General features: G+C 69.5%; 415 protein-coding genes, 4 tRNA genes, 3 pseudogenes and 1 riboswitch (2 of these 423 cut by a window edge). Of the genes and pseudogenes, 169 read left to right on the top strand and 253 right to left on the bottom strand.

What is annotated here, in order from left to right; genetic code table 11:
• From repSA to OG219_RS32720, 11 genes are all read right to left on the bottom strand, one after another.
• Positions 1–981: the 5' portion of a replication initiator protein RepSA gene (gene repSA, locus OG219_RS32770; protein ID WP_266832625.1), read on the bottom strand. 411 nt of this gene lie to the left of the window's left edge; only the first 981 of its 1392 coding nucleotides appear in the window; the start codon lies at positions 979–981; its stop codon lies off the left edge, out of view.
• Positions 978–1226, bottom strand: coding sequence for a hypothetical protein (locus OG219_RS32765; protein ID WP_266832623.1), 249 nt, complete (start codon positions 1224–1226; stop codon positions 978–980). Before OG219_RS32765 ends, repSA begins: the two co-directional genes overlap by 4 nt.
• On the bottom strand, positions 1223–1420 hold the full coding sequence (locus OG219_RS32760) for a hypothetical protein (RefSeq protein WP_266832621.1): 198 nt from the start codon (positions 1418–1420) through the stop codon (positions 1223–1225). The genes OG219_RS32765 and OG219_RS32760 overlap by 4 nt, the downstream gene beginning before the upstream one ends.
• Positions 1421–1511: 91 nt before the next feature.
• Entirely contained in the window at positions 1512–1817 is a 306-nt protein-coding gene (locus OG219_RS32755; RefSeq protein WP_266832619.1) for a hypothetical protein, read from the bottom strand.
• Positions 1818–1841: 24 nt separating this feature from the next.
• Complete coding sequence (locus tag OG219_RS32750) at positions 1842–1997, bottom strand: hypothetical protein (RefSeq protein ID WP_266832617.1); 156 nt, start codon at positions 1995–1997, stop codon at positions 1842–1844.
• Positions 1998–2014: 17 nt separating this feature from the next.
• Positions 2015–2206 (bottom strand): mobile element transfer protein, encoded by a 192-nt coding sequence (locus OG219_RS32745; RefSeq protein ID WP_266832615.1) that lies wholly within the window; start codon positions 2204–2206, stop codon positions 2015–2017.
• A gap of 19 nt (positions 2207–2225) precedes the next feature.
• Positions 2226–2900, bottom strand: coding sequence for a DUF2637 domain-containing protein (locus OG219_RS32740; RefSeq protein ID WP_266832613.1), 675 nt, complete (start codon positions 2898–2900; stop codon positions 2226–2228).
• Between the two features lie 75 nt (positions 2901–2975).
• Positions 2976–3158, bottom strand: coding sequence for a hypothetical protein (locus OG219_RS32735; protein WP_266836311.1), 183 nt, complete (start codon positions 3156–3158; stop codon positions 2976–2978).
• Between the two features lie 5 nt (positions 3159–3163).
• Entirely contained in the window at positions 3164–3382 is a 219-nt protein-coding gene (locus OG219_RS32730; protein WP_266832611.1) for a hypothetical protein, read from the bottom strand.
• 81 nt (positions 3383–3463) lie between these two features.
• A complete protein-coding gene (locus OG219_RS32725; RefSeq protein ID WP_266836310.1) occupies positions 3464–4810 on the bottom strand; it encodes an FtsK/SpoIIIE domain-containing protein in 1347 nt (448 codons plus the stop codon).
• Between the two features lie 2 nt (positions 4811–4812).
• Positions 4813–5169, bottom strand: a complete 357-nt coding sequence (locus OG219_RS32720; protein ID WP_266832609.1) for a hypothetical protein — start codon at positions 5167–5169, stop codon at positions 4813–4815.
• Positions 5170–5330: 161 nt separating this feature from the next.
• On the opposite strand from OG219_RS32720, the gene OG219_RS32715 reads away from it, so the two are divergent.
• Together OG219_RS32715 and OG219_RS32710 are read left to right on the top strand one after the other, a co-directional pair.
• Positions 5331–6062: an XRE family transcriptional regulator gene (locus tag OG219_RS32715; protein WP_266832607.1), complete on the top strand. Its 732-nt coding sequence runs from the start codon at positions 5331–5333 to the stop codon at positions 6060–6062.
• A 41-nt stretch (positions 6063–6103) separates the two neighbouring features.
• Positions 6104–6574, top strand: coding sequence for an NUDIX hydrolase (locus OG219_RS32710; protein WP_266832606.1), 471 nt, complete (start codon positions 6104–6106; stop codon positions 6572–6574).
• Here the strand turns inward: OG219_RS32710 and OG219_RS32705 are convergent.
• From OG219_RS32705 to OG219_RS48185, 5 genes are all read right to left on the bottom strand, one after another.
• Positions 6562–7122: an HD domain-containing protein gene (locus OG219_RS32705; protein ID WP_266832604.1), complete on the bottom strand. Its 561-nt coding sequence runs from the start codon at positions 7120–7122 to the stop codon at positions 6562–6564. The genes OG219_RS32710 and OG219_RS32705 overlap by 13 nt on opposite strands.
• A gap of 1976 nt (positions 7123–9098) precedes the next feature.
• Entirely contained in the window at positions 9099–9308 is a 210-nt protein-coding gene (locus tag OG219_RS32700) for a hypothetical protein (RefSeq protein ID WP_266832602.1), read from the bottom strand.
• Positions 9309–9958: 650 nt separating this feature from the next.
• Positions 9959–10405, bottom strand: a complete 447-nt coding sequence (locus tag OG219_RS32695) for a hypothetical protein (RefSeq protein ID WP_266832600.1) — start codon at positions 10403–10405, stop codon at positions 9959–9961.
• Entirely contained in the window at positions 10406–11209 is an 804-nt protein-coding gene (locus OG219_RS32690) for a TIGR04255 family protein (RefSeq protein WP_266832598.1), read from the bottom strand.
• A gap of 201 nt (positions 11210–11410) precedes the next feature.
• Complete coding sequence (locus tag OG219_RS48185; protein WP_323183314.1) at positions 11411–11797, bottom strand: hypothetical protein; 387 nt, start codon at positions 11795–11797, stop codon at positions 11411–11413.
• A gap of 900 nt (positions 11798–12697) precedes the next feature.
• Between OG219_RS48185 and OG219_RS32680 the strand changes: the two genes are divergently transcribed.
• A complete protein-coding gene (locus tag OG219_RS32680; RefSeq protein WP_266832594.1) occupies positions 12698–13369 on the top strand; it encodes a DUF6313 family protein in 672 nt (223 codons plus the stop codon).
• 550 nt (positions 13370–13919) lie between these two features.
• Here the strand turns inward: OG219_RS32680 and OG219_RS32675 are convergent.
• The 6 genes from OG219_RS32675 to OG219_RS32650 all read right to left on the bottom strand — a co-directional run bounded on the left by OG219_RS32675 (position 13920) and on the right by OG219_RS32650 (position 19118).
• Complete coding sequence (locus OG219_RS32675) at positions 13920–15308, bottom strand: tyrosine-type recombinase/integrase (protein ID WP_266832592.1); 1389 nt, start codon at positions 15306–15308, stop codon at positions 13920–13922.
• Positions 15305–15508 (bottom strand): AlpA family transcriptional regulator, encoded by a 204-nt coding sequence (locus tag OG219_RS32670; protein WP_266832590.1) that lies wholly within the window; start codon positions 15506–15508, stop codon positions 15305–15307. Before OG219_RS32670 ends, OG219_RS32675 begins: the two co-directional genes overlap by 4 nt.
• The gene (locus tag OG219_RS32665) at positions 15498–16868 is read right to left on the bottom strand and encodes a replication initiator (RefSeq protein WP_266832588.1); all 1371 of its coding nucleotides are present in this window, start codon (positions 16866–16868) and stop codon (positions 15498–15500) included. Before OG219_RS32665 ends, OG219_RS32670 begins: the two co-directional genes overlap by 11 nt.
• Positions 16869–17247: 379 nt before the next feature.
• Positions 17248–17442, bottom strand: coding sequence for a hypothetical protein (locus OG219_RS32660; protein ID WP_266832586.1), 195 nt, complete (start codon positions 17440–17442; stop codon positions 17248–17250).
• A 12-nt stretch (positions 17443–17454) separates the two neighbouring features.
• Positions 17455–18774, bottom strand: a complete 1320-nt coding sequence (locus tag OG219_RS32655; protein WP_266832584.1) for an FtsK/SpoIIIE domain-containing protein — start codon at positions 18772–18774, stop codon at positions 17455–17457.
• Positions 18771–19118, bottom strand: coding sequence for a hypothetical protein (locus tag OG219_RS32650; protein WP_266832582.1), 348 nt, complete (start codon positions 19116–19118; stop codon positions 18771–18773). Before OG219_RS32650 ends, OG219_RS32655 begins: the two co-directional genes overlap by 4 nt.
• A 181-nt stretch (positions 19119–19299) precedes the next feature.
• On the opposite strand from OG219_RS32650, the gene OG219_RS32645 reads away from it, so the two are divergent.
• Entirely contained in the window at positions 19300–20040 is a 741-nt protein-coding gene (locus OG219_RS32645) for a GntR family transcriptional regulator (RefSeq protein ID WP_266832580.1), read from the top strand.
• A gap of 371 nt (positions 20041–20411) precedes the next feature.
• Here the strand turns inward: OG219_RS32645 and OG219_RS32640 are convergent, their stop codons facing one another.
• Positions 20412–23261, bottom strand: coding sequence for an NACHT domain-containing NTPase (locus OG219_RS32640; protein ID WP_266832578.1), 2850 nt, complete (start codon positions 23259–23261; stop codon positions 20412–20414).
• Positions 23262–24933: 1672 nt separating this feature from the next.
• On the opposite strand from OG219_RS32640, the gene OG219_RS32635 reads away from it, so the two are divergent.
• Together OG219_RS32635 and OG219_RS32630 are read left to right on the top strand one after the other, a co-directional pair.
• The gene (locus OG219_RS32635; protein ID WP_266832576.1) at positions 24934–25854 is read left to right on the top strand and encodes a hypothetical protein; all 921 of its coding nucleotides are present in this window, start codon (positions 24934–24936) and stop codon (positions 25852–25854) included.
• Between the two features lie 415 nt (positions 25855–26269).
• A tRNA-Phe gene (locus tag OG219_RS32630) sits at positions 26270–26334 on the top strand.
• Positions 26335–27109: 775 nt separating this feature from the next.
• Here the strand turns inward: OG219_RS32630 and OG219_RS32625 are convergent.
• From OG219_RS32625 to OG219_RS32615, 3 genes are read right to left on the bottom strand one after another with little or no spacing between them, the layout of a single operon-like run.
• The gene (locus OG219_RS32625; RefSeq protein ID WP_266832574.1) at positions 27110–27445 is read right to left on the bottom strand and encodes a hypothetical protein; all 336 of its coding nucleotides are present in this window, start codon (positions 27443–27445) and stop codon (positions 27110–27112) included.
• Between the two features lie 4 nt (positions 27446–27449).
• Entirely contained in the window at positions 27450–27758 is a 309-nt protein-coding gene (locus OG219_RS32620) for a hypothetical protein (protein WP_266832572.1), read from the bottom strand.
• On the bottom strand, positions 27751–28308 hold the full coding sequence (locus tag OG219_RS32615; RefSeq protein ID WP_266832570.1) for a bifunctional DNA primase/polymerase: 558 nt from the start codon (positions 28306–28308) through the stop codon (positions 27751–27753). Before OG219_RS32615 ends, OG219_RS32620 begins: the two co-directional genes overlap by 8 nt.
• 259 nt (positions 28309–28567) lie before the next feature.
• Here OG219_RS32615 and OG219_RS32610 point away from each other — a divergent pair, with 259 nt between their 5' ends.
• On the top strand, positions 28568–29941 hold the full coding sequence (locus OG219_RS32610; RefSeq protein WP_266832568.1) for a helix-turn-helix transcriptional regulator: 1374 nt from the start codon (positions 28568–28570) through the stop codon (positions 29939–29941).
• A 7-nt stretch (positions 29942–29948) separates the two neighbouring features.
• On the opposite strand, the gene OG219_RS32605 is transcribed toward OG219_RS32610, so the two are convergent.
• Positions 29949–30875 carry a phosphotransferase family protein gene (locus OG219_RS32605; RefSeq protein WP_266832566.1) on the bottom strand — a complete coding sequence of 309 codons (927 nt, stop codon included), beginning with the start codon at positions 30873–30875 and terminating at the stop codon, positions 29949–29951.
• A gap of 94 nt (positions 30876–30969) precedes the next feature.
• Between OG219_RS32605 and OG219_RS32600 the strand changes: the two genes are divergently transcribed.
• Positions 30970–31054: transfer RNA gene (locus OG219_RS32600), tRNA-OTHER, on the top strand.
• 135 nt (positions 31055–31189) lie between these two features.
• Here the strand turns inward: OG219_RS32600 and OG219_RS32595 are convergent.
• From OG219_RS32595 to OG219_RS32580, 4 genes are all read right to left on the bottom strand, one after another.
• Positions 31190–31639, bottom strand: coding sequence for a hypothetical protein (locus OG219_RS32595; RefSeq protein ID WP_266832564.1), 450 nt, complete (start codon positions 31637–31639; stop codon positions 31190–31192).
• 273 nt (positions 31640–31912) lie between these two features.
• Entirely contained in the window at positions 31913–33280 is a 1368-nt protein-coding gene (locus OG219_RS32590; RefSeq protein ID WP_266832562.1) for a tyrosine-type recombinase/integrase, read from the bottom strand.
• 70 nt (positions 33281–33350) lie between these two features.
• Positions 33351–33740, bottom strand: coding sequence for a hypothetical protein (locus tag OG219_RS32585; protein WP_266832560.1), 390 nt, complete (start codon positions 33738–33740; stop codon positions 33351–33353).
• A 554-nt stretch (positions 33741–34294) separates the two neighbouring features.
• Positions 34295–35011 carry an NPP1 family protein gene (locus OG219_RS32580; RefSeq protein ID WP_266836309.1) on the bottom strand — a complete coding sequence of 239 codons (717 nt, stop codon included), beginning with the start codon at positions 35009–35011 and terminating at the stop codon, positions 34295–34297.
• 773 nt (positions 35012–35784) lie between these two features.
• Between OG219_RS32580 and OG219_RS32575 the strand changes: the two genes are divergently transcribed.
• Positions 35785–37548 (top strand): beta-ketoacyl synthase, encoded by a 1764-nt coding sequence (locus tag OG219_RS32575; RefSeq protein WP_266832558.1) that lies wholly within the window; start codon positions 35785–35787, stop codon positions 37546–37548.
• Positions 37549–37582: 34 nt separating this feature from the next.
• Here OG219_RS32575 and OG219_RS32570 read toward each other — a convergent pair whose 3' ends face one another.
• Positions 37583–38683: a Ku protein gene (locus OG219_RS32570; RefSeq protein WP_266832556.1), complete on the bottom strand. Its 1101-nt coding sequence runs from the start codon at positions 38681–38683 to the stop codon at positions 37583–37585.
• Between the two features lie 61 nt (positions 38684–38744).
• Between OG219_RS32570 and ligD the strand changes: the two genes are divergently transcribed.
• Both ligD and OG219_RS32560 read left to right on the top strand, forming a co-directional pair.
• On the top strand, positions 38745–39632 hold the full coding sequence (ligD, locus tag OG219_RS32565) for a non-homologous end-joining DNA ligase (RefSeq protein ID WP_266832554.1): 888 nt from the start codon (positions 38745–38747) through the stop codon (positions 39630–39632).
• Between the two features lie 129 nt (positions 39633–39761).
• Positions 39762–41063, top strand: coding sequence for a vanadium-dependent haloperoxidase (locus tag OG219_RS32560; protein WP_266832552.1), 1302 nt, complete (start codon positions 39762–39764; stop codon positions 41061–41063).
• Between the two features lie 7 nt (positions 41064–41070).
• On the opposite strand, the gene OG219_RS32555 is transcribed toward OG219_RS32560, so the two are convergent.
• The gene (locus OG219_RS32555) at positions 41071–41874 is read right to left on the bottom strand and encodes a nuclease-related domain-containing protein (RefSeq protein ID WP_266832550.1); all 804 of its coding nucleotides are present in this window, start codon (positions 41872–41874) and stop codon (positions 41071–41073) included.
• A gap of 98 nt (positions 41875–41972) precedes the next feature.
• On the opposite strand from OG219_RS32555, the gene OG219_RS32550 reads away from it, so the two are divergent.
• The 7 genes from OG219_RS32550 to OG219_RS32520 all read left to right on the top strand — a co-directional run bounded on the left by OG219_RS32550 (position 41973) and on the right by OG219_RS32520 (position 48832).
• Positions 41973–42482 carry a dual specificity protein phosphatase family protein gene (locus tag OG219_RS32550; RefSeq protein ID WP_266454285.1) on the top strand — a complete coding sequence of 170 codons (510 nt, stop codon included), beginning with the start codon at positions 41973–41975 and terminating at the stop codon, positions 42480–42482.
• A 136-nt stretch (positions 42483–42618) separates the two neighbouring features.
• The gene (locus OG219_RS32545; protein WP_266832548.1) at positions 42619–43344 is read left to right on the top strand and encodes a hypothetical protein; all 726 of its coding nucleotides are present in this window, start codon (positions 42619–42621) and stop codon (positions 43342–43344) included.
• On the top strand, positions 43341–44702 hold the full coding sequence (locus OG219_RS32540) for an ATP-binding protein (protein ID WP_266832546.1): 1362 nt from the start codon (positions 43341–43343) through the stop codon (positions 44700–44702). The genes OG219_RS32545 and OG219_RS32540 overlap by 4 nt, the downstream gene beginning before the upstream one ends.
• Before the next feature lie 112 nt (positions 44703–44814).
• Positions 44815–45342 (top strand): SH3 domain-containing protein, encoded by a 528-nt coding sequence (locus OG219_RS32535; protein WP_266832544.1) that lies wholly within the window; start codon positions 44815–44817, stop codon positions 45340–45342.
• An 89-nt stretch (positions 45343–45431) separates the two neighbouring features.
• Complete coding sequence (locus OG219_RS32530; RefSeq protein WP_266832542.1) at positions 45432–46808, top strand: FtsW/RodA/SpoVE family cell cycle protein; 1377 nt, start codon at positions 45432–45434, stop codon at positions 46806–46808.
• A 34-nt stretch (positions 46809–46842) separates the two neighbouring features.
• A complete protein-coding gene (locus tag OG219_RS32525) occupies positions 46843–48300 on the top strand; it encodes a penicillin-binding transpeptidase domain-containing protein (RefSeq protein WP_266832540.1) in 1458 nt (485 codons plus the stop codon).
• Between the two features lie 73 nt (positions 48301–48373).
• The gene (locus tag OG219_RS32520) at positions 48374–48832 is read left to right on the top strand and encodes a DUF3291 domain-containing protein (protein ID WP_266832538.1); all 459 of its coding nucleotides are present in this window, start codon (positions 48374–48376) and stop codon (positions 48830–48832) included.
• Here the strand turns inward: OG219_RS32520 and OG219_RS32515 are convergent.
• Positions 48829–49752, bottom strand: coding sequence for an ADP-ribosylglycohydrolase family protein (locus OG219_RS32515; protein ID WP_266832536.1), 924 nt, complete (start codon positions 49750–49752; stop codon positions 48829–48831). The genes OG219_RS32520 and OG219_RS32515 overlap by 4 nt on opposite strands.
• A 163-nt stretch (positions 49753–49915) precedes the next feature.
• Between OG219_RS32515 and OG219_RS32510 the strand changes: the two genes are divergently transcribed.
• The 4 genes from OG219_RS32510 to OG219_RS32495 all read left to right on the top strand — a co-directional run bounded on the left by OG219_RS32510 (position 49916) and on the right by OG219_RS32495 (position 53411).
• Positions 49916–50836 carry a diiron oxygenase gene (locus tag OG219_RS32510; RefSeq protein ID WP_266832534.1) on the top strand — a complete coding sequence of 307 codons (921 nt, stop codon included), beginning with the start codon at positions 49916–49918 and terminating at the stop codon, positions 50834–50836.
• Between the two features lie 230 nt (positions 50837–51066).
• Positions 51067–51792 (top strand): TetR/AcrR family transcriptional regulator, encoded by a 726-nt coding sequence (locus OG219_RS32505; RefSeq protein ID WP_266832532.1) that lies wholly within the window; start codon positions 51067–51069, stop codon positions 51790–51792.
• 65 nt (positions 51793–51857) lie between these two features.
• Positions 51858–52163, top strand: a complete 306-nt coding sequence (locus OG219_RS32500; RefSeq protein WP_266832530.1) for a hypothetical protein — start codon at positions 51858–51860, stop codon at positions 52161–52163.
• Positions 52164–52265: 102 nt separating this feature from the next.
• Positions 52266–53411, top strand: coding sequence for an NlpC/P60 family protein (locus tag OG219_RS32495; RefSeq protein WP_266832528.1), 1146 nt, complete (start codon positions 52266–52268; stop codon positions 53409–53411).
• Positions 53412–53493: 82 nt separating this feature from the next.
• Here the strand turns inward: OG219_RS32495 and OG219_RS32490 are convergent, their stop codons facing one another.
• Genes OG219_RS32490 through OG219_RS32470 form a run of 5 tightly spaced genes read right to left on the bottom strand, consistent with a single transcriptional unit; the run spans position 53494 to position 59425 of the window.
• Positions 53494–54747 carry a styrene monooxygenase/indole monooxygenase family protein gene (locus OG219_RS32490; RefSeq protein WP_266832526.1) on the bottom strand — a complete coding sequence of 418 codons (1254 nt, stop codon included), beginning with the start codon at positions 54745–54747 and terminating at the stop codon, positions 53494–53496.
• Between the two features lie 14 nt (positions 54748–54761).
• Positions 54762–55454 carry an ATP/GTP-binding protein gene (locus tag OG219_RS32485; protein ID WP_266832524.1) on the bottom strand — a complete coding sequence of 231 codons (693 nt, stop codon included), beginning with the start codon at positions 55452–55454 and terminating at the stop codon, positions 54762–54764.
• The gene (locus OG219_RS32480) at positions 55435–55836 is read right to left on the bottom strand and encodes a DUF742 domain-containing protein (RefSeq protein ID WP_266832522.1); all 402 of its coding nucleotides are present in this window, start codon (positions 55834–55836) and stop codon (positions 55435–55437) included. The genes OG219_RS32485 and OG219_RS32480 overlap by 20 nt, the downstream gene beginning before the upstream one ends.
• Complete coding sequence (locus tag OG219_RS32475; protein ID WP_266832520.1) at positions 55833–56348, bottom strand: roadblock/LC7 domain-containing protein; 516 nt, start codon at positions 56346–56348, stop codon at positions 55833–55835. Before OG219_RS32475 ends, OG219_RS32480 begins: the two co-directional genes overlap by 4 nt.
• Positions 56345–59425, bottom strand: a complete 3081-nt coding sequence (locus OG219_RS32470) for a nitrate- and nitrite sensing domain-containing protein (protein WP_266832518.1) — start codon at positions 59423–59425, stop codon at positions 56345–56347. The genes OG219_RS32475 and OG219_RS32470 overlap by 4 nt, the downstream gene beginning before the upstream one ends.
• 368 nt (positions 59426–59793) lie before the next feature.
• On the opposite strand from OG219_RS32470, the gene OG219_RS32465 reads away from it, so the two are divergent.
• Positions 59794–60582, top strand: coding sequence for a protein phosphatase 2C domain-containing protein (locus tag OG219_RS32465; RefSeq protein ID WP_266832516.1), 789 nt, complete (start codon positions 59794–59796; stop codon positions 60580–60582).
• 419 nt (positions 60583–61001) lie between these two features.
• Here the strand turns inward: OG219_RS32465 and OG219_RS32460 are convergent, their stop codons facing one another.
• The gene (locus tag OG219_RS32460; protein WP_266832514.1) at positions 61002–61493 is read right to left on the bottom strand and encodes a MarR family winged helix-turn-helix transcriptional regulator; all 492 of its coding nucleotides are present in this window, start codon (positions 61491–61493) and stop codon (positions 61002–61004) included.
• A gap of 330 nt (positions 61494–61823) precedes the next feature.
• Between OG219_RS32460 and OG219_RS32455 the strand changes: the two genes are divergently transcribed.
• A complete protein-coding gene (locus OG219_RS32455) occupies positions 61824–62666 on the top strand; it encodes a lysozyme (protein WP_266832512.1) in 843 nt (280 codons plus the stop codon).
• A gap of 104 nt (positions 62667–62770) precedes the next feature.
• Here OG219_RS32455 and lon read toward each other — a convergent pair whose 3' ends face one another.
• Complete coding sequence (lon, locus tag OG219_RS32450; RefSeq protein WP_266832510.1) at positions 62771–65191, bottom strand: endopeptidase La; 2421 nt, start codon at positions 65189–65191, stop codon at positions 62771–62773.
• Between the two features lie 241 nt (positions 65192–65432).
• Here lon and OG219_RS32445 point away from each other — a divergent pair, with 241 nt between their 5' ends.
• From OG219_RS32445 to OG219_RS32420, 6 genes are all read left to right on the top strand, one after another.
• Positions 65433–66206 (top strand): GNAT family N-acetyltransferase, encoded by a 774-nt coding sequence (locus OG219_RS32445; RefSeq protein WP_266836308.1) that lies wholly within the window; start codon positions 65433–65435, stop codon positions 66204–66206.
• 38 nt (positions 66207–66244) lie between these two features.
• Complete coding sequence (locus OG219_RS32440) at positions 66245–66952, top strand: GNAT family N-acetyltransferase (RefSeq protein WP_266832508.1); 708 nt, start codon at positions 66245–66247, stop codon at positions 66950–66952.
• A gap of 579 nt (positions 66953–67531) precedes the next feature.
• Positions 67532–68242, top strand: coding sequence for an RNA polymerase sigma factor (locus OG219_RS32435; protein ID WP_266832506.1), 711 nt, complete (start codon positions 67532–67534; stop codon positions 68240–68242).
• Positions 68214–69650 (top strand): hypothetical protein, encoded by a 1437-nt coding sequence (locus OG219_RS32430; RefSeq protein WP_266832504.1) that lies wholly within the window; start codon positions 68214–68216, stop codon positions 69648–69650. The genes OG219_RS32435 and OG219_RS32430 overlap by 29 nt, the downstream gene beginning before the upstream one ends.
• Positions 69650–70615 (top strand): zf-HC2 domain-containing protein, encoded by a 966-nt coding sequence (locus OG219_RS32425; protein WP_266832502.1) that lies wholly within the window; start codon positions 69650–69652, stop codon positions 70613–70615. The genes OG219_RS32430 and OG219_RS32425 overlap by 1 nt, the downstream gene beginning before the upstream one ends.
• Complete coding sequence (locus OG219_RS32420) at positions 70612–71385, top strand: ATP-binding cassette domain-containing protein (RefSeq protein ID WP_266832500.1); 774 nt, start codon at positions 70612–70614, stop codon at positions 71383–71385. The genes OG219_RS32425 and OG219_RS32420 overlap by 4 nt, the downstream gene beginning before the upstream one ends.
• Before the next feature lie 24 nt (positions 71386–71409).
• Here the strand turns inward: OG219_RS32420 and OG219_RS32415 are convergent.
• Positions 71410–71691 (bottom strand): annotated as a pseudogene (locus tag OG219_RS32415) (rhomboid-like protein); the annotation flags it as partial.
• A gap of 215 nt (positions 71692–71906) precedes the next feature.
• The gene (locus OG219_RS32410; protein WP_266832498.1) at positions 71907–72557 is read right to left on the bottom strand and encodes a TetR/AcrR family transcriptional regulator; all 651 of its coding nucleotides are present in this window, start codon (positions 72555–72557) and stop codon (positions 71907–71909) included.
• Between the two features lie 385 nt (positions 72558–72942).
• Between OG219_RS32410 and OG219_RS32405 the strand changes: the two genes are divergently transcribed.
• The 6 genes from OG219_RS32405 to OG219_RS32380 all read left to right on the top strand — a co-directional run bounded on the left by OG219_RS32405 (position 72943) and on the right by OG219_RS32380 (position 83033).
• Entirely contained in the window at positions 72943–74247 is a 1305-nt protein-coding gene (locus tag OG219_RS32405; protein ID WP_266832496.1) for an MFS transporter, read from the top strand.
• Positions 74248–74290: 43 nt separating this feature from the next.
• Entirely contained in the window at positions 74291–76045 is a 1755-nt protein-coding gene (locus OG219_RS32400; protein WP_266832494.1) for a glycoside hydrolase family 3 protein, read from the top strand.
• 126 nt (positions 76046–76171) lie between these two features.
• Complete coding sequence (locus OG219_RS32395; protein WP_266832492.1) at positions 76172–76849, top strand: spermidine synthase; 678 nt, start codon at positions 76172–76174, stop codon at positions 76847–76849.
• A gap of 113 nt (positions 76850–76962) precedes the next feature.
• A complete protein-coding gene (locus OG219_RS32390) occupies positions 76963–77700 on the top strand; it encodes a response regulator transcription factor (RefSeq protein WP_266832490.1) in 738 nt (245 codons plus the stop codon).
• Positions 77701–77741: 41 nt separating this feature from the next.
• Positions 77742–78926 (top strand): HAMP domain-containing sensor histidine kinase, encoded by a 1185-nt coding sequence (locus OG219_RS32385; protein WP_266832488.1) that lies wholly within the window; start codon positions 77742–77744, stop codon positions 78924–78926.
• 294 nt (positions 78927–79220) lie between these two features.
• On the top strand, positions 79221–83033 hold the full coding sequence (locus OG219_RS32380; protein ID WP_266832486.1) for a multifunctional oxoglutarate decarboxylase/oxoglutarate dehydrogenase thiamine pyrophosphate-binding subunit/dihydrolipoyllysine-residue succinyltransferase subunit: 3813 nt from the start codon (positions 79221–79223) through the stop codon (positions 83031–83033).
• 74 nt (positions 83034–83107) lie between these two features.
• Here OG219_RS32380 and fxsT (OG219_RS32375) read toward each other — a convergent pair whose 3' ends face one another.
• The 13 genes from fxsT (OG219_RS32375) to OG219_RS32315 all read right to left on the bottom strand — a co-directional run bounded on the left by fxsT (OG219_RS32375) (position 83108) and on the right by OG219_RS32315 (position 105487).
• Positions 83108–86038: an FxSxx-COOH system tetratricopeptide repeat protein gene (gene fxsT / locus OG219_RS32375; protein WP_266836307.1), complete on the bottom strand. Its 2931-nt coding sequence runs from the start codon at positions 86036–86038 to the stop codon at positions 83108–83110.
• 584 nt (positions 86039–86622) lie between these two features.
• The gene (locus OG219_RS32370) at positions 86623–87942 is read right to left on the bottom strand and encodes a CHAT domain-containing protein (RefSeq protein WP_266832484.1); all 1320 of its coding nucleotides are present in this window, start codon (positions 87940–87942) and stop codon (positions 86623–86625) included.
• Positions 87932–89854, bottom strand: a complete 1923-nt coding sequence (locus OG219_RS32365) for a magnesium chelatase (protein ID WP_266832482.1) — start codon at positions 89852–89854, stop codon at positions 87932–87934. Before OG219_RS32365 ends, OG219_RS32370 begins: the two co-directional genes overlap by 11 nt.
• A gap of 5 nt (positions 89855–89859) precedes the next feature.
• On the bottom strand, positions 89860–90804 hold the full coding sequence (locus OG219_RS32360; protein ID WP_266832480.1) for an AAA family ATPase: 945 nt from the start codon (positions 90802–90804) through the stop codon (positions 89860–89862).
• Positions 90801–91220: a CU044_2847 family protein gene (locus OG219_RS32355; protein ID WP_266832478.1), complete on the bottom strand. Its 420-nt coding sequence runs from the start codon at positions 91218–91220 to the stop codon at positions 90801–90803. Before OG219_RS32355 ends, OG219_RS32360 begins: the two co-directional genes overlap by 4 nt.
• A gap of 104 nt (positions 91221–91324) precedes the next feature.
• Positions 91325–94333, bottom strand: coding sequence for an FxSxx-COOH system tetratricopeptide repeat protein (gene fxsT, locus OG219_RS32350; RefSeq protein WP_266832476.1), 3009 nt, complete (start codon positions 94331–94333; stop codon positions 91325–91327).
• A 141-nt stretch (positions 94334–94474) separates the two neighbouring features.
• Positions 94475–96193, bottom strand: coding sequence for an HEXXH motif-containing putative peptide modification protein (locus tag OG219_RS32345; protein ID WP_266832474.1), 1719 nt, complete (start codon positions 96191–96193; stop codon positions 94475–94477).
• On the bottom strand, positions 96190–97344 hold the full coding sequence (locus tag OG219_RS32340) for an FxsB family cyclophane-forming radical SAM/SPASM peptide maturase (protein ID WP_266836306.1): 1155 nt from the start codon (positions 97342–97344) through the stop codon (positions 96190–96192). Before OG219_RS32340 ends, OG219_RS32345 begins: the two co-directional genes overlap by 4 nt.
• A 456-nt stretch (positions 97345–97800) precedes the next feature.
• Positions 97801–97983 (bottom strand): FxSxx-COOH cyclophane-containing RiPP peptide, encoded by a 183-nt coding sequence (gene fxsA, locus OG219_RS32335; protein WP_266832472.1) that lies wholly within the window; start codon positions 97981–97983, stop codon positions 97801–97803.
• Between the two features lie 26 nt (positions 97984–98009).
• The gene (locus OG219_RS32330) at positions 98010–101450 is read right to left on the bottom strand and encodes an SAV_2336 N-terminal domain-related protein (protein ID WP_266832470.1); all 3441 of its coding nucleotides are present in this window, start codon (positions 101448–101450) and stop codon (positions 98010–98012) included.
• Between the two features lie 7 nt (positions 101451–101457).
• Positions 101458–102492, bottom strand: coding sequence for a MoxR family ATPase (locus OG219_RS32325; protein WP_266832468.1), 1035 nt, complete (start codon positions 102490–102492; stop codon positions 101458–101460).
• Positions 102493–102719: 227 nt separating this feature from the next.
• Positions 102720–104810, bottom strand: a complete 2091-nt coding sequence (locus OG219_RS32320) for a trypsin-like peptidase domain-containing protein (RefSeq protein ID WP_266832466.1) — start codon at positions 104808–104810, stop codon at positions 102720–102722.
• 68 nt (positions 104811–104878) lie between these two features.
• Entirely contained in the window at positions 104879–105487 is a 609-nt protein-coding gene (locus OG219_RS32315) for a CU044_2847 family protein (protein WP_266832464.1), read from the bottom strand.
• Positions 105488–105670: 183 nt separating this feature from the next.
• Between OG219_RS32315 and OG219_RS32310 the strand changes: the two genes are divergently transcribed.
• Positions 105671–105856: a DUF6104 family protein gene (locus OG219_RS32310; RefSeq protein ID WP_266832462.1), complete on the top strand. Its 186-nt coding sequence runs from the start codon at positions 105671–105673 to the stop codon at positions 105854–105856.
• A gap of 49 nt (positions 105857–105905) precedes the next feature.
• On the opposite strand, the gene OG219_RS32305 is transcribed toward OG219_RS32310, so the two are convergent.
• Positions 105906–106733 (bottom strand): hypothetical protein, encoded by an 828-nt coding sequence (locus tag OG219_RS32305; protein WP_266832460.1) that lies wholly within the window; start codon positions 106731–106733, stop codon positions 105906–105908.
• Between the two features lie 193 nt (positions 106734–106926).
• Between OG219_RS32305 and OG219_RS32300 the strand changes: the two genes are divergently transcribed.
• Both OG219_RS32300 and OG219_RS32295 read left to right on the top strand, forming a co-directional pair.
• On the top strand, positions 106927–107838 hold the full coding sequence (locus OG219_RS32300) for a DUF4097 family beta strand repeat-containing protein (protein WP_266832458.1): 912 nt from the start codon (positions 106927–106929) through the stop codon (positions 107836–107838).
• A gap of 1 nt (position 107839) precedes the next feature.
• Positions 107840–108961 (top strand): PadR family transcriptional regulator, encoded by a 1122-nt coding sequence (locus OG219_RS32295; protein ID WP_266832456.1) that lies wholly within the window; start codon positions 107840–107842, stop codon positions 108959–108961.
• A gap of 118 nt (positions 108962–109079) precedes the next feature.
• Here OG219_RS32295 and OG219_RS32290 read toward each other — a convergent pair whose 3' ends face one another.
• The 4 genes from OG219_RS32290 to OG219_RS32275 form a co-directional block, all read right to left on the bottom strand.
• On the bottom strand, positions 109080–109649 hold the full coding sequence (locus OG219_RS32290) for a Clp protease N-terminal domain-containing protein (RefSeq protein ID WP_266832454.1): 570 nt from the start codon (positions 109647–109649) through the stop codon (positions 109080–109082).
• Positions 109649–109858 (bottom strand): HTH domain-containing protein, encoded by a 210-nt coding sequence (locus tag OG219_RS32285; protein WP_266832452.1) that lies wholly within the window; start codon positions 109856–109858, stop codon positions 109649–109651. Before OG219_RS32285 ends, OG219_RS32290 begins: the two co-directional genes overlap by 1 nt.
• A 139-nt stretch (positions 109859–109997) precedes the next feature.
• Positions 109998–110963, bottom strand: coding sequence for a zinc-binding dehydrogenase (locus OG219_RS32280; protein ID WP_266832450.1), 966 nt, complete (start codon positions 110961–110963; stop codon positions 109998–110000).
• A 354-nt stretch (positions 110964–111317) separates the two neighbouring features.
• The gene (locus OG219_RS32275; protein ID WP_266832448.1) at positions 111318–112562 is read right to left on the bottom strand and encodes an NADP-dependent malic enzyme; all 1245 of its coding nucleotides are present in this window, start codon (positions 112560–112562) and stop codon (positions 111318–111320) included.
• 540 nt (positions 112563–113102) lie between these two features.
• On the opposite strand from OG219_RS32275, the gene OG219_RS32270 reads away from it, so the two are divergent.
• Genes OG219_RS32270 through OG219_RS32260 form a run of 3 tightly spaced genes read left to right on the top strand, consistent with a single transcriptional unit; the run spans position 113103 to position 115828 of the window.
• Positions 113103–114065, top strand: a complete 963-nt coding sequence (locus OG219_RS32270; protein WP_266832446.1) for an ABC transporter substrate-binding protein — start codon at positions 113103–113105, stop codon at positions 114063–114065.
• A 33-nt stretch (positions 114066–114098) separates the two neighbouring features.
• On the top strand, positions 114099–115028 hold the full coding sequence (locus OG219_RS32265; RefSeq protein ID WP_266832444.1) for an amino acid ABC transporter permease: 930 nt from the start codon (positions 114099–114101) through the stop codon (positions 115026–115028).
• Positions 115025–115828 (top strand): amino acid ABC transporter ATP-binding protein, encoded by an 804-nt coding sequence (locus tag OG219_RS32260; protein WP_323183313.1) that lies wholly within the window; start codon positions 115025–115027, stop codon positions 115826–115828. Before OG219_RS32265 ends, OG219_RS32260 begins: the two co-directional genes overlap by 4 nt.
• A 73-nt stretch (positions 115829–115901) precedes the next feature.
• On the opposite strand, the gene OG219_RS32255 is transcribed toward OG219_RS32260, so the two are convergent.
• Entirely contained in the window at positions 115902–116660 is a 759-nt protein-coding gene (locus OG219_RS32255) for a trans-aconitate 2-methyltransferase (RefSeq protein ID WP_266832442.1), read from the bottom strand.
• Positions 116661–116778: 118 nt separating this feature from the next.
• Here OG219_RS32255 and OG219_RS32250 point away from each other — a divergent pair, with 118 nt between their 5' ends.
• A complete protein-coding gene (locus OG219_RS32250; protein ID WP_266832440.1) occupies positions 116779–117408 on the top strand; it encodes a CGNR zinc finger domain-containing protein in 630 nt (209 codons plus the stop codon).
• Here OG219_RS32250 and sodX read toward each other — a convergent pair.
• The gene (sodX, locus tag OG219_RS32245) at positions 117312–117746 is read right to left on the bottom strand and encodes a nickel-type superoxide dismutase maturation protease (RefSeq protein ID WP_266836304.1); all 435 of its coding nucleotides are present in this window, start codon (positions 117744–117746) and stop codon (positions 117312–117314) included. The genes OG219_RS32250 and sodX overlap by 97 nt on opposite strands.
• A 145-nt stretch (positions 117747–117891) precedes the next feature.
• Between sodX and sodN the strand changes: the two genes are divergently transcribed.
• From sodN to OG219_RS32210, 7 genes are all read left to right on the top strand, one after another.
• Positions 117892–118287, top strand: a complete 396-nt coding sequence (gene sodN, locus OG219_RS32240; RefSeq protein ID WP_266832438.1) for a superoxide dismutase, Ni — start codon at positions 117892–117894, stop codon at positions 118285–118287.
• Positions 118288–118537: 250 nt separating this feature from the next.
• Complete coding sequence (locus tag OG219_RS32235; RefSeq protein WP_266832436.1) at positions 118538–120805, top strand: N-acetylmuramoyl-L-alanine amidase; 2268 nt, start codon at positions 118538–118540, stop codon at positions 120803–120805.
• 13 nt (positions 120806–120818) lie between these two features.
• Positions 120819–121247, top strand: a complete 429-nt coding sequence (locus OG219_RS32230; protein WP_266832434.1) for a hypothetical protein — start codon at positions 120819–120821, stop codon at positions 121245–121247.
• A 285-nt stretch (positions 121248–121532) separates the two neighbouring features.
• Positions 121533–121958 carry a helix-turn-helix transcriptional regulator gene (locus tag OG219_RS32225; RefSeq protein WP_266832432.1) on the top strand — a complete coding sequence of 142 codons (426 nt, stop codon included), beginning with the start codon at positions 121533–121535 and terminating at the stop codon, positions 121956–121958.
• Positions 121959–122014: 56 nt separating this feature from the next.
• Positions 122015–122437, top strand: coding sequence for a VOC family protein (locus tag OG219_RS32220; RefSeq protein ID WP_266454434.1), 423 nt, complete (start codon positions 122015–122017; stop codon positions 122435–122437).
• Positions 122438–122516: 79 nt separating this feature from the next.
• Complete coding sequence (locus OG219_RS32215; RefSeq protein WP_266832430.1) at positions 122517–123356, top strand: hypothetical protein; 840 nt, start codon at positions 122517–122519, stop codon at positions 123354–123356.
• Entirely contained in the window at positions 123353–124135 is a 783-nt protein-coding gene (locus OG219_RS32210) for a VOC family protein (protein WP_266832428.1), read from the top strand. Before OG219_RS32215 ends, OG219_RS32210 begins: the two co-directional genes overlap by 4 nt.
• Here the strand turns inward: OG219_RS32210 and OG219_RS32205 are convergent.
• The 5 genes from OG219_RS32205 to OG219_RS32185 form a co-directional block, all read right to left on the bottom strand.
• A complete protein-coding gene (locus OG219_RS32205; RefSeq protein ID WP_266832426.1) occupies positions 124132–124470 on the bottom strand; it encodes a DUF952 domain-containing protein in 339 nt (112 codons plus the stop codon). The genes OG219_RS32210 and OG219_RS32205 overlap by 4 nt on opposite strands.
• A gap of 9 nt (positions 124471–124479) precedes the next feature.
• Positions 124480–125721: an RNA polymerase sigma factor gene (locus OG219_RS32200; protein ID WP_266832424.1), complete on the bottom strand. Its 1242-nt coding sequence runs from the start codon at positions 125719–125721 to the stop codon at positions 124480–124482.
• Between the two features lie 5 nt (positions 125722–125726).
• Complete coding sequence (locus OG219_RS32195) at positions 125727–126140, bottom strand: YciI family protein (protein ID WP_266832422.1); 414 nt, start codon at positions 126138–126140, stop codon at positions 125727–125729.
• Positions 126141–126246: 106 nt separating this feature from the next.
• Positions 126247–126450 carry a hypothetical protein gene (locus tag OG219_RS32190; RefSeq protein ID WP_266832420.1) on the bottom strand — a complete coding sequence of 68 codons (204 nt, stop codon included), beginning with the start codon at positions 126448–126450 and terminating at the stop codon, positions 126247–126249.
• A 26-nt stretch (positions 126451–126476) separates the two neighbouring features.
• Positions 126477–127064 (bottom strand): dihydrofolate reductase family protein, encoded by a 588-nt coding sequence (locus OG219_RS32185; protein ID WP_266832418.1) that lies wholly within the window; start codon positions 127062–127064, stop codon positions 126477–126479.
• Positions 127065–127196: 132 nt separating this feature from the next.
• On the opposite strand from OG219_RS32185, the gene OG219_RS32180 reads away from it, so the two are divergent.
• Entirely contained in the window at positions 127197–127802 is a 606-nt protein-coding gene (locus OG219_RS32180) for a TetR/AcrR family transcriptional regulator (protein ID WP_266832416.1), read from the top strand.
• Here OG219_RS32180 and OG219_RS32175 read toward each other — a convergent pair.
• The 3 genes from OG219_RS32175 to OG219_RS32165 all read right to left on the bottom strand — a co-directional run bounded on the left by OG219_RS32175 (position 127799) and on the right by OG219_RS32165 (position 131298).
• Positions 127799–128389: an N-acetyltransferase gene (locus OG219_RS32175; RefSeq protein WP_266832414.1), complete on the bottom strand. Its 591-nt coding sequence runs from the start codon at positions 128387–128389 to the stop codon at positions 127799–127801. The genes OG219_RS32180 and OG219_RS32175 overlap by 4 nt on opposite strands.
• 303 nt (positions 128390–128692) lie before the next feature.
• Positions 128693–129775: a family 2 encapsulin nanocompartment cargo protein polyprenyl transferase gene (locus OG219_RS32170; RefSeq protein ID WP_266832412.1), complete on the bottom strand. Its 1083-nt coding sequence runs from the start codon at positions 129773–129775 to the stop codon at positions 128693–128695.
• Positions 129776–129891: 116 nt separating this feature from the next.
• On the bottom strand, positions 129892–131298 hold the full coding sequence (locus tag OG219_RS32165; protein WP_266832411.1) for a family 2B encapsulin nanocompartment shell protein: 1407 nt from the start codon (positions 131296–131298) through the stop codon (positions 129892–129894).
• Between the two features lie 255 nt (positions 131299–131553).
• Between OG219_RS32165 and OG219_RS32160 the strand changes: the two genes are divergently transcribed.
• From OG219_RS32160 to OG219_RS32150, 3 genes are all read left to right on the top strand, one after another.
• Entirely contained in the window at positions 131554–131787 is a 234-nt protein-coding gene (locus tag OG219_RS32160) for a hypothetical protein (protein WP_266454455.1), read from the top strand.
• 161 nt (positions 131788–131948) lie between these two features.
• Positions 131949–132539, top strand: coding sequence for an N-acetylmuramoyl-L-alanine amidase (locus OG219_RS32155; RefSeq protein ID WP_266832408.1), 591 nt, complete (start codon positions 131949–131951; stop codon positions 132537–132539).
• A gap of 502 nt (positions 132540–133041) precedes the next feature.
• The gene (locus OG219_RS32150) at positions 133042–133947 is read left to right on the top strand and encodes a 1-aminocyclopropane-1-carboxylate deaminase/D-cysteine desulfhydrase (protein ID WP_266836303.1); all 906 of its coding nucleotides are present in this window, start codon (positions 133042–133044) and stop codon (positions 133945–133947) included.
• Positions 133948–133974: 27 nt separating this feature from the next.
• Here the strand turns inward: OG219_RS32150 and OG219_RS32145 are convergent, their stop codons facing one another.
• Entirely contained in the window at positions 133975–134757 is a 783-nt protein-coding gene (locus OG219_RS32145; RefSeq protein WP_266832406.1) for a L,D-transpeptidase family protein, read from the bottom strand.
• 309 nt (positions 134758–135066) lie between these two features.
• On the opposite strand from OG219_RS32145, the gene OG219_RS32140 reads away from it, so the two are divergent.
• Positions 135067–135756: a response regulator transcription factor gene (locus tag OG219_RS32140; protein ID WP_266832404.1), complete on the top strand. Its 690-nt coding sequence runs from the start codon at positions 135067–135069 to the stop codon at positions 135754–135756.
• Complete coding sequence (locus OG219_RS32135) at positions 135753–137546, top strand: cell wall metabolism sensor histidine kinase WalK (RefSeq protein WP_266832402.1); 1794 nt, start codon at positions 135753–135755, stop codon at positions 137544–137546. Before OG219_RS32140 ends, OG219_RS32135 begins: the two co-directional genes overlap by 4 nt.
• Before the next feature lie 33 nt (positions 137547–137579).
• Here OG219_RS32135 and OG219_RS32130 read toward each other — a convergent pair whose 3' ends face one another.
• On the bottom strand, positions 137580–139175 hold the full coding sequence (locus tag OG219_RS32130) for a Na+/H+ antiporter (RefSeq protein ID WP_266832400.1): 1596 nt from the start codon (positions 139173–139175) through the stop codon (positions 137580–137582).
• 62 nt (positions 139176–139237) lie between these two features.
• On the opposite strand from OG219_RS32130, the gene OG219_RS32125 reads away from it, so the two are divergent.
• From OG219_RS32125 to OG219_RS32115, 3 genes are all read left to right on the top strand, one after another.
• Positions 139238–139498 (top strand): UBP-type zinc finger domain-containing protein, encoded by a 261-nt coding sequence (locus tag OG219_RS32125; protein ID WP_266832398.1) that lies wholly within the window; start codon positions 139238–139240, stop codon positions 139496–139498.
• A 311-nt stretch (positions 139499–139809) separates the two neighbouring features.
• Positions 139810–140223, top strand: coding sequence for an anti-sigma regulatory factor (locus OG219_RS32120; RefSeq protein WP_266454474.1), 414 nt, complete (start codon positions 139810–139812; stop codon positions 140221–140223).
• Positions 140220–141380, top strand: a complete 1161-nt coding sequence (locus OG219_RS32115; RefSeq protein WP_266832396.1) for an RNA polymerase sigma factor SigF — start codon at positions 140220–140222, stop codon at positions 141378–141380. The genes OG219_RS32120 and OG219_RS32115 overlap by 4 nt, the downstream gene beginning before the upstream one ends.
• 2 nt (positions 141381–141382) lie before the next feature.
• Here OG219_RS32115 and OG219_RS32110 read toward each other — a convergent pair whose 3' ends face one another.
• The gene (locus OG219_RS32110; protein WP_266832394.1) at positions 141383–141832 is read right to left on the bottom strand and encodes a hypothetical protein; all 450 of its coding nucleotides are present in this window, start codon (positions 141830–141832) and stop codon (positions 141383–141385) included.
• Positions 141833–141980: 148 nt separating this feature from the next.
• On the opposite strand from OG219_RS32110, the gene OG219_RS32105 reads away from it, so the two are divergent.
• Positions 141981–142949, top strand: a complete 969-nt coding sequence (locus OG219_RS32105; RefSeq protein ID WP_266832392.1) for a diacylglycerol kinase family protein — start codon at positions 141981–141983, stop codon at positions 142947–142949.
• A 318-nt stretch (positions 142950–143267) separates the two neighbouring features.
• Positions 143268–143525 (top strand): WhiB family transcriptional regulator, encoded by a 258-nt coding sequence (locus OG219_RS32100; RefSeq protein ID WP_006380970.1) that lies wholly within the window; start codon positions 143268–143270, stop codon positions 143523–143525.
• A gap of 228 nt (positions 143526–143753) precedes the next feature.
• On the opposite strand, the gene OG219_RS32095 is transcribed toward OG219_RS32100, so the two are convergent.
• The gene (locus OG219_RS32095) at positions 143754–145220 is read right to left on the bottom strand and encodes a sensor histidine kinase (RefSeq protein WP_266836302.1); all 1467 of its coding nucleotides are present in this window, start codon (positions 145218–145220) and stop codon (positions 143754–143756) included.
• Between the two features lie 493 nt (positions 145221–145713).
• Positions 145714–146412, bottom strand: coding sequence for a TetR/AcrR family transcriptional regulator (locus tag OG219_RS32090; protein ID WP_266832390.1), 699 nt, complete (start codon positions 146410–146412; stop codon positions 145714–145716).
• Between the two features lie 97 nt (positions 146413–146509).
• On the opposite strand from OG219_RS32090, the gene OG219_RS32085 reads away from it, so the two are divergent.
• Positions 146510–147262 carry an SDR family oxidoreductase gene (locus OG219_RS32085; RefSeq protein WP_266832388.1) on the top strand — a complete coding sequence of 251 codons (753 nt, stop codon included), beginning with the start codon at positions 146510–146512 and terminating at the stop codon, positions 147260–147262.
• A gap of 130 nt (positions 147263–147392) precedes the next feature.
• Positions 147393–148178, top strand: a complete 786-nt coding sequence (gene nagB / locus OG219_RS32080; protein WP_266832386.1) for a glucosamine-6-phosphate deaminase — start codon at positions 147393–147395, stop codon at positions 148176–148178.
• 163 nt (positions 148179–148341) lie between these two features.
• On the opposite strand, the gene OG219_RS32075 is transcribed toward nagB, so the two are convergent.
• From OG219_RS32075 to OG219_RS32060, 4 genes are all read right to left on the bottom strand, one after another.
• A complete protein-coding gene (locus OG219_RS32075) occupies positions 148342–149886 on the bottom strand; it encodes a glycoside hydrolase family 3 protein (protein ID WP_266832384.1) in 1545 nt (514 codons plus the stop codon).
• A gap of 9 nt (positions 149887–149895) precedes the next feature.
• Positions 149896–150726, bottom strand: coding sequence for a carbohydrate ABC transporter permease (locus OG219_RS32070; protein WP_266832382.1), 831 nt, complete (start codon positions 150724–150726; stop codon positions 149896–149898).
• The gene (locus OG219_RS32065) at positions 150723–151712 is read right to left on the bottom strand and encodes a carbohydrate ABC transporter permease (protein ID WP_266832380.1); all 990 of its coding nucleotides are present in this window, start codon (positions 151710–151712) and stop codon (positions 150723–150725) included. The genes OG219_RS32070 and OG219_RS32065 overlap by 4 nt, the downstream gene beginning before the upstream one ends.
• An 84-nt stretch (positions 151713–151796) precedes the next feature.
• Complete coding sequence (locus OG219_RS32060; RefSeq protein WP_266832378.1) at positions 151797–153074, bottom strand: extracellular solute-binding protein; 1278 nt, start codon at positions 153072–153074, stop codon at positions 151797–151799.
• Between the two features lie 405 nt (positions 153075–153479).
• Here OG219_RS32060 and OG219_RS32055 point away from each other — a divergent pair, with 405 nt between their 5' ends.
• The 8 genes from OG219_RS32055 to OG219_RS32020 all read left to right on the top strand — a co-directional run bounded on the left by OG219_RS32055 (position 153480) and on the right by OG219_RS32020 (position 163345).
• Positions 153480–154244, top strand: coding sequence for a GntR family transcriptional regulator (locus tag OG219_RS32055; RefSeq protein ID WP_266832376.1), 765 nt, complete (start codon positions 153480–153482; stop codon positions 154242–154244).
• A gap of 114 nt (positions 154245–154358) precedes the next feature.
• Entirely contained in the window at positions 154359–156497 is a 2139-nt protein-coding gene (locus OG219_RS32050; protein ID WP_266832374.1) for a carbon starvation CstA family protein, read from the top strand.
• Positions 156469–156669 (top strand): YbdD/YjiX family protein, encoded by a 201-nt coding sequence (locus OG219_RS32045; protein WP_266832372.1) that lies wholly within the window; start codon positions 156469–156471, stop codon positions 156667–156669. The genes OG219_RS32050 and OG219_RS32045 overlap by 29 nt, the downstream gene beginning before the upstream one ends.
• 138 nt (positions 156670–156807) lie before the next feature.
• Positions 156808–157062 carry a DUF3311 domain-containing protein gene (locus OG219_RS32040; RefSeq protein WP_266454503.1) on the top strand — a complete coding sequence of 85 codons (255 nt, stop codon included), beginning with the start codon at positions 156808–156810 and terminating at the stop codon, positions 157060–157062.
• Complete coding sequence (gene mctP, locus OG219_RS32035; protein ID WP_266832370.1) at positions 157059–158669, top strand: monocarboxylate uptake permease MctP; 1611 nt, start codon at positions 157059–157061, stop codon at positions 158667–158669. The genes OG219_RS32040 and mctP overlap by 4 nt, the downstream gene beginning before the upstream one ends.
• Before the next feature lie 432 nt (positions 158670–159101).
• On the top strand, positions 159102–159605 hold the full coding sequence (locus OG219_RS32030) for a GNAT family N-acetyltransferase (protein WP_266832368.1): 504 nt from the start codon (positions 159102–159104) through the stop codon (positions 159603–159605).
• An 87-nt stretch (positions 159606–159692) separates the two neighbouring features.
• A riboswitch (cobalamin riboswitch) is annotated at positions 159693–159785 on the top strand.
• Positions 159786–159935: 150 nt separating this feature from the next.
• A complete protein-coding gene (locus OG219_RS32025) occupies positions 159936–162335 on the top strand; it encodes a ribonucleoside-diphosphate reductase subunit alpha (RefSeq protein ID WP_266832366.1) in 2400 nt (799 codons plus the stop codon).
• Positions 162332–163345 carry a ribonucleotide-diphosphate reductase subunit beta gene (locus OG219_RS32020; RefSeq protein WP_266832364.1) on the top strand — a complete coding sequence of 338 codons (1014 nt, stop codon included), beginning with the start codon at positions 162332–162334 and terminating at the stop codon, positions 163343–163345. Before OG219_RS32025 ends, OG219_RS32020 begins: the two co-directional genes overlap by 4 nt.
• Before the next feature lie 52 nt (positions 163346–163397).
• On the opposite strand, the gene OG219_RS32015 is transcribed toward OG219_RS32020, so the two are convergent.
• A complete protein-coding gene (locus OG219_RS32015) occupies positions 163398–163589 on the bottom strand; it encodes a hypothetical protein (RefSeq protein WP_266832362.1) in 192 nt (63 codons plus the stop codon).
• 94 nt (positions 163590–163683) lie between these two features.
• Here OG219_RS32015 and OG219_RS32010 point away from each other — a divergent pair, with 94 nt between their 5' ends.
• The gene (locus tag OG219_RS32010; RefSeq protein ID WP_266832360.1) at positions 163684–164649 is read left to right on the top strand and encodes a GlxA family transcriptional regulator; all 966 of its coding nucleotides are present in this window, start codon (positions 163684–163686) and stop codon (positions 164647–164649) included.
• A 239-nt stretch (positions 164650–164888) separates the two neighbouring features.
• Here OG219_RS32010 and OG219_RS32005 read toward each other — a convergent pair whose 3' ends face one another.
• The 10 genes from OG219_RS32005 to OG219_RS31960 all read right to left on the bottom strand — a co-directional run bounded on the left by OG219_RS32005 (position 164889) and on the right by OG219_RS31960 (position 175302).
• Positions 164889–166259 (bottom strand): cytochrome P450, encoded by a 1371-nt coding sequence (locus tag OG219_RS32005; protein WP_266832358.1) that lies wholly within the window; start codon positions 166257–166259, stop codon positions 164889–164891.
• Positions 166256–167341: an epi-isozizaene synthase gene (cyc1, locus tag OG219_RS32000; RefSeq protein WP_266832356.1), complete on the bottom strand. Its 1086-nt coding sequence runs from the start codon at positions 167339–167341 to the stop codon at positions 166256–166258. Before cyc1 ends, OG219_RS32005 begins: the two co-directional genes overlap by 4 nt.
• A 364-nt stretch (positions 167342–167705) precedes the next feature.
• Complete coding sequence (gene def, locus OG219_RS31995; protein ID WP_266454522.1) at positions 167706–168356, bottom strand: peptide deformylase; 651 nt, start codon at positions 168354–168356, stop codon at positions 167706–167708.
• Positions 168357–168506: 150 nt separating this feature from the next.
• On the bottom strand, positions 168507–169487 hold the full coding sequence (locus OG219_RS31990; RefSeq protein ID WP_266454525.1) for a hypothetical protein: 981 nt from the start codon (positions 169485–169487) through the stop codon (positions 168507–168509).
• A 165-nt stretch (positions 169488–169652) separates the two neighbouring features.
• A complete protein-coding gene (locus tag OG219_RS31985) occupies positions 169653–170900 on the bottom strand; it encodes an HD-GYP domain-containing protein (RefSeq protein WP_266832353.1) in 1248 nt (415 codons plus the stop codon).
• Positions 170897–172285: an HD-GYP domain-containing protein gene (locus OG219_RS31980; RefSeq protein ID WP_266832351.1), complete on the bottom strand. Its 1389-nt coding sequence runs from the start codon at positions 172283–172285 to the stop codon at positions 170897–170899. The genes OG219_RS31985 and OG219_RS31980 overlap by 4 nt, the downstream gene beginning before the upstream one ends.
• A 163-nt stretch (positions 172286–172448) precedes the next feature.
• On the bottom strand, positions 172449–172751 hold the full coding sequence (rsrA, locus tag OG219_RS31975) for a mycothiol system anti-sigma-R factor (protein WP_266454534.1): 303 nt from the start codon (positions 172749–172751) through the stop codon (positions 172449–172451).
• Positions 172748–173431, bottom strand: a complete 684-nt coding sequence (gene sigR, locus OG219_RS31970; protein ID WP_266454537.1) for an RNA polymerase sigma factor SigR — start codon at positions 173429–173431, stop codon at positions 172748–172750. Before sigR ends, rsrA begins: the two co-directional genes overlap by 4 nt.
• 258 nt (positions 173432–173689) lie before the next feature.
• Positions 173690–174316 (bottom strand): alpha/beta family hydrolase, encoded by a 627-nt coding sequence (locus tag OG219_RS31965; protein WP_266832348.1) that lies wholly within the window; start codon positions 174314–174316, stop codon positions 173690–173692.
• Positions 174317–174486: 170 nt separating this feature from the next.
• The gene (locus OG219_RS31960) at positions 174487–175302 is read right to left on the bottom strand and encodes an SOS response-associated peptidase (protein WP_266836301.1); all 816 of its coding nucleotides are present in this window, start codon (positions 175300–175302) and stop codon (positions 174487–174489) included.
• 50 nt (positions 175303–175352) lie between these two features.
• Between OG219_RS31960 and OG219_RS31955 the strand changes: the two genes are divergently transcribed.
• The 4 genes from OG219_RS31955 (at position 175353) to OG219_RS31940 (ending at position 179004) form a co-directional block, all read left to right on the top strand.
• The gene (locus OG219_RS31955) at positions 175353–176075 is read left to right on the top strand and encodes a M50 family metallopeptidase (RefSeq protein WP_266832346.1); all 723 of its coding nucleotides are present in this window, start codon (positions 175353–175355) and stop codon (positions 176073–176075) included.
• An 89-nt stretch (positions 176076–176164) separates the two neighbouring features.
• Complete coding sequence (gene aroA, locus OG219_RS31950; RefSeq protein WP_266832344.1) at positions 176165–177505, top strand: 3-phosphoshikimate 1-carboxyvinyltransferase; 1341 nt, start codon at positions 176165–176167, stop codon at positions 177503–177505.
• A 16-nt stretch (positions 177506–177521) separates the two neighbouring features.
• Positions 177522–178532, top strand: a complete 1011-nt coding sequence (rsgA, locus tag OG219_RS31945; RefSeq protein WP_266832342.1) for a ribosome small subunit-dependent GTPase A — start codon at positions 177522–177524, stop codon at positions 178530–178532.
• Between the two features lie 148 nt (positions 178533–178680).
• Complete coding sequence (locus tag OG219_RS31940; RefSeq protein ID WP_266454551.1) at positions 178681–179004, top strand: multidrug efflux SMR transporter; 324 nt, start codon at positions 178681–178683, stop codon at positions 179002–179004.
• Between the two features lie 18 nt (positions 179005–179022).
• Here OG219_RS31940 and OG219_RS31935 read toward each other — a convergent pair whose 3' ends face one another.
• On the bottom strand, positions 179023–179649 hold the full coding sequence (locus OG219_RS31935) for a TetR/AcrR family transcriptional regulator (protein WP_266832340.1): 627 nt from the start codon (positions 179647–179649) through the stop codon (positions 179023–179025).
• A 613-nt stretch (positions 179650–180262) separates the two neighbouring features.
• On the opposite strand from OG219_RS31935, the gene hisN reads away from it, so the two are divergent.
• Positions 180263–181063 (top strand): histidinol-phosphatase, encoded by an 801-nt coding sequence (gene hisN, locus OG219_RS31930; RefSeq protein WP_266832338.1) that lies wholly within the window; start codon positions 180263–180265, stop codon positions 181061–181063.
• 205 nt (positions 181064–181268) lie between these two features.
• Entirely contained in the window at positions 181269–181667 is a 399-nt protein-coding gene (locus OG219_RS31925) for a cyclic nucleotide-binding/CBS domain-containing protein (RefSeq protein ID WP_266832336.1), read from the top strand.
• Between the two features lie 90 nt (positions 181668–181757).
• Here OG219_RS31925 and OG219_RS31920 read toward each other — a convergent pair whose 3' ends face one another.
• The gene (locus OG219_RS31920) at positions 181758–183227 is read right to left on the bottom strand and encodes a catalase (RefSeq protein ID WP_323183312.1); all 1470 of its coding nucleotides are present in this window, start codon (positions 183225–183227) and stop codon (positions 181758–181760) included.
• 125 nt (positions 183228–183352) lie between these two features.
• Here OG219_RS31920 and OG219_RS31915 point away from each other — a divergent pair, with 125 nt between their 5' ends.
• Entirely contained in the window at positions 183353–183769 is a 417-nt protein-coding gene (locus tag OG219_RS31915) for a Fur family transcriptional regulator (protein WP_266832332.1), read from the top strand.
• Between the two features lie 75 nt (positions 183770–183844).
• On the opposite strand, the gene OG219_RS31910 is transcribed toward OG219_RS31915, so the two are convergent.
• The 4 genes from OG219_RS31910 to OG219_RS31895 all read right to left on the bottom strand — a co-directional run bounded on the left by OG219_RS31910 (position 183845) and on the right by OG219_RS31895 (position 189215).
• Positions 183845–183918 (bottom strand) — tRNA-Met (locus OG219_RS31910).
• 214 nt (positions 183919–184132) lie between these two features.
• The gene (locus tag OG219_RS31905; protein ID WP_266832330.1) at positions 184133–185947 is read right to left on the bottom strand and encodes a sel1 repeat family protein; all 1815 of its coding nucleotides are present in this window, start codon (positions 185945–185947) and stop codon (positions 184133–184135) included.
• Positions 185948–186176: 229 nt separating this feature from the next.
• Positions 186177–186250: transfer RNA gene (locus OG219_RS31900), tRNA-Met, on the bottom strand.
• Between the two features lie 43 nt (positions 186251–186293).
• A complete protein-coding gene (locus tag OG219_RS31895) occupies positions 186294–189215 on the bottom strand; it encodes a UPF0182 family protein (protein WP_266836300.1) in 2922 nt (973 codons plus the stop codon).
• 164 nt (positions 189216–189379) lie between these two features.
• Between OG219_RS31895 and OG219_RS31890 the strand changes: the two genes are divergently transcribed.
• Complete coding sequence (locus OG219_RS31890; protein WP_266832328.1) at positions 189380–189922, top strand: PPA1309 family protein; 543 nt, start codon at positions 189380–189382, stop codon at positions 189920–189922.
• Positions 189923–189942: 20 nt separating this feature from the next.
• Here OG219_RS31890 and OG219_RS31885 read toward each other — a convergent pair whose 3' ends face one another.
• The 4 genes from OG219_RS31885 to OG219_RS31870 all read right to left on the bottom strand — a co-directional run bounded on the left by OG219_RS31885 (position 189943) and on the right by OG219_RS31870 (position 193452).
• On the bottom strand, positions 189943–191037 hold the full coding sequence (locus OG219_RS31885; RefSeq protein ID WP_266832326.1) for a PDZ domain-containing protein: 1095 nt from the start codon (positions 191035–191037) through the stop codon (positions 189943–189945).
• A gap of 86 nt (positions 191038–191123) precedes the next feature.
• Positions 191124–191363 carry a hypothetical protein gene (locus OG219_RS31880; protein ID WP_266836436.1) on the bottom strand — a complete coding sequence of 80 codons (240 nt, stop codon included), beginning with the start codon at positions 191361–191363 and terminating at the stop codon, positions 191124–191126.
• 137 nt (positions 191364–191500) lie between these two features.
• Positions 191501–191962, bottom strand: a complete 462-nt coding sequence (locus tag OG219_RS31875) for a molybdenum cofactor biosynthesis protein MoaE (protein WP_266836299.1) — start codon at positions 191960–191962, stop codon at positions 191501–191503.
• A gap of 377 nt (positions 191963–192339) precedes the next feature.
• Positions 192340–193452: an SDR family oxidoreductase gene (locus tag OG219_RS31870; RefSeq protein WP_266832324.1), complete on the bottom strand. Its 1113-nt coding sequence runs from the start codon at positions 193450–193452 to the stop codon at positions 192340–192342.
• Between the two features lie 194 nt (positions 193453–193646).
• Between OG219_RS31870 and OG219_RS31865 the strand changes: the two genes are divergently transcribed.
• Both OG219_RS31865 and OG219_RS31860 read left to right on the top strand, forming a co-directional pair.
• Positions 193647–195092 (top strand): zinc-dependent metalloprotease, encoded by a 1446-nt coding sequence (locus OG219_RS31865; RefSeq protein ID WP_266832322.1) that lies wholly within the window; start codon positions 193647–193649, stop codon positions 195090–195092.
• Complete coding sequence (locus OG219_RS31860) at positions 195089–195610, top strand: NUDIX hydrolase (RefSeq protein ID WP_266832320.1); 522 nt, start codon at positions 195089–195091, stop codon at positions 195608–195610. The genes OG219_RS31865 and OG219_RS31860 overlap by 4 nt, the downstream gene beginning before the upstream one ends.
• A 58-nt stretch (positions 195611–195668) precedes the next feature.
• Here the strand turns inward: OG219_RS31860 and OG219_RS31855 are convergent, their stop codons facing one another.
• From OG219_RS31855 to OG219_RS31840, 4 genes are all read right to left on the bottom strand, one after another.
• Entirely contained in the window at positions 195669–196424 is a 756-nt protein-coding gene (locus OG219_RS31855; protein WP_266832318.1) for an AIM24 family protein, read from the bottom strand.
• A 16-nt stretch (positions 196425–196440) separates the two neighbouring features.
• Positions 196441–197121: an AIM24 family protein gene (locus OG219_RS31850; RefSeq protein WP_266832316.1), complete on the bottom strand. Its 681-nt coding sequence runs from the start codon at positions 197119–197121 to the stop codon at positions 196441–196443.
• An 11-nt stretch (positions 197122–197132) separates the two neighbouring features.
• Positions 197133–198845 carry a TerD family protein gene (locus OG219_RS31845; RefSeq protein WP_266832314.1) on the bottom strand — a complete coding sequence of 571 codons (1713 nt, stop codon included), beginning with the start codon at positions 198843–198845 and terminating at the stop codon, positions 197133–197135.
• 146 nt (positions 198846–198991) lie between these two features.
• Complete coding sequence (locus tag OG219_RS31840; protein ID WP_266832312.1) at positions 198992–199588, bottom strand: M48 family metallopeptidase; 597 nt, start codon at positions 199586–199588, stop codon at positions 198992–198994.
• Between the two features lie 218 nt (positions 199589–199806).
• Here OG219_RS31840 and OG219_RS31835 point away from each other — a divergent pair, with 218 nt between their 5' ends.
• Positions 199807–200988 carry a TOMM precursor leader peptide-binding protein gene (locus OG219_RS31835; protein ID WP_266832310.1) on the top strand — a complete coding sequence of 394 codons (1182 nt, stop codon included), beginning with the start codon at positions 199807–199809 and terminating at the stop codon, positions 200986–200988.
• Positions 200981–202345 carry an AarF/ABC1/UbiB kinase family protein gene (locus OG219_RS31830; RefSeq protein ID WP_266832308.1) on the top strand — a complete coding sequence of 455 codons (1365 nt, stop codon included), beginning with the start codon at positions 200981–200983 and terminating at the stop codon, positions 202343–202345. Before OG219_RS31835 ends, OG219_RS31830 begins: the two co-directional genes overlap by 8 nt.
• A gap of 34 nt (positions 202346–202379) precedes the next feature.
• On the opposite strand, the gene OG219_RS31825 is transcribed toward OG219_RS31830, so the two are convergent.
• The 5 genes from OG219_RS31825 to OG219_RS31805 form a co-directional block, all read right to left on the bottom strand.
• Complete coding sequence (locus tag OG219_RS31825) at positions 202380–202604, bottom strand: hypothetical protein (protein WP_266832306.1); 225 nt, start codon at positions 202602–202604, stop codon at positions 202380–202382.
• A gap of 121 nt (positions 202605–202725) precedes the next feature.
• Positions 202726–203049: a hypothetical protein gene (locus tag OG219_RS31820; RefSeq protein ID WP_266832304.1), complete on the bottom strand. Its 324-nt coding sequence runs from the start codon at positions 203047–203049 to the stop codon at positions 202726–202728.
• A complete protein-coding gene (locus OG219_RS31815; protein ID WP_266832302.1) occupies positions 203046–203414 on the bottom strand; it encodes a WhiB family transcriptional regulator in 369 nt (122 codons plus the stop codon). Before OG219_RS31815 ends, OG219_RS31820 begins: the two co-directional genes overlap by 4 nt.
• Positions 203415–203586: 172 nt before the next feature.
• The gene (locus OG219_RS31810) at positions 203587–203910 is read right to left on the bottom strand and encodes a hypothetical protein (RefSeq protein ID WP_266832300.1); all 324 of its coding nucleotides are present in this window, start codon (positions 203908–203910) and stop codon (positions 203587–203589) included.
• Between the two features lie 163 nt (positions 203911–204073).
• Positions 204074–206269, bottom strand: a complete 2196-nt coding sequence (locus tag OG219_RS31805; RefSeq protein WP_266832298.1) for an ATP-dependent DNA helicase UvrD2 — start codon at positions 206267–206269, stop codon at positions 204074–204076.
• Between the two features lie 184 nt (positions 206270–206453).
• Between OG219_RS31805 and OG219_RS31800 the strand changes: the two genes are divergently transcribed.
• Positions 206454–206696 carry a mycoredoxin gene (locus tag OG219_RS31800; protein WP_266454614.1) on the top strand — a complete coding sequence of 81 codons (243 nt, stop codon included), beginning with the start codon at positions 206454–206456 and terminating at the stop codon, positions 206694–206696.
• A gap of 43 nt (positions 206697–206739) precedes the next feature.
• On the opposite strand, the gene nudC is transcribed toward OG219_RS31800, so the two are convergent.
• From nudC to OG219_RS31775, 5 genes are all read right to left on the bottom strand, one after another.
• Positions 206740–207687, bottom strand: coding sequence for an NAD(+) diphosphatase (nudC, locus tag OG219_RS31795; RefSeq protein WP_266832295.1), 948 nt, complete (start codon positions 207685–207687; stop codon positions 206740–206742).
• 121 nt (positions 207688–207808) lie between these two features.
• Positions 207809–209221 (bottom strand): dipeptidase, encoded by a 1413-nt coding sequence (locus tag OG219_RS31790; protein ID WP_266832293.1) that lies wholly within the window; start codon positions 209219–209221, stop codon positions 207809–207811.
• Between the two features lie 10 nt (positions 209222–209231).
• Complete coding sequence (locus tag OG219_RS31785) at positions 209232–212705, bottom strand: ATP-dependent DNA helicase (RefSeq protein ID WP_266832291.1); 3474 nt, start codon at positions 212703–212705, stop codon at positions 209232–209234.
• Between the two features lie 197 nt (positions 212706–212902).
• Positions 212903–216460, bottom strand: a complete 3558-nt coding sequence (locus OG219_RS31780) for an ATP-dependent DNA helicase (protein ID WP_266832289.1) — start codon at positions 216458–216460, stop codon at positions 212903–212905.
• Positions 216461–216708: 248 nt separating this feature from the next.
• Entirely contained in the window at positions 216709–217074 is a 366-nt protein-coding gene (locus OG219_RS31775; RefSeq protein WP_323183311.1) for an MGMT family protein, read from the bottom strand.
• A 186-nt stretch (positions 217075–217260) separates the two neighbouring features.
• Between OG219_RS31775 and OG219_RS31770 the strand changes: the two genes are divergently transcribed.
• From OG219_RS31770 to OG219_RS31760, 3 genes are all read left to right on the top strand, one after another.
• Positions 217261–220086, top strand: coding sequence for a lysylphosphatidylglycerol synthase domain-containing protein (locus OG219_RS31770; protein WP_266832285.1), 2826 nt, complete (start codon positions 217261–217263; stop codon positions 220084–220086).
• Positions 220087–220219: 133 nt separating this feature from the next.
• Entirely contained in the window at positions 220220–221764 is a 1545-nt protein-coding gene (locus OG219_RS31765) for an alpha/beta hydrolase (protein ID WP_266832283.1), read from the top strand.
• A gap of 115 nt (positions 221765–221879) precedes the next feature.
• The gene (locus tag OG219_RS31760) at positions 221880–223433 is read left to right on the top strand and encodes an alpha/beta hydrolase (RefSeq protein ID WP_266832281.1); all 1554 of its coding nucleotides are present in this window, start codon (positions 221880–221882) and stop codon (positions 223431–223433) included.
• A 134-nt stretch (positions 223434–223567) separates the two neighbouring features.
• Here the strand turns inward: OG219_RS31760 and moeZ are convergent, their stop codons facing one another.
• The 7 genes from moeZ to OG219_RS31725 all read right to left on the bottom strand — a co-directional run bounded on the left by moeZ (position 223568) and on the right by OG219_RS31725 (position 232834).
• Complete coding sequence (gene moeZ / locus OG219_RS31755) at positions 223568–224746, bottom strand: adenylyltransferase/sulfurtransferase MoeZ (RefSeq protein ID WP_266832279.1); 1179 nt, start codon at positions 224744–224746, stop codon at positions 223568–223570.
• Between the two features lie 63 nt (positions 224747–224809).
• Positions 224810–225559, bottom strand: coding sequence for a spherulation-specific family 4 protein (locus OG219_RS31750; protein WP_266832277.1), 750 nt, complete (start codon positions 225557–225559; stop codon positions 224810–224812).
• Positions 225547–226506, bottom strand: coding sequence for an NAD(P)-dependent oxidoreductase (locus OG219_RS31745; RefSeq protein WP_266832275.1), 960 nt, complete (start codon positions 226504–226506; stop codon positions 225547–225549). Before OG219_RS31745 ends, OG219_RS31750 begins: the two co-directional genes overlap by 13 nt.
• 261 nt (positions 226507–226767) lie before the next feature.
• The gene (locus tag OG219_RS31740; protein WP_266832273.1) at positions 226768–228210 is read right to left on the bottom strand and encodes a hypothetical protein; all 1443 of its coding nucleotides are present in this window, start codon (positions 228208–228210) and stop codon (positions 226768–226770) included.
• Positions 228210–230003, bottom strand: coding sequence for a DUF3492 domain-containing protein (locus OG219_RS31735; protein ID WP_266832271.1), 1794 nt, complete (start codon positions 230001–230003; stop codon positions 228210–228212). Before OG219_RS31735 ends, OG219_RS31740 begins: the two co-directional genes overlap by 1 nt.
• Before the next feature lie 219 nt (positions 230004–230222).
• The gene (locus OG219_RS31730; RefSeq protein ID WP_266832269.1) at positions 230223–231830 is read right to left on the bottom strand and encodes a DUF3152 domain-containing protein; all 1608 of its coding nucleotides are present in this window, start codon (positions 231828–231830) and stop codon (positions 230223–230225) included.
• 8 nt (positions 231831–231838) lie between these two features.
• On the bottom strand, positions 231839–232834 hold the full coding sequence (locus tag OG219_RS31725; RefSeq protein WP_266832267.1) for an alpha/beta fold hydrolase: 996 nt from the start codon (positions 232832–232834) through the stop codon (positions 231839–231841).
• 252 nt (positions 232835–233086) lie between these two features.
• Between OG219_RS31725 and OG219_RS31720 the strand changes: the two genes are divergently transcribed.
• The 4 genes from OG219_RS31720 to OG219_RS31705 all read left to right on the top strand — a co-directional run bounded on the left by OG219_RS31720 (position 233087) and on the right by OG219_RS31705 (position 235023).
• Complete coding sequence (locus OG219_RS31720; protein WP_266832265.1) at positions 233087–233308, top strand: hypothetical protein; 222 nt, start codon at positions 233087–233089, stop codon at positions 233306–233308.
• A 183-nt stretch (positions 233309–233491) separates the two neighbouring features.
• Complete coding sequence (locus tag OG219_RS31715; protein WP_266832263.1) at positions 233492–234133, top strand: TetR/AcrR family transcriptional regulator; 642 nt, start codon at positions 233492–233494, stop codon at positions 234131–234133.
• A 158-nt stretch (positions 234134–234291) separates the two neighbouring features.
• Entirely contained in the window at positions 234292–234519 is a 228-nt protein-coding gene (locus tag OG219_RS31710) for a DUF3107 domain-containing protein (RefSeq protein WP_028801993.1), read from the top strand.
• A 234-nt stretch (positions 234520–234753) separates the two neighbouring features.
• Complete coding sequence (locus OG219_RS31705; protein ID WP_266832261.1) at positions 234754–235023, top strand: hypothetical protein; 270 nt, start codon at positions 234754–234756, stop codon at positions 235021–235023.
• Positions 235024–235079: 56 nt separating this feature from the next.
• Here OG219_RS31705 and OG219_RS31700 read toward each other — a convergent pair whose 3' ends face one another.
• The gene (locus OG219_RS31700; RefSeq protein WP_266832259.1) at positions 235080–235841 is read right to left on the bottom strand and encodes a ferritin-like fold-containing protein; all 762 of its coding nucleotides are present in this window, start codon (positions 235839–235841) and stop codon (positions 235080–235082) included.
• Positions 235842–236117: 276 nt separating this feature from the next.
• On the opposite strand from OG219_RS31700, the gene OG219_RS31695 reads away from it, so the two are divergent.
• A complete protein-coding gene (locus tag OG219_RS31695; protein WP_266832257.1) occupies positions 236118–238544 on the top strand; it encodes a DEAD/DEAH box helicase in 2427 nt (808 codons plus the stop codon).
• Between the two features lie 476 nt (positions 238545–239020).
• Positions 239021–239893 (top strand): alpha/beta fold hydrolase, encoded by an 873-nt coding sequence (locus tag OG219_RS31690; protein ID WP_266832255.1) that lies wholly within the window; start codon positions 239021–239023, stop codon positions 239891–239893.
• A gap of 8 nt (positions 239894–239901) precedes the next feature.
• Here the strand turns inward: OG219_RS31690 and OG219_RS31685 are convergent, their stop codons facing one another.
• Positions 239902–240798, bottom strand: coding sequence for an NYN domain-containing protein (locus OG219_RS31685; RefSeq protein WP_266832253.1), 897 nt, complete (start codon positions 240796–240798; stop codon positions 239902–239904).
• Between the two features lie 261 nt (positions 240799–241059).
• Between OG219_RS31685 and OG219_RS31680 the strand changes: the two genes are divergently transcribed.
• Positions 241060–241212 (top strand): hypothetical protein, encoded by a 153-nt coding sequence (locus OG219_RS31680; protein WP_105968294.1) that lies wholly within the window; start codon positions 241060–241062, stop codon positions 241210–241212.
• A 105-nt stretch (positions 241213–241317) separates the two neighbouring features.
• On the opposite strand, the gene OG219_RS31675 is transcribed toward OG219_RS31680, so the two are convergent.
• From OG219_RS31675 to OG219_RS31665, 3 genes are all read right to left on the bottom strand, one after another.
• Positions 241318–241923 (bottom strand): MarC family protein, encoded by a 606-nt coding sequence (locus tag OG219_RS31675; RefSeq protein WP_266832251.1) that lies wholly within the window; start codon positions 241921–241923, stop codon positions 241318–241320.
• A 56-nt stretch (positions 241924–241979) separates the two neighbouring features.
• Entirely contained in the window at positions 241980–242846 is an 867-nt protein-coding gene (locus OG219_RS31670) for a PHP domain-containing protein (RefSeq protein WP_266832249.1), read from the bottom strand.
• A gap of 366 nt (positions 242847–243212) precedes the next feature.
• On the bottom strand, positions 243213–243854 hold the full coding sequence (locus OG219_RS31665; protein ID WP_266832247.1) for a DUF6758 family protein: 642 nt from the start codon (positions 243852–243854) through the stop codon (positions 243213–243215).
• Between the two features lie 183 nt (positions 243855–244037).
• Here OG219_RS31665 and OG219_RS31660 point away from each other — a divergent pair, with 183 nt between their 5' ends.
• On the top strand, positions 244038–245291 hold the full coding sequence (locus OG219_RS31660) for an MFS transporter (protein ID WP_266832245.1): 1254 nt from the start codon (positions 244038–244040) through the stop codon (positions 245289–245291).
• Between the two features lie 49 nt (positions 245292–245340).
• Here the strand turns inward: OG219_RS31660 and OG219_RS31655 are convergent, their stop codons facing one another.
• Positions 245341–245925, bottom strand: coding sequence for a suppressor of fused domain protein (locus OG219_RS31655; RefSeq protein WP_266832243.1), 585 nt, complete (start codon positions 245923–245925; stop codon positions 245341–245343).
• Between the two features lie 582 nt (positions 245926–246507).
• Between OG219_RS31655 and OG219_RS31650 the strand changes: the two genes are divergently transcribed.
• Positions 246508–247620 (top strand): magnesium and cobalt transport protein CorA, encoded by a 1113-nt coding sequence (locus OG219_RS31650; protein WP_266832241.1) that lies wholly within the window; start codon positions 246508–246510, stop codon positions 247618–247620.
• 24 nt (positions 247621–247644) lie between these two features.
• Positions 247645–248196: a hypothetical protein gene (locus OG219_RS31645; RefSeq protein ID WP_266832239.1), complete on the top strand. Its 552-nt coding sequence runs from the start codon at positions 247645–247647 to the stop codon at positions 248194–248196.
• 2 nt (positions 248197–248198) lie between these two features.
• Here the strand turns inward: OG219_RS31645 and OG219_RS31640 are convergent, their stop codons facing one another.
• Positions 248199–248957 carry a hypothetical protein gene (locus OG219_RS31640; RefSeq protein ID WP_266832237.1) on the bottom strand — a complete coding sequence of 253 codons (759 nt, stop codon included), beginning with the start codon at positions 248955–248957 and terminating at the stop codon, positions 248199–248201.
• Positions 248958–249132: 175 nt separating this feature from the next.
• Between OG219_RS31640 and OG219_RS31635 the strand changes: the two genes are divergently transcribed.
• The 3 genes from OG219_RS31635 to OG219_RS31625 are packed head-to-tail and all read left to right on the top strand — an operon-like array spanning position 249133 to position 252165.
• Positions 249133–250410, top strand: a complete 1278-nt coding sequence (locus OG219_RS31635; RefSeq protein WP_266832235.1) for a CBS domain-containing protein — start codon at positions 249133–249135, stop codon at positions 250408–250410.
• Positions 250400–250984: a DUF1003 domain-containing protein gene (locus OG219_RS31630; RefSeq protein WP_266832233.1), complete on the top strand. Its 585-nt coding sequence runs from the start codon at positions 250400–250402 to the stop codon at positions 250982–250984. Before OG219_RS31635 ends, OG219_RS31630 begins: the two co-directional genes overlap by 11 nt.
• Positions 250985–251028: 44 nt before the next feature.
• Positions 251029–252165, top strand: a complete 1137-nt coding sequence (locus OG219_RS31625; protein WP_266832231.1) for an Mrp/NBP35 family ATP-binding protein — start codon at positions 251029–251031, stop codon at positions 252163–252165.
• Between the two features lie 175 nt (positions 252166–252340).
• On the opposite strand, the gene OG219_RS31620 is transcribed toward OG219_RS31625, so the two are convergent.
• The 5 genes from OG219_RS31620 to sigE all read right to left on the bottom strand — a co-directional run bounded on the left by OG219_RS31620 (position 252341) and on the right by sigE (position 257536).
• Complete coding sequence (locus OG219_RS31620) at positions 252341–252997, bottom strand: hypothetical protein (RefSeq protein WP_266832229.1); 657 nt, start codon at positions 252995–252997, stop codon at positions 252341–252343.
• Between the two features lie 218 nt (positions 252998–253215).
• Positions 253216–253650 (bottom strand): sec-independent translocase, encoded by a 435-nt coding sequence (locus tag OG219_RS31615; RefSeq protein WP_266832227.1) that lies wholly within the window; start codon positions 253648–253650, stop codon positions 253216–253218.
• Between the two features lie 191 nt (positions 253651–253841).
• Positions 253842–255722 (bottom strand): trypsin-like peptidase domain-containing protein, encoded by a 1881-nt coding sequence (locus OG219_RS31610; protein WP_266832225.1) that lies wholly within the window; start codon positions 255720–255722, stop codon positions 253842–253844.
• 138 nt (positions 255723–255860) lie between these two features.
• Positions 255861–256838: a zf-HC2 domain-containing protein gene (locus tag OG219_RS31605; RefSeq protein ID WP_266832223.1), complete on the bottom strand. Its 978-nt coding sequence runs from the start codon at positions 256836–256838 to the stop codon at positions 255861–255863.
• The gene (gene sigE / locus OG219_RS31600) at positions 256835–257536 is read right to left on the bottom strand and encodes an RNA polymerase sigma factor SigE (protein ID WP_266832221.1); all 702 of its coding nucleotides are present in this window, start codon (positions 257534–257536) and stop codon (positions 256835–256837) included. The genes OG219_RS31605 and sigE overlap by 4 nt, the downstream gene beginning before the upstream one ends.
• A gap of 215 nt (positions 257537–257751) precedes the next feature.
• Here sigE and OG219_RS31595 point away from each other — a divergent pair, with 215 nt between their 5' ends.
• Entirely contained in the window at positions 257752–258453 is a 702-nt protein-coding gene (locus OG219_RS31595; RefSeq protein ID WP_323183362.1) for an O-methyltransferase, read from the top strand.
• Positions 258454–258574: 121 nt separating this feature from the next.
• Here the strand turns inward: OG219_RS31595 and OG219_RS31590 are convergent, their stop codons facing one another.
• On the bottom strand, positions 258575–258742 hold the full coding sequence (locus OG219_RS31590) for a DUF3117 domain-containing protein (RefSeq protein WP_003966491.1): 168 nt from the start codon (positions 258740–258742) through the stop codon (positions 258575–258577).
• 372 nt (positions 258743–259114) lie between these two features.
• Here OG219_RS31590 and OG219_RS31585 point away from each other — a divergent pair, with 372 nt between their 5' ends.
• A complete protein-coding gene (locus tag OG219_RS31585) occupies positions 259115–259921 on the top strand; it encodes an enoyl-CoA hydratase/isomerase family protein (RefSeq protein ID WP_266832217.1) in 807 nt (268 codons plus the stop codon).
• 72 nt (positions 259922–259993) lie between these two features.
• Here the strand turns inward: OG219_RS31585 and OG219_RS31580 are convergent, their stop codons facing one another.
• Both OG219_RS31580 and OG219_RS31575 read right to left on the bottom strand, forming a co-directional pair.
• Positions 259994–260569, bottom strand: coding sequence for a DNA-3-methyladenine glycosylase I (locus OG219_RS31580; protein ID WP_323183310.1), 576 nt, complete (start codon positions 260567–260569; stop codon positions 259994–259996).
• The gene (locus OG219_RS31575) at positions 260566–260922 is read right to left on the bottom strand and encodes a DivIVA domain-containing protein (protein WP_266832215.1); all 357 of its coding nucleotides are present in this window, start codon (positions 260920–260922) and stop codon (positions 260566–260568) included. The genes OG219_RS31580 and OG219_RS31575 overlap by 4 nt, the downstream gene beginning before the upstream one ends.
• A 182-nt stretch (positions 260923–261104) precedes the next feature.
• Between OG219_RS31575 and folP the strand changes: the two genes are divergently transcribed.
• Positions 261105–261965, top strand: a complete 861-nt coding sequence (folP, locus tag OG219_RS31570; protein ID WP_266832213.1) for a dihydropteroate synthase — start codon at positions 261105–261107, stop codon at positions 261963–261965.
• Between the two features lie 112 nt (positions 261966–262077).
• On the opposite strand, the gene OG219_RS31565 is transcribed toward folP, so the two are convergent.
• Both OG219_RS31565 and dapE read right to left on the bottom strand, forming a co-directional pair.
• Complete coding sequence (locus tag OG219_RS31565) at positions 262078–262836, bottom strand: TIGR00730 family Rossman fold protein (RefSeq protein ID WP_266454751.1); 759 nt, start codon at positions 262834–262836, stop codon at positions 262078–262080.
• 118 nt (positions 262837–262954) lie between these two features.
• Complete coding sequence (gene dapE, locus OG219_RS31560; protein ID WP_266832211.1) at positions 262955–264034, bottom strand: succinyl-diaminopimelate desuccinylase; 1080 nt, start codon at positions 264032–264034, stop codon at positions 262955–262957.
• An 85-nt stretch (positions 264035–264119) separates the two neighbouring features.
• Between dapE and OG219_RS31555 the strand changes: the two genes are divergently transcribed.
• Together OG219_RS31555 and OG219_RS31550 are read left to right on the top strand one after the other, a co-directional pair.
• On the top strand, positions 264120–265106 hold the full coding sequence (locus tag OG219_RS31555) for a heavy metal transporter (protein ID WP_266832209.1): 987 nt from the start codon (positions 264120–264122) through the stop codon (positions 265104–265106).
• 352 nt (positions 265107–265458) lie between these two features.
• Positions 265459–265932, top strand: a complete 474-nt coding sequence (locus OG219_RS31550) for an ATP-binding protein (protein ID WP_266832207.1) — start codon at positions 265459–265461, stop codon at positions 265930–265932.
• A gap of 245 nt (positions 265933–266177) precedes the next feature.
• Here the strand turns inward: OG219_RS31550 and OG219_RS31545 are convergent, their stop codons facing one another.
• Together OG219_RS31545 and fdxA are read right to left on the bottom strand one after the other, a co-directional pair.
• A complete protein-coding gene (locus OG219_RS31545) occupies positions 266178–267275 on the bottom strand; it encodes a bifunctional succinyldiaminopimelate transaminase/glutamate-prephenate aminotransferase (RefSeq protein WP_266832205.1) in 1098 nt (365 codons plus the stop codon).
• Positions 267276–267440: 165 nt separating this feature from the next.
• A complete protein-coding gene (gene fdxA / locus OG219_RS31540) occupies positions 267441–267761 on the bottom strand; it encodes a ferredoxin (RefSeq protein ID WP_019058397.1) in 321 nt (106 codons plus the stop codon).
• A 140-nt stretch (positions 267762–267901) separates the two neighbouring features.
• On the opposite strand from fdxA, the pseudogene OG219_RS31535 reads away from it, so the two are divergent.
• Together OG219_RS31535 and OG219_RS31530 are read left to right on the top strand one after the other, a co-directional pair.
• Positions 267902–268882, top strand: a pseudogene (locus OG219_RS31535) (GNAT family N-acetyltransferase); the annotation flags it as partial.
• A gap of 269 nt (positions 268883–269151) precedes the next feature.
• Positions 269152–270003 carry a transglutaminase-like domain-containing protein gene (locus tag OG219_RS31530; protein ID WP_266832203.1) on the top strand — a complete coding sequence of 284 codons (852 nt, stop codon included), beginning with the start codon at positions 269152–269154 and terminating at the stop codon, positions 270001–270003.
• A gap of 107 nt (positions 270004–270110) precedes the next feature.
• On the opposite strand, the gene OG219_RS31525 is transcribed toward OG219_RS31530, so the two are convergent.
• The 9 genes from OG219_RS31525 to OG219_RS31485 form a co-directional block, all read right to left on the bottom strand.
• Positions 270111–270725, bottom strand: a complete 615-nt coding sequence (locus OG219_RS31525) for a response regulator transcription factor (protein WP_266832201.1) — start codon at positions 270723–270725, stop codon at positions 270111–270113.
• The gene (locus OG219_RS31520) at positions 270722–271906 is read right to left on the bottom strand and encodes a sensor histidine kinase (protein WP_266832199.1); all 1185 of its coding nucleotides are present in this window, start codon (positions 271904–271906) and stop codon (positions 270722–270724) included. The genes OG219_RS31525 and OG219_RS31520 overlap by 4 nt, the downstream gene beginning before the upstream one ends.
• Positions 271903–272643, bottom strand: coding sequence for an ABC transporter permease (locus OG219_RS31515; protein ID WP_266832197.1), 741 nt, complete (start codon positions 272641–272643; stop codon positions 271903–271905). Before OG219_RS31515 ends, OG219_RS31520 begins: the two co-directional genes overlap by 4 nt.
• Positions 272640–273575 (bottom strand): ABC transporter ATP-binding protein, encoded by a 936-nt coding sequence (locus OG219_RS31510; RefSeq protein ID WP_266832195.1) that lies wholly within the window; start codon positions 273573–273575, stop codon positions 272640–272642. Before OG219_RS31510 ends, OG219_RS31515 begins: the two co-directional genes overlap by 4 nt.
• Before the next feature lie 110 nt (positions 273576–273685).
• Positions 273686–274096 carry a hypothetical protein gene (locus OG219_RS31505; RefSeq protein ID WP_266832193.1) on the bottom strand — a complete coding sequence of 137 codons (411 nt, stop codon included), beginning with the start codon at positions 274094–274096 and terminating at the stop codon, positions 273686–273688.
• 214 nt (positions 274097–274310) lie between these two features.
• Entirely contained in the window at positions 274311–276803 is a 2493-nt protein-coding gene (locus OG219_RS31500) for a hypothetical protein (RefSeq protein WP_266832191.1), read from the bottom strand.
• Between the two features lie 160 nt (positions 276804–276963).
• The gene (locus tag OG219_RS31495) at positions 276964–277383 is read right to left on the bottom strand and encodes a DUF6113 family protein (RefSeq protein WP_266832189.1); all 420 of its coding nucleotides are present in this window, start codon (positions 277381–277383) and stop codon (positions 276964–276966) included.
• A complete protein-coding gene (gene mshB / locus OG219_RS31490; protein ID WP_266832186.1) occupies positions 277383–278309 on the bottom strand; it encodes an N-acetyl-1-D-myo-inositol-2-amino-2-deoxy-alpha-D-glucopyranoside deacetylase in 927 nt (308 codons plus the stop codon). The genes OG219_RS31495 and mshB overlap by 1 nt, the downstream gene beginning before the upstream one ends.
• Before the next feature lie 28 nt (positions 278310–278337).
• Positions 278338–278532, bottom strand: a complete 195-nt coding sequence (locus tag OG219_RS31485) for a hypothetical protein (RefSeq protein ID WP_266832184.1) — start codon at positions 278530–278532, stop codon at positions 278338–278340.
• Positions 278533–278720: 188 nt separating this feature from the next.
• On the opposite strand from OG219_RS31485, the gene OG219_RS31480 reads away from it, so the two are divergent.
• Positions 278721–280841, top strand: coding sequence for a S9 family peptidase (locus OG219_RS31480; protein WP_266832182.1), 2121 nt, complete (start codon positions 278721–278723; stop codon positions 280839–280841).
• 148 nt (positions 280842–280989) lie between these two features.
• On the opposite strand, the gene OG219_RS31475 is transcribed toward OG219_RS31480, so the two are convergent.
• Genes OG219_RS31475 through OG219_RS31455 form a run of 5 tightly spaced genes read right to left on the bottom strand, consistent with a single transcriptional unit; the run spans position 280990 to position 286682 of the window.
• Positions 280990–282084, bottom strand: coding sequence for an ABC transporter ATP-binding protein (locus tag OG219_RS31475; protein ID WP_266832180.1), 1095 nt, complete (start codon positions 282082–282084; stop codon positions 280990–280992).
• Positions 282065–283051, bottom strand: a complete 987-nt coding sequence (locus tag OG219_RS31470) for an ABC transporter ATP-binding protein (RefSeq protein WP_266832178.1) — start codon at positions 283049–283051, stop codon at positions 282065–282067. Before OG219_RS31470 ends, OG219_RS31475 begins: the two co-directional genes overlap by 20 nt.
• Before the next feature lie 5 nt (positions 283052–283056).
• Positions 283057–284040: an ABC transporter permease gene (locus tag OG219_RS31465; RefSeq protein ID WP_266836297.1), complete on the bottom strand. Its 984-nt coding sequence runs from the start codon at positions 284038–284040 to the stop codon at positions 283057–283059.
• A 31-nt stretch (positions 284041–284071) separates the two neighbouring features.
• A complete protein-coding gene (locus OG219_RS31460; RefSeq protein ID WP_266832176.1) occupies positions 284072–284995 on the bottom strand; it encodes an ABC transporter permease in 924 nt (307 codons plus the stop codon).
• A gap of 55 nt (positions 284996–285050) precedes the next feature.
• Positions 285051–286682, bottom strand: a complete 1632-nt coding sequence (locus OG219_RS31455) for an ABC transporter substrate-binding protein (RefSeq protein ID WP_266832174.1) — start codon at positions 286680–286682, stop codon at positions 285051–285053.
• A gap of 524 nt (positions 286683–287206) precedes the next feature.
• On the opposite strand from OG219_RS31455, the gene OG219_RS31450 reads away from it, so the two are divergent.
• The 6 genes from OG219_RS31450 (at position 287207) to OG219_RS31425 (ending at position 294103) form a co-directional block, all read left to right on the top strand.
• Positions 287207–288235 carry an ABC transporter permease gene (locus OG219_RS31450; protein ID WP_266832172.1) on the top strand — a complete coding sequence of 343 codons (1029 nt, stop codon included), beginning with the start codon at positions 287207–287209 and terminating at the stop codon, positions 288233–288235.
• A 79-nt stretch (positions 288236–288314) separates the two neighbouring features.
• Positions 288315–290075 (top strand): ABC transporter substrate-binding protein, encoded by a 1761-nt coding sequence (locus OG219_RS31445; RefSeq protein ID WP_266832170.1) that lies wholly within the window; start codon positions 288315–288317, stop codon positions 290073–290075.
• Positions 290076–290204: 129 nt separating this feature from the next.
• Positions 290205–291185: an ABC transporter permease gene (locus OG219_RS31440; RefSeq protein ID WP_266832168.1), complete on the top strand. Its 981-nt coding sequence runs from the start codon at positions 290205–290207 to the stop codon at positions 291183–291185.
• Positions 291186–291234: 49 nt separating this feature from the next.
• A complete protein-coding gene (locus OG219_RS31435) occupies positions 291235–292272 on the top strand; it encodes an ABC transporter ATP-binding protein (protein WP_266832166.1) in 1038 nt (345 codons plus the stop codon).
• Between the two features lie 26 nt (positions 292273–292298).
• Positions 292299–293345: an ABC transporter ATP-binding protein gene (locus OG219_RS31430; RefSeq protein ID WP_266832164.1), complete on the top strand. Its 1047-nt coding sequence runs from the start codon at positions 292299–292301 to the stop codon at positions 293343–293345.
• Positions 293346–293512: 167 nt separating this feature from the next.
• Complete coding sequence (locus OG219_RS31425) at positions 293513–294103, top strand: Uma2 family endonuclease (RefSeq protein ID WP_266832162.1); 591 nt, start codon at positions 293513–293515, stop codon at positions 294101–294103.
• A 12-nt stretch (positions 294104–294115) separates the two neighbouring features.
• Here the strand turns inward: OG219_RS31425 and OG219_RS31420 are convergent, their stop codons facing one another.
• The 3 genes from OG219_RS31420 to OG219_RS31410 form a co-directional block, all read right to left on the bottom strand.
• Positions 294116–294508 (bottom strand): VOC family protein, encoded by a 393-nt coding sequence (locus tag OG219_RS31420; RefSeq protein WP_266832160.1) that lies wholly within the window; start codon positions 294506–294508, stop codon positions 294116–294118.
• 11 nt (positions 294509–294519) lie between these two features.
• On the bottom strand, positions 294520–295026 hold the full coding sequence (locus OG219_RS31415; RefSeq protein WP_266832158.1) for a DinB family protein: 507 nt from the start codon (positions 295024–295026) through the stop codon (positions 294520–294522).
• A 127-nt stretch (positions 295027–295153) separates the two neighbouring features.
• Positions 295154–295786 (bottom strand): HAD family phosphatase, encoded by a 633-nt coding sequence (locus OG219_RS31410; RefSeq protein WP_266832156.1) that lies wholly within the window; start codon positions 295784–295786, stop codon positions 295154–295156.
• Positions 295787–295885: 99 nt separating this feature from the next.
• On the opposite strand from OG219_RS31410, the gene OG219_RS31405 reads away from it, so the two are divergent.
• Positions 295886–296713 carry a class I SAM-dependent methyltransferase gene (locus tag OG219_RS31405; RefSeq protein ID WP_266832154.1) on the top strand — a complete coding sequence of 276 codons (828 nt, stop codon included), beginning with the start codon at positions 295886–295888 and terminating at the stop codon, positions 296711–296713.
• On the opposite strand, the gene OG219_RS31400 is transcribed toward OG219_RS31405, so the two are convergent.
• The 8 genes from OG219_RS31400 to OG219_RS31365 all read right to left on the bottom strand — a co-directional run bounded on the left by OG219_RS31400 (position 296661) and on the right by OG219_RS31365 (position 308590).
• Positions 296661–297758 (bottom strand): ABC transporter ATP-binding protein, encoded by a 1098-nt coding sequence (locus tag OG219_RS31400; RefSeq protein WP_266836296.1) that lies wholly within the window; start codon positions 297756–297758, stop codon positions 296661–296663. The two genes, OG219_RS31405 and OG219_RS31400, sit on opposite strands and share 53 nt — an antisense overlap.
• A 35-nt stretch (positions 297759–297793) precedes the next feature.
• Entirely contained in the window at positions 297794–298858 is a 1065-nt protein-coding gene (locus tag OG219_RS31395; protein WP_266832152.1) for an ABC transporter ATP-binding protein, read from the bottom strand.
• A 79-nt stretch (positions 298859–298937) separates the two neighbouring features.
• Complete coding sequence (locus OG219_RS31390) at positions 298938–299915, bottom strand: ABC transporter permease (protein WP_266832150.1); 978 nt, start codon at positions 299913–299915, stop codon at positions 298938–298940.
• A gap of 86 nt (positions 299916–300001) precedes the next feature.
• Positions 300002–301798, bottom strand: coding sequence for an ABC transporter substrate-binding protein (locus OG219_RS31385; RefSeq protein WP_266832148.1), 1797 nt, complete (start codon positions 301796–301798; stop codon positions 300002–300004).
• A 102-nt stretch (positions 301799–301900) separates the two neighbouring features.
• A complete protein-coding gene (locus OG219_RS31380; protein WP_266832146.1) occupies positions 301901–302929 on the bottom strand; it encodes an ABC transporter permease in 1029 nt (342 codons plus the stop codon).
• A gap of 626 nt (positions 302930–303555) precedes the next feature.
• Complete coding sequence (gene typA / locus OG219_RS31375; RefSeq protein WP_266832144.1) at positions 303556–305463, bottom strand: translational GTPase TypA; 1908 nt, start codon at positions 305461–305463, stop codon at positions 303556–303558.
• A 158-nt stretch (positions 305464–305621) separates the two neighbouring features.
• Positions 305622–306281 (bottom strand): hypothetical protein, encoded by a 660-nt coding sequence (locus OG219_RS31370; protein ID WP_266832142.1) that lies wholly within the window; start codon positions 306279–306281, stop codon positions 305622–305624.
• A 53-nt stretch (positions 306282–306334) separates the two neighbouring features.
• On the bottom strand, positions 306335–308590 hold the full coding sequence (locus OG219_RS31365; RefSeq protein WP_266832140.1) for an ABC transporter family substrate-binding protein: 2256 nt from the start codon (positions 308588–308590) through the stop codon (positions 306335–306337).
• Positions 308591–309133: 543 nt separating this feature from the next.
• Between OG219_RS31365 and OG219_RS31360 the strand changes: the two genes are divergently transcribed.
• From OG219_RS31360 to OG219_RS31345, 4 genes are read left to right on the top strand one after another with little or no spacing between them, the layout of a single operon-like run.
• Positions 309134–309421, top strand: a complete 288-nt coding sequence (locus OG219_RS31360; RefSeq protein ID WP_266832138.1) for a hypothetical protein — start codon at positions 309134–309136, stop codon at positions 309419–309421.
• 51 nt (positions 309422–309472) lie between these two features.
• Positions 309473–310294, top strand: coding sequence for a hypothetical protein (locus tag OG219_RS31355; RefSeq protein WP_266832136.1), 822 nt, complete (start codon positions 309473–309475; stop codon positions 310292–310294).
• Entirely contained in the window at positions 310294–312234 is a 1941-nt protein-coding gene (locus tag OG219_RS31350) for a fumarate reductase/succinate dehydrogenase flavoprotein subunit (RefSeq protein ID WP_266832134.1), read from the top strand. The genes OG219_RS31355 and OG219_RS31350 overlap by 1 nt, the downstream gene beginning before the upstream one ends.
• Complete coding sequence (locus OG219_RS31345) at positions 312231–313007, top strand: succinate dehydrogenase/fumarate reductase iron-sulfur subunit (RefSeq protein ID WP_266832132.1); 777 nt, start codon at positions 312231–312233, stop codon at positions 313005–313007. The genes OG219_RS31350 and OG219_RS31345 overlap by 4 nt, the downstream gene beginning before the upstream one ends.
• Positions 313008–313052: 45 nt before the next feature.
• On the opposite strand, the gene OG219_RS31340 is transcribed toward OG219_RS31345, so the two are convergent.
• The 4 genes from OG219_RS31340 to OG219_RS31325 form a co-directional block, all read right to left on the bottom strand.
• The gene (locus tag OG219_RS31340) at positions 313053–313991 is read right to left on the bottom strand and encodes a class I SAM-dependent methyltransferase (protein ID WP_266832130.1); all 939 of its coding nucleotides are present in this window, start codon (positions 313989–313991) and stop codon (positions 313053–313055) included.
• A 270-nt stretch (positions 313992–314261) separates the two neighbouring features.
• Positions 314262–314585 (bottom strand): hypothetical protein, encoded by a 324-nt coding sequence (locus OG219_RS31335; RefSeq protein ID WP_266832128.1) that lies wholly within the window; start codon positions 314583–314585, stop codon positions 314262–314264.
• Between the two features lie 93 nt (positions 314586–314678).
• Entirely contained in the window at positions 314679–314990 is a 312-nt protein-coding gene (locus OG219_RS31330) for a hypothetical protein (RefSeq protein ID WP_266832126.1), read from the bottom strand.
• Positions 314991–315031: 41 nt separating this feature from the next.
• The gene (locus tag OG219_RS31325; RefSeq protein WP_266832124.1) at positions 315032–316321 is read right to left on the bottom strand and encodes a hypothetical protein; all 1290 of its coding nucleotides are present in this window, start codon (positions 316319–316321) and stop codon (positions 315032–315034) included.
• A gap of 996 nt (positions 316322–317317) precedes the next feature.
• On the opposite strand from OG219_RS31325, the gene OG219_RS31320 reads away from it, so the two are divergent.
• The gene (locus OG219_RS31320) at positions 317318–318781 is read left to right on the top strand and encodes a hypothetical protein (protein ID WP_266832122.1); all 1464 of its coding nucleotides are present in this window, start codon (positions 317318–317320) and stop codon (positions 318779–318781) included.
• 157 nt (positions 318782–318938) lie between these two features.
• Here OG219_RS31320 and OG219_RS31315 read toward each other — a convergent pair whose 3' ends face one another.
• From OG219_RS31315 to OG219_RS31290, 6 genes are all read right to left on the bottom strand, one after another.
• Positions 318939–321590: a SpoIIE family protein phosphatase gene (locus OG219_RS31315; protein ID WP_266832120.1), complete on the bottom strand. Its 2652-nt coding sequence runs from the start codon at positions 321588–321590 to the stop codon at positions 318939–318941.
• Positions 321591–321855: 265 nt separating this feature from the next.
• On the bottom strand, positions 321856–322287 hold the full coding sequence (locus tag OG219_RS31310) for an ATP-binding protein (RefSeq protein WP_266832118.1): 432 nt from the start codon (positions 322285–322287) through the stop codon (positions 321856–321858).
• 157 nt (positions 322288–322444) lie between these two features.
• Entirely contained in the window at positions 322445–322852 is a 408-nt protein-coding gene (locus OG219_RS31305; protein WP_266832116.1) for a (deoxy)nucleoside triphosphate pyrophosphohydrolase, read from the bottom strand.
• Between the two features lie 54 nt (positions 322853–322906).
• On the bottom strand, positions 322907–323098 hold the full coding sequence (locus OG219_RS31300) for an SPOR domain-containing protein (RefSeq protein ID WP_266832114.1): 192 nt from the start codon (positions 323096–323098) through the stop codon (positions 322907–322909).
• A gap of 322 nt (positions 323099–323420) precedes the next feature.
• Entirely contained in the window at positions 323421–324173 is a 753-nt protein-coding gene (locus OG219_RS31295) for a GntR family transcriptional regulator (protein ID WP_266832112.1), read from the bottom strand.
• A 147-nt stretch (positions 324174–324320) separates the two neighbouring features.
• A complete protein-coding gene (locus OG219_RS31290) occupies positions 324321–325580 on the bottom strand; it encodes a DUF4190 domain-containing protein (protein ID WP_266832110.1) in 1260 nt (419 codons plus the stop codon).
• 105 nt (positions 325581–325685) lie between these two features.
• Here OG219_RS31290 and OG219_RS31285 point away from each other — a divergent pair, with 105 nt between their 5' ends.
• A complete protein-coding gene (locus OG219_RS31285) occupies positions 325686–326891 on the top strand; it encodes a serpin family protein (RefSeq protein WP_266832108.1) in 1206 nt (401 codons plus the stop codon).
• Positions 326892–326927: 36 nt separating this feature from the next.
• Here OG219_RS31285 and OG219_RS31280 read toward each other — a convergent pair whose 3' ends face one another.
• A complete protein-coding gene (locus OG219_RS31280; protein ID WP_266832106.1) occupies positions 326928–328490 on the bottom strand; it encodes a S8 family peptidase in 1563 nt (520 codons plus the stop codon).
• Between the two features lie 245 nt (positions 328491–328735).
• Between OG219_RS31280 and OG219_RS31275 the strand changes: the two genes are divergently transcribed.
• Positions 328736–329839, top strand: coding sequence for a pyridoxal-phosphate dependent enzyme (locus tag OG219_RS31275; protein ID WP_266832104.1), 1104 nt, complete (start codon positions 328736–328738; stop codon positions 329837–329839).
• Here the strand turns inward: OG219_RS31275 and OG219_RS31270 are convergent.
• A complete protein-coding gene (locus OG219_RS31270) occupies positions 329836–332082 on the bottom strand; it encodes a DEAD/DEAH box helicase (protein WP_266832102.1) in 2247 nt (748 codons plus the stop codon). The genes OG219_RS31275 and OG219_RS31270 overlap by 4 nt on opposite strands.
• A gap of 242 nt (positions 332083–332324) precedes the next feature.
• Between OG219_RS31270 and OG219_RS31265 the strand changes: the two genes are divergently transcribed.
• Positions 332325–333524, top strand: a complete 1200-nt coding sequence (locus OG219_RS31265; protein ID WP_266832100.1) for a serine hydrolase — start codon at positions 332325–332327, stop codon at positions 333522–333524.
• A 14-nt stretch (positions 333525–333538) separates the two neighbouring features.
• Here the strand turns inward: OG219_RS31265 and OG219_RS31260 are convergent, their stop codons facing one another.
• The 6 genes from OG219_RS31260 to OG219_RS31235 form a co-directional block, all read right to left on the bottom strand.
• Positions 333539–334207, bottom strand: coding sequence for a response regulator transcription factor (locus OG219_RS31260; RefSeq protein ID WP_266832098.1), 669 nt, complete (start codon positions 334205–334207; stop codon positions 333539–333541).
• Positions 334204–335559 (bottom strand): sensor histidine kinase, encoded by a 1356-nt coding sequence (locus OG219_RS31255; RefSeq protein ID WP_266832096.1) that lies wholly within the window; start codon positions 335557–335559, stop codon positions 334204–334206. Before OG219_RS31255 ends, OG219_RS31260 begins: the two co-directional genes overlap by 4 nt.
• 23 nt (positions 335560–335582) lie before the next feature.
• Complete coding sequence (locus tag OG219_RS31250) at positions 335583–336419, bottom strand: ABC transporter permease (RefSeq protein WP_266836295.1); 837 nt, start codon at positions 336417–336419, stop codon at positions 335583–335585.
• Positions 336419–337348, bottom strand: a complete 930-nt coding sequence (locus OG219_RS31245; RefSeq protein WP_266832094.1) for an ABC transporter ATP-binding protein — start codon at positions 337346–337348, stop codon at positions 336419–336421. Before OG219_RS31245 ends, OG219_RS31250 begins: the two co-directional genes overlap by 1 nt.
• Before the next feature lie 156 nt (positions 337349–337504).
• On the bottom strand, positions 337505–338368 hold the full coding sequence (locus tag OG219_RS31240) for a DUF3592 domain-containing protein (RefSeq protein WP_266832092.1): 864 nt from the start codon (positions 338366–338368) through the stop codon (positions 337505–337507).
• Between the two features lie 48 nt (positions 338369–338416).
• The gene (locus tag OG219_RS31235) at positions 338417–339508 is read right to left on the bottom strand and encodes a hypothetical protein (RefSeq protein ID WP_266832090.1); all 1092 of its coding nucleotides are present in this window, start codon (positions 339506–339508) and stop codon (positions 338417–338419) included.
• Between the two features lie 481 nt (positions 339509–339989).
• Here OG219_RS31235 and OG219_RS31230 point away from each other — a divergent pair, with 481 nt between their 5' ends.
• Positions 339990–341207 carry a hypothetical protein gene (locus OG219_RS31230; protein ID WP_266832088.1) on the top strand — a complete coding sequence of 406 codons (1218 nt, stop codon included), beginning with the start codon at positions 339990–339992 and terminating at the stop codon, positions 341205–341207.
• Positions 341208–341252: 45 nt separating this feature from the next.
• On the opposite strand, the gene ychF is transcribed toward OG219_RS31230, so the two are convergent.
• Positions 341253–342341, bottom strand: coding sequence for a redox-regulated ATPase YchF (gene ychF, locus OG219_RS31225; RefSeq protein ID WP_266832086.1), 1089 nt, complete (start codon positions 342339–342341; stop codon positions 341253–341255).
• Between the two features lie 174 nt (positions 342342–342515).
• On the opposite strand from ychF, the gene OG219_RS31220 reads away from it, so the two are divergent.
• Positions 342516–343097, top strand: a complete 582-nt coding sequence (locus OG219_RS31220) for a DUF6542 domain-containing protein (RefSeq protein ID WP_266832084.1) — start codon at positions 342516–342518, stop codon at positions 343095–343097.
• 99 nt (positions 343098–343196) lie between these two features.
• Here the strand turns inward: OG219_RS31220 and ppgK are convergent, their stop codons facing one another.
• Positions 343197–343943: a polyphosphate--glucose phosphotransferase gene (ppgK, locus tag OG219_RS31215; RefSeq protein ID WP_266832082.1), complete on the bottom strand. Its 747-nt coding sequence runs from the start codon at positions 343941–343943 to the stop codon at positions 343197–343199.
• 96 nt (positions 343944–344039) lie between these two features.
• Positions 344040–345044, bottom strand: coding sequence for a 4-hydroxy-3-methylbut-2-enyl diphosphate reductase (locus OG219_RS31210; protein ID WP_266832080.1), 1005 nt, complete (start codon positions 345042–345044; stop codon positions 344040–344042).
• Positions 345045–345141: 97 nt separating this feature from the next.
• Here OG219_RS31210 and OG219_RS31205 point away from each other — a divergent pair, with 97 nt between their 5' ends.
• The 4 genes from OG219_RS31205 (at position 345142) to OG219_RS31190 (ending at position 349007) form a co-directional block, all read left to right on the top strand.
• A complete protein-coding gene (locus OG219_RS31205) occupies positions 345142–346542 on the top strand; it encodes an APC family permease (protein ID WP_266832078.1) in 1401 nt (466 codons plus the stop codon).
• Positions 346543–346785: 243 nt separating this feature from the next.
• Entirely contained in the window at positions 346786–347994 is a 1209-nt protein-coding gene (xseA, locus tag OG219_RS31200; protein ID WP_266832076.1) for an exodeoxyribonuclease VII large subunit, read from the top strand.
• Between the two features lie 9 nt (positions 347995–348003).
• Positions 348004–348255, top strand: a complete 252-nt coding sequence (locus tag OG219_RS31195) for an exodeoxyribonuclease VII small subunit (RefSeq protein ID WP_266832074.1) — start codon at positions 348004–348006, stop codon at positions 348253–348255.
• A 161-nt stretch (positions 348256–348416) separates the two neighbouring features.
• Positions 348417–349007: a malonic semialdehyde reductase gene (locus OG219_RS31190; RefSeq protein ID WP_266832072.1), complete on the top strand. Its 591-nt coding sequence runs from the start codon at positions 348417–348419 to the stop codon at positions 349005–349007.
• Positions 349008–349084: 77 nt separating this feature from the next.
• On the opposite strand, the gene OG219_RS31185 is transcribed toward OG219_RS31190, so the two are convergent.
• Entirely contained in the window at positions 349085–349603 is a 519-nt protein-coding gene (locus tag OG219_RS31185; RefSeq protein ID WP_266832069.1) for a DUF4245 domain-containing protein, read from the bottom strand.
• Positions 349604–349729: 126 nt separating this feature from the next.
• Between OG219_RS31185 and glpX the strand changes: the two genes are divergently transcribed.
• Positions 349730–350761 (top strand): class II fructose-bisphosphatase, encoded by a 1032-nt coding sequence (glpX, locus tag OG219_RS31180; RefSeq protein ID WP_266832067.1) that lies wholly within the window; start codon positions 349730–349732, stop codon positions 350759–350761.
• A 222-nt stretch (positions 350762–350983) separates the two neighbouring features.
• Here glpX and OG219_RS31175 read toward each other — a convergent pair whose 3' ends face one another.
• From OG219_RS31175 to OG219_RS31160, 4 genes are all read right to left on the bottom strand, one after another.
• Complete coding sequence (locus OG219_RS31175; RefSeq protein WP_266832065.1) at positions 350984–351361, bottom strand: WhiB family transcriptional regulator; 378 nt, start codon at positions 351359–351361, stop codon at positions 350984–350986.
• Positions 351362–351569: 208 nt separating this feature from the next.
• On the bottom strand, positions 351570–352286 hold the full coding sequence (locus OG219_RS31170; protein ID WP_266832063.1) for a DUF1707 domain-containing protein: 717 nt from the start codon (positions 352284–352286) through the stop codon (positions 351570–351572).
• Between the two features lie 52 nt (positions 352287–352338).
• The gene (locus tag OG219_RS31165; protein WP_266832061.1) at positions 352339–354033 is read right to left on the bottom strand and encodes a hypothetical protein; all 1695 of its coding nucleotides are present in this window, start codon (positions 354031–354033) and stop codon (positions 352339–352341) included.
• A 20-nt stretch (positions 354034–354053) separates the two neighbouring features.
• Positions 354054–355727, bottom strand: a complete 1674-nt coding sequence (locus OG219_RS31160; RefSeq protein WP_266832059.1) for a hypothetical protein — start codon at positions 355725–355727, stop codon at positions 354054–354056.
• 276 nt (positions 355728–356003) lie between these two features.
• Between OG219_RS31160 and OG219_RS31155 the strand changes: the two genes are divergently transcribed.
• The gene (locus tag OG219_RS31155) at positions 356004–357671 is read left to right on the top strand and encodes a fumarate hydratase (RefSeq protein ID WP_266832057.1); all 1668 of its coding nucleotides are present in this window, start codon (positions 356004–356006) and stop codon (positions 357669–357671) included.
• A gap of 65 nt (positions 357672–357736) precedes the next feature.
• Here OG219_RS31155 and OG219_RS31150 read toward each other — a convergent pair whose 3' ends face one another.
• Together OG219_RS31150 and OG219_RS31145 are read right to left on the bottom strand one after the other, a co-directional pair.
• A complete protein-coding gene (locus OG219_RS31150; protein WP_266832055.1) occupies positions 357737–358177 on the bottom strand; it encodes a PASTA domain-containing protein in 441 nt (146 codons plus the stop codon).
• A gap of 65 nt (positions 358178–358242) precedes the next feature.
• On the bottom strand, positions 358243–358758 hold the full coding sequence (locus OG219_RS31145; RefSeq protein WP_266832053.1) for a SigE family RNA polymerase sigma factor: 516 nt from the start codon (positions 358756–358758) through the stop codon (positions 358243–358245).
• 145 nt (positions 358759–358903) lie between these two features.
• Between OG219_RS31145 and OG219_RS31140 the strand changes: the two genes are divergently transcribed.
• The 4 genes from OG219_RS31140 to OG219_RS31125 all read left to right on the top strand — a co-directional run bounded on the left by OG219_RS31140 (position 358904) and on the right by OG219_RS31125 (position 365249).
• Complete coding sequence (locus tag OG219_RS31140) at positions 358904–360289, top strand: aspartate ammonia-lyase (protein WP_266832051.1); 1386 nt, start codon at positions 358904–358906, stop codon at positions 360287–360289.
• 115 nt (positions 360290–360404) lie between these two features.
• The gene (locus OG219_RS31135) at positions 360405–361097 is read left to right on the top strand and encodes a DUF402 domain-containing protein (protein WP_266832049.1); all 693 of its coding nucleotides are present in this window, start codon (positions 360405–360407) and stop codon (positions 361095–361097) included.
• A 370-nt stretch (positions 361098–361467) separates the two neighbouring features.
• On the top strand, positions 361468–363612 hold the full coding sequence (locus OG219_RS31130) for an ATP-binding SpoIIE family protein phosphatase (protein WP_266832047.1): 2145 nt from the start codon (positions 361468–361470) through the stop codon (positions 363610–363612).
• Positions 363613–363785: 173 nt separating this feature from the next.
• Positions 363786–365249 (top strand): catalase, encoded by a 1464-nt coding sequence (locus OG219_RS31125; RefSeq protein WP_266832045.1) that lies wholly within the window; start codon positions 363786–363788, stop codon positions 365247–365249.
• A gap of 50 nt (positions 365250–365299) precedes the next feature.
• Here the strand turns inward: OG219_RS31125 and OG219_RS31120 are convergent, their stop codons facing one another.
• On the bottom strand, positions 365300–367591 hold the full coding sequence (locus OG219_RS31120) for a transglycosylase domain-containing protein (protein ID WP_266832043.1): 2292 nt from the start codon (positions 367589–367591) through the stop codon (positions 365300–365302).
• Positions 367592–368016: 425 nt separating this feature from the next.
• Between OG219_RS31120 and OG219_RS31115 the strand changes: the two genes are divergently transcribed.
• From OG219_RS31115 to OG219_RS31105, 3 genes are read left to right on the top strand one after another with little or no spacing between them, the layout of a single operon-like run.
• Entirely contained in the window at positions 368017–368541 is a 525-nt protein-coding gene (locus tag OG219_RS31115) for a PadR family transcriptional regulator (protein WP_266832041.1), read from the top strand.
• Between the two features lie 2 nt (positions 368542–368543).
• Complete coding sequence (locus OG219_RS31110; protein ID WP_266836294.1) at positions 368544–369233, top strand: ABC transporter ATP-binding protein; 690 nt, start codon at positions 368544–368546, stop codon at positions 369231–369233.
• Positions 369230–371566: an ABC transporter permease gene (locus OG219_RS31105; protein ID WP_266832039.1), complete on the top strand. Its 2337-nt coding sequence runs from the start codon at positions 369230–369232 to the stop codon at positions 371564–371566. Before OG219_RS31110 ends, OG219_RS31105 begins: the two co-directional genes overlap by 4 nt.
• A gap of 66 nt (positions 371567–371632) precedes the next feature.
• On the opposite strand, the gene OG219_RS31100 is transcribed toward OG219_RS31105, so the two are convergent.
• From OG219_RS31100 to OG219_RS31070, 7 genes are all read right to left on the bottom strand, one after another.
• Complete coding sequence (locus tag OG219_RS31100; protein ID WP_266832037.1) at positions 371633–372061, bottom strand: hypothetical protein; 429 nt, start codon at positions 372059–372061, stop codon at positions 371633–371635.
• A gap of 4 nt (positions 372062–372065) precedes the next feature.
• Positions 372066–372518: a roadblock/LC7 domain-containing protein gene (locus OG219_RS31095; RefSeq protein WP_266832035.1), complete on the bottom strand. Its 453-nt coding sequence runs from the start codon at positions 372516–372518 to the stop codon at positions 372066–372068.
• Between the two features lie 39 nt (positions 372519–372557).
• Complete coding sequence (locus OG219_RS31090; protein ID WP_323183309.1) at positions 372558–373478, bottom strand: MarR family transcriptional regulator; 921 nt, start codon at positions 373476–373478, stop codon at positions 372558–372560.
• A gap of 284 nt (positions 373479–373762) precedes the next feature.
• Positions 373763–375232 carry an AI-2E family transporter gene (locus OG219_RS31085; RefSeq protein WP_266832031.1) on the bottom strand — a complete coding sequence of 490 codons (1470 nt, stop codon included), beginning with the start codon at positions 375230–375232 and terminating at the stop codon, positions 373763–373765.
• Positions 375233–375368: 136 nt separating this feature from the next.
• On the bottom strand, positions 375369–376085 hold the full coding sequence (locus tag OG219_RS31080) for a transglycosylase SLT domain-containing protein (RefSeq protein ID WP_266832029.1): 717 nt from the start codon (positions 376083–376085) through the stop codon (positions 375369–375371).
• A gap of 417 nt (positions 376086–376502) precedes the next feature.
• Positions 376503–377828, bottom strand: a complete 1326-nt coding sequence (locus tag OG219_RS31075) for a PhoH family protein (RefSeq protein ID WP_266454984.1) — start codon at positions 377826–377828, stop codon at positions 376503–376505.
• 310 nt (positions 377829–378138) lie between these two features.
• Positions 378139–378912, bottom strand: a complete 774-nt coding sequence (locus OG219_RS31070) for an isoprenyl transferase (RefSeq protein ID WP_266832026.1) — start codon at positions 378910–378912, stop codon at positions 378139–378141.
• Positions 378913–379065: 153 nt separating this feature from the next.
• Between OG219_RS31070 and mgrA the strand changes: the two genes are divergently transcribed.
• The 3 genes from mgrA (at position 379066) to OG219_RS31055 (ending at position 382420) form a co-directional block, all read left to right on the top strand.
• Positions 379066–380106: an L-glyceraldehyde 3-phosphate reductase gene (mgrA, locus tag OG219_RS31065; RefSeq protein ID WP_266832024.1), complete on the top strand. Its 1041-nt coding sequence runs from the start codon at positions 379066–379068 to the stop codon at positions 380104–380106.
• Between the two features lie 434 nt (positions 380107–380540).
• Positions 380541–380876: a DUF192 domain-containing protein gene (locus OG219_RS31060; protein WP_266832022.1), complete on the top strand. Its 336-nt coding sequence runs from the start codon at positions 380541–380543 to the stop codon at positions 380874–380876.
• A 392-nt stretch (positions 380877–381268) separates the two neighbouring features.
• Positions 381269–382420 carry a winged helix DNA-binding domain-containing protein gene (locus OG219_RS31055; RefSeq protein WP_266832020.1) on the top strand — a complete coding sequence of 384 codons (1152 nt, stop codon included), beginning with the start codon at positions 381269–381271 and terminating at the stop codon, positions 382418–382420.
• A gap of 100 nt (positions 382421–382520) precedes the next feature.
• On the opposite strand, the gene OG219_RS31050 is transcribed toward OG219_RS31055, so the two are convergent.
• Positions 382521–383288 carry a class I SAM-dependent methyltransferase gene (locus OG219_RS31050; protein WP_266832018.1) on the bottom strand — a complete coding sequence of 256 codons (768 nt, stop codon included), beginning with the start codon at positions 383286–383288 and terminating at the stop codon, positions 382521–382523.
• A gap of 98 nt (positions 383289–383386) precedes the next feature.
• On the opposite strand from OG219_RS31050, the gene OG219_RS31045 reads away from it, so the two are divergent.
• Entirely contained in the window at positions 383387–383899 is a 513-nt protein-coding gene (locus tag OG219_RS31045) for a DinB family protein (RefSeq protein WP_266832016.1), read from the top strand.
• Here the strand turns inward: OG219_RS31045 and OG219_RS31040 are convergent.
• Genes OG219_RS31040 through OG219_RS31030 form a run of 3 tightly spaced genes read right to left on the bottom strand, consistent with a single transcriptional unit; the run spans position 383884 to position 385956 of the window.
• The gene (locus tag OG219_RS31040; protein WP_266832014.1) at positions 383884–384405 is read right to left on the bottom strand and encodes a GNAT family N-acetyltransferase; all 522 of its coding nucleotides are present in this window, start codon (positions 384403–384405) and stop codon (positions 383884–383886) included. The two genes, OG219_RS31045 and OG219_RS31040, sit on opposite strands and share 16 nt — an antisense overlap.
• Before the next feature lie 44 nt (positions 384406–384449).
• Positions 384450–385322: an LLM class flavin-dependent oxidoreductase gene (locus tag OG219_RS31035; protein WP_266832012.1), complete on the bottom strand. Its 873-nt coding sequence runs from the start codon at positions 385320–385322 to the stop codon at positions 384450–384452.
• A 40-nt stretch (positions 385323–385362) separates the two neighbouring features.
• Entirely contained in the window at positions 385363–385956 is a 594-nt protein-coding gene (locus OG219_RS31030; protein ID WP_266832010.1) for a dihydrofolate reductase family protein, read from the bottom strand.
• Between the two features lie 195 nt (positions 385957–386151).
• Between OG219_RS31030 and OG219_RS31025 the strand changes: the two genes are divergently transcribed.
• The 3 genes from OG219_RS31025 to OG219_RS31015 are packed head-to-tail and all read left to right on the top strand — an operon-like array spanning position 386152 to position 387467.
• A complete protein-coding gene (locus OG219_RS31025; RefSeq protein ID WP_266832008.1) occupies positions 386152–386430 on the top strand; it encodes a hypothetical protein in 279 nt (92 codons plus the stop codon).
• A 46-nt stretch (positions 386431–386476) separates the two neighbouring features.
• Positions 386477–387058 carry a DUF6879 family protein gene (locus OG219_RS31020; RefSeq protein ID WP_266832006.1) on the top strand — a complete coding sequence of 194 codons (582 nt, stop codon included), beginning with the start codon at positions 386477–386479 and terminating at the stop codon, positions 387056–387058.
• A complete protein-coding gene (locus tag OG219_RS31015) occupies positions 387048–387467 on the top strand; it encodes a DUF6082 family protein (protein WP_266832004.1) in 420 nt (139 codons plus the stop codon). The genes OG219_RS31020 and OG219_RS31015 overlap by 11 nt, the downstream gene beginning before the upstream one ends.
• Positions 387468–387566: 99 nt before the next feature.
• Here the strand turns inward: OG219_RS31015 and OG219_RS31010 are convergent, their stop codons facing one another.
• Positions 387567–387905 (bottom strand): helix-turn-helix domain-containing protein, encoded by a 339-nt coding sequence (locus OG219_RS31010; RefSeq protein ID WP_266832002.1) that lies wholly within the window; start codon positions 387903–387905, stop codon positions 387567–387569.
• The gene (locus OG219_RS31005) at positions 387902–388276 is read right to left on the bottom strand and encodes a type II toxin-antitoxin system RelE/ParE family toxin (RefSeq protein WP_266836293.1); all 375 of its coding nucleotides are present in this window, start codon (positions 388274–388276) and stop codon (positions 387902–387904) included. The genes OG219_RS31010 and OG219_RS31005 overlap by 4 nt, the downstream gene beginning before the upstream one ends.
• A 446-nt stretch (positions 388277–388722) precedes the next feature.
• Here OG219_RS31005 and OG219_RS31000 point away from each other — a divergent pair, with 446 nt between their 5' ends.
• A complete protein-coding gene (locus OG219_RS31000; RefSeq protein WP_266832000.1) occupies positions 388723–389013 on the top strand; it encodes a hypothetical protein in 291 nt (96 codons plus the stop codon).
• Positions 389014–389131: 118 nt separating this feature from the next.
• A complete protein-coding gene (locus tag OG219_RS30995) occupies positions 389132–389533 on the top strand; it encodes a hypothetical protein (protein ID WP_266831998.1) in 402 nt (133 codons plus the stop codon).
• Between the two features lie 7 nt (positions 389534–389540).
• Here the strand turns inward: OG219_RS30995 and OG219_RS30990 are convergent, their stop codons facing one another.
• The 20 genes and pseudogenes from OG219_RS30990 to OG219_RS30895 form a co-directional block, all read right to left on the bottom strand.
• Positions 389541–390026 carry a hypothetical protein gene (locus OG219_RS30990; RefSeq protein WP_266831996.1) on the bottom strand — a complete coding sequence of 162 codons (486 nt, stop codon included), beginning with the start codon at positions 390024–390026 and terminating at the stop codon, positions 389541–389543.
• Between the two features lie 65 nt (positions 390027–390091).
• The gene (locus OG219_RS30985) at positions 390092–390751 is read right to left on the bottom strand and encodes a hypothetical protein (RefSeq protein WP_266831994.1); all 660 of its coding nucleotides are present in this window, start codon (positions 390749–390751) and stop codon (positions 390092–390094) included.
• On the bottom strand, positions 390748–391425 hold the full coding sequence (locus OG219_RS30980) for a hypothetical protein (RefSeq protein ID WP_266831992.1): 678 nt from the start codon (positions 391423–391425) through the stop codon (positions 390748–390750). The genes OG219_RS30985 and OG219_RS30980 overlap by 4 nt, the downstream gene beginning before the upstream one ends.
• On the bottom strand, positions 391418–391765 hold the full coding sequence (locus OG219_RS30975; protein WP_266831990.1) for a hypothetical protein: 348 nt from the start codon (positions 391763–391765) through the stop codon (positions 391418–391420). The genes OG219_RS30980 and OG219_RS30975 overlap by 8 nt, the downstream gene beginning before the upstream one ends.
• Positions 391766–391986: 221 nt before the next feature.
• On the bottom strand, positions 391987–393270 hold the full coding sequence (locus OG219_RS30970; RefSeq protein ID WP_266831988.1) for a hypothetical protein: 1284 nt from the start codon (positions 393268–393270) through the stop codon (positions 391987–391989).
• 47 nt (positions 393271–393317) lie between these two features.
• Entirely contained in the window at positions 393318–393614 is a 297-nt protein-coding gene (locus OG219_RS30965; RefSeq protein WP_266831986.1) for a hypothetical protein, read from the bottom strand.
• A gap of 30 nt (positions 393615–393644) precedes the next feature.
• Positions 393645–393902 (bottom strand): annotated as a pseudogene (locus OG219_RS30960) (hypothetical protein); the annotation flags it as partial.
• Between the two features lie 615 nt (positions 393903–394517).
• A complete protein-coding gene (locus tag OG219_RS30955; RefSeq protein ID WP_266831984.1) occupies positions 394518–395174 on the bottom strand; it encodes an OmpA family protein in 657 nt (218 codons plus the stop codon).
• Positions 395175–395176: 2 nt separating this feature from the next.
• A complete protein-coding gene (locus OG219_RS30950) occupies positions 395177–395773 on the bottom strand; it encodes a hypothetical protein (protein ID WP_266831982.1) in 597 nt (198 codons plus the stop codon).
• 15 nt (positions 395774–395788) lie between these two features.
• Positions 395789–396382 carry a pilus assembly protein TadG-related protein gene (locus OG219_RS30945; protein ID WP_266836292.1) on the bottom strand — a complete coding sequence of 198 codons (594 nt, stop codon included), beginning with the start codon at positions 396380–396382 and terminating at the stop codon, positions 395789–395791.
• A gap of 11 nt (positions 396383–396393) precedes the next feature.
• On the bottom strand, positions 396394–396597 hold the full coding sequence (locus OG219_RS30940) for a hypothetical protein (protein ID WP_266831980.1): 204 nt from the start codon (positions 396595–396597) through the stop codon (positions 396394–396396).
• A 105-nt stretch (positions 396598–396702) separates the two neighbouring features.
• The gene (locus OG219_RS30935) at positions 396703–397437 is read right to left on the bottom strand and encodes a response regulator (RefSeq protein ID WP_266831978.1); all 735 of its coding nucleotides are present in this window, start codon (positions 397435–397437) and stop codon (positions 396703–396705) included.
• On the bottom strand, positions 397430–398947 hold the full coding sequence (locus OG219_RS30930) for a sensor histidine kinase (protein ID WP_266831976.1): 1518 nt from the start codon (positions 398945–398947) through the stop codon (positions 397430–397432). The genes OG219_RS30935 and OG219_RS30930 overlap by 8 nt, the downstream gene beginning before the upstream one ends.
• Positions 398944–399834, bottom strand: a complete 891-nt coding sequence (locus tag OG219_RS30925) for a DUF5936 domain-containing protein (RefSeq protein ID WP_266831974.1) — start codon at positions 399832–399834, stop codon at positions 398944–398946. The genes OG219_RS30930 and OG219_RS30925 overlap by 4 nt, the downstream gene beginning before the upstream one ends.
• A 16-nt stretch (positions 399835–399850) precedes the next feature.
• Positions 399851–400795: a type II secretion system F family protein gene (locus tag OG219_RS30920; protein ID WP_266831972.1), complete on the bottom strand. Its 945-nt coding sequence runs from the start codon at positions 400793–400795 to the stop codon at positions 399851–399853.
• 25 nt (positions 400796–400820) lie between these two features.
• Entirely contained in the window at positions 400821–402161 is a 1341-nt protein-coding gene (locus OG219_RS30915) for a CpaF family protein (RefSeq protein WP_266831970.1), read from the bottom strand.
• Positions 402162–402188: 27 nt separating this feature from the next.
• Positions 402189–402566 carry a TadE/TadG family type IV pilus assembly protein gene (locus tag OG219_RS30910; RefSeq protein WP_266831968.1) on the bottom strand — a complete coding sequence of 126 codons (378 nt, stop codon included), beginning with the start codon at positions 402564–402566 and terminating at the stop codon, positions 402189–402191.
• Positions 402563–404182, bottom strand: a complete 1620-nt coding sequence (locus OG219_RS30905; RefSeq protein ID WP_266831966.1) for an AAA family ATPase — start codon at positions 404180–404182, stop codon at positions 402563–402565. Before OG219_RS30905 ends, OG219_RS30910 begins: the two co-directional genes overlap by 4 nt.
• A gap of 159 nt (positions 404183–404341) precedes the next feature.
• Complete coding sequence (gene cpaB, locus OG219_RS30900; RefSeq protein WP_266831964.1) at positions 404342–405055, bottom strand: Flp pilus assembly protein CpaB; 714 nt, start codon at positions 405053–405055, stop codon at positions 404342–404344.
• A gap of 72 nt (positions 405056–405127) precedes the next feature.
• Positions 405128–406084: a hypothetical protein gene (locus OG219_RS30895; RefSeq protein WP_266831962.1), complete on the bottom strand. Its 957-nt coding sequence runs from the start codon at positions 406082–406084 to the stop codon at positions 405128–405130.
• A 434-nt stretch (positions 406085–406518) separates the two neighbouring features.
• Between OG219_RS30895 and OG219_RS30890 the strand changes: the two genes are divergently transcribed.
• The 4 genes from OG219_RS30890 to OG219_RS30875 all read left to right on the top strand — a co-directional run bounded on the left by OG219_RS30890 (position 406519) and on the right by OG219_RS30875 (position 410935).
• Complete coding sequence (locus OG219_RS30890; protein WP_266831960.1) at positions 406519–408213, top strand: chitinase; 1695 nt, start codon at positions 406519–406521, stop codon at positions 408211–408213.
• Positions 408214–408362: 149 nt separating this feature from the next.
• Positions 408363–409013 carry a hypothetical protein gene (locus OG219_RS30885; protein WP_266831958.1) on the top strand — a complete coding sequence of 217 codons (651 nt, stop codon included), beginning with the start codon at positions 408363–408365 and terminating at the stop codon, positions 409011–409013.
• Positions 409014–409101: 88 nt separating this feature from the next.
• Positions 409102–409617, top strand: a complete 516-nt coding sequence (locus tag OG219_RS30880; protein ID WP_266831956.1) for a SigE family RNA polymerase sigma factor — start codon at positions 409102–409104, stop codon at positions 409615–409617.
• A gap of 64 nt (positions 409618–409681) precedes the next feature.
• A complete protein-coding gene (locus tag OG219_RS30875) occupies positions 409682–410935 on the top strand; it encodes a hypothetical protein (protein ID WP_266831954.1) in 1254 nt (417 codons plus the stop codon).
• 17 nt (positions 410936–410952) lie between these two features.
• Here the strand turns inward: OG219_RS30875 and OG219_RS30870 are convergent, their stop codons facing one another.
• Positions 410953–412272, bottom strand: a complete 1320-nt coding sequence (locus OG219_RS30870; RefSeq protein ID WP_266831952.1) for an Nramp family divalent metal transporter — start codon at positions 412270–412272, stop codon at positions 410953–410955.
• A 335-nt stretch (positions 412273–412607) separates the two neighbouring features.
• Here OG219_RS30870 and OG219_RS30865 point away from each other — a divergent pair, with 335 nt between their 5' ends.
• A complete protein-coding gene (locus OG219_RS30865) occupies positions 412608–413975 on the top strand; it encodes a M14 family metallopeptidase (protein WP_266831950.1) in 1368 nt (455 codons plus the stop codon).
• Positions 413976–414061: 86 nt separating this feature from the next.
• On the opposite strand, the gene OG219_RS30860 is transcribed toward OG219_RS30865, so the two are convergent.
• Positions 414062–414661: a hypothetical protein gene (locus tag OG219_RS30860; RefSeq protein WP_266831948.1), complete on the bottom strand. Its 600-nt coding sequence runs from the start codon at positions 414659–414661 to the stop codon at positions 414062–414064.
• Positions 414662–414913: 252 nt separating this feature from the next.
• Here OG219_RS30860 and OG219_RS30855 point away from each other — a divergent pair, with 252 nt between their 5' ends.
• On the top strand, positions 414914–415609 hold the full coding sequence (locus tag OG219_RS30855) for an alpha/beta hydrolase (protein WP_266831946.1): 696 nt from the start codon (positions 414914–414916) through the stop codon (positions 415607–415609).
• 121 nt (positions 415610–415730) lie between these two features.
• On the opposite strand, the gene OG219_RS30850 is transcribed toward OG219_RS30855, so the two are convergent.
• From OG219_RS30850 to OG219_RS30835, 4 genes are all read right to left on the bottom strand, one after another.
• Positions 415731–417215: a GntP family permease gene (locus OG219_RS30850; RefSeq protein ID WP_266831944.1), complete on the bottom strand. Its 1485-nt coding sequence runs from the start codon at positions 417213–417215 to the stop codon at positions 415731–415733.
• A gap of 123 nt (positions 417216–417338) precedes the next feature.
• Entirely contained in the window at positions 417339–417749 is a 411-nt protein-coding gene (locus OG219_RS30845) for a RidA family protein (RefSeq protein WP_266831943.1), read from the bottom strand.
• A gap of 7 nt (positions 417750–417756) precedes the next feature.
• Positions 417757–418536 (bottom strand): IclR family transcriptional regulator, encoded by a 780-nt coding sequence (locus tag OG219_RS30840; protein WP_266831942.1) that lies wholly within the window; start codon positions 418534–418536, stop codon positions 417757–417759.
• Positions 418533–419576 carry a sugar kinase gene (locus tag OG219_RS30835; protein ID WP_266831941.1) on the bottom strand — a complete coding sequence of 348 codons (1044 nt, stop codon included), beginning with the start codon at positions 419574–419576 and terminating at the stop codon, positions 418533–418535. Before OG219_RS30835 ends, OG219_RS30840 begins: the two co-directional genes overlap by 4 nt.
• A 146-nt stretch (positions 419577–419722) precedes the next feature.
• Between OG219_RS30835 and OG219_RS30830 the strand changes: the two genes are divergently transcribed.
• Positions 419723–421000 carry an amino acid deaminase gene (locus OG219_RS30830; RefSeq protein WP_266831940.1) on the top strand — a complete coding sequence of 426 codons (1278 nt, stop codon included), beginning with the start codon at positions 419723–419725 and terminating at the stop codon, positions 420998–421000.
• Between the two features lie 21 nt (positions 421001–421021).
• Entirely contained in the window at positions 421022–422644 is a 1623-nt protein-coding gene (locus OG219_RS30825) for an amidohydrolase family protein (protein ID WP_266831939.1), read from the top strand.
• A gap of 18 nt (positions 422645–422662) precedes the next feature.
• On the opposite strand, the gene OG219_RS30820 is transcribed toward OG219_RS30825, so the two are convergent.
• Positions 422663–423556 carry a serine protease gene (locus tag OG219_RS30820; RefSeq protein ID WP_266831938.1) on the bottom strand — a complete coding sequence of 298 codons (894 nt, stop codon included), beginning with the start codon at positions 423554–423556 and terminating at the stop codon, positions 422663–422665.
• Between the two features lie 180 nt (positions 423557–423736).
• Positions 423737–424474, bottom strand: a complete 738-nt coding sequence (locus tag OG219_RS30815) for a hypothetical protein (RefSeq protein WP_266831937.1) — start codon at positions 424472–424474, stop codon at positions 423737–423739.
• A 126-nt stretch (positions 424475–424600) separates the two neighbouring features.
• Between OG219_RS30815 and OG219_RS30810 the strand changes: the two genes are divergently transcribed.
• The 6 genes from OG219_RS30810 to OG219_RS30785 all read left to right on the top strand — a co-directional run bounded on the left by OG219_RS30810 (position 424601) and on the right by OG219_RS30785 (position 431215).
• A complete protein-coding gene (locus tag OG219_RS30810; protein ID WP_266831936.1) occupies positions 424601–425812 on the top strand; it encodes a pyridoxal phosphate-dependent aminotransferase in 1212 nt (403 codons plus the stop codon).
• Between the two features lie 102 nt (positions 425813–425914).
• Entirely contained in the window at positions 425915–426334 is a 420-nt protein-coding gene (locus OG219_RS30805; RefSeq protein WP_266831935.1) for a hypothetical protein, read from the top strand.
• A 449-nt stretch (positions 426335–426783) separates the two neighbouring features.
• Positions 426784–427857, top strand: coding sequence for a substrate-binding domain-containing protein (locus OG219_RS30800; protein ID WP_266831934.1), 1074 nt, complete (start codon positions 426784–426786; stop codon positions 427855–427857).
• 13 nt (positions 427858–427870) lie between these two features.
• Positions 427871–429046 (top strand): toxic anion resistance protein, encoded by a 1176-nt coding sequence (locus tag OG219_RS30795; protein ID WP_266831933.1) that lies wholly within the window; start codon positions 427871–427873, stop codon positions 429044–429046.
• Entirely contained in the window at positions 429043–430593 is a 1551-nt protein-coding gene (locus tag OG219_RS30790) for a substrate-binding and VWA domain-containing protein (RefSeq protein ID WP_266831932.1), read from the top strand. The genes OG219_RS30795 and OG219_RS30790 overlap by 4 nt, the downstream gene beginning before the upstream one ends.
• A gap of 31 nt (positions 430594–430624) precedes the next feature.
• Positions 430625–431215, top strand: a complete 591-nt coding sequence (locus tag OG219_RS30785; protein WP_266836291.1) for a hypothetical protein — start codon at positions 430625–430627, stop codon at positions 431213–431215.
• On the opposite strand, the gene OG219_RS30780 is transcribed toward OG219_RS30785, so the two are convergent.
• The 7 genes from OG219_RS30780 to OG219_RS30750 form a co-directional block, all read right to left on the bottom strand.
• The gene (locus OG219_RS30780) at positions 431216–432373 is read right to left on the bottom strand and encodes a hypothetical protein (protein ID WP_266831927.1); all 1158 of its coding nucleotides are present in this window, start codon (positions 432371–432373) and stop codon (positions 431216–431218) included.
• Positions 432370–433167: a PP2C family serine/threonine-protein phosphatase gene (locus tag OG219_RS30775; RefSeq protein ID WP_266831925.1), complete on the bottom strand. Its 798-nt coding sequence runs from the start codon at positions 433165–433167 to the stop codon at positions 432370–432372. The genes OG219_RS30780 and OG219_RS30775 overlap by 4 nt, the downstream gene beginning before the upstream one ends.
• Before the next feature lie 28 nt (positions 433168–433195).
• Positions 433196–433957: a hypothetical protein gene (locus OG219_RS30770; RefSeq protein WP_266831923.1), complete on the bottom strand. Its 762-nt coding sequence runs from the start codon at positions 433955–433957 to the stop codon at positions 433196–433198.
• Between the two features lie 72 nt (positions 433958–434029).
• Positions 434030–435001, bottom strand: a complete 972-nt coding sequence (locus tag OG219_RS30765) for a hypothetical protein (RefSeq protein WP_266831921.1) — start codon at positions 434999–435001, stop codon at positions 434030–434032.
• A gap of 93 nt (positions 435002–435094) precedes the next feature.
• Positions 435095–435574, bottom strand: coding sequence for a hypothetical protein (locus tag OG219_RS30760; RefSeq protein ID WP_266831919.1), 480 nt, complete (start codon positions 435572–435574; stop codon positions 435095–435097).
• Entirely contained in the window at positions 435558–436568 is a 1011-nt protein-coding gene (locus tag OG219_RS30755; RefSeq protein ID WP_323183308.1) for a serine/threonine-protein kinase, read from the bottom strand. Before OG219_RS30755 ends, OG219_RS30760 begins: the two co-directional genes overlap by 17 nt.
• A 309-nt stretch (positions 436569–436877) precedes the next feature.
• A complete protein-coding gene (locus OG219_RS30750) occupies positions 436878–438710 on the bottom strand; it encodes a phosphoenolpyruvate carboxykinase (GTP) (protein ID WP_266831917.1) in 1833 nt (610 codons plus the stop codon).
• Between the two features lie 383 nt (positions 438711–439093).
• Here OG219_RS30750 and OG219_RS30745 point away from each other — a divergent pair, with 383 nt between their 5' ends.
• The 4 genes from OG219_RS30745 (at position 439094) to OG219_RS30730 (ending at position 443164) form a co-directional block, all read left to right on the top strand.
• Positions 439094–439852, top strand: coding sequence for a hemolysin III family protein (locus OG219_RS30745; protein ID WP_266831915.1), 759 nt, complete (start codon positions 439094–439096; stop codon positions 439850–439852).
• 337 nt (positions 439853–440189) lie between these two features.
• Positions 440190–441767: an MFS transporter gene (locus tag OG219_RS30740; RefSeq protein WP_266831913.1), complete on the top strand. Its 1578-nt coding sequence runs from the start codon at positions 440190–440192 to the stop codon at positions 441765–441767.
• A 5-nt stretch (positions 441768–441772) separates the two neighbouring features.
• Positions 441773–442405: a TetR/AcrR family transcriptional regulator gene (locus OG219_RS30735; RefSeq protein ID WP_266831911.1), complete on the top strand. Its 633-nt coding sequence runs from the start codon at positions 441773–441775 to the stop codon at positions 442403–442405.
• Positions 442406–442438: 33 nt separating this feature from the next.
• Positions 442439–443164, top strand: a complete 726-nt coding sequence (locus OG219_RS30730) for a Mut7-C RNAse domain-containing protein (RefSeq protein ID WP_266831909.1) — start codon at positions 442439–442441, stop codon at positions 443162–443164.
• Here the strand turns inward: OG219_RS30730 and OG219_RS30725 are convergent.
• The 5 genes from OG219_RS30725 to OG219_RS30705 form a co-directional block, all read right to left on the bottom strand.
• A complete protein-coding gene (locus tag OG219_RS30725; protein ID WP_266836290.1) occupies positions 443161–445428 on the bottom strand; it encodes a galactose oxidase early set domain-containing protein in 2268 nt (755 codons plus the stop codon). The two genes, OG219_RS30730 and OG219_RS30725, sit on opposite strands and share 4 nt — an antisense overlap.
• Positions 445429–445595: 167 nt before the next feature.
• On the bottom strand, positions 445596–446813 hold the full coding sequence (locus tag OG219_RS30720) for a glycosyltransferase family 2 protein (RefSeq protein WP_266831907.1): 1218 nt from the start codon (positions 446811–446813) through the stop codon (positions 445596–445598).
• Entirely contained in the window at positions 446810–448477 is a 1668-nt protein-coding gene (locus OG219_RS30715; protein WP_266831905.1) for a glycosyltransferase family 39 protein, read from the bottom strand. The genes OG219_RS30720 and OG219_RS30715 overlap by 4 nt, the downstream gene beginning before the upstream one ends.
• A 91-nt stretch (positions 448478–448568) precedes the next feature.
• Positions 448569–449822 (bottom strand): glycosyltransferase, encoded by a 1254-nt coding sequence (locus OG219_RS30710; protein WP_266831903.1) that lies wholly within the window; start codon positions 449820–449822, stop codon positions 448569–448571.
• A gap of 199 nt (positions 449823–450021) precedes the next feature.
• Complete coding sequence (locus OG219_RS30705; RefSeq protein ID WP_266831901.1) at positions 450022–452061, bottom strand: thioredoxin domain-containing protein; 2040 nt, start codon at positions 452059–452061, stop codon at positions 450022–450024.
• A gap of 133 nt (positions 452062–452194) precedes the next feature.
• Here OG219_RS30705 and OG219_RS30700 point away from each other — a divergent pair, with 133 nt between their 5' ends.
• A complete protein-coding gene (locus OG219_RS30700; protein WP_266831899.1) occupies positions 452195–455398 on the top strand; it encodes a tetratricopeptide repeat protein in 3204 nt (1067 codons plus the stop codon).
• Between the two features lie 152 nt (positions 455399–455550).
• Here the strand turns inward: OG219_RS30700 and OG219_RS30695 are convergent, their stop codons facing one another.
• Positions 455551–455862, bottom strand: coding sequence for a hypothetical protein (locus tag OG219_RS30695; protein ID WP_266831897.1), 312 nt, complete (start codon positions 455860–455862; stop codon positions 455551–455553).
• Positions 455855–456715: a mycothiol conjugate amidase Mca gene (gene mca, locus OG219_RS30690; protein ID WP_266836289.1), complete on the bottom strand. Its 861-nt coding sequence runs from the start codon at positions 456713–456715 to the stop codon at positions 455855–455857. The genes OG219_RS30695 and mca overlap by 8 nt, the downstream gene beginning before the upstream one ends.
• Positions 456716–456898: 183 nt before the next feature.
• On the opposite strand from mca, the gene OG219_RS30685 reads away from it, so the two are divergent.
• Positions 456899–457297: a DUF4307 domain-containing protein gene (locus tag OG219_RS30685; RefSeq protein WP_266831895.1), complete on the top strand. Its 399-nt coding sequence runs from the start codon at positions 456899–456901 to the stop codon at positions 457295–457297.
• 168 nt (positions 457298–457465) lie between these two features.
• Positions 457466–457963 carry a transcription elongation factor GreA gene (gene greA, locus OG219_RS30680; protein WP_266831893.1) on the top strand — a complete coding sequence of 166 codons (498 nt, stop codon included), beginning with the start codon at positions 457466–457468 and terminating at the stop codon, positions 457961–457963.
• A gap of 114 nt (positions 457964–458077) precedes the next feature.
• Here the strand turns inward: greA and OG219_RS30675 are convergent, their stop codons facing one another.
• From OG219_RS30675 to ilvA, 3 genes are all read right to left on the bottom strand, one after another.
• Positions 458078–458935: an ABC transporter permease gene (locus tag OG219_RS30675; protein WP_266831891.1), complete on the bottom strand. Its 858-nt coding sequence runs from the start codon at positions 458933–458935 to the stop codon at positions 458078–458080.
• The gene (locus OG219_RS30670) at positions 458932–459957 is read right to left on the bottom strand and encodes an ATP-binding cassette domain-containing protein (RefSeq protein ID WP_266831889.1); all 1026 of its coding nucleotides are present in this window, start codon (positions 459955–459957) and stop codon (positions 458932–458934) included. The genes OG219_RS30675 and OG219_RS30670 overlap by 4 nt, the downstream gene beginning before the upstream one ends.
• A 228-nt stretch (positions 459958–460185) precedes the next feature.
• Positions 460186–461373 carry the 3' portion of a threonine ammonia-lyase gene (ilvA, locus tag OG219_RS30665; protein WP_266831887.1) on the bottom strand. 42 nt of this gene lie beyond the right edge of the window, so the window shows 1188 of its 1230 coding nt (coding positions 43–1230); the start codon falls outside the window, past its right edge; it ends in the stop codon at positions 460186–460188.

Raw genomic sequence — 461373 nt, 5'->3', positions numbered from 1 at the left:
GCCGATCGGCCGGTCGAGAGTGCCGGTGGTTTCAGCGGCTTTGGTGGCGTACTTGGCGACGTAGGAGGCGACCGCCTGCTCTGTGATGTCCGTACCGTCGCCGAAGGCTCTGACGGGGCGGATGTCGAGCTGGGTGCCCCACTGGAAGGTGCGCGCCGGCTCGTCGCCCGCGGCGGGTACGGAGACCGTGGCGTAGCGGTGCACCGCGGCGGCGCGGATCGCTGCGTCGAGGAGGTCGACGGTGGCCCATGACGGCGGCGGATCATCAGGGCCGTCGGGTCCGTCGAGGCGGATCACGGCGTGGAAGTGGACGGCGCCGCGCTTTTGGAATTCGGCGACCTTGCCGTACGACAGGCGACAGGTATCGGCGAGCTCGCGTTGGGTCAGGCCGGCGCGTGCGGCGATCTCGCGGCGGAGCCGCTTGACGAAGCGGTGCCACAGGTCGCCGGCGTGGTTGTTGAACAGCACCGCAGCCGCGTAGTCGTATGACGCCGGATCGAGCGCCGTACCCAGCGCCTGATCACCTTCGGTGTGCCGGGCACCGCAGCGGCAGCGACCGTGCGTGGGCCGGTTGTGGACGGCCCCGAACGAGGGGGCGGTGAAGGTGGCGAAGACGCGGGGGTGTTCGCGGACGGTGGCGGGGATGTCGTGGCGGTCATCGCCTGCCAGGCCGGCGCGGATGAGGTGGTAGGTGTCGCCGGCGTACATCCAAGCGCAGGACGGGCAGCGGGAAGCGCGCCGGTTGCCGCAGGCGATCCGCAGCCGGCCGCCCGGCTCATGCTCGGTGCTGTAGCGGTGCAGCGTCTCACCGGTCGTCTTGTCTTTGGTGAGGGTCCAGCCGGTCAGGTGGATCGGGTCGGAGCAGCCACCGGTGCGCTTGATCTGGTCTTGCCAGCGGTCGAAGCCCGGAGTCCCGACCACCCTCAGCATGTCCGTGAGGGTGGCCGGGGCGAGGCCCGCGAGGGTCGCGGCGTCGGTCATGCGGCACCCTCCGCGGTGCGCGCGGCGAGCTCGTCTAGCACGGTGGCGGCTTGCTCAGCGGCCATGGCCAGGGTGCGCAGGGCAGGGGCGGCGTTGGGGTCGGCGAGGAGAACGATGTCCACGTCGCCGTTGCCGATGCGGAGACTGATGAACGGTGCAGGGCTGTTGTGGTCGACACCATCGAAGACGCGAATCACGGTCTCGGTGTCGGGCTCAAGGTGGGCCGAGGCGGTGATGGTTTTCACGCGGCCACCCCCCAGACCGCGGCGTGCAGGCGGGTGCGCAGGGGCAGGGTGCCGGTGCCCACGCAGGTCTTGCAGTGGACCGTGATGGTGCGCAGGTGGCCGTGCCGGTCGCGTCCGCCGAGGGTGACGGCGGCGGAAGCGTGTCCGTCGCAGTCCGGGCAGATCCGGGCCGGGGCAGGGGCGCGGTCGGTCATGATGGAGGTTCCTTCCGGTTCAGTGGATCGGGCAGGAGCACGGCGCCCGGAGCGGACGAAACTTGGCGGTAGAGGCCGCTCCGGGGGCCGGTCACTTATGGGACTTGGGCACCTTCACGGCGAGGGTGACGAGTCCGCCGCCGCCGATCAGGGTGGGTATCGCGGCCTTGACCGCTACGGCCGTTGTCGCGGCGACCTCGATCAGCGAGAGCACGGCGATGGTGGTGAGGTAGACGACGCCGCACAGGCCGACCGTGGCGGCGAGGATCACGACCACCGGACCCACCCATGAGCGGGGCGTGGTGTGGACGATGACGACCGTGCGCGGGTCGCTGCCCGGGGGGAGCAGGTCGGCCGGGATGTGGCCGGCGCGGAGTTGTTGGTCGGGGCGGATCACGGTGGTTCTCCCTTCCAGGGCGAGTTACTTGGTGGCGGAGTCGATCGCGGGGGCGAGGAAGCTGTCGGCGAGGAGGTAGCCACCGATCAGCAGGACCAGGACGAGCCACATCGGCGGGCGGACGAGCTTGATACCGACCAGACCGACGCAGGCGATGAAGAACCACAGCGGCACGGACATCGAGGCTTCCTTCCTGGTCAGCGGACCGGGCAGCGGTGGCCCTGGGCGGCGAGCATGGCGGGGGTGACGTCGTCGTACTCGACCGACCAACCGCAGTCCTCAGCGGCGCAGACGGCGACGTACTTCATCTCGCCGCGGCGTCCGTTGGCGGTGCCGACGGTGACCTGTCCGACGCGGCGGAGTTCTCGGTAGATCTGGTAGAGGCTCATGGGCGGTTGTCCTTTCGGTTCAGGTGAGTTGGGCGGCGATCGCGTCCGCCATCGCGGCGGGAACGCCGAGACGGGCGCGGAGGGTGTCGGTGTCGATCCGGGATCCGGTGCGGGTCTGGTAGTCGTCGGCGACCTTGCGGGCGTGAGCAACCAGCGCGGCCGGAACCTGCGGAGCCGGCTCGGCAGCGGGCAGAGCCGGAACGTCCTCAGCAGCAGGAAGCGCGGCGGTTTCCGGCTGGGAGACGGGGACAGGGGCGACGGCGGGCGCACGCTCGACGTCGGGCATGGGCACGGTGGCTGTGGGCGCCGGCGAAGCCGATGCACCGCCCTCATCCGACTTCGAGTGGGCGAGGAGGGTGCCGCCGAGGAAGGCGAGCGCGGGCCAGCCGGCGACGCCGAACCGCAGCCAGGCCGGGGGGTGCTCGAGGTCGAGGAAGCCAGCGGTAGCGACGTTGGCGCCGAGCGAGGCGACCAGGGCGATCAGGAACCAGGACCACGCCAGCCGCGACGGCCCGTCACTGCGCAGCCGACGCCACGCGGCGACCAGGAGCAGGTCGACCGAGACAGGGTAGGCCCAGGCCTTCCAGCCGTCCTGTCCGGCCGCGGCTGCCAGGTCATGCAGGTGGGCGAAGGAAAGAGCACCAGCGATCACGGCTTGCACGAGTACGGCGTCCGGGCGGATCGAGCGCTTCATGTCTTCACCTCCTTCAGGGAGTTGGGCCGGGGCGGAGCGGGGAACGATGTCCGGCCGCCCAGCCCCGGACGGGGTTCAGTCGGTGGCTTCGCCAGTGCCGAGGCAGGCGAGGCAGATGCCGGTCTGCTGACCGACGACGCGCTGTTTGCGGCCAGCACGGACGGTGCGGGGGATCTCTCCGGTGCCCTTGCACGGCTCGCACTTCGCGGGCTCCGGCACGGCGGCCGTGCGGCGGGTGGTGGTCTTGCGCGCGGCCACGGCGGTCACGGCTCCAGCCGGGGGTAGCCGTGGCCCTGGGGCGGGTAGGTGCCCCACGCGCGGTGAATGAACTCGGCGTCCAGAGCGCTGCCCAGGACCGCGATGAAGTCGTCGATCACCGGGTGGAAGTGCAGGTGATTTTGCAGCCCCTCGAAGAGGTAACCGAGCCGGTTGGCGTCGTCTCGCTCGATGGGGTCGAACTCGGACCACTGTTCGTTGCACATCGATGTCCTCCTGGCTTCGGGCATGGGGCGGGTAGGGACAGGGCGCGAGGCGGTCACGCCGGCCGATGGAGCGGGGAGGGATCAGGCGGCTTTGGCCACCACAGCCGCGGCAGCCGCCGCGAGGGACGCGACATCGTCGACCGGCTTGAAGCGGGCCAGTTCCGGCAGATCCGGGGTCAGATGGGCATGCCGGTTGCAGGCGGACACGGCCTGCCGCATCGAGGTATGCGGAGTACGAATGCGGACCCACTCGCCGGTCGAGTAGCCGACCACAGCCATCCCGCGGCGCGTGTTGGGGATCTGGGTGGCAGCGAACACGGCGTGCGGGGAGATGTCGCCGAAGGCCATCTTGGCGGTGGCTTCGTCGTTGACGCGGTGCACGGTGCGGCCGGTCAACTGGGCGCGCAGCATGGTGATTCCGTCGCCGAGTTCGGAGCCGAAGCGCTGCCCGTAGATGTCGAGGAAGATGCCGCCGGCGCGGCCCAGTTGAGCGAGGCGAATCAGGGCGGTGATGATCCGGTCGCGGCGCGGGTCGTTCCGTTTGGTGCTCATGGCGAGTTCGGCGATCTCGTCGATCGTGACCACGATCGGCACCGGGCGCAGAGCTTCGGGCAGGTCCCAGATGTTCGCGGCGATCTCCGCATCCGGGATGGCGGCGCTGATCCGCTGCTCCCGCCGGATCACGTCGTACGTGCCTTCCATGCGGGACACGAGAGCTTCGAGGAGGTCGGCGGCGTCGGCAGGGTTGTCGGCGAGCGCGGAGAAGCGGCGCATGAACGGGCCGAGTTCGATCTTCTTGCAGTCGATGCCCACCAGGGCGACGGGTTGCGAGGCGAGTTCTTTGATCACAGTGCGCTGCAAGACGGACTTGCCGGACTGGGTGGCGCCGACCGTGACCGAGTGCGGCACCTCCCGGTAGTCCCGGTAGTGGACCGAGCCGTCCTCCACCAGCGCCACGGGGATCTTCAGGTGTCCGCGGTCGGTCCTGGCGGGCATCTGCACGTGCTTGAGGACGTCGTAGCCGGTCAGGGTGATCTCGACAACGCCCGGCTTCACCTCGCGCGAGGTGACCTGATGGACGGCAAAGGAGTGACGCAGCCGGTCGGCCGCGGCGGAGAACTCGAACGCGTCCTGACCCGGGCGCATCTTGATCCGCAGCCGGACACCGGTCCGTGTGGGCTTGAGCCACAGCAGCCGCGGGATGCGCTGCTGCGGAGTCGGCTTCTTCAACCAGCGGGCCAGCGTCAGCCGCAGGCGGGAGGCCGGCACGGTGAGGTGGCAGGCGTCCATGACCGTGGCGTAGCGCAAGCGGATCCGCAGGGCCGCGAGGGCAATGCCGAAGGTCAGCCAGTACCAGGCCGGGCGGCGCCACCGCAGCAGCAGCGCCAGCCCGACCACGACCGCAACGGCGATCGTTAACCACGTCATCATCAGGCCGCCTTGGGCTTCGAGACGCCGGCGGCGAGCGAGGTCACGGCGACCGCGCGGAAGGCGATGCCGTGCCGCTTCTGGCCGTTGAACTCGTTCTCCCACGGACGGGCGACCAGACCGGTCAGCGCGACCGGGGTACCCATGACCAGCTCACCGGAGACGTCCGCCTCGGCGACCGTGATCGTCACGACCTCGGCGTTGCCGTTCATCACGAACAGCACGTCCACCGTGACCAGCGTGTTGCCCGTGTCCAAGTCGGTGGCGATCACGCCGTTCTTCTTGTCCCGCATTTTGACCTGCGGGGGCTGGGCGACCATCAGGGTCGCGCCGTTCGTGTCGACGGGGATCTGACGCATCGTCTTGTCTCCTGATCTTGCGGGGAGTTGAGAGCCACCGTTTCGGCGGTGAGATCAGGAGACCGCGAGAGGTACTGGACGCATCACGGTCCGTATGGACGTTTGGGGACGTCTGATGTATCGTCAAAACGTCCCTGATACGTCCCAGGAGAGGGCACGTCATGGCGAACGAGCGTCTGCGCGCGGCGATTTCAGCGAAGGGCGAGACGATCCAGTCCGTTGCTCAGCACGTCGGCATCGACCCGAAGAGTGTGGAGCGCTGGATCACGACCAACCGCACTCCGCACCGGGGCCACCGCTGGAAGGCAGCAAGCTTCCTTGGCGTCGATGAGGTCTACCTCTGGCCCACCGTCGAGAAGCAGGCCGAGACGGCGAGCACATCCGAGCTGATCACGTACTACCCGCACCGGGGCGCGGTCCCGGCATCGCTGTGGTCATCGCTGATCGAGACGGCGACGGATCAGGTCGACATCCTCGTATACGCGGGTCTGTTCCTCTTCGACAGCAACCCGGATCTTCCTGACCAGTTGTCCGAGAAGGCGAAAGCCGGCGCCCAGATACGCATCCTGATCGGCGACCCGGCCTCCGAGATGGTGCGGCAGCGAGGCGATGAGGAAGGTATCGGCGACGACTTGGCCGCACGCGCCCGGATCACACGGCGCTACCTCGAACCGGCGATGAAAACACCCGGCGTTGAGATCAGGTTGCACGACACGATCTTGTACAACTCGATCTACCGGTTCGACGACGACGTTTTGGTGAACCCGCACGTACTCGGAGCGCCGGCGGGACAGAACCCGGTTCTGCACTTCCGGTATATCCCGGGCGCCCGGACTTTCCGGCACTACATGCGCAGCTTCGACTACGCGTGGGAGCGCGGACGACTCACGTAGGCAACAGGTCGAGCAGCGACCGGACATGCGACGCTTGATGCATGGCCCGCGTCGACTACTTCAATGATCCGAATGCCCCGAAGGCGAACAGCATCGTCCCCTCGGTCACCGCCGTTGCGCTGAACGAGGCCGGGGAAATCCTGTTGATCCACAAGACTGACAACAACCTGTGGGCACTACCCGGAGGCGGAGTCGACCTCGGCGAGTCGGCTCCCAGTGCCGCTGTGCGGGAGACGAAGGAAGAGACCGGGTTCGACGTCGAGGTGACGGGCTTGGTCGGCATCTACACCAACCCGGCGCACGTCTTGGCGTACGACGACGGCGAGGTACGCCAACAGTTCTCGATCTGCTTCACGGCGCGCATCGTCGGCGGCGAGCTACGGACCAGCAGCGAGAGCAAAGAAGTGGCGTTCGTCGACCCGAGCAGGTTGGACGAGCTGAACATCCATCCGTCCATGCGGATGCGGATCGATCACGGCTTGGCCAGCCGGCCGGAGCCCTACATCGGCTGATCACCGAGGCGGGCAAGCGTCCGCTCAATGGCTGTCCCAAGGTAGGGCCGCGCCTTACTGATCGCGGTGTGCACTTCGCTGCCGACCTCGTACCGGTCCAAGATCTCATCAATGCGGCGGTCGAACTCGAAGGCCTGCCCAGCGGGGCCAGTCGTCATGTCGGCATAGATCAGAGCATCCAAGACCGGGGAGTCCTCCCGCTCGTACACGGCCAACTCGGCAGTAAGCCCGCGTTGTTCGGCCTCATACACGGCCCCGGAGTGGTGAGCGACCAGCCGCACGAGACGCGACGGTGCGCCGAGCGTCTCCAGGTAGCGCGCACCGTCGAGGGGATGAAATCCGGTGTCCCGCAGCTCCGGGGCGTAGCCGATGTCATGCAGCCAGGCAGCCGCGACAAGTAGATCCCGGTCCTCTTCGGACACGGCCGCTGAAGCCTCGCGCGCATGCTCCGCCACAGCCTGAGTGTGCAGCCAGCGGTTCCCCAGCGGGGGCAACAGTGACTCGGCCAGTTCAGCCGCTCCCTGAGGCGTGTCCAATGCAGATGCCATGAACCGCACGGTAGCCGACCGAGCAGACTCGCCGACAGCCCGGGATCAGCCGCTCCGGATCATGGCGCGGTCAGAATTTCCCTACATCATCAAGGCTCGCTCCGCTCGCGGCTGACTTCCAGCCGCGAGCGCCAGCCACCTCAACCAGGGGGCAGCATCCCGCGGGCACGCGGGAGAGTCCGCACCGCACCGCCACCACGATCCGACCTCTGTAGGGGGAACACTTCAGTACCTGTTTCCTCGCATGTGCAGGCTGACCCCAGAAGCCTCACCAGCTCCCGCACTGCCTGACAGGTCAGGTCGATCATTGATCGAGGGCCGCGCACGCGCGGCGGCGCCGGTCGGCCGGCGCCCCGCTGCCTCTATGTCTGCGCCACCGGCTGCGTGTCGCCGTCCGCCCGTCGCCACCAGCAGCAGCCTAAATACAGCACTGGGATAGGTGGACCAAGGGGGATTGCCGCACAGCAGGTCACCGACGCTTTGTGTTACCGATTGAGACCGGATCGTGGTGGCGGTGCGGTGCGGACTCTCCCGCTCCCGTGGTTGTTGCCCCGTGGCTGGGTTGGTCGGCTCCGAGACTTTAAGGTCTGCCGACCTGCGGGACCCCTCCGAGAGCAAGAAAGGGGGCCGAGTGCCTGCTTCGCACGGTGAGGATCAATGACCCTCTCCATTGGATCAAGTGTAATTGCCCCCTTTCATGCTCTCGCCCCCCAGATCACCAGACCTCAAACTCTCTCCACCGACCTCGTGGGCACGACATACCGTAGACGTGTGCCTGAGGACAACGAGAAACGCATCTTCGTGGCGATCGTCTGCACGGACCGTGCTCAACACCGTCGGATCCGGCTGACGACGGCTCGGCTGCACCTAAGCGATCGAGGCATGAACTACGCGCTTGAGCACTTCGCGCCCCCTGCGGCTGATGCGGAACCACGATCATCGGTTGGACGCGAGTCGTACATGTTCATTTGCCCCAGGTGCGGACGCAATCCACAGATCAAGTCCGACAAATGGTGGCTCCTGCTAGAGGCGGTAGCGGAGGCAGGAAACGATGAATTTGACATCTCCCTGCTACCATGATCTAGCTGCGCTGTCGTCGTGGCCCCTGTGCGAGGACGGGGTTACCTTCCAGTCGACCGAAGAATGGTCGGCGTTCGCCGAAGCCCGCTCATCCGGTGGGTAGCTTTGAGCTGCCTACGGAGAGCACATGCAGGGCTTTATCTACGACCTCTCGGTCAACACTGCCGGTTCCGCTGTGACGGCCGTCGTTCTGTTCATGATCCGACGAGCGGTAATCACTTGGCGCGCGAACCGCAGCCAGCAAAGCGAAGGAGGTTCTGCGGACTCGGACTCGTGATCGACATGCTGCGGCTGACCATCGTCGATCTGTCGAGGGGCACCGCGTCCGCTGACATCAGTGGCTGACACCAACAGCGGCGAATGATCGCGGATCGAGGCGGACATAAGCGACCCGTCTCGATGCCGCGTAGCCCGGGGCTCGCAGCAGCAGCGGCCCCTCAAGATCGACCTGATAAGGATGAGGCTTGGACTCGGTCAGTGAGACTCCGCCGACCTCGTCAGAGCCGCCCAGGCCACCAATGCGCTGGGGATGCGCCTGTTGGTCACTGTGTTCAACTCGTACGTTGACCGAGTGGAATGGTTGACCTTAGCCACGACCAACGTCGTTGTAGCTGACGAATCTCCAGACTGGCAGGCCATCCATATCCCATATGACGACGCGTTCCACCGACTCCGTGTCGTCATGCGCGAATCGTTGAGCCTTGGTCTCAGGCTCTGATGCGAGACGCCCTGCACTGGCCTGTGTACAGCACAGAAGTACAGCAACCATGGTGACCGCAGATGACCATTCCGAGCCGCTATCACCCCCGTGACCAGGTCGGGAGACCTCAGCGACCTCCGTGCCCGTAGTTCGCATCGAGGTGGTCACTGCAAGTCGCTCAGCGGCCAGCGCATCCTCAGGAGTAGAAGCCGACCCAGTACTCGTCATGACTGCACACGAAGTCGTCCGGACGCTCTACCCGCAGCACCTCGTACCGGGCAGCAAATACGTCTAGGGATTCATGGAGCGAACAGCCGAGGTGCTCATGGAGCACCTTGAGGCCTCGGATGATCTGCTTGGCGAGGATCTGGTCGTCTGCAACATCGACTGCGGCACCATCGGTCATGGTCGGCAATCGAAGCCGATCAGCGCCTCGCCCACAATAGGTTTGCTGACGACCCCAACTCAGCAGGAGGCCGTGCCCGATCGAGCGGGGAACCCCGGGGTACAGCAGGTACAGACGACACGCATGCAACCGCCACTTGCCGATTTCGCCTGGTCAGGGGCCGTCTCGCGCCACGACGGTTTTCAAAGATCGCTCGGGGTCGACTCGCCCATCGAGAATCCACCGACCACGCGCTAATCATCTCCAGGTACTAGCCATTGGGCAGATTTAGCGAGGCGAGTCCTAGCTTTGGCTCCCCGGGAGCCTTTAGTATCGCGCACCAGGGAGTGCCCAGGAAAGTAGTCGACTGGATCTCGTTCGATCTCCTGACCCAGTTCACGCAATTGACCAGCCGTCCACCAACAGGGCTCGTGATCTGAAAAATGTGACACCCCTGCCAGTTCGCCCGGATCCCTTCCACTCCTTACGGCGTCACACCGAAGAAAGACAGACATCCCACTACCGTCCGAACTGTCGGACATCGCTTGCGAACCCGGACGCAGCCCCTCCCCATCGGACTTAATCATGTCAGGGCGGACCATTCGGATAACCATGCAATTGTCGCAGATTGTTTCGCCATCACAGTCGAGCGAATTGCTCATGACGGCCGCCTACATGCCGGAAATCACACGCAGAGCCTGAAGGAGCTTATCTATAGCTACATCGGGGTCGCTTTCCCATTCGTCCCCGTTGGCACCCTCAAAGTAGGCTTCAGCCTCACCTTGATTGAACAAAAGAAAAAGGGTACTTCCGTTCTTGTCCCACTCCAGCCCCAAACTTCCATCTTCTCCGACCGCAAAGAACGGCACAGGCACACCGACGGGGATTCTCCTGATCCATGCCACACATTTGCGTGCCGCGATTGGGGAAATTTTCGGGTCTCCTAGGGCCCGATCGACCACCTCTGACATCAGCGGCCTTGCCCACCCATTTTCTGCCTTCTGATGGAGAAGCGTGCTGCTGTACGAAGCGGTCCGACTGACATGCCTGGTCGCACCAGCGAGGGTTGACGGCTCGCTGATGTACTGCGCCCCCGTGAGCTCAATTGCAGTACTCATTTAGATCCCCCAGGCTTCAAGAGCGGCCGGAGTGGCCAAGTCTCTGAACTTCGCATTCGCGTGTTCATGCGCTTGATCAAGAAAGGCGAGAGCCGCCTCAATCGTAGATTCATCGAAAGTGAAGCTGCGAAGAGTGATGGCTAGGTGAATCTGAGGCTCCGCTTTGACCCAGTCATGCGCAGGCTTCAAGGAGATGTGCATCCTTCCAATCGGCCTGTCCACTCCCATAATTAGACTTGAAACCAGAACACTCATTTGCTCATACTCACCAAACTTTTCAACGTTGACGTTGAAGAGCTTGTGCACCTCAGCAAGACTAGCCCAGACCGCATTTGGAGCAATAATGTTGACGTAGGTCAACTCCGCTCGCTCTGGAAGGAGTGAACCACCAGACCGGAGAAGGCCCTGTCGTGCAGTTTCGAGAATCGCTACAAATTTTTCACGCAGCGTCTCGTAGTGCACATATTCGCGCTCCCCTTCTCCACGCCGCCAGTTAAGTGCAAGATAGTCCGGCTGAACTTGGATTACCTCTGACTGATCCCCCGAATGCAACCAATAACGAGGTTCAACGCTGGGATTAAATTGAATCTCCGCAGTAAAATTAGAAGGCGCAGCAAAATGTTCAGGCGGCTCCGGTGAAATCCTATACGGTGGCGCGACCTTAATTTCTCGGTGTTCTTCGAAAAAATCCCCCAAGATCGCCGGAATGCCCGGGCCCAGCAGGGCCGGTTGAGGCTGCATCGCCACTGACAGCACGACCTCGTTGACAGGCGGGCGCGCGCTGCTGAGGCTCTCGTCCGTCATGCCGTCTCCCTTGGTAGTCCCCAACCTGAGAGTGCCACAGTGCCGACAACCGTACGAGAGGACAGGCGGCCCTCTGTCGCGATGGACTGTGGGGTCACCACTTAGAGTGACGCGTTGACGCCCGCCAGCGTCAATGGCTGTGTACTCGGACCACACCACCAGCCAAGCGCCTGCTCCAAGCCTTGGGCACAGAGGCACGTGCTAAGCCGACCGCCGAGCGTCCGGAAGGTCCAGCGGCTCATGGTGATGCCAAAGCAGGTGGCGGTCACCGCGGCGCAACTCTGCGTCCCCCCACTCCAGGCGCATGACCCCGGTACCCATAGCGCACGCGTAGGCCAGAAGTACCAGACCGGCATCTGGGTCGAGCTGTCCCAGGTCCTTGTGGAACTCCTGCTCTTGCAGCTCCTCAAGCCCGAGATCCAACTCCCCCTGCATGGGTTCGGGGCCGTGACGCCGAATCAGATCAGCTCGGAGGCCGACTGCACGACGGAGTCGAGCCACGGTGACCGGCACGTCCCGTTTGGCGTAGCGAATCGGGTAGAGCACCTGTCCGGCGACAACCATCACCGTGCGCGCTTGCAGACGCACCGCTGTGACGCCTGGAAGATCAGCGAGCCCCGCTGCCAGCTCCTCGTACTGCGAAGCGTGAAGACCGTGTCCGTACGCTTCCAGGGTCTGCGTACCTACGCCCCGGTGGCCGTCCCGAGCCCGCTCATGGGCCCTACCGATGCACTCTGGGATCAGCTTCGACAGTGGCACAGCCAACTCGCCGAAGACGCTCTGCGACCATAAGGAGCTTGCGCTCAGGTCCCCCATCTCGTTCCCCCTCGTACTCACGGCACCGTCAGAGGCAACTGCCAATCTCTGACGGTGACGCACAGTTAGGCTCCCCACAAGGGCGCACGGCAGGCGCTCCCGGCGCGTGCCTTCGACAACGCCGAAGTTGCGCCATCAACCTCAACTGCTGAGGACGCCTGCCCACGCCGCGTCAAAGCTGGTGAGCGGCACTGTAGGGATTGCTGGCTTCTGGACTATCTGTGGACAGATCAGAGGCAACTTGACTCGATAGAGCTGCTGACCAGCACGATCCCCACTAGGCGAAGGGGCCTCCGGAGCCGTGTGCGCAGGTTCGAATCCTGCCGGGGGCACCCTGTATGAGGTGCCCAGAGACCCCGCCATCAGCGCTTTAGCTGAGGACGGGGTCTTGGCGTTTGTGCAGTCGGATGCCGCCGAAAGCAGCCGTTTGTCAGTGATCACGTAATGGTGACGTAATGATCTTGGCGAGCCTTCCGGCAGGTCAACCTACTCAAGCCAGGGCGGCACCTGCCTACAGTCTGCGAGTGCACTGCCAAGGGATGACTGAGCGAGGACACGGTTCCGTCCCAAGTTGACGACTGCGCTTGCCGACTCGCCCACAACCTACGGCAGAATCTGCACCCTAGAGAATGCGCGCCACCACGGGGTGCACGCTGGCACACAGGGGGAGCCTTGCCCGTTGGGCCCGTCCCGATCCCGGGTCACTTAAAGCTGCCATCCGCGCGCACGCCACTAGCCAGACGACTACGGCGTACTTGGCGCTCGACCAAGGCGCTGAAGGGTGTCAGCCAATGGGTCCTCGACGTCGGACTCCCTATCGGCACCCTGGTGGGGGTCCTATACGTCTTTGCCGCACGCGCTGAAAGCCCTAGCGAGGTCTACCACGCCTTCGCCCTATTGAGCCCTCCCCATCATGTCCTTCTGTGGATCGCATCGGTCATTGGCTGGCTCCTCGTCCCCGCCATCATTGGTGGCATCGCTGGCCATGTGATCGCGAAGCGAATCGATCGTTCAAAGGCAGTGGCCAGCAACGCCGCCTTTACACAACGGCGCTTGGCCCAGCGACTGTCGCCTCCAAGGCTCATCGAAGATCTCCGGCCATACTTTCATGGGACGCACGCACAACAGGGCTTCGTTGACGCCTGGGTACGCATCGCCCATCGCAACGACTGGGACCGGGCGCAAGATCACTGGGAACTTTTCGTCAAGTACGTCATGTCAACGGAGCAGTACGCCCTCCTGGACAGACACGAATGTCTGCGACAGGCCCAGAACACAGCGAAGATGGCCCTTCGGTTCGCGGCCCTGACTGGTCAGTGCCTTGTCTGCGAGAGGAGGCGCTGACATGCCTGGAGAAGACGCGCTGGAGATCGTCAGGGCTTCCCTGGCACTGGCGATGCCTACTGCAAGCACAGACGGCCTCACCCGGGCCGCGGAGGCGGTGCTCCTCTGGGGGTCGGAGAATGCTGCCGACCATCTTGACGACAGTTTGAGTCGCCGGATGCTTGTCGACCTTTTCGACGCTGCTCGAGCTGAACCCCGCGACTTTCCGGCAGCAGATCCGGAGCAGTTTGTGCGTGGGTGGGATAGCAACGTCGAATCTGTCGCTCAGTATCGGACATGGGCACACACAGACGACATGGTGGACCTCAACCGCCGGGCTCGGCCGCCCGAGCCCGGCGACCCCACGATGCCACCCACGTAGACATTGCGGCGCCGGAGCCATGCCGGGAACTGAGGCAGCATGGCGGCCTCCAGCGCTCGGGAGAACTCAGGGTTCACCGACCGTTTCTCGACGCCTTCGGCGTAGCTTTCCGACACACCTCCGACACGGCCAGAAGCCCCGGATCACTCCGGGGCTTCTCCGTGCGTGTAAGTGGCGTGTGGGCCGCATTCAGCTTTCGGGGTTGCCCTCCCCTCCTAGCCCCTTCAGGATCCGGTCGTTCATCTCCTGCTCCTGGCCATCGATGCACTTCGCGTAGATCTTCAGCAGGACATCCACCGAGTGGCCAGCGCGAGCCGCCACCTCCGGAGCGGGCACACCGGAGTTGAGCCACTGCGAGACGCCCGCATGCCGAAGGTCGTACGGCCGGAAGACCAGCACTGAGGAGACCTGTCCCGGTACGAGCGCCAACTCGCGCGTCTGCTTCCACACGCGCGAGTACGACGACGCGGCCACGACGTTGCCCCGCTCGCTCGCGAAGAGCCGGCCGTCCTTCGCCGTGCCGAACTCCTTCAGGTGCTCACGGAGCAGCAGCACCAGCGGAGGCGGAATCGGCACGATGCGTACCTCACCCGCCGCACGTTGCTTCAGGCCCCGCCGGTCGTGCGCCTCGCCCGAGTCGGTCCACGCCTTGCCCGCGGCCGGACGCGTCTCGGTCAGCTCGATACGCCCCCAGCCTTTCGCGGGAAGTGTGCAGTCCGAACGACGTAGGCCCAGCGCCTCACCGGGGCGCATGGCCGCGTAGTACAGGCATCCGAAGAACGCCCGCAGCCGCCGACCGCTCGCCCGCTCATAGCCACCGACGTACGTCACAGCCACCAGCAGCTCCCGTGCCTGCCGCGGGTTGACCACCACCCGGCGGTCAACCTCTTGGACGGGTCGCTTTCCCCGCTTGCGCCGCACCCGGCCGAGGGGATTGGAAGGAAGCGCCTCCAACTCCACAGCAAACTCAAGGGAGTTGAAGACGACAGCCCGCCGTCGCCTGTAGGTCTGCGTAGCCGCAGGCTTGCCGTCCAGCTTCCGGCCGAGCGCGTCGATCAGCTCATGAACCCGAGCGATCTCATGCAACTCGGCCACCGGCAGCGACACCTTCTCAATCCAGCGCACCGCCGAGGCGATCTCCTCGGGCCGCTCCCGCTCCCGCCGAGGCGGAGGCAGCACGTACGAACGCAGCGCCCGCCGCAGGATCTCGGGCGTGGGGCGCCCGCGTCCCGGCTTGACCAGCGCGGGCAGGACCGTCGCCAGCGAGTCGGTCACACTGTCCCGCTGCTTCGCCGACGCCTCCGCCCACCGGGCATCGATGTACTTGAGCGCCAACTCCAGGAACGACAGGGCCACTTTGCCAGCGCGCAGCGAATCCGGCAGACCCGTCACAGTGTCGAACGGCTCGCCCTTGTCCGCCGCCCGCAGCAGCTTCGCGCGGAAGCGGTCGGCCAACGCCTTCGTCTTGTGCGATTCGTGGAAGGGTTCGCCGTCCACGGACCATCGGACGAGGTACGTCGGTTTCTTCGCGGAGCGGTTGATGCTGAGCTTCCAGATGACGACCTTGTACGACTTCACGAGGCGGCCCCCTCCGCTCGCTCCGCCAACCAGTCGTTGAGCACGTCACGCCGGACCCGTAACTCACCATTCGGCAGACGGATGCAGGCCGGCGCGAGGCGCAGTTCCCGCCAGCGGTAGAAGGTGCGCCGGGAGATCCCGCCCAGCTCTTCGAGAACCTGCCGCACCGTGAGCAGTTCGGCCGCCTTCTCACGTGCCATGACGACCACCGCCCTCCCGCACGGAGGCAGCCAGGAGCGCCGCCTCCGGCGAGTAGCCGCGCCCTGCGTAGCGCCACTGGCCGACCGCGACGGTTGACCGCGCGCCGATGCCAAGAGCCGTTCGCTGCTCCTCCGCGCGGTGCTCCGTACGGGCCTGACGAAGTGCGGTCAGGGTGGTGGAGTAGCGGCGTGACTTGGTGGAGAAATGGCCGCCGTAGCCGAGCATGTGCGCCCAACGCCGCAGGCCGAGCGGTTCGAAGTCGGCCAGGCCACCCAGCCACCAGCACGTACCGATCATGCGGAGCACGTGGGCACGTACGGGCAACATGACCAGATCCCGCGCCCCGTGAATACGGCCGTCCACCGCGCCGGCGGACTCGGCTCCCTTCGTCGCGTACTTGGCGATGTAACCGGCTACGGCCGCTGAGGTCAGCCGTTCTCCCGTTCCGAAGGCGGAGATAGGACGTACGTCAACCTGCTCGCCGAACCGCAGCGCACGCGCCCCGATGACCTCCCGGCCGGGAGCGGAGAGCCGAACCCTCTCGACTGCGCCGCGTACAACATCCGAGAGCAGAGCAGTCGTCGCCCAACCTGGTGGAGTCGAGTTCGGCCCCTCCGGTCCGTCGAGGCGGATGACGGCGTGGAAGTGGACCAGTCCGCGCCGCTGGTACTCGGCGACTTTGGCGTACGACAACCGAACCGTCTCGGCGAACTCGCTTCGCGAGAGCCCGACTCTCCGGCCGATCTCGCGGCGCAGCTCCAGAGCGAAGCGGTGCCAGAGTCGGCCTGAGTGTGCTTGCCAGAGCACGGCTCCGGCGTAGTCGTAGCAGTGAGGGCAGAGCGGTTCGCCGAGCCGCGGGTCGTCGTCCGCGTGGCGTGAGTGGCACCCGGCCGGCGAGCCGTGCGGACAGGCATTCCCCGACTTTCGGGGTCGGCAGGCCCGTACGCGACCGTCGCGCTCGCGGCGGGTGTGAACTGGGCCGAAGCCGGGAGCGGTGAGGGTGGCGAACACCCGAGGGTGCTCGCCGACCTTCTCTCCCACGTTCTTGCCGCCGATGAGTCCGGCACGGATCAGTTGGTAAGTGTCCGCCTGATACACGCGGGCGCAGGTCGGGCAGACCGTTGCCCTGCGGTTGCCGCATGCGGTGAGCAGGCGACCGCCGTAGACGTCCGAGCCGTACGAAAACAGAGCCTCCCCGGTCGACGCGTCGAGGACCGTCGCGGTGCCGACGAGGTGAATCGGGTTCGTGCAGCCGCCAAGGCGGACGATCTGACGCCGCCAGGCCGCGAACTCCGGTTCTGCGGCCCGGTCGATCAGCGCGGAGACTGCCTTCGGCAAGGTGGCAGGAGGCGACGTCATGGACGACCACCGCCGCCGAACGCCTGCGACATGACCGCGGAGATTGCTTGCGGCCGAGTCTTCGCGCTGAAGCGAAGTGTCGGATCGGTGAGCCAGAGGGCGGCAGCGTGCGCCGGGCAGAGCCAGCGTTCGAAGCCGTCGAGTCCGACGAGAACAACTTGTTCCCGCCCGACGCAGGTCGGCTGTTCCCTGGTCCTCAGCTCGCATTCGGGCGGAGGGGATTTGCGCGGACGATGCGCGATGGACAAAGTGAGGGTGCTCCTTTCACTGCTCACGTGGCGGATGGAGTGGGTTCCTGACGGGGTCGGGTTTGGCGACTTCGCGCCCCGTCGGGAGCCCGTCATACGGGCCTTGTTGAACTCGGGCCGTACGTGATGGGTCAGAAGCGGAGTTGTCCGAGGAAAGTGCCCACCCCTTCGAGGACCGTCGCCACAACGGGCGCGGCAGTCGTCCGGGCGAGCAGGAAGCCGAAGGCTCCGCAGAGCAGCAGGTCGGCCAGGCGCAGGTAGCGGATGCGCAGCAAGAACCAGATCAGCAGGCCGAGCAGCAGCACCGCCGACATGGACACGATCACGGCAGTCCCCTTTCACTTCGCGTCCAGCAGTTCGGGAAGGTGCGGGGTCAGGTGCGCGAACTCGGCCGCGATGGCTTCCGCCTCCGCTTCGGTGACCAGGTGGGAGCGCGCGCGTTCCCAGCCGTCACCGGAGGCCAGGACCGCGGTACCGGCTTGTTCCGGTGTGATGGCTTGCGCTGCCTTGAGCGCGTCCGGGTTGAGGTCGCCGAGGGCCATCTCTGCTGTGCCGGGATCGGCGACGCGGTGGCAGACCCGGCCGCCGAGTTGGGCACGTAGCGCCGTGACTCCCGGCCCCAGGTCGGAGCCGACGCGTTGGCCGGCGACGACGAGGAACACACCGAGTGCTGCGCCGAGTTGGGCAAGCCGGATCAGTGCCGTACCGGCTGCCTGCGCTTCGTCCTTCTCGTTCCGACTCGCGACGAGGAACAACTCGGCGATCTCGTCGACGATGACGACTACCGGGACCGGCCGAGCCTGCTCTGGCAGGCCCCAGATGTTGCGTACGCGCGCCGCGCGGCAGACGGTCATGCGGTCGAGGGTGAGATCAACCAGCGCGGCCAGGAGTTTGACGGCCTGCTCACGGTTGGTCGCGAGCGCCGACAACCTCGGCTCGTAGAGCGACAGTTCCATGCCGCCTTTGCAGTCGACGCCGACCAGCGCGACGGGCTGCGGGGCCAGGCCCGCCACGAGCGCGTTGATCAGCGTGGACTTACCGGACCGGGTGGCGCCGACGATCAGCCAGTGCGGTATACGCCGCAGGTCGATCACCCACGCGGCCCCGGTCTCCAGCGCGCCTACAGCAACGCGCAGAAGGCGACCGGGCCCGAACTGCTTCGGTATGCGGGGGAAGGCCAGCGGGTCGGTAACCGAGGCTGTGATGCGGACGGTTCCCGGCTTTCGCGAGACGACCCGGACCGCGTGCACCTCCCAGGCTTCCGCCATGGCAGGCGCAGCCTTGACGAAGTCCTCCGGCACCTGGCCCGGAAGAAGACGCACCAGCAGCCAGAAGCCGCCAGCCGTCGGCCGTATGAACCCGAACCGAGGCACCAAAGGCTGAGGGGGTGGAGCTCCCTTGCCGACAAGCCCGGACACCACCGTCAGGGCAGGCCGACGACTCACGGCCAGGCCGCACCCGGCCATCAACGGCCGCCACGTGCGGATGACGCGGCAGCATGCGACCGGGAACCCGAGTAAGAGCCACCAGGCCACGGGGTAGCGGCGGCGCAGGGCCGGGCCTGCGAGAAGCAGGCCCGACACCAGCACTGCGGCCACCACCAGGAGCCAGCTCGGCCAGGTCGTTCCGGCCGAGGTGGTGGAGGCCAGGATCATCACTGCGCGGCCCCCTTCCCGGCCGGAGCCGGAGCGTTCAGGGGCCGAATCTCCGTCGCGCGGAAGGCGATTCCGTGCCGGCCCTCGTTCTCCCACGGGGTGGCGATCAAGTCCCGTACGGCCACCGGCATACCGAGCTGCACGCCGCTCGGCTCGCCCGGCACGTTCACGGTGACGACGTCGGCCGATGTGCCCGCCATCAGGCACAGGCCGACCTGGTACACGGTCTTGCCCGTGTCCCGGTCCACGCGGAGCTGACCGGTCTCACGGTTGGCAACCCGCGGAGCAGGGGGAACGGCACAGATGATCCCCGTGAACTTCGCGGTGTCGATCGGAAGGCTTGCCACTTGGTTGGACTCCTCATCCATTGCGCCCGAAGGTCGATCCTCCGGACTGCTTTACAACCCGTAGTACGGGTTGCGAGTCCAGAGTGAGGCCCGTACTACGGGTTGTCAACCGTCTTGCGATGGGGGACGCTGTCCAAGGAGTTGGGCAAGTTGCCCAGAATCACGGCCACGGAGGGCCTGCATGCCGCCGCAGAACACGCAGCCGAAGTATCGGCAGATCGCCGACTACCTGCGCCAAGGCATCCTGGACGGCACCTATCCGGCCGGCCAGCCACTCCCCTCTGAGGAGGCATTGGCCAAGCAGTTCGGTGTGACGCGCCCCACGGTCCGTCAGGGCCTCACGGAGCTACGGGCATCAGGTCTCGTAGAGGTCATCATGGGCCGGGGCACATTCGCCCGTTCACCCCACAGCCGCCCGAGCCTCACGCGCCCACGCGGCGTACGCCGCACTCCGGACGGAGGCTACGCCGACGCCGACGGCATCCGATGGGCCAACGCGGAACCCCCCGTAGCCACACGCACGGACGCCCCGCTCGCACTCGCCGACCTGTTGCGCATCCCGCCGGGCGAGCCGATGTTCACCTACGACGCGTTGCAGACCGCCGACAATGGCCGCCTCCGCCAACTCCACCGCACGTACGTGCCGTTCTCCGTGCTGATCGATACGAAGTACGAAGAGGAAGCGCCCCCGCCGGCCCCGGAACTCTACGCAGCACTCGCCGAACTGGGCCACGAACTCCACTTCACGGAGTACATCCGCACGCGCATGCCACTCCCGGACCAAGCCCAGGCTCTCCGGCTACCTGAAGGCGTCCCGCTGCTCCACATCATTCGCGTGACGCTAACCGCGGCAGAGAAGCCGCTCGCTCTGGAGGAGTTCCACCTTCCCGGCGACGACCTGGAACTGTCCTTCAGGCTGTAACAGACAGCCCAGTTGGCTCAGACCTTCTCCACTGTTTCAAGGCGGCTCGCTCCGCTCCCCGCGCGCGGCCCGGCCCCCGGCCAGGCCTGCGCTCCTGTCTCCGCCCCGCTCCAGCCCGGCCAGCGCCCGTGCCGCGCTCCCCAGCAATCAGCCACTTGCCGTCAAAAAGGGTTACATCGCGGCTGGGGCGGTCGGCTCCACGGCTTTAGCCACCTCCCCGGTCAGGGTCCCGCGTCGAGCAAGACCAGGGGGCCACTCGTGCCAATTGCGGTCAGGCCCAAAGCCTGCCCGAGTTGCCAACCAGCGTACGGCCCCCTGCTCATGCTCGACCCCAGACCAGGCAGGCCACCGGCCAAACCCGATCCGCCGACCTACGCGTCGCGCTGCTGCAGGAAATTGACTTCCCCTACCGCCCAACGCTCCATAGTCCGTTGCAGCCCCTGAGGAATAGGCAGAGGCGGAAGACTAAGGTCCATTTCAGGATTGTCTCGCCGCAACAGATACGGATAGAGAGCCGAGAGATAACCCAAATCCTGTGGAGCTGCGTCTCTGAAACCAACATCGCCTGACAGCTCGACTACGATCATCATCAGTACCGATGCCCCCAGGAAGGCATCGGACGACAGAGGCTGCAAAACCGGATGATCGACTCCAGGATGCACGAAACCCGCCCAGTGAGTGTTATCCCGGCGTATCCACGGCGGAGAAGGCTGTTCACAGATGTATTTACCCACCACTGCCATATCTTCGAGCGTGGCTTCAGCCACACCCTCCGGCTCTGTGACTAGTTTAATGGCATTGCTCGGCAAGTACGGCGACCAGATAGTTCCAAAGATGCCCGTGGGATGGCCTTCAGCAGTCAGCTTCTCAAATCCGTTCGGATTTGAGAGCACCTGCTCCAAGTCAACAAGTCTCCGGTCGAGAGCAAGCCGCAAAAACCCTGAGTCGGTCTCCGCTGCCGCAACAAGATCGGGCTCAAAACGCAAGCAGTTCGCTTCAGTGAAATCCCTCCAATAGTGTTTGACTTCTGGCCCAATGGCCCCAAGCGGGCCCCGGGAGTAAGTACTGTTTTGCGGGTCACACCAGATGGCGATTCTAAGGCCTGCCATCCTCTCGGCTGCGTCGCCAGACTCGATGAGCTCATCAATTTTGGCCGTTATTTCGCTCGCAACAATTTCACGATATGGACCGCTGCACCTGATAAGCACCAACAATGGGGCGTAGAATTGCTGCTCATTCATTCCGCCACGAAAAAGGTGACTAAGGCAGTTACGACAGAGCTCTCGGACTACGCCTGGCGGAGGATCGACCGACTCCAGGCATGCAGCAAGGAAAGCCAGTAGGTTGTTACGGCTGTCGACCGCCGTGTAACGTCGATCGTTTAGCAAGCTCCTATAAATCCTGGCTGCGCCCTGGTCGACTGAGCGATCTTTCATCTGCACTGCCAATTCAGCGACAACCTCCCACTCTTCTTTCGCAACGTGGGGGGCTAGTAGCTTGGCCAGCTTCTCAGGTGTGTCGCTGACCGACGAGAGGAATGCAGCCGTGAAATATTCCAGAAATGTGCGATGGGTGAAAGTGTATAGCGCTTCTCCCCGAGCCGTCGTTCCAGCGTCGCTGAAAACCCACGCTCGCCCCTTGCAGAAATCTACGAACTCTTCTGCCGCCTCTTTCGCTTCATCAATGGATTCAAAACCCCGCCCATGCAGGAAATTAGCTGTCTCCCTGATCAAGCTTCCATGAGTTACCGCCGCCTCTGTCTCTTGGCGACTGAAAAGCCAATGAGCCAAGTGGCGCAACGCAGGCTCAACATGCGGTCGAGCACGAAGCTCCGTGTGGATTCGGCGCCTCGCATCCCATTTCCTAAACAACAAGCCAGCGCATTGCTCATAAACTTCTGGCCTATTTCTAGGAATTGACCCCTCTCCGCGATAGAGGATACACATCAAGGCGAGCATAAGCGGATTCGCCCTCAGGTCCGAGACACTAGCACTTTCACCCATGAAAGCCGCAGAAAGCGCTTGGGCCTCTTGACGACTAATTCCTTCTTCCTGAGCGAACCACTTCCGGACGTACTCACCCACTCTTCCCGCGTCGAACCCTCCCACTCGGTATCGAACAAAATACTGATCATCGAGGCGCGCTTGATCGTATCCAACCAGACGTGAAGTTACGAGCACCTTCACCATCGGGTACTCCGTACAAAAGCGCTCAACGATCGTCGTTACCTCGGCCCGACGTGCAGTATCAATCAATTCATCAAGGCCGTCGAAGATTATGAGAGCCGAACCCGAAAGGAGTAGTCGAGAAATAAGACCCTTGGGTGGGGGGCATTGGTAAAAGACCTCAAGGGTATGTTCAATGTGCCCTAGGACAGACCTCTCGGGAGGGTCCTGGGAGGCGAAATCTCGGAGAGTGACCAGAAAGGGGATAGGCCTACTGTCAGAATTTGCGTGCCAGTGCATGAGGACATTCGAGGCAGTTGTCTTTCCTCCTCCAGGATCTCCGAGAAGCACTGTCCTATCGATTCTACGGCCCAGCTCCCAGACATCGATCTCGCTCGAACTGGGCGTATCAATCTCAGCGATTTCGGGGGTCACGTAGAGATCATCGATGGGGACGCGGCGACGCCGCTCGAAGTCCGGGGGCTCAATTTTCCCAAACTCCTCCAAGACATGATTTCGGTACCCTCGAAGGAATTCTCGATCCCTCTCGGGGTCTGCTGCCTCGTACGAATGCAATCTCCTCTCAAGCGCCTTCAGTGAGGAGACCATCCGTGCTGCGAAGGCATCACTTCGGAGCCTTGGAAGAAATTCCGGCGAAGCCCCTTGAATTCTTCCTACAATCGAGCAGATCTCGGTGTCGTAATAATCAAATAGGGCTTCAGCAAGGCCGGAAAGATCAACGGCAGGGTTAGCGTAGCCCAGAGTAAGCTCAAAGACCTTTTGAATATCCTGGACATCTACCTCTGGAGCATCCGTGAGTCGCGCGGCCAATAGTTCGTGAATTACGGAGTGGAATCCCGAACTCTCCAGAATTCGACAGAGTTCGCCTTCTTCGATACCTGCCGGTAGATCAGAGAATTGAGGCGTCGATTCGGCAATCCTATAGGTGTTGAACCACTTTATGACCTCCTCGTCTTCTTTGAGGGCTCGGCTTCCCAAAGACTTCAGGGTCACGCCAAGACGCATCGCCGTGGCCCCAATGACGCTGGCGATCACCCCGCCAGCAGCTTGCTGCAACATTGGATCCGAGAACATCCGCCACCCCGCCTCGTCAGAAAGTAAAGACTGTACTGACCTCCATGCGACTCTGGGGCGAGTTGGCATTATTCGCTACGCCAATGTTCACGCCGCCGTCCACTTCCAGCAGGAGACGCACAGGAGGAGCGGCCGATGACGCCCCAGCTCCCCGCGACCGGTCCTCGCACGCGAACCGGCGCGAGCAGACGGCTACCGTCTTGTAGAGACTCCCTGACTACAGGCGCTTCGGCTATGCGTTCAGGTGACAGCACCTTCCGGCCCCTGCTTTCGGTTGCACCACAAGCGCACCAGTTCGCGCGGGCGACAGCGGGCAAACACGGTGAACACAGGCGCCGCCGACGACGCCGCAGCCCGGCCGTTTGCCCATGTCAGCCCAAAAACGGCCGTTAATGATCGCAGCTTCCCAAGCAGATGTTGAAAGCCCCGATGGGCTGGCTATCTGCACGTCAATCGAGGACGCCGCGCTGGCGCCGATCGTGATGCCAGGCACACAATCGGGACCACAGGGATCGCCGCGGAGGGTCGACGTCTGGAGTCGCGTCCAACCACTCCCGAGCTGACTGCACAACGTGATCAATTACCTGAGCCAACTCGCCAGACCGCCGCAGCAGCCTCTCGTCCAACTCGTCAGCTGACGGGGCGCTCTGAAGGGCAATCCCCCACCACTCATCCAGGTACCGCACCAGGCCAGACGTCTGTTCGACGAGGCTGTCGGCGACCATACGCTCAGGCAACGACACAGACAGGCGTAGCAACGACTGCTGAACCCACAGCCGTTTCATGGCCTCGGCTACGGCCGTCCGAGCCTCGGCGGGAGTATCTCGGAATGTCTCCCTTGGGTGATGCAAGGTCACGGCCTGAACGCCACGGGCGTGAGCGACAGCCGTTCGGACCTCCTCCACAGCGCCGAAGAACGCAGCGTAGGCGTCACGGCTCACCTGCCAGCGAGCGTCAAACCGCTGTCCACGCACCTGCATCCGGACTGCTTCCAGAGCCGCCCGAGCCTGCGCCCTGGCACCGATCCACGCAATCGCGCCGCCCAGTGCAGTCGCGCCGGCGCCGATCCGAGCTGTTGATGCAACAGTGCAGCACATGCTGATCGTTATCCGGACCGTCTCATAGACTTCGTGACCACTAGTTCGAACGTGCTGCACCAGGAGGCTAGCGAGCCTCGATCTCTCTCCGTGTCAGTTTCCGTCTCATTCAGTCCCGTTCACGACCGTTCAGACGAGATCAGAAGTCGTATGCAGCCCAAGGGCGGGACGTCGATGAACTCAGGTGAACGCCCCTGCACGCTGCCCAACACCCCACCACCACAGTTGGAAAGCGTGCGCGCAGCGCTTTAGAGCGCGCCAGTGGCGCGGGGCTTGCGTTCGCTGTCAGTCCTGGGCTGTACGTCCCGCCCCATAGCTGAGAGACCGACTACGACCTGGCAGCGTGGCATAGCTGAGGAAGCCCGGGGGCTTGCCGCCGGCACCCTGCCTTCCTCGTTGTGGTCCCGCCCAGCACCTCACACCTGACGGGCTTATCCCACTCACCTTCAACGAGATCCAAATGGAGTACTAGGCTCACGAGGAACTGGCTAAGTCATCCGGGGGTGCCCATGTACTGCTTTCGTCTCCCCTTCACGATGCCGAGCCAGACGCTGCTCGGACTGACCGAAAGCCAGTTCTTGCTGTGGGGCGAAGGAGAGCGACGGGTTTGGCTGAAGCCCTTCGGGGACGCCAGCCAACGCTTGTGTGACGCCACCAACCTCGTGATCCGGGGCGAGGGATACGCCACCCAAGACGAAGCTGCCCGGGAGGGCGAACGGTGGCGGGACGTTATTAGTCGTGCCTTCGCCCGGGTCCACCTCGCCGCCGACTTTGGGGATCGACAGCCCGTCGGGGCCCTGACCAAAGCTGGTGAGGCGTGGCTCGCCGAGCGAGTGGGACACCCTGTGTTGGGACACCTGCCCGGTGTCACAGTCTTCGAAGATCAGCCGGGCCTTCGCTTCGTCGCCGCGCCGAGCATCGAGGCGTGTAAGCGTCCGTCCGAGGAGCGGAACCGCCTGGTGCTCACGCAGGCCGCGCAGCTCCATGACCCGCTGGATGGTCCTGAGCGGCTGGCCTTCGACCTGTACAGCGGTTCCTTCTTCCAACCATCGGCGGACTCAAGGCTTCTGATGCTGACTATGGCGATTGAGACCTTGCTCGACCTCCAGCCCCGCTCGGAATCCGCCAAGGCGCACGTGACCGCCATGATCGAGGCCACCGAAGCCAACGCTGACCTCACCCACTCCGAGCGAGAGTCACTACGAGGGAGTCTCAAATGGCTGCGGGATGAGTCGATCGGGCAAGCCGGGCGGCGACTGGCCCGGACCCTGGAGCCTCGCATGTACTCGGGCAAAGCCCCGGCCGCCTTCTTCACCCGCTGTTACGAGATGCGCAGCGCGCTCACGCACGGGTACGTGCCGCGCCCTAACCGTCATGAAGTTGCTGGTCTCGCCGCAAGCCTCGAGCTGTTCGTTGGCGACCTCCTGGCCGGACGCCTTCTTACCGAGGTCCCCTGACTGACACTGGGCGAGGTCGACGTCGCCCAGCCACGGGTTGCCCTGGCAGGGGACGGCGGACATCGTCGTGCGCCACGCACTGCGAGATCGTCTATGCGATCCCTATCAACCGATAGCCCTATCTAGGGTTCTCCCTATGGCCGACGATGCTCCGCCCTGTCCCGAGTGCAACCACCCCCTGAGATCGGGCCGCCTGATGCTCGCCCGGCGAGACGACGACGGCCGACGGACTGCCCGATGTTGTGGCTGTGCGCGGACCGGCACGCGTGGTGGCAGTGGGCGGACCGGCCAAACGATCCGTTGGAGGTCTGCCCCGTTCCGAAGCTATTTCGCTGACATCCAACTCTGACATCAACAAGGTCGGACGGGGGCATACAGCAGCATCATCGGGCGACCGTCGGACCAGCCGTCGGCGGCCCCAGATGCGGGTGTAGATCGAACTCCTAAAGCGGGTGTCGCAGGTTCGAATCCTGCGGGGCAACGGACGAAGGGTGGTAGGCAGACAAGGTAGCGACTTGAGCTACCCAATGAGCGCGTTAACCGCGATGCCCAAGCCAACGAGGCCAAAGACCGAGAGGCCGATGATCCACACGGGGTAAGCACGAGCACGCGCCAAACGCGGCATGGGGACACCAAGCTGAGCGCAGCGGTCATTCAGGGGCTTGTGGAGTACGTCCCAACCCTGATCTCGCTCGAACTTCTCAAGCCAAACAGCGTCTGCGATCGCGCTGAGCCGGTGTCTCATCAGCAGTTCAACAGACATGAATGCGATCACTACAGAGAGGAGTCCAGAGCTAAGGCGGGCGAGTTGGCCAGCTCCAGGACCGAGACCAATCGCCATCAAGAAGGCTTGTGCAGTGAGCGCTATACCCGGTACCTGCCAAACCATCTGATCGATGCCTAGATGCCTGGCTGCCACCACCTGATACATGACGAGACGCGCGTCTTGACTCGGTTGCCTGGCCATCTAAGCCCCCATTGATCGCTGCCAGAGCAAGCTCTACTCGTGCAACTGATACCACCAGCAGAAGGCAGTCAAGCCGAGAGCCATCTTTGACAGAATGCCTCCGTCACTGGTTTCCGCCCCGCCTCCTTCTTAAAAGTGGTGCGTTCACGCCCCCTGCTCCTAGCTCATCCATAAACTCCCGGTCGGGCTCTGCCGCCCGTCCGGGCTGCGGCGCTGGGGCGCCGGTCCCGGCCGGACGGCAGAGCCCGACCGATCACGGGAGCAAGCTAGGACCAAGAGGGCCAGGGTTCACAGGACTCGCCAAGCGGCAGAGGCGTGCCGGTGGGGATCGGCTGAGCCGGCCGGAGCCGTAGAGTCCACCGTCTCCGCAGCGAGGCCCGACGCAATCAGCTCGGCCAGGAGTAGCGCCGCCTCCGGACATATTGTGCCGAGGCGCACGAGGCCGTCACCAAAGACGTTCACATCGGCCGCGAGGCCAGGAAAGTCGGACTCCAGTCCCAGGTCTGTGAGTTGGGAGGCCAGCATGTCGGCGCTGTGCCGGGCCTGTATCCAGCCGCGGACGTAGGGAACACCAGGCATCAAGTCCTCAGCGCGCTTGGCAACAACTCCTCGCCGGTCGGTCATAGCGTCAGTCCTCTCGCGTCCGTTGTTCGGGAGTTCCGTGCCGTTCGCTGCTGTTGTCCGTCCCACATGTCAACGCGAGTCGAAGCAGTTCGGCCAGACGCTCCGCCGTTGCCGGTGACACGCGCCCGAGTTCGATCAGTCCGTGTCCGAAGGCGTTGAGGTCGGCTCGCAGGTAGGGAAAATCCTTCTCCATGCCCGCGACGGTCAGAACGTCTCGCAGGGCAGTCGTCGCGTTTCGGGCTGCGTACCAACCGTCGCTGTCCAAGGGGGACCACTGGGCGGCGTCCTGGTGATCGCGTGGTTCATCACGCATCGGCAGCCGACCTCTCAGCGGTGACCATGTCCACGGCAGACGGAGAGGGGTACTTCTCGCCGTACCGGTCGGCGCGTGCCAGCAGTTCGGATGCGGCTACGAGCATGGTTGCCAGAGCGACCGGGCGCAGCGGATTGGCCTCTGGGCGGCGTACTGGTGCGCGGAGCCACTGGTAGCGGTCGCCGGGCAGAGGCAGAGGGCCGGGAATAACGACGACGGAGCCGAGGCTCAGGTAGCGATACGAGGGCGGGCTCTGCGTCTCCCGTTCGAGGAAATGCACGAAGCTCTCTTGGCTCCGGGAGTTGAGCAGGAAGCCCACCCGTCGGGCCTTGTGATCCACCACGACCGGGCCGAACGGCAGTCCCCGGCGTACGAGTTGGTCGAAGGTCTCCAGTCCTGTGCGCTGCTCGATCGTCACCACGTCGAAGAGACGACCGGTCGGCAGCATGCACGGGGTGCGGGGGTCGTCCTCCCAGACCGCCCGGCACATCACCGGATCGTCGGCAGCGGCGGAGAGCCACTCGACACCCCTCCTGGTCATCCTCTGCACGTCATCTCACCTCAGTCGGACTGCGTTGCGGCCGCGATGCCGCCGTGCGTCCAGACTCAGGGTCGAGGCACTGGCCAGGGCAGATGACGTGAGGTGACGGGGGATGACGTGCAAAGGTCTGGCGCGTCATCCCCCGTCGCCCGCCGTCCAAGGACGTTCTCTGACTACTCCCTGCAAGAAGTAATGACCAGCGCGTACATTCAGTTGCGGGACGTTCTCGTATCGGCGCACGAGCAGGGAGTGAGCGGTCACGTCTTCGATGCAGTCGACCAGCGCCCACTTACGTGAGGCTCGCACTGGCCGGGGCTGGAGTCAGCCGAGGTTGGTACGCGAGTTACGCCAGGCGGCTGCTCGGCGCGGTCATCAACTCCCCTCAGACGCCAGCGTCAAGCGCCGCATTGCCAGTTGGGAGAACGGACACAGTTCCCCGGACGACTTCTACGGACCGCTCCTGTGCGACGCCTTCGGTATGAGCGCGGCGGAACTCGGGCTGAACCACGGCGGTGCGCACGACTCGGCCCTCTTGGACGCTGCCTATCCGGCCAGCCCCGATGCGGCGATTCAGACAGTCGGGCAGTTGTGGCGTGCCGATCTCAACGGGTATGAGCCCTTGCTCCAGACCGAGCCGTCCGAGCCGGCGTGGAGCGAAGCGTCACTGAGGTGGTTGGTCGCGCCCGAGCCGACGATTCCCCGGCCCCGTACTGACGGTGCACGCGTAGGTCTCGGCGATGTGGCAGCCGTCAAGACCACCGCGGACATGTTCGCCCATCTCGACGACCAGTTCGGCGGAGATCACGCGCGGCACGCAGTGATCCAGTATCTGAGCAACGACGTGGTTCCGATGCTGCGCGGCCGGTATACCGAGCAGGTGGGCCGGGCCCTCTTCTCCACCGTCGCTGAGGCGACTCTCCTTGCCGGTTGGATGTCGTACGACTCATGCCACCACGGTCTGGCCCAGCGGTATTTCCTCCAGGCACTCCGGTTGGCCCAGGACGCCAATGACCGCCGACTGGCTGGCAGCATCCTTTCCGCCATGAGCCACCAGGCGACGTTCCTCGGTCGATACACGCAGGCTGCCACACTCGCTCGCGCCGCTCTCATGGGCATTTCGCCCGTAGCGACGCCCACCTTGCGCGCCCAATTCCATGCCATGGAGGCCCGCGCCCTAGCACGAACCGGTGATGTCGGCGCGTGCGAAGCCGCGTTGAGCGCGGCAACAAAGGCCCTGGAGAGCCGGAACAGCGATGACGAGCCCGAGTGGATCAGCTACTTCGACGAGGCCGAGCTTGCCGCCGAAGCTGCGCACTGCTTCCGCGACGTGAACAGCGCCCGCCGGGCCGTGGCCCACGCAGAGAACGCCATGAGCGGAAGCCACGTACGAAGCGACTTCTTCGCGACCATGGTTCTCGCCGACGCCCACCTACGAGCCGGAGAAGCCGACGAGGCCTGTCGCGTCGCGCTGGATGCCCTCGATCTCGGAGAACAGCTCAAGTCCGCCCGTTGCGTGAGCTATCTCGCCGAGTTCCGGCAGAACCTTGCCGCAACGGGAGACAGTGCGATCTCCCGGGACTTCACGGAGCAGGCTCAGGAACAAAGATTGTGGGTTGCTTCGGAGGCGCAGCTCAGCCTCTGACCCCGCCTCAAAAAGGGCCCCAGGAGTCTCGCCCCTCGCCGGTTCGGAGCGACCGCACGCGCCGCGCGAACTCCGCCGCAGAACGCTCACTGGAACCGACCTGGTGGCCGAGCCAAGCAACCATCATCAGTTCGCGGAGATCCGCCAAGGTCTCATAGCCGGGCCAGTTCATCAGGTCGAAGCCGTAACGGTGGACGAACTCCCCGTACTCCGCCTTCGTGTGCCAGCCGTACCGGTCGTAGAACATCGCAGTCTGGATCAGGTCCCACTCGCGCGGGGCCAGCGCGACGCCGTCGAGGTCGATGAGCACCGCGTGACCGTCCCGGTGACGGAGCACGTTGCCTATGCTCCCGTCTCCGTGGATCATCCCGAAGGGAAGCACGAAGTCCAGCCGGTCGTAGTCCTTGTTCAGCCTTGCGGCTCGCTCCTCCAGGAACGTGCGGTCTTCCTCCGTGATGCCGGTCATCTGCCTCATGGAGCCCGACAGCTTCGCGAGCGGGTCGAAGTACGGGAGCCTCAGGGACTCGGGCTCCTCAAGCCAGTGGAGTCGGCGGAGCAGGTCGGCCAGCTCGCCCACCGTGGCGTACTCCTCGTGCTCCTGCACGCTCTCCCAGAAGGTCACAACCCTGCCGCCGACCACCAGCGGTTGTGTGACTCCGGCCGGCACCCGAGTAGCCGGAAGGTCTTCCGCCTCCAGCCAGCGGGCAACGCGTACGGCCCGCTCCATCTCCTCCAGGACATCGGGGTCACGGGCAATGCGGACGATGATCGGCGACGTAGATAGCCGGTACACAGCGTTCGAGCCGAGCCGCAGCAACTCGGCGCCGTCCGGGTCGAGTCCGGCTGTCCCACACGCCTCGCGCAGAACAGCCTCAAGGGCTTCCGCCGTGAACTCCGTGCCGCCGTCCTGGCCCCCGCCACTGCCCGAGATCATGCCTCCGACCATACGGCGCCGCCCCGCCGCTCAACAGGTCGCCCACGTAATAGGGGCGTAATGACCATGCTCAGCAGGTCCCATGGCTACCGCTCCCCTGCAGGTCAAGGACCCAAAAGGCTCACGGCCTCATCTGGGCTCCGGAGCCGTGTGCGCAGGTTCGAATCCTGCCGGGGGCACTCGCCGAGGATCAGTAGAAATGAAGCGCTGACCAGGGCGGATGCCGACGCCAAAGGGCGGGACTCAGTCTCACTGAGTCCCGCCCTTTGTCACTGCTGCGCACTGGTCGCGATAGACCTGCGATAGAGACGGCCCTACGAGAACAAACTCGTGATTGCAGCGACCAGCGCAGTGGCGGCGCCTGCTGTGGCCGTCGACGTCGCCACCCGATCCGCGAAAGCGGCCATAGGAGCCCCGCCTACGCCCGCACGCTTGAGCTGCACGTCGACGAAGTGATCGCGAACGTCGAGCGTCGGCGCGCCTTCAACGAGTGCGGTCAAGGTGATCGCTTGCCCCTTCCTAATCAGCTCGGGTCCGAACGAAATGGTTGTACCTGAAACCGCACAGGCGCTGATGACCGCCCCGTGTTGGCCAGCGTCAGCACTCAGTAGCTCCACAATTGAGACGTTCAGATCGATCTCAAGGGCTCGTTGCCGATCAAACTGCTCACTGGCGATCGCATGACGTCCCGAATTCTTCAAGCGGACTACCGCGACGTACGGGTCCGTCAGAGCTACACCGTTGCAGAGGACCTCGATCGTCATGCTCCCGGACTGAAGGCCAGACTGATCTACCAGGGGTGAGGCACTTTCAAGGTCGTACGAAAGCTGACGCTTTGGGGGGAAGAGGGCCCTTCTGGCGTAGTAGACGGAGACTGCGCCCAGAGCCAAGGCGAGGACCGCAAGCCCGATTGTGACTAGGTTGAACCCCTTGCCCTCCAACATGTCCACTGCCGCCTGCACTTCTCCCCTTCCAGTGACTCCCCTGAACGACGCAGTGCAAGGTACAGCGAGCGGCTCACGCTCCGCCATGAGGAGTCACACGAGGTCGTCTGGCCAATCGAGTTCCGCCTCGATCTTCTTGTTCATGGCCTCCTCCTGGCCGTAGATGCACCCCTCGTAGACACGGTGGATCACCTCAGGCGAGTTGCCGACCCGACGGGCAACCTCGGCCACGGGCACGCCGGCGTTCAGCCACGTCGTGATGCAGGTGTGCCGTAGGTCGTACGGCCGACCTCCGAGGATGGACGCCTGAAGGTCCGGCGAGAGCGCGTGCTCCCGAGCGTCCCGCCACACGCGCCAATAGGTGCTGCTGCCCACGAGACCGCCCCGCTCGTTCGTGAAGAGCCGCCCATCCTTGGCTGTGCCGAACTCCTTCAGGTGGGCGCGGAGCATGGCCACGAGTGGCGGGGGGATCGGAACTGGCCGGTTTTCCTTGGCCTCCCTGGACTTCAGGCCGCGCTTGTCGTGGCGCTCTCCGCTGTCTGTCCACTGCTTGCTCGACACGGGGTGCGTGTCGTGAAGCGTCAGAACAGCCCACCCCTTCTCAGGGAGGAAGCAATCAGCCTTCCTGAGCCCCACAGCCTCACTCGGGCGGAGCCCCGCGAAGTACATGACCGCAAAGAAGCCCACCAGGCGCCGACCTTTCTTGCGGTCCCATGTCCCGACGTACGAGACCGAGGCGAGGAGTTGAGCAGCCTGCGTCTTGTTCACGAGAACGCGTGGGTCCACGCGGTCGGATGAAGCACTCTTCACCCTCTTGATAGGGGTGAGCGGGTTCTCCGCCACAAGCTTGCGCCCGATGGCGTATTCAACCGCGGTGTTGAGCGCGCGCCGACGACGCCGGGAGGTCTCCCCCGCCGCGGGGGTGCCGTCCAGCTTGAAGGAAATCCGATACTGAACATCGCGAAGAATCTTCGGGTCTTCCAGCGAGGAGACGAGAAGCGATTTCTTAGAGATCCACCCGTAGGCGTCTTCAAGTTCCTCCGGCGGGTCAAGTTCGGCGTTCTTGGGAACGACCGCCCACCGGAAGGCGAGACGCAGCTCTTCCGGTGACGGTATTTTCTGTTCCTGCTCCACCAGAGCGAGCGTCACCGCGGCGAGCCCGTCGGCGATGCCCTCACGGGTCTTGGCCGCGGCAGTTGGCCAGCGCATCGCCATGCACTCGCGACAGAACGCGAACCAGGGGAGTTCCTCACGGGCTTGCTGCGCACTGGCCTCGGCACGTACCTCGGATTCAGGCAGACCATCCGTGATGTGGAATGCCTCGCCACGGCGCATTTCCTGCCACAGTTCAGATCTGCGACTCTCTGCGAGCGCGACCGTGGCGAAGGTGGCGCTAATGACCTTTCCTCTGACTTTCCAACGGAGTTGGTAGGGACGGGTCTTGCTCTGCGCCTTGGACACCTTCCACAGGCGGACATCGAAAGAAAACCCATCCGGGGCCGAGCAGTTGTTCAAGTCGCCAGGTAGGGCTTCAACTGCCTGTCACAGCAGGAACGATCACCGCTGCGACAGCCGAGAGCAGGCCGCCCACAGCCAGGACGGCATTGAACTTCTCCCTCGCCGTCGGGAAGATGGCACGCCCCACATCGCCCACCTTGCTACGCAAAACGATCATCTTGAGCTTCTGCCACCGATGCTGACGGTTCCGGCACCCCATCAGAATGCCGTAGGCGTTGTTGCGGCAGTAGGTCCGCCCGTCTCGGTTGACCGCTCCACACCAGACCGGCACTTGGAAGAACGAGTAGGCCGACACCGCAGCCGACAGAGCAACAACAATCGGTAGCGACCATTGCTGGCTCCAGGCAACGATGAGGGCTGCAACCGCTATGTATCCCCAGTACAGACGTACCGCTTTCCCCATAGCCACGCAGAGTAGCGGTATGCACACAGAGCTGGCAGGGGTAAACGAGCCACAGAACCGCGTGCCCGCGCCATGCCCGATCGTGCGGAAGGCCGAGGGATGACGGGGTTCACTCGGAACCACATGGCTGCTTCTGTATTGATGAAGGCCAAGGAACGGCGAGGGCGAAGATCAGAAGGCTGGAACCGAGTTGGGCGGTGAAGCGGCGGCGGGCCGTGGCAGAGGTTGATGCGGCGGTGGCCACGCCAACAGGGCACGAGTGAGCAGGAGTTGGAACTCGGCGGTCGGATGTCAGGTGCTTGAGCGTCGGGTTGGGGACCTCGGCGTGCCCTCGGGCACGCCCGTCCCCGCGAAGCGGGCCACAGCCACGGCCGCGAGCAGCGAGGACATCGGAGTTGGGGGAGTTGAAGGAGCAGCAACGAGCACGGCGGCCCCGCGGATCTGAAGCGTAGGGAGCTTCATGATCCACGGTCGCCGTGCTCGTGGTGTGTCAGTGCCTCGCCCTCTCGCCGGATCGGACCGGCAGGAGCCCGGAATGGTCCGGGGTGCCGGTCTCAGGCCCAGGGGTCGAAGGCGATTCCGGCGGGCAGGGTGGAGGCCAGAGCCCAGCTGAAGTTGCTGTCGTTGATCTTGATTGTGGCGTCGCCGAAGTTGGCGGTCATGAGCTTGTCGCGGTAGCCGGCCGGGTAGCCGTCCCAGCCGATGAGGCGGGGGAAGAACCAGCCGCCGGTAGCGTTCTCCGGCGGGTCGTCATTGGTGTTGGCGAAGCGGAAGTCGTGAGTCGAGACGCCGTCCTTGTGGTAGACGATCTTCGGGTGGGTCCCGTTGAAGAGGATCGAAGAGGCCGGAAGGGTCTGATAGGTGGAGTGCTGCGACACCGAGACGTACTGGACCTGGTTGTCGTAGATCCACACGATGACGTGTTCCCAGTCATGCGTGTGTCCGATGGCCGCGGGGCCGAGGGTGGCCTGGTCCTTCTCGAAGTAGCTGGCGTACATGACCGCGGACCAGCCGTTGTTGGTCTTCACGCGTGCGTACGTGTTGGCGTTGTTCAGCTGGGCCAGGTCGTGGCAATGGCCGTTCACATCGCCGCCCAGCGCCAGGCCGGGGTTGATGGTGCCGTCGGCGCCGATGGCGGCGGTGGCGTAGCAACCGTCCCCGTCGTAGTCGTAGGCGGGGGAGAACGTCTGCTCCGTGCCGCCGGCGTTCTGCGGTAACAGCGTGAGGACGTTGGCACTCGCGCTGGTCGGGAGCGCCACGACCAGCGCCATGGCGCTGACGGCACTCGCGAGCGCGGACCAGCCGAGCCTCCTGGACGGACGCTTCGGACGGGGTGTGGTTCTTTCGGGGTTCGTCGTCGACGACAGCGCGCTGCGCACACCAACTCCTCAACACTGCGGGGGGGGGAGGCAAGGGCCGGCGTCCGGCATTCCTTGCGTCGAGATCAACGCCTCTTGCTCGGCAAAGGAATTCCTGGTGAACCGGAGACTCTTTGGGGGAAATAAATCCGGTACGAGGAACCCCCTTATCCGTGTGACGCGGCATCAAAATACCTGGAGGAACCCTTAGTTGCAAGGGAAAAGACCAAGCAGGGGATTTTCCCAAAACGGCATTCGGGGTACTTTGCGAGATCTGACGGGATGGAGAAATGCGGGAAAGTCGGCATTGAGTCTGTTCCGGGCTCCGCCGATCACGCATCGGGTTTACGCACAGGCTTTGCATAGAAAACGATTTCGTCTGCGAGCGGGCGATAGCCGCGAGGCTCTCAAGGGATGCCTGCCGGCTGGTCAGTTCGCCGATGGCGGAGGCGGTATCGCGGGTGCGATTGCCAGTCCTGGCGCGGATGCGGTGCCGCACCAGGTGATCTTCGCGACCTGAGCACCGTACGGGTCGCCGACACCGAGGCCGTGACTTTCACCACGAAGCTGCGCTTTGGGTGACATTGCGCACATTAGTGGCAGGTGCGTCTGTACAAGTCGTTTTTTGTCGTTGACAGTTGGGACGGATATTCCCGTTCCAATCGGCACAGAAAGATCCCGCTCACATGCGCAATTCTGCTGACGTCCCCGTGCAGCCCCACCCCGTCACCGTCGCCGAAGTGATTCCCGGTGATCTTCTCGCTCTGTCGGAGGAGGACGTGGCGGCGGACAGGTGGTTCGTGGTGATGCACACCTTGCCCGAGAACCCGCAGACGATTCGGCTGGCGCTGCGGCCGCCTCTCGGGGGAAGCGATCACGATCGGGTATTTCAGCGGGATCACCAAGTGACGGTGGGGTGTCGGCGGATGGATGTCGCCGGAATTCCGGAGATCGGTTCCGCCGATCTTGACGTGGTGGAATTCCGGGACGGGGATCAGGTCACCTCGCTGCGCGCCGTCGACCCCCGGGCCGTCGAGGAGTCGTACAGCCGCCGGTGGGGTCAGTGGTACCGGGACCTGGAGAGTCGGGTCGAGGAGCCCGTGTCGGACTCGGGGCTGCGGGAGCGGGCCGCGCGTGAGGTCGCGGAGGGGCATGTCGTACGGCATCTCCCCCGGCCGCGTCGGGCGGCCGCCGCCGGAGCCGCACCTCGGCGGGTTGTCGTCACCGGGCTCGGGGCCGTCACGCCGCTCGGTGTGGGGGTGGACCCGCTTTGGGAGGGGCTGGTCGAAGGGCGGTGCGGGATACGGGAGTTGGAGGGCGAGGAGTTCGCCGAGCTGCCCGTGCGGATCGCCGGCAGTGTGCCTGTCGATCCCGTCGGGCTGTTGCCGCGGCCGCAGGCTCGGCGGATGAACCGGGCCGCGCAGTTCGCGGTGATCGCGGCGCGCGAGGCCTGGCAGGACGGTGGGTTCGACGTGGCCGGGACGGTCGAGAGCGGGCTCGAACCCGAGCGGGTCGGGGTCAGCGTCGGAGCCATCCTCGGTGATGCCTCCGTGCTCGTCGGCGGTGATCGGAAGCTGCGGGACAAGGGACCGCGTGCCGTGTCGCCGCTGACCACGCCGATGACCGTGCCCTCGCAGGCCGCGTCCCAGGTGTCGCTCGCGCTGCGGATCACCGGCGAGGCCCGCACCGTGACCAGCGCCTGCGCCTCCGGTACCGAGGCCATCGGGCAGGCCATCGACCGCATCCGGTACGGCCATGTCGATGTCGCCCTGGCCGGTGGCGCGGAGGCCGTGGTCACCCCGGCGATCATGGCCTCGTTCGCCGCGATGCGCGCGCTGTCCACCCACGGTCTCGGCTCCACCAGCCCCTCCCGGCCCTTCGCCAAGGACCGCGACGGCTTCGTCAACGGCGAAGGGGCCGGCTTCCTGCTGCTCGAGGCCGAGGAGCACGCGCGGGCCCGCGGGGCTCGTATCTACTGCGAGGCCGCCGGGTGGGGACTGTCCGCCGACGCCCACCACATGGCCGCGCCCGACCCGTCCGGCAACGGCGTCGCGCTCGCACTGCGGCGGGCCGTGCGGGACGCCGGTGCCCATGTCGTGGACGTCGTGCACGTCAACGCCCATGCCACCGCCACCCCCGACGGCGACCTCGCCGAGGCGGGTGCGCTGCGGGCCGTGCTCGGCGGGAGCGTCCCCGTGACCGCGCTCAAGGGTCACCTCGGTCATCTGCAGGGCGCCGCGGGCGGAGTGGAGGCCGTCGCCACCGTGCTCACGCTCCACCACGGCCTGATCCCGCCCACCATCGGCTGCGAGGAACAGGACGACGCCATCGAGCTGGACGTGGTGACCAAGAGTCCGCGGCCGCTGCCCGCCCTCGGCGATCTCGCCCTCAGCAACTCGTTCGGGTTCGGCGGGCACAACGCGGTGTTGGCCTTGCGGCGGATCGCTTGACCGAAGAACGCCCACAACACGGGTGAGGGGCGGCTCAGGCGGACGTGCGCTTCCTTGGTGACGTCTTCTTCGCCGCGGCCGTCTTCTTCGCCGCGGTCTTCTTCGTGGCGGACTGGGCCGTCGTCTTTGAGGCGGTCGTCTTGGAGGCCGGCTTCTTCGCCGTGGTCGCCGAACTCGCCGTCGTCGCCGTCGTCCCCTTCTTCGCCGTTGTCTTCTTGGCTGCCGACTTCTTCGCCGTCGACTTCTTTCCGCCGACTTCCTTGGGAGCCGTACGGGCCGACTTGCGAGCGGTCGTACGCCCCTGGAGACGGGTGACCTCCGCGGCCTCGCCGGTTTCCTCGCCCTCGCCCCGCGATTCCTTGGCCGCGCGCACGCTCTTCTCCAGGGCGGCCATCAGGTCGAGTACCTTGCCGCCGGTCTTCTCGCCAGTGGGAGCGGCGGGGGCCTCCACACCGGAGGCCTTGGCGGCGATGAGTTCTTCCAGGGCTTCGCGGTAGTCGTCGTGCAGGTCGGCGAGGTCCACCTCGCCGAGGGTGTCCATCAGGGCGTCCGCCAGGTCCAGTTCCTTGTCGCGGACGGTGACACCGGTGTCCGGGGCGACATCCTGGGGGGCGCGGATCTCGTCCGGCCAGAGCAGGCCGTGCATGGCGATGACATCGTCGACCACGCGCAGCATGCCCAGGCGTTCCCGGCCGCGCAGGGCGAACTTCGCGATGGCGACCTTCTGGCTGCGCTTCAGGGCCTCGCGCAGGAGCGTGTACGGCTTGGCGGCCGGGACGCCGTTCGCGGACAGGTAGTACGCCGTGTCCATCTGGAGCGGGTCGATCCGGTCGGCCGGTACGAAGGCCACGATCTCGATCGTCCTGGCGGTCGGGATGGGCAGCTGGGCCAGATCCTCGTCCGTGATCGGGATCAGCGTGCCGTCCGCGTCCTCGTACGCCTTGCCGATCTCCCCGGTCGTGACCTCGCGGTCCTCCGCCTCGCAGAACTTGCGGTAGCGGATGCGGCCGCCGTCGTCGAGGTGGACCTGGCGGAAGGAGATCGAGTGGCTCTCCGTGGCGTTCACGAGCTTGATCGGGATGCTGACCAGGCCGAAGGAGATGGCGCCGTTCCATATGGATCGCACGTGCAGCACCTTCCACTCGATTGCAGCTGGTTTCAGACAATTTCTTATCTTTTGGTGAGATTGTCATCGTATGACGCCGATCACAGTGGTGGAGGGGCGAAGGCTCGCGCTGAGCAATCTGGAGAAGGTCCTCTATCCGGCGACCGGCTTCACCAAGGGCGAGGTGCTGCACTACTACGCGACGGTCGCCGAGGTTCTGCTGCCTCATCTCAGGGACCGGCCGCTGTCCTTCCTGCGCTATCCGGACGGGCCCGACGGCCAGGTCTTCTTCGCCAAGAACGTGCCGCCGGGTACGCCCGAGTGGGTCACCACCGCCGAGGTGCCGCGGTCGGAGGGGCCGGCTCGGATGGTGCTGGTCCAGGACCTGGCGAGTCTGATGTGGGCGGCGAACCTCGTCACCGAGTTCCACACGCCCCAGTGGCTCATCGGGGCGCCGGGGGACGCGGACCGGCTGGTCTTCGATCTCGACCCGGGGGCGCCGGCGACCGTCGTCGAGTGCTGCGAGGTCGCGCTTTGGCTGCGGGAGCGGCTGGCGGCGGACGGGATCGAGGCGTGCGCGAAGACGTCCGGGGCGAAGGGGTTGCATCTGCTGGCGGGGCTGGAGCCGACGCCCTCCGGGCGGGTGACGGAGTACGCCAAGTCGCTGGCCGTGGAGGCGGAGAGGGTGATGCCTCGGCTGGTCGTGCACCGGATGACGCGGAGTCTGCGGGCGGGGAAGGTGTTCGTCGACTGGAGTCAGAACGCCGCGCGGAAGACCACGGCGACGCCTTACACGCTGCGGGCGCGGGCGGAGCCGACGGTGTCGGCGCCGGTTGCTTGGGGGGAGGTCTCGTCGTGTCGGGCCGCCTCCCAGCTGGTCTTTCAGGCGCCGGACGTCGCTTCGCGGTTGGCGGAGTACGGGGATCTGCTTGCGTCCTTGCTCGATCGGGGGTGTGCGCGGGGGCTGCCGCCGCCGTGAGGGGAAGGTGTTTTTTCGCCCCCTCCGCCCCTACCCGTCCCGTACCTGGGGGCTGCGCCCCCAGACCCCCCTGTCGCGCTGACGCGCTCGTCCTCAAACGCCGGACGGGCTGAAAGCCAAAGGAGCCGCATGCGAGCAACATCAACCCCCTCCCGTCTCCTCCCCCGCGCACTCGTCGTCGGGCTCACCGCTCTCGCGCTCGGTGTCTCGCCCTCGCCCTGGGTCTCCACTGCCGCCCCGGCGCCAAGGGCCGCGAGTTCCGATGTGATCCGGGACTGGAGCGAGACAGCTGTCGCCGTGGTCAGCGGGGACGCGCAGCGGCCGACGGCTGAGCCGTTCGTCTGGTACGGCTTTGTGTCGGCTGCCGTGTACAACGCGGTGGTGGGTATCGAGGGCCGGTACGCCCAGTACAAGTGGCATGAGCGCGGCCCGCGTACCGCGTCGTCCGCGGCGGCCGCCGCGGCTGCTGCCCGTCGCGTGCTCCTGACGTACTTCCCGGCGTCGCAGGCCAGGATCGACGCCGCCTACACCGCGTCGCTGGAGAAAGTTCCCGACGGGAAGCCGGAGGACGAGGGTGTCGCCTTCGGGGAGCGTGCGGCGGCGCGCCTCGTCGAGCTGCGGGAGAACGACGGGCGCGGCGCGACGGTGACGTTCGACAAGCAGCCCGCCCCCGGCGTCTGGCGGCCCACCCCGCCGAACAACACGCCCTTCGCCAACCCGTGGATGGCGAAGCTGCGGCCGATGCTCCTCGACTCGCCGGACCAGTTCGTGCCGGGACCGCCGCCCGAGCTGACCTCCAAGCGCTACGCCAGGGACCTCGCCGAGGTGAAGGCGATGGGTGCGAAGACCAGCACGGAGCGGACGGCGGAGCAGACCGAGACCGCGCTCTTCTTCACCGACCCCCTGCCACAGCAACTCCAGGCCGCCTACCGCGACCACACCGCACGGCACGGGCTGGACATCGTCGAGGCGGCCCGGCTGTTCGCCGCCGCCGGCACGGCCTCCGCCGACGCGACGATCACCACGTGGAACTCCAAGTTCACCTACGGCCTTTGGCGCCCCATCTCGGCGATCCGGCTGGCCGACACCGACGGCAACTCCGCCACCGAGGCCGACCCGTCCTGGCTGCCGCTCACCAACACACCTCCGTACCCCGAGTACATGGGCGGCCACTGCGCCAACGACGGTGCCGTCATGAGCGTCCTGGACCGTCTGACCGGCGGTGACATCGACTTGCGGGTCTCATCGGCGGTGACGGGCACCACCCGTACGTACACCGACTCGGCCGACTTCAACCGTGACGTGATCAACGCCCGGGTCTGGGAGGGCATCCACTTCCGGACCGCCGACATCGTGGGCAACCGGGTGGGCAGGCACATCGGGACCTACGCACTCGACCACTACTTCCAGCCGCTCCACCACCGGCGGTAGGGAGCGCTCACACCCGCGTCCACGTGTGCCGGTCACGCGCCATCGCGTGCAGCGCCTCCACGTCCGCCGGTTTCAGCACCCCGCCGATCCGCGCCAGGCCTGCGAGGTCCGTGTCCTTCAGGACCCGGACCCTGCGCAGCGGCGCCGTGACGTCCAGGTCGGCGGGGCCCGCCACGGCAAGGACGGGGTGCACCTCGGCCGTCAGGGCGTACGAGGCGCGGTCGGCGTCGGCTCGGACGCGGCGGAGCAGGGGGCGCGGTTCGCGGCGGCCGACGGTGACCATCGGGTCGGCCACGAGGACGCGCTGTTTACGGGCGTACAGGGCGCGTACGCAGAAGAGGCCGCCGGGGCCGATGACCAGGTGGTGGAGGCGGTCGCCGCCCGGGAGCGGGAGGGAGTGCAGGGTGTGCCAGCCCGCGCCCTCCAGGTGGTCGAGGGCGTCGCCCGCGGCCTGCTCCGCCGCGAGCGCGCGGCGGCGGGGATCGGGGCGCAGGCGGTGGGCCGGGCCCGGGTCGCGGTCGAGGTCGATCAGCAGCGCCTCGCCGGGTCGGTTCGGCGCCAGGTCGTCGTCCGGGTGCAGGGTGAGGCGGGCCAGCTCCGCCGGGGTGGGGACGGGAGGTGGTCCCACCGTCACCGGGCCGGTCAGGAACGGGCCGAGCGCGTCGAGTACGTCCTCTCTGCGCTCCTCGCTGAGCAGGTTGACCCGGGCCGACTCACGGTCGTACCAGGCGACGTTCCTCCCGTCCGTGAGGCAGACGTACAACCGCTCCTGGCCATGCCGCCAGGTCGGTATGACGCGCAGTCCGTTCATGCACCATCACCCCACGACCATGGGAACAGGCGGGGTGCTCCAGGGGCAAGAAGCCGGTTACCTTTGTGAGCAGTTGGGGGAGTTGGTGGGAGGCGCCGTTGCGGACCCGCAGAAGGCCGTCGGACGTGCCGGCTCCGGACAGCCCGTGGAGTGAGATCGTGCCCGGCCTGTGGATGGGCGGGCACGCGTTCACGGGGCGCTCCGGAGAACCGGAGTTCGCCGTCGTGCACGATGAGTTCGACCTGGTCCTGACCTTGTTGCGGCTGCCGGGGCACGGGCCGGATCCGGGCGTCGAGCACCATGTGTGGCCGGTCCCGGACGGGCCCCTCGACGGTACGCAGCTGGCGGGCGTCATCCGTCTCGCGCAGGCTGCCGACGACGCGCTGGAGGACGGGCGCCGGGTCCTGGTCCGCTGCTTTCACGGCTACAACCGCTCCGGTCTCGTGGTCGCGCACGCGCTGATGCGCGCGGGACACACCGCCGACGAGGCGATACGGCTGATACGGACCCGGCGCTCGCCGTGGGCGCTGCACAATGAACTGTTCGTGGAGTACCTGCGGGCCGGGCTCACGACGGCCAGGCTCCTTGAGGAGCTGGCGGAGCCGTGAGCCTCGCGCAGCCGTTCACCGGCCGCACCGGGGTCCGGCCGGTGAACAAAAGGGACTTCCCTACGAATATGGTGTGCGGGGCGAGCCGCTCGCCTCCCGTTTCCCTCGCTGGAGTGCAGTGACCCACAGCCGCCGTGTGCCCAGGGCTATCGCCCTGCTCGCCGCAGTCCCGCTGCTCGCGCTCGCGGGCTGCGGCGACCCTGGCGATCTGCGCGGCGCCGGCGAGACACCCACCGCCGTGGGCCCTTCACGGCTGTGGCCCACCCTGGCACCCGCCACGACGCCCGCGCTCGACTACGGCGAGGCGGACACCGAGGTCGTCAAGGGCATCGCGGTGGCGAACGACGACATCCACGAGCTGGACCCGGTCTCGGTGATCGAGGCTCAGGTCGCCGCCCACCCGGACGAGTACACCGGCCGGACGGCGATGTACCCGGAGACCGCGGAGCGGCTCGGTGACTGCGGGGGCCCGTCAGGCGCGCGGGGCAAGGACTGCCCGGTCCTCCAGGCGTACTACCGCGATCTCACCGGCGACGGCAAGGACGACCTGGTGCTCGGATTCACGGTGCCCGAGGACCAGTTGACCGTGCGGGTCTACACCTTCCGGAAGCACCGGCTGGTCCAGGTCATGAACACCACGGACGCCGTGATCGGCGTCGAGTTCGCGGGCCGCGACCTGGTCGTGCGGGCCGCGTCCACCCTGCCCGGCTACGAGTACCGCACGGTCTGGTCCTGGGACACGCACCAGCGCGCGATGCTGGCGACGCGCGACGAGATCCTGCGGGTCGGCGACGCCACCGAGGCACCCACGCCGTCCAGGTCCCCGGCCCCCACGCCGAGCGCCTCCCCGAGCGCCTCATGAGACTCCCCCTCCAGCGCCTCCCCCAGTGGACCGCCACCCTCACCTGGAAGGCCGCCGCCTTCATCACGGTGATGTGCTGCGGCCTCGCCGCTCTCCTCGGCATCCTCGTGCACGTCTCGGTGACCAACCAGACCGTCGGTGAGGCGCGCAGCCGCGCGCTCGCCCGGCTCACCGAGGTGACGACGGCGTACGAGGCGGGAGACCGGCTTCCGCCGGGGGCGGGCGTCGATCTCCCGGGGCTGCCCGAGCAGTTGCGCGAGCTGGCGGCGGACGGGCAGCGCGCAACGATGGTCGGCAACGACGAGGACCGGCACCCCACGATGTGGGCGGCCGGTCCTGCCGACGGCGGGCGCGCGCTCGCCGTCAAGTTCGACTACTCGCAGGGCGCGCACGCCATCGAGGCGCTGGACCGGGCGATCGTGTGGTCGTCGGCGCTGGCGATCGGGGCGACGCTGCTGGTGGGGGCGTTCGCGGTGACCCGGGTGACCCGGCGGCTGCACGCGACGGCACGGGTCGCGCGGCGGATCAGCGCCGGCGATCTGGACGCGCGCGTCAACGACCCGCGTACCGTCACCGTCGTCGAGCCCGACACGGGCAGCCGTACCGGCGTGGCCCCTCGTACCCGGACCCCCGCCCACCGCCAGGACGAGGTGGCCGCCGTGGCCGCCGCCCTCGACACCATGGCCTCGTCGTTGCAGGGCAAGCTGCTGAGCGAGCAGCGGTTCACCGCGGACGTGGCGCACGAGCTGCGGACCCCGCTGACCGGGTTGCACGCGGCGGCCGAGCTGCTGCCGCCGGGGCGCCCGACGGAGCTGGTGCGCGACCGGGTCGCCGCGCTCCGCACGCTCACCGAGGACCTGCTGGAGATCTCCCGCCTCGACGCCCGGAGTGAGCGGCTCGACCTGGACTCGGAGCCGCTGGTTCCGCTGGCCGAGCGGGTGGTGCGGGCGTCGGGGACCGAGACCGAGGTCCGGGTCGTACGGGACACGCGCGTGGAGACCGACCGGCGCCGGCTGGAGCGGGTGCTCGGGAATCTGGTGGCCAACGCGCACAAGCACGGGCGGGGGCCGGTGGTGCTTGCGGTCGACGGTCCGGTCGTCACCGTGCGGGACCACGGCGACGGCTACCCGGACTACCTGCTGGAGCACGGGCCGCAGCGGTTCCGCACGGAGGGCGGCTCCAAGGGGCACGGGCTCGGGCTGACGATCGCCCTCGGCCAGGCGGAGGTGCTGGGCGCGCGGCTGGCCTTCGCCAACGCTCCCGACGGCGGGGCGGTGGCGACCCTGACGCTCCCTCGGTCCGCGCAGCCTTCCGGGTCCCCCGGATCCCGTCACTCCGATGGCCCCGCAGCTCCCTGAAGGCTCCGAGTTCCCCTGGATCCCCGATGGCGCAGTGTGACCTGCGCGCGCCCCGGCCCGCTCCTAATGTGGCGATTAGTCAGGTTCGCCCCCTTTTCTGGAGGAGCCCCCCATGTCCCCCAAGCCCCTGCGGTCGACGTACACACGTCTCGCCATAACTCTCGCCGCCGGCAGCCTCATCGCACTCGCCGGCGCAACCCCCGCCCTCGCCGACGACGACTGGGACCCCGGGAGCGGCGACAGCCGCGAGTGGGACAACGGAAGGGACGACGGCGACGGCGACGGCCGTGACTGGGAAGAGGACGGACGGGACGACGGAAGGGACGACGGGAGGGAGAACGGCAGGGACGACGACGACCGCGACTGGGAGAACGGCCGGGGTGACGGTCGCGACAACAACCCCCGCCGCTACAAGGGCCGGATCAGCGCCCGCGGCGGGCTCGCCCTGCGCACCGCCCCGAACCGTGGCAGCCGGGTGCTCCGCGTCGCGAGGTACGGCGAGATCGTGCACATCTTCTGCAAGACCTCGGGTCAGTCCGTCGACGGCAACCGCCTCTGGTACCAGCTCACCGACGGCACCTGGGCCTGGGGCGCGGCACGCTACATCGACAACATCGGCCCGGCTCCCCGCTGGTGCTGAGCCCGTACCCGGTGCGCAAGGTGCACCGGAACAGCCCGTTTATCAGCACATAACGGGACATCAGGATCTCCGCTTGCTACGTTCCGGACATGATCAAGGCCGGAATGTCCGGAACGACCGTGGCAGCGGACCCGCCCACCCCCGCTGTACGCCTGCCCCGGCGCCGTGGCATCGAGTTCACCCTCATCGTCCTCGCCGTTCTGCTCTGCGTGTACGGCTACTGCGCTGTCGGTCTCGCGAAGAACGGCACCGTCCCGCCCGGCGCCGCCGGTTACGGCGCCGGGCTCGGCGTGCTCGCACTGCTTGCCCATGTCGCGGTGCGCTTGAGGGCGCCGTACGCCGACCCGCTGCTGCTGCCCATCGCCGTGCTCCTCAACGGCCTGGGCCTGGTGCTGATCTACCGGCTCGACCTGGAGACCCCGCGCGACCAGGCCGCCCCCATCCAGCTCATCTGGTCGACGCTCGGCGTCGCGCTCTTCATCGTGGTCGTGCTCTTCCTGCGCGACCACCGCGTCCTGCAGCGCTACACCTACGTCTCCGTCGTCACCGCGCTCGTCCTGCTGACGCTGCCGATCTTCTTCCCCGCCGTGAACGGCGCCCGCATCTGGATCCGGATCGCCGGATTCTCCATCCAGCCGGGCGAGTTCGCGAAGGTGCTGCTCGCGCTCTTCTTCGCCGGCTATCTGGCCGCCAACCGCAACGCCCTCGCGTACACCGGCCGCCAGATCTGGCGGTTCAAACGGCTCCAGCTCCCCACCGGCCGGGTCCTCGGCCCGATCGTCGCGATCTGGCTGCTGAGCGTGGGCGTGCTGGTACTGGAGCGGGACCTCGGGACATCGCTCCTCTTCTTCGGCCTGTTCGTGATCCTGCTGTACGTCGCCACCGGCCGCACCGGCTGGATCGCGGTGGGTCTGCTGCTCGCCTGTGTGGGCGCGGTCGCCGTCGGCTGGCTCGAACCGCACGTCCACAGCCGGGTGCAGGACTGGCTGCACCCCTTCGCCTCGATCGACGCGGGCGACGGGCCCAACCAGATCGCCCAGTCCCTCTTCGCGTTCGCCGCCGGCGGGATGCTCGGCACCGGCCTCGGGCTCGGCCACTCCATCCTCATCGGCTTCGCCGCCAAGTCGGACTTCATCCTGGCGACGGCGGGCGAGGAGCTGGGCCTGATCGGCCTGTCCGCGATCTTTCTGCTGTACGCCCTCCTCGTCGAGCGCGGCTACCGGGCGGGGCTCACCCTGCGCGACCCCTTCGGGCGGCTCCTCGCCATCGGGCTCGCGTCGATCGTGGCGCTCCAGGTCTTCGTGATCGCGGGCGGGGTGACCGGGCTGATCCCGCTCACCGGGATGGCGATGCCGTTCCTCGCACAGGGCGGGTCCTCGGTCGTCACCAACTGGATCATCGTGGCGCTGCTGATCCGGATCAGCGACTCGGCGCGGAGTCAGTACGACGGGACGGCGGCGCCTTGAATCGCCGGGTGCGTCTTGGGGAGGTCGTTGCGTTGTGACGCGCTACATCCGTCGGGCCGCAGCTCTGTGCGCGGTGCTTCTTGTCGCTCTGCTCCTGAACGCCACCCGTGTCCAGGTCTTCCAGGCCCGGTCCTACGACGAGAATCCCGCCAACCGCCGCCAGCCGATCGCCCGTTACGGCCAGCCTCGCGGCGACGTCCTCGTCGGCGGCAGGGCCGTCACCGGCTCCAAGGACAGCGGCGAGCAGCTCCGCTACGAACGGACGTACAAGAACGGGCCGTTGTACGCACCCGTCACCGGCTTCGCCTCGCAGGTGTACGGGACCGCGCTCCTGGAGAACGCCGAGGACGGCATCCTCTCCGGCAGCGACCCGATGCTCACCCCGCTCCCCCTGTGGAACGACCTCACGCGCGCCCAGAACCCCGGCGGCAAGGTCGTCACCACCCTCGACCCGGCCGCGCAGTTGGCGGCGTACGAGGGGCTCGGCTCGCGGCGGGGCGCGGTGGCCGCGATCGAGCCGTCCACCGGGAAGATCCTGGCGCTGGTCTCGACACCGTCGTACGACCCCGAGGAGCTGTCCGGGACGGGCCCGGCGGTGGAGGAGGCGTGGGCGCGGCTCAACGGGGACGAGAGCAAGCCGATGCTCAACCGGGCGATCCGGCAGACGTATCCGCCGGGGTCGACGTTCAAGGTGGTGACGGCTGCGGCGGCGCTGGACGCGGGCGTGGTGGGGGATGTCGACATGCCGACCGACTCTCCGAATCCGTACACGCTGCCCGGTACGACGACCCACCTCACGAACGAGATCGAGGGGTGCGAGAACGCTTCGCTGCGGTACGCCTTCGAGTGGTCCTGCAACACCGTCTTCGCGAAGCTGGGCGTCGATGTGGGGTTGCGTGACATGACCGGCACGGCGGCGAACTTCGGCTTCAACGACCGGAAGTTGAGGATTCCGTTCGCCGTGGCGCCCAGCAACTTCGATACGCGGCTGGACAGTGCTCAGCTGGCGCTGTCCTCCATCGGGCAGTTCGACACCCGGGCCACGCCCCTGCAGATGGCGATGATCTCGGCCGCCGTGGCGGGGGGCGGCTCCGTCAAGTCGCCTTATCTGGTGGAGAAGACGACGACCCGGAGTGGTGCCACCGTGTCCACCACCGGGCCCAGGACTCTGCATCAGGCGATGAATCCCTCCACCGCGCTGCGGCTGCGTGAGCTGATGACGGATGTGGTGACCGAGGGCACCGGCTCGAACGCCGCCATCCCCGGCGCCACCGTCGGCGGCAAGACCGGCACCGCCCAGCACGGCATCGGCAACTCCGGTACGCCGTATGCCTGGTTCATCTCCTGGGCCGAGGCCGACGACTCCGTGGAGTCCGCGGTGGCCGTCGCCGTCGTCGTCGAGGACGCGTCGGCCGAGCGGGGGGACATCAGTGGGGGTGGGGATGCGGCGCCCATCGCGAAGGCGGTGATGGAGGCGGTGCTCGGGCTGTGAGCCGAGCGCCGGGGTTCTCAGCTCGTGAGAAGGGGGGTGTGGTGGACTCACCGACCGACCTATCGTTCGGGTCATGAATGCCTTCACGTACGAACTCGCCCAGGTCAACATCGGACGGCTCAAGGCACCTTTGGATTCCCCTCAGTTGAAAGACTTCGTCGAGGCCCTCGACCCCGTGAACGCCGTCGCCGACGCTGCGGACGGGTTCGTCTGGCGGCTGCAGAGCGACTCCGGCGACGCCACGGACGTGGCCGTCTTCGACGACGAATGGCTGATCATCAACATGTCGACCTGGCGGGACGCGAACGCCCTCACCGCCTTCATGTACCAGGGGCAGCACCGTGAGCTGCTGGCCCGCCGCCGTGACTGGTTCGAGCGGCTGGAGGAGGCGATGGTGGCTCTGTGGTGGGTTCCAGCCGGCCACCGCCCCACCGTGGCTGAGGCCGAGGAACGGATCCTCCACCTGCGTGAACACGGGCCCAGCGCGTACGCGTTCACCTTGCGGAAGTCGTTCCCCGCCGGGGCCGTCTAGGAAGCTCCGGGTACCTTCTCCCGGCGTCGCAGCCACTCCTCCGGGACGCCCTCTGTTCCTGTACGCGCGGCCACTATTCCGCCCGTGATCGCGCAGGTCGTGTCTACGTCGCCGAAGCCCTCGGCCGTGCTCCAGAGGGCTGCGGTCAGGTCGGTCGGGTGGCGGGCGGCGCACCAGGTCGCGAAGGGGACGGTGTCGTCGGCTCGGATGCGCCGGCCGTTGCCGAGGATGTCGGACGCCTTCCAGGGGTCGGTGGTGAAGGGGAGGTCCGCCGCCCTGGTCAGGCCGTCGCAGACCGCGCTGTGGGGGGTCGCGGACGCGACGGCGGCCAGGTCCAGGTCGCCCCTGGCGGAGAGCGCGGCCGCCACTGCCACGGCTATCGCGCCCGCTATGCCCTCCGGGTGGGCGTGCGTCACCTCGGCGGAGAGTCTCGCCTGCTCGACCACGCGCGGCAGGCTTTCCTGGAACCACGCCCCCAGCGGGGCTGCGCGCATCGCCGCGCCGTTGCCCAGGCTGCCCTCGCCGTCGAAGAGGCCCTTCGCCAACTCCCGCCAGCGGGCTGGTTCTTGGAGGAGTCGCGGGAGCAGTTCGTGCATGCCGTAGCCGTAGCCTCGGGCCTGGTCCGCGTCGTAGCCGAGGGCGAAGGCCTGGGCCAGCTCCGTCTGGCGGATCTCGCCGTGCTCGTCCAGGACCCTGAGCACGCCGAGTGCCATCGCCGTGTCGTCGGTCCAGTGCCACTCCGGTTCCTGGGGTGTGCGCCGGGCGCGGATCTCCTCGTACGCCTGGAGGCGGTCGCGGAAGAGGGGGAACCAGCGCTCGCCGAAGGCGTCGCCGAGGGCCAGGCCCTCCAGGCTGCGGCGGGCTGCGGGGCGGTTGGCGGGCGTGGAGGGCTGCTTGGAGGGCTTGGAGGGCTTGGTCATGGGGGTGATGATGCCGGGCACGGTGGGGACGGTGTCGGTTTTATTCGGCGTCGACAAGTCGCGTGGGAGGGATTGACGGGCTTGCTGACACGCAGTCTCATAAGACGTGGCCGCCGGTAACTCGTAGGGATCCGGGACGACTTGGATTTGGATGGGGACAGCCATGATCGAAGCCGATGTGCTGCGCGACGCGCTCGGTCTGCTCAAGGACCGGGAGCAGGTGGCCTCGCGGCTGCTCGAATCCTCCGCCAAGCACTCCTTCGACCCGGACAAGGAGTTGGACTGGGACGCGCCGTTCGAGGACGGCAAGTGGTTCTGGCCGCCGGAGTTGGTGTCGCTGTACGACACCCCGCTGTGGCGGAACATGAGCGAGGAGCAGCGGATCGCTCTGTCGCGGCACGAGGCTGCGGCGCTGGCGTCGCTGGGGATCTGGTTCGAGATCATTCTGATGCAGCTTCTCGTGCGGCACATTTACGACAAGGCCGCGACCAGTGCGCATGTGCGGTACGCGCTGACCGAGATCGAGGACGAGTGCCGGCACTCGAAGATGTTCGCCCGGCTGATTGCGCGGAGCGGGACGCCGTACTACCCGGTGAGCCGGGCGCATTTGAATCTGGGGCGGCTGTTCAAGACCATTTCGACGACGCCGGGGTCCTTCACCGCGACGCTGCTCGGTGAGGAGATCCTGGACTGGATGCAGCGGCTGACGTTCCCTGACGAGCGGGTGCAGACGCTTGTCAGGGGGGTTACGCGCATCCATGTCGTGGAGGAGGCGCGGCATGTGCGGTACGCCCGGGAGGAGCTGCGGCGGCAGATGGTTACGGCGCCTCGGTGGTCCCAGGAGTTCACCCGGGTGACCTCGGGTGAGTTCGCTCGTGTTTTCTCCGTCGCGTTCGTCAATCCCTCGGTCTATACGAACGTCGGGCTCGACAAGCTTGAAGCTCTTGCCCAGGTGAAGGCCAGTGGGCATCGGCGGGATGTGATGCAGACCGGGGCGAAGCGGTTGACCGAGTTCCTTGATGACATCGGGGTGCTTCGGGGGGCTGGGCGGCGGTTGTGGAAGGCGTCGGGGCTGCTGGCCTGAGGGCTTCCACGACGGTGCGGGCCGGTGGCGCTCGCGGTGGCCGTGGGGGGGGCGGGTCCGCGCCGGTACATCCGCCCGCATCCGGACGGATCGACTGTGGGGATGGAGGGTGCCGTCTGTCTGGGATCCGTCCGGATGCGGGCATTTGATGTACCGACACGGCCCCTTGCGTTGTACGGCGGCTGCGGGGGCGTGGGGGCCGGTGTGGTGGTCCGGTTACGCTGCCGGGCATGACCTCTGCGGCTCCTACCCCCGCTTACCGTCGGCTGAGTGTTGAGGAGCGGCGCAGTCAGCTGCTCGAGGCGGCTCTGTCGCTCTTTGCTCAGCGGGCGCCCGAGGAGGTCTCGCTCGATGATGTGGCTGAGGCGGCGGGAGTCTCGCGACCGCTCGTTTACCGGTATTTTCCGGGTGGGAAGCAGCAGTTGTACGAGGCTGCTCTGAGGTCTGCTGCGGAGGAGTTGGAGCAGTGTTTCGCTGAGCCTCCGGAGGGGGCGTTGACGCAGCGGCTGGCGCGGGCTCTTGACCGGTATCTGGCGTTCGTGGATCAGCACGACGCCGGGTTCAGTGCTCTGCTGCAGGGCGGGAGTGTCGTCTCGACGTCTCGGACCACGGCCATCGTGGACGGGGTGCGGCGGGCGGCCGCCGAGCACATCCTTGATCATCTGGGCGTGCGGGAACCGGGGCTGAAGCTGCGGATGACCGTACGGATGTGGATCACCGCCGTGGAGGCGGCCTCGCTCATCTGGCTCGACGAGGGCAAGGAACCGCCGCTGGACGAGTTGCGGGACTGGCTCGTCGAGCAGTTCGTGGTGGCGGTCGTGGCCACCGCCGGGCGGGATCCGCAGACCGCCGGTGTGGTGAAGGCCGCGCTCGTGGTGGAGGTGGCGGACGGGGTCGTGGGATCGCTGGCGCGGCGGGTGCTTCCGGTGATCGGGGACGCGGCGCGGCTGCTGTGAGAGTGGCGCGCCCGTGAGAGTGGTGCACCCGCTCGTGTCGTGGTGGCGTTTGTGACACTGGGGCGGTGAAGAGCGAAGACACTCCCTTTGTCGGTGGGCCTCTGGACGGGCGGGTGCTGCCTGTGCTGCTCGGGGCCACCGGGCATCCGCCGAAGATTTACCGGGTTCCCGTTCCGGACTCGGGCGGGGGGCCGCCCACCGTGCTCGTCTACCGGCGGGTGCAGGCCGGGCAGAGCAGACGGCTCGGGCTGCATCAGGGGTGGCGGTACGAGTACGACCCCGAGGGGCCGGTGGGGCGCGGGCTCAAGTGGCCCTGGTCCAAAAGCGGTGGCAAGCCGGACGCCACGCCGGGGACCAACGCCGACGAGTGACCTTCTTCGGCCGAACCGACCACCCGGCGCGCGCCCGGGATGCGCGCGCCCGATCCTGCCGGTGAGAGGTGGACGGGCCACCCCCGTACCGGAGGTGATGACGTGTCAGGAAGGCTTCTGCGTCTGGGCTGTACGGCGGCCGTGACTGTGGTGACTGCGGGGGTGGTGTGGGGGATCTCGCCGCCCGCCGCTGCCGTTCCGGCACCCTCGGAGCCCGGCTCCCGGTCCGTCGCCGAGTTGCTGACGGACCTTCAGCGGCTTTACCGGGAGGCCGAGCAGGCCACCGAGGCGTCCAACGCGACCGAGGAGCAGCTGAAGAAGAAGCGGGCCGAGGTCGCGGTGACCGACGCTCGGCTGGCCAAGGCACGCCTCTCCCTGCACGACAGCCGCGGGGCCGCTGGGCGGCTTGCCCGGCAGCAGTACCAGGGCAGGAGTGAGATCTCCCCATACGTACGGCTGCTGCTCGCCCGCGATCCGCAGCACGCGCTCGACCAGGGGCATGTGGTCATGCAGCTGTCGCGCGAGCGGGCCAAGACCGTGGACCGGCTGGTCGGCAACGAGAAGCGGACGGACACGCTGGCACGGGACGCGCGGAAGGCCCTGGACGGTCAACTCACCCTCGCAGCACGGCAGAAGAAGGAGCGGGACGAGGTACGCGGGAGACTGAAGGAGGTCGAGGAGCTGCTTGCCTCGCTGACCGTCGATCAGCTCGCGGAGCTGGCCGAGTTCGAGAAGTCGGGGGAGGCCGAGGCCCAGAAGAAGTTCATGGCCTCGGGTGCGCTGAGCGGTGAGCGACGGCCCTCGCAGGAGGGCGAGGAGGCGCTGCGGTACGCCGTCGAGCAGGTCGGCAAGCCGTACGAGTGGGGAGCGGAGGGGCCGGCCACGTACGACTGCTCGGGCCTCACGTCACAGGCCTGGGAGCATGCCGGTCGGCCCATCCCCCGGACCAGTCAGGAGCAGTGGGCCCAGCTGCCGCGCATCCCACTGAGCGACCTGCGCCCGGGGGATCTGGTCGTCTACTTCCCCGAAGCCACCCACGTCGCCCTGTATCTGGGGGACGGGGTCGTGGTGCAGGCCCCCCGGCCCGGGACGAAGATCAAGGTCTCGCCCATTGCCGCCAATCCGGTGTTGGGGGCGGTGCGCCCGGACCCGGGTTCCCCCCTGCCCGAGGGCCACTACACCCCGCCGAAGCTTCCCGAGGGGGCAATGGAGGGTGCGGACGAGGGCTACAGCAAGAGCACGTTGTAAGTCGGCGCGGGCAGGGGCGCCCCTTTAGGGGCGCGGGGAACTGCGCGACCAGCCACAGCCCACCCGCACCCGGGGAGATCGCTCAGGCTCCGGTGACCGAGGCGAGGTACGCCCCTGTCTTCTCGGGCTCATAGAAGAAGTTCTCGAAGTCGCTGGGGTCGTCGAAGCCGTTCGCGAAGCGATCGGCGACCGGCGGCAGTTGACCCGCGGCACCGATCAGGTTCAGGACGTGCTCCGGCGGAACGCCAAGCATCGCGTTCGTCCACTTCGTGACGTGCTGGGCGGTGTCCCAGTAGCGGTCGAACGTCGCCCGCATCCAGGTCTCGTCGAACTCCTTCTCACCGTGCTCGACGATCGAGGCGAGGTATGCCGCGGCGCACTTGGAGGCGGAGTTGGAGCCCTGGCCGGTGATCGGGTCGTTCGCGACGACCACGTCGGCGACGCCCAGGACCAGGCCGCCGCCGGGGAGACGGCCGACCGGGTTGCGGACAGTGGGCGCGTAGCGCCCCGACAACGTGCCCTGGGCGTCGGTGAGTTCGACCTTGGTGGCCCGCGCGTGCTCCCACGGCGTGAACCGCTCCATGAGTTCCAGGGTCAGGGAGAGGTGTTCGGCCGGGTCCTTGACGCCCTTGAAGACGTCCAGCGGGCCGCCGGGTATGCCCTCCCAGAAGAGGATGTCGGCGCGGCCTGAGGTGGTGAGGGTCGGCATGACGAAGAGTTCGCCGACGCCGGGGACCAGGTTGCAGCGGACCGCGTCGTAGTCCGGGTGCTCCGGACGCGGGCCCAGTCCGTGGACGTAGGAGACGGCGAGCGCGCGCTGCGGCTCCGCGTACGGGGAACGGGAGGCGTCCCGGCCGAACATGGACACCAGCTCGCCCTTGCCCGCGGACACCAGGACCAGGTCGTACGTACGGGCGAAGTAGTCGAGGTCGGAGACCGCCGCGCCGTGGATGACGAGCTGGCCGCCGCGCTGCGCGAACGTCTCCATCCAGCCGGCCATCTTCACGCGCTGGTCCACCGACTGCGCGTACCCGTCGAGCTTGCCGACCCAGTCGATCGCACGCTGCGAGGGGCCCGGGTCGAAGGAGCCGGGGACGGCCACCGAGACGCCGAGTCCTTCGATCTTCGGGGCCTGGGACTCCCAGAAGTTCAGCTGGAGGTCGCGCTCGTGCTGGAGTGCCGTGTCGAACATGCACTGCGTCGACATGACACGGCCGGAGCGGATCTCGTCCGCCGTCCGGTTCGACATCAGGGTGACCTCGTACCCCTGCGACTGGAGGCCGAGGGCGAGCTGGAGTCCGGACTGGCCGGCTCCGACGACGAGTATCTTCCGCATGCGGGTGCTGTCTCCTACTCGGGGCTGACTTCGAGCGCGTGGCCGACCAGGGCGAGGAGGGTCTCGACGACCAAGATCCGCCGACGCGCGTCCATGATCATGACAGGTATGTGCGGAGGCACCGTGAGGGCCTCGCGCACGTCCTCCGGCTCGTACCGCTCGCTGCCGTCGAAGTGGTTGACCGCGACGACGTACGGCAGTCCGCAGCTCTCGAAGTAGTCGAGCGCCGGGAAGCAGTCCTTGAGGCGGCGGGTGTCGGCCAGGACCACCGCGCCGATCGCGCCGCGCACCAGGTCGTCCCACATGAACCAGAACCTCTGCTGGCCCGGGGTGCCGAAGAGGTACAGGACCAGGTCGTCGTCGAGCGTGATGCGGCCGAAGTCCATGGCCACGGTCGTGGTCAGCTTCTCCGGCGTCGCGGTCAGGTCGTCCGTCTCCGCGCTGGCCTGCGTCATCAGCGCCTCCGTCTGGAGGGGCGTAATCTCGGAGACCGCGGTGACGAGTGTGGTCTTGCCCGCTCCGAAGCCGCCCGCCACCACGATCTTCGTCGCGATCGGGGCGCGGGTGCGGTCCGTCTGCCAGGCCTGGAGGTTCTCGTCGGCCTCGGGGAGCGGTGGCGGTGACGGTTGCGGTTGCGGTTGCGGTTGTGCGGGAACTGCGTTGGGGAAGGCGGTTCTTGGTGCGCCCTCAGAGACGACGGAGTCCACTCAGCACCCTTTCCAGCAGAGCGCGGTCCGGCTGTCCCGGGCCGTGACCGGTTCCGTACACACGGATCTTTCCCTGGTCCGCCAGGTCGCTCAGGAGCACGCGGACCACGCCGAGCGGCATCCTGAGGAGGGCGGCGACCTCAGCCACCGTACGCATCCGGCGGCAGAGTTCGACGATCGCCCGCATCTCCGGCATCACCCGGGTTCCGAGCGAGCCATTGGTCAACTCCCGGCGTTCCTCCGGGGCTTCGAGCGCCGCGACGAACGTCTCCACGAGCAGCACGTGTCCGAAGCGGGTACGGCCTCCGGTGAGCGAGTAGGGGCGTACGCGCGCGGGTTTGCGGTCGCCGCCGCGGACCGGGAGCTTTGGTGCGCTGCTCATCGGGCGCTCCCCGTCGACTCGGTCGCGGTCTCGCTCTCCAGGGACTTTCGGAGTTCGATGCGGAGTTCGGGGGTCAGGGCGTGGCCTGCGCGGCCCACGAAGAGCGCCATGTGGTACGCCACCACGCTCATGTCGCAGTCCGGGGAGCCGTGCACACCGAGCAGCGAGCCGTCGCTGATCGACATGACGAAGAGGCTGCCCTCGTCCATCGCCACCATCGTCTGCTTGACGGCGCCGCCGTCCATCAGCTTGGCGGCGCCGATGGTGAGGCTCCCGATGCCGGAGACGATCGTGGCCAGGTCGGCGGCGGACCCCTTGGGGCCAGTGGGGCGTTCCCCCCTCGCCTCCCGGGCCTCCGCGTTCCTCCCGGGGTCGGAGGAGAGCAGCAGCAGACCGTCGGAGGAGACGACCGCCACCGAGAGGATGCCGGGCACCTCCTCGACGAGGTTCGTCAACAGCCAGTGCAGGTTACGGGCTTCACTGCTCAGGCCGAAGGTACTGGGCGCGGTCAACTGCTTGCCTCCTCGACTGTGCCCCCCGATGGTTCTACGTCCTGTGCGTGCGGCCCCGCGTCGTGCGCGGGTGCGTTCAGCTCCGCGGTCTGGTCGGCGATCTCCGCCTCCACCTCGCGGCGGCCCTCCTGCGCGCCCCGGTGGAACCCGCCGAGCCTGCGGCGCAGGGCCTCGGCGTCCACACCGCCCGTGCGTGGCCTCGGGGCCGGCACGGGAGTGGAGATCTTCGGCGTCCGCTTGGGCAGCCCCTTGTCGGTGACCCGCTCGGACTCGGACTCGTCCACGTCCACGTCCGGGACACGCTCGTGGGCGTCGGGGCCGATGGCGTAGGGGTCGGGGGTGGGGGTGGTTCGGGGGGCGTCCCCCGGCTCGGAGAACGGACGGGGCCCGGAGGCTTCCGGAGACTCGGGGGCCGGCTCGGCGGCCAACTCGAGTGCGGTGGGCACCAAGGGTGCGGCGGGCTCGACGAGTCCTGCGGATGCGGTGGGTACTGCAGGTGCTGCCTCGGGTGCCCCAACGGGCCCTGCCACGACGGCCGTTCCGGTTGTGGCTGTACCGCCCTCGGCAGCTGAGCCGGGATGCGTGGCCGTCTCGGCGGGTCCGGCTTCGCCCTCCGTTCCCGCCGGCCCCGCAGCGGAGGCCTGCCCGGCCCAGGGTTCTCCCCGGGTCTCGACCGGCTCGTCCACCGGGAATACCGGGAGTACCGGGGCCAGGAGCTCCATCGTCGTCTCGGGCGTCGGCTCGGGTGCGCTGGGCGCCGGGGCACCTTCGTCCGCGTCCCCGGCGGCAGCCCCCCGCACCGCCTCCTCCGCCGCCGCGATGAACGGGTCCTCGTCCCCGGCCGGGGGCTGCGCCGGGAGGGTCGAACGGCCGTACAGGACGTTGGAGTTGGCCTCGGCGTCCGCGCCGGGGAGGGTGAGGGCGGGGGCGGGGGCGGGGGTCGCCGCGGCGGCCGGGGTGGAGGAAGGTACGGCGGTGGAGGGGGCGGGGGTCAGGAGGGTTCCCGGGAGGACGGCGACGGCCGCGATGCCGCCCTGCTTCTGCTCGCGCAGCTGGACGCGTACGCCGTGCCGGTGGGCGAGCCTCGCCACCACGTACAGGCCGAGCCCGAGTCCCTCGCCGCTCTCCTGGTCGTACGGGTCCGCCGGATCGAACTCCGCGAGGCGGGAGTTGAGCTCCTTCATCCGCTCGGTGGTCATGCCGATGCCCTCGTCCTGCACGGAGAGCATCACCTCACCGTTCTCCAGGAGCCAGCCGGAGACCTCCACGGCCATGTCGGGCGGCGAGAACGACGAGGCGTTCTCCAGGAGTTCGGCCACGAGGTGCGAGATGTCGTCCGCGGCGAACCCCGCGAGATGCGCGTGCGGCGGCAGCGTGGCGATGCGGACACGCTCGTATCGCTCGATCTCGCTGACCGCGGCGCGTACGACGTCGACGAGCGGGACAGGTGCTGCGTGCTGCTGGCCGTGCTCGGCGCCCGCGAGGATGAGCAGGTTCTCGCTGTGGCGCCGCATGACGGTCGCGAAGTGGTCGAGCTTGAAGAGGGTGGCGAGGCGGTCGGGGTCCTGCTCGCGCTCCTCCAGGCCCTCGATGACGCCGAGTTGACGCTCGACGAGGCCGAGGGTGCGCAGTGCGAGGTTGACGAAGGTGCCGTGGATGCTGCCGCGCGCCTGCTCCAAGTGGGCGGCGGCCTCGGCGAGTTCGACGCGGAGCTTGTCGCGTTCGTCGGCCATCAGCTGGCGCTGGCCGATGAGGTGTTTGCGGTCGCCTTCGAGGGTGGTGAGCCGTTCGTGGAGCGATGCGGCGTGCGTGTGCAGGGCGTTCACCGAGCGGACGACCTGGGCGAACTCGTCGTTGCGGCCGGTGAACTTGACCGGCTCCTGCGCGCCGGGGTCGGCGGCGAGGCGGGCCGAGCCGAGCCGCAGCACGGCCAGCGGACGGGTGAGGCTGCGCGCCATGGCCATCGAGACACCGACCGCGACGAGCAGCAGCGTGCCGATGAGCGCGATGCGGATCTCCAGCGCGGTGACGTCGTCGTCCCGCAGCGCTTCGAGGTCCTTGATGCGGCGGCTGTTGAGGGACGCCTCTGCGCCGCGCATCAGCTCGACGCGGGCGGAGAGCGCCGCGTCCAGCTTCTTGGTGCTGGTGTCGAGTTCGGCGTCGGAGATCGTCGGCTGGTCGGTGAGGCCCGAGAGGTACTTGTCGGCGTTGGTGACGTCGGGCCCCGTGACCGTGGAGTCGTACGAGGTCTTGTCGGCCTTGGGCGCCGTCTCACGGAAGCCGGCGAGAGCAGCGTCCGAGCGGAGGCGGGCCTGCTGGGCGGCGGCGCTGAGCGCGTCGCGCTGCTTGGTGTCGGCCTCCGAGGAGACGCTGGTGGTGGTCGTCAGGCCCGTGTAGGGGTCGGTGGTGGTCTCGGTGGTGCGCGGGATGCTGAGGGCCGCGAGGAGCAGTCCGCGGGCGGCTGCGGACTGCTGGACGGCGGTGTCCAGCTCGGCGAGGGAGTGCGCGCCGGAGCCCGCGCGGGGCGGCACCTGTTCGGCCAGGTCCTCGGCGAGGGCGTGCAGTTCGGTGATGGCGCCGGAGTACGACTGGTGCGCTTCGAGAGCGGTGCTCTTGCCTGTGAGCGCTGCTCTCCGCAGCGAGGCGATCGCGTCGAGGTCCGTGAGGAGGGCCGCGGGGGCGTCCTCGTCCGCCCGCAACTCCTCGACCTGGCGGTCGACCCGGGCGCCGCGCTGTTCCGAGGGCGCCTTGGCCTTCGGCCGGCCCGCGGCGATGTACGAGGTGACCTCGTCGCGCTCGTCGGCCAGCGAGTGCGCGAGGGTCAGCGCCTGCTGGGTGCGCTGCGCGAGCGTCACCAGGTTCTGGGAGTCGTTCAGCTGACCCGAAGCGGTCAGGATCGTGGGGGCGCCCGCGCCGGCGATGGCGGCCGCGACGACCGCAACGGCGACGATCAGCCGGTTGCGTACGTGGGCGGTCCGACCCCTGCCCGCCGAGTCTGGGGCATCGCCGGCGGCGCCGCCCCCGGTCGAGCTGGAGGCCTTCTGCTTGCCTGTGCGCCTCGGCCGCGTCTTCTGCACCGGTGCTCGCATTCCTGACTCGTGTACCCATGGGCCCGGGTGACGTTCCGTCAACTGGGGCGTTCGCCCGGCACGGCTCCCGACCCTCCCAGTGCCGGTGGGCAGTGGTCCCGCATCATCCGGCCCGCCACCCGAAGGAGTGAACATCGGACCGGAGTTGACGGGCAAGTTCCTCTGGCCTGTGCGGTTCGCCTGCGCGGCGGGCCGGTTGGACGTGAGCGACGGGCTTTGGCAGTATTCGCCGCCACGCTCCACCGGAGTCGATCATTCCATGCCAAACCCGGCGCCTGAACTGCTGGTCCGCACCCATTCGGCAATCGATGCCAGCCTCTCGTGGACCTTGTGAAGGGCTCGTGCAGACTGGCCGGATGCGTACCGAACTCGTCTCGGAGCCCGGCGACCCGGCCCGCCCCAATGAGGACTTCGCATCGGTCGGGCTTCCCGCCTCAGGACAGGGGGGCGCACTGGTCGTCCTGGACGGGGTGACACCCCCCGAGGGAGGCGACGGCTGCGTGCATTCCGTCGCCTGGTTCTCCTCCCGCCTCGGCGGAGCACTGACCGAACTGTCCCTTTCCCGCCGGGATCTGACGCTGCGGGAGATCCTTTCCCACTCGATTTCGCGCACCGCCGAGGCCCACGCCGAAACCTGTGACCTTTCTCACCCGCGTACACCTCAGGCAACCGTCGTCCTCGCCCGCTGGTCAGCCGCCGAGGTCGAACATCTGGTCCTGTCGGATTCGGCACTGCTCCTCGAGTCCCCCGACGGTTCCGTCACCCCACTCCTCGACGACCGCCTCTCCCACGTCCCCCGCGCGACCCTCACCTCCGCCGCCCTCACCGACGCGAACCTCCGCAACCAGGAGGGCGGCTTCTTCACGGCCGCCGCGGATCCCTCGGTGGCGTCGCGTGCGGTGACGGGAGTGGTGCCGCGATCGTCCGTCCGGGCGCTGGCCGCCCTGACCGACGGCGCCACCCGATGGGTGGAGAAGTTCCAGGAGGGGGACTGGGCAGGCCTGTTCACCGTCGTACGGAAGGAAGGGGCTCAGGCCCTGGTGGACCGCGTACGGGCCCTGGAGGCGGCGGACGCCGAGCGGCGGGTACGTCTGGGACGGAGCAAGACGCATGACGACGCGACGGTGGTGTTCGTGGAGTGGTGAGCCGCTGCCGCCGCCGCGTCGTACGAGGGGCGCACTTCGCCGAGTGGCGCGCTACGGAGGGGGCCTCGGCGGGTGGTCGGCTGCCTCTCCGCGTGAGGGGGCGAGCCGGGCCACCTCGCCACACAGTCCTCCACCTGCCCGCGCGCGAGGCCGAAACGGGCCCCCCCGCCGGGTAGTTGGCTGCCTCTCCGCGCGAGGTGCAGAGCCGAGCCACCTCGCCGCGCAGCCCTCTACTGTCCGCGCGAGAGGCCGAGACGGACCGCCTCGCCGGGTGGTCGACTGCCTCTCCACGCGAGGGGCCGAGAGGTCCCGCCTCTCCGCGCAGCCCGCCACTCGTCCGCGCCCCGGGCCGCCTCACCGCTCGGTCGGCCACGCGTCCGCGTGACGAGCGGTGCGGGCCCGTGTCGCCGGTCCGTCCGCTACTTCTCCATCCCGCTGTTCAGCTGATGCAGCAACCGCGCCAGTTCCGCGACCTCCCGCGGGTCCCAGCCCCCCAGTTGCCGCACATAGCGCGCCCGACGTGCCTCCCGCACCGTGCTGAAACGCGTCCGGCCCTCCTCCGTGAGGTGGACGAGCCAGGCGCGGCCGTCGGCGGGGTCGGGTTCGCGGGCGACTAGGCCCAGGTCTTCCAGGGCGCGGAGTTGACGGGACATGGTGGCCTTGCCGACGCCGATGTAGGCGGCGAGTTCGGTGGCGCGCTGGCTGCCGCACTCCTCCAGGCGGAAGAGGAGGCCGTACGCGGACGACTCCAGGTCGGGATGGACCTCGCGGGCCATCTCGCCGGAGGAGGCCCGGGCGCGCCGCAGGAACACCGTCAACTCGCGTTCCAGTGCGGGGAATTCCTGGTCCACACCACTTCCGGACGCCGTGGGTTCGACACGATGTCCGTCGCCGTTTGGGTCCTCGTGCACGTCAGCACCCCTGACTCGGTTTCCGGATCCTGAAAGTTTCTGCCAAGAGGCGCTATCGCCGCAGCTCCGCCAGTATTTCGCAGGCGTAGACCAACGGCAGCGTCCGGGCCCTCTTCCCGCGTGGTCCGCCACCTGCGTAGCTTCAATGGCAGGCAGTTTCTGACATGACCACAGCAGAAGATGCCACAGCAGGAATTTCCCGGCATGGCCGGCCACGCCACCGGCAAGTCGCTGAAGACTTGCCCCCCCACACACACAGAGCGGGCGCATGCCGCAGGCGTTCCCCCACCGAGCACCACCGTGCACCACCGATCCCCTCGGAGGCACGACATGCCCGCGCACAGACGCAGACACAGATCCGGAACGACCAGCTGCTCGCACTCCCCGAAGCGCCTCTCCGCCCTCGGGATCCTGCTCGCCGCCTTCTCCCTCCTCCTCGCCCTCCCGGCCCACGCCGCCGACATCCCCGCCCGCGGCACCGCCCACCTGGGCATGGGCGTCGTCGCCCACGACGGTCAGGGCGGCACCCCGGCCACCGGTGACGCCACGCAGACGGAAGGCGTGGACGTCAGCAGCCATCAGGGCAACGTCGCCTGGGCGACCCTGTGGGGCAGCGGCGTCAAGTGGGCCTATGCCAAGGCGACGGAGGGGACGTACTACACGAACCCCTACTTCGCCCAGCAGTACAACGGCTCGTACAACGTCGGCATGATCCGCGGCGCGTACCACTTCGCGACCCCCGACACGACGACCGGCGCCACCCAGGCCAACTACTTCGTCGACCACGGCGGCGGCTGGTCCAAGGACGGCAGGACGCTGCCCGGCGTGCTCGACGTCGAGTGGAACCCGTACGGGGCCTCCTGCTACGGCAAGACGCAGAGCGCCATGGTCAGCTGGATCAGCAGCTTCCTCACCCAGTACAAGGCGCGCACCGGGCGGGACGCCGTGATCTACACGGCGACCAGCTGGTGGACGGAGTGCACCGGCAATTACGCCGGTTTCGCGAGCGCCAACCCGCTGTGGGTCGCCCGCTACGCCACCGCCGTGGGCACGCTGCCGGCGGGCTGGACCTACTACACGATGTGGCAGTACACGTCGTCGGGGCCGACGGTCGGTGACCACAACAAGTTCAACGGGGCGCTGGACCGGGTGGTGGCGCTCGCCAACGGCTGACAGCGGATAGCTGACACCGGACATGGGAAGGCCCGGGCCCCTCACAGGGCCCGGGCCTTCCTCAACCGATGGCGCCCGTCACGCCGCCACCGGAACCTCCGGGATCACGCCGCCACCGGCACCTTCGGGCTCGCACCGTTCGTCGCCGGCGCGAGCGCCAGCTCCAGCACCTGGCGGACGTCCGTCACCGCGTGGACGTCGAGCTTGTCCAGGACCTCGGCCGGGACGTCGTCCAGGTCGGGCTCGTTGCGCTTCGGGATGATCACCGTCGTGACGCCGGCCCGGTGTGCGGCGAGCAGCTTCTGCTTGACGCCGCCGATGGGCAGGACACGGCCGGTGAGGGAGACCTCGCCGGTCATGGCCACGTCGGTGCGGACCAGCCGGCCGCTGAGCAGCGAGGCGAGGGCGGTCGTCATTGTGACGCCCGCGCTCGGACCGTCCTTGGGGACGGCACCCGCCGGGAAGTGGATGTGCACGCCCCGGTCCTTCAGGTCGCCGACCGGCAGTTCCAGTTCGGCTCCGTGCGACCGCAGGAAGCTCAGCGCGATCTGCGCCGACTCCTTCATCACGTCACCCAGCTGACCGGTGAGGGTCAGACCGGCCGCGCCCGTCTCGGGGTCGGCGAGCGACGCCTCGACGAAGAGGACGTCACCGCCCGCGCCCGTGACAGCAAGCCCGGTCGCGACACCGGGCACCGCCGTGCGCCGCTCGGCCGGGTCCTGGGCGGACTCGGGCACGTGGTGCGGACGCCCGATGAGCGAGCGCAGATCGTCCTCGGTCACCGTGAACGGCAGCTTCCGCTCGCCGAGTTCGTGCTGCGCCGCCACCTTGCGGAGCAGCCGGGCGATGCCGCGCTCCAGGTTTCGTACGCCCGCTTCCCGGGTGTACTCCCCGGCGAGCCTGCGCAGCGCGCTCTCGTCGAGCGTGACCTCGTCCTTCTCCAGGCCGGCCCTCTCCAGCTGACGCGGCAGCAGGTGGTCGCGTGCGATGACGACCTTCTCGTCCTCGGTGTAGCCGTCGAGGCGGACCAGCTCCATGCGGTCGAGCAGGGCCTCCGGGATGGCTTCGAGGACGTTGGCGGTGGCCAGGAAGACGACGTCGCTGAGGTCGAGTTCGACCTCCAGGTAGTGGTCGCGGAAGGTGTGGTTCTGGGCGGGGTCGAGCACTTCGAGAAGGGCGGCCGCGGGGTCACCGCGGTAGTCGGAGCCGACCTTGTCGATCTCGTCCAGGAGCACGACCGGGTTCATCGACCCGGCCTCCTTGATGGCGCGGACGACCCGGCCGGGCAGCGCGCCGACGTACGTACGCCGGTGTCCGCGGATCTCGGCCTCGTCGCGTACGCCGCCCAGGGCGACCCGTACGAACTTGCGCCCCATGGCGTGCGCGACGGACTCGCCGAGCGAGGTCTTGCCGACGCCGGGAGGTCCGACGAGCGCGAGCACGGCACCGCCGCGGCGGCCGCCGACCACGCCGAGACCGCGCTCGGAGCGGCGCTTGCGCACGGCGAGGTACTCGGTGATGCGCTCCTTCACGTCCTCCAGACCAGCGTGCTCGGCGTCCAGGATCGCCTTGGCGCCCTGGATGTCGTACGCGTCCTCGGTCCGCTCGTTCCACGGCAGTTCGAGCACGGTGTCGAGCCAGGTCCGGATCCAGGAGCCTTCGGGCGACTGGTCGCTCGCGCGCTCCAGCTTCTCGACCTCCTTGAGGGCGGCCTCGCGGACGTTCTCGGGAAGGTCCGCGGCCTCGACGCGGGAGCGGTAGTCGTCGCTCTCGTCCTCCCCGGCCTCCCCGTTGAGGTCGCGGAGTTCCTTGCGTACGGCATCGAGCTGGCGGCGCAGCAGGAACTCGCGCTGCTGCTTGTCGACGCCTTCCTGTACGTCCTTGGCGATGGACTCGGCGACATCCTGCTCGGCGAGGTGCTCGCGGAGCTGCTCGGTGGCGAGCTTGAGGCGGGCGACCGGGTCGGCGGTCTCCAGCAGCTCCACCTTCTGTTCGGTGGAGAGGAACGGTGAGTAACCGGAGTTGTCGGCAAGGGCGGAAACGTCGTCGATGGCCGTGACGCGGTCCACGACCTGCCAGGCGCCGCGCTTGCGCAGCCAGCTGGTGGCGAGGGCCTTGTACTCCTTGACAAGTTCATTGACGTGGCCGGGCAGCGGCTCGGGCACGGTCTCGGCAACGCGTGTCCCCTCCACCCAGAGAGCGGCTCCCGGACCCGTGGTCCCGGCGCCGATCTGCACGCGCCCACGTCCGCGGATCAGCGCACCCGGGTCGCCGTCGGCAAGGCGGCCGACCTGCTCGACGGTGCCGAGCACACCCGTGCGCGCGTACGTCCCGTCGACCCGCGGCACCAGCAGCACCTGCGGCTTTCCCGGCGTGGAACGGGCGGCGGCCTGAGCAGCCTCCACCGCGGCACGTACATCGGTGTCGTTCAGATCCAGCGGAACCACCATTCCGGGCAGCACGACCTCGTCGTCGAGCGGCAGCACGGGCAGGGTGAGCGGTGTGGACGTCGTATCGGCAGCCATGATCTTCCTCTCGACAAGCAAGTTGAGCTACATGGACTCAATGCTTGTGAGCGCTCTGGTGTTCCCCGGGGATGTTCGCTGTCAGCGATCGCTGTCGTGGGGGCCGGGGACCGGGACTGAGGGAGCCCCGCGCTCCGGCTGCGCACCCCGATAATCAGTTGCCTCAACCCGCACGGTCCGTAGCGTCTTCCCGGTGACAGACACGAACACCGACACCCTTCTAGCCGCCTACGACGACCAGATGCGCGGCGCCCCTCCCACCCCTCCCACGGGAGTCACGTACGAACAGGACGGGCCACTGCTGCGGATCGTCGGGCAGTTCCGCGGGCTCGTCAGCGGGCCGCGCGACCTCGGAGTGGGCGGAGCGGAACTCGACCGTCTGATCGCACGGCAGCGGGACTACTTCGCCGGGCGCGGTGAGGCCGTGGAGTGGAAGACTCGGGGACACGATCACCCCGCCGACCTCACCGAACGACTGCGTGCCGCGGGTTTCGTGCCCGAGGAGCGGGAGACGGTGGTCGTCGGACTCGCGGAGGAGATGGCCGTACGGCAGCCGGCCGTGCCGGAGGGTGTCGTCGTGCGGCGGGTCACGGCGGACGTGGACATGTACCGGATCGCCGCGATGGAGTCGGCCGTGTGGGGGGACGACTGGAGCTGGCTCGCCGACGACCTGATCGGCCGGATCGACGCCGCTCCCGACGAGATCGCCGTCTACGTCACCGAGGCCGACGGCGAAGTGGTCTCCGCGGCCTGGCTGGTCTTCCGCGCGGGCACCGAGTTCGCGAGCCTGTGGGGCGGCTCGACGCTGCCCGAGTGGCGGGGCCGGGGCATCTACCGCGCCCTGGTCGCCACCCGCGCCGCCCTCGCCACCGCCCGCGGCGTCCGCTTCCTCCACGTGGACGCCTCCGACGACAGCGCCCCGATCCTGCGGCGCCTGGGCTTCCACGCCGTGACCACGACCACGCCGTATGTGTGGTCTCCCCCGGCGGGCTCGCCACCTGCGGCGCTAAAGTAAGGCCCCATAGTGACATAGAGCTATTACAGGGGGTCCTGGTGGACAAGATCGTACGGGCCTGGGTCGACGGCTGGGTCGTCTCGCGCGGGGCGGCTCCGCCGGTGGTCGAACCGTGGGGATACACGGTCGACGTGGGGCAGGCGGAGCACGTCTCGCGGCACGTTCTCGGGATGACGAACGAGGCGGTCGAGGAGGCGACGGTCCGGAAGATCGCCGACGGAGTGACCGGCGCCGGGGTCTGGCTCAAGGTCTTCGCCGAGCCGTCGACCGTCCGGCCCTGGCTCGGCGAGGGCTGGTGGATCGACCCCGAGCCCGGCTATCTGATGTCGGCGCGGCTCACCGGCGCCACCGAGCGGGCCACTCCGGACGGCCGCGCCTCCGACGGTCACATCCCCCACGCCTCCGTCCCCGAAGGCCACGTCCCCGACGGCTACCGCCTACGCACCTGGTCGCGCGGCGGTGTCACCCGCGTTCTGCTCGCCGCACCCGACGGCTCCTGGGCGGCGCGCGGCCAGATCGCCCCCACGGGCGCGACCGCGGTCGTCGACCAGATCGAGACGGCCCCGCGGCACCGCAGGCGGGGGCTCGGCCGCCTGGTCATGCGCACGCTGACACACGCGGCGGTCACGCAGGGCGCCGTGACCGGCGTACTGGCCGGAACGCCGGACGGGCGGGCACTGTACGAGTCCCTCGGGTGGCGCGTGGAGGCGACGCTGACCAGCGCGAAGTTCACCGGCGGCGCCTGACGCCGGACCACTACCGGCACAGCGCACCGATCCGCCGCACTTCGACGAGTGGCTGAGCCACGACCGTCCGTGGTTCACGTACGTCGCCACGCGGGCGGCGCGCAGCAAGCGAACGCCCCTGAGACGAAGTACGCCGGGACTCAGGTGCCCAAGCGAGCGGGGCGCCCGTCCGTCTACGACGCGACGCGGAACGTCGCAATAAGTCGCGCGCACCGGGGAGCAGTTCGACAACACCCGCGCACTGTTCACGTGCGACCACGGCCTGTTGCGCAAGTCGGTGCGGGATCGCCCGAGTCAGAAGGTGCCGTCCCCCTCCCGCAAGCAACATCCGGACAGGAACGCCCACTTGGCACCCGGAAACACGCACACCCGCCGCCCGCGGCCCGGCGCAGGTGCTCCGTAGGGGGCGCACACCCGCCCATGCCCCCTCCGCACTCCCTCCGCGCTCCCTTTCCCCGTACGGCAGTTGGCGCCGATGCAACCACACGCATCGCCACAGGCGATGTACTGAGCGTGATGACATTGACGGCCGCGCCCGGTGACCGAGCGGCCCGATCGACCGACGACCACCGAGGCCGCATGACCACCTTTCCCGGGTGCCGGTCTTGCACCGACCCACCGCTCAGCCCACCACTCAGCCCACCTCTCGCCCCATCGTCGCCCGAGGAGGACGACCTTCTCTGCGACAGCCACCTCGTCCATGCCATTGCCGACGGCAGCAGGGAGGCGTTCTCCGAACTGTTCTCCCGGCACTCGGGGAGCGTCTTCGCGTATCTGCTCAACCGCGGGTTCCCGGCGCAGACCGCGGAGGACGCCGTTCAGGAGGCGTTCCTCTCCGCCTGGAAGAGCGCTTCCGGGTTCCACGAGGGCAACGCCACCGGCTGGTTGATGCGAATCGCCCACCGCCGGGCCATCGATCTCGAACGCGCCCAGGGGCGACGGCTCGCCCTGGACGACCGCGTCCGGGCCCAGGTGGAGCGGACTGAACCGGTCGCACCCTCGGCGGAGGACTGTCTGCTCGCCTCCTCACCCCGGTACGCGGCCATCGCGGCCGCACTCGCCGGGCTGCCCGAAGCGCAGCGGGAGGTGATCGAGCTGCGCTACCTGCACCGGCTCACCGTCCGCGAGACCGCCGAACGGCTCGGCGTGGCAGAGGGCACGGTAAAGGCGCGGGCCTCACGAGGCTGCGCCCGGCTGCGGGAGTGGCTGCTCTCGCAGGAGGACACGGGGCCGGAGGGAGGTGCCGGGGATGGGGACGCCGATGGAAGGGTTCCTTGTCCGCGCGCGTAGGCGACGGACGGCTCACGCGGGCGGCCGCCGGGCGCGGCCACCCGGCGGTGCGGGGCATCTCCGGGTGCTGCGCACGCGGTTGAGGCGTGGGGTGGGGCCCGTCGGCGGTGCGGTGTTCACGGGTGCGCTGCTCTTTCCGGCCTTCGCCATGTCGTTCGTGCAGTCATGGCAGGGGGACTGGACCTCCACCAGCGAGCTGCTCTCGCTGAGCTTCCTCCTTGGCCTTCCGGTCACCCTGTGTACCTCCAGTTGGCAGGGCGGTACGGAGGCGCGGACGGCGACGCGGTGGACGCACACGTGTGCCGTGCGCGGACCCCTCTCGCGCACCCTGCTCTCCATGGCGCCGTCTCTGCTGTGGACGCTCGGCGGATTCGGCGTCGCGACCGCCGTCATCATGGGAGCGACCTGGCGTAGTGCGACGGGGGGAAGCCCTCCGTACTACCAAGTCGCCTACGAGGCAGCCCTGTTGGTTGCCCTGGTCTGCGTCGCGCATGTCTTGGGCGACCTGATTCCGTTGCGTGCGGCACCGCTCCTCGTCTGTGCCGGAGTCGCCGTGCTCGGGTGGACCTCGCTGAACCTGCAGGCCGAGCGAGTGGAGTCCAGCGGCGTGGCCGCGGTCTTGTCCCCCTTTTGGCTTGGGCATCCCGAACGGCGCTACGCCGGCCCCGGCGTCCCGAAGGACCCATCAGCCGACCTGGCCGATCACCCAGCCACCTGGGTGCACTGGGCGGCCGTCGCGCTTTTCCTGATCGTCGCGGTCCTGGCCATCGCCGTCCACGCCCGGCGGTGGATCGTCTCCGGTCTGATCGCCCTCGCCCTCGCGTCGAACTCCACAGCCCTGCCCGACAGCGACTTCACTCTCCCGTCAGCTCCCCCCATCGCCGTGCGCTGCTCGGCCGACGCTCCCGCCGCGTGTCTCTCCGACGACAGAAAGACCTACCGGCGTCAACTCGACAAGGTGGTACGCCACTTCGCGGGTCGTCTGGCCAGCGTCAATGGGGCACCTAAACGATTCCTGGCGACCGCGGAGACGTGGACCGGATGCACTCGCGACGACGAAGCCGGGGACTGGACCGCCGGGGTCGATCTCTCGGTGGGCGAGGGCGAGAGCTTCACGGAGCTCGCCCGACACATCGCGGACCCCGGCTGCCGCGCGGGCGGCTTCTACGACCGGGCGCGGGACACCGACCTCATCCACGCGGTCACCGACTGGCTGCTTCCGCCCAAGTACCTCAACAAGCACCACGGCTACCACCGCTACCCCGCCGCCCGCGTGGACCCGCTCGTCGACCGCCTGACCGCCCTCCCCCACCCCACCCGCGCCGCCTGGCTCACCGAATACCTCTCCGCCGTCCGAAGCGGCGGCCATATCCCCGACCTCCCGCCGACGACGAAGGCAGCAGCCTGATGACCGACCACTCACCCCCCATCCGGGACCTCCCCCGCCTCCGGCCGGCCCCCCGCACCGACGACCGCCACCTCCCCACGTCCTGGGTGGCCGACTACGCGCGCGGAGAACTCGCCGTCGATCTCCTCGCGCACGCCGAAGCCCACCTCGGCAGCTGCCGTCCCTGCGGCGAGGCCGTCAACTCCGCCGTGCGGCAGGGTCCTTACGGCGCCCGCCTGGACGCGCTGCACGGCTCGCTGCTGGACAGACTGGGCGGACCGCCGCCGGGAGACCCGCCCGCGCGATCACCTCGCGGGTGGTCCTGGCGGCCGCCGTGGCTGTCCGCGGTGCACGGGCTGCGCCTGCCCTGGCTGCTCGCGGTCGTCGCCGTGTGCGGGGCCGGGACATGGCTGGCCCACGTCGACCAGTCCCCACAAGCGCTACCTGGACTGTTGCTGCTGGCGCCGCTGCTGCCGCTGCTGTGCGTGGCGGCGAGCTACGGCGGCAGGGCCGACCCGTTCGCGGAGGTGACCCGCACGACGCCCGCCGGGGGTCTGCGGCTGCTGCTGATCAGGACCGGCCAGGTACTCCTGCTGTGCGTGCCCCTGCTCACGGTGGCCACCTTCACGCTGTCCCGGATGCAGCCGACACGCGGCACGCCGCTCGATGTGAGCGCGGCCGGGTGGCTGTTGCCCTGTCTGACACTCACGCTGACGACCCTGCTCGTCAGCTCCTACCTCGGCAGTCGGCTGGCGGCCCTGCTGACCAGCGGCGGCTGGCTGCTGGCCGCGGCCACGCTGGCCCACCTCAGCAACGAGAAACACGCGGTGGAAAATCTCGACGCCGGGGAGCTCACCGAAGCGCTGAACCATCTCCTCGGCGACTCCCGTCAGGCGATCTGGGCGGTCACGGCCACGGTGGTCGCCGAACTGCTGGTGCTGCGCCGGCACGCCTTCAGCCGCCCGGGCACCCGAGGAACCCGATGAACCCTCCGAACCCCCCGAGCCGCCCGAACCACGCGGGCCCCGCGAACGCCTCGCACCCGGCGATTCACGCCGACGGTCTCTCCGTACGGCGTCGGCGCAACCTCATCCTGGATGGCGTCGGCCTCCGCCTCGGACCCGGCGTCCACGGCCTGCTGGGCCCCAACGGGGCGGGGAAATCCACCTTGTTGCGCGTCTTCGCCACGGCGTCCACCACGACCGAGGGCACCGTGACCCTGCTGGATCGGGACCCCCGTATCCCGGCGCAGCGTCTGGAGATCCGCCGCCGACTCGGCTACCTGCCGCAGGAGTTCGGCGTGTTCCGCGGCTACACGGTCCGCGAGTTCCTCTCGTACGCCGCCTGGCTGCGCGAGATGCCGGGCCGCCGGATTCCCGCCGCCGTGGAGGAGGCCGCCGAGGCGGTCGGACTCACCGACCGCCTCGGCGCCAAGCTCCGCACCCTCTCCGGCGGAATGAAGCAACGCGTCGGCATCGCGCAGGCGATCGTCAACTCGCCGTCCCTGCTGCTGCTCGACGAGCCGACGGCCGGGCTCGACCCGCGGCAGCGCGCCGACTTCCACGACCTGGTCCGGCGGCTGGGGCGTACCGCTTGCGTCGTCGTCTCGACCCATCTCATGGAGGACGTGGAGGGTGCGTGCGACGACGTCACCGTGCTGTCGGGAGGCCGGGTCACCTTCGAGGGGTCGCTCGGCGCGCTGACCGCCGCGGGCGGCTACGGGGCCGTGGTTCCCAGGCGGGACGCCGTCCCGTGACCGCCCCCGCGCATCGGCGCCCCTCCGCCGCACCAACGGCCAAGCCGCGACCCCGATGGCCAGGGACATCACATGCCCCCAGTTCGTCATCGCGACCAGGTCGGCGACGAGCATCCCGCCCGCTATCCACACTGCGCTGGCGATGAGCACCAGCACCGGGGCCCGTACGAGGTGTGCGACGTCCGTGCTGGACGCCTGGTGCAGCGCGTGTACGAGTGAGGGGTCCGCGTACTCCGCGAGCAGCGAGGTGACGACGAGGACCGCCGCGTATCCGAAGGTGAAGGGGGTGGGGAGCAGTCGCCAGGGGTGTATCGCCCCCCGCGGGGAACCGGCGGCGGGGTGACGCGCTCGCGCTCGGCGAAGGAGCCGCGTCGCTGCCGCGACACTCCGTCCAGCAGCGGCGCATCGACGCCGTCCACGACAGCCGGCGCCTCAGTGACAGGGGCCCCGGTCGCCACGACCCCAGCCCGCTCGGCCCCTCTCCCTCTCCCTATGACCGGCGCCACGCGAACGGCGTCGCGTCAGGCCGGTTCGGCGGGCAGCCCCGCGCCGGAGGAGGTGATCGAGCGCAGCAGCCGGTCCAGATACGTCCGCAGGCGGGCGCCCATGTCGACGCCCTGGGGGTCGAGGGCCCACTGCAGCTGGATGCCGTCCATGACCGCGGCGAACTCCTGGGCCAGCGCCACCCCGTCGGTGCCGGGCTTCAGTTCGCCGGTCCCGACGGCCTGGTGGATCGCGTCCGAGGTGAGCTCGACGAGCTCGGCGTACCGCTTCACGAAGAACGCGTGGGCGGGGTGCCCCGGATCGCCCGCCTCGGCGAGCAGGACGTTGAACATCTTGGTACGGCCGGGGCGCCTGCTGTTGTACTCGGCGAGTTCCACCAGCGCCGCGAAGAACTCGGCGGCCGAGTGGGCCTCGACGGCGAAGTACTTCTCGGCGTCGTGCTCCTCGCTGCGCCGCAGTACCGAGACGAGCAGGTCCTCCTTGCTGCGGAAGTGGTGCAGCAGCCCGCCCTGGGTGATGCCGACGTCCTTCGCGATCCGGGCCAGGGAGGAGGCGTGGAAGCCCCATTGCGCGAAGTGCTCGACGGCGGCGTCGAGGATGCGCAGCCGGCGTTCGTCGCCCACTGCGTACGTGCCCCGAGCGGAGGCCGGGGCCTTGCCTTCCGACACCGCAGGTCCCTTCTCTCCCGGCACCGCAGACCCCTTCGCCTCCGGCACCGCACGCCCCTTCGACCTCTGGCTCGGGCTCGACCTCGACCCCTGACCCTGGCTGGACCCCTGGCCCGGCCTCGACCCCTGGCTCTTGCTGGCCCCCTGGCCAGACCCCTGGCTCGGCCTCTGGTTCTGCACCATGCCCGCCACCATAGCCGCCGCACAGACTGCCGCTCCGCCCGTCCCTGACCGCCGGTTACACGTGCCACCAACCTCTTAATTCAAGCCACGTGCAGCGTGATTCTGGCCACACGAGAAAAACCTACTACCCACTCGGTTTTGATGTTTCCCTATGGGCGCCGGTGCGGCAAAGAAGCCGCCCTCGTCCCCATGGAGAGCCGCCATGGCCGTCACTCCCGACGCCTCGCTCGGTGCCCGCTCGCCCGAGTTCCCCTCGCAGGACGCGCCTTCCCCCGAGGCCCCCGCGAACGCCCCCGCCAAGCTGGTCGCCGCCCTCGCCCTCGCCCAGTTCGGCGCCTACCTCGCCGTCCTCACCCCCGTGATGGTGACCCTCGCCCTGCGGGTCAGCCAGATCGTGCCGGAGGCGGACCGCGGCGCAGCCCTCAGCCAGGTGCTGTCCGTCGGCGCGCTGCTCGCGATGCTCGGCAACCCGGTCTTCGGAGCCCTCTCCGACCGCACCACCAGCCGTTTCGGCCGCCGCCGCCCCTGGCTGATCGGCGGCATGGCCGCCGGGATCGCCGGCCTCCTGGTGGTGGCGCTCGGCGGCAGCGTGCTGACGCTGATGCTCGGCTGGGCGCTCGCGCAGCTCGGCATCAACGCCGCTCTGGCCGCGCTGACCTCCTGCGTCCCGGACCTGATCCCGCCGCGCCAGCAGGCCCGGGTCTCCGCGATCTGCGGCATCACGACATCGCTGTCGATGATCGGGGGCTCGGCGCTGGCCCAGGCGTTCAGCGGCTCGATGGCCCTCGCCTTCCTGGTCCCCGGCGTCATCGGCCTCGCCGCCGTCGCCACCCTAGCCGCCGTGATGAAGGACCGCCCGGCCCGTGCCGGCGCCTTCGAGCCTTACAGCGCCAAGGAGTTCCTGCGCAGCTTCTGGGTCGACCCGCGCAGGCACCCTGACTTCGCGTGGAACTTCGCCGGCCGCTTCCTCGTCTACACCGGCGCCGCCTGCGTCACCAGCTACCAGGTGTACTTCCTGATGGACCGCCTCGGTTACGACGACGACCAGGTCACCGGCAAGGTCCTCGTCGGCACCCTCGTCATGGTCGCCGCCACCGCGGTGGGCTCGCTCCTCGGCGGCCAGCTCTCCGACAGGTCCGGCCGCCGCAAGCCGTACGTGCTCGGCGCCTCACTCGTCATGGCCGTCAGTCTGGCGATGATCGCCTCCGCCGAGTCCTTCGGGATGTACGTCGCCGCCCTGGTCGTCTTCGGTGTCGGCAACGGCCTCTATCTCTCTGTCGACATGGCGCTCGCCGCCGCGATCCTCCCGAATCCCGACGAGTCCGCCAAGGACATGGGCGTCCTCAACATCGGCAACGCCCTCCCCCAGTCCCTCGTCCCCATCGTCGCCCCGGGCCTCCTCGCGATCGGCGGCGGCAGCGGCAACTACGGCGCGCTGTTCCTGTTCGGCGCGGTCGCCGCCATGCTGGGCGCCTTCGCCGTCCAGTTCATCCGCTCGGTCAAGTAAGTCAGTCCCTCCAGAAATCCCTACGTACGCAAGGCAGATGAGGATGACGACCCCCACGTACCGCGATCCGAACCGGCCCGTCGACGAGCGCGTCGAGGACCTCCTGAACCGCATGACCCTGGAGGAGAAGGCGGGCCAGCTCTTCCACGCGATGCTGACGATGAACCCGGACGGGACCCTCGTCACCGACACGACGGCCAACCCGTTCGTCGACCACAGCACCACCGACCTGGTCGAGGGCCTGCGCCTGAGCCACTTCAACCTGCTCGGCCAGCACGGCGTGCGGGAGACGGCCGAGTGGGTCAACCGGCTCCAGGAGCTGGCCGCGAACACCCGCCTGGGTATCCCGGTCACCCTGTCCACCGACCCGCGCCACGCCTTCACCGACAACCCGGGCGCCTCCTTCAACTCCGGCGCCTTCTCGGCCTGGCCCGAGCCGCTGGGCCTGGCCGCGATCGGCGACCCGGAGCTGGTGGAGAAGTTCGGCGACACCGTACGCCGCGAGTATCTGGCGGTGGGTTTCCGGGTCGCGCTGCACCCGCAGATCGACCTGGCCACCGAGCCGCGCTGGTCCCGCCAGTCCGGCACCTTCGGCTCGTCCGCCGACACCACGAGCGAGCTCGTACGAGCGTACGTACGCGGTCTGCAGGGCCCGGTCCTCGGTCCCGAGTCCGTCGCCGCCATGGTCAAGCACTTCCCCGGCGGCGGCCCGCAGAAGGACGGCGAGGACCCGCACTTCGCGCACGGCAAGGAGCAGGTCTACCCGGGCGGGCTGCGGGACTACCACCTGGCGCCCTTCAAGGCGGCCGTCGAGGCCGGGTGCTCGCAGATGATGCCGTACTACGGCCAGCCCGTCGGCACGGACTGGGAGGAGGTCGGCTTCGGCTTCAACCGCGACGTCCTGACCGGCCTGTTGCGCGAGCGTCTCGGCTTCCAGGGCGTCATCTGCACCGACTGGGGACTGCTCAGCGACGCGTCGATCCTCGGCGAGATGTTCCCGGCCCGCGCCTGGGGCGTCGAGCACCTGACCGTCGCCGAGCGCGCGGCGAAGGCGCTGGACGCGGGCTCCGACCAGTTCGGCGGCGAGCAGTGCCCCGAGGTGATCGTGGAGCTGGTCCGCTCGGGCCGGATCACCGAGGCACGTATAGACGAGTCGGTACGTCGACTTATGCGCGAGAAGTTCGTGCTCGGCCTCTTCGAGAACCCCTACGTCGACCCCGACCGGGCCGAGGAAGTCGTCGGCGCACGTGAGTTCTCCGCGCTCGGCGAGGCCGCCCAGCGTCGCTCGCTCACCGTCCTGACCAACCGCTCCCTGCTGCCGCTGACCGGCCGCCCCGACCTGTATGTGCAGGGCGTCTCCGAGCAGGTGGCCTCCGCGTACGGCAATGTCGTCGCCGACCCCGTCGACGCGGACCTCGCGATCCTGCGCCTGCGCACCCCGCACGAGCAGCGGCCCGGCGTCTTCGAGTCCTTCTTCCACTCCGGCTCGCTCGCCTTCCCGCAGGACGAACTGAAGGACATCCTCCGACTCCTGGACACGACGCCCACGTTGGTGTGCGTCAACCTCGAACGGCCCGCCGTCCTCCCCGAGATGGCCGAGAAGGCGGCCGCATTGGTCGCCGACTTCGGCGCGAGCGACACGGCACTCCTCGACGTCGCCTTCGGACGCGCCCGTGCCGAGGGCCGGCTCCCCTTCGAACTCCCCCGCTCGATGGCGGCGGTTGAGGCGTCCCGCCCCGACGTGCCCAACGACACCGAGGACCCGGTGTTCGCGTACGGGCACGGGCTGGAGCTCTAGGGCCGCTCGCCCCCAGGACCGCGGGGCGCCTGATTCCGCCCCGCGACACCCGGGGCCCGGACCGTGGGGGGCCGGGCCCCGGGTAATTCGGCTGCCCGTCCTGGCGGAACTGCCAGGATGGGAGCCATGACTGCCTCGTACGACATCCCCGTGGTCATCGACCGTCGCGAAGGCCCGTACGGCGAGGTCGTGCTGCGGCGCCACGGTTCGCTGTTGCAGATCATCTCCAACGGGTGCTTTCTGATGGACACTTCCGACGGCCGCTCCGAGCGGCTGCTCGTCGACGCCGCGTACGGCGCGCTGGACGGGCGGGCGGAGCCGAGTGTGCTGATCGGCGGCCTCGGCGTCGGGTTCTCGCTGGCACACGCGGCCGCGGATCCGCGCTGGGGGCGCATCACCGTCGTGGAGCGCGAACCCGCGGTCATCGACTGGCACCTGGGCGGACCACTGGCCGCGCTGTCCGCCGAGGCGCTCGCCGACCCCCGTACGGAGATCGTCCAAGCTGATCTGCTCGCCTACGTCAATGAGATCTGCGACACATACGACGCGCTGTGCCTGGACATCGACAACGGGCCCGCCTGGACGGTCACTGAGGGCAACGAAAGCCTCTACTCGGAGGCCGGAATCGCAAGCTGCGCAAGGGTGTTGAGGCCCGGCGGGGTACTCGCGGTATGGTCGGCGCAACCCTCTCCGGAATTTGAAGGAACCCTCCGGAATGCCGGGTTCAAGCGGGTGCGTACCGAAGAGATCCCGGTTGCCCGGGGCGTTCCGGACGTCGTACATCTCGCTGTCGGGCCTGGATAGCCGAGGCATGGTGACTGCCCGTACTCTGCTCACCTGACGCGGATCATTCAAGCGTCAGGCGCAGTCATGGGATCACCCCACGGATTCCGGAAAGCACACCTCAGGGGCGGGCGATGGAGCAGACACACACCTCCCACAACGGCGCGGCGGCGACGCCCGGCGCTCAACGACGGGTCCTGGTCGTCGAGGACGACCCGACGATCGTCGACGCCATCGCGGCACGTCTGCGTGCCGAGGGATTCCTGGTGCAAACCGCGGGCGACGGCCCTGCCGCCGTCGACACCGCCGAGGCCTGGCAGCCCGATCTGCTGATCCTCGACATCATGCTGCCCGGCTTCGACGGGCTGGAGGTCTGCCGCCGCGTGCAGGCCCAGCGCCCGGTGCCGGTGCTGATGCTCACCGCGCGCGACGACGAGACCGACATGCTGGTCGGTCTGGGCGTCGGCGCCGACGACTACATGACGAAACCGTTCTCCATGCGCGAGCTGGCCGCCCGCGTGCATGTCCTGCTGCGCCGGGTGGAGCGTGCCGTCGTGGCCGCCTCGACGCCCCGCAGCGGGATCCTCAGGCTCGGCGAGCTGGAGATCGACCACGCGCAGCGCCGGGTTCGGGTGCGCTCGGAGGACGTGCATCTCACGCCCACCGAGTTCGACCTCCTGGTGTGCCTCGCGAACACCCCGCGGGCCGTACTCTCGCGTGAGCAGCTGCTCGCCGAGGTCTGGGACTGGGCGGACGCGTCCGGGACGCGGACCGTGGACAGCCACATCAAGGCACTGCGCCGGAAGATCGGCGCCGAGCGGATCCGTACGGTCCACGGCGTGGGCTATGCCCTGGAGACCCCGACTCCCTGAGCCGGGGCTCTGCCGGGATCTTCATTTTGGGGGCTGATGTGATGAAGGGGTTCGGGGAGCGCGACGCCGCAAGACCCGGGTTCGGGAAGCGCGAGGTCACGGGACCCGGGTTCGGGGAGCAGCGGAGCGCGAACCCGGGATTCGGCGAGCACCCGAGCCCCTGGAGTGGTCTGCGGCCCTTCTCGATCAAGACCAAACTGGGTGCGCTGGTCGTCATCTCGGTGCTGATCACCACCGGTCTGTCGATGATCGCGGTGCACACCAAGACGGAGCTCCGCTTCATCACGGTCTTCTCGATGATCGCCACACTGCTGATTACGCAGTTCGTGGCCCATTCGCTCACGGCCCCGCTCGACGAGATGAACGCCGTCGCCCGGTCCATCTCGCACGGCGACTACACGCGCCGCGTGCGCGACGACCGCCGGGACGAGCTGGGCGACCTGGCCCTGACGATCAACCTGATGGCCGACGAGCTGGAGGCCCAGGACCGCCAGCGCAAGGAACTCGTGGCGAACGTCTCCCACGAGCTCCGTACCCCCATCGCGGGGCTCCGCGCGGTCCTGGAGAACGTCGTGGACGGCGTCTCCGCCGCCGACCCCGAGACCATGCGGACGGCTCTGAAGCAGACGGAGCGTCTCGGACGGCTCGTGGAGACGCTGCTCGACCTGTCCAGGCTGGACAACGGCGTCGTACCACTGCGCCAGCGCCGCTTCGAGGTGTGGCCGTACCTGTCCGGCGTCCTGAAGGAGGCCAACATGGTCTCCTCGGCGCGCGCGGGCATCGCCTCGGGCTCCGGCAGCCACACGCGCACGGACGTCCATCTGCACCTGGACGTGTCCCCGCCCGAGCTGACCGCGCACGCGGACCCCGAGCGGATCCACCAGGTCGTCGCCAACCTCATCGACAACGCGGTCAAGCACAGCCCGCCGCACGGCCGGGTGACCGTCAAGGCCAGACGGGGCGACCACCCGGAGTCCCTCGCCCTGGAGATCCTGGACGAGGGGCCCGGCATTCCGAAGTCGGAGTGGCACCGCGTCTTCGAGCGGTTCAACCGCGGCGGGGTCCCCTCACCGCACGGTCCGGGCAGCGACGGCGGTACGGGTCTCGGCCTGGCCATCGCCCGCTGGGCCGTCGACCTGCACGGCGGCCGCATCGGTGTGGCCGAATCCCAGCGGGGCTGCCGGATCCAGGTCGTCCTTCCGGGTCTTCCATATCTGCCAAGTTGACGTAAAGTTCGAACCGGAGCCACAAGATCCACCGGCGTCCGTCACCGACGGACGCGTGTGATCAGGCAGAGGTCCGCGTGAGTCGTGCCGCGGCCTAGGATCCGCGTGTCCGGGCGTGCCCATTCCAGACCGGAACCACGCTTGTTTCCCGCCATTTCCACCCCCGAAACACACTTTCCGGTGTGACTTACACGACGATGCACCGGCCCGGCCTGAACTTCCCGGCCAGGGGGGCGTAGCCTTGATTCCCGCTGTCCATCACCTTGTGAGAAGCGGAAGAGGGCGGTTGCCGCCGTGTCGCCACAGTCCCCCAGTAACTCGAGCATCTCGACCGAAGAGCAGGCCGCCGGGAAGAACCCGGCAGCAGCGTTCGGCCCCAATGAGTGGCTCGTCGACGAGATCTATCAGCAGTACCTCCAGGACCCGAATTCGGTAGACCGAGCCTGGTGGGACTTCTTCGCCGACTACAAGCCGGGCGCCGCTGTCGCCTCGGCTCCGGCGGGTACTGCGGCCGCGGGGGCCGCAGCAACCACTGCAGCGGCTCCGGCCGCTCCCGCAGCGCCTGCGGCTCCCGCCCAGGCGGCTCCGCCGGCTCCGGCCGTTCCGGCGCCCGCTCCGGCGGCTGCTCCGGCGCCGGCGCCCGTGAAGCCCGCCGCCGCTGCTCCGGCCCCGGTGAAGGCCGCTCCGGCCGCCGCCAAGCCGGCCGCCGCGACGGCCGCGCCCGCGACCCAGGCTCCGGCCGGTCCCGAGTACGTGACGCTGCGCGGCCCCGCCGCCGCGGTCGCGAAGAACATGAACGCCTCGGTCGAGGTGCCCACGGCCACGTCCGTGCGCGCCGTCCCGGTGAAGCTGCTCTTCGACAACCGCATCGTCATCAACAACCACCTGAAGCGCGCCCGGGGCGGGAAGATCTCCTTCACCCACCTCATCGGCTACGCGATGGTGCAGGCCATCAAGGCCATGCCGTCGATGAACTACTCCTTCACGGAGAAGGACGGCAAGCCGACCCTGGTCAAGCCGGAGCACGTCAACTTCGGCCTCGCCATCGACCTGGTGAAGCCCAACGGCGACCGCCAGCTGGTCGTCGCGGGCATCAAGAAGGCCGAGACGCTGAACTTCTTCGAGTTCTGGCAGGCCTACGAGGACATCGTCCGCCGCGCCCGCGACGGCAAGCTGACGATGGACGACTTCACCGGTGTCACGGTCTCGCTGACCAACCCCGGCGGCCTCGGCACCGTCCACTCGGTCCCGCGTCTGATGCCCGGACAGTCGGTCATCATGGGCGTCGGCTCCATGGACTACCCGGCGGAGTTCCAGGGCACCTCCCAGGACACCCTGAACAAGCTCGGCATCTCGAAGGTCATGACGCTCACGTCGACCTACGACCACCGGGTCATCCAGGGCGCCGCCTCCGGCGAGTTCCTGCGGATCGTCGCCAACCTCCTCCTCGGCGAGAACGGCTTCTTCGACGAGGTCTTCGAGGCCCTGCGCATCCCCTACGAGCCGGTCCGCTGGCTCAAGGACATCGACGCCTCGCACGACGACGACGTCACGAAGGCCGCCCGCGTCTTCGAGCTGATCCACTCCTACCGGGTCCGCGGCCACGTCATGGCCGACACCGACCCGCTGGAGTACCGCCAGCGCAAGCACCCCGACCTGGACATCACCGAGCACGGGCTCACCCTCTGGGACCTGGAGCGCGAGTTCGCGGTCGGCGGCTTCGCCGGCAAGTCCCTGATGAAGCTGCGCGACATCCTCGGCGTGCTGCGCGACTCGTACTGCCGCACCACCGGCGTCGAGTTCATGCACATCCAGGACCCGAAGCAGCGCAAGTGGATCCAGGACCGCATCGAGCGCTCGCACTCCAAGCCGGAGCGTGAGGAGCAGCTGCGGATCCTGCGCCGGCTGAACGCGGCGGAGGCCTTCGAGACCTTCCTGCAGACGAAGTACGTCGGCCAGAAGCGCTTCTCCCTTGAGGGCGGCGAGTCCGTCATCCCGCTGCTCGACGCGGTCATCGACTCGGCCGCCGAGTCGCGCCTCGACGAGGTCGTCATCGGCATGGCCCACCGCGGCCGGCTGAACGTCCTGGCGAACATCGTCGGCAAGTCGTACGCGCAGATCTTCCGCGAGTTCGAGGGCAACCTCGACCCGAAGTCGATGCACGGCTCCGGCGACGTGAAGTACCACCTGGGCGCCGACGGCACCTTCACCGGTCTCGACGGCGAGCAGATCAAGGTCTCCCTTGCCGCGAACCCGTCCCACCTGGAGACGGTCGACCCGATCATCGAGGGCATCGCCCGCGCCAAGCAGGACATCATCAACAAGGGCGGCACGGACTTCACGGTCCTGCCCGTCGCCCTGCACGGTGACGCAGCCTTCGCGGGCCAGGGTGTGGTCGCCGAGACGCTCAACATGTCGCAGCTGCGCGGCTACCGCACGGGCGGCACGGTCCACATCGTCATCAACAACCAGGTCGGCTTCACCGCCGCCCCGGAGTCGTCGCGCTCCTCCATGTACGCCACGGACGTGGCCCGCATGATCGAGGCGCCGATCTTCCACGTGAACGGCGACGACCCCGAGGCCGTCGTCCGCGTCGCCCGCCTGGCCTTCGAGTTCCGCCAGGCGTTCAACAAGGACGTCGTCATCGACCTGATCTGCTACCGCCGTCGGGGCCACAACGAGTCCGACAACCCGGCGTTCACGCAGCCCCTGATGTACGACCTGATCGACAAGAAGCGCTCGGTGCGCAAGCTGTACACCGAGTCCCTCATCGGTCGCGGCGACATCACCCTGGAAGAGGCCGAGCAGGCCCTGCAGGACTTCCAGGGCCAGCTGGAGAAGGTCTTCACCGAGGTCCGCGAGGCCATCTCGCAGGCGCCCGAGGCTCATGTCCCGGAGGCTCAGCCCGAGTTCCCGGTGGCCGTGACGACCGCGATCTCCCAGGAGGTCGTGAAGCGCATCGCCGAGTCCCAGGTCAACATCCCCGACCACGTCACCGTCCACCCGCGCCTGCTCCCGCAGTTGCAGCGCCGGGCGGCGATGATCGAGGACGCCACGATCGACTGGGGCATGGGCGAGACGCTCGCCATCGGCTCGCTGCTCCTCGAAGGCACCCCTGTCCGCCTCTCCGGCCAGGACTCCCGCCGCGGCACCTTCGGCCAGCGCCACGCGGTGCTGATCGACCGGGTCACCGGCGAGGACTTCACCCCGCTCCAGTACCTCTCGGACGACCAGGCGCGCTACAACGTCTACGACTCCCTGCTCTCCGAGTACGCGGTCATGGGCTTCGAGTACGGCTACTCGCTGGCCCGTCCCGAGTCCCTGGTGATGTGGGAGGCGCAGTTCGGCGACTTCGTCAACGGCGCGCAGACGGTCGTCGACGAGTACATCTCGGCGGCGGAGCAGAAGTGGGGCCAGACGTCCGGCGTCACCCTGCTCCTCCCGCACGGCTACGAGGGCCAGGGCCCGGACCACTCCTCGGCCCGCATCGAGCGCTTCCTCCAGCTGTGCGCCCAGAACAACATGACGGTCGCCCAGCCGACGCTCCCGTCGAACTACTTCCACCTCCTGCGGTGGCAGGTGCACAACCCGCACCACAAGCCACTGGTGGTCTTCACCCCGAAGTCGATGCTGCGCCTCAAGGCCGCCGCGTCGAAGGCGGAGGAGTTCACCACGGGCGGCTTCCGCCCCGTCATCGGCGACGACACCGTCGACGCCGCGGCGGTCCGCAAGGTCGTCTTCTGCGCCGGCAAGCTCTACTACGACCTCGAGGCCGAGCGTAAGAAGCGCGGCAGCACGGACACGGCCATCATCCGCATCGAGCGCCTGTACCCCCTCCCGGGTGCCGAGCTCCAGGCGGAGATCGCCAAGTACCCGAACGCCGAGAAGTACCTGTGGGCCCAGGAAGAACCGGCGAACCAGGGCGCCTGGCCCTTCATCGCCCTCAACCTGATCGACCACCTGGACCTCGCGGTCGGCGCCGACATCCCGCACGGCGAGCGCCTGCGCCGCATCTCCCGCCCGGCCGGCTCGTCGCCCGCCGTGGGGTCGGCGAAGCGGCACCAGGCGGAGCAGGAGCAGTTGGTTCGGGAGGTGTTCGAGGCGTAGGTCTCGGGCGCGGTTCTGTACTACGGCGGAGGCCCGGTTCCCTTTCGAGGGGCCGGGCCTCCGGCGTGTGTGGATCACGTGGTCAGGGGTTCGAAGTCCCAGTGGGGGCGGTTGCGAGACCGGGCCGAGACGGTGTGGACGTGCCGGGCGCCCAGTGTGGCCGCCAGGTCGGCCAGCGCCTCCTCCTCGGTCTTCGCGGCCTGTTGACGGTCTCTCAGTGCGCGGAGGTCCGCGGCGAGGGCGACGCGGGCGGACAGCGTCAGCGGATGGGTGCGGCCCAGTGTGTCGGTGGCGCGGGCAACCGTGTCGCGGGCGAGCGCGGCGGCCGACTCGGGATCGCCGACGAGGTTGCGCAGCGCGGCGGCGTTGATGGCACAGCCCAGAGTCCAGGGGTGGTTCCCGCCCACTGCCGCGGTCATGTCGGCGAGGGCCCGGTCGGCAAGGGCGTGCGCCTGGTCCCGCTCTCCGACGTCGCGCAGGACCAGGGCGTGGTTGGCCCGGACGCCGGCCGCGTAGGGGTGCGCCTCGCCCAGCAGCCGCTCGTAGCGGGCGACGACGGACTCACCGATCTCGCGGGCCTCGTCGATGTCGCCGTGCTCGCGGGCGAAGCAGCCGTTGCCGACCGCGAACATCAGCGTGCGGGGATCGTGCTCGCCGAGCACACGTTCACCTCGTGCGAGGACCCCTGCGAACTGCGCGTGCGCCGCCTCGTATTCGCCGGCCTGGTAGCGGCACTGTGCCAGGTTGTACTCGGCGTGGAGGGTCTGCGGATGGTCACGGCCAAGGACCAGGCCGTGCAGCCGGGTGCTTGCCTTCTGAAGCGATTCGGCCTCCGCGTAGCGGCCCAGCAGGCGCAGGTCGGTCGCGAAGAAGATCTCCGAGTAGAGCGTCCAGACCTCACGGTGGCCCAGGATCCGGCGACGGTCTTCGAGCGTTCGCCGGTCGATGTCGAGGGCTTCCTCGTAGCGGCCGAGCAGCCGCAGCGAGACGGCCATGTTGTTGCAGGCCGCCAGGGTGCGGCGATCCTCCTCGCCGAGGAGTTCCGTATAGCCGGCCAAGACCTCCTGGGAGAGAGCCAGTGCCTCCTCGTGGCGGGCGAGCGCCCGCAGGTCGGCGGCGAGGCTGCCCGCGGCGCGCAGATACCCGGGATGCCCGGGGCCGTGCACGTCGCGTTGCTGCTCGAGCGCGGCCCGGCTGACGGCCTCGCTGTGCCGGTAGTCGCCGCAGGCCCGGAGCAGGTTGGCGTAGTGATGGCCGAGATCCCACACGAGTTCGTCGTGGGTACCCAGGAGTTCCTGCCAGACGGGCACTGCTCGTTCTGCGAACCGGACGCCCGCACCGTACTCGCCCGAGAGGTACATGTACCGGAGGCAGTTGAGAACCAGTGCGCGGACGGCCGGGTCGGTGCTCCGCAGCACGTCCGCGTACTTCAGGTGCGGGACGATCTCGGCGTACCGGTGCCACACCCTGGTGTCGGCGGGTGTGCCGGGGTCGGCGGCGGCCAGGGCCCGGCGGACCACGTCGATGAAGACGCGGCGGTCCTCGTCGGGCATGTCCTTGCGGACGATCTGGTGGACCATGCGGTGCAGGTAGAGGATTTCGACCGCGGCCTCCCCCTGGTGGGCCTCCGAGCGCACCACGGAGTACTGGCGCAGTAGGTGCAGCGCCCTGTTCCACTGCGCCGGATCCGTGAGCAGCCCGGCCAGACGCTCCGGCAGTCCGTCGGTCGGCGTCTCTCTGAGCAGGTGTACGGGGATGGAGCCGGGCGCGAAGAAGGTGCACAGGCGCAACAGGTCGACGGACTCCGGGACGGTGTCCTGGAGTTTGTTCAGCAGGATCGACCAGGCGGTCCGGAAGGCGATCGGGAAGTCGGCGGACACCTTGACGATTTCCTCGTCGATGCCGTCTTCGAGAAGGGTGATGTAGTCCCGCACTGACAGGTCGGAGTCGTTCAGCCACCCCGCGGTCTGATCCAACAGCAAGGGCAGGTCCTCCAGCGCTTCGGCCAGCAGGTCGGCCTCGGCCTCGGTGACGCGGGGCGCCCTGCGGCGGATGAAGGCCACCGACTCCGCTCGCTCGTAGAACGACACCTCGAGCAGCCTGCTGTTGTGCTCACTCCACTCCTGGTTGCGGGAGGTGATCAGCACGTGGCCGGGCCCGATCGGGACGAGGTCCCAGATCTGGTCCGGCTCGTCCGCGCCGTCCAGGACCAGCAGCCAACGGAAGTACGGATCACCGCGCCGCAACGAGTCCCGTACGGCACGCAGCCGCTCGCCGTACTCCACGCCCGTCGTCAGCCCCAGCTCCGAGGCCAGCTCGGCAAGTCCGCGCCGGTAGGTGACCCGCTTCTCGGCGGCCACCCACCACACCACGTCGTACTCGGAACCGAACCGGTACACGTACTCGGCCGCGAGCTGCGTCTTGCCCATACCCGACATGCCGTGCAGCGTCACCACGCCCGCGCCCGGCTCGGCGCCCTGCAGCAGGTGGTAGATGTCGTTCAGCAGCGGCTCGCGGCCCGTGAAGCGGATGTTGCGGCGCGGCACACCACCCCACACCTCCGGCTTCGCCGGTGGGAAGCGCGGACCCCGGGGAGCACCGGCAGCGGGTTCCGGCAGGTGGTCGGCGGGCAGACCCAGGCGGTCCAGGAGTCGCCGCTCCGCCTCGTCGGCGCCGATGTCGGTCAGATCGGCAGCGGCGAGGGTGGCGACAGCGGACGGAAGGGCCGACGACGTCACCACCACGGCCGCGAAACGCTCGGCGTTGGGGGGAACGACCTCGTTCAGGGCCGCGTTCCATTCGGTGTGGGTCCATCGTGCGTCGATGTACCAGTCGCTGATGACCAGCAGCACGGGTCCGGGCGCCAGGAGGAGATCGCGCAGCGATTCGGTCAGCCGGACACCGTCCGGCAGATCCCAGCGCTGGTACACGACGCGATGACCGCGCCGCTCCAGGCGGTCCCCGATCCAGGCCGCCCAGGCTCGGTTGAAGCCGGCGAAGCTGATCGTGAGGGTCTGCCTGCCCGTCCGGGCCGGGGGGCGCGCCTCGACCCGCTCCGGAGGGCTCCCGTGGTACGGCTCCTCCGGGACCGGCGCCCGCTCGGGGCGTCCCGGTGTCCGCGAAGAAGGCGTCGGTGGAATCGGCAGCCATGTCTCCGAGGAGGCCCGTTCCCGTACCACCGCCGCCAGTCTCGCCGCAGGCGCCCGCCCCGGCTCGCGCTCGCGGATCTCGGAACGCAGCTCGGCCTTGCGGACGGGCACACCCCACTCGTTGCTGACGGTCAGCCACAGCGCGGCGGTTCCCGTCTGTCTGCCGGTCGACACGCGGAAGCGGGCTGCCCCGTAGGTACCGCCGAAGCGGTGCAGAACGACGCTCGGTTCGTCGAGGGCCGTGCACACGAAGTGCGGGGCCCCGTCGAGCGCGACGGTGAAGGTGAACTCCTCGTCCGGATAGGGCCAGGCGGGCGAGGTGTCGCCTTCGGCGGGGAGCGGGCCACGCAGGTCGACGGTGACGAGATAGTCGCAGTCCGTCTCGGCCTGCCGCGGCCAGGCGACGACGGGCTCGATCAGCAGGGGTCGCTCGTCGCCGTTCACCACGCATCCCCTCCCCAGGCGCTCCACTGGTCTCCCGCCGTGAGCCGGAGCGTGGTGAGCGGATGCCCGTAGTAGTGGAACATGAAGGCGTACAGGAGCCGTAGAACCCGTTTCTGGCCGAGCAGGTCGACCTGACCGTCATCGTTGCGCGTGTTCGGGATGGCCGCCAGGGAGCCGAACTCCTCGACGGCGCGGGCCCGGAAGGAGCGCAGGGTTTCCGATACCGGGCTCTGCGGGTGGCTCGCCATCTCGCGGACCAGGCGTCGTACCAGGATGCGGGCCTCCGCGTCACCGACCTCGCCCGAGGTGACGATGCAGCCTCCGGCCCCCTTGCGCAGGAAGAGTTCGGCGAAGCCGCGCAGCGCCTGTTCACCCTGTCCGCTGTTGTCGACGAAGCGCCCGGAGTGGCATGCGTTGAGGCAGACCAGGGAACCGTCCGCGCGCAGGACGTGCATGCTCTCGGCGTTGAACTCGGCCCAGGTCCGCTCGCCGAGCGAGAGATGCGAGACGCTGTCGCCGAAGGTGCCGTGGCAGCCCATGTAGACGAGACCGGTGCGGTTGACGGGGGTGTCGAGTGCCTCCAGGAAGGGCGTCATCTCCAAGTGCAGATGGTGCGCGTAGGGCGCGAACACGCCACCGTCGTCGGCCATGTCCTTGTGGAGGTAGCCGAGGACCCGGCCCCGGCAGTCGCCTTTCTCGCGCGGCAGGTCCTGGCGGGTGTCGTGCACGGTCGTCCAGCGGGCCATGCGGATCAGAGCACCCAACAGCCCGCTCTCCAGGCCGTGTTGAGCCGCCTCGGGCACCCAGAACAGCTCCCAGGGAAGTTCGTATCCGGTTTCGTCCCACACCAGGAGGCGCAGCTCGTCACCGTGCCGGGCGCGAATCCGGTTGATCCAGTGGGCCAGTTCCTCCTGGTTGCCGGACCACAGCCGGATCCCGCGCAGGATCTCGGAGGGGTACGCGCCGCCCTTGCGCCGCGCGTTCGCGAGGCCGACGGCGGGCGCGTTGACGCGGGTGGGTCCGGCCGAGCACGTCACTGCGAGGTTGCCGCACCGGCCGACCAGCTTGTAGGCGTTCTGGACGCCGGGTTCCTCGGCACGCAGGACCTGGAGGACGGCGAATCCGTCGTCCAGGCGGTCGTAGGGCCGGGCCGTCCCCCCGCCGATACCGGAAGGCGGCTCGTGCGGGTGGCTCAGATGGAGCGCGGAGGCGCGTTCGCGGCGGGCCGCGACCTTCAGTCCGGGCAGGCCGGCACGGCGCATCATGGAGCCGGCCCCCGTCAGCCAGCGCGCCCCGCGCTGCGACTCATCGGTCACGGGTGCCGCCTCCCCCGTCGCCGTCGGTTCCCCTGCGCTCGGCGGAACGCCCTTCGATCACGGTGCCGCCGAGTGTCTCGGCCAGGGCGAAGGGCAGGTCTCCGTACGGCTGCCGGGCCGCGTCGACGACGGCGACGTGCACCCGTGTCCTGTCCATGGCGCTGACGTGCGCCGCGGCCTTGAAGGTGTCCTCGATGCCCTCGGCGCCCACCGGACCGCCGATCTGTCCGGTGTGGCTGGCTCGCAGCGGTACGTTGCCGCGGCCGTCGGTGACGACGACCATCCAGGCCTCCACCAGGCCGTTCCCGTGCTGCTGGAAGGCCTGGCGCAGTGCCAGCCCGGCCTGCTCGATGCCGTGTGCGAGCGGAGTGGCACGGCCCGGGGGCCGGTACAACGCGGCGAGGACGCGGCGATGGTTGACGCCCCGGGCGACGAAGACCTCGGCCCTCAGTTCGTCGGCCGCCTCCGCGCTGCCGACCTCGATCAGGTGGGCCGCCGCCCGTTCGGTGTACGCCCACTGCAGGAAGGGCGTGAGGGCGTCCTGCCAGTCCCAGTCGCCCCGGCAGGTGTGGTCGAGCACCAGCACGAGCAGGCGCTCCGCGGTTCCGGCACGGACGTTGCGGTGCAGGTCGTCGGAGAGGATCGTGAACCGCCCGAAGGGACGGACGCGTTGGTGTACGGCGGCCTCGCGCGCGGTGCGTACGAAGGCGAGGTCGTGCAGGTCCCTGACCCGTCGTGTCCCGACGACGACACCGCGCGTCGAGGCCGGTCCCGCCGTGCGCTGCCAGGGGCTGCGCAGCGGCGCGAAGTCGCCCGGTCCTTCCGCCTCGTCCTCGGGGTAGGGGGTGGCGAGTGCGGCGGGGCCCCCACCGGAGTCGCTGCCGATTCCCTCGGCGGGCTCGGTCTCCAGCAGCGGCCGGCCGGGCGCAGGGCGTCGCCGCTCGTCCTGGCCGGCCCGGCTCGGAGCGATAAGGCTGTCCTCCGGTCCGGGGCCGGGCCGCGGAGTGGGCTGCGGAGAGCCGGTCGGGCCGGAGCCGGGCTCGACGGGCTGCGCTGCGGCCGAGTTCTGCAGGCCCATGAGCCAGGCAGCCTCGTCGCTGTGCCGGGCCGTGGCCCTGCGCTCGCCGTGCAGCGTGGCGAGGGTGCGCGCCAGCCGCGCCAGCGCGAGCTCCCGGCGGACGCTCGTGTCCGGGCCGAGGAGTTCCCGTACGCGGACGATGGCCTCGTCGGTGACCGTGGCGGCCGGGGCACCGCGCCCCGAGGCTGCCACGGCGGCGGCGGTGAGCCAGGCGGGCGGCACCGTGTCGAGGAGCCGGTCTGCCGGTGGCAGGCGCAGGCCGGCGGCGGGCAGCCGGATGGCGAACCGGTCCAGCAGATGGGCGCTGAGCCTGCCCGCGTCGGCCGAGGGGCAGGCGGCCAGCCAGCGCGCTCGGGGCCTGTCCCGATGGCGCAGCCCGGCCTGCTCGACCACGGCGACGTCGGCGCCCAGGAGTTGGACGGCCGCGCGCATTCCGGCGACGCTCAGCCTGGTCAGGTCCGGCACCACTATCAGGGGCGGTGGCCCGGTGAGACCGTCCGCCTGGATGAGTGGTCCGAGCCGTAGCCGGAAGGAGATGCCGTCGGGTGCCTGGCTCAGCTCCGGTTGGGTCCACAGGTCTTCGTCACGGCTGGCCGCTCCCAGCACCACCGGAGCGGCGGCCTGCTTTCCGGGGCCCGTCAGGATCTGGGTGAAGACCTGTGCCACCCTGGCGATCAGTTCCGGTTCCAGGTCGAAGAGCAGCACACCGGGCAGGGCCCGGTCGACGGCGGCGCAGACGAGGGCGCGGACCAGCCGCCGCGCGAGGCCGTCCGGTTCCTCGGGCGCGGCGTTGGCGGCGCGTCGGTCGGGGCCGCTCAGCGGGTCGATGGGCATGCGGCTCAGCCGGCGTCGAAGAGATCCTTGAGCCGGGCCTGGTCGCCCTGCCCCCATTCGAAGGTCCCGCCGTGGGCCGAGTCCGGCCGGCGGTGCCGCAGTGCCAGTGGCAGCACGCGCCACAGATGACCGGGCTCCACCTGTTCCGCGCCGTCGAGTGCGGCGAGCGCGCGGGCCGCCAGGACGGCGACGATCTCGCCCCGTTGTCCGATGGCGTGCACCCGTGCGGCCGCCTCCGCGCACAGCCGGAAGACGTCGTCGGGGACCTGGGTCCGCGACACCCGGTCCCGGGCACTCTCCAGCCGGGCGCGGATCGCGGCGTTGTCCCGCTCGGCCTCGCTCAGCCAGTCGGACTCCTCCTTGCCGACCTCGTCCTCGAAATCCATCACCGTACGGATCATCCGGTGGCGGTCGCCGGTGTCCAGGTGGCCGGCGATGACCATGAGCCCGAACCGGTCGAGCAACTGTGGCCGCAGCCCTCCCTCTTCGGGGTTCATCGTGCCCACGAGGCCGAACGAGACCTGCTTTGCGTTGGCGAGGCCCTCCCGTTGCACGGACAGCATGCCCGTCGAGACGACGTCGAGAATGATGTTGACGAGGTGGTCGTCCAGGAGGTTCACCTCATCGACGTAGAGCAGGCCCTTGTGGTCCGCCTCCTCCAGAAGTCCCGGTTGCAGGCGGACCTCGCCGCGCATCAGCGCGTCGAGTTCCCAGCCGCCGAGGACCCGGTCGTCGGTCGCGTTGATGGGCAGCGTGACGGGCAGTTCGGCGTGGACCATGAGAGCGAAGGCCCGTACGAGCGTGGACTTGGCGGTGCCGCGCGCCCCCGTCATCAGCACACCGCCGATCCGGGGCGCCACATGGTTGAGCTCCAGCGCCAGCTTCAGGTCGTCCTGCGCGACGACACGGCTGTACGGAAGGATGCGCACATCCCTCGCCTCACGGCTCACGAGACGGCCCCCTCCGGGCTCCGCGCCGGGCTGTCGGGCGCACCGTCCGGCGCAGTGGAGGTCTGCCACTTGAAGGTGATCTGAAGCTGCGCCTCCGCCCCGCTCTTGACGAGCGCCGCCACCCCGGCGTCGACCTTGATGGAGAGCTGCAGCTCGATCTCGTCGGGCCTCAGATGTTCTTCGAGCTCCCCGAATCTCCGTACGGCCTGTGCGGCGCACCGGCGCGCCAGGTCCAGTCCCTCGCCGTAGACGTCCCTGGCGACCTCGACCACGCGCCGGGCGGATCCCGCCCTGGTCGCCTCGTCGCCGTAGACGAGGTCGAGATCGTCGGTGGCGGCCGGGTGGAGGTCCGTGTCGACCTCGACGGGGATGGGTCCGTCCGCTCCCGCCGGGACGGGCCCCACTAAGATCACCACGGGTCCCCCTGAATCAACTCTCCTGCTGGGTAAGGCTGTTGAGAGTATTGAGTCATTCCCCGGTGCGTTGGGGGTTATGCGCACCGGGGCCGACCACTGAGGGATCAGGTGATCTGCGGCTCGAAGTCCCAGAAGGGGCGGTTGCGGGAGCGGGCCGAGATGGTGTGGACGTGCTGCTTGCCCAGGGTCGTGTCGAGGTCCGACAGGGCCTCCTGCTCGACCTTCTCCGCCTGTCGGCGGTCCCTCAGGCCGCGGAGGTCGGCGGCGTGCGCGACACGGGCGGAGAGGGTCAGCGGATGGGTTCGGCCGAGCGCCTCGATGGCCCGGGTGATGGTGTCCCGGCTCAGCGTTGCGGCGGACTCGGTGTCTCCGACGAGGTTGCGCAGGGCCGAAGCGTTGATGGCGCACCCCAGCGCCCAGGGGTGGTTCTCCCCCACCGCCTCGGTCATGTCGGCCAGCGCCTGTTCGATCATGACGTGGGCGTGCTCCCGTTCGCCCACACTGCGCAGGATCAGGGCCTGGTTGGCACGTGCTCCGGAAACGAAGGGGTGCACGTCCAGCATCACTTCGTAGCGGGCGAGGAGGGACTCGCCGAGCTCCCGTGCCCGGTCGATGTCACCGTGCTCCCGTTCGAAGCAGCTCTGTGTGACGGCGAACCTCAGCGTGAGCGGATCCGTCTCGCCCAGGACGCGCTCGCAACGCTCCAGCACACTGGAGAGGAGCGCCCCGGCCTTCTCGCGCTCGCCACCGCGGTACTGGCACAGCGCGAGATTGTGCTCGGATTCCAGCGTCTGCGGGTTGTCGGCGCCCATCACGAACTGCTGCTCCCGCACATTCCTCGCCTGGACCGATTCGGCCTCCGCGTAGCGGCCGAGGAGGCGCAGATCGGTCGCGTAGGCGTACTCGGAGTAGAGCGTCCACGGGTGACGTGCCCGCAGCAGCAGCCGTCGCTCCTCCATCGTCCGGCGATTCCAGTCGAGGGACTCGTTGTAGCGGCCGAGCAGGCGCAGTGAGACCGCGAGGTTGTTCTGCGCGTTGAGGGTGCGGGAGTCCTGGTCTCCCAGGAGTTCGCGGTACGCCGCCAGGATCCAGCCGGACAGTTCCATGGCCTCGTCGTAGCGGGCGAGGCCGCGCAGGCTCGCGGCGAGACCACCGGCGGCTCGCAGGTGCTCCAGGTCCTGCGGTCCGCGTTCCTCTCGGAGATGCTCCGAGGCGGCCCGCATGATCTCTTCCGTGCTGCCGTAGTCGCCCACCGCGCGCAGCAGGTTGGCGTAGTGGTGGGTCAGCTCCCACACCCGGGGGTGGGTCTCGCCGAGCAGGGTGCGCCACGCATCCAAGGCGCGCTTGCCGAGCGCGATCCCCGACGCGTACTCGCCGGAGAAGTACATGTAGCGCAGGCAGTTGAAGACCAGCCGCTGGACCGCGGGGTCGGTGCTGTTGAGCGTGTCCGCGTATTCCAGATGCGGCACGATGTCCGCGTACGCCTTCCACAGTTCGGGGTCCGTGGGCCTGCGGGGATCGGCCGCCGCCAGCGCGCCCCGCACCACGTCGGTGAACTCCCGCCGGTCCTCCAGCGGCATGTCGCTGCGCACGATCTGGTGCACCATGCGGTGGAGGTACAGGGCCTCTCCGGTGGCCGCCGCGTCGTCCGAGGGCACCTCGTGGGACTCCAGGCGGACCACGGAGTACTGGCGAAGCTGGTTGATCGCCTTGTTCCACAGGAGCGGGTCGTTGAGCAGTCCGGCGACCTGTTCGGGCAGCTCGTCGTGCGGCATCTCCTTGAGGAGACGTACGGGGATGAAGCCGGGCGCGAAGAACGTGCACAGGCGCAGCAGGTCGACGGACTCCGGGACGGTCTCGCGGAGTTTGTTCAGCAGTATCGACCAGGCCGTCTGGAAGGCCAGCGGGAAGTCGCCGGAGACCTTGACCACGTCCTCGTCGATGCCTCCGTCCAGGAGGGCGATGTAGTCCTGCACCGAGAGGTCGGAGTCGTTCAGCCAGCCCGCCGTCTGGTCAAGGAGCAGGGGCAGGTCCTCCAGTGCCTCCGCCAGCTGGTCGGCCTCGGGCTCCGTCAGCCGGGGCGCGCGACGGCGGATGAACGCCACCGACTCGTACCGGTCGTACACCGGCACCTCAAGCAGTCTGCTGTTGTGCTCCCCCCACTCGGGGTTGCGTGAGGTGATCAGCACATGGCCCGGCCCGGTCGGTACCAGGTCCCAGATCTGGTTCGGGTCGTCCGCACCGTCCAGCACCAGCAGCCAGCGCGCGTAGGGATCACCGCGGCGCAGCGACTCCCGCACCGCGCGCAGCCGTTCGCCGTACTCCTGGCCCGTGGACAGGCCCAGCCTCGGGGCGAGTTCGGCGAGGTGACGCCGGTACGTGACCCGGCTCTCGGCGTTGACCCACCACACCACGTCGTACTCGGGCCCGAAGCGGTACACGTACTCCGCGGCGAGCTGGGTCTTGCCGACCCCCGACATGCCGTGCATGGTGACCACACCGGCGCCCGGGGCGGCCTCGGTCAGCAGGTGGTAGGCGTTGTTGAGCAGCGACTCACGGCCGGTGAAGCGGGTGTTGCGGCGTGGCACTCCGCCCCACACCTCGGGCATGGCCGCCGGGAAGCGCGTCCCGCGACGGGCGTCCTCCGCGGACTGCGGCAGCGGATCACCGGGCAGGTCGAGCCGCTCCAGAAGACGCCGCTCGGCCTCGTCGGCGCCCATGTTGGTCAGGTTGACGGCGGCGAGCACCGCGGTGGCCGTGGGCACCGTGGCCGTGGTGACCGAGACGGCCGCGAAACGGGAGACGTCGGGGGCCACGACCTCACGCAGGGCGGCGTTCCACTCCTCGTGGGTGCGCGGGCCCAGCCGGAAGTACCACTCGCTGACGACGACCAGAATGCGGCCCTTGGCGGTCTTGAGGTCGCGCAGCAGGTCCACGAGTGGAGTCTCGGCCGGGGAATCCCACCGCGCGTACACGACATGGTGGCCGCGGCGCTGCAGACGGTCCCCCATCCACGCCGCCCAGGGCCGGTTGAAGCCCGCGAAACTGATCGTGACGGTCTGCTGCGCGGCCCCCCTTTCGGCTGACCCGACCGGCTTTCGAGCTCCAGACATGCAGCGGCCTCCCCGCACATAATGTTAGAACCTGGGCGCGGTACCGCGATAGGCACGGACGGGCATCCGTCACAGTCGCACTCCGCGGTTCACATCTCTTCCCGCCTGCGCAACGATCTTCACCCGAATCGGCAACGGAATTCACCCAGTTGGACGAATTCGACGGCCCGCCCACAGAGCGCGCGCCGCTTCGACGTAGGCCCTCGCCCGTACGGCCTGCCCACGGGGAGGAGGATGTTCGTCCAGCCGTTCATACACGGCGACCATCTGGTCGACGAACCGCCGTCCCCGCACCGTCAGGTCACCCGATCCGACGAGCGTCGGCAGTACCGCCCCGACCTGCTCCCGGTACCGGGCGTGCAGGGTCCACGCCGACTCCCGGTGGGCCGGACGGGTGGCGGTGAGCGCGCAGCGCTGGAAGAAGTCGGCCAGCGCGAGGTGCGAGTACGCGCCCTGCAGCAGGCCGTCGTACGGGCGGGGATCCGGGCGCCAGGGGGCGAAGTACCGTTCCTGCGGCCCCGCGTGATGCAGAGTCACCATGTCGCTGAGCGCGGCCAGTTTGGTGTGCTGGAGTTCGTGCACGAGCGTCGCGGCGAAGGTCGCCGGGGTGGGCGGCGTACTACTGAGCACGGCCCCGAAGGCCTCGCGACGGGTGCCACTGCAGCTTCCGCCGGCTCGGCCGCCGGTAGCCGAGCCGGGCGGCTCGGCCAGCGGTACCAGACACCGCAGCAGGGCCACGGCCTCCCCGACCCGCTGCTCACCGCCGAGCCCCAGCGCGGCGGCGGTCCCCGACCAGGACTGCAGCCAGCGTTTGCGTCCGGCGTCGTCGAGCGTGGTCGGGCCGCTCAGCGCGTGGTGACGCGGCCCGCCGCGCGCCGTGCGGTACGGATCCAGGTCGTCCAGCGGCATCGGCCCGGCACCGGCCAACAGGCCGGGCAGCGCGTATGCGGGTGTCCAGGCGGGGGACGGGGACCAGGCGCCCACCCCGCTCTCCAGGCGTACGACGACGTCCGCGGCCCCTGTCCGACGCAGCGTCAGGCGCCCCCGCCGGTGGACGACGTCGACCGGGACGTCGCCGGGTGCGGCGGTGTGCAGCGTGCCGAGCGAGGGCAGCGTGAGCACTCCGTCCCGGGCCGACAACCGCACGGCGTACGAAATCCCGGCGCGCGCGGCGGCCACCGCGGCGAGCGCGCTGAGGTGGGCCAGGTCATGGCCCAGCTCGCGTTCCTCATCCGCAGTGCGCGGGCCGGCCTGGCCGAGTCCGTGCAGACAGCGCCTGGCCCAAGGTCCGACCAGGGGGTGGAGTAGGCGGGCGCGAGCGGGCGAGAGAGTGGCGTGCGGGAGGATGTATCCGGCTGGGGCGGAAGCCGGGTCCGCTGTCGGGCCGCCGACCGGGGCTGCCGCCGCCGGATCCGCGTACGGTCCGCCGGCCGGGCCTGCTGTCGGGCCGCCGACCGGGGCTGTCGCGGCCGTGTCTCTGGCTGAGGCGGACGGCGGGGTCGTTGCCGTGTTTCCGGCTGCGGCGGACGCCGGATCCGCTGCCAGGTGCTCAGGGTAGGCAGACCCGTGGTCGGCTGCCAGGTGCCCGGGGAAGGCAGACCCGTGGTCCGCTGCCTCGCCGCTCCCCGCAGGCGTCACCCGGTCCGCCTCGGCCAGCAGCGCCCAGTCCTCCCGTACCCGCGCCCGTGCCCCGGCGGAGCACACCCGCACGTCGGCGCCCTCCGCCGCGTCGAGCACCGCCCGCAGCAGCAGTAGCCGTCGGGTGTCCTGGTCGCGCACCAGGAGCGCGAGAGTGTCGGGGCCGCCCTCGGTGCGGCCGAGTTCGGCCAAGGCGCGATCCGGAACCGGCGAAAGCGTCACGGGGTGCCCCCTTCGCAAGAGGCGGACGGTGCCGGGGCGGTGGACACCGGGTGTGCCGGGGCGGCGCTCTGGGCCAGCCGTCCCGCCACATGGCGAATGAAGCGCTGGAGGTCCGCGCAGTAGACGGAGGGGTTGGCGAAGCCCTGTCCGGCGCGGTAGCGGTGCGCGTAGTGGCCGCCGCCGCAGACGGTGAGCAGTGGGCAGGCCCGGCAGCCCGCGGCCAGCGAGGCGGCGCCCGCCTGTCGGGCCGCCACGCCCGGGTGGCGCAGTGCCTCGTCGAAGGGGTGGCGGTAGACGTCGAGGCCGGTCCGCGCCGCGCCCTCGTACGCGGACTTCAGCGAGTCGACCTGTTCGATCGAACCGTCGGTCTCCACCACCACCGCGTCGAAGGGCGCGAGGCCCAGCGACTCGGTCGCGGCGGGCAGCCCGAGCAGCAGGGCGACACATTCCTCGAAGAGCCGCACGCGGGTCTCCCGCCGCCCGGCGTCCCACCAGCGGTCGAAGACGGCGCACAGCCAGTCCCCGTACGGGGCGCCCGAGGAATCCCAACCCGGCGGCGGTGCTGACCAGTTGCCGTGCGGCAGCAGCAGGTCGACGGCCGGTGGCCGCAGGTCGAGCAGGGACTCGTACAGCTCGACCGGGTCGGTCCCGGGGTCCGCTACCGTGAGGATTCCGGCGTACGTCCCCGGAAATCGCTCGGCGACCAGGCGCGCGCCACGTGAGGCGGCGGGCCAGGACGGGCGTCCGGCGTGGTCGGCGCGCCGCGTGTTGTGAGCGGGCAGGCCGCCGTCGAGGCTGATGCCGACGCGGATGCCGTGCCGGGCCAGGACTGTGAGCCGCTCCTCGGTGAGGAGGGTGGCGTTGGTCTGGACGGTGGCGTGGACCGTGCAGGAGGCGGGGACCTCGCCCCGGACGAGATCGGTGAAGCGGGCGAGCGTGTCCGCGCCCGCGAGCAGGGGCTCGCCGCCGTGCAGGACGAGGGAGACCGCCGTGAGCCCGTGGGCGCGCGCGTGTTCGCCGATACGGGACGCGGTGCGGGCCAGGACGGCCGGCGAGGTGGCGGCGGGGCGCGCGCGCCAGGTGTGGTCGGGGCCCTCGTAGAGGTAGCAGTAGGTGCAGGCGAGGTTGCAGCGGCCGTGCATCTTGACGATGAACTGCCGGAAGGGGAACGGGAGTTCGTGCGCCGATACGGACGCCGGTACGGATGGGGCAGAATCCGCGGATGCCACGGGCGCCACGGATGTCGCTGACGCCACCGACGCCACCGAAACCGTCGACATCACCGGCGGAGCCGTCGTCGGCATCGCGGAAACCACCGAATTGAAGGCTCCCGCCACACTCGCAGAACCCACCGAAGTCACGGAAGTAGAACCCGAAGCCCCGGAGGTCACCTCTTCAGACACTCCGGCCACCCCCATGATGTACGGCCCGTGATCCCACGGTACGGCCCGCGCCACGGCCCCCTGCCCGTACGGGGCCGCATTCCCTGGAGGGGGCGGGACGCAAACGCCGCGCCGTCGAACTTGTCCGGTTCAACCACAAGGCAGACCGGAACTACCGCCCCGCGGGCGCCATTTGGGCCCGTTTGTTCCTCGCCGAGAGACGCTTCAGAACGCGTTGTTGAACCCCCAGAGCATCTCGCTGGGTTGCCCGGCCCGCTCCGTCAGCTCGGCCAACACCTCGGCCAGTACCGGGTGTTGAACCGTCCGCAGGTCCGCCAGATCCAGCGACAGCAGATCCGGCAGCCCTTCCTCGGAACCGGAACCCGGCAGATCACTCTGTACGCCCATGCTTCCCCCTCCTTCGCCGACTCCGGTCACTCCAGCTCAGCCAGCCGCTGCGCCGTCTGCCGGGCGGTCGGTTCACCCGTGGCCACCGCGCCGTCGGGCAGCCTCGCCCACTCGGTCCGGGCGGCCCGGTACGCCTCGCGTGCGGCACGCGGGCGTGCGGCCGCCTCGTAGGACATACCCCGCCAGTGGTGCGCCTGCGCGCCCAGCTCCATGGCCTCCTGGCGCCGCCGGTCCGTCTCGGCCACCTCCTCGGCATCGCGCGCCGACTCCGCCGCGCCGCGGAAGGCGTCCACGGCCTCGTCGAGGCGCGCGGGGCGGCCCAGGCTCTGGTACGCCTCGAAATGGGCCTGCCCGAGCTCCAGCCAGCAGCGCGCGGCCATCAGCGGTTCGCCGGCTTCCTGGGCCGCGAGGCCGAGGAGGTGCTCGGCCTCGCGCAGATCGACGCGGTCGCCCCGGTCGCGGTGGCGCAGCATCAGGGCACGGCCGAGCAGCAGCAGGCGGTGTGCGAGGTGGCCGCTGCCCGCGGGGGTCTCCGTACGGCAGTCGCGCAGTACCCGGATGGCCCGGGAGAGCGACTCGCGCGCACCGGGTCCGGTGTCCAACACCGCGCGGCGCAGCAGTACTTCGCCCCATTCGGCGAGGACGTCCGCGTGTGCGGGGGCGTCCCGGGGCACGCCTCGGGCGGCCTGCTCGAAGTGTTCTGCGGCGGCCCGCAGTTCACCCGGGTCGCCCGACTCGGCGTACCGCGCCACCCTGATGCGGCCCGCGCGCACCAACAGCGAGGCGCGCAGCCCCTGTTCACGGGTCAGAGCCAGGGCCTCGTCGACGCGTGCCTGGGCGTCGTCCAGTGCGCCACCGGACTTCAGGAGTGCGTCGATGAGGTCGAGGAGGATGCGGACGCGGGCGCGGGAGGGTTCGCCCGCGAGGGGGAGCGCGTGGCCGGGGCCGGGGTCGAGGGCGTCGCGCAGGGAGTGCGCGCCCTGCTCCGCGTACAGCCGGGCCTGCTCGTCGTCGGCGGTGTCGCCCGACAGGTGCAGCAGTACGCGGCCGTGGGCCAGCGGGAGTTCGGGCGGGCGCTGGCTCCGTTCGGGCCAGGCGTCGGCGAACGCCTCCAGCATGCCGACAGCGCTCTGGAGCAGCGCGCTGTCGCGGCCGAGCCGCCACTGTGTCTCCAGCGCGCGCACCCGCTCCAGGGTGAGCCCCAGTGCTTCCTCGGTCTCCAGTTCGGTCGCCGCGCAGGCCACCGCGTACTCGCGGTCGGCGCGCTGCAGGAGGTCGAGCGCGCCGCGCTTGTCGCCGCGGCGCCTGCGGTCGATGGCGGCGGAGTGCAACACCCTTGCCAGCGCGGCCCGTTCACGCAGCGCCCGGGGGTGCGCGACGGCCCGCTCGGCCGCCGCCTCCGCCTCCCGCAGCAGTTCCGCGCCGCCCTGTACCTCCCACAGCCGCAGCAGGCTGGTGGCGTACTCGGCCCAGAGCTCGGGGTCGGCCCCGGCGGGCCGTTCGTGTTCGGTGGCGCCGCGCAGCAGCTGTACGGCGTCGATGAGGTCCTGCACCATGCCGTCGGTGTCGAACTGGCCGACCAGGGAGCGGGCCCGGATCACCGCGGTGTGGGTCGGGCGGTCGTCGACGAGGCCCGTCCGCCCCCGGCCGCCGTACAGCGCGAACTGTTCCGGCAATGGCATGAAGCGCTCCAATACCCGTGCGGCGACCTCGGCGAAGGGCTGCGGCACGAGGGTGCCGCCGCCGTTGTCCCCATTGTCCCCGTTGCCTCCGTGTCCGGTCTGGTATCCGTCGCCGGGCGCGTACGGCCGTCCGGAACCGCCCTCGCCGAGTTGCGCGAGTGCCAGGGCCGGGAAGTTCGGGCCGCCCTTGCCGAAGCGGTTCTCGATGTACTCGGAACAGTGCTTGAGGACGAGCATGGCCTCGTCCCGGCCCAGCGGCGACAGAAGCGCCTCCTGCACGCCGGGCGCGAACTCGTACCACTGGGCGCCGTCCGCCCCGTACTCCTCCTCCTTGGCCCGCGAGACCAGGCCGCTGAGCAGCACCTCGGCCAGTTCGGAGGGGCCGGAGTCGGGCAGCATGGTCCGCTGCACCAGCTGCATGACGGGCAGGCTTAGCGGCGCCGCCGCCACATAGCCGGCCAGGCGTCCGGCGGTCTGGGAGGCGTTGGAGCGGAACCGGCTGACCAGTTCGAGCGCGGAGAGTGTGCGTCCGGGGCGGGCCGCCCGGGCGGGCGCGTGGTTCGCGCGCACCCAGCCGACGGCTCCGGCGACGGGACCGGCGCCTGCGCCGGACAGCAGCCGCGCCCAGGCTCCGAGCGCGGTGGGTTCCGGAGGCAGTACGGGCACCGGGAGCGCGCCTTCGCGGGCCTCCGGCGGGGCGCCCGCCGGCAGCCGGACCTTCAGCGTGGCCGCGCCCGCGAGCGCCTCGCCGCGCGTCAACTCGCCGTACGAGACGGGGAGTCGGGTGCGGTTCCACATGCGCTGCGGCAGCGGCTGGAGTACGGCGGCGGGGCCCTGCCTGGACAGGTGGTGGAGCAGCCGGTGGGCGTGGCCGCTGTGCCACAGCGGGCCCGCGCAGTCGCTGACCAGGAGGGTGATCCGGCGGCCCGTGGGGTCGCTCAGCCGGTCGGCGGAGTGCAGCGGTGCCGCGTGGGCCTCCGGGCTGCGGCTGACGGCCGGCGCGCCGTCGGGGCCGGGGTGCAGATGGCTGACCTGGATGTCCCAGAAGGCGCCCAACTGGCTGAAGACCTGCTCCAGTTCGGCGAACATCCGGTCCCACACCCGCATCGACGAGGAGGCGTCCATCACCAGCTGGAGCGCGGCGTCGGCCCGGGTCACCCCGCGGAACACCGGCAGCACGAGACCGCCGGCCCGGGCGCTCAGCTCCGCGGTCGCCGTCTCGTCGAGGACCGTCCGCAGGGGCGGGGCGGCGGTCCGGTAGCCCTGCAACGGCCGTAAGGCGCGCTGGAGTTCGAGTGGCGCGGGGAACGCGGGCGCGGCGGGCACCCCGATCGGCAACGCCGTGGCCCGGCCGTACCCACGGGTCCGCGACCCGCCGTCCAGCGGTACGGGGTACAGCGCGACGCGGCGGTCCGCGCCCGCCTCCTGCTCCGGCTCCGGCCGGTCGCCGGGCGGGACGGGAACGGTGTCCCGGATGTCCGGCCGATCGGTGATCGGGTCGCGACCGGCGGGCAGCGCGCCGGGCGAAGGGACGGCTCCATCCTGCACGTCACCGGCGTCCGGCGGACATGTCCAGCGGGCCAGCCAGAGGGTGTCGCACAGCTGCTCGGCGTCGGGGTCGAGCCCGATCCGCCGCAGCCGGACGACGAGTTCGGCGATCGGGTCGCCGCCGGAAGGTCCGGCGGTCGCAGACGATCCGGAGGGCTGGGAAGGCCCGGAAGGTGTCGATCCGCTTCCGGTCGGTATCGGAGGGACGGGCCCGTGGCGCGCCGCTGCGTCAGGCATCAGCGGTTCACCTCGGGCGGTCGAGTCGCTGGATGAGCAGGTCGGCGAGACGGTCGCGGCTGGGCGGGGCGGCCGCGTCGGTGAGGTAGATCGCGTTCAACAGCTGGTCGGCGGCGACGAGTTCACTGCGGGAGCGTTCCAGGAAGTGGGTGATGAGGTCGTCTCCGGCCCGCGCGGCCTCGTCTCCGAGGTGGGCGCGTACGAAGGTGGCGAGACGTTTGTGATCCGGGCGGCCGAGCTCCAGGTGGATGCAGCGGCGCATGAGGGGGGCGGGGAAGTCGCGCTCGCCGTTGCTGGTGAGCACCACGAACGGGAACGCACGGCAGCGCACCCGGCCGTCCCGCACCCGCGCCTTGGTGCCGTCTGCGGTGAGCACCTCGGCCTCGCCGTCCGGCAGCCGGTCGGCGACGCGCTCCAGCTCGGGGATCGCGAACTCGCCCTCCTCCAGCACGTTGAGAAGGTCGTTGGGCAGGTCGATGTCGCTCTTGTCCAGCTCGTCGATGAGCAGCACACGCGGGGTGTCGGAGTCCAGCAGCGCGGTCCCGAGGGGGCCGAGGCGGATGTAGCTGCCGATGCCCTCGACGGAGCCGGGGGCTCCGGGAGTGGCCGGGTCGTTGCCCTGCGGCGCGGCGATCTGCACGTCCTGGAGCCGGGCGATCGCGTCGTAGTGGTACAGCCCGTCCTGGAGCGTGGACCGGCTGACGATGGGCCACCGCAGCACATTGCCCAGACCCAGTTCGTACGCCACGGAATGCGCGAGCGTGCTCTTGCCCGCGCCCGGGCTGCCGGTGACGAGGAGGGGCCGGCGCAGATAGAGCGCCGCGTTGATCATCTCGAGTTCCTCGGCGCCCGGCCGGTGCAGTTCGGCCAGGTGCCGGTGCGCGCCCAGCCTGCGGTCCTCGGAGCCGTCGCCGTTCGTCCCGGCCGTGGCCGCGGCCCGGCTCGCGAAGTCGCGCCACGGAGGCGGGTCCGGGAGGCGGTCTATGCCGTCGTGGGGTTCACCGGCGCCCCGGTAGATGAGCCACTCGCTGGATTCGGTCATTGCCCAGTCCTCGTCGTCACTCGTCCACCACGGCAGCCGTCGAACGTGCATCACGGTATCGACCCTCGGGGGGCCTCGATAGAGCCAAGTGCGAGGTCATGGAAGCCCAGTTGGGCGCCGTACGGGCGAGTTCGGCCACGTGGTCCGGGCCCTGCTCGGCCATGCCGTACGAGCACGGTGGAGCCACCCCGTACAGGTTCTGTACGGGGGATGGCCGGATCCTCCGGTCATGGCGCCTCCAACAGGTCCCCGGTCCCCGGCAGGGGCTGGCGTGGATCGTCGTAGAACAGGGCAATTCCCTTCGCCCAGAAGGTCTCCGGCTTTCCCGCACGCAGGCCCGCCCGCAACGCGTGTACGAGCTCGGGGAGCCGCTCCGCGCTGCCCGCGCCCGCGACGGTGTCACCCGCCCGCCGGTGGAACTCGCCGCAGACGGCGTCGGTCTGACCCCGCCAACGCCGCCACAGCGCCACGCCGAAACCTCCGTGCACGATCCGTACGAGCGCCACCGGATCGTCCTCGAAGCGCTGATCGCCGTAGCGGCAGAGCACCGGAACCGTTCTGTGCGACAGGTCGCGCAGTGACCCCGCGGGTGGCACGGGTACCCGCAACCCGTCCTCGCAGTCCAGGACTTCGGCCCTCGCGCCGTACGCGTGGATGAAGTGCCAGCGTGCCTCGCGGCCGTCGTGCTCGTCGTGCTCCTCCTTCACGGGGACCTGCCCCCCGCCGGGTAAAGGGCGATCGTCCCCGTCGGAGAGCTGGTCCGCGTCGGGCAACTGGTCCCGGTCGGCGCAGCGCACGACGACGGGCCGGCGGGCGCCGAGCGGTGGCTCGTCCGGCCCGAACTTCCAGGCGTCCACGTCCAGTCCGAGCAGCGGATGGGGCAGCGCGACCTGGAGGACGGCGGGCCGTCCGGGTTCGTCGCACTCGCGGAACGCCTCGGCGAGGGGCGCCGCGAGGACGCCGGGCAGGCCGGTCAGCGGGGTGCGCTCGCCGTCGCCGAAGCGCACCACCTCGCCGGTCGGACGGCTCACCGAGACCCGCCAGTCGCAGCGGTCCGGTTCCCAGCCCAGCTGCACCAGTTCGACGAGGGCGAAGGGGTGGGGCGCACCGTGGGCGGCGTGTGCCGTCGCGTGCGCCGAGTCGTGCGCCGGCTGTGCTTCCGATAGGAACGGCTCACGCTGCGGCGCCTGGAGCCGCTCGATCCGCTGCCGGCCGAGGCGGCGGCGGTACTCGGGACCCGCGCGGCCCTCCGCGGTCTGCCGCACCCACTCCCACAGCGACCGCTCCGCGCTCTGGGTGCCGGGCGTGACGAAGGGGCGCTCCGCGGACAGCACCCGCATCGCGTAGTCCAGGACGAGTTCCAGCGCGCCGTCCTGGCGAGGGCTCTCGTACAGCGCGCCCAGTCCGTCGCGCCAGCCACGCGGCGCCGGGTGCGGGATCGCGGCCCGGCCGCCGAGGAGGGATTCGAGGATGTCCAGCAGGGCGCGGGTGCTGACCGGCGGCGGCAGGTCGGCGAGGCGGCCGAGCAACTGGGTCCGCTCGTCCGGGTCGAGTGCGCGGCCCGGCCGTGCGCCCAGCTGGTTCTGGACGTCGGCCCAGGTGCTCCGGTCGTTGTCGGGGTGGCGCTGCCGGTCCCGGTGGTAGCGGTCGTGGGCGTGGAAGACGCCCTGGTAGAGGTCGTCGTGCTCGGCCCGCACCTCTTCCGCCGGCACGGCCAGCGAACGCAACTGCTCCACGCCCGTGGAGGTGCCGCCGAGCCCGCGGTCCGCCTGCGACTTCAGTACGCCGACGACCGCACCGCTCACGGGATCGACCACCGGCCCACCCGAGACGCCCGGCGGCAGCACATCGCCGCCCAGCCGTATCTGCTCGTCCGCGGACCAGCCGCCGAGGGTGCCCTGCACCGTGCAGGTGCCGTTCAGGCGGGTCAGCTCCCCGCCCACCACGGACCATCCGGAGTAGAAGACTCTCGCCTCCCCGTAGTACGCGGCCGGACGCTCGGTGACATAGGCGCAGTCGTGGTCGACGGGCTCGCGCAGCCGTACGAGCGCCAGGTCCGGGGCCGGCCAACTGCCCCGTACGGCACGCTCGACGTGCTCCGGGAGAGACGTCGCCACCTCACCGGCGACAGCGGACGTACCGCGTCCCGGCCCGGTCTCGTACACCACGGTGACCTCGCCCCCCTCCCCGCTCCGTGCCACGTGCGAACAGGTGAGAACCCAGTTGGGAGCGACGAAAAACCCACTCCCGAGGAACGTGCCGGGTTCGTCCAGGTCATACCCGGCCCCCGCCCGATGGATGCGGACCGTCGCCGCCATGACGAGATCACGCAGCGCACGGTGAGCGTTCCCGAGCCCACCCGGTGCGCCTGGGGCGTGCCCGTCCGTCATCCCCGGCCCCCAACGGCCGCGTCCCCACCGTCACCGTGCGCCGGGGCGCCGGGGGACGCGCCCCCTGGGACGGCGCGCGGCGAACCGGCGCTCCCGTCCGTCGGGGCGAGGTCCGGCCCGTCGTCGGCTCCGTCGAGCGGGTCGAGGGCTGGCCCGCTTCCGCCCCCGTCGACCGGGTCGGGGACCGGTCCGCTCCCGCCCCCGTCGACCGGTTCGAGTACCGGCCCGTTCCCATTCCCGTCGACCGGGTCGAGGTCCGGTGGCCCGCCGTTCCATGTGAGGGTCACCGTGAGGCCGGCCTTCGCCTCGCCGTCCGCGAGGAGGCCGATCACCTTGCCGGCCTTCGCCGTTAGCTCGATGCCGAACTCGACACTGACCTCGTCCGGACGGACGGCGCGCAGCGGTGCGGCCAGCGAGCGCGCGACGCTGGTGATCACCGACTGCAGGCTCTCGACCTGCGCCTCGACCCGCTCACCGAACCCCGTGTCCGTGTACGACAGCCCACCGGACGGCTCCGCCAGCTCCTCGGCCCCCGAGATCCGGGCCCACACCGGTGTCCCGTCGGGCATCTCGATCCGTGCGATCCGGGTCACTCCATCAGCCATGACATCCCCGTTCCCCCGTTCCCCCCACGCCCCCGTGGTCCCGCCTGCCGTTGCGCAGGCTAGTGGCAGGCCGACGGCCGCGCGAGAGGACCTCGGGGGCGGCACCCGCCCCCGCCTATCCTTTTCCCAGCCTTCCCTTACGGGAAGACTCCCGCCCACCACTTACCTCACGGAGCACCATCCATGTACTTCACCGACCGCGGCATCGAGGAACTGGAGAAGCGGCGCGGCGAGGAAGAAGTCACCTTCGAGTGGCTCGCCGAGCAGCTGCGTACGTTCGTCGACCTCAACCCGGACTTCGAGGTCCCGGTGGAACGGCTGGCGACGTGGCTGGCACGGCTGGACGACGAGGACGACGAGGAGGAGTAGGAGCCGGGGACGGGGCGGGGCGGGGGCCGGACGCACGCTTCTGTGGACGTCAGTCGAAGGCCCGCAGCCTGTCGTACGCGAGCCCAAGGGCACCGTGGATCACCAGCAGGGCCCCCGCCGCGATCCAGCCGCCGCTGCGTCGCCGTACGCCCCAGGCGGCGAGCGGGACACCCGCGGCCAGCTGGGCCACCGCGAGGGCGCGGGCCTTCGGGCCGCGCAGCCACGGTCCCAGGCTGCCGCCCTCCACGACGTCGAGCTCCGCACGGACCGCGGCACGCCACCCGGTCCACTCGATCTGCTCGGCACCGGGCTGGGCACGGGCCACTTCACGGAGCCGCCCGACGGATTCGCCAGGGGTGAGCCCGGCCGGAAGTACCACCCCCGCGCGCGTGAGGACGGCGAGCAGCCCGCGCATACGCGCGCGGGCGTCCGCGGCCGCGTCGGGCTTGGCCAACTGCTCCAGGGACTGCATGTCGAGCACGGGATCGAGCCCGAGGCGGGCCGCGAAGGTACGCATCGCCTCGTCCTCGCCGACCGGGGTGCCGTTCGCCAGCCACTCGTAGCCGACGGTGCGGCGGAACCCGGAAGCGAGGGTGCAGCCGCTGTGGTCGGCATCCCACCAGAGGGCGAGTACGGGCCAGGGGGCGCCGACGCCGAGGGCCGTGGCCCAGCCGGTGAGCACCCGGTCGACGGGTTCGGCACCGTGCAGCCATGGCTTGCCCTCGGGAACCAGCACACTCCACTCGTCTCCGGCCCCGGTGAGCAGCATCCGCTCACGCAGCAACTGGGCGGCGGGCCCGACGGACGAGGGTTGCGCCCGGCAGAGGAGCAGGGCGCCGGGGGCTTGGCCCGAGGGCTCGCCGGACGTCGTGGACATGGTCATACGGTAGGCCCACTTAGGAGCGACTTGCCCCTTTTATCCACCCGGAGGCCGCCGGAAGACCACTACGGGGTCGCCGGACGAGACCACCTGAAAGGGTGTCTTGACTTTCCATATCCGCGATATATCGTGTTAATTGGAAGACGCGATATGGCGCGTCACATCCCGATCCCGTCGAGGAGGTCGCACCATGTCCGAGTGGTCCGTAGCCGAGCCCAGCAAGCTCACCTTCGACGCCCCCGTGACGGCCCTGCACGTACGCGTTGTCAACGGAACTGTGAACGTCGTGGGCACCGACGAAGGTTCCGCCCGGCTCGAGGTCTCCGCACTGGAGGGCCCGCCGCTCCTGGTGACCCAGAAGGACGGCACACTCACGGTGGCGTACGAGGACCTTCCCTGGAAGGGCTTCCTCAAATGGCTCGACCGCAAGGGCTGGCGCCGCAGCGTGGTGGTCTCCCTGGCCGTCCCCGCGAGCACGCGGGTCGAGGTGGGCGTCGTCGGCGCCAACGCCGTGGTGTCCGGGACGGACGGGCGGGTGGAGGTGAAGGGCGTCACGGGCGACACGACACTGGTCCGCATCGCGGGTCCGGTACGCGTGGACACGGTCTCCGGGAACCTGGAGGCCCAGGCCGTCACCGGCGACGTCCGCTTCAACTCGGTCTCCGGCGACCTGACGGTCGTCGAAGGCTCGGGCTCCTCCGTGCGTGCCGAATCGGTGAGCGGCTCGATGATCGTGGACCTGGACACCACGGGCTCCCCGACGGACGTCCAGCTGTCGAACGTCTCCGGCGAGATCGCCATCCGGCTCCCGCACCCGGCGGACGCGGTGGTGGAGGCGAACACCGCGAGCGGCAGCGTCTCCAGCGCCTTCGAGGATCTCCGGGTCAACGGACAGTGGGGCGCCAAGAAGATCACCGGCCGGCTGGGCGCAGGAAACGGCAAGCTGAAGGCGATCACCGTCTCCGGTTCCATCGCCCTGCTGCGCAGGCCACCGACGGAGGACGAGCCGCCCGAGGACCCGCAGGACGCGGCGCCCGAGGGCACGGCAGAATCCCCTTCCGACACTCCGGCCGACGGCCCGACCGACAAGAAGGTGCTCTGAGATGGCTCCCGTATTCGCCCATGGCCGTCTCCGGCTCTACCTCCTGAAGCTGCTGGACGAGGCGCCGCGCCACGGGTACGAAGTGATCAGGCTCCTGGAGGAGCGCTTCCAAGGCCTGTACGCCCCCTCGGCGGGCACCGTCTACCCGCGGCTGGCCAAGCTGGAGGCCGAGGGACTCGTCACCCACACGACCGAGGGCGGTCGCAAGGTGTACGCGATCACGGACGCGGGCCGCGCCGAACTGGCCGACCGCAGTGGCGAGCTGGCCGACCTGGAGCTGGAGATCCGCGAGTCGGTGGCGGAGCTCGCGGCGGAGATCCGTGCCGATGTACGGGGCGCGGCAGGCGATCTGCGACGCGAGATGCGAGCGGCGGCCACGGAGGCTCGGCGGGGCGGCGCGGGCGGCGCCGGAACCAAGGAACACGACGGCGCGCAGGGCGAGTCCGGGGATTCTGGGGACTTCGGCGACAAGGAGTCGTGGCGGGCCGCGAAGGAGGAGATGCGGCGCGTCAAGCAGGAGTGGAAGGAGCAGGCCCGTCGTGCGAAGGACGAGAGCCGCCGCGCCCGCGACGAGGCACAGCGCGCCCGCCGCCAGGCCAAGGAGGCCCAGGAAAGGGTCCGCGCCCAGGCCCAGGAGGAGATGCAGCGCATGGCCAAGCATGTCCAGGACCAGGTCCAGGACCACTTCGCACGGGGCGACTGGCCTACGGGCGTCCGCGAGGGCCTGACCGAACTGGCCAAGGAGTTCGGCGATTTCGGAAAGAACTTCGGCAAGGACCTGAGCAAGGACTTCGGGAAGGACTTCGGCTTCGGTCGCCCGGAAACGGCAGCCGGACCGGCCGCCGAGACCAGGACGGCCAAGGAATCCCAGACGGCCAAGGAGCCGGAGTACACGGTCACCCCGGACGACTTCCCCGCCGGCTACGAATCCTCCTGGGCCCACGAGGACTCCACCGGCAACCCGGCCCGCGACCTGGACCGCCTCCTGGACCGCTTCCGCGACGACATCCGCGACGCGGCCCGCGACCACGGCGTGACGGAGGACCAACTCCGGGAGACCCGCCGCCACTTGTCGACGGCGGCGGCGCACATCGGAGTGGCGCTGCGCAGGCCTGCCTCTTAGCCCGTCCGGCGTTTGAGGACGAGCGCGTCAGCGCGATACGGGGTCTGGGGGCGGAGCCCCCAGAAACGGGACGGGTAGGGGCGGAGGGGGCGAAAACCCACCCCCGCCCGCCCCCACCTCACCCCGCCTTGGCCACCCCGCCCCCGTCCCCGTACAGCACCCGAACAACCCCCTCATACGTCACCCCGTGATCGGCAAGCACCTCCGCGGGAACACCGGGCCGCGCGGCGATCGCCATCAGCAGGTGCTCGTCCCCGATGTGCCGGTCCTGATGAGCGACAGCGATCCGCAGAGACTCGGTCAGCACACCCTTGGCCCCCGCAGCGAACCCCGGCCGCCGGGACCACCGACCTCCACCCCGCGGCCCGGACTCCAACGCCCCCACCCCATGCGCCTCCTCAACCCGGGAAACGATCTCGGAGAGGTCGATCCCGAGCCCGGAGAGAGCGTCCGCGTCCGCGCGGGAGAGCCCGCCACGCCGCCGCGCCTCGGCAAGCTCCCGTACGACCGAGTCACGCCGCCCCGCCAGCCCGAGCGAAGACAGAGCGAACGAGCCCCGGCTGCCTTCCCGGTCAAGGAGGGCGAGCAGCATGTGCGCCTCGTCGACCCGCCCCTCCCCCGCCCGTTCGCAGTGCCCGACCGCCCCCTCGACCACGGCCCGCGCATCCTTCGTAAACCGCTCGAACATCACTGCCTCCCGTACTTCTTGTGCACGGCCTGCCTGGTCACTCCGAGTTCCGCGGCGATCTCCTGCCACGACCAGCCCTGATTGCGCGCACTGCGCACCTGGACCGCTTCCAACTGCTCCAGCAGCCTCCGCAGCGCGGAGACCGCCCGCAGCCCGATGCGCGGATCGCGATCACCCGCGCGCTCGGCAAGATCCGTTGCTTCGGTCATACTGTCAACCTACATTGACAACCCATCACCGTCAACCACGGTTGACACGCAAACGGCGGACCCGAGGAAACTCGAGCCCGCCGCAGCATGGGGCGCAGAAAGTCAGCACGCCCCGTCAATTCATCCCGTCAGCCCATCGTCAGCCCACCGTAAGAACGATCTTCCCGAACTGATCGCCCGAGTCCAGCCTCTCGAACCCCTCGCGGGCCCGGTCGAGCGGCAGCACCTCGTCGATGACGGGCCGCACGCCGGTGGCGGCGCAGAAGGACAGCAGGTCCTCCAGTTCGTCCTTGGTGCCCATGGTCGAGCCGACGACCTTGAGCTCAAGGAAGAAGATGCGGGTCAGTTCGGCGTGCGAGGGCCGGTCGCCGCTGGTGGCGCCGGAGATGACCAGAGTGCCGCCGGGCTTCAGCGATTTGACGGAATGCGACCAGGTGGCGGCGCCCACCGTCTCGATGACGGCGTCGACCCGCTGCGGCAGCCGCGCCCCGGATTCGAGAGCCTCGACCGCCCCCAGCTCGACGGCCCTCTTCCGCTTGGCCTCGTCGCGGCTGGTGGCGAACATCCGCAGCCCCGCGGCCTTGCCGAGCACGATCGCGGCCGTTGCCACGCCGCCGCCGGCGCCCTGGACGAGGACGGAGTCGCCGGGGCGCACGCCAGCGTTGGTGAAGAGCATGCGGTACGCCGTCAGCCAGGCGGTGGGCAGGCAGGCCGCCTCGGCGAACGACAGTTCCTTGGGCTTCGGCAGTACGTTCCACGCGGGCACGGAGACCTGTTCCGCGAAGGTGCCCTGGTAGCGCTCGGTGAGGATGGAACGGGGTTCCTTGGGGCCGACTCCGTGGCCGGTCTGTCCGATGACGGAGTGCAGCACGACCTCGTTGCCGTCCTCGTCGATGCCGGCGGCGTCGCATCCGAGGATCATCGGGAGCTTGTCCTCGGCCAGGCCGACTCCGCGCAGGGACCACAGGTCGTGGTGGTTGAGGGAGGCGGCGCGGACGTTCACGGTCGTCCATCCCGGCCTCTGCTCGGGGGCCGGGCGCTCCCCCAACTCCAGGCCGTTGAGCGGCTGGTCACGGTCGATTCGGGAAGCGTAGGCAGCGAACATGACCTTGACGATAGGCTCCGCCGCCGCCCGGCGGAACCACACCCCGCTGTGACACACGTCCCGCCGCGTCCGGGGCTCACGTCACAGGGTTTTCGCCCCCTCCGCCCCTACCCGTCCCGTACCTGGAGGCTGCCGCCCCCAGACCCCCGCATCGGCCTGAACGGCCTCGTCCTCAAACGCCGGACGGGCTGGAGATAGCCCCTCCGGCGTTTGAGGAGCGGGGTCTGGGGCGGAGCCCCAGGAAGCAAGGGACGGGAAGGGGCGGAGGGGGCGAAAAACCACCCACCCGGACGCCCGCCCCCCACACAAAAAACGGCCCCGCCGGAAAATCCCGGCGGGGCCGAACACCACGCCTCAGCGCCGAGCGACACCCTCCGCCCGAGCAGCCGCAGCCACCGCGGCCGTAACCGCCGGAGCCACCCGCTCGTCGAACGGCGAGGGAATCACGTAGTCCGCGGCAAGGTCGTCCCCGACCACCGCCGCCAACGCTTCGGCCGCCGCGATCTTCATCCCCTCGGTGATCCGAGAGGCCCGCACCTGCAGCGCGCCCGCGAAGATCCCGGGGAACGCCAGCACGTTGTTGATCTGGTTCGGGAAGTCCGACCGCCCGGTCGCGACGACGGCCGCGTACTTGTGGGCGATGTCCGGGTGCACCTCGGGGTTCGGGTTGGCCATGGCGAACACGAACGCACCCTCGGCCATGGAAGCCACCGCCGGCTCCGGCACCGTACCGCCGGAAACACCGATGAAGACGTCCGCACCGGCAAGGGCGGACTCCAGCGACCCGGAGATACCCGCCTTGTTGGTGATCTCGGCCAGCTCACGCTTGACGTCCGTCAGGTCGTCCCGGTCCGTCGAGACGACACCCTTGCGGTCCGTGACGGCAACATCGCCGAGCCCGGCCTCGAGCAGGAACTTGGCGATGGCCACACCGGCCGCACCCGCACCGGAGATCACCGCCCGCAGGTCACCCAGCTCCCGCCCGGTCAGCTTCGCGGCGTTCCGCAGGGCCGCCAGCGTGACGACCGCGGTCCCGTGCTGGTCGTCGTGGAAGACCGGGATGTCCAGCCGCTCCTGGAGCTTGCGCTCGATCTCGAAGCAACGGGGCGCCGAGATGTCCTCGAGGTTCACTCCCCCGAAGGAGGGCGCAAGCCGGACCACCGTCTCGACGATCTCGTCGACGCCTGTGCAGGCGAGCGCGATCGGCACGGCGTCGACCCCGCCGAACTGCTTGAAGAGGATCGCCTTCCCCTCCATCACCGGAAGGGAGGCCTCGGGACCGATGTCCCCGAGTCCCAGCACAGCCGTACCGTCCGTCACCACTGCGACGACGGACGACTTCCACGTGTAGTCGTGGACGAGCTCCGGCTGCTCGGCGATCGCGCTGCACACCTTCGCGACACCGGGCGTGTACGCCAGGGAAAGGTCGTCCTTGTCGCGGATGGGCACGGTGGCCTGCACGGCCATCTTGCCGCCACGGTGCAGCGCGAACGCGGGATCGAAGGAATCGAGGGGCTCGCCCAGGCGATCCTGATCCGTACTGCCGACGCTGCTGTCACCACTGCTCGCGGTGCGAGGATTGACAATCTCCGCTGCCACTTTGTTTTACCCCTTAAGTCTTCATGGTTTGAGGGTGACCACTCCTGGTTGAGGGGTGGGCGGGCACCGCGTAGGCCCTGCCGCCGTGGTTGCGTACGGGCCAAACGCGACGGGCGCGCCGCACACGCGCCCTGAGCCCCGGATGAGGGGTGTAAAGAACCTTCCTACCCGACGGACCGTGCCGACGGCGAGTCCATAACGCGAAGGTCACACGCCGGTGAGATGACTCATAGCGGAATATGTGGACAAGTCCACGACTTGCCCGCATGGCGTCGCAAATGCGGAGTTGCGGCCGTTCGCACCCTGAGGTACACCGAAGATCTTCCGGCCGGAAGGATCAGTTCCCGCACAAGATCCGGCCTTGCTGTACAGGCCCACAGCGCTCCGGGGGTCACCCGTTATCCGATTTTGACATAGCTGGTCGTCTGAATGACGAGGTCCGAATGGCAAGATGCCGTAATCACACAAGGTCGCGACACCCGAAGGTGTGTGTTCTCGTCGACCCATCGGCACCTCACTTCATCCGCCGGAGGACCCAACATGACCGCAAGCTCCACCCGTCGTACGACCGTCACGCGCTCCCGGACAGCTGCGGTCGGCGCGATCGCGGTCGCGGGTGCCCTGCTGCTCGCCGGCTGCGGTGACCAGACGGACGACAGCAGCAGCAGCTCGGACACGGCGTCGGCCTCCGCGGCACCGCTCGCCGACAAGCTCCCGGCGGACATCAAGGCGGGGAGCACCCTGAAGGTCGGGTCGGACATCGCCTACCCGCCGGTCGAGTACATGGACGGCGGCAAGGCCGTCGGTATCGACCCGGACATCGCGGACGCCCTCGGCAAGCAGCTCGGCGTGAAGTTCGAGTTCCAGAACGGCAAGTTCGACCAGCTCATCGTCGGCCTGCAGTCCAAGCGGTTCAACGTGATCATGTCTGCGATGAACGACACGAAGGACCGCCAGGAAGGCATCGACTCGGACACCGGCAAGAAGGCCGGCAACGGCATCGACTTCGTCGACTACTTCACCGCCGGCACCTCGATCCTCGTCCAGAAGGACAACCCCGAGGGCATCAAGTCCCTGGACGACCTGTGCGGCAAGGTGGTGGCCCTGCAGAAGGGCACCACGTCCGAGGGCATCGCCAAGGCGCAGAGCACGAAGTGCACGGACGACGGCAAGAAGGCCATCACGCTGCAGACCTTCGACACCGACCCCGAGGCGCTGCTCCGCCTGAAGCAGGGCGCTTCCGTCGCGGACCTCAACGACTTCCCGGTCGCGGCCTACAACGCGAAGACCTCGGGTGGCGGCAACGACTTCGAGGTCGTCGGCGACCAGATCGAGGCGGGCCCGTACGGCATCGGTGTGAGCAAGGAGAACACCGAGCTGCGGGACGCCCTCCAGGCGGCGATGAGCGCGATCATCGAGAACGGTGAGTACGCGAAGATCCTGGAGAAGTGGAACGTCACGGACGGCGCGGTGACCGAGGCCAAGATCAACGGCGGCTCCTGACCCTGCCTGACGCAACGCTGAAGGGCAGTCACTGTGACTGACACTGTCGACAAGGCTCCGGTGCCGTCCGTGCCGCCGGAGCAGATCAAGGCCATCCCGGTGCGCCACTACGGCCGCTGGGTGGCCGGCGCGGCGGTCATCGCCGTTCTGGTGCTGATCGGGATCGCGTTCTCCAACGCGAACATCAACTACGACATCATCCCGGACTACCTCACGGACGGCACGATCCTGTCCGGGGTCTGGCACACGCTGTACATCTCCGTGCTCGCCATGGCGCTGGGTCTCGTCCTCGGCGTGATCCTCGCCGTGATGCGGATGTCGTCGAACCCGGTCACGAGCACCGTGGCGTGGTTCTACATCTGGTTCTTCCGCGGCACTCCGGTGCTGGTGCAGTTGCTCCTCTGGTACAACATCGCCCTCGTGTTCCCCGTCCTCAACCTGGGGTTCTACAAGGACGAGATGAACGACGTGATGACGCCGTTCCTGGCGGCTCTGCTCGGTCTCGGTCTGAACGAGGCCGCGTACATGTCCGAGATCGTCCGGGCCGGTATCCAGTCGGTCGACGAAGGACAGACGGAGGCCTCGCACGCACTGGGCATGAGCCAGGGCAAGACGCTGCGGCGCGTGGTCCTCCCGCAGGCCATGCGCGTGATCGTGCCGCCGACCGGCAACGAGTTCATCAACATGCTCAAGACCTCGTCGCTCGCCTACGCGGTCCAGTTCAACGAACTCATCAAACGGGCGCAGGACGTCTCCAGCACCTCGCTCGCGGTGGTCGAGATGTACTTCGTGGCGTCGATCTGGTACCTGATCCTGACCAGCGTCTTCAGCGTCTTCCAGTACTACCTGGAACGCCGCTACGCCCGCGGTTCGTCGCGCAGCCTGCCGCCGACGCCACTGCAGCGCCTGCGCAAGAACCTCCGTCTGTTCGGTTCGTTCCGCCGCCCGGAGGTGACCCGATGAGCGGTCTCAGCAAGGACATCGCCCCGAGCACCGGCGGCGGCCACCCCATGGTCAAGGCCGAGGGCGTGCACAAGTCCTTCGGGCTCTCGCACGTCCTCAAGGGCATCGACCTGGAGGTGAACGCCCGTGAGGTGTTCTGCCTGATCGGCCCGTCCGGCTCCGGCAAGTCGACCTTCCTGCGGTGCATCAACCACCTGGAGAAGATCAGTGCGGGCCGGCTGTCGGTCGACGGCCAGTTGGTCGGCTACCGGCAGAAGGGCGACAAGCTCTACGAGCTCAAGGAAAGGGAAGTGGCCGCGCAGCGCCGGGACATCGGCATGGTGTTCCAGCGCTTCAACCTCTTCCCGCACATGACGGCCCTCGAGAACGTGATGGAGGCGCCGGTCCAGGTCAAGGGTGAGACCAAGGCCGTCGCCCGGGAGCGCGCGCAGCGACTCCTGGACCGGGTGGGCCTCGGCGACCGCAAGGGTCACTACCCGGCCCAGCTCTCCGGCGGTCAGCAGCAGCGCGTGGCCATCGCGCGGGCGCTGGCGATGGAGCCGAAGCTGATGCTCTTCGACGAGCCGACCTCGGCCCTCGACCCCGAGTTGGTCGGCGAGGTCCTCGACGTCATGCGGGACCTCGCGGCGGACGGCATGACGATGATCGTCGTCACGCACGAGATGGGCTTCGCCAGGGAAGTCGGCGACTCGCTGGTCTTCATGGACGACGGCGTGGTGGTCGAAGCCGGCAGCCCCCGTGACGTACTGACCAATCCGCAGCACGAGCGAACGCAGTCGTTCCTGTCCAAGGTGCTCTAGCGGTACGCGTGGAAAGGGGCGGTACGGGAAATCCGTACCGCCCCTTTCCGCGTGAGCACCCGCACCGGAGTGGCTACTTGACCGCGAGCACCAGCGCGTCGGACGGCGAACGCCACACCGTCCTGGCCTCCCCGAACCCCTTCTCGCGCAGTACGCGCGCGTGCCAGTCGGCGGACGGGGTGTCACCCTCCGCGTGCTCGCCGTAGATCTCGAACCGGCGGGCGGTCGGCGCGGCGAGGACGGGGTCCTGGGCGGCCAGCTGCCACCATTCGGCCCAGTCGACGACGCCGCTCGCCTTGGCCTGATCCATGCGGGCGTGGCGTTGGGCGCGGTCCGCCGCGTTGATCCGGGGCGTCGACTCGTCGATCATGTGGTCGGCGTTCATGAAGACACCGCCGTCGCGGACGAGTTCCGCGATCGAGCCGTAGAGAGCCGCGAGGGGTTCGCTGTGCAGCCAGTGCAGGGCCGTGGCGGTCAGTACGGCGTCGTACGAGTCGTACGGCAGCAGCGAGGGCCACTGGGGGTCCTTGAGGTCGGCCGTGACGAAGGAGACCCGGTCGTCGCCCTCGAAGGTGCCCCGGGCGATGGTGAGCAGCGCGGGGTCGAGGTCGACGCCGGTGCTGGTGGCCTTCGGGAAGCGGTCGAGCAGCCGGGCCGTGATGGTGCCCGTGCCGCAGGCGAGGTCGAGGACGCGCGGCTCGGGTCCGACGAGGGCCTCGACCATGTCGAGCATCACCCGGAAGCGCTCCTCGCGGTCCGGCATGTACCACTCCTGCTGCCGGTCCCAGCTCTCCTGCCAGGCGCCCCAGTCGGTTCCGGTGGTGGTGGTCATCGAAGCCCCTTCTTCGCTCGACCGCGTCGTACCCGCAGCACGCGTAATACCCTTGAAGCGCAGTCATCCGTTACTTCTCCGCAGCCACGACGATAGAGCGCCACCGTAAGGACTACAAGTGGAACTGGCCTATTACTCGGATTACGCGGTACGCCTCGTGAACAGCGAGGAGCCACTCCGGGGCAAGGACTCGCTCACCTCGGTGGACGCCGTCCGTGACCTCTTCGGGGGCAACTCCTCGGCGGCCCGCCGGGCCACGGACGCGGACGTCACCCGCTTCCGCTCCGTACGGGCCCGCCTGCGCGCGGTCTTCGAGGCGGCCGACGGCGGCAACGAGACCCTGGCCGTGGACCTGCTGAACTCACTCCTGCTGGAGTTCCCGGTCAGCCCGCAGATCTCCGGCCACGACTACCGGGACGACAACGGGCGCCCGCTGTGGCACATGCACCTGGCGGACCACCCGTCGAACGCGACGGCGGGCTACGCGGCGATCGCCGCGATGGGCCTGGCGTTCCACCTGACGGAGTACGGCGTCGACCGCCTCGGCCAGTGCGAGGCGACCCCCTGCCGCAACGCCTTCCTGGACACCTCGACCAACCGCTCCCGGCGCTACTGCTCGGACCGCTGCGCGACCCGCGCCAACGTGGCCGCCTACCGCGCCCGCAAGCGTCTGGAGGCGGACCGGTCGGACAATACGGGCCTGGCGGCGCCCAGCACCCAGCGCACCAGCGCGAACGGCGACCGCTGACCGCTCTTCAGCGGCCGGTACCGGAACCGCACCTTCCCGAGGACGAGTTCCTCGGGCACGGTGCCGTAGTCGGTGCTGTCCCCACCGGCGTACGCGTTGTCGCCGAGCACCCACCACCCGCCCTCACGCCGCTCCGCGACCCGCTTCACGACCAGCAGGTCCTGCTGGAACGGATGACGCAGAACGACCACGTCACCGGGCCTGAACCGCGTCCCGTACTGCACGACGAGCCGGTCTCCGTGCTCGAGCGTGGGCACCATGGACGGCCCCGTCACCTCCGCCGCCCCAAACGGCAGGACGGCCCTCCCGCGCTCGGTCTCCTGCGACAGCTCCGGCATCACCGGCACCTCCCCGGTTCTATCCTCCACGAGTCCCAGTCTCACCCTGGACTTTTGTCCTAAGCCCATGGGGGCACTCGCGAAAACCCGTCTCCTACGGAGTAATGTCCCACCTGAGAAGACGATCACGAGGAAGGACAGCTCAATGCTCTCCCGCCTGTTTGCCCCCAAGGTCAAGGTCAGCGCCCACTGCGACCTGCCCTGCGGCGTGTACGACCCTGCCCAGGCCCGCATCGAGGCGGAGTCGGTGAAGGCCGTCCAGGAAAAGCTGGCCGCCAACGACGACCCGCACTTCCAGGCCCGCGGCATCGTTATCAAGGAGCAGCGCGCCGAGCTCGCCAAGCACCACGTCTCGGTGCTCTGGAGCGACTACTTCAAGCCCCCGCACTTCGAGAAGTACCCGGAGCTGCACCAGCTGGTCAACGACACCCTGAAGGCCCTCTCGGCCGCCAAGGCGTCCACCGACCCGGCGACGGGCCAGAAGGCGCTGGACTACATCGCCCAGATCGACAAGATCTTCTGGGAGACCAAGAAGGCCTGATCCAGGGCCGATTACCGGTTTTGCCAGTTCGCCTCGACCGGCGAGCGGTGCACCCTCGCAGGTCAGCGAGCTTTTACATGTGGAAGGGACTCGGCCGGAGATCCGGCCGGGTCCCTTCCGCTTTTGCCGAGCCGACGAACTGTGATCCACAGCCTCCCCACAGGGCATAGGGTCTGGCTCTTCTTCGATCTCTTCGATCTCCTCTTCGATTTTTGCCGCCCGTTCGCGGGAGAAGGATGTGCGCGTCGACATGAGACGTCGTTGGTGGGGTGCCGCCGCTGTGGTGGCCGCGACGGTTTCCGGGGCTCTGGCTGTACAGGGGCTCATAGGTGGGCCGAGTGACGACTCGGCGGACGACGGGAAGTCCCGGCCCGTCCAGAGCAGGACACGAACGGCGCCGCTGGCGGTGGCCGGCGACGGTGCGTCCGCCCAGTTGGGCAAGCGCGACACCGAACCGTTCAGCATGCTGGGGATCACCTGGACGGATCCGTCCGCGACGGTGGCGGGGGCGGTCGAGATCCGGACCCGGAGCACGGAGACCGGCGCCTGGTCGAACTGGCTGGCGCTGGACGGGAACAGCGGCCAGGGCGAGGCGGGCGCGGCGCGCGGCGGTACCGAGCCGGCTTGGGTGGGGCAGTCCGACGGGGTGGAAGTCCGGGTGGACGGCAAGGGTTCGGCGCGGCTGCCCGAGGGACTGCGGGTGGACATGGTCGACCCCGGGAACGGCACGGTTTCGGGGCTGGAACCGGCCGCGTACGTGGTGGAGGAGACCGGCACGCCCTCGCCCGCGGAGTCCACCACGGAGGAGTCCGCCACCGAGTCGGCCACCGCGACGACCTCGCCGGAAGCGACCACCTCCGAGACGGTGACGTCCGAGCCCTCCGACTCGGAGTCGGCGTCCGAGAGTTCCAGTTCCACACCGAGCGAGTCGACGACGCCCTCCGGCTCGGTCTCGCCGAGCCCCACCACGAGCGTCCCCTCGGCTCCGCCGTCCACGGCGCCCAAGCCCGCGATCACCTCGCGTGCCGGCTGGGGCGCGGACGAGTCGATCAGCCCGGAAGAGCCGGGCTATCTGCCCGGAGAGAAGATCAAGGCGGTGGTGGTCCACCACACCGCCGAGTCCAACGACTACACCTGCGAGCAGGCCCCTGCGGTCGTACGCGGCGTCTACGCCTACCACGTGAAACAGCTGAAGTGGAAAGACATCGGCTACAACTTCCTGGTCGACAAGTGCGGCACCGTCTATGAGGGCCGCAAGGGCGGCGTGGACCTGCCGGTCATGGGCGCCCACGCCTACGGCTTCAACTCCGAGACCACCGGCATCTCCGTCCTGGGCACCTACACCGACACCGCCCCGTCGACGGCCGCGATGACCTCGGTCGCCAAGATCGCCGCCTGGAAGCTCGGCCAGTACGGCGTCGATCCGACCGGCACCGCCACCCTGACCGCGGGCGCGGACGGCACCAACTACTTCCGCAAGTCCTGGGTGCAGGGCGCCCAGTTGAGCCTGCCGGTCATTCACGGGCACCGTGACGGCTACAACACCCAGTGTCCCGGGGACGCCCTCTACAACCAGCTGGCCACGATCCGCAGTTGGGCGGGCGGTCCGGTCGCCGGGCTCACGCTGAAGTCCATCGGCGGCGCCGGCCTCTCCGGTTCGACGTACTACACCAAGGCCGGCATCACGGTGAACTGGTCGGCCACGACGCCTGCCGCGCTGATCTCGGCGTACGAGGTGCTGGTGGACGGCAAGGTCGCCGCCACGACGGCCGGTACGGCGACCTCGGCGAAGGCCACCCTGGGCGCGGGTACGCACAAGGTGACCGTGCGGGCCCGCCATCAGTCCGGGCGGACGACGACCACGGCAGCGGCCACGGTCGTCGCCGAGACCACGGCGCCCACCTTCTCCACCAAGCCCGGCCTGGCCCTGCGCACCGGCACGGTGAACACCACCGCCGTCCCGCTGACGCTGACGTGGAAGGCCACGGACACGACCGCGCTGAAGGAGGTCCGGCTGACCGCCCCGGTCGCCGTCACCTACGGCCCGACCGTCACCAGTGCCGCCCACACCGCCAAGTCCGGTGCCGCCACGGCCTGGTCGCTGACCGCCTACGACCGGGCGGGCAACACCGGCACGGCCGCGGTCACCGGCACTCCGGTGATCCTCCAGGAGACGTCCGCCACCAAGTCCGGCACCTGGACGGCCAAGTCCTCCGCCAGCTACCTCGGCGGCAAGTCGTACACCAGCTCCGCCAAGAACGCCTCCCTGACCTGGACCTTCACGGGCCGCTCGGTCGCCTGGACGGTCTCGCGCGCCACCACCTCCGGCCAGGCAAACATCTACGTCGACGGCACGAAGGTCACCACCGTCGACCTGAAGTCCGCCACCACCAAGTACCGCGACGCGATCTGGACCAAGACCTGGACCTCCAGCGCGAAGCACACCGTCAAGGTCGTGGTCGTCGGCACCAGCGGCCGGCCGACGGTGACCACTGACGGCCTGGTGTACCTCAAGTAGGGCGGAGGACGCGGTGATCACATTCAGGCAAGGGCCTCTCCAGCTGGCCCTTCCTGCCTTCCTCGGCATTCTCGGGGGCACGGCGCTCGTCTACGCCGGCCTTGCGCTCACCGCCGATCCGATGCCGCTCAGCGAGGTGAAGGTGTGCGTGTCGGCGGCGGTCGTGGCCGCCGCCGGCATCGCGCTCCTGAACAGGCACCACGGCGTGAGCCTCACCGAGGAGGCTCTCGTCATGCGCGGCAACCGGCGTCGCCGGATCCCCTGGACCGACATCGTCCAGGTGGAGGTCCGGCGCACCCTGGGCGTACGTCAGGTCGTCGTGCACACCAGGGACGGCCGAGCGACGGTGCTGCGCGCCCCGATGTCCTTCGTCGACGGCCAGTTCGACCGGAAGGTGGCGGTCCTCAGGGAGTGGTGGGAAGCCAGGCACGGACTCGTCTGAAGCCCCCTCGAAGCCGCCCTGCCCGCGGGGACCGTCTTCACGCTGCTCGGGCCGACCGGCGCGGGCGCACACCAGGGCCGTGTACGCCGCGCCGCACGCAGCGCGGAGACCGGGTCGGCCGCCAGGTCGTCGGCGCCGCCGTCCCACAGCGCGAGGGCCGGGGTCCGGCGACCTCTCGGCCGCGACGGGACACCCGCGAGAGGAAGGTCGGCTCGGCCGTCGTCCGAGTAGGTCAGCGAGCTGTTCGCAGGCCTCACTGTCAGTGCCCCGTGCCATCCTGTTGGGGTGACTGTGGAGGATCTGGTCCGGCTGCGCCGGGCCCGCGACCGGATGGACCGTGAGTACGCCGAGCCGCTGGAGATGGCGGAGCTCGCGCGCACCGCGCTGATGTCACCCGGCCATTTCCAGCGGAGCTTCCGGGCCGCCTTCGGCGAGACCCCGTACACCTATCTCATGACCCGCAGGATCGAGCGCGCCAAGGCCCTTCTGCGCCGCGGCGACCTGACGGTCACGGAGGTGTGCTTCGCCGTGGGCTGCACCTCGCTCGGTTCCTTCAGCTCCCGCTTCACGGAGCTGGTCGGCGAGACCCCCAGCGCCTACCGCGCCCGTCCGCACGACCACGGCGCCCCCATCCCGTCCTGCGTGGCCCAGCGCCTCACCCGCCCGTCCCGCCACCGCAACCCGGAAGCGGAACCGGGCACACGCCTCTGACGCCCGTCAGGCGGATCCTGCCGGACAGGCCCTAGCGTGGACCCATGATTGGACCCATGGATGACGTAAAGCTGTCCCAGTGCTTCATCGCCGTCGACGACCACGACAAGGCGCTCGCCTTCTACCGTGACGTCCTGGGGCTGGAAGTCCGCAATGACGTCGGCTTCGAGGGCATGCGGTGGGTCACCGTCGGCTCGCCGCTCCAGCCGGATGTGGAGATCGTCCTGGAACCGCCGGGGGCGGACCCGAACGCGTCCCCGGCCGACCGGCAGGCCATGGCCGAACTGCTGGCCAAGGGAATGCTCCGCGGCGTGATCTTCTCGACGACGGACTGCGACGCCCTCTTCGCCCGCGTCGAGGCGGCCGGCGCCGAAGTCCTCCAGGAACCGACGGACCAGCCGTACGGCGTCCGCGACTGCGCCTTCCGCGACCCGGCGGGCAACCTCCTCCGCTTCAACGAACGGTCTCCCCGCGCCTGACCGCGCCGCGGACGGCCCTTCGGTCCACTCCGGACGAACCGGGCCTACCATCGGCTGATCACGATCACCGGGAGACCTCATGACGTCCACGCGCCGCAGCATCCTGTACGTCAGTGACCTGGCCTACCCCGCCAAGGGCCGCCGGTACTGCGACGAGGACATCTTCCTCACCTCCCGGCTGCGCGAGGAGTTCGACCTCGCCGTGTGCCACCCGCTGGACGCGGCCGCGCTGATGCACTCCTTCGACGCGGTGGTCGTACGCAACAGCGGCCCCGTCCTGAACTACCAGGCGCGGTACGACGCCTTCCGCGAGCAGGCGGCCGCGGACGGCGTACGCGTCTACAACCAGCTGTCGGGCAAGGGCGACATGGCGGGGAAGGGATACCTGCTGGAGCTCACGGCGGCGGGGTATCCGGTCATCCCCACCATCGACCGCGCGGAGGACCTCGGCAGGCTCCCCGACGTCGACACGTACGTGGTGAAACCGAAGCTGGGGGCGGACTCGATAGGCCTGGAGTTCGTGGCCCGCGAGCGGCTCCTGGACCCGGCGGCGTACGGCGACGTCCTCGTCCAGCCGCGCATCGACTTCCGCTACGAGGTGTCCTTCTACTTCGTCGACCACACCCTCCAGTACGCCCTGTACGCGCCCCGCCCCGACGAGCGGTGGGCCCTGGAACACTACGAACCGACCGAGCAGGACCGGGAGTTCGCGCAGCGCTTCGTCAACTGGAACGACATCGCGTACGGGATCCAGCGCGTCGACGCATGCCGGGCCCCCGGCGGTGAGCTCCTCCTCGTCGAGCTGGAGGATCTCAACCCGTATCTGTCCTTGGACGCCCTCTCCCCCACCGCTCGGGACGCGTTCGTCGCGCGCGTGAAAACCTCGCTGCACGGCCTGATCGGAGAAGAGACCCCATGACAGCCCCCATGAGCGACCCGACGACGGGGCCGATCCGGTGGACTTACGCCTTTGTCGACCGGCCGATGAAGAAGTTCGGGCCCGCCTGCGACTTCTGGACCGCGGTCACGCGCACCAAGCTGTCCGAACGACGCGGCTCACGGGGCGAGTTCGTGACCCTGCTGCCCGACGGGGGCGCCGACGCCTGTGTGAAGGTTCAGGGCGTCGTGGGGGCGCACTCCGGGGGCGCGCATCTCGACCTCGCCGTCGAGGACGTACGGGCTCTGGTGGAGTCGGCGCGGGGGCTGGGGGGCGAGCTCGTCGCGGGTCACGCGGGGTGGGCCGTACTGCGTTCCCCCGGCGGGCAGTTGTTCTGCGCGGTGCCCTGGCACGGGGAGTCGAAGCGGCCTCCGGTGATCAAGGGGCCGTCCGGTGTCACCAGCCGTCTCGACCAGGTGTGCGTCGACCTGGCGCCCTCCGTGTACGAGGCGGAGATCGCCTTCTGGAGCGCCCTCACCGGATGGGAGTCCCAGCCCGGCGCGCTCGAGGAGTTCCATGTGATCAAGCCGCCGGCCGCGCTTCCGATCCGCATCCTCCTGCAACGCCTCGGCACCGCCCGCCCCACCTCCGCCCACCTCGACATCGCCTGCTCCGACATCGACGCGGTCCGCATCCGCCACGAACTCCTCGGTGCCACGATCCTCGGCCGGGGCGCCCGCTGGGCAGTGATGCGGGACCCGTCGGGCGGCACGTACTGCCTGACGCCCCGCGACCCCGAGACGGGCGGCCTCCTGCGCTAGAGCCTGTCCGACTCCCACACCTCGACGTCCACGACGGCCTCCACCGGAATCGGACCGTAGACGTGCGGGAACTCCTCGCCCCCGGTCTCCATCGCCTCGTAGCGCAGTGGAACGCCCAGTCGTTCGGCGTCGATCACCAGGACCACCAGCTCGTCGGGGCCGGCGTACGAGCCGTACAAGAAGGCGGCCACCTTGGGGAGTTGGTGGCGCAGGGAGCAGTGGATGAAGCCCTCCTCCTGGAGGGTCCGGCCGCGGGTGGACATCTCGTAGGTGCCGGAGGCGCGCGCCGCGTCCCACAGGGAGCGCTCGGTGATGTGAAGAAGAGGTTCGGCCATACCCGAACGCTACGGCCTGAGGCGGGCGGCGCGCGCCTGCAGATACCGCTGCTCGGGCAGGCTGAGGGTCTTGTCGGCCGCCGACTCGTAGGCGGCACGGGCCTGCGCCGCGTCGCCGGCGCGCTCCAGCAGATGACCGCGTACCGCGTCGATCCGATGGCCGAGCGCCGACTCGCCCTCCAGCAGATCGAGTTCGGCGAGTCCGGCCCGGGGCCCGTGCACCATGGCGACCGCCACCGTGCGGTTGAGACGCTCGACGGGCCCGGGGACCCGGCGGACCAGGATGTCGTACAGGCCGAGGATCTCGCGCCAGTCCGTGGTGTCCGCCGACGGCGCCTCGTCGTGGACCGCGGCGATGGCCGCCCGCAGCTGATACGGCCCCGCGCTCCCCCGCGACACCGACAGGGCCTCCGTCACCAGTGCCACGCCCTCCTCCACCGCCGCCTTGTCCCACAGGCCGCGGTCCTGCTCGTCGAGCGGGACCAGTTCGCCGTGCGGGCCGGTGCGCGCGGGACGCCGGGCGTCGGTCAGCAGCATCAGCGCCAGCAGCCCCGCCACCTCCTGGTCCTCGGGGAGGAGTCGGCGGACCGTGCGGGTCAACCGGATGGCCTCGCCCGCGAGTTCGGACCGCTGGAGGGCCGCGCCGGAGGTCGCCGTGTACCCCTCGTTGAAGATCAGGTAGAGGGTGTGGAGGACGGCGGGCAGTCGTTCCTCCCAGTTGTCGGGACGCCCGAAGCCGGTGCCCCGCACCCGTTGCTTGGCCCGGCTGATCCGCTGCGCCATCGTCGCCTCGGACACGAGATACGCCCGGGCGATCTCCGCCGTCGTCAGACCGCCGACGGCCCGCAGGGTGAGCGCGATCTGACCGGACGAGGTCAGCTCCGGATGACAGCAGAGGAAGAGCAGGGAGAGCGTGTCGTCCTCGCTCGGCGCCCGGGCCGCGCCCGGCGGCGGGGCCACGAACGCGTCCCGGGGCGTCAGCGCCGCCGCCTTCTCCTCCCGCAGCCGCCGCGACTCCTCACTGCGCAGGGCATCGGTCAGCCGCCGCGAGGCGACCTTGATCAGCCAGCCGCGCGGATTGTCGGGCACGCCTGTACCCGGCCACTGCCCGGCAGCCGCGAGCAGCGCCTCCTGTACGGCGTCCTCGGCGGTGTCGAAGTGCCCGTACCGGCGTACGAGCGCGCCGAGGACCTGGGGCGCGTGCAGGCGCAGCAGGTCCTCGACCTCGCTCGTACGACTCGGACGGCTCATCCGCCTCAGCAGTCCCCGGCGCCGTCCGGGATCGGCCGGATGACCACCGGGTACTCGGTGGATCCCTCGGGAACGGGGCACTGGGCGACGCGCGCGGCGATCTCCGTGACCCGCTCCAGGCTCTCGCACTCCAGGATCCAGAAGCCGGCCATCTGCTCCTTGGTCTCGCCGTACGGCCCGTCGGTGATGATGGGCTTGCCGTCCTCGTCGGCCGTGACCAGCCGGGTCCGGTCGTACTCGGCCAGACCCTGCGCGTCGAGCAGTTCCCCGGACTCGGAGAGGTCGTTGTTGATCGCGCCCATGAAGGCGTACATGGCCTGGATCTCCTGCTCGCTCCAGACCGGAGACCCGGGGGAGGGGTTGCCCCGCATGCCCTCGTAGTCGGCCTGCGTTCCCTGCACCATCACCAGGTACTTCATGAGTCCGCTCCTTCGTTTTCCTCGGTTCGGACCGCCCGTGTCGGGCGGCTCTCGCAGGAGACGTCGGAGCCGGCCCGCGTTTCTCTACACGGCCGCGCGCTCTCGGTCAGGTTTTTTTCGTGACGGGCTCCTCGGGCTGAACTGCGGCCCGGGGCTCCTCCTCGGCTTCCTCGGCATACGTCTTGCACTTCGGGTTCCGGCAGGGGCCGGGTACCCACACGGGGACCCATGCGCCCAAGGTCTTGTGTCGCTTCACGACCGTGGCGACCGGCTGCCCGCAAGCGGAACAAACATACTCATCGGTGCCCATGCCTTCAGGGTATTGCGGAAGGGCGTTCAGCGCTTCCTGCTGTACGTCCTCACCAGTACGCCGTTCTTGAACACACGCAGCTGGTCGAGCGCGAACTCGGAGACGTCGAAGCCAGAGCCGAACATCGGCATACCGGAGCCGAGGACCACCGGGTACGTCTTGATGACCAGTTCGTCCACCTCGTCGATCAGCGCGCCCGCGAGCTGCGAGCCGCCGCACAGGTAGATACCGAACTCGCCGTCCTCCGCCTTGAGTTCGCGGATCTTCCCGACGACGTCGTCCGCGACGATCTCGACATGGGGGTCGGGCGACTCCTTGAGGCTCCGCGAGGCGACGTACTCACGCAGATGCGCGTACGGGCTGGTGACGCCGAGGTCCAGAGCAAGGTCGTAGCTGGCGCGGCCCTGGATGATCGTGTCGAAGTTGCGGTTCTCGAGGTCGTCGATGCCGAGCGGGCGGCGGGCGTGCGTCGGCAGGGTCTCCGGGTACTCCGCCTTCAGGAAGTCCTCGAGGAACTCCTCGTCGACGAACGGCATGAAAGCCTGCCCGTCGCCGTCCGGGGCTCCGATGAAGCCGTCGATCGAGCACGCGATGAAGTAGGTGAGCTTGCGCAAGCGGGTCTCTTTTCGTGGTCGGCGTTCGTGGCGACTCCGGTGGCCGCCCGCGAACAACGACAGTTATAGTACTTCATCTGTAGTGGTTGCAAGGCTTTTGGCGGCGCCAGGAGATTTTTGGAGGAGACCCGGATGGCAAGGAACCCGGAGCGCAGGGCGGCTCTCGTCGACGCGGCCGTCGAGGTGCTGGCACGGGAGGGCGCGCGCGGACTGACCTTCCGCGCGGTGGACGCCGGGGCCGGGGTGCCGGTGGGCACCGCGTCGAACTACTTCACCGACCGCGACGACCTGCTCGCCCAGGTCGACGCCCGCATCCACCAGCGCCTCGCACCCGACCCGTCCGCAATCGCCGAGCTACTGAAGGGCCCGAAGGACCGCTCACTGGTCCTGGAGTTCATGCGCGACGTACTGGCCCGCGCCGTCCGCGACCGCACGGGTTATCTCGCCCTCTTCGAAATGCGCCTGGAGGCCACCCGCCGCCCCGCGCTGCGTGCCTCGTACACCAAGTCGGTACGCGGCGACCTGGTGGACGGCATGGAGTTCCACCGGACCGCCGGGCTGCCCGGCGGCGACGAGACCGTGACGGTCCTCTACCTCGCCATGCTCGGCCTGCTACTGGAGCACCTGACGCTCCCCGGCGTCCTGGACGGCGTACTGCCGGAGGTCGCCGTCCCGGACGGGCTGGTGGAGCGGATCGTCGCGACGATCGTGCCGGAGCGCGCTCCTGAAGAAGACTAGGACTGCGGCTCGCGCCACATGGGCCACATCTGCGGGCCGTCGGGGAGGTCGAGAGGCCGGCCGGTGAGCTCGAACCCGAGCCGCTCGTACAGCTTGCGGCTGCGGGCGCTGCTCGCTTCGAGGTACGCGGGGGTCCCCTCGCGGTCGCAACGGTCGAGGACCGACTCGATGAGCGCGGTACCGAGACCCTCACCCTGGCGCCCCGGCGCCACGGCGATCATCCACAGGTACTCGTGCGCGCGACCCGCCGGATGGATCCCGGCGGTCAACCGCCCTATGAGCTCCACCCGTTCATTCTCCGGATCGACGGCCTCACGCAGCTGCCCGGGCCCGTCCTCGTCGCCATGCTCATCAGCAGGCACGGACAGCCACAGCGCACACGCCGCCCCGTCCTCGGCGATATCGACCCGCCCCTCGGCAAGCACGACATCAAGAAACGCACCCATCAACTTGTGGTGCGTAGCCCGCCGATGCACCTCATCCGGAAAGACCCACCCACTCACCGGATCACCCTGAAAAGCCTCATCCAACAGCCGAACAACAAACTCCCGATCACCGCCACCGGCCACCCGGATCCCCACACCCATGCCCTCAGCTCCTCAGCCTCAACCGACGGTGATCGTACGGCGGTTGAGATCTTGCCGGACGGGGGGAGATCTTTCAGCCCGTCCGGCGTTTGAGGACGAGGCCGTCCAGGCCGAAGCGGGGGTCTGGGGGCGCAGCCCCCAGGAACGGGACGGGTAGGGGCGGAGGGGGCGAAAAAACAGGCCCCGCACACCGTGGGGATGTGCGGGACCCGACCGGAGTCCAGAAGCCGTACGGAGGTCAGGTGCCGTACAGATCCGAGGACCCCGGGGCCACCGGGGGCATCAACCACCCCACCGACGGGGTCAGTTGCTGCGCCGCGTCACGAACTCCGCCAGCGCGAGAAGCCCACCCGCCGCCTCCGGATCAGGCACCGCCCGAGACAGCTCGTGCATCGCCCGTGCCATCCGGTCGGCCGCCTGGACCTGCGCCCAGTCACGACCCCCCGCCCGCTCGACGGCAAGCACCGTACGATCCAACTCCCCTTCCTCGTAAGGAACTCCGTACAGCATGGCCAACTCGGCCGCCGCAGGCGTACCGGAAGCGAGCGCGGCCACCACGGGCAGCGACTTCTTACGAGCGATGAGGTCCGCCCCGGCAGCCTTGCCGGTACGACTCGGATCCCCCCAGATCCCGATCACATCGTCGATCAGCTGAAACGCGAGCCCGGCCTCCCGACCGAACGCGTCAAGCGCCTCGACGTCCTCATCCCCCGCCCCCGCATACAACGCCCCCAGCGCACAGGCACAGCCGAGCAACGCCCCGGTCTTGGCCTCCGCCATGGCAAGGCACTCGTCGAGGGTGACCTCGTCGGGGCCGCGCTTCTCCATGTCGGTGTCCGCGTGCTGCCCCGCGCACAGCTCGACGACACAGGACGCGAGCCGCGCGGCGGCCGCCGAGGACGCCGGATGCGGATCCTCGGCGAGCAGCCGCTGAGCCAGCGCCTGCAAGGCGTCCCCGGCGAGGATCGCGTCGGCGTCGCCGAACACGGTCCACGCGGTGGGCCGGTGCCTGCGGGTGGTGTCGCGGTCCATCACGTCGTCGTGCAGCAGCGTGAAGTTGTGTATCAACTCCACGGCGGCGGCCGCCCGTACGGCGTTCGCATGCTGCCCGCCGAGCGCGCGGACCGCTGCGAGCACGAGCGCGGGCCGGATCGCCTTGCCCGAGTTGCCCGCCGCGGGCGTGCCGTCCGCGTGCTCCCAGCCGAAGTGGTAGAGCGCGATCCGGCGTATCGAGCCCGGCAGCGAATCGATGGCCCTGCGCAGCTCGGGGTCGACGGACGCCCGGGCACCCTCCAGGATCCCCGCCGCTTCCTGCCCTCCCCCGCTCTCGGTCTCGCTCGAACGGGGAGCCCCCCACCGCGGGCTGGGCGGAACCTGCTCATCCATGGCCCTCCCGACGGGGCTCCGCCTTTCGAGACTCTCGGCCGGCCTCTGCGGCGCCACCGGCCTACCGGGTCTACCCGCCCGGTCGGGCGAGGACACAACGTCCGGCGTACGGGTCGTCACCGCCAGCGGCCGATCTCGACGTTCTCCAGAATGCCGAGGGCGTCGGGCACGAGCACCGCGGCCGAGTAGTACGCCGTCACCAGGTAGGAGATGATCGCCTGTTCGTTGATGCCCATGAAGCGCACCGACAGGCTCGGCTCGATCTCGTCCGGGATGCCCGCCTGCTGAAGCCCGATGACGCCCTGTTCGGCCTCGCCGGTACGCAGGGCGATGATCGAGGTCGTGCGGGTGTCGCTGACCGGGATCTTGTTGCACGGGTAGATCGGCACCCCGCGCCAGGTCGGGATGCGGTTGCCGGCCATCTCGATGGTCTCCGGGACGAGTCCGCGCTTGTTGAGCTCGCGGCCGATCGCGGAGATCGCGCGCGGGTGGGCGAGGAGCATCTTGGTGCCGCGCCTGCGGCTGAGCAGTTCGTCGAGGTCGTCGGGTCCGGGCACGCCGTCGTGCGGCTGCAGCCGCTGCTCGTACTCGCAGTTGTTGAGCAGTCCGAACTCCCGGTTGTTGATGAGCTCGTGCTCCTGGCGCTCCTTCAACGCCTCGACGGTGAGCCGGAGTTGCTGCTCGGTCTGGTTCATGGGCTGGTTGTAGAGATCGGCCACGCGCGAGTGGAGGCGCAGCACGGTCTGGGCGATGCTCAGTTCGTACTCGCGCGGCGCGCCCTCGTAGTCCACGAAGGTGCCGGGGATGTCCGGCTCTCCGGTGTGGCCGGCCGCGAGGTCGATCTCCTTCTCGCCGTACTTGTTGGCGCGCTGCTCCGGGATCGCGCGCAGCTCCCGGAGGTGGTCGCGCAGGGACTCGGCCCGCTCCGCGACCTGTTCGAGGTCGTTGCGGGGCAGGGTGAGCACGGTGCACGCGGTGACGGCGCGGGCCGTGTACTCCCAGATGGCGTCCGGGTCGATGAGTGCCTGCTCGCCGAAGTACGCGCCGTCGGCAAGAACACCGAGGACCGCGTCGTCCCCGTAGGGACCCGTGCCGATCTTCTCCACCTTGCCGTGGGCGAGGAGGAACACCTCCTCGGACGGGTTGCCGAACGAGGCGAGCACTTCCCCGGGTGCGAACTCCCGCTGCTGGCAGCGCTGGGCGAGCTCGCCGAGCACCTCCTGATCCTCGTACGACCGCAGCACGGAGAGTTCGCCGAGCTCCGCCGGGATGACCTGGACGCGGTCACCGGTCTTCACGAATGTCACGCGGCCGTCGCCCACGGAGTAGCTGAGCCGCCGGTTCACGCGGTACGTGCCACCCTGCACATTCACCCACGGAAGCATCCGCAGCAGCCAGCGTGAGCTGATCTCCTGCATCTGGGGCGCGGACTTGGTGGTGGTGGCCAGGTTCCGCGCGGCGGATGTGCCGAGACTCTGCTGCGGCTTGCCCTGACCCGCGCGGACCTCTTCGCCTACCGACATGAAAATTGCCCTCCCATTCGTGCACTGATCTGCGGGAGCAAGCCTTCCATCACGGAGCGTGTCAGTGCTATTACACGAATGAGGGGGAATGGATCACCATGGAGTGGGCACACAGCCCGAAATCGCCGATTCGTCGAACAGCGCGCGGTTGTTGCGGTCGGGAACTCCAAGATCCGGCCAACCGTTTGACGCTCTGACCGATGCTTCGATCGACGCTTCGGCTGATGCTTCGACATACGAGGACGGGAGACGGTCATGGCAGGCTTTCTGGACCGCGCCAAAGAACAGGCGCAGCGGGGGCTCACACAGGGCAAGCAGAAGATCGACGACGTGCAGGCACAGCGCGCGGGCGGTGACCTGTTGAAGAAACTGGGCGCCGCGTACTTGGCGGAGCGGCGCGGCAGCGGCTCCCCGCAGGCGACACAACAGGCCTTGCAGGCACTGGAGAACCACATCGCGACGCATGGGGACAGCTTCCTTCACAGCTGATCCCGGGCTCCCCCTCGCGCCACGGCGCACCGCCGCAAGCCCCTGACCGAATCGGCTCGCACACCGTGCGAACGCCTGGGCCGGCCACCGGGTTCCGGGTAGTAGCGGCGGTACGAGACGGCCGCGACGGGTGGCCGGCGTGCAGCGCGAAGGAGGCGGTCATGGCCCCACCCATGTCCGCGGGCGGTTTCCTGGACCGGCTCAGGGAGGCGGGCGTCACGGTCGTCGAGGTCGGCGACTGGGAACGTCACAACCGCAACCACAAGGGCCCATGGGGTCCGGTGTACGGCGTGATGATCCATCACACGGTGACCTCGGGCAGCAAGGCCACCGTCGAGCTCTGCCGTGACGGCCATGCGGAGCTGCCCGGGCCGCTGTGCCACGGCGTCATCACCAAGGACGGCGTCGTACACCTCGTCGGCTACGGCCGCGTCAACCACGCGGGCCTGGGTGACGACGACGTACTGCGCGCCGTGATCGCGTCGAAGAGACTCCCCCCGGACAACGAGGCGAACACCGACGGCAACCGCCACTTCTACGGCTTCGAATGCGAGAACCTCGGCAACGGTTCGGACCCCTGGCCCGAAGCACAGCTGAGCACCATCGAAAAGGTCGCCGCCGCGATCTGCCGCCACCACGGCTGGACCGAGCGCTCGGTGATCGGCCACCTGGAATGGCAGCCGGGCAAGATCGACCCACGCGGCTTCACGATGGACTCCATGAGGGAGCGGGTCCGCGACCGACTGAAGTGACGGTGCCATGGCGCGGCGGGCGCGCCGGGCGCGGCAGTGCCGAGCGGGCGGCACGGGCGCGGTGCCGCCGGGCCGCGTGCGGGGCGGTCGCCGCCGAGCCGCGTGCGGGACGGTCGGAGCCGAGCCCCGCGCCGGGCGGTCGACGGGCGTGGGGCCCTGCGGGGCAGGGTGACGGGCGGGCGTGGCCCTGCGGGGCAGAGTGACGGGCGTGGCCCTGCGGGGAAGGCACATGGGTGCTCAGAGCCGAAGGCGCGGTGCCCGGTACGACTCCCGGGCCTCGGCCGCCTTCACACCACCGCACCGCCACACCACCGCACCGCCACACCACGGCACCGCCACACCACGGCACCGCCACAGCACCGCACCGCCACGCCACCGTCCGGACACCCACTCCAGACCTCCCCTCCGGAGGCCCAGTCCCGGACGTATGTCCGACAATGGCCAAGTGATCAGCCCCGCCGAACACGACGGCCCCGGCATCCCCGGCGCCCCCGAAGGACCCGTGGCACCCGAAGCGCCCGACCTCGCCGGCCTACGGCCCCGCCTGCCGTCGCCGTTGCAGGACGTCGCGGACGAGCGCTTCGGGCGTCACGGCGTCCGGCTGGTGCTCAAGCGGGACGATCTGATCCACCCCGAGCTGGTCGGCAACAAGTGGCGCAAGCTGGCCCCGAACCTGGCGGCGGCAGCGGGCCGGGCGGTGCTCACCTTCGGCGGGGCGTACTCGAACCACCTGCGGGCCACGGCCGCCGCGGGCCGTCTCCTCGGGCTGCCCACCCTCGGCGTGGTCCGCGGCCAGGAGCTGTCCGGGCGCCCCCTCAACCCCTCACTCGCCCGGTGTGCGGCGGACGGCATGCGGCTGCACTTCGTCGACAGATCGACGTACCGCCACAAGACCGAGCCGGAGACACTCGCCTCGATCCTGCGCACGCTGGACGCCGAGGACGCGTACGTCGTGCCCGAGGGCGGCAGCAACTCCCTTGCCGTACGCGGCTGCCAGGCCCTCGGCGAGGAGCTGCGCGCCCACGCCGGTGTCGTCGCCCTGGCCTGCGGCACCGGCGGCACACTCGCGGGCCTGGCCGCCGGGCTCGCTCCCGACCAGCGCGCCCTGGGCATACCCGTCCTGAAGGGCGCCTTCCTGAGCGCCGACATACAGGCCCTCCAGGTCACCGCCTTCGGCGCCCGTCAAGGCGACTGGTCCCTCGACGAACGCTTCCACTTCGGCGGTTACGCCCGCACCACCCCTGAACTCGACACATTCGCAGCGGACTTCGAGCACCGCCACGGGCTGCCCGTCGAACGTCTCTATGTCGCCAAGATGCTGTACGGACTTGTCACCCTGGCCGAGGAGGGCGCGTTCCCCCGCGGGACGACGGTGGCGGCCGTGATCACAGGAGCACCGCTCGCCTGATCGCCTGATCACCTGGGAAGCCCGCCTTCAGCGTTCGAGGGATTCGGCGTCCCCCATGACGATCACCGGGTGCTGGTCGGGGTCGAGAGTGCGCAGGAGTTCCTTCATGTGCTCCTCCTCCAGGCTCACGCAGCCGTGTGTGGGCCCGCCGTGGTCGACGTGCAGCCATATGCCGCCGCCCTTGTCCGCGCCGAGAGGGCGGGTCCAGTCGAGGGGTGAGGTGCCGGGCTCGCGGTTGTAGTTGATCGCGACGACGTAGTCGAAGGAGCCCGCGAGCGGTTCGCCCTCGAAGCCCCTGCCGCCGATGGTGAAGCCCCCCGAGTGGTTGTACGGCAGCCTGGTGCCGGGATCGGCGAGCAGTCCGCCGGCATCGGTGAGGGAGAACACGCCGATGGGCGACCGGAGATCACCGGCATGGTGGTCGTCCGTCCAGCCCCGGAGGGCGTTGTGGGCGGGCCAGGTGGCTCCCGGCTCCCAGCCCGCACCGGTACGCCGGTACAGCACCACCCGTGAGTCCGAGGAGTTCTTGCCCTGCCCGGTGACCAGCAGGACCTGTCGCGCGTTCGCGGGGATTTCCGCCCGTGTCCGCGCACCGAGGCCCGGCAGCAGCGCGGGGGCGGACGCGCCGGACGCTTCGCTGTCCGCGGAGGTCCGCCCGGGCGCGGCCTGTGCCGTGCCGGGGGCGGTGGCCGACGCACCGTGCGCTCCGACGGCCGCGGGACGGTCGGCGGCCGCCCCGCCGCCCGTCACCGTCCCCGCGCATCCGGCGACGGTGACGGTGACGGAAAGGGCCAGGACGGCGGCCGGCATCCCCAGACGGTTCAGTCCCGGGATGCTGGAGCCGGGCGCTCGGCGGTCGCCGAACGGAGCACGGAGAAGCCGCCGTCGGGGCAGGCGACGCATTGGTGAAGTCATGATCCTCAGCCTCGGCGGGACATATGAGGAACTGGTCAGCTCCGAGTCACGAGGTCGGGCTGCCACCTCGCGTGACGCCGCCGGTGCCGAACGCACCCAAGGGCATCACCCCAGCCTGACTCGCGGATATCAGGAAGTTGTCAGGGTGTGGGATAGCCCGCACAGGGGCCTGAACGCCGCTTGCCCGCGCTTAGAGTCGGCCGCGTGTGCGCACATATCCTGGTCGCGGAAGACGACGAAATGCAGGCCGAGCTCATACGGCGGCTGCTGCTTCAGGAGGGCCACACGCCCGTCGTGGTCCACGACGGGCGGGCCGCGATCGACGAGGCCACCAGTCGCAGACCCGACCTGGTCGTCCTGGACCTGATGCTGCCCAAGATCGACGGTCTCGGCGTGTGCCGGGTGCTGCGGGAGAACGGCGAGATACCCGTTCTCATGCTCACCGCCCGCTCCACCGAGGACGATGTGCTGCTGGGCCTCGGACTCGGCGCGGACGACTACATGACCAAGCCGTACAGCCCACGGGAACTGATGGCCCGCATCCGCACCGTGCTGCGCCGCACCCTCCGCCCCGCAGAGCTCTCCCCCGTGCTCCGCGCGGGCGGCATCACCGTCGATCCCGCACGCCACGAGGTGACCTGCGACGGCAGCCCCGTCCTGTGCACGCCCGGCGAATTCGCCATCATCCACGCCATGACCGCGGAACCCGACCGGGTCTTCTCACGCCGTCAACTGCTGCAGCACACCCGGGGCCACGACCGCGCGTCCACCGAACGCGCCATCGACGTACACATCATGAACCTGCGCAAGAAGATCGAGCCCGACCCCCGCACACCCGTCCGGCTGCTGACCGTCTTCGGCGTCGGCTACAAACTCACCGGGCAGCCGTCATGACGCCCGGTCCCGGCATCCCCTGGCGCAAAAGCCTGTTGGTACGGCTCCTCCTCACGTCCATGACCATCGCCGTGCTCTCCGTGGGCGCCACCGCCTGGCTGGCCGTACAGACCACCACACGGGCCATCCAGGAGGAGCGCGGCCAAGTGCTCTCCGACGACACCGACATCCTCCGCCGACTCAGCGGCTTCGCCGCGACTCACGCCGACTGGAAGGGCGTACAGAGCTCGGTGCGCACGCTCTCCCGCACCACGGGACGGCGTATCGCCCTGACGACCGAGACCGGCCGCACCATCGCCGACTCCGCCGCCCCCAAGACCGCCCTGCCCGCCCGCGCCTCGGCCACCATCGACCCGCTGACCACCGACACGTACACCGAGCCGGGGGCCCAACTCGCCGGACTCGACCCGCGGGTGGTGGGACCGTACCTACTCCCTCCGTTCGAACGGGCGAAGGTGAGAACGATCGCCGAGAAGTGCATGCAGATGTACGAGCTCGAAGGCAGCCTCCGACAGCTTCCCAGCGGCCGTACGGTGGTCGTCGCCGACGCCGGCGACGGATCCCCGACGCGGGACTGCCCCGACGAACTACTCGATACGCCCACGCCCACGGAGCAGAAGGCGCTGAGTGAACTCAACGCTCTTGCCGGGCCCTGCTTCGGCCAGGGGCGGGACGAGCCTCTCCAACCATGGATCGACTTCGTTCCCGGCTCGCCCAAGGGTGACCCGGTCCGCCGTCCCGGCGGCAAACAGCAGGCGCCGACCTGTGTCGAGAACGCCCGCCGCACACAGCTCGACCCGTACGTCGCCCCGAGGGCCAGGCTCTACCTGGGCAACCTGGGCGGGCAGCCCGCGGGCTTCGACCTCTCCCCCGCCAACAAAACCAAGATCATCGGTGTGACGGGGCTGGTCCTGGCCGTCACCGTCGCCATGACCGCCGTGGTCGCGATCCGTCTCGTCCGCCCCCTGCGAGCCCTGACGGCCGCGGCCCAGCAACCCCCGCATCAGCACACGCGCGTCGCCGTCACGACCAAGGACGAGACCGGCTATCTGGCCGCCGCCTTCAACGACCTCACCGCGCGCCGCGAACAGCTGGAAGCCGAGCGCAAGGCCATGGTCAGCGACATCGCCCACGAGTTGCGGACCCCGCTGACCAACATCCGCGGCTGGCTGGAGGTCACCCGCGACGGGCTGCTCGCCCCGGACCCTGAGATCATCGCCTCCCTGCACGACGAGGCACTGCTCCTGCAGCACATCATCGACGACCTGAGCGACCTCGCGGCAGCCGACGCCGGCACCCTGAAACTGCACCGCCGGCCCATGCCCACGGACGAACTCCTCACCCAGGCGGTGTCGGCCCACGGCACCCGCGCCGAAACCTCGGGCATCCGCCTGCGCACGCACACCGACCCCGGCCTCTGGCTGAACGCCGACCCGGTGAGGATGCGCCAGGCCCTGGGCAACCTCATCTCCAACGCGCTCCGGCACACCCCCGCGGGCGGCACCGTCACGCTCACCGCCCGGCAGCGCGACGACCTGGCCGTCCTCACCGTGGAGGACACGGGCAACGGCATCGCACCCGAGGAACTCCCCCATGTCTTCGAGCGCTTCTGGCGGGCCGAGAAGTCCCGCAGCAGACACACCGGCGGCAGCGGCCTCGGCCTGTCCATCGTCCGCCACTTCGTGGAGGCACACGGGGGAACCATCACCGCCGACAGCGAGCCGGGCAACGGTGCGGTGTTCACCATCCGGCTCCCCCTCGACCGGCCACCGGACAGCCCGACCCCATGACCTGCGCGGGACATCCGGGGGTCGTGAGACCCCTCAGGTCGTCTCCCGGTACGCCGCCGCCTCCTCCAGGTCCAGCCTTCGCAGCAGCGTCCGCAGCATCTCGTCGTCGATGTAGCGGAGGTCGCGCAGCCGTACGAAGACAGCGCGCTCGGCGTCGATCATCTCGCCGGACAGCCGGCGGTAGGTGTCGTCGGCGGTCTCGCCGGTCACCGGGTTCACCGCGCCGAGGCGTTCCCAGACGGCGTTGCGGCGGCGTTCCAGGACCGTGCGGAGGCGGTCGGCGAGTGGCGGGGGAAGGGCGTTGCGTTCGTCTTCGAGGAGCTCGTCAAGGCGTTTCTCGGCGGCCCGGGAAGCCTGCGCCTGGGCGTTGGCCTCGGCGAGCGTCTCGGTCTGCACGTCGCGCCCCGGCAGCTTCAGGAGGCGGATCAGCGGGGGCAGCGTCAGCCCCTGCACGACGAGGGTCCCGATGACCGTCGTGAAGGTCAGGAAGAGGATCAGGTTGCGATCGGGAAAGTCTTCGCCGCCGTGCACGGTCAGCGGGATCGAGAAGGCGATGGCGAGCGAGACCACGCCCCGCATCCCGGCCCAGGCGATCACGAACGGCCCCTTCCAGGTGGGGTTGTCCTCGCGCTTGCGGATGCGCGCCGAGAGGATCCGTGGCAGGAAGGTCGCGGGATACACCCACACGAACCGGGTCACGACGACGATGAGGAAGAGGGCCACCGCGTACCAGGCGGCGTCGATACCCTCGTACGCCCCAAGCCCCTTGAGGACGACGGGCAGTTGCAGGCCGATCAGCGCGAACACCGCCGACTCCAGGACGAAGGCGACCATCTTCCACACCGCCTCCTCCTGGAGCCGGGTGGCGAAATCGACCTCCCAGGCACGGTGTCCGAGGTAGAGGGCGACGACGACCACGGCGAGCACCCCGGAGGCGTGCACCTGCTCGGCGACCCCATAGGCGACGAAGGGGATCAACAAGGAGAGGGTGTTCTGGAGGAGTGCTTCCTTCAGGTGGGTGCGCAGCCAGTGGAGCGGCACCATCAGGAGCAGCCCGACGGCGACGCCGCCGACCGCCGCGAGCAGGAACTCGCCGATGCCCTCCGACCAGGTCGCGCCCTCGCCGACCGCCGCGGCGAGCGCCACCTTGAAGGCGGTGATCGCGGTCGCGTCGTTCACCAGGGACTCGCCCTGCAGGATCGTGGTGATCCGCGAGGGCAGCCCCACCCGCCGCGCCACCGCCGTCGCCGCGACCGCGTCCGGCGGCGCCACCACCGCTCCAAGGACCAGCGCCGCGGTCAGCGGCAGGCTCGGCACGATCAGGTACACGGCCCAGCCGACGGCCAGGGTCGCGAAGAGGACGTAACCGACCGACAGCAGCGCGACGGGTCGGAGTTGCGCCCGCAGATCGAGGTACGAGCTGTCGGTGGCCGCCGTATACAGCAGCGGGGGCAGCAGCAGCGGGAGCACGATGTCGGGGTCGAGTTCGTACGCGGGCACCCCGGGGACGTACGAGATCACCAGGCCCACGGTGACGAGCAGCAGCGGTGCCGGGACCGGTGTGCGGCGGGCGGCCGCGGCGCATGCGGCGCTCCCGGCGACCAGCAGAAGCAGTGGCAAAATGTGCATCGTCTTTCCGCCCGCTCTCGTTTTCGCGCGGCTTCCCGCACACCCGACGTAATCTGGCAATCATGAAACAGTGCACGCACGCCGACGCGCTGCCGGACCCCGAGCCCGAGCCCCTGAGCGAAACCTGCGTGGAGTGCCTGGCCGCCGGCACGGACCCGGTGCAGCTCCGCCTGTGTCTGGAGTGCGGGCACCTCGGCTGCTGCGACTCCTCTCCGCTGCGGCACGCGACGGAGCACCACAAGGACACCGGGCACCCGATAATGCGCACCTTCGAGCCCGGTGAGAGCTGGCGTTGGTGCTTCGTCGACCACGTACTCGTATGACCCCTCGACCGCGGCGTCGACGGCATACTGACAGGGCTCGCGGATCACGTGCGCGTGTGACCCGCGATCCGGACGGTTCGACCGTCTGACGCCTGGGTACGTCAACCCGGCGCGCGCTCTTCCTAATTGGGGCCGCAGACCCCTAGCCACTGTCCGTACTCATAGGCTTACTATGAGTGACAGCAAGGGGCGGGGTCCCCGGGACAGGAAACTTGGGAGCGCGGTAGCGTCACCGCTGAACCACATCGCGCGTTACCCCGGGGGGCGACCCTCGGCCCCCTGAAAGAGCTTGTACCACCATGGAGGTGAGGGTGTCCCAGATCGCAGGCGAGCCCGCGACCAAGGACTTCGTGGAAGTCCGGCTGCCCGCCGCGGGCGCCTACCTGTCGGTGCTGCGTACGGCCACGGCCGGACTCGCGGCCCGTTTGGACTTCACCCTCGACGAGATCGAGGACTTGCGCATCGCGGTGGACGAGGCCTGCGCGATCCTGCTGCAACAGGCCGTCCCCGGTTCGGTGCTCAGTTGTGTCTTCCGGCTCATCGACGACTCTCTGGAGGTCACGGTCTCGGCGCCGACTACGGACGGTCACGCCCCGGCGCGGGACACCTTCGCCTGGACCGTCCTCTCCGCCCTCGCGGGCAAGGTCGAATCCACGGTCGCCGAGGACAAGACCGTGACGATCAGCCTCTACAAACAGCGCGGCGCGGGACCCGGGCCGGCGTGAGGAACGGGGACGGGCCGGTGCGGGACGAAGAGCGCGGCACACGGGAGCTTCCCGCCGAGCGTGTCGGCGGGCCGCGGCGCACCGCGGACGCCGTCGACGGCATCCCCGAGCAGGCCCGGCCGCACCCGGAGGACGGCACGGCGTCCGCGGAGGCGGCGCCGGCCGACGAGGACGAACGGGAGAAGCTCTCCGGCCAGGGCGACGGGCAACGGGATCCGGAGGGTGCCGGGCCGAGTACGTCCGCGGACGTACTCGGGGCCTCCCCTGCCCGATCGGAGCCGAGAGCTCGGGGAATGGTGACGGGCGGGACTATGAGCGAGCACGAGCGGCACGACAAGCCGGAGGCGCAGAGCGTGCAGGGCGCGCAGCACGGGCCGAGCGCCCAGCAGATCCGGCACGACCCCCAGGACCGCAGCGGGGCGCGGACGATGTTCATCGAGCTGCGCAAGCTGAAGGACGGCAGCGCCGAGTACGCGGAGCTGCGCAACCAGCTGGTCCGCATGCACCTCCCGCTCGTCGAGCACCTCGCGCGCCGCTTCCGCAACCGCGGCGAGCCGCTGGACGACCTCACTCAGGTCGCCACCATCGGCCTGATCAAGTCGGTGGACCGCTTCGACCCGGAGCGCGGTGTCGAGTTCTCGACGTACGCGACGCCGACGGTGGTCGGTGAGATCAAGCGGCACTTCCGTGACAAGGGCTGGGCGGTGCGCGTCCCGCGCAGGCTCCAGGAGCTGCGGCTCGCGCTGACCACGGCGACCGCGGAGCTCTCACAGCTGCACGGCCGCTCCCCCACGGTCCACGAGCTGGCCGAGAAGCTGGGCATCTCGGAGGAGGAGGTCCTGGAGGGCCTGGAGTCGGCCAACGCCTACTCCACGCTGTCCCTGGACGTCCCCGACACCGACGACGAGTCCCCGGCGGTCGCGGACACCCTGGGCTCCGAGGACGAGGCACTGGAGGGCGTCGAGTACCGCGAGTCCCTCAAGCCCCTCCTCGAGGACCTCCCGCCCCGCGAGAAGCGAATCCTGCTGCTGCGCTTCTTCGGAAACATGACCCAGTCCCAGATCGCCCAGGAGGTCGGCATCTCCCAGATGCACGTCTCCCGGCTGCTGGCCCGGACCCTGGCCCAGCTCCGCGAGAAGCTGCTCGTCGAGGAGTAGGCCTACTTCGGTTCCTGGACGCGGCCTGGGCCCTGGATGCCCAGCGCCCGGGTCGTCGCAGGGTTCACCAGCAGCACCAGTGCCGCGATCGCGACGACCGCCAGGGCGATGCCGGCGGGGATCGCGACGCTGTCGGCCTGGAGCAGGTTGTAGGCGACGGGCAGCGCCAGGATCTGGGTGACCACCGCGGGGCCCCGGCTCCAGCTGCGGCGCAGCAGCAGTCCGCGCGCGGCCAGCAGGGGAAGCAGAGCGAGTACGAGCAGTGTCACGCCGCCGGTGACGGCCTGCTGCCGGTCGTCCGGTTCGCCGGTGAGGCCCAGTACGAGCAGATAGACACCGCCCGCGGCCAGGGCCAGCCCCTCGAGCGCGGCCAGCGCCGCCGCTGCGGTCAGCCGCCCGGGACGGGGGTCTGCGGTGGGGGCGTCGGGGGTCGGATTCTGCTCACGGCTCACCCCTGAAGAGTAGCCGTCGGCCTGCGCGCGCCCCAGCCCCCGTCCCGGACCCGCCCCCGCTCCGCGTGGCCGACCTCACGGCCTGCACTCTTACTTGATCCCTACCTCGGGCTGGGCCGAGTACCCCCCAGTAGGTACGCTGCAACTCATGCGTGCACTTCTCGTGGTCAATCCGGCAGCAACCACCACAAGCGCGCGCACGCGTGACGTCTTGATCCACGCGCTGGCCAGTGAGATGAAGCTGGAAGCGGTCACCACCGAGTACCGCGGGCATGCCAGGGACCTCGGCCGGCAGGCGGCCGACAGCGAGGACATAGACCTGGTCGTCGCCCTCGGCGGCGACGGAACGGTCAACGAGGTCGTGAACGGCCTGCTGCACAACGGCCCCGATCCGGAGAGCCTGCCCCGCCTCGCGGTGGTCCCCGGCGGGTCCACCAACGTCTTCGCCCGCGCCCTCGGCCTGCCCAACGACGCCGTGGAAGCCACCGGCGCCCTGCTGGACGCACTGCGCGAGGAGCGCGAGCGCACGATCGGCCTGGGCCTCGCCGCCGGCACCCCGGGCACCGAGGACGAGTCCGTACCGTCCCGCTGGTTCACCTTCTGCGCGGGGCTCGGGTTCGACGCGGGTGTGATCGGCAGGGTCGAGCAGCAGCGCGAGCGCGGCAAGCGCTCCACGCACGCCCTCTATTTGCGCCAAGTACTACGGCAGTTTTTGGACGATCCTCACCGCAGGCACGGCACGATCACCCTGGAGCGTCCCGGCCAGGACCCGGTCGCCGATCTGATCCTGTCCATAATCTGCAACACCTCACCGTGGACGTTTCTCGGCAATCGTCCGGTGTACGCCTCACCTAAGGCCTCGTTCGATACCGGGCTCGACGTACTCGGCCTCAGCCGCATGTCGACCGCCGCGGTTGCCCGGTATGCCACCCAGTTGCTCACTTCGTCCCCCGAGCGCGGACCCCATGGCAGGCATGCGGTGTCCCTGCACGATCTGACGGACTTCACCTTGCATTCGAAGGTGCCGCTCCCCCTCCAGATGGACGGCGACCACCTCGGACTGCGTACGAGCGTGACGTTCACAGGCGTACGCCGTGCACTGCGTGTGATTGTGTGAGCGGAAGGGCCCAAAGTCCTTTCACTCGAACGTTTAGACCAGGGTCCACCCCATGGAAGTACGGCTGTGACCTAGTCGACACCGAGGAATCAAAAAAAACTTTCCTGAAGGGGTTGTATCCGCCGCTGAGGTTTGCGAGTCTCTACGTGGCGCTCGGGACGGCCCGCAACATCGGCCCCACAGAGAGCCAGAACCCCTCCTCAAAACTCAGGACCACGTCAGGTCATCTGACAGTCGGCCCTTCACTTGTTGAGGGATTCGTGAAAGCGTTCACATTCACAAGCAACGTGCATGTAATACCAAGGAGAGGTAGCAGCCATGGACTGGCGTCACAACGCCGTTTGCCGCGAGGAAGACCCCGAGCTCTTCTTCCCCATCGGCAACACCGGTCCTGCGCTGCTGCAGATCGAGGAAGCCAAGGCCGTCTGTCGCCGCTGCCCCGTCATGGAGCAGTGCCTGCAGTGGGCGCTCGAGTCCGGCCAGGACTCCGGCGTCTGGGGTGGCCTCAGCGAGGACGAGCGTCGCGCGATGAAGCGCCGCGCCGCCCGCAACCGAGCTCGTCAGGCCACCGCCTGACGTTCCACCCCGCAACGAGCCTGAGCTTGGCGGCGCGTACAGCGAGTACGCATCTCCCGCCCCCGAGCCGCAGCGCGCAGTACCCCCAATGCGCATAGCAGCGTAAGCAGTGGCCCCGGACTTCGGTCCGGGGCCACTGTCATGTGCCCTTGCGCCGCTGAGCCGTTGCACCTGTTTGCGTGTGCGTGGATTGCGTGCAGGTGTGGGTCGGTTGTGTGTCGCTGTCGGCTACTTGTTCGCCCGTACCGGGATGTCCAGGATCACCTGCGTACCGCGTTCCGGTGCCGCGACCATGTCGAAGGTTCCGCCCAACTCGCCCTCCACCAGCGTCCGTACGATCTGCAGCCCCAGGTTTCCCGAGCGGTGCGGGTCGAAGCCCTCGGGGAGACCGACGCCGTCGTCCTGGACGGTGACCAGGAGGCGGGCGTCCTTGGTGGTGCCGCCGCGGACCGCCGAGACCTCGACCGTGCCGCGGTCGCCCTCGCGGAAGCCGTGCTCCAGGGCGTTCTGCAGGATTTCGGTGAGGACCATGGAGAGCGGCGTCGCGACCTCGGCGTCCAGAATCCCGAAGCGGCCGGTGCGCCGGCCGATCACCTTGCCGGGCGAGATCTCGGCGACCATGGCGAGCACCCGGTCGGCGATCTCGTCGAACTCCACCCGCTCGTCCAGGTTCTGGGACAGCGTCTCGTGCACGATCGCGATCGATCCGACCCGGCGTACGGCTTCCTCCAGGGCTTCCCGGCCACGGTCCGACTCGATCCGCCTGGCCTGGAGCCGCAGCAGGGCCGCCACCGTCTGGAGGTTGTTCTTCACCCGGTGATGGATCTCCCGGATGGTCGCGTCCTTGGTGATCAACTCGCGCTCGCGGCGCCGCAGTTCGGTCACGTCACGCAGAAGCACCAGGGAACCGACGCGCGTGCCCTTGGGCTTGAGCGGGATCGCCCGCAGCTGGATCACCCCGTCCGCGCTCTCGATCTCGAACTCGCGGGGCGCCCAGCCACTGGCGACCTTGGCCAGTGCCTCGTCCACCGGCCCCCTGGACGGGGCGAGTTCGGCCGTGGTCGAGCCGAGGTTGTGCCCCACCAGGTCGGAGGCCAGGCCGAGGCGGTGGTACGCCGACAGCGCGTTCGGAGACGCGTACTGGACGATCCCGTCCGCGTCGAGGCGAATCAGCCCGTCGCCGACACGGGGCGAGGCGTCCATGTCGACCTGCTGGTCGGGGAAGGGGAAGGAACCCGCCGCGATCATCTGGGCGAGATCGGAGGCGCTCTGGAGGTACGTCAGCTCCAGCCGGCTCGGGGTGCGCACGGTGAGGAGATTGGTGTTGCGCGCGATGACGCCGAGGACGCGCCCTTCCCGCCGTACGGGGATGGACTCGACCCGGACGGGAACCTCCTCGCGCCACTCCGGGTCGCCCTCGCGCACGATCCGGCCCTCGTCGAGCGCGACGTCCAGCAAGGGGCGGCGGCCACGCGGGACGAGGTGGCCGACCATGTCGTCCTGGTACGAGGTCGGGCCGGTGTTGGGGCGCATCTGGGCCACGGAGACATAGCGGGTGCCGTCGCGCGTGGGGACCCACAGGACGAGGTCGGCGAAGGAGAGGTCGGAGAGCAACTGCCACTCCGAGACCAGCAGATGCAGCCACTCGAGGTCGGAGTCACCGAGGGCGGTGTGCTGGCGTACGAGGTCGTTCATGGAGGGCACATGTGCGAGCGTACCCGGCGTATACGACAGCCCTCGAAATCAGCCACCCGCAGGGGGCGACCGGCACCTCCACCAGGCAACCACCGGGAGCCCGTACGGCGCCCGCGCGGGCCCGGAAACACCCGCGGGCCGCGGCGCCTGAGAGGGACCCTCAGCCCTCCCGGCACCGCAGCCCGGAGCAACAACGGCCACGGGGTGTGCGGTCCCGATCGGCCGAAGAGAGGAGCCGGAGCAGTCAGGGCAGAGAGCGCCGGTTCCTCGGTCCGTCTTCCTGTGCGGGGAAGACGGAGGCTTTTTCAGTTCGATGCTCTGCCCACGATACCTTTGACCGAGCACTGTGGACTAGACCATGTTCCTGCGTGCAGGTGCCGTCTGTCCATGGGTCGACGTTGTTTGTTGTGTTTCTGTCCAACATCCAACATCACCCCTCACGCAGACTAACCCGCATCGGTTCATGAACGGGCCGGATTGGCGCCATCCAGGCTCATGACCGGGGCCACACCGCCATGGCGAGTTCCGCGAGGGCTTCCAGGTCCTCCTTGGTGGCTCCGTCGCGGGCCTGCTGGGACATCCCCTGGATCATCGCGCCGGTGTGCCGGGCGAGGGCGGACGCGTCGGTGTCCGGGGGCAGCTCACCCGCCGCGATCCCTGCCCTTATCCGAGTCTCGATCGCGGCGATGTTGGCGTTGCGCCGGTCGCGCAGGGAGGCCTCGACCTCGGGCGTCGTACAGTTGGTGGCCGCGTGGACGACCAGGCAGCCGTGCGGGTGGGCCGGGTCGGTGTACTCGGCCGCGGCCTCGCGCAGCGTCCGCTCCGTCGCGGCGCGCGCCGTGGGCTCCTCGGCGAGCGCGCGCTCGCCGAACGAGCCGTACCTCTCGCCGTACACGCGGACGACCTCGTCGAAGAGCGACCGCTTGTCGCCGAACGCCGCGTACAGGCTCGGGGCTCCGATGCCCATGACGCGGGTGAGGTCGGAGACGGAGGTCGCCTCGTACCCGTGCTCCCAGAACGCGAGGATCGCCTTCTCCAGCGCGGTCTCGCGGTCGAAGGAACGGGGACGGCCGCGTTGCCTCGTCGCCACCTTGGCCGCTGCCCCTGCGTTGGCCGCTGCCCCGGCGTCCGTGCCGCCATCCGCTCCGCCGTCCGGCTCGGTCTGCTGCCTGCCCACCTGCCTGCTCACCATGGGATGGATTTTATAGCGGGTACTAGAGAAATGTCGGCGGGCTGTTGTACGGTTTTTTCTGTAGCGACCACTAGTGAAATGCGAAGGGGGCGTCGGCATGAGCGTGCTCACGGGCAGGACGGCACTCGTCACGGGCGGCAGTAGGGGCATCGGGCGGGCCATCGCCGAGCGGCTGGGCAGTGACGGCGCGCGGGTGGCCGTGCACTACGGCAGCGATGAGACGGCCGCGAAGCAGACCGTCGCCGCGATCGAGGCGGCCGGCGGATCGGCGTTCGCGATCGGGGTGGAGCTCGGGCGGCCCGGCGACGCCAAGGCCCTCTGGGAGGCCTTCGACCTGCACGCGGACGGGGTGGACATCCTGGTGAACAACGCCGGGATAGGCACGTCGAGCGCACTCGACGAGATCGGCGAGCAGGAGTACGACAGGGTCTTCGCGGTGAACGTGAAGGCACCCCATTTCATCGTCAAGCACGGCCTCGGCCGGCTGCGCGACGGCGGGCGGGTCGTCAACATCTCCTCGGGCCTCGCGCGGACCGCGGTGATGCCGGACAAGATGGCGTACGCGATGACGAAGGGCGCGCTGGACGTCTTCACCCGGGACCTGTCCAAGGTCCTCGGCCCCCGGGGCATCACGGTGAACTCGGTGGCGCCGGGCATCATCGACACCGACAGCAACGCCGGGTTCCTGCGCGCCAGTGACGAGGCATGGGCGCAGGCCGCGGCGATATCGGCACTGGGCGAGGTGGGGACACCGGAGGCGGTGGCGGACGTGGTGGCGTTCCTGGCCTCGGACGCGGGGCGGTGGATCACGGGGAGCTGGGTGGACGCGACCGGGGGTTCACTGACCTGAGGGACGCTGGAGAGAGGGCGGCCGCACGGGCTCCTCGGGGGCAACTCTGTTAGATTGGTCTAAACCATACGTGCCCCCTCCGGGTCCCAGTTGAGTCCCCTTCTCTTCTCTCCAGATCGGCAGGCCCAGCGTGGAAGTTGTCATCGTCCCGGACGCCAAGGCGGGCGGCGAGCTGATCGCCGAGGCCATGGCCGAGCTGCTCCGACGCAAGCCCGACGCCCTGCTCGGCGTGGCCACCGGCTCGACCCCGCTGCCCATCTACCAAGCGCTGGCGGCCAAGGCGGGCGCCGATGCGGTGGACGTCTCGCGGGCGCGGATCGCTCAGCTGGACGAGTACGTGGGACTGCCCGCCGAGCATCCCGAGTCCTACCGGTCGGTGCTGCGCCGGGAGGTGCTCGAACCGCTCGGGCTGGGCCTGGACGCCTTCCTGGGACCGGACGGCACCGCCAAGGACGTGCGTGCCGCGTGCGAGGCGTACGACGCGGCGCTGGCCTCGGCCGGCGGGGTCGATCTCCAGCTGCTGGGGATCGGGACCGACGGGCACATCGGGTTCAACGAGCCGTGCTCCTCGCTCGCCTCGCGGACCCGCATCAAGACGCTGACCGAGCAGACCCGGGTCGACAACGCGCGGTTCTTCGAGGGCGACATCGAGCAGGTGCCGCACCACGTCATCACGCAGGGCATCGGCACGATCCTCGAGGCGCGGCACCTGGTGCTGCTCGCGACGGGCGAGGGCAAGGCGGACGCCGTCGCGGCGACCGTGGAGGGGCCGGTCGCCGCGGTGTGCCCGGCCTCGGCGCTCCAGCTCCACCGGCACGCGACCGTTGTCGTGGACGAGGCGGCCGCGTCCAAGCTGAAGCTCGCGGACTACTTCCGGCACACGTTCGCCAACAAGCCGGACTGGCAGGGCATTTAGCACCTGTCCGGCCGCAGACGGCACGGATACAGGTCGCACAGACGCATCTGCACGGACGCAGCCGCACGAAGAATGCCGGGCCGCCCCCCTGTGGTCGGCCCGGCATTATTCGTGCATACGGGGTAGGAGGTCACTCCCCTACCCCGTACCCCCGTTGTTCCCCCTACTCCGGCTGTTCCCGCTGCTCCCGCCGCTCCCCCGCGATGACCTCGGCCGCCGCGCGGCCGCACACGTTCGCGGCGCCGTGCGTGGCGATGTGGAGGGCGCCTCGCGGCGGGGCCTGAGGCACGCCCATCTCGACCACGATCGTGTCGGGGCGGGCGGCAAGGAGAGCGTCGAGGGCCGTCGCCATCCAGGGGTGGCGGTGTTCGTCGCGGACGACGGCGACGATGCGGCGGGGGCCGGCGACGGAGAGGACCACCGTGCCGGCGTCCTCGCCCGCGAAGCTGCCGGTCTCCGTGCCGGGGAGCAGGCGGGCGAGTTCCGCCGCCACGCCCCAGGGGGTTTCGTCACCGACGGCGATGTTCGCGACGGGGGTGAGGGCGGCGACGTACGGCGCGTCGGTGATCGGGACGTACGCCTCGGCGTGCGTCACAGTCAACGCGCGTCGAGCGGCGACAAGTCCGACCTCGCGCTGTCCCTCCGGGTCACCGGCCGCCCCCGACGCGGCGGAGCCGGACGAGGCCGCGCGAGCCGCGGAGGCGGTCCATTGGGCAAGCGCCCGCACCCGTGCCGCCGCGTCCGCGAGGCGTTCCTCGGGGAGTTCGCCGGTGCGGACCGCCGAGACGAGAGCGTCGCGCAGGAGTCGTACGGTGTCGTCGTCCGCCAGGCCCCCGCCGACGCAGATCGCGTCGGCGCCGGCGGCGATGGCGAGGACGCTGCCGCGTTCGATGCCGTAGACCGCGGCGATGGCCTGCATCTCCATGCCGTCGGTGACGATGAGCCCGTCGTAGCCGAGTTCCTCGCGGAGCAGACCGGTGAGGATGCGCCGGGAGAGGGTGGCCGGGAGGTCGGGATCCAGCGCCGGGACCAGGATGTGCGCGCTCATCACCGCACGTGTGCCCGCGGCGATCGCGGCCCGGAAGGGGGCGAGTTCGCGGGCGTCGAGCACCGACAGGTCGGCGTCGATGCGCGGCAGGGCGTGGTGCGAGTCGACCGCCGTGTCGCCGTGTCCGGGGAAGTGCTTGGTGCAGGCCGCGACGCCCGCCGCCTGGAGCCCGGTGACGTAGGCGGCCGTGTGCCGGGCCACCAGGTCGGTGTCGGCGCCGAAGGAACGTACGCCGATCACCGGGTTGTCCGGGTTCGAGTTCACGTCCGCCGACGGTGCCCAGTTGAGGTTCACCCCGCACGCGGCGAGGCGGCGGCCCAGCTCGAAGGCGACGTCACGTGTCAGCACGACATCATCCACCGCCCCCAGCGCGTGATTGCCGGGGAAGGAGGAGCCGCTGCGCACCTCGAGTCGGGTGACGTCGCCGCCCTCCTCGTCGATGGCGACGAGCACGTCGTCCCGTTCGACACGCAACTGGGCGGTCAGGGCGGCGAGTTGGTCGGGTGAGGCGATGTTGCGGCCGAACAGGCCGACCGAGGCCAGGCCCTCCCCCAGGCGGCGGAGCAGCCAGTCGGGGGCCGTGGTCCCTGTGAAGCCGGGCTGGAGGACGGTCAGCGCGTCGCGCGTGAGTGTGTCCGTACCACTGGCGATTGTCGTCATCGTGCGGCGTTATCCCTTCACAGCGCCTGAGGTGAGGCCGCTGACGGCCTTGCGCTGAAGGAAGACGAAGAGGATCAGGATCGGTACGGCGAAGAGCGAGGACGCCGCCATCGTGGCCCCCCAGTCGTCCCCGAAGACCGTCCGGAAACTGGACAGCCACAGCGGGAGGGTCTGGGACTCGATGTCCTTGTTGAGAATGAGGACCAGGGGGAACTCGTTCCACGCGGTGATGAACCCGAAGAGCGAGGTGGCCATCAGGCCGGGTGCGAGCAGCGGGAAGATCACCTTGATGAAGGCCTGGGTGCGGGTGCAGCCGTCGACCATGGCCGACTCCTCGAGTTCCTTCGGCACGGCGGCGACGTACCCGCGCAGCGTCAGGATGGTGAAGGGCAGCACCATGATCATGTAGAAGAAGGTCAGCGAGACCAGGCTGTTCAGCAGGTCGGCGTCACGCACGATCATGTAGATCGCGATGACCATGACCTCCCAGGGGGCCATCTGCGCGATCATGAAGGTGAGGATGAAGCCGCGCCGCCCCTTGAACCGCATGCGTGCCAGCGCGAAGGACGCGAGCAGCGCGATGACGAGCGACATCAGCACCGAAACCACCGTGACCATCAGGGAGTTGCCGGCCAGTGTCCAGAAGTGGTCGGCGGCCATGGCGGTCTTGAAGTGGTCGAGGGTCACGTCGGTCGGGAAGAAGACCGGGGTCTCGGCGATGATGTCGCCGGTCGGCTTGAAGGCCGTGGCGAACATCCAGTAGACGGGGAACACGCAGATCGCGAAGAGGAAGATCGCCGTCGCGTTGGGCCACAGGCGGCCGATAAGGGAGCGCTTCACAGCTCGTCCTCCTCCTGCTTGATGACGGTCCGCAGGTAGTACGCGGTGAGGACCAGCAGGACCAGGATGGTGAGGAACGAGATCGCCGCGCCCATCCCGAAGTGCTGGTTGCCGACGCCCTCGATGAAGGCGTAGATCGGCAGGGTCTCGGTGAGCCGGTCCGGGCCGCCCTGGTTCATCACGAAGAGCTGGGTGAACGACTTGAAGACCCAGATGATCTCAAGGAAGGTCGTGGCCCACAGGAACGGTCGCAGGAAGGGGAAGGTCACCGAGGTGAACGACTTCCACGCGCCGGCGCCGTCCAGCGAGGCGGCCTCGTACAGCTCCTTGGGGATCGTGGTCGTCGCGGCGTAGAGGTTGATCGCCACGAACGGGATGGACATCCAGACGATCAGCAGCGTGACCACGGAGAAGGTGGAGAACTGGGTGCCGAGCCAGTTGTAGTCGGCCATGGAGTGCCAGCCGAGCTTGTCCAGCGTCCAGTTGACGACGCCGAAGCGCTGGGCGAACAGCCACTGGTAGACGGTGGTGGCCGCGACCATGGGCATCGCCCAGGCAAGGACCAGACCGAGCAGCAGCGTCAGCCTCATGCGTTTGCCGAGCCGGGCCAGGAGCAGGCCTGTGAGGGTGCCGAACACCATGATGAGGACGACGTTGGCGGCGGTGAAGACGACCGTCCGCACGACGACGTTCCAGAATTCGGAGCCGGACAGGACCTCTTGGTAGTTGTCGATCCCGTTCCACTCGGTGAGGTGGAGGATCAACTGCCGCGGGTTGAGGTTCTGGAACGACAGCATGCCGTTCTTCACCAGCGGCCAGCCGAGGAACACCGCCGTGGCCGCCAACGCGGGCAGCAGGAGCAGATAGGGGGCGGACGCGCCGCCTCGCTTACCCGTCCGGTTCCGTCCCTCTCTCGGAGGGGACGCATCGGTCTTGCTGGTCCCGGCCGCCGGGACCGCGTCCGTGCGTTCGGTCTGCACTGACATGCTCGCCATCTCTCTGTGGCCCTACTGGTCATGCACCACGGGCCGGGGCGCCCCCGCTGGGAGGGCGCCCCGGTGCGCGGGCGATCAGCTCGTCTGCGAGAGACGCTTGTTGATCTCGTCCTCGACCTGTGCGGCCGCCTCGGCGGGCGACTTACCGTTCAGCACGGCGGTCATGTAGGTCTTGATCGGGTTCGGAGCGTTCTCCACGGCGGCCCACTCGGGGATCAGCGGCGTGGTGCCGCCGAAGGCCGCGGCCGGGGCGGCGGCCACTGCGGCGGGGTTGGCCGTGAGGTTGGACTGCAGCGACTCCTTGTTCGGGATGACGCCGTTCTCCTTGGCGAGCGCGCCCTCGAACTTGTCGGACAGGGCCAGCTTCAGGAACTCCTGGGCGAGTTCCTGCTTCTTGCTGCCCGCGGCCACCGCGAAGTTGGAGCCGCCGAGGAAGACGCCCTCGGGCTTGTCGGCCGTCTCACCCGGGATGGTGAAGTAGCCGACGTCCTTCTCGATGTCCTTGTTGGCCGCGATGGCCGTGCCGGCCTCCCAGCCCATGCCGATGAAGGCACCGACGTTGCCCTTGGCGAAGACCTCGGCCTGCTGCGGGGTCGCCTCGTCCTTGTCCTTGGGGGCCTTGGAGAAGGCCTGGTACTCCTTGTAGATCTCCATGGCCGCGGTGACCTTCGGGTCCGCGAGGTTGGAGACGTACTTGTCGCCGTCCTTCTTGACCAGGTCGGCACCCTGACCGATGGTCAGGCCGTCGAAGAAGTACCAGTTCTGGCCGGGCAGGTAGATCGGCTCGGCGTCGGTCTTGCTCTCGATTGCCTCGAGGTCCTTGAAGAACTCGTCGCGGGTCTTCGGGGTGTCCGTGATGCCGGCGTCGGCCCAGACCTTCTTGTTGTAGATGACGACGCGGTTGGCGAAGTACCAAGGCGCCGCGTACTGCTTGCCGTCGAAGACGGAGGAGGCGTTGAGAGCCTCGGTCCAGTCGGTGCCGATCTCCGACTTGAGGTCACTCAGGTCGGCGAGACCGCCGGTGGCCGCGTAGGCGGGGGTCTGGGTGTTGCCGACCTCGATGACGTCCGGCGGGTTCTCCTCGGAGAGCGCCGTGGTGATCTTCTGCTGGATGCCGTTCCACTGCTGCGTCTCGAACTTCAGCGTGGCGCCGGTCTGCTTCTCGAAGGCCGCCGTCAGGTCCTTGGTCCAGCCGGGAGGCGTCGAGCCGTCCATCGCCCAGACAGTCAGGGTCTCGCCCTTGAAACCGTCGGCAGCGGCCTTGTCGCCACTGTCGCCGTCGTCTCCCCCACACGCCACGATGGAAACCATCATGCCCGCGATACCGATCGCGGCTATCAGCTTGCGCTTCACGCCATCCTCCTCAGGGATGCCACAATCCCCCCTGCCCACCGCGTGACACACGCCGAGTACTGCCCGTGGGGCTGGGACCTGGACCAATGGTGTAGACCAGTACGGGGAGCTTGGCCTAGACCTAGAGGGGTGTCAAGGGTGTGTAAGCCCGCCCAGTCGGACGTTATGGGACCGACATATGCAGAGACCTTTAAGTAGGTAAGCGGCATAACAGGCAGGCCCGTTCACGTACGCACGCGGCCGGTACCCGCGCGGTGGACTAGACCAACCAGGAACGGCGACGGTATATAGAGGGGATCACGGAGCGTGCGGGGGGACACTCGCACGGCAAGCCGTGCCACGATGTGAGCCGTGGCCGATCGGGTATATCGGTCGCTTCGGCACCCGGAGCCGGGAAGGCAGAGCATGAGCACCGACGTCAGCAGTGCGGAGAACGAGGGTGGCGCCCCCATCCGTACCGCGCGCGTGCCCAAGTACTACCGCCTGAAGAAACACCTGCTCGAAATGACGGAGACACTCCCGCCGGGCACTCCGGTGCCACCCGAGCGCACCCTGGCCGCCGAGTTCGACACCTCCCGCACGACCGTGCGCCAGGCCCTTCAGGAGCTGGTCGTCGAGGGCCGCCTCGAACGCATCCAGGGCAAGGGCACGTTCGTCGCCAAGCCGAAGGTCTCCCAGGCGCTCCAACTCACCTCGTACACCGAGGACATGCGGGCCCAGGGCCTCGAACCCACCTCGCAGCTCCTGGACATCGGCTACATCACCGCGGACGAGACGCTGGCCGGCCTGCTCGACATCACCGCCGGCGGCCGGATCCTGCGCATCGAGCGACTGCGCCTCGCGAGCGGCGAGCCGATGGCGATCGAGACGACCCACCTGTCGGCGAAGCGGTTCCCCGCCCTGCGCAGGTCACTCGTCAAGTACACCTCGCTCTACACCGCGCTCGCCGAGGTGTACGACATCCACCTCGCCGAGGCCGAGGAGACCATCGAGACCTCGCTGGCCACCCCGCGCGAGGCCGGCCTGCTCGGCACCGACGTCGGCCTGCCCATGCTGATGCTCTCCCGCCACTCGCTCGACAGGCAGGGCGAGCCGGTGGAGTGGGTGCGGTCGGTGTACCGGGGAGACCGGTACAAGTTCGTCGCGCGACTGAAGCGCCCGCAGGAGTAACCGATATCAACCACCCCCGGAAATAAACCAATTGGCGTGGTGCAAGAGGTGTAGCGCTGCTCCTCTTCCTGTTCTACGGTCCTCCCGTCATCGCATGGACGGGAGGACGACCCGGTGCGCACCGCGAACACTCGATCCATCGTCATCTGGACCCTCGTCGCGCTCGTGAGCGCAGCGGGCTGGTCCGTACTCGCGTTGTCGCGGGGCGAGGAGGTGTCGGCCGCCTGGATGGTCGCCGCCGCGCTCGGCTCGTACGCCATCGCCTATCGCTTCTACTCGAAGTTCATCGCCTACAAGGTGCTCAAGGTCGACAAGACCCGGGCGACACCGGCGGAGCGGCTGAACGACGGCATCGACTTCCATCCGACCGACCGGCGCGTACTGCTCGGCCACCACTTCGCGGCGATCGCGGGCGCGGGCCCGCTCGTCGGACCCGTACTGGCCGCGCAGATGGGCTACTTGCCCGGCACCATCTGGATCATCGTCGGCGTGATCTTCGCAGGGGCCGTCCAGGACATGGTCGTCCTGTTCTTCTCCACGCGCCGCGACGGCCGCTCGCTCGGACAGATGGCCCGCGAGGAGATCGGCCCGTTCGGCGGGGCCGCCGCGCTGGTCGCCACCTTCGCCATCATGATCATCCTGCTCGGCGTACTCGCGCTGGTCATCGTCAACGCGCTCGCGCAGTCGCCGTGGGGCACCTTCTCCATCGCGATGACCATCCCGATCGCACTGCTGATGGGCTTCTACCTGCGAGTGCTGCGCCCAGGGCGAGTCTCCGAAGTGTCGCTGATCGGCGTCGGGTTGCTGCTGCTCGCGCTGGTCGCGGGCCGCTGGGTCGCCGAATCCTCCTGGGCCGACACCTTCACCCTCGCCCCCTCCACCCTGGTCATCTGGATGGTGGCGTACGGCTTCATAGCCTCGATCCTGCCCGTGTGGATGCTCCTGGCACCCCGCGACTACCTCTCCACCTTCATGAAGATCGGCACGATCGCGCTGCTCGCGCTCGGCGTGGTCATCGCGCTGCCGACACTCAAGATGGACCCGGTCACGGACTTCGCCTCCCAGGGCAACGGCCCGGTCTTCGCGGGCTCCCTCTTCCCGTTCGTCTTCATCACCATCGCCTGCGGCGCCCTCTCCGGCTTCCACTCGCTCATCTCCAGCGGCACGACGCCGAAGATGATCCAGAAGGAAACCCAGATCCGGATGATCGGCTACGGCTCCATGCTCATGGAGTCGTCGGTCGCCGTGATGGCGATGGTCGCGGCCTGCATCATCGACCCGGGCCTGTACTTCGCGATGAACGCGCCGTCCGGGGTCATCGGCACCACAGTCGAATCCGCGTCCCAAGCAGTCGCGAACTTCGGCTACACCATCTCGCCCGCGGACCTGGCGAAGGCGGCCGAACAGGTAGAAGAAGCAACCCTCCTCTCCCGCACCGGCGGCGCACCCACCCTCGCCCTGGGAGTCTCGGAAATCTTCTCCCAGGTCACGGGCGGGAGCCTGCGCGCCTTCTGGTACCACTTCGCGATCATGTTCGAGGCGCTGTTCATCCTGACCGCCCTGGACGCCGGCACGCGCGTGGGCCGGTTCATGCTCCAGGACATGCTGGGCAACGTCTACCGACCCTTCAAGACGGTGAGTTGGAAGCCCGGACTCCTCATCACCAGCGCCATCGTGTGCGCCCTGTGGGGCTACTTCCTCTGGGTCGGCGTCCACGAACCACTCGGCGGCATCAACCAGCTGTTCCCGATCTTCGGCATCTCCAACCAGCTGCTGGCCGCGGTGGCCCTGGCCGTCTGCACGACACTCCTGGTGAAATCCGGACGCCTCAAGTGGGCCTGGGTCACCGGGATTCCACTGATCTGGGACGCGGTCGTCACCCTCACCGCGAGCTGGCAGAAGGTCTTCTCCAGCGACCCGCGCGTGGGCTTCTTCAAGCAGCGTTCGGTGTACCAGGACGGCATCGACAGGGGCGAGGTCCTGGCCCCCGCCAAGAGCATGGACGACATGCACACGGTCGTCACCAACTCCACGGTGGACGGCGTCCTCACAGCGGTGCTCGCCATCCTCGTCGTCGTAGTGATCGCGGACGCAACCCGGGTCTGCATCCGTCACATACGCCGCCCCGCGCTCTCCACCCTGACCGAGACGCCGTACGTGGAGTCGAAGATCATCGCCCCCGCCGGGCTGATCCCGACCAAGGAAGAGAAGGCGGAGGAGCTGGATGCGGTCGGCGCTGCGCAAGGCGATTGACGGAGTGCGCTGGTACGTAAGGGAGTTGACGGACGAATCAGCGTACGACCGCTATGTCGCACACATCCGCGAAGACCACCCCGCCGCATCCACCCCCACCCGGCACGAGTTCGAGCGGATGCGAACGGCCCGACAGGAGGAGGACCCCCGGCAGGGCTTCCGCTGCTGTTGAGGACGTTGAGGACGCATATACCCATATGCGGCGGCCGTTTGCAGACCGATATACGGACAGGGGTTCCGCTTGTGTGACTCCGTCGCCTAGATTGCCTGCGCGTTACACAGGTGATCAGTGAGGGGACGGAGCCGCCATATGTCAGATGTGCCTGAAGTGAAGCCACCGGTGGTCACACCGGTCCGGGCAGTGATCGCTCTCTGCCTGCTGGCGCCGTTCGTGACGATGCTGTGGGTCGGTTCGTATGCGAAGACGGACCCGACCTTCATCGGCATCCCGTTCTTCTACTGGTACCAGATGCTGTGGGTGCTCATCTCGACCGCCCTCACGATGACCGCGTACAAGCTGTGGCAGCGTGACCAGCGCGCCCGCAAGGGGGGTGCCGGAGCATGAACGACGGCGTGAACGGCGTCGCACTCGCCGTCTTCATCTTCTTCTTCCTGGCCGTCACGGTCATGGGCTTCCTGGCCGCGCGCTGGCGCAGGGCTGCGGACGAGCAGAGCCTCGACGAATGGGGCCTGGGCGGCCGTTCGTTCGGCACCTGGGTCACCTGGTTCCTGCTGGGCGGCGACCTCTACACGGCGTACACCTTCGTAGCCGTACCGGCCGCCATCTACGCGGCAGGCGCGGCCGGCTTCTTCGCCGTGCCGTACACGATCCTCGTCTACCCCCTGATCTTCACGTTCCTCCCCCGCCTCTGGTCGGTCTCGCACAAGCACGGCTACGTGACGACGTCGGACTTCGTACGAGGCCGCTTCGGCTCAAAGGGCCTCTCCCTCGCAGTAGCAGTCACCGGCATCCTCGCGACAATGCCCTACATCGCGCTCCAACTGGTGGGCATCCAGGCGGTCCTGGACGTCATGGGCGTGGGCGGCGGCGAGAACACCAACTGGTTCATCAAGGACCTCCCCCTCCTCATCGCCTTCGGCGTGCTGGCGGCGTACACCTACTCCTCGGGCCTCCGCGCCCCCGCCCTGATCGCGTTCGTGAAGGACACCCTGATCTACATCGTGATCGCGGTGGCCATCATCTACATCCCGATCAAGCTGGGCGGCTTCGACGAGATCTTCAAGGCGGCTAACGACAAGTACACGTCGGCCGGCGCAGGCGGAATCGTCCCGGCCGAAACAGGCCAATGGACGTACGCCACCCTCGCCTTGGGCTCCGCCCTGGCCCTGTTCATGTACCCGCACTCGATCACGGCGACGCTCTCCTCCCGCAGCCGAGAGGTGATCCGCCGCAACACCACGATCCTCCCCCTGTACTCACTCATGCTGGGCCTCCTGGCCCTGCTCGGTTTCATGGCGATCGCGGCCGGAGTGAAGGTGGAGAACGGCCAACTCGCCATCCCTCAGCTCTTCGAGAACATGTTCCCGGACTGGTTCGCGGGCGTGGCCTTCGCGGCGATCGGCATCGGCGCCCTGGTCCCGGCCGCCATCATGTCCATCGCGGCAGCGAACCTCTTCACCCGCAACATCTACAAGGACTTCATCAACCCGGACGCGACCCCAGCCCAGGAGACGAAAATCTCCAAACTGGTCTCCCTCCTGGTGAAGGTCGGCGCCCTCGCCTTCGTCCTCACCATGGACAAGACGGTCGCCATCAACTTCCAGCTCCTGGGCGGCATCTGGATCCTCCAGACCTTCCCGGCCCTGGTCGGCGGCCTCTTCACCCGCTGGTTCCACCGCTGGGCGCTCCTCACCGGCTGGGCGGTCGGCATGCTCTACGGCACCCTCGCCGCGTACGGCGTAGCCTCCCCCACCCAGAAGCACTTCGGCGGCAGCGCAAAGGAGATCCCCGGCATAGGTGAGATCGGCTACATCGGCCTGACAGCGTTCGTCCTGAACGTCGTCGTAACCGTGATCCTCACCTTCGCCTTCCGGGCCTTCAACGCCCCCGACGGCATCGACGAGACGTCCCCCGAGGACTACACGGCAGACGCCGGCGACAAGGGCGTACAGGTAGAACTCCCGCCGGCGACGGCGGGGGCGACTAACTAGGTACCGGTGGGGGCTGGGGGAGGCGGTTTTTTCGCCCCCTCCGCCCCTACCCGTCCCTTGCTCCTGGGGGCTCCGCCCCCAGACCCCCGATCGCCCGAAGGGCTCGTCCTCAAACGCCGGACGGGCTGAAAGATCTTCCCCGACCCGGGACTGAAGAGCGACCCGGAACTGAAGAGCACAGCCCCCACGGGTGGGTGGCGGATCGGGACGGCGCCCCGGCCTCGGCGGACGGACGGGCCGAGACCCCACAGGCGGATGCACGCACGCACCCGCAGCCGCCAGATCACCGAAGGGGACGTGCCGGAACGTCCGCCCGCAGCGGCTGGCGCGTCAACACCGCCCGCTTCCTGAACAACCGATTCCGCGCCAGACCGAGGACGGATGCTCCGGCACGGCCCCGACTCACGACGAATCCGGCGGCACACTACCCCCATGGACATCGTCATCAGACGGGCACAGCCCCACGAATACGAGACCGTCGGCGAGCTCACCGCACAGGCCTACCTCGGCGACGACCTGCTCGACTTCGGCGAGAGCGACGAATACCTCACCGAGCTGCGAGACGTCGCCAAGCGAGCCGCCGAGGCCGACGTCCTGGTCGCCGTGGAAGGCGACCGGATACTCGGCGGCGTGACCTTCGTACCGGCCGGCGGCCCCATGGCCGACATCGCCCACCCCGGCGAGGCCGAGATCCGCATGCTCGCCGTCGCCCCCGAGGCCCGCGGCCGAGGAGCCGGCGAGACACTCGTCCGCGCCTGCGTGGACCGCGCCCGCACCACCGACAACTGCGTCCGCATCGTGCTCTCCACCCAGCGAACCATGCACGCCGCCCACCGCATCTACGAACGCCTCGGCTTCACCCGCGCCCCCCACCGCGACTGGAACCCGATCCCCCACCTCGACATCATGCTGCTCACCTACGAGTTGCCCCTCTGACACCCTGAGAAGCCGACACGACACAACATGTGGGGGTGCCACCGCAACCCGGCACTAGATGTATGCTCATGCTCGCTGTCGCCGCAGGGGAATCCGGTGCGAATCCGGAACTGTCCCGCAACGGTGTACTCATGCGCACCCGTGCCCCGCACGACCGCGCACGTGGCCAGTCCGAGGACCTGCCGACAGCACGCCCCGGCCGTCCGGCCGGGTGCAGACGACGTCCGGGCCTCGCGGAATGGGCCGGTGGACGCGGCGCACCGCTGCCAAAAGCGTGCGCCCGCTCCCCCGTTCCCACAGGCCCCGTGCCGAGCGAGGGAGAGCCCCCACGTGACCATCGCGCCAGCCGATCCGGCCTCAGCCCTGACGCAGCAGGACCCGGCAGCGACGGCCGCCCCCGGTGCCGCGCTGCTGCGAACCCTGACCGACCTCACCGCCGACCTCCCCGACGCCGACCCCGGCCGGGTGGCCGCCGCCGCTCTGCGCGGAAGGTCCGCCCGCGCGGACGACACGGAGTTGCGCGAACTGGCGACCGAGGCCGCGGCGGGCCTGATCTCCGAGGACCCGGCGTACTCGAAGCTGGCCGCCCGGCTGCTGACGATCAGCATCGCGGCCGAGGCCGCGTCGCAGGGCGTGCGGTCCTTCTCCGAATCGGTCGGCGTCGGCCACCGCGAGGGCCTGATCGCGGACCGCACGGCGGAGTTCGTACGCCTGCACACGCCCCGCCTGGACGCACTGATCGCAACCTCGGCCGCCGAGGGGAACGACGACCGCTTCGGCTACTTCGGCCTGCGCACGCTGCACAGCCGCTACCTCCTCCGCCACCCGATCACCCGCAGGGTCATCGAGACGCCCCAGCACTTCATGCTCCGAGTGGCGTCCGGCCTGGCGGAGGACGACACGACGCGCGCCCTCACCGAAGTCGAGGCGCTCTACAGGCTCATGAGCCGCCTCGACTACCTCCCCTCCTCCCCCACTCTCTTCAACTCCGGTACGCGCCACCCCCAGATGTCGTCCTGCTACCTCCTCGACTCCCCGCTGGACGAGCTGGACTCCATCTACGACCGGTACCACCAGGTCGCGCGCCTCTCGAAGCACGCGGGCGGCATCGGCCTGTCGTACTCCCGTATCCGCTCCCGCGGTTCACTGATCCGCGGCACGAACGGGCACTCCAACGGCATCGTCCCGTTCCTGAAGACCCTCGACGCCTCGGTCGCCGCGGTGAACCAGGGCGGCCGGCGCAAGGGCGCGGCCGCGGTCTACCTGGAGACCTGGCACTCCGACATCGAGGAGTTCCTGGAGCTGCGCGACAACACCGGTGAGGACGCCCGCCGTACGCACAACCTGAACCTCGCGCACTGGATCCCGGACGAGTTCATGCGCCGCGTGAACGAGGACGCCCTCTGGTCCCTCTTCTCCCCCTCCGACGTCCCCGACCTGGTCGACCTGTGGGGCGACGAGTTCGACGCGGCCTACCGCAAGGCGGAAGAGGCGGGCCTCGCCAAGAAGACGATCCCCGCCCGCGACTTGTACGGCCGCATGATGCGCACCCTCGCGCAGACCGGCAACGGCTGGATGACCTTCAAGGACGCCGCCAACCGCACCGCCAACCAGACGGCGGAGCCGGGCCACACCGTCCACTCCTCCAATCTCTGCACGGAGATCCTGGAGGTCACGGACGACGGCGAGACGGCGGTCTGCAACCTGGGCTCGGTGAACCTCGGCGCGTTCGTCGACACGACGGCCGGCGACATCGACTGGGAACGCCTCGACGAGACCGTCCGCACCGCCGTCACCTTCCTGGACCGCGTGGTCGACATCAACTTCTACCCGACCGAGCAGGCGGGCCGCTCGAACGCCAAGTGGCGCCCGGTGGGCCTGGGCGCGATGGGCCTCCAGGACGTCTTCTTCAAACTGCGCGTCCCCTTCGACTCGCCCGAGGCCAAGGCGCTCTCCACCCGCATCGCCGAGCGCGTCATGCTCGCCGCGTACGAGGCCTCCGCCGACCTCGCCGAGCGCAACGGCCCGCTCCCCGCCTGGTCCCGTACAAGGACCGCCCGGGGTGTACTGCACCCGGACCACTACGACACCGAATTCACCTGGCCGGAGCGCTGGGCGGCCCTGCGGGAACGTATCGCCACGACCGGAATGCGCAACTCGCTCCTCCTCGCCATCGCGCCCACCGCCACCATCGCCTCGATCGCGGGCGTCTACGAGTGCATCGAGCCGCAGGTGTCGAACCTGTTCAAGCGCGAGACGCTCTCCGGCGAGTTCCTCCAGGTCAACTCCTACCTGGTGGCCGAGCTGAAGAAGCTCGGCGTGTGGGACGCGCAGACGAGGGAGGCGCTGCGCGAGTCCAACGGCTCGGTGCAGGGCTTCACCTGGGTCCCGCAGGATGTCCGCGACCTCTACCGCACTGCATGGGAGATCCCGCAGCGCGGCCTGATCGACATGGCCGCCGCCCGGACCCCGTTCCTGGACCAGGCCCAGTCCCTGAACCTCTTCCTGGAGACGCCGACCATCGGCAAGCTCTCCTCGATGTACTCGTACGCCTGGAAGTCGGGCCTGAAGACGACGTACTACCTGCGCTCCCGCCCGGCGACCCGCATCGCCCGCGCGGCACAGGCGCAGGCGCAGCCGGAAAAGACCATCCCCGTACAGGCGACCCCCGACGAAGACGCCGTCGCCTGCTCCCTTGAGAACCCCGAGTCCTGCGAGGCCTGCCAGTGAGTACCCCCCAGAAGAATCTTCTCGACCCGGGCTTCGAGCTGACTCTCCGCCCCATGCGCTACCCCGACTTCTACGAGCGCTACCGGGACGCCATCAAGAACACCTGGACCGTCGAGGAGGTCGACCTCCACTCGGACGTCGCCGACCTCGCGAAGCTGTCGGCGGGCGAGCAGCACATGATCGGCCGACTGGTCGCGTTCTTCGCGACGGGCGACTCGATCGTGGCGAACAACCTGGTGCTGACGCTGTACAAGCACATCAACTCCCCGGAGGCGCGGCTGTACTTGAGCCGCCAGCTCTTCGAGGAAGCGGTCCACGTCCAGTTCTACTTGACGCTGCTGGACACCTATCTCCCCGACCCGGAGGACCGTACGGCCGCCTTCGACGCCGTGGAGAACATCCCCTCCATCCGCGAGAAGGCCGAGTTCTGCTTCAAGTGGATCAACGAGGTCGAGAAGCTGGACCGCCTGGAGACCAAGGCCGACCGCCGCCGCTTCCTGCTCAACCTCATCTGCTTCGCCGCGTGCATCGAGGGGCTCTTCTTCTACGGCGCCTTCGCGTACGTCTACTGGTTCCGCAGCCGGGGTCTGCTGCACGGCCTGGCGACCGGCACCAACTGGGTGTTCCGCGACGAGACGATGCACATGTCCTTCGCGTTCGAGGTGGTCGACACCGTCCGCAAGGAGGAGCCGGAGCTCTTCGACGACCGGCTCCAGCAGGAGGTCACGGACATGCTGCGGGAGGCTGTCGAGGCGGAGCTGCAGTTCGGGCGCGATCTGTGCGGTGAGGGTCTGCCGGGCATGAACACCGAGTCGATGCGCCAGTACCTGGAGTGCGTGGCCGACCAGCGCCTCCAGCGCCTGGGCTTCGCTCCGGTGTACGGCTCGGAGAACCCGTTCTCCTTCATGGAGCTGCAGGGCGTCCAGGAGCTGACCAACTTCTTCGAGCGCCGCCCGTCCGCCTACCAGGTCGCGGTGGAGGGCACCGTCGACCTGGATGAGGACTTCTAGTCACGGTGACCGTCCCCGGCCATGAGGGCGGGGACGGTCACCTCGACGGTTCTCACGCCGCCCGGGCGACGTCGTGCGCGGTGAGGCCGCGCCGGGTCCGGCCGGCCGGGGCCTGGGCGAACCGGTCCCCGGCCGCCCGGAGCTGCCGGTCGACGCGCAGCTCGCGGGTGTGTCCGACCAGCGCGGGGAGGGCCAGGATCAGGAGAGTTCCGAGGACGACGAGTGTGTCGGTGATTGCGTTCATGTCCTCTACTGTCGCGCCGATCGTCCGCCGGGGTCAGTGGCAGGACTGCCGTAGACCCTCGAATTACTGCCACTTCTGAGGCACACTGGTAAGCATGCTGAAGAACGTGGCCGTCGCCCTGCTCGACGGCGTGCACCCTTTCGAACTCGGCGTCGTCTGCGAGGTGTTCGGCCTCGACCGGAGCGACGAGGGCCTGCCCGTGTACGACTTCGCGGTCGTCTCGGCGGAGGGCCCGACACTCACCACCCATGTCCCCGCGTTCACGGTCTCCACCCCCTACGGCCTGGACCGCCTCGAAGAGGCCGACCTGGTCGTCGTACCGGCCGGGAACGACTACATCGGGCGCAGCTACCCGCCCGAGCTGCTCGCCGCCCTGCGCCGGGCCACGGATCGCGGCGCCCGCGTGCTCAGCGTCTGCTCCGGGGTCTTCGTGCTCGGCGCGGCGGGGCTGCTGGACGGGCGCCGCTGCGCGGCGCACTGGAAGCAGGTGGACGAGCTCGCCCGGCGCCATCCGCGGGCGATCGTCGAACCCGATGTGCTGTACGTCGACGAGGACCCCGTCATCACCTCGGCCGGCACCGCCTCCGGAATCGACGCCTGCCTGCACATCGTCCGCAAGGAGCAGGGCCCCGAGGTCGCCAACGCCATCGCACGGCGCATGGTGGTGCCGCCGCACCGCGACGGCGGCCAGGCCCAGTACGTAGAGCGGCCGCTGCCGAACACACCCTGCGACACGGTCGGTGAGGTGCTCGTCTGGATGGAGCGCAACCTCGACGAGGAGGTGACCGTCGAGCAGCTAGCGGCCCGCGCCCACATGTCCCCGCGCACCTTCGCGCGCCGCTTCCAGCAGGAGACGGGCACCACCCCCTACCGCTGGATCCTGCGCCAACGGGTGCTGCTGGCGCAGGAGTTGCTGGAGGCGTCGGACGAGACGATGGACGCGATCGCGGGCCGCACCGGCTTCGGGAACGCGGCGGCGCTGCGCCACCAGTTCGTACGGAGTCTGGGCACGACCCCGCAGGCGTACCGGCGCACGTTCAGGGGCCCGCAGGCTGCCTGAACGCGCACCGGTACGGACGCGGGGTCAGGGCCTGTCCGGCGGATCATGCCGGAGACGCGGGGCGGCCGTGACATCAGCCGCTCCGCGGCGGGCGCCGATCTGCGGCGTTGTCGTCGGTTGCCGACTCCTCCACTCTCGGCTTCGCCCTCCTCCGCCTTGCAGCTCGCCGCACCAAGCCCCGCTCACCTGCGTCCATGAGGCACCGCCGATTTCCTCCGACCTGATCCGCCGGACAGGCCCTAGCGCGGAACCCCCTTCAACCGCAGCCGGTGCGGATGCAGCGTGATGCCGATGCGGGTCGCGTCATTGGATCCGGACACCTGCTCGAAGCTCCACCTGGACGCGACCGTGGCCGTGACGAGGGTCAGCTGGGCCATCGAGAAGTGGTCGCTCGGGCACTTCCGGTTACCGACGCTGAACGGGCGCATCGCGTACTTCGGCAGGTCCTTGGACCGTTCCGGTAGCCAGCGGTCGGGGTCGAAATCGAGGTGGCGCTCGTACGACCGCGGGTCGCGCTGGATCGCGTACGGGCTGTAGACGATGTCGGCTCCGGCCGGAATGCGATAGCCACCCAGCTCGGTTTCGGTCACCGCCCGCCGCGTCAATATCCATACGGCGGGGCGCAAACGCATCGCCTCGACGACGACGTTTTTCGTGTGCGACAGCTTCCGGACGTCGCCGAATGCGACGGGCCGGCCGCCCGTGACGGATTCGACCTCCTCACTGATGCGCCGCGCCTGGTCCGGATACGCGGTGAGCACTTGCAGCAACGACATGACCGTTGACGCGATGGTTTCGCTGCCGGGGGTGAGTATCGCGACGACTTGGTCGTGGATCTCCTGTTCGTCGATGGGGCCGCCGTTGTCGTCCTTCGCTTGCAGCAATGCCGTCAGCAAATCGTCCGGCTTTTGACCAGATGTGCGGCGCTCGTCGATGATCTCGTCGACGAGTGCGTGCAAATCGGCCAATGCACGATCGAATTTGCGGTAGGCCGGAAGCGGCAGCCGATAGAGCGGCCCCGCCGGAATGACCATGCGCCGGTACATGCCGCGGAAGACGGTGGCGAGCGCGTTGCTCAGCCGCTCGGCCCGCTCGTCCATGAACCGGCCGCGCAGCAGACAGCGGGCCGCGATCCGGACGGCGACGCGGAACGACTCCGACGTGCAGTCGACCGCCCCTCCGGACTCCCAGCGCGCCGCGAAGGCACGCGCCTCCTCCTCCATGATCGGCCCGTACTCGGGGATGATGTCGAGCCGGAACGCGGGCTGGATCGTCCGCCGCTGCCGCCGGTGCAGCGGCCCGTTGGCGGTCGCGACCCCCTTCTTGCCGAGGAGCCCTTCGAGGGACTCCCACAGCGGGCCGCCGATCTCGTAGTCGGGGCTCAGCGCCACAGCCCCGGTGAGCTCGGGAGTGGTGACCGCGTACACCGTCTTCGGGCCCATCTTCAGCCGGACGACGTCGCCGTGGTCGCGGAGCTGGGCGAGGAAGCCCAGCGGGTCGCGGACCAGTTTCCAGCCGTGGCCGAGGCCGGGCACACCGCCTCCCGCGAGGGGCGGGGTGGCCGGCTCCAGCGTCTGAGGAACGTCAGTTCGTACGGACTCGACGGTCATTTCTCACCTGCCGCTTCATTGTTGACGTACGGGGGTGTGGAGCGGTCGTCCCAGCTGTCGACCATGTATCGGCCGGACTCGTGGTGGAACCAGTAGACGGAACTGAACCAGTTCCGCATATTGCCCAGGCACGCCTTCAGGGCGACGCTCGATTCCTTTCCCTGTACCGTCCCGTCCGCGAGAGCGTCCGCGAGCAGAAATGCGTCCCTTTCGGCGACCGAGAATTCACTGATGCATTCCTCGACGCGCCGCCGGACTTCCGTGACGGCCTCTTCGAGAGTCAGCCCCTCATGGTGAATTAGACTGATTCCGAGATTGTGGACATCATCGCCCGCAATTTCCTTGGGGAGCGAGCACAGATCGTTGTACCAGGCGGCGAATTCCTGGCTGAGCAGAGCCGCCTTCCGATATGCGGGGTGATTCCGCACCGAGGTGGGGAGTTCGTACCCCGCACTGGGTTCCAGAAGGTCGGTCCAGATCCAGTGCGCGAACGTCAGCCGACGGAGTTCGAGATATTCCGCGACCGTCGGGACGGTGCCGGAGGTCCGATTCCGGAACTCCCGGTCGTACGCCTCGATCACCGCGTGGAAGTGGAGCGCGAACCGCTCGTTCCACTTCGTGCCGAGGAACGAGTACAACCGCACCATGCTGTCCGCGAACGCCGCGACCAGGGGATCCTCGTGGTGCAGGTGGTTCCTCGGCGAGTCGAGGGCCGCATGCAATTGGAACCTGAGCCTCCGCCAGGCACCCGGCCTGCCGTGGATGACATCGCGGTCGTGGCGGTCGTCCCAGACGAAGAACCACGCGCTGTAGTCCGCTATCGCCTGCATGACCTCGTCGGGGGCGCCAATGTAGTAGCCCGCCATGAGGTCGGTGTAGCACAGGCCGTCGGCATATTCTTCGACCTTGCCGGGCGGCATAAGCCGCTTTTCGAGGAGCCAGGCCCGGGTGTTCTCCTGGAGCCTGGGCCAATACGGGTGGAGTTGACGGGGAAACTCGGCCTCGATCACCGGAAGAGAGAGAGCCGGTGGAACCGCGACCGCGGTTGGTGTCGATGAAGTGCTCTGTGCGAAAGCATGCACGAACAAACCCCTCTCAGCCGCCTGTTGACGTCACGCCCCTCCCGATGTGCCGGGCGTGCGCCGTTGCGTATCCCCGCACTTCCCATTCAGCACCACAACTGACCGTTCTGGGAACGGATTTGCTCCACTCACTACCCCATGATGCCGAGAATCTCCCCTTGTATGACCGAATCTGGATCACTCAATGAGCACATGGGATCGAACGTGCGACGCACATACGAACGGCGCCTGGTCAGGAGGTATCCGACCAGGCGCCGTACAAGCAGCTTCGGAGAGGTGACTCACAAGAGATCGCGAGCCACACCTGTCATTTTCTGTCTCAGTCGTTCAACGTGCCCGCTCGGTCACCGGTCACGACGTGTCGTCAGTCGTTCGCCACGATCGGGTAGCGGGGCTCGTTCTCGGCCATCTGCCGCAGCGCGTCCTTGCGCTCACGCTTGGAGAGCCGGTCGATGTACAGGTAGCCGTACAGGTGATCCGTCTCGTGCTGGAGGCAGCGCGAGAAGTAGCCGGTGCCGCGCACCTTGATGGGGTTGCCCTTCTCGTCCTGCCCCGTGACCTCGGCGTAGTCGGGGCGGGCGAGCGGCGCGTACGCGGTCGGTACGGAGAGGCAGCCCTCGTTGCTGTCGTCCAGGCGGCGCTGCTCGGCGGGCAGCTCGACGAGCACGGGGTTGCAGACCACGCCGGTGTGCCGCTTGCCGTCGTCGTCGGGGCAGTCGTACACGAAGACCTTCAGGTCGACGCCGATCTGGTTGGCGGCCAGGCCCACGCCCTCGGCGGTGTGCTGGCTGGCGAACATGTCGGCGACCAGCTGCGCCAGTTCGTCGCCGAAGTCGGTGACGTCCTTGCACTCCTTGTGCAGCACCGGATTCCCGACGACGGTGATCGGCCGCGAGGTACCGCGCTCGCGATAGGCGGCCTCGCGCTCCTCGCAGTCCTCGATGTCGATGACGAAGCCCTCGTCGTCCACGGGGAGCACGCCCACGTGCTGCTGATCGGTGTCCTGCTGCGCCATGACGGACGTACGCCTTCCTAGAAAAACGGGGGGTGTGATGCGAATACAGGGTACGGGGACGCGCCCTTTAGGGGCGCGGGGCTGTGTCTAACATGCGGCTCCGCCGCGTGGGCGCGACCAGCCACGACGGCTCCGCAGCGGCCCACGCACCTAGCAAACCTCTTCGAGATCCCGCCAGTCCCTGGAGTCGGGGCTGTCCGCAACCCACCCGTCCAGCAACCCCCTCACCAGCGAAGCCGGCGCGGCAAGGCCGCATTCGCGCTCGGGCACCCACAGCTGCCCGTCGGTGCGGTGACCCAGCGGCCCCGGGTGACCCGGTTCACTGTGATCGTGGGGATCAAGATGCTCCCCGTCGCCCTCGTCCGAAGGCATCCGCGACTCGGAACACATCCGGCACAGCAGCCGTACGGACGACGACCAGTCCTCCGCGGCGAACCCGGCGTCGGCGGCGAGCTGCTCAAGCGCGTCCCGGTCGTCCTCGGTGGCCGCTTCGAGCAGGACCACCCAGGTGGGGACGGGCGACGGCGCCCACAGCTCGATCTCGTCGAACACGGGGTAGGCGTGCCCGGCGGCGGTGGTCCGCTCCCCGTGCGGCACCCCGTCGTGCAGTACGACCTCGCCCCAGCGCCGCCCCGAGGACGGCAGCGGAATGGACAGCACCTCGATGCGGGCGGGGTCGAGCCGCCGCCCCCACACGACCTCGGCCTCGCCTTCCGGAGACAGCCGTACGGCCGCACTGCCGAGGTCCATGCCCACCGGTTCCCCGGAGACGGCGGCGCCGCCGGGGACCCGCAGCCCGTACGCCTGCCAGGAACGGCGGGCCAGCGGCCAGTCCTGGAGGGCGGTGGCGGCGATCCCGACGTTCCACCAGTCAGGTGCTCCGGTCTCCCGGTCGAGGAGGGCCACGGCCCTGAGCCCGGCCGCCCGCGCCTGCTCCCAGTCGTGCCGGAACTTGTGCAGCAGCGCCAGGTTGAACCAGGACTCGGACAGCCACGGCTCCAGGTCCGCGGCGCGCGTCAGCAACGCGCCCGCGTCCTCGTACCGTCCGTCGCCGATCAGCGTGAACGCACGGTCGGTGGCCTGCCGCCATGAGGCGGAGGGCCGGTGTCGTCCCTTGCCGAAGATCCTCACGATTCCCGCCTGCCAGTTCCTTGCGATTCCCGCCTGCCGGTCCCTTGAAAAGTTCCCTGAAGAGTCCTTGGAGGACAACGCGGCCCTGGGCCTGCCCATGCCCCCGAACACCCTCTTCCTCGCATCCAACCACGTACCGTCGGACGGCCGCTCATTACCCATGGGTTACCCAGCCTGGGGCAGGCTAAGGCCGCCCCGCAACAGCACCCTGGCCAGCGACTCCACGACCTCGGGCTGATAGTCGCGGGCCGTCCCCAGGCGCAGCTTCTCCAATGCCGTCAGCGGCCCTCCCGGGCCTGCTTCCCTGGCCATCTCCTCGTACGCGTTCACGGCCCGCACAATCCGTGCGGTGACCGGCTGCTCCCGGTACGGATCCGCCTGCCGCTCCACCACCACCGCCACCTCCGCGTCGACCCCGGTCTGGCGTACGACGGCGCCCCCGAGGAGGGCTATCCGCCGCTGTTCGTCCGCCGGGAGTACGGCGGTGGCCCCGGCCGGCACCGGGTCGAGAAGGCTGAGTTGTCCGATGTCGTGCATCAGCGCCGCGTACTCCAACACGGTCAGATCGGGCTCCGAAAGGCCCAGCTCCCGACCGACGGCCTGGCTGAGCGCGGCCACGCGCCGGGCATGTCCGGCAGGCGTGTATCCCGCTATCTCGGTCGCCCGGGCCAGCGAGGCGATGGTCTGCCGATAGGTCACACGCACGGCGGCATACCGCCGGAAGGACAACTGCGTGAGCAGCAACGGCAGCGAGAACACGGGCAGCGCCCAGAGCCCGACCACCGCGACGGCCAGCGCCATCACGGCCCCCGTCGCACACACGGCCGACCCGATGCCCAGCGTGGCCCGCAGCTCGTCCCGCAGCAGCGGCCCGAACGGCCACCGCGTCCGCGAGTGCGCCATCGCCGCCGCGAGCACGGCATCGCACAGCGCGGTGAGCACCAGCAGCGCGACCAGCAACAGGGCGTACGCGGGACCGCCCCACTGCAGGAACTCCCCCTGGTTGTACAGGGGTTGGAAACACACGGCGGCGAACCCGACCGTCAGCACCCGCCGGGTGAGGTGATCGACGGTCGGCCCACGCCCCCTGGCCACATGCGGCACACACCCCAGCAGCCCGGCCGCCGCAACCACCGCGACCACCTGAAACGCCCCGTGGTGCGTCGCCTGCCCCGCGTTCTCCCCGAGCAGCGCGTACGACAGTGCCCCCGCGGCCCCGAGCGGAGCGGACTCCCGCTCCTCGGCCCCGCTCCAGCGGGTGAGCTCGCCCACCGCTATGAGGAGGCCGAAGGCGAGGGCGATACGGCGGTCTTCGAGGCCGGTCCAGAGGGTGACGGCAACGGAGACGAGGGCGAGGAGGAGTGCGAGGGCACGGACGAGGGTGAGGGCGAGTGGGGGGCGAGGGACACTCACGGGCCCCTCCTGCCGGCGTTTGTCGGGTGCCCTTCCAGCCGACTGGAAACGGGTGGCGGAGCGGGCGGGCGAACACCGCCGCGAAGCGGCGTGTTGCTGTCAGCAGTGACGGCGGGATGCCACCCGTACCGAGCCAGCGCAAGCGCCAACGCCCCCACCATCCCCGGATCGAACTGCGCCCCCGAGCACCGCTCGAGTTCCTCAAGCGCCGCCGGCACCGGCCGGGCCCGCCGATAGGACCGCGTGGACGTCATCGCGTCGAAGGCGTCCGCGACGGCCACCACCCGGGCGAACTCCGGAATCTGCGCCCCCACCAGCCCGTACGGATACCCGCTCCCGTCCAGCCGCTCATGGTGATGCAGGATCGCCGACCGGGCCTCCCCCAGAAACCCGATGCCCCGCACCATCTCGTGCCCGTACTCGGGGTGCAGTTCGATGACCCGCCGCTCCTCGGGAGTCAACGGCCCGTCCTTCCGCAACAGCCGCGTGGGAACCCCCAACTTCCCCACGTCGTGCAGGATCCCGGCGAACCGCAGCACCTCGACACGCTCGTCGTCCATGCCGAGTTCACGCGCGATCATCATCGACGCCTGCCCGACGCGCTCACTGTGCCCGCGCGTGTAGCCGTCCTTGATGTCGACGGCCTGGACGAGCGCGCGGATGGTGGCCTGGTGGGCGGCCCGCTCGCGGTGGTACTGGGCGAACACCCAGCAGGAGACGTACATCGGCAACAGCACGAGCAGCGCGGCGACCGGCCCGTACGGACTGCGCCACAGCACCGCCATCATCAGCCCGGCGAGCCCGTGCACGGCGACGGGCGCGAGCGAACGCGGAAAAAGCCCGCGCCAGGCGCCGCGCACCGGCACCCGTTCGGCCAGCGCGAGAATCCCGCCGTCGAGGACGCTCTGCACGAGGCAGAAGGTCAGTACCGCGGCCCCGGCGGGCACGAGCGCGTACGGAAAGTCGGGCGCGACCACGGCGTCCCGGCCGCCGAGCGCCCAGTGCACCCGGGAGGCCGCCCAGACCGCGAGGGCGAGCTGCGCCGCCCGCCAGATCCGCCGCAGCCACCGCGGCCGCTGCTCGACCCGGGCGAGCAGCGCCCCCGGCAGCGCGACGAGCGCGGCGGCCGGGGGCGGCAGCAGAAAAGCCCCGGCAAGGAGCACGGGGAGGAAGGTGCCCATCCCTCTGGGGGCCCCGAGGCCGGGGACACCCGCAGCCCTGGGACCACGCGGGAGGGTGATCCGCTCGCACCCGGCGTACAGCACGGCGAGCAGGGCGACGATCCACCACGGGACCCGGACGGTCGGCAGCGGGGCGAGACAGCCCAGGGCTCCGAGTACGACACAGGCCACGTAGACACGGGCCCACGCCGGCACCGACCCCATCTCCGCTTCCCCTCCCCGACTCCAGGATTCCGGAGCCTAGGACGGCGGGAACGGTACGGGGACACCAACGGCCGAATCCGTGGGCTCAGAGCCCACGGATTAGCACGTTCGGGTGATAACCGGACGATCCTGCGGGAGTACCGGACCCGGTTGAGAACCGGGTTCAGGACTCCTGCGGAGTCGCTGCCACGTCGTGCTCGGGCACGACCTGACCGGAACGGATCAGATCGATGCGCCCCATGACCTTGGCGCGCAGATCGGTCGGCACATCGTCCTGACCGCAGCACCGCTTGACCAGCTTCTTCACGGCCTGCTCGAGCCCGTACTTCTCCAGGCACGGCGAGCACTCCTCGAAGTGCACTTCGAACTTGGTGCAGTCCGCGTCCGGCATCTCGTGGTCGAGGAACTCGTAAAGATGGTCGAGTACCTCACTGCAGTCCGTCTCGTGCGGCTCTCCGCAGCTCATGAGCCCGAGCCTTTCGCTTCGTTCGACTCTCCGGCACCGGCCGGAACCAGCCCGCGGTCACGCGCGTAGTCCTCGAGCATGCCGCGCAGTTGGCGACGGCCCCGGTGCAGCCGGGACATCACCGTGCCGATGGGTGTCCCCATGATGTCCGCGATCTCCTTGTACGCAAAGCCCTCTACGTCCGCGAGATAGACGGCGATCCGGAATTCCTCGGGGATCGCCTGCAGCGCCGACTTGACGTCCGAGTCGGGCAGGTGATCAAGCGCCTGCGACTCGGCGGAGCGCAGACCGGTCGACATGTGCGACTCGGCGCGCGCCAGCTGCCAGTCCTCGATCTCCTCGGCCGCACTGCGCTGGGGCTCGCGCTGCTTCTTGCGGTACGAGTTGATGAAGGTGTTCGTGAGGATGCGGTAGAGCCATGCCTTGAGGTTGGTGCCCTCACGGAACTGGTGGAAGGACGCGTACGCCTTCGCGTACGTCTCCTGCACCAGGTCCTCGGCGTCGGCCGGATTGCGCGTCATGCGCAGCGCGGCCGAATACATCTGGTCGAGGAATTCGAGCGCGTCCCGCTCGAAGCGCAGGCTGCGCTCGGCGGACGACTCCGTGCTCGTGCCCTGGCCCTCGGGCTGCTCCGCCTGGCCGTGTTCGGTCCCTGCGTCGGTCCCAGTGACCGGACCCACCTCCTCCAGCGACGTAGCGAGACCGAGACCGGTCCCACTGGAATCGGAGGATAGACGAACATCGACACCCGCCGCCGCCCGAATAGGCGCGTTCTTACCCGCGTGCAGCACCGTCCAGTCCAGGTCAGCGCTGCTACTGCGGCTCGGGCAGATGGTCGAACCCATGCGGCGGACTTCCTCTCGTGCTAACGGTCCAGCACACGCTCCGTGCTGTCTGTACTCGCACAACAGAGGTCCGCCGCTCAACATTCCCGGGCGTTACCCGAGTGACGAGGTCCACTTCACGACACCGTCAGTGACGATCTTCAGAGCCTCGTCCTGTCCGAGCGACGCCCGTTTCGGAACGGCGAAACCATGATCGCCGTACGGCACCTCGATGATCTCGTACGACCCCTCGGGGAACTCCTCGGGCTTCCCGAACGGATCATTTCCGCCCTGTACGACGAGGGTGGGCACCCCGGACCCGAGCAACTCGTCGGCACGCGACTTCTCGGGCCGCCCCGGCGGATGCAGCGGGAAACTGAGCGCGAGCACGGCAGCGGCTCCGAGCTCCACGGCCGTACGACAGGCCACACGAGCCCCGGCACTACGCCCGCCGGCAACCACCGGAAGCCCGCCCGCGGCGACCACGGGCCACACCCCCCGCCACCCCACATCAAGCGTCTTCGGCGCGGGAGCCACCTTCTTCCCAGCCACCCGCCAAGGCTGCTCGACAAGCGCAACACTCACTCCATGCGCGGGCAACACCAGCGCCAGGGCCTGAAGATCGCGCGCCTCGATGCCCCCACCGGCCCCATGACTGAGGGCAAGAACAAGCCGCGCGCCAGAGGCGTGATACCAGGTGACACGGGCCGCACCGACATCGGTCTCAATAATCTCGATCACGCCACAAGAGTCTGCCTTCTTACTCTCCCAGCTGCGGGCATGCGTGCCGCTACAACCGCCCTCGCTGTGGGCATGCGTGCCGCTAGGGGCGGCACGGGTGGGCACAGCGGCACCCCGCAAGCGCCGGGCTGCGCACCCACCCCGACCCCAGCCCCCACCCCGGGCACCGGTCAGAACAGGGTCCCTTCCTCCGGCCCCTCCAGCTCCTTGAGCAACTCGGGCCCGTTGTTCCGCACATTGCTCACAGCAGTGGAAACGGGATACGCCCGCATCAACCCCGCCGGAGGCGGAGCAAGCAGAGACCGCAAGTCCTCAACATCGGTCCGAGCAGGATCCAGCCACGCATCCCACCGATCCGGCGTAAGCATCAAAGGCATCCGGGGATGAATGTCGGCCAAAGCATGCGGCCCATCACCGGGGGCAACCGCAAGCGGCGTGGTCTCCGCCTCCGTCGTAATGACGGAACAAGTAACCCACCAGGCCAGCGGATGCTCATCGGGAAGCGTCCGATCCCGCCAGAACTCGTACAGCCCGGCCATGGCGAAGACCGACCCGTCGGCAGGCGTCACGAAGTACGGCTGCTTACGCCCCCGCTTCTTCTTCCCCTCAACCTCAAGATCCCGCTCACCGGCCCCGGTGACCCACTCGTAGTAGCCGTCGGCGGGAATGATGCACCGCCGCGCGGCGAAGGCCCGCCGGTACGAGGGCTTCTCGTGCACGGTCTCGGCACGAGCGTTGATCATCCGAGCGCCGCCCTCGGGCGTCTTGGCCCAGGACGGAACGAGCCCCCACTTGAGCGTGCGCAGCTGGCGAACCGGCCGGGGATCGGCGGCGTCCTTAACGGGACGGTCGAGAACCGCGTAGACCTCTTTGGTCGGGGCGACGTTGAAATCGGGGGCCAGAGCCTCCTCGGGCTCCCACTTCTCGACTTCAAAGATTCCTGCGAGATCCTCGGGTCCACGACTCGCTGCATACCGTCCGCACATACGTGCCACACTGCCAGATTCCACGACACCAGAGGGAGCCACCGCCGACAATGGACAGCACCGCAGCCACCTCGCTGTCAGGTCTCTGGGACGAGGTCTTCGGAAGCCAGCCGGACCCCGACCTGTGGGTGGTGATCGCCACCCTCGTCGCGGCCCTCGCCGTGACCGTCCCGCACGGCGTCTGGCGGCTCTCCCGCAACGCCATCACCATCGCGCACGAGGGCGGCCACGGCCTGGTCGCGCTGCTCACCGGGCGCAGCCTCAGCGGCATACGACTGCACTCCGACACCAGCGGCCTCACCGTGAGCCGCGGCAAACCGACCGGCCTCGGCATGATCCTCACCGCCGCCTCGGGCTACACCGCTCCCCCGCTGCTCGGCCTCGGCGGCGCCGCTCTGCTCGCCGCGGGCCACATCACCGCGCTGCTGTGGCTGGCCACGGCCCTCCTCGTGGCGATGCTGGTGATGATCCGCAACGCGTACGGCGCGCTCACGGTGCTCCTCACCGGCGGCACCTTCGTGCTGGTGTCCTGGCTCGCCGGCCCCCAGGTCCAGGCGGCGTTCGCCTACGCGGTGGTGTGGTTCCTGCTGGTCGGCGGGGTCCGCCCGGCCTTCGAACTCCAGGCCAAGCGAAGCCGCGGCGGCGCGGGCGACTCGGACGCCGACCAGTTGTCCCGCCTGACCCACGTCCCCGCCGGACTGTGGCTGTTCCTGTTCCACGCGGTGTCCCTGTGCTCCTTGATAGGCGGGGGCCGCTGGCTCCTGGAGGTGTGACGCCCGGGAACTCGGTGGACGGCATTCAGCGGCGCGGGGCCGTTCCCCGGCCAAACCCGGCAGGGCGAACCGCCACTAAAGTGGGGCTCATGACCGTTAACCCCGCCCACACCGCCCTCTGGCCCGCCCCGCACGCAAGCGGAGCCGTCGACGCGACGGTCCACGTACCGGGGTCCAAGTCGGTCACCAACCGGGCGCTGGTCCTCGCGGCCCTCGCCTCGGAGCCGGGCTGGCTGCGCCGCCCGCTCCGCTCCCGCGACACGCTGCTGATGGCGGGCGCGCTGCGCGCGATGGGCGTGGGCATCGAGGAGACGGTGTCGTCCAGCTCCACGGTCGCCGCCGGCCCGGACGCCTCCGGCGAGGCCTGGCGCGTCATCCCCTCGGGCCTGCACGGCCCGGCCACGGTCGACGTAGGCAACGCGGGCACGGTGATGCGCTTCCTTCCCCCAGTCGCCGCACTCGCCGACGGCCCCATCCGCTTCGACGGCGACCCGCGTTCGTACGAGCGCCCGCTGAACGGTGTGATCGACGCGCTGCGCCTGCTCGGCGCCCGCATCGACGACGACGGCCGCGGCGCGCTGCCCCTCACCGTGCACGGCGGCGGCGCCCTGGACGGCGGCCCGGTGGCGATCGACGCGTCCTCGTCCTCCCAGTTCGTCTCGGCACTCCTCCTCTCCGGCCCGCGCTTCAACCAGGGGGTGGAGGTCCGCCACACCGGCTCCTCCCTCCCCTCACTCCCCCACATCCGTATGACGGTCGACATGCTGCGCGCGGTCGGCGCCCAGGTGGACACCCCGGAGTCGGGCGGCGAGCCCAACGTCTGGCGGGTCACGCCGGGCGCCCTGCTCGGCCGCGACCTGACCGTCGAGCCGGACCTGTCCAACGCTCAGCCGTTCCTGGCGGCGGCCCTGGTGACCGGCGGCAAGGTCGTCATCCCGGACTGGCCGTCCCGCACCACCCAGCCCGGTGACCAGCTGCGTGCGATCTTCACCGAAATGGGCGGTTCCTGCGAACTGACCGAGGCGGGCCTGGAGTTCACCGGCTCGGGCTCGGTCCACGGCATCGACGTGGACCTGAGCGAGGTCGGCGAGCTGACCCCCGGCATCGCGGCGATCGCGGCCCTCGCCGACTCCCCCTCCACCCTCCGCGGCGTGTCCCACCTCCGCCTGCACGAGACGGACCGGCTGGCCGCGCTCACCAAGGAGATCAACGAACTCGGCGGCGACGTCACCGAGACCGCCGACGGACTGCACATCCGCCCGCGCAGGCTGCACGGCGGCATCTTCCACACGTACGACGACCACCGCATGGCGACGGCCGGCGCGATCATCGGCCTGGCGGTGGAGGGCGTACAGATCGAGAACGTGGCGACGACGGCGAAAACCCTCCCGGACTTCCCCGATCTGTGGACCGGAATGCTCGGGAACTGACGGGCGGATCACGATCATGCGCCGTTACGGCAAGAACCCCGACGAGGACGACATCCGCACCCGCCCAAACCGCAAGGGCAACCGTCCGCGTACGAACATCCGCCCCAAGCACGAGGACGCCGCGGAGGGCATGGTCCTCACCGTCGACCGGGGAAGGCTCACCTGCCTCGTAGAGGACCGTGTCGTGATGGCCGTGAAGGCCCGCGAACTGGGCCGCAAGGCGGCGGTGGTCGGCGACCGCGTCGCCATCATCGGCGACCTGTCCGGAGCCAAGGACACCCTCGCCCGCATCGTCCGCATCGAGCCGCGCACCTCGGTCCTGCGCCGCACGGCGGACGACGACGACCCGTACGAGCGCGTGGTCGTCGCCAACGCCGACCAGCTCGCCATCGTCACGGCCCTCGCCGACCCCGAGCCACGCCCGCGCCTGATCGACCGCTGCCTGGTGGCGGCGTACGACGGCGGCCTTGAACCCCTCCTGGTCCTGACGAAGTCGGACCTCGCCCCGCCGGACAAACTCCTGGAGCTGTACGGCGACTTGGACATCCCATACGTCGTCACGACCCGCGAGGAGTTCGAGGACGGCCACGCGGTGGACCGCGTTCGCGAGCAACTCAACAACAAAATCACGGCCTTCATCGGCCACTCCGGCGTAGGCAAGACGACCCTGGTCAACGCGCTGGTCGCACGGGACAGGCGACGAACCACGGGCCATGTCAACGCCGTGACAGGCCGCGGCCGCCACACCACCACCTCGGCACGCGCGATCCCACTGCCCGAAGCCGCAGGCTGGGTCATCGACACCCCAGGCCTCCGCTCCTTCGGCCTGCACCACGTGGACCCGTCCCGCGTCATCAAGGCCTTCCCCGACCTCGAACCCGGCACCGAGGGCTGCCCACGCGCCTGCAGTCACGACGAGCCGGACTGCGCACTGGACCAGTGGGTGGCCGACGGCCACGCGGACCCCGCCCGCCTCTACTCGCTGCGCCGGCTGCTGTCGACGAGGGAGCGCCACGAGGGCGACTGACACCGGTTGTTCCCCCTACGACCTCCGCGTTGTTTGCGCCCGTACCGCGCCGGTAAATGCATAATCGCACCGAGTGACCCCGGAAAGCCTTTGACCTGAACCACACACCAGACCAAGCAGTCGACGTTCGGACGCGGGAGGACACGCCATGGCATGGCTGCTGGTCGTTGTGGCAGGACTGCTCGAAACCGGCTTCGCCGTCTGCCTGAAGCTCTCACACGGCTTCACCAGACTCTGGCCCACGGTGGCGTTCTGCATCTTCGCCCTGGGCAGCTTCGGCCTGCTGACCCTCTCCCTCAAGAAGCTCGACGTCGGCCCCGCCTACGCGGTGTGGACCGGCATCGGCGCGGCGGGCACCGCGATCTACGGCATGATCTTCCTCGGCGACCTGGTCTCAACCCTGAAGATCATCTCGATCAGCTTCGTGATCGCCGGAGTGATCGGCCTGCAACTGTCGGGCTCCAGCCACTAGCCCACAGAGCAGCCCCCTTCAGAACACTTCCCGAGGAACTCCTGAGCCGCGATACGGCGAGAACAGCGCGGCCTTCACCAAATCAGTGACCCCACCCTCCCCCGGCGGCGCGGCCACGCACGACAGTGCGAGCCGGACCACGAGTTCGCAGGTACGGGCGAGCTCGGCGGTCTCCGCCTTCGAGGTGGACATCGAGACGACGGCCCGGTCACGGACCAGCGCCACGAAGTCGGCGGGCGAGGGCAGCGGCCCATCCGCCCGCCGCTGCGCGGGCACAGCCGACGACGAGGGCACCGCCGAGAGCGTCGGCGAGGGCAGCCGCTCACTCCAGCACCCGGTGAGCATCGCCCGCACAAGTACGTTGCTCCGCGCCGCCGAAGCGGTCCACTCGGCAGTGGCGACCAACCGCTCACGAGCGTCCGCATGAGCGCCCAACGCCCGCTCGACCCCCGCGAGATAGGCATCCGCCTCCCGCCGTACGAGGGCACGCGCGAGCCCGTCCTTACTCCCGAACTCGTTGTAGAGCGTCTGCCGCGACACCCCGGCCACGGCGGCCACATCGACCATCCGCACCGCCGACCAAGCACGACGCGCGAGCGCCGTATAGGCAGCATCCAAAAGGGATTCCCGAGCTGCAGGCATCATCGCCTCCCTGAGCCGATCCGCTCCGCAGCTCAGATTTGACGCGCACAGGTTCACTGTCAAGGGTTCGCGACGGCACCAAGGGGCGCACGCCCCCACCACACACAACCCAGACGGCCACCCACCCGCACGCACAGCACGCCAAAGGCGAAGGCGAAGACGTGTGTACGCCAAAGGCGAAGACGAAGACGTGTGTACGCCAAAGGCGAAGGCGCGAGGCCACGCCGAAGGCGAAGGCATGGAAGTACCCCGAAGGCGAAGGCATGGGAGCACGCCGAAGGCGAAGGCGCGGGGACCGGCCAAAGACGAAGGCGTGGGGGCAGGCCGAAGACGAAGGCGTGGGGGCAGGCCGAAGACAAGCCCCTACGCACCCGCACCCGCGAGATCACCGAAGGGGACGTGCCGGAACGTCCGCCCGCAGCGGCTGGCGCGTCAACACCGCCCGCTTCCTGACCAACCGATTCCGCGCCAGACCGAGGACGGATGCTCCGGCACGGCCCCGACTCACCCCCGGCGGAAGGCGAACACCACAGCCCACCCCAGCCCACACGCCGACCCCCACGAAGATCTCCCGGGCCGTGTAGCCCTCCCCGGAACGGGCAGATACGGTTCGCTCATGCCCGACTATCACGATGACCTGCGTCTCGCCCACGTCCTGGCGGACGCCGCCGACGCCGCGACGATGGCCCGGTTCAAGGCACTCGACCTCAAGGTCGAGACCAAGCCGGACATGACCCCGGTGAGCGAAGCGGACAAGGCCGCCGAGGAACTCATCCGCGGCCAGCTCCAACGGGCAAGGCCGCGCGACGCGATCCTCGGCGAGGAGTACGGCATCGAGGGCACGGGCCCCCGCCGCTGGGTCATCGACCCGATCGACGGCACCAAGAACTACGTACGCGGCGTGCCCGTCTGGGCCACCCTCATCTCCCTGATGGAGGCGGCCGAGGGCGGCTACCAGCCGGTCGTCGGCGTGGTCTCCGCCCCCGCGCTGGGCCGCCGCTGGTGGGCCGCGAAGGGCCACGGCGCGTTCACGGGCCGCAGCCTCACCTCGGCGTCCCCGCTCCGGGTCTCCCAGGTCTCGCACATGTCGGACGCCTCCTTCGCGTACTCGTCCCTCACCGGCTGGGAGGACCAGGGCCGCCTGGACGGCTTCCTCGACCTCACGAAGGTCGTCTGGCGCACCCGCGGCTACGGCGACTTCTGGCCGTACATGATGGTCGCCGAGGGCTCGGTCGACATCTGCGCCGAACCCGAGCTGTCGCTCTGGGACATGGCGGCGAACGCGATCATCGTGACCGAGGCGGGCGGCGAGTTCACCGGCCTCGACGGCCGCCCCGGCCCGCACAGCGGCAACGCGGCCGCGTCGAACGGCATCCTCCACGACGAACTGCTGGGATACCTGAACCAGCGGTACTGAAGCGAGACTCCTGAGTAACCCCGAGGCGCCCCGAACTCGCCGCACGCGCCCCCTTGTTGACCCTCCTTTTACCTGCGACTCTGAGAGTCCCCCCACTTGTGAATTTGTGAATCACTTCTCTTGACGCCTCGCCGAGGCCCCGGCACCGCCCGGGACCAGGCATCGCACCAGGTCAAGCGATTCACCAAGGAGGTGGCTCCAGCCCATGCTCGTCCGCGACGCCATGAGCACGGTGGTCCTCACCATCGGCCCGGCACACACCCTCCGCCAGGCGGCCCGCCTGATGTCCGCGCGCCGCATCGGCGCGGCCGTCGTCCTCGACGAGGACGCCAGCGGACTAGGAATCCTCACTGAGCGCGACATCCTCAACTCGGTGGCCCTCGGCCAGAACCCGGACACCGAGACCGCAGGCAGCCACACCACCACCGACGTCGTCTTCGCCGCCCCCGCCTGGACCTTGGAGGAAGCCGCGACAGCCATGTCGCACGGCGGCTTCCGCCACCTGATCGTGCTCGACGGAACAGGCCCCGTAGGCATCGTCTCGGTCCGCGACATCATCCGCTGCTGGGCACCGGCCCACCGCCGCGCACCGGCGCAGGTCTGACCCCTCCCCACGCCCACACGAACGGGCCGGGCCCCTGATGACTCAGGAGACCCGGCCCGCCCTCAACGACAAGCGTTCCAGTGCTGGTTGTCAGCCGCGCAGGGCCTGGACCGCGACTGCCAGCCGCTTGCCGAAGTCACCATCCGCGTGGCGGAAGTTGTCGATCGCACGCTCGGCGATGTCGTCACGGGAGACCTTGGCGATGAAGCCCGCCAGGTTCTCGATCAGACGGACCTTCTCCTCCTCGGAGAACAGCCGGTACAGATTCCCCGCCTGCACGAAGTCGTCGTCCTCGGAGTGAACCGGCGCCCCATGGTTGCCGGTTCCACCGGAGACCGGGGTGGACACCCACAGCGGCCGGTCGGTCTGGACGGGACCACCGAACGAGTTGGGCTCATAGTTCTTCGCACCCTTGTGGCGCCCGTCGTACAGGAACCCGTCCCGCGAGTTGGTGCGCGCCTCGGTCGCATGCGGACGGTTCACCGGCAGGTGGTCGGCATTGATGCCGACGCGATAGCGGTGGGCGTCACCGTAGGCGAACAGCCGCCCCTGAAGCATCTTGTCGGGCGAGGGACCGATACCCGGCACGAAGTGAGCCGGAGAGAAGATGCTCTGCTCGACCTCGGCGAAGATGTTCTCCGGGTTGCGGTTGAGCTCGAGCTTGCCGATCTCGACCGGCGGATAGTCCTCGTGCGGCCACACCTTGGTGAGGTCGAACGGATTGAATCGGTACGTCGCTGCCTCGGCCGCCGGCATGATCTGCACCTGCACGGTCCAGGACGGGAACTCACCCCGCTCGATCGACTCACGCAGGTCGCGCTGGTGCGAGTCGGGGTCCTCACCTGCGAGCTTCGCGGCCTCTTCCGAGGTGAGGTTCTTGATGCCCTGGTCGGTCTTGAAGTGGTACTTGACCCAGAAGACCTCACCGGCCTCGTTGTTCCACTGGTACGTGTGGGAGCCGTACCCGTTCATGTGGCGCAGCGACGCCGGGATACCGCGGTCACCGAAGAGCCAGGTCACCTGGTGCGTGGACTCGGGCGAAAGCCCCCAGAAGTCCCACACGTTGTCGGCTTCCTGCGATCCGGTGTACGGGTCGCGCTTCTGCGTGTGGATGAAGTCGGGGAACTTGATGGCGTCCTTGATGAAGAACACCGGGGTGTTGTTGCCGACGAGGTCGTAGTTGCCCTCTTCGGTGTAGAACTTCAGCGCGAAGCCGCGGGGGTCACGGACCGCGTCCGCGGAACCGAGGTTGCCGGCCACGGTCGAGAACCGCAGGAAGGTCTCGGTCTGCTTGCCGACCTCGGAGAGGAACTTCGCGCGGGTCCACTGCGAGACGTCACGGGTCAGCGTGAAGGTGCCGTACGCGCCGGCGCCCCGCGCATGCACGATGCGCTCCGGGATGCGCTCACGGTTGAAGTGCGCGAGCTTCTCGAGCAGCGCCTGGTCCTGGACGAGGACGGGCCCGCCGACGCCCGCGGTCTCGCTGTTCTGATTGTCGGCCACCGGCGCACCGGCCTCCGTCGTAAGCGGTCCCTGCGTCACGTGCGCCTCCTGCGTCATTCCTGCAAGTTCTGTCCCCTGGCCAATGCCGGTCCCGATCCTACATTGGACTTAGTCCAAGTCAAGCAGCGCTCCAAAGTCACACCTGTTCGGGATCTGTTCCTCTTACTGTTAGGCTGGTTCGTATGAGCGACCTGCTGGAACGACTGCGCGGACGCGGATGGCGGATGACCGCGCAGCGGCGCGTAGTGGCCGAGGTCCTCGACGGCGACCACGTCCATCTGACGGCCGACGAGGTGCACGCACGCGCCGTCGTCAAACTCCCCGAGATCTCCCGGGCGACCGTCTACAACACCCTGGGCGAGCTGGTCTCACTCGGCGAGGTACTGGAAGTCGCAACCGACAAGCGCGCCAAGCGGTACGACCCGAACGCGCACCATCCGCACCACCACCTGGTCTGCGCCCAGTGCGGCACGATCCGCGACGTCCACCCGGGCGGCAACCCGCTCACCGACCTCCCCGACTCGGAGCGCTTCGGCTTCACGGTCTCGGACGTCGAGGTGACCTACAGGGGCGTCTGCCCGAACTGCGCGGCGGCCTGACCGCCTCTCGCGCCTCACCCGAAGGCAAACACACCGAAGGCCCGGAACTATTGGTTCCGGGCCTTCGGTCTTCAGTAGCGGGGACAGGATTTGAACCTGCGACCTCTGGGTTATGAGCCCAGCGAGCTACCGAGCTGCTCCACCCCGCGCCGTTGAACTGAACAGTACGTCACCCCTGTGGACCAGCGCAAATCCGTTTTAGCCGGTCCGGCACCATCAGCCCGTCCGGCGTTTGAGGACGAGCCCTTCGGGCGATCGGGGGCCTGGGGGCGGAGCCCCCAGAGACGGGAAGGGCAGGGGCGGAGGGGGCGAATACCCCGGCGCCCGCGCCGCCGTACGCCAACGCCTCAGCGCAGTGCAACGTCACGCCGACAGTTCCTCCCGCAACGCATCCCGCAACCGAGCCGCCCGCTCGGAAACCTCAGCGGGCCCAAGAGAGACGGCACGGTCGGCCCACCGCTGCCCCTCCGCAAGCTCCCCTCCGCGCGCATACACGAGCGCGAGCCGAAGCGCCGCCCGCCCATGCCCCGCATCAGCCGCCCGAGCCCACCACACGGCAGCCTCCGGCTCACTCCCCTCCCGGGCGAGCAGCAGCCCAAGATTGAACGCCCCGTTCCGCGACCCGGCCTCCGCCGCCTCGCGGTACCACCGAGCCGCCTCCACCACATCGCCCCGCGCGGCGGCCAGCATCCCGACCCGCACCTGCGCCCTCCGGTGCCCCTGGGACGCCGCCCGCTCGTACCACTCCTCGCACTCGCTCTTCTCCTGCGTGGGCTCCCCCAGCTCATGCGCGGGCGCCGGCGGCCGACGCGCGTCGAGCACGGCGGCAAGCCGGTACGCCGCCTCGGCGCTGCCGCCCCCCGCCGCGGACCGCAGATGCCGCTCGGCATCCCGCTCGTCCCCGTCCCGCAACCGCGCGATGGCCACCTGAAGCGCCGCCTCGGTGTGCCCGGCGGCCGCGGCACGCTCGTACCACCGCAGCGCCGCCGCGTCGTCGTCCTCGGTGGCCCGCCCGGCGTGCAGGATCCCGAGATTGAACGCGGCGTCCACGCTCCCGGCCTCCGCCGCCTTGGAGAACCACGGCTGGGCCCCGGCCGCGTCGCCGACCTGCAGCAGCAGGATGGCGAGCGCGTTCGCCGCCTCGCGATGACCGGCGTACGCGGCACGCCGGTACCACTGCTCGGCCTGCGCGGTCCGCCCCTGCTCGGCGCAGAGCAGCCCGAGGTTGTACGCCCCGTTCACATCACCGGCGTCCATCGCGGCCCGGTACCACCGCTCGGCGGTCTGCGTCTCGCCGCGCTCGGCGTGCAGCGCACCCAGGGCGTTGGCCGCGTTCCCGTCGCCGTCCTGGGCAGCCCTCAACCACCACACGGCGGCGCTGTCGGTGTCGCCGGCGTCCCGCAGCAGGAACCCGAGCGCACACGCGGCCCGAGCCTCGCCGTCCTTGGCGGACGTCAGATACCAGCGCCCCGCCTCCTTGAGCTGCCCGCGCTTCTCCAGGATCGCCCCGAGATGCAGGGCGGCACGCCGGTGCCCGCGCGCGGCGGCCTGCCGGTACCACTGCTCGGCCTCTTCGCCGCCCGCACCGATGACACCGTTGTCGGCCCTGGCCTCACCCGAGTCCACGACCTTGCGGTCGAGGGCCCGCGCCAGCCGGTACGCGGCCTCGCGGTGCCCGCGCTCGGCGGCGGCCCGCATCCACTGCTCCGCGCCGACGTCGGCGCGGTGCTCCAGCAGATCCGCGAGCGCGTACGCGCCCAGGGCGTGCCCCTGCTCGGCGGACTGACGCAGCCAGTACTCGGCGGCGGGCTCGTCGCCGCGCTCGCGGTGATGCCGGCCGAGCGCGTGCGCGGCGGCCGCGGAGCCCGCGACGGCGGCGATCCGCCACCATCCGGCGGCGTCCTCGGCGTACCCGCGCTGGTGCAGGAGGACACCCAGATTGTTGGCTGCGGCGCGATCACCGGCGGCCGTGGCAGCACGCAGCTGCGGCTCGGCTCCGTCGAGATCACCGCGGCGCAGCAGCATCGCTCCGAGGACGCTCATCGCCTCGACATCGCCGGCTTCCGCCGCGAGCCGCTGGCGCGCCTCCTCCACAGCCTCGCCGGTTTCGTCCCGGTCGGGAGGCTGCGCAAAACGCCCTGTATCCAACAGAGTTGCCTTGTCCCCCATAACGTCCATCGTCGCACCACCTGCAACCTGGGTACACCTGGTATACCGCAGCCAGTGAGGTCACTTCAGCGTTTTGTCGACATGCCCACAGAGAGACAAGTCAAACACAGATTTCCCAACTCCCCCCGTTTGGAGCAGCACTTCACAGGAGTCGCCAGGTCACCGCCGGAGCCTCGCGCGTTGTCGCACACGTCGAAGGCCCGGATCCTTGATCAGGATCCGGGCCTTCGACTTTCAGTAGCGGGGACAGGATTTGAACCTGCGACCTCTGGGTTATGAGCCCAGCGAGCTACCGAGCTGCTCCACCCCGCGCCGTTGTGTTGCAACCGTACCACGGCGCGGGGTGGGCCCTGACCTAGCCGCTGGTCGGGCTCGGACTGGTGCTCGGGCTCGCGCTGCTGCCGCTGCCACCACTGGTCTCGTCGGCCTTGGCCTGGGCGTCCTCGGCCCGCTTCAGCGCTTCCTCAAGATCCTTCTGCGCCGTGCCGTACGCCTCCCAGTCGCCCTTCTTGAGGGCTTCCTGGCCTTCGTCGAAGGCCTTCTGGGCGTCGTTGAGCGCTTCCTGGACCGTCGGATTGGTCGACGTCGGTGGTGGCTCCGTGGTGTCCGCGGGTGGTGGCTCGGTGGTCGAACCCTCCACCCCCAGAACCTTGTTGAGCGCCACGTCGAGGGTGTTCTCGAAGGCGGTCTTGCCTCCGTAGCTCACCAACACCTTGCGCAGCAGCGGGAACTTGAGTCCACCACCGCGTACGTAGACAGGCTCCACATAGAGCAGTCCTCCGTCGAGTGGCACTGTCAGCAGGTTGCCGTACTCGACTTCCGAGTCGCCGCCCTGCAGAAGTCTGATGGACTCGGCGATGGTCGGTTGGGAGTTGAACTGGCTCTGGACCTGTTTAGGCCCGTCGACCGGTTCGCTGGTTGGCAGTTTCAGAATTCTGATCTTGCCGTAGTCAGGGGTGCCCGCCTCGGCGTTGACCGACATGAAGGCGCTCAGGTTGTCCCGGCCGTTCGGCGTGAGCGTCGTCGTCAGCGAGAACGCCTGCGCCGTCTCTCCGGGCATCTCCATGCTCAGGTAGTACGGCGGGACCGCGTCGCCCGACTTGTTGGTCGGGTCGTCCGGCACCTGCCACACCTCACTGCCGCTGAGGAAGGTGTTCGCGTCCTTCACGTGGTAGCGGGTCAGCAGCTCGCGCTGGACCTTGAACAGGTCCTGCGGGTACCGGAGATGGGCCATCAGGTCGGTCGAGATGTCGGTCTTCGGCTCCACCGTGTTCGGGAACGCCTTCATCCAGGTCTTCAGGACCGGGTCCTCGGTGTCCCACTGGTAGAGCTTGACCTCTCCGGTGTACGCGTCGACGGTCGCCTTCACCGAGTTGCGGATGTAGTTGACCTGGTTCTGCTGGGCCACCACCGCGCGCTGGTTGTTGGTCGCCGTCAGCGAGTCCGCCGTCGTGTCGCCCAGGGTGGTGCGGGAGGCGTACGGATAGCCGTTGGTGGTCGTGTACGCGTCGACGATCCACTGGATCTTCCCGTCGACGACGGCCGGGTAGGCGTCACCGTCGATGGTCAGCCAGGGGGCCACCGCCTCGACACGGTCCTTGGGCGTGCGGTTGTAGAGGATCCGCGAACCCTCGCCGATCGCGCCCGAGTAGAGGATCTGCGGCTCGCTGAACGCCACCGCGTACGCGGCGCGGTTGATCGGGTTCGAGAGGTTGACCCCACTCTTGCCCGTGTAGCTGGTGGTCTTCTCGCCGTCGTCGTCCGAGTAGTCGATCTCCTTCTGGGGACCGCCGACGATCGAGTACTGCGTGGTCTTCTCGCCGTAGTAGACCCGCTGCTCGTACGTGCCGAGGTCGCCCTGGGACGGCAGGTCGGACTCGGTGAAGAGCGGCTGGCCGCCGGAGGTCGCCGTGGTGCCCTTGGCTGCGACCACGCCGTATCCGTGCGTGTAACGGAAGTGGTCGTTGATCCAGTTGTTCTTCGGAATACCGGCGAGGTTCAGCTCGCGCAGCCCGATGACCGTGTCCTGGTCCGTGCCGTCCACGGTGTACCGGTCGACGTCCAGGTTGGTCGGGAACGCGTAGTAGTTCTTCATCTGCTGCAACTGCTGGAACGCCGGCGAGACGATGTTCGGGTCCAGCAGGCGGATACTCGCCGTGGTGTCGGCGTCCTCGCGCAGCTTGGTCGTGTCCTTGGTCTCGCTCGTGCCCGCGTAGTCCGTGACCTCGGTGTCCTGGATCCCGTAGGCCTCCCGGGTCGCCTTGAGGTTCTTCGCGACGTACGGCGCTTCCTTGGCCTGCTCGTTCGGCTGGACCTGGAACTTCTGCACGATCGCCGGGTACAGGCCGCCGATGAGGATCGCGGAGAGCACCATCAGGCCGAAGCCGATGACGGGCAGCTGCCAGGTGCGCCGCCACAGGGTGGCGAAGAACAGCACCGCGCAGATGACGGCGATGCAGAACAGGATCGTCTTGGCCGGCAGATACGCGTTGGCGTCGACGTACCTGAGGCCCGTCCAGTTGTCGGTCGCCTTGAAGTCACTGGACTTCACGGCGAGTCCGTACCGGTCGAGCCAGTAGGCGACCGCCTTCAGCGCGACGAAGAGACCCAGCAGCACCGACAGGTGACCGGTGGCGGCGGCCGTGGCACGCGCCCCCGGGCTGGTGATCCGCAGCCCCCCGTACAGGTAGTGCGTGAGCGCGGCGGCGATCAGCGAGAGCACGGTGGCCGCGAAGCCGAAGCCGAGCAGGAAGCGGTACCAGGGCAGGTCGAAGGTGTAGAAGGAGATGTCGAGGCCGAACTGGGGGTCCTTCTGGTTGAAGGGAACCCCGTTCACCCACATCAGCCACGTACGCCACTGGCCCGAGGCGGACGCGCCGGCGATCAGCCCCACCAGGGAGGTGATGCCGAGCAGCAACCACCTCTTGTACGGCGCGATCCCCATCCGGTACCGGTCGAGGCTCTGCTGCTCCATCGACATGGCGCTCAGCGGCGGGCGCAGCCGGTGCGCCAGCCAGATGTTCACTCCGACCGAGGCCGCCATGAGCAGACCGAAGACGAAGAAGAGCCCGATCTTGGTCCACAGTGTGGTCGTGAACACCGACGAATAGTGAACCGATCGGTACCAGAGCCAGTCCGTCCAGAACCCCGCGAACATGACGAAGGCCATGGCCAGTGCGGCCAGCACGCCCAGTGTCATGAGCAGGGTCCGGACACGCCGGGACGGTCGGCCCACTCTGATCCGTGGCCCCGTCGGGCCTCCGCCGCGGTCCGGCATCTGGAAAGCCAAGGTGTGCACCTCGAAGTTCGCTGTTGGTCCGTCAGGTCCCCGTGATCGTGGACCATTCGTCAGGCTCCGTGATCGTGGAGCCTCATCTATGCAACTTACTCACGCTTTACTCGGTTCCCGTTTCCGGGGACTAACGAGGCAGGATTGTGACCATGTCCAACACTCCCATGGCAGCGAGCCCGCTCACCCGGGCCGTACTCGAGATCGACGAGTACACCTCCGGCCTCGGCTGGGACCAGCCCGCCCGCCTCTTCGCCCTCGTAGACACCGCACGGCTGCGGGCCGAGGAACCCGGCCTCGCGGCCCAGCTCGGCCTGCAGGACGAGCCGGAGACCACCGGTCTCACCCCCATCGAGCAGGACGAGGTCCCTGCCGACAAGCCGCTGGACGAGTTCCTCGGCACCATCGCCTGGCCGGACGCCGTGGTCGGCTGCGCGCTCACCGTGGAGCGGCTGATGCTGCCGCCGTCCGCCGAGGCCTCCGTCCCTGAGGGCCTCAGCCAGAAGAAGCTCACGAAGTGGGTCGCCGAGCACCCGGACCGTCAGGAGGTACGCATGACGGTCGGCGTGCTGCGCGACGGCACCCGCGACTCCGCGCTGCGCCTGCGCGAGAAGGACGCCCCCACGGAGGTCCTCACGGGTTCGGGTCTGGTGCCTGGACTGGCGGAGGCGCTGTCGGCGACGTTCGCGGAGTAGTACTCCGGATCAGCCGGCGGCTACTTGGTGGTGCACTTCGGCAGGTCGGAAGTCTTGCCGGAGCTGATGTCCTTGAGGGCGCTCATCGCGTCGTCCATGGTGTTGACCTTGACGAGCGTGAGCCCCTCGGGGGTGTCCTTCGCGGCGGCCGCGCAGTTGTCCGCGGGCGTCAGGAAGTACTGGGCGCCCTTCTCCCGCGCGCCGACGGTCTTCATCTCGATGCCACCGATCGGGCCGACCTTGCCGGCGTCGTCGATGGTGCCGGTGCCGGCCACGAACTTGCCGCCGGTGAGGTTGCCCGGGGTGAGCTTGTCCACGATGCCGAGGGCGAACATCAGCCCCGCGCTCGGTCCGCCGACGTCGGCGAGCTTGATGTCGACGGTGAACGGGAAGGTGTGGTCGGTCCCGGCCGAGATGCCGACGATGGCACGGTCCTCACCGTCGTCGTCGGACTTCTTGGTGGTGAGCGTGACGTCCTCGGTCTCGGTCGCCGTCTTGTTCTCCTTCTCGGCGGCGGCCTGAGCCTTCGCGGGCACGATCGTGAAGACGACCTTCTCGCCCGGCTTGTGCTTGGTGACCAGGTCCGCGACATCGCCGGGCGCCTTCACCGTCGTACCGTCGACGGCCTTGATCACGTCTCCGGCGTGCAGTGCGCCCTCGGCCGGGGAGTCCTTGAGGACGGTGGAGACGATCACCCAGGACTGCACCGGGATGTCCAGCTCCTTGAGCGCCGCGACCTTGGCGCTCTCCTGGGACTGGCTGAACTCCTCGGCGTTCTCCTGCGTCGACTGCTCCTCCGTCTTTCCGTCGGGGTAGAGCGTGTCGTGCGGGACCACCTTGTTGTCGTGCGCCAGCCAGCCGTAGACCGCTTCCACGAGGTTCATGTTGTAGTCGGCGCTGGTGACCCGGACGGTCGTCATATTGAGGTGACCGGTCGCCGGATAGGTCTTGTGCCCGGTGATCTGCAGCACCGGCTCGCCGTCGTGGTCACCCAGCGTGTTCACGGTCGGGCCCGGCGACATCTCCGAGTACGGCACTTGGATGAACACTCCCGCGCAGAGGAGCGCGATCAGGATCAGGGTGGAGGCGAGCATCGTCGCGGTGCGGCGTGGCATGCCACGACATTACGGGACGGTGCTGTCAACGCACCGTCGGGGCCGTCCGTACGTGGTCCTGTCCTCGGCCTGTGAGCCCCGGGGCGTCAGACGGCGTCGGAGGCGGACTTCTCAAGGGCCACGGATCGCTTCGCGACGCCGGGCCTCTGCACGTCCTCGTACCCGTCCACGGCCTCGGGCCTCTCCATGGCCGCGCGGAAACGCGCGTAGCCGTCGAGCTCGATGCCGTCTCCCGCGGTCTTGCGGTTCCGGCTGGCCCAACTACCCCACAGTCCGGCACCGATCGCAGCCAAAAGCGGAATCAGCAACCAGGCGAGTGCCGCCATGCCGACCTCCCAACCCCATGAGCGACCGCAACTGACTGATCAGCAGATTAACCATCAGCAGTGTCAACGCTCACGCCAGGGGGTCGGTTACGCAACCGGAGGACAAGCGGAGGGAGGGCGGACGATCGGGTCGGCCCTCAGCAGGCCCCCACCCACTCCTCCGTACCGTCCGAGAACTTCTGATGCTTCCAGATCGGCACCTCGTGCTTCAGGTCGTCGATGAGCTTGCGACACGCCTCGAACGCCTCACCCCGATGCGGGCACGACACGGCGACGACGACAGCGAGATCCCCGACACCCAGATCCCCGATCCGGTGAACGGCGGCCAGCGCACGCACCGGGTACTCGGCGACCACCTTCTCGGCGACCCGCCGCATCTCCGCCTCGGCACTGGGGTGACACGAATACCCCAGCTCATCGACGTCGGCACCCCCGTCATGATTCCGCACAGTCCCCACGAACAGCGCCGTCCCCCCAGCGGCGTCGTCCCCCACGGCCCGAAAGACCTCATCGAGAGACAACGGCTCCTCACGAACCGCAATCAGCCGAATGGGATCCTGCGCGCCCTGCTCACCGGGATGGTCAAAGGTAGGTGCCATAACCCCATCGTGCATCACCCCACTGACACCACGGAATACGGTTTTCCCCCGGCACACGCGCGTGCAGCTTTGGAGCCTCCTACAACCCCCACAACCCGGCCCAGCGGAAGATCTTTCACCCCGTCCGGCGTTCGAGGACGAGGCACTCCCGTCCCGATCCCCCACCCACCCGTGAGGGCTACGCCCTTCAGCCCGGACCAGGTATCTCCAGCCCGTCCGGCGTTTGAGGACGAGCCCTTCGGGCGATCGGGGGTCTGGGGGCGGAGCCCCCAGGTACGGGACGGGTAGGGGCGGAGGGGGCGAAACACGCCTCTACGCCAGCACGGGCGCCGGGTGCCGGGCGCGTGCGCCGGTTACGAGGGGCGGCGCGCCGCCCCTCAGATCCGCCGCCGAGCCTTCCGCGCCCGCCGCACCACCGCAGCCGCCCCCAACAACGCCACCGTCGCCCCCGCGGCCCCCGCGGCAGTCGCATCCTTGCGCCCAAGCCGCCGCCCGACCACGGTGTGCCGCCCCGCGACCTCCTCCAGCAGCTCCGCGAGAACCTCCTCGTTGGTCCACTGAGGCCGCCACCCGGCGTCATGCAGCCGACTCCCGCTCACGACCCAGGGATACATCGTGTACGCCAGATCTCCCGCAGGCGAGGGAGTGAGCCCGATCCGGTGCAGCCGAGCAGCCGCACCGAGAGCGACCGCGGACGGCAGCTCCATCCGCCGGATCCCGCTCAGCTCCTCGACCTCCTCCTGCTCCAGCCACCCGTCGCACCCGACGGCCAGCTCCCCCTCCACCTTCTCCACGACGGCGTACTCCAGAGCGCTGCACAGATCCTCGACGTGGCAGAACTGCCACGCGGGCCGCGACCCCGCCACCACAAGCAGCCGCGGCGACTCGAAGTACCTGGTCAGAGCCGTATCGGTGCCGCCGACCAGCACAGCGGGCCGTACGACGGTGACATTGAGCCCCGGATGCGCACGCGGCGCCCGTCGCGCGAGCCGCTCGATCTCCAGGAGGTCGCCGACCCCCGTGGCCTCGGCCGTCGCCCGCAATTCGGCGTCTTCGGAGAGGGGCAGTTCGTTGTCCGGCAGCGCTCCGTAGACCATCGCGGACGTGCACAGCACGACCCGGTGCACCCCGGCCGCGGCGGCAGCCGTGAGCACGGTCTGCGTCCCCCGGACGTTGTACGCCGTCCGCGCCGCCGCGTCCGACTCGAGATCGAGGTCGAGCGCGAGGTGCACGACGACGTCCGCGCCGCGCAGTTTCTCGGCGATCACCGGATCGCGAACGTCCAAAATGTGCCACTGGGCGGCGGCGCACTCGCCACGCCGCTCGTCGATGGCGATGACCTGCTTGATCTCCTCGCTGGCGGCAAGCCGCTCGGTGAGCAGTGCGCCCACGCCGGACGCGGCGCCGGTGACCGCGACGACGGGCCCGCGCGCGGCCGGGCTGGTTGAGTGGTTTCGCGCTGCGCGAACCTGCGGATCTGGGGAACTCACCGGGCGTCTCCAGCGGTTGTCTTCAGTAACGGACGCGCGTGACGCGTGCGTACCAGGTGGCATCCATCCTGCCGCAGGCGGAGAGTCGGCGAAGCACCGAGGCCCGATCGGGCTGGGGTGTCTACGCTGGGTGGTGTGTTGTCGGGCAAGCCGCCGTCGGGAAGAACCGGCGGCCTTACCAGCCGAGGAATCCCGTGAGTGACACCCCATTCGGATTCGGCCTTCCGCCGGAGGAGCCGGAGAACGGCGACGAGGGCAAGAAGAAGGACCAGGAGAGCGGCGGTGGTCAGGGACCGGCCAACCCGTTCGGTTTCGGGGGTTTCCCCGGAGCCGACGGCCCCGGCGCCGACAATCCGCTCGCAGCCATGTTCGGTTCCATGAACCCCAACGACCTGGGCGCCGCGTTCCAGCAGCTGGGCCAGATGCTCTCGTACGAGGGCGGGCCGGTGAACTGGGACATGGCCAAGCAGATCGCCCGCCAGACGGTCTCCCAGGGCACCTCTGACGGCATCAAGGACGCGAGCATCGGCCCCGCCGATCGCACCGCGGTCCAGGAGGCCGTGCGCCTGGCCGACCTGTGGCTGGACGACGCGACCTCCCTGCCGTCCGGCGCGGGCTCCGCCGTGGCCTGGAGCCGCGCGGAGTGGGTCGAGGCGACCCTGCCGGTGTGGAAGGAGCTCGTCGACCCGGTCGCCGAGCGGGTCGGCGCGGCCATGGGCGATGTCCTGCCCGAGGAGATGCAGGCCATGGCGGGCCCGCTCATCGGCATGATGCGCTCCATGGGCGGCGCCATGTTCGGCACGCAGATCGGGCAGGCCGTGGGCGTGCTCGCGGGCGAGGTCGTCGGGTCGAGTGACATCGGCCTGCCGCTCGGCCCGGCGGGCAAGGCCGCGCTGCTGCCGCTGAACATCGAGTCGTTCGGCAAGGACCTGGGTGTCCCCCAGGAGGAGGTGCGGCTCTACCTCGCCCTGCGCGAGGCCGCCCACCAGCGCCTCTTCGCGCACGTGCCGTGGCTGCGCTCGCACCTGTTCGGCGCGGTCGAGGGCTACGCGCGCGGGATCAAGGTCGACACGGCCAAGCTGGAGGACGTGGTCGGCCAGTTCGACCCGCAGAACCCGGAGGAGCTCCAGAACGCACTCCAGCAGGGCATGTTCCAGCCGGAGGACACTCCGGAGCAGAAGGCCGCGCTGGCCCGCCTGGAGACGGCTCTCGCGCTCGTCGAGGGCTGGGTGGACGCGGTCGTGCACGCGGCCGCCAAGCCGCGCCTGACGTCCGCCGACGCGCTGCGTGAGACGCTGCGCCGCCGTCGCGCCTCGGGCGGTCCCGCCGAGCAGACCTTCGCCACGCTGATCGGCCTGGAGCTGCGCCCGCGCCGGCTGCGGGACGCCTCGCGCCTGTGGGCCTCGCTCACCGACGCGCGCGGGGTCGACGGCCGTGACGGCCTGTGGGCCCACCCGGACATGCTCCCCACGGCGTCCGACCTGGACGACCCGGACGGCTTCGTGCACCGCGAGCAGCTGGACTTCTCCGAGATCGACAAGATGCTCGGCGAGGCTGCGGGCGGTTCCGGTTCCGGCGACAAGCCGAACCTGAAGAAGGACGACAGCAAGGACGACGAAAAGGGCGACGACTCCGAGTGAGCCTGTACGACGACGCGGTCCTCGTACTCAAGAGCTACGAGGACCAGGAAGAGCTGCGCCAGGCGTACCTGGACCATCTGGCCGCACATCCGGACGGCATGTGGAAGGCCTGCACGGCGGGGCACATCACGGCGAGCGCCCTCGTGATGGACCCCGAACACGGCCGCGTACTGCTGACCCTCCACAAGAAGCTGAGGATGTGGCTCCAGATGGGCGGTCACTGCGAGCCGGCGGACGCCACGCTGGAGGTCGCGGCTCTGCGTGAGGCGACGGAGGAGTCGGGCATCACCGGTCTCAATCTGCTGCCGGGCGGTCCGGTGCGCCTTGACCGGCATCCGATCCCGCCACCGTGCCACTGCCACTTCGACGTCCAGTACGCGGTCGTGGCCGCACCGGGAGCCGTGCAGGAGATCAGCGACGAGTCGCTCGACCTGCGCTGGTTCGCGTACGACGAGGTCGCGGGCGTGGCCGACGAGTCGGTCGTACGACTCCTGGAAGCAACCCGCGCACGACTGTGAACGGGTAAGGGGCGACCGCAATGGCGGCCGCCCCTTACACGCTTGACTTCCCGGAAGCTCAGCTCCAGGCGTTGCCCTGGTTCTGTGCGTGGGCGCCCTGCTGCCCCATGCCGTACTGGGCACGCACTCCCTGGCCGATCACGGCGTTCTGCGGCGGCAGCAGCTCACTCGGCTGGACGAGCGCGTAGCCCTGTCCCAGGAAGCTGAGCTCCCAGCCCTCACCCGTGTTGCCACGGCGCCGAAACACTCCGGTGGAGTGGGTCTGGGCCTGCATCTGCACACGCAGGCTCGTGGACCACGCCACGATCGCGTCGGCGTCGCAGTTGACGTACTTGTCCGGCGTGACCTGCATCAGCAGCGGCATCCCGGAGGTCATCAGCGCGACCTTGCCGCGCCCCGTGATGTTGAGCTGGTACTTGCCGGAGCCGGAGATGCCGTACTGGCTGTCCACGGCGATGACCTCGTGGTGCAGCGAGGAGTCCATCGCCAGGACGTAGCTGCTGTCGACGGTGAGGCCGTCCTGGTCCACATCGACCACGTGCACGTGCTGCGCGAGGTTCGCCAGGTAGACGGTCCCCTGCCCGTGGCAGCGCATCAGGTCGAGGCCCTCGCCGGTGTGCGCACGCGACCGCTGCTGGCCGCTGTTCTGGTACTCGGCGTCGAACTCGACGAGCCCCTGGTACGCGACCATGGTGCCCTTGCGCGCGAGGATGTCGTCGTGGCCCTCCAGGACGACGCGCAGCATCTGCGAGTTCTGCAGGCTGTAGCGCTCCTGGGTCTGCTGTTCGTTGTAGCCGAAAAGCGGGCTCTGCATGATGTCCTGCTCCCCCTCAGCCCCGGACTCGGAGACGGTCGGTGCTGTCCTCGCTGGGCTGGACGACGACGATGCCCTGCCCGGAGAACGCCATCTGGAAGGCCTCGCCGCTGCCGCGTCCGATCAGCGACTGCGCCTTGAAGCTGCGCTTGCCCTTCACCTTGAGGTTCGGGGACCAGGCGACGAGCGCGTCCGGGTCGACGTACGTCTCGTCCTCACCGCCGCCGCAGTCCACGACGATCGGCTTGCCACGGGAGGTCAGCGCGACCCAGCCCTGCCCGGAGATCTTGGTGTTCCACAGGCCCTGACCCGCGAACTTGGCGAGCCCCTTGACCCGCTCGACGCCCCACGTCAGATGGGCGTCGAAGGCGAGCAGGTTGGTCGCGTTGACGGAGATCGCGTCCCCGTTGAGGTTGATCACGACGACGTTCGCACCGTAGTCAGCGAGGTAGAGCAGTCCGTCGCCGGAGGCCTTCATCAAAGGCGCGCCCTCACCGGTGGCCCAGTCGCGGGCGATCTGGCGTACGGCGGGCGGGTTGGGCTCGTACTGGACGAACCCTTCGTAAGCGACCATCGACCCCACGCGCGCGAGGAGGTCGTTTCCGGTCTGCATGGCGACCTTCAGCATGTGGTTGCCATGGTTCTCCATGCGGGCGGTGACGGGTGCCGGGGCGAAGCCCGAGAGTGGCTGGTTCATGACGGGCTCCCTCAGACCTCGTACGGCTGGACGACGATGAAATTGCCGGGCGCGCCGCGGAACTGGAGGTTCACGCTCTCGCCGGTGTCGCCCGGGTAGGCGTTCCGGCGCATCCGCACCTGGCTGGAAACGATCACCTGGGAGGCGGCGGACCAAGCGACGACCGCGTTGCAGTCGGCGAACGTCGTGGGCGTGACGGGCAGCACGACAGGCGCGCCATGCGTCTTGACGACGATCGTGCCGGTCCCCTGGAACTGCATCGTGAAGAGTGCGCCCCCGGGGATGCCGTGCCCCTCGATCCTGCGGACCTCGTACTGCAGCGTCTCGTCGAAGGCGAGGACGCTCTCGGCAGACACACAGATCCCGTCGCCCTGGAGTTCGATGGGGTGCACATGGGCGCCGTTCTCGGCGAGGAACACCTGGCCGCGACCCGAACAGCGCATCAGCTGCATCTCCTGGCCGGTCGCGTTGCCCACGATCCGCCCGGCGAAGCCGGCGCCCTTGTAACTGAAGTCGACCTTGCCCTGGTAGAGCACCATGCTGCCCTGACGGGCCAGGACGGCCTGATCACCACCCGCGCCGAGGTCGACGCGGACCAGCTTCTTGTTCTGCTGGGTCCAGCGCTGTCCGGTGGGCGTCTCCTTGAAGGCCTGCAACGCGGCGGACACACCGGCAGCACCTTGCGACGCACCCTGGGGAACGCCGTACGGAGAGGGTGCTCCTGCCTGGCCCGGAATCTGGCCCGGGACCTGGCCGAACGGCGGCTGCTGACCGTAGCCGGGAGGTGCGGTGGGAGCCTGCTGGCCGTAGCCCGGGGGCGCGGCCGGCGCCTGCTGGCCGTAACCGGGCGGCATGGGAGCCGTCTGGCCGGGAGGCTGCTGGCCGTAGCCCGGCGGCGGACCGGGCTGCGCCGGAGGCTGGGCGTACGGTGCGGGGCCCGGGGGCGGCACACTTCCGCCCGGCGGAGTGTGCAGGGGCGCGATGATGGTCGGCGCGGCGTGCACCGAGGGCGCGGGCGCCGGTGCGGGCGGCGGTGTGGTTGCCGGTGGCGGCGCGAAGCCCTGTGCGGCGGGCTGCGGCGCGGGGGCCGGGGCGGGCGCGGACGGCGCGCCGAACGCGGGGGGCGCGGCGGCCTGGGCCGGCGGCGCGAAGGACGGCGCTGCGGCGGCCTGCGGCTGCTGCGCGGCGGGCTCCTCCTCGGCGACCTCGCCGCCGAAGTTCTTCAGCAGCGCGTCGAGCCCGCCGTCGAAGCCCTGTCCCACGGCGGCGAACCGCCAGACGTCCTTCAAGTAGAAGTCGCCCAGCATCACGGCACGCTCCGTGGAGAACTCCGCGCCGCTGAACGAGTACCGGGCCACCTCCTCGCCTCCCGCGACGATGCGGAGGTATCCGGGGGCGATCTGGGACATCTGCCCGGCGCCGTCGAGTGTCGCCGTGAACGACAGCTTCTGGATCTGCGCCGGGATCCGGTCGAGCGTGACACGGAAGGACTCCCTGTCGCCCGCCTGGGCACCGAGGAGCTGAATGGACTCCTCAGGGGACTTCGGCTGGTTGAAGAAGATGAAGTACTGGTCGTCCGAGAGCCGTTCATCGGCGTCCAGGCCGAAGCAACTGATGTCGAAGGTCAGTCCGGGGCCAGCGATCTGTACACCTACGTACAGATCGGTGCCCGCGGTGAGGTCACTGATCTTGGCCTTGTGGCCGCGTTGGAATTCCCTGGCCATGCGTAACGACCGTCCCCCATCCCGAATGCAAGTACGTCGCGTCAGGCTAACGGCAAACGCCGACAGTGGAGGAAGCCGGTACAGACCCGGTACACAACCGCACCTTCCGTACAGGCGGACCGCCTGCGGTGCGGGCGGACCCGCCCCTACTCCTCGCGCACGCCGGGCGGATGGGGCAGCCGGTCGGCGGCCACCACCCCTTCGAGGTAGCCGCGCGCACGCTCCGTACGCGGATACGCCTCCAGGAGCCGCCAGAAACGGGGCCCGTGACCGGGCACGAGCAGGTGGGCGAGCTCATGGACGAGGACGTAGTCGACGACGTACTCGGGCATGCCCTGCAGCCGATGCGACAGCCGGATACTGCCCTCGGACGGGGTGCACGAGCCCCAGCGCGTGTTCTGGTTGGTGACCCAGCGGACCGAGGTGGGCCGGGCCCGGCCGTCGAAGTACTGACCCGACAGACGCGCGGCACGCTCGGTCAGCTCGGCGTCGCCGGGCACCCGTTTCTTCTCCTGGGCGGCCAGTTTGTCGAGCATGACAACCACCCAGCGCTGTTCCTCCGCCTCGGACATCCGGGCGGGGATGAGCACGACGGTGCGATCGCCCTCGCGGTACGCGGAGACCGTTCTGCGCCGTCGCGCGCTCCTGCGGACCTCGATCGCGCTCGCCCCCGAGCCGCTCGGCGGCGGGCTCGTCGTGCTGCGCTGTGGTTTTCCGGCGCGGTGCAGTGGGTCGGCGGGCACGCCCCGACGTTACCCGCTGCACACGGGGGAAGTCCCGTCCCCGGGACGGTTCGATGCCGATCCGCACCCCGTGCGCTTGATTTATGTGACGAATACCGCCGCCTGTGGACAACTTTCGGCACCTTCGGGCCGCGACGGGCATGCTGGCATTCGGTCGGCGAAGCGGGACCCGCACCCGCCGACACACGGGGACGTTCCACGGAGTACGGGGGTAGGTCATGCATCCGATCGTGAAGCCCGCGCTGCGGCGCGGCTGGAGGGATCTCAACACCGTCCAGTTCGGAATGGCACCCGCGCACGCGATAGTCCTTGGCCCGGTGGACACGGCGACGGGCAGCTTCCTCGATCTCCTCAACGGGACACGCGGGCTGCCGCTCCTGCGCGAGGAGGGGCGCAGGATGGGGTTCCCCGACGGCCATGTCGACGGACTGCTGGAGCGGCTGGCCCGGTCCGGTCTGCTGGACGACGCGACGGGCGGCGGCCCGGCTGCGGATGCTCTGCGTAAGAAGAAGGCGGTCCTCGACCGGCTGCGCCCCGACCTCGCGTCCCTCTCCGTCGTCGCTCCGGAACCGGGCGAAGGTATGAAACGCCTGGCCGCCCGCCGCTCCCTGCGCGTACAGGTGCGAGGCGCCGGCCGGGTCGGAGTGACCCTGGCTTCGCTGCTCGCCGGGGCGGGCGTAGGTGAGGTCGATGTCCGCGACAGCGGCTGCGTCGAGCCATGGGACGTCGCGCCGGGCGGCCTGCCCGCCGAGTCCATCGGCGAGCGCCGGGAGGAAGCCGCCCGGCGCGCGGTGCGCCGAGCGGCACCGGACCGTCCGCCCCGGACACCCCAGGACGGGGAGGAACTCGGACTGTCGCTGGTCATCCTCACCCCGCGAGACGGCCTCGCCGTCCACGCACCCGACCCGGTGGCCACCGAACCGCTGATCACCTCGGGGACACCGCATCTGTACGCGGGTGTCGTGGAGGGGACGGGTGTCGTCGGCCCTCTGGTCCTGCCGGGCGACACGGGCTGCGCGGGCTGTCTGGACCAGGGGCGCGTCGACCGGGATCCGACCTGGCCACGCCTGGTCGCGCAGTGGCGCTCCGGTCAGCAACGCAAGGTACCCGCGTGCGACCTCGCGCTGGCGGCCGGCGTCGCCGGAATGGCCGCGGGTCACGCGCTGGCCTTCCTCGACGGGGAGTTGCCCTCAAGTGCCGGAGCGCGCTGGGAGGCGTCCGTGCCGGGCTTCGACTGGCACTCGAGACCGGTCTGGTCGCATCCCGAATGCCCCTGCGGAGCAGCGGAGAAAGGTAAGAAGGGGGAGCGCGCCTCGGAGGACGGGGAGTCGCACGAGACAATGGCGGGGCAACAGCCGTACGCGGCTCGGCTGTCCGGTACTTGGAGGGCGCATGTCTGATCTTCCCCGGAAGGCAGTCACCCGTACGGCCAAACTCGCCGCGCTGCCACTCGGCTTCGCCGGGCGCGCCACCTGGGGGCTCGGCAAACGGATCGGCGGGAAGTCGGCGGAGATCGTGGGCCGCGAGCTGCAGCAGCGGACGGCGGAGCAACTGTTCAAGGTGCTCGGTGAGCTCAAGGGCGGGGCGATGAAGTTCGGGCAGGCGCTGTCCGTCTTCGAGTCGGCGCTGCCCGAAGAGGTCGCGGGACCGTATCGCGCGGCGCTGACGAAGCTCCAGGAGGCGGCGCCTCCGATGCCGACACGCACCGTGCACTCCGTGCTGGAGGAACGGCTCGGCGAAGAGTGGCCCGAGCTGTTCCTCGAGTTCGAGGACAAGCCGTCCGCGGCGGCCTCGATCGGCCAGGTACACCACGCGGTGTGGCACGACGGCCGAGAGGTCGCTGTGAAGGTGCAGTACCCCGGAGCGGGCGAGGCGCTGCTCTCCGATCTGACCCAGCTCAGCCGGTTCGCCAGGCTTCTCGGCCCGCTGATCCCGGGGATGGACATCAAGCCGCTCATCGCGGAACTGCGCGACCGGGTGTCCGAGGAGCTCGACTACGGACTTGAGGCACAGGCCCAGACGGCTCATGCGGAGGAGTTCGCGGGCGACCCGGATGTCCTCGTACCGGCGGTGGTCCACCAGTGCGACCAGGTTCTGGTCACCGAATGGATCGACGGCATACCCATGTCGGAGGTGATCGCCGAAGGCACCCACGAGCAGCGGGACCGCGCCGGCCAGCTGCTGGCCCGTTTTCTTTTCTCGGGCCCGGCCCGCACCGGACTGCTGCACGCCGATCCGCACCCGGGGAACTTCCGTCTCCTGCCGGACGAGAAGAACGGCTGGCGTCTGGGCGTCCTGGACTTCGGCACGGTGGACCGCCTCCCGGGCGGCCTGCCGTCAACGATCGGCGAGTCCCTCCGCATGACCCTCGACGGCGAGGCCGAAGCGGTCTACGAACTGCTCTGCGAGGAGGGCTTCGTCAAGGAGTCCATAGAGCTCGAACCCGACGCGGTCCTGGACTACCTCCTGCCCATCATCGAACCGGCCCAGGTGGACGAGTTCACCTTCACCCGAGGCTGGATGCGCAGCCAGGCCGCTCGCGTGGGCGACCCCCGCTCCCCCGCCTACCAGTTGGGCAAGCGGCTCAACCTGCCCCCGTCGTATCTCCTGATACACCGTGTGACGCTGAGCACCATCGGTGTCCTGTGCCAACTGGGCGCGACGGTCCGCCTGCGCGACGAACTGGAGGAGTGGCTGCCCGGATTCCTACCGGAGGACGAGCTGGCGGACGGGACGGGGACGGCCGCCGAAGCCTGACGGAAGGCGGTTCACCAGCCTGCCGGGCGGAAATTCACCACCACGCGGAATCCAGCCGCCCCTCGATCGCTCTCAGATGTGTGCGAGCGCAGCTGTCACAGAAGTAGTGGCGGGTGCCGTTCTCCATGGAACAGGTCCAGGTCGGCTGGGCGCCGTCCGCCGGGGTGCCGCATCGGGCGCACTCGATGTGCTGGGCCTCTGCCGCGTCGGGCCGCTGCGCTGAGCCGGTGCTGTCACTGTCCCCGGGAAGACTCGTCACCCGGCGACGATATCGCCGTGATCGGCGGTTCGCCGGACACAACGCACCGCGGGGGCCGGTCCGGACGGACCGACCCCCGCGAGGAGTTACTGCTTGCGACTACTGCTAGCGACTGCCTCGGCTACTGCATGACCGCCATGGCCAGCGCACGCCGGGCTCGCATCGAAGCGCGCTCGGCACGACGCTGCATCCGGCGGGCGGTCGCCAGGCGCACGGCCCGGCGTTCCCGTTCGGCCTCGTGCAGTCGCTCGTGCATATGCGCACGAGCCAGGGCTTCTGGAATGAGTTGCATCTCTCGGGTCCTGTTCTGACGCGAGTCGTTCGCGTCGGTGGAGGTGAAGTCTGGGGTCGCGGAGCCTGCGGGCTCGCTGGTGGACGGCTTCATCGGGGCCTGTTTCTTGGGGTCGTTCGTCAGGGGGCGGTCGATCGTTCCTCGGATGTTCATGCCGCGACCGGGTTCTTGCGCGGGCGGCCACGCGGCCGCTTGCGGGCCACGACGACACCCTGGACGAAGAGCTCGCCACCCCAGACGCCCCAGGGCTCACGCCGCTCCTTGGCACCGGCGAGGCAGGCCTCGACCAGCGGGCAGGTACGGCAGAGGGACTTGGCGTACTCGACGTCGGCCGGCGACTCGGCGAAGAAGACCTCCGGGTCGTAGGAACGGCAGGGGACGGGTACGCCGAGGTTCTCGATGGCGTCGTCGAGCGCGGTGAGCGCAGTGAGCGGGATCAAGGTGGAGTCCTCCGTGAGGCCGGGCGGGGGGATCGTTTCGGAAGGCGGTACGGACGGGGCGTGCGCTTCGAGTTGCACGGTTGGTCTTCCTCGTCTGGTCGTGCCGGCCGGTTGGCCGGTTGGCGGCTGGTACCGGGTTCTTTTCTTGTCCCGAGGCCCCTTCGCTCTGCTGTCCCCGGTCGGGGACAAACAGAAGGGCCGCGGATCCCGGGTGGGGTTCCGCGGCCCTGAAGGCGCCGGCCTGATCGAATCAGGCTGGATCACTCCAGGGTTCAGGCCCACGGAAGGCCCACATCGTGTGGTGCTGCTTCGTCTGCTTCAGCGATCCGGCACCGGCTGCCGCAAAGGCATAGGCACGCGCCTCTGCCACTACTGCTGCTTCCAGTGCCTGGGTCGGTCGCTCATTGCGCTCACGGATGGGAAGACCCGAGAGAGACACGGAGGACGCCGGCCGGACGGCAGGATTGCCAGACAGACCGGTGCCCAGGTTCGAGACGCCGAGCAGGCACGTGGAGACGACCGAGCGATCGGTCATTTTGGCGGTGCTGATGAAGCTCGTGGTGATGCTGATCACTGGAATCGCCTCCTCTCGGCGTCTAGGGGGACCGGGGTGAACCAGTCCGACGGCTACTAAGTACAGCACGGAACCTGGGCCTCGGAGAAGGCCGCCGTTTCCGTGTTAAGAACCTATGGGGATTGCCGGGGCATGCGCAAACTATTTTTTCGACGAGTTTGAATCAGTCACCTTCCTCGTCTCCTCCAACATCTTGACCTGCGCAGATGGCCAGAACATCGGTGCCGAAGCGGTTCAGCTTGCGGACTCCGACTCCAGGGATCCTGGCCAGCTCGCCCTCGTCGTCGGGCACAGTCTCGGCGATCGCCATCAGCGTCTTGTCGGTGAAGACGCAGAACGCGGGCTGCCCACTGCGCTGCGCCTGCACCGCCCGCCACTCCCGCAACCGCTCGTAGAGGCCCTCGTCCATGTCGGAGGGACAGTCCTCGCAGCGCATCAGTTTCATCTCGCCCGCGTCGGTCAGGGTGCGACCGCAGACCCGGCAGCGGGCAGGAGTCCGGACCGACCGCCGTACGACGGTGCCACCGCTGCTTCCGATGCCGCGCTCGATGCCTCCGGGGCCACCGCTGCTGCTCCGGCCCGCGGTCATGACGGAGCCGGGGCGCAGCCCGTCCAGGAAGCGGCTGGGCCGGCGGTTGGGTCTGCCACCGGGTGAGCGGGACAGCGCCCAGGAGACACCGAGGTGCTCCCTCGCGCGGGTGACGCCGACGTAGAGGAGGCGGCGTTCCTCCTCGATCTGCTCGTCCGTCTTTGCGTAGGTGATCGGCATCATGCCCTCGGCGACGGCGACCAGGAAGACGACGTCCCACTCCAGTCCCTTGGCGGAGTGCAGGGAGGCGAGGGTGACGCCCTGGACGGTCGGCGCGTGCTGGGCGCTCGCGCGCTCGTCGAGCTCGGCCACCAGGTCGCCGAGGGTGGCGCCCTGCTTGGCCGCGGCGAAGTCGTGGGCCAGGTGGACGAGGGCGGCCAGCGATTCCCAGCGCTCTCTGACCGCGCCGGAGCCGGCGGGGGGCTGGTTGGTCCACCCTTCGCCCGACAGCACGGCGCGGACCTGTGAGGGCAGGTCGATGACGTCGTCGAGGAGGGAGTCGTTGCCTCCGAAGCGGGCCGCGGCGCGCAGTGCGGCGCCCGCCTTGCGCACTTCGGGGCGGTCGAAGAACCGCTCGGCGCCGCGCAGCTGGTAGGGCACCCCGGCGTCGGCGAGGGCCTGTTCGTACAGCTCGGACTGGGAGTTCGTACGGAAGAGGATCGCGATCTCGCCCGCGGGGACGCCGGAGGCGATGAGGTCGCGGATGCGGCGGGCGGCGCCCTCGGCCTCGGCGGGCTCGTCCGTGTACTCGGCGTAGACGGGTTCGGGGCCCGGGGACCGCTGGGAGATCAGCTCCAGGCGATGCTCGGCGGCCCGGCCGCGGGCCTGGGCGAGCAGGCCGTTGGCGAGGTGGACGACCTGGGGAGAGGAGCGGTAGTCGCGTACGAGCTTGACGACGGTGGCCCCGGGATGGCGGGTGCGGAAGTCGAGCAGGTGGTCGGGAGTTGCACCGGTGAACGAATAGATCGTCTGGCTGGCGTCGCCGACGACACAGAGGCTGTCGCGCTCGCCGAGCCACAGGTCCAGCAGACGCTGTTGCAGGGGGCTGACGTCCTGGTACTCGTCGACCACGAAGTGCTGGTACTGGGAGCGGACCTGCTCCGCGATGTCGTGGCGGTCCTGAAGGATGGCGACCGTCAGCAGCAGGACGTCCTCGAAGTCGATGACCGCGCGGTCACGCTTGAGGTCTTCGTACGCTCCGTAGAGCTGGGCGATTTCGGCTGGGTTGCGCGGGGCATCACGACCGGCCTTCGCGGCGGCGGCCGCGTAGTCGGCGGGGATGGTCTGAGTGACCTTGGACCATTCGATCTCGGCGGTTACGTCCCGCAGTTCGCCGCGGTCGAGGCGGATCCGGCAGGCGGCCGCCGCGTCGGCGACGAGCTGGATCTTGCGGTCGACGAGCCGGGGCAGGCTGCCGCCGACCGCTTTCGGCCAGAAGTACTGGAGCTGGCGCAGTGCGGCCGAGTGGAAAGTGCGGGCCTGGACACCGCCGGCGCCGAGCTGGCGGAGGCGACCGCGCATCTCGCCCGCGGCACGGTTGGTGAACGTGACGGCCAGCACGGTGGAGGGCTGCAGTATCCCGGCGCGCACGCCATAGGCGATGCGGTGGGTGATCGCCCGAGTCTTGCCCGTGCCGGCACCCGCCAGCACGCACACCGGTCCGTGCAGGGCGGTGGCGACCTCGCGCTGCTCGGGGTCGAGCCCGTCGAGCACCGCGTCGGCCGTGTCCGGAACCTGCGGGAAGAGGGTGGAGTGCGTTGCTGCTGTCACCCCGCCATGCTGCCAGGTCGCTGGGGACGGATGAGTCGGTTGTCCACAGGGAGGCACCCGCAGTCGTACTAATGCGGCAGGCGTGGCGTCCCGCCGGGGTACCCCCCGCGGGAATGGCGACCCGGTCACGTACGTTCCACTGAGGCGACCACGCACCCCGACGCCGTTAAGGAGCGCAATCGACATGCCGGGCACTGTGACGATGTACAGCACCACGTGGTGCGGCTACTGCCGGCGGCTGAAGAGCCAGATGGACCGCGAGGGCATCACGTACAACGAGATCAACATCGAGCAGGACCCGCAGTCAGCGGCCTTCGTGGAGAAGGCGAACGGCGGAAACCAGACGGTTCCCACCGTTCTCTTCCCGGACGGTTCGACGCTGACGAATCCTTCGCTGGCGCAGGTCAAGCAGAAGATCGGCGCCTAGCCGACGGATCCGGCCGACCGCAACGTCGGCCGTCCGGTCGGCGTCAGGCGGCCGACCCTCGCGTCGGCAGGGGCTTGCCGTACCAGAGCTCGATCAGTCGGGCCGCAATCGAGATCCCGTAGGGAGGCAGCACCTCCCCGGACTCGAAGGCGGCCCGCAGGTCTTCGCGGGAGAACCAGCGGGCCTCTTCGATCTCTTCACCGTCGACGTTGATCTCGGACGACTGGGCGCGGGCCATGAAGCCCAGCATCAGGCTGGAGGGGAACGGCCAGGGCTGGCTGGCGATGTACTCCACCGCTCCGACCGTGATGCCGGCCTCCTCGAAGACCTCGCGGCGCACCGACTGCTCGATGGACTCGCCGGGCTCGACGAAGCCGGCCAGTGTGGAGAAGCGGCCCTCGGGCCAGTGCACCTGGCGGCCGAGCAGGATGCGGTCCTCGTCGTCCGTGACGGCCATGATCACGGCCGGGTCGGTGCGCGGATAGTGCTCGGCGCCGCAGGCGGGGCAGCGGCGGATGTGGCCGGCCGCCGCGATGACGGTGCGTTCGCCGCAGCGCGAGCAGAAGCGGTGCAGCCGCTGCCAGTTCTCCAGGGCGACCGCGTGCACCATGAGGCCCGCGTCGCGGGGTGAGAGCAGAAGTCCCGCCTCGCGCAGGCCCGCCGGACGGGCCGACTGGTCGATGCGGCCGGGGAGCGCGTCCTTCTGGAGTGCGAAATAGCTCACACCGTCGTCGTCGGTGCCCAGGAAGTAGCGGTGTGCCTCGGTGAGCGGGGCCTCGAAGGAGGGGGTCATCACCAGTTCGGTGGTGCCGTCCGCCGTCTCGTCGATCAGGACCTGGCCGCCGGAGACCACGAAGGCGCGGGTGGTGGGGTGGCTCCATGCCGCGGCGAGCCAGGCCTCGTCGAGCCGGTGATGGGCGGCCCGGTCGATGCCGCTCGGGGCGGTGAGCGAGATGGGACGGTCGGCGGTGTGGTCGGTCCAGGTGGTCACGGGTGCTTCCAACTCCCCCGGTGTGACGGTTATTTCGGCGGGCGGTTCAGCAGGGCGGGTGTGGCGGGGGCTGTTCAGGGCGTTGATCGCCTTCTTCGTGGATGCCGTCTGGATGCCTTCTTCAGTGTGCCTCGCGCCAGTTCTCGGCCAGATCGCCCCACAGGTAGGCGGTGGTTTCGACGCCCTTCAGGAGGAGATCCAGTTCGACCTTCTCGTTGGGGGCGTGCCAGCCGTCGGACGGAACGGAGATGCCCAGGAACAGCACGGGGGCATCGAGGACTTCCTGGAGGTCGGCCGCGGGTCCCGAGCCACCCGAGCGGGTGAAGCGGATGGGCTGCTCGAAAGCGCGGCCCATGGCGCGTGCGACGGACTGCAGGGCCGGATGGTCCAGGGGCGTGAGGCACGGGCGCGTGGCCGGGGCGAACGTGATCTCGTGCTGGATCCCCGCGGGCAACTGCTCGACGACCCAGGCGCGTACGGCCTTCTCGACGTGGTCCGGGTCCTGGCCGGCGACCAGCCTGAAGGAGAGCTTCACCATGGCCGAGGTCGGGATGATCGTCTTGCTGCCGGGGCCTTGGTAGCCGCCCCCGATGCCGTTGACCTCGGCGGTCGGGCGGGCCCAGACGCGCTCCAGGGTGGTGTGTCCGGCCTCTCCGTGAGCGGCCGTCGACCTTGCCGTGCGCAGCCACTCGGCCTCGTCGAAGGGCAGCTCGGCAAAGAGTTCGCGCTCCCGTTCGGTGAGTTCGATGATGCCTTCGTAGAAGCCGGGCACGGCCACGCGCGCGTGATCGTCGTGCAGGGCCGCGACGAGCCGGGCGACCGCGGTGGCCGGATTGGGCACGGCTCCGCCGAAGGCCCCGGAGTGGATGTCCTGGTCCGGCCCGTACAGCTCGATCTCGCACTCGGCGAGGCCGCGCATTCCGGTGCACACCGTGGGGGTGTCCTCGGACCACATGCCGGTGTCGGAGACGATCACGGCGTCGGCGGCGAGCCGGTCCGCGTGCGCTTCGACGAGGTGACGGAAGTACGGGGAGCCGGATTCCTCCTCGCCCTCGATGAGGAGCTTGAGGTGTACGGCGGGAGCGGTGCGCCCGGTGGCGGCGAGGTGGGCGCGGACGCCGAGTGTGTGGAAGAACACCTGGCCCTTGTCGTCGGCCGCCCCGCGCGCGTGGAGGCGGTTTCCGCGGATCACCGGCTCGAAGGGCTCGGTGTCCCAGCCGTCCTCGCGGGCGGCGGGCTGCACGTCGTGGTGTCCGTAGACGAGGACTGTGGGGGCTTCGGGGTCCTCGGAGGGCCACTCGGCGAAGACGGCCGGTGCGCCTGCCGTGGCCCAGACCTCGGTGGTCGGGAAGCCGGTCTCCTGAAGCTTGGCGGCAAGCCAGTCGGCGCTGCGCCGTACGTCCGCCGCGTGGTCGGGCTGGGCCGACACCGAGGGGATGCGCAGCCATTCCGCGAGGTCGTCGAGGAAGGCGGCGCGGTGGTCCTGGATGTACGCGCGGACGGTGCTGACGGCGTTGTCAACGGGCTTGCTCATGCCCACGAGCCTATCCGCCCACAGAGGCGTGTTCGTCCGGCGGTTCACCAAATGCCTCTTCCTGTGGGCCCTCCATGAGCAGCCGCTCCAGTGCGGCCCGGTCCGGAAGGTCGTCGGGTCGGACGACCTCGCCGCTACGGACGTACAGGAACGCTGCCTTGACCGACTCCAGGGGCACGCCCTGCTGCTCGGCCCAGGCGAGGCGGTAGATCGCGAGCTGGAGCGGGTCCGCGGTGCGGCTGCGGCTGGTCTTCCAGTCGACGATCTCGTACGTCGTACCGTCGCCCTGCCGGTGTCCCGCGTCCTCGACGGTCTCCCTGTAGACCGCGTCGATGCGGCCGCGCACGACGCGGCCGGCGATGGCGAGCTGGAAGGGGGCCTCGACGCGGTAGGGAGTGCGGTGCGCGTACGGCGTGCGTTCGAAGGAGTCCTTGAGGGCCTCCAGGTCACGCTCGTCGGCGATCTCGGCCTCGCTGCCGGGCAGCTCCTCCGGATCGAGCATGGGCAGCCGAAGCTCTTCGAAGCGGGACTCCACCCATGCGTGGAAGCGGGTGCCGCGGCGCGCGGCGGGCTGCGGAGGGCGTGGCATGGGGCGTGCCAGCTCCTGTGCGAAGCCGTCCGGGTCGGCGGTCAGGCGCAGCACCTGCGACGCGGTGAGCGACGACGGAAGGGGTACGTCCGTGACACCGGCGCGGGCGCGCAGGAGCTCTCCGGTGAGCGCGTCCAGGTCGCGGTCCCAGGAGGCGAGCGTGCGGGATTCCTCGGGGGTGAGGCGCATCGGGTCCTCGGGGTGAGGGCGGGCCTCGGGGGCCGGTGCCTGGTGCGAGACCGTCGGGCGGTCCGCGGTCCAGGAGTCCCAGTCGGAGCCGTCGTCCGCGGGGAGGTCCGGTGGTTCTTCGTCCTCCGGCGGGGGCGGCCACTCGGGGTCCTCGTAGGAGGACGAGTCGTGGGCGGACCCTGGGTGGGCCTCCTCGTGGGACGCGACCCGCTCCAGGTGGGCGAGTACGGTCTCGGCGGCCGCGCGGCGGCGGGCGAGGGCCGCGTCGTCGAGCGGGAGCGGCCACGCGTGGTCGGCGGACGCTTCACGGAGGGCGGGGTTCTCGTCGTCCTCGGCCGGCTCGTCCGCCCATGCCTCGATCTCTCCGTGTCCGGCCGCACAGTGGTCGTGCAGGGCGTGCAGGAAGTCCGAGGGCCCGCGCGGCTTCTTCTGAGAGGGCCCCCACCAGTGGCCGGAGCCGATCAGGAGGGAGCGGGGGCGGGTGAAGGTGACGTAGCCGAGACGGAGTTCCTCGGTGTGCTGGTGGTCCTTCATGGCCTCGTGGAAGGCCTTGATGCCCCTGGTGTCCCAGGCGCCGATGTCGGGCAGTGTGTCGGCGTCCCCGCGCAGTTCGTGCGGCAGGACCTTGCCCTGGGCGGTCCATTTCTCGCGGCCCTGGGTGCTGGGGAAGGTGCCGGTGACGAGGCCGGGGACCGCGACGACGTCCCATTCCAGGCCCTTGGACTTGTGCGCGGTGAGCACCTTGACGGTGTTCTCACCGCCCGGCAGGGCGTTGTCGAGACCCTTCTCGTACTGCGCGGCGGTGCGCAGGAAGCCGAGGAAGGCCAGCAGGGTCGCCTCACCGTCGCCCGCGGCGAAGGAGGCGGCGACGTCCAGGAAGTTCGACAGCGTCTCGCGTCGGCGGGCGGCCAGCGCGTGCGGGGAGGCGGAGAGTTCGACCTCCAGGCCGGTCACGGCGAGCACCCGGTGCAGGACGTCCATCAGCGGGTCGGCGAGCGAGCGGCGCAGGTCGCGTAGTTCGGCGGCGAGCCGCGCGAAACGCACCCTGGCGTCAGGGGAGAAGGGCAGTCCGTCGTCGTCCCCCTGGGCCTCGATGGGCATCTCCAGGAACGTGTCGAGCGCGTCCGCGAGCGATATCACCTCGGCCGGGTCGACCCCCTCGACGGCCGCGGCGAGCCGACGGTCCGGGTCGTCGTCGGCGCCCACGCGCGCGTGGGTCACGAGAAAACGGGCGCGCCTCCCCAGGAGGGCCAGGTCGCGCGGGCCGATGCGCCAGCGCGGGCCGGTGAGCAGGCGGACGAGCGAGGCGTTGGCACCCGGGTCCTGGAGGACCTCGCAGACGGCGACGAGATCGGCTACCTCGGGGAGGTGCAGCAGCCCGGAGAGGCCCACCACCTCGACGGGGATGTCGCGGGCGACGAGCGCGCTCTGGATCTCGGCGAAGTCGGTCGCCGTACGGCACAGCACGGCGATCTCGCCGGGTTCCTTTCCGGTGCGTACGAGATGGGCGATGGAGTCGGCGAGCCAGTCGATCTCCTCGGCGTGGGTGCGCAGCAGCGCGCAGCGGACCAGGCCGTCGCGCTCGGCTCCGGGGGCGGGTCGGAGGGCCTCCACGCCCGCATGCATGGCGCGCAGGGGCTCCGCAAGGCCGTTGGCTAGTTCCAGGAGGCGGCCACCGCTGCGGCGGTTCTCGCTGAGGGCCTGGCGGGTCGCGGGGCGGCCGTCGGGGTGCGCGAAGTGTTCGGGGAAGTCGTCGAGGTTGGCGACGGAGGCGCCGCGCCAGCCGTAGATCGCCTGGCAGGGGTCGCCGACCGCGGTCACCGGGTGGCCCGTGCCGCCGCCGAAGAGACCGGCGAGCAGGACGCGTTGGGCGACCGATGTGTCCTGGTACTCGTCCAGCAGGACCACGCGGAACTCGTCGCGCAGGATGGTTCCGACCTCGGGGCGGGTGCGGGCCAGGGTGGCCGACAGGGCGATCTGGTCGCCGAAGTCGAGGAGGTCGCGCTCGCGTTTGGCCGCGCGGTAGCGGCCGACCAGCTCGGCGAGTTCACGCCGGGCCGCTGCCGCTTCGGGGATCTTGCGGAGGTCGGCGTTGGTGAGTTTGGCGCCTTCCAGGGACCGCAGCAGTTCGGCGTCGTACGCGCGCAGGTCCTCGGGGCGTACGAGGTGTTCGGCGAGCTCGGAGTCGAGCGTGAGGAGGTCGCCGACGAGGTCCGGGAAGGAGCGGGTGAGCGCCGGGTACAGGCCCGGTGCTTCGCGCAGGACGCGTGCGGCGAGCTGGTAGCGGGTGGCGTCGGCGAGCAGGCGGGATGTCGGTTCGAGCCCGATGCGCAGGCCGTGGTCGGTCAGCAGGCGGCCCGCGAAGGCGTGGTAGGTGGAGATGACGGGCTCGCCGGGCGGGTTGTCGGGGTCGATCACGTCCGGGTCGGTGACGCCTGCCTTGATGAGCGCCTTGCGGACGCGCTCGGCCAGTTCGCCGGCCGCCTTGTTGGTGAAGGTCAGGCCGAGAACCTGCTCGGGGGCGACCTGCCCGGTGCCGACCAGCCACACCACGCGTGCCGCCATCACCGTGGTCTTGCCGGAACCGGCTCCGGCCACGATCACCTGCGGGGCGGGCGGTGCGGTGATGCAGGCCGTCTGCTCCGGGGTGAACGGGATGCCGAGGAGCTCTTTGAGCTGCTCGGGGTCGGTGATACGGGCTGGCACGTCAGAGAGGCTAGCGGCGCGCACTGACACCAGGGGCCACATCGGCCTTGGGGCCGAAGGATGTGCTGGTCAGCACGGGTGGTGCGATGCGTCACGCACGTCGCACCACTCGCCGCGCCGACGTCACTCAGCGCGCCGACGCCACTTGACGCACCGGCGCCACTCGACCGCACGCGCGTGACTCGACCGCGCCCCCGTCACTCGACCACGTGCCGCCCCTCGGGCCGCGCGCTGCACGACGCCCGGAACGCGCAGTGCGTGCAGTGCTGCCCGGTCGTCGGCGAGAACCGCTCGTCGAGGACCTTGCCCGCGGCGGTGGCGAGCAGGTCGCCGACCCACTCGCCCTCCAGCGGCTCCTGCGCCTGCACCTTGGGGAGTGTCTCGCCGCCGTTCTTCTTGGCGGCGCCCTGGCGCAGCTGGACGAGTTCGGCGCCGCCCGGTTCGGGCCGGACACCGTCGAAGGCGTCATCGGCGGCGCCCTCGCTGATGGCGAGCTGGTAGACGGCGAGCTGTGGGTGGTGTGCCACCTCGGCGGCGGTCGGCGCCTGCTTGCCTGTCTTGAAGTCGACCACGTAGGCGCGGCCTTCGGCGTCCGCCTCGACGCGGTCCATGGAGCCGCGGATGCGTACTTCGTAGTCACCCGCTTCGAGGGTCACGTCGAAGTCGTGCTCACTGGCCACCGGCGTACGCCCGGTGCGGTCCGTCACATGCCACTTCAGGAAGCGTTCGAGCGCCACGCGCGCGTGCTCCTTCTCCTGCGCGGACTTCCAGGGCGCGTCGAAGGCGAGCGCGTTCCACACGGAGTCGAGGCGCTCCATGAGGACGGCCAGGTCCGCCGGGGTGCGTCCGGAGGCGACCTCGTCGGCGAGGACGTGCACCACGTTGCCGAAGCCCTGGGCGGCGGTCGCGGGCGCGTCGGCCTTCACCTCGCGCCCCAGGAACCACTGCAGGGCGCAGGTGTTGGCGAGCTGGTCGAGGGCGCTCCCGGAGAGCACGACGGGCTGATCGCGGTTGCGCAGCGGGATCTTGCTCTCGGTCGGCTCGTACAGGCCCCACCAGCGGTAGGGGTGCGCGGACGGCACCAGCGGGCGGCCGTCCTCGTCGCCGAGTGCGGCGAGTTTGGCCAGACGGCGGGCCGCGGCCTCCCTGAGGGTGTCCGAGACGCGCAGATCGACGGTCGTGGCGCGCAGTTCGGCGACCAGCGCGGCGACGGACAGCGGGCGACGCGGGCGGCCGGTGACGTCCTTGGGCTCGACGCCGAGTTCGGTGAGGAAACGGGAGGGCTGATCACCGTCGTCGGCGGGGGCCTTCACGGCGGTGACGACGAGGCGTTCACGCGCGCGCGTGGCGGCCACGTAGAACAAACGGCGTTCTTCGGAGAGGAGCGCTCCGGGCGTGAGGGGTTCGGCGAGGCCGTCGTGTCCGATGCGGTCGGCCTCCAGCAGGGAGCCGCGGCGGCGCAAGTCGGGCCACAGGCCCTCCTGGACGCCCGCGACGACGACGAGGCGCCACTCCAGGCCCTTGGAGCGGTGCGCGGTCATCAGACGCACGGCGTCGGGGCGTACGACCCTGCGGGTGAGCGTGTCGGCGGCGATGTCCTGGGCCTCGATCTCCTCCAGGAAGTTGAGGGCGCCGCGGCCGCCGGTGCGCTCCTCGGCGCGCGTCGCGGTCGCGAACAACGCGCACACTGCGTCGAGGTCGCGATCCGCGTTCCGCCCGGCCGCGCCGCCACGCCTGGCGGCCCGCTCCAGACGCTGCGGCCACGGTGTGCCCTCCCACAGGTCCCAGAGGGCCTCCTCGGCCGCCCCGCCACCCGCGAGGCGCTCCCGCGCCTTCCGCAGCAGCGCACCCAGGCGCTGGGCGCCTCGGGCGTACGCCGGGTCGTGCGCGACCAGCCGTTCCGGCTCGGCCAGCGCGCGGGCGAGCAGCTCGTCGGACGGCGGTGGCACGTGGTTGCCGGCGGCGCGCTCCTCCTCCCGCAGCGCGCGGCCCAGGCGCCGCAGGTCGGCGGCGTCCATGCTCGCGAGAGGCGAGGCGAGCAGAGTGAGGGCGGTCTCGGTGTCGAGCCAGGGGGTCTCCGGTTCCGGCTCAGCCGATCCTTCGAGCCCTTCCGGCCCTTCCAGCTCCTCCAGCTCCTCCAGCTCCTCCAGCTCCTCCAGCTCTTCCGGCTCTTCCGGCTCTTCCGGCTCTTCCGGCTCTTCCGGCTCTTCTGGCTCTTCTGGCTCTTCCGGCTCTTCCGGCTCCTCCGGCTCTTGGGAATCGGCGCTTTTCGCCTCTTCCGCAGGTGCGTCTTCTCGGGCGGGTACGTCCCCTGCGGCGTCCTCGGCGGATACGTCCACGCCGGAATCCGCGTCCGCACCCAGCTCCGCCCGCGCCACCGCCCGCAACGCGGTCAGCAGTGGCGCCACCGCCGGCTCGTGCCGCAGCGGCAGATCGTCGCCGTCGATGTCGAGCGGCACCCCGGCCGCGGTGAGCGCACGGCGGATCGTCGGAATCGTGCGGGAGCCGGCGCGTACCAGGACGGCCATCTCGCTCCAGGGGACGCCGTCCTCCAGGTGGGCGCGGCGCAGGATGTCGGCGATGTTGTCCAGTTCCGTGCCGGACGTCGGATACGTGTAGACCTCGGTCCGGCCCCCGTCGCGTACCGGGGACAACTCGCGGTGGGCCCGGACCTTCTCCGCCGGAAGGCGGGTCAGCGGCATGCGCTGGGTGAGCAGACGGGTGGCGGCCAGCAGGGCGGCGCCCGAGCGGCGGGACGTCCGGAGGACCTCGACCGGCGCCGGGTGGCCGCCCGCGCGCGGGAAGGCGTCGGGGAAGTCCAGGATGCCGTTCACATCGGCGCCCCGGAAGGTGTAGATCGACTGGTCGGGGTCACCGAAGGCGACGAGGGTGCGGCCACCGCCCGCGAGGGCCCTCAGCAGTCGTACCTGCGCCGGGTCGGTGTCCTGGTACTCGTCCACATAGACGGCGTCGTACTGCGCGGCCAGGCGTTCGGCGACAGTGGGGCGGCCTGCGAGCAGCACCGCGCGGTGGACCAGTTCGGCGTAGTCGAGGACTCCTTGCATGTCGAGAACGTCGAGGTACTCGGCGAGGAAGGCCGCCGCCGCGCCCCAGTCCGGGCGACCGCTGCGTGAGGCGAAGGCGTCCAGGGCCTCGGGACTCAGACCCAACTCTCGGCTGCGGGCGAGAACCGCGCGGACCTCGTCGGCGAAGCCTCGTGTGGTCAGACAGGCGCGCAGCTCGTCCGGCCAGCGCACATGCGCCAGACCGAGGCGCTCCAGGTCGGGCTGGCCCGCGAGGAGCTCGCGCACCGCCACGTCCTGTTCGGGACCCGACAGCAGCCGCAGGGGTTCCACGAACAGGTCGCTGTCCTGGTGGGCGCGGACCAGGGCGTAGCAGAAGGAGTGGAAGGTGGTCGCCTGAGGGGCGCGGGCGGCCCCTATGCGCAGCGCCATGCGGTCGCGCAGCTCGACGGCCGCCTTCCTGCTGAACGTGAGCACCAGGACGCGCTCCGGATCGCCGCCGCGTGCGATCCGGGCGGCCACGGACTCGACCAGCGTGGTGGTCTTGCCGGTGCCCGGACCTGCGAGAACGAGCAGTGGGCCGCCCTTGTGGTCAACCACCGAGCGCTGTCCTGCGTCCAGACGAGGGGGATCCACTCGGACCGGCGGGGTACGCACCAGTCGGTACGCGCCGCGGGTCCCCTGTCGCACCTGGGGGTGCGACAGGCGCCTGGTGGAGGAAGAGGAGCTCACGTGGTTCGCCGGTCCTGGTGGTCGTGCTGGTTGGAGGACTGCCGCGCGTTCAGTGCGGTGGCCGCGGGGTGAGAGGGAAGCGCGTCGTCGACGCTACGCCGGTGAGCGCGGTGGAAGGAGGGCTTCCCCTTCTTCCCGGGGGCCTCGTGCGTCCCCCGGTCCTCGAACGTACGGCATGTCACGGATGTGCCTCGCTTCCCCCGTACGGGCCACAGGTTCCCCCTCCGCCCGTCCGATACCGGAAGCTGTCAGGTGTGACTCTCCGCGCGTTCGCCGCCGTCCCATCGCGCCCGTCTCATGTCGACGCGCGGCAGATGCCCCCCGGAGGCTCTGCTCGCCTCCTTCAAGGGGGTGCCCTCGGTGCGGTAATGGGCCAGTGCCTCGAGTTCGTGGCCCGGGAGAAGCACGCCGTCCGCGCGTATGACACGCCACCACGGAACCGCTCCTCCGTAGAGGGCCATCACGCGGCCCACCTGGCGCGGCCCGCTCTCCTCCAGCCACTCCGCGACGTCCCCGTACGTCATGACGCGCCCGGGCGGGATCAGCTCGGCGACCTCAAGGACCCGCTCCGCGTACTCCGGCAGGTCGTCCGCCGGAAGGCTCTCCTCGCTCATCCGACCCATCCTGCCCCACCCCACCGACAACGTGACGGGGTGACCACCGCGGGTAGCCCTCGCACCACGGCGGCGCGTGGGGCAGACTGTGCGCCCCCGCATTTGCACCCTGATGCCCCCGTGTGTCGGTGGGGCATGCCACCATCGTGCGGGCGGTGACCGGTGATACGAGATCAAGAAGAGTCGATGAGGCAGCAGGGCGTGCACCCCGAAAACGCGGAGAGCACCTCCGCGGCCTCGTCGCGCCCGGACACCGTCGGGACCGACGAGAAGGACACCGGCGAGGAGACGGCGGAGCCCACCTCCACGGCCGGTGAAGAGCCCACGACCACGACGGACGACGAGCGCACCCCTAAGACGTACGAAAACGAGAAACTGCAGGTCGAGCGGGGAACCGACTGCCCGGACGAGGTCCACAACGACGAGGTCGAGGGCGACGAACCGCTGCTCCCCGCGCGCGTGCACCGCCCGTCCGACCTGATGCGCCTCCTGGTCGGGATCCTCGCGATCGCCGTGCTGCTCGCCATCGCCGCGTTCGCGCACGGCACCACATCGGGGCTCGAACAGGACATCAACAAGGGCACAGGCCAGGCACCCGATCTGCTGATCAAGATCGCGGGTCTGGCGTCGAGTATCGCGATCCTCCTCGTGCCGGTCGCTTTCGCGATCGAGCGGCTGATCAAACGGGACGGGCTGCGCATCGCCGACGGCGTCCTCGCCGCGGTCCTCGCACACGGAGTGACACTCGCCACCGACCTGTGGGTCGCGCAGGCCGCCCCGAACTCGATCCAGGAAGCACTCACCCAGCCATCACCGGGCGACATCCACGCGCTCACCGACCCGGTGCACGGCTATCTCGCTCCGGTCATCGCGTACATGACGGCCGTCGGCATGTCCCGCAGACCGCGCTGGCGCGCGGTGCTGTGGGTGGTGCTGCTCCTCGACGCGTTCTCGATGCTGGTCACCGGCTATACGACGCCGTTCTCGATCATCCTGACCGTGCTGATCGGCTGGACCGTCGCGTACGGGACGCTGTACGCGGTCGGCTCGCCGAACGTGCGCCCCACCGGGCGGACCCTGATGGCGGGCCTGCGGCACGTCGGCTTCCACCCGGTGACGGCGGCCCGTGAGGAGGCGCCGGAGGCCACGGAGAGCGGCGACCGGGGCAGACGCTATTTCGTCACCCTGGAGGACGGCCCACCGCTGGATGTCACGGTGGTCGACCGTGAGCAGCAGGCGCAGGGCTTCTTCTACCGCGCGTGGCGTCGCCTCACGCTGCGCGGCATCACCACACGCCGGAGCCTCCAGTCACTGCGCCAGGCCCTTGAGCAGGAAGCGCTGCTCGCGTACGCGGCCATCGCGGCCGGGGCCAACGCGCCCAAGCTGATCGCGACCTCGGAACTGGGTCCGGACGCCGTGATGCTCGTCTACGAGCACACCGGTGGCCACACCCTCGACTCGCTGCCCGACGAGCTCATCACCGACGATCTCCTGCGCGACACCTGGCATCAGGTGCAGGCCCTGCAGTCCCGGCGCATCGCGCACCGCAGGCTCGCCGGTGACGCGATTCTGGTGGATCGTTCCGGCACGGTGATCCTCACCGATCTGCGCGGCGGCGAGATCGCCGCCGGCGACCTGTTGCTGCGCATGGACATCGCCCAGCTGGTCACCACGCTGGGGCTTCGCGTGGGCGCCGAACGCGCGGTGGCCTCGGCGGTCGGGGTACTCGGCCCGGACACGGTCGCCGACTGTCTGCCGATGCTCCAGCCCATCGCGCTGACGCGCGCCACGCGCGCGACGTTGCGAAAGCTCGCCCGGGAGCGCGCACAGCGCGAGCGCGAGGCGGTCCTGGAGGCTTCCCGGCAGGACCGGCTCGCCCGCGCCGAGGAGGCCAAGGAAGACACCACTCCCGTACTGGAAAAGCCCGCCAAGAAGTCCGTACGCGCGGAGCAGCGGGCCGAGAAGCGGGCGATCGACGAGGCGCTGGACGAGGCGCGCGAGGAGGATCTGCTCACCCAGATCCGCCACCAGGTGCTGCTGATCAGGCCACAGGCACCGGTCGAACCGGTCCGCCTGGAGCGCGTCAGGCCGCGCACGCTGCTCAGTTTCATCGCCGGCGCGATCGGCGCGTACTTCCTGCTGACGCAGCTCACCCACATCGAATTCGGCACCCTCTTCGACGACGCAGAGTGGGGCTGGGTCGCCGCGGCGGTGCTGTTCTCGGCGCTGAGCTACTTCGCGGCGGCGATGAGCCTGCTCGGCTTCGTGCCCGAGCGGGTGCCGTTCCTGCGCACCGTGGCGGCGCAGGTGGCGGGCTCGTTCGTGAAGATCGTGGCACCCGCCGCGGTCGGCGGTGTGGCCCTGAACACGCGCTTCCTGCAGCGCTCCGGGGTGCGGCCGGGGCTCGCGGTGGCCAGCGTCGGCGCCTCGCAGCTGTTCGGCCTCGGCTGCCACATCCTGATGCTGCTCTCCTTCGGCTACCTGACCGGCACCGAGAAGACACCTTCCCTGTCGCCGTCCCGCACGGTCATCGCGGGTCTGCTCACCGTCGCCGTACTGGTCCTCGTGGTGACGTCGGTGCCGTTCCTGCGCAAATTCGTCTCCACGCGCGTGAGGTCGCTGTTCGCGGGCGTCGTGCCGCGCATGCTCGACGTGCTCCAGCGGCCGCAGAAGCTGATCACCGGTATCGGCGGCATGCTGCTCCTCACCGCCTGCTTCGTGATGTGCCTGGACGCGTCGATCCGTGCGTTCGGCCATGAGGAGACCCACACCCTCAGCCTCGCCAGCGTCGCCGTCGTCTTCCTCGCCGGCAACGCGCTCGGCTCGGCGGCGCCGACCCCCGGCGGCGTCGGCGCGGTCGAGGCGACCCTCACGGTCGGCCTGATCGCCGTAGGCCTCCCGAAGGAGGTCGCGGCGCCCGCCGTGCTCCTGTACCGGCTGCTGACACTGTGGATTCCGGTGCTCCCGGGGTGGCTGTTCTTCAACCATCTGACGCGCAAGGGCGCGCTCTAGCCCGGGCACGCGGGGCCCTCTCGCACAGCGGCACGGCGCACCGTAGGGGCCATCTCGTACGCGACACAGCGCGTCCTCACCCACACGGCTCGTGCCCCGAGCGTCCCGCCCCGCACGACCGCAGGATGGGGACATGCCGAACCCTCCCCTGCTGCGCGCCGCTGCCTTGACCGTCGCCGCCGTCCTGTTGTCCTCCTTGATGACGGGCTGCAGCGATGACTCCAAGGACGAGGATCTGACGGCCCAGAAGCTGAGCTGGAAGGATTGCCCGGCACCGTCCGAGTCCGAGGGCGGCGGGGATTCTCCCTCGCCTCTGCCGGGCGGTACGAAGTGGCAGTGCGCCACCTTGAAAGCCCCCCTCGACTGGGCCGATCCCAAGGGCGACACGATCGGGCTCGCGCTGATCCGGGCCACGACGAGCGGCGACCAGAGCAAGCGCATCGGCTCGCTCGTCTTCAACTTCGGGGGTCCCGGCGGCTCCGGCGTCACCACGTTGCCCGCCTTCGGCGAGGACTACGCGAAACTGCGCACCCGCTACGACCTGGTGAGCTTCGACCCGCGCGGGGTCGGCCGCAGCGCCGGCGTGGAATGCGAGAGCGACGACCAGCTCGACGAGTACTTCCAGCAGGACGCCACCCCGGACGACGGCGCCGAGCAGAAGGAACTGCTGGACAACACCAAGGCGTTCAACGCGGCCTGTGAGAAGAACTCCGGCAAGACCCTCCCGCACCTGCGGACCACCGACGCGGCCCGCGACATGGACCTGATGCGTCAGGTCCTCGGCGACGACAAGCTGCACTACTTCGGCATCTCGTACGGCACCGAACTCGGCGGCGTCTACGCACACTTGTTCCCCAAGAACGTGGGACGTGCCGTCTTCGACGCGGTCGTCGACCCGACGCAGACCTCGGAACAGGGCTCTCTCGGGCAGGCCGAGGGCTTCCAGCTCGCGCTCGACAACTTCGCCGACGACTGCACCTCGAAGACCGAGGACTGCCCCATCGGCGACACCGCGCAGGACGTCAAGGACCGCATCGCGAAGCTGCTCGCCGACCTCGACAGCAAGCCGATCCCCGGCGTCTTCCCGCGGCAGCTCACCCAGACCGCCGCGACCAACGGCATCGCGCAGGCCCTGTACTCGAAGGACTTCTGGGAGTACCTGACGGAGGGACTTGAACAGGCGTACGCAGGCGACGGCAAGGTGCTGATGCTGCTGTCGGACTCGATGAACGGGCGCAACCAGAACGGGCAGTACAGCAACATCACCGCGGCGAACATCTCCATCAACTGCGCGGACGACAAGCCGCGTTACACCTCCGACTATGTGGAATCGAAGCTTCCGGAGTTCCGGACCGCCTCGCCCTTGTTCGGCGACTATCTGGCCTGGGGCATGGTCAGCTGCACCGACTGGCCGGTGGCGGGTGCCGCCGACCACCCCGACGTGAGCGCTTCCGGCGCGGCGCCCATCCTCGTGGTCGGCAACACCGGCGACCCGGCGACGCCGTACGAGGGAGCGAAGAAGATGGTGGACGCGCTGGGCAAGGGAGTCGGTGTCGAGCTGACGTACAAGGGCCAGGGGCACGGCTCGTACGACAGCGGGAACAAGTGCGTGCAGGACGCGGTGAACGGCTATCTGCTGGAGGGGACCGTCCCACCGGCCGGAACCGTCTGCTCCTAGAAAGCCGCAGGTCAAACGGTTATCCACAGGCCGCGACGGTCGGGGCCCGTGGGCGCCTAATATTGCCTGCATGTGATCCGCGACTTCCGGCGGATCATGGCGAGGGGGGAAGCTCATGACGCGATTCGCACGGTGGACGGCCGCGACCGCCGCCGCGTTGCTGGTGGCCGGCTGCGGCGGAGGCTCGTCCGGCGACGACGAGAACGAGGGAAAGAACAGCGACAGCCCGTCGGCCGCCGCTCCTTCTTCCGCCACGCCGTCGGGGCTGCCCGCCTCACTCACCGCACAGAAGCTCGACTGGGGCCGCTGCAAGGCCACTTCGGACTCTCCCGCGCCGGACAGCGACTGGCAGTGCGCGACGCTCAAGGTGCCGCTGGACTACGCGAAACCCGACGGCGAGACGATCGGCCTCGCTCTGATCCGCTCGAAGGCGAGCGGGGACCAGAGCGACCGCATCGGCTCGCTCCTGTTCAACTTCGGTGGCCCCGGCGGGTCGGGCGTCTCCACGATGCCTTCGTACGAGAGTGTCGTCGGCCAGCTCCACGAGCGGTACGACCTGGTGAGCTGGGACCCGCGCGGGGTCGCCGCCAGTGAAGGCGTGCGGTGCCGCAGTGACAAGGAGATCCAGGCGGCCGAGTCGGTGGACGCCACACCGGACGACGCGGCTGAGGAGACGGCGTACTTCGAGGACGCCGCCGACTTCGGGAAGGGCTGCGAGAAGGCCGCGGGCAAGCTGCTGTCGCACGTCTCGACGACCGACACGGCCCGCGACATGGACCTGATGCGCCAGGTCCTCGGCGACCAGAAGATGCACTACTTCGGCATCTCGTACGGCACCGAACTCGGCGGTGTGTACGCACACCTGTTCCCGAAGAACGTGGGACGCCTGGTGCTGGACGCCGTCGTCGACCCGAGCGCCGACACGGTGGGCCACGCCAAGAACCAGACCCTGGGCTTCCAACGCGCCCTGGACAACTACCTCACGTCCACGGGCCAGGACCCCAAGCAGGGTTCCCAGAAGATCGCGGACCTGCTGGACCGGATCGACGCGAATCCGTTGCCGACCTCTTCCGGACGCGAGCTCACGCAGTCGCTGGCGCTCACCGGGATCGTCCTGCCGCTCTACAGCGAGCAGGGCTGGCCGACGTTGACCAGCGCTCTGAACGCGGCCGAGGACGGGGACGGTTCGGAGCTGCTGGCCCTCGCCGACGGCTACAACGACCGTGACTCCTCAGGGAACTACGGCACGACGACCCATTCGCAACGGGTCATATCGTGCTTGGACGACAAGCAGCGGCCGACTCCCGAGGAGACGAAGAAGCGGCTGACCGAGTTCGAGAAGATCTCGCCCGTCTTCGGCGACTTCCTGGGCTGGGACACGGCCGGCTGGTGCCACGACTGGCCGGTGGCCGGTCAGTACGACAACCCGGAGGTCAGCGCGCCAGGAGCCGACCCCGTCCTGGTCGTCGGCAACACCGGGGACCCGGCGACGCCGTACGAGGGCGCCCGCAAGATGGCCGACGAACTGGGCAAGGGCGTCGGAGTGGAGCTCACCTGGAAGGGCGAGGGCCATGGCGCGTACGGGAGTGGGAGCGACTGCGTCGACTCCACGGTGAACGGCTATCTGCTGAACGGGACGGTACCGAAGGACGGCAAGGTCTGTTCATGACGATGGCGGGGGTTCCGGGCACCCTCGGTGCCCGGAACCCCCGCCATCGGAAGAGCAACTGCTCAGTGCATCGGCCGATGCACCGGCCAGTACGTCGGCCGGTACATCGGTCAGTACACCGGCCGGTACATCGGTCAGTACACCGGCTTGTCCGGCTCGATCTGGTGGACCCAGCCGATCACGCCGCCGCCGACGTGCACCGCGTCCGCGAAGCCCGCGGACTTCAGGACCGCGAGGACTTCCGCACTGCGGACACCCGTCTTGCAGTGCAGGACGATCTTCTTGTCCTGCGGGAGGGTCTCCAGGGCGGTGCCCATGAGGAACTCGTTCTTCGGGATCAGCTTGGCACCGGGGATCGAGACGATCTCGTACTCGTTGATCTCGCGGACGTCGATGATCTCGATGTTCTCGCCGTCGTCGATCCACTCCTTGAGCTGCTTGGGAGTGATCGTCGAGCCGGCGGCCGCCTCCTGTGCCTCCTCGGACACGACGCCGCAGAAGGCCTCGTAGTCGATGAGCTCGGTGACGGTCGGGTTCTCACCGCAGACCGCGCAGTTCGGGTCCTTGCGGACCTTGACCTGGCGGTATTGCATCTCCAGGGCGTCGTAGATCATCAGGCGGCCGAGCAGCGGCTCACCGATGCCCGCGAGGAGCTTGATCGCCTCGTTGACCTGGATGGAGCCGATGGACGCGCACAGCACACCCAGGACGCCGCCCTCGGCGCAGGAGGGAACCATGCCGGGCGGCGGGGGCTCCGGGTAGAGGCAGCGGTAGCAGGGGCCATGCTCGGCCCAGAAGACAGAGGCCTGGCCGTCGAAGCGGTAGATCGAACCCCACACGTACGGCTTGTTGAGGAGCACGGCCGCGTCGTTGACCAGGTAGCGGGTCGCGAAGTTGTCCGTGCCGTCGACGATCAGGTCGTAGTCGCGGAAGATGTCCATCACGTTCTCGGCTTCGAGCCGCTCTTCGTGAAGGATCACGTTCACGTACGGGTTGATGCCGAGGACGGAGTCGCGGGCCGACTCGGCCTTGGAGCGGCCGATGTCCGCCTGGCTGTGGATGATCTGACGCTGCAGGTTCGACTCGTCGACCTCGTCGAACTCCACGATGCCGAGGGTGCCCACGCCTGCGGCGGCCAGGTACATCAGCGCCGGCGATCCGAGGCCGCCGGCGCCCACACAGAGCACCTTGGCGTTCTTCAGCCGCTTCTGCCCGTCCATGCCCACATCGGGGATGATCAGGTGGCGGGAGTACCTGCGAACCTCGTCTACGGTGAGCTCAGATGCGGGCTCGACCAGGGGTGGCAGCGACACGGGGACTCCGTTGGTCGGTCAATCACTACAGTTGTTCTCCCCGTAACACTGCCACGCCCTTCTTCATTCCGAGACACCCGTTCCGATCCGCGAGACGATCTCGTCCCAGTAGCCGGGCATGGTCTCCCAGGGGTCGGCGCGGCCGCCACGGTCCGTGCGGTCGGTGAAGTAGATCGTCGAGGCACCCTGCCAGCGGGCGATGCGCAGCGCCTCGTCGAGATGGCCGCGCGGTACGCCGTGCACGAAGTGGCAGAAGCGCTCGGTCGGATAGTCGGCGGTCCACTCGGCGACCTGCGACCATCGGTAGTCGCTCCAGGGGCCGGAGAAGGTCACCAACTGGTCGGCGTTCTCGGCATATCCGGGGTACGGGTGGCTGCCGTGGCCCAGCACGATGTGCGCGCCGTCGAGGAGCGCACGGAGTGTGGTGACCGTGCGGCGGACCTCGGGGAGCGCGGCGCGCTCGGTGGGGCAGCGGTCCAGGAGGAATCCGTCACACCGGTACCAGTCGAGATACCGCTGCGCGTCGGAGAGCAGCTCACCGAAGGTGCGTGCGCCGTACGTGACGTCCAGGTGTCCGAGGACGCGCACGCCGGAGTTGCGCAGTCGCCCGGCCGCCTCCAGGCAGTGCGGGTCGGGACGGCTGCCGGGACCGTTGTCCACGTTCAGGACGACCCAGTGCAAGGGGGTGCCGGGGCGGGTGAGTTCGCCCCACTCCACCGGAGCGACGAGGGGGTGTGCATAGCCGGGGATGCCGAAGCCGAGGCCTAAGTCCGTGCTCGCGGTGCCCGTTGCGGTGCTGGTCAGATACGGCATGCCGCCTCCATCCAGATGTCGGCGAGGGATTCCTCGAGGTTGATCCGGGGCCGCCAGCCGAGCCGGTCGCGTGCGGTGCGCACGTCGGCCTGCTGCCAGCTGCCGCAGCCGTCCGGATAGGGGTACGCGACCGGGGCCGCGTGGTCTGGTTCGGTTCGCGGGTGGCCGATGGATGGCCTGACTGGGCTGAGAGGTCCGTCGAGTTCGTGCAGCGCGCCGCCGTAGCCGGCGACGCGGGCGAGGACGGCGGCGGCGTCACGGAGCCGCACGGCTCGGCCCGAGCCGATGTTGATGACTCCCTGGGCGGCGGAGAGCGAGGCGGCATGGACGGCGCGGGCGACATCGCGTACGTCGATGAAGTCGCGTTGGACGCCGAGTCCGCCGAGCTTGAGTTCGCCGTCGCCGGACTGCATCGCGCGGCGCAGGGCCTCGGCGAGGCGGCCGAGCGGGGATCCGGCCGGGGTGCCAGGCCCCGCCGGTGAGAACACCCGGAGCACGACGGCGTCCAGGCCGGACCCGAGGACGAGTTCGGTGGCGGCGAGCTTGCTCACGCCGTAGGGGCCACCCGGGCGGGGCACCGCGTCCTCGGCCGTGGAGGAGCCGGGCTGGCTGGGGCCGTACTCGGCGCCGCAGCCGACCTGCACGAGTCGTGCCCCACAGCCGCTGCGACGGAGGGCCTCGCAGACGGTGGCGACGGCGACGGTGTTGTGCCGGGTGAGTTCGCGGGCGCCGCCCCGGGTGGCGCCGGCGCAGTTGACGACGACTCCGGGGTGCACGGCGTCCAGGAAGCGGGTGAGCGCGCCCGGGCTGCCCGACGCGAGGTCGAACCGTACGTCGGCGTCGTCGCCACGGCCGAGCGCGGTGAGCTGCACGGCCGGGTCGGCGAGCAGCCTGTCGGCGACGAAGCGGCCGAGGTATCCGTTGGCTCCGATCAGCAGGACCCTCATCGGGCGGCTCCCGGGGCGGATTCTCCGGTTCGGGAGGTGATCATCTGGCGTTCTCCTTCGAGGTGGTGCCGTGGGTCGGGGAGAGGGCCCGCGGTGTCGGCCCCGCGGGAGCGATGTGCCCGGGACGGGGGACGACCCCAGGCCGCCGGGCGCGGCTCAGGGAGGTGGCGGACACCATGAGCCAGGTTTCGGGTCGCGGCGCACGGCATCGATTGCGGTGGGCCGGGGCTCCGGCAGGACGCTCGCCGCCCTGCCGGCGGCTCATGCCGCCCCACAAGGCAGGGCATGGGCCGAGGCCCGGGTCAGCATGCGGGTGGAGTGGATCAGGAGGACGAGGGTGGCCGCGCCGCACACCAAGGCGGGGACGGCGCCCGGTCCCCAGGCGCCGACGACGGTCTCGACTGGCGCGGACAGGAACGCGCAGCCAGGGAGGCGGCCCGCGAAGACCGTGGCCAGGGAGGTCGCCTCGGCCGCCCCCGCGGTGGCGAGGACGACGGCCGGGGCGTGGTTGAAGCCGCGTGCCGCGAGCATCCGGGCGAGCAGGAGCAGCGCGCCGAGGGCACCTGCTCCGGCGTACGCGCTGGGCTCTCCGAGCACCGCCCCGCACAGCGCGAGCAGCCCGCCGAGGGCGCACAGGTAGAGCCCGAACATCCCGAGGAGCAGGGGCTGTACGGAGGCGGCGAACTCCTCAAGACCGCGGCTGGCGGTCAGCCTGCGACGGGCGCGTACGACGAAGAGGTGGGCGCACCAGGCCGCCGGGGCGCAGGCCAGGGCGAGGGCGAGGACCGGTGCGGTGGCCAGGGGCCAGGGGCCGTCCGGGCCGCCATCGACACCGGCGCTCAGCAGTCCGTCGCCGAGGAGGGCGTACGCGATCAGCCAGCACGTCCACGCGCGCGTGGCGCCCGTCGTGTAGTGAGTGACGCTCAGGGGGCCGCGGCGGAGGGCGACGCGCAGGCCGAGCGCCACGGCGAGGGCGCCGACCGTGGCGACGGCCAGGCGCGGCTGCCCTTCGGTGAGCCGCAGCCCGATCACGGTCGCCGCGCACAGGGCGCCCGGCAGCAGGGCGAGCGCCGCCCAATCGGGGCGCACGCCTGGGCGTCCAGGGGGCGCGGGACGCGGCGCGGGCTCCCCGTCACGGGACACGCGCGCGTACATCTCCTCGGCGAGCGCGAACACGTCCCGATGCCGGAACCGCGCGGCGGTCCGGTCGGTCACCCCGTGCGCCTCAAGGCCCGCCGCGATCTCCAGCGGGTCCACGGCCCTCTCACAAAGGTCACGGTGTCGGTGCATCAGGGCTTTCACCGGGTCCGCGGCGCCGCGTCGGCTGCTGGATCTGCGCGGGGCGCCACCCAGACCATCGCGCGCCCCGCCAGGCGCCTCAGGGGCCCCCTCAACAGGCTCACTCGCCGCACCAGTACCCTCGCGCACTCCCCCTACACCCGCGCGTGCGCCGTCCGCACCCTCGCGCAATGCCTCACCGGAACCGAACCCGAACCCGAATCCGGACCCAGTCCCAGACTCGAACCCGTCGGTCGCCTCCGCCTCCGCCGCCGACTCCCCCTCGTCCCCGTCGACCCGTTCATCCCCGTCAACCCGTACGTCCATTTCGCCAACCCCCGTCACAAGCCACTCCTCCGACCGCGCGTCCCAGGCACCGGGGCTGCTCGGGCGCCCCGGCCGGTCCAGTTCTCCGAGTTCGTTCATCACGCGCCCTCCCCGGCGGGGACGGGAACCGTCGCGCGCACCGGTGAGCCCGCCGCCCAGTGCGGGCGGCCCGTGGGCATCAGGCGGGCCTCGGTCCAGCGGCCGGGCACGTGCGCCTCCGCGGGGACGCCGAAGGGGAGCGGCTCACCCGCCTCGTCGACGAGCACGCGTCGTTCCGGGGAGTGCGAGACGATCTCCAGGTAAATGCCGTGAAATGCTGCGATGTTCTGTTCGACGGTGAAGAGTTCGAGGGCGCGTGCGCGGGCGGCCGCTCCGAGGCGCTCACGGCGCTCGGGGGCGCGCAGCAGCGCCACGCACGCCTCGGCGAGAGCCCGCGGATTGCGCGGCGGCACCACGAGCCCCGTACCGCCGATGACCTCGACGACCGCGCCCACGTCCGTGGACACCGTGGCGCGACCGCAGAACATGGCCTCAACGAGGCTGATCGGAAAGCCTTCCACCACACTGGACAGGACGATCACGGCCCCGGAGGCGTAGGCCTCCGGGAGGCCCGGGACCTCCGGGCCGCCGATCTCCTCGAAGGACACCGGGTTGTCGCCGACCGCGTGCACGCCCTCCGCCTCGTCGGGGAAGAGCTGCGCGGCCAGGGCCTTGCAGTGGGCCAGGTAGGTCGCACCGGCCGGTCCGTCGGCGGGTGCTCCGACGATCCGCAGCCGAGTCTTCGGCTCCTCCTTGCGGATCTCCGCGAAGGAGTGCAGCAGGGAGATCAGGTCCTTGGCGGGTTCGATGCGGCCGACCCACACCAGGGTGTCCGGGTCCGCGCACCCCGAGGCCTCCGCGCCCTCCCCCACCTCCGCGAAGCGGGAGGCCTCCATGCCGGGGTAGACGGTGCGCAGTTTGGCGCGGTCGGCGCCGCACCGCTCCTGCCAGCGGCGGGCGTGCGTGTTGCCGGGCGTGATGAGAGCGGCCGCGCGGTACACCTCGCTGGTGAGCCTGCCGTGGAACGCGGCGAGCAGCGCCCGTGCCGCGGGGGCGTCCCCGACGGAGGCGGACGCGAGGTAGTGCGCCCGTAGCGGCACGCCGTACTCGGTGACGAGCAGGGGCACTCCGGAGAAGTGCCGTGCGAGGAGGCCGGGAAGGGCCGCCGTACCGCCGGCCGTCGCGTGGCACAGGTCGACCGAGTCGAGCCCGTCGCCCTCGTACCAGTCGAGGGACAGGGGGCGCAGCGCCCGCTCGAAGTGGGCGGCGACCGCCAGCAGATCGGGCACACGAGCGGCGCGCGCCGTACGGAGTGCGCCGGGCGCACGACACGCACGCTCCAGCGCGCGCACGGCGCCCTCGGAGCGAAGCGCCCCGATCAGTCCACCCTCGTCGCGAGCGAGTTCCGCGAGCTCGTAGAGGGCGCTGCCGAAACGGTCCGCCTCGACTCCGCCGGAAACGCCCACAGCACCAACGCCCGCGCCGCCGGAAGACGCCGAGCCGCGAACAGCCCCCGCGTCACCGGACGACCCCGCGTCGACGGCCGCCGCTCCCGAGCCCGGCCCCTCACACACCGCCGCGGCCAACTCCCCGTACGCCTCCGCGAACCGCCGCCGCGCCCGCCGCCCGTACACCACGCCGTCGTCCTCAGCCATCCAGAGCGGCGCCGTCCGCACCCGGCTGACCTGCGGCGGCAGCTGGATCCAGCCCTCGTCCTCCTGGCGCTCGCTGCGGCTGAGCGCGTAGATGTCGAACTCGTGCTGCCCGAGCCCGCGTACGAGCCGGTCGCACCAGAGCCTGGCGTCACCGCTCACATACGGATAGCCACCCTCCGTAAGCAGTCCGATGCGCACGAGTGCACCCCCGATCTCCCTTGTGGGGAGCCGCCGTTGACCCGGCGGCTCGCAGCGGGACGAACGTATGCGGACATGGCGGTGGTGCGACGGACGGTTGTCCATCGCACCACCAAAAGGGGTGAACGGTCGTAACTTTCCCGCGCAGACCGCGTTCGATCGCGCTACGGGATCAAGCAGTTACGTTTCGTTGCCTCGCGGGCCTCGCCGGAACCTCGGTCAACTCCCGGGATACGGCCAGGGGTTGGCCTTGCAGTGGATCCCGTCGTGGTCGAGGAATTTGGTCTGCTGCTGCATGACGGGGGCGAGTTCGCCGTCCTTGTCGCAGGTGACGTGGCTGTAGCCGAGCCGGTGACCGACCTCGTGATTGATCAGCATCTGCCGGTACGCCTGCATTTTGTCGCCGTAGGTCTCGGAGCCCTGCGCCCAGCGATACGCGTTGATCATGACGCGCTCGGTCGACGCCGAGTCGCAGGACACATTGTCCTCGGTCGTGTCGAGGCCGGACTTGGCGCACCATTCGGCGGTGGTGCCCGGGCTCGCCAGAGTGATCACGAAGTCGGGCTTCCCGGAGGAGATCCGCTCGAAGGTACGCCCGCCGTTGTGGGCCCAACTCCGGTCGTCGTTCAGGGTTTTCTGCACGGCCTGCGCGAAAAGCGCGGCGTCGAGACCGAGCCCCTGTTCCACGTCGACGCGATAGGTGAACTTCTGCCCCTTGCCGGGCGCCTTGTCGAGCCCGAGGACCGCGTCGAACTCCCCCGATCCCTCGAGCGTCGCGCCGAGCGCGTACTTCTTGCCCATCTTCTCGTCGTACGTCAGCGTCTTCGCGCTCGGTGTCACCGACGGGGACGCCGCCCCCGAGGCACCGAGGGCGCCACGGTCGCCGCCGGCGGTGGACTGCGCGCGTACGCCGGTGTCCTGGCCCGCGTTGTCCTCCCGCCCGGTGGCCACCTGCCCGGCCACGACGACGGCGAGCACGGTGGTGACGGCGGCCGCGGCGATCCCGGTGAACGCCCGTCCCTTGCCGCCCTTGCCCTTTTCCGGCTCCTCGATGTCCGGCAGTGGCTTCTCGTCGGCGTCCGTGTCCCAGTCGGTGACGGAGGCATAGGGGTCGCTGCCGTGCGGGGTGGTGGTGCGGGGCGCGAAGACGTCATCCTCCTCATCAAGGCCGCCACCGAAAGCGTCGACGTAGGTCTGCCGGGGCCCCGGCACGGACGTCTGGCGCTGCGCCGGTATCCGAGGCCCGGGATGCCCGGCCGGAGCGCCTGCCAACGCACCTTGGGGACCGCCCTGGGGACCACCTTGCGGAGCACCACCCCTCGACTGCCCCCAGGCACCACCGGATTCACGCTGCTCGGGATGACCACCACGCACCTGAGGTACGCCGTGCGCGGGCGTCCCGTCGGGAAAACGGGGGACACCGTGTGCCGGAGTCCCGTCCGGGTACCGCGGCACCCCGTGCGCAGGAGTCCCGTCCGGAAAGCGCGGCACCCCATGCGCGGGCGTCCCGTCCGCGAATCGAGGCACACCGTGTGCCGGAGTCCCGTCCGCGAACCGCGGCACCCCATGCGCCGGAGTCCCATCCGCGAAACGCGGACCCCCGCGCCCCGGCATCCCACCCCTCGGAGGCATCGGCCTCAGCGCGCCCGGCACGGCAGCCGGACCGGACCCCCGGCCCACGCCCTGCGGCGAACCCGCTCCCGCCCCGGGTACCGGCACCGCAGCCAGCTCGGACGGATCCCTCTTGTCGACATTCGTGTCGACCTTGGCGGCTTTCTCGACCTTCTCGACCTTGTCGGCCCGCCCCCGACGGCTATGACGTCCCACGCCCCGCCTCAGCTCCCCGCACCGGCGGAAGCAGCGGACGGTGGCGTCAACTCGCCCGAGTCCGCGAGGAGTTCGCGGAAGGCAGTGGCCACAGTGTCCGGGTATTCCATCATCGCGACATGCCCCGCGTCCGGCAGCGTCAGCAGCCGGGAGTCACGGAAGGTGCGGGCCGCACGCTGGGCCATGCGGTAGGCGACGAGCTGGTCGCGGCCGCCGTAGACGAGGAGCGTCGGCGCGAGCACCCGCTCGGCCTGGCGCCACAGCCCGTGCTGGCCGCCCAGCGTGTACGCGTTCACGACGCCGCGCGCCGACCGCGCCATGGCGTCCCAGAAGTACGGGAGGGCGAGCCGCCGCTCCATCTCCTCGACCGCCTCGTGGAACCCCTCGGGAGTCACCATGCCGGGATCCCCGTAACAGAGCGCCAGAACCCCGCGTACACGCTGCTCGGCACTCCAGTCCTTGGTGAGTTTGGTGAACAGCCCCGCCACCCCGGGCAGCGCGATCATCACGGTCGGCCACGCGGTGCGCTGCGCCCGGAGTTCGGGCAGCGCGGGCGAGACCAGCGTGAGCGTACGGACGAGATCGGGCCGTACGGCCGCGACACGCGTGGTGACGGCTCCGCCGAGCGAGTTCCCGAAGAGGTGCACGGGCCCGCGCCCGGACGCGTCGAGATAACGGATGACAGCGCGCGCGTGCCCGGTGACCGAGTAGTCCCCGTCGTCCGGTGGCGGCGAGTCCCCGAAGCCCGGCAGATCGAGGGCCTCGCTGTCCACGAGCCCGTCGAGCAGCGGCATCAGCGCCGACCAGTTCTGCGAGGAACCGCCCAGGCCATGGACGTACAACGCGGGCGGCAGCCCCGCACGCACAGGCGGCCGCGACCGCACCGTCAGCGTGATCCCGGGCAGCCCCACCGACCGCAGCCGCTCCCCCGCAGCGACCCTGACGGCGCCCACCTTCGGTGTGACGGTGGTGGCCAGCACGGACGGCAGCTCGGTCGAAGACATGCGGCAATGTTACGAGACGATCACGCAATGGTTCGTGTGTTCGCCGTCACAGATCTCTTGGGCGTCACAAATGGGCGTCTCAGATCCGTTCGCCGTCATGGATCGCGAGCGAATGGCGAACAGATCGCATAGCGCCCGGATCGGGTGTCTCCTAGGCTCGGACGAGGGCACTCGTATCTCGTAGAGGAGCGAATCTCACCAGGAGCGCACCTCGTACAAGGGGCGCACGCGCACCACTCGGGAAGAGGAACCATGACAGTCGACCCGGCAGACCCCGAGACCTTCGCGAACGACGACGAACCCGGGGAGTTCAACCCCGAGGCCCCCGAGGCCGACGCGGCCGAACAGCGCAAGGGCCTGGAACCGCAGGAGGAGGACGACCCGTCGGCGGTCGGCGACCCGGCCAACGCGGACGAAGGGGACCTGGCCGAGCAGGCCAGAGTCGTAGAACTCGACGAGGACGACTACCGGTGACGGCCCACCGGTGACGCGGCCGCCACCGAAGCGACCACTTCACCCACGTTCGGCACGATCTGTTCCGTTTTCGCCCGGCGTCCGGTACGTGAAATTGTGCGTTCGCACCGCGCACACCACGGTTACCGAAAAGTACGATGGCGGCGCGGCGCTCACCGCATGTGGACAATTTTGGGAGGCGGCGTGACAGCCATCGAGCAGACAGAGGCGGCACGCCCGCGGGGCACTCGCCTGCCGCGCCGTGCCCGACGCAACCAGCTCCTCGGCGCCGCCCAGGAAGTATTCGTTGCGCAGGGATACCACTCGGCCGCCATGGACGACATCGCCGAGCGCGCGGGCGTCAGCAAGCCGGTCCTCTACCAGCACTTCCCGGGCAAGCTCGACCTGTACCTCGCCCTGCTGGACCAGCACTGCGAGTCCCTGCTCCAGTCCGTACGGACGGCACTCGCGTCCACCACGGACAACAAGCTGCGCGTACGGGCGACGATGGACGCCTACTTCGCGTACGTCGAGGACGACGGCGGCGCCTTCCGGCTGGTCTTCGAGTCCGACCTGACGAACGAGCCCGCGGTCCGCGAGCGGGTGGACAAGGTCACGCACCAGTGCGCGGAAGCGATCTGCGAGGTCATCGCGGAGGACACCGGCCTTTCGCGTGACGAGTCGATGCTCCTCGCCTCGGGCCTGGGCGGCCTGGCCCAGGTGGTGGCCCGGTCCTGGCTGCACAGCGACCGCAGCGTCCCGCGCGAACACGCGGTCCAGCTGCTGGCCTCGCTGGCCTGGCGGGGCATCGCGGGCTTCCCGCTGCACGGCACGGATCACCACTGAGGGTTCGCGCCGGTCACCACCGGCCGTTCATTTGTTCCCGCCCACTGTTCGCTCCTGGCGTTCTTGGGCGGAGCGTGCACGTCCCCTCACCGGGCTAATGTGTGCTGCGTACGGCGCGGACACACGCGCACATCACTGACCGTCGGAGGGACAAAGTCGTGGAGGTCAAGATCGGCGTGCAGCACGCGCCCCGCGAGATCGTTCTGGAGAGCGGTCAGACCCCGGAAGAGGTCGAGCGCGCGGTGTCCGAAGCGCTGGCCGGCAAGTCGCAGCTGCTGAGCCTCGTGGACGACCACGGCCGCAAGGTCCTGGTTCCGGCCGACCGCCTCGCGTACGTGGAGCTCGGCGAGCCCACCCAGCGCAAGGTGGGATTCAGCGCGCTGTAGTTCGGGCGAGCAGACGAGAAGGGGGCCCGGTGGCACTGCCACCGGGCCCCCTTTCGTACGTGATCGCCGCGCGGTCTCGCGCGCACTCCCGTACGTGGCCGGATAACGCGCTCAACTCAGATCTTCACCACAGATGGAGCACAGATCCACCACAGAGGAGGGTTGTATTCCGCACGTCAGGGGTAGGACCGGCTACGACCGAATTGCACCGGCCGTGCGGGAGGGACCCCCACCATGCTCTTGGAAACGCTCGGCTCCGCGATGCTCGGTCTGGCACTGGCATGGGCGGCCGCATACCGCCTGCCGCACCGCCTCCCGAGCCGCACGCTGGTCCTGCCGACCGGCGTCGCCGGAGCCCTGTTCGGCGCCTTCCTGACGCACACCGCGCTGGGCGCCGGCCACCTGCTGGTGATCCTCCTGGGCGCGGTGGCCGTCTCCACGGCGTCGCTGTCCCTGCTGCTGCGCCCGGCGGAAGGATTTCGCCGCCGCTCGGCGACGGCGTAACCCGCTGCGCAGAGGGCGCCTGAGGCGGCGTTAGGCAGCCGGCTCCAGCCGTCAGGTCAGGCAGCGAGCCCGAGCGCCGCCATCCGCTTCGTGTGCGCCTCGGTGATCCGCGAGAACATCCGGCCGACCTCCGCGAGGTCGAACCCGTCCGCGACGCCGCCCACGAGCATGGTCGACAGGGCGTCGCGATCGGCGACCACCCGCTGCGACTGTGACAGCGCCTCGCCCATCAGCCGTCGCGCCCACAGCGCGAGCCGGCCGCCCACCCGCGGGTCCGCGTCGATCGCGGCGCGCACCTTCTCGATGGCGAAGCTCGCGTGCCCGGTGTCGTCGAGGACGCCGAGCACGAGGCTCCGGGTGTCCGAGTCGAGACGCGCGGCGACCTCGCGGTAGAAGTCACTGGCGATCGAGTCGCCGACGTACGCCTTGACGAGCCCCTCCAGCCAGTCCGAGGGCGCGGTCTGCCGGTGGAAGCCGTCGAGCGCGGCGACGAAGGGCTCCATCGCCTGCGTCGGCTCCGCGCCGACCGCCGAGAGCCGGTCCCGCAGCTGCTCGAAGTGGTGGAACTCGGCCGACGCCATCTTCGCCAGCTCGGCCTTGTCACTCAGGGTGGGCGCCAGCTTGGCGTCCTCGGCGAGCCGCTCGAACGCCGCCAGCTCGCCGTACGCGAGCGCTCCGAGCAGGTCCACGACCGCGGCGCGGTACTGGGGGTCGGCGGAGGCCGTGTCCCAGGCCTGCGCGGCGACTCCGGTGGCCGCGGGAGCGGTGTCGTCCGTGGCCTCGGCGGATGTGTCAGCGGCGTTGTCGGGCGTCGTCATGAAGCGCACAATAGCCCGCTGACAGCGGCACGGAAGTCCCTGGTCAATCAGTGTGACGACCACTACGTGACCAAATCGGCCATCGCATATGCGCGATTCCGGGGTATGGTGGTAATGCGCCCGGCGACTATTCGACGGGCCGCATGAATGAGGATGCCCGGTCGGTGGCCCGATCGGCTCCGACCTGACAGCCCTCCACGTCTGTACGGCACATTGCGTACGACACCCGGAGGGAACCCTCAGTGGTACGAGAGCTCGAGCGTCGGCAGTGGTCCCATGCCACTCGGCCCGCCCGTCAAGAGCGGCCGACGTCCCCGGCACGGTCCCGTCACGACCCCCGCGCTCGCCTCGCACCGCGTACACAGAAGAGGCAGCACCCTGACTACGACTTTTCGCGATCTCGGGATCCTTTCCGAGACGGCCGAGGCCCTTGAGTCCGTCGGCATCATCAATCCCTTCCCCATCCAGGAGATGACGCTCCCCGTTGCCCTCTCCGGCAGCGACGTCATCGGCCAGGCCAAGACCGGCACCGGCAAGACGCTGGGCTTCGGTCTCCCGCTCCTCGAGCGCGTCACCGTCCCCGCGGACGTCGAGGCGGGCCGGGCGCAGCCCGAGCAGCTCACCGACGCCCCGCAGGCGCTCGTCGTCGTCCCGACGCGCGAGCTGTGCCAGCAGGTCACGAACGACCTGCTGACCGCGGGCAAGGTCCGTAACGTACGCGTTCTCGCCATCTACGGCGGCCGGGCGTACGAGCCGCAGGTCGAGGCCCTCAAGAAGGGCGTCGACGTCATCGTCGGCACCCCGGGCCGTCTGCTGGACCTCGCGGGCCAGAAGAAGCTCAACCTCAAGCACATCCGGGCGCTCGTCCTCGACGAGGCCGACGAGATGCTCGACCTGGGCTTCCTGCCCGACGTCGAGAAGATCATGAACATGCTGCCGGCCCGCCGTCAGACGATGCTGTTCTCGGCGACCATGCCGGGCGCGGTCATCGGCCTCGCGCGTCGCTACATGTCGCAGCCCACGCACATCCGCGCCACCTCGCCCGACGGCGAGGGCGCGACGGTCGCGAACACCGCGCAGTTCATCTACCGCGCGCACAACATGGACAAGCCCGAGCTCGTCGCTCGCATACTGCAGGCCGACGGCCGCGGGCTCGCGATGGTCTTCTGCCGCACCAAGCGGACGGCGGCGGACCTCGCCGACCAGCTCCAGCAGCGCGGCTTCGCCTCCGGCGCGGTCCACGGCGACCTCGGCCAGGGCGCCCGCGAGCAGGCGCTGCGCGCCTTCCGCAACGGCAAGGTCGACGTCCTCGTCTGCACCGACGTCGCCGCCCGCGGCATCGACGTCGAGGGTGTCACCCACGTCATCAACTACCAGTCCCCCGAGGACGAGAAGACGTACCTGCACCGCATCGGCCGTACGGGCCGCGCGGGCGCCAAGGGCATCGCGATCACCCTCGTCGACTGGGACGACATCCCGCGCTGGCAGCTCATCAACAAGGCGCTGGACCTCGGCTTCCCGGACCCGCCGGAGACGTACTCCACGTCCCCGCACCTCTACGAGGAGCTGAACATCCCGGCCGGCACCAAGGGTGTCCTGCCGCGCTCCGAGCGCACCCGCGCCGGCCTCGCGGCCGAGCAGGTCGAGGACCTCGGCGAGACCGGCGGACGTGGCGGCCCGCGTGGCCGCGGTGGCCGTTCCGCCGCCCCGGCCGCCGCTGCACCTGCCGTCGAGCGTGAGCGCCCGGCGCGCGCACCGCGCCGCCGCCGTCGTACGCGCAACGGCGCACCGATGGACGAGGCCTCCACGTCCCCCGAGGTGACGACCGAGGCCGTCGCCGAAGCGACCGTGACCGAGCCCCGCACTCCGCGCCGCCGTCGCCGTACGCGCAATGGCGCGTCGGACCCGGTCGCCGTGACCGAGGCCGTGACAGAGCCGTCGACCGCGGCGGCGGAGACCGCCGTTGCGACGGCCGAGGGCCTCACGGACGAGCCGGCCAAGCCGCGCCGTCGCCGCACCCGCAAGGCCGCGGAGCCGGTGGAGACCACGACCGAGACCGTCGTGGCCGAGGCTGTCGCCGTCACCCAGGAAGCCTCCGAAGTCCCCGAGGCCCCGGCCGCGCCGCGCCGCCGCACCCGCAAGGCGGCAGAGACCGCGGTCGACACCGCGGAAGGCGTCACGGAGACCCCGGCGACGAAGCCGCGCCGCACCCGCAAGGCCGCAGCCGCCGCGGTCGAGACCACCCCCCAGCCGGAGGCGGAGCCCAAGCCGCGCCGCACCCGCGCCAAGGCCACGACCGAGGCGGCTGCCGAGGCCGCTGTGGACACCGCCGAAGCCGCCGAGGCCAAGCCGCGCCGTCGCACCCGCAAGGCCACCACCGCGACCGTCGATGCCGAGATTCCGGCCCAGACGGCCGAGGAGCCCGAGGCCGCGCCGCGCCGCCGCACCCGCAAGGTTGCGGAGACCGCGGTCGACACGGCGGAGGCCGTCACGGAGGCCCCGGCGACCAAGCCGCGCCGCACCCGCAAGGCCGCAGCCCCCGTGGTCGAGACCACCACCGAGGCGGAGGCAGAGCCCAAGCCGCGCCGCACCCGCGCCAAGGCCACCGCCACGGCCGACGCCGAGATTCCGGCCCAGACGGCCGAGTCGAAGCCTCGCCGGCGCACCCGCAAGGCCGCCGCCGCGGAGCCCTCGGAGGGCTGATCTCCTGCCCTTGCCCGATGGCCCGGTCCCACCTCGCGTGGGGCCGGGCCATCGGCGTTCCCGGGGGCCGGCCCCCGGTTGGCGTACGGGAGGGTTTTTCGCCCCCTCCGCCCCTACCCAACCCGTACCTGGGGGCTCCGCCCCCAGACCCCCGCTCGCCCGAAGGGCTCGTCCTCAAACGCCGGACAGGCTGATGGTGCCTACCCGGACTGAAGAGCGGAGCCCCCACGGGCGGGTGGGGGATCGGGACGGCATCGCCTCGCCCTCGGACGGCGGACGGCGGACGGGCTGAATGATGACCACCGGCGGAAGGGGGCGTGCCGGTACGTCCAAAGCCCGTCGCGTACGCCCGCGTCACCGGACGCTCCCGTACTCGCCCAACGTCTGATCCGGCGGCGACGGGCGGACGTACCGGCACGCCCCCGACCCACCCACCCACCGGACACCAGACGCCCCCCGCCGGATAGCCTCAGCCCATGAGCAGGCCCATCACCTTCACCCCTCCCGCCGGCACCCACGCCCACCGGCTCCAGACCGCGCGCGGCGAATTCGCCGTGATCGAAGCGGCAGCGCAGGGGCACCAGCGAGGGACCGTGCTCTTGCTTCCGGGGTTCACCGGAAGCAAGGAGGACTTCATCTCGCTGCACGAACCACTCGCCGCGGACGGCTACCGCACAGTGGCCGTGGACGGCCGCGGCCAGTACGAGTCCCCCGGCCCACAGGACGACGAAACGGCGTACGCGCAGGGCGAGTTGGCAAGGGACGTCCTCGCGCAGGCGGACGCCGTAGGCACCCCCGTACACCTCGTCGGCCACTCCCTCGGCGGCCAGATCGCCCGCGCAGCCGTACTCCTGAACCCGGCCCCCTTCGTCTCCCTCACCCTCATCGCCTCGGGCCCCGCCCAGATCTCCGCCTCCCAGCAGCAACGCGTCAAGCTGCTCCGGGACGCGCTCACAGTGATGGACATGGCCCAGGTGTGGGAGGCGATCCAGGCGATGGAACCGCCCGAGGACACCGACACCGGCGACCTCGACACGGGCCTCGACGACCGTGCCGACCTACAGCGCCGCTGGCTCGGCAACAGCCCAGCCCAGCTCATCGCGACCGGCCGCCAACTCTGCACCGAGCCGGACCGTGTCGCCGAACTGGCAGCCGTCCCCCTGCCGAAGCACGTCCTGTCAGGCGACGAGGACAACACCTGGCCGCTACCGCTCCTCGACGAGATGGCCGTACACCTCGACGCCCGCCGCACGGTCATCCACGGCTCGGAGCACTCCCCGAACACGGACCGGCCAGAGCAGACGGCCCGCGCCCTCGCGGACTTCTGGAACGACATCCAGGGGGCCTGACGCCTGCCCTAGTACTGCGCCCGCAGGTGCTCCCAGAACCCGTCCCGCAACGCCCGCCGCAGATCCGCCTGCCCCCGCAGGGAGTACTGCAACAACCCCTCCGCCTCGACCAGCAGATCCTGGTCGACCGAGCCGGGCAGATACGGATGACCGGGCAGCAGGTCGACCAGCGCCTCCCGCCCCCGCGCGGCCAGCCACTTCGCGGCGACCTGCGCGCCCACGAACCGTACGTCCTCGCGCGTGGGCCGGGCCGCCGCCGTCGCGTCGTACGTGGCGCCGGTCCGCCGTGCCACGTACGGCTTGAAGAAGTCGAGGTCGAAGGTCCGCTGGCTGTCGACCTCCCAGAGCAGCGGCTCGGCCTGGTTGCGGCCCTCCGGCGCCTCGATGCCCCAGAGGTGGACCCGCGCCCCGTACCCCTGCGCCGCCTCGACCGCGGACACCAGGTCCTCGTCACCGCCGAGCAGCGCGGCGTCGCTGATGGCGCGGTGCCGGGCGAGGGACTCCAGGTCGGACCTGATGAGTGAATCGACGCCCTTCTGCTGGTTGTTGGCGTTCAGGTTGCCCAACCGCACCTTGACGTCCGGCAGTTCGGCGATCGACTGCTGTTCCGCCGTGTGGATACGGCGCCGCGCGCCGTCGTACCAGTAGACCCGGAGCAGCCTGCTGTCCGCGAAAATCGTGCGGGCCCGGTCGATGAGCGCCTCGATGAGACCTTCGGTGTCCAGGTCGAAGGAGCGACGGTCCTCGGTCCCGGCGACGAGCCGACCGGCGGCCGCGTACAGATATCCGGCGTCGACGAAGATCGCATGCGTGGAAGGCGTCTTCGCCACCTCGGCGAGCATGCGCTGGAGCAGCTCGTTGGTGCGGTCGATGCGGGCGCCGAGCGCCACGAGGTCGTCGTTCATCGCCTCCATTGTCCCGGCGGTCACGCTTCGAACACAACCGGTCCCGGTCAGTCCGCCAAACGCCCCGCCGGCCACCCTCCAGTCACGCCGCCAATCCACCCCGCTACCCACAGGTAATTAGCTTCTCGAAAAATTTCCTTAGCGTAGGGAATGTTTGTAACACGCATCCCGTTGAATCCGTATGGAGCGAGGGGCACCGATGCCTCACGCACCACACAAGTAGTTCTCCTCAGGAGGATGACCAGACGAAGGGAGAAGCCCATGCGCTTCGAAATCATGCGACTTGACGATGTCGACGGAACCCCCGTGGACAGCACCGTCGTAGACGCCGCCTCCGTCAACCGGATCGTTCAGCAGGCCGCCGCCATAGGACAGCGCCTCTGGATCCGCCCGGCCGACTCATCCGCTTCATAACACGCGGACAGACTTCAGAGCCCCGTACGGCACCCATGCCGTACGGGGCTCTGCGCGTTCCCCAAACCGATCCCGAAGCCGATCCCCAAGACGGCCCCATGCCCCTCAGCTCCCCTGAACCACCATCGTGACCCCGTTGATGATCTGCTGAACCGCGATCGCCGACAGCATCATGCCCGCGAGCCGCGTCACCAGCACCACACCACCGTCCTTGATGACGCGGATGATCACCAGCGAGTACCGCATCACGATCCACAGCACGACATGGATGGCGAGGATCGCGACCCACACGGACACCTGCGTGGCGACGCTGTCGGCCTTCTGCACCGCAAGGATCACCGACACGATCGCGCCGGGACCCGCGAGCAGCGGCATGCCCAGCGGTACGAGGGCGACGTTGACGTCCTTGGTCTGCTTCGGCTCGTCGGTCTTGCCGGTCAGCAGGTCGAGGGCGATCAGCAGGAGCAGCAGGCCGCCCGCGATCATCAGCGCGGGCACGGACACATGCAGGTAGTTCAGAATCTGGTGCCCGAGCAGCCCGAACACGGCGATCACTCCGCCGGCCACGCAGACGGCCTGGAAGGCCATCCGCTTCTGCACCTTGGCGGGCCGGCCCGCGGTGAGCGCGAGGAAGATCGGGGTGATCCCGGGGGGATCCATGATCACGAAGAGGGTGAGAAAGAGGGAGCCGAAGACGGCGACGTCGAACATGGGTGAGGCCTTGCAGGTATAGGAGAGACCGGAGAAGAGGGAAGGGGAGGGCGGAACTACAGGCCGTGGTCCCCACCCGCTCCGGGCACCGGAAACGCCCCGGTGGCCCGCCGAGTGATCTCTCCGTACACCTCGGGATCGGTGGTGAACTCCCCGAGCACGCACGTCTTGCGGCTGCCGTGGTAATCGCTGGACCCCGTAGCCAGAAGCCCCAGTTCGGCCGCGAGCCCCCGCAACCGCGCCCGAGTATCCGGCTCGTGGTCCATGTGGTCCACCTCGATGCCGTCGAGTCCCGCGGCCGCGAGTTCCGCGATCGCGGACTCCGGCACGGTCCGGCCCCGCTTGGCGGCGGCCGGATGCGCGAAGACGGCGACGCCGCCCGCGCCCTTGATCAGCCGGATCGCCTCGAAGGGGTCGGTCTCGTGCTTCTCGACGAAGGCCCGGCCGCCGTCGGACAGCCACTGCTCGGTGAAGGCGTCGTTCACGGTCGGTACGACACCGAGCTCGACCAGGGCGGAGGCGATATGGGGCCGCCCCACCGAACCGTCGCCCGCGATGCGCGCCACCTGCGCCCAGGTGATCGGCACGCCGAGCTCCCGAAGCCTGGCGATCATGCCCTGGGCGCGCGGCGTCCGGTCGTCCCGTACGAGTTCGCGCTCGGCGAGCAGCGCGGGCTCCTCGGGGTCGAAGAGGTAGGCCAGCATGTGCATGCTGACGCCGTCCAGGCGGCAGGAGAGCTCGGCCCCGGTGACCAGCGTCAGCCCGGCAGGCAGCGCGTCGATCGCGTCGGCGTACCCGCGGGTCGTGTCGTGGTCGGTCAGCGCGACGACGTCCAGACCGGCGGCGGCAGCGTTGCGGACCAGCTCGGCCGGGGTGTCCGTACCGTCGGAGGCGGTGGAGTGGCAGTGCAGATCGATGCGCACGACGCGGACTCCAGGCGGTGACGGGACAGAAGGGAACACCCAAGGATAACGAGACTCCGGCCCACTCCTGTCACACCCGCAACACCTGAGCACCCCCTACGAGCAACCTGTGAGCGCCCACAAGGTGAGCACCCCCCGATGGACGCGGAGCTGTGACACATACGGCTCCGCCGCGCAGTCGCGACCAGCCCAAGACAACCCGCACCCGCCCCACCGGCGGAAGGGGGCGTGCCGGTACGTCCAAAGCCCGTCGCGTACGCCCGCGTCACCGGACGCCCCCCTGCTCGCCCAACGTCTGATCCGGCGGCGACGGGCGGACGTACCGGCACGCCCCCGACCCACCCACCACCCGGCACCAGCGGAGCACTACGGCTCAAGAATCCGCGGCGACAAAGCCCCACACGGCAGCAGATCAACCTCGGCACCCGCGTCCCGCAGATCCGTCAGCACGAGCTCGTCGTACATCAGCAGCCCCGACTGCTCGGGCCACACAACCGCCCACAGCCACAGCCCAAGCGCCTCACCCGCGAAGACCGCGCGGTCGTCGGGAGCGCCGGCCACATGCCAGAGAGGGGTGGGCCGGCCGGCCGCAAGGACCTTCGCCTGCGGCGGTTTCTCGACGCTCATGTACGGACCGGGGTCGGGCCCGTCGACACCCGCGTACCGCGCGCCGAGGCCGACGCCGAGTTCCTCGGCGATGAGGATCAGCTCCCCTATGCCGCCGAGCGGCCCGGGTCCGGAGCAGGCGACGGCGGTCGCGCGCCCGCCGCTGCGGTCGTCACCGGCGAAGGCCGCGCCGGTGAACAGCCAGCCGACAGGCAGCGGCCACGGCATCCACACCGGCACCCGGGCGCGGTGCACCACTACACCGAGGGCCTCGACGCTGGGCGGGATCACGGGCTGCAGCGGGTGCACGGTCCCGTGCACATCGCACTGCCAGGAGTCGGCAAAGAGGCCGGGAGCCCTGACCCGGCCACCACACTTCGGGCAACTGGGTTCGCCCCTCATAGGGCCCAACGGTCCTCCCCGTCCTTCGCCGCGTCAAGGACGATCACCCGTCCGGCGTGTGCACATCACCCGGGACTGCTTCGACCGCTACCTCCCAAAACTAGATGTAGCTTGCATTATTTAGCCGACCTAACTAATATGTGTATACGTCAACGATCCGGTCGAGGACTGCGAGGACCACGCATGCGCACCACAGCAGGGGAAGCCGCCGAAGCGGACCCGTTCGACGCGGGAGCCGGCGGCATCCTGCGCCAGCCGAAGGCAGTCTGGGCGACGGCCGGGGCATCCGTCGTCGCCTTCATGGGCATCGGGCTGGTCGACCCGATCCTGCCGTCCATCGCCAAGGGCCTCGACGCCACCACCAGCCAGGTCTCGCTGCTCTTCACCTCGTACTTCCTGATCACCGCCGTGGCGATGCTGGTGACCGGCTTCGTCTCCAGCCGCATCGGCGGCAAGAAGACCCTGCTGCTCGGCCTCGCGCTCGTCGTGGTCTTCGCGGGCCTCGCCGGCACCTCCGGGTCGGTCGGCGAACTCGTCGGGTTCCGGGCCGGCTGGGGCCTCGGCAACGCGCTCTTCGTGTCCACGGCCCTCGCCGTGATCGTCGGCGCCGCGGCGGGAGGCAGCGCCGCGGCGATCCTGCTGTACGAGTCGGCCCTCGGCCTCGGCATGGCGTGCGGACCCCTGCTGGGCGCGCTGCTCGGCAACGCCAGCTGGCGCTACCCGTTCTTCGGCACCGCGTTCCTGATGGCGGTCGGCTTCCTGTGCATTACGGCGTTCCTGAAGGAGCAGCCGAAGCCCGCGAGGAAGACCTCGCTGCTCGACCCGATCAGGGCGCTCGGCCACGGCGGCCTCGCCTCGGCGGCCGTCTCGGCGTTCTTCTACAACTACACGTTCTTCACCGTGCTGGCCTTCACACCGTTCGTGCTGAACATGACCCCGTACAAGTCGGGCGCGGTCTTCTTCTGCTGGGGCCTGCTGCTCGCCCTCTTCTCGGTGATCGTGGCCCCGCGCATGCAGGCCCGTTTCGGCTCGCTGAAGGTGCTCGGCGGCTCGCTGGTCCTGCTCGCCGCCGACGTCCTCGTCCTCGGGTACGGCAGCCACACCACCGCCGTCGTCTGCACGATCCTGTCCGGCGCCTTCATCGGCGTGAACAACACGGTCTACACGGAACTCGCCCTGGGCGTCTCGGACGCGCCGCGCCCGGTGGCCAGCGCCGGGTACAACTTCGTGCGGTGGTTCGCGGCCGCGGCGGCGCCGTACTTCGCGCCGAAGATCGAGGAGTGGAGCGACATCCACATCCCGTTCGTGGTCGCGGCCCTCACGGCGGTGATCGGCGCCGCGGTGGTCTTCGTACGACGGGACGCGCTCACGCACGACGCCGAGGAGCTGGAGCCCCGGCACGCCACCGAGGACAGCGTCACTGTTTTTGCCAACTGACTGATTTCGGCCAGGGTCTGAGCCGGGATCAGCCGGAGAAGAAAAAGATTCAGTCCAGCGGAACGGACTTGCGCAGTGGATCGCGCAGGTCCGTTCCGCCGCTCAGCCAGCGCTCCTGGAGGGCACCGGCACCGTGCACGCGCTTCCACGCGGCCTCGTTCGGCGTCATGGGGAGCAGGGGCAGGAACCGTACGGGGTCGGCGGGCTCGTCCAGGTCGAGGTCCTCCACCAGGCCACCCGACTCGGCGACCAGTACGGAGGTGAACGGCGCGCCGGGCCACAGGGGTTCGCCCACGTCGAGCGAGGCGCCGGGAGCCACGATCACGCCCTCCACCTGCGGAGACGCGGCGAGTACGGCGAGCGGGCGGAGCACCTTGTCGGTGTCGGCGGCGCCGGCCCGCACGGAGAGGATCAGCTCGGCGCGCGGACCTTTCACGGGGTCGGCGACCACCGATGTGGGGTCCGCCATCGGCTGGGCGGACATGCCGAGCGTCGCGTAGCGGACGATGTCGCCCTCGGTGAAACGCAGCACTTCGACACGGTCGGTACCGAGGAAGGTGACCGCGGCGCGCGCGTCGGATTCGCCCAGCGCGGAACGCAACCGGGCCTCGACCAGAGGAAGAACATCAGCCATGAGCCGAGCATAGAACTCGTCAGGAGCGGGCAAAGCGGCACGTTGACGCTTCAGTGCGCTGATAGTCTTGGCCGCTGGCCGGGGCAGCACGCAGAAGCGTCGCTCTCAAGTCCCGGCCCACTGAGACTGACTCCCCCCGGCGGGGGAGCTGTCCGACTCCCCTGTGGAGGGAGCTGGACCCCCCACGGGGGATGGATCGTCCCTCACGGGGGACCGACCGGAGGAGGTGGGGCTGCAATGGACCGAAGTCATCCGTGCAGTACTACCCGCTCTTCCGGTCGCTGAGTTCTTTAGCTGGCTCTGTACTCCTGCTGGCTGTCGCCTCCTGCGAACATGTGCATACGTGTCAGCGTTGCCCGGTGCACCACGGAAGAGCGCTTCGTTCCCGCCTGATCCGTCCGATCCGAACGTGATCCGTCTGATCGAGACGTGATCTGCCTGATCTGAATCAGTAGCGAAGCTGCCACCGCGACGGTGCGGTGCTCCCCGCTTTGTGGACGTGCCAAACATCCGCAGTCAGGACGTCCCCATTCCGGGTAGTTCCAACCGTCGCCGGCCGCCTCCGTTGCGAAGGAGCCTGCCATGTCGATGATCCGTGACCTCCGTGCCGCGGTCCGCCCCCGTCCCTCGTTGCGCAAGGACAGTGGCTCGTACGACACCACCCGTGACCCCGGGACCCCCTCCGCCGTGATCGACTGCGCCATCTACCGCGACGGCGCGCGCGTCGAGACCCGCGAGCCCCTGACGCCCCACCAGGCGATGCGCCAGGTGCACCGTGACGGCGGCTTCGTGTGGATCGGTCTGCACGAGCCGACGGAGGCCGAATTCTCCGGTATCGCAAGCGAGTTCGGGCTGCACCCGCTCGCCGTCGAGGACGCCGTCCAGGCCCACCAGCGGCCCAAGCTGGAGCGGTACGACGACTCCCTCTTCACCGTCTTCAAGACCATCCACTACGTCGAGCACGACCAGCTGACCGCCACCAGCGAGATCGTCGAGACCGGCGAGGTCATGTGCTTCACCGGGCGGGACTTCTTCATCACCGTCCGGCACGGCGGGCAGGGTTCGCTGCGGGCGCTGCGGCACCGGCTCCAGGACGACCCCGAGCTGCTCGCCAAGGGGCCCTCCGCCGTACTGCACGCCATCGCCGACCATGTCGTCGACGGGTACATCGCGGTCGCGGACGCCGTGCAGGACGACATCGACGAGGTCGAGACCGAGGTCTTCTCACCGGGCCGCAAGGGCACCCCGCGCGGCACGGACGCCGGGCAGATCTACCAGCTCAAGCGTGAGGTGCTGGAGTTCAAACGGGCGGTGTCGCCGCTGCTGCGCCCCATGCAGCTGCTGAGCGAGCGGCCGATGCGGCTGATCGACCCCGACATCCAGAAGTACTTCCGCGACGTCCACGACCACCTCGCCCGGGTACAGGAGCAGGTCCTCGGCTTCGACGAGCTGCTCAACTCGATCCTCCAGGCCAACCTCGCCCAGGCGTCCGTCGCGCAGAACGAGGACATGCGCAAGATCACCTCCTGGGCGGCGATCATCGCCGTACCGACGATGGTGTGCGGTGTGTACGGCATGAACTTCGAGCACATGCCCGAGCTGCACTGGCGGTACGGCTACCCGGTGATCCTGGGCGTCACGGTCGTCATCTGCCTGGGGATCCATCGCACGCTGAAGCGCAACGGCTGGCTGTGACCCCGGCTGGATAGTGTTGCCCCCATGACGGAACAGCTGCTCGACCGGGCCCTCGTCGAGGAAGCCACCAAGAAGTCCGGGCTGATCTGGGTCCGGGGCAGCGGGGTGCCGGTGCTCCAGGGCCACGACCAGGGCCAGGGGGCACCCTCGCGCGCGCTGTGGCACGTGTGGCACGACGGCGCGGCCTGTCTGATCGGCGACGGGCCCGGCGAGCAGCCGCTGCCGGGTCTGGTCGACGGGGGCGACGCGGTCGTCACCGTACGCAGCAAGGACAAGGGCGGGCGCCTGGTGTCCTGGTCGGCGAAGGTCGTGGAGCTGACGCCCGGATCCCCGGAGTGGGAGGAAGTGGTCGCCGAGCTCAAGGGCAAGCGCCTGAACGCTCCCGACGGCGAGGCCATGACCGGGCGCTGGGCCCGCGAGTGCCGGGTCCTGCGCCTTGAACCGACGGGCGGCACCTCCGAGCTCCCCGACGGCTCGCTCTCCGCACCTCCATTGCCCACGCCCGCCACCACCCGGCAGCCGGCTCCTGGGGCCCTGCCCGGCCTTCTCTTCAAGAAGAAGCGCAAGCGGCGCTAGGGCTACGAGGACGGCAGCTGCTGCCCGTAGTCCACCGTCTCGTTCTTGGAAGGCTCCTCCAGGGCGAAGTCCTTGCCCCAGTCCGTGAGGCGGAGGGTGCCGGCGTTGCCCGCGCGGACCAGGAGGAGGGGGTACGCGGTTCCCTTCAGGGAGACGTCCAGGGAGCCGCCCGAGCCGTCGCCGCCGGTGATGCGGAAGGTGCGGACGCCGGACTGCTCGTGGTAGCCGTCGGTGGCGAGGGTGCCCTGCAGGGTGAGCAGGCCGTCGAGGAGGACGTTCTTGTCGGTGAAGCCGCTGAAGCGCTTGTAGGTGGGATCGTCGGTCGGGACCTTCACGTACTTGCCGTCGAGCTTGTCGGCGACGGCAGTGTCCGAAGAGGAGGCGCCGCCCTTGCCGTCCTGGTCGGTCCAGAAGTCCGCGTCGGCCTTCAGGTAGAGATGCTCGCCGACCCGCAGCAGCCGGAAGGTCGACTCCTTCGAGGTGACGGAGCCGGTGCCGCCGTCGTCCTTGAGGCGCATGTCGAGGGTGTACGTGGTCCCGTTGGTCACGACGGTCCCGGCGAGCCGTACCGTCTTCGCGGCCTCGGCCGCCTTCTTCGTCTTCGTCTGGATCTGGGCGGCGGTCAGTTTGCCCACCCCGTTCGTGCCCGCGTCCGGGTCCTCGCTGCCGCACCCCGTCAGTCCTGTCCCCGTCACCACCAGTGCGCACATCGCACTCACCAGTGCGGCCCTTCGGGTACGGCCCTGGGGAATTGCAGTCACAGGTGGGACGCCTTTCGTGCGGGGGTCCGGTCGGCGGCGTAGGGCAGCGTACCGGTGCTTCCCCGGCCCGGCGGAAGGGGTCCGTCCGGACCGCCCACCAGGGCGTATCCGACCGGGACGGGCTAGCCTGAAGCCCACCCGAGCGGACAAAACGGCAGGAACAGGAGGCGCGCGCATGGCCGCAGGCGCCCCCCGGATCTTCGTCTCGCACCTCGCCGGCGTCGCCGTCTTCGACCCGAACGGCGACCAGGTGGGCCGTGTGCGGGACCTGGTCGCCATGTTGCGTGTCGGGAACCGGCCGCCCCGGCTGCTCGGCGTTGTCGTCGAGCTGTCCACGCGCCGGCGCATCTTCCTGCCCATGACCCGGGTGACCGGCATCGAGAGCGGCCAGGTCATCACCACCGGCGTCCTCAACGTGCGCCGCTTCGAGCAGCGGCCCACGGAGCGGCTGGTGTTCGGCGAGCTCCTCGACCGGCGCCTCACGCTCGGCGACACGGGCGAGGAGGTGACCGTGCTCGACGTGTCCATCCAGCAGCTTCCGGCGCGGCGTGACTGGGAGATCGACCGGGTCTTCGTCCGCAAGGGCCGCAGCGGGGCGTTCAGGCGCTCCAAGGGCGAGACCCTGACCGTCGAGTGGTCCGCCGTCACCGGGTTCTCGCTGGACGAGGAGGGACAGGGCGCCGAGAGTCTGCTCGCCACCTTCGAGCAGCTGCGCCCGGCCGACCTCGCGAACGTCATGCACCACCTGTCGCCGAAACGGCGCGGGGAGGTGGCCGCCGCACTCGACGACGACCGCCTCGCCGACGTACTCGAACAGCTCCCCGAGGACGACCAGATCGAGATCCTCGGCAAGCTCAAGGAGGAGCGCGCGGCCGACGTCCTGGAGGCGATGGCCCCGGACGACGCGGCCGACCTGCTCGCCGAGCTGCCCGAGGACGACGTGGAGCGGCTGCTGATGCTGATGCGGCCCGGCGACGCGGCCGACGTACGACGGCTGATGGCGTACGAGGAGCGGACCGCCGGCGGTCTGATGACGACCGAGCCCATCGTGCTGCGGCCCGACGCGACGATCGCCGACGCGCTCGCCCGGGTGCGCAACCCCGACCTCTCCCCCTCGCTCGCCGCCCAGGTGTACGTGTGCCGCCCGCCGGACGAGACACCCACCGGCAAGTACCTGGGCACCGCGCACTTCCAGCGGCTGCTGCGCGACCCGCCGTACACCCTGGTCAGCTCGATCCTCGACGACGATCTGCAGCCCCTCTCGCCGGACGCCGCGCTGCCCGTCGTCGCCGGGTTCTTCGCGACGTACGACATGGTGTCGGCGCCCGTCGTCGACGAGAGCGGCTCGCTGCTCGGCGCGGTGACCGTGGACGACGTACTGGACCACATGCTGCCCGAGGACTGGCGCGAGACGGAGTTCCACCTCGAGGAGGGGGTGGCCGATGGCGCCTGAACGCGAGACGCGCGAGCGCACCGCCTCGGGGGCGACCGCGACCACCCGGCCCCGCACCCGGCTCGACCAGCCGAAGTCGCCGCGCCGCAGACTGCTGCCGGAGTGGGACCCGGAGGCGTTCGGACGGTTCTCGGAGCGGATCGCGCGGTTCCTGGGCACCGGACGGTTCATCGTCTGGATGACCGTCGTCGTCGTCGTGTGGGTGCTGTGGAACGTCTTCGCGCCGCGTGACCTGCGCTTCGACAACTACCCGTTCATCTTCCTGACGCTGATGCTGTCGCTCCAGGCCTCCTACGCCGCCCCGCTGATCCTGCTCGCGCAGAACCGGCAGGACGACCGCGACCGCGTCAACCTGGAGCAGGACCGCAAGCAGAACGAGCGGTCGATCGCGGACACCGAATACCTCACGAGGGAGATCGCCACGCTGCGGATCGGCCTCGGCGAGGTCGCCACCCGGGACTGGATCCGCTCCGAACTGCAGGACCTGGTCAAGGAGCTGGAGGAGCAGCGCGTGGACGGGCATCGGGTATTCCCGTCCGAGGCCACTCGGGGACGTGACACAGACGACCTGTGACGGGGCTTTCCGGGGCCCATGGGGTGCCCCGTACCATCGACGGTATGGCGGCTATGGAAGACGCGGTGCGTGAAGCACTGGCGACGGTGAACGATCCCGAGATCCAGCGACCCATCACCGAACTGGGGATGGTCAAATCTGTTGAGATCGGTGCGGACGGTGCGGTCGCGGTCACTGTCTATCTGACCGTCTCCGGCTGCCCGATGCGCCAGACCATCACCGACAGCGTGACGGCGGCGGTCTCGGCCGTCGAGGGCGTCACGCACGTCGATGTGACCCTGGACGTGATGGGCGACGAACAGCGCCGCGAACTGGCGGCGGCGCTCCGCGGCGGGACGGCCGAGCGCGAGGTCCCCTTCGCCCAGCCGGGCTCACTCACCCGCGTGTACGCGGTCGCCTCCGGCAAGGGCGGCGTCGGCAAGTCCTCGGTGACGGTGAACCTGGCGGCGGCGATGGCGGCCGACGGCCTCAAGGTCGGTGTCGTCGACGCCGACATCTACGGCCACTCCGTGCCCCGCATGCTGGGCGCAGACGGCAAGCCCACCCAGGTCGAGAACATGATCATGCCGCCGTCCGCGCACGGCGTGAAGGTCATCTCCATCGGCATGTTCACGCCGGGCAACGCGCCCGTCGTCTGGCGTGGCCCGATGCTCCACCGCGCCCTCCAGCAGTTCCTGGCGGACGTCTTCTGGGGCGACCTGGACGTCCTCCTCCTCGACCTCCCGCCGGGCACCGGCGACATCGCGATCTCGGTCGCGCAGCTGGTTCCGAACGCCGAGATCCTCGTCGTGACGACTCCGCAGCAGGCCGCCGCCGAGGTCGCCGAGCGCGCGGGCTCCATCGCCGTCCAGACCCACCAGAAGATCGTCGGCGTCGTCGAGAACATGTCGGGCCTGCCCTGCCCGCACTGCGGCGAGATGGTCGACGTCTTCGGCACCGGCGGCGGCCAGTCCGTCGCCGAGGGCCTGACCCGCACCACGGGCACCAACGTCCCGGTCCTCGGCAGCATCCCGATCGACGTCCGCCTCCGCGAGGGCGGCGACGAGGGCAAGCCGGTGGTCCTGACCGACCCCGAATCCCCGGCAGGCGCCGCCCTACGAGCAATCGCAGGCAAACTGGGCGGCCGAGCCCGAGGCCTGTCAGGCATGTCCCTCGGCATCACCCCGAGGAACAAGTTCTAACGGGCGTCAGGGACAGGGCAGCCCCGTCAGGGGCGCCCCTTCAGGGGCGCCCCTTCAGGGGCGCGGGGAACTGCGCGAGCAACCACAGCGCACCCGCAGGCACAAACGCTCCAGACCTTACGGAGATGGGGGCGCCGTCCTGAGTGACGGCGCCCCCTCCCCGTATGCCCGCCGCCTAGGCGTACGCTCCGATGTCCTTGATCATCGAGAAGCCCAGCCCGTACGCACTCATCCCCCGCCCGTACGCGCCCACATGCACGCCTTCCTGGGTGGAGCCCGCGAGGACCCAGCCGAACTCGGACTCGCGGTAGTGGAAGGGCGTGGGAACGCCGTCCACGGGGAGGGACAGGGAGGACCACTCGGAGCCGGTCAGGTCGTCGGCCAGGACCCACGCCGTCTCGGTCTGCTGGTCCAGCCAGTCGTCCCGGAGGGTGTGGTCCATCTGGCCGGGCCAGGTGAAGGACAGCAGCCCCACTCCGGCGAGCCAGGCCGCGGAGGAGACCGAGGTGGCCTCCAGCAGGCCCGTGCCGTCCGCGCTGCGGCGTACGGGGCTGGCCGCGACGGTGACCACCACCGCGAAGCGTTCCTTGTCCTCCGTCGTCTCACCGCGCACGGTGGGCTCTTCGCCGTGCCCGATCGAACCGTGCTCGACGGCACCGTCCGCCGAGGTACCCACCTGCATCAGCCAGCGCGGCCCCGTGAAGGCCTCGTCGAGGCCGTACCAGGGGAAGGGCGCCAGCAGGTAGCCGTCGACCGTGCGCCGGGCGGAGGGGACCTGCTGTCCGCCCTCCGCGGCCGGCGCCTGCGCGCCTACCCGACTTGTCGTCTCCATCTGCCGGACGCCTCCTAGCTCTCGTCGGACCGGCGGGCCCACCCCCCTCGGGCGTCCGTCTCGGTCCGCACAACAACTGGGCAGCATAGCCACACCGCTCCGAGCAGCCGGGAAAGCGCCCGGCGCGTGGGTACGTTTTCAGGCCGTGTGAGACTCAGGTCACGTGCGGCGCAGGCCTTCTACGACTCAGGTGGCGTGCGGCGCGAGCCGTGTACGGCTCAGGTGGCGTCCGCGTCGAACGGCGGGCGCTCGTCCTTGGAGAGCTCGAGCTTCTCGCGCTTCTTCGTCATGTCGACGGAGCCGCCGGAAGAGCTGGAGGACGATTCGGACTCACGGCCGTGCACCGCGTCCGTGACGTCGGCCATTTCCTTCTTCAGGTCGAAGCCGTTGCGGATTTCCTTGAGCCCCAGCTCGTCGTTGTCCAGCTGCTTGCGGATGAACGTCTTGGGGTTGAGGTCCTCGAACTCGAAGTCCTTGAACTCCGGACCGAGTTCCTCGCGGATGTCCGCCTTGGCGCTCTCCGAGAACTCGCGGATCTTGCGGATGGTGCGCGTGACATCCTGGATCAGCTTGGGGAGCTTGTCCGGACCGAAGACGAGCACGGCGAGGACGATGAGCGCCACCAGCTCGAGCGGTCCTATGTCATTGAACACCTGAAGCTCCTTGCGATGTCCTCGGTCCTCGGCCCCCGGCAGGTCTTCCGTGGTCCGGGCCGTGTCCACGGTACCCGGCCATCCCGTCCGTCCGGAACTGTCCCGGGGCTTCCGGGTTCATGTACACGGCGGGTTTTCCGCGATGTTTGCCGTTCAGAGCGGGCCCGGGCCGACTTTCTGTGAAGTTCCTGTCAGTTGCTGTCGGCCGAGCCGAGGACCAGGGTGATCTGCTTCTCCGTGCCGCCCCGCAGGACGGTCAGCCGGAGCGTGTCGCCGGGGCGGTGCGCGCGGGTCTTCACGATGAGCTCCTCGCCGGAGTGCACGGGGCGGCCGTCGATCTCGGTGATGACGTCGCCCTCCTCGATGCCCGCCTTGGCGCCGGGGCCGCCCTCGGTGACCGCCGGGCCGCCGTCGCCGCTCTGCGTCCCGACCTTGGCGCCGTCGCCCGTGTAGTCCATGTCGAGCGTGACGCCGATGACGGGGTGGGTCGCCTTGCCCGTGTTGATCAGCTCCTCGGCGACGCGCTTGCCCTGGTTGATGGGGATGGCGAAACCGAGCCCGATCGAACCGGACTGACCGCTCTCCAGGCCGGAGCCGCTGTCGGCGGAGCGGATGGCGCTGTTGATCCCGATGACGCGGGCCTTGGAGTCGAGAAGGGGTCCGCCGGAGTTGCCGGGGTTGATCGGAGCGTCGGTCTGCAACGCGTCCACGTAACTGACGTCGCTGCCGTCGCTCTCCCCGCCCGCCGTGATGGGCCGCTCCTTGGCGCTGATGATGCCGGAGGTGACGGTGTTGGCGAGGTCGAAGGGGGCACCGATGGCGACGACCGGGTCGCCGACCTGGACGCTGTCCGAGTTGCCGAGCGGCATCGGGTCGAGGCCGCTGACGCCGGTCACCCGGACGACGGCGAGGTCGTACCCGCTGTCGCGCCCGACGACCTTGGCCTTGGCCGTGTCGCCGCTGCTGAACGTCACGGATATCTCGCCGCTGCCGACGGCCGGTTCGACCACGTGGTTGTTGGTGAGGATGTGCCCCTGCCCGTCGAGCACGAAGCCGGTGCCGGTGGCCTCCTCCTCGGACCCGCTCACATGCAGGGTGACGACACTGGGCAGCGCCTGGGCGGCGATCCCGGCCACACTGCCCGGAGCCCGCTCCGGCGCCTCCCTCCCGGCCTGCGGCAGTTCGATGTCACTCCCCCCGCCATTCCGCTCCAGATAGGCCCCTACGCCGCCTCCGACGCCTCCGGAGACGAGAGCGATCACCACGGCCCCGAGGACCAGCACCTTGTTGGCCCGCTTGCGCCGCTGGGCCTTGGTGGCCACGGCCGCGCCGTTCTGCTGGAGGGGGGCCGGGGCGGCCCACGGGTCGTACCTCTGCCAGGGGGAAGGGGTGGCGGGCGGCTGGTGGCCCGGGCTCTGTGTGAAGGCCGCGGGTGCGGGGGGTACGTGCGTGTCTTGAGTCGGGGTCGCCGCCGGGACGTGGGTGCCGTGCGCGGGCGTGGCCACGGGGTGCTGGACGGGCGGGGCCGGCGCCCAGGGGCCCGGTTCGCCGTAGGGCGGGGTGCTGTAGGGGTCGGGGTCGTGCAGAGGCCTGGGACGGTCGGCGGGGGGCTGATCTGCGGGGACGGCGTCGGAAGGAAGGGGTGTGGGAGTAGCGGCAGGAAGGCCGTCTGCGGGAGCCGCGGGAAGGCCGGCGGAAGGCGTGTCGGAGAGGTCGGCGGGAGGAACGGCGCGGATGCCGTCCGACTCGCTGTCGTGGTGGGCCGGAGCAGCGGGGCGGGCCAACTCGAAGTCGCCTTCGGCGTTGACGCGGGGCTCTGTCGAGTCAACGCCGGCCCCACCGAGAGCAGCGCCCTCCTGGCTGCTCGGAGCGGGCTTGTCCAACTCGAAGTCCCCGTCGACACCGGCCCCGGCCCCGGCGAAGTCACCGCCCCCGAGCGGCCGGTCCAACTCGAAATCGCCCTCGGCCGTCCGTACGTCCTCGGACGAGCCGGTCCCCCCGGCATCCCCCGGGGGGACCGGTGGCCGGGGTCGGCTCCACCACTTCGCCTTCGTGGGCTTCCCCTCGTTCATGCTCTCCCCACACCTGGCTCCCGGGCACAACTCACCGACGGTTGCCACAGATTGTCGACTCCGGGTCCGGGATCCCTCCCGCGGACGCGGCCCACCCCGGATTCAACCAGGTTCACGGGCCGCCGCGCAGAGGGCGGGTCAGCGGAGGGTGCCGGAGGAGGGGGAGGTGGGGGACGGGGAGGAAGAGGGGGACGAGAGGGGGCCGGGGGCGGCGAGCAGGCCCGGAGTCGTGACGTCCGGGGCTGTGGACCACGAGGTCAGCGCGATCGGCTCGACCTCGGTGAACGGACGTATGAGCGGGGACATCACGGCGGCACCGGCGACCATGGGGGCCGTCAGCGTGTGCATGACCTCCTGGGCACGGTCGGCCGGAGCGGGGACTCCGGGGAGCAGCGGTGCGGAAACCGCGGTGGGCGCCACCGCGCTCTGGCCGAGCGTCCGCTCGCCCTGCGCGAGCAGCGGCCCCACGGACCGGCGCCGCTGTGACTCGGGAGCCGTCGAGGCCCCCGTGCCCTGCGTACGCGTCGGCGTCACATTGCTTCCGGTACCGGATTCGCCCCGCGCGGCCGTGGTGTCACCGGTGGTCCCGGTCGACACCCCGCCGAGCGCGACGGCGGCCAGCGACACCGCTCCCGCGGCGGCGAAGGCGAAGCGCAGCCCGCGTGAGGCCGACCGCTCGGCCTCGTGACGGCTGACGTCATGGATACGGAAGCCGCGCCCCTGCGAGGGGGGCAGCACGTCGGCGTGGGGTTCGGAGGGGACGTAACCGAACGGCTCGCCCCTCACTCCGAAGACGCCGGTGCCGGCGGAGCCACCGGGGATTCTTCCGCCGAAGGCACCCCCGCCCAACGGCGAGCCCATGCCTCCGTCGGAGTCGCCGCCGCCGGGGAGCCCCTGGAGACGGGCCAGGAAACTCTCGGAGGGCGGCGGCGGGGCCATCTCCGCGAATACGTTCTTCAGTCGGCGCTGGGCGGCCGCCTCGGCCTTGCACTTCGCACAGGTGGCGATGTGGGCCAGGACGCGCTCGCGCGACTCATGACCGAGCTCTCCGTCCACAAGGGCGGACAGTCGGTCTCCCAGGTGCTGCTCAGCGGGTGTGGGACGTGATCCACTCACGCGGTCGCGCCCCCTCCTCCCAGCGCGGGCACACCGGTGACCGCGAAGCCGCGGCGCTCGGCACGGGCCTCGGGAGACCGGTGCGCGAGGGCCTTGCGCAGCTGCGAACGGCCACGGTGGATCCGGCTGCGGACCGTGCCGAGCTTGACGCCCAGGGTCGCGGCGATCTCCTCGTACGAAAGTCCCTCGATGTCGCAGAGGACGACCGCGGCGCGGAACTCGGGCGCGAGGGTGTCCAGCGCCTGCTGGACGTCCGCGTCGAAGTGCGCGTCGTTGAAGACCTGCTGCGGGGACGGCTCACGGCTGGGCAGACGCTCGGCCGCGTCGTCACCGAGGGCGTCGAAGCGGATGCGCTGCTTGCGGCGCACCATGTCCAGGAAGAGATTCGTGGTGATGCGGTGCAGCCAGCCCTCGAAGGTGCCGGGCGTGTAGGTCGACAGGGAGCGGAAGACACGGACGAAGACCTCTTGTGTCAGGTCCTCGGCGTCGTGCTGGTTGCCCGTCAGGCGGTAGGCGAGCCGGTAGACCCGGCCGCTGTGCGTGCTGACGATCTCCTCCCAGGTGGGCGGAGTCCACGCCTGCGACTCCGCGTCGGTGGAGAACGTCGCGGTCTGCCCGGAGTCGGCACTGTGGAAACGGTCAGCGGTGTTGGTCACGGATTTCGGCTCACCCGCCGACCTGAGAAAGCGCCGAAGCACTCCTCCCCGATCCACAGGCGCAGCCGCACCTCCCCTGTCGGCTCTGGTGGTGTCCAGTGGAGCCCCTACCATAGCCACCTCGCCCGTTAGCTCCGGATAAGCGGTTTTACGAGAATTTGATACACGCTCATATCGCTGCGTCAGCACTTGCTCGGTGTCCTGATCCATGTGCTTCCCCCCAGTGCGTTTCCCCACCCCTCTAAACGCCTGGTCCCATCTGCGGGTTCCCGGCACCAACGGATACAGTCACGGCCAGGCAACTACGGGGACAGGAGAGGGTCATCACCGGCAACCGGCAGCCAAGCTGGGCGGCGTTCGCCGACGCCTTTGTCGCCGAGGACGAAGCACTGCTCTGGGCCCGGGACCGGGCCCAGGAGGCAGGGCTGCGCTCGGTGTCGCCCGGCACCGGTGCCGCGCTGCGGTTGCTCGCCGCCACCGTGGACGCGAAAGCGGTGGCGGAGATCGGGACCGGGACCGGAGTCTCCGGAATCCATCTCCTCAACGGCATGCGGCCGGACGGGGTACTGACCACCGTGGATCCGGAGCCGGAGCGCCAGCAGTTCGCCCGCCAGGCCTTCCGCGCCGCCGGCTTCGCCAGCAACCGGGCCCGCTTCATCCCGGGCCGCGCCCTCGATGTCCTGCCCCGGCTCGCGGACTCCGGGTACGACCTCGTCTTCTGCGACGGCGACCGTCTGGAGTGCCTGGACTACTTCGCTGAATCGTTGCGCCTGCTTCGTCCGGGCGGGCTCGTCGTCTTCGAGGGCGTCTTCGCGGACGGCCGCACGGTGGACTCGGGACCGCAGCCGGCGGAGGTCGGGCGACTGCGGGAGCTGCTGCGCGCGGTGCGCGAGAGCCAGGATCTGGTGCCCTCGCTGCTGCCGGTGGGCGACGGTCTGCTGTGCGCGGTCAAGCGCTGATCCAGGGCACCCGCCGACGCCTCTGACCAGCCATTACGTCAGTTCCGGACCCCTCAAAAACAGCTGCCCCGGCACCGCGTACGATGCCAGGGCAGCTGTAGGGGTATGGTCGCGTTCCGCGTCAGCCGACGACCTTCTTGAGGGCGTCGCCGAGCGCGTCGGCCTCGTCAGGGGTCAGCTCGACGACGAGCCGACCGCCGCCTTCGAGCGGAACGCGCATGACGATGCCCCGCCCCTCCTTGGTCACCTCGAGCGGGCCATCGCCCGTCCGCGGCTTCATGGCCGCCATGCTCGTTCCCCTTCCTGAAACCAGCTCATCGTCGCCGACGGCCCCTTAGAAGGGCACGCCCGTCCCCTCATAGGACACGCGTCACCGGCATCGAACACATTGCTTCCAGGCCATTATCCCGCATCTCAGGACCCGATGACCAACATCAGTCGGCATCGCTTGCGCAACGCGCTTGAGCAAAACCACTCAATTCGGCGATGTGACTGCGATACTGCGCCGCCGCACGACCTTCCAAGGTCACGAATTCTTTGACGCAGGTCACATGTCCGAGCGGCTCCACTGTCAGTGATCTCCGTCATGCTGTCCTCGGAAGCAGGACGTACCGGCGGGTAGGCGGGTACGACGGAGCCGCGACACCGGAGGGGACCCACCATGGCCGACACCGTGCTCTACGAGGTGAGCGACGGACTCGCGACGATCACGCTGAACCGCCCCGAGGCGATGAACGCGATGAACATCGCGACCAAGGTCGCCTTCCGGGACGCGGCACAGGCCGCCGCGTCCGACGACTCCGTACGGGCCGTGCTGCTGACCGCCGCCGGTGACCGGGCGTTCTGCGTGGGCCAGGACCTGAAGGAGCACATCGGCGGGCTGCTCGCGGCGCGCGAGTCGGGCGGCGGCGAGGGTGTCATGAGCACCGTGCGGGAGCACTACAACCCGATCGTGCGGGCCCTGACCGGGGCGGCGAAGCCGGTGGTCGCCGCGGTGAACGGCGTCGCGGCGGGGGCCGGGTTCGGCTTCGCGCTCGCGGCGGATTACCGGATCGTGGCCGATACGGCTGCCTTCAACACGTCCTTCGCCGGGGTCGCGCTGACCGCCGACTCGGGGATCTCCTGGACGCTGCCTAGGGTCGTCGGCCCGAGCCGGGCCGCCGATCTGCTGCTCTTTCCGCGCAGCATCACGGCTCAGGAGGCGTACGAGTTGGGGATCGCGAACCGCGTCGTCCCCTCGTCGGAGCTGGCCGCCGAGGGCGTGAAGGTGGCTCGGGCGCTGGCCGAGGGGCCGACGCTGGCGTATGCCGCCCTCAAGGAGTCCCTCGCCTACGCGCTCTCCCACTCGCTGGACGAGTCCCTGGAGAAGGAGGACGAGCTTCAGTCCCGGGCGGGGGCCTCCGAGGACCACTTGATCGCTGTGCAGGCGTTCGTGAACAAGGAGAAGCCGAAGTACTTGGGGCGGTGACGGTTTGATCGGGAACTGCGGGCCGGGTGTGGCTGGTCGCGCAGTTCCCCGCGCCCCTGACGGGCGCTCCAGCTAAGGGGCGCTTCTCAGTGTGCAGTCGGCCAAGTGGTCGTTGACCAGGCCGCATGCCTGCATCAAGGCGTATGCCGTTGTCGGGCCCACGAAGCGGATGCCTCGTTTTTTCAGGGCCTTGGAGAGGGCGGTCGACTCGTCGGTGACGGCCGGGATGTCGGCCAGCCTCTTCGGGGCCGGGCGGGTGGCCGGGGCGAAGGACCAGATCAGCTCGTCCAGCTCGCCCGGTGCCCAGTCGGTCAGCACGCGCGCGTTGGCGACCGTCGCCTCGATCTTGGCGCGGTTGCGGATGATGCCCGGGTCGGCGAGCAGGCGCTCCTTGTCCGCGTCCGTGAAGGTCGCCACCTTGGCGATCTCGAAGCCGGCGAAGGCGGCCCGGAACCCCTCGCGGCGGCGCAGGATGGTGATCCAGGACAGGCCCGACTGGAAGGCCTCCAGGCACAGCCGCTCGTACAGCGCGTCGTCGCCGTGGACCGGGCGGCCCCATTCCTCGTCGTGGTACGCCACATAGTCCTCGGTCGACAGCGCCCAGGGGCATCGCAGCGCGCCGTCCGTGCCCGCGAGTGCGTCGGTCACTGGTGATCCTCCTCGGCGTGCTTGTGCAGCGAGGTGGAGGCGGCCGAGGCCGTCCTGGCGCCGTCGAGCGCGGCCTCCAGGTCGGCGATGCGGGCGTCCCGCTCGGCGATCTCGGCGCCGAGGCGGCCAAGCGCGTCATCGACGTCCGCCATCCGGTAGCCGCGTACGGCGAGCGGGAAGCGCAGCGTCTCGACGTCCTCCCGGTTCACCGGCCGGTCCAGCGGAAACGGGTCCACCAGCCGCTCCGGTCCAGCCTCGGGAAGGGGCGCGCTCTCGCCGCCGCCCACCACGGCCAGTGTCACCGCGGCGACCACAACGGCGAGCGCGACGACCAGGAACAAGAACATGAACATCGCTGAGGTCCCCACGCTCTGGTGCCGACGCGGGGCGCGTCGGCGTGGATGGCGCCGCAGCGGACAGTGCTGAAGCGCTTGGTGCTGAAGCTGAAGTGTCGGGTCCGATCGTGCCATGCGAGTCTGACAGTTAGGGTCGCAGGCGGCTCATCAGCGGGACTTACTGGGAGAGGTCACAGGGGATGCTCAGGCTCGGCAGGCATGAATTCGACCCGCATGAGCCGGTGATCATGGCCATTGTGAACCGGACCCCCGACTCCTTCTACGACCAGGGGTCCACGTTCCGCGACGAGCCCGCGCTCGCCCGCGTGGAACAGGCGGTGTCCGAGGGCGCTGCCATCATCGACATCGGCGGGGTCAAGGCGGGGCCGGGGGAAGAGGTGACCGCCGACGAGGAGGCGCGTCGTACGGTCGGTTTCGTCGCCGAGGTGCGGCGGCGTTTCCCTGACGTGATCATCAGCGTCGACACCTGGCGGCACGAGGTCGGCGAGGCGGTCTGCGAGGTGGGGGCGGATCTGCTCAACGACGCGTGGGGCGGGGTGGATCCGCGGCTGGCCGAGGTGGCCGCGCGGTACGGGGTGGGACTGGTGTGCACCCATGCCGGGGAGTCCGAGCCGCGGACGCGTCCCCATCGGGTCGCGTACGACGATGTCATGGCCGACATTCTCCGGGTGACGCTCGGTCTTGCCGAGCGGGCGGTGTCGCTGGGGGTGCCCCGGGAGTCCGTCATGATCGACCCCGGGCACGACTTCGGGAAGAACACGCGGCACAGTCTGGAGGCGACTCGGCGGCTCGGCGAGATGGTGTCCACCGGGTGGCCCGTTCTTGTCTCCCTCTCCAACAAGGACTTCGTGGGCGAGACGCTGGACAAGCCGGTGAAGGAGCGGGTGGTGGGGACGCTGGCGACGACTGCCGTTTCGGCTTGGCTGGGGACGCAGGTGTACCGGGTCCATGAGGTCGCGGAGACCCGGCAGGTGCTGGACATGGTGGCGTCGATCGCGGGCCACCGTCCGCCGACGGTGGCCCGGAGGGGACTGGCGTAGAGGCGGTTTTCGCCCCCTCCGCCCCTACCCGTCCCGTAGCTGGGGGCTGCGCCCCCAGACCCCCCTTCGCGCTGACGCGCTCGTCCTCAAACGCCGGACGGGCTGAAATCGCCTACCGCCCCGCCTCCTTCGACACCAACGACACCGCCTCGTCCACGTCGTCCGTCAGGTGGAACAGGAGCAAGTCCTTCTCGGACGCCTTGCCCTGGGCGATGAGGGTGTTCTTGAGCCAGTCGACCAGGCCGCCCCAGTACTCGGTGCCGAAGAGGACGATGGGGAAGCGGGTGACCTTCTGGGTCTGGACCAGGGTCAGGGCCTCGAAGAGTTCGTCCAGGGTGCCGAGTCCGCCGGGGAGGACCACGAAGCCCTGCGCGTACTTGACGAACATCATCTTGCGGACGAAGAAGTACCGGAAGTTGAGGCCGATGTCGACGTACTGGTTGAGGCCCTGCTCGAAGGGCAGCTCGATGCCGAGGCCGACTGAGATGCCCTTGGCCTCGCAGGCGCCCTTGTTGGCGGCTTCCATGGCTCCGGGGCCACCGCCGGTGATCACGGCGAACCCGGCCTCGACGAGACCGCGGCCGAGCGCCACACCCGCCTCGTACTCGGGCGAGTCCGCCTTCGTACGGGCGGACCCGAACACGCTGATCGCGGGCGGGAGTTCGGCCAGTGTGCCGAAGCCTTCGATGAATTCGGACTGGATGCGCAGGACCCGCCACGGGTCGGTGTGCACCCAGTCGGAGGGCCCGCCCGCGTCCAGGAGTCGCTGGTCGGTCGTGCTCGCCTGTACCTGATCCCGCCTGCGCAGCACCGGTCCCAGGCGCTGTTCCTCCGGTGGCCGCCTCTTGCCCTCGGGGTTGCCAGTAGCCATGTGCGCTCCCTCCGCTTGCGGTCGTTCCACCCCAGCGTAGATCTACGCGGGTTACGGAGGGGGGACGCGAGCATGTCCGCCGAGCACCAGCACGGCTCAGCCGCGTCTCAGCCGCGCCTCAGGACGTCAGCCAGGCTCGCAGCCGCTCCTCGGCCTCCGGGATCATGGAGGCCTTGACCCGCTCGTCCACCTTGTGGGCCAGGAGCGGGGTACCGGGGCCGTAGTTCACCGCGGGCACCCCGAGTGCGCTGAAGCGGGCGACGTCGGTCCAGCCGAACTTGGGGCGGGCCTCACCGCCGACGGCCGCCATGAAGGCCGCCGCTGCCGGGTGGGTCAGGCCGGGGCGGGCCCCTCCGGTGTGGTCGTCGACGACGAACTCGTCCACGCCGCAGTCCGCGAAGTAGTCGTGGACGAAGGCCTCCGCCTCGGCCTCGCTGCGGTCGGGCGCGTAACGGAAGTTGACGACCAGGGTGCAGGCGTCGGGGATGACGTTGGTGGCGACGCCGCCCTCGATCCGGACGGCGTTGAGGCCCTCGTGGAACTGGAGGCCGTCAACGACCGGCGTGCGCGGCTCGTACGCGGCGAGCCTGGCCAGGGCCGGGGCCGCCGCGTGGATCGCGTTGGAGCCCATCCACGCGCGCGCGGAGTGCGCCCGCTCGCCGGTGAACTTCAGGAACATCCTGAGCGTGCCCTGGCAGCCGCCCTCCACCTGACCGTCCGTCGGCTCCAGGAGGACGGCGAAGTCGCCCTCCAGCCACTCGGGATGGGCTTCGGACACATGCTTCAGGCCGTTCAAGTGTGCGGCGACCTCTTCGTTGTCGTAGAAGACGAAGGTGAGGTCGCGGTTGGGGGCGGGCACCGTGGCCGCGATGCGCAGCTGGACCGCCACCCCCGACTTCATGTCGCAGGTGCCGCAGCCCCAGAGCACGCCGTCCTCGTCGAGGCGGGAGGGGACGTTGTCCGCGATGGGGACCGTGTCGATGTGGCCGGCGAGGACGACCCGCTCGGCGCGGCCCAGGTTCGTCCGCGCGACGACGTTGTTGCCGTACCGGTCGACCCTCAGATGCGGAAGGGCGCGCAGCGCGGTCTCGACGGCGTCCGCGAGCGGCTTCTCGTTGCCGCTCTCCGAGGGGAAGTCGACGAGCCGCGCGGTCAGCTCGGCAGCGTCCAGCGTGAGGTCAAGGGGGGTGTCGGCCATGCCGTCGACCCTAGCGCTCCGGGTTCCACACGGTTGTCCACAGCCCCACCCGTCGCCGACAGCGGCCTCCAGTACCTTGTACGACGTGTCAGAGCCGTCCCCCACCCCCGCCCGGCGCGGCCGCCTCCTCCGTTTCGGAGGGGCCGTCGTGGTCCTGCTCGCGCTCGCGGGCTATCTCACGGTGCAGTACCTCACCGGGGGGCCCGGAGTGCCCCGCTGCACGGTCGTCTCGGGCAGCAGCGGCGGCGAGTCGTACGAGTTCACGCCGGAGCAGGCGGTGAACGCGGCGACGATCTCGGCGGTCGGCACCAACCGCGGCATGCCCGAGCGCGCCGTGACGATCGCCCTCGCGACGGCGCTCCAGGAGTCGGGGCTGCGCAACATCCAGCACGGCGACCGGGACTCGCTCGGCCTGTTCCAGCAGCGGCCCTCGCAGGGCTGGGGGACGACGGAGGAGATCCTGGATCCGACTTACGCGGCGGACATCTTCTACGAGCACCTCGCCAAGGTGCAGGGCTATGCGCAACTGCCGCTCACCGTTGCGGCGCAGCGCGTGCAGCGCAGCGCCTATCCGGACGCGTACGCGAAGCACGAGCCGGACGCCACGCTCCTTGCCGCCGCTCTGACCGGCCGCTCGGCGGCCACGCTGACCTGCCAGGGGCCCGCCGAGTCGACTCCGGCCGGTGGCACGGACTCGGTGCGGGCCGCGCTCGTGCGGGACTTCGGGCGTGACGTGCTGCAGGAGGCGGGCGCGGATGCGAGCGCCGCGGGCGCCTCCGCCTCGCCGACGGCCTCCGCCACGGCCTCCCCCTCGCCGACGACCGCGAACCGGACCGTGTCCGTACCCGTGTCCACGAACGCCGCCGCCGGGACCACCGCCCGGCAGCGTGGCTGGGAGCTGGCGCACTGGGCCGTGGCCAACTCCTCGGCGCTGCACATCGAGCGGGTCTCGTACGCGGGGCGGGAGTGGACGGCCGAAAGCATAGACAGCGAGTGGGGTACGTCCGACGCGAACGGGGGCTCGGCCGCCGAGGCGTCCACCGCCGAGGTCCGAATCGTCACTGGGCAGTAGTACGGGTCCTCACCCGTTGGGGGGACGCGGAGCGGGTGGTGGCGCCGCTGTGCGCAGGTTTTCGCGCGGTCACCCTCGTTTCCGCCGGATCCCTTGGAAACAAAGGGCCGTAAGGATTCGGCAGACTTTCCGACCGGGTGTTCTTTGGTCGTGTTTGTCCGCAGATGATTATGCGACGCATTACCAACTCTTTACGTTGGGCCACCGCAACCTTCGAGGGCTTCGAGCGGTAGTCACTGCGTCCGAGTCCGGAACGATCACCTTCGGTCGGTCGACGGTCGGCCGACAGCCAGTCGGTCAACTGCCGGGCCTGGATGGACATTTCACCGTTCTCTCCCGTCTAAGGAGCATCATGTCCCTCCCCCTGACCCGCCGGATCGCCCGTGCCGCGCTGCTCGTCGCAGCGGGAGCGGCAGCCGGGGTCGGTGCGGCCGGCTCCGCCAGCGCGGCCCCCGAACTGCCGGCCACCCCCAACCTCGGCGGACTGACCGCCCTGGACGGGGCGAGCGTCGGCAACACGGTCGACGGTGCGGCTCAGAACGTGACCGGGCTCGCGGGCAAGTCCGGCGGCGACGCGGTCAAGAAGGCGGTGCCGGCCGCGGGCAAGACCAGCGGGAAGGTCGCCAAGACGGCGACGCCGGCTGCGCAGCAGGTGGCCGGGGATACCGCGGGGCAGGCCGGGGGCCTGGTCGGTGAAACCGCCAAGTCGGCCGGCGGTGGTCTTCCGACGGACGCGGTCACCAAGGGTGGGCTGCCGACCGACGCGGTCACCAAGGGGGGCCTGCCTACGGGTCAGCTGCCCCTGAGTGGGCTGCCGCTCGGCTGACGCCTGGTCTGAGCGGCGAGGGGGTCCAGGGAACGCACATTCCCTGGACCCCCTCGTCTGTGCTCTGCGCCCTCTGACCGGAGCTGCACTGGGCTTTGCTTGCACGGCACCCGGCGCTGTCGGCTGTGCCCACCCGTCCCGCCCTGCGGGACGATTGCCCACAGCGGTAGCGGCGGCGGCAGCGGCAGCGCGTCGGGCGGGCCCGCCCAGCGGTAGCCGCCGAGGTCGGCGGTAGGCGGTAGCGGCTACCGCTGCAAGCGGGCTACCGCTGCTGTCACTCGTTCGTCCGTTGCCGTGAGTGCCACTCGTACGAAGTTCTCGCCCGCTGGGCCGTAGAAGTCGCCGGGGGCTACGAGGATGCCCAGGTCGGCGAGGTGGGCGACGGTGGTCCAGCAGGACTCGTCGCGGGTGGCCCAGAGGTAGAGGCTGGCCTCGCTGTGCTCGATGCGGAAGCCGTGCTGGAGCAGGGCGTCCCGCAGGGCCCTGCGGCGGGCCGCGTAGCGCTCGCGCTGTTCGCGGACGTGGGTGTCGTCGGAGAGGGCGGCGACCACGGCGGCCTGGGTCGGCGCGGAGGTCATCATGCCGCCGTGCTTGCGGATCTGGAGGAGGTCGCCGAGGACGGCGGGGTCGCCGGCGAGGAACGCGGCGCGGTAGCCGGCCAGGTTCGACCGCTTCGACAGCGAGTGGACCGAGACGATCCCCTCGTACGAGCCGCCGCACACGTCCGGGTGGAGTACCGACACCGGGTCGGCCTCCCAGCCGAGCTCGATGTAGCACTCGTCGGCGAAGACCAGGATGTCGTGCTCGCGTGCCCACGCGACGATCCGGGTCAGTTCCGACGCGGAGAGGACCTTGCCCGTCGGGTTCGACGGGGAGTTCAGCCAGAGGAGCTTGAGGTCCGTGGGGTCCAGGTCCGTCGGGTCGTCGTACGCCACGTGGTCCGCCCGGGCGAGGCGGGCGCCGACCTCGTACGTCGGGTAGGCCAGGCGCGGGAACGCCACCTTGTCCCCGGGGCCGAGGCCCAGTTGGGTCGGGAGCCAGGCGACCAGCTCCTTGGAGCCGACGATCGGGAGTACGTGGTGGTGGGTGATGTCGCGCGCGCCGAGCCGACGTTCCACCCAGCCCGTGAGCGCGTCACGCAGCTCGGGCGTGCCCCACACCGTGGGGTAGCCGGGCGAGTCCGCGGCCGCGACCAGAGCTTTCTGGATCAGCTCCGGCACCGGGTCGACCGGGGTGCCGACGGACAGGTCGACGATGCCGTCCGGGTGGGCGGCGGCCGTCGCCTTGTAGGGCTCGAGCTTGTCCCAGGGGAAGGTGGGAAGCCGGTCGGTGACTGCGGACACGGGATGGGGCTCACTTTCTCGCACGTACGGCGGCCTTCGACCCGTACGTATCGCTGGTACTCGCTGTACTCGCCACGCTCACCGGTACGGCAAACGCCTCGGTCCCGTACGGCGATCAAGGCGATCAGGCCGTACGGGACCGAGGCGGCGCGTATGCCGTGCCGCTTACTGGTTCTGCGGCGGGAGCGCTGCGACGAAGGGATGGTCGCGCTCGATCAGACCGAGCTTGCTGGCGCCGCCGGGCGAGCCGAGCTCGTCGAAGAACTCGACGTTCGCCTTGTAGTAGTCCTTCCACTCTTCGGGAGTGTCGTCCTCGTAGAAGATCGCCTCGACCGGGCACACCGGCTCACAGGCTCCACAGTCGACGCATTCGTCCGGGTGGATGTACAAGGACCGGGAGCCCTCGTAGATGCAGTCGACCGGGCACTCCTCGATGCACGCCTTGTCCTTGACGTCGACACAAGGCTGCGCGATGACGTAGGTCACGCTGTCGTTCCTCCTCGATAGGGCGCTGGCGGGCCTCCGTAGGCTCCGCCGCCTGGCGCGCGGGAGCGCGGCGTCGTCGATGCCCGCACCTAGTATCTCCGTTCTTGGTCCTGATCCGAACAGGAGGGGTGAACAGACCTGTGGAAATCTCTGCGTTTGGCCGTCTCGAGGTCCGCATCACCGCTGCTGACGTGGGCAAACGTGTCTCCGTTCGGCGCTTGTACGAGGATGCCGCCGACGGGGAGAAATTCACTGACACGGTGGGTGTTCTCACATCATGGGACGACGGTGTGTTGACGATCACACGGCGGACCGGCGAACGTGTCCGGATTTCGGAATCCTCGCTGGTCGCGGGCAAGGTCGTGCCGTCCGCTCCGGCTCGGCGGCGGGGCCCGGCGGCCTCGTACGAGGAGCTGGCGCGAGTCGCCGCGCGGGCCTGGCGGCCGGTGGAGAGCGAGCGGCTCGGTGACTGGGAGCTGCGGGCGGCCTCCGGGTTCACCCGGCGCGCCAACTCCGTGCTGCCGCTCGGTGATCCCGGACTGCCGCTGGACGAGGCGCTGACGTACGTACGGGGCTGGTACGCCGCCCGTGATCTGCCCGCGTACGTCCAGACCGCCACCGGGGCCGAGGGCACGCAGGAGCTGCTGTGCGCGGAGCTGGAGGCGCGCGGGTGGGCGCGTGAGGTGACGGCCGAGCTGTGGATCGGGGCACTCGCGCCGGTCGGTGACCGGGAGGCTCCCGGGGTCGTGCTGTCGCGGGAGGCGGATGCAGCGTGGCTGGGCCGGTACCAGCGCAAGGGGGTGAGCGAGGTGGCCCTGAAGGTGCTGGGGAGCGGGCCCTCGGTGTGGTTCGCAACCGTGCCCGGTGCCGGGGGTGAGGCTCCGGCCGCGATCGGGCGGTGCGTGGTGGACGGGCGGTGGGCCGGTTTCGCCGCCGTCGAGGTCGACCCGGCGTACCGCCGCCAGGGGCTCGCGACGACCGTGATGGCAGCGCTGGCCCGGCGGGCCCTGGACGAGGGCGCCTCGGCGGGCTGGCTCCAGGTGGAGGCGGACAACGCGGGGGCGCGGGCGCTGTACGGGCGGATGGGGTTCGGGGCGCATCACGCGTACCACCACTACCGGTGGGCGCGGACGCCACACGCGTCCGACAACGACGGGTCCCGTCAGACACCGGTGCCCAGCGACGACCTGTCCCGTCAGACACCAGCACCGGGCAGCACGCCGTCCCGGCAGACAGCAGAACCGAGCCACGCCCCGTCCCGACAAACACCGGCACCGAGCAGCACCTCGTCCCAGCCGACCCCAGCGCCGAGCAGCGAGCAATCCCGGCAAACGCCACAAGTACCCGGCAGCGACCGGTATCGATCGTCGTGAACGGGCACGAGGCTGCTATGCGTCCCCCTCATCCTCCGGAGCCGGAGCGGGCCGCCGAGGTGCGGCGGCGGTTCGGTGACGAGGCGCGGGCCGAGCGGCCCGATCTGGCGGTGCTGTGTCTGCTGGTGGGGGCGGCGGCGGACGGCGACCTCGACGAGGCCGGGATGGACGCGGCGCAGATCGAGCTCGACCGGCTGGCGGGGCTGTTGCCCTTCCGGCCCGGCGGGCCTCGGTCCTGGGCGGCCGCGATCGGTGAACTCCTCGGCGGGCGCTGCGAGTTCCGGGGCTCGCCCGGGGACTACCAGCGGCTCCGGTCCTCGTTGCTGCACGAGGTGCTGCGGCGGCGGCGCGGGCTGCCCATCCTGCTCTCCGTGGTGTGGATGGAGGTCGCGCGCAGAGCGGGCGCGCCCGTGTACGGGGTCGCGCTGCCCGGGCATTTCGTGGTCGGCTTCGGGCCCCCGGAGCAGCAGGTCCTCGCCGATCCCTTCGACGGGGGCCGTGTACTCACCGGCTCCGACGCCGAACTGCTCGTCGCGGGGGCGACGGGGGCGCCGCTCGACCCGGCGATGCTCTCGCCCGCCGATCCGCTCGACGTCGTCATGCGCATCCTGAACAACATCCGGGCGTGGGCTGCCGCCCGGCCCGAGCGGTCCGATGTCTCCCTGTGGGCCGTGGAGCTGGCGCTGCTGCTGCCTTCGCATCCTGCGCGGCTGCGGTACGAGCGCGCTCAGCTGCTCGTGCAGCGCGGCGACTTCCTCGGCGGGGCGATTGAGCTCGACGCTTATGCGGATGTGGTGGTCGCCGTTGATGAGGCGGCCGCGGAGCGTGTGCGGCGGCAGGCGCATGCCGCGCGGGCCATGCTCAACTGAGTTCGCCCGATCGCCATGGGGGCTTGTGCCGTCGTGCGACTGCTGACTCGTCGTGGCTGGTCGCGCAGTTCCCCGCGCCCCTTTGGGGCGCTCCCCCAACCCGGCGTTCACAGCCAGCCCTTCTCCCTCGCGATCCGTACCGCCTCCGCTCTGTTTCGTGCCGTCAGTTTTTGGATGGCTGTGGAGAGGTAGTTGCGGACGGTGCCCTGGGAGAGGTGGAGGGTTTTGGCCAGTTCGGCATTGGTGGAGCCGTCGGCCGCCGCGCGCAGCACCTCGCGTTCGCGGTCGGTCAGCGGGTTGGCGCCCTCGGCGAGGGCGGCGGCGGCCAGGGTGGGGTCGATGACCCGTTCGCCGGCGAGTACCTTCCGTACGGCTTCGGCGAGTTGGGCGGCCGGAGCGTCCTTGACGAGGAAGGCGTCGGCGCCGGACTCCATGGCGCTGCGGAGATAGCCGGGGCGGCCGAAGGTCGTGAGGATGACGAGCTTGAGGCCGGGGATCTCCCTGTGGAGTTCGGCTGCCGCCTCGATGCCCGTCCGGCCCGGCATCTCGATGTCGAGGAGCGCCACGTCCACGTCGTGCTCACGCGCGGCGGCCAACACCTCGTCCCCGCGGGCCACTTGGGCGACGACGTCGATGTCAGGCTCAAGGCCAAGGAGCGCGGCCAGCGCCTCGCGGACCATCGACTGGTCCTCGGCGAGCAGGACCTTGATCGTGCGGCTCATGCCCCGGATCCTACGGGTCCTGCGGGCCGGTCGGCCGCGTCGCCCACATCACTCACCGGTACCCGCGCGACCAGCCGGAATCCGTTCCGCGCCCGCCCCGCCTCCAAGGATCCGCCCGCCTTCTCCAGGCGTTCGGCCAGCCCGGCCAGACCGTTGCCGGGGCCACCGCCCGAGCCGCCGGACCCGTTGTCCTCCACGGACAGTTCGAGTACGGGCCCGTCCAGCGTCTGGCGGCGTACGAGCCCCACCACGCAGCGTCGGGCCCCGCTGTGCCGTACGACATTGGTGACGGCCTCGCGCAGCGCCCAAGCCAGCGCGGACTCGCTCTCCTCGGGGACCCCGGTGAGGTCCGGCTCGTCCGGCAGGTCCGCGATGACGTCCGCCGCCGTCAACGCGACGCGCGTGCCCGCGAGTTCACCGGCCAGCCGGGGCCGCCGGTAGCCGGTGACCGCCTCCCGTACGTCGACGAGGGCCTGGCGGCTGACGTTCTCGATGTCGGCGACCTGCTGGGCCGCCTTATCGGGGTGGTCGGGGAGCATGCGCCCGGCGAGCTCGCTCTTGAGCGTGATCAGTGACAGGGAATGTCCCAGGAGGTCGTGCAGGTCACGTGCCAGCCGCAGCCGCTCCTCGTTCGCGGCGAGCTGTGCGACGGTGGCGCGGGCCTCGCGCAGTGCGATGGTCGTCCGCACGAGTTCGCGTACGCCGGTCATGGCGAATCCGCCGAGGAACGCCGGGATGAGGAGCCCCGCCAGGTACGTCGTGCCGTCCGGGACGGCCAGGGCCACCGCCGTCAGCAGCACGGAGGCGGCCGGGATGGTCCAGCGCGCCAACCGCATCGGGAGCGCCGCGCCGGACGCGATCGAGACGTACACGAAGAGGACGAGCCATTCCCGGCCGAGAGTGAGGGACAGGATGGTGGACTGGGCGGCGAGGACCGCGAGAGAGCCGAGCACCAGGGCGTTGGTCTCGCCGCGGCCGGTGCGGAAGAGCAGGATCATGTACCAGCCGACGAAGGCGACCAGGCCGAGCCAGCCGAGGATCTGCACGCCGGTGCTGTGACCGCCGTGCAGCAGGTCGCTGACGGGCGCGCTCAGATAGACGAGCCAGATGCCGGTCCACAGGGACTTGACCAGCTTCTGCTTGCGGTTCTCCGGGCGCTGCCCGATGCCGACGCCGCTCACGCCTTCAGCGTGTCCTTCCGGTACAGCCAGGCCGCGCCTCCCGCGAACAGGACGAAGGAGACGGCGAGGATGGCTAGGTCCTGCGCGTGCGGGACGTCGCCCAGTTCGATCGACTGCCCCAGGGCAGCGTACGCGTGCGTGGGCAGCCACTTCGCGATGCTCTGCAGCCAGTCGGGGAAGGTGGTGCTCGGCAGCCACAGACCGCCGAGCATCGACAGGCCGAAGTAGACGATCATCGTGATCGGGCGGACCGCGTCCCCGCTGGCGAGGTAGCCGATGGCGACGCCGAGCGCGGCGAAGACCAGGCTGCCGGCCCAGATCGCCAGGGTGAGGACGGCCCACTGCCAGGCGTCGAGGCGTACGTCCTTCACGGCCGCCGCGACGATGAAGACGATCACGATCGAGGGCAGGCTGATGACGGCCGCGCTCGCCGTCTTCGCGAGCACATAGCCGCGGCCCGGCAGCGGGGTGAGCCGCAACTGCCGTACCCAGCCGCTCTCCCGCTCCTTCGCGATGCGCTCGCTGTTGCCCATCAGGACGGCGGTCAGGGCGCCGAAGGAGGCCATGGAGACCATGTAGAAGGTCGGCAGGGTGAGCCCGGTGCCGTCCACCATGGTCGTGCTGTCGGCGCTGCCCGCGATCAGCAGGAACAGGGCCGAGGGGTAGATCACGGAGAAGAACAGGAACTTGCGGTTGCGCAGGGCGCGGGTGATCTCCAGCTTGATCAGGCTGTTCACTTCTGCTTCGCCTCCTCTGCGGCCGTGATGGCGACGAAGGCCTGCTCGAGACCGAGTCCGGCGACTTCGAGGTTGCGGGGGTAGACGCCGAGCCCGTACAGCGCGTGGACGGTCGCGTCGGCGTCGGTGGACTGGATGCGGACCGTGTGGCCCGATACGTCGGCCGAGGTCAGGAAGGGAAGGGCGCGCAGGGCGGACTCGTCGATCGGACCCTCCAGGTCGAAGGCGATCCGTCGTGCGCCCGCCTTCGCCTTGATCTCGGCGGCGGTGCCGTCGGCCAGCAGGCGTCCCCGGTGCAGGACCAGTACCCGGTCGGCTATGGCGTCGGCCTCTTCGAGGTAGTGCGTGGCGAACAGGACCGTACGCCCCTGGTCGGCCTGCTCTCGCATGGTGGACCAGAAGGCCTGGCGGGCGGAGACGTCCATGCCGGTGGTGGGCTCGTCGAGCACGATCAGGTCGCTGTCACCGGCGGTGGCGAGGGCGAAGCGCACGCGCTGTGCCTGGCCGCCGGAGAGCTTGTTGACCTTGCGGTCGGCGATCGGGGAGATGCCCGCGCGGGCCAGCACGTCGGTCACGCGGAAGGGCTTCGGGTGCAGATCGCACGCGAGCCTCACCAGTTCGCCGACGGTGACCTCGTCCATCAGCCCGCCGCTCTGCAGCATGGCCCCGACCCGGCCGTCGACGATGGCTTCGCGCGGGCCGGCCCCGAACACCCGGACCACGCCGCTGTCGGGGCGCTTGAGTCCGAGGAGCAGGTCCAGCGTGGTCGACTTGCCCGCGCCGTTGGGGCCGAGGAGGGCGACGGTCTCGCCCGGGTGCAGCTCCAGCGTCAGCCCGTCCACGGCCCGGACGCCGCCGTAGCTCTTGGTCACCGATTCGAACGCGACCGCCGAGGTGGTGGTCGCCCCTGGGATCGCCGCTGTCGTTGTCATGCGATCCATCGTGGCGACGCGGGCCCCGTCCTCGGCAGTGCCCCGTGTCGTCATTCGCGGATGACAGATGTCATACCCGTACCCGCCGTACGCCCCTCACTGATCGCCGCTCACCGCTTGGCGCGCAGCACCTCCAGCGCGTCCGCGACCGAGTGCAGGAAGGCCGCGCAGGCCGCGCCGCTGCACGGCAGTTCGGGATTCCAGGGCCCCGCGGTGGCGGTCGCGGTCAGGGCGCGCCGGCCGGGGACGGAGTCCAACTCCCGTGCCGGGAAGGCGTTTCCACGGCTGTCGGCGAGGACCAGGTCCGGCGCGAGCGCGGCGGCGTGCTCCCAGTCGGTGGTGGACCAGTTCACGCCTCCCGCCCCGGGGTCGGTCAACTCGACGCCCAGGTCGGCGAGATGACGCAGCTCCGGCCACGCCCGAGGCCGCGCGAGGTGCACCTGCTCGACGCCGGCGGCCGACAGCGCGAGCACCTTCAGCGGGCTCACCGCGGACCGTACGGCCTCCTCGGCGGCCGCCAACTCGCCCTGCTGCCCCGCCGCGCGTCTCCGGCATGATCCGCCGGACAGGCCCTAGGTCCCACAGCCCCGCGCCGGCCCGCACATAGGCGGCGATCCGCTCGGGCGGTCCGGCCGTCCGTACCGTGGCCCCGCGATCCCATCGGGTGTCGGCGTACGACAAGAGGGCGCCCGGCCATGGGGGTCATGGCCAGGCGCCCTCTTGGAAGTGGGTCGGCTAACTCGGGTTCGTGTCGATGACCGCGACCCGGTCGGTCTTGCTCAGCAGCGCCTGGCGCAGGGCGAGGTAGACGTCCTGCGGTGTCACGGCCGTCTTCTCGCCGTTGGCCCGGGTGATGAGGACACCGTCGAAGGTCTGGCCGTAGAGCTCCTTCAGAGCGGTCAGGTCGGGCTTGTCGACGAGCTTGCCGTCGACGGCCGTCACCTTGAGGAACTTCCACAGCGAGTTCTGCGGACTCATCTCGATCGAGTGCGCCGCGTCCGTCTGCACGGTCACGTTGGCCGACATCGCCGGCTCCGCGAACGCCTTCATCTCGCGGTCGACCTCGGCGTTCGTGACGGTCGGCTGCTGGGTGGCCGTGGCCACCTTCACCGCCGTGCCCGTGCCGGTCTCCACCTGAGCGCGGTACGCGTCCTGCACGGCCTGCGTGGAGGACGCGACGTCGATGCCCTTGCCCGCCTTGCCGTACACGGCGACGGCCTTGCCGGACTGGAACTTGATCGTGCCGTCGCTCGCCGAACCGGAGCCGCCCGCGGCGCTCTCCAGAGCAACCTTGAGCTTCTCCTCGTCGACGGGCATCTCGGGCTCGACCACACGCTCCTGGCCGAACAGCGAGCCGATCACCGAGACGGGGTTGTAGTCGCTGCCCGCGGCGGCGCGGACCGTGGCCTGGGTGTCGAGCTGGAGCCCGGCCTGGTCCGGCTTGAGCGAGACCGTGTCGCCGTCGACCGACAGCTTGAGGGCCTTGTTCGTACGGTCCCCGAAGGCGTCGTCGAGCTTCTTGACCGCGTCGTCGCGGGTGCCGCCGCCGATGTCGACGCCGAGCACGGTGGTGCCCTTGGGCACGTCCGAGTGGTTCATGAGCAGCCCGGCGCCGTAGGCACCGCCGCCGATGACGAACACGCCGACGCCCAGGAGGACCAGCTTGCTGCGGCCCTTCTTCTTGGCCCGCTTGGCCGCGGGCGCGGGTTCCTGGACCGGCTCGGGCAGCTTCGGCGGGGTGTGCGGCAGCGGACCGTCGGGGTGTGCGCCCGGTCCGAACGGGGAGTTCTGGGTGCCAGGTACGACGGGGATGCCGCTGGTCAGGGTGTGTCCGGAGACGTTGTCCCCGGCGCCGCCGTAGCCACCGGCGCCCGGGTCGGGGGCCGGCTTCTGCGGCGTGAGGATCGCGGTGTCGTCACTGAGACCACCGGAGAAGTTGCTGCCCGTGCTGCCGGGGCCGCCCTGGTAGGCCGGCGCTCCGGGACCTCCCGGGCCTCCGGGACCCGCGGGTCCTCCAGGACCACCGGGGCCACCGGGGCCACCACCGGGATACCCCGGGCCCATGCCGGGCCCGCCCGGCGCCCCGCCAGGCCCGCCCGGACGCATTCCAGGTCCACCCTGGCCCGCTCCAGGCCCGCCCGGGCCCATTCCGGGACCGCCAGGTCCCCGCCCCGGCCCGCCCGGCCCGCCCGGCCCCGCGGCCAGACTGCCGGGAGCCACGCCCGGCCCCATCGGCGGAGCCAGTGGACCGTCTCCGGTGACCGGACCACCGGTCGGCCCCGAGGGACCGGCGCCGGTGCCGGGACCGCGTCGGCCTCCGTCCGGGAAGTCCGCGAAGTACGGAATCTCGTCGCGCCGGGGTTCGCCGTTCCCGTTGCCGGATCCGACCGACGGGAAGGATCCCGTGCTGCTCAGCGCTCCGGAAACGTCGAAGGAGCCGGTGCCGCCGCCGTGGCCGGGCGCGACAGGTCCGGCGCCGGTGGCACCGGGCAGCCCGGCACCGTTCGTACCGCCGGGACGGGGAGCGTTCGCCCCGCCGGGCCGGGCGCCACCGGGACCGCCCTGGGGACCGGCTCCGTTCCCGCCGCCGTTCCCGCCACCGGGACGCGCACCGCCGGGAGCCCCATGGCGGCCGCCTCCGGCGCCCGGGCCACCCGAACCCTGCGGTCCCGCCGAACCCTGCGGTCCCGCCGAACCCTGCGGCCCCGCCGGACCGGAACCCGCGGGCCCCGAACCGGCAGGCAGGCCCGCCCCGTTGGTGGATCCGCCCCCCGGCCCGCCCTTGGGCGCACCGGACTTGCGCGGCGCGAACCAGTCGCTCGTCTTCTCCTCGGCGGCGGCAGCCGCGGGGGCCGGAGCGGCACCCGCCGGAGCCTCCATGACCGCGGGCGCGCCGGTGGGCGAACTCACGGCACGCGGCGCCTCCGCGCCACCGCCCGCTCCGCCGCCGGTGCTGTCGGCACCCCCGGCGGACGCGTCGGCGTCCGCGACCGGTGTGCGCACCACGACGGGCGGGATGGGCCGCGATCCGGGGATGTTGATCCGGATCCGCGTCGTCAGCGTGGTCTCTGTCTTGCGCTCCTCCGGAGGGGCGCCGGCGGCGGAACGGCCCGCGTCGGCACCACTTTCGGTGACCTGGGGGGTCCCGTACGGCGGCGTCCCCGACGGGTACGCGGCTCCACCGCGCCCGTTGGGCCCGGAGGACGAACTGTCAGTTTCACGACTCAAGGCAAGTTCTCCCGGTTGGCTCCGCCGCCCGTTTACTCGACCTCATCTCGGGCAGCTCGGCGGCGCGCACCACCATACTGGCCATGTCCGGCCCGCAAACCTCGCCCGCGAAGGAAACCCCCACGGGACCCGCACCAGTCGGATACGGCGAAGTGGTACGTCACTTGCCAAGTCGGACGGTGGAGCCACCAGGTTGCCGCCCCCGGCCAAGCGTGGCGCACATCACAGCCAGAGCCATCCCGCCGAGCAGGAAGAGGTAGGAGCCGAATCCCGCACCGAAGAGGAAGTCGCCCTCCGGGCGGCTGGCGGTGAGCAGCACGACGGCGACCATCCAGCCCGCGGCGGGCGCGACGGCCCCGCCTCTGGTGCCGACGGCCTGTGCCCCGCCCAGGAAGAGCCCGGCCGCGCCCACCAGTGCGAGCAGCAACCCGCCCGGGAACCAGGCGGGTTGGATGAGCGCCCCGGCGGCTCCTGTCACGGCGCCGAGCACGAAAAGTCCGAGGTAGGCGGCGATCCGTCCGCCCGAGGGCGACGTCATCGGCTGAGCGAGCGCACTCCCCCGCTGTCCCGTCGTACTCATCACACGCCCGCCTCTCGCTCTTGCCGGCCGGTCCCCGCGATCCCCGCGAACAGATCCGTCTCACGCGCCTTCTCAGGCGTCTTCGGCCGCTCCCCGCGCACCAACTCGTAGTACTCCGTGGTGAACAGCGGCTGAGCGAGCTCATTGGACAGCACGAACCAGGGTTCGGCCACCTCGACCTGGGTGGCGTGTGCGCGCATCGCGGCGGCCTTGGCTGCGGCCTGGCCCGTTCCGTCGATCTCGGTGGTGATCACCGAGTCGTCGACCACACCCGGTACGTCCTCGACGGAGGCCGACTTCGCGTACGGCAGCTCCGGCAGCGCTTCGCGAAGACGCGCGAACTGCGCCTCGGCCACGGAACGCGGGACCCGGTTCCAGTAGATCTTGGCGATCTCCCAGGGTTCGCCGAGACCGGTGCGGAAGTCCGGCCGTGCGGCCAGCTCGGCGGCGCGCATGGCCACGCGGTGGGCCTGGATGTGGTCCGGGTGCCCATAGCCCCCGTCGGGGTCATAGGTGACGAGCACCTGGGGGCGTACCTCTCGGATCACTTCCACGAGGTGTCCGGCGGCTTCGTCCACGTCGGCGGACCAGAAGGCGCCCGGGCGGTGGTTCTGCTCGACGCCCATCATCCCGGAGTCGTGATAGCGCCCGGGGCCGCCGAGGAAGCGGTGATCCGTGACGCCCAGTTCCTTCATGGCGGCGGCCAGCTCACCGATCCGGTGCGGGCCGAGCCCGCCCTCCCGGTCGGGCGCCAGGTGCGCGAGCTCGGGCGGGATGACCTCACCCTCCTCGCCGAGGGTGCAGGTCACCAGCGTCACATGGGCCCCACCGGCCGCGTACCTGGCCATGGTCGCGCCATTGTTGATCGACTCGTCGTCCGGGTGCGCGTGCACCAGGAGCAGACGCCGGTCGGGCAGTTCCGTCATGGAACCACCCTACGAGGTGGGAAGGCGGTCAGAATTTAATGCTGCCGATCATGCCCGCGATGTTGGTGGTCAGCTCGCTGATGGTGGGAGCGACCGTCGAGGAGGCGAGATAGAAACCGAGCAGGACACACACGATGGCGTGCGGCGCCTTCAGTCCTGACTTCTTCACCAGGATGAAGACGATGATCGCCAGCAGCACCACCGCCGAAATCGAGAGTGCCACGGCGGCTCACCTCCAAAGGTCCCAGGGACTCGGGGTCCGGTATGGGGGTCGGACATGGGGGGTCGGTAAATCCATACAGCAGCCAGCGGGTTCATACCCACGCAGCGCTAGTGATCATAACTATCCGTACGCGCGCATCGATCGGCGCACGGCCGCACAAGGGGGCGCATGGCCAATATGGTCGGGGCATGACGACCGAGCCCCTCTCCTTCCCCCGACGGCACGCGCGTACCCAGCGGTTCACGCTCGGCGCGCCGCGCGCCTTCGCCGTGGCCCCCGACGGTTCCCGAGTCGTGTTCCTGCGTTCCCGCTCCGGGACGGACCGGGCGAATCTGCTCTGGGTGCTCGATGTGGCGGACGGCGCGGAGCGCGTCGCGGCCGATCCGCAGGCGCTGCTCGGGGGCGCCACGGAGCGCCTGTCGGCGGCGGAGCGGGCCCGCCGCGAGCGCAGTCGCGAGGGCGGTGCCGGGATCGTCGGCTACGCCACGGACACGGCGGTGGAGCTGGCCTCTTTCGCCTTGTCAGGGCGGCTTTTCACGGCCGAGCTGCGGGCGGGCACGGCACGTGAACTCCGCGTCCCCGGACCGGTGATCGACCCGCGCCCCTCGCCCGACGGACGGCTTGTCGCGTACGTCGCCGGGGGCGCCCTGCGAGTCGTCGGCGCCGAGGGTGCGGACGACCGGGCGCTCGCCGAGCCGGAGGCTGAGACGGTTTCCTATGGATTGGCCGAGTTCATCGCGGCCGAGGAGATGGGACGTTCGCGCGGCTTCTGGTGGTCGCCGGACGGGGACCGGCTGCTGGTCGCGCGGGCCGACGACGCGCCCGTACGCCGCTGGTGGATCGCGGATCCCGCACAACCTGAACACGATCCACACCAGGTCGCGTATCCGGTGGCGGGAAGCGCCAACGCGGATGTGCGGCTCTTCGTGTTCGGTCTCGACGGGGTGCGCACCGAGGTCGTGTGGGACCGGGCGCGGTACCCGTATCTGGCGCATGTGCACTGGTCAGCGGCTGGTGCGCCGCTGATTCTGGTGCAGGCCCGGGACCAGCGGAGTCAGCTGTTCCTGGCCGTGGATCCGGACACCGGGGCGACCCGGATGGTGCACGCGGACGAAGATCCACAATGGCTTGATCTTTTCCCCGGCGTGCCGTGCTGGAGCCCCGGAGGACAGCTCGTGCGGATCGCCGACGAGGGCGGCGCACGGGTGCTCGCGTTCGGTGAACGCCCGCTCACAGGACCGCAGTTGCATGTGCGTGCGGTGCTCGACGTATCGGACGACGAGGTACTGATCTCGGCGTCGGCGGGCGAGGCGGCGGCCGCGCCCGAGACCGGCGAAGTACATGTATACCGGGTCAACGAGCTCGGCCTGGAGCGCGTCTCCCAGGAACCCGGCGTGCACTCCGCGGTACGCGCCGGGGGCGTGACCGTACTCGTCTCGGCGGTGCTGGACCAGCCGGGCTCCCGAGTGCAGGTGCTGCGCGAAGGGAAGCGGGCGGCGACGATCACCTCGTACGCCGAAGATCCGGGTTTGTCCCCGCGCGTGACCCTCACACAGGGGGGCGCACGGAAAATCCCATGCGCCGTGCTTATGCCTACGGACTACGACGGCGACGGCCCCCTGCCCGTCCTCATGGACCCCTACGGCGGCCCGCACGGCCCCCGGGTGCTGGCGGCGCACAACGCTCACCTCACCTCACAGTGGTTCGCTGACCAGGGTTTCGCGGTGGTCGTGGCGGACGGGCGGGGCACCCCGGGCCGGTCCCCCGCCTGGGAGAAGGCGATCAAGGACGACGTGGCCGCGATCGTCCTCCAGGACCAGATCGACGCTCTCCAGGCTCTCGCCGAGACCTTCCCGCTGGATCTGACCCGGGTCGCCATCCGGGGCTGGTCGTTCGGCGGATATCTGGCGGGGCTCGCGGTGCTGCGCCGCCCGGACGTGTTCCACGCGGGCATCGTCGGGGCACCGGTCACCGACCAGCGGCTGTACGACACCCACTACACCGAGCGCTATCTGGGCGACCCGAACACTCGGCCCGAGGTGTACGCCGCGAACTCACTGATCGACGACAACGGCCTGGTGGCAGCCGCGGAGCCCGCGCGCCCGATGATGATCGTGCACGGCCTCGCCGACGACAACGTGGTGGTGGCCCACACCCTGCGCCTGTCCTCGGCCCTCCTGGCCGCCGGCCGCCCGCACGAGGTACTGCCCCTGTCCGGCGTCACACACATGACCCCGCAGGAGCAGGTCGCGGAGAACCTGCTGCTGCTCCAGGTGGACTTCCTGAAGCGCTCACTGGGGTCGGCCTAGGTACGGCAACGGGCCGGGAGACATGGCGCTCCCGGCCCGTTTACGGCACCCGCACGGCCGTACGTTGTAGAGACTGACGCGTCCGTATATCGGTACCGCTTCCGCTAAGTTGCCTGCTTGTAAACGCAATTGGTGCACATTTGTACGGCTATGACGACCCCTCCGCGTGATCGTCCGGCGTCTCGTCGGTGGGGACCACCTGTTTCTCCTCCGCGAAGTGGCAGGCCGAGTCGTGCGCGGCCGGCCCCTCGACGAGCCGGAACTCCGCGGGCACCGCAAGCAGCGGCACCTCAAGGGCGCAGCGCGCCTGCGCCTTCCAGCAGCGGGTGCGGAAGCGGCATCCGGACGGGATGTTCGCCGGGGACGGCACATCCCCGGCGAGGATGATCCGCTCGCGGTGTTCGCGTGCCTCGGGGTCGGGGACGGGCACGGCGGAGAGCAGGGCCTGCGTGTAGGGATGCGTCGGGTGGTCGTAGATCTCGGCGTCCCTGCCGGTCTCCACGATCCGCCCGAGGTACATCACGCCGACCCGGTCGGAGATGTGCCGCACGATGGAGAGGTCGTGCGCGATGAAGACGTACGACAGATCGAACTCGTCCTGGAGTCGGTCGAGCAGGTTGATCACCTGCGCCTGCACCGAGACGTCGAGCGCGGACACCGGTTCGTCCGCCACGATGATCTCGGGGCGCAGTGCCAACCCCCGTGCGATCCCGATGCGTTGGCGCTGTCCGCCGGAGAACTGGTGCGGGTAGCGGTTGATGTACTCGGGGTTCAGTCCGACCACGTCGAGCAGGTCCTGGACCTTCTGCCGCCGGTCGCCCTTCGGCGCGACCTCGGGATGGATCTCGTACGGCTCACCGATGATGTCGCCGACGGTCATGCGCGGGTTGAGCGAGGTGTACGGGTCCTGGAAGACCATCTGGATGTTGCGCCGTACGGCCTTCAGCGCCTTGCCGGACATCCTGGTGATGTCCTCGCCCTTGTACTTGATCGTCCCTTCCGTCGGCTTCTCCAGGTTGACCAGCATCCTGGCGACCGTCGACTTGCCGCAGCCGGACTCGCCGACGATGCCGAGGGTCTCGCCCCGGGCGAGCCGGAAGTCGACGCCGTCGACGGCCTTGACGGCCCCCACCTGCTTCCTGAAGACGATGCCCTGGGTCAGCGGGTAGTGCTTGACCAGCCCGCTGACCTCCAGAATCGCTTCGGTGGATGCCTGCGTCGCCTCAGTGGCTGCTTGTGTCATCGAGGCACTCCCTCCAGAAGAAGCAGGCGCTCCTGCGGTCCTCATCCACCTCCGCGAGCGGGGGCACCTCGGTCCGGCAGATGTCCTGGGCCATCGGGCAGCGCGGGTTGAAGGCGCAGCCCGGGGGGATGTGCATCAGGTTCGGCGGCAGGCCCTTGATGGCGTAGAGCTCCTGGCCCTTCTGGTCCAGGCGCGGGATCGACTCCAACAGGCCCTTGGTGTACGGGTGTGCGGGCGCCTTGTAGATGTCGTGGACCGGCGCCGACTCGACGATCCGGCCCGCGTACATCACGGCGATCTTGTCGGCGACGTCCGCGACCACGCCGAGGTCGTGGGTGATGAGGATGAGCCCCATGTGGAGCTCGCGCTGCAACTCGGCGAGCAGGTCCATGACTTGGGCCTGGACGGTGACGTCGAGCGCGGTGGTCGGTTCGTCGGCGATGATCAGGGCGGGTTCGAGGGCAAGCGCCATGGCGATCATGATGCGCTGACGCATACCGCCGGAGAACTGGTGCGGATAGTCGCGTACACGTTCGGCGGCGGCCGGGATCCGTACCCGGTCCATCAGCTCGATGGCCTTGGCCCTGGCGTCCTTCCTGGACATCCCTCGGTGCACGGTGAACATCTCGCCGAGCTGGTCACCCACGGAGAGCACAGGGTTGAGGGACGACAGCGCGTCCTGGAAGATCATCGCCATCTCGGCGCCGCGGACCTTGCGCCGTTCCTCCTCCTTGAGCTTGAGCAGGTCCCGGCCCTGGAAGAGGACTTCGCCGCCGGTGATCTTCCCGGGGGGCGTGTCGAGGATGCCCATGACGGCCTGCGCGGTCACCGACTTGCCGGAGCCGGACTCGCCGAGCACGGCGAGGGTCTCGCCCTCCTCCACGCTGTAGTTCACCCCGTTTACGGCCTTGGCGACCCCGTCCCTGGTCCTGAACTCCACGTGCAGATCGCGCACTTCGAGCAGCACGGCCGTCACCTCAGCTTCGGGTCGAGGGCGTCGCGCACCGCGTCGCCGAGCATGATGAACGCCAGGACGGTGATCGCGAGGGCTCCGGCGGGCCACAGGAGCATGTGCGGGGCCTGGCGGATGTACGCGGACGCCGAGGAGATGTCGATGCCCCAGGAGACCGTGGGGGGCTTCAGGCCGACACCGAGGTAGGAGAGGGTCGCCTCCAGGGAGATGTACGTGCCGAGCGCGATGGTCGCCACGACGATCACCGGCGCGACGGCGTTCGGCGCGATGTGCCGCAGCAGGAGCCGGGAGTTGGAGGCGCCGAGGGCGCGGGCGGCCTGGACGTAGTCGTTGTGCTTGGTGGTGATGACGGAGCCGCGTGCGATGCGGGAGAGCTGCGGCCAGCCGAGCAGCACCATGAACCCGATGACGGGCCAGACCGTATTGCTGGTCACCACGGAGAGGAGGACCAGGCCTCCGAGCACCACGGGGATCGCGAAGAAGATGTCCGTGACCCGGGACAGGAACGAGTCCCACACCCCGCCGAAGAAGCCGGCGAGCCCGCCGAGCAGCGACCCGAGGATCGCGACCCCGAGGGTGGCGCAGACACCGACGGAGATCGAGACGCGCGTGCCGTACACCGTGCGCGTGTAGACGTCGCAGCCCTGTCCGTCGAACCCGAAGGGATGTCCGGGCTGCGAACCCTCCTGGGCCTTGGCCAGGTCGCAGTTGAGGGGGTTCTGGGAGGCGATCAGCGAGGGCCAGAGCGAGATGACCACCAGGAAGAGGATGACCAGCCCGGCGATGATGAAGACGGGGTTGCGCCGCAGATCGCGCCAGGCGTCGGACCACAGGCTCCGGGGCTTCTCCTGCGGCCCGGTGCCCTCCGGTCCTCCCGGTGTCTTGTCGACGGTCTCCGCCTCGCTCATGGCGAGGTCCATGGCGCCGCCCATGCCCGTGGCGGCGATCGCGCCGTCCTCCGGGGCGCGGCCGCCGCCCGACATCCAGGGCTCCGGTGACTCCGGCGGACGGGGTTCAGGCATAGCGGATCCTCGGGTCGAGTACGGCGTACAGCAGGTCGACGAGCAGGTTGGCGACCAGGAAGACGAGGACCAGGACGGTCACGAAACCGACGACGGTCTGCGTGTTCTGCCGGAGGATCCCCTGGTAGAGCTGGAAGCCGACGCCGTGGATGTTGAAGATCCGCTCGGTGACGATGGCGCCGCCCATGAGCGCGCCGACGTCCGTGCCGATGAAGGTGACCACGGGGATGAGTGAGTTCCGCAGCAGGTGCTTGGTGATCACCCGGCGCCGGGGCAGGCCCTTGGCGATCGCCGTACGGACGTAGTCGGACCGCTTGTTCTCCGCGATGGAGGTCCGGGTCAGCCGGGTCACATAGGCGAGGGAGACGGAGGCGAGGACCAGGCCGGGCACGATCAGTTCGCCGAAGGTGGCGTCGGAGGAGACCGACGGCTTGATCCAGCCCCATTCGACGCCCAGCAGCAGTTGGAGCACCAGGCCGGTGACGAAGACGGGCACCGAGATGACGACGAGGGTGACCAGCAGGACGCCGGTGTCGACGGGCTTCCCGCGGCGCAGACCGGTGATGACGCCCAGCGCGATGCCGATGACGATCTCGAAGAGGATCGCGACGATGGTCAGCCGGATGGTGACCGGGAAGGCGGTCGCCATCAGCTCGGTGACCGGCTGCCCGTTGAAGGCGGTACCGAAGTCGCCGGTGAAGACATTGCCCATGTAGGTCAGGTATTGCTGCCACACCGGCTTGTCGAGGCCGAACTCCTTCTCCAGCTGGGCGGCGGTGGCGGGGTCGCACGCCCGGTCCCCGCACAGGCCCGCGATGGGGTCGCCCATCACGTTGACCATCAGGAAGATCAGCAGGGTGGCACCGATGAAGACCGGGATCATCTGCAACAGGCGCCGGATTACGTACCGTCCCATGAGGGCTCCGGGGGTGGGAGAGGGCGGCCCCGTCCGTGGGGCCGCCCGGCGCGGCTCAGTTGACGGTGATCTCGTTGTAGACGGGGACGCTGAACTGGTTGAGCGCCACGTTGGAGACCTTGTCCGAGTAGCCGGCGCTGCCGTTCTGGTACCAGAGCGGGATGGCGCCCATGTCGTCCCGCAGGACCTCCTCGGCCTGCTGGAAGAGCTTCACGGCCTTGGCCTGGTCGGTCTCGGCGTTCGCCTGGTCGACGAGCTTGTCGAAGTCCGCGTTGGTCCACTTGCCGTCGTTGGAGGAGGCGTTGGTGTAGTACAGCGGCTGCAGGAAGTTCTGGATCAGCGGGTAGTCCATCTGCCAGCCGGCCCGGAAGGGGCCCGACATCTTGTCCGAGGTGATCTGGTCGCGGAAGTCGGCGAAGGTGCCGACGGGGTTGCCGACGCAGGCCTTGTCGTTGCCGAGGGCGTTGTTGATGGAGTTGCAGACGGCGTCGACCCACTCCTTGTGCGAGCCGGTGTCCGCGTTGTACGAGATCTTGATCTGCCCGCCGGGAAGGCCGCCGCCCTCCTCGATCAGCTTCTTGGCCTCGCTCGCGTTGTACTCGCAGGCGTCACCGCACAGCCCCTCCTTGAAGCCGCCGTCCTCCCCGAGCACCGGTGAGGTCCAGTCGGAGGCCGGGGTGCGGGTCTTCTGGAAGATCGTGTCGGTGATCTGCTCGCGGTTGATCGCCATGGACAGGCCCTGACGGACCTTCTCCATCCCTGCTTTGTCCCAGTTCTTGTCATAGAACGGGAAAGCCAGCGTCTGGATGATGCCGGCCGGAGTATTGATGTACCGGTCACCGAGGTCGCTCTGCACGTTCTTGAGCTGGGAGGCGGGCACGTCATCGACGAGGTCGAGGTTGCCGGCCATGAGGTCGGTGTAGGCGGTGTTGTTGTCGGTGTAGACCTTGAGGTCCACCCCGCCGTTCTGCGCCTTGTCCTCGCCGGAGTAGCCGTCCCACTTCCGCAGGGACATCTGCGAGCCCTTCGTGTACGAGTCCACGGTGTAGGGCCCGTTGCCGATCGGCTTCTTGACCCAGTTCGCGTGGTCGTCGAAGAACGCCTTGGGCAGCGGCGAGAAGGCCGCGTAGCCGAGGGTGTCGGGGAAGGTCGAGAACTTCTGGTTGAGCTTGACGGTGAAGGTGTTGGTGCCGGTGACCTTCAGCCCGGAGAGGGTGTCGGCGCTCTGCGTCCCCGATTCGGGGTGGGTCTTGTCGTAGCCGTCGATGTACCCGAAGAAATACGCGTTCTTCTGGTTGTTCTTCAGGCTGGCCCCGTAGTTCCACGCGTCGACGAAGGACTGCGCGGTGACGGCCTCGCCGTTGCTGAACTTCCAGCCGTCCTTGATCGTGATCGTGAAGTTCTGCGAGTCCGTGCTCTCGACCTTCTCGGCGAGCATGTCCTCGGCGGCGCCGGTCTCGGCGTTGTAGCGCTTGAGCCCGCGGAAGACCATGTCCAGGACCTTGCCGCCCTGGACCTCGTTGGTGTTGGCCGGTTCCAGCGGGTTCTGCGGGTCTCCCCAGGAGGAACTCACGACCCCGGTGCCGTCGCCGCCGCCGCTGTCACTGTCCCCGCCTCCGCAGGCGGTCGCCGCGAGGGCTACCGCCGCCGCGCATGCGGCCCATTTGGCGTGCGTGGCTCCACGCATGGAGTGCCTCCTCAAGAGTGCGCTGTGCCGCCGGCGCCGGTCGAACGCTCTCGGCTCCGGTGCGCTGTGCCTTTAGCGCTCAATATCCGGCGATACAGGTCATGTCGCACATTCAGTCCACCCTTCCGAGTGGAAGTGCCAGCCATATGCACGCACCCCCGGAATCCAGCACTCCAGTTGTCGGCAGACCGGACGCAAACGCTCCGGATGACCGACGCAATGGATCTTCGTCGTTCGATGCCGAACCGTTGGATTTCGTGCACCAGATGTACGCATTCCGAGACTTGCGCGTCCGCATATCGAACCCCTTGCCCGATTAGGGCAGTTGGTCCGTTTCTGGACACGGATCGGCCACGGAGCGCTACACGCGTAGTTACGTTGAGGTCAAGTCCAGGCAAAGAAAGTAAAGAGAAACCCAAGGGGAGCCAGATTTTATTGACCTTGCATGAATTGCGTTGAAAAAGTCCGGCGTAGCCCGTAGGGAGCGCCCTGCGGAGCCCTTGACCCCACGGGCACGGAGCACCATGACCCCCCCTACTCCTTCCGCGGCCGCCCCGCTTGAGGTGACCGACGAGAGCGTCGAGAAGTCGATCACTTCTCCCGCTCCCAAGGCCAACGAGAGCCGGTCCCCGGGACAGCTCGCATGGCTCCGCTTCAAACGGGATCGCACGGGCGTCATATCGGCGTGCATCGTGATCTTCTTCTTCGTCATCGCGATAGCCGCCCCGCTCATAGCCAAGCTGTACGGCAAGGACCCGTACACGACATACGGGATAAACCTCCCCGGCCTGCTCGCCGACAACAGCTATCCCGTCCTGCCCAACGGCGGTATGAGCAGCGACTTCTGGTTCGGCATCGAGCCGGGGCTCGGCCGGGACGTCTTCACCTTCCTGCTCTACGCCATCCGCAACTCGCTGCTGATCGCCACCGCGGTCACGGTGCTCGTCGTGATCATCGGTGTGGCGGTGGGTGTCACCGCGGGCTATCTGGGCGGCAAGTCGGACTGGTTCATCGGCCGGGTCATCGACATCCTGCTCGCCTTCCCCTCCCAGCTGTTCTTCGTCGCCTTCACGCCCGTGGTGCTCGCGCTGTTCGTGTCGGCCGACGAGAACACGCCGGTCTGGCTCACCGTGGCCACTCTCATCGGCATCCTCACCGCCTTCGGCTGGGCCTCCATCGCCCGACTTCTGCGCGGCCAGGTACTGGCCCTGCGCGAGCGGGAGTTCGTCGAGGCCGCCAAGGTCACGGGCGCTTCGCCGGCCCGCATCATCTTCAAGGAACTGCTCCCCAACCTGTGGACGCCGATCCTCATCCAGGCAACGCTCAACCTGCCGCTGATGGTCACCACGGAGGCGGGTCTCGCCTTCCTCGGTGTCGGTATCCAGGACCCGACGCCCGACTGGGGCGTCATGATCGGGCGCGCCGCCCAGGTCTACCAGGAAGACATCACCTACCTGCTCTTCCCGGGTCTGACGATGGTGATCTTCGTCCTGGCGTTCAACCTCCTCGGCGACTCGGTGCGTGACGCACTCGACCCGAAGACCAAGCGCTGACTCCGGCCCTCTTCAGGACCACGGCAACGACGCCGGGTGCCGGCTTTCTCTCATCTCACTCACTTCAAGGCAGGATGCGATGTCTTTTTCGCGCAGAAACTTCCTGATCGCCACCGGTGTTGTGGCCGCGTCGAGCTCCGTGCTCTCCGCGTGCAGCAGCGGCAACTCCGGCAGTGGCGGCACCACCGGTAAGCAGAACGCCGCCAAGGCCGAAGCCACCGTGGTGAAGATCGGCACCGAGGCCGACTCCACGGGCCCGGCCCCCGAGGTTTCCGGTGCGAAGAAGGGCGGCACCGTCTACCTGCTGAACGACGACGACGTCTCGCACCTCGACCCGCAGCGCATCTACTACGCGTGGAACTCGCTCGCCGCGATCGTCCTGTCCCGCACCCTCACCGGCTACAAGATCGCCGACGACGGTTCCCAGATGCTGGTCGGCGACCTCGCCACCGACACGGGCACCATGTCTGACGGCGGCAAGACCTGGGCCTTCACCCTGAAGGACGGGGTCAAGTGGGAGGACGGCTCCGACGTCACCGTCGACGACGTCCGCCACGGCATCGAGCGCGCCTTCGCCAGCTTCATCACCGAGGGCGCCATGTACGTCCAGTCGTGGCTGACCGGCTCGCAGGACTACCGCAAGTCGTACTCGGGCCCGTACAGCGGCAAGCACCTCAAGTCGGTCGTGACCAGCGGCAAGACGGTCACCTTCCACCTCTCCGAGGCGCGTCCCGACTTCAACTACGTCGTCGCGATGCAGTCGTACGCTCCCACCCCGGTGAAGCACGACACCAAGGAGAACTACGACAAGAAGCCGTACTCCAACGGTCCTTACCGGGTGAAGTCCCACGTCACCGACAAGTCGATGGTCTTCGTCCGCAACGAGCACTGGGACGCGGCCACGGACCCGATCCGCAACGCCTACCCGGACCAGTTCGACTTCGCCTTCGGCATCGAGCAGCTGACCGCCATCGACCGCCTGCTGGCGGACTCCGGCAAGGACCAGTACGCCGTCAGCTGGCGCACGATCCCCCAGGAGCGCGTCACGAAGGCTCAGACGGAGGCCAAGGACCGCGTCTTCGAGGAGCTCGGCAGCGGCGTCAGCGTCTACTGGGTCAACACCACCCGGGTCAAGGACCTGGCCGTCCGCGAGGCCCTCATCAAGGCCTGGCCGACCGCGCAGATCCGCCAGCTGCAGGGCGGCAGCGTCCGCGGCGACTACGCCACCGGCATCATGAGCCCGCTCGTGGCCGGCTACGAGTCGCAGGACGTGTGGGGCAAGCTCAAGACCCCTGCGGGCGACCCGGCGGCCGCGAAGAAGATCCTGGACAAGGCCGGCAAGGCCAACTACAAGATCGTCTACGCGTACCAGATCGACGACACCCAGACGAAGATCAAGGTCGTCGTCGAGAACGCCCTGAAGGCCGCCGGCTTCGACGTCGTCACCAAGGGCATCGACTCCACCACCTGGTACGACGCGATCGGCAAGGTCGACAACCCGTACGACGTCTACTGGGGTGGCTGGTCCGCCGACTGGCCGACCGGTTACTCGGTCTTCCAGCCGCTGTTCGACAGCAGCACCATCACCGACGGTGGCTCGAACTACGCGCACCTCAAGGACCCGAAGGTCGACGCCGCCATCAAGGCCGCCACGGCCGAGACGGACCAGGACACGGCCAACAAGATGTGGGCCGCCCTGGACAAGCAGGTCACGGAGACCGGCGCGTTCATACCCGACGTGTACATGAAGCGCATCTACCTTCACGGTTCCAAGCTCGGCAACGTGAAGATGGACCCGAACTTCGACGGCTGCATGCTCTACAAGCTGTACGTCAAGTAGTTCTGATCCACACCTGACGGGTGGGGCGGCCCCGGCCGCCCCACCCTCGGCCCCGCCTTCCGTGGCCTCTCGTCACTCCCGGTCCGCATTCGCTCCGCACGACGGCCCATCCCAGGAAAGCCACTCCCCATGCTTCGCTTCCTCGTCCGCCGCATCCTCGGCGCCGTGATAACGCTGGTGATCATCAGTGCCGTCACGTTCATGCTCTTCTACGCGGTGCCGCGCGACCCGGCCCGGCTGGCCTGCGGCAAGCTCTGCACCCCGGAGACGCTCGAGTTGATCCGCCACAACATGGGGATCACCGACCCGCTGCCCGTGCAGTACTGGCACTGGCTGACGGGCATCTTCCTCGGCCGGGACTTCGCGTCCTTCGGCCACTGCGACGCGCCGTGCCTGGGCTACTCGTTCGTCAGCCGTGAGCCAGTCCTCTCGACGATCATGGACCGGTTCCCGACGACCATCTCGCTCACCATCGGCTCGTCCGTGGTGTTCCTTCTCTTCGGTGTCGGTATGGGCATGATCGCCGCCGTGAAGCAGGGCAAGGCCACCGACAAGATCGCCAGCAGCGCCTCGCTGATCGCCTCGTCGATGCAGATCTACTTCGTGGGCACGCTGGCCCTGTACTTCTTCGTGTACCAGTGGCACATCCTGGACCAGCCCTCGTACACGAACTTCAGCCAGAACCCGGCCTCGTGGGCCAACGGACTGCTGCTTCCCTGGCTGGTCCTGGCACTGATCTTCACCGCGAACTACACCCGCATGACACGCTCCCAAATGGTCGAGCAACTCAGCGAGGACTACGTCCGCACCGCCCGTGCCAAGGGACTCGCCAGCAGAAACGTCTTCTTCCGCTTCGCCTGGCGCGGCGCGATGGGACCGATCGTGACCATCTTCGGCATCGACCTCGGCGTGCTGTTCGGCGGCGCGATGATCACCGAGAAGACCTTCAGCCTCCAGGGCATCGGCATGCTGGCCGTGAAGTCGGTGACCACGAGCGACCTGCCCATGCTGCTCGGCATCATGGTGATCACCGCGTCCTTCGTGGTCATCGCCAACATCGTCGTGGACGCCCTGTACGCCCTGATCGACCCGCGTATCCGGCTCGCCTGATCCGCCGCCCCCACCAGCTACCCCGCATCACCCCCTCAGGAGCGTCCCCGTGACGAGCACCGACCAGCAGCCCTTCCTGTCCGTCAAGGACCTGAAGGTGCACTTCTCGACCGAGGACGGCACCGTCAAGGCCGTCGACGGTCTCTCCTTCGACCTCGTACGCGGCAAGACGCTGGGCATCGTGGGCGAGTCGGGCTCCGGCAAGTCGGTCACCAACCTGACCATCCTGGGGCTGCACAACCCGGACAGCACGACCGTCGAGGGCTCCATCACCCTCGACGGCCAGGAGCTGAACGGCGCTCCGGAGAAGACCCTGGAGAAGCTGCGCGGCAACAAGATGTCGATGATCTTCCAGGACGCGCTGACCTCGCTGTCGCCGTACCACACCATCGGCAGGCAGATCGGTGAGACGTACCGCAAGCACACCGGCTGCTCCAAGAAGGAGGCCAGGGCGCGGGCCATCGAGATGCTGACCCGCGTCGGCATCCCGCAGCCCGACGTACGCGTGGACGACTACCCGCACCAGTTCTCCGGCGGTATGCGCCAGCGCGCGATGATCGCGATGGCGCTGGTCTGCGACCCGGAACTGCTGATCGCGGACGAGCCCACCACCGCCCTCGACGTCACCGTGCAGGCCCAGATCATGGACCTCCTCAAGGACCTCCAGAAGGAGTTCGGCACGGCGATCATCTTCATCACCCACGACCTCGGTGTCATCGCGGACATCGCGGACGAGGTGCTGGTGATGTACGGCGGCCGGTGCGTGGAGCGCGGGACCAAGAAGGAGGTGCTGCGCGCGCCGCAGCACCCGTACACCTGGGGTCTGCTCAGCTCGATGCCGACACTGGACGGTCCGGTCGACGTCCCGCTGTCGCCGATCCCGGGCTCGCCGCCCTCGCTGCTGAACCCGCCGACCGGCTGCCGGTTCCACCCCCGGTGCGGCTTCACCGAGAAGGTCGCGGACGGGCGCTGCTCCTCCGAGCGCCCCGTTCTCGAGATCACGGACGGACGAGGCTCCGCCTGCCACCTGACCGCCGACCAGCGCCGCGACTTCTTCGCCGACTTCGCCGGCAGCCGGTCCAACTGACGTACACCTGACGGGATTTCACGATCATGAGCAAAACGAACCCCCTCCTGGACGTCACCGGTCTGACCAAGCACTTCCCGATCAAGGGTGGTTTCCCCATCCGCCGGACGGTGGGTGCGGTCCAGGCCGTGGACGGGCTGGACTTCCAGGTGGCCGAGGGCGAGGCCCTGGGCCTGGTCGGTGAGTCCGGCTGCGGCAAGTCGACGACGGGCCGGCTGATCACGCGGCTCCTGGAGCCGACGGCCGGCACGATCAAGTACCGCGGCCAGGACATCACGCACGCGAACCGCAAGCAGCTCGCGCCGGTCCGCTCCGAGATCCAGATGATCTTCCAGGACCCGTACGCCTCGCTGAACCCGAGGCACACGGTCGGCAAGATCATCTCGGGTCCGATGGAGGTCAACGGCATCAACCCGGCGGGCGGCCGAGAGAAGCGCGTACGCGAGCTGCTTGAGACCGTCGGCCTCAACCCCGAGCACTACAACCGCTTCCCGCACGAGTTCTCCGGCGGACAGCGCCAGCGCATCGGCGTGGCCCGCGCGCTGGCCCTGGAGCCGAAGCTGATCGTGGCGGACGAGCCGGTCTCGGCGCTCGACGTGTCGATCCAGGCGCAGGTCGTGAACCTGCTCCAGGAGCTCCAGCGGGACCTGGGCATCGCGTTCGTCTTCATCGCCCACGACCTCGCGATCGTCCGGCACTTCTCGCAGCGCGTCGCGGTCATGTACCTCGGCAAGATCGTCGAGATCGCCAACCGCGAGGACCTGTACGACAACCCGCGCCACCCGTACACGCGCGCACTGCTCTCCGCCGTCCCCGAGGCCAGGGCGGACGACACCCCGGCCCGCGACCGCATCCGCCTCACCGGCGACGTGCCCTCCCCCATCAACCCGCCGTCCGGCTGCCGCTTCCGCACCCGCTGCTGGAAGGCGACGGACAAGTGCGCGACGGAGGCCCCGACGCTGGTGCAGATCGGCGGCAGCAGCACGGGCCACCTGACGGCCTGCCACTACCCCGAGGTCAAGGAGACCGTCCCGGCTCCCCGCCTCGCCAAGGACCCCGAGGTCACGGCCTGACACACCCCATTCGTCAGCCCATGACCCACGGGACCCGATCTTCGCCGGCCCATTGACCCGAGCAGACGAACTTCCGGTCCCCGGGGAACGAAGGCCCGCACCCTCTTCCGGGTGCGGGCCTTCGTCTTGGCCGGGGCGGGGCGCATAGACCTCGCTACTCTGAAGTCATGGACTACGCGAAGATGCGCGCGATCGCCGAGGAGCTCACGGCGTACGCCGAGCACCTCGAGGGATCCTGGGAGGTCGAAATCGGGCCCTCCGGACCGTTCCTCGCGATGATGAGCCCCTCGAAGCGCCATGAGGGCACGGTCCGTCGCATCCGTAACCAGCTCAACGAGCAGCTCCCCGCCACCCACCCCGGCTACGTCTGCGAGAACGGCCCTGAAATCGAGCACCCCGCGATCGGCCGCATGCGGCGCCCGGACGCCGTCGTCATCCCCGAGGACGTTCTCGACGAAGAGGGTCTCGCCGTCGATGCCACACAGGTACTGGCAGTCATCGAGATCGTCTCGCCATCCAATCCGGACACCGACTACGGCGAGAAACTCGCCGAGTACCCAGCCATGGGCATCGCCCACTACATGATCGTCGACCCCCGTACGGGCACCATCGAGGTGCACTCCGCCCCGTGCAAGGACCGATACCAGCACAAGGACCCGTACATCTTCGGCGACACCGTGCCGTTCGGCCCGTGGACGGTGGAGACCGGCGCCTTCCGCCGCTACGGGAAGGCAGGCGCGGGCGGCAACCACCCCTAGGTGGCGCCGTCCTCAGCCCAACTCCCCCCGCTCCACACAGAATTCGTTGCCCTCGGGATCCGCGAGGACCACCCAGCCGCCGCCGTCCGGGCGGGTGTGGTCGGCTATCCGGCGGGCGCCGAGGGCGAGGGCACGGGTGACCTCCGCCGCCCGGGTCCGGCCGTGCGGCTCCAGGTCCAGGTGGACGCGGTTCTTGGCGGCCTTGCCCTCCGGGACGTGTACGAAGAGGAGGGTCGGTCCGCCGGACGGGTCCCGGATCACGGCCTCCGGGTCGCCGGGCTTGTCGTCGTCGGCCAGTGGGCGGCCGAGCAACTCGCTCCAGAAGAGGCCGAGATCGTACGGATCTCCGGTGCAGTCGAAGGTGAGGGTGCGGATGGTGGGGTTCAACAACCCTGTCTCTCCCATGGTCTGGTGGTCTAGTCGCCGGTCCGGCCGTCGGCCAGTTCGCGCAGGATGTCGAGGTGGCCGTTGTGCCGGGCCGTCTCCTCGATCAGGTGGAGGATGATCCAGCGGAGGTCGACGGCGCGCCCTTCACGCCGGACACGCTTGGCCGTGGCGTCGAGGTCGTGCTCGGCCACCAACAGGCGGTAGCGCACGCACTGTTCCTCGTACTGGGCGAGCAGGTCCGCCAGCGGGATGTCGACGGCGATGCGCATCTCACGGTCGGGGTCCTCGTCCGTCCAGGGACCCTCGTCCTCCTCGCCGAGGAACACCACCTGGAACCAGTAGTACTCGACCCAGCGAAGGTGGTTGATCAGTCCGCACAGGGTCATCAGCGGAGAGCCCGGCAGCGGGGCCTTGCGGGCGTCCTCCGCGGAGACGTCCTCGCACTTGGCGTGGGCCGTGGCACGGACGTAGTCGAGGAAGGTGGCCAACTGTGTGCGCTCGTCCCAGGCGGGAGGCGTATCTGTTCGCGTCGTCATCGGGGTGAAGCATCCCCGGTCGCCCGTTCGATGTCGAGCCATTAACGGCCGTCGTCCGGCCGGCTCCCTTCCCATCGGCGTACGGCGGTCAGCACCTTCCCATCGGCGTACGGCGGTCAGCGCCTCCCTACCGGCGTACGACGGTCAGCGCCCGCCCCGCCTCCGACAGCGAGGGAAAGCAGGCGTGGGCACGGCCCAGTTCCGCGGGCCGGTGCGTGGAGGCGACGGCGTACACCGTGCAGCCGGCGGCAAGCCCCGCCTCGACACCCGGGGGCGAGTCCTCGACGACCACGCAGTGGGCCGGATCGACGGCCAGCCGTGCGGCGGCGGCGAGGTAACCCTCCGGCGAGGGCTTGCCCTCGGAGACGTCCTCGGCGCAGATCCGCACCGCGGGAACGGGCAGCCCGGTACGGGCGAGGCGGGCCGCGGTGGGCTGCGCACGGCTGGAGGTGACGACCGCCCACCGGTGTGGCGGCAGGGACCGCAGCAGCGCGGCGGCGCCGTCGAAGGCACGGATCCCGGGTTCCTCGACGGCCATCAGCCGGTCCAGGACCCGGTGTTCCCCGGCGGGATCCAGCTCCGGGGCCAGCAGCCGGAGGATGTCCGTCCGGCGTCGGCCCTGCGTGGCCCCCCAGACCTCCTCGGGGTCCAGCCCCCGCAGCCGCGCCCAGGCGCGCCAGACCCGTCCGTGCGCTTCCGCGGTGTCGATCAGTACACCGTCCACGTCGAAGAGGACGGCCACCACCGCACTCTCTTCCAACTCCCGCACTCCTCCCGGTAGTTACCGGCAGCCTCGCGAGCCGCCGCGAGTGTCCCCATCAGTGGTTCGAGCGAGCCTACGGGCTGAGAGACTGCTGCGATGGCTGACCGTTCGTTCAGTGACCTCTCACTGGCCGCCCTGTACGACGCCCTCAATCCGTGGGGGCGAAGTGACGACTTCTACCTGGACCTTGTGCTGTCCGCGCGGTCCGTGCTCGATGTCGGGTGCGGCACGGGGCGGTTGCTCGGGCGGGCTCTGGAGGCCGGGCACGAGGGGCGGCTCTGCGGGCTCGATCCCGCCGCGGCCATGCTGGTCCAGGCGCGACGGCGGGCCCGGACCGACGCAGAGGACTCCGGCGGTGCGCCCGTCGAGTGGGTGCTCGGCGATCTCGCCGCGACCCACTGGGAGCGGGAGTTCGACCTGGTCGTGATGACCGGCCACGCGTTTCAAGTACTGCTGGGTGATGAGGAGTTACGCGGCGCCCTGGCCGCGATCCGCCAGGCCCTGTCCGACGACGGCCGGTTCGTCTTCGAGACCCGCAACCCCGCCGCCCGCGCCTGGGAGCGGTGGACTCCGGAGCACGTCCGCGAGGTGACGGACGCCCACGGCGATGTCGTACGCGTCTGGCACGAGGTCGAGACACCCGAGGCCGGGGACCGTGTCACGTTCACCGAGACCTTCGACCACCCGGGGTGGGAGCAGCCGCGGGTCAGCAGCAGCACTCTGCGGTTCCTGGGCCCGGACGCGCTCGACGGGTTCCTCACCGAGGCGGGCTTCGCCGTGGCCGAACGGTTCGGGGACTGGGGGCGGGGGCCGCTCACCCCCACCGCCCCGGAGATCATCACCGTGGCCCGTCCGACGGGCCACGGTCTCCTCAGTCCTTCGCGATCTCGTCCTCAAGCGCCGCCAGCGCCGGATCCAGGATGATGTCCTCTGCGCGGGCCCCGATCGTCGGGTCCTCCGGGAAGTGACATGCCGTCAAATGCCCCTCGGCATTGCCCGAAAGGCGGACCAGCGGCGGCTCCTCCTGCGCGCACTTGTCCTGCGCCTTCCAGCAGCGGGTGCGGAAGCGGCAGCCGGACGGCGGGTTGATGGGGGAAGGCACGTCGCCCTCGAGGCGGATGCGTTCCTTCTTCTCGGCGTCGATGTCGGCGTCGGGGACGGCCGACATCAGTGCGTGGGTGTACGGGTGGCGCGGGCCGGTGTACAGCGACGTACGGTCGGCGATCTCCACGATCTTGCCGAGGTACATGACCGCGACGCGCTGCGAGAAGTGCCGCACGATCGCGAGGTCGTGGGCGATGAAGACGAACGCGATGCCCATCTCCCGCTGGACCTCCTGGAGCAGGTTCACGACCTGCGCCTGGATCGACACGTCCAGCGCGGACACCGGCTCGTCCGCCACGATCAGCTTGGGAGCGAGCGCCAACGCCCTTGCCACGCCGATACGTTGCCGCTGTCCGCCGGAGAACTCGTGCGGGAAGCGGTTGTAGTGCTCGGGGTTGAGGCCGACGGTCTCCAGGAGCTCCCGCACCCGGGCCTCGCGCCCGCCCGGCGGATTGACGCCGTTGATCTCCATCGGGGCGGAGATGATCGTGCCGACCGTCTGGCGGGGGTTCAGGGAGGCGTACGGGTCCTGGAAGATCATCTGGATCTCGGAGCGGATCGGACGGAGCTGGCGCCGGGTGGAGCGGCTGATGTCCTTCCCGCGGTAGGAGATCGTGCCGTCGGTCGGCTCAAGGAGCCGGGTCAGCAGCCGTCCGGTGGTGGACTTGCCGCAGCCGGACTCGCCCACCAGGCCCAGGCTTTCGCCGGGGAACACGTCGAAGGAGACCCCGTCCACGGCCTGGACGGCGCCGACCGTTCGCTTGATCGGGAAGCCTCCCTTCACCGGGAAGTGCTTCTTCAAGTCGGTGACACTCAGCAGCGGTTCACGTGTCTCTTCCCGCTGCCCGGGGATCGCGTCGGTCACGACCGCGGTTTTCTCGTCGCTCACAGTAAGTCCCCTCAGCCCAGCCTGGGCCGAATCGTGTCGGTGAAGATGTGGCTCTTCTGGTCCGGCGTCAGATGGCAGGCCGAGCCACGCCCCACCGGAAGTTCGGGCCGTATGTCCACACACCGGTCGGAGCCCTCGACCTCACCCGTGAAGGTGCACCGCGGATGGAACGGGCACCCCGAAGGCGGGTTCAGCAGCGACGGGGGCGCGCCCGGAATGGGGGTCAGCGGTTCGTCGACGTTCGCCGTGAGGCGCGGCATGGACCCCAGCAGTCCCCAGGTGTACGGGTGTTGCGGGGACTTGAGCACCTCGCGGACCGTGCCGCGCTCCACCGCCCGGCCCGCGTACATCACCAGCAGGTCGTCCGCCATGTTCGCGACCACCCCGAGATCGTGGGTGATCATGATGATGGCGGAGCCGAACTCCTGCTGGAGGTCTTTCAGGAGGTCCAGGATCTGCGCCTGCACGGTCACGTCGAGGGCCGTCGTCGGCTCGTCGGCGATCAGCAGATCCGGGTTGCAGACCAGGGACATCGCGATCATCACGCGCTGGCGCATACCGCCCGAGAACTGGTGCGGATAGTCGTCCACCCGCTCCTTGGCGTGCGGGATGCCGACCTTCGTCAGCATCTCGATCGCCCGCGCCTTCGCCTCCCTCTTGGAGGCCCCGGTGTGCTTGCGGAACGGCTCGCCGATCTGCCGCCCGACCGTGTGGTACGGCGAAAGGGCGGTCAGCGCGTCCTGGAAGATCATCGCCATCTTGTTGCCGCGGAGCTTCTCCAACTCGCTCTCCGTGGCGGTGGTCAGCTCTTTGCCGTCGAGGACGATCTCGCCGTCGACGGTGGTGTTCAGCGGGCTGTGCAGGCCCAGGATGGTCAGGTTGGTGACGGACTTCCCGGACCCGGACTCGCCGACGATGCCGAGGGTCGTACCGCGCTCCAGATCGAAGGAGAGACCGTCGACCGCTTTGACGTCGCCGTCCTCCGTGGAGAACCGCACGTGCAGGTCGCGGACCGAGAGGAACGCGTCGGATCCGGTGGGAGCCGGCGCGTCCTCCGGCTTGGTGAGAGTGGTCACTGCGGTTTCTCCCGGTACTACGAGCAGGACGACGAGCAGGACTACGGCAGAGCTACTACGGGGCTACGGAACTACAGGTCTACGACAGTCGGATGCGCGGGTCGACAATCGCATACAGGGCATCCACGATGACGTTGAGCAGAAGAATGAACGCGGCACTGACCAGCATCACGCCCATCAGTTTCGGCAGGTCCTTGCCGACCACCGACTCCACCGCGAGCCGGCCGAGGCCCGCGAGACCGAAGGTGAACTCGGTGACGATGGCGCCGCCGAGCAGTGCGGAGAGGTCCATGCCGAGGATGGTGAGGATGGGGATGAGCGAGCCGCGCCAGGCGTACCGCAGGAAGACGTATCTGCCCGCCATGCCCTTCGCGCGGGCCGCGCGCACATGCTCCTCCTGGAGCTGTTCGATCATCGTCGAGCGCGCCATACGCGTGTAGTTGGCGGTGAAGATCACGGACATCACGAGCCAGGGGATCAGCAGGCCCATGAACCACCCCCACGGATCCTCGGTCAGCGGCACGTACTTGGGCTTGTCGAGCCAGCCCGTGCTGTAGACGAAGATGCCAAGGACGATCGGTCCGAGGAAGTAGATCTGGAACGAGCTGAGCACCAGCGAGAAGGTGCTGACGGACTTGTCCAGCCAGGTCCCACGGAAGCGGGCGGCGATCATGCCGGTGCCGAGGCCGACGATGAGGAAGACGACCAGTCCGCCGATCGTGAGGGACAGCGTCAGCGGGAAGCGGTCCATGATCGTGTCCCAGACCATCTGCTGGTCGCGGAAGGAGATGCCGAAGCAGGGTGCGGGGCAGTGGCCCACGGCGAAGTCCCGGCCGACGAAGATGCCGGAGAGGAACTTCCAGTACTGCACGGGCAGCGGATCGTCCATGCCCAGGTTCTTGTGGATGATCGCCAGGGCGTCCGGAGTGCAGTTCTTGCCGCACGAAAGCGTCGCCGGGTCCTGGGGGATGGCGTAATACATGATGAACGTGACGACGCTGATCAGCAGAAGGATGAGCATCGCGCCGAACGTCCGGCGAAGGATGAATCGAAGCATGGCGGAACGCTGCTCTCAGGACGGCTGCGGCCAGGGACAGGAGCACCCGGGGGCGCACTCCGCTGAGTGCGCCCCCGGGACCGTGGTCAGCTCTTGAGGAAGACCCGAGTCGGGTCGGTGTAGCTGGTCACGGTGGAGTAGCGCAGGCCACCGATGTTGGAGCCGGCGATCTGGAACACCTTGGTGTAGTAGATCGGCGCGGCCGGGTTGACCTTCTCGCTGATGTACTGGTTGAGGGCGTTCCAGGCCTTGGAGGCCTCCGCGGCGTCCGTGATCTTCTGGATGCGGGCGATCTCGGAGTTCACGTGGTCGTCGTTGATGTGCGCGTAGTTCGACGAACCGTCCTGGATCTGCGTGCCGTCGTACAGCGGCGGGAAGACCGTGCTGGCGGACGGCCAGTCCTGGCCCCAGCCGGTCATGTAGAGGTCGAGACCGTTGTCGACCTTGCCGACCTGCTCGTACCAGGTGGCGGAGTCGATCTCCTTCTTCTGGACGTCCAGGCCGATCTTCGTGAGGGCGTCCTCGATGAGGAGGGCCTGCTGCTGGCGGACCGGGGTGTTGGAGTAGGCGTAGACGACCTTCTTGCCCGTGGCGCCGGCTTCCTCGATCAGCTTCTTGGCCGCCGCGACGTCACCGTTGGGCTTCTTGGCCCGGTTGAAGGGGTCGTACGCCTTGTCGTAACCCGGAGTGGTCGGCGACATCAGGCTGTTGGCGACCTCACCGCCGTAGTTGCCGCCGTCGGCCCTGAAGACCGAGGTGGCCGGCATGGCCAAGGTGATCGCATCGCGGATCTTCTTGTCCTTGATGCGGTCCAGGTTGAAGTTCAGCTGCCAGACGTACGGCGCGTAGCCCTGGACCGTGCGCTTCATCGCCGCGGGGTCGGACACGACCTTCTGCACCTGCGTGGTGGCGACCTGGCCGGTCATCATGATGGCGTTCTTGGCGTCGCCGCGGTCGGCGAGGAGCGTCTTGGTCTGGTCCTCGTCGTCGTGGTTGACCTCGATGTCGAAGCCGTCGACGTACTGGTGGCGCATCGGGTCCGTGTTGGGGTCCCAGTTGGTGTTCTTGACCAGCGTGACGCTCTTGCCGGGCTTGAACTCCGAGATCTTGTACGGGCCGACGGCGACCGGGTCGGTGTCGTACTTCTCCTTCGTGTCCGTCTTCTCGGGCACGATGGAGTAGCCGGCCATGGCCAGGGCCTGCGCCAGGTCGGGCTGCGCGGTCTTGAACTTGAAGACGACGGTCTTGGCGTCGGGCGTGGCCAGCACGGTGTCCGGCAGGTGCTTGCCCTTGAACGGACCCTCGTACGCGTCGCGGTAGGCGGTGCCGGTGCCCGACAGCCACTGCTGGATGTAGGACGGGCCGTCCGTGATGAACGGGTCGTAGAGCCGCTCGAAGGTGTGCCGGACGTCGGCCGAGTCGATCACATGACCGGTCTCGTCCTTGACGCCGTCCTTCAGCGTGAACGTCCAGGTCTTGCCGCCGTCGGTCATCTTGCCCGGGTCGGTGGCGAGGTCGCCGACGACGGTGAGGCCGCCCTTGCCGTCTTCCACGTACGTGGTCAGACCGCGGTAGATCAGCTTGGAGAGCAGGCCGCCGTCGCTGACGTAGATCTGGGCCGGGTCGAGGTGCGAGAAGTCGGTCTCGTTGTAGACCTGTATGGTGCCGCCGGACTTGGCACCCGCGACCTCCTCGGCGGGACCCGTGGAGTCCGCGGCGGTGCCCATCTTCACCGCGTTGGACTGTGCGGCGGCGTCTTCCTTTTGCTTGCTGTCGTCGTTGTTGCTGCCGCTGTCACTGCTGCTGCAGCCGGCCAGCGCCAGGGCGCCGACCGCGACCGCGGCGACTGCGGTCCGCCCTCTGCGGGAACTGAGGATGCTCATGGAGTTGAGTCCACCTGCCTGTGAGTAGTGATCACTGGTGCTGCCTTGCAGTGCACGGCCGGTTCGTCGCCGGCTCCCGGGTGGCAGCGGCCCTCGCTGGAATCAGCGGCCCGTCTTGGGATCGAACGCATCCCGGACGGAGTCCCCGAGGAGGTTGAACGCCACGACGAAGATGACCATGGCGACACCCGGGAAGAACATGTAGACGGGGTCCTGTTCGTAGATGTCCGACCCGATGGCGAACATCCGGCCCCAGTCGGGGGTCGGCTCGGTGTAACCGACGCCGACGAAAGAGAGAAACGCGACCGAGAGGATGGTGCTGGGCAGCATGTACGTGCCCTGCACCAGAATCGGTGTCACGAGGTTGGGCAGCAGTTCCTTGCGGATGATCCGCCACGGGGAGGCGCCGGCGACCTTCGCGGCCTCGACGAACTCCCGCTCGCGCAGCGACAGGGTGACCGCCCGGATCAGCCGGGAGAGCCCCATCCAGCCGAGGAACCACAGCACGCCGACGATGGCGAGCGTGCGGATGTAGGTGGGCGTCTCCTCGTCGGGGGCGACGAAGACCACGGTGATCACGGGCATCGCCGCGATCATGAACAGCTGGTTGGGGAAGGCCAGCATGAAGTCCGTGAACCGGCCCAGCCAGTAGTCCACCTTGCCGCCGAAGTACCCGCCGACCAGGCCGATCACAATGCCCATCACCACCATGGCGACGGTCGCTGCGAGCGCCGTGTACAGCGAGGTGCGCATGCCGTACAGGAGCTGCATGAACACATCGCGCCCCAGGGTGGGCTCGATCCCGAACCAGTACTCCGACGTGATGCCGCCGTTGGGACCCGCCGGCATGTTGAAGTCGTTCAGGAGCGTGGGGTCTTCCTGCCCGTAGAGCGTGTACGGATTCTTGCCGTACACCTTCGAGATCAGCGGAGCCACAGCGGCGATCAGGAAGAAGAAGAGCACGACGTACGCGGAGACCACACCGGTGCGGTCGCGCTTGAACCGGCGCCACATCAGCTGGCCGGGCGATCGCCCCTCCAGCTTCTCCGGCTGCTCGGAACGTTTCGGCTCGGCCTTCTCATCGACCTCGGTGGAGGCTTCCGCGCCCTCGATCTCGATCGGACTGGTCATGATTCGTCCATTTCATGGGTACGCCGAGACCGCGGGCCGCCACAAAGTGTGGGTGGCCACGGTTCGGACCATGCGGATCAGGAGAGACGTATGCCTAGTGGTCGCTGGGCGCCAGGGCCCGGCAAGCGACAACTCGCAGGTGAACACGCGTAGTTGGCATCTTGTGCCTCCTCATGACTCAACCGGTGCACGGACAGGAGGGGCTCTTGCTTGACCTCCGACACCCCTGACGGAGGGTCAAGCACCCCACTGTGCTCGTGAGTCGGCGCTGCCCCGTGCAGCGCATGACCCATTGACCCGAGCGTTACGCGGCTAACTATCTGACATGAGCCAGATACCGACCACTGCCTTTAGGTCTCGGTTCCATCACAGCTGACGCGTACATCTTCCAAAATCTGGACAAAATGATCTGAGAGAGAAGCCCGCGAAACGGACTTGTTACATGCGTATCGGGCGGGATGAACCGCATTTCGGACACCGGGCGACGGGAAAACCGGTTGCGAGCGGTATCCGGGACGGCTAGATCTTGCGCAGCAAAGAGCCCGGGCCCCCCATCATCATGGGGGAACCCGGGCTCAGTCGGTACGGACAAATCCCGTACCGGACGTACTGGACCGGCCGGAGGATCAGCCGTGCTTGGCGCGGCTGGCGCTGCGACCGCGCTCCTTCTGGTCGAGGACGACCTTGCGGATGCGAACGGCTTCCGGGGTCACCTCGACGCACTCGTCGTCGCGGCAGAACTCCAGCGACTGCTCCAGGGAGAGCTTGCGCGGCGGGACGATCGCCTCGAACGAGTCGGCGGCGGCCGACCGCATGTTGGTGAGCTTCTTCTCCTTGGTGATGTTCACGTCCATGTCGTCGGCGCGCGAGTTCTCGCCGACGATCATGCCCTCGTACACCTCGGTGCCGGGGTCGGTGAACAGCACACCGCGCTCCTGGAGGTTCGTCATCGCAAACGCGGTGACGGCGCCCGAGCGGTCGGCGACCAGCGAACCGTTGTTACGGGTCGTCAGCGTGCCGAACCACGGCTCGTGGCCCTCGTGGATGGAGTGGGCGATGCCCGTGCCGCGCGTACCGGTCAGGAACTCGGTACGGAAGCCGATGAGGCCGCGGGAGGGGACGACGAACTCCAGGCGGACCCAGCCCGAGCCGTGGTTCGACATGTTGTCCATGCGGCCCTTGCGGACGCCCATGAGCTGCGTGACGGCGCCCATGTGCTCCTCGGGCACGTCGATCGTCATGCGCTCGACCGGCTCGTGGACCTTGCCGTCGATCGTCTGGGTGACGACCTGCGGCTTGCCGATGGTCAGCTCGAAGCCCTCGCGGCGCATCTGCTCGACCAGGATGGCGAGCGCGAGCTCACCACGGCCCTGGACCTCCCAGGCGTCGGGGCGCTCGGTGTCCAGGACGCGCAGCGAGACGTTACCGATCAGCTCGCGGTCGAGGCGGTCCTTGACCTGGCGGGCGGTGACCTTGCGGTCCTTGACCGCGGCCTTGGCGTCCGCGCCCTTGCCGGTGGCACCGCGGCCGACCATCGGCGAGGTGTTCGTGCCGATGGTCATGGAGATGGCCGGCTCGTCGACCGTGATGAGCGGCAGCGCGATCGGGTTCTCGGGGTCGGCGAGGGTCTCGCCGATCATGATCTCCGGGATACCGGCGACCGCGCAGATGTCACCCGGGCCCGCCTTCTCGGCCGGCTTGCGGGTGAGCGCCTCGGTCATCAGCAGCTCGGTGATGCGCACGTTGGACATCGTGCCGTCGCGCTTGATCCACGTGACGGTCTGGCCCTTGCGCAGCTCGCCCTGCTCGACACGGAGCAGCGCGATACGGCCGAGGAAGTTGTCGGCGTCCAGGTTGGTGACGTGCGCCTGGAGCGGGGCCGCCTCGTCGTACTCCGGGGCCGGGACGTGCGACAGGATCGTGGAGAAGAACGGCTCCAGGCTGTCACTGTCGGCCGGGACGGTGCCGTTCTCCGGCTTGGTCAGCGAGGCGACGCCGTCACGCGCACACGCGTAGACGATCGGGAACTCGATCTGCTCCTCGTCGGCGTCCAGGTCGAGGAAGAGGTCGTACGCCTCGTTCACGACCTCGTCGATGCGCGAGTCCGGGCGGTCCGTCTTGTTGATGCACAGGATGACGGGCAGGCGGGCCTGCAGCGCCTTGCGCAGCACGAAGCGGGTCTGGGGCAGCGGGCCCTCGGAGGCGTCGACGAGGAGCACGACCGCGTCCACCATCGACAGACCGCGCTCGACCTCGCCGCCGAAGTCGGCGTGGCCGGGGGTGTCGATGATGTTGATCGTGATGACGTCGCCGCCATCCTTCGGGTGGTACTTCACGGCCGTGTTCTTGGCCAGGATCGTGATGCCCTTCTCACGCTCCAGGTCATTCGAGTCCATCATGCGGTCGTCGAGCGACTCGGCGGCGTGCGCGGCGAAGGCACCGGCCTGCTTGAGCATGGCATCGACCAGAGTGGTCTTGCCGTGGTCGACGTGGGCGACGATGGCAACGTTGCGGATGTCGTGGCGCGTGGCCATATTGAGGCGCTTCTCCCGGAGTGAGTGGACGGCCTCCGCTGCGCGGGGCCTGCCGGGCTGAACACGCCACGGCCTTACCCCATGGTACGTGGCCCTGACAGGGACGGCCTCCGCGGGCCCGTGCGGGAGGGCCTGCGGCCTCGCTGCCGGGCCCGTGGTCAGGCGGTCTTCGCGGCGGACGAATCGGCGGGGCAGGCCTGCCGGGCGGCGCTGCGTGCGGCGGCGCCCGAGGCCGCGAAATCTCCATCCTCCACAGGATCACCGCAGGTCAAGAACCCCTGCCCGAGCTCGTCCCACGTCAGCACATGACCCTTGACCGGCTCACCGTCGCCACCGCCCCGGCAGGTGTACGTGAAGTCGGCCTCGACCAGACCGATGTACGACCACGCGTAGTAGGACCCCTTGAGGTCCCCGGTGTTCATCTCGATGAGACTCCCGGTTTCATCCGGCACGGCCGGCTCCGAGGGGTCCGCGAGGGGTTCAGCCGTCTTGAGGTGCCGGCCCAGGGCCTTGATGGCGTCCGCGGCGCGGATCCCGGCCGCGGTAGAGGTCATTCGGGGTTTGTATCGGACACCGTTCACGGGCTTCAGCTCCGCCGAGACGGAGTCCGTCCTCGTCTTCAGCGTGATCGGGTCGGCGAGCTCGATCAGCTTCTGCTCACGTTCGATGCCGGACCAGGCGTACGTGCCCTGCGTGCACGTCGCGGTCTTGTCCCGCTTGTCCTCACCGGCCCCGCCGCCCGTGCAGCCCGCGGCTCCGACGAGCAGCGCCGCCGCAGCGAGACCTGCCGCCGTGTTTCTGAGAGCGCGCTCGCGCATGGCCGTCCCCCGATGTCCCCCGGGCCGGTGGTGATCACCGGCCCGGGGGCACTTTACTTGTCCTTCTTCTCCGCCTCCGGTGACTTCTCCGCAGGCCGCGCGCCCTTCCTCAGGAAGCCCATGTCCTCGTAGACGGGGGTCTGGAAGCCGAAGGCGCCGGTGTTGGCGAGGTTGGTTCGGGCGGCTGTCAGTTGGGGGCGCTGGTAGAGGGGAATCGATCCGGCGGCTGCCCAGATGCGGGCGTCGGCCTTGCGGACCAGGGAGCGTCCCTCGTTCTCGTCGAGGGTCGCGATGGCCTGGTCGAAGAGCTGGTCGACCTGGTCGGTGCCGACGCGGGTGTAGTTCTGCTCGACGGTGAGGGAGCCGTCGGCCGCCGGTACCGGCTTGGAGTAGATCGGGCGGGCGTCGGTGGCCGGGAAGGCGGAGGCGGGCCAGGAGTACAGCGCCAGGTCGTACTCGCCGGACGCGATGTGGTCCTTGAAGTAGCTCTCGTCCGGGACCCTGGTCATCTCCGTGCGGATGCCGATGCGCTGCAGCATCCGCGAGATGCGGTCGGCGACGGTGCGCAGCGACTCCGAACCGGGGCCCGAGGGCACCACGAAGCGGAGCGTCAGCGGCTTGCCGTCCTTGGCGAGCGCGGCGGCCGCGGCGCCCGCCGGGGCGGCCGTGCCCTTGGGGGCGTACGCGCCGGGCGCGCCGCCCTGCTTCGCTTCCTTGCGCCCGTACTGCTTGCCGTCGAGGTGCTTGCCGGCCTGCTCGTCCGCGTACTGCCCCGCCTGCTTCTTGGAGTGGTCCCTGGGGTCCTTCTTCTTCTCCCGGTCGGCCTCGGAGGGCTTGTTGTCGTCGCCGACGATGTACGTCCCGTCGCCGGAGCCCTCCTCGGAGCCTTCCTCGGAGTCCGCGTCCGCCTGCTCGCCCTCGGACCCGGCCGCCTTCTCCGTCTTCTTCTGCTCCTTGACCGGCCCGCCGGGCACCCACCCGGCGTCCGCGAGCAGCGCCTGCGCCTCCTTGGTGTCCTGCCCGCCGAGGGCGCCGCTGTTGTCGGCGTACGCCTGCTGGCCCGAGAGCGCGAGGTGGCTGCCGACCGGCACGGCGGGCAGCCCGAGCGGTTCCAGGACCGCCTTGGCGAGTTCCTCGCGGTCCAGGGCGCGGGCGACGGCGCGGCGGACGCGCTCGTCGGCGAGGGGGCCCTCGGAGCCGTTGAGGGCGAGCTGTGTGTAGGCGGGTTCGAGGGACTTGCGGACCACGAAACCGCGCAGGGCGGACTGCTGGTCGGCGTACTCCGCCATCGCCTCGCGCCGCTTCTCACGGGCGCTGATCTCCTCGCCCGCGGCCTCCTCGTCGGAGCCGTGCGCGAGAGCCCAGGAGCGCAGCGACTTGGCGGGGGTGAGCGCGGCGCCGGGGCCCTGGAGGGGCGTGCTGCCCTTGTCGCGGGCGGCGAGCGTGATCCGCTGGGCCTCGGCGGGGTCGATCTCGGCCAGGTCGACCTTGTCGTCGGCGAGCGCGGCGGCCCGCTCGTCGCGGGGGACGGCGCGCAGCACGATCTCGGAGAGCTTGGTGGGACGGCCCCACCAGCGCGGGTTGCGGGTGAGGGTGACCTTGTCGTCCTCGTGGTCGACCTTCTTCAGTGCGAAGGGACCCGCGGTGACCTTCAGTTTCCGGCGCGCGCCGTCGTTGAAGGAGTCCGGGGTGCCCATGACGTCCTTCGGGTACAGCGGTGAGAACAGCGACTTCCAGTCGGCGTACGGGCGGCTGAAGGTGACCTTGACCTCCAGGTCGCTGGCGCCGCGCTCGATCTTCTCGATGCGGTCGTAGCCGGCGTTGCGGGCCGTCCAGTACGCGGTGTCCTTGCCGGACAGGGCGCGCCACTGGGCGGCGAAGTCGGCGGCGCCGATCTCGCGGCCGTCGCTCCAGACCGCCTGCTGGTTGAGCTTGTACAGCACGACCTGCTTGGGCTCGCGCTCGGCGACCTTCGCGGTCTCCAGGTAGTCGGTGTTGACCTGCGGGCGCCCGTTCCGGTCGAGCCGGTACATCGAGGGCAGTACGGCGCCGGCGACCCTCGACGTCGCGGCGTCCGCGTCCGCCTGGAACGTGTTCAGCGTCTCCGGTACGGCGTCCACGGCCCAGCGGAGGGTGCCGCCGTCGGCGATCAGGTCGCGGGTCGCGGGCGCGATGTCCTGCCCTGCGACCGGCTTGCCCGCCTGGTCCTCCTCGCTGCACGCGGAGAGGAGGGGTACCGCGAGCGCGCCCGCGGTGAGAAACGCGACCGAGCGCATCACCGCGCGCAGTCCGACGCCGTCGTGGGACATCACTGCAACCTCCGGGGGACGCTCTACTGTCGGCTTCTGATCACGTTTGGCGGTATATGGAGCTGATCAGATGTATGCGCCCACTGAAGGGGAGGGGGGCGGGGCGGAGGCGGCGACACGGCGGTGGGAGGGCGGAAGCCCACCCGTGCGGCGCAACGAACCCGGCGCCGAGGCCGGGCTTGGGGGTTCTCGCCCCCTCCGCCCCTACCCGTCCCTTGCCCCTGGGGCTCCGCCCCAGACCCCGCTCCTCAAACGCCGGAGGGGCTGAAAATCTCGCCCGAGCCGGAGATCTTTCAGCCCGTCCGGCGTTTGAGGACGAGGCCGTCCAGGCCGAAAGCGGGGGTCTGGGGGCGGCAGCCCCCAGGAACGGGACGGGCAGGGGCGGAGGGGGCGAAAAACCCACCCCCGGCCCCGGCGCACGGAGGCGCGCGATCCATCAATCCATGCACACGCCTTCACACGGGCTCATGTGACGCGCAACACTCGCAGGCGCATGAACGTTGCCGCCAAGGGGCCGACCCGCCCCGGAAGTGAGGGCAAGTCATGTCCGTGCAAGAGGACCTGACGTCAGTCCAGCGCTGCCTAGACGACCTCGCGAGGTCGGTGGGACGCCTGGAGCAGCAGATAGGCGGCGGCTTGGAGATGCGCCGCGTACGCACCGACGCCGACCACCTCCGCGAGAGCGTCGCGCTGCTGAAGGAGGCCGCCCCCGGCCTGACCACCCCCCGGCGCCCCGACCTCGTCACGATCCCCGACACCCCGTACGACAGCACCCTGTGGACGGACTCGGACGACGAGGGACTCGGCGCCCGCGACCGCCACGCCCCCTGAACCGGAACCCGAGATCCGGAACCCGCACGCGAACCCGACCGGAGTCATGAGTTGGCCACTGGTACGGAACCCCATCCCAACAGCGGCGGTGTACGCGCCGGTACACGCGCCGCGATCACCGCCCCGCACCTGCGGACGGACCGCTGGTGGCTGGCGCCCGCCGCCACCGCGGCAGGCCTGCTGGCCTTCATCGTCTACTCGACATGGCGGGCGTTCGCGGACGCGGACTACTACGCGGCGCCGTACGTCTCGCCGTTCTACTCGCCCTGTCTGGCGGACCGCTGCGAGCCCATGCACGCCGGACCGAACGCGGACCTGTTCGGGAGCTGGTGGGGCATCTCCCCCGCCGTTCTCATCCTGATCTTCCCGCTCGGCTTCCGGCTGACCTGCTACTACTACCGCAAGGCCTACTACCGCGGCTTCTGGGCGAGCCCGCCGGCCTGCGCGGTCGCCGAGCCGCACAAGAAATACTCCGGCGAGACCCGCTTCCCGCTGGTGCTCCAGAACCTCCACCGGTACTTCTTCTACGCGGCGATCGTCGTCGCCGGGATCCTCACGTACGACACGGTGCTCGCCTTCCGCGACGAGCACTACAACTGGGGCCACATGGGCCTGGGCACCCTGGTCTTCCTGCTCAACATCACGCTGATCTGGGCGTACACCCTGTCCTGCCACTCCTGCCGGCACATCATCGGCGGGCAGCTCAAGCACTTCTCCAAGCATCCCGTGCGCTACCGGATGTGGCAGTGGGTCGGGAAACTGAATGCCCGTCACATGTTGCTCGCCTGGGCGTCGTTGGTGAGTGTGGCGCTCGCCGACTTCTACGTGTACCTGGTCGCGTCCGGCGCCTTTGACGATCCGAGGTTCTTCTGATGTCCGTGGTCGATCGGCAGGAGTGGGACGTCGTCGTGGTCGGTGCCGGGGGCGCCGGACTGCGTGCCGCCATCGAGGCGCGCGAGCGTGGCGCCCGTACGGCCGTGATCTGCAAGTCCCTGTTCGGCAAGGCGCACACGGTGATGGCCGAGGGCGGCATCGCGGCCGCCATGGGCAACGTCAACTCCGGCGACAACTGGCAGGTCCACTTCCGCGACACCATGAGGGGCGGGAAGTTCCTCAACCAGTGGCGGATGGCCGAACTGCACGCGCAGGAAGCCCCGGACCGCGTATGGGAGTTGGAGACCTGGGGCGCTCTCTTCGACCGTACGAAGGACGGGCGGATCTCGCAGCGCAACTTCGGCGGGCACGAGTATCCGCGGCTCGCGCATGTCGGCGACCGCACGGGCCTCGAACTGATCCGGACCCTCCAGCAGAAGATCGTGTCCCTCCAGCAGGAGGACATGAAGGAGACGGGTGACTACGAGAGCCGCCTGAAGGTGTATCAGGAGTGCACCGTCACACGGATCCTGAAGGACGGTGAGCGGGTCTCCGGGGCCTTCTGCTACGAGCGCGAGTCCGGCCGCTTCTTCGTCCTCGAAGCGCCCTCGGTCGTGATCGCGACCGGCGGCATCGGCAAGTCCTTCAAGGTGACCTCGAACTCGTGGGAGTACACGGGCGACGGGCACGCGCTGGCCCTGCTGGCGGGCGCCCCGCTCCTCAACATGGAGTTCGTGCAGTTCCACCCGACGGGCATGGTCTGGCCGCCGTCGGTGAAGGGCATCCTCGTCACGGAGTCGGTGCGCGGCGACGGCGGGGTGCTCAAGAACTCCGAGGGCAAGCGGTTCATGTTCGACTACATTCCGGACGTCTTCAAGGAGAAGTACGCGCAGTCCGAGGAGGAGGGCGACCGCTGGTACGAGGACCCGGACCACAACCGGCGTCCCCCCGAACTGCTCCCCCGGGACGAGGTCGCGCGCGCCATCAACTCCGAGGTGAAGGCGGGCCGCGGAACGCCCCACGGCGGGGTCTTCCTCGACGTCTCCACCCGGATGCCCGCCGAGCTGATCCGGCGCCGACTCCCCTCCATGTACCACCAGTTCAAGGAGCTGGCGGACGTCGACATCACCGCGGAGGCGATGGAGGTCGGCCCCACCTGCCACTACGTCATGGGCGGCATCGCGGTCGAGTCGGACACGGCGGCGGCACGCGGCGTGCCTGGGCTCTTCGCAGCCGGTGAGGTCGCGGGCGGCATGCACGGCTCCAACCGCCTCGGCGGCAACTCGCTCTCGGACCTGCTGGTGTTCGGGCGCCGGGCGGGACTCCACGCGGCGCAATACGCGACCGACCTGGGTGAGCGGCCCCCGGTGGACGAGATCCAGGTCGACACGGCGGCGGCGGAGGCGCTGCGGCCGTTCTCCGCCGAGGGACCCGAGCCGGGGAAGGAGAACGGGCGCCCGCCGGAGAACCCGTACACCCTCCACCAGGAACTCCAGCAGACGATGAACGACCTCGTCGGCATCATCCGCCGGGAGGCGGAGATGGAGGCGGCTCTGGAGAAGCTCGCGGATCTGCGGGTACGGGCGCGCCGGGCCGGGGTGGAGGGGCACCGCCAGTTCAACCCGGGCTGGCACCTCGCCCTCGACCTCCGCAACATGCTGCTGGTCAGCGAGTGCGTCGCACGAGCCGCTCTGGAGCGTACGGAGTCCCGTGGCGGCCACACCCGCGAGGACCACCCGGCGATGGACCGCGCCTGGCGCCGTATCAACCTCCTGTGCCAACTGACCGACCCCACGGGCGGGTTGGCGGCGACCGACCCCGTGCACGGCCAGATCGATCTGTCCCGCGAGACCACCGAAGCCATCCGCCCCGACCTGCTGGCCCTCTTCGAGAAGGAGGAGCTGGTCAAGTACCTCGCCGAAGAGGAGCTCTACGAGTGAGCAGCTATAAGGCCCGCTTCAAGGTGTGGCGCGGGGATGTGCAGGGCGGCGGCCTGAAGGACTTCGAGGTCGAGGTCAACGACGGCGAAGTGGTGCTCGACATCATCCACCGCCTCCAGGCGACCCAGGCCCCGGACCTCGCCGTGCGCTGGAACTGCAAGGCGGGCAAGTGCGGTTCGTGCTCCGCCGAGATCAACGGGCGTCCGCGGCTGCTGTGCATGACGCGGATGTCGGTGTTCACGCCGGAGGAGACGATCACCGTCACACCCCTGCGCGCCTTCCCCGTCGTACGGGATCTCGTCACGGACGTCGGCTTCAACTACATGAAGGCGCGCGAGGTTCCCGCCTTCGTGCCGCCCGCCGACCTGGGGCCCGGCGAGTACCGGATGCAGCAGGCGGACGTGGACCGTTCGCAGGAGTTCCGCAAGTGCATCGAGTGCTTCCTGTGCCAGGACACCTGCCATGTCGTCCGGGACCACGAGGAGAACAAGCCGGCGTTCGCGGGCCCGCGCTTCCTGATGCGCGTGGCCGAACTCGACATGCATCCACTGGACGCCGCCGCCGAGTCCGGCCTGGACCGCAAACGCACCGCCCAGGACGAACACGGCCTCGGCTACTGCAACATCACCAAGTGCTGTACCGAGGTCTGCCCCGAGGGCATCAAGATCACGGACAATGCGCTGATCCCCTTGAAGGAACGGGCCATCGACCGCAAGTACGACCCGCTGGTGTGGCTGGGGTCGAAGATCGCCCGACGGCCCAAGTCACCCTGAGGCCCACGTCACCCTGAGGCGCGCGCCCCTCTCAGGTGCGCGCCCTCACTCCGCCGCCCGCAGATAGCCCGAGTGCGCCACCTGGCCGAGGAACTTCAGCCGGGTGTCGGTGGTCATGTGCTTCTCGAAGGCCTCTTTGATTCCGGGCCACTTGGGGTGCCCGAAGTCGTCCAGGACGACGATGCCGCCGGGGGCGACGATCTGCTCGGCCCACTCCAGGTCCGCGAGGACACCGGCGGCGGAGTGGTCGCCGTCGACGATGATCACTCCGTAGGAGCGGTCGGAGACCAGGGCGCGCACCTCGGGGTCCTCGGAGAAGCCCTGCTGGATGCGGGTGGCGGCGCCGGCCGCGCCCGCCAGGGCCAGATTGGTGCGTACGGCGGCTTCGCGTACCGGCGTGCCCGTCACATCGCCGCCCATGGTGGTGCCGGGCTGCAACTGGAGGCCCGCGAGCGGGTCGACGATCGTGAGGCTCGGGTCGCGTCCCGCGCGCTCCATCATCCGGATCAGGCCCGCGCCGAACATTCCGTACAGGGTGCCGATCTCCAGCATCTCGTCGTTCGGCGGGTCGAGCAGCGGTACGGCGGCGAGCTTGCCGACGATGTTCATGGTGCCGCCGGCGATCCTGCCGACCCCGAGCGCCTCCAGGGCTATGAGCAGCCGGAAGGCCTGCGCGACATTGCGCTCCGCGTCGCCCTTGTCCCCGGCCACCTCCGCCAGTTCTTTGATCGTGCGGTTGAGATGGGGCGCGGACGGCAGCCGTGACGCGCCGCGTCCGGTCCCGTCGAAGAACAGCTCCAGTGGGCGCTGGCGGTTGCGCAGCGTCTGCAACTCCCGCTGCAGCGCGCCGTTCTCGCTCTTCAGCGCGACGGTGGGGCGGTCCGCGACGGCCCGGCGGACCTGGCGCTCGATGCGCTGGTCGATGAGGTCGAGGATCGGGCGCAGAGTGCGCCGGGCAGCCTTGCTGGTCAGTAACGCTCGCATGAATCCGTGATCCTCACAGGAATAGGAAGAGGTGCTGCGGTGCCTGCGCGTGGGGGCGGGATGCGCACGCCTGGGGTGCGAAGCACAGGCACGGTGGAGGCGCGGTGTTCGAAGGAACGTAGGGCGCCCACAGCAGAGTCACAACAAATACGAACGACCGATCAGGGAAACCTCGCATGACGTCTGGGCGACGGGGCGGTTATCCGGTCGGGGTGGGGGCGTTGGGTGGGGCTAGTCGTGGCGGAGTGGGGGCGGAGCCGCGGCGGGAGGTCAGGAAGCGCGAGCCGTGGCCGGGCCTCGGCGGCGGTCGCGGGTCGCGCGGTGCATCAGCACGACACCGGTGATCATTCCGGTGCCGCCCGCGAGGGAGGCGGCGAAGTAGAGAGCGCCGGAGCCGAGCAGGGCCAGGGCGATCAGCGGAAGCGCGAGGGAGGCTGTGAGCACCAGGACCCCCTGGCCCCACAGACGTCGCCGGACGACACGCCCCCGGGCCACCGTCGGCACCCAGCCGCCACGCACGGCGGCGATCCCGGCGGAGAACATCACACCCAGGACGACCCCCTCGGCCAGTCCCAACAAGTAACGCCAGTCCATGACCCCGCCTCTCGTACGCCCGTTCTCATCCCGAGGATGACACGCGGGGCGGTGGGTCTCCAGGAGCGGGAGGGCCTGCTGAGCCTTCGCCCGTCATGGCTGGGCGGGGCCGGGCCGCTCGGCGAACAGCTGGAGCAGGCCGCCACCGACCATCAGCACCAGTCCGACAAGGGCGAGGGCGCTGAAGGCGTTGTCGGAGCTGATCACCATGAACGACACGGCCCATAGGGCCGGCCCCGCGCTGGAGCAGACCGTGCCGTAGCCCCACAGCCGCGGCCGGAGCGCACGGCGGCGCCGCAGCCACGGCGGCATCCGACCCGTCGCGATCGCGAGCGCTCCGAGCACGCCCGAACCCAACGAGGCGAGCAGGACCGCGGCCGCTGCCCAGTACCAGTACCGGTCCATCCAGGCCCCCCGAACGCGCGTACGTCACCCACTTCACCCGATCATGACACCCAACCCTCCCGGTACGCCGCCCAGTCCGACTCCTTCGCGGCGAAGTCCACGTACAGCGCGACCCCGAAGCGTTCCCGGTCGCGGTCCGTGCGGGAGAGGCCCAGACGGGTGCCGCGTACGGCCGCCTCGACCGTCTCGGCGTTCCCGTGGTGGCTCAGGTCGTCCTCGTGGAAGAACGGGAGGCCCATCAGCAAGTCCGTGGATTCCGGGGTGACTTCGAGAGCGAGGGAGGTCTGCTGGGCGACGTAGCCGCCGTACAGACTCTCCAACGGGAGTGCCGTGTCGTACGACATGAGGGCGATCTGGTCGACACGGCGGGCGACTTGGCCGAAGTAGGCCTGGGACCACCACTTGGGGTGGCCCGTGAGGGTGCCCCTGATGGAGTTGGCCGCCGGGAACGGGTCGATCTGGTGGGCGGCGACGGAGAGGGGGACCCCGCGGTCCTGGGTGACCGCGTGCAGGTCGTCGAGGAGGGAGAGGTAGTCCTGGTCGTCCGAGTGCAGCGGCTCCAGGTCGAAGTGGGCGCCGTCGAAGCCGGCCTCGAGGATCTGCTCGGTGGCCCCGACCACGGCGGCCCGCGTCTCCTCCCGCTCCAGCCGCAGCCCGACCGGCCCCTCACTCGCCAGCACATCCCCCAGCCAGGCCTGCACCCGTACGCCGGGCAACTCCCGATGCACGGCCTCGATCAGCCAACCCGCCCGCGGGTACGCCGACTCGGGCAGGGTCCCGTCGTGCTCCAACGGCCCCGCGTGCACGTACAGGTCCCGTATCCCGCTGTCCCGCAACTGCTCGGCCAGCGCCTCGACATCCGCGTCCACCTTCCGCCCGTCGATCCAGGCGTGGCCAAGCCAGAGGGCGTCACGGTTCCTGGTCTGGGTACCGGGGCCCGGGTCTCCGGCGTAGTTGACCCGCAACGCGATCCCGGCACCGAGGGCCGGAAGAACGAGCAGGAGTACGAGCCCGAGGGCGATGCGCTTGGGCCAGCGGAGGTGGGGGTGGCGCCAGGCGCGTAGGGCTGGGTGGGGGGAGGGCGGGTCTTGGGGGGCGTTGAGGGTGGGGGTGAGGTGGGTGGGGTCGGGCTCGGGTGTTGGCTCGGGCGCAGGCGCTGACCCGGCCTCGGGCTCGGGCTCCGGCTCGGGCTCGGGCCCGGGCTCGGGTGTTGGCTCGGGCTCGGGTGTTGGCTCGGGCTCGGGTGTTGGCTCGGGCCCAACCTCCGGCGCAGGCGCTGACCCGGCCTCCGGCGCAGGCCCGGCCTTGGGCTCGGGCGCAGGCGCAAGCACTGACCCAACCTCAGGCGCAGGCACTGACCCTGCCTCGGGCTCAAGCGCAGGCCCGGCCTCCGGCGCAGGCGCTGACCCGGCCTTGGGCTCGGGCGCAGGCCCGGCCTCGGACTCGGTCTCAAGCACAGGCCCGGTCAGGGACTCGGGTGCAGGCACAGCCTCAGACCCGGGCGCCGCCCCAGCCTCAGGCGCAAGCACCGACCCTGCCTCGAGCTCGGGCTCGGGCGCAGGCCCGGCCTCAGACCCGGGCGCAGGCCCAGCCTTCGGCACAGGCGCTGACCCTGCCTTGGGCTCGGACTCGGGCGGAGGCCCTGCCTCAGACTCGGGCTCGGTCTCAAGCACAGGCCCGGTCGCAGACTCGGGTGCAGGCCCAGCCTCGGACCCAGGCGCCGGCCCGGTCTCAAGCACAGGCCCAGCCTCAGACCCGGGTGCAGGCCCGGCCTCCGGCGCAAGCACTGCCCCTGCCTCAAGCTCGGGTTCGGGCGCAGGCCCGGACTCGGACTCGCGTGCAGACCGGGCCTCAGGCCCGGTCTCAGGCGCAGGCCCGTCCTCAAGCGCAGCCACAGGCCCAGCCTCGGAAGCAGCCGCAGGCCCGCTCACGGAGTCGGAGCCGGACTCGGGCCCCGACTCAAGGTCAAGCTCCCCCTCGTCATCAGCATCCGGCCGTGCGGCTGGCCCCGGTCCTTCCGGCCCGCCCCCGCTCTCCCCAGCCTGCCCCGCGGGCTCGGCCCCCGGCCGCAGTCCCGCCCGAGGCCCCGCCCCCGTTTCCGCCGCCGCCCCAGGCCGCCCCGCCTCGGTTTCCGTCCGCCCCGTGTCCATCCCCGCGCCCCCTCCTGTACGCCCCCGCATCCTCCGTACCCTAAGCATCCCCACCTCGGCGCACCCCGGTCGCGGCGGCGGGCGGGCGGTCATACGCTCCCAAATGTGACGTCGCCCCAGAGTCGGAACCGGTCGCGCCGAGCGGCGTCGCACATAGCCGCGCGAGGGGCATATGGCGTGGTCGGCGGGCTGGTGGCCGTGGGGTGGCTGGTGCTGCCGCTGGCACGAGTGGGTGCCGATGATCACGATCGGGTGACCGCGGCACGGAGTGTGGTGGCGCCGGCGCGCGAGGCCGCCCCCAGTGACGATGGGACCGACACCGGGGATCTGGTACTGCCGGTCGTCGCGGTGGGTGCGGCGGGGGTGCTGACGGCGTACACGTACACGCGGCGCAGGCGGCGGGCAAGGACGCGTACGACACCGGGCGGGGTGGCTCCACGGGTCGTACCCCTTGCCGAACTCGACCGGCAGGCCCAGCAGTTGCTGGTGGACATCGACGACTGCGTCCGCACCAGCGCCGAGGAACTCGGTTACGTCACGGCCCAGTTCGGCGGCGAGGCGGTGAACCCGTACACGGAGGCGCTGGCGTTCGCGAAGTCCGAGCTGGCGGCGGCCTTCCGGCTGCGGCTGCGGACGGTCGACGCGGTACCGGAATCCGACGAGGCCCGGCGCCTGCTGGAAGAGGTCGTCGCGCGCTGTACGGAGGCCGGGCGGCGGCTCGACGCGGAGGCGGCCGGGTTCGACCAACTGCGCGCCCTGGAGCGGAACGCGCCGACCGCGCTGGCGTACGCCGAGACCCGCTTCCGCGAGCTCGCCGCACGCACGCCGGCCGCCGAGGCGACGCTCGGCGAACTCCACAATCGGTACGCCCCCTCCGCGTCCCTCCCCGTGCTGGGCCACGTCGAACAGGCCAAGGACCGGCTGCTGTTCGCGACGACGCACCTCAACCAGGCGCGGCAGTCGCTCGACCGGGGCGACGGGGATCGGGCGGCCGCGTATCTGCGTTGCGCGGAGGGGGCCGTCGAACAGGCGGCCGTCCTCGTCGACGGCATCGACCGGCTGGCCGGTGAACTGGCCGCGGCCGAACAGCAGTTGCCCGCCGCTCTCGCCGCGGTGGAGGCCGGACTCGCCAAGGCGCGCGGCCACCTGGAGAGCGCTGACGTCGGTTCGCCCGAGCTGCCCGGTCGTGTCGCACGCGCCGAGTCGGTCGTCGCGGGCGTAGGGCGTCCGCTGTCGGCCGGCGATCCGTACGACCCGCTCGACGCGCTGCGGCGCGTGGTCCGGGCCGGTGCGGATTTCGCCGACGGGATCGTCGAGCACGGCGTGCTCGCGGCGCGCAGTTCGGTTGCGGGTGCGGCCGACTTTGTCGGTACGCATCGGGGGGCGGTGGGTTCTGAGGCGCGTGCACGGCTTGCCGAGGCGGAGCGGCGCCTCGCGCGTGATCTCTCCGAGGCTGAGGCTGCCGATGTTCTCGCCCTGCGGGCGCGGGTGATTGCCGAGCGGGATGTACGGGCGTACGGGCATCCGTTGCTGGAGGGTGCCGGGGTGGGTGGGGCCGTGCTCGGGGGGATCCTGTTGCCGGGCGGTGGACCCGCGAGCTTCGGTGGGCGCCGGACGCGAGGGCGGAGGGCTGTGCCGTAGACGGGGGTTGGGCTGTGGGGTTTTTCGCCCCCTCCGCCCCTACCCGTCCCGTACCTGGGGGCTCCGCCCCCAGACCCCCGTATCGCGCTGACGCGCTCGTCCTCAAACGCCGGACGGGCTGAAACCGGGCGGACGGAGCGAAAAACCCACCCCGCGCTCAGAACAGACTCAGCAACGCCTCCGCCGGATCCGCCAGCCCCGTCCCCCCATCCGGCAGCGGAAGTTCGAACCACACCGTCTTGCCGCGTGGCGTCCGCCGCGAGCCCCAGCCGGCGGACAGCAGGCCGACGAGCTGCAGGCCGCGTCCACCCTCGTCCGTGTCCCGCGCCCGACGCCGCCGCGGCTGCACGAGCCCGGCGTCCCAGACCTCGCAGACCAGGGTCCGGTCGAGGAGCAGGCGGAGCCTGATCTCGCCCTCGCCGTAGCGGAGGGCGTTGGTGACGAGTTCGCTGACGAGCAGTTCGGCGGTGTCGACGAGCGGCTCGAGGTCCCAGGCCACCAGCTGCGTGCGCGCGTACTCGCGGGCGCGCCCCACGCTGCGCGGCTCGCGCGGCAGGGTCCAGTCGCCGACGGAGTCCGCCGGCAGCCCCTGTACACGTGCCATGAGCAAGGCGATGTCGTCCTCGCCGTGGTGCGTGTCGAGGGTGTTGAGGACGTGGTCGCAGACGTCCTCAAGGGGACTGGAGGGGTCGGTCAGGGCACCGACGAACGCTTGCAGGCCCTCGTCGAGGGGATGGTCGCGCGATTCGACCAGTCCATCCGTGTAGAGCGCCAAAAGAGCACCCTCGGGAAGTTCGACCTCGACCTCCTCGAAGGGCTCGCCGCCGACACCCAGCGGCATCCCGGGCGGCACGTCGAGCATCAGCGCGGCCTCACCGGGCTCCACCAGGACCGGCGGCAGATGACCCGCGTTGGCGAAGGTGCACCGGCGGGTGACGGAGTCGTAGACCGCGTACACGCAGGTGGCGAGGTAGACCTCGGAAAGGTCGGCTTCGCGGGACTTGCGGGCCGTACGGGTGGCCTGCTGGACCCCGCCGGGGGTGCCCAGGCCGCGGGCGATCTCGTCCAACGCCGAGAGGACTTCGGCGGGTTCGAGGTCGAGCAGCGCCAGGGTGCGTACGGCGGTACGGAGTTCGCCCATCGCGACGGCCGCGCGCAGACCGCGTCCCATGACATCGCCGACGACCAACGCGGTGCGGTGGCCGGGGAGTTCGATGACGTCGAACCAGTCGCCGCCGACCTCGGTGGCCGCGTTGCCGGGCAGGTACCGGCACGCGATGTCCAGGCCGGAGGCCTCGGGGTCACCCGGGGGCAGCAGGGACCGCTGCAGGATCAGCGCGCGCTCGTGCTCACGGCGGTACAGGCGCGCGTTGTCGATACAGACCGCGGCGCGCGCGGCGAGTTCCACCGCGAGCGCCCGGTCCCGTTCCCCGAACGGCTCGCTGCCCTTCGTTCGCGAGAACTGCACCAGGCCCACCACGGTGTCGTGGGCGACCATCGGCACGGCGAGCGTGGACTGGATGAGGCCGCCCTCTTCGGCGGGGATGTGGTTGGGCCGGGCGGTGCGCAGGGCGTCCGCGCAGGGCGAGTTGAAGGGGTAGTGGTGGACGGCGCCGACGGCGACGGGCGCGGGACCACCGGCGAGGGGCGCGTCGGAGACGGCGCTGGCGAAGGCGACGCGGCGCAGTTCGGCGCTGCCGTCGGCCAGCCCGGGCGGGGTCTCGTCGCCGGCCAGGAGTCCCTGGTAGAGGTCGACGGTGGCGAGGTCGCAGAAGCCGGGGACGACGACGTCGAGGAGTTCGCGGGCGGTGGTCTCCAGGTCGAGGGAGTTGCCTATGCGGGCGCCGGCCTCGTTCAGAAGGGCGAGATTGCGCCGCGCGGAGGCCGCTTCCCGGGCTGCGGCACGGCGGGCGGTGATGTCGGTTCCGAGCCAGGCGATGCCGATGGGGCGGCCGCTGCCGCTGTGCACGCGGTAGAGGTTGATGGACCAGTGTCGGCGTTCGTCGGATCCGGGCACGTGGCCCGTGACGTGCATGTCCGTGATGGAGTCGCCGGTTTCGAGGACCCGGCGCAGCGTGGCAGCCACCCGCTCGGCCTCAGCGCGCGGCAGATAGTCGTGGACGCCGCGCCCGCGGTGGTCGGCGGGAGTGCCGCCGAAGGTCGAGGCGAACCGCTGGTTGGCGCGGCGGACCCGCAGGTCCGTGTCGATCAGGAGGAAACCGAACGGAGATTGGCCGAATATCGCCTGCGAGGCGGCGAGGTCGGTCTCGATCCGGCGGAGGGTGCGGACGTCGACGACGATGCATACGGCGGCCCGCTCACCATCCTCCGTAGTGGTAGGCATCACATAGACCTCGGCGAGGCCTTCGGCGCCGTCCTGGTCCGCCTCGGTGGGGGGCATCCGGAAGGGAACCACGCCGGTCCACTCGCGGCCGTCCAGGATCTCCGCCATCTTGCGGTGCCCGAAGTCACGCCGGTCGGGCGCGACGAAGGCGGCGATGGGGTCCATGCCGACGGCGCGCTCCGCGGATATCCCGAAGAGCTGCTCCGCACGCAGACTCCACTGGTCGACCAGCCCGTCGGCACCTATGGAGAACGACGCGACCTTGATGTAGTCGTAGATCGAGCCGGGCGGACTGCTCTGCCACATCGCGTCGCCCGCTCTGTCGCTTCTCCCGTCGCCCATCCCCTCGTCCAAGGCGGATCGGCGCACAACGGAGTCACCCACGGCGGAATCGCCCACGGCGTCAGCCCTCGCGCCGTCCGACGGGTCCTCGGACTCCGTGGCCTTCGCTGGTATCTCGCTCACGCGAACCGTCCCCTCCAGCTCACCGCGTCCGGCACCGGTCACCGGGGGCGGCTGCCCGCAGTATCCAGCACTACGGCGCCGCACAACACGGTGTTCACGATCACAGCACGGTCCCGATGGTTTTTGGACCGGCCGCGACATACTCCCAGTCTTCTAACCAGGTGGCACCCCGTCGAATCAAAGACTCCGGCCAGTTCCAGTGGCCTGAACCATTCGGTCACCCGGCTCCCCGCACCGATCACACTCACCCAGACATCGATCCCCATCACCCGGGCACCGCAAGCTCGAACCAGACCGTCTTGCCGGTGTCCCCGGGACGGGTGCCCCAGCGCCGCGAGGAACTGGCCACGAGCTGGAGTCCGCGGCCGCTTTCGTCGTCGGCATCGGCGGACCGTTCGCGGGGCGGGTCCGGCAGCGGGTCGGAGACCTCCACCCGCAGGGCGTCCACCACCCCGGCGGGCCGCACGAGCCGTACACCGATAGGACCCGTGGCATGCCGGAGGGAGTTCGTCACCAGCTCGCTGACCAGCAGCGCGGTGATATCGGCAAGGGATTCCAACTCCCAGTCGCGCAGCTGGTCCCGGACGACGGCGCGAGCGGTGCGGACGGCACCCGGCTCCGCGGGAAAGCTCCACTCGGCGCAGTCGCCTTCGGTGTCGATCACGCCGATCACTTCCCAGGCCAGGAATACACCCATGTCCGGTTTCGTGGGGTTAATGGGCACATACCCGATATCCTGGACGCTTTACCGCACTCGATGGCGCACTGTGGCGCGAACGGCGTACGAACCGCCGAACAAAGCCCACCGAACGCGCCCGCTCACCACCTGGTCGCCACGGAGACCGGGGGGAGGGTCAGGCGCCTGCGCCCCACCCGAGGAGCGCCGCCTTCACTGCGGGCACATCCTGGTCCAGCCAGGCCACGTCCCAAATCTCATCCGGTGCCAGCCAGCGGAGCTCGTCGTGGTCCTGGAGCGGCTTCGGGTCGTCCGAGCCGGGGAGCAGTCGCGCGGTCCACACCTGGAGGACGTACGGCGGCTTCAGGGGCCACTCCCCCGGGACGCGGCCGGCCGGCTCCGCCGCGACGCCGAGTTCCTCGTGCAGTTCGCGTACCAGAGCCTCTTCGGGGGTCTCTCCCGGTTCGACCTTGCCTCCGGGGAGTTCCCAGCGTCCGGCCAGCTCCGGGGGCGCGCTCCGGCGGGCGGCGAGCAGTCGCCCGCCGCTCAGCAGGGCGGCTCCGACCACCACGATCCGTTCGGTCATGCGCCGGAGCCTACGGGAGCGGCCTGCGCCTCCCGGGCGCCCGCCCCTGCCCGGTCACCTGATCCCGTTCTGCCCGTTCTGCCCGATCCGCTCGACCCAGTACAACTGCTTGTGTCCGCGGTCGTCGAGGCTGTCCGCGATCTTCTGGGCTTCGGCCCTGGTCGCATACCTGCCCACGCGGTAGCGATTGCCGTTGTCGTCCTGCCGTATGACGAGCCAGGGAAGAGTGATCGTGCCGTCGTTCATCGAGCCCCTCCGCTTCCCGCCCCGGGCCCCCGCCGTGCCCCGCCCTCTAACGAAACCGCAATCCGCATATGCCCGAGCCTACGCCTAACCTTCACGCAGCGAATACGGCTTTTCACAAAGAGGTACACAAAGGGGTACGCAACAAGCCAGGATGTGGACTTGAGCCCGGGGGCGCACGCCGTCGAACGCGCCGCCGACCGCTCTCCACGCGCCCCTCAGCAGGGCAAAGGCAGAGCGGGGCGAGGCTGTTGAGAAAGGCCAGATTCCAACCGGGCGCGACTGAGGGCTACTTCACGAACGTGACCACTTCACCATCAGGCGGCTACTTCACCGGCAGGTGATAGGCGATCCGGTACCGGTCCGCCGGTACGACGACGTCCGCCGTCTCGACCGGACGTCCCGACGCGAAGAACGTCCGCTGGATGACGACGACCACGTGCCCGGGAACGCCGCCCAGCGCGAGGAGTTCCTCCGCGAGACCAGGGCGCGCTCCCACCTCCTCGGTGACGTTGTCCACGATCACGTCGATGGCCGCCATGCGCTCGACCACGCCCATACCGCCGAGCGGGCCCTCCTCGGGGAGCATCACCGGCGTACGGCCCGTGACGGCGAGGGGCTCCCAGGACGTGGAGAGCATCATCGCCTCGCCCGCGTCCCGGAAGACGTAGTTCGTACACATCACACGGTCGCCCGGCCGGACGGAGAGCCGCTCGGCGATCGCGACGCTCGCCTCGACCTGCCGGCTGTGGGACTCCCAGGTGCCGCGCGCGGAGACGTCGGCCTGCTCCTGGCGGAACGGGGTCGCACCGCTGTCCGGGCGGTATCCGGTACGGGCGACACTGCGCGGCACCGGACGCTCCCGTACGTACGTGCCCGACCCGGAACGTCCCTCGACCAGGCCCTCGGCCATCAGCACCTTCCGCGCCTCCAGCGCGACCGTGTCCGAGACGCGGTACTCCTCTCGGATCCTGGCCTGCGAGGGGAGGCGGGTGTGCGGTGGCAGCGAGCCGTCGACGATCTTCTTGCGGAGATCACCCGCGACGCGCAGGTACGCCGGCTGCTCACCGAAAGTCACTGGCCGCTCCCATCAGGTTGTACAGACAGCGACAGCCTGGCAACCGTGGGTTGTGCCATGCAAGCAAAGGCCAGAGAATCACTCGATGTGATGACTTGCGCCCCCCAAGGGCTTCACCCAGGCACTTTCTCCCCGCTATAGCGCCCGTCACACCTCCAGGCCGGTGCCATCTCCGCCGTCGTCCACCGAGCCGTCGTCCGTGTCGTACGTCGGCGGGGTGGTGGCGAGGCCCAGAGCCTCGCGCGTGGTGACCGTCCTCTCGGGGTCGGTGAGGTCCAGCCCCTTCGCGTAGTGCACGTAGAACGTGTCCACGTCCTCCGACTCCGCCGCCTTCGCCCACTCCTTCTGCGCCGCCTCCAGGTCCTTCACGAGGGTGGCGACGGGCTCGGCGGCATCCGGGGCGAACGTGTGGTCACGGAGCATGCCCGCCTGCTCGGTCAGCGCGTCCGACACCCTGGCCGCCCACGTCTGGTGGCCCGGCAGATCGTCCTCGACGTACTCCGCCGGAGGCGCCGAGTCCATCGCCGCGTTGAGCACGTGCGCGGCCTCCAGATAGGCGAGTTGGTCCGGGTCGAGCGTCGTGCCGTCCTCGCGCAGCGAGCCGCTCAGGCTCCCCTCCGCGTCGACGTTCCCGAACACGCAGGTGATCTCGCGGTCGCCCATGCGCCAGCTCTGCCGGGTCGGTGTGAAGTAGTACAGGTCGACGTCGTCCGGGACCGCCCAGGTGTCCATCGCGTACGCGTCCTGGAGCGTGTAGCACTTGTCGTCGGCGGTGTCCGTGATCTCGCTGTCGCCGGGGTAATCCCCCTCGCTCATCTCGAAGGTCGCGAACACCTCGCCATTGTGTTCCCCGGCGCACGGCACCTTGTCGACGTCGTACGTCATGCCCTCCAGCGAACCGCCCGGCACGTCGAAGCAATCGCCCTTGACGAGCGAGAAGGCACTCCCGCCCGAGTCGCGTGCCGCGTCCTTGAAGCCGTCCCAGAACTCACCCGCGCCGCCCGTGGTGACCGCCACCAGGGCCAGCACCATGCCGAGCGAGGACAGCACCATGCCCCCGATCGCCATCCCCTTGCCGCGCTCGCCCCGCTTCTTGATCTGCACCAGCGCGACGATCCCGAGGAGCAGCCCGACGGCGGGCAGGAAGCAGAGGACCCCGAGCACGAGCGCGGAGATCGCGAGCCCGTTGACGGGGGTCGGGCGGTTGTGCGGGGTGTAGCCGGAGCCCCAGGGCTGGTACGGCTGCTGGTAGGGGCCCTGGGGGTACTGGCCCTGCGCGTACGGGCCTTGGGGGTACGGCGGCGGGTACGGGCCCGGTGGGGGCCCTTGCGGCGTTCCCTGAGGCGTCCCTGGAGGCGGGTACTGGCCCTCGGGCTGCTGGGGGCCGGGCGGCGGGGATATGGCCACTAGTACCTTGCTCCTAGTCCGAGCGGTGCGGGAGTTGACGTACGGGCTTCATGCGAACTGTCGTACGGCTGGGCGCATCGTAAGCGCGGCAAGGGCGGGGGCGGAATGCGGGTCACCAATGCGACGATTCGGGCGGTCAACGGGCTGACCGCGCGATGGGCGGGGCAGGCTTCGGGCGGCACGGTGTTCTCGGCGGCCGGGGTGTGGCCGCTGCTCGCCTTCCTCGCGGACGGGGCGGGCGGCGCGGCTCGGGCGGAGCTGGCGGAGGCGGTGGGCCTGCCGGCCGGTGAAGCGGCCGGCGCGGGGCGGGAGTTGCTGGGGGCCCTGGGCGGTATGCGGGGTGTGGACGCGGCGCTGGGGCTGTGGACCGGGCGGACGCTGCCGGTGCGGGAGGAGTGGGCGGCGGGGCTGCCCGCAGACACCTTCGGTGTGCTCAGCGGGGACGTCGCGGCGGACAAGGCGGCGCTCGACGCGTGGGCTTCCAAGCGGACGGGCGGGCTGATCGAGCGGATGCCCGTACCGCTGGACGAGGAAACCCTGCTGGTGCTCGCGAGTGCGCTGGCGTTGCGTACGGAGTGGTTGCGGCCCTTCGAGCCCGAGCAGTTGTGGCCCGCTTCGGGTCCCTGGAAGGACCGGCGGCTGGCCGGTCTCTGGAGGACGACCAGCCTGCTGGACCGGATCGGTGTGGCGGACACCCCCGAGGGAGCCGTCACCGAGCTGAAGGTTCTCGGCACCACCGGTGTCGACATCCACCTGCTCCTCGGCGAGGAACGGATGAGCGCGGGCCAGGTGCTCGCGACGGGCGTGGACATCCTCGAACGGCGTCGTCGGGCGATACCCGGTGACCAACTGCCGTACGGGGAGGCGGGTCCGGGGCTGGACGTCCGGCAGGTGCGCCGCCACCGCCCGACCCCGCCCAGCCTGACTGTCACGACCGTCGCCTTCGACTTCTCCGCCGAGCACGATCTGCTGGAGCAGCCCCGGCTGTTCGGGCTGGGCACGGCCACGGACGACTCCCGAGGGCACTTCCCCGGCGTCAGCGCCGAGCCACTGGCGGTGGGCTCTGCGAGGCAGGCGGCTACCACCGCCTTCAACGAGAAGGGCTTCCGCGCGGCAGCCGTGACGGCAATCGCGGGGATCGCCGGCGCGGCGCCCGCCGAACGCCCGGCGCCGCGCTATGTGACGACCGAGATAGACGCGGTCTTCGACCGCCCCTTCGGCTTCCTCGCCCTGCACCGCACCTCACGCCTCGTCCTCGCGGCGGGCTGGGTCACGGACCCGAAGCCATACCGCGAGGACGAGTACGAGTGATCGGTTGCCGCTGATCAAAAGCCCATCAGAAGCTGATCAGAACTGGAGCGCCCAGGAGTCGATCCGCCCCACGTCCTGCGCCGCGTTGTCGCTGACCCGCAGCTTCCACACGCCGTTGGCGACCTCCGAGGAGGCGTTCACGGAGTACGTGGTGTTGATGTTGTCGCTGCTGCCGCCGGTGCTGTACGCCTTCAGCGTGTACGCCGTACCGTCCGGCGCGATCAGTTGCACCTGCAGATCACCGATGTACGTGTGAACGATGCTCACAGGCACGCTCAGTGCCGCGGGTGCGTTTCCGGTGACACCGCTCACGGTGATCGGCGACTCGACGGTGGTGTTGTCGGCGATCGCGTAGTCCCCGGTGTTCTCGAAGCGCGGTCCGGGCGGAGTGACCGTCCCGCCCGCGACGTTGAGCAGCCGGTTCGGCGAACCCGTGCCGGGGTTGGTGACCACACCGGTGGACGAGGCGTTGATGAGCCCCGTCGCCACCTGCGCGGGCGTGGCCGTCGGGTTGGCGCCCAGGAAGACCGCCGCCGCGCCCGCCACGTGCGGGCTCGCCATCGACGTACCGGAGATGGAGCTCGTGGCCGTGTCGCTGGTGTTCCAGGACGAGGTGATCGAGGAGCCCGGCGCGAAGATGTCCAGAACCGCGCCGTAGTTGGAGTAGCTGGCGCGGGCGTCGGTCGACGTGGTCGCGCCGACCGTGATGGCCTCGGTGACACGCGCGGGCGAGTAATTCGACGCGTTCGCGTTGCTGTTGCCCGCCGCGACGGCGTAGGTGACGCCGGAGGCGATGGAATTGCGGACCGCCGTGTCGAGCGCGGTGTCCACACCGCCGCCGAGCGACATGTTGGCGACGGCCGGCTTGACCGCGTTCTGGGTGACCCAGTCGATGCCCGCGACCACGCCCGCGGTCGTCCCGGAGCCGGCGTTGTCGAGGACGCGGACGCCGACGATCTTCGCGTTCTTCGCGACGCCGTACGCGCTTCCGGCGACCGTGCCCGCCACGTGGGTGCCGTGGCCGTTGCCGTCCTGGGCGGTGTTGTCGTTGTCGACGGCGTCGTAGCCGTAGGTGGCGCGGCCGCCGAAGGTGCTGTGGGTGATGCGTACGCCGGTGTCGATGATGTACGCGGTCACGCCGGTCCCGGCCGAATCCGGGTAGGTGTAGCTGCTGTTGAGCGGGAGGGTCTTCTGATCGATGCGGTCCAGGCCCCAGGAGGGCGGGTTGGGCTGCGTCGCGTTGATGTGGAAGGTGCGGTTCTGGACCACGGAGGCGACGGCCGGGTCGGCGGCGAACTGCCTCGCCTCGGCCGCGGTGGCCTCGACCGCGTAGCCGTTGAGCGCCTTCTTGTACGTACGCTCGATCGTGGCGCCGTACTCCTTGGCGAGGGCCCTGCCCTCGGTGGAACCGGCCTTCGCGGCGTCCGCCTTGAGGGTCACGATGTAGCTGTCCGCGACCGCGTTGGCCGCGCCCGCGTACTGGATCTGTCCTGCTCGCTCCGGTGCCGCGTTCGCGGGGAGGGCGGAGACGACTCCGAGGACGAGGGCCGCGCTTGCTATGCCGGCCAGTCTTCGGCGGGTGTGACGCATCACTGCCATCTGAGGGATCCTCCTCAATCGGTGGTGCGCTGGTGGGGGGTGGTACTGAAACCGGTGGTGCACTGGTGGGGGTGTGCAGACGCGAAAGAGACAGGGTCATGCCAATCTGCTGTGCGTTCCCTGTGCGTCAGCCGAAAGATTGAGGCTTCCACAGGAATTGCACAAGAGTCCTGCAGGGACGTAACACAGGCGCCATATGCCGGCCATGACACAACGTCATCAAACGGCGCATCTAACCTGCGCACATGACATCTTTGCCGGACTGTTTCTGCCCGGTGGACGGCACGCGCGTCCCCGCCGGTTCGCTCGCCTGGTGCTGCCCGGCCTGCCGCGGCCCGCTCGACCTGGACTTCGCCCCGACCCCGGCACCCCTCAAGTCCCTTGCCGGACGGGTCAATTCACTCTGGCGCTACACGGAGTGCCTGCCCCTGACGGCCCCCACGGTCAGCCTGGGTGAAGGCCGCACACCGCTGGTCCCGCTCCGCGACGGCATCTCCGCCAAGCTCGACTTCCTGATGCCGACGCTGTCCTTCAAGGACCGCGGCGCCGTACTCCTGGCCGAGCTGGCCCTGCGGCTGGGGGCCCGGCAGGTGCTCGCGGACAGCAGCGGCAACGCGGGGACGGCGATCGCCGCGTACTGCGCACGGGCCGCGCTGCCGTGCACCGTATACGTCCCCGAAGGCACCTCGCCGAAGAAGCTGGAGCAGATCGGGGCACACGGGGCGCGGGTGCGGGTGATCGACGGCGACCGGGAGGCCACCGCGGCGGCCGCCCGGGAGGCGGCGGACGAGGAGGGCGTGTTCTACGCCTCCCACGTCTTCAACCCCTACTTCCTCGCCGGAACCAAGACCTACGTCCACGAACTCTGGGAGGACCTCGGCGGACGCCTCCCCGACGTCATCGTCGTCCCCGTAGGCAACGGCACCCTGCTCCTGGGCGCCGCCCTCGCCGTCGCCGAGCTCCACTCGGCCGGCCTCATCGACCGGCGGCCGGCCCTCTACGCCGTCCAGGCCGCCGCGGTCGCCCCGCTCGCCGAGGCATGGCGCGCGGGCGCCGACGACCTGGTCGGCGTAACCTCTGCGGCCCCCACCTTCGCCGAGGGCATCGCGATCCCGCGTCCGCCGCGGGCCCGCCAGATCCTGCGCGCCGTACGGGACTCCGGCGGCACGTTCCTGACGGTGACCGAGGATCAGATCAGGCACGCTCAGACCGACTTGGCGTCACGGGGGCTGTATGTGGAGTCGACCGGGGTGGCGTGCTGGGCGGCTGTCCGGGAGGGAGTCCTCGGGGAGCGGTCGGCGGTGGTGCCGCTGTGCGGCGCGGGGGTGAAGACGGGACTGGCTGCTTAGGTACGGGCAACCCCGCCGGCCAGGCGCTGCTGCTCCTCCTCCACGATCCGGCGGGCGAGGCCGCTGTCCGAGACGTCGACGGCGTCCGGGGTGTGTTCGGCGGTGTCGCTGCGGCGGGCGTAGGCGTCGAAGAGGCGGGTCTTGTTCTTGAGGATGTCCAGGAGGCGCTGGTCGACGCTGTCGGTGGCGAGGAGGCGGTGGACCTGCACGGGGCGGACCTGGCCCATGCGGTGGGCGCGGGCCACGGCCTGGTGCTCCATGGTCGGCTTGACCTGCGGCTCGCAGAGGATGACCACCGACGCCGCCTGCAGGTTGAGGCCGACGCCGCCGGCCTCGATCTGGCAGAGCAGCACCGCGTGCCCGGGGGCGGCCGTGAAGTCGTCCACCAGGCGCTGTCTGCGCGCGGCGGGAACAGCGCCGGAGATCGGGCCGAACACCCGCTCCCCCAAGGCCTGTTGAACTGTCGCGAGGACATCCTTGAAGTAGGAGAACACGACGACCTTCAGTCCGTTCTCGGCCGCCTCGGCCACCAGCTCCCGCAGCCGTTGCAGCTTCGCCGACTTCTCCGCGCCGGCGTACCCGGCACGGCGCATCGCCATGAAGTTCCCCGCCTCGACGGCCTTCCGGTACGCCGCCCGGTCCGCCGCGCCGAACTCCTCCCACTCGTCGACCTGGAAGAGGGCGGGGAGCTCGGTGAGGACGTCCTGCTGGTTGCGGCGCAGATACGCGGGGGCGACGGACCTGCGGAAGACGTGCGGGCCCGCGGCAGCGCTGCCGTTGTGGATGCTGGGGAGGAGGCCGGGCTGGAGGTAGCGGACGAGGGTGCGGAACTCCTCGACGCGGTTCTCCATGGGCGTACCGGTGAGGAAGAGGACACGATCGCAGTGTCCGGTCCAGGCCGCGACCGCCTTGGAGCGACGGGTCTCGGGGTTCTTCACGTAATGCGCCTCGTCGACGACGAGCATCCCCGGCCTGGCGCTGTCGGTACCCTTGGCACCCTTTGCGCCCTTGCTCCCGCCGGGTTCGGGCAGTCGGTGCAGCACGTCGTACGTGGTGATCGCGACGCCCCCGCGCTCGCGCCACTCCTCGTACGCATCGAGCCGTTCCGAGCCGTGCACCGGCAGGGCGCGCAGGGTGCTGCGCGCGCCGATCTCGCGCGTCCAGTTGATGAGCACGCTGGCCGGGCAGACGACCAGGAAGTGGCTGTGCCCGTCCGCCGCGAGATGGGCGAGCGCCGCGATGGCCTGCACGGTCTTGCCGAGCCCCATCTCGTCGCCGAGGACGACCCGCCGCTGGGCCAGCGCGAAACGGGCGCCGAAGGCCTGATAGCCGCGCAGGGAGACCCGCCGGTGCGTGTCGTCCAGCTCCTGCGCGTGCACCCGCTCGGCGACCTCGGAGGGCAGGAACCCCTCGGAGGCCTCGACGTCCGGACGCTGCCGCGAGACCTCGGCGAGCTGGCTGTAGTACTCCGTGGACCGCAACTCGAAGTCGACCCAGGCCTCGATGTCGGAGGCGGGTTCGCGCAACAGGTCCGCCGACGCCTGCGCCAGCAGCAGTCGTACGTCCTTGGCGGCGCCTCCGGCGGTCAGCTCACGGAGTTCCGCCACCGCGGCGAGCGCGTGCTCGCGCCGCTCCTTCCCGGCGAACGCCATCCGCAGCCGCCCTCCGGCGGGCCGGGCCGCCGGCAGCAGCGTGCCGAGCCGCTCGTCGAGCCGGGTGGCCGCGTCCACGGCCCGGCGCAGTTCCGGACCGGCCTCGACGAGGGTGCGCAACGCGATGACCAGGGCGGTCGTCCGGGGCTCCGGGTGATCGACGTCGATGCGCACGGAGACGGTGTCCTCCACCGCCCGCGCGATCTGCCGGGCCGCGGCAAGCGCCCGGTCGGCGGTCTGCGCGCCCACCCCCGGAACCTGCCGCAGCCCATACCGGCTCGTCCCGTACACCGCCCCCACCGACTCGAACCCGGCCGCTTCGAGCGCGCTGAGCCGCAGCCGCCCCTCGGTGACGTCCTTCAGCCGCGCGACGGGGATGGACTCGAGCTCCTCGCCGACAAGTTCGGCATGTATCGGAGCCAGAGCCGCCCGAACCGCGTCGAGCGCCCGCCGATGGTCGGCGAGCACGGCCCGCGCGGCGTCGTACAACCGCGCGCCAGCCGCGACCAGCTCCCTGGCCCTGCGCCCGACCGGCGGAACCGCACCGTCACTCCCCGCCCCCGGCCTTCCACTCCCCTCGACACCCGCCATGCCGCGCCCCTCTTGTGCCATCCGCCCCGATGCGCGCATCTTTCCACGCAGCACTGACAGCCGGTGGTCCCGCAGGCCCGCCGCGCCCTCGCCGGGCGCCGGGCGCCGGGCGGCCGCCCCGGAAGCCCGCGTGGCTCCGAACGAGTGGACTCGCGGCAGGGCGTACCCGACGGAGGTCGCCGCCTGGGGTCCGGATGGTGACGTGGCCGTCCGAACCCTTGACCTGGAAGAGGTGCCCCGACATGCGACGTACCCCCTCCCGCCGTCTGTTCGCCGCAACGCTGCTCGTGGCGTCGGTGCTGGCCCCGATGGCAGCGATTCCCACCACGGCCGTCCACGCCGCGGGCGTCGACCGGTGCGACAAGCACGAGTGCCGGGCGGACGGTCTCGGTCCCGAGCTGACCGCCCGGCTGGACAAGGCCATCGAGGACGTCCGCCAGGAGGCCGGCATCCCCGGCGTCGTCGTCGGCCTGTGGATGCCGGGCAAAGGCAACTACGTCCGCGCGACCGGAGTCGCCGACACCGCCACCGGCGAGCCGATGACCACCGGTCCGTTCGTGCGGATCGGCAGCGAGACCAAGACCTTCACCGTCACCGCGCTGCTCAAGCTGGTCGACGACCACCGGATCCGGCTGGACGACCCGATCTCCAAGTACATCCACGGCGTGCCGGGCGGCCGCCGGATCACGCTGCGTCAGCTGGCCGAGATGCGCAGCGGACTGTTCCCGTACAGCGCCGACCCGGGCTTCGTGCAGGACCTGTTGAGCGACCCGAGTCGCTCGTTCACCCCGCAGGAGCTGCTCGCGTACGGCTACAAGCACAAGAACACCTTCAAGCCGGGAAAGCAGTTCCAGTACTCCAACAGCAACCTCATCCTCCTCGGCCTGGTGATCGAGAAGGTCAGCGGTCACCGCCTCGTCGACTTCATCGACAGGGAGGTGCTCCACCCGTCCCACCTGCACAACACGCTCTTCCCCGAGGGCGCCGAGTTCCCCGATCCGCACCCGCGCGGCTACACCAACCAGACGCTGAGCGGCAAGGTCGAGGACTCCACGGACTGGAACCCCAGTTGGGCCTGGGCGGCCGGGGCGATGATCTCGGACCTGCACGACCTGCGCCGCTGGGCCAGGATCGTCGCCACCGGCACGCTGCTCAGCCCCGAGACCCAGAAGGAGCGGCTCAAGACGCTGCCGACCGGCTTCCCCGGCACGACCTACGGCCTCGGCATCCTCAACTCCGACGGCTGGATCGGGCACAACGGCTCCATCCCCGGATACGAGACCGTGACCGTCTACCTGCCTTCGAAGAAGGCCACCCTGGTGATCCTCATCAACACCGACATCACCCACGAGGGCGCCGAACCGTCCTCACTCCTCGGCCGGGCGATCACCGAGATCGTCACCCCGGACAACGTCTACGACCGCCCGGTCCCCCCGCGCTAGAGGGCTGACAGGCCCTACGGCTTGGCCCTGACCAGCCCGGCGTCGTACGCCATGATCACGGCCTGGATGCGGTCCCGGGCGCCGATCTTGGCGAGGACTCGGCCGACGTGCTTCTTGACCGTGGACTCGGTGAGGACGAGGTCCTCGGCGATCTCCGTGTTCGTCCAGCCCTGGGCGATGGCGACCAGGACCTCTCGTTCCCGGTCGCTGAGGGTCCGCAGCCGGGGATCGTCCGGGGCGGGCCCGTCGGCCGGTGCGAGGACCTGGTGGGCGTAGGCGTCCAGCAGCCGGCGGGTCAGGCGGGGGGCCACGACGGCGTCGCCGGTGGCGACCGCGCGGATGCCGGCGACGAGCTCCTCGGGGCGGGCGTCCTTGAGCAGGAAGCCACTGGCACCGGCCCGCAAGCCTTCGTAGGCGTACTCGTCGAGGTCGAAGGTGGTCACGATGAGGATGCGGGTGCGGCCGCCGGCGGCGACGATGCGGCGGGTGGCCTCAAGGCCGTCCATGCCGGGCATGCGGATGTCCATGAGGACGACGTCGGGGCGGAGTTCGGCGGCCATGCGGACGGCCTCGGCGCCGTGCTCGGACTCGCCGACCGCGTCCAGGCCCGGGGTCCCCTCGATGAGCATGCGGACGCCCATGCGCTGGAGGGGCTGGTCGTCGGCGATGAGCACGGTGGTCATGGCAGATGTTCTCCTGGCGGTACGTCGAGCGCGACATCCACCGTCCAGCCGTGGCCGGTGTCACCCGGACCCAGGACGACGGTCCCGCCGTACATGGCGGCCCGCTGACGGATGCCGACGAGGCCGTGGCCGGGATTGTCGTCGAGTCCTCCCGCCCTCGCGCGCGGAGCTGCCCCCGGCGGTACGCCCGTGTCGGCGATCCTGATCCGTACCTGTTCCGCCCCGACCGCGATGGTCACCTCGGCGGACGTGCCGGTCCCCGCGTGTTTGAGGGTGTTGGTCAGAGATTCCTGGACGACGCGGTACACGGTGAGCTGCACGCCGCTGCCCAGGGCGTCGAGATCACCCACCGTCCGGTACGTCACGGACATTCCGGCCGCGCGCACCCGTGCGATGAGGGGGTCCAGGTCACGGATCCCGGGCTGCGGGGCGAGCAGGCGTTCGCCCTCCTGCTCCTCGCGCAGCACGCCCAGCACCCGGCGCAGTTCGCTCATGGCCTGGCGGCCGGTGTCGCCGAGTACGCGCAGCGCCTCGGCGGACCGTTCGCTCCGGTTGGCGGCGAGGGTCGCGGCGCCGTCGGCGACGCTGACCATGACCGAGAGGTTGTGGCCGACGATGTCGTGCATCTCCCGGGCGACCCGGGAGCGCTCGGCGGCGGCGGTGAGCCGGACGCGCTGCTCCTGCTCGATCTCCACACGTCTGGCACGGTCCTCCAGAGCCACCAGGTACATCCGCAGGATCCGGACCGCCAGGCCGACGGCGACGGCCGCCGTCGCCGTCGCCAGCAGGAAGAAGCCGCCGACCATGGGGTGATCGGCCCTGCCGGGGACCAGCACGAAGGCGGCAAGGAGCAGTTCGACGGCCGCCAGCGCGACGGCCCAGCCCAGCACCCGCACGGAACCGTAGCGGGCCAGCGTGTACAGGGCGACGAGCCCGGCGATCCCCGTGGGGAGCCACACACCCAGCGACCACTGCGCGACGGACACGAACGCGATCACGAGGAACGTGGTCGTCGGGGCCTTCCGGCGCCACCACAGGGGAACGAGTTGCGCGGCGGCCAGCAGGCACAGGATGCCGGTCGACAGCTGGGGGCCGGGTTCGGTGTCGCCGAAGGGAGACGTCGGGGTTGTGCTGTTGCGGATCAGGATGGGCAGGGAGATGGCCACGATGAACAGCACCAACGCGGTGTCGAGCAGCCACGGGTACCGGCCGCCCAGACCCGGCCGGCGGCTTCGGTCGCCCAGCAGCCGGTCCAGGAGCGGGCGCGCCCACACGGCGTCGAACCCGGAGAGCGACGCCTCCGCCACTCCCCGGCCGGTGTCCGTGGCGGCTGCCGCGTGGTGCGGGCTCATGACGACCATTGTCCCGTACCCGGTCAGGCGTCGGTGCGGACGAGCCGGTAGGCCGCCCCGGCAAGGGCCAATGCCACCCAGCCGGCGAAGACGGCGAGCCCCGCCCCCGGTGAGAGGGAACCGGAGGACTGCTCCAGGGCGTAGACGGCCTGGCCCGCGGTGCTCGGGAAGTACGGGCTGAGCGTGTCGTACAGCGAGTCGGGCAGCAGGCCAGCCAGCCCCGGCAGGATCAGCAGGATGCCCACCAGGGTCGCGATGGCCCCGGCGGAGGAGCGGATCAGCATGCCCAGGGCCACGCCGAAGACGGCGACCAGGGCGAGGTAGACGCCGGCGCCCGCCAGGCTGCGCAGCACACCGTCGTCGCCCAGGGACAGGGCGATGCTCTCGCCGTCCAGGCCCGGTGCTCCGAGGAGGAACGCGGCCAGGACGCCCAGGGTGGCGAGGACCAGGACGACGGGCGCGATCACGGCGACCTTGGACCACAGGACCGGCAGCCGGCGCGGGACGGCGGTGAGCGTGGAGCGGATCATGCCGGTGCTGTACTCGCCCGCGGAGAGCAGCACACCGAGCACGCCGATGGCCAGCGACCCGAAGGTCACGCCGGTCAGGGCCAGGCTCACGGCGTTGGTGCTGCCCGCGTCGGCACCTAGCGGCCCGCCGCCGTCCGCGGCTTCCTGGGGACTGTAGGTGTGGGCGGCGATGGTCCCGAAGAGGAGGAGCAAGAACACGGCGACGCCCAGGGTGATCCAACTGGAGCGCAGTGTCCAGAACTTGGCCCACTCCGAGCGCAGCACGCGTGGGCCGGTCACCTTGCGCACGATGGTGCGGGGCGGGGCCGGGGACAGGTCGGTGACGGTCATCATGCCGCCTTTCGTGCGGTGTCGGCCGGAGCGCTCTGGTACTCGACGGCGTCGCGGGTGAGGTCCATGAACGCCTGTTCCAGGGAGACGGCCTGCGGGGTGAGTTCGTAGAGCGCCACCCCGTGCATGGCCGCGATGGCGCCGATCTCCCGGGCTTCGCGTCCGTGGACCAGGAGCTCGTCGCCGGCGGAGGACGTGATCGTGACGTCGGGGCCGACCAGCAGTGAGCGCAGCCTGGCGGTGTCGGCGGTGGCGACCTTCACGCCTCCGCTGCCGGCGTCCCTGATGAAGTCGTCGACGGTGGTGTCGGCGAGCAGCCGACCGCGTCCGATGATCACCAGATGGTCGGCGATCTGCGCGGTCTCGCTCATCAGATGCGAGGAGAGCATCACGGCGCGGCCCTCGTCGGCCAGCCGGCGCAGGAGGTTGCGCACCCACAGCACGCCCTCGGGGTCGAGACCGTTGACCGGTTCGTCGAGCATGACGATCGCCGGGTCACCGAGCAGGGCCGCGGCGATGCCGAGCCGCTGGCCCATGCCGAGGGAGAAAGCGCCCACGCGCTTGCCGGCCACGCTGGTCAGCCCTGCCAGTTCGATGACCTCGTCCACCCGGCTGCGGGCGATGCCGTGGGTGTATGCGAGCGCCATCAGGTGGTTGAACGCGGTGCGCCCCGGATGGACGGACTTGGCCTCCAGCAGGCTGCCGACCTCGTGCAGGGGCGCCGCGTGCCCGGCGTAGGAGCGGCCGTTCACGGTGACCGAGCCTCCGTTGGGCGCGTCCAGGCCGACGACCATGCGCATGGTCGTGGACTTGCCCGCGCCGTTGGGTCCCAGGAAGCCTGTCACCTCACCGGGCTTCACGGTGAAGCTCAGATTGTCGACGACCGTCTTGTCGCCGTACCGCTTCGTCAGCTGACGTGCCTCGATCATGGGGGTGCCTTTCCCGCGTGGAACTCGGCCGCGGACATGCCGCGGTGTCTGTGTTCGACGCTAGGAGCGGGGCGAACCCGGACCGCGGGTCCCAGGGGGAATCTTCGGCGGGTGGGTGGTACCGCGGTACCAGTCACCCGCCTGTCGGTGGGGCGTTCACAGCATGACCGCTCCCACGGCGACCGCCGCTACTCCGGTGAGAAGGGCCAGGACGCCGAAGACGAGGTCCGTTTTCCGGGAGTGGTGTTCGTCTGCGAGGGCCGGGGTGAAGACGGCCGGGTCGTCGGGAGCGTAGTGGATCGTGACGTCCCGGCCGTGCGCGCCGGCGGGGACCGTCAGCCCGGACGGCCAGTACGCGGTGACGGCCGTGCCCTCGTGGGTGGTGAAGGTGACGACCGGTGTGTGGCTGGTGGTGACATGGCCGTCGTCCGCGTCGACACTGACGTCCTTGAGGACGGCGATGACGCGGCCCGGGACGGGGGCCACGGTGGTCAGCATGTCGATACGGCGACTCGTCTCACGCGCGTTCGCGGGCACGTAGTACGCGCCGGAGACGGTCCAGGGCACGCCGAAGCCGATCAGAGCCCACGGCCAGCCCCAGTCGATCGCGGCGACGGCCACCAGCCCGGCGTAGATCAGGAAGACCGCGCAGTTCGGCCGGACGAGTCCGTACCGGCCTCCCCAGAGGTCGCTGGTGAACCGGTGGGCATGGGGTCTCCCGGGCGGGTAATGGATTCCGATCTCCCGGCCCGTCCATGCCGTGGTGATCGTCTCGCCGTGCTCACCGTCGCTCGTCACGGTGAACTCCTGCCCGGTGGACGGGTCGTGGAAGGAGACGACCACGAATATCCCGTCTTTCCGGGAGCTGCCTTGTCTGGGCTCCCGCACCTGCTCGATACGTCCCACGACCCGGACCGTCCGCTGGGCCCGGGTCACCCCGGCCAACGACCGCCCGTACCCGATCAGCGCCACCGCGCCGAACACCCCGCACCACAGCGCCAGATACCCGTGCCAGCCCATGTGCCCCTCTCCTGTCACTCGCGATTGCCGTACGGCCCCACCCCGTGATCAGCCGGCCGGGGTGCGCCGTACGACCTCGCCCTGTCCGTCCGCCTCCAGTGAGGCCGTGCCCTCGGAGCCGGTCACGCCGACCCTGATGGTGAGGGTGCCGGTGAGGCGGTCGGCGGTGAGCTGCCAGGTCTCCGGGGAGTGGACGCCGAGGGTGGTTCTGGCTTCCCCGACCAGGGCGGGGAAGCGTTCGTAGGGCAGGGAATCGGCGTCGAACTGCGGGACTTGCGTACCGGTGGGGGCGAATACGACCGACAGCAGGCGTTCCTGGACGACGACGGTGAGCGCCTGGCGCGAGTCCTTGCCCTGGGTGAGCGAGTCCATGGCCCGGCGCAGCTCACCCTTGTCGAGGAACGACTGGCCCGGGCCGAGGGAGACCGTGCCGGACGCCGACGTCACGACCGTGGTCGACGATGTGGAGGAGACGGAGGGCTTCGAGGAGGAGGGCGGCTGCACGGTGGTCTCCTGGTCGAACAGGTCGGCGCGGAACAGCAGGATCACGGCGGCCGCGCCGAGCAGCACGCCGAGCAGTACGGCGAAGCCGACCGCACAGCCTCCCGGGGGCGCGCTCACCCTGGCCGACCCGGGCGCCGAGTCGAGGTGTGCCCCGGTCGCCCGGCCCTCCCACTCGGGTGTCGGCCGCTTCACGATCTTCACCTTCCACGGCCGGTCCGGCGGGTACTGGACCACCACGACGCCGCGCGGCCGGTAGTCGGGCAGCTCGACGAGGTTGATGCTCTGCGTGATCTCGACGCGGTACGCCGACGCGTCGTCCGGTGCGACGGTGAGGTCGAACCGCACCGGTACGTCGCTCGATTCGCCCCCGATGGCCTCCAGGCTCTCGATCATCGCGAGAGCCGTGCGGTGTACGACGGCCGCCTCCCGGGCACGCCGAGGTGCACCGGCGAGGAAGTAGAGCAGCCCGTAGACCACGGGGAGGGCCAGGCCCGTGACGATCAGCGGCACGTTCTCGATGACGATGCCGACGACGAAAGCGGCCGGCGCGGTCCCGACCACGCCCCCCGTCAGCAATCCTCGGGCGAGGGCGACGGGAGTACTGCGCGTGGGCGGCGCGCCCGCGGTGATCGTCATACGAGGGATTGTGCCGGGCCGGGATGACGGCCGATAGACCCCCAAGTGACCTTCTGCGAGACCGTATCCGCGCTGTTCACAGACCGGTTCCTCGGGCTCCGCGGCTATCGGGGCTGCCACGCATGTACGAGGTCCTCCGGTCCCCAGTGCGCGGTCAGCGGCAGATCGTCGGCCACCCCCGCAGCGGGAGACCGCGACCAGCGGAGTGTCCGGGGCGGTACCGGGGACGGCGAGCATGTCGCGTACCAAGGCGCCGTACTCGTGACGGCCGAAGGGCTGGGTCTCCAGCCATTTGACCGACCCGACGAAGTGCACCTGGCCGGCCACCGGCTCGCGGATCAGTGGCTCGACCGCTCGACCGCTCCAGGTGGTCCATGACGACGCCGGCGCGCAGTGAGTGAGTACCGGACCGTCTTCCGACCACCTTTCAGCAGGACTGCGGCCACGCCGGATTGTCAGTGCCGGCTGCTTGCATAGCGCCATGAGTACTGTGCACGAGACCGCCGCCCTCCTCCCCGACCCCGTTCAACTCCGCGCCCATCTGCGCGCACTGGCCGTCCTGGACGCCACGATCGGCGACGATCCGCGGTTCTGCTGCTACACCTTCGACGCCGCCTGGGGCCCCGGCACAGAGGCTGCTCTGATGGAGAACGGCTCGGGGGACGACTTCTCCGTCCTTTTCACCCCGGCCGGCGTGCTGATACGCGGTTTCGACCACGAGGCGGAGATGAGTCCGTACGGGACGGACGACGAGCAGGTCTGGCCCGGTGTCATCGACGAAGTGCCCGCCGCACTGCGCCCGCTCCTGGACGAACCCGCCTTCTGCGACGAGGGTATCGACGCCCCTCGCGTCACCGCCTGCCTGTGGCGGGAGACTCACGACACGGCCTGGCGCACCGGCTCGTCCATCGCCTTCCCCGCCGACAGCGAGGACCCGGACGGCTCCGGCTTCCTCTTCCCGCTCCTCGTCGACCGATCCCCCGAGGCCGTCCAGGCCCACTTCGAGGACTACTACGAGCGCCCCGTCCCTCTCGACGCCGTGCGCCACGTCCTCGCCGAGCACCCCCTCACCCCGGCAATCACCGCAGCCCTCAACCCGGCCGTCCTCTCGGACGACGCACTGCTCCGCAGGATCGCCGCGCATCCAGAGGTCGCCTCCTACCTGGCCTGCGACGGCGAGTTCGACCTTGCCCGCACGGACCCGATCGAGTCGATCGCCCTTCCCAACGGCCTCCAGGTGGAGCCCGTCGCCGGCTGCAACGCGGGCGGCACCCACTACTTCTGCAGCCCTGCCGTCCCCAACGGCCCCCGCCCCGTGCTCTACACCGACTCCGAGGGCCAGGCCTCCCTCATCGCCGAGTCGCTCGCCGAGGCCTTGACGCTCGCCATCGTCCTCCCGTCCTGGCACGACGCCCTGGCCGGCTTCCGTCCCCCTGCTCTCAACTCCGACTACCTCGACGACCACCCGGACCACCCCACCGTCCGCGACCGCCTCCTCGCCGCACTGCGGCTCCCCCCGGCCGACGACCGGGAAGTCCTGGACCGCCTGCTCACCACCGCCGCCCGCACCGTCCCCGACGGATACCTCCCGCACGTTCCGGACGAGGAGGACTCCGACTTCCAGCCGATGCTCGAACGCCTGCCGAGTAGCGCGGGGACGACGAAGGGGTCGAGCTCACCGAAGCCCAACCCCTCCTGACCTGCATGCTCGACGAAACTACCCAGCATGCAGGAAGAAACGCCGTTACACGTTGAACCGGAACTCCACCACGTCCCCGTCCTGCATGACGTAGTCCTTGCCCTCCATGCGCGCCTTGCCCTTGGCTCGGGCCTCGGCGACCGAGCCGGTCTCGACGAGGTCGGCGAAGGAGATGACCTCGGCCTTGATGAAGCCCTTCTGGAAGTCGGTGTGGATGACACCGGCGGCCTCGGGGGCAGTGGCGCCCTTCTTGATGGTCCAGGCGCGGGATTCCTTCGGGCCTGCCGTCAGGTAGGTCTGGAGGCCGAGGGTGTCGAAGCCGACGCGGGCCAGGGTCGCCATGCCGGGTTCCTCGACGCCGACCGACTCCAGAAGCTCCATCGCCTCCTCCTCGTCGAGCTCGGCGAGGTCCGCCTCCAGCTTGGCGTTGAGGAAGATCGCCTCGGCGGGGGCCACCAGGGCACGCTGCTCGGCCTTGAAGTCGTCGTCGACCAGCTCGTCCTCGTCGACGTTGAAGACGTAGAGGAAGGGCTTGGTGGTGAGGAGGTGCAGGTCGTGGAGGAGTTCCTCGTTGCCCGAGCCCTGGACGATGCCCTGCGAGAAGAGCGTGTCGCCCTTCTCCAGAATGGCCTGGGCCGCCTCGACCGCCGCGACCTTCGGGCCGATGTCCTTCTTGATGCGCGACTCCCGCTGGAGGCGCGGCAGGACCTTCTCGATGGTCTGGAGGTCCGCGAGGATCAGCTCGGTGTTGATCGTCTCGATGTCGTCCTTGGGCGAGACCTTGCCGTCGACGTGTACGACGTTCTCGTCCTTGAAGGCGCGGATGACCTGGCAGATCGCGTCGGACTCGCGGATGTTCGCGAGGAACTTGTTGCCCAGGCCCTCCCCCTCGGAGGCGCCCTTCACGATGCCGGCGATGTCGACGAAGTCGACGGTGGCGGGAAGGATCTTCTGCGAGCCGAAGATCTCGGCCAGCTTCGCGAGCCGCGCGTCGGGGACGCCGACCACGCCGACGTTCGGCTCGATCGTGGCGAACGGGTAGTTGGCCGCGAGCACGTCGTTCTTGGTCAGGGCGTTGAACATGGTCGACTTGCCGACATTGGGCAGACCGACGATTCCGATCGTGAGCGACACGTTGCGACTTCCCGTACGTGAGGATGGGCGAGGGCCCCCGGAGAGCGCGGGCCGATCCACCAGTCTACGGCGTGCGAGGTCCCGCCCCGGCGACGTATCGAACGCTTGGCCAAGGTCTCCCCTACGGCGTGTCTGAAGGCCTATTCCACACATAAACCGACCTAAGTTGGTCCAGTGGAGCAACACAGGACGCGTCCCCCTCAGTACGGACCGCAGCAGAGAACGTCTCGCGGCACGCCCTTCCCGTCGCAGGCCGGGCGCGGTGCCGCCGACGCTGTGCGGCGGGGTGCGGGGGTCTCCCGGCGGCCCGTTCCGCCGGTCGTCCAGGCGGTGCGGCGGATGCCGAATCCCCGGCTCACCGGGCTGGGCAGCGGGCTGTTCTGCGGTGCGCTGATGTTCGCGCTCGGCTGCCTCGACCAGCTGCTGTTCGGGGCGTCGCTCGTGGTGTACGGGGTGCTGTTCCTGCCGGTCTGCGCGCTGACCGCGGTGTGGGTGCGGCGGGGTGACCTCGTCAGCGCGCCGGTCGTCGTGCCGATCGCCTTCGCCTTCGGGCTGCTGCCCGTCGCCGACGACAGCGGGGGCGGGGTCGGGGGCTGGCTGATGGGGCTGGTCACCACGCTCGCCGTACAGGCGGGGTGGCTGTACGGGGGGACGCTGGTCGCGGGGCTCATCGTGACCGTACGGAAGGTTCGGCTCATGAGCCGGCGGGCCGCTCAGCGCAGGGCTCAGACCCCTGTGCGTCGTCGTCCGACCTGAGGCCCGTAGTGGTTTTTCACCGCTACGCGGCGGTTTCCCACCACACCCGCCCGTCTCGCTCTGCTACAAGGGCCAGCTCGTAAAAGCCCCCCCCGCCCCCTACGACGCCTTCGCCGCCCTCATCGCCGCCCCCACGATCCCCGCGTTGTTCTGCAGCTGCGCCGGGACGATCTCCGCCTTGATGCCCTCGATCAGGGGCAGGAACTTGTCGGCCTTGCGGCTGACGCCTCCGCCGATGATGAGGAGCTCCGGGGAGAAGAGCATCTCGAGGTGGGCGAGGTACTTCGTGACCCGGCGCGCCCAGTGCTCCCAGGTGAGCTCGTGGTCCTCCTTGGCCTTGGTGGACGCGCGCGTCTCCGCGTCGTGGCCGTTCAGCTCCAAGTGGCCCAGCTCCGTGTTCGGCACCAGCTCGCCGTCGATGAAGAGCGCGCTGCCGATGCCCGTGCCGAAGGTGAGGAGGATGACCGTGCCCTGACGGTCGCGGCCCGCGCCGAACTGCATCTCCGCGACGCCCGCCGCGTCCGCGTCGTTCAGCACCGTCACCGGAAGGCCGCCGAGCCGCCCGCTGAGCAGGGCGCGCGCGTCGGTGTCGATCCAGTCCTTGTCGACATTGGCAGCCGTACGGATGGTGGCTTCGCCGGTGACGACACCGGGGAAGGTGATGCCGACGGGGCCCGTCCAGCCGAAGTGTCCGACGACCTCTTTCACGCCGTCGGCCACCGAGTCGGGCGTCGCGGGATGCGGGGTGAGCACCTTGTAGCGCTCTTCCGCCAATTCGCCGCGGTCCAGGTCCACAGGAGCGCCCTTGATCCCGGAACCACCGATGTCCACACCAAAGATCTGCATGGATCCCACGTTACGTCCTGCGACTGACGGTCACTTCTCGGGCGTCGTACGGCTCCGGAACCTTCACGTCCGGAAGCGGTGCGACCGCCCGATCGGTCACTTCTCGCCGGTGCGCTCCGCCACCAGGGCCGCCGCCTCCGCACGCAGATCGCGGCGCAGCTCCTTCGGCAGCGAGAAGGTGATGGACTCGTCGGCCGTCTTCACCGTCTCCACGTCCCCGTAGCCACGCTCGGCCAGCCACTCAAGGACCCCGTCGACCAGCACGTCCGGGACCGAGGCGCCGGAGGTCAGACCGACCGTGGTGACGCCCTCCAGCCAGGCCTCGTCGATCTCGGAGGCGAAGTCCACCAGGTGCGCGGCGGAGGCGCCGGCGTCCAGGGCGACCTCGACCATGCGGATCGAGTTCGAGGAGTTCTTCGAACCCACCACGATCACCAGCTGAGCGTCCTCGGCGAGCTTCTTCACCGCGATCTGGCGGTTCTGCGTGGCGTAGCAGATGTCGTCGCTGGGCGGGGAGACGAGCTGCGGGAACTTGTTCTTGAGCGCGTCGACCGTCTCCATGGTCTCGTCGACCGACAGCGTGGTCTGGGAGAGCCAGACGACCCTGGACGGGTCACGGACCTCGACCTTGGCGACGTCCGAGGGGCCGTCTACCAGCGTGATGTGCTCGGGTGCCTCACCGGAGGTGCCGATGACCTCCTCATGGCCCTCGTGCCCGATCAGGAGGATGTCGTAGTCCTCCTTCGCGAAGCGGACGGCTTCCTTGTGGACCTTGGTGACCAGCGGGCAGGTCGCGTCGATGGTCGCGAGCTTTCCGGCCGCGGCCTCGTCGTGGACGACCGGGGCGACGCCGTGCGCCGAGAACATGACGATGGACCCCTCGGGGACCTCCGCCGTCCGCTCGACGAAAATCGCACCCTTCTTTTCCAGGGTCTGCACGACGTACTTGTTGTGGACGATCTCGTGGCGGACATAGATGGGGGCCCCGTACTGCTCGAGGGCCTTCTCGACGGCGATCACGGCGCGGTCCACACCCGCGCAGTAGCCCCGGGGGGCGGCGAGCAGGACACGGCGGCCAGGCGAAGCAGTCATGCATCCCATCGTAAGGCCGCGCTCGGCAGGTCAAAGATCGCCTCCTTGGGGAGACTGTTGGGGAGCTGGGAGGGGTGGGGCCAGTCGCGACTCTCGGGAGGCATGGATGTCCGACACGCAGACCTCGGCCGGAGCGGCCGGTGACGCCGGTGGTACTGGTGGTTCCGGTGAGGAACGCGGGCTGCGGCGGAGTCTCGGCTTCCGGGACCTGGTCGTCTACGGGCTGCTGTTCATCGCCCCCATGGCCCCCGTCGGCATCTTCGGCACCCTCGACGCCAAGTCGCACGGGGCCGTGGCCCTGGTCTACGTCGTCGCCACCGTCGCGATGGCGTTCACCGCGTTCAGTTACGCCCAGATGGTCCGCGTGGTCCCCCTGGCTGGCTCGGTGTTCGCCTACGCGCGCGTGGGGCTCGGAAAAGAGGCCGGGTTCATCGCCGGGTGGATGGCGATGCTGGACTATCTGCTCATCCCGGCCGTGGCGTACCTCTTCTCCGGGATCGCGATGAACGCACTGGTCCCGGAGGTCTCCCGGTGGGTGTGGACCGCGCTCGCCGTGGTCGTCACGACACTGCTGAACCTGTGGGGGGTACGCGCGGCGGCCCGGGTCGGTTTCCTGGTGCTCGCGATGGAAATCGTGGTCCTTCTTGTCTTCGTCGTGTCGGCGGTCGTCGTCCTCGCGCGCGACGGGGCCGAGCGAGGCTGGCTTTCGCCGCTGTCCGGTGACGGTACGCAGGGAGCGTTCGCGCTGTCGGCGGTCATCGGTGCCGTGTCGGTCGCCGTCCTGTCGTATCTGGGCTTCGACGCGATCGCCTCCTTCGCGGAGGAGGTGACGGGCGGTTCGGAGAAGGTGGCCCGGGCGGTGCTGTTCTGCCTGGCGCTCGCGGGTGTGCTGTTCGTGGCGCAGACCTACCTGGTGGCGCTTCTCGAGCCGACGACGTCCGCGCAGCTCGCCGCCGACCCCGAGAAGCAGGGATCGGCCTTCTACGACGCCGTGGACGCCTCCGTCGGGACCTGGCTGCACGACCTGGTGGCCGTGAGCAAGGCGATCGGAGCGGCGTTCGCGGCGCTCGCCGGGCAGGCCGCGGCGGGCCGTCTCGTGTTCGCGATGGCCCGCGACCGGCGGCTGCCGCGGGTCCTGTCGAGGACCGACTCCGGTGTGCCGAGGCTCGCGCTGCTGTGCGCGGGGGTCATCACGCTGGTCGCCGCGGTCTGGGCGGCCCGGCGCGACGACGGACTCGACCACCTGGTGTCGGTGGTCAACATCGGTGCGCTGACCGCCTTCACGCTGCTGCACGCGAGTGTGGTGGGCTGGTTCGTCGTACGCCGTCGGGGTGGGCCTGTCGTGTGGTGGCGGCACATTCTGGTCCCGGTCGTCGGCGCCGCGATCACCATCGCCGTCATCGTCGAGGCGTCGGCGACGGCCCAGGTGGTGGGCGCGATCTGGCTGGTGGTGGGGCTGGCGGTGCTGGTGGGACAGCGAGGTCGGGGCGGCGAGGGGGCGGGTTAGTCGGCCGGCGTTGGGGCCTGCGGTATGGGTTTTCGCCCCCTCCGCCCCTACCCGTCCCGTTCCTGGGGGCTGCCGCCCCCAGACCCCCGCTTTCGGCCTGGACGGCCTCGTCCTCAAACGCCGGACGGGCTGAAAGATCTCCCCCGGTGAGTGGAGGATCGGGATGGCATCGCCTCACCCTCGAACGCCGGACAGGCCGGATCGTGCAGCCGTGTTGTCCGAGCCTGCGGCTACTCTCGCGGCATGGCTCTCAACACGTCCGCAGAGGCTCCGCTGCCCGTCGGCGAGGTGTCGCGGCTCATCGGCGGGTGGATCGACCGGCTCGGCGCGGTGTGGGTCGAGGGGCAGATCACCCAGTTGTCGCGGCGTCCGGGCGCGGGCGTCGTCTTCCTGACGCTGCGCGACCCGTCGTACGACATCTCCGTGAGCGTGACCTGCTACCGGCAGGTGTTCGACGCGGTGGCCGACGTGGTGACCGAGGGCGCCCGTGTCGTCGTACTCGCGAAGCCCGAGTGGTACGCGCCGCGGGGGCAGTTGTCGCTGCGGGCCACCGAGATAAAGCCGGTGGGCGTGGGTGAACTGCTCGCCCGCCTGGAGCAGTTGAAGAAGTCCCTCGCCGCCGAGGGGCTGTTCGCGCCGGAGCGCAAGAAGGCCCTGCCGTTCCTGCCGCAGCTCATCGGGCTGGTCTGCGGGCGGGCGTCCGCGGCCGAGCGTGACGTGCTGGAGAACGCGCGGCACCGCTGGCCCGCCGTCCGCTTCGACGTCCGTAATGTCGCCGTGCAGGGCGTGCACGCCGTGCCGCAGGTCGTGCAGGCGGTGAAGGACCTGGACGCGATCGAGGACATCGACGTGATCATCGTGGCGCGCGGCGGCGGCAGCGTGGAGGACCTGCTGCCGTTCTCGGACGAGCAGTTGGTACGGGCGGTCGCTGCCTGCCGTACGCCCGTTGTCTCGGCCATCGGACACGAACCCGACACCCCGCTGCTCGACTACGTGGCCGACCTGCGCGCGTCCACGCCGACCGACGCAGCCAAGAAGGTCGTGCCGGACGTCGGCGAGGAGTACGAGCGGGTGCGGCTGCTGCGGGACCGGGCGCGGCGCAGCGTCCATGCCTTCATCGACCGCGAGGAGCGCGGCCTGGCGCACGCACTGGCCCGGCCCTCGATAGAGGATCCGCACCGGATGGTCGACGAGCGGGCGGACCATGTCGCCGCGCTCCTGGACCGCGGCCGGCGCACGCTCGGCCACCTCCTGGACCGCGCCGACTCGGAGCTGTCGCACACCCGCGCGCGCGTGGTGGCCCTCTCCCCCGCCGCGACGCTCCAGCGGGGTTACGCGGTGCTGCAGAAGGCCGATGGCCATGTGGTGCGTGATCCGGCCGAGGTGACGGCGGACGAGCCGCTTCGGGCGCGGGTCGCCGAGGGTGAATTCTCCGTACGAGTCGATGCATAGGGTGGGCGCATGACCAGCAAGGTGGACGAGGCGCTCGGGTACGAGCAGGCGCGGGACGAGCTGATCGAGGTCGTACGCCGGCTGGAGGCGGGCGGTACGACCTTGGAGGAGTCCCTCGCGCTCTGGGAGCGGGGCGAGGAGCTGGCGAAGGTGTGCCGGCGCTGGCTGGAGGGGGCGCGGGCGCGGCTGGACGCGGCGCTGGCCGAGGAAGAGGGAGAAGGGGCCGAGGGCGGCGACGGGGACGGCGCGGAGTCCCGGTAGCCCGTATCCCTGTAGCCCGTATCCCTGGAAAACAACACCGGCAGATGTGAAGCGGATCACGATGCCCCGCTTTTGGTTGAACCTTAAACTTCATCGACGTACTGTCGTCATTGCCAGCCGATCCCCCCGGATCCGACGCACACCCTCGAGAAGGTTCAACCATGTCTCTCGTTCTTGACTCCGCCGCCCAGGACCTGCTGTTCCGCGAGGCCCGCACCGCGAACACCTTCACCGACGAGCCGGTGACCGAGGAGCAGGTGCAGGCGATCTACGACCTGGTCAAGTTCGGTCCGACCGCCATGAACCAGTCGCCGCTGCGGATCACCCTGGTCCGCTCCGCCGAGGCCCGCGAGCGCCTCGTCTCGCACATGGCCGAGGGCAACCAGCCGAAGACGGCCGCCGCCCCGCTGGTCGCGATCCTCTCCGCCGACAACGAGTTCCACGAGGAGCTTCCGCAGCTCTTCCCGCACTTCCCCGGCGCCAAGGGCCTCTTCGACGGCTCGCGCGACGCCCGTGAGCAGTCGGCCACCCTGAACGCCGCCCTCCAGTCCGCGTACTTCATCATCGGTGTCCGCGCCGCCGGCCTGGCCGCGGGCCCGATGGGCGGCTTCGACGCCGCCGGTGTCCAGAAGGAGTTCCTGGACGACGACCACACCCCGCTGATGATCGTCAACATCGGTCGGCCGGGCGAGGACGCGTGGTTCCCGCGCTCCCCGCGTCTGGACAGCGAGCAGGTCATCACGACCGTCTGATGCAGGTGTAGGAACGAGAAGGGCCCCCGGTGCGGTCACCGGGGGCCCTTCTCTCACGTACGCACACGCGGGGGGGCTTACGTCGTCTTCAGGGCCTGCGCCATCTTCGTCAGCTGTCCGAACGACGCCGTCCCGGTCACGACCGTCGTGGAGCCCTCGCCCTTGAGTACGAGGGCGTCGTACTTCTCGCCCTCGTACCGCTGCCACGTCTGGTCCCCGATGCGCTGGGTGGCCTTCGTCTCCTCGGCGCCCTGGCTGGCCGTGTCGATGAACGCGGCCGGCTTCTCGGTGGACTGCTCGACCGCCACGTACTGGCCGTCGGGGTCGTGGAAGCCCAGGTGCCAGGCGTCGAACTCCGCGCCGTCGTAACGCACCGACGTCGCCTTCCACTCCGTGGGCAGCCCCTCGGGCGCCGCCACGGGATAGCTCGCCGCGCGGCGAGCCGTGAGCAGCTCGACGCGGTAGTCGACGCGCTTGAGCTCGGGTTCGGAATCGTCGTGCGGGATGAAGACGTAGATGACGCCTGCCACGAGCGCGATGACGCCCAGGGAGAGAACCATGTCCCGGACCGACTGCTTGCCTTTCGTACCTGCCACGTCCCTATCGTCGCAGGTGCCCTGGCCTGCTCATCCGTGGGGTCCCCTGCTCATTTTGTCGGCCTGACGATAGAGTCGGGGCCATACCCTCATCCGGCCGTCGTCGTATCAGAAAGGTGCGTCTCGATGACCGAGCATCATCTGCCGTCCGAACTCGAGGTCCCCGCCGAGGCCCCCGACCGAAATCTCGCCCTGGAACTCGTCCGGGTCACCGAAGCAGCCGCGATGGCCGCCGGCCGCTGGGTCGGCCGCGGCGACAAGCTCGGCGCCGACGGCGCCGCCGTCCGGGCCATGCGGACCCTCGTCTCCACCGTCTCGATGAACGGCGTCGTCGTCATCGGTGAGGGCGAGAAGGACGAGGCCCCGATGCTCTTCAACGGGGAGCGCGTCGGTGACGGGACCGGCGCCGAGGTCGACATCGCCGTCGACCCGATCGACGGGACCACGCTCACCGCGAAGGGCATGACCAACGCGATCGCCGTGCTCGCCGCCGCCGACCGGGGCACCATGTTCGACCCGTCCGCGGTCTTCTACATGGACAAGCTGGTCACCGGCCCGGAGGCCGCCGACTTCGTCGACATCAACGCGCCCGTGTCGGTGAACATCCGCCGGGTCGCCAAGGCCAAGAAGTCCTCCCCCGAGGACGTCACCGTCGTCATCCTCGACCGGCCCCGCCATGACGGGATCATCAAGGAGATCCGCGAGACCGGCGCCCGGATCAAGCTGATCTCCGACGGCGATGTCGCGGGCTCGATCCTGGCCCTGCGCGAGGGCACCGGCATCGACCTGCTCCTCGGCATCGGCGGCACGCCCGAGGGCATCATCTCGGCCTGCGCCGTGAAGTGCCTGGGCGGCACCATCCAGGGCAAGTTGTGGCCCAAGGACGACGAGGAGAAGCAGCGCGCGCTGGACGCGGGCCACGACCTCGACCGTGTCCTGTACACGGACGACCTGGTCTCCGGCGAGAACGTCTTCTTCGTCGCCACCGGCATCACCGACGGCGAGCTGCTGCGCGGGGTTCGCTACCGCGCCGAGACCGCCACGACCGAGTCGATCGTCATGCGGTCCAAGTCCGGGACGGTTCGGCAGATCACGTCGGAGCACCGGCTGAGCAAGCTGCGGGCGTACAGCGCGATCGACTTCGACCGAGCGAAGTAGCTCCGCTGGTTTCGCCGGGTCACTGCGGGACTTGGTCCCTGCGGATCCTGGGTCTGTGTGGACGCCGGGTCACTGCGGGTTGTTCGTACCTGCGGGTCCGCTGTGGCTGGTCGCGCCCACGCGGCGGAGCCGCATGATGTAACAACCCCGCGCCCCTGAAGGGGCGCGCACGCTGAAGGGGCGCCCCCCGTGCGGGGAGGGCGCCCCTTCGACGTGTGCCGGTCAGCCGGCCGCCGCTATCGACCCCGTCGGGCGTGTGGCCTTCTGGAGTTCGAGGTCGCGGCGGCGGCGGCGGGCGAGGACCACTCGGCGTTCGGCGGCGGTGAGGCCGCCCCAGACGCCGTACGGCTCGGGTTGCAGGAGTGCGTGTTCGCGGCACTCGACCATCACCGGGCAGCGCGCGCAGACCCGCTTCGCCGCCTCCTCACGGGAGAGGCGGGCGGCGGTGGGTTCCTTGGAGGGTGCGAAGAACAGGCCTGCCTCGTCCCGTCGGCACACGGCCTCCGTGTGCCACGGGGCTTCCTGATCCCTGTCCCGCACTGGAGCCCGCTGGGCCGGAACGGCAGCTACCTGCAGGGACTGATGCGGCGGTTGCAGCACGGTCTACTCCTGACGACGGCTTCGCGGGCGTGCTGAGCGCCGCGGGAAGTCCACAGCGCCCTCCAAGAGGCGATGCAGCAAGGCCTACCCGCTGTGCGCGCGCCTATGCACTGTGTTCCGAACCCGGGAATTCTCGTCGCCGAGGGACCTCGAACCGCGCTCACGGGGCTGGACCAATTCGCCGCGGGAGCCGTCGAATTCACATGTGTCAACGGTCCAGGTGCTTGCGCAAACCCTTGTCCAGCTTGTCCGACACCCGGTCCGTCACGCGTTCGAGGATGTCCGCGATCAGCTTGCCCCGCTTGGGCTTCGCCTCCACATTGCCCAGTACGGCCAGGCCGTCCACATAGATCACGGGGGCGTCGGGATCACCCGAATCCAGCGTGTCCACCTCGAAGTTGCCGAGCACACCGGCGCCGCTGCCGCGCAGCGACACATTCTCCGGGACACGGATCTCCACGTTGCCGAAGACCGAGACCGCCCTGACCACGACCTGCTGGTACTCGAAGATCGCCTCGGTGAGGTCTATCTCGATGCTGCCGAAGACCGAGTACGCGTGGATGCGGCGGCCCGCGCGCCAGCGGCCCTTGCGGACGGCGGCGCTGAAGACCGCCACCACGTGGTGATCGGGCTCCAGCGGGATGGCGCCCGCGGTGGGACGGTTGGGAGCGATCGTGTACGCGGGGGTCGCGCGGGGCCCGTGGGCGGCGGGCAGGTCCCGGACGAACTGGTCGAGCTCGCCCACGGTCTTGGTGGCCAGCACCCCTTCCACGCGCTCGGAGTGCTCCTCGGCGGTGAGGCGCCCCTCGGCGAGGGCATCGCGCAGGATGTCGGTGATCCGGTCACGGTCGGCGTCGGAGGCGCGGAGCTCGGTCGGCTCCGCCGACATGGGCGCGGTCGCGTTGGAGCGCTTCTGAAGGTCCACGGCAGCATCATAGCCAAACGCGATAGATCGCGACTAGCCCGCGTTCCGGTCTTCAGCTCACCGCCGTCGTGAGAGTGACGGAGTTGTTGGCCTGATTCGGGTCGGGTGTACCGCTCGCGACTGCCGCCGTATTGCTGATCATGGTTCCGGTCGTGGCCTTGACCGTGATCCTGATGGTGACGGTCGCCTGGGCGTTGACGCCGATGCTGCCCAGCGCGCAGGTCACGGTGTCGGAGGATGCGACGGGAGGAACCATGCCGCAGCTTCCCCTGCTGGGCGTGGCGCTGACGAACCGGCCCTCACCGGGCAGGCTGTTGTCGAGCACCACGTTGTCAGCGGCTGTCGGCCCGTCGTTGCGGACCGTGATCGTGTAGGTCAGATCCTCGTTGTTCGCGACGGGTGCGTCCGAGGTGATCGTGACCCGCAGATCGGCGCGGGGCCGGACGATGGCCAGGCTGTGGAAGTACCCCGCAGCGACGGCGCCGACCCCGTCCAGCAGGCGGCTGCACGGCGCGGTCTGCCCGGGGGCGCACACACGGACCGGCGTGCTGCGGTTCGTCTGCGTCCCATCTCCGAGCCTGCCGCCGTTGGCGCCCCAGGCCCGGGCGGTGCCGTCGGCCTGCCGGGTCACGCTGAAGCGGAAGCCGACGTCGGCGGCGGTCGCTCCGCCGAGGAACGTGGTGCATCCCGCACTCGTTCCCGACGCGCAGACCCGCACGGGCGTGTGCTTGTCAGTGGTCGTACCGTCGCCGAGCTGACCGGAGTCGTTGTGGCCCCACGCACGGACGCCGCCGTCGGACAGCACCGCCAGGCTGTGGTCCTCGCCCCCGGCGACAGAGGCCACACCCGTGAGGTAGGTGGTGCAGCCCGCGGTCGTTCCCACCGCGCAGACCCGCACGGGCGTGGTCCGCTCGGTGGTGGTGCCGTCGCCCAGATAGCCGTAGAAGTTGTCGCCCCAGGCACGGACGGTGCCGTCGGTCATCGCCGCCAGGCTCCAGAAGAGGCCGGCGCCCAGGCTCCGCACTCCGCTGGTCAGCACCGTGGGGACCGGTACGAGCCGCCGCTGGGTAGTGCCGTCACCGAGCTGGCCGTGGACGTTGCCTCCCCAGGCGCGTACACCGCCCCCGGCGTCCAGTGCGAGGCTGTGCGTATGTCCCGCGGCGATGGCGGTCACACCGGTGAGGAAGCCGGTGCACCCTGCCCCGGTGTTTTCGGCGCAGACCTGGACGGGAACGCCGCTGCTGGTGGTGGTGCCGTTGCCGAGCTCGCCGTCGGGGTTGTAGCCCCAGGACCAGACCGTGCCGTCCGAGCGCAGCGCGAGGGTGTGGTTGCTGCCTGCGGCGATGGCGGTCACATCCGCGAGGGACGCGACCCGGACAGGTGCGCTCCGCGAGGTGAAGGTGCCGTCGCCCAGCTGGCCGGAGGTGTTCTCGCCCCAGGCCCAGACGGTGCCGTCCGAGCGGAGGGCCACGCTGAAGGACTGCCCGCCCTCGACGGCGACCACGTCGCCCAGAGGCTTCGGGCACGGGGCGCTGCCGCACACCGCCCCCGGGGTGGTGCCGTAGGTCAAGTTGGTGCCGGTGCCCAGCTGACCCCCGCCGTTGGATCCCCAGGCCATCGCGTTTCCGGGCTCGGCCGCACTGCCCGCCGCGGCCTCCCCAGGGGCCACCCCCGCCCACAGAAGTACCGTCAGTCCCGCGACGACGGCCCGCCCCAGGGTGGACCAGCCACGCACAGCACATCCCATTGATCGTCCTCTCGTGTGCATCAGCTCACCGGCGTCCGGAGGGTCGCGGTGTTGTTGACCTGTTTGGGGTCGGGCGTGCTGCTGCTCACCGCCGCGGTTTTGGTGATCATGGTCCCGGCCGGGGCGGTGACCGTGACCCTGATGCTCGCGGTGGCCTGCACGTTGAGGCCGACCCGGCCGAGCGCACAGGTCACTGTGCCGGAGGTCCCGGCGGGCGGGCCTGTGCAACTGCCCCTGCTCGGCGTGGCGCTGACGAACCCGCTCTGGGCGGGCAGTGTGCTGGTGATCGTCACGTTGTCCGCGGCGGTCGGCCCGTCATTGCGGACCGTGATGGTGTAGGTCAGGTCCTCACCGCTCGCCACGGGTTCGTCCGCGCTGATCGCGATCCGTACGTCGGCGCGCGGCAGAGCGATCGCCAGGCCGAAGTCAGAGCCCGCCGCGACGGCGCCCGCTCCCTCCAGCAGGCGGCCGCACGGCGCGGTCTGCCCGCTCGCGCAGACCCTGACCGGGGTGGTCCTGGTCGTCGTGGTGCCGTCGCCGAGCTGACCGGAGACATTCATGCCCCAGGCGCGGGCGGTGCCGTCGGTCTGCCGGGTCAGGCTGAAGAAGGCGCCCGCAGCGACCTGGTTCACGCCGCCGAGGTACGTGGTGCATCCCGCGGTCGTTCCCGACCCGCAGACCCGCACGGGCGTGGGCCTGTCCGTGGTGGTGCCGTCGCCCAGCTGACCGGAGCCGTTGTCCCCCCAGCTGCGCACACCGCCATCGGTCAGGACCGCCAGGGTGTGGGCCCCACCGGCCTCGACGCTGTTCACCCCGCCGAGGAAGGAGGTGCAGCCCGCACTCGTGCCCACGGCGCACACCTGGACCGGCCAGGTGGTGTCGGTGGTGGTGCCGTCGCCCAGTTGGCCGTTGCCGTTGCGTCCCCAGCCGTAGACCGCGCCGCCGTCCTGGCGTACGGCCACGCTGTGATCGGATCCCGCCGCGATGGCCTTCACGGAGCTGGGCACACCCGTCGCGAGCGCGGGGAAGGGGCTCGACTCGGTCGTGCCGTTGCCCAGCTGCCCGAAGGTGTTGCTTCCCCAGGCGCCCACGTAACCCCCCGCGTGCAGTGCGAGGCTGTGCTCGGCGCCCGCGGCGATGGCGGTCACATTGGCCAGGACGGGGTCGAAGCATCCGGCCTCAGGCGCAACGAGACAGGTCACCTGAACGGGTGAGTGTCGGTCCGTGGTGCTGTTGTCGCCCAGCTGCCCGGCGTTGTTGCGGCCCCACGCCCATACGGTGCCGTCCCGCCGGAGCGCGAGGGTGTGGTTGTCGCCCCCGGCGATGGCGGTCACATCCGTGAGGGATCCCACCTGGACGGGCGTGGTCCGCGGGTCGCTGGTGCCGTCGCCCAGCTGACCGTACTGGTTGGATCCCCAGGTCCAGACCGTGCCGTCGTCGCGCAGGGCCACGCCGTGGCCGGATCCGGCCTCGACGGCGACCACACTGTCCAGGGGGCCGGCACAGGAGGCGCCGCCGCAGACGGTGACCGGGGTGGTGCTCACCCCGGAACCGACGTCGCGGCCGAGCCGGCCCGAGTCGTCGTTCCCCCAGGCGACCGCGGTGCCGGGTTCGGGTGCCCGTCCGGCCGCGTGGGCGTCGCCCTGCCATGCCCCCGAGGAGAGCCCCGCGCACAGCACTGCTGCCAGACCCATCGTTGCGACCCGTCTCGCTACGGACCGGCCGTGGAACCCGAACCTCATGTGATCGTCCTCTCATGCGCGAGCGCAGGGCGCGTACGCACAATCTGGACGAACTACAGGCAGTAACAGCACCGACACGCCTTGCTGGCATCACTTGGCCGAGGTGGACATCACCCGCCTGGAACTGAGCCTTACCTCACAGACTCGGCCCGCGAGGCGCGCTCTACGCTTGAGGACGCTCCGCCAATGGAGGCGGCGCCGCCGCCTGTCGAGTGAGGAATGGCCGAAATGCCAGAGTTTGCGTACTCCGATCTGCTCCCCCTGGGAGAGGACACCACGCCCTACCGCCTGGTGACCTCCGAAGGTGTCTCTACCTTCGAGGCCGGCGGCCGTACGTTCCTCCAGGTCGAGCCGGAGGCGCTGCGCAAGCTCGCCGAAGAGGCCATCCACGACATCCAGCACTATCTGCGGCCCGCTCACCTGGCGCAGCTGCGGCGGATCATCGACGACCCCGAGGCCTCCTCCAACGACAAGTTCGTGGCCCTCGACCTCCTGAAGAACGCGAACATCGCGGCCGCGGGTGTCCTCCCCATGTGCCAGGACACCGGCACGGCGATCGTCATGGGCAAGCGCGGGCAGAACGTGCTCACGGAGGGCTCCGACGAGTCGGCCCTCTCGCGCGGCATCTACGACGCGTACCTGAACCTGAACCTGCGCTACTCGCAGATGGCTCCGCTCACCATGTGGGAGGAGAAGAACACGGGCTCCAACCTCCCGGCCCAGATCGAGCTGTACGCGACGGACGGCGGCGCGTACAAGTTCCTGTTCATGGCCAAGGGCGGCGGCTCGGCGAACAAGTCGTTCCTCTACCAGGAGACGAAGGCCGTTCTGAACGAGGCCTCCATGATGAAGTTCCTGGAGGAGAAGATCCGCTCGCTGGGTACGGCCGCCTGCCCGCCGTACCACCTGGCGATCGTGGTCGGCGGTACGAGCGCGGAGTACGCCCTGAAGACCGCGAAGTACGCGTCCGCGCACTACCTGGACGAGATTCCGGCCGAGGGTTCCGAGCTCGGGCACGGCTTCCGGGACAAGGACCTGGAGGAGAAGGTCTTCGAGCTGACGCAGCGGATCGGGATCGGGGCGCAGTTCGGGGGCAAGTACTTCTGCCACGACGTGCGCGTGGTCCGCCTCCCCCGGCACGGCGCGTCCTGCCCCGTCGCCATCGCCGTGTCCTGCTCGGCCGACCGGCAGGCCGTCGCGAAGATCACCGCCGAGGGCGTCTTCCTGGAGCAGCTGGAGACGGACCCGGCGCGCTTCCTCCCCGAGACGACCGACGAGCACCTCGAGTCCGACGGTGACGTCGTCAAGATCGACCTCAACCAGCCGATGGACGACATCCTCGCCGAGCTGACGAAGTACCCGGTGAAGACCCGGCTCTCCCTCTCCGGCCCGCTCGTCGTGGCGCGCGACATCGCGCACGCCAAGATCAAGGAGCGGCTGGACGCGGGCGAGGAGATGCCGCAGTACCTGAAGGACCACCCGGTGTACTACGCGGGCCCGGCGAAGACCCCCGAGGGCTACGCGTCCGGTTCCTTCGGCCCGACGACGGCCGGGCGCATGGACTCCTACGTGGAGCAGTTCCAGGCGGCGGGCGGTTCCAAGGTGATGCTCGCCAAGGGCAACCGCTCCGCGCAGGTCACCAACGCGTGTGACGCGCACGGCGGTTTCTACCTCGGATCGATCGGCGGTCCGGCGGCCCGGCTCGCCCAGGACTGCATCAAGAAGGTCGAGGTCGTCGAGTACGAGGAGCTCGGCATGGAGGCCGTCTGGAAGATCGAGGTCGAGGACTTCCCGGCGTTCGTCGTGGTCGACGACAAGGGGAACGACTTCTTCCAGGACCCGGCGCCCGCGCCGACGTTCACGTCGATTCCGGTGCGGGGGCCGGGTCTGGTGTGATCCTGTGACGGTGCCCGCCCCTGATTGACGCAGGGGCGGGCACTCTCATACGAGGTCAGGGCTGATCAGCCGGCGCAGATGGTGAAGCTGACCGTGTCGCCGTTGTGGACGATCGTCGGGGCGTGCGGGGACACACCGATCACCGAGCCCGGCTTGCAGCCCTTGACGGCCTTCTTGCTGACGGTGCCGAGCTTCGTCTGGGTCTTCTCGAGGTACGACTTGGCCCCCTCCAGGGACCAGCCGGCGAAGTCGATCGGGATGGTCGGGTCGTCGCCGTAGAGCATGGTGGTGGCGTCACTGCCGGCGGTCGTGGTGCTCGCCGCCGGGGTCGGGCTGTCGCCGCCCGCGACCGAGGTGGCCAGGGCGGTCCCGCCGCCCGCCGCGATGAGGGCGGCGGCGACGGCGGCGATGCCGACGGTCCGCCTGCGCCGGGTGCGGCGCAGGATCTGGGGCGCGTCGAAGTCGGGCGCGTCGGCGGAGTCCGCGTAGCTGTTCATGGCGTTCATCAGTTCCTCTTCGAATGGTGATGCGAACGGTGAGCAGCCGGAAGGCCGTGCGTCGCCGTACGAGGTCATCGGATTCCTTCCGTGTGCTGTCGGGGTGCTGGGGCGGAGAGTGCGGGGAACTGGCTTCTGAGCTTCTCGATCCCCCGGGCGAGCTGCGAGCGCACCGTGCTCGGCGAGATGTCCAGGTCGGCCGCGATCTCGGTGTCGGAGAGGTCGTGGAAGTACCGCAGCACCACGACCGTCCGCATCCGCATGGGCAGTTGCTGCAGCGCGCGCACCAACTGGTCCCTGCTGTCGACCTGTCCGTACTCGTCGCCCGGGGCGGCCCGGTCGGGGCCGTCCGGCTGCGGAACCGTTCGCCGGAAGCGGCGCCAGCGGTCGTTGGCCAGGTTCACCATGATCCGCCGCACATAGGCGTCCGGGGCGTCCTTGGCGGAGACCGTGCGCCACTTGCGGCAGGCCCGCTCCAGGGTTTCCTGGACCAGGTCCTCGGCCGCGTCGCGGTTGCCCGTCAGGACGAGTGCGCCCCGGAACAGCGCGGCCGACCGGGCGGCGACGAAGCCGTCGAAGTCCGTCTCCACACGTTTCCCCCTTCCTGTCACCCCTCCTCGACGCGAACACCCCTCCGTCTGCTGCACGGCCGACATGAGACCTGGGTCACACGAGAGCGGCACCCGGGTGGCCGAGCGCCCGGAACATCCCCACCGTCCCGATCGCTATACGGGCATGAGCGAATACCGCATCGAGCACGACTCCATGGGCGAGGTACGCGTCCCGGCCGACGCCAAGTGGCGGGCCCAGACGCAGCGCGCCGTGGAGAACTTCCCGATCTCCGGGCAGCGCATCGAACGGGCCCACATCGAGGCGCTCGCCCGGATCAAGGGCGCCGCGGCCAGGGTGAACGCGCGTCTCGGTGTGCTCGACAAGGACATCGCCGAGGCGATCGGGGAGGCGGCGGGCGAGGTCGCCGACGGGCGGTGGGACGAGCACTTCCCCGTCGACGTGTTCCAGACCGGGTCCGGGACCTCGTCCAACATGAACGCCAACGAGGTCATCGCCACCCTCGCGACCGAGCGGCTGGGCCGGGACGTGCACCCCAACGACCACGTCAACGCCTCCCAGTCCTCCAACGACGTCTTCCCCTCCTCCATCCACATCGCGGCCACCGCCGCCGTCACCCGCGACCTGATCCCCGCTCTGGAGCATCTGACGGCGGCCCTGGAGCGCAAGTCCGAGGAGTTCGCCGACGTCGTGAAGTCGGGGCGGACGCACCTCATGGACGCCACGCCCGTCACCCTGGGCCAGGAGTTCGGCGGGTACGCCGCCCAGGTGCGGTACGGCGTCGAGCGGCTGAACGCCTCCCTCCCCCGGCTCGCCGAGCTGCCGCTGGGCGGTACGGCCGTCGGCACCGGCATCAACACGCCCCCCGGCTTCTCCGCCGCCGTCATCGAGGAGGTCGCCCGCACCACCGGGCTGCCGCTGACCGAGGCGCGCGACCACTTCGAGGCGCAGGGCGCGCGGGACGGGATCGTCGAGACCAGCGGGCAGCTGCGGACCATCGCCGTGGGCCTCACGAAGATCGCCAACGACCTGCGCTGGATGGCCTCGGGACCGCGCACCGGCCTCGCCGAGATCAGCCTCCCCGACCTCCAGCCCGGCTCCTCGATCATGCCCGGCAAGGTCAACCCGGTGATCCCGGAGGCCGTGCTGATGGTCGCCGCGCAGGTCGTCGGGAACGACGCGACCGTGGCGACGGCGGGCGCGGCTGGCAACTTCGAGCTCAACGTCATGCTCCCGGTGATCGCCAAGAACGTACTGGAGTCGATCCGGCTGCTCGCCAACGTCTCCCGGCTGCTCGCCGACCGGACCGTCGACGGGATCGTCGCGCACCGCGAACGGGCCCGGGAGTACGCCGAGTCGTCACCGTCCGTCGTCACGCCGCTGAACAAGTACATCGGGTACGAGGAGGCCGCCAAGGTAGCCAAGAAGGCACTCGCGGAGCGGAAGACGATTCGCCAGGTCGTCCTGGAGTCGGGGTACGTGGAGCGGGGCGATCTGACGGTCGAGCAGTTGGACGAGGCGCTGGATGTCCTGCGGATGACGCGTCCGTAACGGCGCAGGCCCTCCGAAAAACGCCTGATGACACCTCCGTTACGTCATGTGCCGGTTGGGGAGAACCGTGACGCGCGCCGCAGCGTCGTATGCCCTGGGCACCTAATATCTGGTCATGACAGACGGTGGAGCGGTGAGAGAAGTGGAAGCGGGCGGTTCGACGGCGCACTGGGCCCCCGGGAGTCAGGTCCTGTGGCGGTACCGGGAGAACGCCGGCGCGCGCTTCCACATCTGCCGCCCGGTGACCGTCGTACAGGACGACGACGAGCTTCTTGCTGTGTGGATGGCCCCCGGTACGGAGTGCGTGAGGCCGGTGCTCGCCGACGGCACGCCCCTGCACGGAGAACCGCTCGAGTCCCGCTACACGAAGCCGCGTACCGTGCGGCTGGACCGCTGGTTCGGCACGGGGGTGCTCAAGCTGGCGCGGCCCGGCGACCCTTGGTCGGTTTGGCTTTTCTGGGAGCCGGGGTGGCGTTTCAAGAACTGGTACGTGAACCTTGAGGCTCCGCTTGCCCGTTGGGAGGGCGGAGTCGACTCCGAGGATCACTTCCTGGACATCTCCGTCCACCCGGACCGGAGTTGGCGCTGGCTGGACGAGGACGAGTTCGCGCAGGCTCAGCGGGCCGGTCTGATGGACGCTCAACTGGCGGCCAAGGTAAGGGAGGCGGGATGGGCGGCGGTGGACGTGATCCGTGCCTGGGGCGCGCCTTTTCGGGACGGCTGGCCGCACTGGCGCCCGGATCCGGCATGGCCGGTTCCCGCCCTCCCCGATGACTGGGACCGTACGCCCGCGCATGTGTCCTCATGAGACCCTTGATGCGCCCCCGTGGTACAACCGTAGGATCGTCTTCCGCAAGGGCGCACGGCAGCAACAACTCCCGCAGTATGGGGCGGGCTTGACCATACGTCACCGAGGGGCGGCAGGGCGTGAGCGAGGGGTACGAGGGCCACGGCGGTACGGCCCGCAGACGGCCGTACGGGCCGCACCGGCCGGACCGGGGCACGACGGCGTTCGGGCCGTCGACGGGCGGAGCCGCAACGGCGCTCCGGCCGGTAACGGACCGGCCCGGTCCTGACGAAGCGCAGATTCCGTTCCTGGGGCACACATTCCGGGTATCGGGGCTGCGGGACGAACTGCGCGCAGGGCGTGCAGCCCCGGACGGATGGATTCGACACGCGTGACGGAGCACCCCACCTCGCACGAGCGCCGCAAGCCCGGCGCCGGCCGGTCACCCGCCCCCGCGGACCCTCGCGGGGCGCTCCTGCGTACCCCGGAGCAGCCCTTGCAGACCCCGGGAGCCACCGGGTTACCGGTACAGGCACGCACAGGAGACGCCCCGAGCGGACCCGGCACGGCCTCGCCCTGCCCCAAGGCCGGGCCGTCCGGCGGTCAGGCGTCCGCCGGCACCGACGCGCCGTCGCCGGCCGCTCCCGGCCCCGGCCCGGGTCCCGAGCATTCCCAGCCCTCGGCCACCGAGTCCGATCCGCACCGTCCGCGCCCCGCTCCCGACAGCATCCCGGTCCAGCAGGGCTCCGGCAAAGAGCTGCTGTCGGGTGAGTCCGACGGCAAGGAGCGGCGTACCGGACAGGGTCTGCCGCCGGGTGGCCCGATGCCGATGCGGCGGGACGGTGACCGGCTGCGCTTCGTGGGCGCCGCGACCCGGCGGATCGCCCGCGGCATCGACCTGGACGAGATCGTGATGGGTCTGTGCCGGGCGACCGTGCCGACCTTCTCGGACGCGATCCTGGTCTATCTGCGCGACCCGCTGCCGGTCGGCGACGAACGGCCCACCGGGCCCCTCGTGCTGCGGCTGCGGCGCACCGACCGGATCCCTCCGGAGCGGGACACCGAGAACGGCTTCTCGCCCGCGCTCCAGCCGCCGGAGCCCGTCGAACTGCTGCAGCCGGTCAGCGCCGAGCTGTGCGAGGTGCGCCCCGGCGGCGCCCTCGCCGAGGTGCTGCGCGGTGTACGGCCCGTCTTCGCGGACGCGCCCGCGGCGCGGGCCGCGCTGCCCGAGCTGCTCGGCGACGAGCTGATCGTGGCGTCCGGGCAGCGCGGGATCCTGGCCCCGCTGCGCGGCCGCCGCCGGGTGATCGGCGCGGCGCTGTTCCTGCGCCGTCCGGAGCGGATCGCCTTCGAGGCCGACGACCTGCTGGTCGCGGCGCAGCTCGCCACGCACACCGCGCTGGGCATCGACAAGGCGGTGCTGTACGGGCGTGAGGCGTACATCGCCGACGAGCTGCAGCGCACGATGCTGCCCGAGACGCTGCCCAGGCCCACGGGTGTGCGGCTGGCGTCCCGCTATCTGCCGGCCGCCGAGACCGCGCGGGTCGGCGGCGACTGGTACGACGCGATCCCACTGCCGGGCAGCCGCGTCGCGCTCGTCGTCGGTGACGTCATGGGTCACTCGATGACGTCGGCCGCCATCATGGGCCAGCTGCGGACCACCGCGCAGACCCTCGCCGGGCTCGATCTGCCGCCGCAGGAGGTGCTGCACCACCTCGACGAGCAGGCGCAGCGCCTGGGCACCGACCGGATGGCGACCTGCCTGTATGCGGTCTACGACCCGGTCTCGCACCGGATCACGATCGCCAACGCGGGCCATCCCCCGCCGGTCCTGCTGCACCTGGGCGGGCGGGCCGAGGTGCTGCGGGTGCCGCCGGGCGCCCCCATCGGCGTGGGCGGGGTGGACTTCGAGGCGGTCGAGCTGGACGCGCCCGCCGGGGCGACGCTGCTGCTCTACACCGACGGGCTTGTCGAGTCGCGCCTGAGGGACGTATGGACCGGGATAGAGCAGCTGCGGGAGCGGCTCGCCGCGACCGCGCAGCTGACCGGGCCCGACCATCCGCCGCCGCTGGAAGCGCTCTGCGACGACGTGCTCGACATGCTCGGTCCGGGCGACCGGGACGACGACATCGCGCTGCTCGCCGCCCGCTTCGACGGCATCGCGCCGAGCGATGTCGCGTACTGGTACCTGGAGCCGGAGGACGCGGCCCCGGGGCGGGCCCGCAAGCTCGCCCGGCGGGCGCTGTCCCGCTGGGGCCTGGAGGACATGACCGACTCCGTGGAGCTGCTCGTCAGCGAGGTCGTGACCAATGCCGTGCGCTATGCGACGCGACCGGTGACGCTGCGGCTGCTGCGTACGGACGTACTGCGCTGCGAGGTCGGCGACGACGTCCCGCAGCTGCCGCGGCTGCGGCAGGCGCGCGCCACGGACGAGGACGGACGCGGGCTCTACCTGGTCAACAAGCTGGCCAGGCGGTGGGGCGCGACCCGGCTGAGCACCGGAAAGGTCGTCTGGTTCGAGTTGAACCGGAGCTGAGGGGGTACCCGGGCGGGACCTCCTCAGCAGCCGGCCACAAACCGAGAGCAGCCAGTCGGACCCGGACCGGGGTTGGACTCCGTCCAAATGTTGCCGACATCCCGTCGGCGGAGTTGACTGCTGGGGTGGACGAAGCGACCTGACGACCCTCTTTCCTTGACGGGAGGACGCTCGTGACGCAGACACCCCAGAAGGCTCCGTACACCACGAACAACGTCGGAATTCCGGTGGAGAGCGACGAACACTCGCTCACCGTGGGTCCCGACGGCCCGATCCTGCTCCAGGACCACTACCTCATCGAGAAGATGGCCCAGTTCAACCGTGAGCGGGTTCCCGAGCGGGTGGTGCACGCCAAGGGCAGTGGCGCGTACGGATTCTTCGAAGTGACCAACGACATCAGCCAGTTCACCAAGGCCGACCTCTTCCAGCCGGGCAGGCGCACCGACATGCTGGCCCGGTTCTCCACCGTCGCGGGCGAGCAGGGCTCGCCCGACACCTGGCGCGACCCCCGCGGCTTCGCGCTCAAGTTCTATACCGAGCACGGCAATTACGACCTCGTGGGCAACAACACCCCGGTCTTCTTCGTCCGTGACACGATCAAGTTCCAGGACTTCATCCGCTCGCAGAAACGCCACCCGGCCACCGGGCTGCGCAGCAACGACATGCAGTGGGACTTCTGGACCCTCTCCCCCGAGTCGGCACACCAGGTGACCTGGCTGATGGGAGACCGGGGCATCCCGAAGACGTACCGCCACATGAACGGCTACAGCTCCCACACCTATATGTGGATCAACGGCGCCGGTGAGCGGTTCTGGGTGAAGTACCACTTCAAGACCGACCAGGGCATCGACTTCCTCACCCAGGCCGAGGCCGACGAGCTGGCCGGCAAGGACGGGGACCTGCACCGCCGGGACCTGTACGAGTCGATCGAGTCCGGCAACGCGCCGAGCTGGAGCCTGAAGGTCCAGATCATGCCGTTCGAGGACGCGGCGGACTACCGCTTCAACCCCTTCGACCTGACCAAGGTCTGGCCGCACGGGGACTACCCGCTGATCGACGTCGGCCGGATGACCCTCGACAAGAACCCCGAGGACTACTTCATCCACATCGAGCAGGCCGCCTTCGAGCCCTCGAACCTGGTCCCGGGTATCGGCCCCTCGCCGGACAAGATGCTTCTCGGCCGGCTGTTCTCGTACCCGGACACCCACCGGTACCGGATCGGCCCCAACTACGCCCAGCTGCCGCCCAACCGGCCGCACGCCCCGGTGAACTCGTACGCCAAGGACGGCCCGATGCGCTACGAGCCGTCGAACGCCGCCCGCCCGTACGCGCCCAACTCTTACGGCGGACCCGCGGCCGACCACGGGAGCTTCGGCGACCCCGCGAGCTGGGAGACCGCCGGTGAATTGGTGCGCGAGGCCACCAAGTTGCACCGCGAGGACGACGACTGGGGTCAGGCGGGCACGATGGTCCGCCAGGTCCTTGACGACGCGGCCCGCGACCGGCTGGTGTCCAACGTCAGCGGCCACCTGAAGGCCGATGTGTCGCGCCCGGTCCTCGACCGCGCCCTCCAGTACTGGCGCAACATCGACAAGGAGATCGGCGACCGGATCGCCAACGAGGTCGACGGAGGCTGAGTACGAGCGAGGGGGCGCCCGGTGAATCACCGGGCGCCCCCTCGCTGCGCTCACTGAGCGAACGGATCCTCCGGATCCTCCGGTATCCCCTCGTCGTCGGACGATGTCGCCGTGGGAGTTGTCGCCGGCTCGGTCGTCGGCGGCTCGCTGGTCGTGGGCTCGTCCGACGGGGTCGCCGGCGCGCTGCTGCTCGTCGGCGGCTTGGTCGTCGGTTCCTCGGTGGTCGGCGTCGACGAGGGTGTCGTGGACGGCGACTGCGTGATGGTGGGCGTCGCGGTGGGCGCCACCGCCGCGCCCTGCGTGGTGTCCAGATCGAACTTGGTGACCTTGCCCATCGCGCCGAACGTGAAGTCCGCCCAGATCTGCGCCGGGAAGCCACCGCCGTTGACGCGGCCACCGCCCGCGGCGCCCTTCAGGGTCACCTGCTTGCCCGCGTCCTTGGTACCGACCGCACCCTCACCGAACAGGCCGACCGAGGTGACCAGGTTCGGCGTGTAGCCGGTGAACCAGGCCGACTTGTTGTCGTCGGACGTACCCGTCTTGCCCGCGACCTGCTGGCCCTTGCGGTCCTTGGCCTGGGCCACCGAGACCCGGGCCGTACCGTCGTCGACCACACCCGTCAGCACGGAGGTGACGGTGTCGGCGGCTTCCTCGCTGATGACCTGGTCGCCGATCGGGTCGGGGAACTCGACGTTGCGGTCCTTGTGCTCCGCCGACGCCACGACGGCCGGGGTGACCTTCTTGCCGTGGTTGTCGAGGGTGGCGTAGACACCCGCCATCTCCAGCGGGCTCGCGCCCATCGTGCCGAGGGTCTGCGCGGGCACCGCCTGCACGCCCTTGGTGTCCATGCCGAGGTCGCCCGCGACCTTCAGCACGTTGTCCATCCCGACGTCGACGCCCATCTGCGCGAAGACGGAGTTGATGGACTTGTTCATCGCGGTCTGGACGGTGACATCGCCGTAGTCCTGGTCGTCCTCGTTCGGCGGCGCGAAGGCGATGTCGCTGCCCTCGACCTTGCGGCCGCTCGTACCGTCGTAGACCGTGCTCGCCGTGATCGGCTTCTTTTCCTGCGTCTCGGCGCTCTGCTCCAGGGCCGCCGCGAAGATCAGCGGCTTGAAGGTGGACGCGGGCTGGTAGTCGTCGCGGGTCGCGTTGTTGATGTAGTGCTTGAAGTAGTCCGTGCCGCCGTACATCGCGAGGACCTTGCCGGTCTTCGGGTCGACGGACGCGGCACCGGCCTGGACGTCCGCGTCGACGTCCCGCTCCTTGGCGTCCAGGTTGCTGGTCAGCTTGTCCTTGACGGACTTCTCCAGCGCCGCCTGCTTCTTCTTGTCGATGTTGAGCTTGATGGTCCAGCCGCCCGCGTCGACCAGAGCCTTGGCCTCGTCGAGGTCGGCGGCCGCGCCCTGGGTGACGAGCTGCCGCGCCAGCGTGTTGTCGGCCTCGTTCACCAGATAGCCGGTCTGGCCCTCCATACCGGGCGCGCCCTGGGGGTCCTTGGGCACCGGGAACTTCATGCCCTCGCGCTTGGTGGAGTCCAGCCAGCCCTGCTCGACCATGTTGTCCAGGGTGTAGTTCCAGCGGTCCTTGACCAGGGCCTTGCCGGTGTCCGTGGCGGTCGCCCAGTCGTACTGGCTCGGCGCCTGGAGGAGCGAGGCGAGGTACGCGCCCTGCTCGACGCTGAGATCGCTCGCGTCGACGCCGTAGTACGCCTGCGCCGCGGCCTGGATGCCGTACGCGGTACGGCCGTAGTAGGCGGTGTTGATGTAGCCGGCGAGGATGTCTTCCTTGGACGTCTGGCGGTCCACCTTCAGCGAGATGACCATTTCCTTCAGCTTGCGCGTGACGGTCTGGTCCTGCGTGAGGTAGAAGTTCTTGACGTACTGCTGGGTGATCGTCGAGCCACCCTGCAGGCCCTTGCCCGACAGGGTGTTGATCAGTCCGCGGGCCGTGCCCTTGAAGTCGATCCCCGAGTCCGTGTAGAAGGTCTTGTTCTCGGCGGCGACGAAGGTCTTCTGGACGTCCTTGGGCACCTCGGCCAGGTCCACGACCTCGCGGTTGACCTCGCCGGTGCGGGCGAGGGTCGAACCGTCGCTGTACTGGTAGACGTTGCTCTGCTGCTGCGCGGCCGCGTTGCCCTTGGGCACGTCGACGACCATGTAGAGCACGATGAAGGCGCCCATGCCGAGCAGGCAGAAGCCGAGGAACGTACCGAGGAGCGTCTTCCAGTTCACGAACCGGCGTATGCCACTGCGGCGGCCGGCCTTGCCTTTGGCCGAGCGCTTGGGCGCCGCGCGGCGGCCATGCCCCTGCCGCGCTCGTCTCTCGTCCGCTCGTCCCATGGGTCGATCCGCTCCGCTTCACTCTCGTGTGGCACACAGGTTCGTCGCTCAGGTCAGCTCAGCAAACTAACACCGCGCGATATGACAAAGGGCCGCCGATCCCGTCTTTTACGGACGTGAGAATCAGCACGCGACACACTCCAGCCCCAATGGAACCGACGATCGAGAGGGGTGGAAGGTTGCCGGGCAGGGGCTGAGAGTTTCCGGCCCGGGCCAGATCTTCGAGCCGCGGCCCCACCCGTCGGCCCGGGAGCGGGCAGGGCGGATGCGGGACGGAGGCGGGACGGAGGCGGGATGGAAGCCCTTGCGACAGAACCGTGACAATCCCTTCTGACCTGCGCCCCACGCCCCTCCCCGCGCCCTCCACGCACCTTCCACGCCCCACGTATACACGCCATGTATACGCACTATGTATAGTCCTCCTCATGTCCATCGGTCACACCCTCCTAGGACTCCTCGAGTCCGGGCCCCGGCACGGTTACGACCTCAAGCGGGCCTTCGACGAAAAGTTCGGTCACGACCGGCCGCTGCACTACGGCCAGGTCTACTCGACGATGTCCCGCCTCCTGAAGCACGGCCTCGTGGAGGTCGACGGGATAGAGGCGGGCGACGGTCCCGAGCGCAAGCGGTACGCGATCACCGAGGCCGGGATCACCGACGTACAGCAGTGGCTCGCGACCCCCGAGAAGCCCGAGCCGTATCTGCAGTCGACCCTCTACACGAAGATCGTCCTCGCCCTGCTGACCCACCGCGACGCGAGCGACATCCTCGACACCCAGCGCTCGGAGCACCTGCGCATGATGCGCATCCTGACCGACCGCAAACGCAAGGGCGATCTCGCGGACCAGCTGATCTGCGACCACGCACTCTTCCATCTGGAGGCCGATCTGCGGTGGCTCGAACTCACCGCCGCGCGTCTCGACAAACTCGCCGAGACGGTGACCCGATGACAATGACCCCTCCCCCCGGTTCCCTGCTGACCGCCTCGGAGCTGCGCAAGACCTACGGTCCGACCACCGCGCTGGACGGCGCGGAGTTCTCCATCCACCCCGGCGAGGTCGTCGCCGTGATGGGACCCTCCGGCTCCGGCAAGTCCACGCTGCTGCACTGCCTCGCCGGGATCGTGCCGCCCGACTCGGGCTCGATCCTGTACGGCGGCCGCGAGATGGCGACCATGAACGACGCCCAGCGCAGCGCCCTGCGCCGGAGCGAGTTCGGGTTCGTGTTCCAGTTCGGGCAGCTCGTCCCCGAACTGACCTGCGTCGAGAACGTGGCCCTGCCGCTGCGGCTCAACGGCACCGGCCGCAAGGAGGCCGAGCGCACCGCCCTGTCCTGGATGGAGCGCCTGGAGGTCGACGACCTGGGGGGCAAACGCCCCGGTGAGATCTCCGGCGGCCAGGGGCAGCGCGTCGCCGTGTCCCGCGCACTCGTCACCGGCCCGCGCGTGCTCTTCGCCGACGAGCCCACCGGCGCCCTCGACTCGCTCAACGGCGAGCGGGTGATGGAGCTGCTCACGGACGCCGCCCGGTCGACCAACGCCGCCGTCGTGCTGGTCACGCACGAGGCGCGGGTGGCCGCGTACTCCGACCGCGAGATCGTCGTACGCGACGGCAGGTCCCGGGACATGGAGCGGGCCGTATGAGCTGGGCCAAGGACCTCTCCATGGGCGCCAAGTTCGCGGTCACCGGCGGCCGCGAGGGCTGGGCGCGGGTGCTGCTCACGGCCGTCGGCGTCGGTCTCGGCGTGGCGCTGCTGCTGCTCACCGCCGCCGTCCCGAACATGCTCGCTTCGCGGGACGACCGCGAGGACGCCCGCCTGGACCTCACCTACAGCGGGGTGAACACGGCCAAGGCGGACGACACGCTGCTCGTCGCGAACGTCGACACGACGTACCACGAGAAGGACGTGCGGGGGCGTGCGATGGAGCCCGAGGGTGCCCGGGCGCCGCTGCCGCCCGGGGTCACCAAGTTCCCCGAAGCGGGCGAGATGGTGGTGTCGCCCGCGCTCGACCGCCTGCTGAAGTCCGACAGCGGCAGCATGCTGCGGGAGCGCCTGCCCTACCGCACCGTCGGCACCATCGGCGAGAGCGGGCTGATCGGCTCGCACGAACTCTCCTTCATCATGGGTGCCGAGGGGCTCGCCCCGCTGGTCGACGGCTCCAGGGTGGCGCGGATCGACAGGTTCGGGAATTCGGACAGGCCGCCGGCCGAGCCCTGGGACCCCGTACTGATCCTGCTGATCCTGGTGATCTTCGTGGTGCTGCTGATGCCGGTCGGCGTCTTCATCGCCGCGGCCGTACGCTTCGGCGGCGAGCGGCGCGACCGCAGGCTGGCCGCGCTGCGGCTGGTCGGCGCCGACAGCGGGATGACCCGCCGGATCGCCGCGGGCGAGGCGCTGGCCGGTGCCGTGCTGGGGCTGGCGTTCGGCGCCGGGTTCTTCATGCTCGGGCGTCAGGTGGCGGGCTCCGTCGAGATCCTCGGCGTCAGCGTGTTCCCGAGCTACCTCGACCCGTCGCTCGTGCTGGCCCTGCTGGTAGCGGTCGCGGTTCCGGCCGCGGCGGTCGCGGTGACGCTGCTCGCGATGCGCGGGGTGGTCATCGAGCCGCTCGGCGTGGTGCGCACGGCCAGGCCCCCGCGGCGCCGGCTCTGGTGGCGGCTGCTGCTGCCGCTCGGCGGGCTCGCGCTGCTCTACCCGATGATCGGGCAGGGCAGGGACAACGGAGACTTCAACCAGTACATGGTGAGCGGCGGTGTCATCCTGCTGCTCGTCGGCATCACCGCGCTGCTCCCGTGGGTCGTGGAGGCCGTCGTCGCCCGGCTCGGCTCGGGCAGCGTCTCCTGGCAACTCGCGGTCCGCAGGCTCCAGTTGAGCAGCGGCACGGCGGCCCGCATGGTCAACGGCATCGCGGTGGCGGTGGCCGGCGCGATCGCCCTGCAGATGCTCTTCGCCGGGACCTCCGCCGCGTACACGGAACCCACGCCCGCGGGGGCGAACACGGCGGACGTCCAGATGACGGTCCAACTGCCGCACGGCGTCCCGCTCGCCGACGCGGACCGGAAGTTGGCGAAGACCCGGGGTGTGCGCGACACGACGGCGTTCGCCACCGTCGAGCTGGGCGAGCGGCGGATGGAACCCGAGATGTACTCAAGTCTCACGGTCGCCGACTGCGCGACCCTGCGCGAACTGGCGAAGGTGACCTCCTGCAGCGACGGCGACGTCTTCGCCGCGGTGGGCGCCGAGTACGACACGGACACGCCGAAGATGAGCGAGCCCGGCCGCACGGTCTACCTTGACCCTTCCTACCCCGAATCGATCAGGGGCAAGGAGGTCGCCCTGACGATTCCCCAGGGCATCAAGAAGGCCGGGACCCGCCTCGACCCGTTCGGCTCCGAGCGCGGAGGGATCCTGGCCACGCCCGGCGCACTGCCCGAGGAAGCTGCCGCGGCGCTCAGGAGTGAGATCTACCTCCGGCTCGACACGTCCATCCCGGACGTGGAGGAGTACGTACGCAACACCATGGCGGAGATCAGCCCGCTGACCAGGGACTCGCAGTGGTTCATGCCCAGCACCGACTCTCAGCGTTACGAATCGATCCGCACCGGGCTGTTCATCGGCGCGACCTGTGTCCTGGGGCTGATCGGCGCGAGCCTGCTGGTCTCGCAGCTGGAGCAGCTGCGAGAGCGCAGGAGGCTGCTTTCGGCCCTGGTCGCCTTCGGCACCCGGCGCCGCACGCTGAGCCTGTCGGTGCTGTGGCAGACCGCGGTGCCGGTCGGAATCGGTCTGGTGCTGGCGGCGGCGGTGGGCCTGACCCTCGGCACGGTCCTGCTGAAGATGACCGACACCCCGGTCGCCGTGGACTGGATGAGCGTGCTGTCCATGACGGGCATGGGCGCGCTGGTGGTCCTGGTGGTGACGCTGCTCAGCCTGCCGCCGCTGGTACGGATGATGCGGCCCGAGGGGCTGCGTACGGAGTAGTACGCCGTACTCGTGGACCCTCGGCACCGGTGGCCCTCCCAGCCCGGGAGGGCCACCGGCTCGCGTTCAGAGGCCGTACTCCCGTACCACGCGCCGGACTTGGGCGAAGAGCATGCCCACGTTCACCGACTTGCGGCAGACGACCACGGCGACCACGTCCTGCTGCTCGGTCATGCGCACGAACAGATGGGTGAGGTTGTCGCTGTTCACCAGGATCTCCTGGAAGAAGTGCTGGTCGGTCTGGATGCCCCGGCGTTCCTTGAAGACGTCCTCGATCATCTGGACCGTGCGCCCCTGGAACAGGTCGAGGGTCGCACCCGCGAGCAGGTCCAGTACCTCGGGCGGGTGGTTGTCCGCGGTCTCGTACGACAGCAGCATTCCGGTCGACATGTCGACCACGCCCGAGGCGACGCAGTCCGGTGCGTCGGCGCGGAGCGCTTTGACGAGGCCCATGACCTGGTCCGAGAAGCCGGCCGTCATTCGCTTGGTTGCCATGTCGTCAGGCCCCTTCGGTCGCGGTTTCGACCGCGGTTTCGGTCATGGATTCGGGCGCGGTTGCGGGCGGGCTGTCGGTCACGGATTCGGGTGCGGTGAGGATCGATCCGATGCGTCCCAGCGCCGGCCGGGTCTGCTCGTGGAGCCGTTCGAGGTCGATGCCCTCGTCGCCGAGTACGACCATCAGCGCGGTGTCGCCGACGGCGTAGAAGGCGGCGCAGCCCTGGCTGCCGTACGTCACCGTCTGCCGGAACGTGCCCCGGCCGGCCGCCGCGGTCGTGCGGCGCGCGATGCCCAGGCCCGCGGCGGCGATCGCGGCGAGGCACTCCGAGTCGATGGTGTCGGCGGTGTCCGCGGCGATGAGCAGTCCGTCGGCGGCCGCCACCGCGGTGTCGGTGATTCCGGTCACCTGCTCCCGGAGGCCTCTCATTTCCATGGCAAGTGCCTCGTGATTCATGTACTGAACTCCCTGATATTCGTACGCATGTGATCGATTTCAGGTACCGGAATCCGGGGTCCATATCCGGTTCCGCAGACGGAAGAACCCTTTCCAGCTCCCCCCGGTCCTTTCCGGGGCGAGAGCTTCGGTGATTCCACTCGCCCCGGGCTTGCGGCGAGGAAGGGACGAGGTGTCCGACTCGGGCTCCGGGGACGGTTCCTGGGACGGTTCCTGGGAGACCCCGCCGTCACCCAGCGCGGAAGCCAGCGCCAGGACCACCGCGGGATCCATCCGAGGGGCGGCGGCCGGCGACCTGCGGCTCAGCACGCCGGCCGCGGGAACCCGGACGGCGATCGGGGCGGCGCTCCCGGTCTCCCCCGCCGGCTCCAGCAGGCCCTCGCCGAGCATCCGGGCCATCCCGACCGTCACGGTGTAGACACCGAGGCCGGTCACGAACGCGATGTCGCGGGCCGTCCGCCGACCGTCGGCGTGCGCTATCAACTCCCTTTGCAACTGGGGAAGTTGATCGGCGACATCGTCCGGAATGGCGGCGGGCGCGGGTCGTTCACGATCGGGGCGTACGGGGTACGGCAGCCCGGCGACGGCGGCCAGCTTCCGCGTCGCCTCCTGCAGCAGCCGCCAGGGCGACTCCCCGAGGGAGACCGGCGCGTACGGCTCGGAGGTCGCGTCGAACGGTGTGCAGTCTTCGACGCTTCCGGCGACGACGGCGAAGGCCGCGTCCTGCATCGCCATCATGCGGACGACCCTGAGCTGCGCGGCCCCCGCATAACCGTGTGCGATCAGCCCGGCCTCCGGCCAGCGCGCGTCCCCGGCCTCCCGGAGCAGCTCGGACCACTGCTCACCGCTGATACGACCGGAGCGCAGGAACCGCGCCTCGGCCCCCGGGGCGCCGGGGCTCTCGACGGCGACGACGAGTCCGTCACGCAGGTGGAAGACTCCCCCGGGCTTCCCGGACACTCGCAGTTTCCCCGTCGCCCGCACGTCATGGCACTCGCTCAGCGCGCGCCACAACAGGTCGTATCCGACCCGGCCAAGGGAATCCCGAACGCCCGACATCACTCCCCTTGAAACTTCCGGACGCCTCGCACAGACGCCTGATGAGTCACACTGAGGGAGTAGGTTTATCAGTCCGGGCGCATATTTCAGCGAGAGTCGCACTACCTGACGGAAGTTGAAATATCCCGCCTGCCGAGGGGCTTCATCGGTCGTCCAAATGATCGACTATGTATGGCGGTTACCGCCTACGCCCACGGCTCCCGCACCGGAGCCAGATCCAACGCCGTGGCGCCCCGAGGCTCATCGGCGGCATACGAACGCAGGTAGCCCACCACGGTGTTGGTGACCGCCACCAGCGGCACGGCCACCACCGCGCCGCCGATCCCGGCGACCATCCCGCCCGCGGCGACCGACAGGACGACCGCCAGCGGATGCACCCGTACGGCCCGGCCAAGGATGAACGGCTGCAGGATGTGCCCCTCGATCTGCTGCACGGCGAGGACCACGACCAGCACCATGACCGCCGTGAAGGGGCCCTGCGTCACGAGGGCGACCACCACCGCGAGCGCTCCCGAGATCACCGCACCCACGAGCGGGATGAACGCGCCGAGGAAGATGAAGACGGCGAGCGGTACGGCCATCGGGACGTCGAGGAAGTAGATGCCGAGGCCGATGAAGGTCGCGTCGATCAACGCCACTATCACCGTGCCGCGGACGTACGCGGTCAGCGTGCGCCAGGCCCGCGGGCCCGCCCCCGCGACGCCCGGACGGGCCGCCGCCGGAACCAGCTTGAGCGACCACTGCCAGATCTTCTTGCCGTCGTAGAGCAGGAACAGCGTGGAGAACATGGTCAGGAGGATGCCGGTGAGGGCTTCGACGATGACCGTCACGCCTTCGAGGCCCGCCGACGTGATCTGATCCGTGTTCGTGCCGATCGCGTCGCGCAGGTTCTTGGCGATCTCGTTGATCTGCTTGTCCGTCACATGGAACGGGCTGTTGAGGAGCCAGTTCCGCAACTCGTCGACGCCGTCCTGGATCTGGTCGGAGAGGTTGTCGATGTTCTCCTGGACCTGCCAGACCACGAACCAGCCGATCAGCCCGATGACGACGAAGCCGAGGATCGCGGTGAGCGCGGTGGCCAGCCCGCGCGGCACCCCGTAGCGGGTCAGCCGGGCCACGGTGGGCTGCAGGATCGCGGTGATGAGCAGCGCGGCCACGAAGGCGAACACCACGAGTTGTACGGAACTGATGACCCGCATCAACACCCAGAGGGTGCCCGCGAGTACGAGCAGCCGCCAGCCGGCCTCGGCCGCGACCCGTACACCCCATGGCACTGCCACGGCGGGGTCGGGGCGTGAAGACACCGCGGTCGCGTACGCGGGAGGCGCGGGGGCGGGGACAGGGGCGGGAGGCGAGGCGGGGTCGGCGGGGGCACCGGCGAGGTCGGAGACCACTGCCGCGTCGGGGGAACCGGGCGCGCCCGACGGCGACTGTGCGCGCCCTGAGGACTTGGCCGCTCCGGAGGCCGCGTCGTCCGGCGAGGGCGGGGCGCCCGCCGAGGACGCGCCACCTGCCCGAGCAGTGTCCCGCGCCGGCGGTTCGTCCGGCCCGGACTGCGACTCCCGCTCCACCTCGGCCCGTCGCTCGTCCAACCGCTTGCCCAGCTCGGTCAGTCCGGCTCCCATCCGGCCGAGCCAATCCGGTACGCGCGACATGATCCGTCCTCTTCCCCCGTTGCGCCCCACCACTCCCCCCTGGAGTCGTCGGATCCGACCGTACATGGCCGAAGCCCCTCACCGTAGGACGGGGAGGGGCTCCGAAAGGTTGAGCGTCGGTGCGCTGGGCGCTGCCTCAGTACCAGTTGTTGGCCTGCCAGAACGACCAGGCATCACAGGGGCTGCCGTAGCGGTCGTTCATGTAGTTGAGGCCCCACTTGATCTGGGTGGCCGGGTTGGTCTGCCAGTCGGAACCGACGGACGACATCTTGGAGCCGGGCAGGGCCTGGAAGAGACCGTAGGCACCCGAGGAGGCGTTGACCGCCTGGTAGTTCCAGCTGGACTCGTGGTCCACGATGTTGCTGAAGCACTGGTACTGACCACTCGGGACCATGGACTGCGCCATCGCCTGGATCTGCGCGATGGTGTAGGAGGACTGGACGGCGAAGCTGCTGGCGTCGCGTGTCGCGTCGCGGCTGGCCGCTTCCTCGGCTTCCTCGCGCTCCTTGGCTTCCTGCTCGGCCTTCTCCGCGGCCTTCTGCTTCGCGACGGCGTCGTCGGCGGCCTGCTTGCGGGCAGCCTCCTCCGCGTCCTTCTTGGCGCTCGCGTCGGCCTGGATGGCCTGAGCGGTGGCCTGCTGCGTCAGGGATGCGGTCTGTACCTGGGCCTGCTGGCCCGCCGGTATGTCCGCGAGGAGAGTCGCGTCGCTTGCCGTCGCCTCGGCGTCGTTCGAGGGAACAGCGGTGCTGCCCGAGGCAACTCCGACGACGCTTCCGACAGCGGTGACCGCGGTGGCCGAGGCCACTGCGAATCCCCGGACCGAAATCCGGCTCACACGGTTTCCTTCCAGCATCGCCCGCTTAGGTGACCCTCGCGGACGCAATCGTGCCCCTTTGACGCTGGCCTCCCAACTGCGGGGTCACGGGAGGCGCGGGCCCGGTGGGCAACTCCCTTGCGGGGAGCGCCGCGTGGTGCGCGGGCGGCATACGACGGCTCTATGGAGTTCTGAGGTTCCTGTTGTGCCGTACCGCTGGGGGTACAGGTGTGTCGTATGCGGGGCCTGACAGGAGTGAGACTCTGCCGTAACCCGACGCCGCAGGGCAATTCTGAGTTGCGTGTGAAAGCTCACACCTCGTTTGCCCCGGGAGTTTTCCGGAAACGAGCACGCACCAAGACGCCGCCCGGCTAGGCTCTTCGCCTTTGCCGGACGGCGCCAACTACCGTGCATCCGCCACCGATTGACGGAATAGGTCAGGGTAGGTCAGATGGCTCAGATTTGCCCGTCCTCCAGCATTTCGGTCACTAGTGCCGCGATCTGGGACCTCTCGGACCGGTTCAGGGTCACGTGCGCGAAAAGCGGATGTCCCTTCAGCTTTTCGACGACGGCCACCACGCCGTCGTACCGACCGACTCGCAAATTGTCCCTTTGTGCCACGTCATGGGTCAGAACGACCCGTGAATTGGCGCCGATTCGCGAGAGCACGGTCAGCAGCACATTCCGTTCCAGCGACTGCGCCTCGTCCACGATCACGAACGCGTCGTGCAGGGAGCGGCCGCGGATGTGGGTGAGCGGCAGGACCTCCAGCATGCCGCGTGCGGTGACCTCTTCGATGACCTCGCGCGAGGTGACGGCCGACAGGGTGTCGAAGACCGCCTGCGCCCACGGGCTCATCTTCTCCGACTCGGAGCCGGGCAGATAGCCGAGCTCCTGCCCGCCCACCGCGTACAGCGGCCGGAAGACCATCACCTTCTGGTGCTGGCGCCGCTCCAGGACGGCCTCCAGACCCGCGCAGAGCGCGAGCGCGGACTTTCCGGTGCCGGCCCGGCCGCCCATCGACACGATCCCGATGTCCGGGTCGAGGAGAAGGTCGAGGGCGATGCGCTGCTCCGCACTCCTCCCCTTGATACCGAAGGCCTCGCGATCGCCGCGTACGAGCCGGACGTTGCCCTCGGACGTGACGCGGCCCAGGGCCTTGCCGCGCTCCGACTGGATCGTCAGGCCCGTGTGGACCGGCAGGTCCGCCGCCTCGGGGACGTACGCGTGGCCCTCGTCGAAGAGGATGTCCACCTGCTCGCCCGCAAGGGTCAGTTCGGACATTCCGGTCCAGCCGGAATTGCCCGTGATGGCGAGCTCCGCGCGGTACTCCTCGGCGAGGAGTCCGACGGAGGATGCCTTGATCCTGAGCGGCAGGTCTTTCGACACGACCGTGACGTCGTACCCCTCGGCCTGCAGATTGCGGGCGACCGCGAGGATGCGGGAGTCGTTGTCCCCCAGGCGGTACCCGCTGGGCAGCACGCTGGGGTCCGAGTGATTGAGCTCGACTCGTAGCGTCCCTCCGAGATCCCCGATCGGGAGAGGGGCGTCGAGGCGGCCGAACCGCACCCGGAACTCGTCGAGCAGACGCAGGGCCTGCCTGGCGAAGTAGCCGAGTTCGGGATGGTGCCTCTTGGCCTCCAACTCCGTGACCACGACGATCGGCAGCACTACTTCGTGCTCGTCGAAGCGGTTCAGGGCGTTCGGGTCGGCTAGCAGGACGCTGGTGTCGAGAACATAGGTGCGCCGGTCTGGCATACGGCGCTTTGTGCTGGTCACCACGGAAGGACGTACCCCCTCGGATGAGGTCGGGGAGCGACGGAGGAGTTCTGGACCGGTCTGCGGCGCCGATGCGCGGGCCGAAAACCGGCCCTCCGCTTCGTCCGTACTGACCGCACGGTCGGGCTGGTGCAAAGGGCCTCCCGGGCGGACGGCCCCGTGCCGTCCGCTGAGATCCGACGCCCGTGGTTCGGGCATCGACCTGCATGGCTTATGCCCTCGAACACGCACTGCCATGCCAGGGCATATGACCACGTGTTCGTTAACTCCAGATGACGCGTGTCCCGTACGGCGTCCCGAGTGGACCCGTGGGTCAGCCGCCGTAACGCCGGTGTCGCGCCGCGTAGTCACGCAGGGCGCGCAGGAAGTCGACCTTGCGGAAGGCCGGCCAGAAGACCTCGCAGAAGTAGTACTCCGAGTGGGCCGTCTGCCAGAGCATGAATCCGGACAGCCGCTGTTCGCCGCTCGTGCGGATCACCAGGTCGGGGAACGGCTGGCCGCTCGTGTAGAGGTGCTTGCCGATGAGGTCGATGTCGACGGACTCGGCGACGTCCTCGATCGAGGCGCCCTTGTCGGCGGCGTCGAGGAGCATCGAGCGCACGGCGTCGGCGATCTCCTGGCGGCCGCCGTAGCCGATGGCGACGTTGACGACTATTCCGTCGACGTGCGCGGTGGACTCCTCGGCCTCCTTGAGGGCGTTCTGCATCTGGCCGGGCAGCAGGTCGGGGGTGCCCACGTGGTGGACGCGCCAGCGGCCGTCGGCGGCGAGGGTGCGGACGACGTTCTCGATGATCCCGAGGAGCGGGACGAGCTCCTCAGCGGGACGGTCGAAGTTGTCCGTCGAAAGCAGCCACAGGGTGACGACCTCGACATCGGTCTCGGAGCACCAGCCGAGGAACTCCTCGATCTTCTCGGCTCCGGCCCGGTGCCCGTGTGCGGCGGTGGAGCCCGCCGCCTTCGCCCAGCGCCGGTTGCCGTCCATGATGACGCCGATGTGCTTGGGCACCTGATCGTGGTCGAGGTGGCCTTCCACCCTGCGTGCATAGAACCTGACCAGCAGACGGCGCAGGTTGTCGCGCAGGTTCACGTGTTGTCAGCCCCTCCGTGCAGATGACGATCCCCCAGGGCCGACACCCTACCCCTGTGGGAAGGCAGTGTTCCCTTGGGGTACAGGGCTCCCCTGTGATGGAGTACGGGGCTCTCCTGTGAGTTGTCAGTGCGCTGACGTAGCTTCGTAACCATGAACGACTCGTCTGTATACCGCGCCTCGACGGAGCGGTACGACTCGATGGAATACCGGCGTACGGGACGCAGCGGACTCAATCTGCCCGCCGTCTCACTGGGCCTGTGGCACAACTTCGGCGACGACCGCGGCCTCGACTCCCAGCGCGCGATCCTGCGGCGCGCCTTCGACCTGGGCGTCACGCACTTCGACCTGGCGAACAACTACGGGCCGCCGCCCGGCTCCGCGGAGCTCAACTTCGGCAAGCTGCTGAAGCAGGACTTCGCGCCCTACCGGGACGAGTTGGTCCTGTCGACCAAGGCGGGCTACCTCATGCACCCCGGCCCTTACGGCGAGTGGGGTTCCCGCAAGTACCTGCTGTCGTCCCTGGACGCCTCGCTGAAGCGGATGGGTGTCGAGTACGTGGACATCTTCTACTCGCACCGCTTCGATCCGGACACCCCGCTGGAGGAGACGATGGGCGCGCTCGCGTCCGCGGTCCAGCAGGGCAAGGCGCTGTATGCGGGGGTGTCCTCGTACAGCGCCGAGCAGACCGCCGAGGCGGCCTCGATCCTGACCGGGATGGGAGTGCGTCCGCTCATCCACCAGCCCTCGTACTCGATGATCAACCGCTGGACGGAGGACGACGGCCTGCTCGACGCGCTGGAGGCGGCCGGCATGGGCTGCATCTCCTTCGCGCCGCTCGCGCAGGGCCTGCTCACGGGCAAGTACCTGAAGGGCATCCCGGAGGGCTCGCGGGCCACCCAGGGCAAGTCGCTGGACCCGGGCCTGGCGGGCGACGCCGATGTCGTACGCCGGCTGAACGGGCTGAACGACATCGCGGCCCGGCGCGGCCAGTCCCTCGCCCAGCTCGCGCTCACCTGGGTGCTGCGCGACGAGCGGATGACCTCCGCCCTCATCGGCGCGTCCAGCGTGCGGCAGCTGGAGGAGAACCTGGCGGCGCTGTCGGCTCCGAAGCTGACGGACGAGGAGCTGAAGGAGATCGACGCGTTCGCGGTGTCGACGCCGGGGACGAACATCTGGGCCGGTCGGCGCTGAGCCGGGCGGACATCTGCCGGGCCGGTCGGCGCTGAGTCACCGGGGTCGACCGGGGCCCGGGCCGGGGGCGCCTGTCCGGCGGGCGGCGTGCGGGCACAAAAAACGGGCCGGTCCGTGGGGGGGAGACGGACCGGCCCGAGGGGGGGTTTCCACCATAACCCTTCGTAAGTGATGCTGCGTGCATCGGCGTGCCACAACTACTCTCCGGAATCGCCCGGCAACGCCGCGATGGGCCCGGAAGCCCGGATTCAGGGTGCGATCTTGGCCGAATCACAGCGGATTCAAAGGGGTTCGCCGAGAACCGCGGAGGATTCGGAAAGATCCGGAGGGTTTGCTCGCTGATTGTGTTTTCCTCGGCGACGCGCCGGGACGTACTCCAAGAGGGTGACGCGCGTCGGGAACGGCAGCTTGACGCCACCGCTAACTTCGCAGCCATGGCGACGTTCACCACTCCCGAGAGTCCCGAGCCGGTACCCCTGGAGCTCGCCGAGTCGGCGCGTGCCCGGCGACGCGGGCTGCTCGGGCGGGAGGGGATCGAGGGGGCGCTGTTGCTGAGTCCGGCGAGCTCGGTGCACACCCTGGGGATGCGGTTCGCGATCGACGTCGCCCACCTGGACGGAAAATTCCGGGTCCTGGCGGTACGGACGATGCGTCCGGGCCGGGTGGGGCTGCCGCGCCTGCGGGCCAGGCACGTCCTGGAGGCGGAAGCCGGGGCGATGGAGCGGTGGGGTCTGCGGCGCGGGGTGCGGCTCGCGATCCAGGGCCGGTGACCTCGGTCCGATGCCGGTGACGTCCGTCCGATGCCGGTGACATGGGCCGCTGACCGGTGACGTCGCGTCAGGAAAGAGGACGCAGCACCGCGCAGCCCCCTCCACTGCGCGGTGCCACACGCGCAACTTTGCTCACGCGAATTACCTTGGTCTGAACTTACTTGAGGCAAACAGCCGGGGCGAGCCACTCTCGATAACGATGTGGAAACCCTGTGAGTTGTCCGCCACACCCCGGACACGCACCCACCCGCGCGTCGCCACCGACTGCCGGGTGTCCACCATATGGACGGACATCTCATGCGGAATGGGCCGCATCAGCCTGTTTTCGGTCAATCAGTTCCCGCCCCCTCAGCGGACAGAATCTGACCTCTTTCGGGTCTAGCGTCGCCCTCATGACCGTGAAGATCACATGGGACGAGGCGAGCGCGCGGCGGCTGGAACGGCAGTTCCTCACCGCGCCCGCGAAGACCGGCACCCCCGTGGCCGAGGTGGTCGGCGCGATGCTCGGCGCTCACGCGCAGGTGCTGTCGGCGGCAGAGGTGTCGGTGGGGGTGCGGGCGGAGGGGGTGACGCGGGCGGACGTACGCGCGGCACTGTGGGAGCACCGGTCGCTGGTGAAGATGCACGGCCCCCGGGGCACCGTGCATCTGCTGCCCACCTCCGAACTCCCCTTCTGGACAACCGCGTTGGCGGCGATTCCGACTGGTTCGGGCCCGTTCGCGCCGAACGCGCGGCTCACCGGGGCGCAGGCGGAAGAGGTGGTCGCGGCGATCGGGGACGCCCTGGACGGCACGTACCTGACCATCGACGAGCTGAGCGAGGAGGTCGTGGCGCGCACCGGGCCGTGGGCCGGGGACCTGGTGATGCCCGCCTTCCAGACCATGTGGCCGCGCTGGCGCCAGGTGATGCACCGGGCGGGGCAGCGGGGCGCACTGTGTTTCGGACCGAACCGGGGCCGCAAGGTGACCTATACACGGCCTCCGCGCTTCGAACCGCTCGCGGAGAATGCGGCGCTCTCGACGCTCGTACGGCGTTATCTGCGCGCCTACGGACCGGCGACGGCGGCGCACTTCGCCAAGTGGCTGGCGGCGCCGCGGGGTTGGGCGGGAGAGCTGTTCGCCTCCTCCGCCGCTGCCGGTGAGATCGAAGAGGTCGGCTTCGAGGGAGGACCGGCCTGGGTGGTTGCGGGCGACACGGAGTTCCCGGCGGCACCCGTGCGCGGGGTGCGGCTGCTCCCGTACTTCGACGCGTACGCCATCGCCGCCCAGCCGCGCGAGACCTTGTTCCCGGGGCCGGCGTACGAGCGCGCCCTCGCCGGCGGCCAGGCCGGCAACTACCCGGTGCTTCTGGTCGACGGCGTGGTCGCGGGGGTCTGGCACCAGCGCCGCCAAGGTCGGCGTACGACGGTCACGGTGGAGCCGCTGGGTCGGCTGACGGCGGCGCGGGAACGGGAGTTGGCCGTGCGGGTGGAGCGGGTGGGGGAAGTGCTGGAGGCGAAGGCGGAGTTGGTGATCGGGGAGGTGACGGCGGGGGCGCATGCGTAGGCCTTTTCGGCCGGGGGGTGCGTGCAGTTGCGAGCGCCCATCTGCGGTGTTGCCGTCGGTCGCCTCCGGCGGGATCCGCCGGACAGGCCCCGGCCGCGCGCTATCCCGGCTTCCGGGCTTCGATGAGGAAGCGGGTGCTGTGGGCGATGAAGGAGCCCTCGGTCTCGATCTGCTCGTGCAGGGCGTGGAGTTGGGGGAGGTACTGGTCGACGGTGAAGCCGGGGACCATCCAGATCACCTTGCGGAGGAAGTGGACGACGGCTCCGATGTCGTGGAACTCGATGCGGAGGCGTTCCGAGCGCAGGTCGACGAGGTCGAGTCCGGCGGCCTCGGCTGCGGAGCGGGCGCGGTCGGGGTGACGGCCGTTCCTGGCTTCGGCCGGCTGCGGACCGAGGAAGTACTCGATGAGCTCGAAGACGCTGGCCGGGCCGACCTGCTGGGAGAAGTACGTGCCGCCGGGGCGCAGGACGCGCGTGATCTCGTCCCAGTGGGTGCGGACGGGGTGACGGCTGACGACCAGGTCGAAGGCGTCGGCGGCGAAGGGCAGTGGCGCGTCCTCCGGGGAGGCGACCACGACGGCGCCGCGCGGGTGGAGGAGGGCGGTGGCCTCGGCGACGTTCGGCGGCCAGCCTTCGGTGGCGGCGGTGAGCGGAGGCAACTTCGGTGCGGAGGCGAGGACTTCACCCCCGCCGGTCTGGATGTCGAGCGCGGCGGACGCGGACGCGAGCCGCTCCCCCATCGCCCGCGCGTAACCCCACGAGGGCCGCTCCTCGGTGGCCCGGCCCTCGAACCAGGAGAAGTCCCAGCCCTCGACGGACGCCGCCTCGGCTTCGGCGACGAGGGCTTCAAAGGTGCGGTTCGCGGTCATGCGGCGGATCTTCTCAAGGGGCGGGCGGTGCCACGAATGATTTCCAGCGCGTCGCGCAGTCGCCCCGGGTTGTCAGTGGCCGCTGTTACGTTCCGGGCATGACGACGAATCCAGGGGCCGAGCGGGTGCCGTACACCGGTGGCGAGAAGGAAATCCTGCACGCAAGTCTCAACCGGCACAGGGATGCCGTGCTGTGGAAGCTGGAGGGGCTCGACGACGAGCAGGTGCGGCGCGTGATGACGCCGTCGGGCACGAACCTGCTGGGCCTGGTGAAGCACCTCGCGTCGGTCGAGTACGGCTGGTTCTGCACGACCTTCGGGCGCGAGGTCGAGCCCCTTTGGTTCGACCCGTTCGCCGCGGAGGACATGAGCGCGGGCCAGGGCGAGACGACGGCGCAGATCGTGGAGTTCTACGGTCGCGCCCGCGCCGCCGCCGACCGCACCATCGACGAGCTCTCCCTCGACGACCTCGGCAAGTCCTCGCACGGCACGACCGTCTCCCTGCGCTGGGTCCTGGTCCACATGGTCGAGGAGACGGCACGGCACGCGGGACACATGGACATCGTGCGGGAGTTGATCGACGGCGGGGCGGGGGATCACCGGCGGGACTGACCGCCCTCCTCGGGGAGCTCCGGGTGCTCTGGGAGTACGAGCATGGCGTGCTCGTTCTCGCCGTGGCAGACCGTCCCGGTGTGCTGGAAGCCGTGCTTCTCCAGGAGGCGCACGGAGGCGGTGTTGCCGGTGAAGGGGTCGGCGTACAGGGGGCGGGTCTTTTCGAGGCGCAGGAAGAGGGTGAGGGCCTCGGTCGCGATGCCGCGGCCCCAGTACGGGCGGCCGAACCAGTAGCCGATGAAGCGCTGTGGGTCCTGTTGACGCTGCCCGCCGAATTGGTCGTGCCACCAGGCCATGATGTTGCCGGCCTGTTCGCCCGCGACGGTGACCGTCTGGACGAAGACGGTGCTGTCGCCGAGGATCTTCGTGACCCAGTGGTTCATGAAGACCTCCCGTTCCCGGGAGGGGAACCTCGACCGCCGCACCGCCTCCGCGTCCAGCTGCTGCTCGTAGAACAGCTCCAGGTCAGCGTCCTGTACGTCCCTGATTCGTACGTCGTCATTCATGCTGAGCGAGTGTGGCACCGGGCACTGACAATTCCGGGGCCCCGTCAGGGGACGAGCGGCCGCACTTCCCCTGCCACGAACCGCACGAACCCCTCGGGATCGGGTTCGTCGGCGGTGGGCTGGAGGATCACGGTGTCGGCACCGGCGTCCGCGAGGCGCTGGACCGCCTTGGCGACTGCGTCCGCGTCACCGGCGACTCCGTGCTCGGGCACCGGGTCCTCGCCATTGGCCTCGATCTCCGCGCGCAGGCGGGCGGCGGCGTCGGGACCGGTGGCCGCGTGGAGGTTGACGACGATCCGGTGGTGTCCGGTCCGGCCCGCCGACTCGCGTCCCTCGTCGATGAGTTGGCGTGCGCGCCGTACTCCCTCGGGTGCGGTGGCGGCGGTGAGGATGGTTCCGTCGGCTGCCTCGCCGGAGAGCCGGAGCGTACGGGGGCCGGTGGCGCCGGTGAGAACCTCGGGCACCCGCGTCGGCGGCCAGTCGAGGGCGACGCCGTCGAGCTTCACATACCGCCCGTCCGTGCTGACCCGCTCCCCGCCCAGCAGCGCGCGCAGCGCTTCCAGGTACTCGCGCAGCAAGGTCACGGGCGACTCGGCCCGCGCCCCGACCTGGCCCATCCAGTCCTGTACGCCGTGGCCGACGCCCAGGATCGCGCGCCCCGGGAACAGCCGGTGCAGCGTGGCGGCCTCCATCGCGGTGACGGCGACATTGCGCAACGGCACGGGCAGCAGGCCCACGCCGACCCGCACCCGTTCGGTCCAGGCGAGGGCGGCCGACGCGGCCGAGATCCCCCCTTCGAGGAAACAGTCCTCCCACAGCCAGAGTTCCTCAAGGCCCGCCTCGTCCGCCACGCGCGCCATGGCACGCAGACGCTCGGGGGGCAGCTGAGGCCGGAACACAGCACCGAGTCCAGTCATGCGGCCTTACTACCTAGGACTGGCTCGGCGGACAACTGCTTTACGCTTCGCCGCCGCCGGTGTCGGTGTCGGTGTCGGCACGCGCGTACCGCAGGAGTACGACACCGCTGTCGAAGATCCGCGACTCGACGAGCCGGAGACGGGTGAGGTAGTCCGTCTCCGGGAACAGGCGCCTGCCACGGCCGATGAGCACCGGATGGACGTACAACCGGAAGTCGTCCACGAGACCGTGCCGCATGAACTCGGCGGCGAGATCGGCGCCCCCGAGTCCCAGATCTCCGCCCGGCTGCTCCTTCAGCGCCCTGATCTCCTCGGGCACGACGTCCCGCACGATCGTGGTGTGCCCGTCCGCCCGTTGCAGCGTCCGGGAGAACACGATCCTGGGAATGTTCCGCCAGATCCCCGCGAACTCGACCGTTGTCGGGCTGCTGGCAGGGTCCTTGTCCGCATTCGGCCAGTACCCGGCCATCAGCTCGTAGGTCACCCGCCCGAACAGCAGGGCGCCCAGCCCCTTGACCATCCCGTTGACGTTCCGGAACACCTCCTCATCGTCCACAGCCCAGTCGATCTCCCGGTTCGGCCCTTCGAAGAACCCGTCCAGGGACACCGACATCATCACGACGATCTTTCGCATGGCGGACCTCACCGGAGTCGTCAAGTATGCGGCCAGTCAACCAGGCTGTCGGGGCGTCAGTCCGTCCAAGTGCGGAGTGCGCGCGGCGTGTCGGACCGGCAACGCCCCATTTCCGCCCCCGGCGCCCGCTGTCGGCCTCGCGCGAGCCCGCAAGATCAACTCTCGTGCCCCTCAGGGGAGATGGAGATGAGACGGATGGGGACAGAAGGACGCCCATGGGAAGCCGACCTCCAGGCCTGGTTCGCCCGGCGGCTGGGGCGGTCGCCGCAGGAGCCGGGACTGACCGGCGCCACCGAGAGCTGCCCGGACATCTGGGAGCTCGAGAACGGTGACTTCGCCTTCATAGAGCGCGAAGCGACGGATGCGTACGAAGAGCGGCTGTCGGCCGGGGTGTCCGTGGCACAGAGCGAACGCGTCGTGATCGTTCCGCGCAGTACCCTCCTCGCGGCGAAGCGGGACATCCCGGACGCCTGACACACCTGGTCGTCAGCGTAGCCATCACCGTCACCAGGGCTCAGGCATGTCCGCCCTCGCGCGCGTGACGGAGATGCGTGACGCCCGGACCCCGCTGTCCCGCGCGGACTACCTGGCGCGTTTTCGTGAGGAGTACCCGCGCGCCGCTCTCGTCGACAAACTGGAGGCCCGGCAGAGCTTCCGGGAGCCCGGATACGCTCCGTGGGAAGCCGCGCACCAGGGTGAATGGGGCCGTGCGGTGCGGCTCGCCGAAGCCGAACGTCCGATGCTGGCACGCCAGCACGAGGACGCCCGCGCTCGGGGTACCCGCGCCGAACTCGGCGAGGAGATTCGCGTGATCAGCGACGCCGAGCCTGGCCCCGAGCCCGTCCGGGACGGCCTGCACCCCCCAGCGCATATTCCGGAACTCGTCGTCCTCGGGACCATTGCTCTCTACGAGTTCCGGTACACCCATGACGGAGACCTCGCCGACGCGGTGCGCCACGCCGATCTGGAGCTGATCGGAGGCTGCCGCCGGGACATCGAGCAGCTCCTCGCCGAGGGTGAGGAGCTGCTCACGTTCCACGACCGTGTGACCGGCCCGCTGCTGGCCGTCCGGGCGGAAGCGGCGTCGGCCGATGAGCGGTGACTCCTCCGGGGCATGGCGCGACGGACACACGAACCTGCGTCGCTTCCGCTGGTCCTCGCCCCCGGTCAGGATCGCCCTCGTGTTCCAGGCCCGGGAGAGCAAGGCCAGCCGCGAGCAGGGCAGGCTCGACGCGAACACCTCGAAGGAGGCCCGGCGCCGGCATCTGTGCCTGAATCTGGTGCCGTCCCGCTGGGAGATGATGTACGAGCTGGGCGCCCTGACCGACGGACGGCTGTGGCAGGCAGCCGACAGCATCTTCAGGGCGGCACCGGGCTGCGCCTTCTGGGCGGCGTCCCGAGACACCCGCAGCGATGCGGCCGGAACCCGGCGTGCCCGGCGCTTTCATCAACTCGTGGACGAGAGCCATGCGAGGTTCGCGACCTCTCCTCCCGGCCCGCCGGGTGGGTGAGATCGGGCGGGTGGGCACCTCGGCGGATAGGAACTACGAGGACGTTGGGGGACCCGAGCCGCCTTTTCCGCTCCTCGGTCCAGTCAACTCCCCCATCGGTTAGGCCGCGCGTTCGCCGAACGCCACCGTGTTGTGCCCATCGGACACCACGTGGAGGTCTACGCTGACCTGGAGCGCCGTCGCCAGTCTGACCAAGAGGTCGGCGGTGACGGGCAGCATTCCGCCCAGTTCCACCGCTTCCACCTCGCCGACGGTCATGCCGAGGCGCTCGGCCAGCATGGGCTGCGAGAACCCAAGGGCCGTACGACGGTCGTAGACCAGCTGTCCCAGGTCGTGCGCCAACCGGATCTGCTCACGCTCGGCGAGGACTTCCGCAGGCTCGGTGTATCCATCGACAGCCGCCCGCTCGCGCGCCAGCCTCCAGCGAGTGTGGTTCACAACGCCTCCCGGAAATCGCGGGTGAACTCCTTGTGTGCGGGATCATGCTCTGTCTCGCACAGCGCCTTCGCCTGTTTGGCTCGCTTGACCTCTGCGTCCTCCCGCATCTTCGTCTTCCTGAAGACTGTCAGCAGGACGATGCGCCGATCGGGCGCCAGCCAGTACGGCACCCTTATGGCATTGCCATCCAGGGCGAATCGCAACTCACGTACGCCCTCCCCCAGGTTACGGGAGTGCGGCTCGCCGAGTGTGGTCGGAGACGACGCCAGGAGCTCGGCCTTCTCTTCGGCCTGGCGGTAGTGCCGAGGAGGCAGGGTCTCGAGCCAGAGTCTGACTTCCGGTTCCAGCTCGATCAGATAGGGCTTGATCACGCCGAGACCGTAGGTGTCCGCGTCGGCCGCTGGCTCGGCTTTCCAGTGAACGTCACCCACGCGTGTGGTCCACCTGGGCATAGGTCGCTTGGAAGAGCCGCTCCAGGCGAAAGTAGCGAAGGCCGACTCCGCCTCACCCGAGGTTCAGGGGTGAGCCGAGGAGACCTGAGGGGCAACCCCATGGCCATCACAACCGACGACGACGCCCGCCGCCTCCTGCCTCTGATCGAGTAGATCAACAACGATCGGAGTGCCATCGAGATCATCTCTAGGAAGGGCCGCGCCTACCGGGTGGCGGCCGAGCAGTACGCGGCGCTTCAGGAGACGGATACCTACCTGGCCCGTGCCCGCAAGGCGTTTGAGCCCCGCCCGCGCGACCGGAGGTCAGGTACGTGACGTATCTGACGTGAGGAAGGACCCTGGAAACCGGGTCCGAGGAGGCAGCCATGGCCGCAGTGCACTACGAGGGCTACACCGAGGCGCGTACGCACCTGAGGGATCTCCTCGACGCGGCCGATGACGGGCGGGTGGCCACCGTGCGCCGGGACTCCGGTCGCGCTGCGATCGTCGATGTCGAGCGGCTGCGTAGGCACCTGGCACTGGCCTGCCCGTCGAACGCGCAGGTCGTGGCCGAAGAGGGCGGCTGGTCGGTGTTCATTCCTGGTCTTCGGGTGGCGGCCGGCGGCGGAAGCTTCGACGCAGCCATAGGAGAGATCAGAGCCGGCGGGTACGGATGACGGAGCGGTACGCGGTCCCGTTGCACCCCCAGATCGAGGTGTACCAGCAGCAGAGCGAATGTGGACCATCTTGGGCAAACATGCATCGCTGATCGCCGAACTCCGCGACCATGGCCGCATGAACGAACGCGGATACCTGGAGAGCGTCGAACAGTTCGCGCTCTACCTGTCCGAGCTCCAGAGCAGCCTTGATCCCGAGTCGTACGCGCTGTTGCTGCACATCCTCAAGGTCACGAACGAAGCGGTCGTACACCGCAACGCGGACTTCGAGATCCTCATGTCCGACCGGGAACAGGAGCTGTTCACCGCCGAGTTCGGTGAAGCACTGAGCCGACTGCTGGGCCTGCTCGGTCCGATGGGGATTCGCACACTGGTCGACCTAGGCGCCCATGCCGGTACGACTCGGGGCGTTTCCTCCGCCGACGGGCGGCCGACGACCGGTCCCGACGCTCTCACCCGTCTGGAGAACGACCGGCGCGAGATCGAAGGTATCGCGCGGGCCAGCGGAATGGAGCCGTAGGTCAGGCTCATCGCATCCGGTCACGAGACCGACGGCCAACCGGCCCAGATGCATCCTGCCTGCGCCGTGCCGGGACTGACGTCCTGGTGGCGCGGCGCGTCTGAATGCCCACGGCGATCCTCGCCACCCAACAACCGATGCCAAGCCCGCCGAGGATCAGGATGGGGACGAACGCGGCGAGCGGGTCGCCGGGCTCCGTCGTGTTGAAGAACAGCCCCACGCTCTGCGCGATCAGCCCCGCGCTGACCAGGGCCAGGACCGCCCCACGCAGCTGTAGCCGACCCGCCCGCCCTGTCAGTTCAGGCCGCAATTGCCACCAACGCCTCAGCACAATCAGCCCTGTCGCGGCGACACATGCTCCGAGCAACGTCGAGCCGTCCCACGAGGAGGTAATCGCGATCCCCGTCCCGATTGCGGCAGCCAGGCCGCCGTAGAAGAACAGCACGCCGCGATAGACGCCTTCGGTCAACGCTCGCGGAGGGATGAACGTCATGTCGTACGGAGTCCCAGTTCGTGGCTCGGGGTTTCGGCAAGGGGCATGGCGAACGTGAGGTGGGGCTAGGTCGGCGCGTCCGGCGAGGTGCCCTCCTCCGGCTCCAGATCCCAGACCGCCACGCTCACCTTGTGCGCCAGCTCTTGGATGTCCTGGGCGGCCCGGATGACCCGTGCGGTGTCGTCGGTGGCGGTCCACAGCACCACGTCGGCGCCGACTTCCTCGTCGCGCCAGGCGTAGCGGAGTGCAGCGATCACTTCGGGGCTGTCGTCCTGCCGGAGATAGCGGAATGTCCGCAGCCCCTCCCCGAGATGTTCCGTGTGGAAGGACTCGACGACCGGGGGCTCGACAGCCTCCGGGTCCTCCGCTCCGACGAGGAAGCGCAGCGTCTCCTCGCGGCCACCTTGTGCGGGCTTGACCATGCTGAAGACCTGGAGAGGCATGCTCGTCGGTTCCCACATACGCAGCAACACCCGCGTATCGAAGGGCTCCGGTGCGAAGGCTTCCGCGAAGCGCCGCAGGACACCCGTGAGGTAGCCGATACCCGAGTCTCCGGGGTCCCGTCCGTACGCCCGCCAGAACAGCTCGGCGCACGACCGCGCCCAGACGTCGATGTCCTGCCACTCCTCGGTGTCCCAGCGCGGAGGAATCTCCAGCCACCGACTCGGGTCGTAGTCGATGTCGAGGCTGAATTCGTGCTCCAGCTCGACCAGGGGCTCAGTCATGTCCAACTCCACCGGAAGGTCGTCATCAGCGCGTCGAACCACTCGACCATCGCATCAGCCAGGTCGTCTCTGGGGTTCCCGGCGCCGAGCGTGGAGAAAGCGGCCACTAGCCACTGGCCAGGGTCACCGGGTACCGCCACGAGATACTCCACCCTTCGGCTGCCAAGTTCGGCACCGAGCTCCGGGGCCGCAGGCACGACGCGCTCTCGGCGAACCGCAAGGGTTCCGTCGACCTCGCCACTGCTCAGGTCCATCTCCGAGGCACTCGCCGTACCGTCAGCGGTGAGCAGTTGCACGGCGATCTCCGCAGGGTCGGACACTTCACTCGAGGCACCGTCAGGCCCGGAACGTGCCGGAAGACGCGCGTTGGAGATGGTGAACGATGCCCCGAGGTTCACCTCCCCCGCCAGCTTCACCGGCAGATACATCTCCAGCGCCTCGGCCCTGCGAGCCGCGGCAACGGCTGCCCGCAGTCTGCGCTCCAACTCCAGCCGTAGAGGCGTCAGTTTGTCGCGCGGCACGTCCGCCGGCACGCGTGCAAAGGCGGAGGCGACGAGGGAACGTACGGCGTCCTCCGCGTTTCCCTGCCGGAGTGGGATCTGCGCCCAGTCCTGGGGCAGGAGAAATCCGTAGCCAGTAGGCGGCGAGGCAGGTTCGGTCAGGGGATCAACCATGACTGCGGGTCCGCCTGTTCGTGTACCAGATGCCCGCGTGCACCGCGGCGCTGATCGCGACCCCAGGCCACAGCTGCCAGTATCCGCCGAGCGCGGCTCCCAGGAGAGCCATGAGGAAGTAGAGACCGCTGATGGCCTGCAAGTCGAATTCCAGGGTGTCGCTCCTCCTCCTGGTCTCCGGGCTCCAGAACCGGATCAGCACCAGCAGCGGGCTGAGCGCGGCGATGTCCAACGCCCATGTGGGCATGGGCAGTTCCAGTCCCCATGTCCTGTGGTTCTGCATCGCGACGATGAACCACAGCAGTATGACGAGGGCGATGGCGAGCAGCACGTAGCGCACTTGGGCTGCCCGCTTGAGGAACCTCTCGTCTCCTGGGCCGGAGGCATGTGTTCCGGAGCGGACGGCATCGGTTCCGGCCGGATCTCCCGCTGGACGCGGAGGCCGTGCAGAGGCGTGAAGGTCTTGATCCGCTGCGGCACGGACGCGCTCTTGAGCATGGCGAGCCTTCCGGATCCGAGCGCTCCCTGTCAGGCCGGTTCTCCGCTTCTCCGGGTTGGGCCTCACCATTGTGATCCGAGCCCTGCTGTTGGCGCTGTCATGTCTCCCTTGGCATTCACATAGGTAGGGGACCATGCGTCTCCGGCCCGTCCACCGAGGTCGAGTGCTGTACTCGTCCCCCAGTAGGCTTGGGATACGCCCTTCTGCCGGGCTGCTTCCGAGGCGACTTCGCTCAGTCGCTGATTGTCCGGATACCTGCCGCTCATGCGCTCGACGTCCTTCACCTGCTCCGCCATGCGCTTGTCCCCAAGGGCCTTGTAGGTCTCCTTCCGCGTCGCCTCCGGCATGGCCTCGTCCCGGGCCTTCACGCCCGCCGCTCGCCCCTGCTGGTTGTCCGCGGTTCTGCGGAGTCGGCCCAGGCGTCCACTGCCACCCCGTCCGCCGGCGGCACGGTTCATTCTGGCCACTCGCTTCGCCTGCTGCTCCGCGAGGTCCTTCGAGATGCCTCGCCCTTCCTTCTGCAGCGCCTTGACCGCCTTGGCCGCCTTAATGCCGTTCTTGGCCATTTTGAATGCCGCGATGTCGGTGATCACATCGAACCAGGAGCCGTTGCCGGTCAGGGCCATGAGGAGGTGGATGCCGAAGACGATTCCGGTGAGGATTCCGGCCAGCACGCCGAGGGCGGGGAAGAAGATCGCGGCGAAGGTGAGCAGGGTGGTGATGTTGCTCAGGACCTCGGCCAGTGTCCCCAACCAGTCAGCGTCGCCCACCCACGCCTTGAAGTCGTTCCACCAGCTGTCCTCCATGTCGTCGTCGATCGACGAACGGATCTTGCCGGCGTAAAGGTCCGCGCGCTCACCGTAGAAGGTGACGGCCGACTGCAGCTTCGTACGGGCGGCCTCACGGTCTTCCCGGGCCCGCTTCACGGCGGGGTCCTCGTCCGGCTTGTCCTTGCCGGTGTCCTTGTCCGAGCTCTTACTGGCACTGTCCGGATTGTGCTGGTCGATGGTTCGCTGGGCGTCCTTGGCATCGTCGAGGGCATGGCCCGCCCTATTCTGGGCGTACTCCATGTCGTCTGCCCAGCCGTTGAGGTGCCCCTTCACCTTGCGGTAGCGGTCTTCGGCGAGGTCCAGCCTCCGGCCGAGCCCCCGCGCGTTCTCGCCAAGTTTGTCGGCGTACTCGCCCTTCAGACCGTCGCACTCGGCGATCGCCTGCATGGCGGCGGCCTGCGTGCGCAGCTTCTCGGCGATCTTCTTCATGTGCGTGACCTCGCGCCGGATCCCGTCCGGATCCCCCGGAACTGGGTCGGTCTCTGCGAGCGGCGCCCAGTCAGCCGGCCGAGTCATGGATGCCCCCCTTGCGCAGAGCCATCAGTCCGTCTGCACCCAAGGCGCTACTTCTTCCCCTTGGTGGCCGTGGCCAGCTGGTCGTCGAGTCCCTTGAAGGCGTCGCTGGTTGTCTTGACCTGCTTCCCGACCTCCTCGATCTCCTCGACGAGCCGCCCCCGGTTCTTGTCCCAGTTGTCCACGAAGTCCCCCATGGCGCCCTGGACACGGCTGTCGCCGAGCAGCGACTTGATGTCCTGTTTCCAGTCCTCCAGGCCCTTGAACTCGCGGCGGATCTGGGCGAGTTGCTTGGCACTCGTCGACAGTAGGTCGTAGTCGACCTGAAGATCGGATCCCTTCGACATGCTCGCTCCTCGCCCCTCATGGTTCGCCGTTCAGCGGTTGACGGACTGGGTCTCCTGGACCTGGACGTCGGTCGTGGTGGCGAAGGTGCCGTTCGGAAGGTCCCCGGCCGTGCCGCCCGCACCCGTCCAGGAGATCTCCCACGTGAGAGTCGCCTTGAGTGCGTACGAGTCGTTTCCGGAGGGCTTGAGGTACGTCACACCACACGGCGGCTTCTCGTCCGCCCTGCCCGTGGTGTACGGCTCGCCGATCGACCCGCCCTCGTTGATGCTGCATGCGCCGGACGACGGCGAGGCCCCGGCGAGGGTCTCGGTATCGATGGCCTGGGGGACGTCCGGGGTTCTCGCCGTTGACCACCCAGAAGGGATCGCGCGCACAAGCTCCGGCTGCCGGATCATCCTTCACATCCGGGTTCTGGACGGCCACCCGCTGAAGCGGACGCCGACGGCGATGCCGACTTGGTGTCCCTCGTGTCGGCACCTGCGATCTTGTCGGAGCTCGAGTCGTCACCTCCTCCCGAGCCACAGGAGGTCAGCAGCAAGGCCGCAGATGCGGTGAGCGCGGCTGTCACAAGCCGGGGGCGGTTCACTCTGGACTCCCGTTGAGGTGGGGGGGTAACTCAAGCGAACCAACGCTATCCAAGTGGCGCCTGAGGACACCAGGCGGGTATCCGTCTGGATCGAGCCATCCACTGCCGGACTCAACCCGATTGGCAAGCATTGCCCCTTACGCCATGCACTCTTCCGTGTACATCAAGTGACCAACGGCATTCCTGTCGATCACGGCAGACAATCCGATCCGGTCACACCATTTGCAAATGTGTGCTTCGCTCCTGACCGCACCACCGCTCCGCAATCCAGGTCAGCCCAGCCACTGCCTCCGCGCACCGGCCGACAGCATGCCTCTCAGCTTTGGGTCCCCGACGAGTCGCCGCCGACTGCGCCCCTCGGGAACGTCACCTCGACGCGGCGGTTCTTTCTGCGGCCCTGTTCCGAGGTGTTGTCGGCGATCGGGTAGTCCTCGCTGTAGCCGCGGACCTCGAAAGTGACGTCTGTCGAGCCGAGGTAGGAGGCCAGTTGGTCGTGGACGACTTCCGCTCGGTTCTTGGAGAGGGTCAGGCCGTGGGCGTACGAGCCGAGGTTGTCGGTGAAGCCGAAGACGCGGACGGTCGTCGTGTTCTGGGCCTTGATCTCGTCCGCGATCGCCTGGATACGGGAACGGGCCTCGGGGTTCAGTTTCGAACTGTCCTTGGGGAAGAGGACCTCGGCCTGCAGGGCGAAGGTCACGTCCGAGTTGGTGTCCTCTCGGCGCTCTTCGCCGCCGAGGTCTTCTACGACTGACTTGATGTCCAGGACCTTGGCGGGGGCGAGGGTCGCGCCATCGGCCAGCTTCAGGCCAGGACTGTTCGCGTCCACCTCGGGGGGTGGGGATGTTGTCACGCTGCCCGGTGGGGCGCTCGGGTCGTCGTCGGCGGCGTATGCCGGTGGGTCGCTAAGGGTGAGGGTGGCCAGCACGGCGAGGGCCGTGAGCGTGGTCGCCGTGTGGCGGTAGGTGCGGGCCATGGTCACTCGCCCTCGGTGAGTTCGATCGAGGCGGGGGGCATGGCGCCGACTTGGAACTCGACCGCGGTGGTGTCGGCGGGGGGCGCGGGGAACTGGGCGAACCACTGCGCGGTCGCGCCCTGGCTGAGGCCGCCGCTGAACTGTGTGCACAGGCAGCGGCCCGAGGTGTCCCGGAGAACCAGGTACTTCTTCTTGCCCTTTTGGTCGATCAGGTTGGCGCCCGCCATGGAGGCGCCGTTCTTCGCCAACTCGTTCTCGTCACCACGCCAGTTCCCTGCAATCCAGCCGTCGTCCGTGTTGTTCGTGACTGTCCCCTCGACGGTCACGAACCCGCCTTCGTCCCGTTTGGCGGATGTGATCGCCAACACCAGGCCGTTCTCACCCTTGACCTCTGCGAGCACCGTGTCGGCCTCCGGGGTCTCCGATTCCGACTGGCTCCCGTTGGCGCTGCTCGTCGCGGAAGCCGACGAAGTCGAGGCTCCCTTGTCGGATTCTCCGTCGTCTCCCCCGCCGCAGCCGGCCACCGTGAGGAGCAACCCAGTCGCGATCGCCACCGCGCTCAGCGCCCTGCGGCCCTTCATGGTGTGCCGAAAGTCCATCGGTACGGCTTCCTCTCACTCGGCCAGATACACAGAGAACAGCACGGACGCGTCTGGAAGGTCGATGGGATCGAAATCTCCGGGATCGATGTCCACGATCTCGCCGTCACAGTCCAGTTCGACGGGATTCTCGGGATCCGCGTCCAGATCGAAATCGCACCGCGGCTCGATGACGGCAATGGCGTAGGCGCTGGCCTGCATGCCCTCCGTACCGGGAATGATCGAGTTACCGACCGTGTAGTTGGTCTGGATGTCGGCCTGGAACCCGGGAAAGCCGTTATTCGTGACGAACGTCATGGCCTGAAGGGTCGAGTCGTTCTCGGCAGCCAGCTCCTGAGCCGCTGCGGCCGCTCCCGCACCCGCTGGGTCGAGGTCGCCGTCGAGCCAGTCCAGCCAGTTGTCTTCCTGGCCGATGGCTGCGCCCAGTTCGTCGACTATCTCATCGCGCGCGTCCTGTGCGGCCGCCAACGCCGCAGCGTCCGCCGCGGATTGAGCTCCATTGCGGGCGGACGCTGCTTGGGCGAACGCGAAGAAGGCGAAAGCGGCGAAGAGGAGAATCCCCGTCAGCCAGATGTAGATCGGGAGCGTCTGCCCTCTGTCACTTCGCAGGCCTATGGAGGTCAGCCGCCTCCGATGACGTCCGAGACCGCGTTGAAGATCGCGGTCGATATCAGGTTGTCCAGCCCCAGGCTGTCGATCAACGTGAAGATCCCCGCAATGATGATCATCAGGCCCGCATACTCCACGAACCCGGCCCCCGCGTCCCGCCCGTCGCCCCGCATCCGGGAGACAACGGTCCGCGTCCACGCCTCGAACCTGCTCATCGTCACTGGCCTCCCACCCGATGCCACCACTACCGACCCGAGCACCGTACGTGAGAACACCCTTACTCCGGGTGGGTCCAGGGGCCCAACTTGTCCTCGGTGGAGTCATCGGCTCCACCCCTCCCGTGCCGTCCCCAGCCAGTGGGCGATCGCTTCGCTCCGCGAAGAACTGTGCAGCTTTGCGAAGATGCGGTTGATGTGGTTCTTGACCGTCTTCTCGCTGATGAAGCAGGTGGCGGCGATTTGGCGGTTGCTCATGCCGGATGCGATGAGGTCCATTACCTCCACCTCCCTTGAACTCAGGCCGAAGTCGGGCTGGTTGGGGGTGCGGCGGTGAAGGGCCGCCGCGTGCGTGAGTCGAGCCTTTGACGACTGTGGCACACATGATTGCAGATGCGAAGAGTTTTTGTTCGGTTCGTAGGAAACACCGAGTGAATTCGTGAAAGTCGGCGTGCCGTTCCTCAAGTCGCGTACGGCGGTGATCAGTTCGGCGGCGGTGAACTCGCCGTGGACGAGGTAGCCGGCCGCGCCGCGGAGCAACGCCTCGGCCACGACCTCGGGTTCACGGCTGTACGTCAGCATCATCACCGGGGCGATACGGGCCAGGTCGGGCAGGGCGGTCAGGCCGTCGGTGCCGGGCATGCGGACGTCGAGGAGTACGACGTCGGGGGTGAGGCGGGCGGCGGAGGTGAGGGCTTCGTCGCCGTCGGCCGCCGCCGCTACGACCTCGATGTCGGGGTGGCCGCCGAGCAGCGCGGTGAGGCCGGCCCGGACGACCGGGTTGTCGTCGGCCACGAGTACCCGGAGGGGCGGCGGGCCGGGAAGTGCCTGGTCAGGCATGTGCGGCCTCCTGTTGAGGGGGGTGGGGTGCGCAGGGCGTCGCGGGGAGGGCCAGAGGGAGAGTTACGGCTACCTCTGTGCCTCCCTGGGGGGATCGGCCCAGGTGGATGCGGGCGTTGAGGGTGGCGGCCCGCTCCTTCATGCCCAGCAGGCCGAAGTGGCCGGTTTTCGTTGCGTCTTGGAGCGTGGTGGCCCCGGGCAGGCCTCGGCCGTCGTCCTGGACGCGGACCGTCAGGTCGGTCTCGGTGGCTTCCAGTTCGATCGTCACCCGCTGCGCGTCCGCGTGGCGGTGGGCGTTCTCCAGCGCCTCGGACACGATCGCCAGGAGGTGGTGGGCCGTGCTGTCGGGGAGGGGCGGGCAGGTGCCGCCCTTGTGGTTCAGGGATGTGCTGATCTGCGTGTGTGACTCGAAGTCGGCTGTGCGGATGGTGAGTTCGGAGAGGAGGTCGGTGTGGCTGCGCAGGTCCGACAGGAGTGCGCGGGACTCCGCCGCCGCTCTGCGCGCCGCGCCCGCCACCGTTGTCGCCTGGCCCTTTAGCGCCTTGAGTGCCTTCGGGTCCGAGGCGTCCGCCGATGCCGCCAGCGCCTCTGCCGCCAGAGCCAGGCCGTGGAGTGTCTTCGCCACCGAGTCGTGCATCTCGCGGGCCAGGCGGGCCCGTTCGGACTCCACGGCCTCCGCGACGGCGAGGCGGGAGGTCGCCTCGGAGAGTGCCTGGCTGGCCGTGCCGAAGCGGAACATCAGGTTGCGGAGGGTGACGCCGATGATGCCGGCGCCGATGCAGAAGCCTGCGATAAGGAGGGTGTTGGCGCCTGCTCCCGGGTGATGTGCCCAGGCTCTGTACACGGTGAGGAGCACGATCAGCTGCAGGCCTGTGAAGACTCCCGAGCCGCGCCAGCCGTACAGGAGGCCCGCCAGGAGCGGGGTGCAGACCGTTGCGTAGGCGAGGGGGGAGGCCGGGGACGCGGTCAGGAGGAGGACCGCGCCGAACGTGAGGTCCACCGCCATGAGCGTGGGGTGGGACAGGAGGCGGGGGCCGAAGCGGTCCCAGTCGCGCAGCATGGCGTACGAGCCCATGATGCCCAGGACCGCTGCGGCGAGTACGGCGTAGCGGGGTGGGCCGTCTGTGGCGTTGGCCATCGCTACGGGGGCGCCGATTGCGATGGCTGCCCCTCGTACGGCGAAGGCCTGGCGGCAGAGGGCCTGTAGGGCGTTGAGCTGGAGGCGGATGCTGCCGGGGGGCGGGGCGTCGTCTGCCAGGTAGCCGGCGCCTGTGGCCTTGGGCCAGCCTGTGCCTGCGTCTGTTTCCGGGAGCCCGGAGTCCTGGGTGCCGTCGGGGTGGGTGCGCTTACCGGCGCTTGCAGGGTGCCGCTGTGCCCACCCGTGCCGCCCCTTGCGGCACGCATGCCCACAGCGAAGTCGGTTGCCCGCGGCACCGCCGTGCCGCTGCGGGTGGGCTGCCGCCCCCAGCCACGCCCACCCCCACAGCCGCGTCAGCCTCATAGTCATCATCGGCCCAGAATCGAGCCGAAGTCGGTGCCCGAGCCAAGGAACATGCCTGTTGCGATCAGGATCATCGTCGCGGGGAGCATGAAGACGAGGGTGACCATCGTGGCCTTGGGGATGGTTTTCGCGGCGCGGCGGCGGGCGTTCTGGGCGTCTGTTCGGCGCATGTCGGTGGCGAGTTGGATGAGGGTGTCGGCGATGGGGGAGCCGAGTTCCTCGCCTTGTTGGAGGGCCGAGACGAACTGGGCGACCTGCTCGGAGGAGTTGCGTTTGCGGAGTTCGTCGAAGGCCTGGCGGCGGCTGACGCCCACGTCCATCTGGCGGAGCGTGATGCGCAGCTCGTCCGCCCAGGGGCCCTCGTACTTCTCGGCGACGCGGTCCAGGGCCTGGCGGAAGCCGAGGCCCGCCGAGACGACGACCGCGAGGACGTCGAGGAAGTCGGGGAGGGTGCGGTCGATGACCTCTTTGCGTTCGCGGACGGCCTGCCAGATGAGGGCGTCCGCGGCCACCACGCCGAAGGCGAGGGTCAGGACGGCGAGGAGGAGCTGGCCGTTGGAGAGGAAGACGAAGCCGAGTACGACGCCGAAGATGCCGTACACCGCTCGGCGGGCGGCGTAGCGGTTGAGGGTCAGGCCGCCGGGGTTGCCCGCCATGTCGATGCGGCGGCGCTTGGCGTCGACGCGGCGGGGGCCCATCAGGCGCAGGACCGTGGGCGCGAAGCGCATGCCGAGGCGGTCGACGGCCGAGTCCGCCTTGGAGACGCGGGTTCCGCCGACCTCCAGTGCGAGCACGAGGTCGGAGGGCAGCTTGGCGTCGGCCCGGATCATGCGGATGCCCAGGAGGACGCCCGCGACCGAGGCGGCCATGAGAAGAGCGAGCAGTAGCGTCAGCAACGTAGTCCCTCCTCCCTCATACTTCGATCTTGCCCAGGCGGCGGATGACGAAGAAGCCGACGGTGTAGAGGCCCAGGGACAGCAGGACCAGGCCCTGGCCGAGTGGGGAGCCGGTGACCCGGGCCAGGGCTCCTTCGTTCGAGGAGTTGATCAGCACGAGTGAGCCGATGCCCAGGAACGGGACCGTGAAGGCGGTGGCGTTGACCTCGGAGAGCATCGTGCGGACCTCGCGGCGGGTCTCCTTGCGGTCCTCCAGGGTCTGGGTGAGGTTCCGGAGGGAGCTGACGACCGAGCCGCCCGCCTTGTTGGCGAGCACCAAGGTCGTAACCAGGACGATCAGTTCGCGGGACGGGAGACGCTCGGAGAGTTCGGCGAGGGCGTCCTCGACGGTCCTGCCCATCGTCAACTGGTGGGCCACGTGCGCCAGTTCTTCGCCCGCCGGGGCTTCCAGCTCCTCCGCCGCCATCGCCAGGGCCGTACGCAGCGCCAGTCCGGCCGCCGTCGCGTTCGCCAGCAGGCGTGCCACGTCCGGGAGTTGGCTGATGAAGGCCTCGATGCGTTTCTGGCGCTGCCAGTTGAGGAAGATGGCCGCGCTCCAGACACCCAGGAGGGCGGCGATCGGGCCGAAGAAGGGGGCCAGGGTCGCCGCCGCGATCAGCCACAGCGCCACGACCACGGCGGTGACGTACGTGAAGAACTCCCCCGCCGTCACGTCCAGTCCGGTCGCCGACAGGCGCAGGTGGATCGTGCGGCCGATGCGGGTGCGGCGCACCCGGCGGTCGATGCCGGCGAAGCGGCGTACCCGGCCTGCCGCCGTACGGAGGGGGCCGGTGCCGGCGAGACGGTCGACCAGTGCCTGACGCTGGGCGCGTCCGGTGGCGTACGAGTGGACGCCCACGACGGCGAGTGTGCCGCACAGGATGGTCGCACCGAGGGCGAGCAGGGCTGGGTTGTTGTTCATGGCTCGCACCTCTCGGGTATGGGGGTCATCCGATGGCCTGCCTGGTGTTCAGTACGTCGATGGCCTCCGCCACGCCGAAGGCCGGTGGCAGCGGTTCGTTGGCGACGTACAGCTTCTCCGCGATCGAGCGCGGGAGCGGGAGGTGCTCGAAGTGGCCGTGGACGACCCGGTCGGGGCCTACGGGGCGGGGGACGAAGCGGGTGACGGGCGCGATGCGGAACTGTTCGCGGCCGTGCGAGACCAGCAGGGCGATCTCGGTGACCTTGCGGGAGCCGTCGGCGTGCCGGGAGAGCTGGACGACGACCTCGACGGCCGAGTTGATCTGGTCCTTCAGGGCCTCGAAGGGGATCTGGACCTCGGACATCGAGCCGAGGGTCTGCAGGCGCATCAGCGCGTCCTCGGCGGAGTTCGAGTGGACCGTGGCGAGCGAGCCGTCGTGGCCCGTCGACATGGCCTGGAGCATGTCGAGGGTCTCGCCGCCGCGGACCTCACCGACGATGATGCGGTCGGGGCGCATGCGCAGCGAGTTGCGGACCAGGTCGCGGATGGTGATCTGGCCCTTGCCCTCGACGTTCGGGGGGCGGGATTCGAGGCGGATGACGTGCTCCTGCTGGAGCTGGAGTTCGGCCGAGTCCTCGATGGTGATGATGCGTTCGTGGGACGGGATGAGCCCGGAGAGGGCGTTCAGCAGGGTCGTCTTGCCACTGCCCGTGCCGCCGCTGACGATGATGTTGAAGCGGGCGCGTACGAAGGCCGCGAGGAGCATGAGCATCTGCTCGTCGAGGGTGCCGAGGCCGATCAGCTCCGGCAGCGTGTACGCGCGGGGGAAGCGGCGGATCGTGAGGGTCGGGCCGGTGAGCGCGAGCGGCGGGATGATGACGTTGACGCGCTCGCCGGTGGGGAGGCGGGCGTCGACCATCGGGTTCGACTCGTCGACCCGCCTGTTGACGGTGGAGACGATCCGCTCGATGGTCTGCATCAGCTGCTCGTTGGAGGCGAAGCGGAGAGGGAGCTGCTCCACGCGCCCCGCTCGCTCCACGAAGATCGAGTCCGGGCCGTTGACCATGATCTCGGTGATCGACGCGTCGGCGAGCAGTGGCTCCAGGACGCCGAGTCCGAGGGCCTCGTCGACGACTCGGCGGATCAGCTGGGAGCGTTCCGCGGAGGAGAGGACCGGACCCTCGCGGCTGATGATGTGGCCGAGGACTCGCTCCAGGCGTACCCGGCGTTCGGCCGCGGCCAGGCTCGACATCTCGGCGAGGTCGATCTCTTCGAGCAGCTTCGAGCGGTAGACGGCGACGAGGTGTCCGTCCTCACGGGCGGGTCCCCCCTCGTCGGGGGCGGCGATACGGGAACGCAGGCTCATGGCTTCGGCTCCTCTCGTACGAGCGGGTCAGTCGTCGGTGGGCATGGTGGCGCTGCGTGAGACCGTCACGGGGTTGAACAGGGGGATGACGGAGGGGACTTGGACGGTGACGGTGGCCGTGGTGAGGTCGGGGCCCACGTCGAGCGTCGGCACGTTCGGGCTGAGCCAGCCGCTCACCGCGGCTTGTCCCGCCGCCGCGCCGTCGCCGTCCTGCGAGGCGACCCGCGCGGCGGCTCGCGCACCGGTGCCGGCCTGGTTGATGCCGTACCCGATGAGGCCCAACTGGATGGCGGCCATCCCGACGACGAGCAGGATGGGCAGGAAGCCGGTGAACTCCAGGATGGAGACGCCTCGGTCGTCCCGGAGCCGACGCCTCAGGCCCAGACGCTTCAGGATGAGCTTCATCCGCCGTCACCCTCCAACGCCGCCCCCGCTTCCCCGCTCACGGTCCAGTTCACATCGAACCCCGGGAAGAACAAGGGCACTTGGACGCTGACGTCGGCCGTCATCAGCGAGCCCTCCGGGCCGCAGGCGATCGCGGCACCGTCCCAGGCCCCCGGCAGATGCTCGCTCCCCGCCGCCTGGCACGCCCCGCCCACATCGCCCTCGACCGCGTACGCCGCCGTCGCCGCCCGGGCCGCCTCGTCCGCCGCGTTGCCGGCGAGGGAGTACGAGTAGCCGTACAGCACGCACTGCCAGAGGATGGTCATCACGACGAGCAACAGCGGGAACATTCCGGCGAATTCGAGGGTCACGGCCCCCCGGTCGCCGCCCTTGCGGCGGAGGGCCAGCGCTCCGCGGTCCGAGGGTGAGGACTTGCGGCGCCTGCCGCCGCCCCCGCCCTCCTGGGCGAGGACCAGTCCCAGTTCGCCCGCCAGTGCCCACAGCGCCTGCTTCACCGTGGAGCGGGCGTCCAGGTCCTGGAGGCGGCCCGCGTCGACCACCGACTGGAGTTCCTTGAAGGCGGCGGGGACCGCGGAGCGGGCGACCTTCGTGCCGGTGACCTTCTCGACCAGGGACGGCTGGATCTCCGTACCTCGGGCGAAGCGGTTGACGACGGTCGTCGTCTCCTCGGCCTTGCGGATCTGGAGGCGGTCCCACATGCGGATCATGCGTTTGGCGGCGCGGACGGCGATGACGTCGGGGGTGACGAGAAGGAGGGCCTGGTCGGCCATCTCGACGGCGGCGGCGGTCGCGGAGTTCAGCTGGGAGCCGCAGTCGACGATCACGACGTCGTTGCGGGAGCGCAGGGTGGACAGGACCTGGCGGGTCACCCGGTCGGTGACCTCCTCGCCGCGTTCGCCCTCCGAGGGGGCGAGGAGCAGGCCGAGGCCGGTGTCGTGGGTGTAGACGGCGTCCTGGAGTACCCGGGGGTTGATGTCGCTGATCCCGGCGAGGTCGGCGATCGACCTGCGGAACTGGACGTCGAGGTAGGAGGCCACGTCACCGGACTGGAGGTCCAGGTCGACCAGGGCCACGTCGCGCCCCGACGCCCTTGCGGCGAGGGCGAGTTGGACGGCCGTCACCGTCGCGCCCACGCCCCCCTTCGCGCCGGTCACCGTGACGACCGTGCCGCCGGGGCCCGCGTACAACTCCGGTGTACCGCTGACCAGATGGCGGCGCATGCCGTGGGACCACGCGGCGGCCGCCTGGACGCGTTCCGCGAGGGAGTCGTAGCCCAGCGGCAGGCCGATGATGCCGCGGGCGCCGGAGTCCATGGCGGCGGTGAGTACGCCGTTGCCGGTGTCGGCGGTGACGAGGACGACGCCGACCGCCGGGAAGCGCATCACCAGGTCCCGGATCAGGTCCAACGCCGGTACGGGGCCTATTCGTTCGTGGACCAGGACGACCTCGGGCAGCTCGTCCAGGGACTCCCCCGCGAGACGCGCGAGGGTGTCGAGGAGAGCGGTCGAGTCGGGGACCGGCGGGGCCGGTTCGGCGTCCGCGAGCTGGCTCAGCAGCGTGGTGAGCGCGCGGGCCGAGTCGATGTCCCCGACGGCCGGGAGGATACGGATGGTCATCGGACCCGCCTATGGGTCGTCGCGCCGGGCCGCGTGGTCGTCGGCCTGGACCGCGCAGCCGTCGCGCCGGGCCGCGTAGTCGCCATACCGGGCCGCGGAGCCGTCGCGCCGGGCCGCGTACTCGTCATGCCCGGCCTAGTGGTCGTCATGCCCGGCCTCCTACTTGTCCTCGTCGAGGGTGTACGTACGGTCGCCGGGAGCGACGGTGCTGTCCGCGCCGCCCGCGACCAGGGCCAGCCGGACGTGTTCGGCGAACGACTCGGCGTACGCGACGCGTTGGGCGTCGGCGGTACCGAGCGCGAAAGTGATGGGGACGGCCTGGGTGGCGGTCCGGCTGCGTTCGGCGGTGGACTGGCCGGGGTCGAGCGCGGTGAGCTTGCCGACGTCGATGACCCGGGCGTTCACCACGATGACCTTGGACTGGTCGACGCCCGTGTCGCCCTCGGCCTCGAAGGTGGCGTAGATGTTGACCCGCGAGCCCGGGTTGATCTTGCCCGCGACCCCCGTCGAAGCGTCGATCAGGATCGCGATCTCCTGCTGGCCCGCCTCCAGTGCGGGCCGGTCCACGATCATGTCGGCCTGCAGCAGAGAGCCCTTCTCCAGCTGGGTGACCGCGATCTTGCCGCGGATCTGGGAGAGGTCGGTGACGGCCGTGGACGACAGCCACCGCTCGGGCATCTCGACCTTCTCGAACTGGTCGGCCGACAGCTCCTTGTAGGGCGCGATGTCGTCCTTCAGGCGGTACGCCGCCACCTCCGGGCCGACCTTGGAGTTCACGTCGCGGATCACCGAGAGCACTCCGGCGAAGGCACCCATGGCGCACAGGGCCGAGAGGACCAGCAGGATGACGCCGCGGCGCTGGCGTGAGTTCATGATCCGGACAACCTCGATCGTGGGGCGGGGACGGCGGGGTCGAGCGGTCGTGCCTGGTGTTTTCCGTTGTGCTTATGTGGCGCCCGGGGGCAGGGCGCGTACGGAAGAGGCTGCCCGCGCGGGAGCGGCCGGAAGCTCCGCCGACGATGACGGCGCCTGTGACTTTGTCCGTAGCTGTGGCTGTGACGGTGAGGGTGACTGTGCCGACGGCGTTGGCGGCGAAGGCGGTGGCAGTGGCGCCGCGCAGAACCCGCAGCGGTCACCGATGAGTTCGAGCCCGCACCAGTGGCACTGTTCCCGCCGGACGGACGACACGAGCTGGTAGAGCACGGACACGTCGTACAGCCCGGCGGCGAACTCGACCAGCTTCCCGGTCCCCCACCAGCGCGCCGACTCCGCCGGCAGCGGTACGGTCGCGACGCCCTGCACCCGCCAGGCGGGCGCGAGCGTCTCGGTGACCCAGTCGGACGGTGCCTGGCCGGCGGCGGCGAGCAGCCGCGTGCCGAACTCCGGCCCGGCGAGCTCCTCCTGGCCGACGCGCACGAGCTGCGGTCGCGGATTGGCCAGTACGGCGAACTGGGCGCCCGGCACCCAGGACTTGGCGTGGGACTTCAGGGACACCGGCACCCGGTCGAGCTTGGCGACCGAGCCGAGCAGGGCTCCGGCGTAGATGTAGTGGGCGAGCAGACGGGCGGCGGAGGCGAGTACGCCCGGACTGAAGTCGCAGACCGAGAGCTGCCTCAACTGCTGGGCCAGCAGGGCGACTCCGAGTGGCGGCAGGTCAATGCCGAGCAGTGCGATGCGGTCGCTCTCCAGGACGGAGCGGACGGTGCGCAGCCGCTGTGTCACGTCGCCGGAGACCGAGGCGGGGTAGAGCGAGATGACGTACCCGTGCTGCTCGATGAGCGCGTGCATCCCCAGGAGTGAGCTTTCGAGGGTGTCGAGGGGCTGGACGACTGCGGGCGGGGTCTGCCGGTCGTGCGGTGGGAGCACCAGGTCGGGACTGGTGACGGCTATCGCGGTCGGCACGCTGCACACACCCCGTTCGCTGCGGCGGGCCGTTGCCTGCGGCGGAGTGGTCAACCACCGCCTCAGACCGCCCCTGTTTCGCCATGGACCGTCACATATGGCCACAGATCGCCACTGTGACGCCCTCCTGCATCAGCACCATATCCACGGCATGCCCCGCTCAACACCGACTTCGCGAGATCAACTCACTGAAGGTGCGGGCTTGATCAACGGAGAGTGAGGCGCATATGCCACAACTCGGCACGCCGGTAAGGGCGTTGAGGCATGCGGTGCCGCCCGGCGGCCGCCAGAGGTCTTGACAACCCAATTGGTCTGGACCACCTTGTACCCCACAACGGTGGCCACCGTTCCGTACCCCCTCCCCCCACACTTCCCCGCACCTCTCCCCCATCCCCTCCCTCTCACCGGAGGTCCCAGTGGACCGCGTATCAGGCATGCCCGGACGCAGACGCACTTGGGCGGGACTCCTCGCCGCCGCCGTCACCGCCTCCTTCCTCACCGTCGCCGGCCTCGCCACGGACGCCGAGGCCGCGGACATCAACAACGCGAAGAACGCCGGCTACGAGTCGGGCCTGACCAACTGGACGTGTTCCGCGGGCAGCGGTGCGACCGTCACCTCGCCGGTGCACGGCGGCGCGGCCGCGCTGAAGGGCACGCCGGCCGGGCAGGACAACGCCAAGTGCACCCAGGCCGTCGCGGTCAAGCCCAACTCGACGTACACGCTGAGCGCCTGGGTGCAGGGCGGGTACTCCTACCTCGGCGTGACCGGCACGGGTACGACGGACGTGTCGACCTGGACGCCCGACTCCACCGCCTGGAAGCAGCTGACGACCACCTTCACCACCGGCTCCGCGACGACCTCGGTGACGGTGTACACGCACGGCTGGTACGGACAGGCCGCCTACTACGCCGACGACCTCTCGGTGTTCGGCCCCGACGGCGGCGGTGGCAGCGACCCGGCCCCGACGATCCCCGCGGCCCCGGCCGGTCTGGCCGTCTCCTCGACGTCCTCGTCCTCCGTGTCCCTCGCCTGGAACACGGTCTCGGGCGCGACCGGCTACAACGTCTACCAGGGCTCCACGAAGGTCCAGTCGGTGACGGGCACTTCGGCGACCGTGTCCTCGCTGGCCGCCTCGACCTCGTACACCTTCCAGGTCAGCGCGACGAACTCGGCCGGTGAGTCGGCGAAGTCGGCGGCGGTCACCGGTACGACGACCGCGTCCGGGGGCGGCGGGGGCGGCACGCTGCCGAAGCACGCCGTGACCGGCTACTGGCAGAACTTCAACAACGGCGCGACGGTCCAGCGGATCTCCGCCGTCCAGTCCCAGTACGACATCATCGCGGTCTCGTTCGCCGACGCCACGACGACGCCGGGCGCGGTGACCTTCAACCTCGACTCGGCCGGGCTCGGCGGCTACACCGTCGACCAGTTCAAGGCGGACGTCGCCGCGAAGAAGGCCGCGGGCAAGAAGGTCATCATCTCCATCGGCGGCCAGAACGGCACGGTGACGATCAACGACTCCACGTCCGCGACGAACTTCGCCAACTCCGTCTACTCCCTGATGACGACGTACGGCTTCGACGGCGTCGACATCGACCTGGAGAACGGTCTCAACGCGACGTACATGACGCAGGCGCTGAGGTCCCTGTCCAGCAAGGCGGGCTCCTCGCTCATCATCACGATGGCCCCGCAGACGATCGACATGCAGTCCACGTCCAACGCCTACTTCCAGACGGCGCTGAACATCAAGGACATCCTGACCGTCGTCAACATGCAGTACTACAACAGCGGTTCGATGCTCGGCTGCGACGGCCAGGTGTACTCGCAGGGCTCGGTGAACTTCCTGACCGCGCTCGCCTGCATCCAGCTGGAGGGCGGCCTCGCCCCGTCCCAGGTGGGCCTCGGCCTCCCCGCCTCCACCAGCGGCGCGGGCAGCGGCTACGTCTCCCCGACGATCGTGAACAACGCCCTCGACTGCCTCACCAAGGGCACGAGCTGCGGCACCTTCAAGCCGTCCAGGACCTACCCGGACCTGCGCGGCGCGATGACCTGGTCGACGAACTGGGACGCCTCGGCGGGCAACGCGTGGTCGAACGCGGTGGGGCCGCACGTGCACGCGCTGCCGTAGCAGCGTCGGTCACTTCACTGCCGTAGAACTGTCCGTCACCTCGCTGTGCGGCGTCGCCGGTTTCCCGGCGGCGCCGCACAGTTCTTGGTGAGGCATGCCTAAGGCGGGTGTCCTAGACTCTCGGGACCCCGAAGCAGGAGCCTGGCCAGATGACACCCCCCGTGCAGATCCCCACGGACGAGTGCGCCTTCGACGACCCCGAGACCCGGCGGAGCTGGCAGCTCGCACGGCTGCGCGCGGGTGCGGTGCTGCCGCCGGTCATCATTCTGCTCCTTGCCACCCTGGTGGTGATGGGGATGCTCGGGGACCGGCCCACGACGCAGCCGATGTGGATGCGCGTCGTCGGCCTCGTGTGCGTCGTCGCGGCCCCGTTCACCTTCGCCTACGCGCTGTACTCGCTGGGTCCTGTCCTGCGCCTGCGGAGGATCCGCAGGGTGCTTCGTGTGTACCCCTGGGAGTACCGCGCGTCGGTCCGTCCCTCCCCCGGCGTCAAGGACACGATGGCGCTTCCCGTGCGCGTGCGGACCGACCCGGAAGGCGACTGGTCCAGGACCATGCGGGCGGTCAACCCGCTCCAGCGGAAGCGCTGGACGGGCGAGATGGAGCACGGCGCCTGGTTCGCAGGCGACCCCGAGTTCGGCGGAGTGATCGCGGTGCCGGGGGCCACGGACTTCATGACACTGGAGCGCGGCACCCGGACACCCCCGGACCTGTACCGGGAGATCGCCCGCGACAAGGAGCGCATGGCACGGGCCAAGCGGGCCGGTATCGCCACGCTCGGCGCAAGCCTTCGCGCCTAGGCCTGTCCGCAGCCGGCGGAGTGAAACATTTCCGTGGGTCCACCGCATCAATGAGGTGAAGGCAGTTCGGGGGACGTGGGGGGAGCTCATGAGACAGGGCCGGGCCGAGGAGTACCAGGAGTTCGCGGCGGCACGTGCGGGGCACATGTACCGCTCCGCATGTCTCCTCACCGGTGGGGACACCCACCTCGCCGAGGACCTGGTGCAGGAGACGCTCGGCCGGCTGTACGTCAGCTGGGGCCGGGTCTCGCGGGCCGAGAACCCCGCGGGGTACGCACAGACCGTCCTCACCCGCACGTTCCTGGCGCACCAGCGGCGCCGCAGCAGCAGGGAACGCGCCACGGACGTACTCCCCGACGTCCCCGACCCGCACTCGGCCGACGCCGACATGCCCCTGCGGCTGACCCTGGTCGAGGCGCTCGGCCGGCTGTCCGCCAAGGACCGCGCGGTGGTCGTCCTGCGCTACTGGGAGGACCGCAGCATCGAGGAGACCGCCGACGCGATGAACGTCAGCTCGGCCGCCGTGCGCACCCGCTGCGTCCGCGCCCTCGCCAGGCTGCGCGTCCTGCTCGGCGACGCCCTCGGCGAGTACGCGAAGTCCTGAAACCGGCCACAGCGCCGGCACCTTAACGACATTTGCACCGACCTAGCGGAGAGGGTGGTTCGCCATGCCCGTTGAAGACACCGAGGAACACTTCGAGGACCGGCTCGGCGCGGCCCTGCGCCAGGCCGGCGGGAGCTACGAGACCGACCGGCAGACGCTGATCAGCGCCGGGGAGGTGCGCGGCCGCAGGCTCCGGGTGCGGCGCAAGGCGTCCGTCCTCGGCGGTGTCGCCGGGGTCGCGCTGGTGGGACTGGGCGGGGCGCTGCTCCTGCCCGGGAACGGCGACGACGGCCGGCGGACCGTGATGGCGAGCCCGGCGTCCTCGGGCACGACCTCCGCCCAGCCCGGCACGGTCTCCGGCGACGAACTGGTCCGCACCCTCCAAGAGCTGCTCCCCGAGGGCGAGTTCAGCGGGCAGCAGTCGCGGGGCACGGACGCGGAGCTGCCGCCGTACGCGCTGACCGTGTACGACGACGGCCAGGGCAAGGCGGCCGTCAGCGTCAGCCTCAGCCGGATCCCGCCGGGCAGCGAGCAGGATCTCCAGGCGGTCGCGTGCCCGGACAAGAACCTGACACCGTACGACTCCTGCGTGACGAGCCAGTTGCCCGACGGTTCGGCTCTCATGCTGTTCCAGGGGTACGAGTATCCGGACCGCCGCGTGGACACCAAGCGGTGGTCCGCGGACCTCGTCACTCCGCAGGGGCAGCATGTCACCGTGACCGAGTGGAACTCCGCGGCCGAGAAGGACGCGCCGATCAGCAGGCCCGAACCGCCCCTGTCGACCGCGCAGTTGAAGACCGTGGTCACGGACACGGCATGGCGCACCGCCATCGACGCGATCCCCGAGGACCCGAAGAAGCCGACAGGCACCGTCGAGCAGCCGCCCGCCGGCATCGACGGCGCGGCGATCCGGTCCACGCTGACCTCCCTGCTCCCCGAGGACGTCGAGGTGGTCTCGGAGGGCGGCCAGGACACCGAGTACGCCTACCTCGTGGTCGACGACGGAGAGGGCGAGAGCCTCGTCCAGATCAACGTGCAGCCCGACATGTCGGACGTCGAGGGCCAGCTCTTCGGCACCGACGCCGAGACCCTGCCCGACGGCACGAAGGTCGTCACGCGTCAGAAGCCGGGCGAGAAGGCCGGCGCGGGGGTCGTGATGTGGACCGCCGACACCATCAGGACCGACGGCAGGCGTGTGGTGATCAGCGCCTTCAACTCCGGCAGCCAGAACGAGGCCGCCACCCGCGACACCCCCGCGCTCACGATCGAGGAGCTCAAGGACATCGCCACGAGTGCGAAGTGGATCGAGCTCGCCTGAACACAATCGGCCGGGAGCTAGAAGAAGTCCGCCCACGGCTGGTCCCAGATCTGCTTCACGCACAGGACGAGGAAGAGCAGTCCGGCGATGGCGAGCATGGCGTTGCTGAGCGGTCCGTTGCGCCACTCGCTCGGTGTGCGTGAGGAGTTGAGGAGCCAGATCAGGGTGAGGGCCAGGAAGGGGAGGAAGGCGGCGCCCAGGACGCCGTAGAGGATCACCAGGCGGAACGGCTGGCCCTGGAAGAGCAGGACGATCGGCGGGAAGGTCAGCCAGAGCAGATACGCGCGGAACGGCCAGGACTTCTCCCGGGCGCCCGAGGCCACTTCCTCCCCGGTCGTCCTGGTCCCGCGGTAGCGCTCCACGAAGTCCGCGAACATCAGGCTCACGCCGTGCCAGACGCCGATGAGCGAGGTGAAGGAGGTGGCGAAGAAGCCGATCAGGAAGAACTTGGCGGTCGCCGTGCCGTACTCCGCCTCCAGGATGTCGCTCAGCTGGATGAGGCCCTTGTCGCCGCTCGCGATGGCGATGTTCGCGGAGTGCAGGAGTTCCGCGCCGACGAAGAGCATCGAGATGACGAAGATGCCGGTGGTGATGTAGGCGACGCGGTTGTCGAGGCGCATGACCTTCATCCAGCCCGTGTTCGTCCAGCCCTTCGCGTTGACCCAATAGCCGTACGCCGCAAGGGTGATGGTGCCGCCGACCCCGCCGATCAGGCCGAGCGTGTTGAGGATCGAGTCCTTCTCGTCGGGGAGGACGGGGAGAAGGCCGGCGAAGGCGTCGCCGAGGTTGGGGGTGACGCGGATCGCCAGGTAGACGGTGACGACGAACATCACGCCCACCAGCACGGTCATGACCTTCTCGAAGACCTCGTACTTGTTGAACCACACGAACACGAGGCCGACCAGGCCGCAGATGACCGCCCACGGCTTGATCGACCAGTCGTCCGGGAAGACGTCGGGGAACAGCGCCTGCAGCGGCAGCGCGCTCGACGACATCGCCGCCGCGCCGTACACGAAGCCCCAGATGACCACGTAGACGACGAAGAAGTACGTCGTCCACCGGCCGAGGCTCGCCCAGCCGTCGAAGAGGGTCCGTCCGGTGGACAGATGCCAGCGGCCGGCCGCCTCGGCGAGGGAGATCTTGACCACGCAGCCGATGACCGCGGCCCAGAGCAGGGTGTAGCCGAAGTTGCTGCCCGCGACGAGCGTCGCGACGAGGTCACCGGCGCCGACGCCCGTCGCGGCGACGACGATGCCGGGTCCGATGTACTTCCAACTGGATTTGCGGGGCTGGGAGATGGACTCCCCTGACGCTGATTTCCCAGTGGTCTCCGTCATGTGACCCAAGAGAGCGTAAAGAGCAGGTGGGCACAAGGGAGCGCGCTTCGATCATCACCCGATGTGCACAGGGAACGCGCCGGGCAGCGATGACACGCCAGGGGGTGGCTGCGGGCCAGGTGAGGGCGTCGGGCGGTACGGTCCGCCTACATCCCCCGGCCCATTTTTCGGCCGATTCCCGCTACCGGCCCATGGGGGACTCTTGACCTGACCATGCCAGACCTCCACGATGAGCGCCACACCCGCACCAGGCACGTCGCAAGGATCCACCCCCCACCCGCTCCACTCCCTTCGTTCCGGAGATCCCGGAACGCCCGGAGAAACAAGGAGATTTCATGCGACTTCGCATTCGCGGCAGCGGCGCCGGAACCACCGGAACGAGACGCGGCCGCCGCACCGCCGCCTTCGCCACCCTGCTGGCGCTCGCGCTCGCGGCCCCCCTCCTCACCACGGCCACCGACGCCACGGCCGGCAACGCGAAGGCCCCCGCGGCCGAGGCGGACCCCGTCCGCCAGTACGAGGTGCACACGCACTCGGACTCCGCGTCCCGTACGGCGATCCAGCAGACCGGCGTGACCGTGGACGAGGCCGACACGGAGACCGTCGTCGTCTCGGGCCGCGCGGACCAGATCAAGAAGCTGCGCTCGCTCGGCTACGAGGTCTCGCTGCTCGGCTCGGCACCGGACCGTTCGAGCGCGGCCGACGTGGGGGTCCTCGACTTCCCCACGGCCGACTCGACCTACCACAACTACGCGGAGATGACGAGCGACATCAGCTCCGTCATCGCGGCCTACCCGAACCTCGTGAGCCAGCGCGTCATCGGCACCTCGTACCAGGGCCGGAACATCGTCGCCCTCAAGATCAGCGACAACGTCGGTACGGACGAGGCCGAGCCCGAGGTGCTGTTCACCCACCACCAGCACGCCCGCGAGCACCTCACCGTCGAGATGGCGCTCTATCTGCTGAAGGAGCTGACCTCCAAGTACTCCACGGACTCCCGTGTCGCCAGCGTGGTCAACTCCCGGGAGATCTGGATCATCCCGGACCTCAACCCGGACGGCGGCGAGTACGACATCGCGAGCGGCGCGTACCGCTCGTGGCGCAAGAACCGCCAGCCCAACACCGGTTCGTCGTACGTCGGTACCGACCTCAACCGCAACTGGAACTACCAGTGGGGCTGCTGTGGCGGCTCCTCCGGGTCGACGTCCTCGGAGACCTACCGCGGTACGGCGCCCGAGTCCGCCCCCGAGGTCAAGGTGGTCGCGAACTTCGTACGCAGCCGGGTCGTCGGCGGCACCCAGCAGATCAAGACGGGCATCGACTTCCACACGTACAGCCAACTGGTGCTGTGGCCCTACGGCTACACGACCGCCAACACCGCGCCCGGCATGACGCTGGACGACCGCAACGCCTTCGCCGCGGTCGGCGGGAAGATGGCAGCCAGCAACGGTTACACGCCCGAGCAGTCCAGTGACCTCTACATCACGGACGGCTCGATCGACGACTGGCTGTGGGGCAACCAGAAGATCTTCGCGTACACCTTCGAGATGTACCCGTCCTCCGCCTCCGGCGGCGGCTTCTACCCGCCCGACGAGGTCATCACCCGGGAGACGTCCCGCAACCGGGACGCGGTGCTGCAGCTCCTGGAGAACTCCGACTGCATGTACCGGTCCATCGGTAAGGAAGCGACGTATTGCGCGTAGCGCTCCGCCGGTGAACTGGAGAGCTGCCTGAGGTCGTTGGGGAACTGCGGGCCGTACGTGGCCGGTCGCGCAGTTCCCCGCGCCCCTTACGGGGCGCTCTCCTCGCTGTCCTTGGTGGCCTCGGTCTCGGTGTCCGCGTCTTCCGCGTCCTCGTCGCCGTCCTCGAAGTAGGCGTCCAGGACCGCGTCCAGCTGTTCCTCCCACTCGCCGAACCGCGCCCGGGACGTCGCCTCGATCTCGATCGGGTACCAGCGGCGGTCGGGGGTGTGGACGGTGATGGTGAACCGCTTGCCGAAGCGCGGGGACTCCGTCTCCACGGCGCCGATCTCGTCCCAGCGGAACTCGCACGCCTGGTCGTCCAGGGCGAGCCGTACGCCCTTGTGATCGGCGGCGATCTTCGCTCGGCGGTCGGAGGCCTCGAAGACGGGACCGTCGGGGGCTTCGTCCTCCTCTGCCTCCTCGACCTCCTCGGACTTCTCTGCCTTTTCGAGATCGGCCTTCTCGAGAGAGGGTCCCTCGGACACCTCGGCCTCGGCCTCCGGCTTCGCCTCCGCCTCGACGGAGTCGTCCGGCGACTCGGCGTCCGCCGGCTCTCCGGACACGGGTGAGGTGAGCCCGGGGATGAAGGCCGGGTCGAACCCGGCGCCTTCCAGGGGCTGGCTGCTCGAACCTATGCGCTGCTCCACAGCCGGAAGTATGGCGGACGAAGCTGTGCCATGGGGCGCCGGGGCGGAAGGCATCTCGGGGGACGGACGGCACGAGTGGGGCCACGGACCTTTCCACGCCACCGCACAGGTCGACAGCGCCCGCTGTCCCAGGAGCGTCCGCGTGGCTGTGAACGGCCTTCCTGCGGTGGCGCATGAGCTTTACCGAAGCGGGTGTTCTGCTCTCAGCCAAGCCGCTCACACCTGCGATGGCGTGAGCGACAGGATCGACACATGCAGCCCATCTTCGTTCTCGTGCACAGTCCGTCTGTGGGCCCCTCGACCTGGCACCCTGTGGCCGAGCACCTGACGGCGGCGGGTTACCGGGTACGGGTGCCGTCCCTGCTGCACATAAGCACCGGTGCTCCGCCATTTTGGCCCCGCATCGCCGATGCCGTCCGCAACGACCTCCGACAGGTCTCGGCCGACAGCCCCGTCACGTTGGTGGCGCACAGCAACGCGGGCTTGTTTCTCCCCGCGATTCGCGCGGGCCTCGACCAACCGGTGACCAGCTCGATCTTCGTCGATGCCGCACTGCCGGCCCGGATCGGACCGACCCCTGTCGCCCCACCCGAATTGCTGGAGTTCCTCCGCCCGATGGCCGTGAACGGCAAGCTGCCGCGCTGGACCGACTGGTGGGACGAGGCGGACATCGCTCCCATGTTCTCCGATCCGATGGTCCGCCAGACAGTCGTCGAAGAGCAGCCCACCCTGCCGCTGTCCTACTACGAGCAGCACATCCCGGTCCCCCACGGCTGGGACGACCATCCCTGCTCCTACCTGCTGTTCGGCCCTCCCTACGACGACCTTGCCGTCGAGGCACACGAACGCGGCTGGCATGTGGCACACCTACCCGGCGCGCACCTGCATCAGATCGTCGACCCTGCCGGCACAGCCCGCCACCTCGTCGAACTCGCCGCCATGACCTGATCCACTTCCTGTCCTTCCTCAGCACCAAGTACAAGAACTCTTCGCCGAAGGCGACGCCTGAGTCACCGGGCCGGCGAGGGGGCCACCGCCACCCCACCGGCCCGACCAACCGCCGTACCGCCTACACGAACAAACTCAGCACCGCCGCCACCGCGAACCCCGCCACCGACAGCACCGACTCCAGGACCGTCCAGGTCTTCAGGGTGTCGCGCTCGCTGATGCCGAAGTACTTCGCCACCATCCAGAAGCCGCCGTCGTTCACGTGCGAGGCGAAGATCGAACCCGCCGAGATCGCCATGATGACGAGGGCCACGAAGGCCTGCGAGTGGTCGCCCTCGGCGAGGAGGGGCGCGACGATGCCGGCCGTGGTGACGATGGCGACGGTGGCCGAGCCCTGGGCGACGCGCAGGACCACGGAGATCAGATAGGCGAGGACGAGGACCGGCAGGCCGACGTCGTTGAAGGTGTCCGAGAGGGCCTGGGCGACACCGCTGGCCTTCAGTACGGCGCCGAAGATGCCGCCCGCGCCGACCACGAGCAGGATGTTGCCGACCGGCTTGAGGGATGAAGTCGACACCGTTTCAAGGGACTTGCGGGACCAGCCTCGCCGGATGCCCAGCAGGTAGTACGCCAGGAGCAGGGCGATGGTCAGGGCCACGAAGGGGCTGCCGAAGAACTCGATCACCGAGCGGAGGGTGGAGGGGTCGAGCGCGATCGAGGAGAACGTCGCCGCGAGGATCAGCACCAGCGGCGTACCGATGATGCCGATGACCGTGCCGAGGGGGACCGGGGTCTCGCGCGGCTCGACGCCGGACGCCCGCTGCTCCTCCCGCACGGCCAGCTTCGCCTCCGCGGCGGCCTCGACCATGTCCTGCGGTACGGCGACGAAGATCCGCTTGCCGATCCAGGCGGCGTAGACCCAGGCGGCGGCCACGGCGGGGAGTCCGCAGACCACGCCCATGAGGATGACCCAGCCGAGGTCCACGTGCAGGAGTCCGGCGGCGGCCACCGGGCCCGGGTGCGGCGGCAGGAACGCGTGCGTCACGGACAGGCCCGCGAGCAGCGGCAGGCAGTACAGGAGGATCGACTTGCCGCTTCTCTTCGCCGCCGCGTACACGATCGGGGCGAGGACGAAGATGCCGACGTCGAAGAAGACCGGGATGCCGAAGATCAGGCCGGTGAGGCCCATCGCGAGCGGGGCCCGCTTCTCGCCGAACAACCCGAGCAGCCGGGACGCCAACACCTCGGCGCCGCCGCTGACTTCGAGGATCGCGCCGAGCATCGTGCCGAGCCCGATGATGATCGCGACATGGCCGAGGATGCCGCCCATGCCGGACTCGATGACCGAGACGGCCGTGGACCTCTGGACCGTGCCGAAGAGTTCCGTGACCGACAGCCCGGCGGAGAGGCCGACGGCTATGGAGACGGCGAGCAGCGCCACGAAGGGCTGCAGCCTGAGCTTGATGATCAGGACGAGGAGGAGTGCGATTCCGAGGGCGGCGACCGTGAGCAGTCCGGCGGTGCCGTCGATGAGGAGGAGCAGGCCGCCGGTGTGGGGTGGGGTCTCCGGAGCGGGGGCTGTGGCTGCGAGCGGATAGGAGAGCAAGGGGGACCTCTTCTTAAGTGCATAGAGCTTTCGGGCGTGGGGGATCGCGGCACGGCGCCCAGGGGATGACGGGCGCCGCACCGTGAAGACGTACGGGGTGCGGGAGAGGTGGGGAGAGGAGCGTCAGCCGAGTACGGCCAGCGCGTCGATCTCGATGAGGAGTCCGGCCGGCAGACCGACGTAGACCGTCGTGCGGGCGGCGGGGGGCGCGGTGAGGCCCTGCTCCTCGAAGTAGGTGTTGTAGATGCCGTTCATCTCGGCGAAGTGGTCGACGTCGGTGAGGTAGACGCGGATCATCATCACGTCGTCCCAGCTCGCGCCGCCCTCTTCGAGGATCGCCTTGACGTTGGCGAGGGTCTGGAGGGTCTGCTCGCGCAGCGCCGGTCCGGCGGTCGTGGGCGGCTCGCCTTCGACGGCCGGGAGGAAGCCGACCTGCCCGGCGACCTGGAGGATGTTCCCCTTCCGCACGCCGTGCGAGAACTTGGCGGGCGGGGTGGTGTGGGTCTTGGGGGTGAGGGCGATCTTGTCGGTCATGCCGTGCTCATTCCTTCGGGGCAGCTGGGGCGGCTTCTCTGACGGTGGGCTTGCCGGAGTACTCGCGGCTGATGGCGTCCGCCGTACGGCGCACCAGCGGGAGCAGGGTGAGGAGTTCCTCGCGGGTGACGACGACGTTGGGTGCGGAGACGGACATCGCGGCGACGACCCGTCCGTCGGTGCCGCGGATGGGGGCGCCCACGCAGTTGATGGACTCCTCGTGACCACCGAGGTCGGTGGCCCAGCCCTGTTCGCGCACCGTGGCCAGCTCCTTGAGGAAGGCGGGGGCGTTGGGGATCGAACGGGCCGTGTACATGGGGTAGTCGAGCTTGTCGGCGAGCGCGCGCCGCTCGGGCTCGGGCAGGTCGGCGAGGAGCAGCTTCGCGACGGCGGCGACGGTGATGGCGACGGGCTTCCCGATCCGCGAGTACATCCGCACCGGGTACCGGCTCTCCACCTTGTCGATGTAGAGGACCTCCTTCTCCTCGTAGACCGCGAGGTGGACGGTGTGCCCGCACTGCTCGTTCAGCCGTACGAGGTGGGGGTGGGCGATCTCCCGGATGTCCAGGTTCTCCACCGCCTCCTGGGCGAGGGCGAAGAGGCGGGCGCCGAGGCGGTAGCGCTGGTCGGACTGGCGGTAGACGAGCCCGTGCTCGTGCAGCGTGCGCAGGAGGCGGAGCGCGGTGGACTTGTGCACGTCGAGCCGCTCGGCGACCTGCCCGAGGTCGGCGGGGCCCTCGGCGAGCAGCGGCAGGATGCTCAGCGCTCGGTCGACGGTCTGGCTCATGGGGTACGTACCTCCTCGTCGGCCCGCGTGACGGCTTCGGTCCAGCCGGGGCCGAGTCGAAGTGTCCCCCACGCCTCGTCGTCCAGAGCGGCCAGCCGGTCGGCGTGGTCGCGGGAGGGCGGCGCGGCCAGGTCACCGGGGACGGTGAGGGCGGCCGCCGCCATGAGGTGGCCGTGCCGGAGCCGGTCCCTGGCGGGGAGCCCGCGCAGGGTCGCGGAGAGGAACCCGGCGGCGAAGGCGTCGCCTGCGCCGACGGCGGCGACGACGTCGACGCGCAGGGCGCGGACGAGCGTGGCGGTGCCGTCCGCGTCCTCGGTCCCCTCGATGTCCCTGTCGAACATGACGGCTCCGCCCTTGCCGTACTTGACGACCAGGACGTCCGGCTCCGGCAGCGCGTCACGGATCGCCTGTGCGCCGCGCAGCCCCCAGGCGTCCCGCGCCTCGTCCTCACCGACAAACACGACGTCGGCGCCGCGCGCGAGGTCGAGCAGGACGCGCGGTCCGGCTGTGTCGTGCCACAGCCCGGGGCGGTGGTTGACGTCGAAGGAGACGAGCGGGCGTCCGGGCCGACGCGCGGTGAGTTCGCGCAGCAGGCCGAGGCAGTCGTCGGAGAGCGCGGCCGTGATGCCGGAGAGGTGCAGCACCCGGGCGGAGCGGACGGCGTCCAGGTCCGTGTTGTCCGCTGTCATCGCGGAGGCGGCCGAGCCGGCCCGGTAGTAGGCGACCTCGTGCGCGTCGGTCGCCCGGTCGCCCGCCGTGCGGAAGTAGATGCCCGTCGGACGCACGGGATCCCGTCGTACGGCGGAGGTGTCCACGCCGTACGCGGTGATCGCCTCGACCAGATGGTCGCCGAAGGCGTCCGCGCCGACCCTGCTGACCCACTGCACGGAGTGCCCGGCGGCGGCGAGCACACACGCCACGTTCGACTCCGCGCCCCCGATCCCCCGCTCGAACGACGGGACATCGGCCAGGCGCCCCGGCCCGGACGGCAGGAACGTGACCATGGACTCGCCGAGTGCTACGACGTCGAAGGCGGTCACGATGGTTGGGGCCCCTTGCTCTCTCGGGCGACGGCACCGGCACCGTTGACCCTGCGTTGGCTGGGATGTTAGACAGCAGTAAGCGACATACGCAATGAGCGTTGCAGATACTGCAACGCACCTCATCAGGGAATCCGGGAGGCACCATGGGCGCCGACACCGCCGCAGTACAGCTGGCCGCTCTCACCGCGGACCGCGTCGACCACCGCTTCAAGGGCCTCCCCCCGGATGCCGAGGGCCTGACCGTCGGCGAGCTGGCCGCCCAGCGCCGCAACCTCTTCACGGACGGCTTCACCACCCCCGTCCTCGCCCTCTCCGCCGAGCGCCTGGAGCACAACCTCGCGCTCATGGAGACGTACGCCACCCGGCACGGCCTCGTCTTCGCCCCGCACGGCAAGACCTCGATGGCCCCGCAGTTGTTCTGGCGGCAGATCGAGCACGGCGCCTGGGGCATCACCCTCGCGGTCCCCCACCAGGTGCGCGTGGCAAGGGAGTTCGGCATCGACCGGATCTTCCTCGCGAACGAACTCGTGGACGCGCCGGCGCTGCGCTGGATCGCGTCCGAGCTGGCGGCGGACCCGGACTTCCGCTTCATCTGTTACGTCGACTCCGTACGCGGCGTGGAGCTGATGGACGCCGCGCTCTTCGGAGCCCCCCGCCCCGTGGACGTCGTCGTCGAACTCGCCGCCGGTGAGGGCGCCCGTACCGGCGTCCGTACGGAGGAGGAGTGCGCGGCGGTCGCGGACGCGGTGGCCGCGACGGAGACGCTGCGGCTGGTCGGCGTCGCGGGCTACGAGGGCGAGGTTCCGCAGGCCGACCCCGAGCGTGTGCACGCGTGGCTGCGCCGGCTCACCGCCCTGGCGGCGGACTTCGACAAGTCGGGCCGGTTCACGGGCCTCGACGAGATCGTCGTCAGCGCGGGCGGCAGCGCCTGGTTCGACGCGGTGGCGGACGTGTTCGCCGAGATCCCCGAACTCTCCCTCCCGGTACTGAAGTTGCTGCGCTCCGGCGCGTACGTCTCGCACGACGACGGCCACTACCGCAAGCTCACCCCCTTCGCCCGCGTCCCCGAGGAGGGCGCCCTGCACCCCGCCTTCCGGCTGTGGGCCCAGGTCGTCTCCCAGCCCTCCGCCGACCAGGCCTTCGTCAACGCGGGCAAGCGGGACGCGGCGTACGACCTCGATCTGCCGGAGGCCCAGGTGGTCCGCCGCGACGGCACCGAGCGCCCGGCCACCGGCGTCACGGTCAGCGGCCTCTCCGACCAGCACGGCTGGCTCCGCACGGCCCCGGAGGCGGACCTCCAGGTCGGCGACTGGCTGGGCATGGGCCTGTCCCACCCGTGCACGTCCTTCGACAAGTGGCAGCTGATCCCGGTGGTCGAGGCGGACGGCACGGTCGTCGACTACATCCGCACCTTCTTCTAGACAACACAGGAGACAGCTGTGATGGACCTCGTCATCCGCGACGCGGAAGTCGTCGACGGCACCGGAGAACCCTCCTACCGCGCCGACGTGGGCATCGAGAACGGCGTGATCACCACCGTGGTCAAGGAGGCCGCGGCGGCCGGCTGTCTGCGGCCCGTGGCCCGCCGCGTCCTGGACGCCGAAGGCCTCGCGCTGGCCCCCGGTTTCATCGACATGCACGCGCACAGCGACCTCGCGCTGCTCCGGGACCCGGATCACAGCGCCAAGGCCGCGCAGGGGGTGACCCTCGAAGTCATCGGCCAGGACGGCCTGTCGTACGCCCCGGTCGACGACCGTACGCTCGCCGAGGTCCGCCGGACGATCACCGGCTGGAACGGCCACGGCGACGACATCGACTTCACCTGGCGCTCCGTGGGCGAGTACCTGGACCGGCTCGACCACGGCTTCGACGGCGAGGGCATCGCGGTGAACGCCGCCTACCTCATCCCCCAGGGCACCGTGCGGATGCTCGCCGTCGGCTGGGAGGACCGCGAGGCGACACCTCAAGAGCTGGACCGCATGCGGGAGTTGGTGGCCACCGGCATGCGCGAGGGCGCGGTCGGCATGTCCTCCGGGCTGACGTACACCCCCGGCATGTACGCCAAGGACGCCGAACTCACCGAACTGTGCCGGGTGGTGGCAGGGCACGGCGGCTACTACTGCCCGCACCACCGCTCGTACGGAGCGGGCGCCCTGGAGGCGTACGAGGAGATGGTGGCCCTCACCCGCGAGGCCGGCTGCCCGCTCCACCTCGCGCACGCCACGATGAACTTCGGCGTGAACGAGGGCAGGGCCCCGGACCTGCTTGCCCTCCTGGACAAGGCGCTCGCGGAGGGCGCCGACATCTCCCTCGACACGTATCCCTACACCCCCGGCTGCACCACCCTCGTGGCGATGCTGCCGAGTTGGGCGAGCGAGGGCGGCCCGGAGGCGATCCTCGCCCGCCTGCGGGACGACACCACGGCGGAACGCATCCGGCACCACATGGAGGTCGTGGGCGCCGACGGCTGCCACGGCGTCCCCATCGAGTGGGACACGATCGAGATCTCGGGCGTGACCGACCCCGCCCTCGCGCCGTACGTCGGCCGAACGGTCCAGGCCTCCGCCGACCAGCGCGGTGAGGCGCCCTGGACGACCGCCCGCCGCCTGCTCGTCGAGGACGGCCTCGGCCCGACGATCCTCCAGCACGTCGGCCACGAGGAGAACGTCCGCGCGATCATGCGGCACCCCGTGCACACCGGCGGCTCCGACGGCATCCTGCGCGGCGACAAGCCGCACCCGCGCGCGTACGGCACCTTCCCGCGCTATCTGGGCCACTACGTAAGGGAGTTGGGCGTCCTCTCGCTGGAGGAGTGCGTCGCCCACCTCACCGGACGGGCCGCCGCCCGGCTGCGGCTGCCGGACCGCGGTCTGGTCCGCGAGGGCTACCGCGCCGACCTGGTCCTCTTCGACCCGGCCACGGTCGCGGCGGGTTCCACCTTCGACTCGCCCCGCACCCTCCCGACCGGCATCCCGTACGTCCTCGTCGACGGACGGTTCGTGATCGAGGACGGGCGCAGGACGGACGTACTGGCGGGACGGGCGATCCGCGGGACTCCCGCGTGACCGCCCGCCCTTGCGCGCCTACGGCTTGGGCAGGGTGCACCCGGTGCGGCTCAGGTCGAGCTTGTTGTCGAGCCCGAAGCACGGAACGATCTGGTAGGTCTCCTGGGCGTAGTTGATGCCCTGGCGGACGGTGACCGTGCCGTTCTCGTCGACCTCACACGGGTTGTTGAGGGTGCAGCTCGCGCCGGACTCGTTGCCGGTGTTGTTGACGGCGACGACCTTGCCGGTGGCGTTGTCGATGACGGGCGAACCCGAGGTGCCGCCGATGGTGTTGCAGGTGGAGGTGTAGCGGAGCGAGTCCTTCCAGGTCCAGCCGCCCTCCTTCAGGCGGTAGACGAACCCGTCGACGTTGCAGGTGTAGATCCGCTTCCAGTAACCGGAGACGACCTTGATGGCCGTACCGGCCGTCGGGTGCGCGGCGTCCAGCGTCAGCGCGCTGATGCCGTACGCGCTCTGTATCTGCGCGTACGTGCTGGTGAGCTGGTAGATCGAGACGTCGGTGTCGGTCATCGTGCCGTACGCGATCTTGCTGGCGCGCAGCGTCGCGACCCTCGTACCCGCGGAGTTGAGCAGCCCGAAGGTGCGGGTGGACGCGCGGTCGACGATGACCTGGCCTGCCGTCGGCATGCCTGTCTCCAGGCAGTGGCCGTTGGACAGCACGAGGGCCGGGTCGTCCGCCTCGGAGGCGGGCATGCGGATGACCGAGCCGGAACAGTTGCTGAGCGCGACGGTGCCGGCGAAGTCGACGGCCTGGATCGCGGGTGCGGCGGAGCTTTCGGTGGTTGCGGTGGTTGCGGTGGTGCTTTCCGCGGACACGGTCTCCGGCGCGGGTGCCGGTGCCGCGACCGCTGGTACCGCGCCCGCCCCGGCGATCACCAGGGCGAAGAGCGCGGCAACGAGAGGCTTTCTCATGTGGGGTCCCCTCATGCGACGTAGGTGACCGAAGGTTTTCCGGTCACCTTCTGTTTTGTCATGCGCATTGTGAGGGGATCCCGCTTGGGGAACAAGGAGTTGTTTCCGGCCGCACTCCGGGTGCTCGGACACGCCCCGGCGGCCGGACACCGGGGCGCCCGCCAAGGCGGCGCGTCAGGCTCAGCCGGGCTTCTTGGTGCTGCCCTGACCGCGCCCCGGCTTGCCGTCGGAGTTGCCCGGGGCCGACTCTCCGGCGGCGGGGGTGGAAGTGGAGTCGGCCGTCGTGGTGGAGCTCCCGGCCGAGGGTTCGGCGCTTCCACCCTCCGACGCGGAACCGCTCGCCGAACTCCCCGGAGCCGAGGAGGCGTCGCCGGACGGCCCCCCGGTGTCCGACGAGCGGGCGGTGCCCGGGACGCCGGCCGCGGTCCCGGAGGGGTCGGGCGTCCCGGAGACATCGGCCGCCGACCCCCCACGGTCCCCATTGCCCTCGGGCCCGTCCGCCGAGGACCCGGAGAAGGCGAACCCGGCGATCAGGGCCGCGACGGACACGGCCCCCACCGCGCCGACGGCGACCGCCACACGACGATTCCGCCAGTCCTCCCGCTTCCCGCGCGCCCGCCGACGGCCCGGACCGGAATGGCGGTTCTCCCCCTGCCCGTTCGGCACGGGAGGCAGCCCGTTCGGCACGGGAGGCAGTTCGGCCGTCTCGTCGTACGCGTTCTGCCAGCCGTGGGCGGCCGCGGGATCCGCGTGCGCGTCGTACACCGGCTCCGTCTCGGGGTACGGGTGGTACACGTTCGGCGGCTCCTGGGACTCGCCGCCCTCCTGGTGCGCACCGTGGACGCCGTACACGCCGGCCGCGCCGTTCGCGGCATTCGCGTCGTACGCCCCGTCTTCATGCTGGGAGTGCCTGGACATGGCCGCGCATTGTAGGGACCGGAGGGGGCCACGAGACAGCTACCGACGATAACCGTCCAAATCATCCCGTCTCACGTGGTGGAAAACACGCCCCGCCCGGCGTTACCCGGCCGTAAGCTCACGGACATGCAGGTGATCCAGTCGACCAAGCTCGCCAATGTCTGTTACGAGATCCGGGGCCCGGTGCTCGAGGAGGCGATGCGGCTGGAAGCGGCGGGGCATCGGATCCTCAAGCTCAACACGGGGAATCCGGCGGCGTTCGGGTTCGAGTGCCCGCCCGAGATCCTTGAGGACATCCTGCGGAACGTGTCTTCGGCGCACGGGTACGGCGACGCGAAGGGGCTGCTCGCGGCGCGCCGGGCCGTCGTGATGCACAACCAGACCCTCGGCATCGAGACGGACGTCGAGCACGTCTTCATCGGCAACGGCGTGTCCGAGCTGATCGTGATGGCGATGCAGGGGCTGCTCGACGACGGCGACGAGGTGCTCGTACCGGCGCCGGACTATCCGCTGTGGACGGCGGCCGTGTCGCTGTCCGGCGGAACGGCCGTGCACTACCGCTGCGACGAGCAGTCGGACTGGATGCCCGACCTCGCCGACGTGGAGCGGAAGGTCACCGACCGCACCAAGGCCATCGTGATCATCAACCCGAACAATCCGACGGGTGCGGTGTACGACGACGCGATGCTGCGCGGGCTGACCGACATCGCCCGCCGCCACAACCTGCTGGTCTGCTCCGACGAGATCTACGACAAGATCCTCTACGACGGAGTCACACACACCTCGACCGCCAAGATCGCCCCCGATCTGCTGACGCTCACCTTCAACGGGATGTCGAAGGCGTATCGCGTGGCGGGTTACCGCGTCGGCTGGATGGCCATCTCGGGGCCGCGCGCGCACGCCGACTCCTACATCGAGGGCCTGACGATCCTCGCGAACATGCGGCTGTGCGCGAACATGCCGGGTCAGCACGGTGTGGTCGCCGCGCTGAGCGGGCGGCAGACCATCAACGACCTGGTCCTGCCCGGCGGGCGGCTGAAGGAGCAGCGGGATGTGGCGTACGAGCTGCTGACGCAGATCCCGGGCGTGAGCTGTGTGAAGCCGAAGGGGGCGCTGTATCTCTTCCCTCGTCTGGACCCAAAGGTCTTCAAGGTCAAGGACGACCGGCAGATGGTCCTCGATCTGCTGCGCCGCGAGAAGATCATGGTGGTCCAGGGGACGGGCTTCAACTGGCCCGAGCCGGACCACTTCCGGGTCGTCACCCTGCCGACGGTCGGGGATCTGACGGACGCGGTGACGCGGATCGGCAACTTCCTGGACGGCTACGGCCAGCCGTGACACTCACGCTGTGTGTGCGCGTTGACCGGTTCTGCGATCACGCTCAACTTTAGACGGAATCTAAGCTAGGATGGGGTCCTGTCAGAGCACAGGAGGCCGTTCATGTACGAACCGATCCGCACCAAGTCGGTCCACACGACGGCCGGCACCACCTCCGACTTTCCCCATCGGTCGCGCGAGGAGGAGCTGGACATCCAGCTGGCCGGCCACCTCGCGGCGCTGCTCGCCGTGACCGACGAGATCCGTGCGATCGCGCCGTCCGGCGATCTGGACGCGGCGGGTGAGCGGCTCACCGCGCAGGTGGCCCGGCTTCGGGACGGGGTGGCGCCGGTACGGTCGTCGGTGGCCGACGCCCTTCACGAGCCGCAGCTCCTCTCCCTCCACCAGCGGGCGCACGCCCTCGCGGGCCGCGCCCTCGTCGTCGCGGCGTCCCGCGCCGACACCGCCGCCGCGATCCTCGCCGCCGAGCGCATGGACGCCCACGCGTCCGCCACCGCGCCGCAGGCACTCGCGGCCCGCTGAGCCTCCGGCTCCCCTCATACGGCCCCGGTCCGCGCGCACCGCAGCGACGTGCGGACCGGGTGCCACAGCACTGCGTTCGCTTTGGCCGGGGTTTCGCTTGCTCCCGGCTTTGGGGGGACCCCGGTGTTTTCGGTGGGCTGCGGTTACTCGGCACCGCCGTGAGGCGCCATCGTGGCTGAGCGCCGCTGCGGCGGAAGGAACTGGCCCGACCGGCGCTGGTCCTCCGCCGCAGCGGCGACCCGCCCCCACCGCCCCCTTCGGCGGTGCCGAGCCTGCGTCGCCCTCGCGCAGCGAGACGCCCGGGCGGACCGGCGGGAACCGGACAACCCCCGTGCAGTGGACCCCCGTAGCGGCACCCCCCGTTCCGGTTGCGTACCGGGACCCCGTCGTCACCCGGTGTTCACCCCGAGCCGGGGGGAATGTTGGAGTCCGGGAGCACGCTCTCGGGTGTGAGACGCATCGTAGGAATCGTCCTGGCGGTGCTGCTGATCGGCGGAGTGGTAGCAGCCGTCGTCGCAGGCCGCGAAGGTCAGGACAAGGACACGGCAACGAAGACCGTGCAAGGAGTTATCGGATCGGAGAAGGCGGAGTTCTTCGCCGATCCCGACGTGGTGAAGGCCCTCGCTGCCAAGGGCTACACCGTGAAGACGGAGACCTCCGGGTCCTGGGCCATGGAGGGCCTGGACCTCAAGGGGTACGACTTCGCCTTCCCTTCAAGCCAGGCGCCGGCCGATGAGCTGGCCGACAAGTACCACGCGCAGAAGCCGCTTCCCCGGCCCTTCTACTCCCCCTTCGTCGTCGTGGCGCACCGCAACGCCGCCGAGGTCCTGGAGCAGAACGGCCTGGCGACGCTCGACAAGGCCACCGGCACCCTGAAGATGTCCGCCTACCTCAAGGCGGCCGGGCAGGACCGGACTTGGCAGGAGCTCAAGGGGTCCGAGAAGTACGGCGAGCTGACCGGCACGCTCTTCATCGCCACCACCGACCCCGAGACGTCCAACTCCGGCGCCCTCTACCTCGCCGCCGCCTCGTACGTCGCCGACGGCGGACGCGTGGCCACGGACAACGCCGCCGTGGCCCGCACCGCACCCCTGATGCACAAGCTGATCAGCGTCCAGGGCGCTCAACAGAGCAGTACGGACGCGACGTTCAGGGACTTCGTCAGCGGGGCCGGCAACCCGCTCGTCCTCGCCTACGAGTCCCAGGTCGCCTCGCTGCTCGTGCAGGGCCAGGACGTCGGCGACCTCACCGTCCTCTACCCGGACACCACGGCGAACAGCGACCACACCGTCGTACCGCTCACTCCCGAGGGCCGCGCGCTCGGTGAACTCCTCGGCACCGACCCGACGTTGCGCAAGCTCGCCGTCCGGCACGGGTTCCGGCCGCAGGGCGCGAGCACGGAGTTCACGGCGGCGACCGCCGCCCAGACCAGGTACATCAACCAGAAGCTGACCGGCGTCCGGCAGGCGCCCGTGCCCGCCTCCAAGGTGCTGCACGAGATGGCACTCCGGGCCCGGAAGTAGGGGGAAGCAAGCAATGAGCACCGAACCGAACACTCTGACCCTCACACCGCCCGAGGCCGTCGCACCCGTGCCCCGCGAGAAGGCGGGCGGGCTCGTGCCCGTCGACCCCGCTGTGCAGGACGACATGGCCAGGCGCGCCGCCGAGTACGTCGGCGGGCTCGCCACCCTGGACGCCCGCTCGCCCGAGTTCGCCGGCAAGGTCGGCGAGATCGCGGGCCTGGGCTCGGGCGAGATGCGGAACGCCGCCGCACAGTCCAACCGCATGCTGGAGCGCACCATCCGCAGCCTCCCCGGCAAGGGCGAGGACGCCCAGTCGCACGTGGCGGGCTCGCTCGTCGAACTGCGGCGCGTGGTGGAGGACTTGGACCCGCGCGACCTGCCCGCGAGCAAAGGGCGGAAGTTCCTGTCCCGGCTGCCCGGCGGCAACAAGCTGCGCGACCACGTCGCCAAGTACGCCTCCGCGCAAGGCACCTTGAACAAGATCGTGGGCTCGCTGCGCGGCGGCCAGGACGAACTGCGCCGGGACAACGCCGCGTTGCAGACCGAGCGGGTCCGGCTCTGGGAGACGATGGGCAAGCTCCAGGAGTACGTCGTCCTCACCCAGGCGCTGGACACGGCGGTCGAGGGACACATCGCGGGCGTGGAGGCCAGGGACCCGGCGGGGGCCGACACCCTCCGCTCCGACGTCCTGTTCCCCGTACGGCAGAAGCACCAGGACCTGCTGACCCAACTGGCCGTGTGCGCCCAGGGATACCTGGCCATGGACGTCGTACGCCGCAACAACGAAGAGCTGATCAAGGGCGTCGACCGGGCCGCGACCACGACCGTCTCGGCGCTGCGCATCTCCGTGATGCTCGCCTCCGCCCTCGACAACCAGCGCAAGGTCGTCGACCAGGTCAACGCCCTGCGCGGCACGACGGAGGACCTGATCCGGGGCAACGCCGAGATGCTCGCCACACAGAGCGGGGAGATCCAGCGGATCGCCGCCGACCCGGCCGTCGGGGCGGAGACCCTGCGCACCGCCTTCCAGCAGATCTACCGCACCCTGGACGCGATCGACACGTACAAGGTCCAGGCCACCGAGGCCATGGCCGTGACCGTCGAGTCCCTTACCTCCGAACTCCAGCACGCCAGCGCGTACTTGGAGCGCAGCCGCTCGCAGGGTGCCCTCGAAGGCGGCAACGGATGAGACGACGAAGCGCGTTCGCCGTACTGACGGCGGCGGCTCTGCTCGCCGTGTCGGCCTGCACGGCGGAGAACACGACGGAGGACCCCAAGGCGGCGGAGCCCACACCCGGCACCCTCCGTGTCCTCGCCTCCAGCGAACTCAGCGACATGACAGGGGTGTTGAAGCAGATCCAGCAGGACACCGGCATCACGGTGAAGCCCACCTACATCGGCACCCTCGCCGCCGTGGACCTGCTCGCGCAGGGCAAGGTGGACGGTTCGTACGACGCCCTGTGGCTGTCCTCCAACGACTATCTGCGGCTGCGTCCCGACGCGGCGAAGAAGGTCGTCTCCGAGACGTCGATCATGTCCAGCCCGGTGGCCATCGGCGTCAAGCCGGCGACCGTGAGCGAGCTGGGCTGGAATCCGGACGACGTCACCTGGTCGCAGGTGGAGACGGCGGTCGCGGACGGGAAGCTGACGTACGGCATGACCGATCCGGCCCGCTCCAACTCCGGTTTCTCCACGCTGATCTCGGTGGCCTCGGGCCTGTCCGGAGCGCAGTCGGCTCTGACGGACGCGGACGTGGACAAGGCGACGCCGAAGCTGCGGGAGTTCTTCCAGGGGCAGAAGCTGACCTCGGGTTCCTCGGGCTGGCTGGCGGCCGCCTACGAGCGCCGCGGCACCGTGGACGCCCTGCTCAACTACGAGTCGGTCCTCAAGGGCATGAAGGGCCTCACCGTCATCCGGCCGAGCGACGGCGTGGTGACCGCGGACTATCCGCTGACCTCCCTCGCCTCGTCCTCCAAGGACACCCGCGAGGACGTCCGCCGTCTCACCGAGGCCCTGCGCGCCCCGTCCGCCCAGCGGCAGATCACCAAGGAGACCCTGCGCCGCCCGGTCGTCGCCTCCGTCGCCCCGGCGACCGGCCTCGACACCAGCCGAAGGCGCGAACTCCCCTTCCCCGGAAGCCAGTCCGTCGCCGACGGCCTCCTCGACGCCTACGAGAACAAGCTCCGTCGGCCGTCCAGGACCGTATACGTCCTCGACACCTCGGGCTCGATGCGCGAGGACGGCCGCCTCGACCGGCTCAAGAAGGCGCTCACCGATCTGACGAGCGACTTCCGCGAGCGCGAGGAGGTGACGCTGATGCCGTTCGGCTCGGAGGTCAAGAGCGTCCGCACGCACGTGGTGTCGCCCGCGGACCCGGGGACCGGACTCGACGGCATCCGCAAGGACACCAAGGCGCTCACCGCCGAAGGGGATACCGCCATCTTCACCTCGCTGGAGAAGGCGTACGAGCATCTCGGCGCCGACGACGACACGTTCACGTCGATCGTGCTGATGACGGACGGTGAGAACACGGCGGGCGCGAGCGCGGACGAGTTCGATGGCTTCTACGGCCGACTGCCCGCCGCCGAGCAGGAGATACCCGTCTTCCCGATCCTCTTCGGGGACTCCGACCGCGCCGAACTCCAGCACATCGCCGACCTGACCGGCGGCCGCCTCTTCGACGCCCAGAAGGGCTCGCTCGACGGCGCCTTCGAGGAGATCCGTGGCTACCAATAAGACCGATAGGGCTAATCGGGCCAACCGGTTCATGGGCTATCTGGAGTCCCGCAAGAACCTCGCCGGGAGCGCGGGCGGGATCGCCGGGCTCGCCCTGACCTTCACCGGACTCGCGGGCGCCTACTGGCCCGCCGTCGTCCTCGGCCTCTACGGCGCGGGCGCCCTGATCGCCCCGCCGGAACACCCGCCGCTCCCCGACTTCCCGGACCCCTCCGCCCAACTCGACGAACTCCGCGGCGACTTCAGCAAGCTGCGCGAGTACCTGAACGGCGTCGAACTGCCGCCCGCTGCCGCCGGACGCCTCACCGAACTCACGGAGATCCTCACCGCCCTCCTTGACCCCGGCTGGGTCGCCGCGGTTCTCGCACAGGACCCGGAGGGCGTGCACACGCTGTCCCGAGCCATCCGGCAGGACATCCCCGAGGCCGTCGACACCTTCGTACGGACGCGGTGGTGGACCCGGATGACACCCGGCACCGAACCGCCGGAACGCCACCTGGAGCGCCAACTCGCCGTGCTCCACGAGGAGTCGGAACGGCTGGCGGCACAGCTGCGGGAGACGGAGGCGCGGCGGCAGGAGTCGCTCACACGGTATCTGGAGGACCGGGGGCGCTCCCAGTAGTCACTGGGGCAGATTCACGGCGATGACCACGAGGATCACCACCAGCAGGATCAGCAGACCGACCTTCAGGGCCGCGGGCCACGGCTGCTCCTCCTCCGGCTGCGTGACAGGCACCGGAACCGGCGCCGGCCCGTTGAACACGTCGTGCCCCGTGACCGCCGCCCGCGTGCACCACGGGCAGGTCGGCAGATGGGACCCGTACGCGTGCAGCGGGCGCATCCGGCAGACCCGTACCAGCGCGCGTTCCCTGTCCAGGGCGCGTAGCCACGCCTCCGCCTGGGGGCGCGCGGCGGGGGCCAGTACGCCGGGGCCGAAGGCGGCTCGGGCCAGCGTGAGGAGTTCCGGGGGCAGCACGGAGGGGTCGACGGTGCCGCGCGGGATGACGACCAGTTCGGGGCGTACGACGTAGGAGCAGCTGGCGGCGATGTTGTCCTTGACGGTCGACTCGGAGGCGCTGTCGTGCGGGACGCCGCCGAAGGGGTGGTTGCCCGCCGTGAGCAGCTGGTAGACGAGGACGGCGAGGGCGAAGTCGTCGGTGGCGCGGGTGGCGGGGCCGCCGGCCTGGCGCTCGGGGGACGAGTAGTCGGTGGTGTGCATCAGGCAGGGGAAGGGTTCCCCGGTCACCGGGTCGGTGAAGGCGATGGAGTCGCAGTCGAGGAAGGTGACGAAGCCGTTCCCGTCGACGACGACGTTGCTGCTGGAGAAGTCGCCGATGACGAGGTTGTCGTAGTGCATGCGGGCGGTCATGAAGGCGAGGTTCCAGGAGACGCCGAGCAGGAAGCGCCAGTCGGCCCGGTCGGGGAAGAGCTTGAGGCGCTGGGCGCGGGTGAACAGGCCGATCAGCTGGACGTGTTGGGGTTCGCCGAAGCGGCGCATGGCGTAACCGAGGAACTCGCCCCGGGTGCCGCGGGCGAGGGCGGTGGGCCAGGCCAGTTCGGGGGGCTGGGAGGCGTTGGTGGGGCGGGCGGCGAGCGGGGACATGGTCAGCATCCGCATCAGCCGCCGTTCCTGTTCGGGACCCGGCGGCTCGCGGTAGAGCTTGACGACGATCCCGTCGTCGCCGACGACCGGGTAGACGGCCGCCTGGCCGCCGCCCTTCAGCGGCAGTTCCGCCAGGACGACGGGCTTCCCATCCAGGAACACCGTGAGGCCGCTCATGGCCGCGCCTTGCGCACGGCCCGCAACAGGGTCTTGTCGTCGGCGTTGAGGGCGGTGAGACGGTCCGACCTGAGCAGCGCGGCGAGTCCCTCGTGGGCGTCGTCGGTGACCGTGTCCAGGGAGCGGAACACGGCGTCGGCGAAGGACGCGTTCGGTGACTGCGCCCCGGAGGCGGCCCGGGTGAGCGCGGCCTGCACGAGCCCGTCCGTGGACAGCAGCACCCCGTCGATCCCCTCGTCGGACACACAGTCGGTGTGCACCCAGCGGGCCGCGTCCGGCGAGGTGAGGAAGACCGTCTCGTTGCTGTACTCGCTGGCGGCCCGCGGCTGCGGCAGCAGATGGAACTGCCGCTCTCCGTCCTCCGTACCGGCTCGCAGTACGACGAAGCCGTCGCCGACCGTGAGCTGGCCCAGCCAGCCCGGGGCGAGCACCACGACGGTGAGCGTGGTGGCGAAGTCGGCGGCGTCGGCGCCTGTCCTGTCCAGGAAGACCTTGCTGACATCGTGGAAGGCGTCTTCGAGCAGCTCGTGGACGGCCTCGCCGGGCCGGCAGTCGGCCGCCGCGTCGGCCCGCCGCGCGAAGTGCTCGGTGGCCAGCTCGACCGCGAGCCTCGACCCCTCCTCGGAGCGCGGACGGCTGCCCGCGCCGTCCGCGACCGCGAGGACCGCCACGTACGCCGACGCCTTGTACGCGCAGGCGTCCTGGCAGGGCAGGCCCTGGCGGCGGTGGCGGTAGCCCTCGACGCTCATGCCGTGGATGCGCCACGGCGATTCCAGCTTTTCCGCTCCGGCCATGAGTCAGGATTCCCATCCGGTCGTTCGGTCAGGACTCCCAGGCCGGGCGCTGGGTCTTGAACTGGCTGAAGATCTTCTCGAAGACCTCGTCGCCGGCGCCCTTCTGCTCGGCGTTCGCGCTCGCCGACATCATCTGGAGCAGCTCCCGGAACGGGAACCCCTGCAGCCGGGCGTTGAACTTCGGGGCGAAAGCCTGGAGCACCTGCTCGCCCATGTCCGTGATGCCGCCCACCCCTATCGCGTACAGGCGGAAGCGGCGGGCGCTCTGCTCGTCGGCGAGTACGGGGATCAACCGGTGCCAGGAGTCGGTGAGATGGCCCGTGCCGTCGGTCGGCAGACCGTCGGTGACCAGGCAGATCTGCGGCCGGTAGTACTGCAGTCCGGAGGCGCGCAGCTCGGCCTTGCGGGCCGCGACGATGTGCATCGACAGCTCGACGGCCTCCGTCATCAGGGTCACCCCGGCGGCGGCGAGCTGCGGCGGCCGGAACATGTGGGCGGGCACGAAGGGGCTCACCGGGGCACGCGGGTCCAGGAGTTGGGGGCCACGCCAGGCGACGACGCCCTGGCCGCCGAAGGTGACGACGGCGACCTCGACGCTGTAGCTGAGGCTGACGTCGTCGTGCAGTTCCCGGGTCCACTCCATGAGCGCGTTGTTGAGGGTCTGGATGGGCGGGCCCGCCATGGAACTGGAGGTGTCGAGGCAGAGCACGAGGGGCAGGCGTTGCGCGTTGTTCTCGAACTCGATGTCGGCGTACTCCGCCGGCATGGTGGGCGGGTGATCGCTGTGCATCTCTGTTCTCTTCTCCTGGTTTCAGGGTCTGAGGGGACTCAGGGGTCCCCGGGGACTCAGGGTCTGCGGGCCTCAGGACCGGGTGCCTTTGGCGTGCCGTCCCGTCGTGGGCGGGAAGGCGTACAGGACGTCGGAGTCGCGCTCGCGTGCGTCCGTGACGTCGACGAGTCCGCCGGGGGCGGGCGGCGGGCGGCCGGGCTCCGCCCACACCGCGCGGTACAGCACGCGGTCGAGCTCGACATAGCCCTGCGGGTGCAGTTCGGTGCGGACGAGGGCGGACCTCGCGGGGCCGGGTACGTTGCCGACCCGGCGCCCGTGGCGGGGGGCCGGATCCACCCTGAGATGGGTGGTCTTCTCGTCGGCCGCGCGGCTGTTCGCGGTGGGAACCGTGCCGCCGCCCGCAGTGGCGAGGGTGCGGCGGGGCGCCGCTCGGGAGGAGCGGCGGATGACGAGCACGAGGGCGGTGAGCAGTGCTACGAGGAGGGTGCTCACGATGATGAGGAGCGGATCGGGATACGAGGACTCGTCGTCCGTGGAGCCGGGGTACGACTGCGGGGGGCGATAGGCGCCGTCGGCTGCCTCGATCAGGTCCTGGCCCTTGACCGGGCCGGCCGCCAGCTTGTTGCACAGCTTTTCGAGGTCGTCCGGGGCGGTTTCACCGCAGAGGGAGAGCTTCTCCAGATCCTCCCGGGCAGCGTCCGGCAGATCGTCGATCGTGGCGTCGCCCGCCACCCAGCCGGTGCCCGCGAGCAGGAGGAGTGCCGTTCCGCCCCCGCCGGTCCTCGCGCCCGCCGGCACCTCGACCACGAGGTTCTCGCGGTGGTCCCGCAAGGTCTTCTCGGCCGCCCCGCGGTCGGGGTCCTTGGCATCGAACGGCACCTCGTCGTCCAGGGTGACCGGGACGATCTCCGCCTTGGCCAAGGTCGACCAGCACTTGAGGCGGGCCCCGAAGTCCTTGTCGCAGGGCTCTGCGGCCGCCGCCCCCGTGGGAAGCAGGGCGACCACCATTCCGAAAAACACCGCGAAAAACAGTGAACGCCTCATGGGCAACCCCCCGTGGCCTAAAAGGCACTCGCCCATAGTGGGGGCAACCGGCGTGCGCCCGGAAGGGTTTTAGGAAAACCACCGGTTTCAATTCTACAACTTGAATACCTGATGGCAGCGTGTGAACATCTGCCTCGCCCGTTCCACCCAATCACTGGCCAAAGCATCGAAATCCGTTTGCGTCATCCGGCAGGTCAGCGGCAGATCGCAGACTCCGGCGAGACAGGGGCGCGGACCTCTTACGTCCCATACGGAGAGCATGGGATTCAGTTGTTCGGTATTCCATGCGTTCGATGCCGCGGCGGCGACGGCCAGTTGATCCTGGCGCAGATAATGACCGTCGGTCACGAAGGCGACCAGGAGCCGTTTGGTGGTCATGAATCTCACGGTGACCTGCCGTCCCGTTTCCTTGAGATCGAATTGCATGGAAACGGAAACGGTGTCGGTCACGGTGTGGTAATTCCGTCCGGCCACCCAGGTCTGCACCATCCGCCGCCAGTGCGCGCCGATTTCGAGTACCTCGGGCTCCCGGCCGGGAAAACGCGTGGGCGAGGAATCAGGCGTCGCCGCCACGGCCCACCGCCTCGGCGACCATCGCGTCGGTCAGCCCGGCGTCCAGCAGCGCCTGGGCGTGCAGCAGCAGACAGGAGGGCACGGACACACTCGTACCGGCCCCGCGCCCGGCGACCGCGGCCTTGCGACGGTCGGCCAGATCGCTGGTGCGGACCTTGATGCTGTGGGCCACGGTGGGCGGTGGCCAGGACGCCGGTTTCGGGGTCTCCTCCAGCAACGCGGCGAGCAGTTCGTCCAGTTGGGGCCGGTCCTCGGGCCGCTTGGCCAGACAGCGCGCGATCAGCTCGCGTGTTCCCCGGGGTACGGCGTCGAGTTCGGGTTCGCTCTGTACGACCCGGAAGCGCACGGCGTCCCCGCTCCCGAACGGCGGGCGGCCCGACAGGGCGAACACCAGCACCCCGCCGAGGGAGAAGACATCGCTCGGCGGCCCCACCTGCGCGCCCTTGATCTGCTCGGGCGACATGAACGGCGGTGTGCCGACCACGATGCCCGCCTGGGTGAGCCCGGGTACGCCGTCGACGCGGGAGATCCCGAAGTCGATGACGCGGGGACCGTCGGAGGCGAGGAGCACGTTCGCCGGTTTCAGGTCACGGTGTACGACGCGGGCGGCGTGGATGGCCTGGAGCGCCTCGACCAGGCCCGCGCCCAGTTGCCGTACCTGCGGCTCGGGCAGCGGTCCGTCGGTGCGGACGGCCTCGGCGAGCGAGGGTCCGGGCACGTACATCGTGGCCAGCCACGGCAGTTCGGCCCGGGTGTCGGCGTCCACGACGGCCGCGGTGTACGCGCCGCTGACCACCCGCGCCGCCGCGACCTCGCGCGCGAAGCGCTCCCGGAACTCGGGCTCCGCCGCCAGCTCGGCCCGCACCACCTTCACCGCGACCTCGCGCCCGGCCGGCGAACGGCCGAGATACACCCATCCCATCCCGCCGGAGCCCAGCCGTCCGACGATGCGGTACGGCCCTATCTTCAACGGGTCACTGACGGGCGTACGCACCCCGCTCACCTCGATCCAGGGGTTCGTTGCAGGATGTCCCGAGTGTCCCGCGAAATCCCCGCCGTGGCAGAGGTGATGCCGGAAATGGGGACCGGGATTACGTTCGACGCACAAGCGTGAGGACGTGCGGCACCCAGGCGGGACGACGTGCGACACCCAGGCGCGATGGTGTCCGGCACACAAGAAGGCCGGGTCCGCGCACACCGTTGTGCGCGGACCCGGCCTCCCCCGAGTCGCGGTCACCGCGGCCGGTCTTGACGACGTCGCAGGTCAGGGCAAGTCCGACCGGCCGCGGAGATTCCCGTGGGACTAGCCCAGGCGCTGCACCAGCGCGCGGTACTCGTCCCACAGTTCCTTGGGAGTGTGCGTGCCGAACGTGTTGAGGTGCTCCGGTACGAGCGCGGCCTCCTCGCGCCACACGTCCTTGTCGACGGTGAGCAGGAAGTCGAGGTCGGACTCGGACAGTTCGAGACCGTTGGTGTCCAGGGCGCCCTTGGCAGGCAGGATGCCGATCGGGGTCTCGACGCCCTCGGCCTTGCCGTCCAGGCGGTCGACGATCCACTTCAGGACACGGCTGTTCTCACCGAAGCCCGGCCACACGAACTTGCCCGCGTCGTTCTTGCGGAACCAGTTCACGTAGTAGATCTTCGGCAGTTTCGCCTGGTCCTTGTCCTTGGCGACGTCGATCCAGTGGCCCATGTAGTCGCCCATGTTGTAGCCGCAGAACGGCAGCATGGCGAACGGGTCGCGGCGCAGCTCGCCGACCTTGCCCTCGGCGGCGGCGGTCTTCTCGGAGGCGACGTTCGCACCGAGGAAGACACCGTGGTTCCAGTCGAAGGATTCCGTGACCAGCGGTACGGCGGTCGCGCGGCGGCCGCCGAAGAGGATCGCGGAGATCGGCACGCCCTTGGGGTCCTCCCACTCGGGCGCGATGATCGGGCACTGCGCTGCGGGGACGGTGAAGCGGGCGTTCGGGTGGGCGGCCGGGACGCCGGACTCGGGGGTCCAGTCGTTGCCCTTCCAGTCCGTCAGGTGGGCCGGAGTCTCCTCCGTCATGCCCTCCCACCAGATGTCGTTGTCGTCGGTCAGCGCCACGTTGGTGAAGACGGAGTTGCCCCACAGCGTCTTCATCGCGTTGGCGTTGGTGTGCTCACCGGTACCGGGCGCGACGCCGAAGAAACCGGCCTCGGGGTTGATCGCGTACAGCCGGCCGTCCTCGCCGAACCGCATCCACGCGATGTCGTCACCGATCGTCTCGACCGTCCAGCCGCCGACCGTCGGCTCCAGCATGGCGAGGTTCGTCTTGCCGCAGGCACTCGGGAACGCGGCGGCGACGTACTTCGACTCGCCCTGCGGCGGGGTCAGCTTGAGGATGAGCATGTGCTCGGCCAGCCAGCCCTCGTCGCGCGCCATCACGGAGGCGATGCGCAGCGCGTAGCACTTCTTGCCGAGCAGCGCGTTGCCGCCGTAGCCCGAGCCGTAGGACCAGATCTCGCGGGACTCCGGGAAGTGCGAGATGTACTTCGTGGAGTTGCACGGCCACGGCACATCCGCCTCGCCCTCGGCCAGCGGCGCTCCGAGCGTGTGCACAGCACGCACGAAGAAGCCGTCGGAGCCGAGCTCGTCCAGGACCGGCTGACCCATGCGGGTCATGGTGCGCATGGACACGGCGACGTACGCGGAGTCGGTGATCTCGACACCGATCGCGGAGAGGTCGGAGCCGAGCGGGCCCATACAGAAGGGGACGACGTACATCGTGCGCCCGCGCATCGAGCCGCGGAACACACCGCCCTTGCCGTCCGTGCCCTGGAAGATCTCCCGCATCTCGCCGGGCGCCTTCCAGTGGTTCGTCGGACCGGCGTCCTCTTCCTTCTCGGAGCAGATGAACGTCCGGTCCTCGACCCGCGCGACATCGGTCGGGTCGGAGGCGGCGTAGTAGGAGTTGGGGCGCTTGATCGGGTCGAGCTTCTTGAAGGTGCCCTTGCGGACGAGTTCCTCGCTCAGTCGCTCGTACTCGGCTTCGGATCCGTCACACCAGACCACGCTGTCCGGCTGGGTCAGTTCGGCGATCTCGTTCACCCACGAGATCAGTGCTTTGTGGTTGGTGGGTACGACGGTGGGAGCCGCGATGTCGCGCGCCACGATTGCTCCTAAATGAGGGGTTTTGTTGTTTGTGCCCCGTGGGGGCTGCGACCCGGATGCTTCACGATGGTGGATCCCCTGGCGCTCATCCGGTGCCGACCGCACTCATTTGATCATCCGACTAGACCGCGCATATGTCCAGAGGGCCTCACAGCTGAGCGGAGTGAGCATCGCCACTCATCTCCGGGTTTTCTCCGCGCCATTTCGGGTTCACCCCCCGGCACCCCGGCGCCCCCCTGCCCACGGCCAGCGGTGGAGCGACCCGGGGCGCGCAACGGTGCGACCTATCGCGCTCCGGGCGCGCGTGAGACGATGGCCACTATTCGCCCTTCATAAGGGCATCCTGATACGTAACTTACGGTTCCGTAGGTACGATTCAGCGCATGACTGCGTCCGTCCCCGACGCGCCCACGGACTCGCCGGCCGCCGGCCACGGTTCCGTCGCGCACTCCTCGTCGCGCTCGTCCTCCTCACATCTGTCGCTGCCGCACCCGTCGCTGTCGGACGAGATCAAGCCCAAGCTCCGCGGCTGGCTGCATCTCGGTATGTTTCCGGCCGTCCTCATCTCGGGCCTGGTGCTCACCGCTCTCGCGACATCGACCCGCGCCCGCGTCGCCTGCGCGATCTTCGCCCTGACGGCCTGCCTCCTGTTCGGGGTGAGCGCGCTCTACCACCGGGGCAACTGGAGCCCGCGGATGGACGGGGTGCTGCGCAGACTCGACCACGCGAACATCTTCCTGATCATCGCGGGCACCTACACGCCGCTGACGATGCTGCTGCTGCCGGACGCCAAGGGGCAGTGGCTCCTGTGGAGCATCTGGGCCGCGGCCGCGGCGGGCATCATCTTCCGGGTGTTCTGGGTCGGCGCCCCACGCTGGCTCTACACCCCCTGCTACATCGCGATGGGCTGGGCGGCCGTCTTCTTCCTCCCCGACTTCATGCGGACGGGCGGCATCGCCGTGCTCGTCCTGGTGATCGTCGGCGGGCTGCTCTACAGCGCGGGCGGCGTGATCTACGGGATCAAGCGCCCCAACCCGTCACCGAGCTGGTTCGGCTTCCACGAGGTGTTCCACTCCCTCACCGTCGGCGCGTTCGTCGTGCACTACGTCGGGATCTCGCTGGTCGCCTATCAGCACGGCTGATCTTTTCGACCGACTCACCCTCAGTGGCCGTGGCTTCGAAGCCGCGGCCACTTTGCATGTCACGGCGGCCACACCCACCACGACGACCCCCAGGACCGCGGTCGAGCCGCCGACCAGGAATCCGACCACGCACAGCGCGGCGACCAAAAGCGCCAGCACATTGGCAGTGCTCCTCACGAGCCCCCTCCCTTCATCACGGACCGTGAATCAGCCCCATCTCAGAGTGACATGCCGCACTGACAATGAGCCCCTCCCGGCAGCTCCCCCCGCTCGCCCTCCCCACCCACCCTCATCCACACGTTGACAGCAACCATCTTTTGAGAGTTACTCTCATTTCATGGTTACTCTCACTAACGACGACGCCGTACGGCGCGACCCCCGCCGCTGGTGGGCCCTCGGGGCCCTGGTCGCGAGCATGCTCGTGCTCGGTTTCGACATGACGATCCTCAATGTGGCGCTGCCGACGATGGCCAGGGACCTGGGCGCGTCCACCGGCGAACAGCAGTGGATGGCGGACGCGTACATCGTCGTCTTCGCCTCGCTGATGCTCCCCGCGGGCCTTCTCGGCGACCGCTTCGGACGGCGCCGGATGCTCATCACCGGGCTCGGCATCTTCCTGGCCGGCTCGCTCGTCGGCGCCCTCGTCGACGACGTCAACCTCGTGATCGTCGCCCGCGCCGTCATGGGCATCGGCGGCGCACTCGTGATGCCGCTCGCGATGGCCGTACTGCCCACACTGTTCGCACCCGACGAGCGGACCAAGGCGGTCGGCGCGGTGTCCGCCGCCTCCGCGCTGGGCATGCCGCTCGGCCCGATCATCGGCGGCTGGCTCCTCGACCACTTCTGGTGGGGCTCCGTCTTCCTGGTCAACGTGCCCATGGCCGCGATCGGCATCGCCGCCTGCGTCTTCCTGCTCCCCGAGACCCGCGACCCGGCCTCGCCCAAGGTCGACGCCGTCTCCACCGCGTACACCGCGGCCGGCCTCAGCATCCTGATCTACGCGATCATCGAGGCCCCGCACCGCGGCTGGGGCGACCCGCTGATCCTCGTCCTGTTCGCGGCCTCCGCGCTCCTGGTCACGCTCCTCGTCGTACGCGAACGCCGCAGCGTACGCCCGATGCTGGACCTCTCCCTGCTCGCCCAGCGCGGCTTCCTCCTCAACACGCTCGCCGCCACCCTCGTCCTGTTCGTCCTGTCCGGGCTGCTGTTCGTGCTGCCGCAGTATCTGCAGGCGGTGCTCGGGTACGACGCCTTCGCCACCGGGGTGCGGCTGCTGCCGATGATGGGCGGACTGCTGGTGGCCGCGAGGGGCGCGGAGCCGCTGATCCGGAAGTTCGGGTCGCGCGCGGTGATCAGCGCGGGCCTGGTCGCGCTCGCCTTCGCCGCGATCCTGGGCAGCCGTACGTCCGTCGGCGACGGGTACGGCTTCACCGCCCTGTGGCTGTCCATCGCCGGGCTCGGCTTCGGCTTCGCCGTCGTACCCGCGATGTCCGCCGCCCTCGGCGCCCTGCCCCGCGACCGCGCCGGCAGCGGCTCCGGGCTGCTCATGACGGTGCGCCAGGTGGGCAGCGCGATCGGTATCGCCCTGCTCGGCTCGCTGCTGGCGAGCGCGTACAGCGACCGGCTCGACACCTCGGGCCTCGCACGCGCCGCCGCGGACACCGCCTCCGACTCGGTGGTCGGCGCCCATGTCGTCGCCGCCCAACTCGGCGACAGCGCGCTCGCCGCCTCCGCCGACGCCTCGTACATCCACGGCATGAACCTGGTCCTGCTGGTCAGCGGGATCGCGGCGCTCGTCACCGCGCTGCTGGCCGCGGCGCTGCTGCCGAACGTGAAGCCGTCAGGGCCGGCCGTCCGGGCCACCCCCGAGCAGGAGACGGAGGTGGCCCCGGCCTCCGCAGATGCCGGACAATGAACACCATGGCCGCCACCGCACACAGCTCCACTCCACCCGCGGAGCCCCCGCTCGGGCTCCGCGAGCGGAAGAAGATGAAGACCCGCATCGCGATCCGCGACGCGACGTACCGGCTGATCCAGGAGCAGGGGTACGACGCCACCACGATCGAGCAGATCGCCGAGCGCGCCGAGGTGTCGCCGTCCACGGTCTTCCGCTACTTCCCCACCAAGGAGGACATCGTCCTCACGGACGAGTACGACCCGGTCCTGATGGAGGAACTGCGCAAGCGGCCGGCGGACGAGCCGTGGATGGACTCGCTGCGGTACGTCATGAAGCTGGCCATCGGCTTCGGGATGGAGAGGGAGCCCGAGGCCACCCGACTCCGCTCGCACCTCATGGTCCAGGTCCCCGCGGTGCGCTCCCGGATGCTGGAGAGCATGTCGGTCACCGGCCGCATGCTCGCCCAGGCCGTCGCCGAGCGCACCGGCCGGGACCCGGGCAGCCTGGAGGCGCGCGTCTACACGATGTCCCTCATCGGCGGCCTCGCGGAGATCACCCAGTACTGGGCCGAACACGATTTCCAGGACGACCTCCTCACCCTCCTGGACCGCGCCCTGGACGTCCTCGAGCACGGCCTGCCGGCGAAGGACGACTGAGGCCGGGGCCCACCCCCGTGGCATCCTGATCCGGTGAACGGACCGGAGATCCACGTCGAATTCGCCCCCGAGCTGGGGATGTTCGTCGCGCCCGGACGGCGTGCGGGTGTCACGGAGGTCGTCACCGACGGTGTCTCGACCCTCGGTCACGTCGTCGAGTCCCTCGGCGTCCCGCTGACCGAGGTCGGCACGCTCGTCGTGGACGGCCACGAGGTGCCCGTGTCCCATGTTCCGGCGGCGGGTGAGTCCGTGCGCGTGCGGCCGGTCGAGCGCCCCCAGCGGGTTCCCGGCGCTCCCCTGCGCTTCCTTCTCGACGTCCATCTCGGCACGCTCGCCCGCCGGCTGCGGCTGCTCGGCGTGGACACGGCGTACGAGTCGACGGACATCGGCGACCCGGCGCTCGCCGCGCGTTCCGCCGCCGAGCGGCGCGTCCTGCTCAGCCGCGACCGCGGACTGCTCCACCGCCGCGAACTGTGGGCGGGGGCCTTCATCTACAGCACCCAGCCGGACGACCAACTCCGGGATGTACTGGGCCGGTTCGCGCCCGAGCTGAAGCCATGGACACGCTGCACGGCGTGCAACGGCCTGCTCAAGGAGGCAAGCAAGGAAGACGTCGCGGGGCGACTGGAAAGCGGGACTCAGCGGTCGTATGACGTTTTCGCGCAATGCCAGGAGTGCGGGCGCGCGTACTGGAAGGGCGCGCACCACGACAGCCTGGAGGCCATCGTGGAGCGCGCCCTCACCGAATTCGGCGGCTAACGGCGCTTCAGATCCTTGGCGCCGCAGGCCACTCCGTCCTTGCTCGGATCGAGCTTCAGCGGATCGTCCTTGCCGTTGACCTTCAGGCGCCCGTAGTCGTTCGTCTTCAGCCACGCGCACCGGGCGGCCGTCGTGTTCTTCACCTCGTCGGGGAAGACGGTCGGCACGCAGACGTTGATCGAGCCGTAGTGCCGGTCGCAGCCGGAGATCGTCGGGCTGACGGGCTGCGAGGTCCGCTTCTTGCCGGGCTCGGTGACCGTGCCCTCAAGCGAGTCGGCGAAGGAGTGGACGTGCGCTTCGGCGCTCGACTCGGCTGTCAGCGCCGACGGGCCCTGGAGATGCACCCACTTGGCCACCGACGGCACCCCGTTGGCGTCGACCGCGAAGAGCATGTACCAGCCCGGCGGCGCCAGGTTGGGGTTGCTCGTCACGTTCAGGTCCACGTTGTTGCCGTCGACGGACAGCGGCAGGTCCACGAACCGCTGGTTCGGGTCCGAGGAGTGCGTCACCGCGGCCGGGCGGATCAACTCGGCCTTGGCGATGGGCCGGTCGGTGGTGATGCGCTGCGTGTCCCCGTACACCCACTCGTTGTCGATCACCGAAGTGATCGTCGGGCGGGTGCCCTTGAGGAGGTACGGCGGCGTGTAGATGGACACGTCGTGGTTCCAGGTGCCGTTGCCCGGGTTGTCGCCGGTCGTCATCACGCGGCCGTCGGGCAGCAGGAACGCGGAGGAGTGGTAGCCGCGCTCCTCCGGATCGGGAGCCACCGGGTCGAAGGTCGAGGTCGCCGGGTCGAAGATCGACGACTCGTACACCGGGTTGGCGCGGTTGTGCAGGGCGCCGCCCGTCTCCAACACCTTGCCGTCGGGCAGCAGTACGGCGGAGACGTACATCTTGCCCTGGTTGCCCGTCTGGGCCACCGCACCGGCGCCCAGATCCACCGTGCCCTGCGGAAGCGGCGGACCGACGGTGTACGACGGGTTCGCCGTCTTGAGGTCGATGATGTCGGTGAGCCGGTTGGCGTCCGGGTTGGAGTCGATGTTGCCGCCGCCGATCGTCAGGACCTTCTGGTCCTGGGCCGGGGGCAGCAACACGCTTGCGGACTGGTCGCGTTCATCCTTGTTCTGGAGCCCCGGGACGTCCGTCACCGTGTTCGCGCCGTAGTCGTAGATCGCCGAACCCGTGCCCGGCGTTCCGTTCCCGAAGACATGGCTGCCCGAGTAGAAGAGGCGGCCGTCCTGCATCAGGATCATCGACGGGTACAGACCCCAGTACGACCAGGTCTGGTTGACCTGCCACAGCGGCAGCCACTGCTGCTGCGCGTCCGACCAGAGTTCGGCGGTCACCGAGCCGGTGGAGTCCTCGCGCAGACCGCCGAAGGAGATGATGTCACCGTTGCCGAGCTCGGTCGCCGACGGATACCAGTGGCCGTCGTTCATGTCGTTGGTCTTGCTGTACGTCTCGGTGACCGGGTCGAAGATGTACGAGTCCTTGTAGCCCTCGTACCCGTGCCCGCCCACGACAGGGAACGCCTTGTTGCCGCTCATCACGAGCACCCGCCCGTCGTCCAACTGCACATGTCCCGCGCAGAACATGTCCTTGGGCGTGGGGATCGTCTTGTACGTTCCGGCCACCGGGTCGTACACCGCGCTGGTGAACGTGCCCGCGTTGAACTGCTCCTCGCTGTTCCCGGAGCCCGCGATCAGCAGCACCTTGCCGTTGTTGAGGACGACGGAGTGCATGGAGCGGACCGGGTTCTGGGTGGGCAGCACGTCCCACTTGCCGTTGGCGCACTGCTCGGCCGTACCGGTGCAGGTGGCCGGCGGGAGCGTGTCGGCGACCTGCTCCATCGTGTAGTCGTCGGTGGTCGCGGAGCCCGTGCCGTAGACGGAGACGCCCCAGGTGATGCGGTCGGTGCCCGCCGGAACCTCCGGGGTGCGGACCGTCGCCTGCGTCCAACTCCCCTGCATCTCCAGCGTCTTGAGGTCGGTCCAGTACTGCCAGCCCGCCGTCGTGTCGTGCCGGAAGAGGGTGAGCGAGGTGTCCGGGGTCGTCGACTTGTACCAGAGTCCGAGGTCGTACTGCTTGCCGACCGTGACCACCGGCGCACAGGTGGCGGACTCGGTGATCAGCGCCTTGCGGTCGCCCTCGACCCGGCGGGTCAGCTCGACCTTCATGGCCTTGGTGCCCGAGTGCGCGTCGGCCACCGTGGAGAAGGTGAAGTCGTTGTCGCCCCAGCCCGACTTCTCCCAGCAGTACGGCATGCCGTCCGTGCCGGCCGTCTCGAAGCCCGGGTTGATGACGAGGTTGGCGGCGGAGGCGGGCTGCGGCGAGATGAGCAGCAGGCCCGCCGCGAGGCCGACGATCGCCAGGAGTGAGGTTCTCCTCCGTGGTCTGACGCGGAATGTCCGCCGTGGTCGTACGTCGATTTTCACGCGGCTCTCCTTGTTGTGCGGCTGCGGCTACGGCTCCCGCCCGCGGGCTCATTGCTGCGGCGCGGCAGATAGACCAGCGCTTCGGTCCCTACGAAACGCAGGACGAAGGTCGTCACCAGGGCCATCGCGGTGGCGGAGAGTGCGCCCATCCCGAAGTGGCCCACGAACAGGGCGATCAGCGGGATGCGCAGCACCAGATCGGCGTTGGCGATCAGGGCGAACCGGCCGACGCGGTCCCCCCAGTGGCGGTGCTTTCGGCGCTCGCGGAAGAGCAGGTGCTCGATGAGCAGGAAGTTCCAGGCGACGCCGAGCTGGTTGGCGAGGATCTCCGCCGGCAGGTAGTGCATTCCGGCGGCGGTGAGGGCGTACAGGCCAAGGAGGTTCGGTACGAAGCCGGTGGCGCCGATCAGGCCGAAGACCACCATGCGCGCGACGGGCGAGGCGGTGCGCAGCCCGACGAGATGGCGCAGGAACCGGAAGCCCTCCTGCGCGGTCGACTTGGACTCGCCCGCGAACCGGTCCTGGAACACGAACGGGACCTCGGTGACCTCGCGGGGGCGGCTGCGTACCGCGAGTTCGAGGAGGATCTTGTAGCCGAGCGGCTGGAGGATCTCGGCGGTGACCACGCTGCGGCGGATCGCGAAGAAGCCGCTCATCGGGTCGCTGATACCGCGCAGTTTGCGCGGGAAGAGCGACTTGGTCAGCCAGGTCGCACCGCGCGAGACGGCGATGCGGTAGCCGCCCGCGAGCCCTTCGCGGCTGCCGCCCTTGATGTAGCGCGAGGCGACGACGAGCCCGGCGGAGGAACGCTCACCGGTGGCGACCAACTCCGGTACCAGGGACGGCGGATGCTGCAGATCCCCGTCCATGACGACGATCCAGTCGGAGGTCGCGGCCTTCAGTCCCTCGACGACCGCGCCGCCGAGCCCGCCCACGGGTTCGGCGCGGTGCAGCACGGTGACGGGGAACGGGCAGTCCTGCGCGGCCTCGCGGATCACCTCGGGGGTGTCGTCCGTGGAGTCGTCCACGAAGACCACCTCGCAGGGCAGCCGCGCGGGCACCGACTCGGTGATCTGGTACAGCAACTCCCCGATGTTCGCCGCCTCGTTGAAGGTCGGTACGACGATGGTGACGGCCCCTGGTTCGGGCACCTCGACGGCGCGTACGGCCGGGTCGCCCAGCTCGTCGGGGACAGTGCTCTCGAAGCTGCTCATCGACTGCCTCCGTCGGTCGCGGTGGATGTACTGTCCGTGCTGCCGTCGATTCGCCGGATCTCGATCCGGTCCTCGCCCTTGCCGAAGGTGGCGACGGGCGTCGAATGCTCCATCGCGGCCTTGACGTTGGGCAGGTCGACCGCGTCGCGCCGTACCGTCGGGGAGGCGACCACGTAGTCGAGGTCGCGCCAGCCGCCCGGCATCGTCTCGGTCACCGCGGGGTCGAGGTCCGCCTTGTAGAACCAGATGACGCCGAGCCCCGGCTCGTAGCCGGCGTGCACGAGGTCGAGCCAGAGCGCGTCGTCGACGAGGACACGGGTCTGTCCCGGGTTGTCGACCTCGGTCTTGAGCCACGAAGAGGCCGCACGGTAGGGGGCGTTGGCGTCGACGGTGACGGCGGTGCGGTCACCGTCGTACCAGCGCGGTACGACGTAGAAGAGGGCGCCCGCCACGAGCAAGGCCGCCGTCACCCGCCGTCCCCACAGGACGTAACGCTTCTCCTCGGCGCTGCGCCATCTGCGCAGCACCGCGTGGGCGACGCTCGCGGTGCCGCCGGCGAGGACCAGCGCGAGGAACGGCAGGGCCTGGATGACGTACATCGCGGGCAGGTAGCCGCTCGGGCGCATGGCCACCAGGGCGAGGATCGCCACGGTGAGCGCGGGTCCGGCGAGCGCGCGAGCGGTGACCGACCAGCGCCAGGTGAGCAGGAGCAGCAGCGCGCCCGCGAGGCCGCCGAGGGGCAGCACGCGGTCGTAGTACAGCCAGGACTGCAGAACACCGTACGAGCCGGTGCTCGAGTCGAGGATGAAGCCCGAACCGGGGCGGCTCATCTGGTACGTGATGCCGTCCCAGAGCGACACATGGCCGGAGCCCGGGAACAACTCGCCCTTGAGCAGGGCGAAGAGCGGGTACGACATGCCGATCAGCACGCACGCGGTGATGGCCCCGGTGAGCGCGAACTTCCGGGTGTCGCGGTGGCCGTGCCGCCACATGGTGACAAGGAGCGCGGGCAGGATGACGAGCATCGTCTCCTTGGTGAGCACGGCCGCCGCGGCCGCGATGCCCGCCGCGAAGTGGTGCCAGAGATGGCGGCTCGGGGATGCGGCGAGGCAGAACGCGAGCAGCGTCCACATCACCGCGATGTTGTCCAGGAAGATCTCCCGCTGGAGCACCACCGACAGCGGCGAGAGCCCGAAGAGCACCATCGCGAGTCCGGCCGCCCACTGCGGCAGCGAGAGGCGGCGCGCGAGGACGTAGACGAGGACCGCGCTGATGGCGCTGACCAGGAGCATCGCGAAGCGCATCGAGCCGACCGTCATCAGACCCGGGCTGAACTGGGCGGGGATCCAGGTGAGCGCGGCTATCTGTATCCAGCCGAGCGGCGGGTGGTCGTACCAGTACGTGTAGTGGGCGAGCCCGTTGCCCTCCTGCACGGCCCAGGCCTGGGCGAGGTAGGTGCCCTCGTCGTCGCTGAGGGTCGGGTAGTCGGCGATGTTCCAGCCCTGGACGAGCATGATCGCCACGAGGAGCGCGGCGCACAGCAGCAGATCGGAGCTCGGGCGGCGAAAACGCGACGGCGGACGGGAGTCGGGGACGTTTTTGGGCGCGGAAGGCCGTTGCGCGGGGACCGTGGAGGTGGCCACCGCGGGAAGGGTGGAGGTCACGCGGAAATGTCCTCTCGGGACTCTCGAACTCTCGGGCTACCGGACTGGCGAACTCGCGTTCTCGCGAGCTGCTTGTTCGCGTTCTCGCGAACTAGCGGGCCGCTTCGACTTCGGTGAGGTGCGCGCCGACGTGACTGGTCAACTCCCAGTCATTGCGCCCCCGTTGCTCGCGCCACACTGCGCGAACGGCGGCGCCTGCCAGCAGCACCTGGTAGAAGGGGCCGCCGACGATCAGCTTCAGGTAGTGGACAAGGCGGACGCGAAGCCCGTACTGCTTGCCGAAGTCGTGCAGTCCGACGACCTCGAAGACGAAGGTGACCAGCGCGGTCACGGCCGGGAGGAACGTGATGAACGCGATGCCGACCGGCACGTCCAGGAAGAGCGCGATGGCCACGTTGAGCGGGATGACCACACCGGAGACGGCCTGGAGATACGGCGTCATGAGGGTGTAGCGGGCGAGCAACCGCTGCCCGAAACCGGGGAGTTGCTTCCAGTCCCTCTTCCGGTAGACCTGAAGGAAGCCCTGGTTCCAGCGGGTTCGCTGCTTCATCAGCGACATCAGGCTGCCCGGGGTCTCCTCCCGCGTCACCATGTCGGAGTCGTACGCGACGACGACCTTCTTGCCGACGCTGGACAACCGCACACCCAAGTCGCAGTCCTCGGCGAGGCAGTTGGGATCCCAGCCGTCCGCCTCCCGGAGCACGTCGGTGCGCACGAAGACGGTGTTGCCGCCGAGCGGGATGAACCCTTTCTGCGCGTGCAGATGGAGCCGCGAGCGGAACCAGAAGAAGTACTCCAGGCAGTTGCGCAGGCTGTACCAGCTGGAGTTGAAGTTGATGAGCTGTACGCCGCCCTGGACGACGTCCGCACCCGTCGTACGGAACGCGTGGTCCACATGGGCGAGCAGCTCCGGATGGACCTGGTCCTCGGCGTCGAAGACTCCGACGACGTCACCGCGGCAGTGCGGCAGCGCCGTGTTCATGGCCCTCGGCTTGTTCTTCTTCTCGTGGTGGTCGACGACGACCCGGACGCGCGGGTCGCGTGCCTCGGCGCTGCGGGCCACCTCGGTGGTCTCCGGGTCGTCGTGCCCGACGATGACGATGATCTCGAAGTCGTCATGGCTCGACTCCAGCAGCCGCTGGATGGTGTGGTCGAGTACGGCCTGCTCGTGCCGAGCGGGCAGCAGCAGCGAGAACGACAGCCCGTCGCCGCCGTCCGGACTGCTGAAACGGGTGGAAGCGAGCACCTCGGGCGTACGCCACGCGTGCATCTGCCACCACAAGGTGAAGGCTGCCATCCAGAACAGGGCCAGCGAAACGGCAGCGATAAAGACAGACGTGAGCAACAGATCCCCCCAGATCCCAAAACCCCCAGTCGCGACAGTGAGTCATTCCTGTCGCGTCACCGTGGAGAGACTAGGGGGGAACTGTGAAGCCAGGAAGCTCATCAGATAAATAGAATGTTTCGGAATCCTCGGTCGAGTATGGGCGAGTAACCGGACGTATCCGGCTACGTCGGAGGTTTACGGTCGCTGTAGTCCCATGTCAGGCGGTGTTTCCACCGCCCACGGCCTCGCGCAGCCGCTGGACATCGGAGGACGGAGCGTCACATGTGAAATTTCGGCACACGTAGGCGGAGGGCCGGCCACCGACCAGCGGACGGCCTACGAGCAACGGGAGTTCGTCACTGTCCGCAGTGCCGACGGCGACGACAGCGCCCGGTGCGGTGCCCAGGAGCGCCGCGCGATGCAGTTCCCGGGTCGCGGGATCGTCCATCGGGCCCACGACCGCGATCTCCTTCGGCCCGTCGAGCAGCGCCTCCGCCACGGCAAGACCCCAGCCGATGAAGCGCGGCGCACGCGGCCCGAGCGCCTTCACGACCCCCAACGCCCGTTCCGCGGCGGTCCGATGGGGCTCCGCCCCGCTCTGCGCCGCATACGAGAGCAGCGCACCGGCCGCCGCGCTCCACCCGGAGGGCGTCGCGTTGTCGGTCGGATCCTGCGGACGGCGGATGAGCCGCTCGGCATCGGCCGCCGTGTCGTACAGGGCACCCGACTCGGAGTCCGTGAACTGTACGATCACATGGTCGAGGAGGAACCCGGCGAACTCCAGCCACACCCCTTCACCGGTGACCCCCGCCAGCGCGAGGAACCCCTCGGCGACATCCGCGTAGTCCTCCAACACTCCGGCGTTCGCCCCGACTTGACCGTCCTTGCTGGTACGGGACAGCCGCGCCCGGTCGTCCATGTGCAGCCGTACGAGGAGGTCGGCGGCGCCGATCGCGGCCTCCACGAGGTCGGGTCGCTCGAAGTAGGCGCCGGTCTCCGCGAGGGCGGCGACGGCGAGCCCGTTCCAGGCGGCCACGATCTTGTCGTCGCGGCCGGGGGCCGGGCGCTCCGCACGGGCGGCGAGGAGACGCCGATGAATCGAAGCGATCTTCTCCGCGTCGAACACGCCCTCGTGCTGCGGAAGCTGGAGGACGGAAGCCCCCTCCTCGAAGGTGCCCTCCTCGGTCACCCCGAAGTGGTGGGCGGCGAGTTCGGCGTCCTCACCGAGAACTTCCCTGAGCTGCTGAGGCGTCCACACGTAGTACGCCCCCTCCACATGCCTACCGTTCCCGTCGACACTGTCGGCGTCGAGCGCGGACGCGAACCCCCCTTCGTTCGTGCGCAGTTCACGCACCATGAAGTCCGCGGTCTCAAGGGCGACGCGACGGGCGAGCTCGGAGCCGGTGGAGCGCCAGAGGTGCGCGTACACACGGCACAGCAGGGCGTTGTCGTACAGCATCTTCTCGAAGTGGGGCACCACCCACTCGCGATCGACCGAGTACCGCGCGAACCCGCCACCGAGCTGGTCGTAGATCCCGCCCCGCGCCATCCGCTCACCCGTGTCGGCGGCCATCTGGAGCGCACCCTCGGATCCGGTCCGCGCGTGATGCCGCAGCAGGAACTCGATCACCATGGACGGCGGGAACTTGGGCGCCCCACCGAACCCACCGTGCTGAGCGTCGTACTCGCGGGTGAGCCCGAGCAGCGCCCCGGCGAGCTCCTCCTCGCCCGGAACCGAGGCGTTCCCGTAACTCAGTTCCCGCCCTGCGAGGTCCCGCACGATCTTCTCCGCGACCTCGGCCACCTCGTCGCGCCGCTCGGTCCAGGCACTGTGCACGCCCTCCAGAACCTGGCCGAAGCCGGGCATGCCGTGGCGCGGGGCGGGCGGGAAGTAGGTCCCGAAGTAGAAGGGTTCGGCGTCGGGGGTGAGGAAGACGGTCATGGGCCAGCCGCCCTGGCCGGTGGCGGCCTGCACGGCCTCCATGTAGACGGCGTCGACGTCCGGCCGCTCTTCGCGGTCGACCTTGACGTTGACGAAGTGCCCGTTCAGATACGCGGCCGTCGCCTCGTCCTCGAAGGACTCGTGGGCCATCACATGGCACCAGTGACAGCTGCTGTAGCCGACGCTCAGCAGCACCGGCACGTTCCGCTTGCGTGCCTCGTCGAAGGCCTCGGCCGACCAGGGCCACCAGTCGACGGGGTTGTCGGCATGCTGGAGGAGGTAGGGGGACGTCTCATGGGCCAGTCGGTTCGGCATACCTCCCATCCTCGCGCACCGCACCCGTCAGATCCGCGAAGGCACCGTGATGATCCCCGCGCACCCTCGCGCGGACGCCCCGCACGCAGGACACTTGACGGCGACAGATGTTGCCGCCGGAGGGGGACGTGACATGCGGGACAGCCACCGGGCGGAGGCCGAGCGGCTGTTGGCCCGGGCCGTGGAGGAAGAGGTGCGGCGGTCGGGTGGACGTACCGACCGGGGCGTGCTGCTTTCGCGGGCTCGGGGTGCGCTGGACGCGATGGGCGAGACGGCCGCCGAGGAGTACGGGGCGTATACGCAGGCGCTCGACGAGGCGGAGGCGGGGCAGCTGTCGTTCGGGCAGCGGTATGCCCAGGAGGGCGGCGGAACTCCCTTGATGGTGGCGGCTGTTGCCGCGATCGCGGCCGTCGTCGCGGACCTGGCGCTCGGCACGGGCGCGGGGACGGCGCTCGGTGCGGGGGCGACGGTGGCGGTGGTGGGCGCGGCGGCCACGGTGATCAAGGTGACCGCCGCGCATCTGCCGGCCGCGAGCCGCCGGGCCGGAGCGCTCGGGCAGCCGGGCGGCGCCGAGCAGCTGCGTCTGCAGTGGCTGACGGCCCTGGAGGTACGAGGGATCCGGCCCTTCCTCGATCAGCAGCGCGTGCTCAGCGCGTCCACGGGCGCGAAGCAGGGTGCGCCCCAGTTGCGGCGCACCGACAAGAGCGCCGCGGCGCGGCGGCGCAGTGTGCTGGAGCAGTCTTTCGGCCAACTTCCCGATCTGGACGGCCCGTTCACGGGCAGGCGCACCGAGCTGTCCCGGGTCGCGCAGTGGGTGCACGCGGCCCGCGCGAGCACGGAGACCAAGCCGACGGTGGTGGTGCTGTACGGCACGCCGGGCTCCGGCCGCAGCACGCTCGCGATCCGGGCGGCGCACGCGCTGAAGGACCAGTTCCGGGGCGCGTGCGTGGTGGACCTGCGCGGCGACAGCGCCGAGGAGCCGCCGCTGACGACCCGTGACGCGCTGCTCCATCTGCTGAATCGTCTCGGCGCGCCGCGCGAACAGCTGCTCTTCCGGGAGCGTTCCTCGCAGGATCAGCAGGTCAGGCGGCTGAGCGAGCTGTACCACCAGCACCTGACGGGCCTGCCGGTGACGATCGTCCTCGACGACGCGAACGACGCCGAGCAGGTACGCATCCTGGTCCCCGAGCGCTCGGACAGCCTGGTCCTGGTCACCGCCCGCAAACCCCTCGACCTGCCCGCCGACCTCGCCGCCTGGGTGCACCAGCTCCCGGTCGAGGCACTGGAGGCGGCGGGCGCCGAGGAGCTGCTGAACGCCGCGGCGCAGGACAAGTCGGGCCCGTACGACGCCGAATCCTCGGACCTCGTAAGGGAGTTGTGCGGCGGTCTGCCGCTGGCCCTGCGCATCGCGGGTTCCTCGCTCGGCCCCCGGACCCCGCGCCAACTGGCCTCGGACCTGGCGGCGTACGGACCCGTCGAGCCGGTCGAGCGGGTCCTGTGGCTGCGCTACACGGATCAGACGGACTCGGCACGCCGGCTGCTGCGCCGCCTGGCCCTCGCGGGCCGCGCCTCCCTCGGCGCGGTGGCGGCCGCGTCGCTCCTCGCCACGGACGAGGCGGAGGCCACCCGCCACCTGACCGCGCTCTCGCGTGCGGGCCTCGTCGACCACGTCCGCGGCAGCCGCTACCGCCTGCACGATCTCGTACGCGCCTTCGCGCAGGCCCGCCTCCTGGACGAGGAGGAACCGGCCGAGCGTACGGCGGCGCAGGAACGCCTGATCGTGAACTACGCGGAGCTGGCGGACTCGGTGATCCGCCTGGTCGACGGCAAGACGTCCACGCGTGCCGACCAGTTCGGGCCGCACGGCTTCACCTCTCTCGACGCGGCCCTGCGCTGGCTGGACGACGAGTCGAGCTTCATCACGGCGGCCCTGCGGCACGCGGAGGGCGTCGACCAGGCCGCGGTCCTCCATCTCCTCGGCGCCCTCTGCGACTACTGCCTGCTGCGCGGTGACCTCTACCGCCTGGGCGAGATCAGCGAGCTGACGCACGCGGTCGACCAGGGCCTCCTGGTCCGCTCGGTGCAGTGGCGTACGGGCATCGCGGCCCGCCAGCTGGGCGAACTGGACAAGGCCCGTACGACGCTCTCCTCGGTGGTCGACCTCTATTTCGAGGCGCACCACGACGCGGGCGCGGCCCTGGCGTTGTGCTCCCTCGGCATCACCCTCCACCACCAGGGCAATCTCACCGAGGCCGCGGCGAAGCTCCAGGAGGCCATCGACCTCCAGGCATCCCCCGAGCTGGCAGGGGACCGCGCCTGGACCATGCACGCGCTGGCGGGCGTGGAGCGCGACCGCTCCCGCCTCGCCATCGCTCTGGACCTGCTCACCCGCTCCCTGGTCCTGCACCGCGAGAGCGAGTCGGTGCACGGAGAGGCATGGGCGCACTTCCACCTCGGCCAGCTGGGCCTGCGCATGGGCGACGTACCGCGCGCGGAACGCGAGCTGCGCGAGGCCCTCGACCTGTACGGCCGCACGCGTGACCCCCGCGGCGAGGCCTGGGCCCTGACCGAGCTGGCCCGCGCCCGGCTCGTCGCAGGCGACGCGTCCCCCGCGGTCGACGGCCTGCGCCAGGCGGCCTCCCGGCACCGCGACAACGAGGACGCGCGCGGTGAGGCGTGGACGGTGTACTACCTGGGCCAGGCCCTGGAGGAGACCGGCAACCTGGACCAGGCGGTCCGTGAGCTGGAGCGCTCCCGCACGATGTTCTCCCGTATGCGGGACGTGTACGGGCTGGCCTGCGCGCGCCACCACTCGGCGCGCGTCACCCGCGACCAACGGGCGGGCCAGACGGGCTCGTTGCGGAACTCCGGCTTCGCCCGTCAGCTCCTGGTCGACGCCCGCGCCGACTTCCAGCGCATCGGCGTCGCCCACGGGGAGGCGTGGACGTGCCTGGAGCTGGCCGTGGTGGACGGGGGCAACGCCCGTACCCAGCAGGCCCTGAAGCTGTGCGACGAGGCGATCGCCCTCTTCACCTCGTACGGCGACCGCCGCGGCGAGGACTGGGCCCGCTTCCTGCGCTGCACCCTGCTCCCCTACGCCGCCCCCGGCGGCTCCGAGATCGGCACCGCGGTGGCCCAGGAGGAACTGAGCCAGCTGTCCCGCACCGGGCATCCGTCACGGGACACGAAGCTGGACGACTACATCGAGGCGTATCAGCTGTTGCTGGAGCGGGGTGTGAGCCTGGAGACCGGGTGGCAGGCGTGGCGGCTGCAGATGGTGCCCAAGCGGCATGCCCGGGACGTGATGGGGGTGACGGTCGGCGCGGCGCAGGGGTGAACGAACCCGCGCCACGGCGACCGGCCGCGCCCCGGGGACGGGGACGGGTCGCCTGCCGACCCCGGTTCCCGGTGTGCTGTGGGCACCGTGCCGCGGGTCGGCCCGCATCGGCCCTCGTGGGCCGGCGCTGCTCGGCTTGCGCGGGCCTTGCCCTACTCGGCTTTCGCCGGCGAGGACTTCGCGGGGGAGGCCTTCCCGCCGGGGGCGGACGCCGCGCCGGAATCGCTCGTCCTGCCGGAGGCCGAGGCGGAGGCAGCCGCGGCCGCCTCCGCCGCGTCCTGCTCGAAGTTGTCCTTGATCTTCCCCATGTGCCGGTTCATGGATTTCATCAGTGCCCACACCGCCAGGGCCATCGCTGCGAAGACGATGAAGCCGAGGACGCCGGGGGTGACCTTGTTCTCGTCGACCTCCTTGGCGAGGGGGACGAGGTGCGTCAGTGCCAGGCTTGCGCTCATGTCAGGCATTGTCGCGGATGCCCGCAAAGAGGTCGTCCTCGGGGAGGGAGGTATCGACGAGGGACTTGGCGAGCTCGTACTCCTCGGTCGGCCAGACCTCCTTCTGGAGCTCCAGCGGGACCTTGAACCAGCCGCCGTCGGGGTCGATCTGCGTGGCGTGCGCGATCAGCGCCTTGTCGCGGATCTCGAAGAACTCGGCGCACGGAATGTGCGTGGTCAGCGTGCGCTCGGCGCGCACGAACTCCGTCCAGCGCTTCAGCCAGTCCCCGTACGGCGACTCCATGCCGCGCTCGAGGAGCGCCTCGTGCAGCGCCTCGGTGCGCGGGCGGTTGAAGCCCTGGTTGTAGTAGAGCTTCTGCGGCTGGAACGCCGGGCCGAACTCCGACTCGGGGTACTTCTCGGTGTCCGTCGCGCCCTCGAACGCCACCATCGAGATCTTGTGGGTCATGATGTGGTCGGGGTGCGGGTAACCGCCGTTCTCGTCGTAGGTGGTGATCACCTGCGGACGGAAGGCGCGGATCTGCTTCACCAGCTCGCCGGCCGCCTTGTCGACGTCCTCCAGCGCGAAGCAGCCCTCGGGGAGCGGCGGCAGCGGGTCACCCTCGGGCAGCCCCGAGTCGACGAAGCCGAGCCACTCCTGCTTGATGCCGAGGATCTCGCGGGCCTCGTCCATCTCCTTCTTGCGTACCTCGTGGATGTGCTCCTCGATGTACTTGTCGCCCTGAAGCTTCGGATTGAGGATGGAGCCGCGCTCCCCACCCGTGCAGGTCACGACCAGCACGTCCACCCCCTCGGACACGTACTTCGCCATGGTGGCCGCGCCCTTGCTCGACTCGTCGTCGGGGTGGGCGTGCACGGCCATCAGTCGCAGCTGGTCAGTCAAGACTCGATCCTCAGTAAGTCGGCCAGTCGGGAAGTCGGCGCCCGGCGTGAATCAGCTAGAAGGGCGGCTTCTATAGTGACGGAACCGGAGGGCGAATAATTCCGGGGCCCGGCTCCTGGCCCTTCCCGGGTCCGAGCCGCTGCCCCTGCCGAGAGGACGACCATGAGTACGGCGAGCACGCAGCTGCCCGAGGGCCGGTACGGCCGCTCCGCGGACGAGCGCGCCGACCGGAAACTCAAGGTCGTCGGCGGCGTACTGGGTGTGATCCTGCTGGTCGTGATCGGCTGGTACGGGTACGACCATGTCGTCGGGACGAAGATCAGCGCCGAGGTGATCACCTTCAGCGCCTCGGACACCGAGGTCAAGGTGCACCTGGAAGTACGCAAGGACGCCGACGCCAAGGGCTACTGCACGCTGCGCTCGCAGGACGCGGAAGGCGCCGAGGTGGGCCGCGCGGACTTCCGCTTCGACCAGGACTCCTCGCGCATCGACCAGGTCCTCACCCTGCGCACGACGGCCAAGGGCACCACCGCAGAGCTGCTCGGCTGCCACGACGACTGACATCACCCCCAGCACTTACGTGCTGACCTGCGTTGACGTAATTCTGGTGTCTTATGTCCTCCCCCTTCAGCCGCGGAATTGTTAGGCTCGTGGTTTCGCCCACCCGTGAAGGAACATTCTTCTGGGTAGGGCGATGCTTTGTATTCCCAGTACCTACGAGGAGCACCTGTGACCCAGACCAGCGAGAACGTCACCTGGCTGACCCAGGAGGCGTACAACCAGCTCAAGGCCGAGCTGGAGTATTTGTCTGGTCCCGCGCGCACGGAGATCGCGACCAAGATCGCGGCGGCGCGCGAGGAGGGCGACCTGCGGGAGAACGGCGGGTACCACGCGGCCAAGGAGGAGCAGGGCAAGCAGGAGCTCCGTGTGCGCCAGCTGACCCAGCTCCTGGAGAACGCCAAGGTCGGCGAGGCTCCCGCGGCGGACGGTGCGGTCGCGCCCGGCATGGTCGTCACCATCGCCTTCGACGGCGACGAGGACGACACCCTGGACTTCCTGCTGGCCTCGCGGGAGTACGCGAGCGCCGACATCGAGACGTACTCGCCGCAGTCCCCGCTGGGCTCCGGAGTGAGCGGCAAGAAGGTCGGCGAGGACGCCCAGTACGAGCTGCCGAACGGAAAGCTCGCCTCGGTGAAGATCCTCAACGCCGTGCCGTACCAGGGCTGAGCCCAGGACCCACCCGGAGTCCGGGACCAGGTACGTCCAGGACCCGTCTTCGCCCAGGACCGAGTACTGCGACGATGCCCCCGGCCGCGCGCCGGGGGCATCGTCATGCCCCGGTCATGCGGTGGCGGACCGGTACTTGCGCACCGCCAGCGTCCTGAATATCAGGATGATCAGCACCGAGTAGATCAGCGAGGCCCAGACCGAGTGCTGCATGGGCCAGGCGTCCGACTTCGATACGCCGGGATTGGCGAAGAGCTCGCGGGAGGCCTGCACCGTGGCGCTGAAGGGGTTCCAGTCCGCGATGTGACGCAGCCAGGGCGTCATGTTGCTGGAGTCCACGAAGGCGTTCGAGATGAACGTGACCGGGAAGAGCCAGATCAGTCCGCCGGAGGTGGCCGCCTCCGGGGTGCGCACGGAGAGGCCGATGAGCGCGCCGATCCAGGTGAACGCGTACCCGGAGAGCAGCAGCAGCCCGAAGGCTCCGAGGACCTTGCCGGCGTTGGTGTCGCCGTCCGACCCGACCCGCCAGCCGACCAGCAGGGCGACCAGGGCGAGGACCAGCAGGGTCAGCGCGGTCTGCACGAGGTCGGCGAGCGTACGCCCGGTCAGCACCGCGCCACGCGCCATGGGCAGCGAGCGGAAGCGGTCGATGAGGCCCTTGTGCATGTCGTCGGCGATGCCCGCTCCGGCGCCCGCGGTGGCGAAGGTGACGGTCTGCGCGAAGATGCCGGCCATCAGGAAGTTGCGGTAGTCGGTGGAGCTGGTGCTGCCGCCGATCTGCATGGAGCCGCCGAACACGTAGCTGAACAGCACCACGAACATGATCGGCTGGATCAGTCCGAAGATCACCATCTCCGGGATCCGGGACATTCTGATCAGGTTGCGTTTGGCGATGACCAGCGAGTCGCGGATGGACTGGCCGACGGGGTTGGTGGGCGCCGCGACCTGCACGGCGTCGGTGACGGCACTCACTTCACGTCCTCCTTCTTGCGCTTGCGGCCCTTGCTGTCCTTGCCGTCCTTGTCGGCGGCCACTCCGTTGCCCTCTTCCTTCTCCTCGGCCGCGTGGCCGGTGAGGGTGATGAAGACGTCGTCCAGGGTGGGCCTGCGCAGGCCGATGTCGTCGATCTCGATGCCGCGGGTGTCCAGCTCGCGGATGACCTCGGCGAGAAGCTTCGCGCCGCCCGTGACGGGCACGGTGAGCTTGCGGGTGTGCTCCTCGACCGTGGTCTCGCCCTTGCCGAAGCCGCGGAGCACCTCGGAGGCGGTCTCTATGTGCTCGCGCTCGTGCACGACGACCTCGACGCGCTCGCCGCCGGTCTGCGCCTTGAGCTGGTCGGCGGTGCCGCGGGCGATGACGCGGCCGTGGTCGACCACGCAGATGTCGTGCGCGAGGTGGTCGGCCTCTTCCAGGTACTGGGTGGTGAGCAGCAGGGTCGTACCGCCGGAGACGAGTTGCTTGATGACCTCCCACAGCTGCTGGCGGTTGCGCGGGTCGAGGCCGGTCGTCGGCTCGTCCATGAACATCACCGGCGGCGAGACGACGAGCGCGGCCGCCAGGTCGAGCCGGCGGCGCATACCGCCCGAGTAGGTCTTGGCGGTGCGCTCGGCGGCGTCCGTGAGGTTGAACTGCTCGAGCAGCTCGTCCGCCCGGACCTTCGCCGCCTTCGCCTTCATCTGGTAGAGCTGGCCGACCATCTGGAGGTTCTCGCGGCCGGTCAGATACTCGTCGACCGCGGCGAACTGCCCGGACAGGCCGACCCGGCGGCGCACCGCGTCGGGGTTCTTGAGGACGTCGACGCCCGCGACGATCGCCTTGCCGCTGTCGGGGCGCAGCAGCGTGGTCAGACAGCGGACCGCCGTCGTCTTGCCCGCGCCGTTCGGCCCGAGCAGGCCCAGCACGGTTCCCTCTGGGACATCGAGATCGACGCCGTCCAGAGCCCTTACGTCACCGAAGGTCTTCACCAGGCCTTCGGCGTAGATGGCGCCTGGCATGTGGGGTCTCCCAAGTGGTCGGGGAATTCCTAGGAAGGAGCTTAGTTTTCGCTGTTTTGTCCCGCCGGGCGTTCAAAAAACGTTCGACCGCCCGGACAGACTTGTGGTGGGATGTGTGGCGAGGGACACACCATAACGCGATGTATCGCGTCACTCAACAGATTTTTCCACCTCGCACTGACAACGCGCCTGACCTGCGAAGACGACCGCGGACGAGCTCAGCGGGCCTCAGTCGATGACTGTGTAACCCGCCTCGCGCAGCGCCTGGTTCACCTCGGCGCAGTGCTCGGGCCCCTTCGTCTCCAGGTGCAGCTCGACCTCCACCTCCGTGAGCCCGAGCCGTGGATCGGTCCGTACGTGGCTCACATCGAGGACGTTAGCGTCGGCCACTGACAACACCCCGAGAAGTGTGGCCAGGGCGCCGGGGCGGTCCGTCAGACGCAGCGTGACGGCGAGGTAGCGGCCGCTCGCCGCCATGCCGTGGCGCAGGATGCGCTGTATCAGCAGCGGGTCCACATTGCCGCCCGACAGCAGCGCGACGACCGGGCCCTCGAAGGCGCCCGGCTCGGCAAGGAGCGCCGCGACGGGGCTCGCGCCCGCGGGTTCGACGACCAGCTTGGCCCGCTCCAGGCAGAGCAGCAGCGCGCTGGACAGATGGTTCTCGGACACCGTGACGACCTCGTCCACCAGGTCCCCGATGATCCGGAACGGCACATCGCCCGGCCGCCCGACCTTGATGCCGTCGGCCATCGTCGCCGGGTTGTCGATCGACAGGGGGCGCCCGGCCGCCAGTGAGGGCGGGTACGCCGCCGAGCCCGCCGCCTGCACACCGACGATCCGCACGTCGGGGCGCAGCGCCTTCACCGCGATCGCGATGCCCGCGGCGAGGCCTCCGCCGCCGATCCCGACGACGATCGTGCGCACCTCCGGGCACTGCTCCAGGATCTCCAGGCCGACCGTGCCCTGCCCCGCGATGACGTCGGGGTGGTCGAAGGGGTGGATGAACACCGCCCCCGTCCGCTCCGCGTACTCCTGCGCGGCGGCCAGCGTCTCGTCCACCACCTGTCCGTGCAGCCTCACTTCGGCGCCGTACTCGCGCGTGGCCGCGACCTTCGGCAGCGGCGCGCCGGTGGGCATGAAGACCGTGGAACGCACACCGAGCAGCGAGGAGGCCAGCGCGACGCCCTGCGCGTGATTGCCGGCGCTCGCGGCCACGACACCCGCGGCGCGCTCCTCGGGAAGGAGCCCCGCGATCCGCACGTAGGCGCCGCGCAGCTTGAACGAACCCGTGCGCTGGAGGTTCTCGCACTTGAGGTGCACCGGCGCGCCCACCAGCTGGGACAGGTACCTGCTGCCCTCCATCGCGGTCATCCGCGCCACACCCGTGAGCATCTTCTGCGCGCCGCGTACGTCGTC

Source organism: Streptomyces sp. NBC_00038 (genome assembly GCF_026343635.1).
GTDB lineage: Bacteria > Actinomycetota > Actinomycetes > Streptomycetales > Streptomycetaceae > Streptomyces.
This window is presented reverse-complemented; position numbering and strand designations above follow the sequence as displayed.

What these genes read in the sequence shown, in the direction of transcription:
- OG219_RS32760 (WP_266832621.1), bottom strand. Translation starts at nt 1,420, where the DNA reads ATGACCGACCGCGCCCCTGCCCCGGCCCGGATCTGCCCGGACTGCGAC.
- OG219_RS32750 (WP_266832617.1), bottom strand. Translation starts at nt 1,997, where the DNA reads ATGTCCGTGCCGCTGTGGTTCTTCATCGCCTGCGTCGGTCTGGTCGGT.
- OG219_RS32745 (WP_266832615.1), bottom strand. Translation starts at nt 2,206, where the DNA reads ATGAGCCTCTACCAGATCTACCGAGAACTCCGCCGCGTCGGACAGGTC.
- OG219_RS32740 (WP_266832613.1), bottom strand. Translation starts at nt 2,900, where the DNA reads ATGAAGCGCTCGATCCGCCCGGACGCCGTACTCGTGCAAGCCGTGATC.
- OG219_RS32730 (WP_266832611.1), bottom strand. Translation starts at nt 3,382, where the DNA reads ATGTGCAACGAACAGTGGTCCGAGTTCGACCCCATCGAGCGAGACGAC.
- OG219_RS32725 (WP_266836310.1), bottom strand. Translation starts at nt 4,810, where the DNA reads ATGACGTGGTTAACGATCGCCGTTGCGGTCGTGGTCGGGCTGGCGCTG.
- OG219_RS32720 (WP_266832609.1), bottom strand. Translation starts at nt 5,169, where the DNA reads ATGCGTCAGATCCCCGTCGACACGAACGGCGCGACCCTGATGGTCGCC.
- OG219_RS32715 (WP_266832607.1), top strand. Translation starts at nt 5,331, where the DNA reads ATGGCGAACGAGCGTCTGCGCGCGGCGATTTCAGCGAAGGGCGAGACG.
- OG219_RS32710 (WP_266832606.1), top strand. Translation starts at nt 6,104, where the DNA reads ATGGCCCGCGTCGACTACTTCAATGATCCGAATGCCCCGAAGGCGAAC.
- OG219_RS32705 (WP_266832604.1), bottom strand. Translation starts at nt 7,122, where the DNA reads ATGGCATCTGCATTGGACACGCCTCAGGGAGCGGCTGAACTGGCCGAG.
- OG219_RS32700 (WP_266832602.1), bottom strand. Translation starts at nt 9,308, where the DNA reads ATGACCGATGGTGCCGCAGTCGATGTTGCAGACGACCAGATCCTCGCC.
- OG219_RS32695 (WP_266832600.1), bottom strand. Translation starts at nt 10,405, where the DNA reads ATGAGTACTGCAATTGAGCTCACGGGGGCGCAGTACATCAGCGAGCCG.
- OG219_RS32690 (WP_266832598.1), bottom strand. Translation starts at nt 11,209, where the DNA reads ATGACGGACGAGAGCCTCAGCAGCGCGCGCCCGCCTGTCAACGAGGTC.
- OG219_RS32670 (WP_266832590.1), bottom strand. Translation starts at nt 15,508, where the DNA reads ATGGCACGTGAGAAGGCGGCCGAACTGCTCACGGTGCGGCAGGTTCTC.
- OG219_RS32665 (WP_266832588.1), bottom strand. Translation starts at nt 16,868, where the DNA reads ATGACGTCGCCTCCTGCCACCTTGCCGAAGGCAGTCTCCGCGCTGATC.
- OG219_RS32645 (WP_266832580.1), top strand. Translation starts at nt 19,300, where the DNA reads ATGCCGCCGCAGAACACGCAGCCGAAGTATCGGCAGATCGCCGACTAC.
- OG219_RS32635 (WP_266832576.1), top strand. Translation starts at nt 24,934, where the DNA reads ATGCCGAGCCAGACGCTGCTCGGACTGACCGAAAGCCAGTTCTTGCTG.
- OG219_RS32625 (WP_266832574.1), bottom strand. Translation starts at nt 27,445, where the DNA reads ATGACCGACCGGCGAGGAGTTGTTGCCAAGCGCGCTGAGGACTTGATG.
- OG219_RS32620 (WP_266832572.1), bottom strand. Translation starts at nt 27,758, where the DNA reads ATGCGTGATGAACCACGCGATCACCAGGACGCCGCCCAGTGGTCCCCC.
- OG219_RS32610 (WP_266832568.1), top strand. Translation starts at nt 28,568, where the DNA reads ATGCAGTCGACCAGCGCCCACTTACGTGAGGCTCGCACTGGCCGGGGC.
- OG219_RS32605 (WP_266832566.1), bottom strand. Translation starts at nt 30,875, where the DNA reads ATGATCTCGGGCAGTGGCGGGGGCCAGGACGGCGGCACGGAGTTCACG.
- OG219_RS32595 (WP_266832564.1), bottom strand. Translation starts at nt 31,639, where the DNA reads ATGACGATCGAGGTCCTCTGCAACGGTGTAGCTCTGACGGACCCGTAC.
- OG219_RS32585 (WP_266832560.1), bottom strand. Translation starts at nt 33,740, where the DNA reads ATGGGGAAAGCGGTACGTCTGTACTGGGGATACATAGCGGTTGCAGCC.
- OG219_RS32580 (WP_266836309.1), bottom strand. Translation starts at nt 35,011, where the DNA reads ATGGCGCTGGTCGTGGCGCTCCCGACCAGCGCGAGTGCCAACGTCCTC.
- OG219_RS32575 (WP_266832558.1), top strand. Translation starts at nt 35,785, where the DNA reads ATGCGCAATTCTGCTGACGTCCCCGTGCAGCCCCACCCCGTCACCGTC.
- ligD (WP_266832554.1), top strand. Translation starts at nt 38,745, where the DNA reads ATGACGCCGATCACAGTGGTGGAGGGGCGAAGGCTCGCGCTGAGCAAT.
- OG219_RS32560 (WP_266832552.1), top strand. Translation starts at nt 39,762, where the DNA reads ATGCGAGCAACATCAACCCCCTCCCGTCTCCTCCCCCGCGCACTCGTC.
- OG219_RS32555 (WP_266832550.1), bottom strand. Translation starts at nt 41,874, where the DNA reads ATGAACGGACTGCGCGTCATACCGACCTGGCGGCATGGCCAGGAGCGG.
- OG219_RS32540 (WP_266832546.1), top strand. Translation starts at nt 43,341, where the DNA reads ATGAGACTCCCCCTCCAGCGCCTCCCCCAGTGGACCGCCACCCTCACC.
- OG219_RS32535 (WP_266832544.1), top strand. Translation starts at nt 44,815, where the DNA reads ATGTCCCCCAAGCCCCTGCGGTCGACGTACACACGTCTCGCCATAACT.
- OG219_RS32530 (WP_266832542.1), top strand. Translation starts at nt 45,432, where the DNA reads ATGATCAAGGCCGGAATGTCCGGAACGACCGTGGCAGCGGACCCGCCC.
- OG219_RS32520 (WP_266832538.1), top strand. Translation starts at nt 48,374, where the DNA reads ATGAATGCCTTCACGTACGAACTCGCCCAGGTCAACATCGGACGGCTC.
- OG219_RS32515 (WP_266832536.1), bottom strand. Translation starts at nt 49,752, where the DNA reads ATGACCAAGCCCTCCAAGCCCTCCAAGCAGCCCTCCACGCCCGCCAAC.
- OG219_RS32510 (WP_266832534.1), top strand. Translation starts at nt 49,916, where the DNA reads ATGATCGAAGCCGATGTGCTGCGCGACGCGCTCGGTCTGCTCAAGGAC.
- OG219_RS32505 (WP_266832532.1), top strand. Translation starts at nt 51,067, where the DNA reads ATGACCTCTGCGGCTCCTACCCCCGCTTACCGTCGGCTGAGTGTTGAG.
- OG219_RS32490 (WP_266832526.1), bottom strand. Translation starts at nt 54,747, where the DNA reads ATGCGGAAGATACTCGTCGTCGGAGCCGGCCAGTCCGGACTCCAGCTC.
- OG219_RS32480 (WP_266832522.1), bottom strand. Translation starts at nt 55,836, where the DNA reads ATGAGCAGCGCACCAAAGCTCCCGGTCCGCGGCGGCGACCGCAAACCC.
- OG219_RS32465 (WP_266832516.1), top strand. Translation starts at nt 59,794, where the DNA reads ATGCGTACCGAACTCGTCTCGGAGCCCGGCGACCCGGCCCGCCCCAAT.
- OG219_RS32455 (WP_266832512.1), top strand. Translation starts at nt 61,824, where the DNA reads ATGCCCGCGCACAGACGCAGACACAGATCCGGAACGACCAGCTGCTCG.
- lon (WP_266832510.1), bottom strand. Translation starts at nt 65,191, where the DNA reads ATGGCTGCCGATACGACGTCCACACCGCTCACCCTGCCCGTGCTGCCG.
- OG219_RS32445 (WP_266836308.1), top strand. Translation starts at nt 65,433, where the DNA reads ATGCGCGGCGCCCCTCCCACCCCTCCCACGGGAGTCACGTACGAACAG.
- OG219_RS32435 (WP_266832506.1), top strand. Translation starts at nt 67,532, where the DNA reads ATGACCACCTTTCCCGGGTGCCGGTCTTGCACCGACCCACCGCTCAGC.
- OG219_RS32430 (WP_266832504.1), top strand. Translation starts at nt 68,214, where the DNA reads ATGGAAGGGTTCCTTGTCCGCGCGCGTAGGCGACGGACGGCTCACGCG.
- OG219_RS32425 (WP_266832502.1), top strand. Translation starts at nt 69,650, where the DNA reads ATGACCGACCACTCACCCCCCATCCGGGACCTCCCCCGCCTCCGGCCG.
- OG219_RS32420 (WP_266832500.1), top strand. Translation starts at nt 70,612, where the DNA reads ATGAACCCTCCGAACCCCCCGAGCCGCCCGAACCACGCGGGCCCCGCG.
- OG219_RS32405 (WP_266832496.1), top strand. Translation starts at nt 72,943, where the DNA reads ATGGCCGTCACTCCCGACGCCTCGCTCGGTGCCCGCTCGCCCGAGTTC.
- OG219_RS32400 (WP_266832494.1), top strand. Translation starts at nt 74,291, where the DNA reads ATGACGACCCCCACGTACCGCGATCCGAACCGGCCCGTCGACGAGCGC.
- OG219_RS32395 (WP_266832492.1), top strand. Translation starts at nt 76,172, where the DNA reads ATGACTGCCTCGTACGACATCCCCGTGGTCATCGACCGTCGCGAAGGC.
- OG219_RS32390 (WP_266832490.1), top strand. Translation starts at nt 76,963, where the DNA reads ATGGAGCAGACACACACCTCCCACAACGGCGCGGCGGCGACGCCCGGC.
- OG219_RS32385 (WP_266832488.1), top strand. Translation starts at nt 77,742, where the DNA reads ATGAAGGGGTTCGGGGAGCGCGACGCCGCAAGACCCGGGTTCGGGAAG.
- OG219_RS32365 (WP_266832482.1), bottom strand. Translation starts at nt 89,854, where the DNA reads ATGCCCATCGACCCGCTGAGCGGCCCCGACCGACGCGCCGCCAACGCC.
- fxsT (WP_266832476.1), bottom strand. Translation starts at nt 94,333, where the DNA reads ATGTCTGGAGCTCGAAAGCCGGTCGGGTCAGCCGAAAGGGGGGCCGCG.
- fxsA (WP_266832472.1), bottom strand. Translation starts at nt 97,983, where the DNA reads ATGGGCGTACAGAGTGATCTGCCGGGTTCCGGTTCCGAGGAAGGGCTG.
- OG219_RS32330 (WP_266832470.1), bottom strand. Translation starts at nt 101,450, where the DNA reads ATGCCTGACGCAGCGGCGCGCCACGGGCCCGTCCCTCCGATACCGACC.
- OG219_RS32325 (WP_266832468.1), bottom strand. Translation starts at nt 102,492, where the DNA reads ATGACCGAATCCAGCGAGTGGCTCATCTACCGGGGCGCCGGTGAACCC.
- OG219_RS32320 (WP_266832466.1), bottom strand. Translation starts at nt 104,810, where the DNA reads ATGGCGGCGACGGTCCGCATCCATCGGGCGGGGGCCGGGTATGACCTG.
- OG219_RS32315 (WP_266832464.1), bottom strand. Translation starts at nt 105,487, where the DNA reads ATGGCTGATGGAGTGACCCGGATCGCACGGATCGAGATGCCCGACGGG.
- OG219_RS32310 (WP_266832462.1), top strand. Translation starts at nt 105,671, where the DNA reads ATGTACTTCACCGACCGCGGCATCGAGGAACTGGAGAAGCGGCGCGGC.
- OG219_RS32305 (WP_266832460.1), bottom strand. Translation starts at nt 106,733, where the DNA reads ATGTCCACGACGTCCGGCGAGCCCTCGGGCCAAGCCCCCGGCGCCCTG.
- OG219_RS32300 (WP_266832458.1), top strand. Translation starts at nt 106,927, where the DNA reads ATGTCCGAGTGGTCCGTAGCCGAGCCCAGCAAGCTCACCTTCGACGCC.
- OG219_RS32295 (WP_266832456.1), top strand. Translation starts at nt 107,840, where the DNA reads ATGGCTCCCGTATTCGCCCATGGCCGTCTCCGGCTCTACCTCCTGAAG.
- OG219_RS32290 (WP_266832454.1), bottom strand. Translation starts at nt 109,649, where the DNA reads ATGTTCGAGCGGTTTACGAAGGATGCGCGGGCCGTGGTCGAGGGGGCG.
- OG219_RS32285 (WP_266832452.1), bottom strand. Translation starts at nt 109,858, where the DNA reads ATGACCGAAGCAACGGATCTTGCCGAGCGCGCGGGTGATCGCGATCCG.
- OG219_RS32280 (WP_266832450.1), bottom strand. Translation starts at nt 110,963, where the DNA reads ATGTTCGCTGCCTACGCTTCCCGAATCGACCGTGACCAGCCGCTCAAC.
- OG219_RS32270 (WP_266832446.1), top strand. Translation starts at nt 113,103, where the DNA reads ATGACCGCAAGCTCCACCCGTCGTACGACCGTCACGCGCTCCCGGACA.
- OG219_RS32260 (WP_323183313.1), top strand. Translation starts at nt 115,025, where the DNA reads ATGAGCGGTCTCAGCAAGGACATCGCCCCGAGCACCGGCGGCGGCCAC.
- OG219_RS32255 (WP_266832442.1), bottom strand. Translation starts at nt 116,660, where the DNA reads ATGACCACCACCACCGGAACCGACTGGGGCGCCTGGCAGGAGAGCTGG.
- sodX (WP_266836304.1), bottom strand. Translation starts at nt 117,746, where the DNA reads ATGCCGGAGCTGTCGCAGGAGACCGAGCGCGGGAGGGCCGTCCTGCCG.
- sodN (WP_266832438.1), top strand. Translation starts at nt 117,892, where the DNA reads ATGCTCTCCCGCCTGTTTGCCCCCAAGGTCAAGGTCAGCGCCCACTGC.
- OG219_RS32235 (WP_266832436.1), top strand. Translation starts at nt 118,538, where the DNA reads ATGAGACGTCGTTGGTGGGGTGCCGCCGCTGTGGTGGCCGCGACGGTT.
- OG219_RS32220 (WP_266454434.1), top strand. Translation starts at nt 122,015, where the DNA reads ATGGATGACGTAAAGCTGTCCCAGTGCTTCATCGCCGTCGACGACCAC.
- OG219_RS32215 (WP_266832430.1), top strand. Translation starts at nt 122,517, where the DNA reads ATGACGTCCACGCGCCGCAGCATCCTGTACGTCAGTGACCTGGCCTAC.
- OG219_RS32210 (WP_266832428.1), top strand. Translation starts at nt 123,353, where the DNA reads ATGACAGCCCCCATGAGCGACCCGACGACGGGGCCGATCCGGTGGACT.
- OG219_RS32205 (WP_266832426.1), bottom strand. Translation starts at nt 124,470, where the DNA reads ATGGCCGAACCTCTTCTTCACATCACCGAGCGCTCCCTGTGGGACGCG.
- OG219_RS32200 (WP_266832424.1), bottom strand. Translation starts at nt 125,721, where the DNA reads ATGAGCCGTCCGAGTCGTACGAGCGAGGTCGAGGACCTGCTGCGCCTG.
- OG219_RS32195 (WP_266832422.1), bottom strand. Translation starts at nt 126,140, where the DNA reads ATGAAGTACCTGGTGATGGTGCAGGGAACGCAGGCCGACTACGAGGGC.
- OG219_RS32190 (WP_266832420.1), bottom strand. Translation starts at nt 126,450, where the DNA reads ATGGGCACCGATGAGTATGTTTGTTCCGCTTGCGGGCAGCCGGTCGCC.
- OG219_RS32180 (WP_266832416.1), top strand. Translation starts at nt 127,197, where the DNA reads ATGGCAAGGAACCCGGAGCGCAGGGCGGCTCTCGTCGACGCGGCCGTC.
- OG219_RS32175 (WP_266832414.1), bottom strand. Translation starts at nt 128,389, where the DNA reads ATGGGTGTGGGGATCCGGGTGGCCGGTGGCGGTGATCGGGAGTTTGTT.
- OG219_RS32170 (WP_266832412.1), bottom strand. Translation starts at nt 129,775, where the DNA reads ATGGATGAGCAGGTTCCGCCCAGCCCGCGGTGGGGGGCTCCCCGTTCG.
- OG219_RS32165 (WP_266832411.1), bottom strand. Translation starts at nt 131,298, where the DNA reads ATGTCGGTAGGCGAAGAGGTCCGCGCGGGTCAGGGCAAGCCGCAGCAG.
- OG219_RS32160 (WP_266454455.1), top strand. Translation starts at nt 131,554, where the DNA reads ATGGCAGGCTTTCTGGACCGCGCCAAAGAACAGGCGCAGCGGGGGCTC.
- OG219_RS32155 (WP_266832408.1), top strand. Translation starts at nt 131,949, where the DNA reads ATGGCCCCACCCATGTCCGCGGGCGGTTTCCTGGACCGGCTCAGGGAG.
- OG219_RS32145 (WP_266832406.1), bottom strand. Translation starts at nt 134,757, where the DNA reads ATGCCGGCCGCCGTCCTGGCCCTTTCCGTCACCGTCACCGTCGCCGGA.
- OG219_RS32135 (WP_266832402.1), top strand. Translation starts at nt 135,753, where the DNA reads ATGACGCCCGGTCCCGGCATCCCCTGGCGCAAAAGCCTGTTGGTACGG.
- OG219_RS32130 (WP_266832400.1), bottom strand. Translation starts at nt 139,175, where the DNA reads ATGCACATTTTGCCACTGCTTCTGCTGGTCGCCGGGAGCGCCGCATGC.
- OG219_RS32125 (WP_266832398.1), top strand. Translation starts at nt 139,238, where the DNA reads ATGAAACAGTGCACGCACGCCGACGCGCTGCCGGACCCCGAGCCCGAG.
- OG219_RS32105 (WP_266832392.1), top strand. Translation starts at nt 141,981, where the DNA reads ATGCGTGCACTTCTCGTGGTCAATCCGGCAGCAACCACCACAAGCGCG.
- OG219_RS32100 (WP_006380970.1), top strand. Translation starts at nt 143,268, where the DNA reads ATGGACTGGCGTCACAACGCCGTTTGCCGCGAGGAAGACCCCGAGCTC.
- OG219_RS32095 (WP_266836302.1), bottom strand. Translation starts at nt 145,220, where the DNA reads ATGAACGACCTCGTACGCCAGCACACCGCCCTCGGTGACTCCGACCTC.
- OG219_RS32090 (WP_266832390.1), bottom strand. Translation starts at nt 146,412, where the DNA reads ATGGTGAGCAGGCAGGTGGGCAGGCAGCAGACCGAGCCGGACGGCGGA.
- OG219_RS32085 (WP_266832388.1), top strand. Translation starts at nt 146,510, where the DNA reads ATGAGCGTGCTCACGGGCAGGACGGCACTCGTCACGGGCGGCAGTAGG.
- OG219_RS32075 (WP_266832384.1), bottom strand. Translation starts at nt 149,886, where the DNA reads ATGACGACAATCGCCAGTGGTACGGACACACTCACGCGCGACGCGCTG.
- OG219_RS32065 (WP_266832380.1), bottom strand. Translation starts at nt 151,712, where the DNA reads ATGTCAGTGCAGACCGAACGCACGGACGCGGTCCCGGCGGCCGGGACC.
- OG219_RS32055 (WP_266832376.1), top strand. Translation starts at nt 153,480, where the DNA reads ATGAGCACCGACGTCAGCAGTGCGGAGAACGAGGGTGGCGCCCCCATC.
- OG219_RS32045 (WP_266832372.1), top strand. Translation starts at nt 156,469, where the DNA reads ATGCGGTCGGCGCTGCGCAAGGCGATTGACGGAGTGCGCTGGTACGTA.
- OG219_RS32040 (WP_266454503.1), top strand. Translation starts at nt 156,808, where the DNA reads ATGTCAGATGTGCCTGAAGTGAAGCCACCGGTGGTCACACCGGTCCGG.
- mctP (WP_266832370.1), top strand. Translation starts at nt 157,059, where the DNA reads ATGAACGACGGCGTGAACGGCGTCGCACTCGCCGTCTTCATCTTCTTC.
- OG219_RS32030 (WP_266832368.1), top strand. Translation starts at nt 159,102, where the DNA reads ATGGACATCGTCATCAGACGGGCACAGCCCCACGAATACGAGACCGTC.
- OG219_RS32015 (WP_266832362.1), bottom strand. Translation starts at nt 163,589, where the DNA reads ATGAACGCAATCACCGACACACTCGTCGTCCTCGGAACTCTCCTGATC.
- OG219_RS32010 (WP_266832360.1), top strand. Translation starts at nt 163,684, where the DNA reads ATGCTGAAGAACGTGGCCGTCGCCCTGCTCGACGGCGTGCACCCTTTC.
- OG219_RS32005 (WP_266832358.1), bottom strand. Translation starts at nt 166,259, where the DNA reads ATGACCGTCGAGTCCGTACGAACTGACGTTCCTCAGACGCTGGAGCCG.
- def (WP_266454522.1), bottom strand. Translation starts at nt 168,356, where the DNA reads ATGGCGCAGCAGGACACCGATCAGCAGCACGTGGGCGTGCTCCCCGTG.
- OG219_RS31980 (WP_266832351.1), bottom strand. Translation starts at nt 172,285, where the DNA reads ATGGGGTCGGTGCCGGCGTGGGCCCGTGTCTACGTGGCCTGTGTCGTA.
- rsrA (WP_266454534.1), bottom strand. Translation starts at nt 172,751, where the DNA reads ATGAGCTGCGGAGAGCCGCACGAGACGGACTGCAGTGAGGTACTCGAC.
- OG219_RS31960 (WP_266836301.1), bottom strand. Translation starts at nt 175,302, where the DNA reads ATGTGCGGACGGTATGCAGCGAGTCGTGGACCCGAGGATCTCGCAGGA.
- OG219_RS31955 (WP_266832346.1), top strand. Translation starts at nt 175,353, where the DNA reads ATGGACAGCACCGCAGCCACCTCGCTGTCAGGTCTCTGGGACGAGGTC.
- aroA (WP_266832344.1), top strand. Translation starts at nt 176,165, where the DNA reads ATGACCGTTAACCCCGCCCACACCGCCCTCTGGCCCGCCCCGCACGCA.
- rsgA (WP_266832342.1), top strand. Translation starts at nt 177,522, where the DNA reads ATGCGCCGTTACGGCAAGAACCCCGACGAGGACGACATCCGCACCCGC.
- OG219_RS31940 (WP_266454551.1), top strand. Translation starts at nt 178,681, where the DNA reads ATGGCATGGCTGCTGGTCGTTGTGGCAGGACTGCTCGAAACCGGCTTC.
- OG219_RS31935 (WP_266832340.1), bottom strand. Translation starts at nt 179,649, where the DNA reads ATGATGCCTGCAGCTCGGGAATCCCTTTTGGATGCTGCCTATACGGCG.
- hisN (WP_266832338.1), top strand. Translation starts at nt 180,263, where the DNA reads ATGCCCGACTATCACGATGACCTGCGTCTCGCCCACGTCCTGGCGGAC.
- OG219_RS31925 (WP_266832336.1), top strand. Translation starts at nt 181,269, where the DNA reads ATGCTCGTCCGCGACGCCATGAGCACGGTGGTCCTCACCATCGGCCCG.
- OG219_RS31920 (WP_323183312.1), bottom strand. Translation starts at nt 183,227, where the DNA reads ATGACGCAGGAGGCGCACGTGACGCAGGGACCGCTTACGACGGAGGCC.
- OG219_RS31915 (WP_266832332.1), top strand. Translation starts at nt 183,353, where the DNA reads ATGAGCGACCTGCTGGAACGACTGCGCGGACGCGGATGGCGGATGACC.
- OG219_RS31905 (WP_266832330.1), bottom strand. Translation starts at nt 185,947, where the DNA reads ATGGACGTTATGGGGGACAAGGCAACTCTGTTGGATACAGGGCGTTTT.
- OG219_RS31895 (WP_266836300.1), bottom strand. Translation starts at nt 189,215, where the DNA reads ATGCCGGACCGCGGCGGAGGCCCGACGGGGCCACGGATCAGAGTGGGC.
- OG219_RS31890 (WP_266832328.1), top strand. Translation starts at nt 189,380, where the DNA reads ATGTCCAACACTCCCATGGCAGCGAGCCCGCTCACCCGGGCCGTACTC.
- OG219_RS31885 (WP_266832326.1), bottom strand. Translation starts at nt 191,037, where the DNA reads ATGCCACGCCGCACCGCGACGATGCTCGCCTCCACCCTGATCCTGATC.
- OG219_RS31880 (WP_266836436.1), bottom strand. Translation starts at nt 191,363, where the DNA reads ATGGCGGCACTCGCCTGGTTGCTGATTCCGCTTTTGGCTGCGATCGGT.
- OG219_RS31875 (WP_266836299.1), bottom strand. Translation starts at nt 191,962, where the DNA reads ATGGCACCTACCTTTGACCATCCCGGTGAGCAGGGCGCGCAGGATCCC.
- OG219_RS31855 (WP_266832318.1), bottom strand. Translation starts at nt 196,424, where the DNA reads ATGCAGAGCCCGCTTTTCGGCTACAACGAACAGCAGACCCAGGAGCGC.
- OG219_RS31850 (WP_266832316.1), bottom strand. Translation starts at nt 197,121, where the DNA reads ATGAACCAGCCACTCTCGGGCTTCGCCCCGGCACCCGTCACCGCCCGC.
- OG219_RS31845 (WP_266832314.1), bottom strand. Translation starts at nt 198,845, where the DNA reads ATGGCCAGGGAATTCCAACGCGGCCACAAGGCCAAGATCAGTGACCTC.
- OG219_RS31835 (WP_266832310.1), top strand. Translation starts at nt 199,807, where the DNA reads ATGCATCCGATCGTGAAGCCCGCGCTGCGGCGCGGCTGGAGGGATCTC.
- OG219_RS31830 (WP_266832308.1), top strand. Translation starts at nt 200,981, where the DNA reads ATGTCTGATCTTCCCCGGAAGGCAGTCACCCGTACGGCCAAACTCGCC.
- OG219_RS31820 (WP_266832304.1), bottom strand. Translation starts at nt 203,049, where the DNA reads ATGAACATCCGAGGAACGATCGACCGCCCCCTGACGAACGACCCCAAG.
- OG219_RS31800 (WP_266454614.1), top strand. Translation starts at nt 206,454, where the DNA reads ATGCCGGGCACTGTGACGATGTACAGCACCACGTGGTGCGGCTACTGC.
- OG219_RS31790 (WP_266832293.1), bottom strand. Translation starts at nt 209,221, where the DNA reads ATGAGCAAGCCCGTTGACAACGCCGTCAGCACCGTCCGCGCGTACATC.
- OG219_RS31775 (WP_323183311.1), bottom strand. Translation starts at nt 217,074, where the DNA reads ATGAGCGAGGAGAGCCTTCCGGCGGACGACCTGCCGGAGTACGCGGAG.
- OG219_RS31770 (WP_266832285.1), top strand. Translation starts at nt 217,261, where the DNA reads ATGAGGCAGCAGGGCGTGCACCCCGAAAACGCGGAGAGCACCTCCGCG.
- OG219_RS31765 (WP_266832283.1), top strand. Translation starts at nt 220,220, where the DNA reads ATGCCGAACCCTCCCCTGCTGCGCGCCGCTGCCTTGACCGTCGCCGCC.
- OG219_RS31760 (WP_266832281.1), top strand. Translation starts at nt 221,880, where the DNA reads ATGACGCGATTCGCACGGTGGACGGCCGCGACCGCCGCCGCGTTGCTG.
- OG219_RS31750 (WP_266832277.1), bottom strand. Translation starts at nt 225,559, where the DNA reads ATGCCGTATCTGACCAGCACCGCAACGGGCACCGCGAGCACGGACTTA.
- OG219_RS31745 (WP_266832275.1), bottom strand. Translation starts at nt 226,506, where the DNA reads ATGAGGGTCCTGCTGATCGGAGCCAACGGATACCTCGGCCGCTTCGTC.
- OG219_RS31740 (WP_266832273.1), bottom strand. Translation starts at nt 228,210, where the DNA reads ATGAACGAACTCGGAGAACTGGACCGGCCGGGGCGCCCGAGCAGCCCC.
- OG219_RS31725 (WP_266832267.1), bottom strand. Translation starts at nt 232,834, where the DNA reads ATGTCTTCGACCGAGCTGCCGTCCGTGCTGGCCACCACCGTCACACCG.
- OG219_RS31720 (WP_266832265.1), top strand. Translation starts at nt 233,087, where the DNA reads ATGACAGTCGACCCGGCAGACCCCGAGACCTTCGCGAACGACGACGAA.
- OG219_RS31705 (WP_266832261.1), top strand. Translation starts at nt 234,754, where the DNA reads ATGCTCTTGGAAACGCTCGGCTCCGCGATGCTCGGTCTGGCACTGGCA.
- OG219_RS31700 (WP_266832259.1), bottom strand. Translation starts at nt 235,841, where the DNA reads ATGACGACGCCCGACAACGCCGCTGACACATCCGCCGAGGCCACGGAC.
- OG219_RS31695 (WP_266832257.1), top strand. Translation starts at nt 236,118, where the DNA reads ATGCCACTCGGCCCGCCCGTCAAGAGCGGCCGACGTCCCCGGCACGGT.
- OG219_RS31690 (WP_266832255.1), top strand. Translation starts at nt 239,021, where the DNA reads ATGAGCAGGCCCATCACCTTCACCCCTCCCGCCGGCACCCACGCCCAC.
- OG219_RS31685 (WP_266832253.1), bottom strand. Translation starts at nt 240,798, where the DNA reads ATGAACGACGACCTCGTGGCGCTCGGCGCCCGCATCGACCGCACCAAC.
- OG219_RS31680 (WP_105968294.1), top strand. Translation starts at nt 241,060, where the DNA reads ATGCGCTTCGAAATCATGCGACTTGACGATGTCGACGGAACCCCCGTG.
- OG219_RS31675 (WP_266832251.1), bottom strand. Translation starts at nt 241,923, where the DNA reads ATGTTCGACGTCGCCGTCTTCGGCTCCCTCTTTCTCACCCTCTTCGTG.
- OG219_RS31665 (WP_266832247.1), bottom strand. Translation starts at nt 243,854, where the DNA reads ATGAGGGGCGAACCCAGTTGCCCGAAGTGTGGTGGCCGGGTCAGGGCT.
- OG219_RS31660 (WP_266832245.1), top strand. Translation starts at nt 244,038, where the DNA reads ATGCGCACCACAGCAGGGGAAGCCGCCGAAGCGGACCCGTTCGACGCG.
- OG219_RS31655 (WP_266832243.1), bottom strand. Translation starts at nt 245,925, where the DNA reads ATGGCTGATGTTCTTCCTCTGGTCGAGGCCCGGTTGCGTTCCGCGCTG.
- OG219_RS31650 (WP_266832241.1), top strand. Translation starts at nt 246,508, where the DNA reads ATGTCGATGATCCGTGACCTCCGTGCCGCGGTCCGCCCCCGTCCCTCG.
- OG219_RS31645 (WP_266832239.1), top strand. Translation starts at nt 247,645, where the DNA reads ATGACGGAACAGCTGCTCGACCGGGCCCTCGTCGAGGAAGCCACCAAG.
- OG219_RS31635 (WP_266832235.1), top strand. Translation starts at nt 249,133, where the DNA reads ATGGCCGCAGGCGCCCCCCGGATCTTCGTCTCGCACCTCGCCGGCGTC.
- OG219_RS31630 (WP_266832233.1), top strand. Translation starts at nt 250,400, where the DNA reads ATGGCGCCTGAACGCGAGACGCGCGAGCGCACCGCCTCGGGGGCGACC.
- OG219_RS31625 (WP_266832231.1), top strand. Translation starts at nt 251,029, where the DNA reads ATGGCGGCTATGGAAGACGCGGTGCGTGAAGCACTGGCGACGGTGAAC.
- OG219_RS31620 (WP_266832229.1), bottom strand. Translation starts at nt 252,997, where the DNA reads ATGGAGACGACAAGTCGGGTAGGCGCGCAGGCGCCGGCCGCGGAGGGC.
- OG219_RS31610 (WP_266832225.1), bottom strand. Translation starts at nt 255,722, where the DNA reads ATGAACGAGGGGAAGCCCACGAAGGCGAAGTGGTGGAGCCGACCCCGG.
- OG219_RS31590 (WP_003966491.1), bottom strand. Translation starts at nt 258,742, where the DNA reads ATGGCGGCCATGAAGCCGCGGACGGGCGATGGCCCGCTCGAGGTGACC.
- OG219_RS31585 (WP_266832217.1), top strand. Translation starts at nt 259,115, where the DNA reads ATGGCCGACACCGTGCTCTACGAGGTGAGCGACGGACTCGCGACGATC.
- OG219_RS31575 (WP_266832215.1), bottom strand. Translation starts at nt 260,922, where the DNA reads ATGTTCATGTTCTTGTTCCTGGTCGTCGCGCTCGCCGTTGTGGTCGCC.
- folP (WP_266832213.1), top strand. Translation starts at nt 261,105, where the DNA reads ATGCTCAGGCTCGGCAGGCATGAATTCGACCCGCATGAGCCGGTGATC.
- OG219_RS31565 (WP_266454751.1), bottom strand. Translation starts at nt 262,836, where the DNA reads ATGGCTACTGGCAACCCCGAGGGCAAGAGGCGGCCACCGGAGGAACAG.
- dapE (WP_266832211.1), bottom strand. Translation starts at nt 264,034, where the DNA reads ATGGCCGACACCCCCCTTGACCTCACGCTGGACGCTGCCGAGCTGACC.
- OG219_RS31550 (WP_266832207.1), top strand. Translation starts at nt 265,459, where the DNA reads ATGTCCCTCCCCCTGACCCGCCGGATCGCCCGTGCCGCGCTGCTCGTC.
- OG219_RS31530 (WP_266832203.1), top strand. Translation starts at nt 269,152, where the DNA reads ATGCGTCCCCCTCATCCTCCGGAGCCGGAGCGGGCCGCCGAGGTGCGG.
- OG219_RS31525 (WP_266832201.1), bottom strand. Translation starts at nt 270,725, where the DNA reads ATGAGCCGCACGATCAAGGTCCTGCTCGCCGAGGACCAGTCGATGGTC.
- OG219_RS31510 (WP_266832195.1), bottom strand. Translation starts at nt 273,575, where the DNA reads ATGACAACGACAGCGGCGATCCCAGGGGCGACCACCACCTCGGCGGTC.
- OG219_RS31495 (WP_266832189.1), bottom strand. Translation starts at nt 277,383, where the DNA reads ATGAGTACGACGGGACAGCGGGGGAGTGCGCTCGCTCAGCCGATGACG.
- mshB (WP_266832186.1), bottom strand. Translation starts at nt 278,309, where the DNA reads ATGACGGAACTGCCCGACCGGCGTCTGCTCCTGGTGCACGCGCACCCG.
- OG219_RS31480 (WP_266832182.1), top strand. Translation starts at nt 278,721, where the DNA reads ATGACGACCGAGCCCCTCTCCTTCCCCCGACGGCACGCGCGTACCCAG.
- OG219_RS31475 (WP_266832180.1), bottom strand. Translation starts at nt 282,084, where the DNA reads ATGACACAAGCAGCCACTGAGGCGACGCAGGCATCCACCGAAGCGATT.
- OG219_RS31465 (WP_266836297.1), bottom strand. Translation starts at nt 284,040, where the DNA reads ATGTCGGGCGGCGGCCGCGCCCCGGAGGACGGCGCGATCGCCGCCACG.
- OG219_RS31460 (WP_266832176.1), bottom strand. Translation starts at nt 284,995, where the DNA reads ATGGGACGGTACGTAATCCGGCGCCTGTTGCAGATGATCCCGGTCTTC.
- OG219_RS31455 (WP_266832174.1), bottom strand. Translation starts at nt 286,682, where the DNA reads ATGCGTGGAGCCACGCACGCCAAATGGGCCGCATGCGCGGCGGCGGTA.
- OG219_RS31450 (WP_266832172.1), top strand. Translation starts at nt 287,207, where the DNA reads ATGACCCCCCCTACTCCTTCCGCGGCCGCCCCGCTTGAGGTGACCGAC.
- OG219_RS31445 (WP_266832170.1), top strand. Translation starts at nt 288,315, where the DNA reads ATGTCTTTTTCGCGCAGAAACTTCCTGATCGCCACCGGTGTTGTGGCC.
- OG219_RS31440 (WP_266832168.1), top strand. Translation starts at nt 290,205, where the DNA reads ATGCTTCGCTTCCTCGTCCGCCGCATCCTCGGCGCCGTGATAACGCTG.
- OG219_RS31430 (WP_266832164.1), top strand. Translation starts at nt 292,299, where the DNA reads ATGAGCAAAACGAACCCCCTCCTGGACGTCACCGGTCTGACCAAGCAC.
- OG219_RS31425 (WP_266832162.1), top strand. Translation starts at nt 293,513, where the DNA reads ATGGACTACGCGAAGATGCGCGCGATCGCCGAGGAGCTCACGGCGTAC.
- OG219_RS31420 (WP_266832160.1), bottom strand. Translation starts at nt 294,508, where the DNA reads ATGGGAGAGACAGGGTTGTTGAACCCCACCATCCGCACCCTCACCTTC.
- OG219_RS31415 (WP_266832158.1), bottom strand. Translation starts at nt 295,026, where the DNA reads ATGACGACGCGAACAGATACGCCTCCCGCCTGGGACGAGCGCACACAG.
- OG219_RS31405 (WP_266832154.1), top strand. Translation starts at nt 295,886, where the DNA reads ATGGCTGACCGTTCGTTCAGTGACCTCTCACTGGCCGCCCTGTACGAC.
- OG219_RS31390 (WP_266832150.1), bottom strand. Translation starts at nt 299,915, where the DNA reads ATGCTTCGATTCATCCTTCGCCGGACGTTCGGCGCGATGCTCATCCTT.
- OG219_RS31385 (WP_266832148.1), bottom strand. Translation starts at nt 301,798, where the DNA reads ATGAGCATCCTCAGTTCCCGCAGAGGGCGGACCGCAGTCGCCGCGGTC.
- OG219_RS31380 (WP_266832146.1), bottom strand. Translation starts at nt 302,929, where the DNA reads ATGACCAGTCCGATCGAGATCGAGGGCGCGGAAGCCTCCACCGAGGTC.
- typA (WP_266832144.1), bottom strand. Translation starts at nt 305,463, where the DNA reads ATGGCCACGCGCCACGACATCCGCAACGTTGCCATCGTCGCCCACGTC.
- OG219_RS31370 (WP_266832142.1), bottom strand. Translation starts at nt 306,281, where the DNA reads ATGCGCGAGCGCGCTCTCAGAAACACGGCGGCAGGTCTCGCTGCGGCG.
- OG219_RS31365 (WP_266832140.1), bottom strand. Translation starts at nt 308,590, where the DNA reads ATGTCCCACGACGGCGTCGGACTGCGCGCGGTGATGCGCTCGGTCGCG.
- OG219_RS31360 (WP_266832138.1), top strand. Translation starts at nt 309,134, where the DNA reads ATGTCCGTGCAAGAGGACCTGACGTCAGTCCAGCGCTGCCTAGACGAC.
- OG219_RS31350 (WP_266832134.1), top strand. Translation starts at nt 310,294, where the DNA reads ATGTCCGTGGTCGATCGGCAGGAGTGGGACGTCGTCGTGGTCGGTGCC.
- OG219_RS31340 (WP_266832130.1), bottom strand. Translation starts at nt 313,991, where the DNA reads ATGCGAGCGTTACTGACCAGCAAGGCTGCCCGGCGCACTCTGCGCCCG.
- OG219_RS31335 (WP_266832128.1), bottom strand. Translation starts at nt 314,585, where the DNA reads ATGGACTGGCGTTACTTGTTGGGACTGGCCGAGGGGGTCGTCCTGGGT.
- OG219_RS31330 (WP_266832126.1), bottom strand. Translation starts at nt 314,990, where the DNA reads ATGGACCGGTACTGGTACTGGGCAGCGGCCGCGGTCCTGCTCGCCTCG.
- OG219_RS31310 (WP_266832118.1), bottom strand. Translation starts at nt 322,287, where the DNA reads ATGGGTGTATTCCTGGCCTGGGAAGTGATCGGCGTGATCGACACCGAA.
- OG219_RS31305 (WP_266832116.1), bottom strand. Translation starts at nt 322,852, where the DNA reads ATGACCGAACGGATCGTGGTGGTCGGAGCCGCCCTGCTGAGCGGCGGG.
- OG219_RS31300 (WP_266832114.1), bottom strand. Translation starts at nt 323,098, where the DNA reads ATGAACGACGGCACGATCACTCTTCCCTGGCTCGTCATACGGCAGGAC.
- OG219_RS31285 (WP_266832108.1), top strand. Translation starts at nt 325,686, where the DNA reads ATGCGGGTCACCAATGCGACGATTCGGGCGGTCAACGGGCTGACCGCG.
- OG219_RS31280 (WP_266832106.1), bottom strand. Translation starts at nt 328,490, where the DNA reads ATGGCAGTGATGCGTCACACCCGCCGAAGACTGGCCGGCATAGCAAGC.
- OG219_RS31275 (WP_266832104.1), top strand. Translation starts at nt 328,736, where the DNA reads ATGACATCTTTGCCGGACTGTTTCTGCCCGGTGGACGGCACGCGCGTC.
- OG219_RS31270 (WP_266832102.1), bottom strand. Translation starts at nt 332,082, where the DNA reads ATGGCGGGTGTCGAGGGGAGTGGAAGGCCGGGGGCGGGGAGTGACGGT.
- OG219_RS31265 (WP_266832100.1), top strand. Translation starts at nt 332,325, where the DNA reads ATGCGACGTACCCCCTCCCGCCGTCTGTTCGCCGCAACGCTGCTCGTG.
- OG219_RS31260 (WP_266832098.1), bottom strand. Translation starts at nt 334,207, where the DNA reads ATGACCACCGTGCTCATCGCCGACGACCAGCCCCTCCAGCGCATGGGC.
- OG219_RS31255 (WP_266832096.1), bottom strand. Translation starts at nt 335,559, where the DNA reads ATGAGCCCGCACCACGCGGCAGCCGCCACGGACACCGGCCGGGGAGTG.
- OG219_RS31250 (WP_266836295.1), bottom strand. Translation starts at nt 336,419, where the DNA reads ATGACCGTCACCGACCTGTCCCCGGCCCCGCCCCGCACCATCGTGCGC.
- OG219_RS31245 (WP_266832094.1), bottom strand. Translation starts at nt 337,348, where the DNA reads ATGATCGAGGCACGTCAGCTGACGAAGCGGTACGGCGACAAGACGGTC.
- OG219_RS31240 (WP_266832092.1), bottom strand. Translation starts at nt 338,368, where the DNA reads ATGGGCTGGCACGGGTATCTGGCGCTGTGGTGCGGGGTGTTCGGCGCG.
- OG219_RS31235 (WP_266832090.1), bottom strand. Translation starts at nt 339,508, where the DNA reads ATGACGATCACCGCGGGCGCGCCGCCCACGCGCAGTACTCCCGTCGCC.
- OG219_RS31230 (WP_266832088.1), top strand. Translation starts at nt 339,990, where the DNA reads ATGAGTACTGTGCACGAGACCGCCGCCCTCCTCCCCGACCCCGTTCAA.
- ppgK (WP_266832082.1), bottom strand. Translation starts at nt 343,943, where the DNA reads ATGCAGATCTTTGGTGTGGACATCGGTGGTTCCGGGATCAAGGGCGCT.
- OG219_RS31210 (WP_266832080.1), bottom strand. Translation starts at nt 345,044, where the DNA reads ATGGGATGCATGACTGCTTCGCCTGGCCGCCGTGTCCTGCTCGCCGCC.
- OG219_RS31205 (WP_266832078.1), top strand. Translation starts at nt 345,142, where the DNA reads ATGTCCGACACGCAGACCTCGGCCGGAGCGGCCGGTGACGCCGGTGGT.
- xseA (WP_266832076.1), top strand. Translation starts at nt 346,786, where the DNA reads ATGGCTCTCAACACGTCCGCAGAGGCTCCGCTGCCCGTCGGCGAGGTG.
- OG219_RS31195 (WP_266832074.1), top strand. Translation starts at nt 348,004, where the DNA reads ATGACCAGCAAGGTGGACGAGGCGCTCGGGTACGAGCAGGCGCGGGAC.
- OG219_RS31190 (WP_266832072.1), top strand. Translation starts at nt 348,417, where the DNA reads ATGTCTCTCGTTCTTGACTCCGCCGCCCAGGACCTGCTGTTCCGCGAG.
- glpX (WP_266832067.1), top strand. Translation starts at nt 349,730, where the DNA reads ATGACCGAGCATCATCTGCCGTCCGAACTCGAGGTCCCCGCCGAGGCC.
- OG219_RS31165 (WP_266832061.1), bottom strand. Translation starts at nt 354,033, where the DNA reads ATGGGATGTGCTGTGCGTGGCTGGTCCACCCTGGGGCGGGCCGTCGTC.
- OG219_RS31160 (WP_266832059.1), bottom strand. Translation starts at nt 355,727, where the DNA reads ATGGGTCTGGCAGCAGTGCTGTGCGCGGGGCTCTCCTCGGGGGCATGG.
- OG219_RS31155 (WP_266832057.1), top strand. Translation starts at nt 356,004, where the DNA reads ATGCCAGAGTTTGCGTACTCCGATCTGCTCCCCCTGGGAGAGGACACC.
- OG219_RS31150 (WP_266832055.1), bottom strand. Translation starts at nt 358,177, where the DNA reads ATGAACGCCATGAACAGCTACGCGGACTCCGCCGACGCGCCCGACTTC.
- OG219_RS31140 (WP_266832051.1), top strand. Translation starts at nt 358,904, where the DNA reads ATGAGCGAATACCGCATCGAGCACGACTCCATGGGCGAGGTACGCGTC.
- OG219_RS31135 (WP_266832049.1), top strand. Translation starts at nt 360,405, where the DNA reads ATGACAGACGGTGGAGCGGTGAGAGAAGTGGAAGCGGGCGGTTCGACG.
- OG219_RS31120 (WP_266832043.1), bottom strand. Translation starts at nt 367,591, where the DNA reads ATGGGACGAGCGGACGAGAGACGAGCGCGGCAGGGGCATGGCCGCCGC.
- OG219_RS31115 (WP_266832041.1), top strand. Translation starts at nt 368,017, where the DNA reads ATGTCCATCGGTCACACCCTCCTAGGACTCCTCGAGTCCGGGCCCCGG.
- OG219_RS31110 (WP_266836294.1), top strand. Translation starts at nt 368,544, where the DNA reads ATGACCCCTCCCCCCGGTTCCCTGCTGACCGCCTCGGAGCTGCGCAAG.
- OG219_RS31105 (WP_266832039.1), top strand. Translation starts at nt 369,230, where the DNA reads ATGAGCTGGGCCAAGGACCTCTCCATGGGCGCCAAGTTCGCGGTCACC.
- OG219_RS31100 (WP_266832037.1), bottom strand. Translation starts at nt 372,061, where the DNA reads ATGGCAACCAAGCGAATGACGGCCGGCTTCTCGGACCAGGTCATGGGC.
- OG219_RS31095 (WP_266832035.1), bottom strand. Translation starts at nt 372,518, where the DNA reads ATGAATCACGAGGCACTTGCCATGGAAATGAGAGGCCTCCGGGAGCAG.
- OG219_RS31085 (WP_266832031.1), bottom strand. Translation starts at nt 375,232, where the DNA reads ATGTCGCGCGTACCGGATTGGCTCGGCCGGATGGGAGCCGGACTGACC.
- OG219_RS31080 (WP_266832029.1), bottom strand. Translation starts at nt 376,085, where the DNA reads ATGCTGGAAGGAAACCGTGTGAGCCGGATTTCGGTCCGGGGATTCGCA.
- mgrA (WP_266832024.1), top strand. Translation starts at nt 379,066, where the DNA reads ATGAACGACTCGTCTGTATACCGCGCCTCGACGGAGCGGTACGACTCG.
- OG219_RS31060 (WP_266832022.1), top strand. Translation starts at nt 380,541, where the DNA reads ATGGCGACGTTCACCACTCCCGAGAGTCCCGAGCCGGTACCCCTGGAG.
- OG219_RS31055 (WP_266832020.1), top strand. Translation starts at nt 381,269, where the DNA reads ATGACCGTGAAGATCACATGGGACGAGGCGAGCGCGCGGCGGCTGGAA.
- OG219_RS31050 (WP_266832018.1), bottom strand. Translation starts at nt 383,288, where the DNA reads ATGACCGCGAACCGCACCTTTGAAGCCCTCGTCGCCGAAGCCGAGGCG.
- OG219_RS31045 (WP_266832016.1), top strand. Translation starts at nt 383,387, where the DNA reads ATGACGACGAATCCAGGGGCCGAGCGGGTGCCGTACACCGGTGGCGAG.
- OG219_RS31040 (WP_266832014.1), bottom strand. Translation starts at nt 384,405, where the DNA reads ATGAATGACGACGTACGAATCAGGGACGTACAGGACGCTGACCTGGAG.
- OG219_RS31035 (WP_266832012.1), bottom strand. Translation starts at nt 385,322, where the DNA reads ATGACTGGACTCGGTGCTGTGTTCCGGCCTCAGCTGCCCCCCGAGCGT.
- OG219_RS31030 (WP_266832010.1), bottom strand. Translation starts at nt 385,956, where the DNA reads ATGCGAAAGATCGTCGTGATGATGTCGGTGTCCCTGGACGGGTTCTTC.
- OG219_RS31025 (WP_266832008.1), top strand. Translation starts at nt 386,152, where the DNA reads ATGGGGACAGAAGGACGCCCATGGGAAGCCGACCTCCAGGCCTGGTTC.
- OG219_RS31020 (WP_266832006.1), top strand. Translation starts at nt 386,477, where the DNA reads ATGTCCGCCCTCGCGCGCGTGACGGAGATGCGTGACGCCCGGACCCCG.
- OG219_RS31015 (WP_266832004.1), top strand. Translation starts at nt 387,048, where the DNA reads ATGAGCGGTGACTCCTCCGGGGCATGGCGCGACGGACACACGAACCTG.
- OG219_RS31000 (WP_266832000.1), top strand. Translation starts at nt 388,723, where the DNA reads ATGGCCGCAGTGCACTACGAGGGCTACACCGAGGCGCGTACGCACCTG.
- OG219_RS30995 (WP_266831998.1), top strand. Translation starts at nt 389,132, where the DNA reads ATGAACGAACGCGGATACCTGGAGAGCGTCGAACAGTTCGCGCTCTAC.
- OG219_RS30990 (WP_266831996.1), bottom strand. Translation starts at nt 390,026, where the DNA reads ATGACGTTCATCCCTCCGCGAGCGTTGACCGAAGGCGTCTATCGCGGC.
- OG219_RS30985 (WP_266831994.1), bottom strand. Translation starts at nt 390,751, where the DNA reads ATGACTGAGCCCCTGGTCGAGCTGGAGCACGAATTCAGCCTCGACATC.
- OG219_RS30980 (WP_266831992.1), bottom strand. Translation starts at nt 391,425, where the DNA reads ATGGTTGATCCCCTGACCGAACCTGCCTCGCCGCCTACTGGCTACGGA.
- OG219_RS30970 (WP_266831988.1), bottom strand. Translation starts at nt 393,270, where the DNA reads ATGACTCGGCCGGCTGACTGGGCGCCGCTCGCAGAGACCGACCCAGTT.
- OG219_RS30965 (WP_266831986.1), bottom strand. Translation starts at nt 393,614, where the DNA reads ATGTCGAAGGGATCCGATCTTCAGGTCGACTACGACCTACTGTCGACG.
- OG219_RS30955 (WP_266831984.1), bottom strand. Translation starts at nt 395,174, where the DNA reads ATGGCCCGCACCTACCGCCACACGGCGACCACGCTCACGGCCCTCGCC.
- OG219_RS30950 (WP_266831982.1), bottom strand. Translation starts at nt 395,773, where the DNA reads ATGGACTTTCGGCACACCATGAAGGGCCGCAGGGCGCTGAGCGCGGTG.
- OG219_RS30940 (WP_266831980.1), bottom strand. Translation starts at nt 396,597, where the DNA reads ATGAGCAGGTTCGAGGCGTGGACGCGGACCGTTGTCTCCCGGATGCGG.
- OG219_RS30935 (WP_266831978.1), bottom strand. Translation starts at nt 397,437, where the DNA reads ATGCCTGACCAGGCACTTCCCGGCCCGCCGCCCCTCCGGGTACTCGTG.
- OG219_RS30930 (WP_266831976.1), bottom strand. Translation starts at nt 398,947, where the DNA reads ATGATGACTATGAGGCTGACGCGGCTGTGGGGGTGGGCGTGGCTGGGG.
- OG219_RS30920 (WP_266831972.1), bottom strand. Translation starts at nt 400,795, where the DNA reads ATGAACAACAACCCAGCCCTGCTCGCCCTCGGTGCGACCATCCTGTGC.
- OG219_RS30915 (WP_266831970.1), bottom strand. Translation starts at nt 402,161, where the DNA reads ATGAGCCTGCGTTCCCGTATCGCCGCCCCCGACGAGGGGGGACCCGCC.
- OG219_RS30910 (WP_266831968.1), bottom strand. Translation starts at nt 402,566, where the DNA reads ATGAAGCTCATCCTGAAGCGTCTGGGCCTGAGGCGTCGGCTCCGGGAC.
- OG219_RS30905 (WP_266831966.1), bottom strand. Translation starts at nt 404,182, where the DNA reads ATGACCATCCGTATCCTCCCGGCCGTCGGGGACATCGACTCGGCCCGC.
- cpaB (WP_266831964.1), bottom strand. Translation starts at nt 405,055, where the DNA reads ATGAACTCACGCCAGCGCCGCGGCGTCATCCTGCTGGTCCTCTCGGCC.
- OG219_RS30890 (WP_266831960.1), top strand. Translation starts at nt 406,519, where the DNA reads ATGCCCGGACGCAGACGCACTTGGGCGGGACTCCTCGCCGCCGCCGTC.
- OG219_RS30885 (WP_266831958.1), top strand. Translation starts at nt 408,363, where the DNA reads ATGACACCCCCCGTGCAGATCCCCACGGACGAGTGCGCCTTCGACGAC.
- OG219_RS30880 (WP_266831956.1), top strand. Translation starts at nt 409,102, where the DNA reads ATGAGACAGGGCCGGGCCGAGGAGTACCAGGAGTTCGCGGCGGCACGT.
- OG219_RS30875 (WP_266831954.1), top strand. Translation starts at nt 409,682, where the DNA reads ATGCCCGTTGAAGACACCGAGGAACACTTCGAGGACCGGCTCGGCGCG.
- OG219_RS30870 (WP_266831952.1), bottom strand. Translation starts at nt 412,272, where the DNA reads ATGACGGAGACCACTGGGAAATCAGCGTCAGGGGAGTCCATCTCCCAG.
- OG219_RS30865 (WP_266831950.1), top strand. Translation starts at nt 412,608, where the DNA reads ATGCGACTTCGCATTCGCGGCAGCGGCGCCGGAACCACCGGAACGAGA.
- OG219_RS30855 (WP_266831946.1), top strand. Translation starts at nt 414,914, where the DNA reads ATGCAGCCCATCTTCGTTCTCGTGCACAGTCCGTCTGTGGGCCCCTCG.
- OG219_RS30845 (WP_266831943.1), bottom strand. Translation starts at nt 417,749, where the DNA reads ATGACCGACAAGATCGCCCTCACCCCCAAGACCCACACCACCCCGCCC.
- OG219_RS30840 (WP_266831942.1), bottom strand. Translation starts at nt 418,536, where the DNA reads ATGAGCCAGACCGTCGACCGAGCGCTGAGCATCCTGCCGCTGCTCGCC.
- OG219_RS30830 (WP_266831940.1), top strand. Translation starts at nt 419,723, where the DNA reads ATGGGCGCCGACACCGCCGCAGTACAGCTGGCCGCTCTCACCGCGGAC.
- OG219_RS30825 (WP_266831939.1), top strand. Translation starts at nt 421,022, where the DNA reads ATGGACCTCGTCATCCGCGACGCGGAAGTCGTCGACGGCACCGGAGAA.
- OG219_RS30820 (WP_266831938.1), bottom strand. Translation starts at nt 423,556, where the DNA reads ATGAGAAAGCCTCTCGTTGCCGCGCTCTTCGCCCTGGTGATCGCCGGG.
- OG219_RS30815 (WP_266831937.1), bottom strand. Translation starts at nt 424,474, where the DNA reads ATGTCCAGGCACTCCCAGCATGAAGACGGGGCGTACGACGCGAATGCC.
- OG219_RS30810 (WP_266831936.1), top strand. Translation starts at nt 424,601, where the DNA reads ATGCAGGTGATCCAGTCGACCAAGCTCGCCAATGTCTGTTACGAGATC.
- OG219_RS30805 (WP_266831935.1), top strand. Translation starts at nt 425,915, where the DNA reads ATGTACGAACCGATCCGCACCAAGTCGGTCCACACGACGGCCGGCACC.
- OG219_RS30795 (WP_266831933.1), top strand. Translation starts at nt 427,871, where the DNA reads ATGAGCACCGAACCGAACACTCTGACCCTCACACCGCCCGAGGCCGTC.
- OG219_RS30790 (WP_266831932.1), top strand. Translation starts at nt 429,043, where the DNA reads ATGAGACGACGAAGCGCGTTCGCCGTACTGACGGCGGCGGCTCTGCTC.
- OG219_RS30785 (WP_266836291.1), top strand. Translation starts at nt 430,625, where the DNA reads ATGGGCTATCTGGAGTCCCGCAAGAACCTCGCCGGGAGCGCGGGCGGG.
- OG219_RS30780 (WP_266831927.1), bottom strand. Translation starts at nt 432,373, where the DNA reads ATGAGCGGCCTCACGGTGTTCCTGGATGGGAAGCCCGTCGTCCTGGCG.
- OG219_RS30775 (WP_266831925.1), bottom strand. Translation starts at nt 433,167, where the DNA reads ATGGCCGGAGCGGAAAAGCTGGAATCGCCGTGGCGCATCCACGGCATG.
- OG219_RS30770 (WP_266831923.1), bottom strand. Translation starts at nt 433,957, where the DNA reads ATGCACAGCGATCACCCGCCCACCATGCCGGCGGAGTACGCCGACATC.
- OG219_RS30765 (WP_266831921.1), bottom strand. Translation starts at nt 435,001, where the DNA reads ATGAGGCGTTCACTGTTTTTCGCGGTGTTTTTCGGAATGGTGGTCGCC.
- OG219_RS30745 (WP_266831915.1), top strand. Translation starts at nt 439,094, where the DNA reads ATGACTGCGTCCGTCCCCGACGCGCCCACGGACTCGCCGGCCGCCGGC.
- OG219_RS30740 (WP_266831913.1), top strand. Translation starts at nt 440,190, where the DNA reads ATGGTTACTCTCACTAACGACGACGCCGTACGGCGCGACCCCCGCCGC.
- OG219_RS30735 (WP_266831911.1), top strand. Translation starts at nt 441,773, where the DNA reads ATGGCCGCCACCGCACACAGCTCCACTCCACCCGCGGAGCCCCCGCTC.
- OG219_RS30725 (WP_266836290.1), bottom strand. Translation starts at nt 445,428, where the DNA reads ATGCCGTACTGCTGGGAGAAGTCGGGCTGGGGCGACAACGACTTCACC.
- OG219_RS30720 (WP_266831907.1), bottom strand. Translation starts at nt 446,813, where the DNA reads ATGAGCAGCTTCGAGAGCACTGTCCCCGACGAGCTGGGCGACCCGGCC.
- OG219_RS30705 (WP_266831901.1), bottom strand. Translation starts at nt 452,061, where the DNA reads ATGCCGAACCGACTGGCCCATGAGACGTCCCCCTACCTCCTCCAGCAT.
- OG219_RS30700 (WP_266831899.1), top strand. Translation starts at nt 452,195, where the DNA reads ATGCGGGACAGCCACCGGGCGGAGGCCGAGCGGCTGTTGGCCCGGGCC.
- OG219_RS30695 (WP_266831897.1), bottom strand. Translation starts at nt 455,862, where the DNA reads ATGCCTGACATGAGCGCAAGCCTGGCACTGACGCACCTCGTCCCCCTC.
- mca (WP_266836289.1), bottom strand. Translation starts at nt 456,715, where the DNA reads ATGGCCGTGCACGCCCACCCCGACGACGAGTCGAGCAAGGGCGCGGCC.
- OG219_RS30685 (WP_266831895.1), top strand. Translation starts at nt 456,899, where the DNA reads ATGAGTACGGCGAGCACGCAGCTGCCCGAGGGCCGGTACGGCCGCTCC.
- OG219_RS30670 (WP_266831889.1), bottom strand. Translation starts at nt 459,957, where the DNA reads ATGCCAGGCGCCATCTACGCCGAAGGCCTGGTGAAGACCTTCGGTGAC.